This is a genomic window from Streptomyces sp. NPDC093221 (assembly GCF_044753885.1).
Lineage (GTDB): Bacteria > Actinomycetota > Actinomycetes > Streptomycetales > Streptomycetaceae > Actinacidiphila.
Map to the genome: position 1 here is coordinate 516,730 of NZ_JBIVOA010000003.1, position 449,504 is coordinate 966,233.

The 449,504-nt window shown below is 72.1% G+C and carries 398 protein-coding genes, 3 tRNA genes and 12 pseudogenes (2 of these 413 only partly in view); 166 read left to right on the top strand and 247 right to left on the bottom strand.

Annotated elements, in window-relative coordinates; translation table 11 throughout:
* The 4 genes from ACIQCJ_RS14030 to ACIQCJ_RS14045 all read left to right on the top strand — a co-directional run.
* Positions 1–3,162: the 3' portion of a S41 family peptidase gene (locus tag ACIQCJ_RS14030; RefSeq protein WP_401718981.1), read on the top strand. It extends 111 nt beyond the left edge of the window; the window shows 3,162 of its 3,273 coding nt (coding positions 112–3,273); its start codon lies beyond the left edge, outside the window; it ends in the stop codon at positions 3,160–3,162.
* Complete coding sequence (locus ACIQCJ_RS14035) at positions 3,159–3,956, top strand: 4'-phosphopantetheinyl transferase family protein (protein WP_402711491.1); 798 nt, start codon at positions 3,159–3,161, stop codon at positions 3,954–3,956. The genes ACIQCJ_RS14030 and ACIQCJ_RS14035 overlap by 4 nt, the downstream gene beginning before the upstream one ends.
* Positions 3,957–4,370: 414 nt before the next feature.
* On the top strand, positions 4,371–5,603 hold the full coding sequence (locus ACIQCJ_RS14040; RefSeq protein WP_402711492.1) for a cytochrome P450: 1,233 nt from the start codon (positions 4,371–4,373) through the stop codon (positions 5,601–5,603).
* A 32-nt stretch (positions 5,604–5,635) separates the two neighbouring features.
* Positions 5,636–5,833: a ferredoxin gene (locus ACIQCJ_RS14045; protein WP_188284234.1), complete on the top strand. Its 198-nt coding sequence runs from the start codon at positions 5,636–5,638 to the stop codon at positions 5,831–5,833.
* A 222-nt stretch (positions 5,834–6,055) separates the two neighbouring features.
* On the opposite strand, the gene ACIQCJ_RS14050 is transcribed toward ACIQCJ_RS14045, so the two are convergent.
* From ACIQCJ_RS14050 to ACIQCJ_RS14075, 6 genes are all read right to left on the bottom strand, one after another.
* Complete coding sequence (locus ACIQCJ_RS14050) at positions 6,056–6,508, bottom strand: MaoC family dehydratase (RefSeq protein ID WP_402711493.1); 453 nt, start codon at positions 6,506–6,508, stop codon at positions 6,056–6,058.
* Entirely contained in the window at positions 6,487–7,011 is a 525-nt protein-coding gene (locus tag ACIQCJ_RS14055) for a nuclear transport factor 2 family protein (protein WP_391046028.1), read from the bottom strand. Before ACIQCJ_RS14055 ends, ACIQCJ_RS14050 begins: the two co-directional genes overlap by 22 nt.
* A complete protein-coding gene (locus ACIQCJ_RS14060; protein ID WP_355342412.1) occupies positions 7,008–8,210 on the bottom strand; it encodes an ABC transporter substrate-binding protein in 1,203 nt (400 codons plus the stop codon). The genes ACIQCJ_RS14055 and ACIQCJ_RS14060 overlap by 4 nt, the downstream gene beginning before the upstream one ends.
* A 160-nt stretch (positions 8,211–8,370) precedes the next feature.
* Positions 8,371–8,850 (bottom strand): Zn-ribbon domain-containing OB-fold protein, encoded by a 480-nt coding sequence (locus ACIQCJ_RS14065; protein ID WP_355342415.1) that lies wholly within the window; start codon positions 8,848–8,850, stop codon positions 8,371–8,373.
* A complete protein-coding gene (locus ACIQCJ_RS14070; protein WP_401308602.1) occupies positions 8,847–10,016 on the bottom strand; it encodes an acetyl-CoA acetyltransferase in 1,170 nt (389 codons plus the stop codon). The genes ACIQCJ_RS14065 and ACIQCJ_RS14070 overlap by 4 nt, the downstream gene beginning before the upstream one ends.
* Before the next feature lie 3 nt (positions 10,017–10,019).
* Positions 10,020–11,654 carry a class I adenylate-forming enzyme family protein gene (locus ACIQCJ_RS14075; protein WP_402711494.1) on the bottom strand — a complete coding sequence of 545 codons (1,635 nt, stop codon included), beginning with the start codon at positions 11,652–11,654 and terminating at the stop codon, positions 10,020–10,022.
* Positions 11,655–11,883: 229 nt separating this feature from the next.
* On the opposite strand from ACIQCJ_RS14075, the gene ACIQCJ_RS14080 reads away from it, so the two are divergent.
* Positions 11,884–12,807, top strand: a complete 924-nt coding sequence (locus ACIQCJ_RS14080) for an SDR family NAD(P)-dependent oxidoreductase (RefSeq protein ID WP_402711495.1) — start codon at positions 11,884–11,886, stop codon at positions 12,805–12,807.
* 69 nt (positions 12,808–12,876) lie between these two features.
* Here ACIQCJ_RS14080 and ACIQCJ_RS14085 read toward each other — a convergent pair whose 3' ends face one another.
* From ACIQCJ_RS14085 to ACIQCJ_RS14115, 7 genes are all read right to left on the bottom strand, one after another.
* The gene (locus ACIQCJ_RS14085) at positions 12,877–14,298 is read right to left on the bottom strand and encodes a cytochrome P450 (RefSeq protein ID WP_402711496.1); all 1,422 of its coding nucleotides are present in this window, start codon (positions 14,296–14,298) and stop codon (positions 12,877–12,879) included.
* 29 nt (positions 14,299–14,327) lie between these two features.
* Entirely contained in the window at positions 14,328–14,678 is a 351-nt protein-coding gene (gene fdxA / locus ACIQCJ_RS14090) for a ferredoxin (RefSeq protein WP_355342430.1), read from the bottom strand.
* Positions 14,679–14,790: 112 nt separating this feature from the next.
* The gene (locus ACIQCJ_RS14095) at positions 14,791–16,146 is read right to left on the bottom strand and encodes an FAD-dependent oxidoreductase (RefSeq protein WP_402711497.1); all 1,356 of its coding nucleotides are present in this window, start codon (positions 16,144–16,146) and stop codon (positions 14,791–14,793) included.
* 84 nt (positions 16,147–16,230) lie between these two features.
* The gene (locus ACIQCJ_RS14100) at positions 16,231–17,112 is read right to left on the bottom strand and encodes a sugar phosphate isomerase/epimerase family protein (RefSeq protein ID WP_402711498.1); all 882 of its coding nucleotides are present in this window, start codon (positions 17,110–17,112) and stop codon (positions 16,231–16,233) included.
* The gene (locus tag ACIQCJ_RS14105; RefSeq protein ID WP_402711499.1) at positions 17,109–18,218 is read right to left on the bottom strand and encodes an NAD-dependent epimerase/dehydratase family protein; all 1,110 of its coding nucleotides are present in this window, start codon (positions 18,216–18,218) and stop codon (positions 17,109–17,111) included. Before ACIQCJ_RS14105 ends, ACIQCJ_RS14100 begins: the two co-directional genes overlap by 4 nt.
* 42 nt (positions 18,219–18,260) lie before the next feature.
* Positions 18,261–18,734, bottom strand: a complete 474-nt coding sequence (locus ACIQCJ_RS14110; RefSeq protein ID WP_402711500.1) for a nuclear transport factor 2 family protein — start codon at positions 18,732–18,734, stop codon at positions 18,261–18,263.
* A 4-nt stretch (positions 18,735–18,738) separates the two neighbouring features.
* On the bottom strand, positions 18,739–19,317 hold the full coding sequence (locus ACIQCJ_RS14115; protein WP_401308625.1) for a hypothetical protein: 579 nt from the start codon (positions 19,315–19,317) through the stop codon (positions 18,739–18,741).
* A gap of 257 nt (positions 19,318–19,574) precedes the next feature.
* On the opposite strand from ACIQCJ_RS14115, the gene ACIQCJ_RS14120 reads away from it, so the two are divergent.
* Entirely contained in the window at positions 19,575–20,057 is a 483-nt protein-coding gene (locus ACIQCJ_RS14120) for a MarR family transcriptional regulator (protein WP_355342447.1), read from the top strand.
* 47 nt (positions 20,058–20,104) lie between these two features.
* On the opposite strand, the gene ACIQCJ_RS14125 is transcribed toward ACIQCJ_RS14120, so the two are convergent.
* The 8 genes from ACIQCJ_RS14125 to ACIQCJ_RS14160 all read right to left on the bottom strand — a co-directional run bounded on the left by ACIQCJ_RS14125 (position 20,105) and on the right by ACIQCJ_RS14160 (position 29,814).
* Positions 20,105–20,965 (bottom strand): enoyl-CoA hydratase/isomerase family protein, encoded by an 861-nt coding sequence (locus tag ACIQCJ_RS14125; RefSeq protein WP_402711501.1) that lies wholly within the window; start codon positions 20,963–20,965, stop codon positions 20,105–20,107.
* On the bottom strand, positions 20,962–21,693 hold the full coding sequence (locus ACIQCJ_RS14130) for an enoyl-CoA hydratase-related protein (RefSeq protein WP_391163032.1): 732 nt from the start codon (positions 21,691–21,693) through the stop codon (positions 20,962–20,964). Before ACIQCJ_RS14130 ends, ACIQCJ_RS14125 begins: the two co-directional genes overlap by 4 nt.
* On the bottom strand, positions 21,690–22,595 hold the full coding sequence (locus ACIQCJ_RS14135) for an enoyl-CoA hydratase/isomerase family protein (RefSeq protein WP_402711502.1): 906 nt from the start codon (positions 22,593–22,595) through the stop codon (positions 21,690–21,692). The genes ACIQCJ_RS14130 and ACIQCJ_RS14135 overlap by 4 nt, the downstream gene beginning before the upstream one ends.
* Positions 22,592–23,956, bottom strand: a complete 1,365-nt coding sequence (locus ACIQCJ_RS14140; protein WP_402711503.1) for a CaiB/BaiF CoA transferase family protein — start codon at positions 23,954–23,956, stop codon at positions 22,592–22,594. The genes ACIQCJ_RS14135 and ACIQCJ_RS14140 overlap by 4 nt, the downstream gene beginning before the upstream one ends.
* On the bottom strand, positions 23,953–26,139 hold the full coding sequence (locus ACIQCJ_RS14145; protein WP_402711504.1) for an acetate--CoA ligase family protein: 2,187 nt from the start codon (positions 26,137–26,139) through the stop codon (positions 23,953–23,955). Before ACIQCJ_RS14145 ends, ACIQCJ_RS14140 begins: the two co-directional genes overlap by 4 nt.
* Positions 26,140–26,327: 188 nt before the next feature.
* Complete coding sequence (locus ACIQCJ_RS14150) at positions 26,328–27,050, bottom strand: ABC transporter ATP-binding protein (RefSeq protein ID WP_355342465.1); 723 nt, start codon at positions 27,048–27,050, stop codon at positions 26,328–26,330.
* Entirely contained in the window at positions 27,047–28,954 is a 1,908-nt protein-coding gene (locus tag ACIQCJ_RS14155; protein WP_402711505.1) for an ATP-binding cassette domain-containing protein, read from the bottom strand. The genes ACIQCJ_RS14150 and ACIQCJ_RS14155 overlap by 4 nt, the downstream gene beginning before the upstream one ends.
* Positions 28,951–29,814 carry a branched-chain amino acid ABC transporter permease gene (locus ACIQCJ_RS14160; protein ID WP_355342471.1) on the bottom strand — a complete coding sequence of 288 codons (864 nt, stop codon included), beginning with the start codon at positions 29,812–29,814 and terminating at the stop codon, positions 28,951–28,953. The genes ACIQCJ_RS14155 and ACIQCJ_RS14160 overlap by 4 nt, the downstream gene beginning before the upstream one ends.
* Positions 29,815–30,005: 191 nt before the next feature.
* On the opposite strand from ACIQCJ_RS14160, the gene ACIQCJ_RS14165 reads away from it, so the two are divergent.
* From ACIQCJ_RS14165 to ACIQCJ_RS14175, 3 genes are read left to right on the top strand one after another with little or no spacing between them, the layout of a single operon-like run.
* Positions 30,006–30,515, top strand: coding sequence for a VOC family protein (locus tag ACIQCJ_RS14165; protein ID WP_188284259.1), 510 nt, complete (start codon positions 30,006–30,008; stop codon positions 30,513–30,515).
* Positions 30,512–31,705 carry a CoA transferase gene (locus ACIQCJ_RS14170; protein ID WP_402711506.1) on the top strand — a complete coding sequence of 398 codons (1,194 nt, stop codon included), beginning with the start codon at positions 30,512–30,514 and terminating at the stop codon, positions 31,703–31,705. Before ACIQCJ_RS14165 ends, ACIQCJ_RS14170 begins: the two co-directional genes overlap by 4 nt.
* On the top strand, positions 31,702–32,490 hold the full coding sequence (locus tag ACIQCJ_RS14175; protein ID WP_402711507.1) for a hypothetical protein: 789 nt from the start codon (positions 31,702–31,704) through the stop codon (positions 32,488–32,490). The genes ACIQCJ_RS14170 and ACIQCJ_RS14175 overlap by 4 nt, the downstream gene beginning before the upstream one ends.
* Here the strand turns inward: ACIQCJ_RS14175 and ACIQCJ_RS14180 are convergent.
* The 10 genes from ACIQCJ_RS14180 to ACIQCJ_RS14225 form a co-directional block, all read right to left on the bottom strand.
* Complete coding sequence (locus ACIQCJ_RS14180) at positions 32,437–33,828, bottom strand: MFS transporter (RefSeq protein ID WP_401719030.1); 1,392 nt, start codon at positions 33,826–33,828, stop codon at positions 32,437–32,439. The two genes, ACIQCJ_RS14175 and ACIQCJ_RS14180, sit on opposite strands and share 54 nt — an antisense overlap.
* Positions 33,829–33,881: 53 nt before the next feature.
* Entirely contained in the window at positions 33,882–35,126 is a 1,245-nt protein-coding gene (locus ACIQCJ_RS14185) for a cytochrome P450 (RefSeq protein WP_401719033.1), read from the bottom strand.
* Positions 35,126–35,983 (bottom strand): SDR family NAD(P)-dependent oxidoreductase, encoded by an 858-nt coding sequence (locus ACIQCJ_RS14190; RefSeq protein WP_401856408.1) that lies wholly within the window; start codon positions 35,981–35,983, stop codon positions 35,126–35,128. The genes ACIQCJ_RS14185 and ACIQCJ_RS14190 overlap by 1 nt, the downstream gene beginning before the upstream one ends.
* Before the next feature lie 79 nt (positions 35,984–36,062).
* Entirely contained in the window at positions 36,063–37,334 is a 1,272-nt protein-coding gene (locus ACIQCJ_RS14195) for a cytochrome P450 (RefSeq protein WP_402711508.1), read from the bottom strand.
* A 104-nt stretch (positions 37,335–37,438) separates the two neighbouring features.
* Positions 37,439–38,431 carry a zinc-binding dehydrogenase gene (locus tag ACIQCJ_RS14200; protein WP_401308658.1) on the bottom strand — a complete coding sequence of 331 codons (993 nt, stop codon included), beginning with the start codon at positions 38,429–38,431 and terminating at the stop codon, positions 37,439–37,441.
* Between the two features lie 124 nt (positions 38,432–38,555).
* Positions 38,556–39,674 (bottom strand): acyl-CoA dehydrogenase family protein, encoded by a 1,119-nt coding sequence (locus tag ACIQCJ_RS14205; RefSeq protein ID WP_402711509.1) that lies wholly within the window; start codon positions 39,672–39,674, stop codon positions 38,556–38,558.
* Positions 39,675–39,677: 3 nt separating this feature from the next.
* Positions 39,678–40,829, bottom strand: coding sequence for an acyl-CoA dehydrogenase family protein (locus ACIQCJ_RS14210; RefSeq protein ID WP_355342498.1), 1,152 nt, complete (start codon positions 40,827–40,829; stop codon positions 39,678–39,680).
* A 131-nt stretch (positions 40,830–40,960) separates the two neighbouring features.
* Positions 40,961–42,322: a tetratricopeptide repeat protein gene (locus ACIQCJ_RS14215; protein WP_402711510.1), complete on the bottom strand. Its 1,362-nt coding sequence runs from the start codon at positions 42,320–42,322 to the stop codon at positions 40,961–40,963.
* Positions 42,319–43,086 carry a class F sortase gene (locus tag ACIQCJ_RS14220; RefSeq protein WP_402711511.1) on the bottom strand — a complete coding sequence of 256 codons (768 nt, stop codon included), beginning with the start codon at positions 43,084–43,086 and terminating at the stop codon, positions 42,319–42,321. The genes ACIQCJ_RS14215 and ACIQCJ_RS14220 overlap by 4 nt, the downstream gene beginning before the upstream one ends.
* Positions 43,083–44,804 carry a DUF4331 domain-containing protein gene (locus ACIQCJ_RS14225; protein WP_402711512.1) on the bottom strand — a complete coding sequence of 574 codons (1,722 nt, stop codon included), beginning with the start codon at positions 44,802–44,804 and terminating at the stop codon, positions 43,083–43,085. The genes ACIQCJ_RS14220 and ACIQCJ_RS14225 overlap by 4 nt, the downstream gene beginning before the upstream one ends.
* A gap of 641 nt (positions 44,805–45,445) precedes the next feature.
* On the opposite strand from ACIQCJ_RS14225, the gene ACIQCJ_RS14230 reads away from it, so the two are divergent.
* Together ACIQCJ_RS14230 and ACIQCJ_RS14235 are read left to right on the top strand one after the other, a co-directional pair.
* Positions 45,446–48,712: an FtsX-like permease family protein gene (locus ACIQCJ_RS14230; protein WP_402711513.1), complete on the top strand. Its 3,267-nt coding sequence runs from the start codon at positions 45,446–45,448 to the stop codon at positions 48,710–48,712.
* 209 nt (positions 48,713–48,921) lie between these two features.
* The gene (locus ACIQCJ_RS14235) at positions 48,922–51,756 is read left to right on the top strand and encodes a hypothetical protein (RefSeq protein WP_402711514.1); all 2,835 of its coding nucleotides are present in this window, start codon (positions 48,922–48,924) and stop codon (positions 51,754–51,756) included.
* A 38-nt stretch (positions 51,757–51,794) separates the two neighbouring features.
* Here ACIQCJ_RS14235 and ACIQCJ_RS14240 read toward each other — a convergent pair whose 3' ends face one another.
* The 17 genes from ACIQCJ_RS14240 to ACIQCJ_RS14320 all read right to left on the bottom strand — a co-directional run bounded on the left by ACIQCJ_RS14240 (position 51,795) and on the right by ACIQCJ_RS14320 (position 69,784).
* Positions 51,795–52,787 (bottom strand): ABC transporter ATP-binding protein, encoded by a 993-nt coding sequence (locus tag ACIQCJ_RS14240; protein WP_355342861.1) that lies wholly within the window; start codon positions 52,785–52,787, stop codon positions 51,795–51,797.
* Between the two features lie 231 nt (positions 52,788–53,018).
* Positions 53,019–53,873, bottom strand: a complete 855-nt coding sequence (locus ACIQCJ_RS14245) for an NAD-dependent epimerase/dehydratase family protein (protein WP_402711736.1) — start codon at positions 53,871–53,873, stop codon at positions 53,019–53,021.
* Positions 53,874–54,053: 180 nt separating this feature from the next.
* Positions 54,054–54,719 carry an N-acetylmannosamine-6-phosphate 2-epimerase gene (locus tag ACIQCJ_RS14250; protein ID WP_391046085.1) on the bottom strand — a complete coding sequence of 222 codons (666 nt, stop codon included), beginning with the start codon at positions 54,717–54,719 and terminating at the stop codon, positions 54,054–54,056.
* A complete protein-coding gene (gene nagA, locus ACIQCJ_RS14255; RefSeq protein ID WP_402711515.1) occupies positions 54,716–55,813 on the bottom strand; it encodes an N-acetylglucosamine-6-phosphate deacetylase in 1,098 nt (365 codons plus the stop codon). Before nagA ends, ACIQCJ_RS14250 begins: the two co-directional genes overlap by 4 nt.
* Positions 55,810–56,655: a GntR family transcriptional regulator gene (locus tag ACIQCJ_RS14260; RefSeq protein ID WP_355342525.1), complete on the bottom strand. Its 846-nt coding sequence runs from the start codon at positions 56,653–56,655 to the stop codon at positions 55,810–55,812. Before ACIQCJ_RS14260 ends, nagA begins: the two co-directional genes overlap by 4 nt.
* 106 nt (positions 56,656–56,761) lie before the next feature.
* Entirely contained in the window at positions 56,762–57,787 is a 1,026-nt protein-coding gene (locus ACIQCJ_RS14265; protein ID WP_355342528.1) for an SIS domain-containing protein, read from the bottom strand.
* Positions 57,784–59,025, bottom strand: coding sequence for a sugar ABC transporter permease (locus ACIQCJ_RS14270; RefSeq protein ID WP_391046090.1), 1,242 nt, complete (start codon positions 59,023–59,025; stop codon positions 57,784–57,786). Before ACIQCJ_RS14270 ends, ACIQCJ_RS14265 begins: the two co-directional genes overlap by 4 nt.
* Positions 59,022–59,846, bottom strand: a complete 825-nt coding sequence (locus ACIQCJ_RS14275) for an ATP-binding cassette domain-containing protein (RefSeq protein ID WP_188280229.1) — start codon at positions 59,844–59,846, stop codon at positions 59,022–59,024. The genes ACIQCJ_RS14270 and ACIQCJ_RS14275 overlap by 4 nt, the downstream gene beginning before the upstream one ends.
* On the bottom strand, positions 59,843–60,826 hold the full coding sequence (locus tag ACIQCJ_RS14280; RefSeq protein WP_391046092.1) for an ROK family protein: 984 nt from the start codon (positions 60,824–60,826) through the stop codon (positions 59,843–59,845). Before ACIQCJ_RS14280 ends, ACIQCJ_RS14275 begins: the two co-directional genes overlap by 4 nt.
* On the bottom strand, positions 60,823–61,896 hold the full coding sequence (locus ACIQCJ_RS14285; RefSeq protein ID WP_366823751.1) for a substrate-binding domain-containing protein: 1,074 nt from the start codon (positions 61,894–61,896) through the stop codon (positions 60,823–60,825). Before ACIQCJ_RS14285 ends, ACIQCJ_RS14280 begins: the two co-directional genes overlap by 4 nt.
* A 668-nt stretch (positions 61,897–62,564) precedes the next feature.
* Positions 62,565–63,424 (bottom strand): IS5 family transposase gene (locus tag ACIQCJ_RS14290; protein WP_402711737.1). Its coding sequence is split into 2 segments (ribosomal slippage): positions 62,565–63,067 and positions 63,067–63,424, totalling 861 coding nucleotides; the frame shifts between segments, so codons are not numbered across the junction.
* Between the two features lie 22 nt (positions 63,425–63,446).
* Positions 63,447–64,430 (bottom strand): PQQ-binding-like beta-propeller repeat protein, encoded by a 984-nt coding sequence (locus ACIQCJ_RS14295; RefSeq protein ID WP_402711516.1) that lies wholly within the window; start codon positions 64,428–64,430, stop codon positions 63,447–63,449.
* A 135-nt stretch (positions 64,431–64,565) separates the two neighbouring features.
* Positions 64,566–65,141 carry a hypothetical protein gene (locus tag ACIQCJ_RS14300; protein WP_402711517.1) on the bottom strand — a complete coding sequence of 192 codons (576 nt, stop codon included), beginning with the start codon at positions 65,139–65,141 and terminating at the stop codon, positions 64,566–64,568.
* 270 nt (positions 65,142–65,411) lie between these two features.
* Complete coding sequence (locus ACIQCJ_RS14305; RefSeq protein WP_402711518.1) at positions 65,412–66,431, bottom strand: aldo/keto reductase; 1,020 nt, start codon at positions 66,429–66,431, stop codon at positions 65,412–65,414.
* 130 nt (positions 66,432–66,561) lie between these two features.
* A complete protein-coding gene (locus ACIQCJ_RS14310) occupies positions 66,562–67,656 on the bottom strand; it encodes a CU044_5270 family protein (protein ID WP_402711519.1) in 1,095 nt (364 codons plus the stop codon).
* Entirely contained in the window at positions 67,653–68,306 is a 654-nt protein-coding gene (locus ACIQCJ_RS14315; RefSeq protein ID WP_355342550.1) for an RNA polymerase sigma factor, read from the bottom strand. Before ACIQCJ_RS14315 ends, ACIQCJ_RS14310 begins: the two co-directional genes overlap by 4 nt.
* A 326-nt stretch (positions 68,307–68,632) precedes the next feature.
* Positions 68,633–69,784, bottom strand: coding sequence for an FAD-dependent oxidoreductase (locus ACIQCJ_RS14320; RefSeq protein WP_402711520.1), 1,152 nt, complete (start codon positions 69,782–69,784; stop codon positions 68,633–68,635).
* Between the two features lie 141 nt (positions 69,785–69,925).
* Here ACIQCJ_RS14320 and ACIQCJ_RS14325 point away from each other — a divergent pair, with 141 nt between their 5' ends.
* Positions 69,926–70,567: a TetR/AcrR family transcriptional regulator gene (locus ACIQCJ_RS14325; RefSeq protein WP_402711521.1), complete on the top strand. Its 642-nt coding sequence runs from the start codon at positions 69,926–69,928 to the stop codon at positions 70,565–70,567.
* On the opposite strand, the gene ACIQCJ_RS14330 is transcribed toward ACIQCJ_RS14325, so the two are convergent.
* The 6 genes from ACIQCJ_RS14330 to ACIQCJ_RS14355 all read right to left on the bottom strand — a co-directional run bounded on the left by ACIQCJ_RS14330 (position 70,555) and on the right by ACIQCJ_RS14355 (position 75,539).
* Positions 70,555–70,908, bottom strand: coding sequence for a PRC-barrel domain-containing protein (locus ACIQCJ_RS14330; protein WP_355342557.1), 354 nt, complete (start codon positions 70,906–70,908; stop codon positions 70,555–70,557). The two genes, ACIQCJ_RS14325 and ACIQCJ_RS14330, sit on opposite strands and share 13 nt — an antisense overlap.
* A 199-nt stretch (positions 70,909–71,107) precedes the next feature.
* The gene (locus tag ACIQCJ_RS14335; protein ID WP_402711522.1) at positions 71,108–72,352 is read right to left on the bottom strand and encodes an NAD(P)/FAD-dependent oxidoreductase; all 1,245 of its coding nucleotides are present in this window, start codon (positions 72,350–72,352) and stop codon (positions 71,108–71,110) included.
* Between the two features lie 227 nt (positions 72,353–72,579).
* Positions 72,580–72,942: a hypothetical protein gene (locus tag ACIQCJ_RS14340; RefSeq protein WP_355342563.1), complete on the bottom strand. Its 363-nt coding sequence runs from the start codon at positions 72,940–72,942 to the stop codon at positions 72,580–72,582.
* A gap of 385 nt (positions 72,943–73,327) precedes the next feature.
* Positions 73,328–74,614 carry an ArsB/NhaD family transporter gene (locus ACIQCJ_RS14345; RefSeq protein ID WP_355342566.1) on the bottom strand — a complete coding sequence of 429 codons (1,287 nt, stop codon included), beginning with the start codon at positions 74,612–74,614 and terminating at the stop codon, positions 73,328–73,330.
* A gap of 148 nt (positions 74,615–74,762) precedes the next feature.
* Positions 74,763–75,221 carry a CBS domain-containing protein gene (locus ACIQCJ_RS14350; RefSeq protein ID WP_355342569.1) on the bottom strand — a complete coding sequence of 153 codons (459 nt, stop codon included), beginning with the start codon at positions 75,219–75,221 and terminating at the stop codon, positions 74,763–74,765.
* Positions 75,222–75,266: 45 nt separating this feature from the next.
* On the bottom strand, positions 75,267–75,539 hold the full coding sequence (locus tag ACIQCJ_RS14355) for a hypothetical protein (RefSeq protein ID WP_188280217.1): 273 nt from the start codon (positions 75,537–75,539) through the stop codon (positions 75,267–75,269).
* A gap of 320 nt (positions 75,540–75,859) precedes the next feature.
* Here ACIQCJ_RS14355 and ACIQCJ_RS14360 point away from each other — a divergent pair, with 320 nt between their 5' ends.
* The 6 genes from ACIQCJ_RS14360 to ACIQCJ_RS14385 all read left to right on the top strand — a co-directional run bounded on the left by ACIQCJ_RS14360 (position 75,860) and on the right by ACIQCJ_RS14385 (position 83,133).
* A complete protein-coding gene (locus ACIQCJ_RS14360) occupies positions 75,860–76,828 on the top strand; it encodes a histidine kinase (RefSeq protein WP_402711738.1) in 969 nt (322 codons plus the stop codon).
* A gap of 26 nt (positions 76,829–76,854) precedes the next feature.
* Positions 76,855–77,487 carry a response regulator transcription factor gene (locus ACIQCJ_RS14365; protein ID WP_188280250.1) on the top strand — a complete coding sequence of 211 codons (633 nt, stop codon included), beginning with the start codon at positions 76,855–76,857 and terminating at the stop codon, positions 77,485–77,487.
* Positions 77,488–77,619: 132 nt separating this feature from the next.
* Positions 77,620–78,141, top strand: a complete 522-nt coding sequence (locus ACIQCJ_RS14370; protein WP_391162999.1) for a hypothetical protein — start codon at positions 77,620–77,622, stop codon at positions 78,139–78,141.
* Positions 78,142–78,259: 118 nt separating this feature from the next.
* On the top strand, positions 78,260–78,622 hold the full coding sequence (locus ACIQCJ_RS14375; RefSeq protein WP_355342575.1) for a hypothetical protein: 363 nt from the start codon (positions 78,260–78,262) through the stop codon (positions 78,620–78,622).
* Between the two features lie 93 nt (positions 78,623–78,715).
* Complete coding sequence (locus ACIQCJ_RS14380) at positions 78,716–81,646, top strand: BTAD domain-containing putative transcriptional regulator (protein WP_402711523.1); 2,931 nt, start codon at positions 78,716–78,718, stop codon at positions 81,644–81,646.
* A gap of 221 nt (positions 81,647–81,867) precedes the next feature.
* Complete coding sequence (locus tag ACIQCJ_RS14385; RefSeq protein ID WP_402711524.1) at positions 81,868–83,133, top strand: chloride channel protein; 1,266 nt, start codon at positions 81,868–81,870, stop codon at positions 83,131–83,133.
* A 63-nt stretch (positions 83,134–83,196) separates the two neighbouring features.
* Here the strand turns inward: ACIQCJ_RS14385 and ACIQCJ_RS14390 are convergent, their stop codons facing one another.
* On the bottom strand, positions 83,197–83,511 hold the full coding sequence (locus tag ACIQCJ_RS14390; protein WP_401308727.1) for a hypothetical protein: 315 nt from the start codon (positions 83,509–83,511) through the stop codon (positions 83,197–83,199).
* Positions 83,512–83,761: 250 nt separating this feature from the next.
* Positions 83,762–84,421, bottom strand: coding sequence for a ScbR family autoregulator-binding transcription factor (locus tag ACIQCJ_RS14395; RefSeq protein ID WP_355342587.1), 660 nt, complete (start codon positions 84,419–84,421; stop codon positions 83,762–83,764).
* A 111-nt stretch (positions 84,422–84,532) separates the two neighbouring features.
* Here ACIQCJ_RS14395 and ACIQCJ_RS14400 point away from each other — a divergent pair, with 111 nt between their 5' ends.
* Positions 84,533–85,498 carry a ScbA/BarX family gamma-butyrolactone biosynthesis protein gene (locus ACIQCJ_RS14400; RefSeq protein WP_401719095.1) on the top strand — a complete coding sequence of 322 codons (966 nt, stop codon included), beginning with the start codon at positions 84,533–84,535 and terminating at the stop codon, positions 85,496–85,498.
* Positions 85,499–85,659: 161 nt separating this feature from the next.
* Entirely contained in the window at positions 85,660–86,352 is a 693-nt protein-coding gene (locus tag ACIQCJ_RS14405; RefSeq protein WP_355342593.1) for an HAD family phosphatase, read from the top strand.
* Between the two features lie 130 nt (positions 86,353–86,482).
* Here ACIQCJ_RS14405 and ACIQCJ_RS14410 read toward each other — a convergent pair whose 3' ends face one another.
* Both ACIQCJ_RS14410 and ACIQCJ_RS14415 read right to left on the bottom strand, forming a co-directional pair.
* Positions 86,483–87,229: a DAK2 domain-containing protein gene (locus ACIQCJ_RS14410; RefSeq protein ID WP_391162991.1), complete on the bottom strand. Its 747-nt coding sequence runs from the start codon at positions 87,227–87,229 to the stop codon at positions 86,483–86,485.
* Positions 87,230–87,264: 35 nt separating this feature from the next.
* Entirely contained in the window at positions 87,265–88,278 is a 1,014-nt protein-coding gene (locus ACIQCJ_RS14415) for a dihydroxyacetone kinase subunit DhaK (RefSeq protein ID WP_402711525.1), read from the bottom strand.
* Positions 88,279–88,995: 717 nt separating this feature from the next.
* On the opposite strand from ACIQCJ_RS14415, the gene ACIQCJ_RS14420 reads away from it, so the two are divergent.
* Both ACIQCJ_RS14420 and ACIQCJ_RS14425 read left to right on the top strand, forming a co-directional pair.
* Positions 88,996–89,328 carry a MerR family transcriptional regulator gene (locus ACIQCJ_RS14420; RefSeq protein WP_402711526.1) on the top strand — a complete coding sequence of 111 codons (333 nt, stop codon included), beginning with the start codon at positions 88,996–88,998 and terminating at the stop codon, positions 89,326–89,328.
* A 367-nt stretch (positions 89,329–89,695) separates the two neighbouring features.
* Entirely contained in the window at positions 89,696–90,940 is a 1,245-nt protein-coding gene (locus ACIQCJ_RS14425) for a SpoIIE family protein phosphatase (RefSeq protein ID WP_391046133.1), read from the top strand.
* Here the strand turns inward: ACIQCJ_RS14425 and ACIQCJ_RS14430 are convergent.
* Both ACIQCJ_RS14430 and ACIQCJ_RS14435 read right to left on the bottom strand, forming a co-directional pair.
* Positions 90,895–91,329, bottom strand: a complete 435-nt coding sequence (locus tag ACIQCJ_RS14430) for a DUF2267 domain-containing protein (protein ID WP_401308741.1) — start codon at positions 91,327–91,329, stop codon at positions 90,895–90,897. The two genes, ACIQCJ_RS14425 and ACIQCJ_RS14430, sit on opposite strands and share 46 nt — an antisense overlap.
* Before the next feature lie 151 nt (positions 91,330–91,480).
* Entirely contained in the window at positions 91,481–91,912 is a 432-nt protein-coding gene (locus ACIQCJ_RS14435; RefSeq protein ID WP_391162987.1) for an Hsp20 family protein, read from the bottom strand.
* 141 nt (positions 91,913–92,053) lie between these two features.
* On the opposite strand from ACIQCJ_RS14435, the gene ACIQCJ_RS14440 reads away from it, so the two are divergent.
* Entirely contained in the window at positions 92,054–92,728 is a 675-nt protein-coding gene (locus ACIQCJ_RS14440) for an HSP18 transcriptional regulator (protein ID WP_401719103.1), read from the top strand.
* Positions 92,729–93,099: 371 nt separating this feature from the next.
* Positions 93,100–94,722, top strand: coding sequence for a transaldolase (gene tal / locus ACIQCJ_RS14445; protein ID WP_402711527.1), 1,623 nt, complete (start codon positions 93,100–93,102; stop codon positions 94,720–94,722).
* 124 nt (positions 94,723–94,846) lie between these two features.
* Here tal and ACIQCJ_RS14450 read toward each other — a convergent pair whose 3' ends face one another.
* From ACIQCJ_RS14450 to ACIQCJ_RS14470, 5 genes are all read right to left on the bottom strand, one after another.
* Positions 94,847–95,125: a DUF6479 family protein gene (locus ACIQCJ_RS14450; RefSeq protein ID WP_355342620.1), complete on the bottom strand. Its 279-nt coding sequence runs from the start codon at positions 95,123–95,125 to the stop codon at positions 94,847–94,849.
* 44 nt (positions 95,126–95,169) lie between these two features.
* The gene (gene dps / locus ACIQCJ_RS14455) at positions 95,170–95,727 is read right to left on the bottom strand and encodes a DNA starvation/stationary phase protection protein Dps (RefSeq protein WP_355342623.1); all 558 of its coding nucleotides are present in this window, start codon (positions 95,725–95,727) and stop codon (positions 95,170–95,172) included.
* 127 nt (positions 95,728–95,854) lie between these two features.
* A complete protein-coding gene (locus ACIQCJ_RS14460; protein WP_355342626.1) occupies positions 95,855–96,421 on the bottom strand; it encodes a type 1 glutamine amidotransferase domain-containing protein in 567 nt (188 codons plus the stop codon).
* Positions 96,422–96,612: 191 nt separating this feature from the next.
* Entirely contained in the window at positions 96,613–97,263 is a 651-nt protein-coding gene (locus ACIQCJ_RS14465; protein WP_391162981.1) for a response regulator, read from the bottom strand.
* Positions 97,260–98,390, bottom strand: a complete 1,131-nt coding sequence (locus ACIQCJ_RS14470; protein WP_391046149.1) for a histidine kinase — start codon at positions 98,388–98,390, stop codon at positions 97,260–97,262. Before ACIQCJ_RS14470 ends, ACIQCJ_RS14465 begins: the two co-directional genes overlap by 4 nt.
* Before the next feature lie 131 nt (positions 98,391–98,521).
* On the opposite strand from ACIQCJ_RS14470, the gene ACIQCJ_RS14475 reads away from it, so the two are divergent.
* On the top strand, positions 98,522–99,262 hold the full coding sequence (locus tag ACIQCJ_RS14475; RefSeq protein WP_402711528.1) for a class I SAM-dependent methyltransferase: 741 nt from the start codon (positions 98,522–98,524) through the stop codon (positions 99,260–99,262).
* A 505-nt stretch (positions 99,263–99,767) separates the two neighbouring features.
* Complete coding sequence (locus ACIQCJ_RS14480; protein WP_402711529.1) at positions 99,768–100,847, top strand: glycoside hydrolase family 25 protein; 1,080 nt, start codon at positions 99,768–99,770, stop codon at positions 100,845–100,847.
* A gap of 194 nt (positions 100,848–101,041) precedes the next feature.
* Here ACIQCJ_RS14480 and ACIQCJ_RS14485 read toward each other — a convergent pair whose 3' ends face one another.
* The 5 genes from ACIQCJ_RS14485 to ACIQCJ_RS14505 all read right to left on the bottom strand — a co-directional run bounded on the left by ACIQCJ_RS14485 (position 101,042) and on the right by ACIQCJ_RS14505 (position 106,556).
* Positions 101,042–101,413 (bottom strand): hypothetical protein, encoded by a 372-nt coding sequence (locus ACIQCJ_RS14485; protein WP_402711530.1) that lies wholly within the window; start codon positions 101,411–101,413, stop codon positions 101,042–101,044.
* Between the two features lie 214 nt (positions 101,414–101,627).
* Positions 101,628–102,974 carry a dihydroorotase gene (locus tag ACIQCJ_RS14490; RefSeq protein ID WP_402711531.1) on the bottom strand — a complete coding sequence of 449 codons (1,347 nt, stop codon included), beginning with the start codon at positions 102,972–102,974 and terminating at the stop codon, positions 101,628–101,630.
* On the bottom strand, positions 102,971–104,266 hold the full coding sequence (locus tag ACIQCJ_RS14495; protein WP_402711532.1) for a Zn-dependent hydrolase: 1,296 nt from the start codon (positions 104,264–104,266) through the stop codon (positions 102,971–102,973). The genes ACIQCJ_RS14490 and ACIQCJ_RS14495 overlap by 4 nt, the downstream gene beginning before the upstream one ends.
* A complete protein-coding gene (locus ACIQCJ_RS14500) occupies positions 104,263–105,594 on the bottom strand; it encodes a hypothetical protein (protein ID WP_402711533.1) in 1,332 nt (443 codons plus the stop codon). The genes ACIQCJ_RS14495 and ACIQCJ_RS14500 overlap by 4 nt, the downstream gene beginning before the upstream one ends.
* Positions 105,591–106,556, bottom strand: coding sequence for an IclR family transcriptional regulator C-terminal domain-containing protein (locus ACIQCJ_RS14505; RefSeq protein ID WP_391162971.1), 966 nt, complete (start codon positions 106,554–106,556; stop codon positions 105,591–105,593). Before ACIQCJ_RS14505 ends, ACIQCJ_RS14500 begins: the two co-directional genes overlap by 4 nt.
* A 364-nt stretch (positions 106,557–106,920) precedes the next feature.
* Here ACIQCJ_RS14505 and ACIQCJ_RS14510 point away from each other — a divergent pair, with 364 nt between their 5' ends.
* From ACIQCJ_RS14510 to ACIQCJ_RS14545, 8 genes are read left to right on the top strand one after another with little or no spacing between them, the layout of a single operon-like run.
* Positions 106,921–108,018 (top strand): ABC transporter permease, encoded by a 1,098-nt coding sequence (locus ACIQCJ_RS14510; protein ID WP_355342656.1) that lies wholly within the window; start codon positions 106,921–106,923, stop codon positions 108,016–108,018.
* Entirely contained in the window at positions 108,015–108,950 is a 936-nt protein-coding gene (locus ACIQCJ_RS14515) for an ABC transporter permease subunit (protein WP_391162970.1), read from the top strand. Before ACIQCJ_RS14510 ends, ACIQCJ_RS14515 begins: the two co-directional genes overlap by 4 nt.
* Entirely contained in the window at positions 108,947–109,843 is an 897-nt protein-coding gene (locus ACIQCJ_RS14520) for an ABC transporter ATP-binding protein (RefSeq protein ID WP_402711534.1), read from the top strand. Before ACIQCJ_RS14515 ends, ACIQCJ_RS14520 begins: the two co-directional genes overlap by 4 nt.
* On the top strand, positions 109,840–111,012 hold the full coding sequence (locus ACIQCJ_RS14525) for an oligopeptide/dipeptide ABC transporter ATP-binding protein (protein ID WP_402711535.1): 1,173 nt from the start codon (positions 109,840–109,842) through the stop codon (positions 111,010–111,012). The genes ACIQCJ_RS14520 and ACIQCJ_RS14525 overlap by 4 nt, the downstream gene beginning before the upstream one ends.
* Positions 111,002–112,654, top strand: a complete 1,653-nt coding sequence (locus ACIQCJ_RS14530) for an ABC transporter substrate-binding protein (RefSeq protein ID WP_402711536.1) — start codon at positions 111,002–111,004, stop codon at positions 112,652–112,654. The genes ACIQCJ_RS14525 and ACIQCJ_RS14530 overlap by 11 nt, the downstream gene beginning before the upstream one ends.
* Positions 112,651–114,090 carry an amidase gene (locus ACIQCJ_RS14535; protein WP_402711537.1) on the top strand — a complete coding sequence of 480 codons (1,440 nt, stop codon included), beginning with the start codon at positions 112,651–112,653 and terminating at the stop codon, positions 114,088–114,090. The genes ACIQCJ_RS14530 and ACIQCJ_RS14535 overlap by 4 nt, the downstream gene beginning before the upstream one ends.
* A complete protein-coding gene (locus ACIQCJ_RS14540; protein ID WP_402711538.1) occupies positions 114,087–115,331 on the top strand; it encodes a ring-opening amidohydrolase in 1,245 nt (414 codons plus the stop codon). Before ACIQCJ_RS14535 ends, ACIQCJ_RS14540 begins: the two co-directional genes overlap by 4 nt.
* Entirely contained in the window at positions 115,328–116,392 is a 1,065-nt protein-coding gene (locus tag ACIQCJ_RS14545; protein WP_401308783.1) for a hypothetical protein, read from the top strand. The genes ACIQCJ_RS14540 and ACIQCJ_RS14545 overlap by 4 nt, the downstream gene beginning before the upstream one ends.
* A 254-nt stretch (positions 116,393–116,646) precedes the next feature.
* Here ACIQCJ_RS14545 and ACIQCJ_RS14550 read toward each other — a convergent pair whose 3' ends face one another.
* The 6 genes from ACIQCJ_RS14550 to ACIQCJ_RS14575 form a co-directional block, all read right to left on the bottom strand.
* Complete coding sequence (locus ACIQCJ_RS14550; protein WP_402711539.1) at positions 116,647–118,608, bottom strand: hypothetical protein; 1,962 nt, start codon at positions 118,606–118,608, stop codon at positions 116,647–116,649.
* A gap of 324 nt (positions 118,609–118,932) precedes the next feature.
* Positions 118,933–120,312, bottom strand: coding sequence for a SpoIIE family protein phosphatase (locus ACIQCJ_RS14555; protein ID WP_355342683.1), 1,380 nt, complete (start codon positions 120,310–120,312; stop codon positions 118,933–118,935).
* 8 nt (positions 120,313–120,320) lie between these two features.
* A complete protein-coding gene (locus tag ACIQCJ_RS14560) occupies positions 120,321–121,634 on the bottom strand; it encodes a SpoIIE family protein phosphatase (RefSeq protein ID WP_402711540.1) in 1,314 nt (437 codons plus the stop codon).
* A complete protein-coding gene (locus ACIQCJ_RS14565; RefSeq protein WP_355342689.1) occupies positions 121,631–122,044 on the bottom strand; it encodes an anti-sigma regulatory factor in 414 nt (137 codons plus the stop codon). The genes ACIQCJ_RS14560 and ACIQCJ_RS14565 overlap by 4 nt, the downstream gene beginning before the upstream one ends.
* Positions 122,041–122,445 carry an STAS domain-containing protein gene (locus ACIQCJ_RS14570; protein ID WP_355342692.1) on the bottom strand — a complete coding sequence of 135 codons (405 nt, stop codon included), beginning with the start codon at positions 122,443–122,445 and terminating at the stop codon, positions 122,041–122,043. The genes ACIQCJ_RS14565 and ACIQCJ_RS14570 overlap by 4 nt, the downstream gene beginning before the upstream one ends.
* Positions 122,442–123,296: an STAS domain-containing protein gene (locus tag ACIQCJ_RS14575; protein WP_355342695.1), complete on the bottom strand. Its 855-nt coding sequence runs from the start codon at positions 123,294–123,296 to the stop codon at positions 122,442–122,444. Before ACIQCJ_RS14575 ends, ACIQCJ_RS14570 begins: the two co-directional genes overlap by 4 nt.
* A gap of 256 nt (positions 123,297–123,552) precedes the next feature.
* On the opposite strand from ACIQCJ_RS14575, the gene ACIQCJ_RS14580 reads away from it, so the two are divergent.
* On the top strand, positions 123,553–123,819 hold the full coding sequence (locus ACIQCJ_RS14580; protein ID WP_402711541.1) for a hypothetical protein: 267 nt from the start codon (positions 123,553–123,555) through the stop codon (positions 123,817–123,819).
* 946 nt (positions 123,820–124,765) lie between these two features.
* The gene (locus ACIQCJ_RS14585) at positions 124,766–125,362 is read left to right on the top strand and encodes a hypothetical protein (protein ID WP_402711542.1); all 597 of its coding nucleotides are present in this window, start codon (positions 124,766–124,768) and stop codon (positions 125,360–125,362) included.
* Here ACIQCJ_RS14585 and ACIQCJ_RS14590 read toward each other — a convergent pair.
* A complete protein-coding gene (locus ACIQCJ_RS14590; RefSeq protein ID WP_402711739.1) occupies positions 125,343–125,720 on the bottom strand; it encodes a DUF6228 family protein in 378 nt (125 codons plus the stop codon). The two genes, ACIQCJ_RS14585 and ACIQCJ_RS14590, sit on opposite strands and share 20 nt — an antisense overlap.
* A 156-nt stretch (positions 125,721–125,876) precedes the next feature.
* On the opposite strand from ACIQCJ_RS14590, the gene ACIQCJ_RS14595 reads away from it, so the two are divergent.
* The 4 genes and pseudogenes from ACIQCJ_RS14595 to ACIQCJ_RS14610 all read left to right on the top strand — a co-directional run.
* Positions 125,877–126,236, top strand: coding sequence for a transposase (locus tag ACIQCJ_RS14595; RefSeq protein ID WP_402711543.1), 360 nt, complete (start codon positions 125,877–125,879; stop codon positions 126,234–126,236).
* The gene (locus ACIQCJ_RS14600; RefSeq protein ID WP_402711740.1) at positions 126,233–126,643 is read left to right on the top strand and encodes a transposase; all 411 of its coding nucleotides are present in this window, start codon (positions 126,233–126,235) and stop codon (positions 126,641–126,643) included. The genes ACIQCJ_RS14595 and ACIQCJ_RS14600 overlap by 4 nt, the downstream gene beginning before the upstream one ends.
* 891 nt (positions 126,644–127,534) lie before the next feature.
* Positions 127,535–128,254, top strand: coding sequence for a transposase family protein (locus tag ACIQCJ_RS14605; RefSeq protein WP_402711544.1), 720 nt, complete (start codon positions 127,535–127,537; stop codon positions 128,252–128,254).
* Positions 128,182–128,829: pseudogene (locus tag ACIQCJ_RS14610) on the top strand (transposase); the annotation flags it as partial. The gene ACIQCJ_RS14605 and the pseudogene ACIQCJ_RS14610, both read left to right, overlap by 73 nt.
* Positions 128,830–128,838: 9 nt before the next feature.
* On the opposite strand, the gene ACIQCJ_RS14615 reads toward ACIQCJ_RS14610, so the two are convergent.
* Positions 128,839–129,129 carry a hypothetical protein gene (locus ACIQCJ_RS14615; protein ID WP_402711545.1) on the bottom strand — a complete coding sequence of 97 codons (291 nt, stop codon included), beginning with the start codon at positions 129,127–129,129 and terminating at the stop codon, positions 128,839–128,841.
* Between the two features lie 1,053 nt (positions 129,130–130,182).
* Here ACIQCJ_RS14615 and ACIQCJ_RS14620 point away from each other — a divergent pair.
* Together ACIQCJ_RS14620 and ACIQCJ_RS14625 are read left to right on the top strand one after the other, a co-directional pair.
* Positions 130,183–130,578: pseudogene (locus tag ACIQCJ_RS14620) on the top strand (transposase family protein); the annotation flags it as partial.
* A 293-nt stretch (positions 130,579–130,871) separates the two neighbouring features.
* Positions 130,872–131,670: pseudogene (locus ACIQCJ_RS14625) on the top strand (IS5 family transposase).
* A gap of 5 nt (positions 131,671–131,675) precedes the next feature.
* Here the strand turns inward: ACIQCJ_RS14625 and ACIQCJ_RS14630 are convergent.
* Positions 131,676–131,909, bottom strand: coding sequence for a hypothetical protein (locus ACIQCJ_RS14630; protein ID WP_402711546.1), 234 nt, complete (start codon positions 131,907–131,909; stop codon positions 131,676–131,678).
* A 144-nt stretch (positions 131,910–132,053) separates the two neighbouring features.
* On the opposite strand from ACIQCJ_RS14630, the pseudogene ACIQCJ_RS14635 reads away from it, so the two are divergent.
* The 5 genes and pseudogenes from ACIQCJ_RS14635 to ACIQCJ_RS14655 form a co-directional block, all read left to right on the top strand.
* Positions 132,054–132,173, top strand: a pseudogene (locus ACIQCJ_RS14635) (transposase); the annotation flags it as partial.
* 200 nt (positions 132,174–132,373) lie between these two features.
* Entirely contained in the window at positions 132,374–132,688 is a 315-nt protein-coding gene (locus ACIQCJ_RS14640; protein ID WP_402711741.1) for a transposase, read from the top strand.
* A 34-nt stretch (positions 132,689–132,722) separates the two neighbouring features.
* Complete coding sequence (locus ACIQCJ_RS14645) at positions 132,723–133,229, top strand: hypothetical protein (protein ID WP_402711547.1); 507 nt, start codon at positions 132,723–132,725, stop codon at positions 133,227–133,229.
* A 1,000-nt stretch (positions 133,230–134,229) separates the two neighbouring features.
* Positions 134,230–134,754 (top strand): annotated as a pseudogene (locus ACIQCJ_RS14650) (transposase family protein); the annotation flags it as partial.
* Between the two features lie 153 nt (positions 134,755–134,907).
* The gene (locus tag ACIQCJ_RS14655) at positions 134,908–136,431 is read left to right on the top strand and encodes a gamma-glutamyltransferase (protein WP_402711548.1); all 1,524 of its coding nucleotides are present in this window, start codon (positions 134,908–134,910) and stop codon (positions 136,429–136,431) included.
* 76 nt (positions 136,432–136,507) lie between these two features.
* Here ACIQCJ_RS14655 and ACIQCJ_RS14660 read toward each other — a convergent pair whose 3' ends face one another.
* Positions 136,508–136,963, bottom strand: a complete 456-nt coding sequence (locus tag ACIQCJ_RS14660) for a hypothetical protein (protein ID WP_402711549.1) — start codon at positions 136,961–136,963, stop codon at positions 136,508–136,510.
* A 376-nt stretch (positions 136,964–137,339) separates the two neighbouring features.
* Here ACIQCJ_RS14660 and ACIQCJ_RS14665 point away from each other — a divergent pair, with 376 nt between their 5' ends.
* The gene (locus ACIQCJ_RS14665) at positions 137,340–137,615 is read left to right on the top strand and encodes a hypothetical protein (protein WP_402711550.1); all 276 of its coding nucleotides are present in this window, start codon (positions 137,340–137,342) and stop codon (positions 137,613–137,615) included.
* A 36-nt stretch (positions 137,616–137,651) separates the two neighbouring features.
* On the opposite strand, the gene ACIQCJ_RS14670 is transcribed toward ACIQCJ_RS14665, so the two are convergent.
* From ACIQCJ_RS14670 to ACIQCJ_RS14695, 6 genes are all read right to left on the bottom strand, one after another.
* The gene (locus ACIQCJ_RS14670) at positions 137,652–138,062 is read right to left on the bottom strand and encodes a hypothetical protein (protein ID WP_402711551.1); all 411 of its coding nucleotides are present in this window, start codon (positions 138,060–138,062) and stop codon (positions 137,652–137,654) included.
* Positions 138,063–138,192: 130 nt separating this feature from the next.
* Positions 138,193–138,654 (bottom strand): hypothetical protein, encoded by a 462-nt coding sequence (locus ACIQCJ_RS14675; RefSeq protein WP_402711552.1) that lies wholly within the window; start codon positions 138,652–138,654, stop codon positions 138,193–138,195.
* A complete protein-coding gene (locus tag ACIQCJ_RS14680; RefSeq protein WP_402711553.1) occupies positions 138,641–139,165 on the bottom strand; it encodes an integrase in 525 nt (174 codons plus the stop codon). The genes ACIQCJ_RS14675 and ACIQCJ_RS14680 overlap by 14 nt, the downstream gene beginning before the upstream one ends.
* Before the next feature lie 30 nt (positions 139,166–139,195).
* A complete protein-coding gene (locus ACIQCJ_RS14685; RefSeq protein ID WP_402711554.1) occupies positions 139,196–139,981 on the bottom strand; it encodes a tyrosine-type recombinase/integrase in 786 nt (261 codons plus the stop codon).
* Complete coding sequence (locus tag ACIQCJ_RS14690; RefSeq protein WP_402711555.1) at positions 139,974–142,304, bottom strand: site-specific integrase; 2,331 nt, start codon at positions 142,302–142,304, stop codon at positions 139,974–139,976. Before ACIQCJ_RS14690 ends, ACIQCJ_RS14685 begins: the two co-directional genes overlap by 8 nt.
* A 517-nt stretch (positions 142,305–142,821) precedes the next feature.
* The gene (locus ACIQCJ_RS14695; protein WP_402711556.1) at positions 142,822–143,667 is read right to left on the bottom strand and encodes a PIN domain-containing protein; all 846 of its coding nucleotides are present in this window, start codon (positions 143,665–143,667) and stop codon (positions 142,822–142,824) included.
* A gap of 383 nt (positions 143,668–144,050) precedes the next feature.
* Between ACIQCJ_RS14695 and ACIQCJ_RS14700 the strand changes: the two genes are divergently transcribed.
* Positions 144,051–144,776: a TIGR02391 family protein gene (locus ACIQCJ_RS14700; RefSeq protein ID WP_402711557.1), complete on the top strand. Its 726-nt coding sequence runs from the start codon at positions 144,051–144,053 to the stop codon at positions 144,774–144,776.
* A 53-nt stretch (positions 144,777–144,829) separates the two neighbouring features.
* Here the strand turns inward: ACIQCJ_RS14700 and ACIQCJ_RS14705 are convergent, their stop codons facing one another.
* On the bottom strand, positions 144,830–145,561 hold the full coding sequence (locus tag ACIQCJ_RS14705) for a transposase (protein ID WP_402711742.1): 732 nt from the start codon (positions 145,559–145,561) through the stop codon (positions 144,830–144,832).
* Positions 145,562–146,278: 717 nt separating this feature from the next.
* The gene (locus tag ACIQCJ_RS14710; RefSeq protein WP_402711558.1) at positions 146,279–147,052 is read right to left on the bottom strand and encodes a transposase; all 774 of its coding nucleotides are present in this window, start codon (positions 147,050–147,052) and stop codon (positions 146,279–146,281) included.
* Between the two features lie 193 nt (positions 147,053–147,245).
* Between ACIQCJ_RS14710 and ACIQCJ_RS14715 the strand changes: the two are divergent.
* Positions 147,246–148,343, top strand: a pseudogene (locus ACIQCJ_RS14715) (integrase core domain-containing protein).
* Positions 148,344–148,539: 196 nt separating this feature from the next.
* Here the strand turns inward: ACIQCJ_RS14715 and ACIQCJ_RS14720 are convergent.
* The 3 genes from ACIQCJ_RS14720 to ACIQCJ_RS14730 all read right to left on the bottom strand — a co-directional run bounded on the left by ACIQCJ_RS14720 (position 148,540) and on the right by ACIQCJ_RS14730 (position 151,038).
* Positions 148,540–148,986 carry a hypothetical protein gene (locus ACIQCJ_RS14720; RefSeq protein WP_402711559.1) on the bottom strand — a complete coding sequence of 149 codons (447 nt, stop codon included), beginning with the start codon at positions 148,984–148,986 and terminating at the stop codon, positions 148,540–148,542.
* Positions 148,987–149,114: 128 nt separating this feature from the next.
* Positions 149,115–149,522, bottom strand: coding sequence for a hypothetical protein (locus tag ACIQCJ_RS14725; RefSeq protein ID WP_402711560.1), 408 nt, complete (start codon positions 149,520–149,522; stop codon positions 149,115–149,117).
* 109 nt (positions 149,523–149,631) lie between these two features.
* Complete coding sequence (locus tag ACIQCJ_RS14730; RefSeq protein ID WP_402711561.1) at positions 149,632–151,038, bottom strand: RHS repeat-associated core domain-containing protein; 1,407 nt, start codon at positions 151,036–151,038, stop codon at positions 149,632–149,634.
* On the opposite strand from ACIQCJ_RS14730, the gene ACIQCJ_RS14735 reads away from it, so the two are divergent.
* From ACIQCJ_RS14735 to xerC, 4 genes are read left to right on the top strand one after another with little or no spacing between them, the layout of a single operon-like run.
* Complete coding sequence (locus tag ACIQCJ_RS14735) at positions 151,037–151,351, top strand: transposase (RefSeq protein WP_402711562.1); 315 nt, start codon at positions 151,037–151,039, stop codon at positions 151,349–151,351. The genes ACIQCJ_RS14730 and ACIQCJ_RS14735 overlap by 2 nt on opposite strands.
* Complete coding sequence (locus ACIQCJ_RS14740; RefSeq protein ID WP_402711758.1) at positions 151,348–152,097, top strand: hypothetical protein; 750 nt, start codon at positions 151,348–151,350, stop codon at positions 152,095–152,097. Before ACIQCJ_RS14735 ends, ACIQCJ_RS14740 begins: the two co-directional genes overlap by 4 nt.
* Complete coding sequence (locus tag ACIQCJ_RS14745) at positions 152,025–152,294, top strand: integrase core domain-containing protein (RefSeq protein WP_402711743.1); 270 nt, start codon at positions 152,025–152,027, stop codon at positions 152,292–152,294. The genes ACIQCJ_RS14740 and ACIQCJ_RS14745 overlap by 73 nt, the downstream gene beginning before the upstream one ends.
* Entirely contained in the window at positions 152,291–153,415 is a 1,125-nt protein-coding gene (xerC, locus tag ACIQCJ_RS14750; RefSeq protein ID WP_402711563.1) for a tyrosine recombinase XerC, read from the top strand. The genes ACIQCJ_RS14745 and xerC overlap by 4 nt, the downstream gene beginning before the upstream one ends.
* 115 nt (positions 153,416–153,530) lie before the next feature.
* Here the strand turns inward: xerC and ACIQCJ_RS14755 are convergent.
* A tRNA-Pro gene (locus ACIQCJ_RS14755) sits at positions 153,531–153,604 on the bottom strand.
* Between the two features lie 159 nt (positions 153,605–153,763).
* Between ACIQCJ_RS14755 and ACIQCJ_RS14760 the strand changes: the two genes are divergently transcribed.
* Positions 153,764–154,054: a YiaA/YiaB family inner membrane protein gene (locus ACIQCJ_RS14760; protein ID WP_188280171.1), complete on the top strand. Its 291-nt coding sequence runs from the start codon at positions 153,764–153,766 to the stop codon at positions 154,052–154,054.
* Positions 154,055–154,136: 82 nt separating this feature from the next.
* On the opposite strand, the gene soxR is transcribed toward ACIQCJ_RS14760, so the two are convergent.
* Complete coding sequence (gene soxR, locus ACIQCJ_RS14765) at positions 154,137–154,685, bottom strand: redox-sensitive transcriptional activator SoxR (protein WP_401311312.1); 549 nt, start codon at positions 154,683–154,685, stop codon at positions 154,137–154,139.
* A gap of 60 nt (positions 154,686–154,745) precedes the next feature.
* On the opposite strand from soxR, the gene ACIQCJ_RS14770 reads away from it, so the two are divergent.
* Positions 154,746–155,465 carry a transketolase gene (locus tag ACIQCJ_RS14770; RefSeq protein WP_391051498.1) on the top strand — a complete coding sequence of 240 codons (720 nt, stop codon included), beginning with the start codon at positions 154,746–154,748 and terminating at the stop codon, positions 155,463–155,465.
* A 167-nt stretch (positions 155,466–155,632) separates the two neighbouring features.
* Entirely contained in the window at positions 155,633–156,535 is a 903-nt protein-coding gene (locus ACIQCJ_RS14775; RefSeq protein WP_355342876.1) for a transketolase C-terminal domain-containing protein, read from the top strand.
* Positions 156,536–156,824: 289 nt separating this feature from the next.
* Here ACIQCJ_RS14775 and ACIQCJ_RS14780 read toward each other — a convergent pair whose 3' ends face one another.
* Positions 156,825–157,580: a hypothetical protein gene (locus ACIQCJ_RS14780; protein WP_401855848.1), complete on the bottom strand. Its 756-nt coding sequence runs from the start codon at positions 157,578–157,580 to the stop codon at positions 156,825–156,827.
* A gap of 357 nt (positions 157,581–157,937) precedes the next feature.
* Between ACIQCJ_RS14780 and ACIQCJ_RS14785 the strand changes: the two genes are divergently transcribed.
* Together ACIQCJ_RS14785 and ACIQCJ_RS14790 are read left to right on the top strand one after the other, a co-directional pair.
* A complete protein-coding gene (locus ACIQCJ_RS14785; protein WP_402711564.1) occupies positions 157,938–160,928 on the top strand; it encodes a glycoside hydrolase family 2 TIM barrel-domain containing protein in 2,991 nt (996 codons plus the stop codon).
* Positions 160,925–161,546, top strand: a pseudogene (locus ACIQCJ_RS14790) (GNAT family N-acetyltransferase). The gene ACIQCJ_RS14785 and the pseudogene ACIQCJ_RS14790 overlap by 4 nt, the downstream one beginning before the upstream one ends.
* Here ACIQCJ_RS14790 and ACIQCJ_RS14795 read toward each other — a convergent pair.
* From ACIQCJ_RS14795 to ACIQCJ_RS14810, 4 genes are all read right to left on the bottom strand, one after another.
* Positions 161,522–162,871 carry an MBL fold metallo-hydrolase gene (locus tag ACIQCJ_RS14795; RefSeq protein WP_402711565.1) on the bottom strand — a complete coding sequence of 450 codons (1,350 nt, stop codon included), beginning with the start codon at positions 162,869–162,871 and terminating at the stop codon, positions 161,522–161,524. The pseudogene ACIQCJ_RS14790 and the gene ACIQCJ_RS14795 overlap by 25 nt on opposite strands.
* A gap of 190 nt (positions 162,872–163,061) precedes the next feature.
* On the bottom strand, positions 163,062–164,033 hold the full coding sequence (locus ACIQCJ_RS14800) for a GNAT family N-acetyltransferase (RefSeq protein ID WP_402711566.1): 972 nt from the start codon (positions 164,031–164,033) through the stop codon (positions 163,062–163,064).
* Between the two features lie 67 nt (positions 164,034–164,100).
* Complete coding sequence (locus tag ACIQCJ_RS14805; protein ID WP_402711567.1) at positions 164,101–166,119, bottom strand: M3 family metallopeptidase; 2,019 nt, start codon at positions 166,117–166,119, stop codon at positions 164,101–164,103.
* Between the two features lie 188 nt (positions 166,120–166,307).
* On the bottom strand, positions 166,308–166,568 hold the full coding sequence (locus ACIQCJ_RS14810) for a DUF5302 domain-containing protein (RefSeq protein ID WP_355342836.1): 261 nt from the start codon (positions 166,566–166,568) through the stop codon (positions 166,308–166,310).
* Positions 166,569–166,670: 102 nt separating this feature from the next.
* On the opposite strand from ACIQCJ_RS14810, the gene ACIQCJ_RS14815 reads away from it, so the two are divergent.
* Complete coding sequence (locus ACIQCJ_RS14815; protein WP_402711568.1) at positions 166,671–167,705, top strand: saccharopine dehydrogenase family protein; 1,035 nt, start codon at positions 166,671–166,673, stop codon at positions 167,703–167,705.
* 58 nt (positions 167,706–167,763) lie between these two features.
* On the opposite strand, the gene ACIQCJ_RS14820 is transcribed toward ACIQCJ_RS14815, so the two are convergent.
* The 5 genes from ACIQCJ_RS14820 to ACIQCJ_RS14840 form a co-directional block, all read right to left on the bottom strand.
* Positions 167,764–167,961, bottom strand: coding sequence for a DUF6126 family protein (locus ACIQCJ_RS14820; protein WP_355342840.1), 198 nt, complete (start codon positions 167,959–167,961; stop codon positions 167,764–167,766).
* Positions 167,958–168,737 (bottom strand): helix-turn-helix domain-containing protein, encoded by a 780-nt coding sequence (locus tag ACIQCJ_RS14825; protein WP_402711569.1) that lies wholly within the window; start codon positions 168,735–168,737, stop codon positions 167,958–167,960. Before ACIQCJ_RS14825 ends, ACIQCJ_RS14820 begins: the two co-directional genes overlap by 4 nt.
* Positions 168,738–168,807: 70 nt before the next feature.
* Entirely contained in the window at positions 168,808–169,614 is an 807-nt protein-coding gene (locus ACIQCJ_RS14830) for an SAM-dependent methyltransferase (protein WP_391163745.1), read from the bottom strand.
* Positions 169,615–169,735: 121 nt separating this feature from the next.
* Complete coding sequence (locus ACIQCJ_RS14835; RefSeq protein ID WP_355342882.1) at positions 169,736–169,951, bottom strand: DUF397 domain-containing protein; 216 nt, start codon at positions 169,949–169,951, stop codon at positions 169,736–169,738.
* Positions 169,952–170,056: 105 nt separating this feature from the next.
* Positions 170,057–170,881, bottom strand: a complete 825-nt coding sequence (locus tag ACIQCJ_RS14840; RefSeq protein WP_355342885.1) for a helix-turn-helix transcriptional regulator — start codon at positions 170,879–170,881, stop codon at positions 170,057–170,059.
* Positions 170,882–171,059: 178 nt separating this feature from the next.
* On the opposite strand from ACIQCJ_RS14840, the gene ACIQCJ_RS14845 reads away from it, so the two are divergent.
* Positions 171,060–171,521 carry an ATP-binding protein gene (locus ACIQCJ_RS14845; protein ID WP_355342846.1) on the top strand — a complete coding sequence of 154 codons (462 nt, stop codon included), beginning with the start codon at positions 171,060–171,062 and terminating at the stop codon, positions 171,519–171,521.
* Here ACIQCJ_RS14845 and ACIQCJ_RS14850 read toward each other — a convergent pair whose 3' ends face one another.
* Positions 171,522–172,313: a GDSL-type esterase/lipase family protein gene (locus ACIQCJ_RS14850; RefSeq protein ID WP_391051426.1), complete on the bottom strand. Its 792-nt coding sequence runs from the start codon at positions 172,311–172,313 to the stop codon at positions 171,522–171,524.
* 214 nt (positions 172,314–172,527) lie between these two features.
* Between ACIQCJ_RS14850 and ACIQCJ_RS14855 the strand changes: the two genes are divergently transcribed.
* The gene (locus ACIQCJ_RS14855) at positions 172,528–173,385 is read left to right on the top strand and encodes a tyrosine-protein phosphatase (protein WP_391051424.1); all 858 of its coding nucleotides are present in this window, start codon (positions 172,528–172,530) and stop codon (positions 173,383–173,385) included.
* A 60-nt stretch (positions 173,386–173,445) separates the two neighbouring features.
* Here the strand turns inward: ACIQCJ_RS14855 and ACIQCJ_RS14860 are convergent, their stop codons facing one another.
* The 17 genes from ACIQCJ_RS14860 to ACIQCJ_RS14940 all read right to left on the bottom strand — a co-directional run bounded on the left by ACIQCJ_RS14860 (position 173,446) and on the right by ACIQCJ_RS14940 (position 193,851).
* Positions 173,446–174,900: an aspartate aminotransferase family protein gene (locus ACIQCJ_RS14860; protein ID WP_355342852.1), complete on the bottom strand. Its 1,455-nt coding sequence runs from the start codon at positions 174,898–174,900 to the stop codon at positions 173,446–173,448.
* On the bottom strand, positions 174,887–176,899 hold the full coding sequence (gene dxs / locus ACIQCJ_RS14865) for a 1-deoxy-D-xylulose-5-phosphate synthase (RefSeq protein ID WP_402711570.1): 2,013 nt from the start codon (positions 176,897–176,899) through the stop codon (positions 174,887–174,889). Before dxs ends, ACIQCJ_RS14860 begins: the two co-directional genes overlap by 14 nt.
* Positions 176,900–176,935: 36 nt before the next feature.
* Positions 176,936–178,129 (bottom strand): flavodoxin-dependent (E)-4-hydroxy-3-methylbut-2-enyl-diphosphate synthase, encoded by a 1,194-nt coding sequence (ispG, locus tag ACIQCJ_RS14870; protein WP_401311344.1) that lies wholly within the window; start codon positions 178,127–178,129, stop codon positions 176,936–176,938.
* A gap of 7 nt (positions 178,130–178,136) precedes the next feature.
* Positions 178,137–179,165, bottom strand: a complete 1,029-nt coding sequence (hpnH, locus tag ACIQCJ_RS14875; protein ID WP_355339472.1) for an adenosyl-hopene transferase HpnH — start codon at positions 179,163–179,165, stop codon at positions 178,137–178,139.
* Between the two features lie 5 nt (positions 179,166–179,170).
* The gene (locus ACIQCJ_RS14880; protein WP_355339469.1) at positions 179,171–179,773 is read right to left on the bottom strand and encodes a 1-hydroxy-2-methyl-2-butenyl 4-diphosphate reductase; all 603 of its coding nucleotides are present in this window, start codon (positions 179,771–179,773) and stop codon (positions 179,171–179,173) included.
* Positions 179,774–179,776: 3 nt separating this feature from the next.
* The gene (gene shc / locus ACIQCJ_RS14885; protein ID WP_391051416.1) at positions 179,777–181,804 is read right to left on the bottom strand and encodes a squalene--hopene cyclase; all 2,028 of its coding nucleotides are present in this window, start codon (positions 181,802–181,804) and stop codon (positions 179,777–179,779) included.
* 108 nt (positions 181,805–181,912) lie between these two features.
* Positions 181,913–182,983, bottom strand: coding sequence for a polyprenyl synthetase family protein (locus ACIQCJ_RS14890; RefSeq protein ID WP_188282688.1), 1,071 nt, complete (start codon positions 182,981–182,983; stop codon positions 181,913–181,915).
* The gene (gene hpnE / locus ACIQCJ_RS14895; RefSeq protein ID WP_391051414.1) at positions 182,980–184,392 is read right to left on the bottom strand and encodes a hydroxysqualene dehydroxylase HpnE; all 1,413 of its coding nucleotides are present in this window, start codon (positions 184,390–184,392) and stop codon (positions 182,980–182,982) included. Before hpnE ends, ACIQCJ_RS14890 begins: the two co-directional genes overlap by 4 nt.
* A 144-nt stretch (positions 184,393–184,536) precedes the next feature.
* Positions 184,537–185,481 (bottom strand): presqualene diphosphate synthase HpnD, encoded by a 945-nt coding sequence (hpnD, locus tag ACIQCJ_RS14900; protein WP_355339460.1) that lies wholly within the window; start codon positions 185,479–185,481, stop codon positions 184,537–184,539.
* Entirely contained in the window at positions 185,478–186,368 is an 891-nt protein-coding gene (gene hpnC / locus ACIQCJ_RS14905) for a squalene synthase HpnC (protein WP_355339457.1), read from the bottom strand. The genes hpnD and hpnC overlap by 4 nt, the downstream gene beginning before the upstream one ends.
* Before the next feature lie 306 nt (positions 186,369–186,674).
* Complete coding sequence (locus ACIQCJ_RS14910; RefSeq protein WP_355339454.1) at positions 186,675–187,484, bottom strand: ABC transporter ATP-binding protein; 810 nt, start codon at positions 187,482–187,484, stop codon at positions 186,675–186,677.
* Positions 187,471–188,400 carry an ABC transporter permease gene (locus tag ACIQCJ_RS14915; protein ID WP_355339451.1) on the bottom strand — a complete coding sequence of 310 codons (930 nt, stop codon included), beginning with the start codon at positions 188,398–188,400 and terminating at the stop codon, positions 187,471–187,473. The genes ACIQCJ_RS14910 and ACIQCJ_RS14915 overlap by 14 nt, the downstream gene beginning before the upstream one ends.
* Before the next feature lie 80 nt (positions 188,401–188,480).
* Entirely contained in the window at positions 188,481–189,326 is an 846-nt protein-coding gene (locus ACIQCJ_RS14920; RefSeq protein ID WP_355339541.1) for a glycosyltransferase, read from the bottom strand.
* A 44-nt stretch (positions 189,327–189,370) separates the two neighbouring features.
* Complete coding sequence (locus tag ACIQCJ_RS14925; protein WP_188282694.1) at positions 189,371–190,150, bottom strand: CDP-alcohol phosphatidyltransferase family protein; 780 nt, start codon at positions 190,148–190,150, stop codon at positions 189,371–189,373.
* On the bottom strand, positions 190,128–191,189 hold the full coding sequence (locus ACIQCJ_RS14930) for an iron-containing alcohol dehydrogenase family protein (RefSeq protein WP_355339448.1): 1,062 nt from the start codon (positions 191,187–191,189) through the stop codon (positions 190,128–190,130). The genes ACIQCJ_RS14925 and ACIQCJ_RS14930 overlap by 23 nt, the downstream gene beginning before the upstream one ends.
* Entirely contained in the window at positions 191,177–191,932 is a 756-nt protein-coding gene (locus ACIQCJ_RS14935; protein WP_355339445.1) for a phosphocholine cytidylyltransferase family protein, read from the bottom strand. The genes ACIQCJ_RS14930 and ACIQCJ_RS14935 overlap by 13 nt, the downstream gene beginning before the upstream one ends.
* Positions 191,929–193,851 (bottom strand): DUF5941 domain-containing protein, encoded by a 1,923-nt coding sequence (locus ACIQCJ_RS14940; protein ID WP_402711744.1) that lies wholly within the window; start codon positions 193,849–193,851, stop codon positions 191,929–191,931. The genes ACIQCJ_RS14935 and ACIQCJ_RS14940 overlap by 4 nt, the downstream gene beginning before the upstream one ends.
* A 369-nt stretch (positions 193,852–194,220) precedes the next feature.
* Here ACIQCJ_RS14940 and ACIQCJ_RS14945 point away from each other — a divergent pair, with 369 nt between their 5' ends.
* A complete protein-coding gene (locus ACIQCJ_RS14945) occupies positions 194,221–195,258 on the top strand; it encodes a cation diffusion facilitator family transporter (protein ID WP_402711571.1) in 1,038 nt (345 codons plus the stop codon).
* Positions 195,259–195,313: 55 nt separating this feature from the next.
* The gene (gene idi / locus ACIQCJ_RS14950) at positions 195,314–195,976 is read left to right on the top strand and encodes an isopentenyl-diphosphate Delta-isomerase (protein WP_355339441.1); all 663 of its coding nucleotides are present in this window, start codon (positions 195,314–195,316) and stop codon (positions 195,974–195,976) included.
* Between the two features lie 122 nt (positions 195,977–196,098).
* On the opposite strand, the gene ACIQCJ_RS14955 is transcribed toward idi, so the two are convergent.
* A complete protein-coding gene (locus tag ACIQCJ_RS14955; protein ID WP_355339439.1) occupies positions 196,099–196,569 on the bottom strand; it encodes an ATP-binding protein in 471 nt (156 codons plus the stop codon).
* A gap of 378 nt (positions 196,570–196,947) precedes the next feature.
* Here ACIQCJ_RS14955 and ACIQCJ_RS14960 point away from each other — a divergent pair, with 378 nt between their 5' ends.
* Together ACIQCJ_RS14960 and ACIQCJ_RS14965 are read left to right on the top strand one after the other, a co-directional pair.
* Positions 196,948–197,730 carry an enoyl-CoA hydratase/isomerase family protein gene (locus ACIQCJ_RS14960; protein ID WP_355339437.1) on the top strand — a complete coding sequence of 261 codons (783 nt, stop codon included), beginning with the start codon at positions 196,948–196,950 and terminating at the stop codon, positions 197,728–197,730.
* 38 nt (positions 197,731–197,768) lie between these two features.
* A complete protein-coding gene (locus tag ACIQCJ_RS14965; RefSeq protein ID WP_402711572.1) occupies positions 197,769–199,022 on the top strand; it encodes a winged helix DNA-binding domain-containing protein in 1,254 nt (417 codons plus the stop codon).
* Positions 199,023–199,215: 193 nt separating this feature from the next.
* Here ACIQCJ_RS14965 and ACIQCJ_RS14970 read toward each other — a convergent pair whose 3' ends face one another.
* Both ACIQCJ_RS14970 and ACIQCJ_RS14975 read right to left on the bottom strand, forming a co-directional pair.
* On the bottom strand, positions 199,216–200,106 hold the full coding sequence (locus tag ACIQCJ_RS14970) for a DMT family transporter (protein ID WP_402711573.1): 891 nt from the start codon (positions 200,104–200,106) through the stop codon (positions 199,216–199,218).
* A 227-nt stretch (positions 200,107–200,333) separates the two neighbouring features.
* Positions 200,334–201,149 (bottom strand): helix-turn-helix domain-containing protein, encoded by an 816-nt coding sequence (locus ACIQCJ_RS14975; protein ID WP_355339430.1) that lies wholly within the window; start codon positions 201,147–201,149, stop codon positions 200,334–200,336.
* 286 nt (positions 201,150–201,435) lie between these two features.
* Between ACIQCJ_RS14975 and ACIQCJ_RS14980 the strand changes: the two genes are divergently transcribed.
* Positions 201,436–203,559 (top strand): putative Ig domain-containing protein, encoded by a 2,124-nt coding sequence (locus ACIQCJ_RS14980; protein ID WP_402711574.1) that lies wholly within the window; start codon positions 201,436–201,438, stop codon positions 203,557–203,559.
* Between the two features lie 139 nt (positions 203,560–203,698).
* On the opposite strand, the gene ACIQCJ_RS14985 is transcribed toward ACIQCJ_RS14980, so the two are convergent.
* Positions 203,699–204,655, bottom strand: coding sequence for an NADP-dependent oxidoreductase (locus ACIQCJ_RS14985; protein ID WP_402711575.1), 957 nt, complete (start codon positions 204,653–204,655; stop codon positions 203,699–203,701).
* Between the two features lie 58 nt (positions 204,656–204,713).
* Here ACIQCJ_RS14985 and ACIQCJ_RS14990 point away from each other — a divergent pair, with 58 nt between their 5' ends.
* Positions 204,714–205,343, top strand: coding sequence for a TetR/AcrR family transcriptional regulator (locus ACIQCJ_RS14990; RefSeq protein WP_402711576.1), 630 nt, complete (start codon positions 204,714–204,716; stop codon positions 205,341–205,343).
* A 131-nt stretch (positions 205,344–205,474) separates the two neighbouring features.
* On the opposite strand, the gene ACIQCJ_RS14995 is transcribed toward ACIQCJ_RS14990, so the two are convergent.
* Together ACIQCJ_RS14995 and ACIQCJ_RS15000 are read right to left on the bottom strand one after the other, a co-directional pair.
* Positions 205,475–205,867 (bottom strand): hypothetical protein, encoded by a 393-nt coding sequence (locus tag ACIQCJ_RS14995; RefSeq protein WP_391051392.1) that lies wholly within the window; start codon positions 205,865–205,867, stop codon positions 205,475–205,477.
* Positions 205,868–206,025: 158 nt separating this feature from the next.
* Positions 206,026–207,666: an ATP-binding cassette domain-containing protein gene (locus tag ACIQCJ_RS15000; protein WP_391119355.1), complete on the bottom strand. Its 1,641-nt coding sequence runs from the start codon at positions 207,664–207,666 to the stop codon at positions 206,026–206,028.
* Positions 207,667–208,082: 416 nt separating this feature from the next.
* Here ACIQCJ_RS15000 and ACIQCJ_RS15005 point away from each other — a divergent pair, with 416 nt between their 5' ends.
* The 6 genes from ACIQCJ_RS15005 (at position 208,083) to ACIQCJ_RS15030 (ending at position 215,744) form a co-directional block, all read left to right on the top strand.
* On the top strand, positions 208,083–209,048 hold the full coding sequence (locus ACIQCJ_RS15005; protein WP_355339410.1) for an acyl-ACP desaturase: 966 nt from the start codon (positions 208,083–208,085) through the stop codon (positions 209,046–209,048).
* Positions 209,049–209,316: 268 nt separating this feature from the next.
* Complete coding sequence (locus tag ACIQCJ_RS15010) at positions 209,317–210,132, top strand: TIGR03084 family metal-binding protein (RefSeq protein ID WP_402711577.1); 816 nt, start codon at positions 209,317–209,319, stop codon at positions 210,130–210,132.
* Positions 210,129–211,718: a carboxyl transferase domain-containing protein gene (locus ACIQCJ_RS15015; protein ID WP_391163735.1), complete on the top strand. Its 1,590-nt coding sequence runs from the start codon at positions 210,129–210,131 to the stop codon at positions 211,716–211,718. The genes ACIQCJ_RS15010 and ACIQCJ_RS15015 overlap by 4 nt, the downstream gene beginning before the upstream one ends.
* A 101-nt stretch (positions 211,719–211,819) precedes the next feature.
* Positions 211,820–213,817 carry a biotin carboxylase N-terminal domain-containing protein gene (locus ACIQCJ_RS15020; protein WP_402711578.1) on the top strand — a complete coding sequence of 666 codons (1,998 nt, stop codon included), beginning with the start codon at positions 211,820–211,822 and terminating at the stop codon, positions 213,815–213,817.
* Positions 213,814–215,004, top strand: a complete 1,191-nt coding sequence (locus ACIQCJ_RS15025) for an acyl-CoA dehydrogenase family protein (RefSeq protein WP_355339398.1) — start codon at positions 213,814–213,816, stop codon at positions 215,002–215,004. Before ACIQCJ_RS15020 ends, ACIQCJ_RS15025 begins: the two co-directional genes overlap by 4 nt.
* 125 nt (positions 215,005–215,129) lie before the next feature.
* Positions 215,130–215,744: a TetR/AcrR family transcriptional regulator gene (locus tag ACIQCJ_RS15030; RefSeq protein WP_402711579.1), complete on the top strand. Its 615-nt coding sequence runs from the start codon at positions 215,130–215,132 to the stop codon at positions 215,742–215,744.
* Between the two features lie 42 nt (positions 215,745–215,786).
* Here ACIQCJ_RS15030 and ACIQCJ_RS15035 read toward each other — a convergent pair whose 3' ends face one another.
* Both ACIQCJ_RS15035 and ACIQCJ_RS15040 read right to left on the bottom strand, forming a co-directional pair.
* Positions 215,787–216,380 carry a DUF1349 domain-containing protein gene (locus tag ACIQCJ_RS15035; RefSeq protein WP_391051378.1) on the bottom strand — a complete coding sequence of 198 codons (594 nt, stop codon included), beginning with the start codon at positions 216,378–216,380 and terminating at the stop codon, positions 215,787–215,789.
* Positions 216,358–217,293 (bottom strand): GNAT family N-acetyltransferase, encoded by a 936-nt coding sequence (locus ACIQCJ_RS15040; protein ID WP_402711580.1) that lies wholly within the window; start codon positions 217,291–217,293, stop codon positions 216,358–216,360. The genes ACIQCJ_RS15035 and ACIQCJ_RS15040 overlap by 23 nt, the downstream gene beginning before the upstream one ends.
* Positions 217,294–217,409: 116 nt before the next feature.
* Here ACIQCJ_RS15040 and ACIQCJ_RS15045 point away from each other — a divergent pair, with 116 nt between their 5' ends.
* Positions 217,410–217,685, top strand: a complete 276-nt coding sequence (locus ACIQCJ_RS15045) for a DUF6343 family protein (protein WP_355339386.1) — start codon at positions 217,410–217,412, stop codon at positions 217,683–217,685.
* Positions 217,686–217,766: 81 nt separating this feature from the next.
* On the opposite strand, the gene ACIQCJ_RS15050 is transcribed toward ACIQCJ_RS15045, so the two are convergent.
* A tRNA-Met gene (locus tag ACIQCJ_RS15050) sits at positions 217,767–217,840 on the bottom strand.
* Positions 217,841–217,955: 115 nt separating this feature from the next.
* Here ACIQCJ_RS15050 and ACIQCJ_RS15055 point away from each other — a divergent pair.
* Positions 217,956–218,912, top strand: a complete 957-nt coding sequence (locus tag ACIQCJ_RS15055; RefSeq protein ID WP_355339383.1) for a pseudouridine-5'-phosphate glycosidase — start codon at positions 217,956–217,958, stop codon at positions 218,910–218,912.
* 155 nt (positions 218,913–219,067) lie between these two features.
* Positions 219,068–219,961 carry a carbohydrate kinase family protein gene (locus ACIQCJ_RS15060; RefSeq protein WP_402711581.1) on the top strand — a complete coding sequence of 298 codons (894 nt, stop codon included), beginning with the start codon at positions 219,068–219,070 and terminating at the stop codon, positions 219,959–219,961.
* A gap of 57 nt (positions 219,962–220,018) precedes the next feature.
* Here ACIQCJ_RS15060 and ACIQCJ_RS15065 read toward each other — a convergent pair whose 3' ends face one another.
* On the bottom strand, positions 220,019–220,810 hold the full coding sequence (locus ACIQCJ_RS15065) for an aminotransferase class IV (protein ID WP_402711582.1): 792 nt from the start codon (positions 220,808–220,810) through the stop codon (positions 220,019–220,021).
* A 43-nt stretch (positions 220,811–220,853) separates the two neighbouring features.
* Complete coding sequence (locus tag ACIQCJ_RS15070; protein ID WP_391051369.1) at positions 220,854–221,264, bottom strand: Rid family hydrolase; 411 nt, start codon at positions 221,262–221,264, stop codon at positions 220,854–220,856.
* 248 nt (positions 221,265–221,512) lie between these two features.
* Here ACIQCJ_RS15070 and ACIQCJ_RS15075 point away from each other — a divergent pair, with 248 nt between their 5' ends.
* The 3 genes and pseudogenes from ACIQCJ_RS15075 to ACIQCJ_RS15085 all read left to right on the top strand — a co-directional run.
* Complete coding sequence (locus ACIQCJ_RS15075) at positions 221,513–223,711, top strand: DEAD/DEAH box helicase (protein ID WP_402711583.1); 2,199 nt, start codon at positions 221,513–221,515, stop codon at positions 223,709–223,711.
* Between the two features lie 427 nt (positions 223,712–224,138).
* A pseudogene (locus ACIQCJ_RS15080) lies at positions 224,139–224,756 on the top strand (ATP-binding cassette domain-containing protein); the annotation flags it as partial.
* A gap of 405 nt (positions 224,757–225,161) precedes the next feature.
* Positions 225,162–225,621, top strand: a pseudogene (locus tag ACIQCJ_RS15085) (ATP-binding cassette domain-containing protein); the annotation flags it as partial.
* Between the two features lie 301 nt (positions 225,622–225,922).
* Here the strand turns inward: ACIQCJ_RS15085 and ACIQCJ_RS15090 are convergent.
* Positions 225,923–226,804, bottom strand: coding sequence for an SDR family oxidoreductase (locus ACIQCJ_RS15090; protein WP_402711584.1), 882 nt, complete (start codon positions 226,802–226,804; stop codon positions 225,923–225,925).
* An 86-nt stretch (positions 226,805–226,890) separates the two neighbouring features.
* On the opposite strand from ACIQCJ_RS15090, the gene ACIQCJ_RS15095 reads away from it, so the two are divergent.
* Positions 226,891–227,469, top strand: a complete 579-nt coding sequence (locus ACIQCJ_RS15095) for a TetR family transcriptional regulator (protein WP_391163728.1) — start codon at positions 226,891–226,893, stop codon at positions 227,467–227,469.
* A gap of 27 nt (positions 227,470–227,496) precedes the next feature.
* Here the strand turns inward: ACIQCJ_RS15095 and ACIQCJ_RS15100 are convergent, their stop codons facing one another.
* From ACIQCJ_RS15100 to ACIQCJ_RS15120, 5 genes are all read right to left on the bottom strand, one after another.
* The gene (locus ACIQCJ_RS15100) at positions 227,497–228,228 is read right to left on the bottom strand and encodes a DUF4232 domain-containing protein (protein ID WP_402711585.1); all 732 of its coding nucleotides are present in this window, start codon (positions 228,226–228,228) and stop codon (positions 227,497–227,499) included.
* 212 nt (positions 228,229–228,440) lie between these two features.
* A complete protein-coding gene (locus ACIQCJ_RS15105) occupies positions 228,441–229,454 on the bottom strand; it encodes a DUF5954 family protein (RefSeq protein WP_402711586.1) in 1,014 nt (337 codons plus the stop codon).
* 136 nt (positions 229,455–229,590) lie between these two features.
* Positions 229,591–229,675, bottom strand: a tRNA-Leu gene (locus ACIQCJ_RS15110).
* Between the two features lie 150 nt (positions 229,676–229,825).
* Entirely contained in the window at positions 229,826–230,491 is a 666-nt protein-coding gene (locus ACIQCJ_RS15115) for an NAD(P)H-binding protein (protein ID WP_355339358.1), read from the bottom strand.
* A 122-nt stretch (positions 230,492–230,613) separates the two neighbouring features.
* On the bottom strand, positions 230,614–230,967 hold the full coding sequence (locus ACIQCJ_RS15120) for a chorismate mutase (protein WP_391119403.1): 354 nt from the start codon (positions 230,965–230,967) through the stop codon (positions 230,614–230,616).
* Positions 230,968–231,044: 77 nt separating this feature from the next.
* Here ACIQCJ_RS15120 and fdhD point away from each other — a divergent pair, with 77 nt between their 5' ends.
* Positions 231,045–231,890 carry a formate dehydrogenase accessory sulfurtransferase FdhD gene (gene fdhD, locus ACIQCJ_RS15125; RefSeq protein ID WP_355339355.1) on the top strand — a complete coding sequence of 282 codons (846 nt, stop codon included), beginning with the start codon at positions 231,045–231,047 and terminating at the stop codon, positions 231,888–231,890.
* Between the two features lie 57 nt (positions 231,891–231,947).
* Here fdhD and ACIQCJ_RS15130 read toward each other — a convergent pair whose 3' ends face one another.
* Together ACIQCJ_RS15130 and ACIQCJ_RS15135 are read right to left on the bottom strand one after the other, a co-directional pair.
* A complete protein-coding gene (locus ACIQCJ_RS15130; protein WP_401719362.1) occupies positions 231,948–232,481 on the bottom strand; it encodes a DinB family protein in 534 nt (177 codons plus the stop codon).
* A complete protein-coding gene (locus ACIQCJ_RS15135) occupies positions 232,396–233,451 on the bottom strand; it encodes a bile acid:sodium symporter family protein (RefSeq protein ID WP_402711745.1) in 1,056 nt (351 codons plus the stop codon). Before ACIQCJ_RS15135 ends, ACIQCJ_RS15130 begins: the two co-directional genes overlap by 86 nt.
* Before the next feature lie 238 nt (positions 233,452–233,689).
* On the opposite strand from ACIQCJ_RS15135, the gene ACIQCJ_RS15140 reads away from it, so the two are divergent.
* Together ACIQCJ_RS15140 and ACIQCJ_RS15145 are read left to right on the top strand one after the other, a co-directional pair.
* Positions 233,690–234,559, top strand: coding sequence for a LysR substrate-binding domain-containing protein (locus ACIQCJ_RS15140; RefSeq protein ID WP_401719365.1), 870 nt, complete (start codon positions 233,690–233,692; stop codon positions 234,557–234,559).
* A gap of 255 nt (positions 234,560–234,814) precedes the next feature.
* Complete coding sequence (locus tag ACIQCJ_RS15145) at positions 234,815–236,641, top strand: AMP-dependent synthetase/ligase (protein ID WP_401311415.1); 1,827 nt, start codon at positions 234,815–234,817, stop codon at positions 236,639–236,641.
* Positions 236,642–236,696: 55 nt separating this feature from the next.
* Here the strand turns inward: ACIQCJ_RS15145 and ACIQCJ_RS15150 are convergent, their stop codons facing one another.
* Positions 236,697–237,422: an SLATT domain-containing protein gene (locus ACIQCJ_RS15150; RefSeq protein WP_355339343.1), complete on the bottom strand. Its 726-nt coding sequence runs from the start codon at positions 237,420–237,422 to the stop codon at positions 236,697–236,699.
* 464 nt (positions 237,423–237,886) lie between these two features.
* Here ACIQCJ_RS15150 and ACIQCJ_RS15155 point away from each other — a divergent pair, with 464 nt between their 5' ends.
* Positions 237,887–238,618: a class I SAM-dependent methyltransferase gene (locus ACIQCJ_RS15155; protein ID WP_401719374.1), complete on the top strand. Its 732-nt coding sequence runs from the start codon at positions 237,887–237,889 to the stop codon at positions 238,616–238,618.
* Between the two features lie 55 nt (positions 238,619–238,673).
* Here the strand turns inward: ACIQCJ_RS15155 and ACIQCJ_RS15160 are convergent, their stop codons facing one another.
* Entirely contained in the window at positions 238,674–239,396 is a 723-nt protein-coding gene (locus ACIQCJ_RS15160; protein WP_402711587.1) for a Clp protease N-terminal domain-containing protein, read from the bottom strand.
* A 98-nt stretch (positions 239,397–239,494) separates the two neighbouring features.
* Between ACIQCJ_RS15160 and ACIQCJ_RS15165 the strand changes: the two genes are divergently transcribed.
* On the top strand, positions 239,495–240,076 hold the full coding sequence (locus ACIQCJ_RS15165; RefSeq protein ID WP_391163718.1) for a TetR family transcriptional regulator: 582 nt from the start codon (positions 239,495–239,497) through the stop codon (positions 240,074–240,076).
* Between the two features lie 77 nt (positions 240,077–240,153).
* Positions 240,154–240,918, top strand: coding sequence for an SDR family oxidoreductase (locus tag ACIQCJ_RS15170; RefSeq protein WP_355339331.1), 765 nt, complete (start codon positions 240,154–240,156; stop codon positions 240,916–240,918).
* A 22-nt stretch (positions 240,919–240,940) separates the two neighbouring features.
* On the opposite strand, the gene ACIQCJ_RS15175 is transcribed toward ACIQCJ_RS15170, so the two are convergent.
* Positions 240,941–243,025, bottom strand: a complete 2,085-nt coding sequence (locus ACIQCJ_RS15175) for an alkaline phosphatase family protein (RefSeq protein WP_402711746.1) — start codon at positions 243,023–243,025, stop codon at positions 240,941–240,943.
* Positions 243,026–243,300: 275 nt separating this feature from the next.
* Here ACIQCJ_RS15175 and ACIQCJ_RS15180 point away from each other — a divergent pair, with 275 nt between their 5' ends.
* Positions 243,301–244,107 (top strand): MBL fold metallo-hydrolase, encoded by an 807-nt coding sequence (locus ACIQCJ_RS15180; RefSeq protein WP_402711588.1) that lies wholly within the window; start codon positions 243,301–243,303, stop codon positions 244,105–244,107.
* The gene (locus tag ACIQCJ_RS15185) at positions 244,104–244,730 is read left to right on the top strand and encodes a DedA family protein (RefSeq protein ID WP_402711589.1); all 627 of its coding nucleotides are present in this window, start codon (positions 244,104–244,106) and stop codon (positions 244,728–244,730) included. Before ACIQCJ_RS15180 ends, ACIQCJ_RS15185 begins: the two co-directional genes overlap by 4 nt.
* An 88-nt stretch (positions 244,731–244,818) precedes the next feature.
* Here the strand turns inward: ACIQCJ_RS15185 and ACIQCJ_RS15190 are convergent, their stop codons facing one another.
* From ACIQCJ_RS15190 to ACIQCJ_RS15200, 3 genes are all read right to left on the bottom strand, one after another.
* Positions 244,819–245,835: an MBL fold metallo-hydrolase gene (locus ACIQCJ_RS15190; protein WP_401311431.1), complete on the bottom strand. Its 1,017-nt coding sequence runs from the start codon at positions 245,833–245,835 to the stop codon at positions 244,819–244,821.
* Positions 245,836–246,080: 245 nt separating this feature from the next.
* Positions 246,081–247,376, bottom strand: a complete 1,296-nt coding sequence (locus tag ACIQCJ_RS15195; protein ID WP_402711590.1) for an aminotransferase class I/II-fold pyridoxal phosphate-dependent enzyme — start codon at positions 247,374–247,376, stop codon at positions 246,081–246,083.
* A gap of 163 nt (positions 247,377–247,539) precedes the next feature.
* A complete protein-coding gene (locus ACIQCJ_RS15200; RefSeq protein WP_391051485.1) occupies positions 247,540–248,166 on the bottom strand; it encodes an HAD-IA family hydrolase in 627 nt (208 codons plus the stop codon).
* A gap of 305 nt (positions 248,167–248,471) precedes the next feature.
* Here ACIQCJ_RS15200 and ACIQCJ_RS15205 point away from each other — a divergent pair, with 305 nt between their 5' ends.
* Positions 248,472–249,938 carry a phosphatase PAP2 family protein gene (locus ACIQCJ_RS15205; RefSeq protein WP_355339316.1) on the top strand — a complete coding sequence of 489 codons (1,467 nt, stop codon included), beginning with the start codon at positions 248,472–248,474 and terminating at the stop codon, positions 249,936–249,938.
* A 78-nt stretch (positions 249,939–250,016) separates the two neighbouring features.
* Here ACIQCJ_RS15205 and ACIQCJ_RS15210 read toward each other — a convergent pair whose 3' ends face one another.
* Positions 250,017–250,448 (bottom strand): SseB family protein, encoded by a 432-nt coding sequence (locus ACIQCJ_RS15210; protein ID WP_355339313.1) that lies wholly within the window; start codon positions 250,446–250,448, stop codon positions 250,017–250,019.
* 138 nt (positions 250,449–250,586) lie between these two features.
* Here ACIQCJ_RS15210 and ACIQCJ_RS15215 point away from each other — a divergent pair, with 138 nt between their 5' ends.
* Complete coding sequence (locus ACIQCJ_RS15215; protein WP_391051339.1) at positions 250,587–251,225, top strand: GNAT family N-acetyltransferase; 639 nt, start codon at positions 250,587–250,589, stop codon at positions 251,223–251,225.
* A 105-nt stretch (positions 251,226–251,330) separates the two neighbouring features.
* Here ACIQCJ_RS15215 and ACIQCJ_RS15220 read toward each other — a convergent pair whose 3' ends face one another.
* The gene (locus ACIQCJ_RS15220) at positions 251,331–252,401 is read right to left on the bottom strand and encodes an RNA ligase (ATP) (RefSeq protein WP_402711591.1); all 1,071 of its coding nucleotides are present in this window, start codon (positions 252,399–252,401) and stop codon (positions 251,331–251,333) included.
* Between the two features lie 147 nt (positions 252,402–252,548).
* On the opposite strand from ACIQCJ_RS15220, the gene ACIQCJ_RS15225 reads away from it, so the two are divergent.
* Positions 252,549–253,544, top strand: a complete 996-nt coding sequence (locus ACIQCJ_RS15225) for a ketopantoate reductase family protein (protein ID WP_402711592.1) — start codon at positions 252,549–252,551, stop codon at positions 253,542–253,544.
* 60 nt (positions 253,545–253,604) lie between these two features.
* On the opposite strand, the gene ACIQCJ_RS15230 is transcribed toward ACIQCJ_RS15225, so the two are convergent.
* Positions 253,605–255,668: a DUF5107 domain-containing protein gene (locus tag ACIQCJ_RS15230; RefSeq protein ID WP_402711593.1), complete on the bottom strand. Its 2,064-nt coding sequence runs from the start codon at positions 255,666–255,668 to the stop codon at positions 253,605–253,607.
* Between the two features lie 274 nt (positions 255,669–255,942).
* Here ACIQCJ_RS15230 and ACIQCJ_RS15235 point away from each other — a divergent pair, with 274 nt between their 5' ends.
* The 4 genes from ACIQCJ_RS15235 to ACIQCJ_RS15250 are packed head-to-tail and all read left to right on the top strand — an operon-like array spanning position 255,943 to position 259,052.
* The gene (locus ACIQCJ_RS15235; protein WP_391051331.1) at positions 255,943–256,743 is read left to right on the top strand and encodes a maleylpyruvate isomerase family mycothiol-dependent enzyme; all 801 of its coding nucleotides are present in this window, start codon (positions 255,943–255,945) and stop codon (positions 256,741–256,743) included.
* 33 nt (positions 256,744–256,776) lie between these two features.
* Positions 256,777–257,496, top strand: coding sequence for a hypothetical protein (locus ACIQCJ_RS15240; RefSeq protein ID WP_402711594.1), 720 nt, complete (start codon positions 256,777–256,779; stop codon positions 257,494–257,496).
* 9 nt (positions 257,497–257,505) lie between these two features.
* Entirely contained in the window at positions 257,506–257,931 is a 426-nt protein-coding gene (locus tag ACIQCJ_RS15245) for an ankyrin repeat domain-containing protein (RefSeq protein ID WP_355339292.1), read from the top strand.
* A complete protein-coding gene (locus ACIQCJ_RS15250) occupies positions 257,928–259,052 on the top strand; it encodes an aminoglycoside phosphotransferase (protein ID WP_402711595.1) in 1,125 nt (374 codons plus the stop codon). The genes ACIQCJ_RS15245 and ACIQCJ_RS15250 overlap by 4 nt, the downstream gene beginning before the upstream one ends.
* Before the next feature lie 73 nt (positions 259,053–259,125).
* Here the strand turns inward: ACIQCJ_RS15250 and alc are convergent, their stop codons facing one another.
* The 3 genes from alc to ACIQCJ_RS15265 all read right to left on the bottom strand — a co-directional run bounded on the left by alc (position 259,126) and on the right by ACIQCJ_RS15265 (position 262,506).
* Complete coding sequence (alc, locus tag ACIQCJ_RS15255) at positions 259,126–260,355, bottom strand: allantoicase (protein WP_402711596.1); 1,230 nt, start codon at positions 260,353–260,355, stop codon at positions 259,126–259,128.
* Positions 260,356–260,414: 59 nt separating this feature from the next.
* Positions 260,415–261,338: a LysR substrate-binding domain-containing protein gene (locus ACIQCJ_RS15260; protein ID WP_355339283.1), complete on the bottom strand. Its 924-nt coding sequence runs from the start codon at positions 261,336–261,338 to the stop codon at positions 260,415–260,417.
* Between the two features lie 121 nt (positions 261,339–261,459).
* The gene (locus ACIQCJ_RS15265) at positions 261,460–262,506 is read right to left on the bottom strand and encodes an AraC family transcriptional regulator (protein ID WP_401855950.1); all 1,047 of its coding nucleotides are present in this window, start codon (positions 262,504–262,506) and stop codon (positions 261,460–261,462) included.
* 384 nt (positions 262,507–262,890) lie between these two features.
* Between ACIQCJ_RS15265 and ACIQCJ_RS15270 the strand changes: the two genes are divergently transcribed.
* Positions 262,891–263,385 carry an anthrone oxygenase family protein gene (locus ACIQCJ_RS15270; RefSeq protein WP_391163703.1) on the top strand — a complete coding sequence of 165 codons (495 nt, stop codon included), beginning with the start codon at positions 262,891–262,893 and terminating at the stop codon, positions 263,383–263,385.
* A gap of 148 nt (positions 263,386–263,533) precedes the next feature.
* On the opposite strand, the pseudogene ACIQCJ_RS15275 reads toward ACIQCJ_RS15270, so the two are convergent.
* Positions 263,534–264,138: pseudogene (locus ACIQCJ_RS15275) on the bottom strand (ATP-binding protein).
* 92 nt (positions 264,139–264,230) lie between these two features.
* Positions 264,231–264,989, bottom strand: a complete 759-nt coding sequence (locus ACIQCJ_RS15280; protein WP_402711597.1) for a crotonase/enoyl-CoA hydratase family protein — start codon at positions 264,987–264,989, stop codon at positions 264,231–264,233.
* Between the two features lie 156 nt (positions 264,990–265,145).
* On the opposite strand from ACIQCJ_RS15280, the gene ACIQCJ_RS15285 reads away from it, so the two are divergent.
* Both ACIQCJ_RS15285 and ACIQCJ_RS15290 read left to right on the top strand, forming a co-directional pair.
* Complete coding sequence (locus ACIQCJ_RS15285; protein WP_402711598.1) at positions 265,146–265,613, top strand: hypothetical protein; 468 nt, start codon at positions 265,146–265,148, stop codon at positions 265,611–265,613.
* Positions 265,614–265,721: 108 nt separating this feature from the next.
* Positions 265,722–266,681: a hypothetical protein gene (locus ACIQCJ_RS15290; RefSeq protein ID WP_402711599.1), complete on the top strand. Its 960-nt coding sequence runs from the start codon at positions 265,722–265,724 to the stop codon at positions 266,679–266,681.
* A 47-nt stretch (positions 266,682–266,728) separates the two neighbouring features.
* Here ACIQCJ_RS15290 and ACIQCJ_RS15295 read toward each other — a convergent pair whose 3' ends face one another.
* Positions 266,729–267,364: a helix-turn-helix domain-containing protein gene (locus tag ACIQCJ_RS15295; RefSeq protein WP_401719427.1), complete on the bottom strand. Its 636-nt coding sequence runs from the start codon at positions 267,362–267,364 to the stop codon at positions 266,729–266,731.
* Between the two features lie 79 nt (positions 267,365–267,443).
* Here ACIQCJ_RS15295 and ACIQCJ_RS15300 point away from each other — a divergent pair, with 79 nt between their 5' ends.
* The 3 genes from ACIQCJ_RS15300 to ACIQCJ_RS15310 all read left to right on the top strand — a co-directional run bounded on the left by ACIQCJ_RS15300 (position 267,444) and on the right by ACIQCJ_RS15310 (position 269,744).
* Positions 267,444–268,157 (top strand): AzlC family ABC transporter permease, encoded by a 714-nt coding sequence (locus ACIQCJ_RS15300; protein WP_401855964.1) that lies wholly within the window; start codon positions 267,444–267,446, stop codon positions 268,155–268,157.
* A 15-nt stretch (positions 268,158–268,172) separates the two neighbouring features.
* Entirely contained in the window at positions 268,173–268,478 is a 306-nt protein-coding gene (locus ACIQCJ_RS15305) for an AzlD domain-containing protein (RefSeq protein ID WP_402711747.1), read from the top strand.
* 189 nt (positions 268,479–268,667) lie between these two features.
* The gene (locus ACIQCJ_RS15310; protein ID WP_402711600.1) at positions 268,668–269,744 is read left to right on the top strand and encodes a phosphatidylinositol-specific phospholipase C domain-containing protein; all 1,077 of its coding nucleotides are present in this window, start codon (positions 268,668–268,670) and stop codon (positions 269,742–269,744) included.
* Between the two features lie 109 nt (positions 269,745–269,853).
* Here ACIQCJ_RS15310 and ACIQCJ_RS15315 read toward each other — a convergent pair whose 3' ends face one another.
* The gene (locus ACIQCJ_RS15315; protein WP_402711601.1) at positions 269,854–270,852 is read right to left on the bottom strand and encodes an LLM class flavin-dependent oxidoreductase; all 999 of its coding nucleotides are present in this window, start codon (positions 270,850–270,852) and stop codon (positions 269,854–269,856) included.
* Positions 270,853–270,855: 3 nt separating this feature from the next.
* On the bottom strand, positions 270,856–271,245 hold the full coding sequence (locus tag ACIQCJ_RS15320; protein WP_355339250.1) for a nuclear transport factor 2 family protein: 390 nt from the start codon (positions 271,243–271,245) through the stop codon (positions 270,856–270,858).
* A gap of 284 nt (positions 271,246–271,529) precedes the next feature.
* On the opposite strand from ACIQCJ_RS15320, the gene ACIQCJ_RS15325 reads away from it, so the two are divergent.
* Positions 271,530–272,135 carry a DUF4291 domain-containing protein gene (locus tag ACIQCJ_RS15325; protein WP_402711602.1) on the top strand — a complete coding sequence of 202 codons (606 nt, stop codon included), beginning with the start codon at positions 271,530–271,532 and terminating at the stop codon, positions 272,133–272,135.
* A 171-nt stretch (positions 272,136–272,306) separates the two neighbouring features.
* Here the strand turns inward: ACIQCJ_RS15325 and ACIQCJ_RS15330 are convergent, their stop codons facing one another.
* The 10 genes from ACIQCJ_RS15330 to ACIQCJ_RS15375 all read right to left on the bottom strand — a co-directional run bounded on the left by ACIQCJ_RS15330 (position 272,307) and on the right by ACIQCJ_RS15375 (position 280,608).
* Positions 272,307–273,107, bottom strand: coding sequence for a L,D-transpeptidase family protein (locus tag ACIQCJ_RS15330; protein ID WP_402711603.1), 801 nt, complete (start codon positions 273,105–273,107; stop codon positions 272,307–272,309).
* A 216-nt stretch (positions 273,108–273,323) separates the two neighbouring features.
* The gene (locus tag ACIQCJ_RS15335) at positions 273,324–273,911 is read right to left on the bottom strand and encodes a TetR family transcriptional regulator (protein WP_391051300.1); all 588 of its coding nucleotides are present in this window, start codon (positions 273,909–273,911) and stop codon (positions 273,324–273,326) included.
* A 5-nt stretch (positions 273,912–273,916) separates the two neighbouring features.
* Positions 273,917–274,279 carry a DUF1304 domain-containing protein gene (locus ACIQCJ_RS15340; protein ID WP_355339239.1) on the bottom strand — a complete coding sequence of 121 codons (363 nt, stop codon included), beginning with the start codon at positions 274,277–274,279 and terminating at the stop codon, positions 273,917–273,919.
* 197 nt (positions 274,280–274,476) lie between these two features.
* Entirely contained in the window at positions 274,477–275,163 is a 687-nt protein-coding gene (locus tag ACIQCJ_RS15345) for an alpha/beta hydrolase (protein ID WP_355339237.1), read from the bottom strand.
* A gap of 314 nt (positions 275,164–275,477) precedes the next feature.
* Positions 275,478–276,512 (bottom strand): thaumatin family protein, encoded by a 1,035-nt coding sequence (locus tag ACIQCJ_RS15350; protein WP_402711604.1) that lies wholly within the window; start codon positions 276,510–276,512, stop codon positions 275,478–275,480.
* Between the two features lie 169 nt (positions 276,513–276,681).
* Positions 276,682–277,410 carry an SRPBCC domain-containing protein gene (locus ACIQCJ_RS15355; protein ID WP_402711605.1) on the bottom strand — a complete coding sequence of 243 codons (729 nt, stop codon included), beginning with the start codon at positions 277,408–277,410 and terminating at the stop codon, positions 276,682–276,684.
* 71 nt (positions 277,411–277,481) lie between these two features.
* Positions 277,482–278,027, bottom strand: a complete 546-nt coding sequence (locus tag ACIQCJ_RS15360) for a dihydrofolate reductase family protein (RefSeq protein WP_402711606.1) — start codon at positions 278,025–278,027, stop codon at positions 277,482–277,484.
* Entirely contained in the window at positions 278,024–278,701 is a 678-nt protein-coding gene (locus ACIQCJ_RS15365; protein WP_402711607.1) for an ArsR/SmtB family transcription factor, read from the bottom strand. Before ACIQCJ_RS15365 ends, ACIQCJ_RS15360 begins: the two co-directional genes overlap by 4 nt.
* 244 nt (positions 278,702–278,945) lie before the next feature.
* Positions 278,946–279,683 (bottom strand): Mut7-C RNAse domain-containing protein, encoded by a 738-nt coding sequence (locus ACIQCJ_RS15370; RefSeq protein ID WP_402711608.1) that lies wholly within the window; start codon positions 279,681–279,683, stop codon positions 278,946–278,948.
* A gap of 112 nt (positions 279,684–279,795) precedes the next feature.
* A complete protein-coding gene (locus ACIQCJ_RS15375; RefSeq protein WP_402711609.1) occupies positions 279,796–280,608 on the bottom strand; it encodes an exodeoxyribonuclease III in 813 nt (270 codons plus the stop codon).
* A gap of 89 nt (positions 280,609–280,697) precedes the next feature.
* Between ACIQCJ_RS15375 and ACIQCJ_RS15380 the strand changes: the two genes are divergently transcribed.
* On the top strand, positions 280,698–281,189 hold the full coding sequence (locus ACIQCJ_RS15380) for a GNAT family N-acetyltransferase (RefSeq protein WP_391119525.1): 492 nt from the start codon (positions 280,698–280,700) through the stop codon (positions 281,187–281,189).
* A gap of 130 nt (positions 281,190–281,319) precedes the next feature.
* Here ACIQCJ_RS15380 and ACIQCJ_RS15385 read toward each other — a convergent pair whose 3' ends face one another.
* Complete coding sequence (locus ACIQCJ_RS15385) at positions 281,320–281,577, bottom strand: lipopolysaccharide assembly protein LapA domain-containing protein (RefSeq protein WP_391049575.1); 258 nt, start codon at positions 281,575–281,577, stop codon at positions 281,320–281,322.
* Positions 281,578–281,645: 68 nt separating this feature from the next.
* Positions 281,646–282,587: a helix-turn-helix transcriptional regulator gene (locus tag ACIQCJ_RS15390; RefSeq protein ID WP_402711610.1), complete on the bottom strand. Its 942-nt coding sequence runs from the start codon at positions 282,585–282,587 to the stop codon at positions 281,646–281,648.
* A 385-nt stretch (positions 282,588–282,972) separates the two neighbouring features.
* Here ACIQCJ_RS15390 and ACIQCJ_RS15395 point away from each other — a divergent pair, with 385 nt between their 5' ends.
* Positions 282,973–284,376 carry an MFS transporter gene (locus tag ACIQCJ_RS15395; RefSeq protein ID WP_402711611.1) on the top strand — a complete coding sequence of 468 codons (1,404 nt, stop codon included), beginning with the start codon at positions 282,973–282,975 and terminating at the stop codon, positions 284,374–284,376.
* Between the two features lie 182 nt (positions 284,377–284,558).
* Entirely contained in the window at positions 284,559–285,134 is a 576-nt protein-coding gene (locus ACIQCJ_RS15400; protein WP_401311507.1) for a GNAT family N-acetyltransferase, read from the top strand.
* On the opposite strand, the gene ACIQCJ_RS15405 is transcribed toward ACIQCJ_RS15400, so the two are convergent.
* Both ACIQCJ_RS15405 and ACIQCJ_RS15410 read right to left on the bottom strand, forming a co-directional pair.
* Complete coding sequence (locus tag ACIQCJ_RS15405) at positions 285,103–286,353, bottom strand: M14 family zinc carboxypeptidase (protein ID WP_355339205.1); 1,251 nt, start codon at positions 286,351–286,353, stop codon at positions 285,103–285,105. The two genes, ACIQCJ_RS15400 and ACIQCJ_RS15405, sit on opposite strands and share 32 nt — an antisense overlap.
* 173 nt (positions 286,354–286,526) lie before the next feature.
* The gene (locus ACIQCJ_RS15410; RefSeq protein ID WP_402711612.1) at positions 286,527–288,014 is read right to left on the bottom strand and encodes a glycosyltransferase 87 family protein; all 1,488 of its coding nucleotides are present in this window, start codon (positions 288,012–288,014) and stop codon (positions 286,527–286,529) included.
* Positions 288,015–288,263: 249 nt separating this feature from the next.
* On the opposite strand from ACIQCJ_RS15410, the gene ACIQCJ_RS15415 reads away from it, so the two are divergent.
* From ACIQCJ_RS15415 to ACIQCJ_RS15425, 3 genes are all read left to right on the top strand, one after another.
* Complete coding sequence (locus tag ACIQCJ_RS15415; RefSeq protein ID WP_402711613.1) at positions 288,264–289,361, top strand: molybdopterin-dependent oxidoreductase; 1,098 nt, start codon at positions 288,264–288,266, stop codon at positions 289,359–289,361.
* Entirely contained in the window at positions 289,358–289,882 is a 525-nt protein-coding gene (locus ACIQCJ_RS15420) for a hypothetical protein (protein WP_402711614.1), read from the top strand. The genes ACIQCJ_RS15415 and ACIQCJ_RS15420 overlap by 4 nt, the downstream gene beginning before the upstream one ends.
* A gap of 66 nt (positions 289,883–289,948) precedes the next feature.
* Positions 289,949–290,302: a hypothetical protein gene (locus ACIQCJ_RS15425; protein WP_402711615.1), complete on the top strand. Its 354-nt coding sequence runs from the start codon at positions 289,949–289,951 to the stop codon at positions 290,300–290,302.
* Positions 290,303–290,434: 132 nt separating this feature from the next.
* Here ACIQCJ_RS15425 and ACIQCJ_RS15430 read toward each other — a convergent pair whose 3' ends face one another.
* The 3 genes from ACIQCJ_RS15430 to ACIQCJ_RS15440 are packed head-to-tail and all read right to left on the bottom strand — an operon-like array spanning position 290,435 to position 292,577.
* Positions 290,435–291,109 (bottom strand): methyltransferase, encoded by a 675-nt coding sequence (locus tag ACIQCJ_RS15430; protein WP_401855996.1) that lies wholly within the window; start codon positions 291,107–291,109, stop codon positions 290,435–290,437.
* Positions 291,106–291,804 (bottom strand): DUF2064 domain-containing protein, encoded by a 699-nt coding sequence (locus ACIQCJ_RS15435; RefSeq protein WP_402711616.1) that lies wholly within the window; start codon positions 291,802–291,804, stop codon positions 291,106–291,108. Before ACIQCJ_RS15435 ends, ACIQCJ_RS15430 begins: the two co-directional genes overlap by 4 nt.
* On the bottom strand, positions 291,801–292,577 hold the full coding sequence (locus ACIQCJ_RS15440) for a glycosyltransferase family 2 protein (protein ID WP_402711748.1): 777 nt from the start codon (positions 292,575–292,577) through the stop codon (positions 291,801–291,803). Before ACIQCJ_RS15440 ends, ACIQCJ_RS15435 begins: the two co-directional genes overlap by 4 nt.
* Before the next feature lie 286 nt (positions 292,578–292,863).
* On the opposite strand from ACIQCJ_RS15440, the gene ACIQCJ_RS15445 reads away from it, so the two are divergent.
* Both ACIQCJ_RS15445 and ACIQCJ_RS15450 read left to right on the top strand, forming a co-directional pair.
* Positions 292,864–293,676: a response regulator transcription factor gene (locus ACIQCJ_RS15445; RefSeq protein WP_402711617.1), complete on the top strand. Its 813-nt coding sequence runs from the start codon at positions 292,864–292,866 to the stop codon at positions 293,674–293,676.
* Positions 293,669–294,787, top strand: coding sequence for a sensor histidine kinase (locus tag ACIQCJ_RS15450; RefSeq protein ID WP_402711618.1), 1,119 nt, complete (start codon positions 293,669–293,671; stop codon positions 294,785–294,787). The genes ACIQCJ_RS15445 and ACIQCJ_RS15450 overlap by 8 nt, the downstream gene beginning before the upstream one ends.
* 134 nt (positions 294,788–294,921) lie before the next feature.
* On the opposite strand, the gene ACIQCJ_RS15455 is transcribed toward ACIQCJ_RS15450, so the two are convergent.
* From ACIQCJ_RS15455 to ACIQCJ_RS15485, 7 genes are all read right to left on the bottom strand, one after another.
* A complete protein-coding gene (locus ACIQCJ_RS15455; protein ID WP_402711619.1) occupies positions 294,922–295,980 on the bottom strand; it encodes an NAD-dependent epimerase/dehydratase family protein in 1,059 nt (352 codons plus the stop codon).
* 84 nt (positions 295,981–296,064) lie between these two features.
* The gene (locus ACIQCJ_RS15460; protein ID WP_355339518.1) at positions 296,065–296,988 is read right to left on the bottom strand and encodes an LD-carboxypeptidase; all 924 of its coding nucleotides are present in this window, start codon (positions 296,986–296,988) and stop codon (positions 296,065–296,067) included.
* Positions 296,989–297,107: 119 nt separating this feature from the next.
* Entirely contained in the window at positions 297,108–299,102 is a 1,995-nt protein-coding gene (locus ACIQCJ_RS15465; RefSeq protein WP_401856008.1) for an LpqB family beta-propeller domain-containing protein, read from the bottom strand.
* Positions 299,099–300,469 carry a M20/M25/M40 family metallo-hydrolase gene (locus ACIQCJ_RS15470; RefSeq protein WP_402711620.1) on the bottom strand — a complete coding sequence of 457 codons (1,371 nt, stop codon included), beginning with the start codon at positions 300,467–300,469 and terminating at the stop codon, positions 299,099–299,101. Before ACIQCJ_RS15470 ends, ACIQCJ_RS15465 begins: the two co-directional genes overlap by 4 nt.
* Positions 300,462–301,295 carry a M55 family metallopeptidase gene (locus tag ACIQCJ_RS15475; RefSeq protein WP_188281247.1) on the bottom strand — a complete coding sequence of 278 codons (834 nt, stop codon included), beginning with the start codon at positions 301,293–301,295 and terminating at the stop codon, positions 300,462–300,464. Before ACIQCJ_RS15475 ends, ACIQCJ_RS15470 begins: the two co-directional genes overlap by 8 nt.
* Positions 301,296–301,392: 97 nt before the next feature.
* Positions 301,393–302,115, bottom strand: coding sequence for a methyltransferase domain-containing protein (locus ACIQCJ_RS15480; protein ID WP_391163647.1), 723 nt, complete (start codon positions 302,113–302,115; stop codon positions 301,393–301,395).
* A gap of 225 nt (positions 302,116–302,340) precedes the next feature.
* Complete coding sequence (locus ACIQCJ_RS15485) at positions 302,341–304,854, bottom strand: SpoIIE family protein phosphatase (protein ID WP_402711621.1); 2,514 nt, start codon at positions 304,852–304,854, stop codon at positions 302,341–302,343.
* 282 nt (positions 304,855–305,136) lie between these two features.
* Here ACIQCJ_RS15485 and ACIQCJ_RS15490 point away from each other — a divergent pair, with 282 nt between their 5' ends.
* The gene (locus ACIQCJ_RS15490) at positions 305,137–306,843 is read left to right on the top strand and encodes an MFS transporter (RefSeq protein ID WP_355339162.1); all 1,707 of its coding nucleotides are present in this window, start codon (positions 305,137–305,139) and stop codon (positions 306,841–306,843) included.
* Between the two features lie 262 nt (positions 306,844–307,105).
* On the opposite strand, the gene ACIQCJ_RS15495 is transcribed toward ACIQCJ_RS15490, so the two are convergent.
* Together ACIQCJ_RS15495 and ACIQCJ_RS15500 are read right to left on the bottom strand one after the other, a co-directional pair.
* Entirely contained in the window at positions 307,106–309,595 is a 2,490-nt protein-coding gene (locus tag ACIQCJ_RS15495) for a DHA2 family efflux MFS transporter permease subunit (protein WP_391049549.1), read from the bottom strand.
* Positions 309,596–309,843: 248 nt separating this feature from the next.
* Positions 309,844–310,290 (bottom strand): SRPBCC family protein, encoded by a 447-nt coding sequence (locus ACIQCJ_RS15500; RefSeq protein WP_355339159.1) that lies wholly within the window; start codon positions 310,288–310,290, stop codon positions 309,844–309,846.
* A 144-nt stretch (positions 310,291–310,434) separates the two neighbouring features.
* Between ACIQCJ_RS15500 and ACIQCJ_RS15505 the strand changes: the two genes are divergently transcribed.
* Positions 310,435–311,502, top strand: coding sequence for an Rv2578c family radical SAM protein (locus tag ACIQCJ_RS15505; RefSeq protein WP_402711622.1), 1,068 nt, complete (start codon positions 310,435–310,437; stop codon positions 311,500–311,502).
* Between the two features lie 31 nt (positions 311,503–311,533).
* On the opposite strand, the gene ACIQCJ_RS15510 is transcribed toward ACIQCJ_RS15505, so the two are convergent.
* Positions 311,534–312,133, bottom strand: a complete 600-nt coding sequence (locus ACIQCJ_RS15510) for an adenylosuccinate lyase (RefSeq protein WP_402711749.1) — start codon at positions 312,131–312,133, stop codon at positions 311,534–311,536.
* Positions 312,134–312,560: 427 nt separating this feature from the next.
* Here ACIQCJ_RS15510 and ACIQCJ_RS15515 point away from each other — a divergent pair, with 427 nt between their 5' ends.
* From ACIQCJ_RS15515 to pssA, 8 genes are all read left to right on the top strand, one after another.
* Positions 312,561–314,399: a 3-hydroxyacyl-CoA dehydrogenase family protein gene (locus ACIQCJ_RS15515; RefSeq protein ID WP_402711623.1), complete on the top strand. Its 1,839-nt coding sequence runs from the start codon at positions 312,561–312,563 to the stop codon at positions 314,397–314,399.
* A 166-nt stretch (positions 314,400–314,565) separates the two neighbouring features.
* Positions 314,566–315,357: a TetR family transcriptional regulator gene (locus tag ACIQCJ_RS15520; protein WP_355339147.1), complete on the top strand. Its 792-nt coding sequence runs from the start codon at positions 314,566–314,568 to the stop codon at positions 315,355–315,357.
* Positions 315,358–315,758: 401 nt separating this feature from the next.
* The gene (ccrA, locus tag ACIQCJ_RS15525) at positions 315,759–317,135 is read left to right on the top strand and encodes a crotonyl-CoA carboxylase/reductase (protein WP_355339144.1); all 1,377 of its coding nucleotides are present in this window, start codon (positions 315,759–315,761) and stop codon (positions 317,133–317,135) included.
* On the top strand, positions 317,132–319,147 hold the full coding sequence (locus ACIQCJ_RS15530; RefSeq protein WP_355339141.1) for a protein meaA: 2,016 nt from the start codon (positions 317,132–317,134) through the stop codon (positions 319,145–319,147). Before ccrA ends, ACIQCJ_RS15530 begins: the two co-directional genes overlap by 4 nt.
* Before the next feature lies 1 nt (position 319,148).
* Complete coding sequence (locus tag ACIQCJ_RS15535) at positions 319,149–319,655, top strand: MaoC family dehydratase (protein WP_355339138.1); 507 nt, start codon at positions 319,149–319,151, stop codon at positions 319,653–319,655.
* Between the two features lie 3 nt (positions 319,656–319,658).
* Positions 319,659–320,870, top strand: a complete 1,212-nt coding sequence (locus tag ACIQCJ_RS15540; protein ID WP_402711624.1) for an acyl-CoA dehydrogenase family protein — start codon at positions 319,659–319,661, stop codon at positions 320,868–320,870.
* A gap of 193 nt (positions 320,871–321,063) precedes the next feature.
* A complete protein-coding gene (locus tag ACIQCJ_RS15545) occupies positions 321,064–321,720 on the top strand; it encodes a phosphatidylserine decarboxylase (RefSeq protein WP_355339132.1) in 657 nt (218 codons plus the stop codon).
* Entirely contained in the window at positions 321,707–322,591 is an 885-nt protein-coding gene (gene pssA / locus ACIQCJ_RS15550) for a CDP-diacylglycerol--serine O-phosphatidyltransferase (protein WP_391049537.1), read from the top strand. The genes ACIQCJ_RS15545 and pssA overlap by 14 nt, the downstream gene beginning before the upstream one ends.
* Positions 322,592–322,726: 135 nt before the next feature.
* On the opposite strand, the gene ACIQCJ_RS15555 is transcribed toward pssA, so the two are convergent.
* Positions 322,727–323,896 (bottom strand): glycerate kinase, encoded by a 1,170-nt coding sequence (locus ACIQCJ_RS15555; RefSeq protein ID WP_402711625.1) that lies wholly within the window; start codon positions 323,894–323,896, stop codon positions 322,727–322,729.
* Positions 323,897–324,029: 133 nt separating this feature from the next.
* On the opposite strand from ACIQCJ_RS15555, the gene ACIQCJ_RS15560 reads away from it, so the two are divergent.
* Both ACIQCJ_RS15560 and ACIQCJ_RS15565 read left to right on the top strand, forming a co-directional pair.
* Entirely contained in the window at positions 324,030–324,533 is a 504-nt protein-coding gene (locus tag ACIQCJ_RS15560; RefSeq protein ID WP_355339123.1) for an NUDIX hydrolase, read from the top strand.
* 173 nt (positions 324,534–324,706) lie between these two features.
* Positions 324,707–325,603: a TIGR02569 family protein gene (locus tag ACIQCJ_RS15565; RefSeq protein WP_402711626.1), complete on the top strand. Its 897-nt coding sequence runs from the start codon at positions 324,707–324,709 to the stop codon at positions 325,601–325,603.
* On the opposite strand, the gene ACIQCJ_RS15570 is transcribed toward ACIQCJ_RS15565, so the two are convergent.
* On the bottom strand, positions 325,576–326,043 hold the full coding sequence (locus tag ACIQCJ_RS15570) for an SCP2 sterol-binding domain-containing protein (RefSeq protein ID WP_355339117.1): 468 nt from the start codon (positions 326,041–326,043) through the stop codon (positions 325,576–325,578). The genes ACIQCJ_RS15565 and ACIQCJ_RS15570 overlap by 28 nt on opposite strands.
* 145 nt (positions 326,044–326,188) lie before the next feature.
* On the opposite strand from ACIQCJ_RS15570, the gene ACIQCJ_RS15575 reads away from it, so the two are divergent.
* Entirely contained in the window at positions 326,189–327,052 is an 864-nt protein-coding gene (locus ACIQCJ_RS15575; protein WP_402711627.1) for a nucleotidyltransferase domain-containing protein, read from the top strand.
* A 367-nt stretch (positions 327,053–327,419) separates the two neighbouring features.
* Here ACIQCJ_RS15575 and ACIQCJ_RS15580 read toward each other — a convergent pair whose 3' ends face one another.
* From ACIQCJ_RS15580 to ACIQCJ_RS15610, 7 genes are all read right to left on the bottom strand, one after another.
* Complete coding sequence (locus tag ACIQCJ_RS15580) at positions 327,420–328,835, bottom strand: FAD-dependent oxidoreductase (protein WP_391163766.1); 1,416 nt, start codon at positions 328,833–328,835, stop codon at positions 327,420–327,422.
* A gap of 11 nt (positions 328,836–328,846) precedes the next feature.
* A complete protein-coding gene (locus tag ACIQCJ_RS15585) occupies positions 328,847–329,725 on the bottom strand; it encodes an inositol monophosphatase family protein (protein WP_402711628.1) in 879 nt (292 codons plus the stop codon).
* A 141-nt stretch (positions 329,726–329,866) separates the two neighbouring features.
* Positions 329,867–330,880 carry a TIGR03842 family LLM class F420-dependent oxidoreductase gene (locus tag ACIQCJ_RS15590; protein WP_188281266.1) on the bottom strand — a complete coding sequence of 338 codons (1,014 nt, stop codon included), beginning with the start codon at positions 330,878–330,880 and terminating at the stop codon, positions 329,867–329,869.
* A gap of 28 nt (positions 330,881–330,908) precedes the next feature.
* Positions 330,909–332,315: a dihydropyrimidinase gene (gene hydA / locus ACIQCJ_RS15595; protein ID WP_355339110.1), complete on the bottom strand. Its 1,407-nt coding sequence runs from the start codon at positions 332,313–332,315 to the stop codon at positions 330,909–330,911.
* Positions 332,312–333,670 carry an aspartate aminotransferase family protein gene (locus ACIQCJ_RS15600; protein ID WP_355339107.1) on the bottom strand — a complete coding sequence of 453 codons (1,359 nt, stop codon included), beginning with the start codon at positions 333,668–333,670 and terminating at the stop codon, positions 332,312–332,314. Before ACIQCJ_RS15600 ends, hydA begins: the two co-directional genes overlap by 4 nt.
* A 3-nt stretch (positions 333,671–333,673) precedes the next feature.
* Entirely contained in the window at positions 333,674–334,516 is an 843-nt protein-coding gene (locus ACIQCJ_RS15605) for a nitrilase-related carbon-nitrogen hydrolase (RefSeq protein ID WP_355339104.1), read from the bottom strand.
* Between the two features lie 177 nt (positions 334,517–334,693).
* Entirely contained in the window at positions 334,694–336,220 is a 1,527-nt protein-coding gene (locus ACIQCJ_RS15610) for a hypothetical protein (RefSeq protein ID WP_402711629.1), read from the bottom strand.
* Positions 336,221–336,370: 150 nt separating this feature from the next.
* Between ACIQCJ_RS15610 and ACIQCJ_RS15615 the strand changes: the two genes are divergently transcribed.
* Both ACIQCJ_RS15615 and ACIQCJ_RS15620 read left to right on the top strand, forming a co-directional pair.
* Positions 336,371–336,808 carry a MarR family winged helix-turn-helix transcriptional regulator gene (locus tag ACIQCJ_RS15615; protein ID WP_402711630.1) on the top strand — a complete coding sequence of 146 codons (438 nt, stop codon included), beginning with the start codon at positions 336,371–336,373 and terminating at the stop codon, positions 336,806–336,808.
* A 68-nt stretch (positions 336,809–336,876) separates the two neighbouring features.
* Positions 336,877–337,443 (top strand): isochorismatase family protein, encoded by a 567-nt coding sequence (locus ACIQCJ_RS15620; RefSeq protein WP_402711631.1) that lies wholly within the window; start codon positions 336,877–336,879, stop codon positions 337,441–337,443.
* A 24-nt stretch (positions 337,444–337,467) separates the two neighbouring features.
* On the opposite strand, the gene ggt is transcribed toward ACIQCJ_RS15620, so the two are convergent.
* Positions 337,468–339,462 (bottom strand): gamma-glutamyltransferase, encoded by a 1,995-nt coding sequence (gene ggt / locus ACIQCJ_RS15625; protein WP_402711632.1) that lies wholly within the window; start codon positions 339,460–339,462, stop codon positions 337,468–337,470.
* Between the two features lie 109 nt (positions 339,463–339,571).
* Here ggt and ACIQCJ_RS15630 point away from each other — a divergent pair, with 109 nt between their 5' ends.
* Positions 339,572–340,348, top strand: a complete 777-nt coding sequence (locus ACIQCJ_RS15630) for a hypothetical protein (RefSeq protein WP_391049520.1) — start codon at positions 339,572–339,574, stop codon at positions 340,346–340,348.
* Here ACIQCJ_RS15630 and ACIQCJ_RS15635 read toward each other — a convergent pair.
* Genes ACIQCJ_RS15635 through ACIQCJ_RS15650 form a run of 4 tightly spaced genes read right to left on the bottom strand, consistent with a single transcriptional unit; the run spans position 340,317 to position 345,187 of the window.
* Positions 340,317–341,069, bottom strand: a complete 753-nt coding sequence (locus ACIQCJ_RS15635) for a ZIP family metal transporter (RefSeq protein WP_355339086.1) — start codon at positions 341,067–341,069, stop codon at positions 340,317–340,319. The two genes, ACIQCJ_RS15630 and ACIQCJ_RS15635, sit on opposite strands and share 32 nt — an antisense overlap.
* Positions 341,070–341,124: 55 nt before the next feature.
* The gene (locus tag ACIQCJ_RS15640; protein ID WP_402711633.1) at positions 341,125–342,120 is read right to left on the bottom strand and encodes an SGNH/GDSL hydrolase family protein; all 996 of its coding nucleotides are present in this window, start codon (positions 342,118–342,120) and stop codon (positions 341,125–341,127) included.
* A 20-nt stretch (positions 342,121–342,140) separates the two neighbouring features.
* Positions 342,141–343,316, bottom strand: a complete 1,176-nt coding sequence (locus ACIQCJ_RS15645; protein ID WP_402711634.1) for a cation diffusion facilitator family transporter — start codon at positions 343,314–343,316, stop codon at positions 342,141–342,143.
* The gene (locus ACIQCJ_RS15650; RefSeq protein ID WP_355339077.1) at positions 343,313–345,187 is read right to left on the bottom strand and encodes a transketolase; all 1,875 of its coding nucleotides are present in this window, start codon (positions 345,185–345,187) and stop codon (positions 343,313–343,315) included. Before ACIQCJ_RS15650 ends, ACIQCJ_RS15645 begins: the two co-directional genes overlap by 4 nt.
* 284 nt (positions 345,188–345,471) lie before the next feature.
* Between ACIQCJ_RS15650 and ACIQCJ_RS15655 the strand changes: the two genes are divergently transcribed.
* Positions 345,472–347,112 carry a CocE/NonD family hydrolase gene (locus ACIQCJ_RS15655; RefSeq protein ID WP_402711635.1) on the top strand — a complete coding sequence of 547 codons (1,641 nt, stop codon included), beginning with the start codon at positions 345,472–345,474 and terminating at the stop codon, positions 347,110–347,112.
* Positions 347,113–347,134: 22 nt separating this feature from the next.
* On the opposite strand, the gene ACIQCJ_RS15660 is transcribed toward ACIQCJ_RS15655, so the two are convergent.
* From ACIQCJ_RS15660 to ACIQCJ_RS15730, 15 genes are all read right to left on the bottom strand, one after another.
* Positions 347,135–347,977, bottom strand: coding sequence for an amino acid ABC transporter permease (locus ACIQCJ_RS15660; protein WP_401311582.1), 843 nt, complete (start codon positions 347,975–347,977; stop codon positions 347,135–347,137).
* Entirely contained in the window at positions 347,974–348,618 is a 645-nt protein-coding gene (locus tag ACIQCJ_RS15665; protein ID WP_391049513.1) for an ABC transporter permease subunit, read from the bottom strand. Before ACIQCJ_RS15665 ends, ACIQCJ_RS15660 begins: the two co-directional genes overlap by 4 nt.
* 16 nt (positions 348,619–348,634) lie before the next feature.
* On the bottom strand, positions 348,635–349,582 hold the full coding sequence (locus ACIQCJ_RS15670; protein WP_401311586.1) for a glutamate ABC transporter substrate-binding protein: 948 nt from the start codon (positions 349,580–349,582) through the stop codon (positions 348,635–348,637).
* 17 nt (positions 349,583–349,599) lie between these two features.
* Complete coding sequence (locus tag ACIQCJ_RS15675) at positions 349,600–350,343, bottom strand: amino acid ABC transporter ATP-binding protein (protein WP_188285421.1); 744 nt, start codon at positions 350,341–350,343, stop codon at positions 349,600–349,602.
* Between the two features lie 8 nt (positions 350,344–350,351).
* A complete protein-coding gene (locus ACIQCJ_RS15680; protein WP_188285422.1) occupies positions 350,352–350,603 on the bottom strand; it encodes a TfoX/Sxy family DNA transformation protein in 252 nt (83 codons plus the stop codon).
* Between the two features lie 175 nt (positions 350,604–350,778).
* A complete protein-coding gene (locus tag ACIQCJ_RS15685; protein ID WP_391049510.1) occupies positions 350,779–351,219 on the bottom strand; it encodes a DUF6278 family protein in 441 nt (146 codons plus the stop codon).
* 95 nt (positions 351,220–351,314) lie between these two features.
* Positions 351,315–352,094 carry an exodeoxyribonuclease III gene (locus tag ACIQCJ_RS15690; RefSeq protein ID WP_355339059.1) on the bottom strand — a complete coding sequence of 260 codons (780 nt, stop codon included), beginning with the start codon at positions 352,092–352,094 and terminating at the stop codon, positions 351,315–351,317.
* 49 nt (positions 352,095–352,143) lie between these two features.
* On the bottom strand, positions 352,144–352,776 hold the full coding sequence (locus ACIQCJ_RS15695) for an MBL fold metallo-hydrolase (protein ID WP_402711636.1): 633 nt from the start codon (positions 352,774–352,776) through the stop codon (positions 352,144–352,146).
* A gap of 152 nt (positions 352,777–352,928) precedes the next feature.
* Positions 352,929–354,200, bottom strand: coding sequence for an alpha/beta fold hydrolase (locus tag ACIQCJ_RS15700; RefSeq protein ID WP_402711637.1), 1,272 nt, complete (start codon positions 354,198–354,200; stop codon positions 352,929–352,931).
* Between the two features lie 121 nt (positions 354,201–354,321).
* The gene (locus ACIQCJ_RS15705; protein WP_355339051.1) at positions 354,322–354,957 is read right to left on the bottom strand and encodes a hypothetical protein; all 636 of its coding nucleotides are present in this window, start codon (positions 354,955–354,957) and stop codon (positions 354,322–354,324) included.
* Positions 354,954–356,093 carry an ROK family glucokinase gene (locus ACIQCJ_RS15710; protein ID WP_355339048.1) on the bottom strand — a complete coding sequence of 380 codons (1,140 nt, stop codon included), beginning with the start codon at positions 356,091–356,093 and terminating at the stop codon, positions 354,954–354,956. The genes ACIQCJ_RS15705 and ACIQCJ_RS15710 overlap by 4 nt, the downstream gene beginning before the upstream one ends.
* Positions 356,090–356,947 (bottom strand): ATP-binding cassette domain-containing protein, encoded by an 858-nt coding sequence (locus ACIQCJ_RS15715; RefSeq protein WP_391163625.1) that lies wholly within the window; start codon positions 356,945–356,947, stop codon positions 356,090–356,092. The genes ACIQCJ_RS15710 and ACIQCJ_RS15715 overlap by 4 nt, the downstream gene beginning before the upstream one ends.
* Positions 356,944–357,978, bottom strand: a complete 1,035-nt coding sequence (locus ACIQCJ_RS15720) for an ABC transporter permease (protein ID WP_402711750.1) — start codon at positions 357,976–357,978, stop codon at positions 356,944–356,946. Before ACIQCJ_RS15720 ends, ACIQCJ_RS15715 begins: the two co-directional genes overlap by 4 nt.
* A gap of 41 nt (positions 357,979–358,019) precedes the next feature.
* Positions 358,020–359,027, bottom strand: coding sequence for a sugar ABC transporter substrate-binding protein (locus ACIQCJ_RS15725; protein WP_401311800.1), 1,008 nt, complete (start codon positions 359,025–359,027; stop codon positions 358,020–358,022).
* 217 nt (positions 359,028–359,244) lie between these two features.
* Positions 359,245–360,078, bottom strand: a complete 834-nt coding sequence (locus tag ACIQCJ_RS15730; RefSeq protein ID WP_391049502.1) for a UTRA domain-containing protein — start codon at positions 360,076–360,078, stop codon at positions 359,245–359,247.
* 131 nt (positions 360,079–360,209) lie between these two features.
* On the opposite strand from ACIQCJ_RS15730, the gene ACIQCJ_RS15735 reads away from it, so the two are divergent.
* The 5 genes from ACIQCJ_RS15735 to iolD all read left to right on the top strand — a co-directional run bounded on the left by ACIQCJ_RS15735 (position 360,210) and on the right by iolD (position 366,275).
* Entirely contained in the window at positions 360,210–361,250 is a 1,041-nt protein-coding gene (locus ACIQCJ_RS15735) for a Gfo/Idh/MocA family oxidoreductase (RefSeq protein WP_355339043.1), read from the top strand.
* A 60-nt stretch (positions 361,251–361,310) separates the two neighbouring features.
* A complete protein-coding gene (locus ACIQCJ_RS15740) occupies positions 361,311–362,159 on the top strand; it encodes a TIM barrel protein (RefSeq protein WP_402711638.1) in 849 nt (282 codons plus the stop codon).
* 368 nt (positions 362,160–362,527) lie between these two features.
* The gene (gene iolC / locus ACIQCJ_RS15745; RefSeq protein ID WP_402711639.1) at positions 362,528–363,520 is read left to right on the top strand and encodes a 5-dehydro-2-deoxygluconokinase; all 993 of its coding nucleotides are present in this window, start codon (positions 362,528–362,530) and stop codon (positions 363,518–363,520) included.
* Positions 363,517–364,413 carry a 5-deoxy-glucuronate isomerase gene (gene iolB, locus ACIQCJ_RS15750; RefSeq protein WP_391163622.1) on the top strand — a complete coding sequence of 299 codons (897 nt, stop codon included), beginning with the start codon at positions 363,517–363,519 and terminating at the stop codon, positions 364,411–364,413. The genes iolC and iolB overlap by 4 nt, the downstream gene beginning before the upstream one ends.
* The gene (iolD, locus tag ACIQCJ_RS15755) at positions 364,410–366,275 is read left to right on the top strand and encodes a 3D-(3,5/4)-trihydroxycyclohexane-1,2-dione acylhydrolase (decyclizing) (RefSeq protein ID WP_402711640.1); all 1,866 of its coding nucleotides are present in this window, start codon (positions 364,410–364,412) and stop codon (positions 366,273–366,275) included. The genes iolB and iolD overlap by 4 nt, the downstream gene beginning before the upstream one ends.
* Here iolD and ACIQCJ_RS15760 read toward each other — a convergent pair.
* Entirely contained in the window at positions 366,272–367,405 is a 1,134-nt protein-coding gene (locus tag ACIQCJ_RS15760; RefSeq protein WP_391163620.1) for a Rieske 2Fe-2S domain-containing protein, read from the bottom strand. The two genes, iolD and ACIQCJ_RS15760, sit on opposite strands and share 4 nt — an antisense overlap.
* A gap of 188 nt (positions 367,406–367,593) precedes the next feature.
* Between ACIQCJ_RS15760 and ACIQCJ_RS15765 the strand changes: the two genes are divergently transcribed.
* The 4 genes from ACIQCJ_RS15765 to ACIQCJ_RS15780 all read left to right on the top strand — a co-directional run bounded on the left by ACIQCJ_RS15765 (position 367,594) and on the right by ACIQCJ_RS15780 (position 371,754).
* Positions 367,594–368,139, top strand: a complete 546-nt coding sequence (locus ACIQCJ_RS15765) for a CchlQ (protein WP_402711641.1) — start codon at positions 367,594–367,596, stop codon at positions 368,137–368,139.
* Positions 368,140–368,320: 181 nt separating this feature from the next.
* Positions 368,321–369,868, top strand: coding sequence for a lysyl oxidase family protein (locus ACIQCJ_RS15770; protein WP_402711642.1), 1,548 nt, complete (start codon positions 368,321–368,323; stop codon positions 369,866–369,868).
* A 120-nt stretch (positions 369,869–369,988) separates the two neighbouring features.
* Positions 369,989–370,888 (top strand): aminoglycoside phosphotransferase family protein, encoded by a 900-nt coding sequence (locus tag ACIQCJ_RS15775; RefSeq protein WP_402711643.1) that lies wholly within the window; start codon positions 369,989–369,991, stop codon positions 370,886–370,888.
* 47 nt (positions 370,889–370,935) lie between these two features.
* Entirely contained in the window at positions 370,936–371,754 is an 819-nt protein-coding gene (locus tag ACIQCJ_RS15780; RefSeq protein ID WP_402711644.1) for an arylamine N-acetyltransferase, read from the top strand.
* Here ACIQCJ_RS15780 and ACIQCJ_RS15785 read toward each other — a convergent pair.
* Entirely contained in the window at positions 371,726–372,076 is a 351-nt protein-coding gene (locus ACIQCJ_RS15785) for a hypothetical protein (RefSeq protein ID WP_402711645.1), read from the bottom strand. The two genes, ACIQCJ_RS15780 and ACIQCJ_RS15785, sit on opposite strands and share 29 nt — an antisense overlap.
* A 407-nt stretch (positions 372,077–372,483) precedes the next feature.
* Between ACIQCJ_RS15785 and ACIQCJ_RS15790 the strand changes: the two genes are divergently transcribed.
* The 3 genes from ACIQCJ_RS15790 to aroA all read left to right on the top strand — a co-directional run bounded on the left by ACIQCJ_RS15790 (position 372,484) and on the right by aroA (position 375,697).
* Positions 372,484–373,107: a bifunctional 4-hydroxy-2-oxoglutarate aldolase/2-dehydro-3-deoxy-phosphogluconate aldolase gene (locus ACIQCJ_RS15790; RefSeq protein WP_355339016.1), complete on the top strand. Its 624-nt coding sequence runs from the start codon at positions 372,484–372,486 to the stop codon at positions 373,105–373,107.
* A gap of 56 nt (positions 373,108–373,163) precedes the next feature.
* The gene (locus tag ACIQCJ_RS15795) at positions 373,164–374,363 is read left to right on the top strand and encodes a cytochrome P450 (protein ID WP_402711646.1); all 1,200 of its coding nucleotides are present in this window, start codon (positions 373,164–373,166) and stop codon (positions 374,361–374,363) included.
* A 98-nt stretch (positions 374,364–374,461) separates the two neighbouring features.
* On the top strand, positions 374,462–375,697 hold the full coding sequence (gene aroA, locus ACIQCJ_RS15800) for a 3-phosphoshikimate 1-carboxyvinyltransferase (protein WP_401719581.1): 1,236 nt from the start codon (positions 374,462–374,464) through the stop codon (positions 375,695–375,697).
* Positions 375,698–375,747: 50 nt separating this feature from the next.
* On the opposite strand, the gene ACIQCJ_RS15805 is transcribed toward aroA, so the two are convergent.
* Both ACIQCJ_RS15805 and ACIQCJ_RS15810 read right to left on the bottom strand, forming a co-directional pair.
* Entirely contained in the window at positions 375,748–376,572 is an 825-nt protein-coding gene (locus ACIQCJ_RS15805) for an AIM24 family protein (protein ID WP_391049479.1), read from the bottom strand.
* A 93-nt stretch (positions 376,573–376,665) separates the two neighbouring features.
* Positions 376,666–377,973: an ROK family transcriptional regulator gene (locus ACIQCJ_RS15810; RefSeq protein ID WP_355339004.1), complete on the bottom strand. Its 1,308-nt coding sequence runs from the start codon at positions 377,971–377,973 to the stop codon at positions 376,666–376,668.
* Between the two features lie 148 nt (positions 377,974–378,121).
* Here ACIQCJ_RS15810 and ACIQCJ_RS15815 point away from each other — a divergent pair, with 148 nt between their 5' ends.
* From ACIQCJ_RS15815 to ACIQCJ_RS15830, 4 genes are read left to right on the top strand one after another with little or no spacing between them, the layout of a single operon-like run.
* The gene (locus ACIQCJ_RS15815) at positions 378,122–379,462 is read left to right on the top strand and encodes an extracellular solute-binding protein (RefSeq protein WP_391163612.1); all 1,341 of its coding nucleotides are present in this window, start codon (positions 378,122–378,124) and stop codon (positions 379,460–379,462) included.
* A gap of 11 nt (positions 379,463–379,473) precedes the next feature.
* Positions 379,474–380,472, top strand: coding sequence for a sugar ABC transporter permease (locus ACIQCJ_RS15820; protein WP_355338998.1), 999 nt, complete (start codon positions 379,474–379,476; stop codon positions 380,470–380,472).
* Entirely contained in the window at positions 380,465–381,334 is an 870-nt protein-coding gene (locus ACIQCJ_RS15825; protein ID WP_355338995.1) for a carbohydrate ABC transporter permease, read from the top strand. The genes ACIQCJ_RS15820 and ACIQCJ_RS15825 overlap by 8 nt, the downstream gene beginning before the upstream one ends.
* Before the next feature lie 19 nt (positions 381,335–381,353).
* Positions 381,354–382,709 carry a GH1 family beta-glucosidase gene (locus ACIQCJ_RS15830; RefSeq protein WP_355338992.1) on the top strand — a complete coding sequence of 452 codons (1,356 nt, stop codon included), beginning with the start codon at positions 381,354–381,356 and terminating at the stop codon, positions 382,707–382,709.
* A 74-nt stretch (positions 382,710–382,783) separates the two neighbouring features.
* On the opposite strand, the gene allB is transcribed toward ACIQCJ_RS15830, so the two are convergent.
* Positions 382,784–384,145 (bottom strand): allantoinase AllB, encoded by a 1,362-nt coding sequence (gene allB, locus ACIQCJ_RS15835; RefSeq protein ID WP_402711647.1) that lies wholly within the window; start codon positions 384,143–384,145, stop codon positions 382,784–382,786.
* Positions 384,146–384,378: 233 nt separating this feature from the next.
* Between allB and ACIQCJ_RS15840 the strand changes: the two genes are divergently transcribed.
* Complete coding sequence (locus ACIQCJ_RS15840; protein WP_391049472.1) at positions 384,379–385,155, top strand: IclR family transcriptional regulator C-terminal domain-containing protein; 777 nt, start codon at positions 384,379–384,381, stop codon at positions 385,153–385,155.
* A 79-nt stretch (positions 385,156–385,234) separates the two neighbouring features.
* Here ACIQCJ_RS15840 and ACIQCJ_RS15845 read toward each other — a convergent pair whose 3' ends face one another.
* Entirely contained in the window at positions 385,235–385,552 is a 318-nt protein-coding gene (locus ACIQCJ_RS15845) for a DUF5955 family protein (protein WP_355338983.1), read from the bottom strand.
* Between the two features lie 72 nt (positions 385,553–385,624).
* Positions 385,625–387,343: a hypothetical protein gene (locus ACIQCJ_RS15850; RefSeq protein WP_402711648.1), complete on the bottom strand. Its 1,719-nt coding sequence runs from the start codon at positions 387,341–387,343 to the stop codon at positions 385,625–385,627.
* Between the two features lie 118 nt (positions 387,344–387,461).
* On the opposite strand from ACIQCJ_RS15850, the gene ACIQCJ_RS15855 reads away from it, so the two are divergent.
* From ACIQCJ_RS15855 to ACIQCJ_RS15865, 3 genes are all read left to right on the top strand, one after another.
* Positions 387,462–388,127 carry a nucleotidyltransferase family protein gene (locus ACIQCJ_RS15855; protein ID WP_355338977.1) on the top strand — a complete coding sequence of 222 codons (666 nt, stop codon included), beginning with the start codon at positions 387,462–387,464 and terminating at the stop codon, positions 388,125–388,127.
* Positions 388,128–388,256: 129 nt separating this feature from the next.
* Positions 388,257–389,876 carry a malate synthase A gene (gene aceB / locus ACIQCJ_RS15860; protein ID WP_355338974.1) on the top strand — a complete coding sequence of 540 codons (1,620 nt, stop codon included), beginning with the start codon at positions 388,257–388,259 and terminating at the stop codon, positions 389,874–389,876.
* 76 nt (positions 389,877–389,952) lie between these two features.
* Entirely contained in the window at positions 389,953–390,441 is a 489-nt protein-coding gene (locus ACIQCJ_RS15865) for a GNAT family N-acetyltransferase (RefSeq protein ID WP_401311650.1), read from the top strand.
* On the opposite strand, the gene ACIQCJ_RS15870 is transcribed toward ACIQCJ_RS15865, so the two are convergent.
* From ACIQCJ_RS15870 to ACIQCJ_RS15905, 8 genes and pseudogenes are all read right to left on the bottom strand, one after another.
* Positions 390,422–391,213: an SDR family oxidoreductase gene (locus tag ACIQCJ_RS15870; protein WP_402711751.1), complete on the bottom strand. Its 792-nt coding sequence runs from the start codon at positions 391,211–391,213 to the stop codon at positions 390,422–390,424. The genes ACIQCJ_RS15865 and ACIQCJ_RS15870 overlap by 20 nt on opposite strands.
* Positions 391,214–391,593: 380 nt before the next feature.
* Positions 391,594–392,964, bottom strand: a complete 1,371-nt coding sequence (locus tag ACIQCJ_RS15875; RefSeq protein WP_401719607.1) for an 8-oxoguanine deaminase — start codon at positions 392,962–392,964, stop codon at positions 391,594–391,596.
* A gap of 11 nt (positions 392,965–392,975) precedes the next feature.
* Positions 392,976–393,914 carry a factor-independent urate hydroxylase gene (gene pucL, locus ACIQCJ_RS15880; RefSeq protein ID WP_355338965.1) on the bottom strand — a complete coding sequence of 313 codons (939 nt, stop codon included), beginning with the start codon at positions 393,912–393,914 and terminating at the stop codon, positions 392,976–392,978.
* 5 nt (positions 393,915–393,919) lie between these two features.
* On the bottom strand, positions 393,920–394,297 hold the full coding sequence (gene uraH, locus ACIQCJ_RS15885; protein ID WP_402711649.1) for a hydroxyisourate hydrolase: 378 nt from the start codon (positions 394,295–394,297) through the stop codon (positions 393,920–393,922).
* A gap of 134 nt (positions 394,298–394,431) precedes the next feature.
* A pseudogene (uraD, locus tag ACIQCJ_RS15890) lies at positions 394,432–394,917 on the bottom strand (2-oxo-4-hydroxy-4-carboxy-5-ureidoimidazoline decarboxylase); the annotation flags it as partial.
* Between the two features lie 102 nt (positions 394,918–395,019).
* Positions 395,020–395,415, bottom strand: a complete 396-nt coding sequence (locus ACIQCJ_RS15895; protein ID WP_317452687.1) for a helix-turn-helix domain-containing protein — start codon at positions 395,413–395,415, stop codon at positions 395,020–395,022.
* The gene (locus tag ACIQCJ_RS15900; RefSeq protein WP_355338956.1) at positions 395,412–395,681 is read right to left on the bottom strand and encodes a hypothetical protein; all 270 of its coding nucleotides are present in this window, start codon (positions 395,679–395,681) and stop codon (positions 395,412–395,414) included. The genes ACIQCJ_RS15895 and ACIQCJ_RS15900 overlap by 4 nt, the downstream gene beginning before the upstream one ends.
* Positions 395,682–395,703: 22 nt before the next feature.
* Positions 395,704–397,092, bottom strand: a complete 1,389-nt coding sequence (locus ACIQCJ_RS15905) for an amidohydrolase (RefSeq protein WP_391049458.1) — start codon at positions 397,090–397,092, stop codon at positions 395,704–395,706.
* 215 nt (positions 397,093–397,307) lie between these two features.
* Between ACIQCJ_RS15905 and ACIQCJ_RS15910 the strand changes: the two genes are divergently transcribed.
* Positions 397,308–397,496 carry a thiazolylpeptide-type bacteriocin gene (locus ACIQCJ_RS15910; protein ID WP_093711265.1) on the top strand — a complete coding sequence of 63 codons (189 nt, stop codon included), beginning with the start codon at positions 397,308–397,310 and terminating at the stop codon, positions 397,494–397,496.
* 116 nt (positions 397,497–397,612) lie between these two features.
* Here the strand turns inward: ACIQCJ_RS15910 and ACIQCJ_RS15915 are convergent, their stop codons facing one another.
* The 9 genes and pseudogenes from ACIQCJ_RS15915 to ACIQCJ_RS15955 all read right to left on the bottom strand — a co-directional run bounded on the left by ACIQCJ_RS15915 (position 397,613) and on the right by ACIQCJ_RS15955 (position 414,517).
* Positions 397,613–399,727, bottom strand: coding sequence for a TOMM precursor leader peptide-binding protein (locus ACIQCJ_RS15915; protein WP_402711650.1), 2,115 nt, complete (start codon positions 399,725–399,727; stop codon positions 397,613–397,615).
* Positions 399,724–400,485 carry an ABC transporter permease gene (locus tag ACIQCJ_RS15920; RefSeq protein ID WP_188281751.1) on the bottom strand — a complete coding sequence of 254 codons (762 nt, stop codon included), beginning with the start codon at positions 400,483–400,485 and terminating at the stop codon, positions 399,724–399,726. The genes ACIQCJ_RS15915 and ACIQCJ_RS15920 overlap by 4 nt, the downstream gene beginning before the upstream one ends.
* Positions 400,486–400,640: 155 nt before the next feature.
* Positions 400,641–401,555 (bottom strand): annotated as a pseudogene (locus ACIQCJ_RS15925) (ABC transporter ATP-binding protein); the annotation flags it as partial.
* A gap of 1,556 nt (positions 401,556–403,111) precedes the next feature.
* A complete protein-coding gene (locus tag ACIQCJ_RS15930) occupies positions 403,112–404,281 on the bottom strand; it encodes a lantibiotic dehydratase C-terminal domain-containing protein (protein ID WP_402711651.1) in 1,170 nt (389 codons plus the stop codon).
* Positions 404,278–407,103, bottom strand: coding sequence for a lantibiotic dehydratase (locus ACIQCJ_RS15935; protein WP_402711652.1), 2,826 nt, complete (start codon positions 407,101–407,103; stop codon positions 404,278–404,280). Before ACIQCJ_RS15935 ends, ACIQCJ_RS15930 begins: the two co-directional genes overlap by 4 nt.
* Positions 407,104–407,276: 173 nt before the next feature.
* Entirely contained in the window at positions 407,277–408,872 is a 1,596-nt protein-coding gene (locus tag ACIQCJ_RS15940) for a nitroreductase family protein (protein ID WP_391163597.1), read from the bottom strand.
* A gap of 151 nt (positions 408,873–409,023) precedes the next feature.
* Positions 409,024–411,159, bottom strand: a complete 2,136-nt coding sequence (locus ACIQCJ_RS15945; protein ID WP_402711653.1) for a TOMM precursor leader peptide-binding protein — start codon at positions 411,157–411,159, stop codon at positions 409,024–409,026.
* A complete protein-coding gene (locus tag ACIQCJ_RS15950; RefSeq protein ID WP_402711654.1) occupies positions 411,156–413,465 on the bottom strand; it encodes a TOMM precursor leader peptide-binding protein in 2,310 nt (769 codons plus the stop codon). Before ACIQCJ_RS15950 ends, ACIQCJ_RS15945 begins: the two co-directional genes overlap by 4 nt.
* Before the next feature lie 5 nt (positions 413,466–413,470).
* A complete protein-coding gene (locus tag ACIQCJ_RS15955; RefSeq protein ID WP_391049444.1) occupies positions 413,471–414,517 on the bottom strand; it encodes a BTAD domain-containing putative transcriptional regulator in 1,047 nt (348 codons plus the stop codon).
* Between the two features lie 731 nt (positions 414,518–415,248).
* Between ACIQCJ_RS15955 and ACIQCJ_RS15960 the strand changes: the two genes are divergently transcribed.
* The 4 genes from ACIQCJ_RS15960 to gcl all read left to right on the top strand — a co-directional run bounded on the left by ACIQCJ_RS15960 (position 415,249) and on the right by gcl (position 420,090).
* Entirely contained in the window at positions 415,249–416,085 is an 837-nt protein-coding gene (locus tag ACIQCJ_RS15960) for a TIM barrel protein (RefSeq protein ID WP_402711655.1), read from the top strand.
* Positions 416,086–416,157: 72 nt separating this feature from the next.
* The gene (locus tag ACIQCJ_RS15965) at positions 416,158–417,057 is read left to right on the top strand and encodes a 2-hydroxy-3-oxopropionate reductase (RefSeq protein ID WP_402711656.1); all 900 of its coding nucleotides are present in this window, start codon (positions 416,158–416,160) and stop codon (positions 417,055–417,057) included.
* 246 nt (positions 417,058–417,303) lie between these two features.
* Positions 417,304–418,050, top strand: coding sequence for a hypothetical protein (locus ACIQCJ_RS15970; RefSeq protein WP_402711657.1), 747 nt, complete (start codon positions 417,304–417,306; stop codon positions 418,048–418,050).
* A 252-nt stretch (positions 418,051–418,302) separates the two neighbouring features.
* A complete protein-coding gene (gene gcl, locus ACIQCJ_RS15975) occupies positions 418,303–420,090 on the top strand; it encodes a glyoxylate carboligase (RefSeq protein ID WP_401311691.1) in 1,788 nt (595 codons plus the stop codon).
* 87 nt (positions 420,091–420,177) lie between these two features.
* On the opposite strand, the gene ACIQCJ_RS15980 is transcribed toward gcl, so the two are convergent.
* Positions 420,178–421,824 carry an AMP-binding protein gene (locus tag ACIQCJ_RS15980; protein WP_391163592.1) on the bottom strand — a complete coding sequence of 549 codons (1,647 nt, stop codon included), beginning with the start codon at positions 421,822–421,824 and terminating at the stop codon, positions 420,178–420,180.
* Positions 421,821–423,497: an AMP-binding protein gene (locus ACIQCJ_RS15985; protein WP_402711658.1), complete on the bottom strand. Its 1,677-nt coding sequence runs from the start codon at positions 423,495–423,497 to the stop codon at positions 421,821–421,823. The genes ACIQCJ_RS15980 and ACIQCJ_RS15985 overlap by 4 nt, the downstream gene beginning before the upstream one ends.
* Positions 423,498–423,707: 210 nt before the next feature.
* Between ACIQCJ_RS15985 and ACIQCJ_RS15990 the strand changes: the two genes are divergently transcribed.
* The 4 genes from ACIQCJ_RS15990 to ACIQCJ_RS16005 all read left to right on the top strand — a co-directional run bounded on the left by ACIQCJ_RS15990 (position 423,708) and on the right by ACIQCJ_RS16005 (position 428,687).
* The gene (locus ACIQCJ_RS15990) at positions 423,708–424,529 is read left to right on the top strand and encodes a LuxR C-terminal-related transcriptional regulator (RefSeq protein ID WP_402711752.1); all 822 of its coding nucleotides are present in this window, start codon (positions 423,708–423,710) and stop codon (positions 424,527–424,529) included.
* Positions 424,530–424,652: 123 nt separating this feature from the next.
* A complete protein-coding gene (locus tag ACIQCJ_RS15995) occupies positions 424,653–425,300 on the top strand; it encodes a LysE family transporter (protein WP_391049584.1) in 648 nt (215 codons plus the stop codon).
* A gap of 256 nt (positions 425,301–425,556) precedes the next feature.
* Entirely contained in the window at positions 425,557–427,095 is a 1,539-nt protein-coding gene (locus tag ACIQCJ_RS16000) for a DHA2 family efflux MFS transporter permease subunit (RefSeq protein ID WP_401719647.1), read from the top strand.
* Between the two features lie 350 nt (positions 427,096–427,445).
* Complete coding sequence (locus ACIQCJ_RS16005) at positions 427,446–428,687, top strand: MFS transporter (protein ID WP_402711659.1); 1,242 nt, start codon at positions 427,446–427,448, stop codon at positions 428,685–428,687.
* Positions 428,688–428,717: 30 nt separating this feature from the next.
* Here ACIQCJ_RS16005 and ACIQCJ_RS16010 read toward each other — a convergent pair whose 3' ends face one another.
* Positions 428,718–429,302 carry a putative glycolipid-binding domain-containing protein gene (locus tag ACIQCJ_RS16010; RefSeq protein WP_391049429.1) on the bottom strand — a complete coding sequence of 195 codons (585 nt, stop codon included), beginning with the start codon at positions 429,300–429,302 and terminating at the stop codon, positions 428,718–428,720.
* Positions 429,303–429,523: 221 nt separating this feature from the next.
* On the opposite strand from ACIQCJ_RS16010, the gene ACIQCJ_RS16015 reads away from it, so the two are divergent.
* Complete coding sequence (locus tag ACIQCJ_RS16015; RefSeq protein ID WP_402711660.1) at positions 429,524–430,030, top strand: SAV_915 family protein; 507 nt, start codon at positions 429,524–429,526, stop codon at positions 430,028–430,030.
* Between the two features lie 69 nt (positions 430,031–430,099).
* Here the strand turns inward: ACIQCJ_RS16015 and ACIQCJ_RS16020 are convergent, their stop codons facing one another.
* Positions 430,100–430,942, bottom strand: coding sequence for a GntR family transcriptional regulator (locus ACIQCJ_RS16020; RefSeq protein ID WP_355338901.1), 843 nt, complete (start codon positions 430,940–430,942; stop codon positions 430,100–430,102).
* 352 nt (positions 430,943–431,294) lie between these two features.
* Here ACIQCJ_RS16020 and ACIQCJ_RS16025 point away from each other — a divergent pair, with 352 nt between their 5' ends.
* From ACIQCJ_RS16025 to ACIQCJ_RS16050, 6 genes are all read left to right on the top strand, one after another.
* A complete protein-coding gene (locus ACIQCJ_RS16025; RefSeq protein ID WP_402711661.1) occupies positions 431,295–432,593 on the top strand; it encodes an extracellular solute-binding protein in 1,299 nt (432 codons plus the stop codon).
* Positions 432,594–432,671: 78 nt separating this feature from the next.
* Complete coding sequence (locus ACIQCJ_RS16030; RefSeq protein ID WP_391163586.1) at positions 432,672–433,643, top strand: ABC transporter permease subunit; 972 nt, start codon at positions 432,672–432,674, stop codon at positions 433,641–433,643.
* A gap of 188 nt (positions 433,644–433,831) precedes the next feature.
* On the top strand, positions 433,832–434,581 hold the full coding sequence (locus tag ACIQCJ_RS16035; protein WP_355339482.1) for a carbohydrate ABC transporter permease: 750 nt from the start codon (positions 433,832–433,834) through the stop codon (positions 434,579–434,581).
* A 139-nt stretch (positions 434,582–434,720) separates the two neighbouring features.
* Complete coding sequence (locus ACIQCJ_RS16040) at positions 434,721–436,307, top strand: beta-N-acetylhexosaminidase (protein ID WP_402711662.1); 1,587 nt, start codon at positions 434,721–434,723, stop codon at positions 436,305–436,307.
* 54 nt (positions 436,308–436,361) lie between these two features.
* Complete coding sequence (locus tag ACIQCJ_RS16045; RefSeq protein WP_355338895.1) at positions 436,362–437,786, top strand: cellulose binding domain-containing protein; 1,425 nt, start codon at positions 436,362–436,364, stop codon at positions 437,784–437,786.
* 195 nt (positions 437,787–437,981) lie between these two features.
* Complete coding sequence (locus tag ACIQCJ_RS16050) at positions 437,982–439,973, top strand: sigma-70 family RNA polymerase sigma factor (RefSeq protein ID WP_401719770.1); 1,992 nt, start codon at positions 437,982–437,984, stop codon at positions 439,971–439,973.
* Between the two features lie 20 nt (positions 439,974–439,993).
* Here the strand turns inward: ACIQCJ_RS16050 and ACIQCJ_RS16055 are convergent, their stop codons facing one another.
* Positions 439,994–441,109 carry a winged helix DNA-binding domain-containing protein gene (locus ACIQCJ_RS16055; RefSeq protein ID WP_402711663.1) on the bottom strand — a complete coding sequence of 372 codons (1,116 nt, stop codon included), beginning with the start codon at positions 441,107–441,109 and terminating at the stop codon, positions 439,994–439,996.
* Between the two features lie 185 nt (positions 441,110–441,294).
* Between ACIQCJ_RS16055 and ACIQCJ_RS16060 the strand changes: the two genes are divergently transcribed.
* Both ACIQCJ_RS16060 and ACIQCJ_RS16065 read left to right on the top strand, forming a co-directional pair.
* Positions 441,295–441,870: an RNA polymerase sigma factor gene (locus ACIQCJ_RS16060; protein WP_355338887.1), complete on the top strand. Its 576-nt coding sequence runs from the start codon at positions 441,295–441,297 to the stop codon at positions 441,868–441,870.
* Complete coding sequence (locus ACIQCJ_RS16065) at positions 441,867–442,934, top strand: CU044_5270 family protein (RefSeq protein ID WP_402711664.1); 1,068 nt, start codon at positions 441,867–441,869, stop codon at positions 442,932–442,934. Before ACIQCJ_RS16060 ends, ACIQCJ_RS16065 begins: the two co-directional genes overlap by 4 nt.
* Before the next feature lie 127 nt (positions 442,935–443,061).
* On the opposite strand, the gene ACIQCJ_RS16070 is transcribed toward ACIQCJ_RS16065, so the two are convergent.
* From ACIQCJ_RS16070 to ACIQCJ_RS16090, 5 genes are all read right to left on the bottom strand, one after another.
* On the bottom strand, positions 443,062–444,234 hold the full coding sequence (locus tag ACIQCJ_RS16070) for an XdhC family protein (protein ID WP_402711665.1): 1,173 nt from the start codon (positions 444,232–444,234) through the stop codon (positions 443,062–443,064).
* A gap of 43 nt (positions 444,235–444,277) precedes the next feature.
* A complete protein-coding gene (locus ACIQCJ_RS16075; RefSeq protein ID WP_402711666.1) occupies positions 444,278–445,744 on the bottom strand; it encodes an NCS2 family permease in 1,467 nt (488 codons plus the stop codon).
* A 136-nt stretch (positions 445,745–445,880) separates the two neighbouring features.
* Entirely contained in the window at positions 445,881–448,295 is a 2,415-nt protein-coding gene (locus ACIQCJ_RS16080; protein ID WP_402711667.1) for a xanthine dehydrogenase family protein molybdopterin-binding subunit, read from the bottom strand.
* Positions 448,296–448,297: 2 nt separating this feature from the next.
* Positions 448,298–448,774 (bottom strand): (2Fe-2S)-binding protein, encoded by a 477-nt coding sequence (locus ACIQCJ_RS16085; RefSeq protein ID WP_355338872.1) that lies wholly within the window; start codon positions 448,772–448,774, stop codon positions 448,298–448,300.
* On the bottom strand, positions 448,765–449,504 hold the 3' portion of the coding sequence (locus ACIQCJ_RS16090) for an FAD binding domain-containing protein (RefSeq protein ID WP_402711668.1). The gene runs 166 nt beyond the window's last position; the window shows 740 of its 906 coding nt (coding positions 167–906); the start codon falls outside the window, past its right edge; it ends in the stop codon at positions 448,765–448,767. The genes ACIQCJ_RS16085 and ACIQCJ_RS16090 overlap by 10 nt, the downstream gene beginning before the upstream one ends.

Sequence of the window (449,504 nt, forward strand, 5' to 3'; positions counted from 1 at the left end):
ACCGCGCGGCGGCTCACCGCGGGCACGACCGCGTGCGCGGGCCCCCGGCTCTCGCCCGACGGCCGCCAGGTCGCCTTCACCGGCTCCCCCGACGGCCTCACCGAGGTCTGCCTGACCTCGGTCTCCGGCGGTCCCGTCCGCCGGCTGACCCACCAGGCGGGCCGGTGCACGGTCACCGGCTGGCACCCGCTGACCGGCGAGATCCTGTACGCGAGCACCGCGGGCCAGCCCGAGGGCTTCGGCTTCCGGCTGTTCGCCGTGCACCCCGACGGCGGCCCGCCGCGGCTGGTCGAGGCGGGCCCCGCCGCGTCCGTATCGTACGGGCCCGGCGGCGGTTCGGTGATCGGCCGGAGCATCGCCGACCCGGCGCGCCGCAAGCGCTACCGCGGCGGCGCGGCCGGTGAACTCTGGGTGGACGACGACGGATCCGGCGCGTACCGGCGGCTCGCGCTGCCCGCGGGCAATCCGGCGGACCCCTGCTGGGTCGGCAACCGGATCTACTTCATCAGCGACCACGAGGGCACCGGCAACGTCTACTCCTGCCACTCCGACGGCACGGGTCTGACCCGGCACACCGACCACGACGAGTACTACGCGCGCGGTCTGTCCAGCGACGGCCGCCGGCTGGTCTACCACAGCGGCGCGGTCCTGCACGTGCTGGACCCGGCGCGCGGCGGCACCCGGCGGCTGCGGGTGGAGCTGGGCCCCTCGGGCGTCCAGCACCAGCGCCGTATCGTGTCGGCCACCGGTTTCCTGGACGGCGCGCGGATCGGCCCCGACGGGCAGACCCTCGCGGTCACCGCCCGCGGCAAGGCGTTCACGCTCGCGCCCTGGTCGGGTCCGGTACGGCGGCACGGGCGCCCGGACGGTGTCCGCTACCGGCTGCTGAACTGGCTCGCCGACGGCGAGCGGCTGGTCGCGGTCGCGGGCGACTCGGGGCCCGGTGAGCGGCTGGTGCTGCTGCCCGCGGAGGGCGGCGCGGAGCTGCTCGGCGTGCCGCTGGCCGACCTGGGCTATGTCACCGCGCTGGCCGCCTCGCCCGCCACCGGGCAGGTCGCCTTCGCCACCAACCGGCAGGAGCTGTGGAGCGTCGACACCGACCGGCCGAAGCTGGAGCCGCGGCTGCTCGACACCAGCGCCCATGAGCGGATCGAGGATCTGGCCTGGTCGCCCGACGGCCGCTGGCTCGCCTACACCTATCCGGACACGCCCAGGAGCACGGCCATCAAGGTCGCCGAGGTGGACACCGGACGCACCTCGCGGATCACCCGACCGGTGCTGCGGGACGCGCTGCCGTCCTTCGACCCGGCGGGCCGCTATCTGTACTTCGTCGGACAGCGCGACCTGACGCCCGAGCACGACCAGGTCCAGTTCGAGATCGGCTTCCCCTTCGGCGCCCGGCCGTACGCGGTGCCGCTGACCGCCGACCGGCAGCCGCCGTTCGCTCCGCCGCAGCAGTCGGCGGGCGGCGCGTACTCCCCCGACGGGTACGACGAGGGCGATCCGGAAGGGCCGGTCGCCATCGACTTCACCGGTATCGAACGGCGCCTGGTCCCGCTGCCGGTCCCCGAGGGCCGGTACGCGGCGGTGCTGGGTCTGCCCGACTGCGTGCTGCTGCTGTCGGTACCGCTCAGCGCGCCCGAGCCGGACGACCCGCAGCAGCAACAGGAGGGCAGCGTCACCCTGGTGGACCTGGCGACCGGCGACGTGACCGAGGACTATCTCGGGCCGGTCGACGAGATCAGCACCGACCGCACCGGCACGGCGCTGCTCTACCGGCACAACCACCGGCTGCGCGTGGTGCCCGCGGGCGCACCCAAGGAGGCCGTGGAGGACTTCGACTCGCCCATCGCCCCGCCGGGGCGGCCCACCGGCTGGGTCGACCTGGACCGGGTCAAGATCCCGTTCGTCCCTGCCGCGGAGTGGCGGCAGATGTTCCGGGAGGCGTGGCGGCTCCAGCGCGAGAGCTTCTGGAACGCCGACATGTCGGGGATCGACTGGGACGCGGTGCACCGGTGCTATCTGCCGCTGCTCGACCGGGTCGCGACCCGCGCCGAACTCTCGGACCTGGTCTGGGAGTTGCACGGCGAGCTGGCGACCTCGCACGCGTACGAGCGCGGCGGCGACTACGGCGCGCCGAGCGGTGAGGCGCAGGGTTTCCTCGGTGTGGACTGGGAGCCCGCGCCGCAGGCCGAGGGCCGGTGGCGGATCGCGCACGTGCTGCGCGGCGACCCGTGGAACCCCGACGCCACGTCGCCCTGCGACCGGCCGGGCGTCGACATCCGGCCGGGCGACGAGATCGCCGCGGTCGACGGGCACCTCGTGGGGCCGGGCGGCCCGGCGGAACTGCTCACCGGTCTCGCGGGCCGCGAGGTCGAACTGACCGTGCTGCGCGGCGGCGCCGTCCCGCGCCGGGTGGTGGTCCGCGCGGCCCGCAGCGAGGCGCGCGCCCGCTACCTGGACTGGGTGGCCCGCAACAGCGCGTACGTGGACACCGTCTCCGACGGCAGGCTCGCGTATCTGCACGTGCCGGACATGTTCAGGACCGGATACGCGGACTTCGTACGGCAGTTCCTCGGCGGTCTGGACCGGGAGGGGCTGGTGGTCGACGTGCGGTTCAACGGCGGCGGCCATGTCTCTCCGCTGCTCCTCGACCGGCTCGCGCGCAGCCGCACGGGTACCGAGCACGGCCGGTGGAGCGGCGCGGTGCCGTATCCGCTGGAGTCGCCGCGCGGTCCGATGGCGGCGCTGATCAACGAACAGACCGGCTCCGACGGCGAGATCTTCGGCCATATGTTCCGCGAGCGCGGCCTGGGCACGCTGGTGGGCACGCGGACGTGGGGCGGCACGATCGCCACCTGGCCGCGGCACGGGCTGGTCGACGGCACGGTGACCACCCAGCCCGAATTCTGCTACTACTTCCGCGGGGTCGGGGCGGGGCTGGAGAACCGCGGGGTCGAGCCGGACATCACGGTCGCCGTGGTCCCTGCGGGGCCGCAGCCCGGCCTGGACGCGCAGTTGGCGACGGCGGTGACGCATCTGCTGACGGTGCTGCCGGCACCGGCGTCGACGGACGGGTCCGGCATGGACCTCGCACCGGCCGACGCCGGGGCGGTCGACGCCGGGGCCGTCGGCGCCGCGACGGGACGGAGCGGCGGATGAGCCGGCCGGAGGTGGCGGGGCGGGCCGCGGCCGGACCGCTCGTCCCCACGCCTCTGGCGACGAGCCCCTTTGCGGCCGGGCCGGTCGCGGCCGGAGGGGCCCTCGCCCCGCCCGTCGCCGGGACCTGCGAGGTGTGGCTGGTGCCGGTGCGGCGGCGCGCGGCGTGGGCCGGTCTGCTCGGCGCCGAGGAGCGGGAGCGGTGGCAGGTGCTCGGTGGGGGCGCGGCGGCCGATACGCTGCTGACCTCGCGGGCGGCCCAACGGCTCGTCGTAGGACGCTACTTGGGCGTGCCACCGGCCGAGGTGGCCGTCGAGCGGGGTTGCGCACTGTGCGGCGCGCCCCGGCACGGCCGCCCCCGAGTGGCGGACGCCGCCTTCGACTTCTCCGTCTCGCACACCCGCGAGTGGCTGCTGATCGCGGTCGTCGGCAGCGGCCTGATCGGCGCGGATCTCGACCAACTCGACGCGAACCGTGACGCGGACGGCCTCGCGGCGCTCACCCTGACCCCCGCCGAGCGCGCCGCGTACGACCAACTCCCGCCCGGCGCGCGCCCGGAGGCGTTCCTCGACGCCTGGGTGCGCAAGGAGGCGGCGATGAAGCTGACCGGCCACGGCCTGTCGGCTCCTCCCGCGGCGATCGACGTCAGCACTGCGCTGGCCACGGCGCCGACCGTGCGGGACTGGCCCCGCGCCCCGCTCCACCTCACCCCCCTCGCGGCCCCGCCCGCCCATCGCGCGGCCCTGGCCACGACGGTTCTGGTGACCCACGTCCGGCGGCGCACGCTCCCGGAGTGACGGCGGCCACGCACGGCGCCTACGCCCGGCGCCTACGCACGGCGACCACGGACGGCAGCCACACCGAATGGCCGCACCCGACCGCGTACCGATGCGTTTCGGACGGCGCCGGGCGGCGGTCGGCGCGACGCGCGCGGGTGCGCGACGGCACGGCGCGGCGTCGCCGGTCGGGGCCGCGGCGCCGACCTCAAGCGGGCGCCCCGTTCGGGGCGTGACGTCCCGTCACCGAAGGCGTGACCACCGGGTCGCATCGGCGTGAAACGGCCCGAATCCGCCCTACCGGCGAGTGCGGAGAGCGAACTAGCCTCGACACCAAGTTAGTTGCCTACGGCACTTAGTGCTACAGGCACTGACCTCTGCTGCCTCTGGCACCGCTCTGGCACCTTCCGCACCGGCAAGACAGGAGTGTCCGTCATGGCCACCGCCGCGCACCCGCCCGTTGCCGTCACCGCCCCCGCCGCCCGAGGGACGTGCCCCTTCGCCCCACCGCCCGCGTATGAACAGGCCCGAGGCGAGGAGGGGTTGAGCCGCGTCCGGCTGTGGGACGGCACGTCGTGCTGGATGGTGACCCGGCACGGGGACATCCGCTCCGTCCTGCGGGACCGGAGCTTCAGCTCGGACGCGAGGCGGCCCGGCTTCCCGTTCCTCTCGGCGGGCCTGCGGACGCTCGCCACCGACCGGCCGACCTTCATCCGGATGGACGACCCGGACCACGCCCGGCTGCGCCGCATGCTCACCGCCGACTTCATGATCCGCAAGGTCGCCGAGATGCGACCGGCCGTACGCCAGGTCACCGACGACCTGCTGGACCGGATGGCCGCCCGCGCCGACCGCACCGCGGACCTGGTCGCCGACTTCGCGCTGCCGCTGCCCTCCATGGTCATCTGCCTGCTGCTGGGCGTCCCCTACGCCGACCACGCCTTCTTCCAGCAGTGCAGCAGCACGATGCTGCGCACCGACGCGCCGCCGCGGGAGGTCGCCGCGGCGCAGGACGAACTGGGCGCCTATCTCGCCGGGTTGGCGCGCGCCAAGCGGGCCGCGCCGGACGACAGCATCATCAGCCGCCTCGCCGAGCAGGACGTCCTGGACGACGACGAGATCGCGTCGATGGGCCGGCTGCTGCTGGTGGCCGGGCACGAGACCACCGCCAACATGACCTCCCTGTCGGTCCTCGCCCTGCTGCGCGAGCCCGCCCAGGCCGCGCGGCTGCACGAGGCGGCCCGGCTCGACGAGGACGGCGACGGCTCCGCCCTCGACACCGCCGTCGAGGAGCTGCTGCGCTACATGACGGTGGTCCACAACGGGATCGGCCGGGTCGCCGTCGAGGACGTGGAGGTCAGCGGCACGCGGATACGGGCGGGCGAGGGCGTCCTGTGCATGATCGGCGCCGCCAACCGGGACGAGGACGCCTTCCCCGAGGGCGGCCTGCTCGACCTCGGCCGCCCCGGCGCCCGCCGTCACCTGGCCTTCGGCTTCGGCGTCCACCAGTGCCTCGGCCAGCCGCTCGCCCGCCTCGAACTGCGCGTCGCGCTGCCCGCCGTACTCCAGAGGTTCCCCGGCCTGCGCCTGGCCGTCCCCTTCGAAGAGCTGCGCTTCCGCCACGAGATGGCCGTCTACGGGCTGCACGCGCTCCCGCTCGCCTGGTGACCCCCGCCGCTCCGCAACGAAAGGAACGCCTCATGCGTGTCCACGTCGACACCGACAAGTGCTGCGGCTCCGGCATGTGCGTCCTGACCGCGCCGGGCGTCTTCGACCAGCGCGACGAGGACGGCATCGTGCGGCTGCTGGCCGACGAGCCGCCCGAGGCGACGTGGGACGACGTCCGCGAGGCCGAAGTGGGCTGCCCGGCGCAGGCGATCGAGACGGTCGAGCCGTAGGCCGTAGCCGAAGCCGTACAGCCGTAGAGCCGTACAGCCGTAGAGCCGTACAGCCGTAGAGCCGCGGTGATCCGGGGGCGCTCCGCAGAGAGCGCCCCCGGATCACCGGCCGCCCGGCAGTTCCCGCCGCCGGTCGCAGAAGGGGCACAGCCGGTGCGGCGCGACGCGCAGGTCCATCGCGATGTCCTGTCCCGGTCCGCCGCGCCTCGTACGCTGCCCGGCTCAGGCGATGTAGCGGGCGAGTGAGGTGACGACCGCGGCCGGGCGCCGTGACCCTTCGATCTCGATGGTGCTCTCCAGCCTCACCTGGACGGCCGCGTCCAGGCGTGCGGCCTCCGCGAGCCGCGCCGTGGCGCGGATGCGGGAGCCTTCGAGCACGGGCGTGACGAACCGGACTCGGTCCAGGCCGTAGTTGACCGCGAAGGAGACGTTGTCGACGCGGTAGAGCCGGGTGGTGAGTTCGGCGAGCAGCGACAGGGTCAGGTAGCCGTGGGCGACCGTCCGCCCGAAGGGGCCGGAGGCCGCGCGGTCCGGGTCGACGTGGATCCACTGGTGGTCCCCGGTCACGTCGGCGAAGGCGTCGATGCGCTTCTGGTCGACCGCGATCCAGTCGCTGGCCCCCAGGTCCTCGCCTCCGGAGTCGGCCAGATCCGTCAGGCCGTCGAAGATCCGCACGTGCCTCGTCCCTTCTGGTTGTCGTCCCGGCCGCTCCCCCGGCGCCGGTGCCGGGAGTCGTCGCCGGGCTGCCGCCGCGTGATCGTCCGGGAGTCGAACCGCCACCGGCCGTCCACGCGGCGGAACCGGTCGGCGTAGGTGTTGCGGGTGACGAGCAGGGCCCGCTCACCGGGGAACCGCTGGGTGACCTCGATGCCGCAGGTCCCGTACGCCTCGTCCCGCGAACCGCCGGGTGCCAGGCTGATGTCGTGCACGCGGTGCCGGGTGTGCGTGGCGCCGTCGTAGGTGAGGACGTTCTCCCGCATCCAGTCCTCGACGTCGGCGCCGGGCATTCCCAGCCAGGTGCCGTCGCGGAAGAGGCGGGCGAAGCGCGCGAAGTCACCGGTGTCCACGCTGTCGCAGTACGCGGTGAGCAGGGCGGTGATCCGCCGGACGTCCTGGGCGTCGAGCGCCGGGCCCCGGGGTGTGGGGCCCGGCGCGTCGACCGGGTCGCGCCGGGTCACGAGGGCTGCTTCGCCAGTTCCTTGGGCTTGCCGCCGACGAACTGGAAGGCCACGAGCGACTTGCTGAATCCGTCGCGCCCGTCACCGAAGTTGATCAGCGAGCCGTCCTTGCCCGCGGCGCCCGCGAAGGGCGTGATCGCGTCGATCGCCTTGGCGAGCTTGTCCCCGTCGGTGTCGCCGTTGGTGGCGTCGAGCCCCTTCTTCAGGACGGTGAAGGCGTCCCAGGTGGCGCCCGCCTGCTCCGCCAGGCCCAGCGCGAGCGCGTCCGCGCTGCCGCCGTACTCGGTGGCGTACGCCTTGACGAAGTCCTGGTACTCCGGCTTGGACGGCTGCTGGTTGGCCAGCGTGTAGATCGCCGGGAGCTTGGTGTACGCGTCGCCGCCGATCTTCAGGGCGTCCGGCGCGATGAGCGAGCCGAAGCCGACGACGGGCACGTTGACCCCGGCCTCCGCCATCGTCTTGAGCATGAGTCCCGCGTCGGCCGCCGCGGAGCCGATGTGGACGACGGCGTCCGGGTGCTCGCCCTTCAGCTTGGTCACGGCCGAGGTCAGGTCGGTCGCGCCCAGCGTGTAGTGCACGGTGTCGCCCGGGTCCATGCCCGCCTGCTTCGCCTGGTCGACGATCGGCTTCCACAGCGTCGATCCGGTCGGGCCGTCGTCCGCGGTCACCACCGGGTGCTTGTAGCCGAGCGACTTGAGCAGGTCGATCATCTGGACCGGGTAGTCGCTCTGGTCGACGGTGGTGCGGAAGGTGTACTTCGCGCCGTCCATCAGGGCGGGTGAGATCGTCGAGGAGTTGATGAAGACGATCTTGCGCGGCTCGACGATCTTGCGGATCGCCAGTCCCTCGATGCTGGTGTAGCCGCCCATCATGACCCCGGCCTTGTCGACCGTGATGGCCCGCTGGGCGACCTTGGCCGACTCGTCGGCGGTGAGCTTGTCGTCGTAGACCTTGAGGGAGAGCTTCCGGCCGCCCGCGCCGCCGTCCGCGTTGATCGTCTTCACGGCCAGTTTGGCCGTGTTGACCATCTGCTCGGCCACTGCCGCGTTGCCGCTGGTGAGCGGGGCGGCGAAGCCGATGACCAGGGTCTTGCCGCCGCCACCGCCGGAGGTGCTGCCCCCGCCGTTGGAGCCGCAGGCGGCGAGCGACATCGTGGCGGCGAGCGCCAGGACGCCGACGCCGAAGAGGGATCTGTGCACAACAGGCTCCTTAACGAAGTGAAATGATGGATCGCCGGCGACGGCGCGTACGCGCGTCACGGGGAGGGTGGGCGGGCTCAGCCGCGAGCGGGCTCAGCCGGAGGTGCTCTCGGTAGGGTGCGGCCTCGGCCGGACCCGGCCTCGGTCGCGTGGCGCGGTCTCAGCCGGAGGTGGCCTCGGGCCGCCACTGGGGCAGGCCGATCCCGTCGGCGATCCGCAACTGATACGCCTGGACGCGCTGGCCGACGCGGACCTCGTCCACGGGGCAGTCGGTGATGTTCCCCATCATGCGCGGCCCCTCGTCGAGGTCGACCAGCGCGATCACGTACGGCGCGTCCTCGTCGAATCCGGGCATGCCCGCCTGCCGGACGACGGTGTAGGTGTAGACGGTGCCCCGCCCGCTCGCCGCCTCCCACTCGGGCGTCGCCGCACAGACGCGGCAGATCAGCCGCGGGTAGTGCTGCGTGGCGTGACAGGACGGGCAGCGCTGGATCAGCAGCGTGCCTTCCTGTGCGGCGCGGAAGTAGGTGGCGCTGACCGGGTCGAGTTCGGGGACCGGCTTCGCCCAGGTGTCGGCCACGTCGATGACGTCGAGGGTCCCCTGTGGGCCGCGGATGTTCTCGGTTGCCATCTGCCTCATCTGCCTTTCCCGAGGATGGTGACGCCGATCGTGGAGAACCAGCCGCCGGAGCCGGCCGCGAGCGCCACCTCGCAGTCCGGCACCTGCACCTCACCGGCCTGGCCGCGCAGTTGTCTGACCGCCTCGATCAGCAGGAAGATCCCGCGCAGTCCCGGATGGCAGGCGGACAGGCCGCCGCCGTCGGTGTTGACGGGCAGCTTCCCGCCGAGCCGGAGGTTGCCCTCCTCGGCGAAGGGGCCGCCCTCGCCCGGCTCGCAGAAGCCCAGGCTCTCCAGCAGCAGGATGACCGTGATGGTGAAGCTGTCGTAGAGCATGGCCATGTCCACGTCGGCCGGGGTCAGTCCGGCGCGCGCGAAGGCGTCGGGGCCGGAGCGGGCGCCCGCCGTGGTGGTCACGTCCGGCGCCTGCGAGATGTTCCAGTGGTTCTGGCGGGCGGCCGTGCCCAGGATCGAGACGTACGGCTGCCTGAGGTCGCGGGCGCGCTCCTCGGTGGTGACGATGACGGCGCCGCCGCCGTCGGTGATCGCGCAGCAGTCGAACAGGTGCAGCGGGTCGGCGATCATCCGGGAGCCGAGGACGTCGTCCACGGTCAGCGGCTTGCGGTATATGGCCTGCGGATTGTGGGCCGCGTGTTCGCGGACCGCGACGGCGACGCTGGCGAGCTGTTCCGGCGTGGTGCCGTACTCGTACATATGGCGCCGGGCGGCCATCGCGTACGCGGCGACCGTCGTCTTGCCGTACGGCTCCTCGTACGCCGCGCCGCCGACGGGCCTGCGGCCGTACGCCGTGCCGAGGCTCCGGCCCATCCGGGTCAGCAGGTCGCTGCCGTAGGTGAGGAGGATCGTGTCCGCCATGCCGGACCGGATCGCGGCCTCGGCGTGCTGGATCTGGAACTCGTAGGCCGATCCTCCGGTGTACGTGCCCTCGATCCACCGCGGGTCGAGGCCCAGGTACTCCGCGGTCTCGGGGAGGTCGACGCCGGGGACGCCGGGGATCCACGCCTCGGCGCAGCCGAAGCCGTCGATGTCGTCCTTGCGCAGGCCGGAGTCGGCCAGCGCGCGTTGCATCGCCTGGGCCTGGTGGCCGAGCGCGTCGAGATGGGGCGCCTTGGGACCGTCGGACAGTCCGACGGCGGCGATGACCGGGGTGCGGTCGGGGCGGGTCACGGCTCAACTCCTCCTGTTCGTCGTGGAGTTCGTGTGGCGCAGTTCGTGTTTCTGGATCTTGCCCGAGGCGGTTCTGGGCAGCTCGGGGAGCACCTGCCACGAGGTGGGGATCTTCTGCTTGGCGAGCTTGGCCCGGTCCAGGTACGCCGTCATCTCGGCGTCGCCCGGCCACTTCTGGCCCGAGGCCAGGGTGACGAAGGCGCCGACGACCTCGCCGAGCCGCGGGTCGGGCAGTCCGACCACGGCCGCCATGTCGACGGCCGGGTGCCGCTGGATGAGTTCCTCGATGTCGCGGGCGGAGAACTTCTCGCCCGCGCGGTTGATGATGTCCTTGGTACGGCCGGTGATGCGGACCAGACCGCGCGTGTCGACCCGGCCGAGGTCGCCGGTGTAGAACCAGCCCTCCTCGTCGAGCTGTTCGCGGGTGAGGGCCGGGTCGGTGTAGCCGATGAGGGCCTGCGGACCCCTGATCCGCAGTTCGCCCTCCGCGCCGGGCGGGAGCGGCCGGCGCTCGGCGTCGACGGCCTGGATCTCGCTGCCGGGGACGACGGCGCCGTCGTACTCGGCCCTGATGTCGAGCGGTTCGGTGGGGGCGACCCAGGAGACTCCCCCGCCGGTCTCCGTCATGCCGTAGCCGCGCAGCGCGGTGATCCCGACCTCGCCCGCCTCCCGGATCAGGTCGGGTACGGTCGCCGCGCCGCCGGACATGAACACCGAGATCGGGTGGCCGGCGCCGATGCCCTCGCGGTGGGCCGCGACCAGGTCGTGGAGGAACACCGAGGCTGCGGTGGTGAAGGTGCACCGTTCGCGTTCGATGATCCGGGCCGCCTCCGCGCCGTTCCAGACCGGCATCACGACGATCTTGGCGCCCATGGACGCGGGCCAGACGACCCCGGCGTTGAAACCGGCCAGGTGGGACAGGGGCGAGGCGCAGAAGAAGACGTCCTTGGCGCTCAGCGACATGGTGTGCCGGATGCTGCGCGCGTTGGACACGAATCCCTGGCCCGTCAGCTCGACGCCCTTGGGCGCGGAGGTCGTCCCCGAGGTGTAGAGCATCAGGCAGCACCGGTCGGGTTCGAGCGGGTCGGGGAGCGAGACGGCGGGCCGCCGGTCGTCCCGGCCGGGGAAGGCGCGCCAGCCGGGCCGCGGCTCCTCCAGGTCCACGCAGAAGCGGGCGACCGGTCCCCAGGTCGCGCCCTCCAGGATGCCGTCCAGCTCCTCGGCGGGGCGCCTGCCGCGGTTCTCCGCGATCGAGATCACCGCGCGCGGCTTGCAGTCGTTGACGATGTGCGCCATCTCGTGCTCGCGGTAGATCGGCACGACCGGGACGTTGACCGCGCCGATCCGGAAGGCGGCGACCTGGCCAAGCAGCGCCTCCGCCAGATTCGGCAGCTGGATCATGACGCGGTCGCCGCGTACGACTCCCGCCTCGACCAAGTGCGCGGCGAGCACATCGGCCCACGCGGCGAATTCGCCGTACGTCAGCCGAAGATCGCCGATCACCAGGAATTCGCGGTCCGGGGTGCGCTCGGCGACGTCGAACACCCACCATCCGAGGCGCTCGGAGGTCCAGTATCCGTGCTCGCGGTAGTACGCCTCGCGGTCGGTCCTCGTCGTCGGCGCGGGAGCAGCGGCCATGCTCTTTCCTCTCGTCGCGAACTGTGCGGACGGCGAAGCGGAGGCCGTTCACGGGAAGTGGTTAGCCATGTGTAACATCGTCTTAAACCGAGCGCAATGGATCGCGTCAATCTCTTTACCTGGCTAAGCAAATGTGTTTCAGTGCCTCCTGATCACGCTGTTCACGCTGATCACCCGGGGGCACATCTCGCGGACCGAGCCGCACGAGCACGGAGGAGAAGGGCGAGAAATGGACGAGCTGAAGGGGAAGGTCGCCGTCGTCACGGGGGCCGGCCAGGGCATCGGGCGCGCCGAGGCGCGGGCGCTCGCACGGGCGGGCGCGCATGTGGTGGTCAACGACGTGGGCCGTACACCGGAGGGCCGGCCGGCCGCCGACGAGGCCGTCGAGGAGATCAGCGCGGCCGGGGGCAGCGCCGAGGCCAACGGGGACGACATCTCCACCTGGGACGGCGCGGAGCGGCTGATCGCCCAGGCGGCCGGCGTCCGGGGAAAGCTCGACTTCCTCGTCTGCAACGCGGGCATCATCCGGGACCGCACCATCGTCAACATCTCCGAGGCCGAGTGGGACGCGGTGATGGCCGTCCACCTCAAGGGCCACGCCGGTCCCCTGCACTTCGCCGCCGCCCACTGGAAGGCGCTGCACCAGGCGTCCGGCGAGCCGGTCGACGCCGCCGTGGTGACCACGTCCTCGGAGGCCGGGCTCTACGGCAATTTCGGGCAGGTCAACTACTCGGCCGCCAAGGCGGGCATCGTCGCCCTCACCCAGGTCGCGGCGCGCGAGCTGGCACGCTACGGCGTACGCGCCAACTCCATCTGCCCGCGCGCCCGGACCGGCATGACCGAAGGCGTCGTCGAGGGCATGGCGCCCGCCGAGGGCGCGGCCGACGAGTGGGACCCCGAGAGCGTCGCCGCGCTCACGGCCTTCCTCGGCTGCGCGCACTCGCGGGGGATCACCGGCCAGGTCTTCGTCGTCCACGGCCCGACGGTGTCCCGCATGCGGGAGTGGACGCCCGCCGACGAGATCACCGGGAGCACGGCGCTGCGGCTGGACGACATCATCGCCCGGCGGGACCGTCTCGGCTCGGTCCGGGACACGACCGTCGTGGACTTCGCCGAGGCTTCCGCGCGATCGGGCCGCGTGGCCGCGATCTGACCGTACGTCAGCCGCGTACGACGGTGGCCGGGCCCTCGGGGCCCGGCCACCTTTTCGCTGTCCGCGTCGTCAGTCCTCCACGATGATCGCCGCCGCCGGACACCCGGCCGCCGCCGCGTCCGCCGCGGCGCGGTCGGCGGCGCCGATCCGCTCCCGCAGCACGGCCACGGCCCCGTCGTCGTCCAGGCCGAAGACCGAGGGCGCCACCAGGACGCAGTTCCCCGCGCCCACGCAGGCGTCCGCGTCCGCGCTGACGGTGGCGGTGGCGGTGGCGGTGGCAGTGGCCGGGGCGGCCTCTTCGGCCGGGGCCACCACGGCGTTGAGCGGGCTGAACGAGCGCGGCATGTAGCCGCGGTAGCGCGCCGGTTCCGCGTCGCGGTCCCAGCGCAGCGTCCCGTAGCGGTCGAGCAACTGCGAGATCACCTCGACCTCCTCGCCGCGCGAGAGGGCGGCGCCGACGCAGTAGCGCGGGCCGACGTTGAACGCGACATGCGTCTTGAGATTGCCGCGGTCCAGGTCGACGGTCTCGGGGTGGTGGAACTGCCGGGGGTCCCGGTTCGCGGCCCCGTTGACCGGGTGCACCCGGTCGCCCTTGGCGATCAGCCGTCCCGCCACCTCCACGTCACGGGTCGCCACGCGCACCCGGAACTGCACGGGCGCCAGGTAGCGCAGCACCTCCTCGCCGAAGGCCACGATCTGCCGCTCGTCCCCGCGGATGCGGTCCTGCAACTCGGGGTGGTTCAGCAGCGTGTGGATGGCGTTCTTCAGGAAGTGCGCGGTGGTGTCGGTACCGGCGAAGAACAGCACCCGCGCCTGCGCCAGGATCTCCTCCTCGCCCCACTGCTCCAGCACGCCCTGCCCCTGCTCCCACAGCACCGAGATCAGGTCGTCGCGCGGCTCGTCCCGGCGCGCCCTGATGACCGGGAGCAGCACCTCGTTGAGGGCGGAGGCCGCGGCGGCCGCCTCCGCGTACGCCTCCTCGTCCTCGCCGAAGGTCTCGGTCCAGCGGAACATCGTGGAGTTCCAGCGACGGCACTTGGCCATCAACTCCTCGTCGCGCCAGTCGAGTCCGAGCAGCGCGGCGATGACGTCGCTGGGCACCACCGAGGCGAACTCGGCGGCGAGGTCGACATGGGTGCGCCCCTCGATCGCGTCGAGCCGGGCGCTCACCAGCTCCGCGATGAAGGCGGTGCGGTACTTGCGGACCGTCGTCGGCGTGAAGTGCTGGAGGAGGAAGTTGTGGACGCGGTGGTGCTGCTCGCCCTGGAGGAGCAGCACTCCCTTGGGTCCCCCGTAGACGTCCGCCGCGCCCTTGAGTTCGAAGTACGGGTGGGCGAAGAGATCCTCGTTGAGCTGGATGTACCGGCACTCCTCGTAGCCGACGACGATCCAGGCGTTCATGCCCTCGTCCCAGTGGACGGGACCGCGGGCGAGTCGGTCGGCGAAGAAGGGATACGGGTCTTGGTCGCGTGCTTCCTTCAGGCTCTCCATGGCGGGTTGGGCCTCCGAGGTGGATGGGGTCAGGCGCCGCCCGACGACGCCGGGCGGTGGGACACCAGAGCGGTGTCGACACCGGTGGGTCCGAGGTCGGCCGAGCCGCCGGGGTGGCCCAGCGGCTCGTCGCGCCCCGGAAGGGGTTCGAGGAAGAAGCGGGCGTTGTCCTCCACGAAGTCGGCCTGGCCCTCGGGTACTTCGTCGCGGTACTTGATGGCCGTGACGGGACAGACCGGCTCGCAGGCACCGCAGTCCACGCACTCGTCGGGGTGGATGTACGCCTTGCGCGAGCCCTCGTAGATGCAGTCGACCGGGCAGACCTCGACGCAGCTCCGGTCGAGCACGTCGATGCAGGCGCCGTGGATGACGTAGGCCATGGGAATGCCGACTTCCTGGTTGAGAGGGACAGTGGTGAACGCCCGCCGGTTCGGGCGGTGATGAACGGCCTGCGGTGCGCCCGGGGTTCGGGCGGTCGTGGGCGCCCGCGCGTCAGGCCGCGCCCCGGTCCGGCCGGTCGGCGTCCGCCGCGGCGACGTGCCGCAGGGTCTCCCAGTCGGGGATCTTGGTACGCGCCCGGCCGAGGTTCCGGCCGCGGCTCTCCTCCTCCGCGTCGATCGACAGCCAGCCGTCGTACGTGACGGGCCTGACGCCGCGCTCGGCGAGCACCCGGTCGACCTCGTCGGGCCCGGCGCCGCGGGGCGGCCGGGCCGCCAGGTCCGCGACGAGACCGGCCACCGTGTCGGCGGCGCAGGCCCGGTTCGTGCCGACGACCCCGGACGGCCCGCGTTTGGCCCACCCGGCGACGTAGTGACCGTCGAGCGCCCGGCCGTCGGGGCCCAGCACCCGGCCGGCGTCGTGCGGGACGCGGCCCAGGTCCTCGTCGAACGGCAGGGCGCCGACCTGTGTGCTGTGGTAGCCGACCGACCGGACGACCATGCCGGCCGTGAGATCGGTGACCTCGCCGGTCGCCACGACCGCGCCGCCGGCCTCCCGCGTCCTTTCCAGGCGCACGGCGGTGACGGCGCCGCCCTCGCCCAACAGCTCCACGGGGCGGGACCAGAAGTGGAAGCGCAGGGTGCGCCGGACGGCGGGCACCTCACGGGAGGCGAGGTCGGCGAAGACCTTGAGGTTGGCCGCGGTCAGCGGGTCCTTCGACCCGGCGGGCAGCAGCCCGGCGTCCAACTCGGTCGCGACATCGTGGAGTTCGAGCAGTTCACGCAGTTCCTTCGCGGTGAACTTCGCGTGCTCCGGCCCGCGGCGGCAGACGAGGTGGACGTCGCGGACACGGCTGCGCGCGAGCCGGTCCAGGACGTGCGGCGGCATGTCGGTCCGCGCCAGGTCCGCCGCCGACTTCACCAGCAGGCGCGCCACGTCGAGCGCCACGTTGCCCGCGCCGACGACGGCCACCGACTCCGCCTCCAGCGGGAAGGACTCCCCCGCGCGGGCGTGGTCGGGATGGCCGCTGTACCAGGCGACGAAGTCGGTGGCCGAGCAGACCCCGGCCAGCTCCTCCCCCGGTACGGCGAGCCTGCGGCCGACGGAGGCGCCGGTCGCGAACACCACCGCGTCGTACAGCTCCGCGAGTTCCCGCGTCGTCACGTCGCGGCCGACGTGGACGTCACCGAGAAAGCGGACCCCGTCGCGTTCGAGCACCTTCCGCAGGGCGACCACGATGGACTTGATCCTCGGGTGGTCGGGCGCGACGCCGTACCGCACCAGGCCGTACGGCGTGGGCAGCCGGTCGTAGACGTCGACCGACACATCGAGCGCGCCGCGCACGAGAGCGTCGGTCGCGTAGACGCCCGCCGGTCCCGAACCGACGACGGCGACACGGTAAGGGTTCATCTGCTCCTCATCCCCACCATTGCTTAGCCATGTGTACTTAACCAGGCGAAGCAATACGTGTCAACGGTCACACCACGGGTCGTTTCAGAGGGTTCGCGGCACGGACGCGACGACCGCGCGCGTGGCGTCCGCCGCCCGCCGCGCCACCTCGGACGTCGGCCGCGACCGCAGCGCGTCGCAGTAGACCTCGACCGAGAACGGCGCCTCGACGCCCGGCCGGTCGAGGGCCGCCACGAACGCGCGCAGGTCGAAGTCGCCCTCGCCGGGCAGGACCCGGTGGTGGACGGCGTCCACCATGCGGTCGGGGTCGACCGGCGGCACCGGGCCGTCGTTGAACTGCACCATGAACACGCGCTCCGGCGGCGCCGTACGCAGCAGCCCCAGGTCCGGGTCACCGCGGAAGAAGTGCCAACTGTCCACGCACAGACCGCCGTTGCCACGGTCCGCCCCGGCCACGACGGCCAGCCCGGACGCCAGGTCGGGGATGCTGCTGTACGGCACGAATTCCAGCGCCACCCTCAGCCCGTGCGCCGCCGCCCGGTCGCACAACTCCCCGAAGGCGTCCACCACTTCAGGTCCGATCGGCCGGGCGTCGAAGGTGCCGACGGTCTGCGCGAAGGGCACCCCGAAGGTGTCGGCCAGGTGGAAGGCGGTCCTCTCCAGCTCCGGGTCGGCGTAGACCAGACCAGGACGGCCGGCGACGCCCGCCGGTCGGCCCGGCGCGCCGTGGAAGCCGAACAGCACCTCGACCTCGTTGATCCGCACGTCCCACTCGGCGAGCACCGCGGCGAGGTCGCGGTCCTTCCATCCCCGCGCGAGCAGGTCCCGGTAGTACGGGATCGCGAGCCCGATCCCCTCGTACCCGGCCCGGCGGGCCGCGGCGACGCGGTCGGGGAACGACGCGTCGCGCACGGTGCCCCAGGCCAGGACCAGCCGGGGCTCGCGCGCCGCGGGCGGCGCGTTCACCCGGCGGCTCCCGTCAGGTCGGGCAGCACGCGGCGCTCGACCAGCGTCCGCAGCGCGTCGCGGAAGGTCGCCTCGGTGTCGTGGACCCGGGTGTAGCCGGCCTGTTTCACCTTGACCGTGCTGACGAGCGCGGGCGGCGGCATCGTCGTCAGGCCGTATCCGAAGGTGTAGTCGGCGTACTGATGCGACCGGCCGAGGACGTCGAGCAGGGAGAGCGGGCGGAGCCCGTGCTTGGTCACGAGCTCCTGCCAGACCCCGGCCAGCCGGGGCAGCTCCTCGGTCAGACTCATCGGACGGGGCGGCGCGCACGGCACGCCCATCGCGTCGGCCAGGGACGGCCAGAGCTCCTGCCAGGAGAACACCTCGCCGTTCGTCAGGTTGAAGTGCTCGCCCCGAGCCGCGGGCGAGGTCGCCGCCCACACCAGGGCGCCCGCGACCAGCCGCGCGTCCACCACCTGGCGGACCGGGTGGACGGTGCCGCCGGGGAAGCCGAACGGGATGCCCGTCGCGGCACTGAGCGCGGCGAAGGCGCCGATCACCGGCGGTGTGCAGTAGGAGACGCCGTACGCCGGTCCCACGACCTGGACCGGCCGCAGAATGGTCCAGTCGAACGCGTGGCGGTCGGCCAGCTCCCTGAGCAGGTCCTCCTGGCGCCAGTAGAAGTTCTCGTGGTTGTCGCGCGGCGCCCGCTCCCGCGCCGGGACCGGGATCGGGTGCAGGTGGGCGCCGTACGCCTTCGTCCCCTGCATGACGGTGGCGTGCCGCAGCGCGCCCTCCTCGGCCAGCGGCCCGAGGACGTTGCCGAGCATCGCCTCGTTGGTCGCCATCTGCCGCGGGTCGGACCACCCGGCGACCAGGTCCGGTTTTTCGTACGCCGCCGCGTAGACCAGGTGGGTCGGCCGGGGTGCCAGCGCGGCGACGGCCTCGCGGGTCGCGGACCCGTCCGTGAGGTCCACCGGCACGTGCCGGCACCGTACGGATCCGTCCGCCTCGGGCGGGCGTCGTGAGAAGGCGACCACGTCCCACCCCTCGGCGGCGAAGGCGGTGATCGCCGCGGCCCCTATGAGCCCGCTGGCCCCGGCCACCAGCACTCGTCCAGCACTCATCTCGTCTCCTTGACGATGGGGCCCGTGTCGGCGGTCCTGCGGTCAGAAGGGCGGAAGCAGTTCGACGTCCTGCGGCGCGCTCACGAAGTAGCGCTCGACCAGGCGCCGGGCGAGCTTCCAGGCGCCCGCGCGGCGCTCGTAGACGTCGTGGTAGGTGCAGCTCACCCAACTGATCCTGCCGTCCGGGTGGACGCAGACGGCGATGGCGTCGCTGCGGCCGGTCGCGCGGTCGGGGGTCTCGAAGCGGGCCGTGTGGTTGGTGGTCCAGTGGTAGGTCTCCTTCCACACCTTCCCGATGACCTCCTGCGAGCGGCAGATCTCGTCCGTGCCGTGGAAGTCGCCGCGCCCGCCGGGGATCAGGTACTCGGCGTCGTCGTGCCAGATGCTCATGAAGCGGTCGATGTCGCGGCGGTCGGTGCCCTCGCAGTAGCCCGCGACGATGTCGGCGAACTCCGCCCGGCCCTCCAGCTCGTCGATCCGCTGCTCCAGCGACCGGCCCTCGGTGCGTGTCGTCATGTGCTCAGACCTCGGCCTTCGGCGCGGTGCGGAACTTGTCGGGGTAGTCGTCCGGCAGGTCCTCCTCGGCCAGCGGGACGATGTGGTGGTCCAGGACGTAGCGGTCCTCGCCCCTGGCCTTGTCGTTCTCGTCGAACTCCCAGAAGACGACGGTCCTGGCCGACAGCACGTAGAAGGGGCTCGCGGGCGAGGTGTCGTCCACGAAGCCCATCTTGCGGGCGACCGCGGCGGTCAGGATCTGCCGGAAGGTGCCCTCGGTGACGATGTCGTAGTCGCCGACCACCACACGGGTCTTCTTCGACTCGATGACGTACGAGCCGTTGTTCACCATCTCGGTGTAGTTGGCTCGAACCTGCTCGATGCCCTTCGGGCCGGTGTCCCCCTTGACGTTCCCCAGGACGCCGTACTCGTGGTACTGCGGGTCGTCCGAGAGCGTCGGCAGGACCATGTCGAGGTCGGCCAGCACCTCGCCCTTCGAGTGGTGGACAACCGTCTCGAGATGCTTGAGCTGCAGAGGTGTTTTGGCCTTGTGCATGTGCGCCTCGAAGCTGGTGTACGTCAGCTCCGGCCTGAAGTCCTTCATTTTCCCTCCTCAGGGATACGGGATCTCCGTGTGACGGTCGCCACAATTTATCTAACCATGTAAACTAATGGCTGAATCCGACACCCGCAAGGGTGTTCGGCGAATCAGCGCAGATGTACGCAAACCCCCGATGAAACGGGGTTTCTGGACATGGCCCTGACAGATCTACGGCGTGGGCACGTGGCGTCGGGAAGCCCGCCGGGCGCATACTTAGCAGCGCGAAGTTGATGAGGCGAACGCCCAGATTCGGGGTAAGGATGACCACGACCACTAACGGCTCTGTCGACCGCGTCAAGCACGAGCACGCCATCCGGCGCGAGGATCTGACGCGCCTGCGGATGACGCTCGGTCGCCTCGGACGGGTATTGCGGCAGCAGAATGACGACGGTCTGAGCTATGCCCTCATTTCGCTGCTCTTCAACATCGGCCGCAACCAGCCCGTCTCCGCGGGCGAGCTGGCGGCGTCGGAAAGGGTCTCCCCGCCGTCGGTGACCAGGTCGCTCAACCGCCTCATCGAACTCGGCTACGTCTCCCGTACCGCCGACCCCGCCGACCGCAGGGCGGCGCTGATCGAGCTGACGCCCAGCGGCGCCGACGAGCGGGAGCAGGTGCTCAAGAGCCGCGAGGTCTGGCTGGAGGAGCACCTGGGACGGCTGGACGACACGGAGCTGGAGAGCCTGCTCACCGCGCTGCCCGCCCTGGAGCGGCTCTGCGACCCCGAGCTGCCGCGCCGCCCCTGACGTCCCCCGGCCCGCGGCGGCCGGCGGGCACCGGCCGTAGGCGGCGGTCAGCGGATCTCGACCTCCTCGCGTGAGCGCGCCAGGGCCGCCTCGGCGCCCTCGCGACGCACCTCCCGCAGGAAGTTGAACTCGCCCGGCTGGAAGTGGATGTTGCTCAGCGAGGCGCCGACGACGGTGGTCGCGGCGAACGAGAGCCCGACGCCCAGCTTCTCCAGCGAGGCGAAGACGGCGTACTTCTCGGTGACGATGCCGTCCCGCATGATCGACGCGCACATGGCGGCGAGTTCGGCCGCCCCCCGTGGCGCGTCCTCGGCGACGCGGTCGACCAGACCGTAGTCGAGCGCGGTCCGCGCCGACCAGGCCACGTTGCAGTACATCAACTCCTTGGCCCGCTTGAGGCCGACCGTCGCGAACAGCAGCGACATGTCGCCGTCCACCCCGACGTTGTGCCACCGGGGGGAACCGAAGGTCGCGTCCTCGCCCGCGACCACCAGGTCCGCGCAGAGCGCCAGGTAGAGGCCGGTGTCCCAGCAGCGGCCACGCGCCTCGACGACCGTCACCTTCCGGCAGCGCAGCAGCCGGCTGTACAGGCCCGTACTCCCCCACCACGCCTCGTCCAGCGCGATCAGCCGCGCCCGCTGGCTCGGGTGCTTGCGCACCGATCCGCCGGGCGCCTCCACGTACTGGTCCCAGGCGTCGGCCGGGTCCCAGCCCGCGCACAGGTCGTCGCCCTCGCCGCGGATCAGGACGGCCTTCACGTCGTCGTCCCGGTCGACGTCCGCGAGGTGGGCCGCGAACTGCTCGGCCATGGCGCGGGTCATGAGGTTGCCCGTCGCGGGACGCCGTACGGTGACGGTCGCGATGTGGTTCTCGTGGTCCTTGCCCAGTTCGACCCGGCCCTCGCTCATGCGCTCTCCTCCGTGAGACCGGACCCGACCGCCGCGCGGTGGATCGCGTAGTGGTCGGCCAGGTCGAACTCCCGGCCCACGCCGTGCGCGTCGTAGACGGCCTGCTGGAGCATCTTCGACATCGTCATGCCGTCCAGCGGCATGCCGATGACGGCGGCGGTCATCGACACGACCTCCGCGCGGAGCCGGCCGTCCGGGACGACCCGGTTGACCAGCCCGATCCGCCCGGCGGTGGCCGCGTCGTGGACGGTCCCCCTGAGCAGCCACGACTTGGCGCGGTTGAGCCGGACCGTCAGCGCGGCCAGGACGAAATTCGCCTCGGGCACGTCGAGGAAGGGCGAGCCGAACACGGCGTCCTCGCTCGCGACGGCCAGGTCGGTACAGAGCAGGAGCGCGGTGCCCGCCCCGTGGCACGCCCCGCGCACCTCGGCGATCACGACCTTCTTCGCGAAGCAGGTCGCCTGGTAGACCGCGGTCGACGCGGCGAAGGCGCGGTGCCAGGTGGTCGGCGCCTCGGCCGCGGACGGGAATCCGGTGGCCGCCTCCGGCGCGAAGTCGGGCCCCGTGGTGCGCAGCACGATCGCCTTGACGTGGTCGTCGTCCGACGCCTCGACGACGGCCGCGGCCAACTCGGCGGCGAAGGCGGGGTCATGGGCCGTCAGCGGGGCGAAGCTCTCCACCTCGATGTACGCGCGGCCGTCGGCCACGCGGAGGTCGACGGCGCTCATCCCTTCACCCCCAGGCGGGGGTCGGCCGCGCCTTTGCGTTTCTTGTCGGCGTCGAGCGCGCCGCCGACGCCGACGTCCCTCGCGGTCTTCCAGAAGTCCATCTCGTCCGGGCCCGATTGGAGGAAGTGCGAGACCAACAGCCCCGTGATCGAGGGGACGCTGGTGTCCATCACGCCCTCGGCGGCGCGCAGCCGCGACTTCAGGTACAGCAGGTGGCCGGGGGGCCGGGCGGCGAGGTCGGCCGCGATCGTCCGTGTGGCCGCGGCGAGTTCGGCGGCCGGGGTGACGGTGTCGACGAGGCCGAGGTGGTGCGCCTCGGTCCCGCTCATCGGCATCGCGGTGAAGCCGGTGCGGCGGGCGGCCTTCATGCCCAGGATGCGGTTGATGTGCACGCTGGCGACCGCGCCCGCCGGGCCCAGGAAGCGCGCTTCGAGCGCGCCGATCCTGCTGTCCTCGGCGGCCGTCACCACGTCGGCCTTGCACGCGATCATGAAGTAGGCCGCCGCGGCGCAGTAGCCGTGCAGTTGGGCGACGGTGACCTTCGGCGAGCGGGAGATCGCCTGGCTGAAGCCCAGTCGGCCCCACGCCATGTCCGCGCCGTACCGGTAGCCGACCGTCAGGGTGCGGCGCCGCTCGTGCGGGCGCTTCTGGCCCCACTGCTCGTTGATCTCGTTGCCGCTGCAGAACGACTTCCCGTTGCCCCGGATCACGATGACCCGCACCGTCGGGTCGTCCCCGGCAAGCGCCATCAGCTCGATGATTCGGTCGCGCATGGGCACGCTCATGGCGTTGTGCTTCTCCGGCCGGTTCAGCGTCAGATACGCGATGCCGGACGCCGGGTCGGCCTCGTACAGCACCTGTCGCGCCGCGGCGGCGATGCTCTCCGGGGTTCCGTACTTCACGCCTTGCCCACCTCTTCCGTTGCTCGGGGTGATTCCGACGGTGCGTGCGCGGGCCGCGCCTGCTCGACCACGCCGTCCGCGACGAGCGCGTCGATACGGTCCTGCGGGACGCCGAGGCGCGCGAGCACGTCGCGGGTGTCGGCGCCCAGCTCCGGTGTCCAGTCGCCGACCCGCGCGGGGGTGGCGCTGAGCAGGAACGGGCTGCCCACGGTGCGGACGGTCCCCCAGGTCGCGTCCGGCTGCTCGACGACGAAGCCGTTCGCGAGGACGTCGGGGTCGCGGGCGGCCTCGACGAAGGTGTTGACGGGAGCCACGGGTACGCCGTTGTCCCGCATCCGCTCGACCCAGGTGTCCCGGTCGGCGGTCAGGAAGATCTCCTCCAGGACCGGCTCCAGGACGTCGCGGTGCCGCTCGCGGATCCTGCTCTTCTCGAACCGCGGATCGTCGCGCAGGTCGGGCCGGCCAAGGGCCGCGGTCAGCCCGTGCCACACCTTCTGGTCGGTGGCGCCGATGACGATCCAGCGGTCGTCCCCGCAGCGGAACGCGCCCGAGGTCGACGTCACACGGCCCTGGGTGCGCTTCACCTCGTCGCCGTGCAGCGCGATGGTGACCTCGGCGGTGTGCATGGCCAGGCAGGAGCCGACGAGCGAGCCGTCCACGCGCTGGCCCCGCCCGGTGCGCTCCTTGGCCAGGAGCGCGGTCAGGATGCCCATCGCGAGGAAGACGGCGCCGGCCGAGTCGGCCATCCCGCGGCTGGCGAGCCGGGGCGCCCCGTCCGGGGTGCGGACGAAGTCCGAGAGGCCGGAGACGGCCTGCGCGACCATGTCGAACATCGGCTCCTTGGCGCGCGGGCCCAGGGGGCCGTAGCCGGACGCGGCGGCGTAGACGATGCCCGGATTCTCCTGGCGCAGGGTGTCGTAGCCCAGGCCCAGCTTCTCCATGACGCCGAGCCGGAAGTTCTCCACGACGACGTCGCACTCGCGGGCGAGGGCCTTGACGATGTCGCGGCCCTCGGGAGTGGTGATGTCGACGGCGATCGACTTCTTGCCGCGGTTGAGGCCGGTGAAGAACCCGGCGTATCCGTCCGGGGCCTGGCGCAGCCGCCGGTCCCACTCGCCGCCCGGCCGCTCCACCTTGACGACCTCCGCGCCGAGGTCGGCGAGGATGCGGGTCGCGTAGGGGCCCTGGAGGAAGCGGGTGAGGTCGAGGACCTTGATCCCGTCGAGCGCTCCGGCGAGGAATTCGGGCGCGCCGGGCGCGGGCCGGGGCGCGGTGTCCGTGGTGACCACAGGCGCGGTCGTACGCTCGACGCCGGTTCCGTCCACAGGCGCGGTCGCGCGCTCGATGTCGGGCGCGGTCATGCGTCCTCCCCCACCGTGGCCGTGACGAGTACGTCGAGCGCTTCGACCCGACTGCCGTTGACGCGCAGGGGGTTGACCTCCAGGGTGTCCAGGCTGGGTCCGACCGACAGGGCGGCCCGGCTGATCGCCACGATCGCCTCGCTCAGCGCGTCGAGGTCGGCGGCCGTGCTGCCGCGTGCGCCGCGCAGCAGGGCGGCGCCCTTCAACTCCCCCAGCATCCGGCGCACTTCGCGGGCGTCGACGGGCAGCACCCGCAGGCTGGTGTCCTTCATGACCTCCACCCAGATGCCGCCGAGGCCCACCGCGAGCACCGGCCCGAAGGTCGAGTCGACCGTGACGCCGACGAGGAGTTCCTGTCCCGGCTCCCGCATCGGCGAGACGAGCACACCGCGCAGGTCGGCGCCGGGGACGTTCCGCGCCACCGTCGCCGTGATCGAGTCGTACGCCGTCGCCGCGGCCCCGGCGCCCTCGACGCCGAGGACGACTCCGCCGACGTCGGACTTGTGCGCGACGGCCCGCGAGCAGATCTTCATCGCCACCGGGCCGCCGGCCTTGGCCGCCGCGCCCGCCGCCTCGGCCGCGGAGTGGACGAGCACGGCCGGGACGATCGGCACACCGGCCGCCTCCAGCAGGGCCCGCCCCTCGTCCTCCGCCCAGGTGCCGGCCGTCGGCCCGTCGCCGACCGCGGCGGGCGGCACTTCCCCGGTCCCGCTCGCCGTCACCCGAAGCGCGTCGCGCTGCTCGACCCACCGGGCCACATGCCCGAGGGAGGTGATCGCGAGGTCGACGCCGGGCAGCAGGAACAGCTTGTTCTCGGAGAGCAGCGACAGGGCGTACGGCGAGATGTCCAGGCAGGTGTTGGACGAGAGGAAGACCGGTATGGGCGAGGCGGCCACGATCTCGCCGATGATCTTCATCCGGCTCTCGATGAACGTCGGGTCCTCGGGGCGCTCGTCCGGCAGCGGCGTCATCATCGAGAACATGAAGTCGATCCCGGAGTCCTCGACCGCGATCTCCATGAGGTCGTCCTCGGCCTTCGTCGGCCGGGGTCTGGCGCGGGCGTGGCCGAAGCCGGTGGTGTCGAGGGGGTTGAGGATCGAGGCGAACTCCGGCAGGTGCGCGGCCAGTTTGGCGCCGGTGTCCTCCTGCCAGCCGGGCAGGGCCAGGCCGTTGACCGAGGCGAGGTCGGCGATGATGTTGCAGCCGCCGCCGGACGAGGTCACGACGCCCATGCGGCGGCCGTCCGGGAGCCGCGGGCTGTAGCCGAACACCCCGGCGGTCGCGACCAGTTCCTCGACGCTCTCGACGCGGACCATGCCCGCCTGCCGGAACGCCGCGTCCACGACGGCGTCGTCGGTGGCCATGGCGCCGGTGTGCGCCATGGCGGAGCGCATGCCCTCCTCGCTCCGCCCGGCCTTGTAGACCACGATCGGCTTGCCCGCCCGCAGCGCCTTCGTGCCGAGTTCGAAGAGCCGGTCCGGCTCGCGCACGGTCTCCAGGAACAGGGCGATGGCGCGGGTGCTCTCGTCCTCGATCAGGTAGTCGAGGACGTCCAGGCTGGTCAGTACGGCCGAGTTGCCCACCGACGCCCACAGCGTGGAGCCCACGCCGTGCGCCTGGGCGAACTGATACGTCGCCCGCGCCATCGAACCGCTCTCGAAGACGGCGCCGACCGGACCGGCCACGGGGGCGGACTCGGTGGCGACGGCCCAGGGCACCACCCCGTCCACCGCGTTGATGAATCCGATGGTGTTCGGGCCCATGAGCGTCAGGTCGAGATCGACCGCGCTCCGCGCCAGCCGCCGCTGCCGGTCGCGTCCGTCGGCTCCGGACTCCCCGTATCCGGAGGCGAGGATGACCGCGTTCTTGATACCCGCCGCGGCGGCGTCCTCGAGGATGGCGTCGACCCGGCTCGGGCCGACCATGATGTAGGCCATGTCGACGGGCTTTTCGAGGTCCCGCAGCGTCGGGACGGTCGGTTTGCCGAACACCTCGTCGTACTTGGGGTGGACGAAGCGCACATCCCGCACCCCGCCGCCGAGTTCGAGGGCGTTGAGGAGATTGCGCGCCCAGCTGGAGCTCGGCGATGCTCCCACGACCGCGATACTGCGGGCGCCGAAGAAGCGGCGCAGCCTGTCCGGCTCGACGATCGAGCGTCGTGCCGCGTAGTCAACGGTGAGCATGGGGCGTAACTCCTCGGGAGTCGGGCGATGGAGATCGGACCGTGGGATTCGGGCGGGGATTCGGGCGGGGAAGCCCGGGCGAAGGGACGTCGCGCGAAGGACGTGGGCGAAGGACGTGGGGCGATTTATTTAGCCACGTAAAGTATCGCCCATGGCCCTGCGGCCGGACACCTGGGCGACCCGGCCGCTCAGCCGAAGTAGGCGGCGTTGAGCTCGGCTCCCTGGAGGGAGGACGGCGTGCCGGTGGCGGCGATCCGGCCGTCGCGCAGGACGATCAGCCGTTCGCTGGCCCTGGCCAGGCGGTCGCTGTTCTGCTCGACGACCAGCATCGAGATGCCCTCGGCCTGGAGGGCCCGCAGGGACGCGTAGATCTTCTCGATCACGACCGGGGCGAGCCCCAGCGACGGCTCGTCCAGGAGCAGCAGTCTGGGCCGCTGGATGACGGCGCGGGCCAGGGAGAGCATCTGCTGCTCCCCGCCCGAGAGCAGGCCCGCGAGCTGCGTGCGGCGCTCCGCCAGGATCGGGAACAACTCGTAGACCAGGGCCTGCTTCTCGGCGATCGCGCGCCGCACGGCGCGCCTGCTCAGCCGCATCGCGGAGATCTGCAGATTCTCCTCGACCGTGAGCGGGCGCAGGACGCGGTGCCCCTCCGGCACGATCACGATCCCCTTGCGGACGCTGGCGGCCGTCGAGAATCCGTTCATCCGCTCGCCCTGGAAGGAGACCTCCCCCGACCGGGGCTTGAGGCCGCCGCTGAGGGCGCGCATCAGGGTCGTCTTGCCCGCGCCGTTCATCCCGACCAGGCCGAGCAGTTCGCCCTCGGCGAGGGTGAAGGAGACGTCGTGGAGTACGGGTTGGTGGTCGCCGTAGCCGGCCGTCAGGCCGGTGACGTCGAGAAGCGGCGTGCTCATCCGGGAACCCCCAGGTAGGCGGAGATGACCTCTTGCTGTGCGAAGACCTCGTCGGGCGGGCCCTCCGCGATGACCTGGCCGTGGTCCAGGACGTAGACGCGGTCGCAGGCGCTGGTGATCAGCGGAAGATTGTGGTCGACCAGGACCACCCCGAGGTCGCGGGCGCCGAGCGCGCGGACGGTCGCGGCGATCTCCTGGCGTTCGAACTCGGTGAGTCCCGCGCCGGGTTCGTCCAGCAGCAGGAACGCCGGGTCGAGCATCAGATTGCGGGCGATCTCGACCAGGCGGAGCACGCCGTACGGCTGGTCCGCGGCCAGGCTCCTGGCGCGGTCGGCGAGGGCGAGGTCGGTGAGCAGGGTCATCGCCCGGTCGCGTCCGGCCAGCGCCTGCTTGCGGGCGGCCGGGCTCAGCAGCGACTGGCGGAGCCAGCCGACCTTGCCGATGCCGTCCCCGGCGAGCATGACGTTCTCCAGCAGGGTCAGTTCGGGGATGACCTTCGGGCTCTGGAACGTCCGGCCGATGCCCGCCCGTACGAGGTTCTGCGCGGGCGTGCCGAGGATCTCGTCGTCGCCGAGGCGCACGGAGCCGGTCGCCCGGACGTCCCCGGTGATCGCGTTCAGGAGCGTGGTCTTGCCCGCGCCGTTGGGGCCGATGAGTCCGATGACCTCACCGGTCGCGAAGGAGAGCGAGACATCGTTGACCGCGGTGTTGCCGCCGAAGGCGACCGACACTCCGCGCACCTCGACCCGTGCGTCCCGGTGCACGGCCCTGACCGAGTCCGCCAGGCGGTGGGTCACCTGGGTCACCGTCTCGGCGACGGCGAGGCCCGGTTCCCGCGGCTCCAACTCGCCGGTGGGCTCTGCCGCTTCGTCCGGCCGTCGGCGCCTGATCAGCCACTTCACGAGGTTGTCCAGGCCGCCCGCGATGCCGCCGCGGGTGAGCACGACGAGCACCAGGATGCCCACGCCGTAGACCAGGTCCTGGGCCTGGCTGGTGGCCAGCGACAGCTCGTCCATCACCAGGATGGCGACGACGCCGAACACCGGGCCGAGGAAGTAGCCGCTTCCGCCGAGGATCGCGGCGAGCAGCAGCGCGACCAGGCGGGTGAAGCTGAAGGTCTCCAGGTCGATCACGAGCTGGAAGTGGGCGAAGAGCACCCCGGCGAGTCCGGCGAGGCCGCCGGAGATCGCGAAGGCGACCAGCCGCGTCGAGTCGGGCGAGACCCCCACCGAGGCGAGGACGCGCGGCCCCTCGCGCAGCGCGGTCAGTTTGCGCCGCATCGCCGACAGGTGGATGCGCAGGACGAGTTCGTACGTGAGCCACGCGAAGAAAGCGGCGAGCCAGTAGTACGAGAGATAGCCGCTGATGAGCTGGTGGCCGAAGAACGTGGGCAGCGGAATCGAGTAGATGCCGATCGTGCCGCCGCTGAACTCGTGCCAGTTCACCATGACTTCGGCGAGCGCGAGCGCGAAGGCGAGCGTCTGGATGGCGAGGAACAGCTCGTTGAGCCCTCGGGTGGGAACCGCCACGAGAACGGAGAGCACGGTGGTGACCGCGACGGAGATCAGCAGCGCGGGCCAGAACGGCATTCCGAACCGGACTTCGAGATAGACGCTGGTGAAGGCCCCGACGCCGTAGGTGATGACGACCGAGAGATTGAAGATGCCCGCGTAGCCGTAGACGATGTTGAAGGCCGTCGTGAGGATGTACGCGATGACTCCGGCGGACGCCAGGTGGACGTAGTAGTCGTTGCCGCTGGCGACGAGTCCGACGATCACCAGGACCAGTGGGCCCGCGACGTGTTTGGCCCAGACCGAGGTCAGTGCCCTGCGTATTCCTTCGGGTTTCTTCGGGGCGCCGCTCACCTCGCGCGGTGCGGCCTTGTCCAGTCCGATGGTGCTCATACGCGCTCAGCCGTTCCGCGGAAGGTGAACAGCCCTGTCGGCCGCACGAGCAGCACCAGGGACAGGATCACGAAGAGTGAGGTCAGGTGGTAACTGGCGGCGATGTGCTGGTCGGTGAAGGTCATCACGAAACCGGCCACGACGGCGCCGCCCACCGCGCCGAAGAGACTTCCGAGGCCGCCGATGACGGCGCCGACCAGGCTCAGGACGAGGAGGGTGGGCGCGACGTCGACCGAGACGCTGCCGAGCGAGGCCTGGAAGATGCCGCCGATGACCAGGCAGGCGCCCGAGACCACCCAGGCGAGCAGTTCGAACCGCATCGTGCGGACGCCGTAGACCTGCGCCAGTTCGTGGTCGAAGGAGACGGCGGACAGGTGGTGCCCGATGAGCGTCCGGTCGAACAGGAACCACATCACGAGCAGCAGGAGGAGCGACAGGCCGATGACCAGCAGCCGTTGCTTGGAGGTCTCGTAACTGCCGATCGAGACCGAGCCGTGGATCCAGGGCTGCACGATCGAGGGCTCGCCGCCGAACCACGTGCGGGTCAGGAAGTTGAGCAGGAGTCCGAAGCCGAGGGTGGCGAGGGTCAGGCCGATCACCGGCACCTTCTTGCGCTGCGCGGGCACGATCGCGATCGCGTAGCAGGCGGCGCCCAGGACACCGCCGACCACGATCGTCAGGACGACGCCGAGACCGCTGTTGCCGGCCCCCCAGGAGGCGCACGCGGCACCGGCGAAGACGCAGAAGTTCCCGGCGCCGAAGTTGACGACTCCGCTCACACGGAACACCAGACTCACCGCCAGGACCAGCGGAATCAGCACCGCCGCCTGCGAGAGGCCGGTCACGACCAGCGAGATCATTGCGCACTCCCTTGTGCCCAGGAACGGTCCGCACCAGAATCTTTCACATGGCTAACTGCTATGAGACTGAGGTCGCGGATCATCCCTGTCAAGGGGTCGTCGGAAACCTTCCGCGTCGGCTCGCACCGACACTGCCGGATTTACTTAGCATGATGTAACGTTCGTCGCCCGACCACAGAGAGGGGCCCTTCATGAGCACCGAGCCGCTGCTCCGGCTGTACCACACCGGCATGATCGTGGACAGCCTCGACAAGGCGATGGCGGCCATGGGCGACGCCCTGCGCCTGGACTGGGCACCGCCGCTGACCTCGACCGTTCCGCTGGAGTGCCCCGACGGCGTCGTCGGGCGCGAGGTCCGCTTCACCTACTCGCTCCAGGGCCCGCACTTCATCGAGCTGCTGGAGCAGATCGACCCGGCGCCGTACCTCAACGTGACGGGCGGGCGCAGGGTCCACCACCTCGGCTACTACACCGACGACCTGCGCGCCGCGGCGGCGGCGCTGGAGGCCAGGGGATACCGGCGCGAGCTGAACGGCGTCGCCGAGGACGGCGGCATCGGCCGCGCCACCTTCCACTACAACCCCGAATCCCCCGGCATGTGGATCGAGTTGGTCTCGCACGAGGTGGCCGAGCAGATCGACGGCTGGATCGCCGAGGCCGCCGCCGCCAAGAACATCCCGTACGTCTCCCCGTTCGCATGAGCGGGCCGCTGACCGGACTCCACGTCCTCGACCTGTCGACGTACGTCGCGGGCCCCTCCGCGACGATGACGCTCGCCCAACTCGGCGCGGACGTCGTACGGGTGGACCCCGTCGGCGGCGCCACGGACACCCGGCGGCTGCCGCGCGGCGCGGACGGCACCAGCCTGTACTGGGCAGGGCTCAACAAGGGCAAGCGCTCGGTCGAGGTCGATCTGCGGTCGGAGTCCGGGCGCGACGTGGTGCGCGAACTGCTGGCCGCACCGGGCGGCGGCCACGGCCTGCTGGTCACCAACGCGGTCGGCCAGTCGTGGCTGGACTACCAGGAACTGCGCCGCGTCAGGCCCGATGTCATCGTCGCCCACATCGGCGGGCGCGGCGACGGACGTCCGGCGGTCGACTACACGATCAACTCCGAGGTGGGCCTGCCCTGGCTCACCGGACCCGTGGACTCCTCGCTCCCGGTCAACCACGTCCTGCCCGCCTGGGACCTGCTCACCGGTCTGCACGTGGCGCTGGCCCTGCTCGCGGCGCACACCGAACGCGCCGCCACCGGCCGCGGCCGGCTCGTCGAGGTCAACCTCGCGGACGTCGCCGCCGCGACCATGGCCCACCTCGGCTTCGTCGCCGACGCGGTGGTGAACGGCGCGGGACGGCTGCGCGACGGCAACTACCTCTACGGCAGCTACGGTTGCGACTTCGCGACCGGCGACGGCCGCCGGGTGATGGTCGTCGCCCTGACCGCCAGGCACTGGGACAAGCTCGTCGGACTGACCGGCACACGTACCGTCCTCGACAGCCTTCAGCGCACGCTCGGCGTGGACTTCGGCGACGAGGCGGCACGGTACGAGCACCGGGACCTGATCTCGGCGATCCTCGCGCCGTGGTTCTCCGCGCACACCCACACCGAGGCCGTCGCCGCGCTCGACGCCGGGCACGTCCTGTGGGGCGACTACCGGACCGTCGGCGAATTCGTCCGCGATCCGCTCGTGACCGCCAACGACCTGTTCCACCAGGTGGATCAGCCAGGCGTCGGCGTGTTCCCCGTACCGGGTCCGGTCACGCGGTCGGCCGGATGGGGGCAGGACACGCCCGCCCCCGCGCCCCGGCGCGGCGCCGACAACGACGCGGTCCTGCGCGAGTGGTCGCGGGCGCCCGCCGAAGAGCCGCGGGCCGAAAGCCGCCCGATATGAGCACCGACCGGCTCTTCCTCACCTTCACGCACCTCAACGACGCCACCCGGCACGCCGAGTACAACGCGTGGCACCAGCTCGACCACCTGCCGGAGAACGCGCTGCTCCCCGGCGTCGCCTGGGGGGACCGCTGGGTCCGCACCCCGCGGTGCGCGGCGGCCGGCCATGTCGGCGACGACGCCTACGCACCCGTCCAGTACGCCGTCGCCTACGGGTTCCGTGCCCCGCTGGAGTCCGCGCTGCGGGAGTGGACCGACCTCAACCAGCGCGCGCTGTGGTGGGGCCGCCGCCCCGAACTGCCCTGGACCGAACGACGCCCGGTCGGCTTCTTCCACCCGGTCAAGGAGTACGCGGCCCCGCGCGTCCTCGTCGCGGCGGCGGCGCTCCCGCACCGCCCGCACCGGGGCGTCCACCTCACGCTGTCCAGGACGGCCGCTCCCGCCGAGCTCGCGGGCGCGGCCCGTTTCGCCGCGCTGGACCGGGAGTTGATTCCGGCGGTGCTCGCGGTGCCCGGTGTCGCGGGCGCGGCGACGTACCGGTTCGCCGAGGGCGCGGGCGGGTTCGGGTCACCGGCCGGGAGCGCCGACGACGGTCTGACGGTGCGCGTGCTGTACCTCGACGGCGACGTCCTGGAGACAAGCGCCCGCGTCGAGGACGCGCGGCCCGACTGGATCGGGCGGGACAGCGCGCCCGGCGACGCGGAGCACGTCCTGCTGAGCACGCCGATGCTGTCAATCCGCCCGTGGGAGTGGGACTGGTTCGACGGCGGCCGGCCGCGGCTCTGACCGGCGCGCGCGGCGGCTCGGCACACAGCAGCTGACCACGACCGAGGCCGCGCAGGTGGCGGCGCAGGCGAGCGCGGCCCAGGTCAGCCCGGTCGTCGTCGCCTCCCCCGCCGGTCCGTGGGCCGCGCCGATCAGCGCCGCGGTGACCGCGCTGCCCACCGCGCCGCCGACCGCCCGCAGCAGGATGTTGACGCTGGTGGCGCTGCCGGTCTCGCCCGGTTCGACCGAGTCGACGATGAGGCCGGGCAGCGTGCCGAAGGTCGCCCCCGCTCCCCAGGACGTCAGGACGACCGCCGCCACCAGCAGCGCCAGGTGCCCGTCGACCTCGATCAGCATCAGCGGCCCGAGCGCGCCGACGACGCCTCCCGACGCCAGCGCGACCCGTCGGCCCCTGGCCCGCGCCAGCGCCGTCGCGGTGCGGCTGCTCAGGTAGTTGCACAGCGCGATGGGGACCATCACCACACCGATCGCGCTGAGGCTGAGCCCCACGCCGTACCGCGTGTCGCGGGAGGCGAGACCGATGCGGGTGATGAGGACGGGCGTGTTGTACAGGCTCACGCCCATCAGCAGGCCGGTGAGGTGCGCGGCGAGGACGTCGCGCCGGGCGAAGAGCCGCAGTTGCACCAAGGGGTGGGGGGCGCGCAGTTCGAGCCGGATCCACCACAGCGACAGGCAGAGGGCCGCTGCGCCGAGGACGAGCACCCCGGCGCTCGACCAGCCCCAGGAGTTGCCCTGGCTGACGGCCAGCAGCGCGCACGCCGTGGCGGCGATCAGGACCACCGCGCCCGGCACGTCCAGCGGCGCGTCGCGGCCCACCGGCACCGTTCGCGGCAGACCGGCGGCCACCGCGAGCGTGACGAGCAGCGCGAGCACCGTGGCGCCGCCGTACGCCGCCCGCAGGCCGAAGTGGTCGGCCACGAACGTCGTGAGCGGGTAGGCCGCCCCGGCGCCGAGCGCCGTGGTGATCGACAGCAGCGCGACCAGGCGGGCCGTCGCGGGACCGGAGTACAGGTCGCGGGCGCACGCGATGGTCATCGCCACCAGCGCCACCGCGATGCCCTGGAGCGCGCGTCCCGCCAGGAAGACCCCGAAGTGGGTCCCGGCGGCGGAGACCGCGCATCCGAGGGTGACCAGCGCGCACACCACGACCATCGCGGGTCTTCGCCGCCGTCCGTCGGCGAGCCGGCCGAGCAGCGGGGTCAGGGTGGCGCCGACGAGCAGGGTGATCGTGTACGACCACTGGGACGCCTCGGTGCCGACGCCGAAGGTCTGCTGGACCCGCGGCACGAGCGGGGCGCCGAGGGTGACGACCGCCGCCGAGACCAGGGCGGCGGACACCAGCAGTGCCGACAGGGCACGCCCGCTCGCCCCCGGCCCCGGCGGCCGGTCGTTCAGAGGGTCACCGTCAGCCTGTCCACCGACCGCATCTTCAGGCCCGACCACGCGGGCTCGAACCCGTCGGCCAGGCGCATGCCGGGGAACCGGTCGAGCAGGACGTTCGAGGCCATCTCCAGCTCGGACTTGGCGAGCATCGCGCCGAGGCAGAAGTGCCGCCCCGAGCCGAAGGCGAAGGTGTCACCGGCCGCGGTGAACGTCTTGGCGTGGTCGAGGTCGGGCCGGTGGAAGTCGAAGGTGTCCGGGTCGGAGAACCGGTCCTCGTCGCGGTTGGCCGAGGCCATGAGGAGCATCACCAGGGTGCCCGCGGGCAGCAGGGTGCCCTTGACCTCGACGTCCTGGGTGACCTTGCGGCCGTTCATCTGGGACGGCGGGCTGATCCGCAGGGTCTCGCTGATCGCGGGGATGACCTGCGAGCGGTCGTCCCGTACCTCCTCGAACAGCGTCCGCTCGCGCAGCAGATAGGCGAACATACTGGCCAGCGCCTTGCCGGTGGTCTCGGACCCGGCGTTGAGCAACTGCGTGACGTGGGTGAGGATTTCGAGGTCGTCCAGGCGCTCGCCGTCGATCTCGGCGGTGATCAGCCCGGAGATGAGGTCCTCGCCGAGGTGCGAGCGGCGGTCCTCGATCACGGGGGCGAGGTACTCCCAGAGTTCCTTGGTGGCCCGGCGGCCGAGTTCGTCGATCTCCGGGTCGCGGGCGAGGTTGCCGAGGAAGGCCACGTGCCTGCTGTACCAGTCGAAGAACCGGTCGTAGTCGCTGTGCGGCAGCCCGAGCATGTCGGTGATCACGTAGACCGGCAGGTAGTAGCCGAAGTCGGCCAGCAGGTCGACGGTGTCGCCCGGCCGGAAGCCGCGGGTGAGGTGCGCGGACGCCGACGCGACGGAGCGGTCCAGGATCGTCGCGACATTGCGCGCGATGACCGGCGCCCACTTCTCCAGGCCCTTGCCGCGGAAGTACGGGGTGACCAGGGCCTTCTTGCGGCTGTGTTCGGCGCCGTCCATCTGGAGCATCGAGCGGCCGAAGACGGGCTGGAGGCTGACCTCGTAGTTCTGGGTGGAGAACAGCGGGTTGCGGTAGGCGGCTCCGACGTCGGCGTGCTTGCTGATCAGGTAGCCGCGGTAGCCGTCGTCCCAGTGCACGGGGGCCTCGGCCCGCAGCCGCCGGTAGAAGGCGTCGGGGTCGGCCGCGACCTCGGAGGAGAGGAATCCGGGCAGCGTCCCAGCGGTGGTGTCGGTCATCACGACGTCGCCTCCTGCGCGATCTCGTCGAGTCGGTATCCGGGTGTGCCCCCCGTGAGCGGCATGACGGTCAGCGACAGGCCGCCGTCGACGGGCAGGTCCACGCCGGTGACATGCCCGGCGCGCGGACCCGCGAGGTAGAGCACGGCGTCGGCGATGTCCTCGGCGCGCGCGATCTTCCGCATGGGGGAGACCGCTTCGCGGTAGCGCCTGTTCGCCGCCGCGGCCGTGTCCTCCGCGTCGCCGAACGATTTACGGGTCAGGCCGGTGTCCGTCGGGCCGGGCGAGACGCAGTTGGCCCGGATTCCGTACCGGCCCCATTCCACCGCCATCTGCTGGACCATCATCTTCAGCGCCGCCTTGCTCGCGCTGTACATGCCGAGCGGCGGTGTCGGATGCGTCGCGGAGATCGACGCGGTGGCGACGATCGCACCGCGCGACTCGCGGAGCGCCGGGAAGGCCGCCCGTGCCAGCAGGAAGGTCGCGCGGGTGTTGACGTCGAACGTGCGCTGGAAGGTCTCCAGGCTGAGGTCTTCGAGCGGGTCGGCCGAGCTGATCCCGGCGTTGCTCACGAGGGCGTCGAGGCCGCCGAAGGCGGAGACGGCCTCTTCCACCGCCTTGCCGACCGCCGCCGGGTCGCTCAGGTCGACGGCCAGCGGCAGGCATTCGGCGCCGGTCCCCCGGAGTTCGGCGGCGACCGCCTCGATGGCCCCGGCGTCGCGGTCGAGCAGCGCGAGCCGCGCCTGCCCGGCTCCTTCGCTCCCGGCCGCGCGCGCGGCCAGGGTCGCCACCGCACGTCCGATCCCACTGCCCGCGCCCGTGATGAGGTAGCGCACCGGAACCTCCCGATCATTCATTTAGCGATGTGAAATAACACGATAGGAGTGCTGCCCGCCACCGTCAAGGCACGGGATCGGCCGCCGTCACGGCATCCGATCAGCCCAGCAGTCGGACCGGCATGGCCAGTGGCGTACGCAGTGAACGGCCGCCCCAGCGCAGATCGGCCTCGACCGGCCGCGCGCCGGGGAACCTGCGCGCGATCGTGCCGAACAGCGCCGTCGCCTCCATCCGCGCCAGACCGGCCCCCAGGCAGAAGTGCGGCCCGAGGCCGAGCGAGACGTGCGCGCGGCTGTCGGAGCGGGCGATGTCCAGCTCGTCCGGCCGCGCGAAGACCGCGGGGTCCCGGTTGGCCGCGGCGAGCACGCCGATGACGGTGTCGCCCGCCTCGACCGCGACGCCGTCGACCTCCCGCCCCTCCTTCGCGACGTACGGCAGGAAGTGCGCGGGCGTGACGAAGCGCAGCAGCTCCTCCACCGCCGCCGGGACCCGCTCGGGCTCCGCGACGAGCAGGTCCCACTGGTCCCGATGGCGCAGCAGTTCGAGCAGCCCGATGGCCAGCAGATTGCTGGTCGTCTCGTGCCCCGCGAAGATCATCAGCGCCATCATGGCCATCGCCTCCTCGTGGGAGACCACGCCGCTGTCCTCCGATTCCAGCAGCGCGGCCACGAGGCCGGTCTCGGAGCCGCTCGCCCGCTGGCGCGCCACGAGCACGTCGATGTACGTCATCAGGTGCCGGTACGCCTCGTCGGCCTCGACCGCCGCCCTCTCGGAGTCGGCGTTGAACTTGTTCTCGGCGATCTTCTGGGCCCACGAGTGGACCATGTCGAGGTCGTCGATCGGGATGCCCAGGAGGTCGCCGAGCACCTGCAGGGGAAGGGAGTACGCGAACTTCTTGAAGTCGGCCTCGCCGCCGCCCGCCGCCAGCGCGGTCAGATTGCGGTCCACCCGTTCGCTGACCTTGTCCTGCATCTCACGGGCCAGATTGCGCGCCGAGAACGGCGGCTGGACCGCCCGCCGCACCCGCGGGTGGTCCGGCGGGTCCATCCGCACCAACTGGTGGAACTCCTGGTCGAGGACCCGGCCGAAGGCGGCGCTGCCGTGCGGGCTGAACTCCCGCTTGGCGCGCTCGTAGCGCGCGGAGGTCTTCGTGCCCTGACGGCTGTAGAGGATGTTGTTGTCCCCGAGCAGTTGGTGCACGTGCTCGTGCCGGCTCAGGATCACCACGTCGCCCTGCTTCCAGACGGGGATCTCCTCGCGCAGCCGGTTCCAGGTGGGGTACGGGTCCGCGAGCCTGTCGCCGTCCCCGGCCAGCAGGGCGAGTACGTCGTCCCGCAGGGCGTCCGCGCCCGCGCCCGTACCGCTGCTCATGCCCGTACCTCCGCTCGTTCCCGCACCGCTGCTTGATCCCGCACCGTCACTGACTCCCGCACCGCCGCGTGATCCCGCACCGTCACTGACTCCCGCACCGTCGCTCACTCCCGCACCGCTACGACGAGCTTGCCGACGACGCGGCCGGTGAGCAGGTCGGCGAAGGCCGGGCCCGCGGCGGCCAGGCCGGGCGCCAGGTGGATCTCCTGGTCGAGGGCGCCCGAGGCGATCATGTCCGCGAGGGCCCGGCGCGCGTCGGCGTTCTCCGCGGCGAAGTCGGCCGCGCGGAAACCCTGGACGGTCAGCGAACGGGTCACCAGCCGGAACCAGTTGTCCAGCGGCAGCGGCGGGACCACCGCCTCGCCGATGCCGGACATCTGCCCGCACAGGGCGACGCGGCCGAGCGGTCCCAGCCGCTCGACCAGCCGCGCGGACGTCTCGCCCCACACGTTGTCGAAGACCGCGTGCAGCCCTTCGGGCGCCCAGCGGTCGACCTCGGCGGTCCAGTCCGGAGCCCGGTGGTCGACGGCGGTGATGCCGAGCCGCTTGAGGCCGTGCGCCTTGTCGGGGCCGCCCACGACGCCGAGGACGTCGGCGCCGCTCGCGGCGATGAGCTGCGCGGCGACCTGGCCCACTCCCCCGAAGGCGCCGGTCACGACGATCTTCTCGCCGCGACGCGGGCGGAGCACCCGCCGTACCCCGAAGTAGGCGGTCAGACCGGTCAGTCCGAGCAGACCGACCGCGTGGTGGAGGGCCACACCCTCCGGGGCGTCGTACCGCTCGGCGCTCGCGGCCGGGACGCGGACCGCGGTGGCCCAGGCGCCCGGCGCGGTCACCGTGTCCCCGACCTCGAACGCGTCGCTCCGGGACTCCACGACGGTGCCGACGACTCCGGCGGGCGGGACGAAACCGGCGCCCTCCGACCGGAGCCGGATCCGCTGCGAGGGATCGAGGGAGGCGTACCGGACCTCGACGAGGATCTCGCCGTCGACCGCCGGGGGCAGTTCCCGTTCGGCCACCTCGAACGAACCGGCGGTGAGGGGTTCCGCGCCGTCGTGGGTGAGCCGGGCTTCGTGTGTGGTGACCGACCCTGCCATGGGGGCCCCTTTCGGATTGCGCAATAAATTAGCATGGTTAATGGATTGTCGACAGAATCCACCGGCTCATCGGACGACTCGTCCGCCGGCTCGTTCGTCAGCTCCTGCGGCGGCCGGGCGCCGGCTATTGCAGTGGGTTCACGGCCCAGTGGTCGCCGACCGCCGCCGCCAGGCGGGAGAGGTGGTGGCGCCGGTCGCCCAGCAGGTGCTCGATGGTGGTGAGCCGCATCGCGTAGTGCCCGACCTGGTACTCCATCGTCATGCCGATCCCGCCGTGCAACTGGATCGCCTCCTGGCCGATGTGCCGCCCGGACTCGGCGGCCCGGAGTTTGGCGCGCGACGCCGCCTCGATGCCTTCGGCCGCGCCGCTCTCCGCCTGACCGCCCTCCCGCTCCCTCTCGTCGCTTTCCGCGAGCACCATCGACGCCCAGAGCACCGTGCTGCGCGCGAGTTCGAGCGAGACGTACATGTCGGAGGCGCGGAAGGTGAGGTTCTGGAAGGCGCTCAGCGGTTTCCCGAACTGGCGGCGGTCGCGCAGGTAGTCGCGGGTGATCTCCAGCGCGCGCTCCATGGCGCCGAGCGCCTCGTGGGCGTACGCCACCTGCGCGCGGGCCCGGGCGTACGCGATCACGCCGGTCGCGTCGGCGGCCGGATCGCCCAGCGGCTCGGCGGCGGTCGCGTCGAAGGTCACCCGGGCGGCGCGTCCCCCGTCGTACGTACCGAACGGGGTCCGCTCGCCCCCGGCCGTCGTGAAGAGCGCCGGTGTTCCGCCGACGTCGGCGACCACCACGAGCAGGTCGGCACGGGCTCCGTTGAGTACGGGCGAGGCGCCGCCGTCCAGCACCCAGCGCTCGCCGTCGCGCCGGGCCGTGACGCCGGGACCGCCGACGTACGCCGGAAGGAGGGTGCCGTCCGCGATGCCGGACACGTCGCCGCCCGCCCGCGCGAGGAGGCCGCCGCACAGGACGACGGCCTCGACGAAGGGCTCGGGGGCCAGTACGCGCCCGATCTCCTCGGCCACCACGCCGACTTCGACCGGGCCCGCGCCCATGCCGCCGGCCTCTTCCGCGAACGGCAGTCCGAGGACGCCCATCGCGGCCAGCCGGGACCACATGGTCTCGTCGTATCCCGGCTCCTCGGCCGTGGCGTCACGGCGGCCCTGGACCGTGGCGTAGGCCGTGCCCAACAGACCGCGTACGGCGTCCCGCAGGGCGCGCTGCTCGTCGGTGCGGTCGAAGTCCATGTCTCACAGCCCCAGGATCGTGCCGGCGATGATCTGTCGTTGCACCTCGTTGGAGCCGCCGTAGATGCTCGCGGCCCGCAGGTGGAGATAGGCCGCGGCGGCCGGGCGGGTCCACGGTGGCGCGCCCGCGGCCGGGTCGCCGGAGAGCCCCTGCTCGCCCGCGAGGCCGAGGACGAGTTCGGTGACGGCCTGCTGGAGTTCGGATCCGGCGAGCTTGAGGACGGACGAGGCGGGCTGCGCCTTGCCGTCCGCCGAGTCGGCGGCGACCCGGATCGAGGTCAGTTCGACCGCCAGCAGGTCGTTCTCCAGCCGCGCGAAGTCCGCCGCGAGCAGCGGATCCTCGCGCAGCCGGTCCCCGGCCCATGTCTTGGCCTGCGCCAGCAGCCACTTGGTCCCGCCCACGCCCGCGATCCCCACCCGCTCGTTGCCGAGGAGGAATTTGGCGTAGTCCCACCCGTGGTTCTCCTGGCCGACGAGGTTGTCGACGGGGACGCGCACGTCCTCGAAGAAGACCTCGTTGACCAGGCTCCCGCCGTCGATGAGCTGGATCGGCCGGACGGTGACGCCCGGCGAGGCCATGTCGATCAGGAGGAAGGAGATGCCGGCCTGCTTGCGCGGGGCGTCCGGATCGGTGCGCACCAGCGTGAAGATCCAGTCGCCGTACTGGGCGTAGGAGGTCCAGGTCTTCTGGCCGTTGACGACATAGTGCGCGCCGTCGCGTACGGCCGAGGTGCGCAGAGCGGCCAGGTCGGAACCGGCGTCGGGCTCGGAGAAGCCCTGCGACCACCAGATGTCGACGTTCCGGGTGGCCGGCAGGAAGCGCTCCTTGAGCTCCCGCGAGCCGAACGCGGCGATGACCGGGCCGACCATCGAGGCGTTGAAGGTGACCGGCGGCGGAACGCAGGCCGCCTGCATCTCCTCGTGCCAGATGTGCCGTCGCAGCGGCGTCCAGTCCCTCCCGCCCCACTCGACCGGCCAGTTGGGCACCGCGATCCCGGCCGCGTCGAGCGTCCGCATCGACTCGACCATCTGCTCCTTGGTCAACTCCTCGCGCGCCGCCACCGTCTCCCGAATGTGCCCCGGCACCCGCGTGGTGAAGAACCGCCGCAACCCGTCACGGAAGGCCGCGTCCTCGGGCGACAACCTCAGCTTCATACGGCTCCTCGAGGAATCACTTAACATCCCTAAGTAATATCCTCACCGTGGCACGCCACCCGAACCCCCGTCAAGAAGCGCGAACGCCCCGGTGCCCGGCCCAGCCGCCGAGGACCGGGACTCCGCGACGGTCAGGTGCGCCGGGACGGGCCGGTCAGGGCGGTCAGGGCCGCGCGGGCCTTGGGGGCGGCCAGGGGGCTGAAGTGGGGGTTGACGGACAGGGCTGTCGCGAGGTCGGTGCGGGCCGCCGCCGTGTCGCCGAGGGACCGTTCGATCATGCCGCGGTGGTAGCGGAACAGGGCGTTGCGGGTCCCTTGGGCGAGCGCCAGGTCGCTCTCGGCGAGGGCTTCGCGGTCGCGGCCGTTGGCGTGCAGGACCCAGGCCAGGGCGTCGTGGGTGTCCATGAAGGGGCGGGACTCGATGCCCCGGCGGGCGATGGCGAGGGCCTGCGCGGCGTCGCCGTGGTCGGCCTCGAAGAGGGCCGCGTCGGAGTCGAGGGCGACGCCGTTGGCGGTGAAGAGCTTCTGCTCGGCGCGGAAGAGCTGGTACTGCTCGTCGGCCTGCGCGGTGCGGCCGAGGGACTGGTACAGCTCGCCGAGCTGGAGCACGTACTCGGGCTGCGGGACCCGCTGGACGGCCCGGTTGAGGTCGGCGAGGGCGGCGTCGGTCCTGCCGAGCGCGGCCTCGGCCCTGGCCTTGGCCTGGAACAGCGAGGTGTACGTCGGCGCGACGCGCAGACCGGCGGCGGCCTCGGTCAGCTCGGTGGCCGGATCGCCGTTGTTGAAGGCGAGTTCGCCGAGGTAGTAGTGGGCGAACGCCTGGTCGGCCGGGCCCGCGGAGTCCTGGAGGGCGCGGCGCATGTCGGTTCTGGCCGTGTCGATGTCGCCGCGCAGTTCGGCGACGTACGACGCGCGCGCCAGCGAGGGCGCGCCGGGCCTGAGGTCGACCATGCGCTGTACGGCGTCGGCGGCCTCGTCGTAACGGCCGAGCTGGGTGAGGGCGTCGGCCAGGGTGCCGTACAGGGACGAGTTGTACGGGTTGACGGCCACCGCCTTGCGCGACCAGGTGAGCGCCTGGCGGAAATCGTGCCGCCCGGCTTCCAGGGCGGCCATGCCGCCCATCGCGGTGAAGTTGTCCGTGGCGTCCACCGACAGCGAGCGCTTCAGGACGGCTTCCGCCTTGGGGTAGTACGTCGGGTCGGCGGTGTTCTTGGCCTGCTGGACGTAGTCGAGGCCGAGGGTGCCGAGCGCGACGGCGTCGCGCGGGCTCTGCCGCAGGTGGGCCTGGATGCCGTTGATGTCCTGGGCGAGCGGGTCCGCGCCGGCCGCCGGGGCCCCGGCTTCGCCCGTGGGACCCGCGGCGCGGTCGGCGCCCGTCACCGGCCAGGGGGCGAGGCCGAGGCCGCCGGCGAGGAAGAGGCCCACGCCGAGGACGGTGGTGACGGCGGCGGACAGCAGATGACGCCGGGGGCTCCGGCGGACGGACGTAGTCAATTCCCGCTCCGTTGGGGGGTCGTGGGGGTGGCGTGGGGGGACGGGCGCGGCGGCTTCGGGTCGGCGGGCGTGGCGTAGACGACGACGTTGTCGAGATAGCCGCCGCCCTCGGGTCCCGCGTACGCGCCGCCGCAGGTGATCAGCCGCAGCGTGGGCGGACCGGCGGTCGCGTAGACCTGGTCGTCGGGGAACGCGTCCTTCTCGTACTGCCGCAGCGCCCGCACGGTGAAGTCCAGGTGGCTGTGGTCGGCGCGGTCGACGGTGATCCGGTCGCCGGGGCGCAGCGTGGACAGTCCGTAGAAGGCGGCCGGGCCGGTGAGGGAGTCGACGTGGCCGACGACGATGGCGGCGCCCGGGTCGCCGGGGCGCGGGCCGTCGCTCCACCAGCCGACCTGGCCGGGGTCCTCGGGCACGCCGAGGTGGCCGTCCTGCTGGACCTGGAGGCCGATCAGGGGGTGGTCGAGGCCGATGCCGGGGATACGGATCCGGACCGGCCGTGCGGCGGGCGCCGCGGGGGCGACGGGGGCGGCGTGGCCCCCGGCGGTCGCGGGGACCGGCAGCGTGCCGACGTCGACCTGCGTGGTCTTCGGCGGCCGGGCGGTGAGCAGCGCGCAGCCGCCGGCCGTCATCATGCCCAGACCGGCGAGGACGCCCAGCGCGGTGATCAGGCGCCAGGGCCGGGCGGGGCGGAATCTGAGGGCGCGCCGCAGCCGCCCGGCCTCCGGTGCGGAGGCCGGGCGGCCCGAGGTGGCGGGGGCGGTCACACCCGGTCGGCGCGCCTGCGGCGCAGCGCCAGGAGTCCGGCGGTGGCCAGCAGGGCGCCGCCGCCCAGGGCCGTCACCGAAACGGCGGGGAAGCCGCCGTGGAACGCGGTGCCGCCGAAGCCGGCGCCCACGCCGCCGTCGGGGTGCAGCGAGTCGGCCTGGTTGACCGCGGCGGTGTTGGGCAGCGCCACGTACGGGAAGGTCGAACCGGGCTGGCGGTAGGGGGTGTCGACGGCGTCGCCCGCGGCCAGCGCGGGCACGATCTTTCCGGTCTCCGCCGCGCCTTCCAGCGCCTGGAGCTCGATGTCGACGACGTCGTCGTTGAGCCGCCGGCCGTTGGGGAAGCCGGCCAGGTCCTGGCCGAGGACGCCGAGCCGGTTGGGGTTGGCGGAGGGCGCGACGGCCATGTTCAGCCGCAGTTCCTCGGACGGTGTGAACTTCGCCTTGTCCACGTCGGCGTTGAGCAACTGCGAGTTGAGGTCGGCCTGGACCGGTCCGCACGCCTTGCAGATTCCGGACAGGAAGATCTCGGCGAGGTCCTTGCGCGGGGTGGCGGGCGCCGGGACGCCGTAGATGCTCTGGATGAGCTTGGGCACGATCGGGTCCAGGACCTTGTCGACGACCGGCTGCACGGTGTGGTCCTGGTCCGGGTTGAGGGTGTTGAAGGCGTCCTTGTACTTCAGCGGGACGACGACCTCGTTGACCAGCGGGTTGCCGAGGCGCGAGACCTGGTGCCAGCCCGACTCGGCGCCCTTGTCGGGCATCGGCGGGCCGCCCTTGCCCTCGTCCTGCGAGTCCCCGGCGCCCGCGGTTTCCCCGGCTCCCCCGGCACCCTCCGCGCCGTGGGACGCCATGCCCTCGTCGCCCTTGCCGGACGGCGCGGCGACCGCCGCGCCCTGCCGGTCGGTGGTGGACCAGACGCCGATGACGGGGTTGCGGGTGGCGTCCCCCTTCAGTGCCAGCGCGGACTTGGGCACCTGGAGGGCGATGGTGTTGACGTTGTAACCGGCGAGCGTGTTGTGGCCGGTCTCCTTGAGGTTGCCGCCGTAGAGCAGGTCGAAGACCCGCAGGTCGAGGAAGAACGGGTCGGACGCCTGCCCGGCGTAGGTCTGGCCGCCGTCGGGGAGGGCGACGGTGGCCTCCTTGCGCAGTGAGGCGTAGTCCGGCATCGACGCCTTGCCGACGTTGGAGGGGGCCGCGGGCGCGTCCTTGAGGAGCGTCTTGGTGTCGCCCTCCGCGTCGGTCACCGTCAGCGTGTACGTCTGACGGAAGTTCAAGGTGGTGTCGTCCAGCGACTTCACGACCCCGGTGTTGTACAGGAACTGGTTGGCTTCGTCCCGGTAGTGGTCGGTGAAGGACCAGGTGTACGTGGTGTCGGCCTTGCCGTCGCCGTCCGCGTCGATCTTGATGTTGTAGTGGGCGTCGTTGGCGAACGGGTAGAAGTTCGGGCCGCCGTTGGGCTCCTCGAACGGGATCCAGTTCGCCACCAGGGTCACGGTGTCGGGGTTGTCCGGGCTGGTGAAGGCGTAGACGTCGGTGTTGTCCGCCTTGGGGTCCCCGGCGATCAGCGGCGCCTCGCGGTGGCTGGAGGCGGAGCTGACACCGGGCGTCAGACCGGTCAGGACGACGGAGGACACCAGGGCCAGCAGGCCGGCGGTGGCGAGTGAGCGTTCGGCGGCGCGGGCCGCCGTGCGGCGGGGCGGGTGGGAAGACTGCATGGACCATCCGTTTCCAGGCGGGGCCGCCGCCCCCCGGCTGGGGGCGGGACGGCGCAGAGCGGGGACGGCTCAGCCCTGAACGGAACCTCGATGACCGCGCCGTACGGTGACGGCGACGGCACCGAGCAAGTCCGATATGAGGCTTAAGCTACGCATAAAGCACCATGCGCCGAGGGGGCCTGCAACGCGCCAGGTCCGAAATGCGGCAGAAGGGTTCTCGCTGTGGGCCACCACGGTCAACAAACCTGGATCCGCCGGTACTCGGGCCAGGGGCGGCGGTGGTGACGGGGCGACAGCGGGCTCAGGAGCCGGGGCTGCCTCCCTCCGCGCCCGGCCCTGTGCGCCACCCCGGTGGCAGCGGTGAGCCGCCCGAGTGAGTACGCGCCCGTGACAGGTGCGGGGTCGGCCCATCGGGTACGCGCGCGGCCCCGCCCGCGCCGCCGGGACCGGGATTCGGCCTCCCCACAGGCCCGCGCCGGGCCTCTGCTTGCCCCGTTGGGGGATGCCCTGGTAGGACTGTGACGCGCCGTCACCGTCACATGTTCGATAACGCGGGGGTTCATGTGGTCGCCACGGCCTTCACGTCGTCGCCGCGACGACGCCCGGGAGTCCCGGGACCGGCCCGACGGCGGCTCCCCACAGTGGTACGGCAGGCCACGCAGCACGGGCTGGTGCTGGCCGCCGTCGCCGTGACCGTCCTGCTGTGCGCGACGGCGCTCGCCGCACTGGCGACGCTGGCCGGGAGTTCGGTACAGGCGGGCGCCGTACGGCGGTTGGCCGCCGACCTCGACGCGCAGGTGACCGTCAACGCGCCCTTCCGCGCCGGAGGCATGGCCGTCGCCGACCGGGATGTACGGGCCGCCGCCGACCGGACGTTCGCCGGGGTGCCGCAGCACACCTATGTGGGGCTGCTGGGTTCTTCACCGGTCTCGGTGACGGGGATCGACGGGGTCACGGGCCCGCCGCGCGGCCCCGGGGGAACCGGATTGCACCCGGTCGCCGTCCAGGACGCGGGCAGATTCGGGCAGTTGGTCGCCGGACGGTGGCCGGCCGGCACAGCGGACGCGACGGCGAGCGCCTTCACCTCGCTGCCCGACGTACCGATCGCCGCCGGGTCCACCGCCCCGGTCGACGCGGCGCTGCCGGACGCGCTGGCCAGGCGGCTGGGAGTGACCGCCGGTTCCCGCCTCCAGGTGCGCGACGGCTTCAGGCACTCCATGACGCTGCGGATCACCGGCGTCTTCCGGCCGACCGGCCCCGTCGGATTCTGGCCCGCGATGGCCGGCGACGTGACGGCGGACGAGACCGCCAGCCAGGACCTGCTCGTGGTCTCGCCGTCGGCTCTCAACGGAAGCGTCGTCCTGAACAGCCATCTGACGGCCCACTGGAGTATGCAGCCGGACTTCGCCCGGATCGACGCCGACAGCCTCCCCGGACTGCACGACCGGATGCGCGCCTTCTCCGGCAGCGCGAGCCGCGTGTCGGTGTTCGGCGGACGGCAGCCCGCTCTGGACGACCTGACGGTGGCCTCGGGGCTGCCGGGCGCGATCGACGGCCTGGCGGTGCCGATGGTGGCGGCCCGGTCCTCGCTGTACCTGCCGAGCGTGCTGCTGGCGGTCCTCGCCCTGGCCACCCTGGTACTGGCCGCCCGCCAGCTCACCGAGCACCGGCGCGACGAACTGGCACTCCAGCAGGCCAGGGGCGCGGGCACCCCGCGACTGCTGCGCGCGGCGGCGGCCGAGTGGGCGGTCACCGGCGTTCCGGCCGCGGCCGTCGCGCCGTTTCTGGCCGGGCTGCTGCGCCCGGGCAGCCGGGGAACCGCCGCGTGGGCGGCGGTGGGCCTGACCCTGCTGGTGCACGCGGCGGCGGTGCTGCTGCCCGTCCTGCGCTCGACGCGGTCCCGGCCGGCCCGCGGTGTACGCGCCGCCGCCCAGCGGCTGGGCGCCGACCTGGCGCTGCTGGCCGTCGCGGCCCTGGGCTATCTGGAGCTACGGCGGCACCATTCGCTGATCGCCGACGTCGGCACGGGCGGCGCGGGCGCGGACCCGGTGCTGGTCCTGGTGCCCGCCCTGGTGGCCGGGGCCGCCGCCCTCCTGCTGCTGCGCCTGCTGCCGCTGACCTCCCTGCTCCTGGACGCGTTCGGCCGTCGCAGCCGGGGCCTGGCCCTCGCGCTGGCGGGCTGGCAGTTGAGCCGCCGGGCCGCGCGCAACGCGGGACCGGTCGTCCTGATGTGCCTGGCCGTGTCCGTGAGCGCCTTCGCGACCACCGCGCTGGCCTGCCTGGGCGGACTGGCGTCCGAGCAGGCCGCGTTCACCGTCGGCGCGGACGTACGCGTCCAGCCGTCGGCGGACGGCGGCTACCCCTCGTCCGTACTGGGCGCCGCCTATCGCGCGCTGCCCGCGGTGACCGCCGTGACCCCGGTGACGCAGTCGACGGTGAACCTGCCGGGCGACGCCACCGAGGGCCTGGTCGGCACGGTCGGCGGGCCCGCTCCCCCCACCCCGTCACCGGTCGTCTTCGGGGTGCCGCTCCCCGGCCGTCCGACCGCGCTGCTGCTGGACGAGCGGCTGCGCAGCGACGGCAGCCGCGCGGCGCCGAATCTGGAGTTGACCGTGCAGGACGCGTCCGGCCTCGTCAGTACGCTGGCGACCCGCCTGCCCGCCGCCGACGGCGCCCGGCACACCGTCGTGGTCCCCCTCGACGTGGCGCTGAGCGACGGCCACCCGCGGGCGTATCCGCTGACGGTGACCGCCGTGAACGTCCTGCCGCAGCCGAACGCGCGGCCCGCGCGGCTCGACCTGGAGCTGATCCGGGTCGGCGCGCGGGACAGCGCGGACACGTGGGTCACCGGCCTTCCCGGCGGCCAGGTCTGGGCCGACGGTACGACCCACGCCTCCGACGCCACCGCCGGGGCCTGCGAAGGCAAACCGGCGGGCGACTACAGTCCGGGCACTCCCGGGGTGTGCGCGATCGCCCCCGGCCGCTCCGAGGTGCTCAGGACCACCGTCAGCACCGGCGTCAGGGCCTCGACCGCGACCGGAGACGCCTTCGGCGGCCTGGCCGACAGCGACTACGAGACCCGGCCCGGCAGCCAGGTGCGCCTCGTGGCGGGCCCGGCCGGCCGTCCTGCGCCGCTCCCGGTACGCGCCGACGCCGCGGCCCTGCGCGACACGCGCCTGAGCGTGGGCAGCACCACCACACTGGATCTGGGCGGCGGCCGGATCACCGCGACGATCGTGGGCCTGGTCGACTCGCTGCCGGGACTGGGCCGCGGGCAGGGGCATCTGATCGCCGATCAGCGCCAGCTCGCCGCCGCGATGACCGTGGCCGGAGTCGACCAGGAAGATCCCGCGTTCTGGTGGATCAGCAGCACCGACAGCGCGCGTACGGCCGCTGCCGCCGAGGCGCGGGCCGCGCTGGGCCGGGTCACGACAGCGGAACGGACCGCGGCGGCGCTGCGCGACGACCCGTTCCGCGCCGGGCTGCGCCGGGTGCTCGAACTCGTCCGCTACCTGGCCCCCGCTTTCGCGGTCATCGCCTTCACCGTGCACGCGGTGGTCTCCACCCGGCAGCGCCGCAAGGAATTCGCGCTGCTGCGGGCGATCGGCGTCCGGTCCACGGGCCTGTACGCGCTGTTGGGCGCCGAGCAGCTGAGTCTGGCGCTGTTCGCGGTGGTGCCGGGCGCGCTGATGGGCATGGCCCTGGCCTCGGCGGTGCTGCCGCTGGTCACCGTGGACGACAGCGGCCACGCCCCGTATCCCCCGCTGCCGAACGTCACTCCGTGGGGCACCGTGACGCTGACGGCGGTGGCGACCGCCGTGGCCATCAGCGCGATCGTGCTGGCGCTCGCCCGGCTGCTGGCCCGGGTGGACCTCGTACGCGTGCTGCGAGCGGGTGAGGACCGATGAGCCGGACCGGACGCGACCGCGCGGGGCGGCGGACACCAGCCGAGGGAACGGGCGCGGGGGACAACGGACTTGGGGCAACGGACGGGGCGGCGCCGAGACCCGAGCGAACGGGCATGACCGGAAAGGGACTTGGGCCAACGGGTACGACAGAGACGGGATCGGCGGGAGCGGACACGGCGGTGAGGCGGCCGGGCGGTACGGGCGCCTCGGTGACACTGCGCCTGATACGCCAGGAGACCCGCGGCGACCTCCCGCTGCTGGTCTGCCTGACGGTCATGGTGATCGTGGTGACGGCGTTGTGCGCCTGGGCCCCGGCCGTCGTGGGCCGCCAGGAGGACCGGGCGCTGCGGCAGCGCGTCGCGGCGGCGCAGGCCGAGGCGCCGCTGATCAGCGTCAGCGCCACTCCGGAGGTCTTCGACACCGACCCGCCCGCGGTGGACATGGCCACCCTGCTGGGCGCGGGAAGCACCTTCACCGAGCAGCTCAGCGGCACCGGCGCGCGCCGCCTGACCTCCGTCGGCGGCGGTTACGACTACAACCCGGCGTCCCTGGTCGCACCGCCGCCTCCCGGCCCCGCGAACACCGCCACCAAGCTGGCCCTCAGCTACCTGCCGTCCGCGCGGGCCCATCTGCGCTACGTCAGTGGCCGCGCCCCGGCCGACCGCACACCGCTGGGCACCGCGCCCCAGATCGGGTTGTCGCAGGCCACGGCGCGGGCCCTGGGCGTCACGACCGGGAGCCGACTGACGCTGGAATTCGCCAGGACGCCCGCGGTGGGGAACGCGCCGCCCCAGGTCGACCTGCTGGTCAGCGGGGTCTACCGCACCACGGCCGCGGCCGACGGCTTCTGGGCCGGGCGGGCGTCGTTGGACCAGCCGACGCGCTACCCGGCGGAGCGCTCCGCCGGCACGGTGCTCGCCGTCAGCGGCCTCGTCGGCCTCGACGCCGCCGACCTGCTCGCAGGGGCCGGGGTCGTCGGGCCCCGGGTGACCTGGCAGTTGCGGGCCGACCTGTCGGGAGCGGCGCTCGACCAGGCCCGCGCGCTGGCCGGGCCGCTGTCCCACTACGGCGCGGACCTGAGTGCCGCCCTGTGCCAGGGAACCGACTGGATCTCCGGCGACATCAGCTGCCACGTACGCGGTCAGGCCACCGGGTCCCTGCTGGTGACCGACTTCCTGACGCCGCTGCTCGCCGAGTTCACCGCTCAGGACCATCAGGCCAGGGCGCTGGCGATGTACGCCGTCGACGCGCTGGCCGCGGTCGCGCTGGCCACCGTGGCCGTCGCCGTACGGCTGTTGCTGCGCCGACGGCGGGCGCACCTGCGGTTGCAGCGCGCGCGGGGCGCGTCCACCGCGCGGCTGGTGCTGCTGCGCTGCGCCGTGGCCTGGCCGGTGGTGCTGATCGGCGCTGCGCTCGGCTGGGCGGCCGGTCGGGCCCTGGCTCCCGGCGGCACGTCCGGATCGCCGCAGCCGGTGCCCGCCGCGCTCGCCGCCGCGGTCGTGATGGTGACGGTGCCGCTGATGACGTGGCTCGCGGTCCGCGAGCCGCGCAGGCCCGGCCGACCGCGGCGCTCGCGCCGCCGCGCTGTCACCGGCCGCCGCGTGGTCCTGGAGCTGACGGTGCTGCTCGCGACGGCGGCGGGCGTGGCCGCGCTGCGTTCGCAGGGGCCCGACGGGATTCTGGGCGCGGTGCCGGTGCTGGTGGCGCTGGCCGTCGTGCTGCTCCTGCTGCGGATCTCCCCGCTCGCGCTGCGCGTGGTGCTGCGGCGGACCCGGCGCGCCCGGGGAGCGGTGGGCTTCATCGGGGCGGCACGGGCCGCCCACGACGCCCCGGCGACCGGGCTGGCGCTGTTCGTCCTGGTCCTGACCTTGGGGACGGCCGTGTTCGGCGGACTCGTACAGCGCACGATCGGCGACGGCCTGGCCGCGGGCGCGGACTGGACCACCGGCGCGGACGCGAGCGCGATCGTGGCCGGGACCGCGAACGGGGCCACGACCGGGACCGCCGCGCCGGGGACCGGCGCAGGCAAGGGCATACGGACCGTCGTCCAGCATCTGCACACCCTCGACCTGGTGGGACAGGTCGACGGCGCGCTGATCACGCAGGTCGCCGTGATCACCGTGGACCCCCGGCAACTGGCCGCCGTCGCACCGAAGTCGCCGCTGGCCACCGCCCTGCTGTCCGGGCTGGCCACCCCGGCGGGAACCCGGATCGACGCGCGCGTCCCGCTGCCGTCCTTCCTCTCGCCCGACCTGCGGGCGCGCGAGCGCACCGGTGGCTTCACCTCCAGCGTCTCGATCCTCGGGCGGCGCCCGGTGGACCTGGTTCTCACGCCGGTCGGCACCCTCACCGGCGCGGACCTGCACGACCCTCTCCTCGGGCCGGTCACGGCGCGGATTCCCGCCGGGACGCCGCTGCTGATCACCACGGCGGGCGCCGAGCACCTGATGCCCGAGCAGTCCTCGGGGAGCACCGTCATGCTGCTCAAGGGCGGCGCTCCCGGCGGGACCGCCCCCGCCACGCCCGCCGCGCTGCGGTCGGCGGCGGCCCAGACGCTCGGGCCGCTGGCCCGGATCCGCGTCCGCTCCGAAACGCTGAGCGCCCTGCGCGCGGACGGGCTGACGCGGGGACTCGACACGGCCTACGCCGTCACGTCGATCCTGGCCGCGCTGGCCGGCCTGCTCACGCTCGCCCTGGAACTGACCCTCACCGCGCACGAGCGCGGTCGCACCGCCTCGTTCCTGCGCACGCTCGGGCTCGGCGGCAAGGAGGCCGGGGCGCTGCACTTCCTGCAACTGCTGCCGCTGGCGGTCGCCTCCGCGGTGGGCGGCACGCTGCTCGGGCTGCTCGAACCGCGGCTCATGGCACCGGCGTTGGACCTGCGGCAGTTCACCGGCGGCCCGGCCCAACCGGCCCTGCGCACCGACTACTCGCTGACGCTCGCCCTCGTCGTCGCCGTGACCGCGCTGATCCTGGTCGCCGCCGCGGCCGAGACCGTCCTCGCGCGTCGGCGGCGGCTGGGGGCCGTGCTGCGGCTCACGTGAACGGCCGCGGCTCAGGGTGCGGCCGTCGAGCGCAGGGCTTACGGGGCGCTCTCGGTGGACTCCGTGTCGCCCTCCGTGTCTCCTGCGCCCGCGGCGCTCTCCGCCGCGGACTTCGCCCGCCGCGCGGCCTCGTCCGGCCATACGCCGATGTGGTCGGTCTCCAGGGCCAGCCGCACCCGTTTGCGCATGTGCAGGCGCTCGGTGAACTGGCCGGGCAGTTGCAGCCGCCCGCTGGCGTCCAGTACCGCGAACTCCTCGGCGGTGAGCACCTCGACGCCGTCCTCGCCGGTGGTGACCCGGCGCAGCACCTCGGTCGAGGTGCGGCCGTTGCGGATCCGCACCGTGCGCTGGACCTGCTCGGACACCAGGGCGTCGTGGGTCACCACGATCACGGTGACGCCCAGGTCCTCGTTGGCCCGGCGCAGCGCCGCGAACACCTCGTCGCTGGTGGCGGTGTCGAGTTCGCCGGTGGGTTCGTCGGCGAACAGCACCTGCGGCTCGTTGGCGTTGGCCACGGCGATTGCGACCCGCTGCTGCTCGCCGCCGGAGAGCGTGTCGGGCGTACGGTCCCGGCAGTGTCCGACGGACAGCAGGTCGAGCAATTCCTCGGCCCGCGCCCGGCGTTGGGAGCGTTTGATCCCGGTGTACGTCATCGGAAGCATCACGTTCTCGGCCGCCGAGAGGTAGGGCAGCAGATTGCGCGAGGTCTGCTGCCAGACGAAGCCCACGGTGCCCCGCCGGTAGGTGAGCCGCTCGCGGCGCTTCATCGTCAGCAGGTCGTGTCCGGCGACCGTGGCGGCGCCCGCGGTGGGCACGTCCTGGCCGGAGAGTATGCCCAGCAGGGTGGATTTCCCGGAGCCGGACGCCCCGACCACCGCGATCATCTCGCCCTGGGCCACGGCGAGATCGAGGCCCTGGAGCGCCTGCACCTCGACGCCCTCGGTCTGGTAGATCCGCACCAGGTTCTCGCAGACGACCAGCCCCTCCTCCCGCCGTGGCGCCGCGACGGCCCGCCGCCGCAGCTCGTCCAAGTCCGTTGCCCCGGTGGGCTGTTGGTGAACTGCCACGCGGTCCCCCGATAAGGTGAAGTCTGCGAATCCCACTGTCGGACAGCCGCCAGGGTAATGCGCGAACCCGCCCGGGAGCCGCCATCCGCAGGACCGGACCTCGATCAGGGCTCAGCGTCGCCGAGGTCGTCGCGTCCGCTTCGGCCCGCGTCACATCCGCCACGATCCGCATGCCGTCGATCGGACAGCGTGCCGTCAGACCGCGCGGGCGTCCCGCAAGAGTTCCCGGACTCCGCGAACAGGGCGGTAGCCGAAGGCGTTCGTTGCCGCGGTGGAGTCGTACACGCGGTCCAGACGATCCGGCACCGGCCACCCCCGGTCGCGGAACGCCTCGACCACGTCAGGAGCCCGACCGGCGAGGACCGCGCCCGCGTCGCGGTGGAGAGCGACGCAGTCCTCACGCTGGAACACGTGCGGGCCGGAGACATTGAACGTGCCGGTCACCTCAGGGCGCGTCACGGCCAGGACCCCCGCCGCCGCCGCGACGTCGGCGACGTCGACCGCCCGGTGGAGCAGATGGCGCGCGAGTACGGGCAGCGGCTCCGGAAAGCACCGCGCGATGCGCAGCGTGACCGCGGAGACGCCGCAGGCGGCGACCAGCCGTTCCGCGGCCAGTTTGGTCTCGTCGTAGATGTCCCGGGGAAGCGGCGTGAGGTGCTCGTCCACCCAGACGGCGCGGTCGGCGGGCACCAGGGCGTGGCCGTAGACGCTGGTACTGCTGATGTAGAGAACGCGCCGGACACCGAGGCGCGCGGCGTCGTCGAGGAGTTCCGCGGTCATGCCGACGTTCACGGCGCGGAACTCCTCATCGGCCACGCGCCCGACGTGCGGGGCGTGCAGCGCGGCGGCGTGGACCAGGACGTCGGCCGACCGCAGCGCCGCCCGCCGCTCGCGCGGGTCCCGCAGGTCGGCGACGACGCTCGTCCAGCGGCCGGCCACTCTGTCCACGCCGCGGACCTCCCGGCCCGCCGCGTCGAAGGCCGCGGCCAGGGCCGATCCGACCCGGCCCGAGCTTCCCGTGACGACAACCGCCCCGCCAGGGTCCCGCATCCTCCGCTCGGCGCTCACACCCCGATTCTGCCAGCCCCGCGCGGAATCGGTCCGAAGCACCCTACCCGCCGTGCGATGCCCCGCCCGCCTCGACGGGAGACGCCGTCACCCGGCGGCAACGGGGCTGGTCGGCTTGGGCGTTCGGACCGCGAAGGCGAGGAGCGTGGGGCCGGACGGGCCCTAGGCCACGCCCGCGAAGCGGGCGGTCAGCCAGACGGGGTCGACGATGGCCGAGCCGACCACGACGGCGTGCGCGCCCGCGGCCAGGGCCGCGCGTACGTCGTCCGGCGTGGAGTAGCCGCGCTCGGCGACGACCGGCACCCCGGCGCCTGCGACGAGGGTGGCCACAAGTCCCAGGTCGGGCAGGGGCCCGGAGTTCGCCTTGGCGGGGTAGCCCATCGTGGACGAACTGACGATCGCGGCGCCCGCCTCCACGGCGGTGCGTGCGTCGTCGATCCCCGGCACGCCCGCCTTGACCGGCTTGCCCAGCGCGACGAAGGACGCGACGAGTTCGGCCAGGTCCTGGCCGTCGTGTCGGCGCGCCGCCGCGTCCGCTTCCAGTTCCACGACATCGGCCCCGGCGTCCACCAGGGCGGCGGCGTGGTCGAGCGTCGGCGTGATGCGGACGACCCCGCCGTGCGAGCCGTCGATGCTCACGGCGAGCACGGGGAAGCCGGGGAGCGCGCGCTTCACCGCGCGTACGGCGTCCGGGCCGTCCATTTTCACGGCGACGGCGCCACCGGCCTGAGCGGCGGCGGCGAGCCGGACGACATCGTCGATGTTCTGCCAGGGCGACTGGGGCGACGGGGTGAGCGAGACGATCAGGCCGCGAGGAAGGATGTTCACGCCGCGAACTCCTCTCCGGCGACCAGGACGCGCTCGACGGCGACGTCCTCGTCGGTGACGATCAGGTCGGCCGGGCCGCCGAGGGTGAGTTCCCCCGCGCCGGTGAGCCCGTAGAAGCGGGCGGGCGCGCGGCTGGCCAGGTTCACCGCCCGGTCGACCGGCCAGTCGTGCTCGACCAGCTTGCGTACCTGCTGGAGCAGCGTCACCGTACTGCCGGCGAGGGTGCCGTCGGGCAGGCGCGGCACCCCGTCGGTGACCTCGACGGTGAAACCGCCCACGGTGAAGACACCGTCACCGGCCCCCGCGGGCGACGCGGCGTCGGTGACGAGCATGATGCGGTGCTCGGCGGCCTTGAGCGCGAACAGTGAGGTCTCCCGCGCCAGATGGATGTCGTCGGCGATGAGCTGGATGGCGACCTCCTCCCGGTTGAGCGTGGCGCCCGCGATGCCGGGCGCGCGGTGGCTGAACGCGATCATCCCGTTGAACAGGTGCGTGACCGCGCGGGCTCCCGCGTCGAAACCGGCGTACGCGGTCGCCGCGTCGGCGCCCGAGTGCCCGGCCTGCACGATGACCCCCTGGCCCGCGGCCCAGGCGATCAGCTCCGGCGCGCCCGGCAGTTCGGGGGCGACGGTGATCGTACGCAACGGCCCGGCGTCGAGGAAGCGTCGCACGATGCCGATGTCGGGGTCGCGGAGGTACTCGGGCCGGTGCACGCCCCGGTGGTGCGGCGACAGGAACGGGCCCTCGGCGTGCACGCCGACGACCTTCGCGCCGGGAGGCGAGGACGCCTGGAGCTTGTCCAGCACACCGAGCTGCCGGACCACGTTCTCCTCGGAGTCGGTGATGACGGTGGGCTGTACGTGGAAGACGCCGTCGCGGGTGAGGGCGGCGAGCGCCCGCTCGAACTCCTCGGCCGTGGCCGCGTTGAAGTCGACCCCGCCGTAACCGTTGACCTGGAGGTCGACCAGGCCGGGCAGGACGTACCCCGTGCCGGTCGAGGGCAGGCCGGTGCGTACCAGCCGTCCGCCGTCGACCTCGACGTCGCCCTTCACCCAGGCGCCGGCGACGACGGCGCCGCGTGCGGAAATTCTCATGGATACAACCTCGCTATATGGGGGGCTGGGCCGCGGCCGGTCGGCTCTGCGGCGGATTGATGGCGGTGCGCGCGGCCGGCCTGGCCCTGGAGGGCGGCGCGGAAGCGATAACGGTCACCGCGGTAGACGCTGCGGCACCACTGCACGACCCGGCGGTTCTCGTCGAACGTGGTCTGGACGATCCCCAGGACGGGGTCGCCCGGAGCAAGGCCGAGGTTCTCGGCGATGTCGGCGGTGGCCCCGCGCGCCTCGATGACGCAGTCGGCTCTGACCGCGTGCAGGCCGTACTCGTCGGAGAGCGTGGAGTACAGGGAAGCGGTGGTGAAATCGTGGTCGCCGAGGCCCGGCGCCAACTGCTCAGGGATGAGCGAGAAGTCGATCAGGGTCGGGATGCCGTCGAGATACCGCAGCCGGACCAGGTCGACGATGGGTGCGCCCGGGGCGACACCCAGCAGGTCCGCCTCGTCGAGCGAGCTGGCGCGGGTCAGGCACTTCAGCACTTTCGAGCTGGAGGTCAGGCCGTTCGCCTCCGCGAGGTCGGAGAAGCTCACCAGCCCGGTGGCGCCCTCCTCGATCGACTCCGCCTCGTCCTGGTCCGCGGGCCGGGCCGGGGCCGGCGCGGGCGTCTGCCCGCGCACCCACCGGGCGCCCATGACGACGGTGACCAGGCCGGCCGCCTCCAGATCCTTCAGTGCCTGACGGACGGTGACCCGGCTGACGTCGAACTGCTCAGCGAGAACCCGCTCGGAAGGCAGTCTCGAACCGGGCTCGATCACACCCGATTCGATGCGTTCCCTGAGGTGCTGCGCCACCTTGCGGTGCAGTGCTGGCGAAGTAGACATGACCCCGATTGTGTCTCGTGGAGTTGGTGGGAATGAACGTAATCAGCAGCCCGTGTCGCACGGTGCGAGGGCGGCCGTACCGCCCTCGTACGGCCGCCCGGCCGGGCTATTCGCCGTCGTCGAGTTTGGTTCCGGTGTCGAGGAAGAGGAACTCGTCCGGATCGATCCCCCGCGCCCGCGCCGAGCGCAGCGCCACCTGTTGCAGCAGCGCCGCCACGAACACCGGTATCTCCAGGGGGTTGTGCGCCTCGACCGGCACGACCAGGGTCCGCTCGCCGTGGACGACGGGAGCGCCCGTCCGCAGTTCGACGATCTGACGGCCGAGCGAGCCGAGGGCGCGCAGGATCTGCCCGTCGTCGGGACCGTCGAGAACGATGTGCAGCGTCGAGGGGTGGGTGGACTCCATCAGCCCGTGCAGGTACTGCCGCGTCTCGAACGACGCCGCGGGGACCCGCGTCACCTCGCGCAGCAGCAGCGCGCCGCTCTCGGCGACCCCGTACTGGTCCGCGGGCGCCACCAGGTCGATGATCGACGCGGCCGACAGCCGGTCCGCGATCTCCTCGGCCTGCGCGGAGGTCGCGTCGAGGAACCCGGCGAGCCGCTCCCCCAGGCTGAGCCACGTCGGCGACGGTTCGCCGTCGGTCCAGGTCTCGGCGAGCATGGAGACGGCCATCGCCGAGGCGGTGAACCCGATCGTCGAGGCGAGGCTGTCGGGCAGGTCGCCGAGGGTCAGCACCGAGTCGGCGGCGGCCGCCATCGGCGAGTCGGTGACGTTGACGACCGCGAGCTTGCGGCCGGTGGCCGCGCGCATCACGTCGACCGTCTCGCGGCTGCGGCCCGACTGGGACAGCGCGACGAGCGTGGTGGTCTCGTCGAACGGCCCCGCCTGCGCCGCGTTGAGCCGGACGCTGGGGATGCCGCGCGCCGACAGGTGGGCGACCGGTGCGGCGAGCGCCGCGAGGCTCGCGCCGATGCCGATGAACGTGGCCTGGTCGGGGCGGCCGACCGCACCCGCCGCGGCGAGCGCCCGCTCGCGCAGCACCGGTGCGACCTCGGTGAGCCGGCTGGTCTGGCTCAGCACGCCCTCGTCGAAGGGGATGAACCCCTGGCGCAGAAACGCGTTGACACTCATCGGCCGCTGGCCGCCCTTCCTCGTCGTGCCAGGGAATCGATCACCACGGCGGCCACGAGTACGGCGCCGGTGATCACGTACTTGACGGCGGAGGTCTGGTTCAGCAGATCCATGCCGTTGGACACCGCTCCGATGACGAGCATGCCGAGCAGTGCGGAGTACGCGGTGCCGCGTCCGCCGAACAGGCTGGTGCCGCCGATGACCGCGGCGGCGATCGCGTTGAGCAGGATGTCGCTGCCGCCGCTGGCCTGGTTGACCGCGAACAGGCGGGAGGCCGCGAGCACACCGCCGAAGGCGGCGAGCGACGAGGCGATCGTGAAGGCGATGACCTTGACGGTGCCGACCTGGATGCCCGCCCGGCGGGCCGCCTCGGCGTTGCCGCCGACGGCGAACAGCTTGCGGCCGAAGGTCGTGCCGCGCAGCAGCAGGTCGACCAGGACCACGAGTCCGACGAAGATGATCAGCGACAGGGGTATGCCGTGCCACCGCGCGAAGACGGTCGTCGCCGCGACGATCAGGACCGTGATCACTCCGGCGCGCACCAGGCCCCCGGTGAGCGGCCGTACGGTCAGGCCGCGTTCGCGTCGCCGTCTGGCGGTGAGGACCGTCCCGCCGAAGGCCGCGCCCGCGTAGACAGCGGCGATCACGTATCCGATCCACGCGGGGAGCGTGGTGTTGGCGAGCGAGGCGATGGTGCCGTCGTAGGGGATGTTGATCGTGCCCTGGTTGCCCAGGACGAGGAGTTGGCCGCCCTGCCAGGCGAGCAGGCCGCCCAGGGTCAGCACGAACGACGGAACGCCGAGCTTGGTGAAGATGAAGCCGTGGAACAGGCCGATCGCGGCGCCGAACACGACGGCCAGGACGATCGCGAGGACCGGCGGCCAGCCCTGGTTGATGCTCAGCACCACCATGGAGGCGGAGGTGATCCCGCTCACCGATCCGGCGGACAGGTCGATCTCGCCGATGATCAGGACGAACACGATGCCGAGCGCGATGACGCCGGTCGAGGCGATCTGCAGGCTCAGGTTGGAGAGGTTCTGCGGCGAGAGGAACCGCTGGTTGGCGATCTGGAAGACCAGCGAGATGACGACGAGGCCGAGGATGACGGGCAGCGCCCCGAAGTCGCCGGTACGCAGGCGCTGGACGCGCTCGCGCACCCAGTTCTCCTGCGCCGGCGGTCCTGGCGGCAGCACGCTCTGCCCGGCGGGGGCGGTTGCGGTGTTGGTGGTCACGGTCATCCTTCCTGAGCCCGGTCGCGGCGCAGCGTCCGGCGCTTTTGGGCACTGCTGTCGGCGACGCCGGTGATGGCGGCGACGACCTGTTCTTCTGTGGTCCCCTCGACGGGGAACTCGGTGACGCTGCGCCCGAGCCGCAGGCAGACGATGCGGTCCGCCACGTCGAAGACGTCGGCCAGGTTGTGGCTCACCATGAGGACGGCGTGCCCTTCGCTCCGCAGCCGCTCGATGAGTTCGAGCACTTCGGCGGTCTGCTCGACGCCGAGCGCCGCGGTGGGCTCGTCCAGGATGACCAGCCGCGGATCGCCGAGCAGGGACCGCGCGATGGCCACCGACTGGCGCTGCCCGCCGGAGAGCGAGGAGACGGGCGCGCGCAGGTCCTTGATCTTGACCGAGAGCCGCTTGAGCAGCCCGACGGCGACCTCTTCCATGTCGAGCGCGCTCAGGAAGCCGCCGTGGTGCTTCTCGCGGCCGAGGAAGAGGTTGGCGACGATGTCGAGGTTGTCGCACAGCGCGAGGTCCTGGTACACCGTCGCGATGCCGAGGCGGGTGGAGTCCGTGGGCTTGCGCGGGGAGACCGGCTCGCCGTTCACCGCCATGGTGCCGCCGTCGCGGGGGTGCGTACCGGCGATCGTCTTGATCAGGGTGGACTTGCCCGCGCCGTTGTCGCCGACGAGCGCGACGACCTCTCCCGCGGCGACGGTCATGCTGACGTCGCTGAGCGCCTGAACGGCGCCGAAGCTCTTGCTGATGTGTTCGAGTTCCAGCACGGGCGGCGGGCGTTCTCCCGCCCGGTCGGCCGCCCTGTCAACGGTCGTTGTCATCGGCGGTCTCCTTTCATGCCGAGTCGGTCCGCCGCGGTGGCGACCGCGATCGGTTGGGCGAGGTGCCACGCGCCGGCGCCGACGAGACCGGCGTCGTCGCCGCACACGGCGGCGCGTACGTCGACGTCCCAGGAGACGTGCGAGCGCGCGGTGTCGCTGATGCGGCGGTCGAGCTCGTCGAGGAGCTGCGCGCCGGCCGCGCGGGCGAGGCCGCCGCCGACGACCAGTACGTCGGGTGAGACGACGTGGCACAGGAGGATCGCGGCGGCGGCCGCCGCGTCGGCGATGTCGGTGAGGGCGGCGGCGGCCAGGGCGCGGGGGTGGGGCGCGGTCGGTACGGGGTCGGCGCCGGGGGCGCCGTCGCTTGAGGCGAGGTCGGTCAGGGCGCGGTAGTCGACGTCCCTGCCCAGTTCACGCCCGGCCTCGCGTACGCGCTGTCCCGAGCCGAGGTCCTCGATCATGGGGCGCCCGGCGCCGAGCAGGTGCAGGAATCCGATCTGGAACCCCGACACGCGTCCGGACAGCACGCGGCCGTCGCTCACCACCGCCGCGCCGATCCCCGTCGAGAGGGTCAGATAGGCCGTTGTCCCCGCGGTGGACCCGGCGCCGAAGTACGCCTCGCCGATCGCGGCCAACTCGGCGTCACCGGCCAGCTCGACGGCGAGTCCGGTGGCCTCGGAGAGGTACGCGGCCGACAGGCGGCCGAGGTCGGTGGACGGCAGATTGCGCGCCACGTGCAGACGGCCCTCGACGTGGTCCACCCGTCCCGGCAGTCCGACGACCGCCGAGACGGCGTCCGTACCGGCCGCGATCCGCGTCATGAGATCGGCGACCTGCTCGTGCGCCGCGTCGTGCCGGACGGGCTCCTTGAGCCTGGCGGTCACGGTTCCGCCGCGGTCGACGAGCGCCGCGCGGGCGGTGGTGCCGCCCAGGTCGACTGCGACGACCTGGGCGGCATCGCCGGTGGAGAAGGAGGTCACTTGATGAGTCCCGCCTCGACGCACGCCTTCTTGTAGTTGGCCGTGCAGATCTGATCGACGGTCAGATAGCCGCTGTCGAGCAGGATTTCCTTCATGTTCTCCATCGTCACGGCGATGGATTCGAGCAGGTAGGCGGGCACCTTGCCCGCGCCGTCGTCGATGGTGCCGTTGAGCAGTTCGCCGGAGGGCTTCTGCCCGGTGGCGAGGGCGGCGGCGGCCTTGGCGCCGATCCGCGCCTCGGTCTCGACCGGCAGGTACGTGCTCTCGTACAGGTCGCCCGCGACCATGTTCTGGATGGCGTCGAGCTGCGTGTCGAGGCCCGTGACGGGCGGCATCGGCTTGATGCCCGCGCTCTTCAGCGCGGCGACGACACCGGTGGCCATGCCGTCGTTGCCCGCGTAGACACCGGCGATCTTGGACGCGCCGAGCTTGGTGATGGCCTGCTGCATCTGGTTCTGCGCGTTGGCCGCCGACCAGCCCTTGGTGTCGTACTCGGCGGCGACGGTGAAGCCGGACTTGTCGATGACGCTGTGCGCGCCGTCCTTCTCCGGCTTGGCGCCCGAGTCGACGGGGTCGCCGTTCATCATGACGACGTTGCCGGAGGTCTTGCCGTCCTTCTTCAGCTTGTCGAGCAGTGACTGCATGCCGACGGCGCCCTGCTGGACGTTGTCGAACTTCACCCCGTAGTCCACGGCCGCGTTGTAGATGACGCGGTCGTAGCTCATGACCTTCGCGCCCTGCCTGCGGGCGCTGGCGACCACGGCCCCGGCGGCCTTGGAGTCGACGGGGTCGATCACCAGCACGCTGGCCCCTTCGGTCAGCGCGGACTCGGCCTGGCTGAGCTGCTTGCTCGCGTCCCCGGCCGCGTTGTAGTAGCGGAGCTGACACTTGGGGCAGCTCTCCGCGAGCTGCTTCTCGAAGGTCGGCTTGTCCCGCGCCTCGTACCGGGCGGTCGCGTTCTCCGGGAGCAGCAGCGCCACGATCGGCTTGTCCTTGGCCTTGCCGCCGCCGGAGCCGCCGGTCGAGCCGGAGGTCGCGTCGGATGTGTCCGACGAGCACGAGGCCAGCATGAGGGCTCCAACTACAGCCACCCCCGCAACGGCCATGCGTCGGCGGTGTGAATGAGAAGTAACGTTCATGAGAGTTTCGTCCACCTCTGAGCCATGTGTAGCGGGGTGAGTTGCCTCAAGCTAGATCTGGTATCAACCAGTGGTCAACCCTCTGGTATTACAGCTCGATAACCTAAGCAAACCACTGGTATTACCCCGAGGTGACCAGCAAATTTCCCTCTGCCCCACCCGCACAGCCCGCGCCGCCGCCCCCGTCGACCCCAACTCCCCCGCGATTCCCCCCGACCCCCGCCCTCCCTCTGGTACGAACCACCGGTCGTATGCAATCCCACCCCGGCGCACCGACCCCCTCCGAACAGAAAGCCCCCGCAGACACGAAGAGGCCGGCCCGGACGCGCCTCACCGGAGGCAAGCGAACTGGACGGCCTGTGGAACCTTGGGGACGCACGTGGGCCCAGCGGACGACAGCGCACGGGCGGCGGCGTGGACGAGGACCCGCAAGATGCCCGGCGAGCGGACGCGCGACCGGATCGGCGCAGCCTCCTCGGCTCACCTCAGGTGGGCGAAGATCCATTCCCGGGCGGCTCCAAGACCAGCACCGACCCATGGCGGTTCCGCCGACTTCGGCGGCCCGCCCGCAGTGGCCGAGCTAGGGCGTTTCGTTTGGATCATCGGGCGGACCAGATGAAGATGCCGGCGAGGTGGAGTCCGGCGAGGTAGATGGTCGCGGTCTTGTCGTATCTCGTGGCGAGGCCGCGCCACTGCTTCAAGCGGTTGATGCACCGCTCGACGGTGTTGCGCTGCTTGTAGGCGTCACGGTCGAAGCCCGGCGGTCTGCCGCCGCGGCTGCCCCGGCGGAGTCGGTGGCCGCGCTGGTCGGCCGGGACGGGGATGACTGCCCGGATGCCCCGTCTGCGGAGGTGGTCGCGGATGGCGCGGGAGGAGTACGCCTTGTCGGCCAGGACCACATCGGGTCGGGTGCGGGGCCGCCCGCGCGGGCGGGGGACGCGCAGGCGGGCCATGACGTCGGGGAAGGCGGGTGCGTCACCGGCTTGCCCGGCGGTCAGCACGAAGGCCATCGGCCTGCAGCGGTCGTCGGACGCCAGGTGGATCTTCGTGGTCAGTCCTCCGCGGGATCGGCCGATGGCATGGTCGTGCGGCTCGCCGGCCGGGACCCCTTTTTACGGGCCCCGGCCGCGTGCTGATGCGCGCGCACGATCGTGGAGTCCACCGAGACGGCCCAGGTCAGGTCCTCATCCGCGTCGGCCCGGGCCATCAGCGCGGTGAAGACCCGCTCCCAGGTGCCGTCCACCGCCCACATCCGCAGCCGGTTGTACACCCCGCGCCAGTTGCCGTACTTATCCGGCAGATGGACCCACTGAGACCCCGTCTGAAACTTGAAGGCGATCGCATCGATCACCTCACGGTGATCCCGCCACCGCCCACCCCGCCGAGGCGTCCGGTCCGGCAACAACGGCTCGATCCGCGCCCACTGCGCGTCGCTTAACGGCACACCCGGACCAACGATCAGATGATCCGAACGAAACGGCCTAGCCGGAAGGGTGAGTCAATCGGCTCACCGTTGCATAGTCGTCGGATGCGTGAACCGTAGCCAACAGGATAGCGCCGTCAGAACACTCGAGAACCGCTGGGTTGTTACCCGGGATCGGCGCATAGGCAGCTTCCCCCGTGAAGGCATCGAGAATGTGTACAGGGCCCGCACCGGAAGACACGAACAGAAGCGCGGACTCATTCAAACAGCCCGCGGCGATGGCACCGACGTCCGATCCCATCGACAAAGGAGGACCCAGCGGCTCACCAGTCACCCCGTTATACCGAGACAAGTTTCCATTCATGTCGAGTGACGCCAGGACAGCCCGGCCGTCGGGATGCGTCAGCGCAGTCATCCTCATGTTGTATTCGCCAAAACCATGAATATGTGATCCGAATGGCTCGCCGGTCGAGGCGACCCACCGATACACAACTCCAGCCTCGTCCTCCGCCGCGATGAGGACCGTGCCGTCCTTGAGCGACAGTGACGTGATGGTCTTCAGCGGATAATCCGGCCCCGTCAGTTGAGGGCTCAACGCTTCGCCGGTAGTCGCGTCCCAATAGTGGATGAACGGCTCACACTGCGCGGCAACAGCGATGAACGCTCGCCCACCGGGCAGCGGCCCACTGGTGACGTCCCAAGCGGTGTCATCAAACTCAGCCATCGCGCCAACGGGCACGGGCCTGCCACTTGCAGCATCAACCCGCACCACCCCGATATCCGTGGCCACCGCGACGACGGCATCACCATTCGTCGGGGCGGCCACCGCAAGCGTCGATATCAGATCCTCGCCCGCAAACCTCCAGAGCATTTCACCGGTGCGAGGGTCCCAACGCCAACAATCGTAGCCGGTACCGTTTGAGAGCAATATGGGTGTATCACTCTCACCTTGAGCCAAAACCGGCACGACGCCGTCCGGAGCTTCTTCCGCAAACACTGTTTCCAGGACCACATCTAGCAATTCGAGCACAACGCTTCCCAATCTCCGCATTACGCGGCGCCGACACATCTCCAGAGCTCCGACGAGCGGAGGCCGCATCCCAGAATTCCCCACCCGACCCCTGACGGATCGACGCACCTCGTTGAAGGCGACTATGCGCGACGGAGAGTGTCACCGTCAGCCGGGAGCCATGGTGGCGGGAGGGGGCGGCGGAGGGATGAGTCGGGCTTCGGCTCGGTCGAGGCGTCTGGTTGTGCGGCTGTGGGCGGCCCGGGCGGCGGCGAGGAGGACGCCGATCGTCAGGCAGAAGACACCGAAGCCGGTGGTACCCACGATCAGGAAGATGGCGCCGAGGACGAGATAGAACCCGGCGAGCCAGGGCAGCCACCGAAGGCCGCTGCGCGCCGCCTTGCGTTGGCGTCGCAGAAGGACGGTCATGGCGTGCCGTACGGCCGGGTCCGCGGGAACGCGTCCCTTGCGCAGGCGGCGGGCGACCACCGGGATCTGCCGGGGCCGGATTCCGGCCTCCTCGGCGAGGTGTCGCCGGAAGGTCCGTTGCCGCCACAAGCCCGCCGTGGCGGCGCCCAAGCCGCCCGCGAAACCGCCGAAGTTGAAGCCCAGCCAGAACCACAGCGCGGCGTACATCACCGCGAGGAAGGCCACTGCCGTCCCGACACGCACCCACAGGCGGTCGTACCAACGGCGTTCACCGTCCCAGTCCACATCCCCGTCCTGGCGGTACTCGCTGCTCATCCGCGCCCCCAACTGCCGTCGCCACAAGGACAGTCGTCTACCCCCGAGGATCGCGCGAACGCGTCGTCACGATGTCAAGCCCGGTGCCGGTGCGGCCCCGTCCGAAAGATCGTGGCCCGTACAGGTCACTGCCCGTACGGACCCCATCCCGGTGTGCCGCTGGGCCCCCGGGGTCATCGGTCGTCCCTGGAGGAAACAGCCCCAAGCTGGTCCCCGCGCACCTGGAGGGGACCGAGCCCGTCGTCGGGGGCAACTCGTCCTGGGGCGGCGTCAGCGGGGGCGGCGGCGGGTGTGCTTGTCGCCGAGGGTGGAGGGCAGGAAGAGGATGTCCTTCTGGTTGAGGTTGACCCCCGGCGGGACGATCTCGTCGATGCGGTCCAGTACGTCGTCGCTGAGTGCGACATCGGCGCCGGCCAGAAGATCGGTGAGCTGCGCGGGGGTGCGCGGACCGAGCAGGACCGAGGTGACCGCCGGGTGGGTCAGCACGAACGCGGTGGCCAGATGGGCGAGTTTCAGCCCCGCTTCGGCGGCCAGTTCGGTGAGCTCTCCGACGGCCTTCGCCTTGGCCCGGTTCCCCGGTTCCGCCTGGTCGAACAGGGGCGTGGCGGCTCCCGCGTTGCGGTGACCGGCGGTGGGATCGGCGCGGCCGGAGAGCCAGCCGGATCCGAGCGGGCCGAAGGTGAGGACGCCCATGCCGTATCGCTGGGCGGCCGGCAGCGTGGTGGCCTCGACGCCGCGCAGCAGGACGTTGTACGGCGGCTGCTCGGACCGGAAGCGGTGGTGGTGGCCGCGCTCGGCGGCCCACTGCGCCTCGACCGTCTGCTCCGGGTGGAACAGCGACGAGCCGATCGCCCGTACTTTCCCGGCCCGGATCAGGTCCGAGAGCGCGGAAAGCGTCTCGTCGAGGTCCGTGAACGGATCCCAGCGGTGCATCTGGTAGAGGTCGATGCGGTCGGTGCCGAGACGGCGCAGGCTCCCCTCCACCGCCTGGGTGATCCACCTGCGCGATCCGCCCCGCCGGTTGTCGTCCGATCCGATCGGCAGCCCGAATTTGGTGGCGAGGACGACCTCGTCGCGCCGCCCCTTCAGCGCCTTGCCGACGATCTCCTCGCTCTCACCCGCGGAATAGACGTCCGCGGTGTCGATGAAGTTGATGCCTGCGTCCAGCGCGGTGTGGATCATCGCCACGGACTCGCCGTGGTCGGTGTTGCCCATCACGCCGAGCATCATCGTCCCGAGGGCGAATTCGCTCACCGACATACCCGTACCGCCGAGGACTCTGCGTTTCATGGTGCGCTCTCCACTGTCGTGCCGGTCTCATCCGGCAATACGTCCGGCATTTCGTCCGGCAATACGTCCAGCACTTCGTACGGCGACTCGTCCGGCCACCGTCCGGCTGCGGCGGCCGGCCCGCCCGTCGTCAGCCCTCGACGCTCGCGGGGACCTCACCAGGGCGGTCGACCACGCCGCGCCGCATGACGGCATTCACGCCGTACAACGTCTCGACGGCGGTGCCGTCGCCCTGGTGACCGATCATGTAGGACCGCGAGCCCAGATACGTGAGCGTGGCCTTGTCGAAGATCCACGTGTCGCGGGTGGCGGCTCCGGGGTCGTGGCGAGTGATGCCGAAGCCGTGCCGGCCCGCCGCGTCGACGGCGTCGGGCACCACGCGGACGCCGGGGATCTTCTCCACGACCTGGTACAGCGCGGACGCGGTGGCCGGGGGCATGATCGCCGTGCTCAGCATCCCGCCGATGTTCGAGAAGACGGTCTCGTCCAGCGAGGAGGTGCCCCACGGCTCGGTCTCGGCGTAGAGCAGCGCGCGCAGCGCCTCGGGGTCCGTGGGCAGCGTGGCCAGCCACTTGTAGGTGGGGTGGTCAAGTCCCGCGTACACGGGCGAGGTGGCCACCATGGGCCCCAGCCCCGGCATCACCGCGTCCTTCCCCGATTCACGGATCCAGCCCTCCTCCGTCATGGGGCCGGGGCGCTGGACGGTCCAGTACTCCTGCTTGTGCAGCGCGCCGAGCCGGACCTGGCCGCCGAACGCGCCCTTGTTCCCCCGGGTCAGCGTCTCGACATACACGAGCTGGTCGTCCTTCACCGGCGTCACGTTGCCCGTCATGGCGACGGCGGCGATGCGGCTGAGCGTGGCGGACGCGCTGTTGTAGTGCGCCGGAGGGGCCGCGGGGAAGTGCCCAGGGGCGTGTCCGCCGCCGGACGCGGTGACGACGAGCACGGCGGTCAGTGCGGCCGCCACGGGAAGCACCATCATCGGACGCGGTTGCCGGCGGCGGCGCTGTGGGGCCGCCGCCGTCGCCACCATCGGCGCCATCATCGGCGTCGTCGTCGTCGCCGTCGTACGGGTCCCGCGGGCGAGGTCCTGGTCGATCCGCCGCATCAGAACGTCCTTGAGGTGCCGATGGCGGCTCGGCGAAAGGTGGTCCCAGGCGGCCGAGGCGGCCAGCAGTTCTTCCGCCTCGGCCGGGACGGTGGCGGGCGCGTTGTCAGCCTTCATCGGGTTTCCTCCTGCAAGAAGAGCGCCGCGAACACGGCCTCGCCGTCTTTCTCTCCGGGAACGCGGTCCGGTTCCCCCGCCGTGTCGCGTGCCGGTACGGCGCTCAGCTCGGCCAGTCGCTTGCGGGCGCGCGAGAGCCGCGAGCGCACGGTGCCGACCGGGATGCCCAGTGCCTCGGCGGCTTGCCGGTAGTCCAGCCCGGCCGCCACGCACAGGGCGATCACCTCCCTGTCCTGGCGGCGCAGTCGGCGCAGCGTCTCGTGGACGGCGGCCAGCCGTCGCGCGTCGTCGATCCGGCCGATCGCCTCCTCCGCGAAGTCCTCGACCGCGCGGGGCTCCGGGCTGCGCGCGAGGAAGGCGAGCCTGCGCCACCGTCCGCGGTTGGCGTTGTGCGCCTTGTGCGTGGCGATGCCCAGGAGCCATGGCGTGAGGGACCCGCCCTCCGGCTCCACGGTCTCCCGCCCGCGCCAGGCGGCCAGGAAGGTCTCGGACATCACGTCCTCGGCCTCCGGCCAACTCCCGGTCAGCCGCAGCGCATGGTTGTAGACCGCCCGCGCGCTCTGTTCGTACAGCTCGGCGAACGCGGAACGGTCTCCGGCACGGATCCGCCCACGCAACGGCTCCGCTGGTTCTGTTTGCGTCACACTCATTACTCTCCGCAGCACCGGCCGAGTTCCTGTGTCCGCCGTCACAGCCGCCCGCCCGCCCGCTTCCCGCGCCCGAGAGTAACGGTGCGTCCGGTTTGCACAAAGGGCTGACGGTGCGCTCCGTTATCTGGTGAAGTACGGGTCTGCCGGGCCCGCAAGGGGGGTGCCCGGCCTCGTTCTCCACGTCTGCTCCTACGACAACGCCCGCGTCGCCTTCACGACCTGCTGACCGGGGCCCGCGGCGCTCCGTCCCGCCACCGACGGAGCGCCGGGGCTCGTATGACGGAATCCGCCCTCGCGGCTCAGGGCCGAGAGAGGTCTCTGCGGGATCAGGGCCTTGCGGGGGCGTCGGCGAAGTCGGGGAGGTCGGGGGTGAGGAGGTCCGCGACGGCGCCGTCGAGGAGTTCGGCGGTCTCGGTGGAGCGAGGGAGCATGGTGCTCTCGTAGGCGCGGACGGCGTCGGCGACGGTGGCCTCGGTGGCCAGGGCGACGGCGAGTTCACCGGCGTCGAGCATGGCGAGGTTGACGCCGACGCCCAGCGGGGGCATGAGGTGGGCGGCGTCGCCCAGGAGTGTCACGGTGGGGTGCGGCTCCCAGGTGTGCGGGACCGGCAGGGCGAAGATCGGCCGCTGGACGTAGGGGCCGTCGTTGTCGGTGATGAGCCGGCGCATGGGCGCCGACCAGTGGGCGAACCGCTCCTGGAGCAGGGCGCGGACGGCGTCGGTGTCGTCGGCGGCCAGGCCGCCGCGGCTGATCCAGTCGGCCGGGACCTGCTGGACGATGTAGACGCGGATGTGGTCGCCGCCGTTGCGCTGGGCCACCAGCGCGCGTTCGCCGTCGCCCGCGTGGGCCATGCCCTGGCCGACCAGTTCGGCGATCTCGGGGTGGCTGTTGTCGACGTCGTCGAACCAGGCCTCCAGGAAGCTCACCCCCGTGTACGCGGGGACGGCGGCCGAGACAGCCGGGCGTACGCGTGACGAGGCGCCGTCGGCGCCGATGACCAGGTCGGTCTCCACGGTGGTGCCGTCGGTGAAGCGCAGCAGCCGCGGTCCCTCGGCGGGACCGCCGACGGACTCAAGTCCCTTTCCCCAGAGGATCGTTCCCGGTTCGACCGACCGCAGGAGCAGGTCGCGCAGCACCCCGCGGTCGATCTCCGGCTTGAACAGCTCGTCGGCTTCCGGGACGTGCCGGACGGTGATCGTGCCGTCCGGGTCAAGCAGCCGCATCTCCTGGCCCTCGGGCCGGGACAGCGCGAAGAACTCCTCCAGCAGACCGGCCTCGCGCAGGGCGATCTGGCCGTTGTCGGCGTGCAGGTCCAGGGAGCCGCCCTGGTCGCGGACGTCGGGACCGGCCTCGCGGTCGTAGACGGTGACCGCGAGGCCGCGCCGCTGGAGGATGCGGGCGCAGGTCAGGCCGCCGGGTCCCGCGCCGATGACGCTGATCCTGGCCTGGGCCGGTGCTACGGGGTTCGTGGGGTTCATGGGTGGTTCCTCTCGCCGACGCCGGACGGCCGCGGCCCGATGCCGCAGGCATGTCCGGCGCCGTCACATTATTCGAACGCCTCCAAACATACAACGACTCCAATAATGGTGCGATGACAACTTTCGGGATACGGTCGGCGCATGGACGACACCATCGGCCGGGCCGCCCCCACCGGAAGGCGCGAACGCAAGAAGGCCGCCACCCGGCAGGCGATCGCCGACGCCGCGCTGCGGCTGTTCCTGGAGCGCGGATACGACCAGGTGAGCGTCCGCGAGATCGCCGAGTCCGCCGATGTGTCGGTGTCGACGGTGTTCAACTACTTCCCCGGCGGCAAGGAGGCCCTGGTCTTCGACGAGGACGCCGGGAACGAGGCCCGCCTGGTCGCCGCGGTGACCGACCGCCCCGCGGACCGGACGATCCCCGAGGCCCTGCGCGCGCACTTCACGGGCTTCGCCACCTCGCCCCACACGCGTGACCCGCGCTTCGCCGACCTCCAGGAGCTCGTCCGGCAGACCCCGGCCCTGCGCGAGTACGCGCGCGCGATGACCCTGCGCCACGAGAACGCCCTGGCCGTCGCCCTCGCCGAGCAGACCGGCCGCCCCCACGACGACCTGCTCTGCGCCGCCTACGCCCGCTTCACCCTGGAAACCCTCGCCTTCGCCGGTTCCCGTCCCGATCCCGTCGCCGCGATCGACCAGGCGATGCTCCTGCTCGACCGGGGATGGACGGCCGCGGTCGCCCCGCCCGGCCCCGCCGCCCCGACGGCGGGTCAGATGTTGTAGTGGTTCTCGTAGTACCGAGCCACCAGCTCGCGGTAGTGGGTATCACCGGTGTGCTCGTCCACGACGAACTCCGGGGAGCTCTTGATCTGGTCCTTCGTGAGATCGACGAAGATCTTCTGGTCCGCCGTGTCGATCGACCGTACGGTGCCCGCGGGGAGCAGTACGTGCTTGCCGAAGATCCACACACCGGTATCGACGACCAGATACGCCGAGTCGAAGTCGTCGGAGTGCTTGTCGACCTTGCCGATGTGACCGTCCGTCGCCTCGACCTGGTAACCGATCAGGTCGGTCCCCGCCGTATGGCCGGTGGTGTGCTGATAGCCCCAGATGTTGTCCCTCATGTCGCGGCTCCTCCATCGGAAACGTCGCGCCCCGAGTGACGAGAATGCCGTCGCGGCATCTGCTCGCCGGTGACGCGTACTCAGACGGTCGCGTGCCCGCCCGCCCCGCGCCCACACCTCAGGCCCCGACTCGCCCGCCCGAACGACCTCAACGCCCGAACGACCTCAGAGATCGAACGGCCTCACCTATCGAACGGTCTCAGCGATCGGCGAGCAGCTCGCGAGCCGCGCGGGCGCCGGAGGCCATCGCCCCCTGGACCGAGCCGGTGGCCCGGTGATCGCCGCAGACGTAGCGGCCGGGCGAGACCCGCGTGGTACGGCTGAGCGGCCACGGCGGCGGCATGGCGGGCAGCGCTTCGGCGACGCGGTAGGCGGCCACCGGCTCCCACGTCGTGGTGTCGGCCTCGTAGAGCTCGGCCAGTACCCGGCGCACCTCCGCCTCGGCGCCCTCGGTCTCGTCGACTCCGAGCACGGAGGTGGAGACCAGGGCCCGGCCGGGCGGCGCGTAGGTGGGACTGACCTCGCTGAGCACGACGGTGTTGAGCACGCGCCGTGCGGTGTCCACGATGAGCGTCGGTTCGGCGCGCGGTCGTTCAGGAGCCGCGTGGTAGTACGTGGTGACCGATCGCGTCGCCGGTACGCGCAGGCCGGGTACGAGTGAGGCCGCGGCGGCCGGGCCGGCGGCGACGACCACCGCGGGCGCGGCCAGTTCGTCACCGCGGGCCGTCAGCACCCCGTCGTCGGTGAGCCGTTCCACGGGGACGTCGAAGGTGACGGTGCCGTCCGGCAGCGTGGCCGCCATCAGCTCGGGCACCGCGGCGACTCCCCGAGCGGGCAGGCACAGCGTGCCGCGCAGCATGGAGCGCCACACCAGATGGAAGAACCGGCTGGAGGTCTCCAGCTCGTCCTCCAGGAAGACTCCCGACAGGAACGGGCGGAACAGGGTTTCGACCAGTTCGTCGCCGATGCCCGCCTGCGCGAGCGCGGTGCGGGTCGTGCGGTCCGTCTGGCGTTTGAGGACGCGGGGCGGTGCCAGCAGGTCGCGGCCGCTCATCATGGCGAGTCCGGCGAGATCACGCAGCGTGGCCAACCGCCCGGGCCGCAGGTCGGCCGCCATCCGCGGGTGACGCGTCGGGTCGCCCAGGCGGAGCTTCCCCTGAGGGGTGTGCACCAGAAGGCCCGGCGTGAACGGCCGCAGACGCAGCTCGCTCAGCCGCAGGCGACGGCGCAACTGCGGGTAGGAGGTGTTGACCACCTGGAAGCCGCGGTCGAAGCGGAACCCGTCGCGTACGTCGGTACGCATCCTGCCGCCCGCCGCGTCCGACGCTTCCAGCACTCGCACGCGCAGCCCCGCGGCCACCAGGTCCTGCGCGCAGGCCAGCCCCGCCACACCCGCGCCGACGACCACCACGTCGACGGCGCCTTCACTCGCTCCGCGTGTCATTCGAGCCTCCCGCCCCGCGACGGGCAACGCGGATTCGGCGACGCGCTGCCTCTTCCTGCGGATCATGGCAGGCCGTCGGCGGCCCCGCACGTCTGCCACGGCCTGTGAGCCCATGGGATCACCGGCTCCGCGCGGGCGCCCGCCGGTGGACGGGTCCTGCCACCGCCGTGACAGGACCCGTCTTCACCGTCGGCCGGAGGGGGAGGCGGCGGACGGGTGCGCGGTGGTCAGCCGCAGGGAAGCGCCCCCGGGGTCAGGGTCACCTGGTGGCTGAGGTCACCGTCGAAGCGGAAGGTGTTCACGGCGGTGCCCTGGCAGGTGTAGCGGACGATGCCGACGCCGTACGCCACCGCGGTGATCGTGCCCGTACTGCTGACCTTCTCGATCACGGCGTAGGCGGGCTGGCTGACGCCGTTGCAGACCTTGCTGTTGTAGATCGAGAGCTGGCCGTAGATGAAGTCGAAGTCGGTGTAGTACTGGCAGCCGCTGGGCCAGTCCGTGGTGCTCGCGGACGCGGTGGCGGCGCCCGGTACCAGCAGGGCGGCCAGGGCCGCGGTACACGCGGCGGCGGTCAGACGGAGCTTTCTCACAGGTCGTTGTCCCTTCGGTGGGCGGGGGGAGCGGAACGAGCCGGAAGCAGCATCCGTGGGACGGGGCGGGGTCACCGCGCGCCACCGATCGTAGGTTCGGCGACACAGTCGCGCAATAAGCCGGGCAAGTGAAAGAAATTTCCGTAACTCAGCCTGAAAAGAAGTGAGTTCAGTGATGCGTCAGGGGCGTCGGAGGATGGCGGGAGGGGCTGCCGGGGACACCGGGGCGCGAGACGCCGGGGCGAGGTGAGACCGCGGTCGGTCGGCCGCGCGGCAGCGCGCCGACCGGGCAGGACGGGATGTCCTGCCCGGTCGGCGGGCTCGCTCGGAGGGAATGCGGCCTGCTCGGAGAAGCTTCGGCCCGCTCGGAGAAGCCTCGGCCCGCTCAGAGGAAGTAGCGGAGCCAGATGTAGAGCCAGGCGATCACGCAGCTCATGGTCGTCACGATGATGCCGTAACGGGTGAACTGCCAGAACGAGATGCGGTGGCCGCTGCGGGCGGCGATGCCGATCGCCACCACGTTGGCGCTGGCCGCCACCGCCGTGCCGTTGCCGCCGAAGTCCGCGCCGAGGGCGAAGGCCCACCAGATCGCCTGACCGGTGCGCTCGTCGGGCGCCTCGGCCACCAGCCCTTCGACCACCGGGGCCATGGAGGCGACGTACGGGATGTTGTCGAAGAAGGCCCCCAGGATCGCCGAACCGAACAGCAGGGCGGTCGCGGCGCCGAAGAAGTTGCCGTCCACCTGGCCGACCACCCAATCGCCGAACGTGCTGATCACCCCGGTGTGCCCCAGACCGGCGACCATCACGAACAGGCCCATGAAGAAGACCAGGGTGGGCCACTCGACCTCGTTGAGCACCTCGGTGACGTCCATCCGGGAGACCAGCAGCATCAGCCCGGCGCCGACCAGCGCCACCACCGAAGGGTCGAGGTGCAGTACGGAGTGCAGCGAGAAGGCGACCACCACCAGCGCGAGTACGGCCAGGCAGCGCACCAGCAGCCGTACGTCCGTGATCGCCCGCCGCTCCTGCAACGCCAGGACCGCGTTGACGTGCTCCGGGTTGTACCGGAACGACTTGCGGAACAGCACCCGGGTGAAGAGCACGAAGACCGCGAAGATCACGACGACGATCGGGGCCATGTGCACCAGGAAGTCCGTGAAGGTCAGCCCGGCGCGGCTGCCGATGATGATGTTCGGCGGATCGCCGATCAGGGTCGCGGCGCCGCCGATGTTGGAGGCCAGGATCTCCGCGATCAGGTACGGCTGCGCGGGAATGTGCAGCCGGTTGCAGACCACCACGGTCACCGGGGCGACCAGCATGATCGTGGTGACGTTGTCCAGGAACGGCGACGCGACAGCGGTGATCAGCATCAGCATGACCATCAGCCGGTACGGCCGGCCGCCCGACCGCTTCGCGGACCAGATGGCGAGGTAGTCGAAGAGGCCGGTCTGCTTCAGCACCCCGACGATGATCATCATCCCGAGCAGCAGGAGGATGACCTCCCAGTCGACCCCGGCGTGCTGGGAGAACCACACCTCGGCTCCGGGCGCGAGGCCGAACACCAGCATCACGGCGGCCGCGACCAGTACGACTTTGACCTTGTCGACCTTCTCGGTGGCGATGAAGAAGAACGCCACCGAGAAGATGGCCAGCGCGACGACGGCGCTCACCGGTCACCCCCCGACCGGCTCGCGCCGCCGCACGACGGGATCAGCCGTCCCGGCGCCATGAGACGTCCAGCCGGACTCAGCCGTCCCGGCGGGAGCAGACGTCCGGGCGTGATCAGCCGTCCGGGCGTAATCAGACTTCCGGGCGCGATCAGACGTCCGGGTGGGCCACCGCGAATTCGGCGATCACCCGCTCCAGCGTGATCGCCCCGACCAGCACACCGGCGTGGTCGACCACCGCCACCAGCGGGCTGCGCTGCCCGGCCATCAGGGCGGCCACTTCCAGCAGCGTCCCGTCCAGGCCGACCGTGACCACCCGGGCCAGCCCCTGGTGCAGGCAGTCGCCCACGGTCAGGTCGCCGAGTTCGTCCCAGTAGTGATCCGCGTGCGCCTCGTCGATGGCCCGGGCCAACGCCCGGTCCGCCCGGTAGCTGTCGGGCACCGCCATCCGCAGCACCTGCGTGCCCGGCAGCACCGTACGCGGTCGGCCCCGGTCGTCCACCACGATCATGCCGGGCAACCGGCGTAGCGCCATCAACCGGACCGCGTGGGCCACGGAGTCCCGAACGGTCACCGTCGGTACGGTCACGGCGATCTGCTGTGCCTGCATTCCACCAACTCCCCTGGCCTGGACCAACCTTCGGATACGTCCTGATCACGCGAACCCGCCCTGGAGCTCGGCGAGCCGGCGTTCCAGGCTCGCCAGCCGGTCGGCGACCGAGACGCTGTGCAGCACCTCGGCGACCTGGTCGGCCTCGTCGAGGTCCAGTTCGATCTGGTTGACCGGTACGTCCGGATCGCCCGCGCCGTAACAGAGCAGCGATCGGCGTCCGGACTGATGCACAAGTACGCCGAAGCGCTGCCCTTCACGGGTCGAGAAGTGGTTGACGACGCCGACGCCGAAAACACTGGTGCGGGTGATCTCCACTGAGGGCTCCTTCGGGTCATTCGAGCAAGGGAGGCTGGTCCCCCTCTACGTTTCGGGAATTCGGCCGACCCGGCCATGGGGTCCGACACCCATCTCTGCCCGCGCGGAACATGCAGGTGAAAGGGGTTGTGGATGGGTGAGCGACCCGATGGACAAACGGGCCGCTCCCGAGCGAGGCTGGCACGGTGACCAATTCCGCTGACCGGGCAGCCATCCCCGAGCCCGGCCGCCGAGAGGAGCCCGGGCACCGAGAAGAAGCCGACCGCCGAGGCAAGGACGGGCGCCGGGACGAGCCCGGCCGCAGGGCACCTGCCCAGGCGTTGTTCCGCCGCCTGGTCGTGCTGAACGGCCTGGTCTTCACGATCGGTACGCTCGTGCTCGCGCTCTCACCGGCCACCGTCTCCTCACGGGTACGGCTGGCCGAGATCCCGGTGCTGATCGTCGGACTGGCGCTCATCCTGACGGTGAACGCCCTGCTGTTGCGGGCCAGCCTGGCCCCGCTCGAAGCGCTGACCGCGCTGATGCGCCGGGTGGACCTGCTGCGCGGCGGGGACCGACTGGCGGACTCCGGCAACGGTGACCTGGCGGACCTGATCGCGACCTTCAACGCGATGCTGGACCGGCTGGGGGCCGAACGCAGCGCCAGCAGCGCCGACGCGCTCGCCGCCCAGGAGGCGGAGCGGCAGCGGATCGCGCGGGAACTGCACGACGAGATCGGGCAGAGTCTCACGGTGGTCTTGCTCGGCCTCAAGCGGGCCGTGGACCGGGCCCCGGACGACCTGCGCGACGACCTGCACGCCGTGCAGGAGACGGTGCGGTCCAGCCTCGACGAGGTGGGACGGGTGGCCCGCAGGCTCCGCCCGGACGTGCTGGAGGATCTCGGGCTGCTCAGCGCGATGAACGCGCTGGCGACGGAGTTCTCGCAGATCAGCGGGGTGCCGGTGGTGCGGCGGGCGAAGCCGGACCTGCCCGCGCTGAGCACGGAGAAGGAACTGGTGATCTACCGGATCGCCCAGGAGAGCCTGACCAACGTGGCCCGGCACGCCCGGGCCGGCCGGGTCGAGCTGTCGCTGCGGCCCGAGGCGGACACGGTCGTGCTGCGGGTCGCCGACGACGGCCTCGGCGAGGTGAGCCGGGAAGGTGCCGGCATCCGGGGAATGCGGGAACGGGCGCTGCTGATCGACGCGCGGCTGTCCATCACCGCCGTGCCCGGCACCGGCACCGAGGTCCGGCTGACCGTTCCCGCCGACGGCCCGATTCCGTCGGCGGCGGAGAGGAAGCGGGGGTAAGCGTGTCCACGACCAAGACCCGGATCATGCTGGCGGACGACCACGCACTGGTCCGGCGGGGCCTGCGACTGATTCTCGACGCCGAGCCCGACATGACGGTGGTCGCCGAGGCCGCCGACGGGGCGGAAGCGGTGGAGATGATCCGCGGGTCCGAGATCGACCTGGCGATTCTGGACATCGCGATGCCGCGGATGACCGGCCTGCAAGCGGCCCGTGAGATCTCCCGGCGAGCCCCCGGCGTACGCATCCTGATGCTCTCGATGCACGACAACGAGCAGTACTTCTTCGAGGCGCTCCGGGCCGGCGCGTCCGGATACGTGCTCAAGTCGGTCGCCGACCGGGACCTGCTGGAGGCGGTCAGGTCGGCGATGCGCGGCGAGCCGTTCCTCTATCCCGGCGCGATCACCGCGCTGATCCGGGACTACCTGCATCGGGCCAGGCAGGGCGAGAAGCTGCCGGAGAGCATCCTCACGCCGCGGGAGGAGGAGGTCACCAAGCTGATCGCCGAGGGGAATTCGGCGAAGGAGATCGCCGAGACGCTGGTGATCAGCGTGAAGACCGTCGACCGGCACCGGGCGAACATCCTCCAGAAGCTCGGCATGCGCGACCGGATCGACCTCACCCGGTACGCGATCCGGGCCGGCCTCGTCGAACCCTGAGGCCCGGGGCCGCGGCTGGGTCCGGCACCGGCCAGGGGTCCGACACCGGGCAGGGGTCCGGCGCCGGCCAGGGGTCCGGCACCGGGTCCGGGTCCGGCGCGCCGCACGCGGCGACATCAGCGGCGCTTCCCGATGGCCACCACGGGATCCGCCGACGCCGCGCCCGCCTGGTCGTGGCAGACCGGCCACATCTACCGGCTCGAATCGTTGTCGCCGGACGCGGGCAACACCTGCATGCAGGACTCCCGCGAGTTGACCACCTATCACGGGCATCCGGTCGACTGGGTCCGCAACGCTCCGTGCGATCTCTACGACACGTCGTACCGGTGGCAGGTCGTCATCAACGCCAACGGCTGGGCGAACCTCGAGAACGTGGGCAGCGGCAACTGCCTCGACTACTCCCAGGAATACGGATTGCGCGGTTTCCCCTGCTACAACACCAGCTACACCGGGGGATGGCAGGAGTGGCGGCTCGTCACCCGCCAGGCTCACGGCATCACCCAGGTCGTGCTCCAGAACGGGCGGTACCAGGAAGACCACGCCAACATGTGCGCCGATCTCTCCCTCCAGTACGGCCTGCGCGGCTATCCGTGCAATGGAACGTCCCAGGACTCGGGATACCAGGCGTGGCTCGTCTTCGACGTGGCCACCTGAGTCCCCCTGTCGACGAAAGCCCACCGTCGAAGGAAGTCCCCTGTCCAAGGTCGTCGTCCGTCTGTTGACGGACACCGTCCGTACCATCAGTACCTTTTCCCACGAAACGGGGTAACAGATGAGAAAGCCGCTCTCCGGCCGCCGCCTCGCCGCCGCCGCGCTGTCCGCGGTCGCTCTCGCGGGCTGTGGTCTGGCGATGGCGCCTGCCGCCTCCGCCGCCACGGCCCCTGCCGGCGCGCCCGCGGCGCAGGTGAAGCCCGACGCCAACCCGAACTCCTGCATCAGCACGCTCACGCAGTGGGGTTACGCGGCCACGACGACGCGGATCATCATCTGCAACACGACCGCTGTCGCCGCCTTCGTCAACGCGGAGAACGCCTTTGTCGCCTGTGTGCCCGCATTGGCCGCCACGATAAAGGACGTCAATGACAGGAACTATGACGTTCTGACGTCCGCGTGCTTCCTCGCGGCGTATGGCTGAACCTGCACCCCTGCGGGCCACGGGGCGGCGCTAAGATCGGTTCTGATGCCGGGTCAGACGGGGGTCCGGCACTGATTGTGGAGTGCCGGGGGCATGAGATTCGGCGTGCTGGGGCCGTTGCACGCCCAGGTCGCGGGGTGCGAAGTCCGACTCGACGGAGCGCGGCAGGCGAAGATGCTTGCCGCGCTTCTGGTCGGCGCGAACAACCTCGTCACCATGGAACAGCTCGTTGCCGTGATGTGGGACGGGAAGGTCCCCGCCACCGCGGTCCGCCAGGTCCAGGACGCCATGTCCGGGCTGCGCCGCAACCTCGCCGCGTGCGGGGCGTCGCGTTCCCTGATCAGCACCCGGCGCGGCGGCTACCAGATCCACCTGGAACGGGAGCAGTTGGACCTGCTGGAATTCGACCACCAGCGGCAGCTCGCCGAGCGGCACACCTCACCGTTGGAGACCGCCGTCGCGCTGCGGCGCGCGCTGGCCTGCTGGCGCGGTGACGCCCTGGTCGGCATGGCGAGCCGGGTCCTGGAGCTGGACGCGGCACGGCTGAACGAGAAGCGCGCGGCCACGCACAAGCTCTGCCTGAGCATCGAGGTCGGCCTGGGGCGCCATCGTGAGGTCATCGAGGAACTGACCGCCCTGCTAGGGGTGTTCCCCTTCGACGAGCAGGTCGCCGAGCACTTGATGGTCGCCCTGTACCGGTGCAGGCGGCAGGGCGAGGCGTTACAGGTGTACGAGCGGCTGCGCCGGACGCTCGCGGACGAACTCGGCGTCGATCCCACCCCGCCGCTCCAAGCCCTGCACCAGCGCATTCTGGCCGCCGATCCGTCCCTGGCGGCACCCGCCCCGGCGAGCGGCCCCGCGACCACCGGACCGGACGGCCCCGGCGCCGCCGCCGAACCGGCCATGGCGCTGCCGGTACGCCAACTGCCCCTCGGGGTGCACGACTTCGTGGGCCGAGCCGACGCGCTGGCGCAGGTCGCACGGCAGTTGGACGTGTCGGCGCCCGACCGGGCCCCGGTGGCCGTCGTCGTGGGCGGTCCCGGTGTCGGCAAATCCTCCCTGGTGACGCACGCCGCGCGGCTGGCCAGCGCCTCCTTTCCCGACGGCCAGCTCTACCTCGACCTCGCCGGAACGTCGGACGCGCCACGGGACCCGGCGCTGATGCTGGCCGAGGCACTGCGGGCCTTCGGGGTGGGCGGCAGCGCGATCCCGAACGGCCTGCCCGAACGGGCCGCGCTCTACCGGTCGTTACTGGCGGACCGCCGGATGCTGGTGGTACTGGACGACGCCGGTCACGCCAGTCAGGTGCTGCCCCTGCTGCCGGGCGCCGACGGCTGCGCGGTGCTCATCACCAGTCGCATGCTGCTGACGCAGCTTCCCGGCGCCCGGCACATCGACCTGGACGTGCTGAGCCTGGCGGAGGCGCGGGAGTTGTTCACCGGCATCGTCGGGCGGCGGCGGGTCGAGCGGGAACCGGCGGAGGCCGACGCGATCCTCGCCTGCTGCGACAACCTGCCGCTGGCGATCCGGATCGCCGGCGCCAAGCTCACCGGCCGCCCGGCCTGGTCGCTGCGGGTGCTGCGGGAACGGATCGAGGACGAGTCCCGCCGACTGGCCGAGCTGAGGATCGGGGATCTCAGCGTGCGAGCCAACGTCGAACTGAGCGTGCGGCTGCTCCCGCCCGACGCGGTACGCGCGCTGAGCCTGCTGGGGCTGCTCGGCGCGTCCACCCTGCCCGGCTGGGTGGTCGGCCCGCTGCTGGACCGCCGCGACGCCGACGACGTGCTGGACACCCTCGTCGACGCCAGCCTGGTCCGTCTCACCGCCACCGACGCCATCGGCCAGCCGCGCTACCGGCTCCACGACCTGATCAGGACCTGTGCCGTGGAGCTCGCCGCACAGCTGCCGGAGGCGGACAGGCGGGACGCGATGGTCCGCGTACTGGCCACCTGGCTCGATCTGGCCGGGCGCGCCACCGATCGACTGCCCGCAGGGCTGCTGGTCGCCGAACCCGGTTCCGCGCCGCGCCGTTCGCTGCCGGACGCGGTCGTGGACCGGCTGATGGCCGACCCGGTCGCCTGGTTCGACGCCGAACGCGACACCCTGCTCGGCGCGGTGCGACTGGCCGTGGACTGGGGACTGGACGAATTGGCCTGGGAGTTGGCGGCAGGTCCCGCGACCTACTACGACCACCGGTGCCTGTACCAGGACTGGGAGCACGGGCACCTGCTCGCGTGGGGAGCGGCCGAGGCCGCGGGCAATACGCGCGGCGCGTCGGTGCTGCTGCGCGGCCTTGGCCAACTGAACATCTACCGCGACGAGTTCGACGAGGCGACCCGCGCCCTGGAGTCCTCCGCCGCCCTGTGCCAGAACGGCGAGGACAAGCGCGGCCAGGCGTTGGCGATGGCCATGCTGAGCACGATCAGCCGGGTGCAGGGCCGTTACGACGAAGCCGCCGCCCGTATCGAGCGGGCCCTGTCCATCGCGGTCGGTGAGGGCGACCGCCACCTCGAAGCCCAACTGTCCTGTTCGATGGGCGTGATGCGGCTCATGCAGGACGAACTCGACGAGGCGGAGTCCTGGTTCGGCGAGGCGTTGCGCCAGGCCAGGGCGCTCGACGACGGGCATCGGGTGGCGGTCGTGCTGCGGCGGTTCAGCCGGCTGCACGACCGGCGCGGCGATCCGGACGAGGCGCTGCGCTGCCTGGGGCAGGCGCTGGCCGCCTTCGAGGAACTGGCCGACGAGCGGTGCGCCGCGTACACACTGCTGGAAGTCGGCCGCGTGCACGCCGGCCGGCACGACCGGGACCGGGCAGGCCCGGCGCTGGAACGCGCGGCCGGAATCTTCCAACGACACGGCGACCGCCACGACGAAGCCGCGTGCTGGCAACTGCTCGGCGACCTGGACGCCGCCGCCGGAGCCCACGACCTGGCACACCGCCACCACGAACGCGCACTGCGGCTGTGGCAGACCATCGGTGACGCGCACCGGACGAAGGCCCCGGCGCCCCCGTCATCACCATGACGACGCCGCGCGGTCCGTCCGTACCGCCACCCAGGGGAATTCCAGGTCACGGGGCGTGGGCCACCGGGGGCGGCGGGGTCGGGGTGGGTAGTCTCGCGCTGCCCCGGGTGCAGTTCCGCCTGCGCGCCGACCGATGGAGATGACCTATCGCCGAGTCGAAGGCCGCCACCGCGGGGGCCTCCCCCGGAACCCAGCCGCCCGAGGCCGAGCGGCTGCGGACGATGTTGCGCGACCCCGCCTACCGGCGAGCGCTGCTCTTCTGCGCCCTGATCGGCATTCCGGTGTCCGCGCTGGCCTTCTGGTTCCTCGCGGCGCTGCACGAGTTGGAGCAGTTGGTCTGGACGGACTGGCCCAAGGATCTGGGGTGGCCGCACGCACCCTGGTGGTGGCCCTTTCCGGCGTTCGCGCTGGCGGGACTGGTCGTCCCGCTGGTGGCGGGCCGGTTGCCCGGCCGCGGCGGACACGTACCGGCGGCCGGGTTGCACTCAGGTGGGCCAACGAGGGCAGCGATTCCCGGTGTGATCATCGCGGCGCTGTTCAGCCTGCCGCTGGGCGCGGTGCTGGGACCCGAGGCCCCGCTGATCGCGCTCGGCGGTGGGCTGGCCCTGGTCTTCCGTGACCTGGCGCGCGCGCCGGCCTCACCGCAGAGCACCGCCCTGCTCGGTGCCGCCGGTTCCGCGGCGGCGATCTCCGCGATCTTCGGCAACCCGCTGGTGGCGGGCATCTTGCTGATGGAGGTGGCGGGCGTGGGCGGGCCGCAGCTCTTCGCCGTGATGCTGCCGGCCCTGCTGGCCAGCGGCATCGGATCGGTGATCTTCAGCGGGTTCGGCCAGTGGACCGGCTTCAAGACCGGGAGCCTGGCGGTCGGTCTGCCCGCCCCTCCCGTGCTGGACACCGGTGACGTCGTCTGGTCGCTGCTGATGGGGCTGGTCATCGGAGCGGCCGTCCACGTACTCGTGGTGGGCGGACGGTACGTGGCGGTCTTCGTGTCCGGCCGACTGCTGCCGCACACGACGCTCTGCGCGCTGGCGGCCGGCGGGTGCGTCGCGCTCTTCGCGGTCAGCACCGGCCGCTCGCCGGCCGAGGCGGCGCTGTCGGGTCAGGCGACGCTGTCGCAGTTGGCCAAGGACCCGCATGCCTGGTCGGTGGGGGCGCTGGTGGCGGTGCTCGTCTTCAAGGGGGCCGCCTACGTCCTGTGCCTGGGGAGCCTGCGCGGCGGCCCGGTCTTCCCGGCCCTTTTCCTGGGCGGAGCCGCGGGCGCGCTGCTCGCCCCGCTGCCGGGGCTCGGCCTGGTACCCGCGATGGCGGCCGGGATGGCGGCGGCGGCCACATCGGCGCTGCGGCTGCCGGTCAGCAGCGTCGTACTGGTCGCGATCATGCTCGGCCACTCCGGCTCCGTGCCGGTCATCGTCCTCGCCTCCGTGATCTCCTTCATGGCCGCCGAACTGCTGCCACAGGGGCCCGTTCTTTCCGGACGACCCGCGTGACCCCGGCGCCGGTCCTGCTTCCCCTCCGGCTCCTGCTCCTGCTCCCCCGGCCCCGGCCCCGGCTCAGCGGACGCGGTGGTCAGGACGCCGCACAGGGGTCCGGTCGGGGACGGGGAATTCGTCTCCGGCGAGCACGAGCGTGCAGGTCGGAGGCTGGGATCGGTGGTGCGGTCGCCCCTCCACGCGGACGGCGAAGGGCCGGGGCGGGTCCTCCGGAAGTTCCCCGGAGAGCGTGAGCCGGTCGGCGTTTCCGTCCTCCCGGTGGCCCACCTCCCGCCCGTCGACGAGGAGTTCGACCTCTCGGTGGTGTCCGCCGCTGACGTCCACGCTGATCGAGTGTCCGGCGTGTTCGATGTGGAAGTGATGGAGCTGGTTCATAGCGGCCTCGTTCAGGCGCTGGAAAGTGATCGGGGGGGGTGAGACGCCCGATCCGTCGGCGGACCTCTTCGCCCGCGGGTCGCGCTCGGCGGCGAGAGCGCCTTTCCATCAGATCACGGTCGGGACGTCGCCGCGCGGCGGCCCGTGGCCAACGGACGCATCACCGCACGCGCGGACCCGGCCCCGCGTGACGCGGGACCGTGCGGAGAACCATGGCCCTGCTCAGCGGAATCCGCCGGCTCCACCGCCGCTACGCGGGCGAGGCGACCCGCTCCCCCACCGGCTCGGCCTTCCCGTTCCTGACTCGCCCCAGCAGCCCCGCCGCCTCCGGCACCCGCTGGAGCGCCCCCAGCAGCAGCACCCACAGGTCGTGCAGCCGCTCCTCGATCTGGTCGCGGCCGTCCAGCGCGTCGGAGACGGTGTGGAGGCCGAAGAAGGCGTAGACGACACCGGGGGCCGCGACCGCCGGGGCGACACCGTCGGCCAGTTCCCCACGGCGGCCGGCCTCCTCCAGCAACGCGGTCACCGTCTCGATCCAGGGACTGAACGGGGTCGGCAGCCTCGCGTCGATCGCCTTGCGCTCCATCCACAGCCGGGACCCGGCGCGCACGACGACATCGTCGCGGAAGGCGCGCGCCACGGTGAAGCTGAGCGCGACGAGTTTCTCCAGCGCGGGCGCGTCGGCCGTCCGGGCGCGGTCGACCAGTTCCGGCCAGGTCGCGAAGTGCGCCTCGACGACGGCCAGCGCGAGTTTCTCCTTGTTGGCGAAATGAAAGTAGATCGCTCCGCTGGTGCGGCCGGACAGCGCGCTGATGTCGCTGATACTCGTCCCCGCATAACCACGTTCGTCGAACAGACGCGCCGCGGCCTCCAGCAGAAACCGCCGTGTCGTCTCCGCCCGCTCCTGCACGTTCACTCCGCCTGCCGCGCCGTCACCAACAGCAGGCAATCTACTACCTCCGCGTAACATCCACGAAGCAATGCGCGTGCAAATCCCCAGGGCGTGAGTTCTCCTTATGGTATGAATTCTCCGACAGGGGTCGGCGGTCGTGCCCGTCCGCTGACCTGGTCCCGGACGGTCCCCCGCGAGACAGTGCACCGCGCGTCCGTCGCCGAGGTTCTCCTGACCGACGTACGGCCGACGGCGGACGACGCGTTCGAGGCCGCCGCCGCCTGGCCCCGATCGCATACGACCTTCCCCCTCGACGGGACCGACCGGCACAGCCCGCTGGTCCTGGTGGAGACCCTGCGGCAACTCGGCATCTACATACCCCTGCGCTGGTACGGGGTCCCGCCCACCAGCCACCTGCTCATCACCGACCTGTCGTTCGACCTGCGGCCCGGACGCGCGCCGCGGGCGGGCCACGGCTGCACCGAGGTGACGTGCCGGATCGCGGTCGGCGGGCGCCGCCAGGGGGCGGACGGCGTCACCACCGGCCTGCGGCTCGACGTCACCTACCTCGCCGACGGCCGGGCGTTCGCGCAGGCCAACGGGGGTGCCCGTTTCCTGAGCGCTCACGGATACGCGGCGCTGCGCGCCGAACGCCTCACGGCGCGCCAGCCGACGCCGACGGCCGACGGGCGCCCCGCGCCCGCCGCGCTGGCCGTCGCCCACCTCAGAGATGTGCTGATCACCCACCGCGGCGGCACGGTCGAGATCGACCCGGCCGACCCCTGCCACCCGTTCTTCTTCGACCACCCGACCGACCACGTCCCCGGCATGGTGCTCCTGGAGGCGGCGCGGCAGGCAGCCGCCGAGGTCAGCGGCGGCGTACTACTCCATCCGACGTGCGGCCGCCTGGTGGCGGCGCGGTTCGCCGAGTTCACGCCGCGGGCCAGCGTGGAGTGCGTCCCGCACCACCGGACCTGCGTCTTCCGCATCCACAACGGCGCCGAGCGCGCCGCTTTCGGCGTACTCGGATACGGCGACTCGGGTGATTACGCAGAGGACTCACTTGACTACGTTGGGTTGACGTCCATAACGTAACGATCGATATGTTCTTGGCGGTCTCCCAGACGGCCCTTTTACGGGGCCGCGTCCGCCGAGGGCCCGCGCCCGTCTGCTTTCACCGGTATGCCGACCCCGCCGCGAGGAATGCGACGTCGCATCGCCGGCACATTCAGGCATTCCTGAAAAGGAAATCCCCGATGAACTCTCATCCCATTCTTTCGTGGACACCCGCGGCCATCGTCTTCGACTGCGACGGCACACTCATGGACACCGAACGCCATTGGCAGCAGGCCCGCGAACTGGCCATGAACGATGTCGGGGTCGCCCCGGCCGAGGGCTTCGCCGAACGGGCGAAGGGCCTGCACTTCACCGAGTGCGGTCAGCTCATGGCCGACGAAGCAGGCCGCCCCGAGCTCGGCGTCCAGCTCACCTCCGGCCTGCTGCACCACTTCCGCGCGCTGGTGGCCCGCGAACCGCAGACCATGCGCGGCGCGCGGGAGCTGGTGGAGACGGCCGCCAAGTTCGCCCCGCTCGCGGTCGCCAGCAACTGCCCCCTGGACGTCGTGGAGACCTGCCTCGACCACGCCGGACTCCGGGACCACTTCGACCACATCGTGGTCGCCGACGAGGACAACCGGCCCAAGCCCCACCCGGACGTCTACCTGACCGCGGCCCGGCTCTGCGGCGCCGCGCCGGGCGACACACTGGCGGTCGAGGACTCCGCCTGCGGGGTGGAGGCGGCCGTACGCGGCGGCCTGCGCGTCGTCGGCGTCGGCCCCTGGCCGGGCGAGGACATCGCGGCGCGGGTCGACCTGTGGGTCGCGACGCTCGACGAGCCGGGCATCTTCGAGTGGGCGACGCGCCGGATGGCCCAGCGGCTGCCGGTCTGATCCGACCCGCCGCGGACCGGCGGGTCTCCCGCCCCGTGTCCTCCGGACGGACCGGCCCACTCCCCCGCTGCCCCGTCCGCCCGCGGGTCACCCGCCGGGTCCGCCGGTCGTCCGTCAGCCGCGTGGCCGGTCAGGCACTCTGTTCCTCCGGTACGTCCCCCGCCGCCGCGAGCAGCGGGCCCAGCCGGGAGACGGTTCCGCTCGCGGAGGAGAACAGCAGCGCGATCCCCACCGCGCCCGGATCCGGGACGCCGGCCGCCCGGTCGCCGAGGTAGCTCGCACGGCCGCGCCTGGCCGTCAGCCGGGCGGTGTTGCCGACGCCTTCCCACGCGGCCCGCGCCGCGTGGGCCACGGCCGTGGCCGGGTCGGTCCCCGGCGGCTGCGCCGTCAGCGCGTCGGAGGCCGGGGCGAGCGCGTCGACCAGGGTCTTGTCGCCAACGGTCGCCTCTCCGACCCGCTGAATGGCCGCGAGGCCGTTGCCGACTCCGGCGGCCAGCGCTCCGGCGTCGGGTCCCCCCTCGCTCACCGCGAGCGCCGCCGCCATCTCATGGAACAGCAGGCCGAACAGGGGGCCGCTGGTGCCGCCGACCTCATCGAGGAAAGCGGCCGCGGCGGCGTCCAGCGGGCCGGCGCAGCTCGCCTCGGGGGGCCTGACCCGCTCCGGTGCGCCGTTCGAGGCGGCCTTCCACGCCTCCGGGCCGATCGGGTCGTCGAGACGTCGCAGCGTCGCCCGGAGGCCCGCGACGAGGTTCGCGCCGAAGTCACCGTCGCCGACCTGCTGGTCCAGTGCGGTCAGTTCGGGCTCGGTGGCCTCCGCGGAGGCGGCGAACCGGCGTATCCAGGCATCGGTGAACGCGGTGCGGGACGGTGCGGCCATGACTGCCTCCGGGGAACTCGTGAGTCGCGGGGTTCCTATACGACCGGTGCGGTCGCGGGCCAGGCGGGGGTGTGGGCGGGCGCGTCGTAGTAGGCGAGGGTGTCCGCGTCGGCCACCAGCAACGTCAGCGAGAAGCCGCGCATGTCCAGGGCCGTGACGAAGTCGCCGACCAGGGTGCGCTCGACGGCCGCGCCGCGCCCGTCGAGCACCTTGGTGACCTCGTGCAGGACGGCGTACAGCTCCATCCTGGTGATGCCGCCGAGGCCGTTGACCAGCACGATCACCGACGTGCCGGAGACCAGGCCCAGGGGGTCGGCCAGCGTGCCGACCATGTCCGCGGCCAGGTCGCGCAACGGGCGTTCGCGCAGCGTGCGACGGGCCCGTTCACCATGGATGCCGACGCCGTACTCGAGACCGCCGGCCGGCAGGTCGAAGGCGGGCAGGCCGGTGGCGGGAGCGGTGTGGGCGGCGGAGGCCACGGCCATGCTGCGGCAGCGGCCCACCACGTCCACGCCCAGGGCGGCCAGGTCCTTCAGGCCCATCCCGGTGTCCGCCGCCGCGCCGAGGATCTTCTCGACCAGCACCGTCGCACCGGTTCCCCGGCGGCCGTTCACGACCTCCGCGGAGTCCGAGGCGGCGTCGTCGTCGATCAGGACCCGCGCGCAGTCGACGCCCTCGCGAGCGAGCCGTTCGGCGGCGATACCGAAGTTGATCTTGTCGCCGGTGTAGTTCTTCACCAGGTGCAGCACACCGTTCTCCCGCGCCACGGCGAGCGAGGCGGCGAAGATCTGGCGGTTGTGCGGCGAGGCGAAGACGCGGCCGGGACAGGCGGCGTCCAGCATGCCCGCGCCCACATAGCCGATGTGCAGCGGTTCGTGCCCCGAGCCGCCACCGGACACCAGGCCCACGCGCCGCGTGGGCGACGGGGTCAGCGCCCGTACGAAGCCGTTCGCCTCGTCCCAGGCGACGCTGTCGGCGTGCGCCCGTTCGAAACCGGCCAGGGAGTCCACGACGAGGTCGTCGATCTCGTTCGCGAAGTAAAGGCCCATGGTGCACCAGACCTTTCCGGAGAACGCGGTCGGTCTCCTGCGTAATCATGCTGTTCGGTATCACCCGAAACGGCAACTTTCCGCCCACGTACGAGTGGCTGTTCCAGAAGTACCGGACGTACGAGCGGGCGGTCGGGTATAAGGCGTGCCGCGTGGCCGCCGGAGGTTATCTCCCTCTCGGGACACGCAGAATCTATGTCGGCCGGAGTAGACATTCGGCGGTGACGTGGTTATGGTTTCTCTCGTAGCCGAGATCAGCAAGGCCCGGCAGACACGAACTGCCGGGCAGCAGTACGCGAAGTGCAGGACGCAGGACGGTGCGGTGGTGGAGTTCCAGAGCCGGGGTTGTTGCCAGACGGGCGATGGGACTGACCGCCGGACCGGGTGGCCCGAGGTGATCAGGGGCCGCCATGAGCAGTACCGCAGTGCCAAGAGATGATTCAGAGAGTTGATCCCGAGGGAAGAACGGAGGAGCCGAGCGCCATCAGGATCGCCCGGGCGGATTTTCGGGCCCGGGTACCGCAGGACATCGGTAGTGAGGTGGTCTCCGGTCAAGCAACCGCGATCCCCGCATCAGCCGCCAACCCCCTCCCGGTGGCGATGCGGACACAGAGAGCCGGCGCAGTACGTAAGCCGGTAGATGGTGTAGCAGTTCCTTCGGGGCCTTGGTGCCGTTCGGCACCAAGGCCCCTCAAGCGCGTTCCACAGAGAGGCGAGATGACAGCAGACGACTCGTTCGGCCGACTCGACGACGACGACTACCCCGCGTACACCATGGGCCGAGCAGCCGAGATACTCGGTACCACCCAAGGCTTCCTCCGCGCGATCGGCGAAGCCCGCCTGATCACCCCGCTGCGTTCCGCGGGCGGACACCGCCGCTACTCCCGCTACCAACTGCGCATCGCCGCGCGCGCCCGCGAGCTCGTCGACCAGGGCACCCCTATCGAGGCAGCGTGCCGCATCGTCATCCTCGAGGACCAGCTCGCGGAGGCCCAGCGCATCAACGAGGAGCTGAGTTCCTCCAAGCCCCGCGACCGGGCCACCGGCTGAACGACTGCCGACCTCAGCGATTCCCTACCTGAACGACTCGCTCCCAGGACGACTCCGACGTGCCATCGCCCGGCATTCCGCGTGCTCCCAGCGGAGGCCCGAGCCGTGTCCTCGCCGCTCCCGGCGAGAGCCGCTTGTTGGGAACGGGCCTGGGTGGGAGGGTTGTGGGGACCGTCGTCCCGGCCGCCACGGAGTGGCCGGGTGGAGTGGTCGCGCTGGTGTCGTTCCCTCGGGCGTGTGCCCTGTGGTCCCCGGTGGCATGTGCTGGTCGATGTGCGCGACCTCGTGGTCCCGCGCTGTGAGGGGATTGAGTCATGGCGGAAGAGACTGATGCCGGCAGGGTGCGTTCCGGTCCGAAGCGGTGGGCATGACCGCGCACGGTCTGGCGCGGGCACTGGCCGGGTTGCTGGAGGCCAGCCATACGGCGCCGTTCGAGCGGTTGCCGCGCCTGCTGGACACCGCGGCCAAGCAGGCCGGCGCGGGCGGGGCCCGGCTCTTCGTGGCGGATCTCCAGGAGGAGGTACTGCGCGAGGTGACCGGGACCGGCCTGAACGCCGGCGAAGGCGGCGAGGAGCACCGGATCGAGGGCACCTTGCCCGGTCGCGCCTACCAGATCACACAGGTCACCGCCCCGGCGTCCGGCGGGGCGTGCTGGATGCCGGTGCGGGACGGCACGGAACGTCTGGGCGTCCTGCACGTCGAGCCCGGCCCCGACGACACGGGCACGCCCGACGGTGAGGTGGCGCTGGCGCTGGCGTCGATGGCCGGACTGCTGCTGGTCTCCAAGCGGGCCAACAGCGACTCCCACGCCCGGCTGACCCGCACCCGGCCGATGGGCGTGCCCGCCGAACTCCAATGGGCGCTGATGCCGCCACGGACCTTCTCCGACCAGCGGGCCACGGTCAGCGCCTTCATGGAACCGGCCTACGAGGTGGCCGGGGACGCCTTCGAGTACGCGCTGGCGGACGACATCCTGCACCTGGCGATCTTCGACGCCATGGGGCACGACACCTCCGCCGGACTGACCGCCGCTCTGGCGATGTCCACCTGCCGCAGCCACCGCCGCGCCGGCGCCACCATTCCCGACGCCAGCAGGGCCATCGAAGACACTCTGGTCGGGCAGTTCGGACACACCCGGTACGCCACCGGCGTCCTCGCGGACCTGGAACTGGACACCGGCAAGTTCAGCTGGGTCAACCGGGGCCACCTGCTGCCGGTACTGATCCGCGGGGGCCGGTGGTCCAGCACCCTGTACTGCCCTCCGGCCGGGCCGATGGGCAGCGGATTCAACCTGCCGGTCGAGCAGCGCACCGAGCAGTTGGAGCCCGGAGACCGGCTGCTGCTGTTCACCGACGGCATCACCGAGGCCCGCGACAGCGACGGCCGGGAATTCGGTGTGGAGCGTTTCACCGACTTCATCACCCGCCACCACGCGGACAACCTTCCCGTCGACGAGACGCTGCGCCGCCTGATGCGCACCGTCATGGAGTACCACCACGGACGCCTCGAGGACGACGCCACCGTCCTGTTCTGCGAATGGCACGGCCCGGACGGCGCGACGGGGGGTCAGGCGGCTCGGGCGAGTTCGGCGCGGCCGAACAGCAGGGCGTAGCCGGCGGGGAGTTCGTTGATGGTGCGGGTGAGCAGGTCGCCGGGCAGGAGGGCGGCGACGGTGCTCAGGACGGCGCCGGTGTCCCAGCGGGCGACGGCGGGGGTGACGCCGGTGCGGGCCGCGATGTCCTGGACGAAGCTCCAGCCGGTGCGGGGCTGCGCGGTGGGCGCCTGGGCGGTGAGGACGTCAGCGGCCTGACGGGGCAGATGGGCGGCGAGTGCGGTGCGCGGGTCGTCGCCGAGCTGGCTTCCCAGGGCCGCGAGCACGGCGTGGACGGCCTGCTCGGCGCGTTCGCGGGTGGGGTAGGCGCCGTCGTAACGGACGGTTTCCAGCATCTGGTCGTAGGTGAGCGCCGACGCGGTCCGGCGCTGTTCGGACTGGGCGGGCATGGCTGCGGCGGTGGCCTTCCGTTTCGGGCGGCGGCCGGGCCCGGTGAGCGGGGCCGGCCGCCGGGTGGGGTGGAGGAGATGTCGGTCGGCGGCGAAGGAGGGTGCCGACGGGTTCGCGTCCTTCGCCGCGCGGTACCGCGGGCGGCGGGGGTCAGCCGACGATCTGCCGGCGGTTGTCGCCCGCGCCGACGGAGATCTTGCGGGGCTTGGCCCGCTCGGCGATCGGGATGCGCAGCGTCAGCACCCCGGCCTCGTAGTCGGCCTGGATCTGCTCGGTGTCCAGGGAGTCGGCCAGCACGATCTGGCGGGAGAAGACCCCCAGCGGCCGCTCGGACAGATCCATCTGCACGCCCTCGTCGTGCGGGGCGGGCCTGCGCTCGGCCTTCACCGTCAGCATGTTGCGCTCGACGTCGATGTCGATCGCGTCCGGCGAGACCCCGGGGATGTCGAAGGACACCACGTACTGCTCGCCGTCGCGGTAGGCGTCCATCGGCATCGCGGCGGGCCTCGACCAGGTGCCGGGGCGCAGGAGCTGCTCGGTGAGTCGGTCCAGTTCACGGAAAGGGTCGGTACGCATCAGCATCGCGGAACACCTCCAGGAAGTCGGGCGCTTGGCGCCGGTGTCGTTCACCTGCCCTCTGTTGTAGCATGTCATCCATCCGATGACAAACATTGATGTCACCCTGAGGGTGACACCCCTGGGTGACAGCCCGGAGGAGGCGCCATGACAGCCGACCAGCCCGCCCCGACACCGTCGCCACCGCCCGCCGCGGCCACCTTCCCCGCCGCCGCGGCGGCACTGGAAACCATCGACGCGGCCGTCCGCGACGCCCGCGGCCCGGCACCCGACCAGCCGTCGGCCCCTGCGGCCGACCCCCGGCACGTACTCGCCTCGCTCCTGCTCCTGCGCGAGATCCGCGAACAACTCGCCGGCTGGGAAACCGGCCTGATCGAGACCGCGCGGGCGGCCGGTGCCAGCTGGGCCGACCTCGCCGCGCCCCTCGGCGTCTCCAGCCGCCAGGCCGCCGAGCGCCGCTACCTGCGCCTGCGCCCCGGCCCGGCCGGCTCCACCGGCGAGGAAAGGGTCAACGCCACCCGCAACCGCCGCGCCGCCGACAGAACCGTCGACGCCTGGGCCCGCACCAACGCCGCCGACCTGCGCAGACTCGCCGGCCAGATCACCCAGCTCACCGACCTGCCGACCGCCGCCGACACCGCCCTCGGCCACCTCGACACCGCCCTGGCCGCCGACGACGCCGCCGCGCTCATCACCCCGCTCACCGCCACTCACGCCCACCTCCAAGCGGGCCACCCCGACCTCGCCGACCGCGTCCACACCGTCACCGAACACACCCATCAGCTCCGCAACGCCCCGGGGCGACCGCCGCACACCCCGTAGTCACACCTCCGGCCAGGTGGTCTCGCCCGCCGCGTTCCGGCCCGGCCGGCCGCCGGACGTGCTCCGACCGGGCAGCGCGCCGACCCGGCGGCGTTCGAGGTTTTGAATCCGCTGGCTGGGCAGCCGCATAACGGGGGCCGGTCTCTTCTGAGGTGCCCAGTCATGCCGTAGGCCGAGGAATCCGTCGGGCTCCAGCCGGCCGTTCCCCGGCACGGCACGCGCTGATCCGCTGGGCGCTCCGTACGCCCGGCGCACGGCGCTCTGCCTGCCCCTCGTACATGTACGAACCCCGCGTCCCCGGGCGTCGGGCCGGTACGCGCACCGCGTACACCGCGCGTCGTTCGGCGCAGCGCCCCTATGGAGGTCCCGCAATGTCTGTTCCCGTCGCATCCGATCCGCTCGCCGAACTCTCCGCGGCCGGAGTCTCGGTCTGGCTGGACGACCTGTCCCGCGAGCTGCTCGCCGGTGGTGAGCTGAAGCGGCTGATCGCGGACCGGCACGTGGTGGGGGTCACGACGAACCCCACGATCTTCGCCTCCGCGCTGTCCAAGGGGGACCGCTACAGCGAGCAACTGCGGCGCCTGGGCGCCGAGGGCGCGAGCGTGGACGAGGCCGTCTTCGCCCTGACCACCGATGACGTCCGTACCGGCTGCGACCTCTTCGCCCCGGTGCACGAGCGCACCGGTGGTACCGACGGGCGGGTCTCGATCGAGGTGGACCCCCGGCTGGCGCGGGACACCGACGCCACGATCGAGCAGGCACGCAAGCTGTGGGAGGCCGTGGACCGGCCGAATCTCCTGGTGAAGATCCCGGCCACCCGCGAGGGCCTCGCCGCGATCACCGCCGCCGTCGCCCGGGGCATCAGCGTCAACGTCACGCTGATCTTCTCCCTCGACCGCTACCGCGCGGTGATGGACGCCTACCAGAGCGGCCTCGAACAGGCCCGCGAGGCGGGTCTCGATCTGGCGGCCATCGACTCGGTCGCCTCGTTCTTCGTCTCGCGCGTGGACACCGAGGTGGACGCCCGGCTCGACGCGCTCGGCACTCCCGAGGCCCGCGACCTCAGGGGCGCCGCCGCCGTCGCCAACGCCCGGCTGGCGTACCGGGCCTACGAGGAGATGACCGCCGCGCCGCGCTGGCAGGCGCTCGCCGCCGCCGGAGCCCGCCCGCAGCGCCCCCTGTGGGCGTCCACCGGGGTCAAGAACCCGGACTACCCCGACACGATGTACGTCGGCGAACTCGTCATCGCGGGCACCGTCAACACCATGCCCGGCACGACCCTTGAAGCGTTCGCCGACCACGGCACCCTTCCGGCCCACCCGCCGACCGGCGAGGAGTACACCGCGGCGACCGCCCACTTCGAGGCGCTGGCGCGGATCGGCGTCGACTTCGCGGATGTCACCGACACCCTGGAGCGCGAAGGGCTGACCAAGTTCGAGGACAGCTGGACCGAACTGGGCGCCTCCGTGGACAACGAGATGCGCGGCGCCAGCGCCGCCGCCGCGTCCGCCTCCGGCGGAGCCGGTCTGCTGGCGATCTATCTCAACGACCACCTGTCCGGCGCGACCGGCGGACTGGAGCTCTTCCGCCGGGCGGCGCAGACCCAGAAGGACCGCGACGGCGGCCCGGAACTGGCGGAGCTGGCCCGCCAGATCGAACAGGACCGTGACTCGCTGATCCAGATCATGACCGATCTGGACGTGTCCCCCGACCGCTCGAAGGTCGCCATCGGATGGGTGGCGGAGAAGGTCGGCCGCCTCAAGCCCAACGGACACCTCTTCACGCGATCCCCGCTCAGCGACCTGCTGGAGCTGGAATCCATGTGCCTGGGTGTTGCGGGCAAGGCGGCCTGCTGGCGCACCCTGCGCACTCTGGCCGAGACCGAGACCCGGCTGTACCCCGAGCACCTGGACACCTTGCTGGAGCGCGCCGAGCACCAGAGCGCCGTACTCGAGGAGTTGCGTCTGGCCGCGGCCGCCCGCGCCCTCCCGTAGCCCCCAGCCGTCATCGCCGAGAACGCCGAACCCCGCACCTGCCGTGAGGCGGATGCGGGGTTCGGCGTTCTACGTCCCGACGTCCGCGACGGCGGGCGCGGGTACGAGCCGGGAAGGCCGCTCGTCACCGCGTCTGACGGTGAGGGGCGCCTTGCTCGGGGTCGTCATCGATGGTCTGCCACGTCCGGCCGCGCTGGGCGTCGGCCGAGGCGGCGGGATCCGGCTGCCCGTTCGGCGCGGCGGGATCGGGACGTACGGCCGGGGCGGCGGTCCGGCGGGAGCGCATACGGCGGCTGCCGTACCAGAAGCCGCCCAGGAGGACCGCGGCCACCACGATCGCGGCCAGGAGGATGAGCAGGCTGCCGGAAACCCCGGAGCTTGCCAGGTAGTGGGTGGATGTCATGAGGGTTGTCTCCTGCTCTGGGGCTGTCCGGCGGTGACGAGCGGTCAGCCCTTGGCCTTGCCGGCCGCGCCCTTCTCGGTGGCGGCGCCGTCGGTGACGAGGGTGCCGCCGGTGGTCTCCAGGTGCGCCCGGACGAACCACTGGAACTGCTCCAGGTCGCGGAGCTGTCCGATCAGCAGGTCCTCGGTGGCCGGGTCGATCTCGCCGGCCACCTCGATCGCCTTGCGGACGTCCTCGACGACACCGTTGTAGACCAGGTTGAGGGCGCCGAGGTGGGCGATGGCGTCCTGGCGGCCGATGCTGTAGTCGTTCCAGGTCCGCTCACTGACCAGGGCGCCCGGGGTGCCCAGGGCGACACCACCGAGCGCGGCGATGCGCTCGGCGACGTCATCGGCCATCGCGCGGACCTGCTCCACCTGCGGGTCGAGCATCTCGTGGACGGCGATGAAGTGCGGCCCGACGACGTTCCAGTGCACGTGCTTCAGCGTCAGATGGAGGTCGTTGAGGGCGTGCAGCCGCATCTGGAGAATCCCGATGAGCTCGCCGCCCTGCTTGGTGGTCAGGCCGGGGACGGTGTACTTCGGAAGCTTGCGCGTGGGCATGGCTGTCTCGCTTTCGTCGGTGGAGAAGGTCGTGAATTTCGGCTCGGGCACGTGTCAGGCACGAGCCGGGCATGGTGAGCGCTCCCCGCGCGGTCGGCGGGGCGGGTCGCGCCAGGGCTTGACGGGCTCAGGGCGCCGGGACGAGGGCGGCCTCGACCTCGCGGAGGAAGTCGTCCAAGTCGTCGGGCGTGCGTGAGGTGATCAGCGTCCAGCCGTCGGCGGTGTCGCTCACCACGGGCTTGTCCACCCACGCGCCGCCGGCGTTGCGGATGTCGGTGCGCAGGGACGCGTAGGAGGTGAGCGTCTTTCCGCGGACGAGATCGGCCTCGACCGCGAGCCACGGGCCGTGGCAGATCGCCGCGACGGGGCGCTTGGCCGACGCGAAGGCCCGTACGGCCCGCACGGCCGTTTCGTCCTGCCGGAGGCTGTCGGCGTTCAGCGTGCCGCCGGGTACGAGCAGCAGGTCGTACGCCGTGACGTCCGCCTTTTCCAGGGTCAGCGTCGGCTGCACGGTTTTGCCGGGGTCCTTGTCGCCGACGAGCGTCCGGATCGGCTCGTCGGACACGGCCGCGACGTCGACTCTTGCGCCCGCCGCCCGCAGGTGTTCCACGGGGACGACGAGTTCGTCCTGCTCGACGCCGTAGTTCGTCACGATCGCCAGAACGCTCCGGTCCTTCAGATTGCTGACCGCCATGGCGGTTCCTTCCTTACGCGCTTCTTGTGCTGGTGGCCCCCCGGGCTCGATGTGCGGCTACCCCTTCACCAGCTTTAATGCCTCGAAATGCTCACCGATTTGCCCGAATGGCGCGATATTGCGGCGATCCGGGTGGTCGGACGTCGTCCGGGACTCCCCTCGCGGGCACGCGGCCGAGGGCCGAGGGAGGCTCACGGCGCGAGGCCGGCGTCGCGGGCCAGGAGTGCGGCCTGCACCCGGTTGGTCACGCGCAAGGTGGTCAGGATGCGGCTGACGTGGGACTTGACGGTGCTCTCCCGCATGCCGAGCGCGTTCGCGATGTCGGCGTTGGTGTCCCCCTCGGCGAGCAGGGCCAGCACGTCCTTCTCCCGCGGGGTCAGAGGGTCGATCCGCGTCCGGGCCTGGGCGGCCCGAGGGCGGTTGGTGCGGTGGTAGCAGTCGATGAGACGGCGAGCGGCGGCGGGATGGAGCAAGGCGGAGCCGGCGGCGACGAGGTGGACGGCGCGCAGGATCTCGGCGGGGTCGGTGTCCTTGAGCAGGAAGCCGTCGGCGCCCGCGGCCAGCGCGTTGTAGACGTACTCGTCGAGGTCGAAGGTGGTCAGCGAGATGACCTTGGGCGGGTGGGGCAAGGCGCGCAACCGCTTGGTGGCGATGATGCCGTCCATGCGGGGCATCCGGATGTCGACCAGGGCGATGTCGATGCGGTGGGCGGTGGCCTGCTCGATGGCGTGGAGCCCGTCAGCGGCCTGGGCGACGACCTCGATGGCCTCGTCGCCGTCGAGGAGGTCGGTCAGTCCGAGGCGGACGAGTGCGTCGTCGTCGACGACCATGACGCGGATCATGCGCGGGGACCGTTCGGCGCGGCGGCGCGGTGCGGTATCCGGGCGGCCAGCCGCCAGGACCCGCTGCCGCCGGGCCCGGCATTCAGGTGTCCGCCGAGTGCTTCGACCCTCTCGCGCAGCCCGACAAGGCCGAACCCCGAGGGCGCCGTCGCCTCGCCGCGCCCGCCAGGAGTGTTGGTGACCTCGACGACGGTGGCGGGCGGCCCGTAGTCGATACGGACGCGGACGGGGGCGTCGGCAGCGTGTTTGCGGGCGTTGGTCAGGGCTTCCTGGACCAGGCGGAAGACCGCCAGCCTGTGGGCCGACGGGGCCTGTTCCGGCCTGCCCTCGATGACGGTGTCGATGTGCTGCCCGGCCGTCCGCGCCTGCCCGATCATCTCCTCGACGTCACGCAGGACCGGCGCCGGCCGTTCGGCACCGTGGGGGACGTCGGTGGTGCGCAAGGCGCCCAGCACGTCACGCAGGTCGGTCAGGGCATGGGTGGAGGCGGTGCGCAACAGGGTGAGGCGGTGGACGAGTGCGGCGGGCAGGACGTCCTTCCTGGCAGCGAGCACGCCGGTGTGCAGGGCGATCAGGCTGAGCTGGTGGGCGAGTACGTCGTGCATCTCGGCGGCGATGGCGGACCGCTCGGCCATGCGTACGGCCTGCTCGCGCAGTTCCCGCTCGGTCCGCAGATGCTCCACCTGCGTGTTCAGCGCCTTCACCAGGCGTCGCCGACTGCCCATCCACAGCCCTCCCACCACCGCCAGCACCGTGGAGCCGTACTGCTGCGGGCGCCACAGGGAGACCGCCGGGTGGAGCACGGCGCTCACCGAGAGCGCCACAGCCGAACAGGTCACAGCCGCCACGACGTGCCGGTGCGCGGCGAGGTCGAACAGGGCGAGCAGGAGCAGCGGCAGCAGCGGCCATCCCCATACCCCCGCCGCCGCTGTGGTCACCACCGGAGCGAGCCACCAGGGCGCCCGGCGCAGCAGCGCCAGCCCGCACACCACGGCCGCCGCACCGCCGGCAGGCGCGTACCGGCCTTCAGCGCTCAACGCCTCGTTCCGGAAAGCCGCCAGAGCCAGCAACGCCACCAAGCCGTAGCGGCCGTAGACCGCCCATCCCTGCCCCTGTTCCCCGTTCACCCGCAGAGCGTGGCACGCGCCCGGATGCCTGTCGTCCGACGTTCGGCTACGCCGACCTCCACCTTTGGTAGGGGAGGACGGCCGCACAAGGGAGGATATGCGCGGCTGAAGGCGTCTCTAGCGTCTCGGACATGGACGACTGGACCACCTCACACCACCGTGCCCCCGCGCGGCGCAAAGCGGAGAGCTGGATGTTCCTGCTCGAAGCGGCCCGCGATCTGCGCACCACCGGCGCCATCGCTCCCAGCAGCAAGGCTCTGGCCCGTCTGCTCACTGATCCCGCGGGCGAATACGGAGCGCGGCCCCTGAACGTCCTGGAGGCGGGCGCGGGCACCGGCTCCGTCACCCGCACGCTCCTCCCCCGCCTCTCCCCGGGCAGCAGCCTGGACATCGTCGAGGCCAACTCCCGCTTCGCCTCCCAACTGCGACGCCTCGTCAGCTCCCATCCGCTTCCGGCGGACGGGAGCGAACGGATTCGCGTCCATCACGCCTTCGTCGAACAGCTCGACACCGACCGGCGCTACGACGTGATCGTCTCAGGGCTGCCGTTCACCAACTTCACCCCGGCGCACGTCACGACGATCATGGACCGGTACATCGAACTGCTCCGGCCCGGCGGCACGCTCACGTACTTCGCCTACCGCGGCACCCGCTACGCCCGCGCCCTGACCGCCACCCGCCGCGAAGCCCGCCGCCACCGTGCCGTCGAAGAGGTCCTCGCGGGATACCAGGACCAGTACGCCACCGGCTGCCGGACCGTGTGGGGCAACCTGCCCCCGGCGAGGGTCTGGCGGCTGCGCCGACCGGCCGACGTGTCCGCCCCGGCGGCGGCATCGCCCGTCGCCGCCGTGACGGCTCGGCCAACTCCCTGACCGGAGAGCCCAGTTGGCGCGTCGCCGGACCGTCGCGTCATATCCCGCGACCGCCAACGCCCGTTCCGCCCGCGGAAGCGACCGGAGCCGGCCCCGCAAGGGGCCCTCGAACACACAGGGGTCTCCCGCCGGTTGATCGAGGCGCCCGAGGGTGAGTGCGAGGCCCGCCTCGAACGCCTCCTCGTGAGTGACGACGGGGACAACGTCCGGCGCCCCCGCGTCCGCCTGCTCCTCCAGCACGACCTGCCGACCGCGCTGGCGAACTACGACCGCGCCCTGCGGCCCTTCGTGGACTCGAGGGCTCCACGGCCCGCTCCGCCCGCGCCCCCGCCCTCCACCGTGACCGTAGGAATCGCCAACTCGCCCCGCTCCCGCGCTAGTTCGGAAATCCAGAACTCTGCCCGAGCCCCGTCTTCGCAGGGGCGCGAGGAACTGCGCGGACCCAATCGTGGGTAGGGAACGAAAGTTCGACAGCCCCTCTCGTCCCCACCGTCACGGAGGAAACATGCGCAGGAGAACGCTGATACGCGCCCTCGCCGTAGGCACGCTCGCCCCGGCAGGTCTGGGTCTGGGCGCACGAAGCGCGTCCGCCGCGGCCGATTCGTACGGAATCGACGTCGCGACCACCCAAGGCGGCATCGACCTCGCGCTCGCCCGCAACCAGGGCCAACAGTTCGCCATCGCCAAGACCGGCGGCAGCCAGCTCAGCGAGGGACCGTACGTCAGCCCGTACTACACGGCCCAAGTGGACAGCGCGCGAGCGGCCGGACTTCGGGTCGGCCATTACTGGCTGTCCGGCGACTTCCAGGCGCCGACGGACGCGGCGAACTACTTCGTCGACCACCTGCACGACTACGGGCAGGGCGACGTACTGGCCCTGGACGACGAAGTGCTGGACGACTCCACCGGGTTGTGGAACGACGGCCAGGTCGCCGCCTGGTTCCGGCAGGTACAGGCCAGGGTCGGTACGTGCGTGCCCTGGTTCTACATCGGCGCCGCGAATCTGCGCGGCGGCAGTTGGGGCCAGACGATCGCCACCGGGGCCAAGCTGTGGGTGGCCGCGTACGGCTCCAACAACGGTACGCGGCAAGGCGAACCGGAGCTGGGCGGCGCGTACCCGGACTGGGCGGTCCACCAGTACACCTCCGTGGGCTCCATCGGCGGCATCCGGAACGTGGACCACAATCTCGCTCGCGGCTCGGCGTTCGATCTGGTCGCTCCGGGCAGCGGGGGCGGAGGAGGGGGCGGCGGAGGCGGAGGTCTGCCGAAGACCACGACGGAGCAGGACGGCATCCCGGGACCGGTGTTCTGGAGCCGCGCGCAGAAGTGGCTGTCCCTCACCTCGGGTTACACCGGCCCGGTCGACGGCGTGCCCGGCGTCAACACCTACGCGGCCCTCCAGCGGTACCTGAAGGCGCACTTCGGCTACGCCGGTCCCGTCGACGGCGTGCCCGGCGTCAACACGTACGCCGCCTGGCAGCGGCTCGCCGCGCAGTGGGGCTACACCGGCCCGATCGACGGCGTGATGGGCCCCAACTCCTGGCGCGGCGTCGCCCGTTTCCTCAACCAGAACGCCTGGGACTGACCCCTCGCGCGGGGGGCTCCCCCGGACCCCTCAAGACCCGACGTACCGGCCAGCGGCACCAAGGCGGCCGGTATGTCGGGCGGGGAACGGTGATCTCCGACCACGCGTCAGCGAAGAACGCCAGAGCCGGTCGCGGAACCCGCCCTCCGAGTCCCGCCCGTGCCGGTCTGCGCATGACCCGGATCGGTGACGCATCAGGCGGGGACGAAGAGAGCCTCGTGGGCCCCGTCGAGGATGAACCCGTTGTCGAAGCGGACCCGCACACTCACGAGAGGCGGCTGTTCCTGGAAGGCGGTCCACGCGGGTTCCAGAGAGCCGACCTTCTCTTCGAGCTGCCTCCTGCTCTCCGTCGGCATCTCGTCTCCGAAGGCGTCGAGCAGCGACTTGAGCCGCTCGTACTCGCGCACCTCGTCGCTCTCGTCCCGGTGGGCGACCACCCGCTCGACGGCCCCGCCTGTGCCCGCGGCCAAAGACAGGAACCCGATCACGACCCCCGACACCTCCGCCGAATCGGTCAGTCTGGTGTCCGCTGCCAGCACCACCCGCTGGCCCGCCTTCAGAGTCATCCGCTCCCCATCTCCGCTACGCCTGCTACGTCGCTTCCATCCGCCCGCCGCAAGAACGTCTCACCGCGGCGGTCGCTCACGACACGGGCCCCTTCGTGGAACCTACGGGCACCGTAATACGGCATCCGCACAACGCCGTCCCCGGCGAGGCAACGCCGCTGCCAGTGGGCCGAGTCCTCCAGGCGCTGATGTCGCGGGAGTGGCCGGATCCGGGTCACCGCGGAGACGATGGAGGCTCCGCGAGCGGGCTGCTGCGTCGCGGCGGGCTCATGGGCGTGGGGGGGTCGGGGGTGAGGCTGCCGTGGGTGGGGCGGCCTTCCAGGACGGTCAGGGTGACTCTGTGTGCGAAGTCCCGACCGTGGAAAGGGGAGTTGGCCGACCGGCTCAGCCAGGTGGCGGGCTCGGCCCGCCATGCCTGCGGCCGGACGACACAGAAGGTCGCCGGTTCGCCGACCGCGACCGGGCGGCCTGCGAGGTGGGCGATCCGGCCGATCGCGGCCGGGGCCGTGGACATCACACGCGCCACCGCGGTCCAGTCCACCGCCCCGGTGGCCGGGTCCGCGAACACCTCGGCCACCACCGGCAGCGCCGTCTCCAACGAGGTCAGGCCGAAGGCGGCGCTCAGCCAGGAACAGGTCTTCGTTCGAGCCGGGTGCGGAGCGTGGTCGGTGGCGACGACGTCGATCGTGCCGTCGCGCAGCGCCGCGCGCACCGCGGCCACGTCGGTGGCCGACCGCAGCGGCGGGTTGACCTTCAACGCCGGTCCCCGCTCGGCGGCTTGGGTGTCGGTGAGCATCAGGTGATGGGGCGTCACCTCGGCGGTCACGGACAGGCCCTCGCGTTTGGCGGCCCGTACCAGCGCGACGGAACCCGCCGTGGAAACATGACAGATGTGCAGCCGTCCACCGGTGGCGGCGGCGAGCGCCAGGTCCCGGCCGATCACCGCCTCCTCCCCCGCGCCCGGCCAGCCGGGCACGCCGAGACCGGCGGCGACCGGCGCGTTGACGACTCCGTCGCGGACGATGGCGGCGCTCTGCGCGTGCTGGGCGAACGCGGTGCCGTACCGGGCCATCGCCGTCAGCAGTTCCAGGACCAGATTGTCGTCGTTCACGCACTTGCCGTCGTCGGAGAAGACCGTCACCCCGGCCGCCGCCAACGCCGCCACGTCCACGATCGCCTCTCCGGCCAGACCGGCCGTCGCCGCCGCCACCGGGTGGACGCGTACGCCGAGCCCCCGGGCCCGCCGCCGTACCTCCCGTACCCGCGCGACGGTGTCCGTGACCGGTGAGGTGTTCGCCATCGCGAAGACGTCGGTGAACCCTCCGGCCGCCGCCGCGACGGCCCCGGACGCCAGCGTCTCCGCCTCCTCTCCGCCCGGCTCCCGCAGATGCGTGTGCAGATCGACCAGCCCGGGCAGCACCGTCCCGCCTGTCGGCTCCCCGGCCACCGCGTCCACGGCCCGGATCACCCCGTCCTCGACAGTGAGGTCGAAGACCCCCGTCCGCCCGGCGACGCCGACCCGCTCCACCCGCCATGTCCCGTGCCCCGGCGTCGTGTTCACGAGGCGCCGTCGAGCCGGTGGAGGGCGGCGAGGAGGGTACGGACGCCCGAGGCGATCTGGGACGTAGGGGTGAACTCGGCGGGGACGTGGCTGAGTCCGTCGTCGCTGGGGACGAAGAGCAAGCCGGTCGGGATGACATGGGCGATCTGTTGCGCGTCGTGGCTGGCGCCGCTGGGCAGCACGCGGTACGGAAGGCCCAGGGAGGCGCAGGCATGGCGGATGTGGTCGGCGACCCAGCCCGGCAGGATGACCGGTGAGGTATCGGCGATGACCTCCGTGGTGAGCGCGACCCCGTGGTCTCGGGCCAGCGCGGCGAACTCGGCGGCCAGGGTACGGGCGGTGTCGCGCTGGCGGACGGAGTCCACGTCGCGTACGTCGACGAAGAACTCGACCGACCCCGGGACCGTGGTGATCGAGCCGGGCTCGACGCGGAGCCGGCCGACGGTGACCCGTACGCCGTGGTGCCGGGGGTCGCGGGCGAGCCGGTCGCCCAGCACCACGCACTCGGCGGCGGCCACCAGGGCGTCGCGCCGCAGGTGCATGGGGGTGCCGCCGGAGTGGGTGGCGCGTCCCTCGGCCCGCACCCGCAGCCGGGTGCTGCCGGAGATCACGTCGACCACGCCGAGGTCGACCCCCTGCGACCGCAGCACCTCGCCCTGCTCGATGTGGAGTTCGACGAAGGCGAACCACTCCTCGGGCCGCCAGCGCGACGCGTCCACCAGGTCCGGCCGCAGCCCGGCGGCGGCCATCGCGTCGGCCATCGTCACGCCGTCGCGGTCGGTGAGCCCCGCGAGATCCGCCGCGCCGGTCAGCCCGGCCGCCATCCGGCTGCCGTTGCACGCCTGCCCGAACCGCGCGCCCTCCTCGGCCGCGAACGCCACGAACCGCCACGGTCGACGGTGCGCGGCCTCCTGCCGGACCACGATCTCGGCGACCTCCATGGCCGCGACGACGCCCACGATGCCGTCGAAGCCGCCGCCCTGCGGCACGGTGTCCAGATGCGAGCCGGTGCCCAGCGCGCGTGCGTCGCCGGAGCCCGTGTTCGGCCCGGCGGGCGGCAGTTCCGCCACGGTGTTGCCCGCGTGGTCGGTGGTGACCGTCAGCCCGAGGGCCGTCATGTGGGCGGCGAACACCGCGTGCGCCTGGCGTTCCAGCGGGCTGTACGCCAGGCGCGTGCAGCCGGGCCCCGGTTCGGTGAGCGCGGCGAAGCCCGCCAGATGAGCGTCGATCCGCCCGAGGTCGACCCCGTCGAGCAGGTCGGCGGTCGCCGGCTGGGCCGTCCCGGTGCTCACGCTTCGTCCCTGTCGTGGCCGGTGCGGCCGTTGTCACGGTCGGCTCCGCCGTTCCCGGGGCTGACCACGTCCACGCCGTCGGGGGCCGCCCCGAGGAGCGGGGCGAGCGAGCAGACGGCGACGACCCGGCCGCCGTGACCGGTCACCGCCCTTACCAGCGGCGCGAGTTCGGCTCCGGGGCCGCCGCTGTCGACGCCGCCCCGGGCGACCACGACCGTGCGTTCGCCGGGCAGCACGTCCTCCACGATCAGCCGTCCGAGGTCCTCGACCACGACCCGGCGCGGCAGCCCGAGAGTGTGGGCGACCACATGGGCGAGCAGTACGTCGGCGGTCGCGTTCCAGCTCACGACGGCCTCGGGGCGGTAGCGGGCGGCCAGTTCCGCCAGCGCCGCGCCCGCCCGTTCCACGGTGGCGGGGTCGTCGGCGAGCAGAGCGGCACCGGCGCCCGTCGTCGAATCCGCGGGCTCCGCGGGGGACTTGGCGGCCGGGGCCGGCGGGGCGGGGGGATGCGGAAGGGGGCTGGTGGGCATGGCGCTCTCCTGTCGGGTCGTACGGTTCTCCTGCCGGGCGGTGGGTTTCGGTGCGGGGCCGGCGGGTCCGGCGGGTCCGGCGAGGGCTGCGGGGCCTGCGGGGTCCGCGGGGGTGACCCCTTCGAGCGGGCCGAGAGGCCCGACGGGTGCGTAACCGGTCGCCGTCCGCCGTACGAGGGCGGTGTGGAGGCCGAGGCCGGCGGGCGGTTCCCCGGACGGCGCGACCACCACGGCCGCGCTGTGCGGCAGGGCTCCGGCCTCGCGCAGAAGCGGCAGCGCTCCGGCGGCCGAGGCGGCGTCGACGGCGATCACGACGACCGTCTCGCCCGGGTGGATCACGCCGAACGGCGGGGCGCCCGCGACGAGGGCCGCGAACGGCAGTCCCGTCTCCAGCGACACTGCCGCGCCCAGAGCCTGGGCGCCGGGCCCCGTCGCCACCAACCGGTCGGCGGTGGCGGGGACTTCGGCGGCCAGGGCGGCGGCGAGCCGGCGCAGCAGCGCGGGCCGGTCCAGCCAGCCCGAGCCACTCCCCCGGTCGCCGACAGCGTCACCTGCGGCGTACCCGGCCGCGGCCAGGTCCCCGGCCAGCTCCTCCGCCAGCACTCCCGGCGCCCGGTCGAGACCGGGAAGCACCCGGGCGCCGACCCGCGACCGGCTTTCCGCCACGCCGCGCGATGCGACCGCCTCCGCCCCGGCCGCCGCGACCGCCGTGGCCGTGGAGACCGCCCCGGCCGCCGCGACCACCGGCGCCGTGGAGACCGCCCCGACCCCCGCCCCGGCTCCCGCTTCCGCCGTCATGGCCGGTCCCCTCCCGCGAAGGAGGGCCGCGGGACGAAGACGTCCGGCGACGTGCTGTCGGCCTGCATCAGTGCGACGAGCTGCTCCTGGGTCGGGTCCGGCGCGAAGGGCCGCTCGTACCCCTGCTCGCGCGACAGCGCCTGCGCCGCGTCCAGCACGATCCGTGCCTTGACCGCACGGTCGGCCGGATCGGCGACCCGCGACCAGGCCGCGCAGACGGTGACGGCCGAGCTGACCCGTCCGGACGGACCGCTGCGGACCGGCGCGGAGACCGCCCAGACGCCCTCGTCGAGTTCGTTGTCGCACACGTCGAAGCCCCGCTGGCGGACCACGGCGAGGTGGTCGATGAGCCGGTTGATCTCCCGGACGGTGCCGGAGGTGAAGGACGCGCGGGGGTAGGACGACAGCAGCGTCTCGACGAAGGCCGGGTCCTGGTAGGCGAGGATCGCGCGGGCCGAGGCGGCGGCGTGCAGCGGCACCTCCTGGCCGAGCCTGACGAACAGCCGCAGCGGGCGCTTGGTGCCCGCGATGGACACCGCGACCACCCGGCCGTCGATCAACTGGGTGAGCACCACGCTCTCCCCGCACCGCCGTTCGGCCTCCACCAGCGCAGAGGGCGGCTGGATCACGAACGGCTCGTAGTCCTCGACATGGCCGAGTTCGAGCGCGTTGGGGCCGAGCACGTACCGCTTGGTGGTGGGCGACCGGCTGACGAAGCCGGTGTGCTCCAGGGTGCTCATCACCCGGTGCATGCTGCCGACGGGGATCTCCAGTTGCTGGTGGAGCTGCTGGAGGGTGAGGCCCTGGCGGTACGCGGACAGGTGGGTGAGCACCGACAGGGCCCGCACCACCACGTGCATCGGCTTGTCTGCGCCCGACCGCTCCGGACCCGGCTTGTCCGAACCCGCCGTCTCCGCACCGGACTTGTCAGACCGTGGTCGCTGGGCGCCGGTCTTCTTCATGAGGTGTCCCCATCCCGTTGATCCCGTTGATCCCGCAGATCGCCTGGATCGCATCGTCGCGCAGGTCGCGTCCGTCCCGCTGGTCGCCGCTGGATCCCTTGGATTTCCCCGCCGTTACCGCTGAGGTGTCGGCGAGAGTCATTCCGTAACACGGAATCAACATATCGGCTCCGCACCACTGGAGTATCGGAGCCTCACCGGCCCCCTGTCAATGACACTTCCTCAGACTGCGCAGCGGGAATGCCGATTCGCAAGGTCATCGGGCACGAAACCCTTGACAGCCGGACCGGGGCCTTCCAATACTGTCGAATCCGCAGTGCGGAATATTCGTTTCCGTCTCACGGAAATAAGGGAAGGGGGGTTGATGACCGTCTCCGACATCGAGGTGGCCGTACCTCCGGCCGCCGCCAGGCCGCCGAACCGGTCCCCGTCCCGTGGCCTGCTGCCACGAGGCGCCCTGCTGCTGGTCGCCCGCAAACTGGGCGGCGCGGTGCTGGTCGTCTGGGGCGTGGTCACCTTCACGTTCGTCGTGGCCCGCGTCGTGGCGCCGGACCCGACGGGCCTGCTGGTACCGCCCGGGGCGAGCGAGGAGGTCCGGGCCCAGGTGCGGTCCTCCCTCGGCCTGGACCACAGCATCCCTCGCCAGTACCTCATCTACCTGCGCGATCTGCTGCACGGCGACCTCGGTACGTCCTTCGGCACCGGCCGCGCCGTCAGCGCCGACCTGACCAGCAGGCTCCCCGCCACGCTGGAGTTGGCCGTACCCGCCCTGATCATCGGCGTCCTGCTCGGCACCGCGCTCGGCGTGATCAGCGCGGTCCGCCGGGGCAAGGCCGCCGACCACGCGATCCGGGTGGTCACCGTGGCGGCGCTCGCGATGCCGCAGTTCTGGCTCGGCCTGGTGCTGTTGTCGCTGTTCTTCGTCCGGTTCGGCATCCTGCCGGGCCCCATCGGCCGACTGCCCGCGGGCCTGGCACCGCCGCCCGGCGTCACCGGCAGCTACGTCATCGACGGGCTGCTGGCCGGGCAGTGGGACACCGTCCGGCAGGCCCTGCTCCAACTGGTGCTGCCCTGCGTCGTCCTGGTCTGCGGCATCTTCGCCCCCATCACCAGGGTGGCCAGGTCCGGCATGGTCGAGGCGCTGCGCAGCGAGTACGTCAGGACCGCGCACGCCTACGGTTTCAGCCGGTCCCGTATCTACCGCAGCTACGCGCTCCGCAACGCGCTGCTCCCGGTGATCACCATGATCGCCGGCGGCGTCGCCTTCGCCTTCACCGGCGCGGTGCTGGTCGAGGGGGTCTTCGGCTGGCCGGGCATCGGCCAGTACGCGCTGACCGCCGTCCAGCAGTCCGACTTCCCCGCGCTCCAGGGCTTCGTGCTCTACGCGGCCGTCGTATACGTCGCCCTGTACGCACTGGTCGATCTCGCCTACTCGCTGGCCGACCCGAGGATCCGCTCATGACCGCCCCGGCCCCCGTGCCCTCCGCCGACCTGACCGCCGCCCCCTCAGCGGGCCCGCCCGCGGGGCCCGGCGGCCCGGTCCAGGACCGGCGCCCGTCCGGCCGTCGGCTGACCCGCCTGCTGCCCGGCGCCGGCGGCGCCGACTCGCTGACCGTACGCCTGGGCCTCGGCCTGATGGCCGTGCTGCTGGTGGCCGCCGCGGTCGGCAGGATCTGGACGCCGTACGACCCCGAGCAGCCCGGCGTGGGGCTGCCGTACCAGTCCCCGGGCGGGAAGCACTGGTTCGGCACCGACCAGGCGGGTTCCGATGTCTTCTCCAAGACGCTCGCCGCCACCTGGACCGACCTGTGGCTGACCCTGGTGGCGGTCGCCATCGCCTTCGTGATCGGCAGCCTGCTCGGCGCGGTCGCCGGGTACTGGGGCGGCTGGGCGGACGCGGTGATCATGCGGGTCACCGAGATCCTCCAGTCCTTCCCCGCGCTGCTGCTGGCGTTGCTGCTGGTCACCACGCTCGGCTCGGGCCTGGCCAATGTGATCGTCGTGGTCGCCTTCGTCGGACTGCCCGGCTATCTGCGGCTGCTGCGCGCGGAGGTCAAGGGCCGCAAGTCGTGGGAGTTCGCCGAGGCCGCCGTGCTGGCGGGCAACAGCGGACGGCGTGTCCTGGCCCGGCACCTGGTGCCCAACGGCCTGACCCCGCTGGTGTCCTACGCGGCGGTCAACGCCGCCTGGGTGGCGATCGTGGTCTCCAGTCTCGGCTTCGTCGGCGTCGGGATCGAACCCGGCAGCCCGGAGTGGGGCTCGATGATCGCGGGCGGCAAGGACTCCCCGGACGCGTACTGGATCTCGCTGTTCCCCGGCGTCTGCATTCTGCTGCTCGCCGCCGCCTTCTACCTGCTCGGCGACGGCCTGCTGGAACGGGAGGACGACCGATGAGCGCCACCTCCGGCGCGGCCGTACAGCCGTCCGCGCCCCTGGCCGACGGAGCCGGGAACGCGTCCGGCGCCGAACCCGGCGTCCCGCTGCTCACGGTGGCCGGCCTGTCCGGCGCCTTCCGCTCCGGGCACGGCGACCGGGCGCGCGCCGTCCAGGTGCTGCGCGATGTGAGCTTCGAGCTGCCGCGCGGGCAGATCACCGCGATCGTCGGCGAGACCGGCAGCGGGAAGTCGCTGACCGCGCTCACCGTGATGGGACTGTGCCCGCCCCGGCTGGCCGTCGAGGGCTCCATCCGCTTCGACGGGAAGGAACTGCTGGGCCTGGACGAGGCCGGTTACCGCGAACTGCGCGGCGGCCAGATCGCGATGGTCTTCCAGGACGCCCGCTCCTCGCTCAACCCGGTGCTCACCGTCGGCCGCCAGCTCACCGACGTGGCCCGGCTCCACCACGGCCTCGGCAAACGCGCGGGCCGCGCACTGGTGGCCGAGACGCTGGCACGCGTCCGGATCCCCGACCCCGTGCGGCGGATGGCGCAGTACCCGCACCAGTTCTCCGGTGGCATGGCGCAGCGGGCGATGATCGCGATGGCACTGCTGTGCCGCCCCCGGATGATGCTGCTGGACGAGCCGACCACCGGGCTGGACGTCACCACCCAGGCCGACGTGATGGAACTTGTCGTGGAGCTGGCCCGGCAGGACGGGCTCACCGTGTGCCTGGTCACCCACGACCTGGGCGTCGTCGGCGAGACCTGCGACCGGGTGGTGGTGATGCGGGGCGGCACGGTGATCGAACAGGCCGCGGCCGAGGACTTCTTCCGGGCTCCGCAGGCCGACTACTCCCAACTCCTGCTGGCCGCCAACCGCGTTGACGACGACTCCGGGAGGCCGTCATGACCGCGTCCGCCGTACCCGCTTCTTCCGCCTCCGGCAATGCCGCCGCCAATGCCTCGGGCAGCGCCTCGGGCAATGACACCGCCAGCGCCTCAGCCACCGCCTCAGTCAAAGCCTCCGCCGCCCACTCGGCCGCCGTCGGCGCGTCCGCCCCGGCCGGGTCCGAACCGGTCCTCCAAGTGGACGGCCTCCGGACGGAGTTCACCGTCCGCAGCCGGGGCCTGCGGCACACCCTGCGCGCCGTGGACGGCGTGGACCTGGTGCTGCGGCCGGGCGAGACACTGGCCGTCGTCGGGGAGAGCGGCTCGGGCAAGTCCACGCTGGCCCGGTCGATCCTGCGGTTGGTCGAACCGGCCGCGGGCCGGGTGACCGTCGCCGGGCGCCCGCTGTCGTCCTTCCGCGACCGGCGCGAGGTGTACCGGGACGTGCAGATGGTCTTCCAGGACCCCCGCTCCTCCCTCGACCCCCGGCAGAAGATCCGCTCGATCCTGGACGAGCCGCTGCGGCTGCACCTGCGGATGCCCGCGCCGCGGCGCGAGGCCCGAATCCGTGAGCTGCTGGCCTCAGTTGAGCTGTCCGAGGACCTCCTGGACCGGCGGCCGGCCGCGCTCTCCGGCGGCCAGCGGCAGCGGATCGGCATCGCCCGCGCGCTGGCCGTCCAGCCCAGGGCCGTCATCCTCGACGAGCCCACCGCCTCGCTCGACGCCTCCACCCGGGGCGTCGTGCTGGACCTGCTGGCCCGCCTCCAGCGCGAGACCGGCATCGCCTACCTGCTGATCTCGCACGACCTCCAGGCCGTACGCCGGATCGCGCACCGCGTGCAGGTGATGTACGTGGGCCGGGTCGTGGAGTCCGGCACCACCGAGGAGGTGCTGCGCCGTCCCGCTCACCCCTACACCCGCGCGCTGCTGGACGCCGCCCCGGTCGCCGCGTACGGCGGCCACACCCGCGCCATCCGGCTCAGCGGCGAGAACCCCGGCCCCTTCGACCTGTCCGCCGGCTGCGCGCTGGCCCCCCGCTGCCCGTTGGCGGAGGAGTCCTGCACGGCCGGTAGGCCCCCGCAACTGTCCTTCGGCGGCACGCACGACGCCGCCTGCCCCATCACCCACCGACAGGTCAGCGCCGACCTCTCGGCCGCGCGAAGAGAGAGGCAAGACTCAGATGACCAGTAGATCTCCGCGGCGCGCCCGGCTGTTGGCCGGTACGGCCGCGGTCGCGGTCGCCGCCGTCCTGACGGCCTGTTCGTCCTCGGCAGGCACCACCGGACAGAGCGCCGCCAAACCGCCCGCGGCGCTGGTCGCCGCCTGGCCGAGCGACATCTCCACCATGGACCCGGGCAACGTCAACACCGACCAGGACAAAGAGCTGGCGATGAACGTCTACCAGAACCTGGTGGGCTACAAGACCACGGCCCAGGGCGGCCACTCCGCCTCCAGCGGCCTCGCCGCCGCACCCGCCCTCGCCTCCTCCTGGACCATCGCCGGGGACACCGTCACCTTCACCCTCCGCGACGGCCTGAAGTTCTACCCCAGCGGCAACCCGGTCACCGCCAAGGACGCCGTCTGGTCGCTCCAGCGGGCGCTGAAGCTCAACGGCGCCGTCGAGCTGAACAACAGCGGTGTCTTCGACGCCGCGCAGATCACCGCCCCCGACGCCACCCACGTCGCCATTCGCTACCAGGACAGCGCGGGCAAACCGATCAAGGCCAGCGAGGTCAACATCGCCACGCTGCGCACCTGTTGGTACGGCGTCATCGACTCCGCCGCCGCCCTCAAGAACGCCGGCCCGTCCGACCCGATCGCCGCCGAGTGGCTGAAGAGCCACGTGGCGGGCAGCGGCCCGTACTACGTCAAGAGCCGGCAGACCGGCCAGTCGCTGAACCTCGCGGCGGTGCCCGGCGCGGCCCTGAACGCGCCGAAGTTCTCCGCCGTGACACTGCGCGTCGTCAACGACGGCAATGTGGCGGGCCTGTTGCGCGGCGGCAGCGTCAACATCGCCCAGTACGGCCTGAGCCCCCGGGACGCGACCTCGCTGAAGTCGGCCGGCTTCAACGTCCAGCACGCCAACACCTCCAGCTACCTCTACCTCCAACTCGCCTCCGACGCGGGCCCGTTCAAGGACCCGCTGGTGCGGCGCGCCGTCGCCGAGGCACTCCCGTACGACGCGCTGGTGAAGAACGTCTACTACGGCCAGGCCGAGCGTGCCGACTCCTACGTCTCCGCCGGCGCCCCCGGCTACAGCGCCGCGTGGAAGGACTACGGCGACGCCGCGAAGGCCAAGAGCCTGATGGCGCAGGCCGGGAATCCGTCGGTCTCCACCAAGCTCCGCTACCCCAGCGAGAACACCGACTTCGCGACCGCCGCCCAGCTCATCAAGAGCGCGCTCAAGCCGATCGGCGTCGACGTCACCCTGCAACCGCAGACCTCGGCCGCGCTGATCACCTCGATCATCGGCCGCGCCACCGCCAAGACCGGCGGCAGCGCCGACGACGGCATGGTGCTCACCACGCTGTCGACGTACGTGGAGGACGCCAAGACCCCGGTGAAGCTGTGGACCGTGACCGGCGGGGTCGTGAACTTCTCCCGCACCAGCATCCCGGAGATCGACCGGCTCCAGGGCGAGTTCGCCATGGCGGCGCCGAGCCCGGCGCGTGACCAGGCGTACGAGAAGATCCAGCAACTCGCCGCGCAGGACGCCGCGTTCCTGCCGCTGGTGGTCACCGGCCGCACCCTGGTCAGCGCCTCAGGGGTCGCCGGCCTGACCTTCACCCCGGAGCCCGTCACCCTCTACTGGACGCTGGAGCCCAAGAAGTGACGGCCGGGCAGGCCGGGCCGTCGACCGGGGAGTCCGGCTCCGAGCCGTTGTGGCGCCGCTCGGCGCGGCAACTCGCCGCCTCCTACGCCGAAGGCTCGGCCACGCCCGCCGAAGTGCTGGAAGCGGTGGTCGAGCACGCCGAGCAGGTCGACCGGCGTCTGAACGTCTTCGCCCATCGCGCCTTCGACGCCGCCCGGCGGTCCGCCGCCGCCAGCGGTGAACGGTGGCGCGCGGGAACCCCGTTGAGCGCGTACGACGGCGTGCCGCTCACGGTCAAGGACAACATCCCGGTGGCCGCGATGCCCTGCGCCTGGGGCAGCCGGCTCTACGCCGACCGCACCCCGGAGCGCGACGAACTGTGCGTCGGACGGCTGCGGGCCGGCGGCTGGGTGATCCTCGGCAAGAGCAATGTCTCGGAGTTCACCCTCGGTCTCGGCAATGTCAGCACCCTGCTGCACGGCACCACCCGCAACCCGTGGAATCCCGCGCTCACCACCGGCGCGTCCACCGGCGGCGGCGCGGCGGCGGTGGCCGCGGGCGTCGGGCCGGTGGCGCTGGGCACCGACGGCGGCGGCTCGATCCGCTGGCCGGCCGGTTACTGCGGGCTGGTCGCGCTCAAGCCGACGCTGGGCCGGGTCGCCCGGCTCGACGGCCTGCCGACCGTGCTGCACGACCTGGAGGTGATCGCACCAGCCGCCCGTACGGTGGCGGACCTGTCCGCGCTGCTCGGGGCGGTGGCCGGGCCCGACGCGCGGGACCGCCGTTCGCTCGGTGTGCCGGACGGCCCCGCCTTCCGCGGCCGGTCGCTGCGGATCAGGATGGTGGGGCGGTTCGGCGACTATCCGGTCGAACCGGAGATCACCGCGTCGCTGACGGCCGCGGCCGACCGGCTCAGCGCGCTCGGCCACCGGGTGGAGACCGGCGAAGTGCCCTTCGACTTCGGCCGGTTCGACACCCACTGGCGGACCATCGGCACCACCGGCCTGGCCTGGCTGATGCGCCGTCACCCGGACTGGCGCGCGGCGGTCGGCGACATCTACCCGCCGATGGTCGAGCACGGCCGCTCGTTGAGCGCCGCGGACTACGTGGACGCGCTCGACGCCTTCCGTGACCTGTTCGCGCAGCTCGCCGACTTCTTCACCGGCACCGACCTGCTGCTCACCCCGGTCGCCGGGGCGATGCCCTGGGCCGCCGACCAGCTCGCCCCGCCCTACCAGCGGGTGTTCACCGGCATCGCCAACGCCACCGGTGTGCCCGCTCTCAGCCTGCCGGGACCGCCGTCCCCGGCCGGCCTGCCGATCGGTTTCCAGCTCGTCGGCCCGTACGGCGCGGACCGGGCGCTGCTGGACCTCGCATCCGACTACGAGGCCGCGTACGGCTGGGCCGACCGCTGGCCGGCTGTCGCCGCCCCCCTTCCGAAAGGCGCCCGAGCATGACAGTCAGGATCGACTCCTTCGACACCGCGGGGCCCGGTGACACCGACGGGCTGGTGGCTGTGCTCAGCGCCCACGACCCGGCACGGATACGGCGGCTCGCCCTGCTGGTGAAGACCGAGGGCAGCGCCGAGACCAACGACTTCTCACGCGAACTCGCGTCCTGGCGGGCCCGGGAGGCCGTGCTCGCGCACGGCGGCGGGGACCTGCTGGAACGCTCGGTGTTCCTGCACTCCACGGGCTCCGAGGGGGCGATGACGCCGTTCGGCTATCTCGTCGTCGAGCTGGACGACGCGGACGGCGCGGACGGCTCGGGTGCCGCAGAGGCCGTTCCCGTGACGGACGGCGCGGGTGCCGCTGCCGTGACGGATGACGCGGAGTCCACCGGCGGGGAGGCGGCCCCGGCTCCTCGCGGGGCGCCCGGCCCAGCGGGCACGCTCTGCGTGGGCATAGGGCGCAGCCGCCGGATCCGCGGTTCCGAGATCGGCTCGGCCGAACACGTCGCGCTGGCCGAGCAGGCCGTCGCGGAGGCCGTCGCGGACGCGGGTCTCGACCCCGCCGACGTCGCACTGGCCGTCGTCAAGACGCCGCTGACCGCACACGACGAGCCCATGCGGGTCACCTCCGCCGAGGCCAAGGCGGTCGGCGCCCTCGGCGCGGCGCTCGCGCTCGGCGAGGTGGAGCGGGCCGACGTCGTCCCGGCCGCCTTCGGCCGTGACCTGACCCTGCACTCGCGCCGCACCATGGTCTTCTCCAGTTCGGAGGCCGCGTGTGTCGAGGTCCTGGTGTTCGGCAACCGCCCCGGCGCGGGCGGCGACCTCCGGATCGTCTCCGGACTGCTCGCCGACGTCCTGGACGCGCCCGGCATCCGCCGCGTCCTGGCCGCGGCGGGCACGGAGTTGACCGCCGACGGGACGGTACGGGAGCCGGGACAGGTCGCGGCTCTGCTGATCAAGGCGGGCAACCGGCGGGACGGCACTCTGCGTGGCGCCCGGACCACCGTGCTGACCAGCCAGTTGGACCCGGACAAGCACGTCCGGGCGATCATGAGCGGGGTGGCGGGAGCGGTGCTCGGCACCGGGCGGATGTTCATCTCCGCCAACTCCGTCCACCAGGCACCGGACGGGGGCGGCCTGTGCGTCGCGATCGTCGGGCCGCCCGTCTCCGGCGCGCCGGCCACCGACGTGCCGCCGCGCGGCGTACCGGCTTCCGTCGCGGCCTCCCCGGCGGGTGGCGCCGTATGAGCCTGCCGACCCTGCCCATGGTCGGTGACGCCGACGTACGGTCGGTGATCACCGTCGCCGACGCGCTGGAGGTGGTCGAGGCCACCTACGCCGACTTCGGCGCCGACCGGCTCTCCCTGTCCGCCCCCACCATCACCCGGCTCGGCGTGAGCGGCGGCACGCGGGGCTTCGGCCTCAAGGGCGCGCTGCTCGACCGGTACGGGGTCGCCGGGGTGCGGGTCACCCCGACCCACACCGGCGGGCGCAACAGTTGGTGCCTGGTGCTGGAGACCGAGTCCGGCCGCCCGTTGGTCGCCGTCGAGGAGACCTGGCTGCACCGGCTGCGGACGGCGGCCTCCGCCGCCGTCGCGGCGCGGCTGCTGGCCCGGCCCGACAGCAAGGTGCTGACGCTGGTCGGCGCCGGACAGATCGCCGCCTTCGTCCCGGCCGCGTTCGCCGAGGCGTTCGCGCTGGAGGAGATCCGGGTGGTGGCGCGCACGGCCGGCTCCGCCGCCGACTTCGTCGCCCGGCAGCCCGTCGCACCGGGCGCCACCCTCACCCCGTACGACGGCCTGGACGCCGCCGCACCGGGCTCGGACATCGTCGTCGCCCTCACCTCGGCCCGCCAACCCGTCGTCCACCCGCGGCACTTCGGGCCCGGCGTCACGCTGCTCGGCCTCGGCGGCGGCGCGGAGATCGCGGCCGAGATCGTGACAGGGCCGACGCCGTACGGCACCCGGACCCCCGCCCCCGATGCCGCCGAGGCAGCCGGGTGCGGAGGCGTCGCGGGAGCCGTGCTCGCACCGGAGGCCACCGGGCACGGGACCGGGACGGCCGACCGCTTCTTCGTCGACGATCTCGGCTACGCCCGGGAGATCGGCTCGATCGCCTCCTGGCTCGCGGCGGGCCTGCCCCCGCGGACCCTTGACGCCCGGCTCACCGGCTCCCTCCCCGCCGTCGCCGCCGGCTCCCTCCCCGGCCGCACGCACCCCGACGAGCGGGTCCTCGGCATCGTCCAGGGCGTCGCCGCCTGCGACGTGGCCCTGGCCTGCCTGACAATGCGCCGCCTCGGCATCGGCTGAACCGCCCCCGCTGATCCCGTCAGCGGGCGGCGCACCTCACGGAACACCGTCCCCGCGGGTCAGCGAGGCAGGCGACCGGGCACGGAGGCCGACCCTTCGGCCCCGGTCGCCGCCGTGGCGTCGCCCGGCCTCCGGCGCTGACGCGCGCGGCGTTCGCCCACCTGGACATGCCGACTCGGGGCTGGCCCACCACCTCTGAGTCGACCGGGCTCCGGACCGGCGGACGCGGGCCGGTGGTACCGGCCCGCGTCGGGTCAGCGCACGGTGACGGGCTTTGTGGTGGCCGCGCCGTTGGTCCAGCCGTTGCGGTGGGCCGTGATCGTGACCGTGATCTTCTGGCCGCGGTCGGCCTTCACCAGGGCGTAGGCGGACTTGGTCGCACCCTTGATGGTCTTGCCGTTGCGCTTCCACTGGTACGTGTAGGAAGTGGCGGACGGCGACCAGGTGCCGCGGGCAGCGGGCAGCTTGTGACCGACCTTGACGGAGCCGGAGATCGACGGCGCGGTGGTGGTCTTCAGCGCGGGGCCGACCTCGATCTTCCGCGCGGGCGAGGTGGAAGCGACGGAGCCCGCGCCGTTGCTGACCGTGACCCGGCAGGACACCTTGTGGGCGTAGTCGGCAGAGGTGAGGACGCGGGTCTTGGCGGTGGCACCGGAGATGACCGCGCCGTCGCGCAGCCAGGCCAAGGCGGCCTTGGCGTTGGTGCCGTTCCAGGCGGCGGAGCAGGTGAGGGTGGAGCCGGTTCGGGCCGTTCCGCTCACCGCGGCGTTGGTGGTGATCTGTGGCTTGACCATCAACAGGGTCTGCGCCTCGGACCACACCTGGGAGGTGTAGCCGCCGCTGCCGACGTACTCGGCCTTGCGCCACAGCACCGTGGCCCGGCCGTCCGGTCCGGCAGCCACCTCGCCTGCGAGGGCGTCGGTGTTGGGGACGTCGACGACAGGTGTGCTGTTCAAAGCGGTGGCCTGGCTCCAGGTGCCGTCGGCGCGCACCGCCCACTCGAGGTAGTGGTCGTTGCCGTTGTCGATGCTCGGCACCTGCGGCCACACGACCTGCACGGTTCCGTCAGCGCCGATGGAGGCGTCCACCCGCCAGTTCACGTAGCCGGTGGACAGCGTCTTCGGCGCCGACCAGGTCCCGGTGCTCGCGGTACGGGTCACGGTCTGCACAATGGGGACACCGGCGGTGGGGCTCCAGCCCGTCCACACGTAGGTGACGTCACCGTTGGGCGCGGCCAACGGTTCGCTTCCGTCGCTGTAGTTGATGGCGGAAACGGCGGTCTGAGCTGCGCTCCAACTACCCGAAGGAGCGGTGCGGGTGGCGGATTTGAGGTCGTTGGCGCCGTTGCGCCACAGCACGGTGGAGGCGTTCTTGGCGTCCATCGCCACCTGTACGTCGCTTGACGTGGCGTCGGTGCCGGGCAGCACGGAGGCACCGCTCCAACTGGACCGGGCCGAGGTGCGGGTGGCGGTGGAGACCGTGTGCTCGCCGGTGAAACGGTTGAGTTCATCCCAGACCGCGGTGGCGGCGCCGCCGGGGGCCACCGCGAGGTCGATGCTCCAGAGGGATCCGGTCGTGGTGGAAGCCAGCGTCCGGGGTGCGGACCACGCCTGGTCGCCGGGGGCGAGGGCGGCGGTTCTCACATCGTAGTTACGGTACCCGTCGCCCTGGTCCCATACGGCGGTGAAGGTGCCGTCGGCCGCCGCGGCCAGGCGGGGCGTGGACATGTCCAGGCCGTCCCAGGCTGCGAGGGTGGCCGGGCCGGACCAGGCCGCCGTGGCCGGGTTCCAGCCCGCGGCCAGGGCGACCAGCGAACCGTCCGCGCCACTGCCGTCCAGCCAGGACACCACGGCCCGTCCGTCGGCGCTCACGGCAAGGACGGCCGCGGAATTCTCGGCACGCCCGGTCGCCAGGGTGTGCGGCGCACTCCATGTCGTGGTTCCGGCAGGCCGTACGGCGGTCCGGAAGTCCCAACCGGTGGCCCCGGCGGCCTTGTCCCGCCACAGCGCGAACGCGGCGCCGTCACCGGCCACCTGGACATCGATGAGAGACTGCTGGCCGTCCGCTCCGGTCAGGGCGACGGCCGCGCTCCACGGTCCCGCCGACGCGGTGTACCCGGCGGCGGCCGAGGGAAGGGCGGTGCCCAACGAGACCGCGGCCACGGTGACGGCGAGCGCCACGGCGGCAGTCTTCGGTGTGCGTATCTTCAGTGCCATTACGGCTCCTGTCTCAGGCGAGCGCTCTTGCGCCCGGCATGCTCGCGCACATCGGAGCGAGGCGGCACAGCACCGGTGGAAGGCACATGGCGCGGATGCCCTCATGCGGACCACGACGCCGCCGCTCCCGCGCCGTGGTCATGATGACAGGACGGAGCAACGGACCACGATGCCGGGTGCTGGCAACCCTGTACGGCCCCCCACGTCATCGCCGAAGTCGGCGGCAGGGGCCGTCGACACCGTCGATCGCCGGAGGTTCGGCGGGTCTCACCCGGCGGCACGGCCCGGCCCGGCCCCGGGCAGGACCACGGCCGACGGCGACACTCACCCCTCCGCTGGGGGCGGGGTGAGGCGGGTGGTGAAGACGATGATGTCGTCGTCGGGCTCGGCGCCGAAGGTGTCGAGCAATTCTGAGCACAGGGCGTCGGGTTCTTGGGGGCCGGCCGCGGCGGTGGCGGCGAGGAGTTCGAGGCGTTTGTCCAGGATGCTGTCGCGGGTCTCGATGAGCCCGTCGGTGATCATGAGGAGTCGGCTGCCGGGTTCGACGGGGTGCGCGGTGGCGGGGGGATGGGGCAGGCCCAGGCCCAGCAGCGGGCCGTGTTCGGTCAGGTAGCGATAGGTGCCGTCGGGGTGGAGGAGCAGCGGCGGGAGATGGCCCGCGTTGGCGATACGCAGGCAGGCGTTGCCGGGCTCGACCAGCGCGATGCAGACGGTGGCGGTCCATCCGGGCCGATGAAGACCCAGGAGGCGGTCGAGCTGCTCCAGCAGTACGTGCGGGGGGTGGTCCTGGGCGGCGTAGGCGCGTAGAGCGTGGCGGAGTTCGCCCATGACCATGGCGGCTTGCAGGGAATGGCCGACCACGTCACCGACTGCCAGGAGGAGCCCTCGGGAGGTGTCGACGGCTTCGTAGAAGTCACCGCCGATCTCGGCCGTGGTGGCGGAGGGCAGGTAGCGCACGGCGAGTTCGGCGCCGGGGACCTGTGGGAGGGTGGCGGGCAGGAACGTACTCTGCAGAGCCAGGGCGAGCTCGTGTTCCTGGCTGTAGCGCTCGACGACGTCTTTGTGCTCGACGGAGAGTTCCGCGTACATGGCCATGACGCCGGCGTTGGTCTCGGTCAGTTCGTCGTTGAGCCGTTCGAGTTCGTCGCGCTGGGCGTGCGCTTCCTGGAGTGAGGCGATCAGGTCGCGGGTCTGGGCCTGGAGGTCGTCGATCGCGCTGGCCGGGCTCGCGGACGCGAGGAGCGAGCGGACCTGCTCAATCCGCAGGTCGCGGGCGGCGAGTTCGGGGATCGGGCAGGCGATCTCGACGCGGCCGGGGCCCGACGGGGGCCGCGCGGGAGCGGCGGGGGCGGTCTCGTAACGCGTCTGGGGCAGCAGCCGGGTGACGGCCGTCAGCGACTCGCGGCTGGGGGCGCGGTCGTCGCCCCACTGCAACACGGTGAGGAGAACGGGCGGTTCCTGCCGCATGCTGAAGACCGCGGTCATCGGCGCCGGGCGGAGCAGGTCCCGGCCCGGTTCGCTCACCGCGGGGCGGAGCAGGTCCCGGCCCAGTTCGCTCACCGCGGTGGCCAGACGTACCTGGTCGCGGCTGTCCAGGCCGACCGCCTCGGTGATGGTCTTGGCGTGGCGGCGCAGCGCGAACACGTCCCGCTCGGTCCTGATGGGGGTGACCAGCAGCGGGGTCGGGCTGAGGCGGTCGGACACGGGCGGGCTCACTGGGCCGCTTTGGCGATCACTGCGCTGGCGTCGTCACGGCGGGTCGCGGCCAGGCGCAGCAGCCCCGTGGCGATCACCGCGGGCGGATGGTGCAGCATCCCGGCCAGATCGGCGCCTTTCCAGCGTTCGCTGAGCCCGTCGGAGTGCATCACCAGCGCCCCCTGTGCGGGCATGCGGTATTCATGGGTGCGCAGTTGGTGCGTCTGGTGGCCGACGATGCCGGGGTGGGACAGCAACGTGGTGCGGGTGGTCCGGGTGAGCAGGACCGCGGTGATGTTTCCGACGCCGCAGAACAGCACCCGCCCGTCGGGCTCGAGACGGGCGACGGCCACGGCGGCGCCGCGGGTGCCGCGTAGCGCGCGGTGCACTTCTTCCATCACCTGCTCGGGCGTATGACCGGATCCGGTGCGGAACGCCTGGACGGCCGCCTGTGCGGCCAGCGCGGCCAGCGGGCCGTGGCCCAGTCCGTCGCAGGACATGACGAGCAGGCCCTCGCCGGGCCCTGGCACGGCGCCCCGCACGGGCGCGGGACGTCCGCCTCCGCGCACCGACGCGGGACGGCCGCCCCCGTGCACGGGCGCAGGACGGCCGCCCCCGTGTGCCGACGCCGGACGGTCGCCCGAACCCGGCCACGGACCGGCCCGGAGGCCGGCGTCCGCGGCGCTGACCGCGGTGGGACGGGGGCTGGTCAGGTCCGACCAACTGGGCGGTGCGCCGGCGGCCTGGTCAGGGGCTGTCGGCGCTTGGCCGCGCGGCGCCGCTGTCCGCGCGTCCATACGCGCGGCCCACGCGTCGCCGCAGGACTGTTCGCCGCTGATCGGGCGGGTGATGCCTCCGACGGCGGGTTCCCCGGCCGTGGCGGGCGCCGCGGAGCGCGGCCAGAAGCGGGCCAACTGGACGGTGCCGACGCCCGGTTGGGAGTGGATGTCGAAGGTGTCGGCGAGACGCTGTACGGCGCCCAGGCCGATGCCCAGCGTGCCCGCGGTCGACATCCCGTCCCGCAGGGCGGCGGAGACGTCGGCCATGCCGGGACCGCTGTCGACAGCGATCACCTCCACACCTGCCACCACGTTCCCCGCGGACTCGGCGTGGCTGCGCAGCACCCGCAGCAGCAGGGAGCCGTCGACGGCGTGCTTGGTGATGTTGGCCGCCAGTTCCGAGACGGCCAGGACCAACTCGGCGGTGCGCTGATCGCCCAGGCCGATCCGGCGGCCGAGCGCGGCCGCCGCGCCACGGGCGGCGTCGAGCCGGTCGCGGAACCAGGCCACGTCCTCGCAGTCGGCCAGCCCGGGGGAACCGGGGGTCGTCATCGGACCCACTTGGTGATGGTGACGGTGGTGCCTTCGCCGGGCGTCGTCTCCAGTACGAAGTCGTCGACCAGCCGCTTGGAACCGGGCAGTCCCAGGCCCATTCCGCTGTCCGAGGTCCAGCCGTCGGTCATCGCCAGGTCGATGTCCGCGATGCCCGGTCCGTCGTCGGTGAAGACGAGCCGCACGCCGCGCCGTCCGTGCTGCTCCACCAGCAGTGCGGTCATGGTGCCCCCGCCGCCGTGGATGAGGGTGTTGCGGGCCAGTTCACTGGCCGCGGTGATCAGCTTGGTCTGCTCCACCAGGGAGAACCGGCATTCCTGTGCCAGCGCGCGCACCAACTGGCGGGCCTGTACGACCTGGGTGGTGGCGGTGATCTCCAGTACCTCCGGGGTACGGGAGGCGCCGTTCATGCGTCAGCCGCTGCGTCCGGCACGGTGCTTTCGAAGCCGTGCCCGACGCGGTCGTGTTCGAGCATGCGCAGGCCCTTGTCCAAGGTGAGCGCGGTCCGTACGTTGCCGAGCGAGAGGCCGAGTTCGACCAGGGTGATCGCGACGGCGGGGCGCATGCCCACCACGACGGTCTGGGCGTCCAGCAGCCGGGCGAGGTTGGCGATGGTGGCCAGCATGCGGCCGACGAACGAGTCGACGATCTCCACGGCGGTGATGTCGATGATCGCCCCGTGCGCGCCGGTGTCCACCACCGCGGCGGCGAGGTCGTCCTGGAGTCGCATCACGGCCTGGTCGTCGAGGTCGGTCTGGATCGAGACCAGAAGTACCTGCCCGATCCGCAGGACGGGTACCTGCTCGCTCATCGGCCACCGGCCTGCGGCGCCGTACGGGAGACCGTGACTCCGGAACGGCGCAGCGCGTGCCGCAGGGCGTCCGCCAGCGTGGCCTTGGTGACGATGTCACCGAAGTCGATGCCCAGCGCCACGATGGTCTGGGCGATCTGCGGGCGGATGCCGGAGATCGTGCACTCGGCGCCCATGAGCCGGGCCGCCACGACGGTCTTCAGCAGATGCTGGGCGACCTCGGTGTCCACGGCGGGCACACCGGTGATGTCGATGATCGCCTGCTCCGACCCGGTGTCGATCAGTGCCTGGAGCATCTTCTCCATGACCACCATGGTGCGCGCCGAGTCCAAGGTTCCGACCAGGGGGACGCCGACCACGCCGTCCCACAGCTTCACGACCGGGGTGGACAGCTCCAGCAACTGCTCCGCCTGCGCCGCGATCAGCCCTTCGCGGGTACGGGTGTAGACCTCGATGGTGAACAGCCCGAGCGTGTCCAGCAGCGCGGCGAACTGGAGGTACGCCTGCGGGTCGCTGTCCTCGCCCTCCAGCGCCGGCGCCAGGACCTCCCTGAGCGCGAACACGCTCACGGCGGTCTCGGTGGGAGCGAAGCCCTGCATGGCCCGGTTCCGCGACAGTTCGGTCAGCAGCGCACGTACCTCGCCGAACGCCTCGTCGTGCCCGTCCACGCTCCCGCTGCCGAGCGCGGCCAGCAGCGCGGCGTAGATCTCCCGGAGCTCCCGCTCGACCTCGGAACGGCTCACTCGTCCGCCGAGCGAACCGGTCACCTTGTCGGCCCACTCGGCGGCCAGATCCTCACCCCGGACGGACAGCAGACCGATCAAGCGCTTAGCGATGTCTTTGCCAGCCACAGGGAATCCTCTCTCAACGGGATCAAGCGATCCTCGCGGAACTCTAAGCCATACGGGTGAGAGACAGCCGGGTGATCCCCCGAGGCGCAGCCGCTCCGCTCCCCCACGAAGCGACGCCCCTTCCGCCCCCCGTACCACCGACGATCACGAGAGACGCCAAGCCCACCAACCGGGTCAAACCCTTCTGGTCGACGGCGCCGAAGCCAAAACGCCCCGCCCCCCGAGCACGAGGCGGCGTCGCCGACTCCCCTCGCTGATGAAGACGACCTCGCCGACCGGCGCCTCGCAGTCTGCGCTCTACGGCAACACCGCCTCCGCCAGCAAGTACCTGCCGTCCTCCTCGACCGACTCCCGGTCCAACGCCAGCACCTATCACTACACCGGCACCGGCGGGCGCGACGAGAACACCGCCGCCAATGCCAAGGACACTTACAACACCGACGGCACCGTCGCCACCTCCACCGACCCGGGCAACAGCACCAGCGCCACCCCCGACGACCCGCAGCCTGCTCCAGTGGTCTAAGGGACAACCTCTCGGGGAAAGCGACGACCTACGCATACGACCCGGGCAACCGGCTGACGTCAGTGGCGACTTCGGGGGGGGTGGGACCACGTACGGCTACGGCATACGCGGCACCCGCACCACCGCCACCGGGACAACGGCCGCCCCAACGGCAACGGCCAGCCCGTCATCGAACAGGTCAACTCCACGCCTGCACCGCCTACATCGACCACGACCCCACCACCGTCCTGGCCGGTTCGGTCACTGCTGGCCCGTGGACAGGAGCTGTAGTGGCGGAACAGCCGCTTCCCTCGGACTCAATCCCGAGGGCTACCTGGAGGCCAGCGCCGCCGGGGCCTACTCGCTCCGTTCTTGCCCGCTTTCTAAGGCATCACCTGCTCGGTGCTTCCTACCGGCAGGAAACACCGAGCAGCACGGAGAGGAGAGTTCCGATCAGCAGAAACCGTGTCGTCGGATTCGCTATCTGGTTTGTGCTTGCGCTAGTGATCACCATGTCCATGATTCTCGTTTGGACGACGCCCTGGGCGCGTTGGGAGCAGCTCCTTTGCACGCTCGGTGTCATGATCGTGGTCATCGGAATGTCTTCGGCGACCTCTGCCAGGAAACGTGAACACTAGCGCGCTCCGTGCTCGTACGCGGCCGCCCCCCGTCCTGAAGTCGGCGCCGGAATCGGGAATGCGACCGCTACGACCACAACTACCAGATGGGCCGCCGCCCAGAACCCCCTATCGTTTCATCGGCGGTAACTGCGCCCTTCGAACTAACCGCGTCTTTGTGGCCGATGAAAAAGCGACGTTCAAGGGCCCCGGGACTTCGAAGGGAGGTCATCTGACCCTGGTACGTCCTTGCTCCGAGGCGGGTATCATCCGGGCCCGGAGCGGGCGGCCGCGACAACCTAGACTGATCGGCGCCATCGTCCGGAAATATTCTCTTTACAGGAGATTTCATGACACTGCGAGAAGACGTACTGGCGAGCTTTCCGGTGTACGACTGCGCTAGCTCACTCGTTCCCGTCACCTCCCCTATGACCCTCTGCTCGGGCAGCGACAGCGAGGTCACAGTAATCGGGCTCACGCGAGGAATTCGCGCCCGGACCGATCCCTGGATCTCCGTTTTCTCGTTCTCTCCACAATTCGAGCGGGGAGTCGAGTTCGCCGACTTCGCAAACTGGGCATTGCTGCATCTCGCAGAAGATCTCTCGACTGACCTGCCCGAAGGGCCGGTTCGCAAGTGGGTCATCCGCGACGTCTCCTACCTCACATCCATCGACCCTGACGGTCAGCCCCATTCCGTCGCCATCGACGGGACCGCAACTCCCGCACGGCGCTGGAACGTCCCGGGAGAGGGTTGGGTGGTGACAGCTCCCCACCGGGGCGGAGGAGTAGCTGTCAGCGCGCACTGCATCGACGAAGTCCCCCATCTGACCCGCGCCGAGGAATCCGTGTGGCAGTCAGCCATTCAAGCTGAAGTGCGGAGATTCAAGAACGGCACGATCCAAGAGGCTGTCTCACGTGGTGGTGCAGCTACTCGACCATGTTCGTGAAAAACGCGTGTATCTCGGCGGCGAGGTTTCGCATCTCCTCGCCAGCTGCGTGCACGGTGGTGGTCTCAAAGTGCCACTCCTCGGACGGGGGCCGGTCGTGGATGCCCCACGTCAGGTGGACGTAGCCGCCCGGGCGGTGTTCCGCGGAGATTGTCAGGTCGTGCTCCAGAGAGCGCCAGACGCGTGCTCCTTCCCAGCCCCGGAAGTCCTCGGCCAGCGAGGAGAGGATGGTGTCGAGGCCGTCGCCGTCCCATGTCCGCACCAGGGTTTCGACGCTCACCCATTGCCCGCGAGCTTGCAGGAGGAAGTCGAGTGCGGGGTCGTCCCCGAACGGTCTGATCGGCTCGGAGAAGAGCAGGTGGACCGGGTCTCGGTCCGGGGTCGCACGCGTACCGCGGGGCTATCTTCGATCATCCAAGCAGGTTAGAAGTCGTGGGAGTCGATGACCAACCGCAATTCCCTGCGCTGCCCCAGATACGGGCCACAGCCGCCACTGGGTGCATGACCGTCCGCTATGGCTGTGGATCTTGCGCGGGAACTTGTCCCGGACGGACTGTGGAAGATAGCTGGGCCGCTCATACCACCGTTCCGGCCCAGACGGCAGGGCGGCGGGACGGTGCCGGTGGCAGACCGGAACGTGTTCACAGCGGTGGTGTACGTCCTGACCAGCGGTTGCGCCTGGCGTCACCTGCCGCCGACGTTCGGTACCTCGCCTGCCACCGCGCATCGCTGGTTCACAGCGTGGACCAAGGCCAGCCTGTGGCGTCGACTGCACCAGGCCATCCTGGACGAACCCGTTACCAGGGGCGAGCCGGACTGGACCTCCGCGATCATCAACGCAGCGTCCGTCCGCGCTAAAAGGGGGGCTCGCTGACGGGACCGAACCCGGTCGATCACGGCAAGAAGGGCAGCAAGCTGCATGTGCTGTCCGAAGCCCAGGTCATCCCGCTGGCCGTCGCGGTCTCCGGCGCGAACGTGCACGACAGCCAGGCGCTCGAGCCGCTGCTCCATCGCATCCCCTCCCTACGCTCCCGACGCGGGCCACGACGACGGCGGCCGGCCAAGGTCCGCGCCGACAAGGCGTACTTCTCTGCCGAACACCTCGCCTGCCTCCCCTCACGAGGACTCATTCCGATCGCGCGCCCGGGCATCGAGTCCGGGAAGCGGCTCGGCCAGTACCGCTGGAAGATCGAGAGATCGATCGCCTGGCTGTTCGGCTACCGCCGTCTCACCGTCCGCTATGAACGCAAGGGCGACTACTTCCTCCCCCTCCAGCAATGAGGTATCCGGCAACCACTCCACTACGGACCCCCGCAGCGGCGGCGATTCAGACTCCTCCACCGATCAGCGCTTCCGCCGATATTCCTAAATGCGTTATAATATGCGAGCGGTCGCTCACTTCTGAGGCAGCTTTGCTGCCGGTGCGATAGGGCACCTGCGGCGTCCCGCCTTAGAAGCGCTTCCCAATATCTTTGAGCATTCGAAAAATTTTGGCCCTCCAGGAAGCTGCAGCCAGCCATTGCTGGTCCCTGACGATACTTGAGCGGGTAATTCCTGCCCGGCCGGCGCTGTTGTGAGCCGGGGTCAAGTGATCGCTCATAATGCGCCAGACTACCCGCGCCATTGAAATCCCTAGGATTTTTGCTGCATCCGGCTGCGACACCCATTCCTCGTCCGGCGTAGCTACAGGAGGGTTCCCCCAGAATTTCATGACCTTGGGGTAGGAACGTTCCTTTACGACTAGAGCGCTCGCTTTCTATCAGAGTGGTGACTCCGTCGGCCGCTCTTGAAGGCGGCCGACGGAGCCGTTGTCAGTGCAGCAGGAAGTCTTTCACGGTTCGGCCGACGTGCATTATAGCCGCACGCGGTATGTTGGATCCGGCCCCCCTTCAAGAGGAAGTTCGGTTTGGCCCCGAGAGCGAAACATCCACCGGCACCCCGGCCGCACAGGGAGCCCCAAAGGATACCCATGCCTTCGCTCTTTGCCGTGCTTCCCAGATATTGAGCGTTTTCAGGGTGGCCACCGATGGGGTGACGACGGCGAGGGCGCAACGCACGAGGCACCCGTGCCGTTGAGGGAGGTGTTCGACGTCTCAACTCATCGGCGCAGGTGCCTCGTTGGTTCCCTGTCCTGCCGCACTCGATCTGCCTCATGCGCTCGAATGGGTCGCCATGCTCATCGTCACCCGGGAGGGTGACCGCCGCTGCAAGCTCCCGCCGCACCAACGCGCGCTCGTCGGACTGGTGTACCTGCGCACGCACGACACCCTGGCCCACATGGCCGTCGGCTTCGGTATATCGGTCGGCACCGCCCACGCCTGTACCACCGCGGTGATCGACCTCCTGGCCGACCGGGCACCCGGCCTGCTCAAGGTCCTGCGCGAACACGAACCGCAGTTTGTACTGCTCGACGGGACGCTCGCCGAGTGTGACCATGTGGGTGACGGCTGGGCCGACTACTCGCACAAGCACGGTCGCCACGGCGTGAACGTGCAGGTCGTGACCGACCCGGCTGGGCGGGTGCTATGGATCTCGCCGGCCTTGCCGGGCCGGTGCCACGACCTGACCGCGGCTCGCGCCCACCGGATCATCCGGATCTGCGAACGACAGGGCGTCCCCATCCTGGCCGACCGCGCCTACCAGGGCGCCCCCCCCCCGGTCACGACCGGGCGCAGACGGCCGCTCGGCGGGCAGTTGCCCCCGACACACCAGAAGATCAACCGTGCACTGGCCGCATCCACGGCACCCGTCGAACGGGGCATGGCACGGCTGAAGTCCTGGCGGATCGTCCGCAGATCCAGGATCAGCCCGAACCGCATGACGTCAATCGCCAAGGCCGTCCCTCACCCTGGAGAGGCAACGCTGAAAATGCTCACTGGCGCACGAACTTGACGATGCGCCAGCTTGCCCCGTTGTTCGGGATCTCGAAGTCGGCCGCGGACCGGATCATCGACCACATCGGGCCGCTGCTGGCGCTCCGGCAGCGAAGGCAATTCCGCAAGGACACCGTGCCTCATCGTCGACGGGACCCTGGTGCCCACCCGCGATCACTCGGTGGCCGAGCAGCCGAAGAACTACCGCCACTCTACTGCCCACCAGGTCGTCATCGACGCGGACACCAGACTGGTCGTTATGGTCGGTCGCCCCTTGCCCGGCGACCGGCACGACTCCCGTGGCTGGGCGGAGTCCGGGACCAAGGCTGCCGTCGGCACCGCCATGACTATCGCCGACGGCGGCTACCAGGGCACCGGTCTGGTCATCCCGCACCGCCGCCGTAAGAGCGAAGAACTTCGCCCCGGAAGGAGAAGCACAACCGCTCCCACAAACAGGTCCGCGCCCGCGTTGAGCACACCTTCGCCCGGATGAAGAGCTGGAAGATCCTCCGCGACTGCCGCTTCAAAGGCGATGGCGTGAACCACGCTGTGCTCGGCGTCGCCCGGCTTCACAATCTTGCTCCGACCCGGTGACTGAGGGGGTCAATCCAGTGCAGGCATGTCAGAACCTGTCGGCCTCGGCGGCCTTTGATGACCGCACTCCAGCCGAGTCCCGTTGGCGTCAGTCACTCTGTACTCAAGAACAATCCTGGTCGGATCGCCGTTCTCGTAGGGCCACACGGTGATGCCTCCCTCCCAGACAAGGGTGGAGAACCAGACATCGAGCCCTTCGGCTTCCGGCGCGACCGTGAAGATCTCCCCAGGCTTGAGGTAGAAGTCCTCGCCGTACGGCTCGATGAACAGACAGAGATCCCTTTCGCCAGCGTTCTCCACAGGAAGCTCACTGCGCCCCACTGTTCCCCCCAGTCCCTACCGATGAACCGCTCCACCGTATCCGCCACACCGGCATCCCCGTCACCCAAGCCCTACAAACTCTCTGCGGGACAGTCCTAAACCCGGCGTCAACTGCCCTGCCCCAAGACACCGGAGACCACGTCCACTGAACCCTGAACACGGCATCGACCGAGAGCCGGATGATGCTCCACCCCGCGCCGCTGACCATCGCCGGGGCTGTCCGCATCTGCCCAGTATGCGGGGTCGACTGCGACTGACTGGTTCTGGGTGTCGGCTCCGAAATCTGGCTACGCAGTGGACTTATTCAGGAGGCGTTCACATTCAAAGACGAAGGAGTCGGCAACACAGTCTTTGACGGAACGTTCTCCGGAATCACATTTCCGGCATGATCAGACAGGCGAACTGAATGCAGGCCGACTGCGCGGAGAACTGCCGCGAGTGATAGCGTTGAGCGGCTCATGGTGATCTTTTTTCAGCCCGAGGCTGATCCACGGCGCCGCGCTCCGGGCCGATCACCAGCGCGTCAATACCGAAAATAAAGACACGAGCTGCATGAAATCCTTGAGCTGAAGATGCGAACTACTTTCGACGCCGAACGATGGCGTAGTACCCGACGACGATTATCAACGAGGCGAGAAACACTACGGCACCTGCCTGACCTGTACCGCTGGCTGGTATTGAAACGAGACTGAGCTGACCGTACGGCCGTATGGAGAAGAAAAGGCCGTGGCTCATTTTGTTCCACCGACGGAGGTCCGGTGACTGATCCACGCTATGGCTGCGATCATCCCAGTACCGAAGACGAGAGGCACAATGACCAATGCTCCGTTCCCCTTTGCCGCGGCGCTGACACCTAAGACAATAAGAATGACCGCTGCGAAAACCGCGACCATCAGAAGCAGTTTGACTACAAAGATCTCCCCACGAGGGTGAGCGCCGCACGGCAACCAGCCTTTGTAATAGTATGTGATCGGCTGGCTTCTGTCCCAGCGGTAGTCGCCGCGCCTAAAGGGTGTCACAGAAGGTTTTTTTCTGGGTATTTATCCTGTATGGGTGGAGACGTTCACCAGTTTGCGGGTCGAGCAGTTCGGCCGGCTCTTGCGGGTGGTGCGGTGCGGGAGCGGTGCGGCGACGGGCCGCGACTGGGCCGGCTGTGGTGTCTGCCACTGTCTGAGCGAGTTCTGCTGGTAGAGGTGTACTACCGCATGAACCTGACGATGCGGCAGTTGCCGCCGCTGTTCGGCGTCTCGACGGCGACGGGGTGCCGAGTAGAAGCCGGGACCGCTGCTCGTGCTCAAGCCGGTCACGCGCGAGCAAGAGGGTGGCGAGCGGTCGTGGATCGTGGAAGGCACGCTCATCCCGGTCCGCGACCGGAGTACCGTGGCCTCGTCGAAGAACTACCGGTTTTCGGCGAACGTGCAGCAGGTGCGCAGCCCCGCCCTCACCGCATGATCCACGCAGACCCCCTACCCGCCAAAGCACGACCACCCACAGCGTTCCGCAACATCCTTTAAGCGGATGACCAACCGACAACGCGAATTGGTGCCCGTCTTGTACTGCAAGCTGAATCGTTCAGGACGCATCATTGATGAGCCCGGAGCCCTCCGGGAACTCTTCCAGAAACGTGCGGCGACCTTAGAGCTCGTAACACGATCTTGTTGAAGCGCCCTGGTCGGGCGTGACCGGTAGGGCGATTCGACCGTTCGTGGGGTGTGAGAACTCTGCCGTGGATCGTGGACGACGACTTGTGGGCTCTGATCGAGCCGCTGCTGCCGCCCTGGCCCGAGCGGTCGCCGGGCCCGCAGCCGGTGGACGACCGGCTGTGTCTGCAGGGCATCCTGTTCGTGCTCCACAACGACATAGCCTGGCAACTGCTGCCGCCGGAGTTGGGATTCGGCTCAGGACAGACCTGCTGGCGGCGCCTGGACCGCTGGCAGCAGGCCGGAGCCTTCGACCAGCTGCACCGCATCCTTCTCGCCGAACTCAACGCGGCCGGCGAACTCGACTGGTCCGGGCCTGCGTGGACGGCTCCCACATCCGCGCGAAAAAGGGGGAGCCGACACCGGTCCGTCGCCGGTCGACCGGCGCAAGACGGGCAGCAAACACCACCTGATCTGCGACGGCCGCGGCACCCCGCTCAAAGTCATCACCACCGCGGCCAACGTCAACGACGTCACCCAGATCCTCGCCCTGGTCGACGGCATCCCACCTGTCGCCGGCCGTCTCGGACGTCCACGCCGACGTCCCGACTCGCTGCTCGGCGACAAAGGCTACGACTCCAATCCCAACCGTCGAGAGCTACGCAACCGCCGGATCCTGCCCGTCATCTCCCGCAAAGGCGCCCCGAACATCCACGGCCTGGGCAAACTCCGCTACGTCGTCGAGCAGACCTTCGCGCTCCTCCACCAGTTCAAGCGCCTCGCCGTCCGCTGGGAACGCCGCACCGAACTCCACGACGCCTTCGTCTCATTGGCCTGCAGCCTCATCTGCTGGAGGCGGCGCAAGAAACACCGACCATGATCGTGTTACGAGCTCTGAGTTGGAGTTTCGGCGGCTGCCATCTCCCCGAGCAGGGCGATCAACTCATGTCGCTGATCATTCGGCGCCGTGCTGACCATGTGAGCGACGCCCTCCAGGACCTTGACCGTACCGTCCGGATCCATCTGCTCGTCTTCGCCGCCGTCGATGAACCACAGGACATCAACCAAAGCCTCGGCCATAGCGGGGAATAGAACCGCCGAAAATTCGTGGTACTTCACATCTCAGACCGTGTTTGAGATCTCGCGTGCCCCTGTTCGGGCGCGGTCGTTGAGCCCTTCGTGAGTGGTTCTCGGGGTGGGTATCCGTCCGATCTGACGGACGAACAGTGGGCTCTGGTGGAGCCGTTGCTCACGACGGCTCGGGTGGGTCCGAAAGGTGGACGGCGGGAGAAGCACCCACGTCGGCGGATCGTGGATGCGATCTTCTGCGTCGTACGGACTGGTTGCGCCCGGCGGCAGTTCTCAAAGGACTTCGCGCCTTGGCCCACCGTGTATTGGTACTTCACCTGGTGGCACGACGACGGCTCGGTCGAGCGTATCCACGACGTTCTTCGAAGCCGGGTCCGCGAGGCCGACGGTCGTAACACCGAGCCAAGCGCGGGGCTGGTCGACTCGCAGCCCGTCCGCACCGCCGATACCGTCCCCGCCGTGAGTAGAGCCTCGACCACCGGAGTGTCAAGAAGATCTGGGCCGACCAGGGCTTCGCCGGCCGCCTTGTCGACTGGACCGCCACGATCCTCGGCCGCGAACTGGAGATCGTGCGCAAGGCCCCCGACCAGCGGGGCTTCCAGGTCCAGCCGAAACGATGGGCGGTTGAGCGCACATTCTCGTGGATGAACGCTCACCGTCGCCTTGCTCGGGACTATGAGACCAGCCCGGCCAGGTCGGAAACCATGATCCGTTGGGCGATGATCGGCATCATGGTCCGCCGCCTCACCCGAGGCCGACCGGCGACACGACAAGGGCCTCAGCCCCTCTCCTGCATCCTCGACCCATGACGGGGACCGGCAGGGGGTCTGCTTGGATACGAACATGGACAACGGCGGTCACCAGGGATCAGGTCTCGCCAAGAGCGCCTGGAGCGACGCCGACTTCGACGAGATGGGCTGGCACGACGCCAACATCCATGGCCTGTCAGTGCAGGCAACCGACGATATTCTGCCGCGGCTTCTCCTGGACCTCGACTACATTGTCCGCTGGGTCCGCCCGGTCCCGCCGGCGACGCATTTCTCCTTCTGGGTGTCCCCAGCAACGCTCGTCTTTGCAGATGTCTGGGACCTTGAGGGGGACCTTGAGGGGGACCTTGACTTCAAGGGCACGATCCCGGACCTGGAGATCGACGGCTTGCACCGTCTGGTGCTCGACGACGGCCGACAAGACCTGCCGCTCTGGCACATCGAGGGTCATGCATTCGAGCTGAAGTTCCGCGCGTCCGGATACTGCCAGTACTTCCGGCAGGCTCCGACGCTGATCTCTCGACGAGCACTGCCATTCACAGAGCGTGGGGGTTGCGCCTTCACCGAGGTCGGCTTCAACTGACCGGTGACGCCACGGACTCTCCACCATCGGGGAGCAACAGCAGCCTCCCAACACGGCGCTGGCCAGATCTCAAACGCGGTCTGAGACGGCGGGTATATCACTATCGGCATCACTAGAGTGCTACGCGGCGGCAGGCGCCGCCAGCTATTCCGCAGGCAACGCCGTGTCGTGACAGATCCTTTATTGCGTCACAAAGAAATAAAGGCAGGCGGCGTGGAGATGGCTATCTCCGCGCCGCCCCCAGTCATAGGAGTTAAAAATACCAGAAGTCGGGTGGACGGCAGAACAGCGCGCGGGAATCAAAAGCTACCTTCGCTTTGCTGGTATCGCCGCATTCTTCGGTGTCATCCTGTCGGTAGTACTGATCTGCATGGGCAACTCGGGCGGATGGATTTTGCTTGCATTTCTTCTATGTCTTGCACTTGTTGCGATTCCGTTTTTTCGGAAAAAATTCAAGGAACAGCCTCGGTGACCATTGCATCCGTTAAGAATCGGGCTGTGAGAGGCGGTACTCACCGGGCACACGGCCTCGGTGATCGTAAACCTGTCACCGGTCACGTTCTGGGCCCGGCGGTGCTGAACGCGCTGTTGGGCGGGCACCGGCGGCTCGCGATCTGACAGCGTCACCTGCTGGTGGCCGGGCCGCTGCACTCACAGGTGCGGCGGCTGTTCAAGATGTCGAGGACGTTCGAGCATCGGGACCTCACCTGCGGCCTGGACGAGGCATGTGCCGGGGACCCCGCGGGTTATCGGCAGGCGACGACCAAGCCCGCGCCGACCTTGAAAATCCTGGCTGCCTTACCCTGACCCGATTTATCGTGGAAGCTGCGGCCGGTGAGCATGTTGCGTTCCAGAGGGCCGGACACTACGGCAGGCTCACCACACAACATCGGCAGCAATACCTCCAGACGAACGGACCTGTCCCGTATGGCAGGAAGCACCTACCATCCCTGCAACAGAGAGACCGGCTCGACAGATGCACCGAGGAACGTGCTGATTCAGATCCACCGTTGCCCGGGCGATCGGGGAGACGCGCACGCTCCTGACGGAGCGGGGTGCGCAGTTCCCGACCGCCCCGGTCTGCGGCTTCGGACGCTGACGGATGTGTTTGCCTACGCCCGGGCCGAAGGCGTCGAGCTGCGTTTGGACGCCACCGAGGTTCAGGTCCGCCGGCCACCGGCCGGCCGCGGCGGACGGCGCGCGTTCGTCTCGGGCAAGAAGAAGCAGAACACGATGAAGGCCTCCGCAATCGCCGACCGGCGGGGCCGCACGTTATGGACCAATGCCCTGCGACCTGGCCGTATGCACGACGTCACGGCGCCCCGCAACGAGGGTATCGCTGTCTGCTTCCGGCACTTCCCCGACGTCGAGGTCCTCCTGGACGACGGTTACCTGGGCCTGAGCCGCGACCACCCTGGGCAAGCGATCACACCTCCTCCAGCGCTGGACCCATCGCCGTGACCGCCTCCCCGACACCTACCGAGCCACCGCAGGCCTCGTCTCCGACCGCAACATCACTGCCTGAAATCGGGTCATGAACAGGCCAAACACGCCTCACCCGCTATCACGCACCAACTCGTCAGGCGTCCAGCACCCCACCTGTGTCCGACTGCGCATCGGGTTGACACGTATCGACTCAATGGGAAGCAGCGGCGCCGGGTCCTGGGACAGTGGCGGCGTGATCCCTGCTGATGTGAACGATGCCCCGCCCATGGTCTACACCGACAGCATCGACGTACCGGTGCTCTTGCGTGACGGGCCGGACAGCCGTCCCTTCAAGCAGTGGCGTACCGCCGCAGCCCGCCCGTGGCCGTCGAACGCCGCGTTCCCGGAGAACGACGGCTGGTACCTGCCCACCACCACGTGGCGCGAGATCCTCAAGGCCGCGACCGAGGTCGGCCGGGACGTCACACCGAATCTGCTGCAGGTCCCGCAGTTGGCGCACAGCGAACTCGTCGCCCGCGTCGCGCCGCTCTACGCGTACATCGGCATCCACCACTTCGTCCCCAGGAAGCCGAAGAAGCCGCTTCCGGGCAGCACGGGGCGGCGGCTGACGGTCAACGCGGTCTACGAGTACGCCACCGAGCAGTCCGCACGCCACGCACTCGGCTACCGGCTGGGCATGACCATGGCCGAATGGGCGTGCCGCTCGTTGATGGGCCTGGGCCAGACCAGGCACATCGAGGACGGCGGGCCCGATCCCACTCTGGAGGCTCTCTTCCAGAATCCTTCGCTGAAACTGCCGGACCTGTGGGGCCGGCACGACGCGGAAAACGCGTACTGGCTCATCGAGGCCAAGGGCGGCAACGTACGCGTCGGCAGGCTCCGGGACGGCTGGAAGCAGCTCGAAGGCGGCAGCACGATCCTGGGCGCTTACGATCACCGACGCGTCCTGGTCGGTGCCTCAGTGCAGCCCGGCGGTGATCTGTTCCTGACCGTCGACCACGACCACCATCCGGGACTGCCGCCCCTGCACCACACCGGCGGAAACCCCGGTGCTCCCAGCACACCCGAGGACCACCTCGGCGAGGACGACGACGCCCTCATGGGCGCCGCCCGCGCCCAGATGCTCACCTTCCTCGCCCTGCGCTCCGCCCCCGCGTCACGCCTGCGGACCGTCGCGCTGTCCAGCGACCGCACCACCCGCCGGCGCCGACGCGACGGGCTGACCACCCCCCTGGAGGACGACGAGGCAACTCTCGCCGCGCGCGCCGTCGCCCGCGTGGCGGGCATCCACGCCGATGATCCAAGCCGCCGCGCCTGGGCCCGCGCCATCGGCCTGGACGACTTCCTCACCTGCCGTATCCCCGGCACCGAGCTGCAACTGGGCATGTCGAGCCGTCTGTTCGCCGCCTGCGCCCAGCTCCATCGTGAAGACCAGGCCATCGCGGCACGCACACCGGGCATGCGGGCCGAGGACCGCATCCTCATCGAGGAGGATGCTGATGAAGACGCCGAACTGGAACGCCGCCGGGTCCAGGGGCGGATCTTCCGCGAACAGCAGTGGGATGCGCGGACCCGCATCGCACCTGTTGTCCGGGCCGCCTACGACCGGGGCGACACCGAACCCTGGAACCTGCTCCTGCCGAGCGGCCAGGAACCGCCGCTCGACCTCACCGAACACCCTGGCCTCCTCGAAGCAGCGACCCCCGAGACCTACCTCGCGCTGCGCCGGGAAGACCTTCCGCAGGTCGGCCGGTGACCCCCACCTCCGCGTCCCGAAGCCGTGCTGGACCGCCCACGGGGGAAGCCAGGACTGGACTGATGGTGCCTGGCCATCACGGGGAAATGCGTTCCGCGACCAGCGCGGCCTTCCGCAGACCCGCGAGCGCCAGGCCGATCCGGTCGACTGCGGTGGCATGCCCGCTGCGCTCCCGGACCTCCCACTGGCTGCGCCCCGCCCCGCCGGGCGTCATGAGGAGAAGCAGAGCACGCAGTCCCACGGCATCGGCGGTGACCTGGAGCACGCCGGAGCGACCACGGCGAAGCCACCGAACGGCTTCGAGCGCGTCACCGAAACCCGAGCCCAAAGACGCTTCCAGAATGCGCCCGTGCGCAACCGTCGCCACCTCGGTGCCGGGCCGGTCCGCAGGAACGCGCGGCACGTCGGAGTACCAGATCGGGGTGCGGGCCGGGGCCCAGCGAACACATTCCGGACGGTAGGGCTGACCGACCAGCCGGACACCCACAGCCACCCGAATCCGGTCGAGAACCTCGAAGCGTTCCCTGGACACGCTCAACAGAAGAGAATCCTCTGCCGGTTCACGGTCGCATTCCACTCCGGCGCGCAGGTGTCCTGCAGAAAGGCTACGTAGCCGGCCCTCCCACCTATTGCGGCTCGAACCATAGGCCCACCGCCCCGAGCACCCCCAACCCGTGGTGTGGAAGTGGTCGAGGAGCAACCCCAGAATGGGGGCGATCCGCGCTACCCGATTGGACATGGGCGGGTACCCTCTCTCCCGGCATCCCGGGCAGGCCATCAGATGGCCCCCCGCTCAGCATGCGGCCACAAGAACTCACTGCCGTTGCACGAACGACACAACGGCCCTTCTCTGAACTTGCCGGTTGAGACCCTTCGACTGACTCCAGGACCTCGATAGAGTGGGGGCGATGACGGGTAACCGAGGTCGCTGGCCAAAGATCGATGAGGATCGCGGCGTCGAGGACGTGTCGCTCCTGATCCTGGAGTGGCTCGGCGAGCAGGGTGTGAACGCCATGATCAGGATGGACGCCGAGAGGCTGGCTGACAACGCGCCGGCGTGGACGTTCGCCGCCAGCGGCGGCCCGTTGGAGCATGGCATGCGAGCTGACGGGAGGACTGTCCAGCAGTGCATGGCCGCCGCCCTGGCCCAGCTGCGCGACGCTGGGCTGTCGGTTCCGTTTTGAGCAGTGGTGCCAGGTCAGGAAACGGCTTGACGACCGTCAGCACATCTTCCCGATCTTCATGGCTCGTGCTCGCTCTCCTGTGTTCTCTGGGCGGATTCGCTCGGCCAGACAGCTCCTGTGGGAGATGACGGTGTGGCTTCCTGGGCCGTCGTTGCTGCGGGAGTCCAGGATTAGGGCGTCTCCCCCTGGGCTCAGCGTGATCTGTTCACCGCAGAAGTCGCAGTGCCAGGTCATCGCCTCCAGGTCGGCGGGTCGGATGCTGAGCCGAACTGATACCGGCGGATGCCAGCGGTGGATCTGCTCAATCACTGCATCGATCTGTGAACCGACAGGTGGAAAGAGGGCAAGTAGTTCGTCATGGCTGCTCGTGGTCCGGGAGAACTGTTGGATCATGTCGATCGAGGCCGACAGGCCGGCGTGCTTGTGACCGATGATCTCGACGATCACACCCCATGGGTAATGGCTGAGGACCCTTGCCTGAACTCTCTGGCCAGGCAGCAGCGCCAGACTCTCTGTCTCGAACCTCTCCACGAACCGCTTCTCCATCCGTTGGCCAGCAGGTCGGCCCCGGTAGCGCTCATGTCCGCGGCTCGTCGACGCCGGAGCCGGTCACCGCCCTCAGGGCCCGCAAGTCGTCATCGTATTGGTGACGGTCGAACTGGAACGGTCCGAATCCCGTGTAGTCCCGTGTCTTGCGGTGGGGCTGCTCGAAGGAGTCCCAGGTCACGAGCTCCGGGGTTGAGGTGATGCGGGCCATGAGCGGCCAACATCCCCACTCGCCGCATCCGCACCCGAGCAACGGCGTCTTCGGCCCCATCGCGTTGGTGGACCGGCCGTGGAAGTGGTCCTCCAACGGGCCGAACCGGAAGAACTCTGGGATGAGACCACCGTAGGCGTCGCCAGCGGGCTGCATCTCGGCATTCAGTTCGAACCTGTCGATCAGCTCGGTGAGCGGTGTTCCGTCGATGCGCAGGATGATCTCGAGCACACTACGATCTTCGCGCTGCTGCCTGACGAACCGGATCTCATTGCTGGCCATCCCTTGATTCTCCCAGCTCGCTGCTTCTCGTTGGCAGTCTGGCTTCGGTGGTGACGTGACGTCCCGCGACGTCGAGGAAGGCCGGCATGCCGAGATGGATGGCGGCGGCCCGGTGGGTGATGAGGTTATCGAGCTGGGCGAGCTTCTCCTCGGCGCCCGCGAGGCTGATCTCCATGCCTTCCATTTCGCCGAGCCAGCCCACTTGTTGGGCCTCCGCGATCCGCTCGATCAGGTTGTCGCGGATCTCGACGAGCCGGTCCCGCTGCGAGGGCTCGAGGCGAAGGAGCGAGTAACGGACGCACGCGTGCTCGTGGATGCAGGACGTGCCGAAGGACCGAGCGCAGGTGCCCAGGGAGACCTTGCGCTTCTCGAAGTGCTCGAGGAAGGCGTCCCACTCCTCCGTGGTCGGCGTCCGGTATTCCTCGCTCGGGCGGACTGCTCGTCGGCGTGCGATGAACGCCCGGTGGGCTTCGATGGCGTCCCTCGGGTAGATCGCGTTGTGGCCCATCATGGTGTCGATGTCCCAGTGACCTGCGAGGACCTATGCGATGTGAGGCGGCAGGCCGCTCCGGATCGCGTCGGTGATGAAGATCCTCCGGAAGTCGTGCGGAGAGAAGTCGAGGGGTTGTCCAGCGGAGTCGGTCAGCCCTGTCCGCGCCATGACCTCGTTGATGGCTGTGTAGATCGTCTGGCGTGACACGGGGGTGTCCTGACCGCCGAAGACCCACTGGAACAGGAGGGGCATCGGTGGGTTCCATACCTTCTCGGCGACGTCGTAGTTCGGCAGCCTGGGGATGGCGCCGGTCCGGGGATCGCGAACTCTGGCGATGATCGTGCTGAGGACGTCAGACAGCTCCGGGCTGACGAGGAGAAGCCGTTCTTCGTCCGTCTTCGAGGGGGCGATCTGCAGCAGCGAGACGATCTCGCCGGTGGTGGGGAGCTTGTATTGGATCAGGCTGTGGTGGCTCACCTCCAGCATCTCTTCGATCCGGACGCCGGTGTGCTGGAGGAACTCGATCGCGGCCCAGGCCCAGAAGGCTCGTTCCTCGACCAGACCGAGGTGGACGCGTCGACCGGTCTCGACGTAGGCCCGGAACGGCGTGGATGAGTCCTTGCGCTGGCGCGTGTAGGTCTTGCCCATGAACACGAACCGCCCTCCGAGTGGGGCGGCCCGCAAGGCACCCATCCCCTGACGGGCCTCCGCCAGACGCATGCGCGCGACTTTGACCACGGTGGACAGCGCGGGAAGCCGTTCGCGGGTGCGCTGACCCATCGTGGCCTTCCGGCGCTTCTCGTGTTTGGAGGTGTTGGCATCGGCCTCACTCACCGGACAGGGGGCGACCCAGGGCCCCACCGTCCGGGCTCCTCGACGGCCCAGTAGGGTCGAGGTAGAAGGCCCGGACCGCCAGCATGAGGTTGCCGCAGTTCGCCCGGTCGGTGACCGTCTCCTGGATCGAGCCGTCCGGCAGTCGACGGCGGACGACTCTGGTGCCACTGGCCTGCTTCCAAGCCGTGACCACATCGGGCGGTAGCCGGAGCGTGTCGATGCCGGGTCGGATGTGCTCGATCTGGGTCCAGAAGTTCCTCACGAGCGACCTCGACGCGTCCGCAGGCAGATGGCCCAGCTGCTTGAGCCAGGAGTAGAACAGGCTCTGGCCATAGGACGTTGTCCGGATCCCGCGCGAGGCATCTAAAAACTCCAGGGCGTCCCCGACGGTGATGTCGGCCAGTCCGCCGCCTTTGGCGATGACCAGTTTGACCAGCACGTTCTTCGCGAGAATGCCCAAATGGGAGGCCCATGGCTCCGGGCCGACGAGCTCTTGGAGCCTGACGAAGCCCTCCGGATCCCGGTGCTTGGTGATGATCGCGCGGAGGTTGGTGGACGTCCGGGTGAGCTGCCAGCGCAGGGAGGGGCGAATCACGTCGACGCAGACGAGCGCGAACAGGCCCGAGTTCAAGATCTGGCCGGCGTTGACCGCCTGGTAGCCGGTCCATCCCGCAGAGAGCTCGTTCCACTGTGCGCGGGTGGAGCTCGCGGCGGGACTCGCGTCCCAGCGCTGCTGCCAGGTCTCGCCCAGCTGGTCCTGCAGCCAGTTGAGGATATATCTCGCCCCGCGTTGCCGGTAGTCGTGGGTGGACGCGCTGGCGGCCCGAAGCGGGGGGCCGTTCAGCCGGGCCATGACCTCGTCGAAGGATTGGTTCGTGGCAGGCCAGGCGTCTTCGTATGGTCTGGGCGGGAAACGCTCTTTGGCGGACCGAAATGCCTCTCCTGCGAGCGTCTGGGCGGGCCGGATGGCGGCCTGGCTGCCCAGGGTCTGTGTGGTGGTCACCACGAGTTCCCGAAAAGGGCCTTCAACGAGTCGGGGTTGTGGCCGGGAGCCGGCGGCGCCGGCGGCCTCTCGCGCTGCTGTGTCTGGCGGGCATGGTGAGCGCGGACACGCTCGATGGCCGCGTCCTGGCTGGCGGGCAGGTAGAGCTGAGTCGTGGTCAGGAGAGCGTGGCCCAAGACCCACTGGACGTCCCTCAAGGGCATGTTGGGATCGCGCGCGAGTCGGTAGGACGCCGTGTGCCGGAGCGACCAGTTCGAGCCGAGCAGGTCGTTGGCCCGGTTGAACATCGCCCGGGACCGCGTCGTAGTTCAGCGGCCGCCAGGGCCGGCGCAGTGTCCACCAGAGCGGCAGGTTTCTGCCGGCCGGGACGCCGTCGCGGCGCATCTCCTCCTGGTAGAGACGCAGCCAGACTAAGGCGTCGGTTGAGCACGGAAGCTGCTGGTAGGCGCGGGTTCCCTTTCTGATCACGCCGAGCAACTGCTGGCCGGGCAAGGCGTCGCGGTGCCGACTGGTCAAGAGCTCCTCGGCGCGGGCCCCCATGGAGACCCAGAAGGCCAACAGTGCCCTGTCTCGGTTGTGCTTCAGGACGGCGAACAGCGCGTTGAACAGCTCGTCGGGAATGCGTCGCGGAGCCCGATGCGGGATGGTCGGACGGTAACGACCAGCCCGCTCCCGCTGGAAGGGCCTGCCAGGGGTGTGGTGGGCGTTCGCGCGGTTTCCGCGGCGGGAGCGATCGAGCGGGAAAGGGTTGATGATCGGGTCGGCGCCCTCGTTCAGGTGGAAGTCGTAGAACGTGCGGAGCACCGTCTCGCAGTGCGCGCGGGTCGTGGCGGAGAACTTCGGCCCCGGCAATACCTTGCCAGTGATGGCGTTCGGGACCCCGGGGATCCGCTTGCGGGACGCCTTCGGCTCGGGGGCGCTGTCCGCGGTGTATCCCGCCTTGCGATGCCGCCAGTGCAGTCGCTGCGGCTTGTCCGCGAGCTTCATCCGGCGGGTGAAGTCGCGTGCGTCCGAGCGCGTGGCGTGGTTCCACTCAATGCCCCAGGCCCGGAGGAACCGCCACCAGCGCAGCAGGTCCATGCCGTAGGAGCGGATCGTTGCGGCCGCCTTGTCTCCTGCTTGGAGCTCTGCGAAGAAGGCCTGGACCGGCTCGACGACGGCGCCGCCGTGGTCCAGTAGCCGGTAGGGAACCGAGGGTCCCCTGTCGCCTGCATCACCCCTGACTCGGGCAGCACAAACTTGGTTAAGTCTCTCTCGGGAGGTCGTCTTGAGGCACCTTGCGAAGCTAGCAGGGCATGCCTCTGACCTGCTAAAACTCACGATCTCGTTCGGTTAACGGGCCCCGAAGGGAACCGCGATCGTGACAGTGATCCCAAAACTCCGCCGGGTCCGGACACAGATCGCAGCCGAACTCCGGGCCAGGGGACGGAAGCGGGTCTTGTAGACGGCCCCCGCGAACGCACGCTCGTGGGATCTCAGCACGCACGCGCCGTCGAGGGAAGACGTCATCGGCGCATTCTCGCCGCAGGCACTGACAATTGCTGTGACCCGCGAATCGAAAGGCTAACGCCAAGGTCACTCAGTTCCACGCCAAACTTGAACTTATCGGGCAGCCCCTCTCCCGGTACTGCCCGCCGCAGGCGCTCCCGCGGCGTGGTGAGGGAGATGCGTCGCGTCGGTCCATCCGTCTCACCGCGCGGGGCGCGACGGCTGCGCACACGTATTCAGCGCCCCGGAGACGCTACGCAGGAGGTCAGCCGTCAAGCCGCTGAAGTGTGGTGATGCGGTGCGGCGACTTGCGGAGTACGAATGCGCATGCGATCTCGCTTGCGGACGATCAGGGTTGTTGCGCCTCGTCCTTGCCGCAAGCGTCAGCCTCGGCGAGTTCTGCCTCGCGGCGGTTCTTGCGCTGGGCCCGGATACCGGTGCCGCGCGGCTGGCCACCGCCGCGAGTGTCGCGCTCTGGCTCGTCTCCGGCACCTGCGGGGTGCGGAAGCTTCTTCACCGTCAGGCCAGCGAAACGGCCGCGGGTGGCCTGGCCGGTGTCGTAGGTGAGGAGGGTGACGCCCCGCCAGCCCGCGAGGCTGTTGGCACCGAGGGCGCGCAGAACAATATCGTCGTCGGCGATGGGCAGGCGTACGTGGCCGGGCGGGTCGAAGAGGACTTCCACCGAAGTCTCGGCGCGGAAGGCGATGTCGGTGCCGTTCTGCCGGGTCTCGGGCCCGTGCAGGATCCCACGTCCCTGGTTGCTGATGATGCGGTCGAGCACGGCGAGCGTGTAGCCGGCCCGCCAGCGCACGTGGGTGTCCTTGGTCTCCTTGAGTCGGTCAAGTTCGTCGATAACGGCCATGGGGAACAGCACGATGACTGGGCGGCTCTCAGATGCACTGAGCAGGTCGTGGAAGTCGATGGCATCCACCCTGTCGGGGTGTTCGAGGTAGAAGCTGGAGTCGGGCAGAACATAGGTGATGTCGTCGCGCCAGCGGCTGAGGCGCTCTTCGAGGTCGCGGACGGCTTTGTTCAGGGCGTCGATGCGATCGGCTACCTCCAGGTCGACGAGCTTGTTCCCGATCCGCTCGGCTTGCCCGGGGGAGGCGACGCCGGTCAAGAGTGTGGCGTAGGCCGGGGTGAGGATGAGGGAGTCGATGTCGCGCGGGCTGATCTGGCCTCGAAGCAGCCGCACTGAGGACGCAGCCCAGTCAAGCGGTCGAGGCGGCCACGCCTTGGAGGTTGACAGCTTCGGTAGCGACGTTGCGGAGGACGTTGATGCGGTTGGCGCCGGGCTGCGGGGTGATGAGCATGGCTTGATCGTGCCAGGGCGCAGCACGGGACACTGAGGGCATAGCGAAGAAGGAACTGGGCTGAGGCCGCTCCGATCAGAGACCGGGCGGTTTCGGCGGCAGAGGAGACAGCCACCGGTAAAGGTTCAGTGGCGCCGGACATCTTCACCTGACCACTTCCCGGATCGAGCTTCCACGCCAGTCGAACGCAAATCAAACGTCCCAGCGGATGGCCCTTCTCGCTGAAGCCGGGGCGGGCGGGCGAGTGGCCGCGTAGCGTGCGTTCATGTTCACGTACGAGCCGCCGGTCCCGGCGGATCAGCTCCGGCAATCACCCGCCCGTGACGTCGCGCTCCTCCTCCTGCGCAACCTTGCTCGCGGCGGGCTCCTGCAGTACGGGGGAACGATGGGAAGCGCCCGCCAGACGTACCAGGAAGAGCCGGACACCGACGCTCTCGTGAATCGGCTCTCCGATGCCTGGACCTGGCCGGAGGCCGACGCGCTGCTTTCCCGTGTCCCCGGCCAGTCGGAGAACTTCCGGCAACTCTCCCGCGATGGGCGGGATCTGGCCGCGGACCCGCAGGGGAAGGCGAGGTTCGAGGCCCGCACACGGCTCGCCGGTCCGCTCCATCCGGACCTGGAGAAAACGGTGCGCACCAACTTTGACCTCGCGGACTATGAGACCGCGTGCTTCGCTGCAATGAAGGCGGTCGAGGTCGCCGTCCGCGACGCCTCCGGACTCGATGACTCTCTCGTCGGTGTTCCGCTGATGCGTAAGGCGTTCCAGCCGCACCAGAACGGCAAGCCCGGCGGGCCGCTGGCCGACGCCGGCGCCGAGGGCGGCGAGCAGGAGGCCGAGTCCGCACTGTTCGCCGGGGCCATGGGCCGCTACAAGGACCCCTCCAGCCACCGCACCGTCGACTTCGACGACCCGATCGAGGCAGCCCAGATCATCCAGTTCGCCGACCTGCTGCTGCGCCAGGTCGACCGTGCCAGGGCCAGGAACGGCTAAGGGCTGTCCCGCAATTGATCTTGTGCGCTCCTGGTTGCCGGTCGGCCGTCCGATCAGCGGGCCTGACGAAGATTGTGTAGGTGGGCGATACCCAAGATCGTGTAGTGGACACCGTCACCCTTGAGTCGGCAGTCGCGAAGGATCTTCCAGGTCTTCATGCGCGCGAAGACGTGCTCTACACGAGCCCTGACCTGTTTGTGGGAGCGGTTGTGCTCATGCTTCCATCCGCACAGTTCGCCGCCCGCGGGCCGACGATGCGGGACCACCAGGCCAGTGCCCTGGTAGCCAGCGTCGGCGATGGTCGTGGTCCTGCCGACGGCTGCCTTCGCACCCGATTCTGCCCATGCCTTGCAGTCGTTGCGGTTGCCCGGCATTGGTCGTCCGACCGCAACGACCAGCCGTGTGTCAGGGTCGACGACCACTTGGTGATTGGTCGAGTACCTGTAGTTCTTGGACTGCTCGGCGATGCTGTGATCGCGGGTAGGCACCAGTGTGCCGTCCACGATGAGCACGGTGCCGGCGTGGAACCGCTGCCGCTGCTTGAGTGCCAGCAGCGGCCCGATGTGGCCGATTATCCGGTCGGCGGATGACTTGGAGATACCGAACAGTGGGGCGAGCTGCCGCAACGTCAGGTTGGTCCGCCAGTACGCGGTGACCAGGAGTACCCGCTCTTCCAGCGGCAGTGACCAGGGACGCCCGCGGCGAGTTCGATCGGCGCCTTCTCGGCGCAACAGCGTGACCAGCTTTCGAAAGTCGCGCGAGCGCAGCCCGGTGAACGAGGGTATTCAGGGCGGCTCCGCTGCCGTGATCATTCCAGCCACAGCGGGATCTTCTCAAGGCGAACCACGCCCTGACCGCTCACATGGCCAGCGCGGCTTGCCGCGTCGCCGCGGCGCTCAGGTCGTATCGCGCTTCGCGGCCGACGGGGAGGGCGGTTGCTCGTCGCGGCTCTCCGAGGTGAAGGCGTCGTGTCGAGCGAGAGTCACCGACAGAGGCAGGCCCAGCCGCTCGGCTGCGCGGCGCCGGACACGCACCTGAGCTCGGGTCCGGGGTCGGAGAGAGGGGAGCCGTGAGCAGCCGCAGCCGGGGCGGTGATCGTAGGTCAGCCCCTCCGCGAGCACAGTCGCAACAACTGACCATGCCTTCGTGTCGCGTCGCCGGGGCGCAGCAAAGTCGTAGCCAGCGAAGACGAGCTGTTCACGACAGCCGGGACAGATGCGCTTCCGGATCGGCCATGTGCTGCCTTTGAAGGAGAGCCGGCACGCGATGCATACGTAGTGCCGGAAGGCGCCGTTGAACGCGTGGTAGCACATGGTCTGAGAGGATACGCATCGTCCGCGGGCGGGCCCAACCGGATTCCTAGAGCCCGATCTCGCCAGTCGGCCGCCCGGTCAGTGTCCGCGCCACCACACGATGGGCCGGACGCACAAATAGCGGGACAACCCTTAGAGGATGTCCCGTAAATGATCTGAGGCATGCAGGCTGAACTGCTCGTTTGCCTGTTATCCGGTGAGGGTGAGGTTGTGAAGGCGGGCGATGCCGAGCATGGCGTGGTGGACGCTGTCGCCTTTGAGGCGGCAGTCGCGGAGGATCTTCCAGCTCTTCATGTGGGCGAAGGTGTGCTCGACGCGGGCTCGGACCTTGCGGCGGGAGGCGTTGTGCTCGTCCTTCCAGGGTGGCAGTTCCTCGTTCTTGTGGCGGCGGTAGTGCGGGATGGTGAGGCCGGTGCCGCGGTAGCCGCCGTCGGCGATCACCGTGGGGGTGGTGCCGACGGCGGCCTTCGCTCCGGAGTCCTGCCAGGCCAGGCAGTCGTTGCGGTTGCCGGGCAGCGGTCGGCCGACGGCGACCACGAGGCGGGTGTCGGCGTCGATGACGACCTGGTGGTTGGTGGAGTAGCGGTAGTTCTTGCTGGAGGCGGCCACGGTCCGGTCACGGGTGGGGACCAGGGTGCCGTCCACGATGAGCACGGCCTCCTTACGGTACCGCCGCCGGGGCTGGAGGGCGAGAGCCGGCCCAAGGTGGGCGACGATCCGGTCGGCCGCCGACTTCGAGACGCCGAACAACGGGCCGAGTTGACGCAGGGTGAGGTTGGTGCGCCAGTACGCGGCCACCAGCAGCACCCGGTCCTCCAGCGGCAGCGACCACGGCCGGCCCTTGCGGACCGGATCGGCTCCCTCACGCCGCAACGCAGTGATCAACTTACTGAACTGCCGGGGGCTCAGCCCGGTGAACGGGCCTATGCAGGAGGGCTCCGACGCCGTGATCACACCAGCCACGACAAGATCATCTCACCCCTGACCAGCAGTTACGGGACATCCTCTAGTCCCAGGATTTTAGCAGGCCTGCCCTTGCCGATAACCTCATCCACCCTGGTCAGAATGGGTGTGCCGGGACCTTCGCGTTACCGGATACGGACGCTGACGTGGCGCTCTGGCGGGGATGACGATCGCCTCGGCATGATGATCGGTCGTGCTGTTGAAACTCGTCTACCTGAGCGTGCCGAGCGTGTTCGCGATGCTGCGCCTGCTGCCGATGAGCGACCGGGACAAGGACATCGAGATCCTGGCGCTACACCATCAGATCGCCGTGCTGGAACGGCAACTGAGCGGGCAGCGAATCCAGTTCGATCCGGGGGACCGAGTTTTCCCTGGCGGCGTTGCTGCACCACCTCCCGAAGGAGGCGCTGCGCCGCATGCGGTTGCTGGTGCGGCCGGACACGGTCCTGCGCTGGCACCGGGATCTGGTGGCCCGCCGGCACGCCGCGCGATCCCGGCACCACCGCGGAGGTCGGCCGCGCACTGTCCGCTCCATCCGGGCCCTCGTACTGCGCCTGGCCCGAGAGAACCCCAACTGGGGGTACCGGCGCGTGCACGGCGAACTGCTCGTTCTCGGAGTGAAAGTAGCCGCCTCCACCGTCTGGGAAATCCTGAGGACGCCGGCATCCCACCGGCGCCCAAACGGGCATCGAGCACCTGGGCGGACTTCCTGCACTCCCAGGCCGACGCTCTGCTGGCAGGTGACTTCTTCGAGACCACCACCCTGTCCGGAGCCCGGCTGTACGTGTTCGCGGTGATCGAGCACGCCAGCCGGCGCATCCGGGTCCTGGGCGCGACCGCGCACCCCACCGCGCCCTGGATGACCCAGGCGGCGAAGAACCTGGTCATGGACCTCGAAGACGCGGGCTGCCGGGCGAAGTTCCTGATCCGCGATCGCGACGGGAAGTTCCCTGCCCTCTTCGACACCATCCTCACCGACGCCAGCATCGAGGTCGTCCTCAGCGGCGTGCGGATGCCACGGATGAACTCGATCATGGAGCGATGGGTGCAGACGTGCCGCCACGAGCTACTGGACCGCACCCTCATTTGGAACTACCGCCACCTGCTCCATGCCCTACGGGAGTTCGAACAGTTCTACAACGAGCACCGCCCGCACCAGGGCATCGCCAACGCCCGCCCCCTGCACCCGTTGCCGCCGCCGATCACCGACCCGGAGCAGATCGCGCGCCTCGACATACGAAAAAGCGACCGACTCGGCGGCATCCTCCACGCGTACCAACATGCCGCGTGACCTGCGCAGATGAGGTTTTCGGCAGAGGCACCGTCGGGCGGTGTGACGCGGATGGTGTCCTGTAGTTGCGGCGTTGATCTGCAGGCAGGGTATACGTGGCGCTGTCTGACGGTCCCGTGCTATCCGAACACTATCCAAGTCGGCGTACAAAACGGAGAGTCCGAAGCGGAGATCACAGCCCGCATCCACGCGGCTATCAGCGCAGAGGCTCACCTGAGCCTTCGGCGAGTGCGTTACCGTTCATGGAATCCGACCACTTATCTTCATTGAAGAAAACCACGACATAATCCGGTCTGAATTTTCCCCGAACGGCGATTCTGATAGCCCAATCGCCTGCCCTCGGCAGAGTAAGAACTGCCTTCTGGGCCATAGCCGGGGCACACACGCTCGCCCTGCCTGACGCGCAAACGAAATTCCCATTATGAATTTCACGCACATCATGTACGTCGATGACTCCCACACGGAAATCCACCAGGACGTTCGATTCCATGTCGTCGACAGTTTCGATTAGGTAGCAGCCAGGAGTCCAGACGAGCGGCTCCTCACCAGTATCCCATTCTGGGGTTTCTGAATTCCCGAAGTTCTCGACTACTATTTGGCTCCAGGCCGGGGAGACGGTCGTCGCGGCGATCAGGGTGCTCATGCCCATCGCCTCTTCTTTTCGCCTCCGCCTAACTTCCATGTGGCAGAGAAACGTCTGGGTCGGACGACGTGAAGATTCGTCAAAGGCTGGCACCAGGAGCGCGAAAGCGCAGTGACAATTTGCCAGCGTCATGTCAATGCAGTCGACCATTCCTTATCATCAAAGATGATCGCTACATAGTCAGGCCGCTCGGCTCCCTTGACGGCGATACGCATCTTCCAGTCACCAGCCCTGGGCAGCCGCAGGGTTTCGTTGTCATACTCCGTTGGGGTCATAATACTCACGATTCCAGAAGTGCACGAGAAAATTCCGTCGAAAATTGTTCTCGCACCTGGCGTATCGGCAGCACCGAGTCTGACTTCAACGGTCACATCCCCATCCGTATCGTCGACTGTGCCAATCATGAAACTCCCGGGAAACCACGCCAACGGCTCATCACCCGTCTCCCATTCGGGCGCATCCGAAGTGCCGAAATCGCGGACCATGATCTGCCTGCACTCTGGCGTCATCGTGATTCTTTTGAGGACTCTGCTCACATCTAATCTCCATAATCAGTGAAGCCCGTGCGGCAACTTCACATTGATGACTTTTACGAGATAGCGTTGACCGTGCCGAACTGGAGTGTTCTGGTAGAAGGTGCTGATTTTACCTCCTTGGATGCTGTTCTCCATGAACTCCCATGATCTGGGACCCAGAGCCGCCTTCCAGGCTTGAAGCGAACGGGTATTCATCGCAGGTCCCGGGCCCCTTCCAGTGCGTAGTGTTGCAGCCTGCGGCTCTGCGCTTCATGGACCGAATCTTTCGATCACGATTCGCGTGCAAGATGAATGGGTAGCCGCGGAGTATGGCAGTCTGGTCATTAACTGCGATATTCGGCATCAGGGTGCCGTCGACGACCATGACGGGAAGTTCGCGGCAGTCGAACTCCGTCATGTTGAATCGAGAATCTGCGACGCAATCGTCGACCACTTCATCCCGTTGCGGTTTTGTCAAATCCTTCGGCTTGGGCAGAATCCAAAGGTATTTGTCTCCCCTAATCGTGTGGGTCGTGAATCCGAGGGGGTCGAGAGCCCATGTAACGCCACTGATTGCAGTACGGACGGTCTGTCCGAGGCCGAGGCGCAGTGCCTCTCGTTCTGCCAGCTTTCCAATGATGCTACCGGGGCTTACGGCCCATTGGCCTGTCGGGTCTGTCTTTGAGGTTGGTGAGTTGTCGGCGTACGAGTAGGCGGAGTTGTACGGCGTGTCAACGCGGAGTTTGATGGGGTCGGTGGTGGTGAAGCGGCCGAGGGTGGGGTCGTAGTTGCGGGCGCGGAGGTTGAGTCCGGCTGCGTTGGTGGTGCGTTCACGGTATTGGCCGGTGAAGACGAAGGGATTGGCGGGCGGGCTGGTAGCGGTGTTGGTCTGGGTGTATTCGCCGTAGGCGGTGTAGGTGTAGCTGGTTTGAAGGACTCCGGTTGCGTCGGTGAGGTCGGTGACGGAGCCGAGCTGGTCGTGGTGGTAATAGAACGCGGCGTCGTCGCTATTGGTCTGCGCGTGGATCTGTTCCAGCGGGTTGTACTGGTAGTACGCGATGAGGTAGCCGGTGGCGTTGTAGTCCGACGATGCCTGGGGCAGGGCGTAGTTGGTGTCCCAAACGGTGGTGCGGGAGGTGGCGCCGTTGGTCTTGGCGGTGGTGCGGTTGCCGTCGGCGTCGTAGCCGTAGGTGTAGGTGGAGCCGCCGGTGGTCAGGCCGGTGAGGTGGTTGGTGGCGTCGTAGGTGTAGGTGTTAGCGCCTGCACCGGTCTGGTTGCCGTCGTTGTCGTAGGTGAAGGCGCGGGTGGTGGTGCCGGTCAGGGTGCTGGTGAGCTGGTCGGCGTCGTTATAGGCGTAGGTGGTGAGTGCGCCGTTGGTGGTGGCGGTGGTGCGGTTGCCGACGCCGTCGTAGGTGTAGGTGGTGCCCGCGGCGGTGTTGGGGCAGGCCGTGGCCTGGGTGGCGGTGTCGCGCGTCAGACTTTGTGGCAGAGCCTGTTTCTTGCGGGCTCTGTCGTGTGAAGGAGTCTGATCGATCATGGTGAGACCGCCGGCGCTTCCGCCGGAGGAGAAGGTCCGGATCGTGCTGTCGATCCTGGCCGGTGAGATGACCGTTGCCGAGGCTGCGCGGCGGGTAAAGGTGTCCGAGCAGTCGATCGGGACCTGGAAGCGCCAGTTCCTGGAGTCCGGCCGCGCTGGACTGGCCGGTAAGTCCGGTCCCAGTACGCGGGAACAGCAGCTCGAAGCGCAGGTCGCGGATCTGACCCAGGCGTTGGGTGAAGCAGCGGTCGAGCTGCGGGTGTGGAAGAAGTCCGCGGAGGGCCGGCTGGGCCCTTCGAGGACCTCGAGGTGATCCGCGTCGAGGCGGGCATGCCGACCGCGAGGTTCTGCCGGCTGATCGGCGTGCCCGAGCGGACCTGGCGCCGCCACCAGGCCAGGGCCCGTCAGGGCGTCCAGGCTCGCGGGCCGTGGCCGCGTCCGGCGCGCGAGGGCGTGCGGGAGACAGCTCGCCGGCACGCGCTCGCGCATCCGGCCTGGGGCCATCGCAAGGTCTGGGCGATGTGCCGTCACGACGGCCACCGCGTCTCGCAGGCCACCGTGTTGCGGCTGCTGCGCGACGAGAGCTTGCTGCTGGAGGCCAATTACCAGCGCGAACGCCGGCAGCTCGCCGCCCGCCGCAAAGCCGCCTTCGCGACGGAGCCCACCGGCCCGAACCAGGTCTGGCAGCTGGATTTCTCCGAGTTCGAGACCGCCTCGGGCGGGACCTGGCGGCTCGCCGGCTGCCGGGACTACTGGTCGAAGTACGAGCTGGGCTGGCACGTCTCGCCCACCGCGAACCAGCACGACGCGATAGCGGCGATCGAACTCGCCATCCGCGAAGCCGAGGTGCTCGCAGGCAGAGCACTGCTGGACCTCGCTCCGCGCGACGCGGACGGGACCGTGCAGCCGCTGGTCACCATCGTCACCGACAACGGCGGCCCGTTCCGCGCGTTCCGGTTCGAGGCCTTATCACCACCCACCCAGAACTGCGGCACGTCCGCACCCGGGTCCGCACCCCGGGCCAGAACGGCTCACGCGAGCGCGGCTTCGGCTCCATGAAGTACGAGAAGCTCTTCCTCGAGGAGATCACCGACGCCCTCGACCTCATCCGTCACGCCGAGGACTACCGGCACGATTACAACACCGTCCGCCCCCACGAAGCCCTCGCCTGGAACCGTCCCCACGACGTCCACACCGGCGCCGCCAACCCCCTCATCCCCAACTTTCCAGAACCCGAAAACCTGCCAACTATTTGACGCGGGACAAGCGCAAGCAGCTCACCCGCACCCTCAAGACCAAGAAGGAGGCGCTCGCCGAACTCTCCCGCATCCGGAACGAACTCAGCACCGGCAGCTTCGTCGCCCCCAGCAAGCTGACGCTGAACGACCTGCTGGACATATGGCTCAAGAGCGCGACACGCGATGTCGAGGAGGGAACCGCTTCCAACTACGAAAGCGCCATGGTCCCGGTTCGCACCCACAGCGGCGACAAGGACCTCCAGAGCCTGACCGAGGAGGACATCGAGTCCCTCGTCGACTGGATGCTCACCAGCGGGCGACGCCGAGGCGGCCAGCCCGGAACCGGGCTCGGCATCAGGTCCGTACAGCTCTCCCTGGGCCGACTGCGCGCAGCGATGAACCTCGCAGTCCGCCGCGGACTCATGGTCCGCAACGTCGCCCAGCACGTGACCATCTCCCGCGACGCCAAGAAGAAGGCAGAAGCCAACAAGAAGGCCAACAGGCCGTGGGACGAAAGCGAGGTGAGGACCTTCCTGGAGGCGATCACGGAACACCGCCTCCACGCAGCCATGATGCTGGCGCTCATCGCCGAGCGCCCCGCCGAGGTCTGCGGCGCGCGCTGGGATGAGGACGTCGATCTCGACGGAGCCGGCACGATCGCGGTACAGAACACCCGCACCATCGTCTACGACCGCCGGCAGGAGAAAGGATCCCGCAACAAGATCGTCGAAAAAGACACCAAAACCGAGGCCGGAAAGCGCATCCTGCCCCTGCCGGCTCCCGCCCACAAGGCACTCAAGAGCTTCCGAGCGATCCAGGCGAGGGAGAAACTCGGCGCCGGAGAGGCGTACACCGACAGCGGATACGTTCTCGTGGACGAGCTGGGAAACCCTTTCAAGACGGACAAGCTCCGCCGCGAGGCGTACAAACTCATGAAGGCCGCAGGAGTCCGGAAGGTCCGCCTCTACGACGCCCGCCACGCCACGCTCTCCTGGATGGCCAACAACGGTGTCCCCGACACCGTTGTATCCGCATGGGCCGGCCACTCCGACCTCAGCTTCACCAAGCGGGTCTACGTCCACCCCGACCCGCAAAGCCTCAAGGCGGGTTCGGACAAACTCGGCGACCTGCTCGGCTGACCATGATCATTACCGATGTGAGAAGTTGTGAGAGGCGGCCCCGGAAAACGATCAAGGGCCCCGTTTCACTGTCGTGAAACAAGGCCCTGACCTGCGACTTGGAGCTAACTCCCAGTCGGGACGACAGGATTTGAACCTGCGACCCCTTGACCCCCAGTCAAGTGCGCTACCAAGCTGCGCCACGTCCCGGTGCTTGGTCGGTCGGGGTGGTGGCCCCGGGTGACCGTGCACGAGAACGATACCGCACCTCGGGGGGTGTTTGTGCGCAGAGGGGGTGGGGGCCGGGGCGGGGGGAGTTGAGTAGGGGTACTCATGTGGGGTGGGGCGGGGCGGGGGGAAGGTCGGGGCATGACGAAACCGATTCAGCAGGAGACGACGGCGGCGTATGCGGCGCAGGCGGCGATCTCGTTCGCGGTGGCGCTGGGGGCCATGGTGGTCGGGGTGGCGTATCTGCCGGTGGGGGGATGGGAGCGGGCGTTTCTGGGGCTGGGACTGCTGTATGTGGTGACGGCGGCGTTCACGCTGGCGAAGGTGGTGCGCGACCGGCAGGAGGTCGGGCAGGTCGTGAGCCGGGTGGACCAGGCGCGGCTCGACAAGCTGCTCGCGGAGCACGACCCCTTCAAGATGGAGGGCATCTAGTCGGCGGCCCGCGCGCGACGCGTGCGGGTGCGGGACTTCCGACGGTCGGGGGCCTCCACGGGGATCGCCCCGGCGGGGGCCCTCAGGGCGTAACGGGGGCGTCGGACGCGTCGCACCGGGAGGGCGCGGAAGACGGAGAGGACGCGGCAGAAGGAGGGGGCGGGGAAGCCGTTTCGGGAGGCGTGTCGCCCAGCAGATAGCGGGCTCCGGGGCCCGCCGCCCCCGCCGCGTCGTCGACGTTGTAGAGACCGCAGCGCGTCAGGGAGAGGCAGCCGCACCCGACGCAGCTGGTCAGCTTGGCCTTGAGGCGTCGCAGCTCGGCGATCTGGTCGTCGATGCGCTGCTCCCAGGACCGGGCCACGCCGTTCCATTCGGCGGTGGTGGGGACGTGGTCGACGGGGAGCCGGGCGAGGGACGCGCCGACCTCGTCGAGCGAGAGCCCGATGCGCTGGGCGGCGCGGATGAAGGCGAGCCGGCGCAGCGTGGAGCGGCGGTAGCGGCGCTGGCCGCCCGAGGTGCGCTCGGAGTGGATCAGCCCGAGGTCCTCGTAATAGCGCAGCGCGGAGGCGGCGATGCCGCTGCGGGCCGAAAGCTCGCCGATGGGCAGCAGGTCACGGGTGGAGAGGGTCACATCGGCCCAGCATACGCTTGACTTCAAGTCGGCTTGAAGTTGCAAGGTCGTCCCATGACGATGACGCACCGCACCGGGCCGTCCGGCCACTCAGAACAGCCCGAGCGCTACGGCTACGACGACCTGCGCCACCTGATGTCACGGATGACCGGCGACGAGAAGCACGACACCGCCGCCACGTCCACCCTCGACGTCCTGTGGGTGCTGTACGACCGGGTACTGCGGGTCGGGCCGGAGAGCGCCGACGCCCCGGACCGGGATCGCTTCCTGCTGTCGAAGGGCCACGGCCCGATGGCGTACTACGCCGTTCTCGCCGCCAAGGGCTTCATCCCGTACGAGTGGCTGGCCGGTTTCGGGACGTACGACTCCCCGCTCGGCCACCACCCGGACCGCACGCTCGTACCGGGCGTCGAGATCGGTTCCGGGTCGCTCGGGCACGGGCTCGGTCTGGGCGTCGGCAGCGCGCTGGGGCTGCGGGCCCAGGGGCTGGACGAACCGGCGGTATGGGTGCTCGTGGGCGACGCCGAGATGGACGAGGGCAGCAATCACGAGGCCGTGCAGTACGCGGGGGCGGTCGGCCTCGACCGGCTCCACGTCGTCGCGGTCGACAACGCCTCGGCCACGTACGGCTGGCCGGGCGGGCTGGCCTCGCGGTTCGCCGCTGAGGGCTGGTCCGCGGTGACCGTGGACGGCCGGGACCACGCCGCGCTGTACGAGGCGTTCACCGCGCCGCATCCGGGACGGCCGCACGCCGTGGTCGCCCGCGTCGAGCCGAAGTGACCGCCGGGTCCACGGGTGACGGCAAGCGACGTCACCCGAACGTCGACACCCGAGCGACAGCATCCGAGACCGCGACCGACGCCAAGCCCGCGACCGACGCCGAGGCCGAGACCGCGACCGAGACCGCGGCTGAGGGCAGGCGAAGAAACGACATGACTGGGGATTCCATGGACACCATGCGGGAGCGGTTCGCCGCCGTCACCACCGAACTGCTCGACTCCGATCCGCGGCTGGCCGTCGTCCTCGCCGTGATCTCTTCGGACCGCTTCAGTGACGCCGCCCGCGCCCACCCCGACCGGGTGATCGACGTCGGGATCAGGGAGCAGTTGCTGGTCGGCGCGACGGGCGGACTGGCGCTCGCCGGGCTGCGGCCGATCGCGCACACCTTCGCGAGCTTCCTGACCGAGCGGGCCTTCGAGCAGGTCAAGCTCGACATCGGGCACCAGGGCGTGGGCGCGGTCCTGGTCAGCGCGGGGGCCTCGTACGACGTCGCCGCGGGCGGGCGTACGCATCAGGCGCCGGGCGACGTCGCGCTGCTCGACACGCTCGACGGCTGGACCGTCCATGTGCCGGGGCACCCCGACGAGGCCGACGCGCTGCTGCGGCACGCGGCGGCGGACGGCGACAGCCGCGTCTACGTACGGCTCAGCGATCACTCGAACGTGGCGCCGCGACCCGTCTCGCCCGGCCGCTTCCAGGTGCTGCGCGAAGGGCGCGCCGGGGTCGTCCTGGCCGTCGGGCCCATGCTGGACGCCGTCCTCGACGCGACGGCCGGGCGCGATGTGACGGTGCTGTACGCCTCGACGGTACGGCCGTTCGACGCGGCGACCGTACGGGAGGCGACCGCTCGGACCGATGCGGCCGACCTCGTCGTCGTGGAGCCCTACCTCACCGGTACGTCCTCGGCGCACGCCGCCGAGGCGCTGGCCGACGTCCCGCACCGCGTGCTCGCGCTCGGCACCCGCCGCGCCGAACTGCGCCATTACGGCACCTGGCAGGAGCACGTGGCCGGGCACGGCCTGGACGCGCGGTCGCTACGGGCCCGGATCGACGCGTTCCTGCGGGTCTGACCCGCGAGGGGACGTGGCGGAGGGCGGCACCGCCCGCCCGCGGACCGAGGCCGGAACCGTACGACCGGGGCGCGGGCGGCAAGGCCGGGGGCGCGGTCCGAATGCATGGAACTGAGGGCCGTTGACCCCGGCCGCGGTCGGAAGGCTCGGGGCCCCGTACCGCCCCGGCCGGGGTCGGGAAAGCCTCGGTGCCCGTACGCGCCCGGCCTCGGTCCCGGGCCAGGCTCCGGTCCCGGCTCTGGCTCCCGGCTCCCGACTCCCGACCTGGAGTCGACTCGGCGAGAACCCCTCAGGCCCCGTGCCCGCCCTCCGGCGCCGGTACGGCCCCCTGCCGCGGTACGCCCGCCGAGTGCGTCGGCTGCGCGGCGGCGGGCCCGCCCTCGAAAGCGCCAGCACCCGCCGGAGCAGCCGGACCGCCAGGAGCCCCGACAGCGCCCGGACCACCAGGCGCGCCCGGCCCCGGCGCGGGCGGCACCGCCCCCTTGCCGCTCCCCCCGGCGGCACCCCCGCCGGAGGCGCCCGGCTTCGGCGGGGCCGCCGAAGACCGCCCCACCTGCCGCCGCGCGTCCTCCGCGCTGTTCTGCGCGCCGAGCGAGCCGAAGTAGAAGCCGGAGACGGTGGCGAGGACGGTCATCAGCGAGGTGACGATGGTCTTGCGGAGGTCGCCGGAGTCGGCGCCCGACGACAGCATCGCGACGGCCAGCGCGAAGGCGACGAGCGCGAGGATGAGGACGGCGATGACGCTGCGGGTCAGACCGCGGACGCCGCGCGGCTCGCGGAGGTCGCGCAGCAGGTCGCGTACCTCGTGGTCGCGGGCCGCGTCCTCGAGCAGCCGGTCGGTGATCTGCTGGCGCCAGGCCGTGGCCCGCCGCACATCCATGATCAGCGGTATCACCGCGACCGCTGCGACGGCCACGACCACCACCGAGATGAGGACGAGCGCGGAGCCGCCGTTGAGCCCGCTGATCGGCTCGGCCGCCGCGGCCGGCCCCCGGCCGGTCCCGGCATTCGCCGCCGCGACGTGAACGGTCGTGAAGTCCGTCATGGTGAAGCGCCCCCCCTCGTCCGCACCACGGGTCCGCCCCCCGCGCCCCGGGCGGGCATGCTCCCAGCGCCGCCGTACGCCGGTCAAATCGGCAGGTACCGCCAACTCCCTTACGGCGGAGGGCAGTACGTCACCGCCGCGCCCGGCGCGGAGCCGACCCGCTCCCCCGGACAGGCCCTAGCCACGCGGGCCCTCATCTCAGGAGAATCATCCGTGACCGACCAGGCCACCGGCATGTCCCAACGCCGTTGGGGGCCGCGGAGCCTGGCGGCCGTACAGCCCGATACCGCCCCATACCCGTACAGCCGCATGCGATACAGCGGGCACACCACCAGCATCCTCATGAGGAGCAGCACGATGCGCGACGCGTCACAGTCCGGGGTAGTTCCGTACTACGAGGATGTGTCGCCCGGCACCGGCGCGCTCGCGCCGCGCGCGTGGTGGGCGGTGTCGGACGCGCGGCGGGTGAATCTCGGCGGCGCCTGGCGCTTCCGGCTGTCGGCGACGGCGGACGCGGAGGACGACTCCTTCGCCCAGCCGGGGTTCGACGCGACGCGCTGGGGCGCGGTGACGGTGCCGTCGCACTGGCCGCTCCAGGGGCACACCCATGAGCACGAGTACGGGCGGCCCGCGTACACCGACGTCCGTTTCCCGTTCCCGGTCGACCCGCCGCACGTGCCGACGGAGAATCCGACCGGTGACCATCTGCGCGCCTTCGACCTGCCGGACGACTGGCCGGGCGGCGCGGCGGTGGTGCGTTTCGACGGCGTCGACTCGTGCGCGCGGGTGTGGCTGAACGGGCAGGAGCTGGGGACCTTCAAGGGCAGCAGGCTGCCGGTGGAGTTCGAGGTCGGCGAACTGCTGCGCCCGCGCGGCAATGTGCTGGCGGTCCGGGTCCACCAGTGGTCGTCCGGCAGCTACTTGGAGGACCAGGACCAGTGGTGGCTGCCCGGCATCTTCCGCGATGTGACGCTGATCGAGCGGCCCGAGGGCGCGGTGACCGACTTCTTCGTGCACTGCGGCTACGACCACGCGAGCGGCACGGGCACGCTGCGGGTGGACTGCGAGCCGGGCGGGACGGTGACCGTACCGGAGTTGGGGCTCGACCTGGCGACCGGTGAGGAGGTGACGGTGCCGGTGGAGCCGTGGTCGGCGGAGGTACCGCGGCTGTACGACGCGGAGTTGGCGACCGAGGGCGAGCGGATACCGCTGCGGATCGGCTTCAGGACCGTCGCGGTGGAGGGCGGTGTGCTGAAGGTCAACGGCCGCCGGATTCTGCTGCGCGGGGTGAACCGGCACGAGTTCGACCCCGACCACGGCCGGGTGGTGGACGGCGAGACGATGCGCCGCGACCTGCTGCTGATGAAGCGTCACAACATCAACGCGGTCCGCACCAGCCACTATCCGCCGCATCCGGCCTTCCTCGATCTGTGCGACGAGCTGGGCATGTGGGTGATGGACGAGTGCGATCTGGAGACGCACGGTTTCGAGGTGGTCGGCTGGCGCGGCAACCCGGTCGCCGACGAGCGGTGGACGCCCGCGCTGCTGGACCGGGCCGCGCGGATGGTGGAGCGGGACAAGAACCATCCGTCGGTGGTGATGTGGTCGCTGGGCAACGAGTGCGGCACGGGCGCCGGGCTCTCCGCGATGGCGGACTGGATCAGGCGCCGTGACCCGGCCCGGCCGATCCACTACGAGGGCGACCTCACCTGCGCCGACACCGACGTCTACTCCCGGATGTACGCCAACCACGCCGAGACCGAGCTGATCGGCCGCCGCGAGGAACCGCCGCTGGCGGACGCGGAGTTGGACAAGCACCGGCGCGAACTGCCTCTCATTCTCTGCGAGTACGCGCACGCGATGGGCAACGGGCCCGGCGGACTCAGCGAGTACCAGCGGCTGTTCGAGGCGTACGAGCGCTGCCAGGGCGGCTTCGTCTGGGAGTGGATCGACCACGGGCTGCGGCAGCGCACCGCGGACGGGACGTCGTACTTCGCCTACGGGGGCGACTTCGGCGAGGAGATGCACGACGGGAATTTCGTCTGCGACGGGCTGGTCTTCCCCGACCGCACGCCGTCACCGGGGCTGACCGAGTACAAGAAGGTCGTCGAGCCGGTGAGGATCGAGGGCGACGCGGAGCGCGGCACGGTCACGGTGACCAATCTGCACGACTTCACCGACCTGTCGTATCTGGCGTTCCGCTGGTCGTACGAGGTGGCGGGCGCGCGGAGCGACGCGGGCCGGTTCGAGGTGCCGTCGCTCGGCCCCGGGCAGAGCGCGGTGCTCGAACTGCCGCGGGCGGCGCGGACGGTGGGCCGCGGCGAGGGGTGGTGGACGGTGCGGGCGGTGCTCGCCGAGGACACCGCGTGGGCGCCGTCGGGTCACGAGGTGGCGTGGACGCAGTTCGCGGCCCCCGCGCCGGCGGACGCGGCCACCGCGCGCGTCGGCGATCCGCACTCCCCGCGGCTCGCGGAGGGCGGTCTGATCGTGCTGGGCCCCGGCGTCTTCGACGCGGCGGACGGCACGCTGCGCTATCTGGAGGGCGCGGCGGTCACCGGACCCGTGCTGGACGTGTGGCGTGCCCCGACCGACAACGACCGCGGCGCGGACTGGAATCCCGAGGGGCAACTGGACCGGCTGTGGCGGGAGTTGGGTCTCGACCGGATGCGGCACCGGATCGTCTCCGTGGCCGTCGGCGGTGACGCGCTCACCGTCACCACCCGGGTCGCCCCGGCCTCCTCCGATCTGGCGCTGCGTACCGTCTACACCTGGACGGCCACCGGGGACCGGCTGCGCCTGGGCGTCGAGGTCACGCCCGAGGGCGACTGGACGCTGCCGCTCCCCCGGCTCGGGGTACGGCTCGGGCTGTGCCAGACCCTGGACCGCGTCGAGTGGTACGGCGGCGGCCCCGGCGAAGCGTACCCCGACACGCGCGCCGCGTCCCGGATCGGCCGGTACACCGGCACCGTGGACGGGCTCCAGACGCCGTACGTACGCCCCCAGGAGAACGGCGCACGCGCGGACGTGCGGTGGGCGCGGCTGCGCCGCGCGGACGGCACCGGGCTGCACGTGGAGGGCGAGCCGCCGTTCTGGTTCACCGCCCGTCCGTGGAGCACCGGGGAACTCGACCGGGCCACGCACACCCACGAGTTGACGCGTTCCGAGGTGCTGTGGGTGCACCTCGACCACGCGCTGCACGGCATGGGCAGCGCGGCCTGCGGCCCCGACGTACTCCCCCGGCACCAACTGCGCGCGGCTCCTGCCGCCTTCGCGTTCACCTTCATGAGCCTGCCCGCCGCCGCTGACCCCGAGGAGCCCGCGGACCTCCCGCTTCTGGAGACCGAGTGACCACCGCGATACGCCCGTTCAGGCCGGAGGACCTGCCCGCGCTGTACGACATCTGCCTGCGCACGGCTGACGCGGGCGGGGACGCGAGCGCGCGGTATCCGGAGCGGGACCACGAGCTGCTGGGGGCGATCTTCGCGGCGCCGTACGCCGTGCTGGAGCCGGAGGCGGCCTTCGTGCTGGACGACGGGCACGGCCGGGCGGTCGGTTACGTGCTGGGCACCGGTGACACGGCGGCCTTCGTCGAGTGCTTCCGCGACGAGTGGCTGCCGACGGTCGCGGACCGCTTCCCCGAGCCGGCCGGGGAGCCGGGGACGCCGAGCGAGGCGATGGCCGTGCTGCTGCACCACCCGGAACGGATGGCGCGGCAGCCGGAGTTGGCCGCGTATCCGGCGCATCTGCACATCGATGTGCTGCCGGACTTCCAACGCGGCGGCCACGGGCGGGCGTTGATGGAGGCGTTCCTCGGCGCCCTGGCCGCCAAGGGGCGTACCGGCGGTGCATCTGGGGATGCTCACCGCCAATGCTCCCGCGCGGGCCTTCTACGACCGGCTCGGCTTCCACGAGATCGCGGTGCCGGACGCCGGGGAGCTGACCTACTTGGGCCGCGCCACCTCGTAGTCGCCGCTGTCCGTACGACCGGCGTCCTCGGAATCGGAGCCAGAGCCGGGCCCGGCCTCGGAGCCGGAAGCGGACTCGGACCCGGAGCCGGACCCGGCCGCCGCGTCCCCGTCCACGCTTCCGGCGGCCTCGGGAGCCTCGGCGGTCTCCGGCCCGTCCGGTGCGTTGATCCGCTCGGTCCCCTCCGCGTGCTCCGGCCGCGCGGGCCAGCCGCCCGCGGGCGGCATGGCCACGGCCCGCCACCACCAGTCCTCGGGCTGTTCGTCGGCGGGCTCGAAGGGAGCGCCGGGCCTCGGGGTGGCGATCTTCGCCCCGGTCTCGCGCGCGGCGGCGACGCTGCCCTCGGCGGGCACCGCCCACGAGTGCATGGCCAGGTTGAAGGTGGCCCAGTGGATCGGCAGCATCGTGCCCGCGGGCGTGCCGCCCGACAGGTCGCTGTGCGCCAGCAGCCCCTCGGCCGGGGTCATGTGGATGTCGGGCCAGTACTCGCTGTAGGCGCCGATCTGGATCATCGTGGCGTCGAACGGGCCGTGCTGCGCGCCGATGTCCGCGAAGCCGGGGAAGTAGCCGGTGTCGCCGCTGTGGTAGATGCGGTGGGTGCCGTCGGTGACGGCCCAGGACGCCCAGAGGGTCTGCTGGCGACCGCGCAGGCCGCGTCCGCAGAAGTGCCGGGCCGGGGTGGCGGTCAGGGTGAGCCCCGCGATCTCCGTGGACTCGTTCCAGTCCAGCTCGCGCAGCCGCTCGGGCGGTACGCCCCAGTGCTCCAGGTGCGCGCCGACGCCCAGCGGCACCGCGAAGACGGCGTCGCTGCGGACCAGCGCGACGATGGAGGGCATGTCCAGGTGGTCGTAGTGGTCGTGCGAGATGACGACCGCGTCCAGGCCGGTCAGCGACTCCAGCGGGACCGGCGCGGGGTGCACGCGCTTGGGGCCCGCGAAGGCGAAGGGCGAACAGCGCTCGCCCCACACCGGGTCGAACAGCACGCGCCTGCCGCCGATCTCGGCGAGCACCGTGGAGTGGCCCATCCAGGTCAGCCGCAGCCCGGAGGCGGGCGGGCGCGCGATGTCGGCGAGCGTGGTGGGGTGCAGGGGCACCGGCCCCGCGGGCTTGCGCGGCTGCCTGGCCTCCTTGCGGAAACTGGCCGGAAGCGCCTTGAACATGCTGCCGCTGGGGACGCTGCGGGCGCCGACGGGGTTGACGAAGGCGCCGTCCGCGTAATTCGGTGAGGAAAGGATGCGTTCCAGCCGGGCGCCCGTGGGGTCCGCGCCGAACGACGGGGGGCGCATCTTCACGAGGCGGGACGGCTGTCGGCCGGCGCCGGTCACGGGTCCTCCAGAGCAGATGACGACGAGCGGCGGGGTCCCGCCACCACCCATTATGCGGCGGTCCGCCGCGCCCGCCGGGGCGCCGAGGCCCCGGGCCGGGCCGCCTTCACCGGTTCTCCCCCGTCCCCGGTGTCACATCTGCCGTCATATCCGCTTACGGCGGCCCGGCCGCCGCGACGGCCGTTTCGCGTCACTCCCCCGGTTCGCCGCTCCCGCCGCCGGCCAAGGCCCCGCCGCCCGACACGTCCCCGCCGCTCTCCACGCCCCCGCCGCCCGGCACGTCCCCGTCCCCGTCCCCGTCCCGATCCCCGTCACCGAAGGCCAGCGACACGTGGTCGCGGACCGGCCGGAACCCCAGATGCCGGTACAGCGCGTTGCTGACCGGATTGGCGAGGTCGGCGAAGAGCACGACATCGCGGGCGCCCGCGTCGAGCGCGGCGCGCGAGACGGCCGCGGTGGCGCCGCCCGCGTACCCGTGGCCCCGGTGCGCGGGCGGGGTGTAGACGGCGACCACCCGGACGGTGCCCGACGGGTCCGCCGCGTCGGCGGCCCTCCCGGCCATCGCGACGGGCTCGCCGTCCCGCTCCCACACGGTGCGTCCGCCGAGCGCGATGGCGTCGTCCACGGCCCGCTCGTCGTCCACGGGCGGCTCGCCGATGTCGACGGTGAAGGCGCGGTGCCAGCGCAGCAGCAGTTCGCGGTCGGCGGGGCCCGCGACCCTGGCGCGGCCGGGCGGCGCGGGCCTGCGCGGGGTGAGGTCCCCGAGCCGGTAGAGCCGCGTGGCGCGCTCGACCGTGACCTCGGCGCCGGTCCTCGCGGCCCAGGCCGCGCCGAACGCCTCGGCGCTCTCGCGCTCGCCGCGCACCCCGCCAGGGGCCTCGCCGGACCAGACCTCGGCCAGCTCACCGGCCGCGGACGGCGGGCCGCCGGTCAGCAGCGGCGGCTGCGGCGGCGTACGGAGGAAGGCCGCGGCGACCGCGGCGCCGGGTTCGGGGCGCCACCAGCCGAACAGCGGCGGCTGCCCGCCGTACGCGTCGAGCCCGCGGCGGCGCAGCGCGGCGGTGACGGTGACCGGCACCGAATTCTCCACCGGGCGCTCCCGCAGGAACGGTCCCGCCTCGGTCTCGAACGCGGTCAGGTCCGCGGTGATCGTCCAGCTCATCGGCCCATGGTGGCCCCGCGCCCGGACCGCGCGCACGCCGTTTTCCGGCGTCGGCCGCGCGGGGCGGTCACGGCGTCAGCAGCCCCCGGCGCTCCAGCAGCGGCTCGGTGCGCGGCGGCCGGCCGCGGAAGGCGGCGAAGGCCGCCATCGGGTCGACGCTGCCGCCCCTGGAGAGCAGCGCGCGGCGGAAGGTGTCGCCGTTGGCGCGGCGCAGGCCGCCGTTGTCCTCGAACCAGGTGACGGTGTCGGCGTCCAGGACCTCGCTCCAGATGTAGGAGTAGTAGCCCGCGCTGTACTGGCTGGCGAAGATGTGCTGGAAGTACGTGGTCCGGTAGCGCGGCGGGATCGCGGGGTGGGCCAGTCCCGCCTTCTTGAGCGCCGCCGCCTCGAACGCCAGCGCGTCGCCGGGGTCGGTGCCCGCGGGCAGGGTGTGCCAGGCCCAGTCGAGCAGGGCGGCGGCGAGGTATTCGACGGTGGTGAAGCCCTGTCCGAACCGGGCGGCGTCCCGCATGCGTTGGACGACGTCGGCGGGCATCGGCTCGCCCGTCTCGTGGTGGACGGCGTAGCGCTCCAGGACCGAGGGCCACAGCGACCACATCTCGTTGACCTGGGAGGGGTATTCGACGAAGTCGCTCGGCACGCTGGTGCCGGAGAAGTACGGGTAGCGGACGGCGGAGAACAGGCCGTGCAGCGCGTGCCCGAACTCGTGGAAGAGCGTGTCGACCTGACTGAACGTCAGCAGCGCGGGCTCGCCCGCCGCGGGCTTGGCGATGTTGTGGTTGTTGACCACCACCGGTCGCTTGCCCAGCAGTTCCGACTGGCTGACCAGGGAATTCATCCAGGCCCCGCCGCGCTTGGACGCGCGGGCGAAGAAGTCGCCGAGGAAGAGGCCGAGGGGGCTGCCGTCGGCGTCGAAGACCTCGAAGACCCGGACGTCGGGGTGGTAGCCGACCAGGTCGGGGCGTTCGGTGACGGTGATGCCGTAGACCTCGTGGGCGGCGTGGAAGACCCCGTCGTGCAGCACCTTGTCGAGCGCGAAGTACGGGCGCAGCGCGGCCTCGTCGATGTTGTGGCGCTCCTTGCGGACCTTCTCCGCGTAGTACGACCAGTCCCACGCCTCGACGGGTCCGCCCGCCAGTTCCGCGAGGGCGTCCGCCTCACGCTCGGCGTTGGCCAGAGCGGGCGGCACCAGGCGGTCGAGCAGGTCGGTGACGGCCTGCGGGGTGCCCGCGGTGCGGTCGGCGACGACGTACGCGGCGTGGCTGGGGTAGCCGAGCAGCGCGGCGCGTTCGGCCCGCAGGGTGGCGATGGTGACGGCGAGCGGGCCGTTGGTGTCCTGGGCGCGGTTCAGGGACGCGGTGAGCAGGCGGCGGCGCACGTCGCGGTCGTCCAGCGAGCCGAGTTCGAGCTGGTTCGAGAAGTTGCGCAGGCTCAGTACGTAGGAGCCGTCGTGGCCGAGCGCGGTGCCGTTCTCGGCCGCGGCGGCGATCGCGTCCGCGGACAGGCCGGAGAGCTGGGCGGGGTCGTCGAGGACGAGGGCGGCGGCCTTGCTGGCGGCGACGATGTTCTGGCCGAAGGCGGTGGAGGCGGCGGCGATCTCGGCGTTCAGCTCGCGCAGCCGTCGCTGGCCGTCCGCGTCCAGCTCCGCGCCTGAGCGCTGGAAGGCGGTGCGGTAGCGCTCCAGCAGGCGCAGCGACTCGGCGTCGAGGCCGAGGGAGTCGCGGGTGTCGTACAGCGACGTGATCCGGGCGTAGAGGCCGGGGTTGAGGCGGACGGCGTCGCTGTGCGCGGCGAGCAGCGGGCTGATCCGCGACTCGGTCTCCTGCACGGCGGGGGTGATGTGCGCGGACGCCTGGTTGAAGAAGGCGGCGCTCACCCGGGCGAGCAGCGCGCCCGAACGCTCCAGCGCGACGAGGGTGTTCTCGAAGGTCGCGGGCTCCGGGTCGGCCGCGATGGCCTCGACCTCCGCGAGGTGCTCCGCCAGGCCCTGCTCGAAGGCGGGCAGGTAGTGCTCGTCCCTGATGTCGGCGAACGGCGGCAGCTCGTACGGCAGCGGACTCGGGCTGAGGAACGGATTCGTCGTCACCCCGTCGACCCTACGCGGCGCCCTGCCCGCCGTCAGGCCGTGACGAGCGCTCGCGCGGATCGTGAAAAGCGCCCGCACAGGTCACTGACCTGTGCGGGCGCCGATGTGATGCCGGTACGACGGTGGGACGGTGATGTGCTGCCGGTACGGCGGTGGGACTGCGGTGCCGTGCGGCTACGGTCCCGGTGTCAGCCGCCACTCTTGCGACGGAATTCCCGCTGTCCTCCGGCCTTGCCGTGCGCGCCATGGATCTTGGACTGGTTGTTGCCGCCCGAGGCGGATCCCTTGCGCGCGCTCTGCTTGCGCTCCAGTGCCTCGCGGAACTTCCGCTTCACCTCGTCCTCGTCCGGCGCCTGCGCCTCGGCGTCCGAATCGGTCTCCGGTTCCGCCGCGGCGTCCTGCGGTGCTGCTTCAGCGGCCACGGTGGCCTCCTGCTCTTGGTCGGTCATGCCACCAGAGTCGCATGCCGGACGGCGTCGGCCCACCCGATATCGCCGGGGCACACGGCGCGTGTACGGTTCCGTTCACCACTTCCGGGGAGGATCAGACTGATGACCTGGCTGTTGTACGGCGCCACCGGCTACACCGGCCGCTTGATCGCCCGCCGCGCCGCAGCACTGGGACAGCGCCCTGTGCTGGCCGGTCGCAACGCCGCGAAACTGGTGCCGCTGGCCGCCGAACTGGGCCTGGAACACCGGGTGTTCGGTCTCGGTGACCCGGCCGCGATACGCCATGGACTGGACGGCGTGGAGACGGTGGCGCACTGCGCGGGCCCGTTCGCGCGCACCGCGCTGCCGATGGCGACGGCCTGTCTCGACTCCGGTACCCACTATGTGGACATCACCGGTGAGATCGATGTCTTCGAGTCGCTGCACGCGCTCGACGCGCGCGCGGAGAAGGCCGGGATCACCCTGCTGCCCGGCGCGGGCTTCGACGTGGTGCCGACCGACTGCGTCGCCGCGCTGCTCGCCGCCCGGCTGCCGGACGCGACCCAGCTCGACCTCGCCTTCCTGATCGGCGGCGGGGCGAGTCCCGGTACCGCGCGGACCGCGCTCGAAGGCATGGGCGTGGGCGGCAGGATCCGTACCGGCGGCGAGATCCGTACGGTGCCGGTCGGCTCCCGACAGGTGCAGGCCGCCTTCCCTTCCGGCACCCGCAAGGTCGTGTCGATCCCGTGGGGCGATGTCAGCACCGCCTACTACTCGACGGGCATTCCCGACGTGACCACGTACACCTATGTGCCCGTGCCGACGCCCGCGCTCGCCGCGAGCAGGCTGCTGCGGGTCGGGCCGCTGCGCGGGGCGCTGGCGGGCGTGGTCGGCAAGCTGGTGCGCGGTCCCGGCGAGCGCGCCCTGAGCGGGAGCCGCAGCGAGGTGTGGGGCCGTGCCCGCGACGCGGCGGGCAACACGGTGACCGCGACCCTCACCGGCCCCGGCCCGTACGGTATGACGGCCGATTCCGTGCTGCGGATCGTCGGGCGGCTGCCGGGGCTGCCGACCGGCTTTCAGACGCCGTCGCTGGCGCTGGGCGCGGACTACGCGGGCACGCTGGACGGGGTGACGGTCACGGTGGAGGCGCTGGGCTGAGCGCGCCGCCGGGCGCGGTGTCCTGACGCGGCGGGCGGTCCCACCCCGCAGGGGCCGCTCAGCCGCGGTTGCCGACCAGGAACAGCAGCCAGATGAAGAAGGCCAGCGCGTGGGCGACCACGACGTAGACCAGGACGCGCAGGACGACGCCGCGTTCCTTGCGCTTCTCGCTGCCGTTGGTGGTGCCGACCACGAGCGAGCGGGGCGGGGGCACCTGCTCGGGGGTAGGGGCGGGTGCCGGGTTCTGGCCGCTCATCGCCGGGCTCCTCTGGTCTCGTCGCCCCGGGCGCGTGCGCGGGGCTGATCCGTACGGTCCTGGTGGGCGCCGCGCGTGGGGTCGGCGCGGCCGGTACCGGTGCGCGGGGCGTCGGCGGGCGCGGGGCCCGCGGCGGCGTCCTGCGGGCTGACGCACAGGGCGGAGGTCTCGCTCTGCATGAGGGTGTGGACGAACAGCAGGTCCACTCCCCCGGCGTCCGCCGCCTCCAGCCGGTGCGGCACCAGCGAGTCGAAGTGCGCGGAGTCCCCCGCGCCCAGGGTGTGGCCGCGGTCGCCGAGGCTGAGCAGCAGCGTGCCCCCGGTCACGTACAGCCACTCCTCGCCGGGGTGGACGCGGACGAGCGCGCGCTGGGCGCCCGAGGGTATGTGCACGCGCAGCGCCTGCATCGCGCGGCCGGTGCCGCCCGCCCGCCAGTACGTCCAGCCGCCCGCGGGCACGGCCGTCATACGGTCGCCGCGTACGATGGGATCCGGCTCGGCCTCCGTCTCGCCCAGCAGGTCGGAGACGGTGGTGCCGTAGAGCCGGGCCAGGCCGAGCAGGACCGGCAGCGAGGGCTGGCGCAGGCCGGACTCCAGCCGGGACAGATGGGCCGCGGACAGCTCAAGCCGTCGGGCGGCGGTCTCCAGGGTGAGGCCGCTGGCGCGTCGCCGGTCCCGCAGGCGGGGCGCGAGGACGAGATGGTCCGTGGACAGCGCACCCGGGGGTGGCGCACTGTCCACGGAGTCGAGGATGTCCGTGCCGTGGGTGGCGTCCATGTCTTCCATGGAACAGCACGGCTTGCCTCTCAGGCAAACGAGTTACCTCAGAGGCAAAAAACCGCGGTGATCAGCGCTTGCGGCCGATGCCCCCGTAGACCCCGATCTTGCGCAGCTCGGCGGGCTTGAGCTCCGGGCCCTCCGGGTGCCAGAGCGGGACCTGGACCAGACCGGGCTCGATCAGGTCGTACCCGTCGAAGAAGGCGAGCACGTCGGCGTGGCTGCGGGCGGTCAGCGAGGCGGTGGCCTTCTTGTAGACCTCCATCACCTCGGGCGCCACGTCGGTGTGGAAGTCCGCGGTGGCGTGCGAGAGCACCAGGTAGCTGCCGGCCGGCAGCGCCTCGCGCAGCGTGCCGAGCATGCCCGCCGGGTCCTCGGCGTCGGTGACGAAGTGCAGCACCGACACCAGCAGCAGCGCGACCGGCTCGTCGAAGTCGATCAGTTCGCTGATGGTGGGGTGCTCCAGGATCGTGCGCGGATCGCGCATGTCCCCGAGGAAGAAGCCGGTGTTGCCGGTGCCGATCAGCCGCGCCCCGGCGTGGGTGGCCACGATCGGGTCGTTGTCGATGTAGGCGATCCGGACGTCGGGCGAGACCGAGTGCGCGACCTCGTGGGTGTTCGGCGAGGTGGGTATGCCGGTGCCGATGTCGATGATCTGCCGGATTCCGCCCTCCACCAGGTGGCGGACGGCTCTGCTCAGGAACGCGCGGTTGGCGCGGGCGCCCAGGACCACGTCCGGGGCGACGTCGAGGACACGCTGAGCGGCTTCCCGGTCCACCTCGTAGTTGTCCCAACCACCGAGGAAGTAGTCGTACATACGGGCCGGATGCGGTTTGCTGGTGTCTATCTCGTCGACGGGGAATCCCTGGTCGGTCACGCCGTCCTCCGCTTCCTTCGCTTCTGCTGTGCCGCTGTGCTCTGTGCGTCATACGTGGTGCGTCCCGCGTCGGACGCGGCGCTTCGCGCGTCGGTGACACGCGGTCCTTCGTGCGTGGTGCTCATCCGAGGAGGAAATCCGCTTCGCCGGCCTTGGCGCCCTGGATGAAGGTGGTGATCTCGTGATTGGTGTAGATCAGCGCCGGACCGTCGGGGTCGGTCGACTGGCGCAGCGCCACCCGTCCGTCGTTCAGCCGTTTCGCTTCCACGCAGGAGCCGCCGTTGCCGCCGCTCCAGGGTTTGCGCCACCCGTCGGGACCGAGTTCGGTGGCGGGCATTCCGTTGTAGATTCCGTCGTGATGTCTGCCGTGGGCGGCGTCGTGCACGGTGTCGTAGATGTCGCCGTACCCGTACACGCCGTCGTTGCTGACGCGATCCATGGTTCAGATCTCCTTGCGCATGCCATCGAGGATGGCCTTGGTGCTCTGTGCCGGCGCGGCCTGCGCGCACATCCGGTCGAGTGCCTCCAGGAAGGTGGACACGTCGTCCCGCTCGTCGAAGTAGACGCCGCCCACCAGGCTCTCCGCGTAGGCGATGTCCGGGATCTCCTGGAGCTGGAACCGGAAGATGTGGAAGGGCCCGTACATGGCGGGGTGCGGGCCGGAGGCGAACGGGATGACCTGGAGGCGTACGTTCGGCAGCTCGGTCGCCTCGGCGAGGGCGTCGATCTGCTCGCGCATCACCCGCCGGCCGCCGATGGGGCGGCGCAGCACGGTCTCGTCCATGACGACCCACAGCAGCGGGGCCTCGTGCTTGCGGACCAGCGTCTGGCGCTCGACGCGCAGTTCGACCAGGCGGTCTATCTCCTCGGCCGCCGCGTGCGGCATCCCCGCGCGCAGTACGGCGCGCGCGTACGCGGGGGTCTGGAGGAGGCCGGGCACGTAGTGCGGCTCGTAGGCGCGGATGACGGTGGCCTCGCCCTCCAGGCTGACGAAGGCGCTGAACCAGTCCGGCAGGACGTCGCGGAAGCTGTGCCACCAGCCGGGCCGGTTGGCCTCGCGGGCCAGGGCCAGGAAGCCGCCGATCTCCTCGGGAGTGGTGATTCCGTAGGTGATCAGGAGTTTTTCGACATAGGGGATCTTCAGCCCGACTTCGGCCTTTTCCATCCGCCGGATCGTGGCGTGGGTGACATCGAGGGCCTGTCCGGCCTGTTCGAAGCTGAGCCCGGCCCGCTCGCGGAGGTCCTGGAGTCGCTTGCCGAGCACCATGCGCAGGACGGTCGGAGCGCCGCCCGGCCGCGGGTCCATCACGTGGCTCAACCCCCAACTCCCTTGACTGATAAGCAGTGTGGCATGTCGTCAGCGTCAGCGACAGCGTGTTCTGTTGAATTTGCAAATTACAGAACGGACCTTGCCATGTGTCCGGCACGAGCCCCATAGTTACGGAGTGGTTCCTTCACCCAACGCTCTCCGACGCGAGCGCCATGACACCGGTGGCGGCTGTGGCCGCCACGACGTCTTTCGGCTGCCCGCGCAGAGCGCTTCGGTGGCCGACGCCCGGGGCCGGATACGCGACCGGCTGAGCGAGTGGAACGTGTGCCCCGAACTGGTGGACGACGCGAGCCTGGTGGTGACCGAACTGTTCACCAACGCGGTGCGGCACACCGACAGCGAGAAGATCACCTGCGTCGTGCACCAGCGCGGCGCGGTGATACGGCTGGAAGTGACCGACCAGGGCCGGGGCTCCAGCAGGCCCGAACCGTGCGACGCGGGCGCGGACGAGGAGGGCGGTCGCGGACTGCTCCTGGTGAGCGTGCTGGCGACGGCCTGGGGATCGGAACCCGCGGAAGACGGGACAGGGCGCGTGGTGTGGGCCGAACTGGCCGTACACCCCGCGCCCTCGTGTTAGCTACAGCGGCAGCAGATCGGGCCGCTTCGGCTCGACGTCGTCGCCGGAGGACTCCCCGCGCAGCCGCCGTCCGATCCACGGCACCAGATACTCCCTGGCCCACTGGATGTTGTCCTTGCGCACCGCGGAGGCCGGCCGCTGGGACAGCGGCGGCCACGCCTGGTCGGGGTCGGCGGGCACGTCGAGGCCGAGCACCTGCGCGGCGCGCAGCGCGACCCTGGTGTGCCCCTCGGGCGACAGGTGGAGCCGGTCGTCGCTCCAGGCCCTGCGGTCCTGCACCGAACGCAGCGACCACAGGTCGAGCACCGGACAGTCGTAGCGGTCGGCGATGGACCTGACATGCGCGGTGTACGTGGCGATCTTGCCGCGCAGGTGCCGCAGCACGGGTACGTCGCGGGTGTCGAAGCCCGTACAGACCAGCACCGTGCCGACGGCGCCGCTGAGATCGGCGACGGCGGCCTCGAAGCGCTCGGCGATGGCGTCGGGGTCACCGCCGGGGCGCAGGATGTCGTTGCCCCCGGCGCAGAAGGTCACCAGGTCGGGAGCGAGTTCCTTGGCGCGCGGCACCTGCGCGGCCACGATCTGGTCGAGCAGCCGGCCGCGGACCGCGAGATTGGCGTAGCGGAAGGTGTGTTCCTCGCGCCGGTCGGCGAGGAGTACGGCCAGGCGGTCCGCCCAGCCCACGTACATACCGTCAGGACCGGGGTCGCCGACGCCTTCGGTGAAGCTGTCCCCCACCGCGGTGTACGACCCGATCGCACCGTTGTCGTCTGTTTGCGAATCGTCAGCCACGTCGGACCATCTTTCTCCTCCGGGTGTGACTTACGCGACCGTAAGGAGGGGTTGACGCGACGTGATTCATCCCACCAGGTCAAAGCCGCCAGGAAGGAATAGGCCGCCGGATGACGGCGCACCGGACACATACCGTTCGGTACGTGGTGTTCCGCGCTGCCGTATCGTCGGCAGTGCCCCAGGTCGCGACGTATGAGAGGTAGGAGGATCACCGGTGACGCAGGAATTGCCGCGGACCGACCCGACCGGATCCGAGCCGATAGCCGAGGCGCTGTCAGAGCCCGAACTGACCGGTGTGCGGAATTTCCGGGACGTCGGGGGTCTGCCCACGACGGACGGGCGCCGGGTACGGCCGGGCGTGCTGTTCCGCAGCGGCCACCTCGCGCACGCCGACGCCGACGCCATCGCGTTCCTCACCGGGCTCGGCCTGCACACGATCTTCGACTTCCGCAACCGGGACGACATCCGCGTCGAGGGCCCGGACGTCGATCTGCCGGGCACCGTCAATGTGAACCTCCCGCTCAGCGACCCGGCGAACAACAACAACGCCGGTTTCTGGCACACCGTCCGCAACGGCGACCTGGCCGCGCTGGAGGAGGTGCTGGGCGAGGGCCGCGCCGCGGAGCGGATGGCGCAGTCCTACCGCACGCTGATCCGCGAGCGCACCGCGGAGCACGCCCGGATGCTCGAACTGCTCACCGAGCCCGCCGACCCGGCCGTCCCCGCGCTGCTGCACTGCGCCGCGGGCAAGGACCGCGCGGGTACGTCGATCGCGATCATCCTGCTGGCGCTGGGCGTCGAGCGCGCCGCCATCGAGGCGGACTACCTGGAGAGCAACGCGCCGCACCGCCGCTACCGGGTGCGACGCGGCGACGGCAGCACCGGCTCCGAGATCGACCCGGCGGTGATGGCGCTGCTCGACCCGCTCTTCGAGGCGCGGGCGGAGTACCTGCGGGCCGCCTTCGAGACCATCGACGAGGAGTGGGGCTCGGTCGACCGCTACCTGGAGGAGGGCCTGGGCCTGACGAAGGAGCGGCGCGAGCGGCTGCGGGACGTGCTGCTGACGGACTGAGACCCCCGGGGGCCCGTACGCGCGGCGTACGGGCCCCCGTCCGTGTCCCGGCGGTGCGCCTCAGCGGTTGGCGACCGCCTGCTTGACCAGCGTGCGGCCGAAGTCCCACATCAGGCCGCCCCCGCCGTGCGCGTCGTCCATGACGGCGGTGAAGGCCGTCACGAAGCGGTCGACGTCCGCCTCATTCACGACCAGCGGCGGGATCAGCTTGATGACCTCGACGTGGTCGCCGGAGACCTGGGTGAGGATGTGGTGCCGCTGGAGCAGCGGCACCACGACCATCTGCGCGAAGAGCCCCTTGCGGGCGGCCTGGAGCATCGTCCAACGGCTGCGCAGGCCGAGCGACTTGGGGCGGCCGAATTCGATGCCGACCATCAGGCCGCGACCGCGGACGTCCTTCAGGAACTCGTACTGGTCGGTGAGCGCGGCCAGCCGGGTGCGCAGCAGGTCGCCCATCAGCCGGGAGTTCTCGACCAGCCGCTCGTCCTCCACCACCGACAGCGTGGCCAGTCCCGCCGCCATCGCCTGGGCGTTGGACCCGAAGCTGGCGGAGTGCACCAGCACCCGGTCCATGGAGGAGTAGACCTTCTTGAAGATCCAGTCCTTGCCGAGCGTGGCGCCGACCGGCACGTATCCGCCGGAGAGCGTCTTGGCGACGGTCAGCAGGTCGGGCTCGACGCCCTCCTCCTGCTGGTAGGCGTAGAAGGTGCCGGTGCGGCCGATGCCGGTCTGCACCTCGTCGCAGATGAGCAGCGCCTTGTGCTTGTGCAGCAACTCCTGGGCGGCGCGCAGGTATCCGGGCGGCGGGATGTAGACGCCGTGGCCCTGGATCGGCTCGATGATCATCGCGGCCACGTCGCCGCGCTTCAACTCCCGTGCGAGCGCTTCGAGATCGCCCACCTCGATCGGGGTGTCGGGCAGCAGCGGTGCGAAGCCGTCCTGGAATCCGGCCTCGCCGTTGACGGACAGCGACCCGGTGGTCAGCCCGTGGAAGGAGTGCTTGCAGTACAGGACGCGCGTCTTGCCGGTGGCGTACCGGGCGAATTTCAGCGCGGTCTCGACGGCCTCGGTGCCGCTGTTGCCGAAGAACACCCGGTCCAGGTGCGGCGAGTGGGCGAGCAGCTTCTCGGCGAGCAGGCCGGGCAGCGGCTGGCAGTCGAAGCGGGTCAGGTCCGCGAGCCCCGCGTCGAGCACGTCGTGCAGCGCCTTGCGGACCACCGGGTGGTGGCGTCCGACGCCCATCACGCCGAATCCGGCGAGCATGTCCAGGTAGTCGTTGCCGTCGGCGTCCCAGAAATGCGCGCCCTCGGCCCGCTCGTAGACCTTGTCGAAGCCGATGGTGTGCAGCATCCGCGGAAGCTGGTGGTTCAGGTGCTTGGCGTGCAGGTCGTAGCGCTCGCCGCCGCGCTCGGCGAGCAGCGTCGCCAGGTCGAACCCCTTGGCCGGGCCGGGCACTTCGCCGCCGCCGGCCTGCGGGGCGGGCCCTTCGCCCACGCTGCTCTCAGACGATGTCATCGCTCACCTGCTCCTTGCGTACATGAATGGGTACGGCCTCCCGCGCGGTGTCGTCCGCGGCCCCGGCCGGTTCCCCGACCGTCACCGTACGCGCGCCGCCGTTCCGGGTGTCGGTACGGGTGTCGATACGGGTCAGGGCCGCGCCGATCCGGCCCGCGATCTCGGCGGGGGTCAGTCCGATGTCGGCCAGCACCTCGGCGCGCTTGGCGTGCGCGAGGAACTGCTGCGGGATGCCGAAGTCGCGCAGCGGCACGTCCACGCCCGCGTCGCGCAGCGCCTGCGCGACGGCCGAACCGACGCCGCCCGCGCGGCCGTTGTCCTCCACGACGGCCACCATGCGGTGGCGCGCGGCCAGTTCGGGCAGCGCCGGGTCGACCGGCTTGACCCAGCGCGGGTCGACGACGGTGACGCCGATACCGCGGCCGGCCAGCAGTTCCGCGACCGACAGGCAGGTGGCGCCGAGCGCGCCGACCGAGACCAGCAGCACGTCGGACGTCTCGCCCTCGGACGGCCGGTGCAGCACGTCCATGCCGCCGACCCGGTCGACGGCGGGCAGCGGCTCGCCGACGGTCTCCTTCGGGAAGCGGATCACGGTGGGCGCGTCGTCCACGTCGAGGGCTTCGCGCAGTTGGGCCCGCAGTTGGTCGGCGTCGCGCGGCGCGGCGATCCGCAGCCCCGGCACGACCTGGAGGATCGACATGTCCCACATGCCGTTGTGCGAGGCGCCGTCGACCCCGGTCACCCCGGCCCGGTCCAGGACGAAGGTGACACCGCACTTGTGCAGGGCCACGTCCATCAGGACCTGGTCGAAGGCGCGGTTGAGGAAGGTCGCGTAGACCGCGACCACCGGGTGCAGTCCGCCGGTGGCCAGGCCCGCGGCCGAGGTCGCGGCGTGCTGTTCGGCGATGCCGACGTCGTAGACCCGGTGCGGATACGCCTTCGCGAAGGCTTCGAGTCCGACCGGTTGCAGCATGGCCGCGGTGATCGCCACGACGTCGGGCCGCTCGGCGCCGACCCGGACCATCTCCTCGCCGAAGACGGAGGTCCACGACGGGCCGCCGACCGGGGCGAGCGGGCGGCCGGTGAGCGGGTTGATCGCGCCGACGGTGTGGAAGCGGTCCGCCTCGTCCTGCTCGGCGGCCGGGTAGCCGCGGCCCTTCTCGGTGAGGCAGTGCACCAGCACCGGGCCGCTGAACCGCTTGGCGCGGCGCAGCGCGGTCTCGACGGCGGCGATGTCGTGGCCGTCGATCGGGCCGACGTACTTCAGGCCCAGGTCCTCGAACATGCCCTGCGGGGCGAAGGAGTCCTTGAAGCCCTTCTTCGCGCCGTGCAGCGACTCGTAGAGCGGCTGCCCGATGACCGGGGTCTGCTGGAGGACGCTCTTGCCCCAGGACAGGAAGCGTTCGTAGCCGTCGGTGGTGCGCAGCGTGGTGAGGTGGTTGGCCAGACCGCCGATGGTCGGGGCGTACGACCGCTCGTTGTCGTTGACGACGATGATCAGCGGGCGGTCCCGGCCCGCGGCGATGTTGTTCAGCGCCTCCCAGGCCATGCCGCCGGTGAGCGCGCCGTCGCCGATGACGGCGACCACATGGTCGTCGCCGCCCTTGACCTGGTTGGCCTTGGCGAGGCCGTCGGCCCAGCCGAGGACGGTGGAGGCGTGGCTGTTCTCGATCACGTCGTGCTCGGACTCGGCGCGACAGGGGTAGCCGGACAGGCCGCCCTTGCTGCGCAGTTTGGAGAAGTCCTGGCGGCCGGTGAGCAGTTTGTGGACGTAGGACTGGTGGCCGGTGTCCCACAGGATCCGGTCGGCGGGCGAGTCGAAGACGCGGTGGAGCGCGATCGTCAGCTCCACCACCCCCAGATTCGGTCCCAGGTGGCCGCCGGTCCTGGCCACGGCCTGGACCAGGAACTGCCGGATGTCGGCGGCCAGTTCGTCGAGCCGGCCTTCGGGCAGTGCCTTCAGGTCGCGCGGGCTTCGGATGTTCTCCAGCATCGACATAAGTGGACCTCGTTCCCCCTGCCGGGATTGCTATGTTCAGCCGACCGTTCCCGCGACGGCTTGGCCGCCGACGGTCACGGAGGGTTCACCCGACGTGGTGCCGTCGGCCTCCATCTGCTCGGCGAGTTTCATCGCCTCTTCGATCAGCGTCTCGACGATCTTCGACTCCGGCACGGTCTTGATGACCTCACCCTTGACGAAGATCTGACCCTTGCCATTGCCCGACGCCACACCCAGATCGGCCTCACGGGCCTCACCCGGACCGTTGACGACACAGCCCATCACCGCGACCCGCAGCGGGACCTCCATACCGTCAAGACCCGCCGACACCTGATCCGCCAGCTTGTACACATCCACCTGCGCACGCCCGCACGACGGACACGACACGATCTCCAGCCGCCGCTGCCGCAGATTCAACGACTCCAGAATCTGGATACCGACCTTGACCTCCTCCGCCGGAGGAGCCGACAACGACACCCGGATCGTGTCCCCGATACCCTCCGACAGCAGAGCGCCGAACGCCACAGCGGACTTGATCGTCCCCTGGAACGCCGGACCCGCCTCCGTCACACCCAGATGCAGCGGATAGTCCGACTGCGCGGCCAGCAGCCGGTACGCGTTGACCATCACCACCGGGTCGTTGTGCTTCACCGAGATCTTGATGTCCCGGAAACCGTGCTCCTCGAACAGCGACGCCTCCCACAGCGCGGACTCCACCAGCGCCTCAGGCGTCGCCTTCCCGTACTTCTTCAGCAGCCGCGCGTCCAGCGACCCCGCGTTCACACCGATCCGGATCGGCGTCCCCGCGTCCGAAGCCGCCCGCGCGATCTCCTTGACCTTGTCGTCGAACTGCTTGATGTTCCCCGGATTCACCCGAACCGCCGCACACCCGGCATCGATCGCCGCGAACACGTACTTCGGCTGAAAATGAATGTCCGCGATCACCGGAATCTGCGACTTCTTCGCGATCGTCGCCAACGCGTCGGCGTCATCCTGCGTCGGACACGCCACCCGCACGATCTGACAGCCCGAAGCCGTCAGCTCAGCGATCTGCTGAAGAGTGGCACCGATGTCAGAAGTACGGGTCGTCGTCATCGACTGGACGGAAACAGGCGCGTCCCCGCCCACCGGGACCGACCCGACCTGGATACGACGCGAAACACGACGCGTCGCCAGAGGCCGGGCCGGCAGGGAGGGCAGGCCGAGCGCGACCGGCTCGACTGCTGTCATCGTCAGGTCACTTCGCCCTGTTGGAGGCGACCGTCTCACGGGCGGCGCGGATGGACTCCTTCAGGGAGCCCATGGTGGCCATGACGGCCGTGGGCTCGTAACCGCAGTGCGCCATGCAGTTGTCGCACCGGTCGTCCTTGCCCCGGCCGTACTTGTCCCAGTCCGTCTCGTCCAGGAGCTTCTGGTACGTGGCCACGTACCCGTCGGCCATCAGGTAGCAGGGGCGCTGCCAGCCGAAGAGCGAGTAGTTGGGGATCGCCCACGCGGTGCAGGGGAAGTCCGCCTTGCCCTCCAGGAAGTCCAGGAAGAGCGGGCTGTGGTTGAGCCGCCACTTGCGCCGGTTGCCGTCGTCGAACGCCTTCTTGAACAGCTCACGGGTCTGCGTCACGCCCAGGAAGTGGTCCTGGTCGGGCGCCTTCTCGTAGGCGTACGCCGGAGACAGCATCATCTCCTCGACCTTCAGATCGTCATTGAGGTAGTTCATCACCTCGATGATCGTCTGCGGCGTGTCGGTGTTGAAGAAAGTCGAGTTCGTGGTGACCCGGAAACCGCGGCGCTGGGCTTCCTTGATCGCGGCCACGGCCTCGTCGAAGGTGCCTTCCTTGGCCACGGACTCGTCGTGCCGCTCGCGCATACCGTCAATGTGAACGGTAAAGGCAAAGTAAGGAGAAGGTGTGAACTTCTCGATTTTCTTGCGCAGCAGAAGGGCATTGGTGCAGAGGAAGACGTACTTCTTCTTCGCGACGAGTTGCCGGACGATCTCGTCGATCTGGGGGTGCATCAGCGGCTCACCACCCGCGATGGACACCATCGGCGCGCCCGACTCCAGCACCGCGCCGACGGCCTGGGCCACCGGCATGCGCTGCTTCAGCACGTTGGCGGGGTGCTGGATCTTGCCGCAGCCCTCACATTTGAGGTTGCAGGCGAAGAGCGGTTCGAGCTCGACGATGAGCGGGAACTTTTCGCGGCGCCTGACCATTTTCTGTTCGAAGAGGTACGACGCGACACGGATGGTCTGACGGAGCGGCATAGCCATCTAGCTCACCTCCAGGGGAGCACGGTAGTGCGGTGCCAATCAAGAAAGGCAGGAACAAGATCTCTGAGCACCCGGAATGCGATGATCCCGGTGCGAAGCGTTCCGACACGTACGAGTTCGAACTCGGGCGTGTCGACGACGACTCGGGCCGCCGCGATGTGGCGCGCGCCTTCGGCGAGCGCGGCGCGTCGCATCGCGGCCGATTCCATGTCCACGGCGATGGCACCGGTCGCCGCCAGTGCGGTGCGCTCGGCGCCCCGCACGACATGGTCGGATTCTGCGAGGGGGCCGGTGTGCACGGTGTGACCGGCCGCCTTGAGCGCGGCGGCGAGCGCCTCGCTCTCGTGGCCGTCCTCGGCGACCACGACGTCGCCGGGGCGCATGCCGGGCGCGAGCCCGGCACAGAAGCCCGTGGTGAGGACGGCCGAGCCGCGCAGCTCCGGTTGGTGCAGGGCCTCACGGACCACCCGGTCGGCGGCCGTGGGTCCCATGCCGGTCCTGAGCACGGTGACCCTTTCGGCGGCGTTCCGGGCCGCTCCCCTGCGCAGCGCGACCTTCTCGATGCGCAGGGCGCACACCACCAGCAGCGGCGGTCCTGTATGGCCCACGAACTAGGCCCCCTTTCCAGCGGCGGTTCCGGCGGTGACGGCCGGGGCACCCGCGGTACCGAACGGCTCGTCGCGTACGTATCGCCCGAGGGCGGTCAGCGGGAAGACCATGCGGTAGAGGTGGTAGTTGATCGAGAAGTCGCGGGGGAAGCCCGTACCGGTGAAGTACGGCTCGTCCCACGATCCGTCGGGGAGCTGGGTGTCGGTCAGCCAGCGCACCCCGCGCGCGACCGCGTCACCGTCCCGTTCGCCCGCCGCCAGCAGCGCCATCAGGGCCCACGCGGTCTGCGAGGCGGTGGAGGCACCGCGGCCCACCCATTCCCGGTCGGAGTAGGAGCGCAGGTCCTCGCCCCAGCCACCGTCGTTGTTCTGCACCGATTCCAGCCAGCTCACCGCCTTGCGGATCGCCGGGTGGCTCGACGGCAGACCGGCCGAGGCCAGCGCGGGGACGGCGGACCCCGTGCCGTAGATGTAATTGACCCCCCAACGGCCGAACCAGGCGCCGTTGTCCTCCTGTTCCGCCAGCAGCCACTCGATGCCGCGGCGGGCGTGCTCGTCGTGCTCGAGACCGAGCGCGGCGAGCATCTCCACCACGTGCGCCGTGACGTCGGCCGACGGCGGGTCGATGACCTCGCCGAAGTCGCAGAAGGGCAGCCGGTTCGGGAACCGGCTGGTGTTGTCGGCGTCGAAGGCGCCCCATGCGCCGTTCCGCGACTGCATCCCGACGTTCCAGCGCACGGCCTTCTCCACCGCGGAGTCGACGCGCGCCCGGTCCGGGTGGTCGATCCTGCGCAGGGCGAGGACGACCTCGGCGGTGTCGTCGATGTCGGGGTAGATGTCGTTGTGGAATTCGAACGCCCAGCCGCCCGGGGCGAGCTGGGGCCGCTGCACGGACCAGTCACCCGGCCGGGTGATCTGCTCGCCGAGCATCCATTCGGCCGACTTGACCAGCGCCGGATCGTCCGCGGGGACGCCCGCGTCGGCGAGCGCGATGGCGGCGAGGCAGGTGTCCCAGACCGGGGACTGGCACGCCTCGATCATCCGGACGCCCTCTTCCGGCCATACGGCGAAACGATCCAGCGAGTCGAGACCGGCCTTGACCACCGGGTGGTCGAGCTCGTAGCCCAGCAGGTGCAGGGCGATCACGGAGTAGACGGCGGGTGGCTGGATTCCTCCCCAGCAGCCGTCGGCCTCCTGACGCTCGATGATCCAGCGGGCACAGGCGTGCATGGCGCTGCGCCGCACCATGCGCGGGCTGAAGCGGCGGTAGACGTGCAGCACCTGGTCGAGCCGCTCGAAGACACCGTCCCAGGTCCTGATGGAGGCTCTGCGCCGCTTGGGGTTGGGCTGTTTGGGGTTGATGTGCAGCTCGTCGATGCCGAACGGCGCCGGGCGGACCGGGCGGTGGGCTCCGACGACGGTGAGCGGCACGATGGTCTGCCGCGCCCAGCAGCCGAACGAGTAGATGTTCAGCGGCATCCACTTGGGCAGGTAGATGATCTCGGGCGGCAGTTCCGGGAGGTCGTCCCAGCTCCACCAGCCGAACAGGGCCAGCCAGATACGGGTGAAGACCCGGCTGGCCGCCACTCCCCCTTCGCCGCGCGACCATTTGGCGGCGAGTGCCATGTGCGCCTCGTCCGGGGAGTCCCCGGCGAGTCGCAGCGCGACGTACGCCTCGATGGTGGCCGACACGTCGCCCGGCCCGCCGTGAAAGGTGGGCCAGGCGCCGTCCTCACGCTGCTGCGAGCGGATCCACCGGGCGGAGGCCGCGGTGGTCTGCTCGTCCTGGATACCCAGGAACTGTCGGAGCAACAGATCCTCGGCGTCCATCGTCACGTTCGTTTCGAGGTCGCCCTTCCACCATCCGTCGGGGTGCTGCCGTGCCAGAAGGTGGTCTGCGGCGCGCTGCACGGCACGCTGCGCCGCCGCCTCGGTGCCGTCGGCTGGAACAGGGTCCGGCTCCGAGGTGCTGCTGGCCGAAGGTGTCCGGTGGGTTGGCGTCCCTGGACTGCCATCGGTCGTCGCTGTCATGGCTTCCCCTTTGCAGTTGAGACTATCTGCGGTGTTGGGGCGGCCGTCGGCCGTCACATAAGAGGGACCGGCGACGTTAGCGCTCCACGTTTCGTTCTGTCGTTCTCTTTATTTCTCGCGGACCACCACAAAATCCGCGAGACCAACGAGCTTACGTTGAATTTGTTCCGGCATGTCCATTTTGTCCAGCGCGGCGATGGCGGTCGCGTACTGCCTCCTGGCCTCCTGGGAGGTCCACTCACGTCCACCGGCCTCTTCGATCAACGCCGCGCGCATAGCGAACTCTTCCTCGCTGAAGGCACCGGTTTCAGGATTCTTCGCGTCCGCCGCGAGCAGTTCACCCAGGCGCTCCGACGCGGACCCTCCCGCGGCGAGCGCGGCGACCACGGGAAGCGACTTCTTGCGCTGCCGCAGGTCGCTCCAGGTCTGCTTGCCGGTGGCCGCGGGGTCGCCCCAGATGCCCAGCAGGTCGTCCACCGCCTGGAAGGCGAGCCCCAGGTGGTAGCCGTACTCCTCCAGCGCGTCGGCGTCGGACTCCGAGGCCCCGCCGAGCACCGCGCCGATGGAGGACGCGCAGGCCAGCAGCGCGCCGGTCTTGTTGCCCTCCATCTCCAGGCACTCCTGGACGGTGACCCGCTCGCGGTGCTCGAAGGAGATGTCCTGCGCCTGACCGTCGATCAGTTTGCGGGTGGCGGTGGTCAGCCGGCGGGTGGCCCGGCCGGCGTCGACCGTGCCCTGTTCCAGCAGCAGCTCGTTGGCGAGCGCGAAGAGCGCGTCGCCGACCAGGATCGCCTGGGCGGGACCGTGCACCTTCCACACCGTGTCGCGGTGCCGCCGCTGCTCGTCGCCGTCCATCAGGTCGTCGTGCAGCAGCGAGAAGTTGTGCACCAGCTCCACGGCGACGGCGCCGGGTACGCCCGTCTCGGCCGAGGCGCCCGCGGCCTCCGCGGACAGCAGGGCCAGCGCCGGGCGTACGGCCTTGCCGCCGTCGCCGTCCGCGGGGCGGCCCGCCTCGTCGATCCAGCCGAAGTGGTAGGCGGCGACGGTGTCCATCGGGGGTGCGAGGCGGGCCACGGCCGCGCGCAGTACGGGTGTGGTCAGGATGCGGCCGTTTTCCAGCAGTTCGATGACGCCGGTGGCGGTCACGTTCTCTCCTCTGGTTGCACCAATAGCACTCATGCCGCCTCCAGGACGCCGTTGTCGAATGGCATCCCGAGCGCGGACAACGCTTCTCGGGAGGCGTGCAGGCCGCTGCGCACCGCGCTCTCCATGGTCGCGGGCCAGCCGGTGGCGGTCCACGACCCGGCCAGGTAGAGGCCGGGGGCGCGGGTCACCGGACCGGGCCGCAAGCTCCCGACACCCGGAGTGGGCGCGAAGGTCGCGGTGCGTTCCCGGGTGACGAAGAAGTCGCGGACGCCCGCGCCGCGGGCCGCGGGCAGCAGCCGTTCCAGCTCGGGCAGGTAGCGGGCGCGCAACTCGGCCACGGGGAGGTCGATCTCGTCCTCCACCGCCGACTGTGACACGGCCACGTACTGACCGCCGCCGGTGAGCCCGGAACTGACGGTGCGGTCGAAGACCCACTGGACGGGGCTGCCGAGTGCCGCGAAGAACGGCTGTCGGAGCACCTGTCTGTTGTAGATCACATGCATATTGAGGATCGGAGCGGTACCGATGCGCAAGAGCTTTTCCGGATCTTCGAGCGATCCGGCGGGCAGCAGGCCGTGCGCCTCGCGCTGCGGGACCGCCAACACCACGATGTCCGCGTCGAGTTGCTCGCCGCGTCCCGGTCCGGTCTCGATCGAGACGTGCCAGCCGCCGTCCGCCGCCTCTTTGATGCCGGTGGTACGGGAGCGCAGCATGGTGCGTACGCCCGCGGTGTCCAGCGCGGCGCGGGCCCGGCCGTCGTGCAGGTCGCCCAGCGGCGCCGAGGCCCAGCCGATGTCGGCGGCCCCCGGGTCGGAGAGCAGTCCGGTCTTGAAGACCTTCGCGGCCAGGCCCAACGAGGCGTCGGCCGACCGCGCGTTGAGCGTGGCCACACCGACCAGGTCCCACAGCGCCTCGATGGTGCGCGCCGACTGCCCGCGCGCACTGAGCCAGCTCGCGAAGTCCGTACGGTCCAGGGCCGGGTCGTCCAGGTCGAGGCGGCCCAGCGCGAGCGCGGCGCGGCCCACCGAGGCCCGCTCACGCGGACTCAGATGCGGGTAGCGGAGCAGGCTCGCGGCCAGGTGCAGGGGCACCGGCAGCGCGGTCCTGGACAGCCGCCCCAGCCGGAGCGTGTCGGCCTCCAGCACCGGTACGTCCAGCCGGTCCTGAAGGGTCACCAGGTCGCGGGCCGCGATCCGGTCGATGAACCACTGGTAGGCGTCGCAGCAGCGCAGAAAGACGTGCTGGCCGTTGTCGACGGTCAACTCGCCGCGCTTGAAGGAGAAGGCGAGGCCGCCGAGTCGGGGTCTGGCCTCGGCGAGGGTGACGCGCACCCCGGCGTCGGCCAGCGCGAGCGCGGCCGTCGTACCGGCGAGTCCGCCGCCGACCACGACGGCGGTGCGCATGCCGCCGCCGTCGGTGGTGATCCGCTCATGCGCGGTCATGCGTCCTCCCCCCTTCGGCCCCGCCGTGTCCAGCACGGCGAACCGTTGCTGGCAGTGACGCCGTACGTGTCCCGGTGGTTGCCTCGTCGTGCGCGTACCGTGCCCCGTGCCGTGCGCGCGGACCCGCGCCGTCGCGGGACGGTCTCACGCGTCACCTCGTGGGGAGCGGGCGGTACGGCGGGCGTCGAGCCCCGCGAGGCCGCGGACGGCGACGTACGCCTTCTGCCGTCCGGGCAGTGACACCCGGCCGCGCAGGACGGCCTCGGGGTCGGCGGCGATCCGGTCGAGCAGCCTGCGGTAGATCCCGGCCATGGCCGAGACGCAGGCGCCGCTGCGCCGGTCGAGCATCGGGAGCAGCCGGTATCCGGTGGCGAACAGGGCGCGGGCGCGCCGTACTTCGAATTCCACCAGGCCGGGGAAGTCGGAGCCGGGCGGCGCGGTATCGCTGTGGAAACCGGCCGCGCAGCCGAACTTGGCGAGATCCTCGGCGGGCAGGTACGTCCGTCCGTTCGCGGCGTCCTCGCGGACGTCCCGGAGGATGTTGGTGAGTTGTAGGGCGAGGCCGAGCGTGTCGGCATATTCTGCGGCACGCGCATGATCGTGCCCATTCGCGGTGCCGAACACGCCAAGCGAGAGCCGTCCGATCGCGCCGGCCACGCAACGGCAGTACACGGCGAGGTCGTCCCAGGTCTCGTACGTCTCGCCGCGGACGTCCATCAGGACGCCGTCGATGAGTTCGTCGAGCCCTTCGAGCGGCAGCGGGAAGCGGCGCGCGGAGTCGGCGAGCGCGACCGCGACCGGGTCGGTGTCGTCCTCCGCGACCTCTCCCGCGCGGACGCGGGTGAGCAGCGCGCGGGTGCCGTCGAGCCGCTCGGCCTTCTCCCGCGGCGGCAGTTCACCGTCGCCGATGTCGTCGACCCGGCGGGAGAACGCGTACAGCGCGGACATCGCCTGCCGTTTGGGGGCGGGCAGCAGGCGGATGCCGTACGCGAAGTTGCGGGCCTCGTGGCCGGTCACAGCCTCGCAGTAGCGGTAGGCCGCGAGCACGGGACCGGACGTGTGGGCGGAACCGTTCACGGTCCGGCTCACCCCTCTCTTCGCAATGTCGACCCCACCTCGCGCAGCAGGCTGGGCTTGGTGGCTTTCGGCGATACCGCCAGTACGTCGTACCCCGCCGCTTCGACCGCCTTCAGCGCGGCACGGCCGCCGCCGACGAATCCGGCGAGCAGCAGCCTGAGCCTGCCACGGACGCTGCCCACCAGGGGGGTACCTTCATCCAACAAGTATCCGGCGCGTTCCGCCTCGTGCGCGACCAGGGCGCGCACCTGTGCGCCGGCCGTCGCGGCGGCGAGATCGGCCTCCTCGACCGAGAAACGCTTCATGTCCTCGGCGGGCAGATAGATCCGGTCGCGGCCGAGGTCCTCGGCCACGTCCTGGAGATGCTCCACGATCTGGAGCGCGGTGCAGACCGCGTCCGAGCGCCGGACGCGCTCGGGCGTCGAGGTGCCGGTGATGGACAGCACCAGCCGGCCGACCGGATTGGCGGACAATTCGCAGTACGCCAGCAGGTCGTCGTAGGTCGCGTACCGCCGCACCTGCTGGTCCTGCCGGTTGGCGGCGATCAGACCGAGGAAGGGCTCGGGGCTGAGGTGGTGGCGGCGGACGGTGGGCTGGAGCGCGAGCAGCAGCGGGTGCCGGGGAGTGCCGTCGAACACGCGGTTGAGGTCGGCCTCGAAGGCGTCCAGCATCGCGAGCCGGTCGTCGGCGGAGTCGGCGGACAGTCCGAGTCGCAGCGCGTCCTCCCGGCCGCCCCCCGCCAGGTCGCCGTCGCCGATGTCGTCCACCAGCCGGGCGAATCCGTACACCGCCATCAGGTCCCGGCGCCAGGCACGCGGCAGGAACACCGGTGCCACGGGGAAGTTCTCGCGCGCGGCCTTGTCCAGGACGGCCCGGGACTCGGCGTCCCCGGTCACCATGCTCTTCCCGGCACACAGGCGGCGAGCGTGCCCCGGAGCAGGATGGTCCCGATCATCATGGCCGCCACACCCCCCGTTCTACACCGCCCAGCAGATACTTCCCATTTCGGACACGCCGCACCGGGTGTCGCACCCGGGTGTCGGTCAGCGGTTTCGATCATCTCCAGGCTCCCAGCACCGGTACAGCTTACGACCGGTGATGCTGCGGCGTACGCCGGGGGCGTGACACGTGGTGGGATTGACATACAAGGTCCCCGCCGGATCGTCCGACGGGGACCTTGTACGCCTGCGAGCAGGCACGGAACGCTACTTGCCGGTGTGCTCCTCGTACGCCTTGAGCACATCGTCGGTCAGACCGTCCATCAACAGCTCGCCCTTCTCCAGCCACACCACGCGGTCGCACGTGTCGCGGATGGAGTTGTTGTTGTGGCTGACGAGGAAGACCGTGCCCGCTTCCTTGCGCAGTTCCCTGATCCGGGCCTCGGACCGGCGCTGGAACGCGCGGTCGCCGGTGGCCAGCGCCTCGTCGATCATCAGCACGTCGTGGTTCTTGGCCGCCGCGATCGAGAACCGCAGGCGCGCCGCCATGCCGGAGGAGTACGTCCGCATCGGCAGCGAGATGAAGTCGCCCTTCTCGTTGATGCCCGAGAAGTCGACGATCCCCTGGTAGCGGCGGCGCACCTCGTCCTGCGTCATGCCCATGGCCAGACCGCCCAGGATGACGTTGCGCTCACCCGTGAGGTCGTTCATCAGCGCCGCGTTGACGCCCAGCAGCGACGGCTGGCCGTCGGTGTAGATCTTCCCGCGCTCCGGCGGCAGCAGACCCGCGATGGCGCGCAGGATCGTCGACTTGCCGGAGCCGTTGGAACCGATGATGCCGATCGCCTCACCGCGGTACGAGGTGAAGCTGACGCCCTTGACCGCGTGCACCCGGCGGACGTTCGGCGAGCCCTTACGGGAGATCAGCCGGCCCAGGGCGGCGGTCGCGCTGCCCTTGCCGGTGCCCGCGCCGTGCACCGTGTAGACGATGTGCACGTCGTCCACTATCACGGTGGGAACGCGGCTGTCGGAGGGCTGCTGTGCCCTCTCGACGCTCTGCTGCTCAGCCACGGCCATATTGCTCCTCCGCCTTCCAGAAGTAGACGTAGCCGCCGACGCCCACCAGCACGGCCCAGCCGACCGCGGACGCCCACACGTGCGGCGGCAACTGGGAGGAGGTCACGCTGTCGATGAGCGCGAAGCGCATCAGATCGATGTAGACCGCGGCCGGGTTGATGTCGAGCAGGATGCGTACGAAGTGCGGCGCGTCGCTGGTCAGCTTCTCGATGCTGTACATGACGCCGGACATGTACATCCAGGTGCGCAGGATGAACGGCATGAGCTGCGCCAGGTCCGTCATCTTGCTGCCCAGCCGCGCCACGATCAGCGCCAGGCCGGTGTTGAAGACCCACTGCGTGATCAGCGCGGGGAACATCAGCAGCCAGGAGGCGTTCGGCACCTCACCGGTCATCAGCACGATCGCCAGCAGGACGAACATCGACATGATGAGCTGCTGGAGCTGCATCAGCGTGAAGGCGATCGGCATCGAGGCGCGCGGGAAGTGCAGCGCCCTGATCAGACCGAGGTTGCCGGACACCGCGCGCACGCCGCTGAGTACCGAGGACTGCGTGAAGGTGAAGATGAAGATGCCGGTGACCAGGAAGGCGATGAAGTTGTCGATGCCTTTGCTGGTGCCGATCAGCAGACCGAAGATCAGGTAGTACACCGCCGCGTTGAGCAGGGGCGTCATCACCTGCCAGAGCTGGCCGAGGCGGGCCTGGGTGTACTGCGCCTGGGTGCGCGCCTTGGCGAACTCGTTGATGAAATGTCGACGGCCCCAGAGCTGCCGCGTGTACTCCACCAGGCCAGGCCGGGCGCCACTGACGGACAAGCCGTACTTGGCCGCTACCTGGGCGGGGCTGAGGCCGTCATCGGCCGTGGGTGCCGGGGGGACACCGACGGCGACCGCACCATTGTGCGTTGTCTCGCTCACAGTTGACACTTTCGTCCTCAAGGTGCGCGCCGGGGCAGGGGAATCCCGGGCTGCGCCTGATGCTCTCAGGTCCGAGCTTGTCAGATGATCGGGGGTCGGCCTAGCCGGGTCAACCTCCAGACGGTCCGCCAGCGCATCGGCCGCCGTTGACCGCAGGGGGTTGTCCATCCCTCACGGAATCCGCCGAGCCACGCTCGCAGCGCCGGCCCGGACGGCCGGCGCACCAGCGTCAGCGCGAACCAGACGCCGAGGTACGCCGGGACCAGCGGCCAGGGCAGATTGCGCCGGGCCAGCCACACCCGGTTACGGGCCACCAACCGGTGGTACACCGCGTGCCGGGCGGGTGAGGTCGCCGGGTGGAACAGCACCATGTCATGCCGATAGTCGATCAGCCAACCCGCGTCAAGAGCGCGCCAGGCCAGATCTGTCTCCTCGTGCGCGTAGAAGAATTCGGCGGGCAGCGGACCGACCTGCTGGATGACGCGGCTGCGCACGGCGCACGCGCCGCCCAGGAAGGTGGTGACCCGCGAGTCCCGCATCGGGTCGGCGGCGCGCAGCCGGGGGACGTGCCTGCGCTGCGTCTGCCCGGTCTCGGGGTCGGCGATCCGGAAGCTGATGATGCCCAGCTCGGGGTCGGCCTCGAAGGCCCGCCTGACCAGCTCCGCGGTGTCGTCGCCCGGCAGCAGCCCGTCGTCGTCCAGGAAGAGGACGACGTCCACTTCCTCGGCGCCGGGGCCGAACATCTCGATGCCGACGTTGCGCCCGCCGGGGATGCCCAGGTTCTCGGGCAGCTCCGCGGTGCGCACCTCGGCGGGCAGCGGCGGCAGCGGTGACCCGTTCCCGACCACGGCGACCGTCACCGGCGGGCCCTGCTGCTTGGCGACCGAGTCCAGCAGGTCGTTCAGCTCCGCGGGGCGGTTGCCCATGGTGATGATGACCGCGCCGACGCGCAGCGGCGTCCCCTGCGTGCTCACTTCAGCCTGCTGGAGGCGAGGACGGAGACCAGGTGCAGCAGGGTCTGGAGCAGCGCGATGCCGGCCAGCACGGCGACGCCGAGCCGGGTGAAGAACAGGTCGCCGCGCGCCTGGTCCACGATCGCGAGCAGCAGGATGAGCAGGGACGCCTCGACGCCCAGCACGAGGCGGTGCCACTTCAGCGCGGCGGCGGCCTTGCGGGCCAGCGCCACTCCGGAGGAGCGCGGCTCGGACGCCGCTTCCTTGACCGGCGGGAGCCCGCCCTGGTGCCGGGCGACGCCGACGAGGTCGGTCTCGGCCTTGATCAGCACCGCGCCGAGCGCGGCGAGGGTGCCGAGGAACGCCCACAGCCAGTCGATCCGGCCGCTGCCCCACAGGTCGGCGGCGCGCAGCCCGAAGCCGACCAGGACGGCGGCGTCGCACAGGTAGGCGCCGACGCGGTCGAGGTAGACGCCGGACAGCGAGAACTGCTGCTTCCAGCGGGCGATCTCCCCGTCCACGCAGTCCAGCAGCAGGTAGAGCTGCACCATCAGCACGCCGAGGACGGCGCCCGCGATCCCGGGCACCAGCAGCGCCGGGGCGGCGAGGACGCCGAAGACGGTCATGAGGTACGTCAACTGGTTGGGCGTGACGCGGGTGGGCGCGAGGTGCCGGTCTATGCGCAGCGACAGCTCACGCATGTAGAGCCGGCCGGCCCAGTGTTCGCCGCTGCGGCGGTCCTTGACCCCCGGGGGGTGAACGACCGGGCGCAGTTCAGCTACTGATGGCTTTGACATAGTCGGCGTATGCGTCCCTGATCTCGGTGGCGGAGAGGTCCAGGTGTTCCAGGATCGTGAAGCGGCCGGGGCGGGTCTGCGGCGCGTAGCGCACCGCTTCGACGAACTCCGGTTCCGTGAAGCCGATCTCCTCGGGGAGAACGGGCAGTCCGTGGCGGCGCAGGGTCTCGGCGATGAGGCCCGACTCCTCGCGCGCGCCGCGCAGATGCATCGCGAAGGCGGCGCCGATGCCGACCTGCTCGCCGTGGGCGGCGGCCCGCTGCGGGTGGAGCAGGTCGAAGGCGTGGCTGATCTCGTGGCACGCACCGGACGACGGGCGGGTGTCACCGCTGATCGACATGGCGATGCCGGTCAGCACCAGGCCCTCGGAGAGCGTGACCAGGAAGTCGTCGTCGCCGATGCCGCCGGGGTGCCGCAGCACGGACTCGCCGGCGCTCCTGGCCATCGCCGCGGCCAGGCCGTCGATCGGCTCGCTGTTCTCGCGGTGGGACAGCTCCCAGTCCGCGAGCGCGGAGAGGTTGGAGATCGCGTCGCCGATGCCGGCCCTGACGTAGCGGGCGGGCGCCTCGCGGATCACGTCGAGGTCGATGACCAGCGCGATCGGCGTCGGGACACCGTAGGAGCCGCGCCCGTTGTCGTTGTCCAGGGTGGCGACCGGTGAGCACAGGCCGTCGTGCGAGAGGTTGGTGGCGACCGCGACCATGGGAAGGCCCACCCGCGCGGCGGCGTATTTGGTGACGTCGATGATCTTGCCGCCGCCGAGGCCGATGACCGCGTCGTAGCGCTTGCCGCGCATGGAGTCGGCGAGCTTCACGGCCGCGTCGATGGTGCCGCCGTGCACCGGGTACCAGTCCGCGCCGGGCAGCTCGGGGGCCAGCCGGTCGCGCAGCTTGAGCCCGGAGCCCTCGCTGACGGCGAAGGCGAGCTTGCCGGAGGTGGAGATCCGCTGATCGGCCAGGAGTACGGCCAGGTCGGCGATCGCGCCGCCCCTGATGTCGACGACGACCGGGGAGGGGATGAGCCTGGTCAGTACTGGCACGCAATCACCCGCCCCTTGGCGAGGTCGTCGTTGTTGTCGATCTCGACCCAGGCGACGTCACCGATCGGGGCGACGTCGATGGTGAAGCCGCGGTTGACCAGCTCCTGGTAGCCGTCCTCGTAGTACAGGTCGGGGTCGCGCTCGAAGGTGGTCTTCAGCGCGTCGGCCAGCTCGGCCGCCGCCTCGCCCTCGATGAGGGTGACGCCGATGTACTCACCGGTGGCCTCGGCCGGGTCCATCAGCTTGGTGATCCGCCGCACTCCCCTGCCGGGCTCCGCGACGACCTTCATCTCCTCGTCGGCGAGGTGCTTGACGGTGTCCAGGGCCAGCACGATCCGCTTGCCGCCGCCGCGCGCGGCCAGCAGGGTCTTCTCCACCGACACCGGGTGCACGGTGTCGCCGTTGGCCAGAATCACCCCGTGCCTGAGGACGTCGCGCGCGCACCACAGGGAGTAGGCGTTGTTCCACTCCTCGGCCTTGTCGTTGTCGATCAGGGTGAGGGTGAGGCCGTACTTCTCCTCCAGCGCCGTTTTGCGCGCGTAGACCGCTTCCTTGCGGTAGCCGACGACGACGGCGACCTCGGTCAGGCCGATCTCCGCGAAGTTGGACAGGGTGAGGTCCAGGACGGTCAGGCTGTCCGCAGCCCCTTCGGGACCGACGACCGGCACCAGTGCCTTGGGCAGGGTGTCGGTGTGGGGGCGCAGGCGTCTTCCGGCGCCGGCCGCCAGCACGAGGCCGATCATGCGGGTTCTCCTGTTTCGTCGTGTACAGCGGGAGCCCCTGCGGACACCCAGAAGCGGACGCTCTCGGTGAGGACCAGCAGCGCGAGCGCCGCGGCGAGCACCGTCAGCGCGACCGTGAAGCCTGTGTGGTGTGCGACGGCGGCCAGGAGGGCGACCACCAGGGTGCGGCCCTCGTGTCCGCCGGCCGCCCGTACCAGGGCCCGCGGCGGCGCCCCGGTGCCGCCGCGGATGCGGTACACCGTGTCGTAGTGATGGTAGGCGACCGCGGCCACCAGACCGAAAGCAGCGGGCAACGCCCCGTTTACCCCGGAGACGGCCGCGAGGGCCAGCACCGTGCCGTACTCACCGGCCCTGAAGATCGGCGGGACCAGCCAGTCCAGGGCTCCCTTGAGCGGCCGGGAGACGGCGAAGGACGAGGTCAGGACGTAGACCACGGCCACCAGCGGCGGCCACCAGCTGCCCCGGGAGGAGAGCGCGGCGGTGGCGGTGACCGCGGCGGCGCCGAGCAGGGCGACCGCGGGCGCCGCGAAGGACGGCATACGACCGGCGAGCGGGCGCAGGATCCGGGCCCCGGCCTCGGCGAGCGGCCCGCTGTCGGCGAGGTCGGCGAGCGCCTGGGCGGCCCGGTCGGTGCGCTGGGCCTTGCGGGTGAGTGAGCGCAGGACGCGGCCCGCGGTGGTGTAGCAGGCGGCGAGGCCGCAGCCGACCAGCAGGACGACGAAGGTGACGCGCGGGGTGGTGACCGCGGTGAGCACGGCTATCAGCGCCCAGCGCTCGCCGATCGGCAGCACGATCATCCGCCGTACCCACACCGTCCAGCCGACGCTGTCGAGCCTGCCGGACAGCGCGGCGGTGGGGCTGGTGTTGGCGGTGGCGTCGTGGTTGGCCTCGTTGAAGGCGAAGTCGACGACATGGCGGCAGGTCTGGAGGACCATCGCGCCGAGCGCGAGCGCCCATACGTCGTGGCCGCCGCGGGCGGCGCCGAGCGCGAGGCCCGCGTAGTAGGCGTACTCCTTGGCCCGGTCGAAGGTGGCGTCGAGCCAGGCGCCGAGCGTGGAGTACTGGAGCGAGTAGCGGGCGAGCTGGCCGTCGGTGCAGTCCAGGACGAACGAGGCGAGCAGCAGGACGCCCGCCGCGACGTATCCGGTCCGGGTGCCGGTGGCCGCGCAGCCCGCGGCGATCAGCGCGACCAGCAGCGACGCGGTGGTGACCTGGTTCGGGGTGAGGCCGCGGCGGGCGCACCAGCGGGCCAGGTAGCGCGAGTACGGGCTGATGCAGTGGGTGGTGAAGAAGCCGTCGCGGGACTTCACCGCGCTGCGCAGCCGTACCGCCTCCTCGTCCACGGCGGCGACGGCCTCGGCCGTCGCGGTGCGCTCGGCGGCGTCGGCGGGGACGGCCGCGACGAGGACGCCCAGCTCGGGGCGGTGCGGGGCGGTGCCCTGCGCGTCGAGGGCGGCGGCCAGCGCGTCGGGGACGACGGCGGCCGAGGTGGCCGCGCGGGCGGCGGGGGCGGTGTCGCCGTCGGCGGCGGTCAGCAGGGTGCCGCCGGGGGCCGATACGGACGAGGCCGGTACGGAGGGAGCGGTCTGCGACGGGACGGTGGGGCCGCCCTGCGCGGTCAGCCCGGTGACGGCGGCGGTGAGCGCCTGGCGGCCTGCGGCCTTCGCGGACACGGCGCCCGCAATCGCGGCGGTGTCGAAGCGCGGGTCGGTCAGGGCCAGGCGCAGCGCGTGCCGGTGGCCGACGAAGCGGCGGTCGACGACGGCGACCCGGTCGGCGGCGGGCACCTGGGCGAGCCGCGCGGCGACGGCGACGGGCGTGTCCGCCTCGACCACCTGGAATCCCAGCGCCCGCAGGTCGTCCGCGAGCGGCGACGCTGATCCCGCGGCGGGCGGGCCGGTGAGAATGGCGGTCGACAGAGGAACTCACTCCCTGGATGCGTGCGAAGGGCTTGCCTGTACGGGCCGCGGTCGGCAAGTCCGGGCCAGGCACGACGGCAGAGGCTATCGGATCCACGTCCGCCACCGTTCACCGCCCGTTCGCCTGAACTTGGCGTGCCCGGCGTGATCATCATCGTTGATCACGGGCGCCCGGACAAACGACGGACGCGCTCACCCGTACGAGTGAGGTGGGCGGTGTTCCCCGCGCCCCTTCTGCGCGCCTCATCACCGCAGGTCACCGCACATGACAACGGTCTCCAGTACCGGCTTGCCCACGGTGGGTAACCGGTGTTGACTGACCGCCGCACACCGGATGGCACGGCGGTCCGACGAGAGGGGGACGCGGCCATGGGGTCAGGCCACGCGCACGGCCACGGCGAAGGTCGCACGCGCAGCGGCGGCCAGGAGCGCGGCGGCGAGCGGGAGGACGGCGACGGCGGCCGGAAGAAGGGCCACGGTCACGACCACAGCCACGGTCTGCGGCCGGGCGCCGACGGCACGGCCGGTTCCGCGTACCGCGGCCGGCTGCGGATCGCGCTCGGCATCACGCTCTTCGTGCTCGCGGTCGAGGTGGTCGGCAGCGCGGTCACCGACTCCCTCGCGCTGCTCGCCGACGCCGGTCACATGGCGACCGACGCGGCCGGTATCGCGATGGCGCTGCTCGCCATCCACATCGCCAACCGCCCCGCCAGCGAGCGCCGCACCTTCGGCTTCGCGCGCGCCGAGATCCTGGCGGCGGTCCTCAACGCGGTGCTGCTCTTCGGCGTCGGCGCGTTCATCTTCTACGAGGGCGTACGGCGGCTGATCAGCCCGCAGCACATCGACGCCGGCGGCACCGTCGTCTTCGGCGCGATCGGTCTGGTCGCGAACTCCGTGTCACTCGTTGTGCTGATGCGCGGGCAGCGCGAGAGCCTCAATGTGCGGGGCGCTTTCCTCGAGGTGATGGCGGACGCGCTGGGGTCGCTCGCGGTGATCGTGGCGGCCGTGGTGTTCATGACCACCGGCTGGCGGCAGGCCGACCCGGTGGCGTCGCTGCTGATCGGTCTGATGATCGTGCCGCGCACGTGGAAGCTGCTGCGCGAGGCCGTCGACGTCCTGCTGGAGGCCGCGCCCAAGGGCGTTGACATGGGCGATGTCCGCAGCCACATCGAGGGGCTGCCCGGCGTGGAGGGCCTGCACGATCTGCATGTGTGGACGATCACCTCGGGGATGCCGGTGCTGTCGGCGCACGTGGTGGTCAGCCAGGAGGTCCTGGAGGCGGTCGGCTACGAGAAGATGCTGCACGACCTTCAGGGCTGCCTCGGCACGCATTTCGATGTGGAGCACTGCACCTTCCAGTTGGAGCCGGTCGGGCACGCGGAGCACGAGGCGCGGCTCTGCCACTGAGCGGCACGCGAAGTGAGGCAGACTGAGGGCCTGTCGTCGAAAGCGAAGGATGGACATGCCCACCAGTCCTGCCACCGGCCGACCCGGCTCCCCCACCGCCGTACCGTCGCCCAATGGTGTTGCCGCGCAGACCCTGGCAGATGCCGAGCAGACCCCGGCGGGTCAAGCCGTGGCGGAACCGATCCTGCTCGAACTCGTCGACGAGGACGGCCGGACCATCGGCACCGCGGAGAAGCTGTCCGCGCACCAGGCGCCCGGACGCCTGCACCGCGCCTTCTCGGTGTTCCTCTTCGACGGCGAGGGCCGGCTGCTGTTGCAGCGCCGCGCGCTGGGCAAGTACCACTCCCCCGGTGTCTGGTCCAACACCTGTTGCGGGCACCCGTACCCCGGTGAGCAGCCGTTCGTGGCCGCGGCCCGGCGCACCGCCGAGGAGCTGGGCGCGGCGCCGGTGCTGATGCGCGAGGCGGGCACGGTCCGCTACAACCACCCGGACCCGGCCTCCGGTCTGGTGGAGCAGGAGTACAACCACCTGTTCGTCGGGCTGATCGGCGACGCGCTGCGGCCGGACCCCGAGGAGATCGACGACACGGCGTTCGTGGGCCCGCAGGAGCTGGCGCGGCTGCGCGCGGACGGACCCTTCTCGGCGTGGTTCCAGACGGTGCTCGACGCGGCGCTGCCGACCGTGCGCGAGGTCACCGGCGGTACGGCGGGCTGGTAGCCCCCGTCCGGCGGGCCCCGTCCGGCACCGGGCAGGACGGGCAGGGCAGCACGGGACGGGCACGCTGGTCAGGACGGGCAGGCAGGACGGGCAGGCAGGTCAGCGCAGGACGGGCCGCGGTTTCAGAGGGCGGTGGTCCGCAGCGGGAGCGCCGCCCAGATCACCTTGCCGCCGGTCTCGGTCTGCGCGATGTCGCACTGGCCGCCCGCCTCCGCGGTGATCGTCTTCACCAGCAGCAGCCCGCGGCCGCCGGTCTGCCCGTGGTCGGCCTCCAGCGCCCTGGGGCGGTACGGGTGGTTGTCCTCGACGGCGATCCTGATCCAGTCGGCGCCGACCGCGACCTCGACGGTGATCTCGGGCGACAGCACGGCCGCGTGCTTCACCGCGTTGGTGACCAGCTCCGAGACGATGACCAGCAGTCCGTACAGCAGGTCCTCGTCGATCGGCACCCCCTGGTCGGCGACGAGGGCGCGCACCCCGCGCCGCACCTGGGGCACGGACGAGTCGAGAGCCGGGGCGGTGAACCGCCACACCCCCTCGTACGGTCTCGGAGCCGGAGCCTGATCGGGCGGGACGCTCCCGCGCACCTCCATGACCGCACCCACCGTCGCTTTCGCGTGACGTGTCCCCGCGGCCCCTGCCGACAACCCCGGCAGCTTCCGCCTCACAGGTCGAGTGTCCGTAACGGCGGGAGCCGAACAGGCAGGAAACCGTAAGTCCGCACCTTTCTGTAATTTTTGACCGGAAACGATCGCCGACTTCGTTTTTTCGATCGATTCGCGGCAGTCTTCGGACGCTTCCCGAACTCTTCGACCGAGATCATCTGCACGTGCACCGGCGTGCCGGTGCGTCCTGGCACGGCGTACCGGTGCCTCCCGGCGCGGGCGCCGTGCGCCCCCGGCCGGCCGCGCGCCGGTCGATAGGATCTGTCGGCACCGGCCAGCGCATGTCGCCCCCGTGAAGGAGCACGCATGTCCACCTCCGGCCCTGGGCTGCTCGTCAGCGCCGCGGACGGCACCGCGACCGTGACGATCAGCAATCCGGCCCGGCGCAACGCGATGACGACGGCCATGTGGCAGTCGCTGCCGGGGCTCCTCCACGACCTCGCGGTCGATCCCGCCGTCCGCGTGCTGGTCCTCACCGGCGCGGGCGACACGTTCTGCGCGGGCGCCGACATCACCGACCTCGCCGACCCCGTCTCGTCGAGCGGCGCGCAGTCCGCCGCCATGGCCGCGGAGGAGGCGCTGGCCGCCTTCCCCAAGCCGACGATCGCGGCCGTACGCGGCTACTGCGTGGGCGGCGGCTGCCAGCTCGCCGTCGCCTGCGACCTGCGCTTCGCCGCGCGGGGCGCCCGCTTCGGGATCACGCCCGCGCGCCTGGGCATCGTCTACGGCGCCGCCTCCACCCGGCGCCTGGTGCGGCTCGCGGGGCCCGGTACCGCCAAACACCTGCTGTTCTCGGCCGAGTTGATCGACGACGAGCGGGCGCTGCGCACCGGCCTGGTGGACGAGGTGCTGCCGGAGGACGAGCTGGACAAGCGGGTCACGGAGTTCGCCGGGGTGCTGCGGTCGCGCTCGCAGCTCACCCAGGCCGCCGCGAAGGAGTTCACCGCGACGGCGGACGCGTCGGACGACGCGGCCCGCGCCGCCCACTGGGCCCGGCAGGCCGCCCTCAGCGGCGACACCGCCGAGGGCGTCGCCGCCTTCCTCGAACGCCGCGAGCCGCGCTTCACCTGGACCCCGGCAGCGGACTGAAGCAATTGCGCGGCCGACCGAGCGGAGGAACGAAGTCGATGGCACGGCTCACGACGGCCGAGGTCCGCCGCTGGCGCGCCCGCTCCCAGGGCCTGACCGAGGACGGAAGCGACGCAGCGGGCGACGCCGCGGGCGGCAGCGCGGGCGAAAGCGATGGCAGCGGCAGCGGCAGCGGCAGCGGCAGCGGCAGCGGCAGCGGCAGCGGCAGCGGCAGCGATCGTACGGTGGCGGACGCCGTCCGGCTCTCGGCCGGTCTCCAGGCGCAGGACGCGAAGGCGTGCCGCCTCCAGATCAGGGCGCGGACCGGCGGCACGGACGGAGCGCCGACCGCGGCCGACGTGGACAGGGCGTGCGGCGCGGACCGCCGCGCCGTCGTCCGCACCTGGCTCATGCGCGGCACCCTGCACGCTGTGGCGGCCGAGGACGTGCGCTGGCTGACCGCGCTGCTCGGCCCGCGCGCGGCCGACGCGTACCGCGGGCGCCGGGCCCGGCTCGGCCTCGACGAGGAGCTGTGCGAGCGGGCGCTGCCCGCCCTGGAGCGGGTGCTGGCCGACCGGCCGCCCGTACCGCGCGCCGAACTGGTCGACCTGCTCGCGGCGGAGGGGGTGGCCGTGGACCCGGGCGGCCAGGCCCCGGCGCACCTCGTACTCTTCGCGGCGGCCAGGGGCGTGCTGTGCCGCGGCCCCGAGGCGGCGGGCGACGTGTCCACGTATGTCCTGCGTGAGCGGTGGCTGAAAGACGTCCCCGACGACGGCCCGACCGGCGACGACGCGCTGGCCGAACTGGCCGTCCGGCACGCCACCGCCTACGGCCCCGCGTCGGTCGCCGACTTCGCGCGCTGGTCCGGGCTGCCCCTGGGCCAGGCCAGGCGCGGCCACCGCGCCGCGGAGGACCGGCTCGCGCAGGTCGTGGGCCCGGACGGCGAGCCGTTGTGGGCGGCGGCCGGCACGGCGCCGCCTCCGGCGCGGCCCGCAGACCGGCCACGGGTACGGCTGACCGGGCACTTCGACCCGTACCTGCTCGGCTACCAGGACCGCGACGCCCTGCTCGACCCGGCCTTCGCGACCCGTATCGCCACGGGCGGCGGCATGCTCATGCCCTGCGTGCTGCGCGACGGCGCGGTGGTCGCCACCTGGCGCCACACCTGGCAGGGCCGCCGTCTCACGCTCCGCGTCGAGCCGCTGACCGGCCCCCTCCCCGCCCCGGTCGCCGCCGGCATCACGGCCGAGGTCGCCGACATCGGCCGCTTCCTGGGCACGGAGGCCGCGTGGGAGTGGGCGCGGGGACTGTAGGCGTCCCCATGACCGGCCCGGCTGAACGCCCAGCCCATACGGGTCGCACCGGCACGCGGTCCGCGCCGGAGTGGGCGCAGGGGTCGCGGGCGTCCCCCTCAGGGCTCAGCGCGTACGGGTCACCGGCACGCGGTCCGCGGCGGAGTGGACGCGGGAGGTTGCAGGCGTCCCCCTCACGGCCCGGCTGAAGGCTTCAGCGCATGCGGGTCGCGCCCACCGGCACGCGGTCGGCGGCGCCCGGCGGCATGGCCGGGTGGCGGCCGAGGAGGATCACGCCGATGGTGATGGCGGCGAGACCGGCGGCCTCCCAGGCGAGGGCGCCGGGGGTGACGCGCAGGCGGTCGCCGAGGAAACCTATGCCGCAGGCGATTCCGGCCAGCGGCTGGGCGGCGGTCAGCGCGGGCAGCGACATCCGCAGCGAGGCGGTCTCGAAGGCGCTCTGGACGAGCAGCATGCCGGTGAGGCCGATGACGGCGATGGCGTACGGCTGCCAGTGCACGGCGAGAGCGGCCACACCCTCGTCACCGGCCAGTTGGCTACAGATCCGGGTGAGGGCGTCCTGGAGTCCGTAGAGCAGGCCCGCGGCCAGCGCGAGGAGCGTGGCCTCGGACGGCGGCGGCAGCCGCTTGGCCGCGCCGGTGAGCAGCAGCGCGAGCCCGGCGACGATGCCGAAGACCAGCCAGTGCCGCAGCGCCCCCGCCTCGGCCGCGCTGCCCTCCGGCTGGCCCGCGACGATGAAGGCGGTCACGCCGAGGGCGAGCAGGACGACGCCGCCCCACCCGCTGAGGCCGAGGGACTGGCGCGGGGTGAGCCAGCGGGCGAGCGCCATGGCGAAGAGCAGATTGGTGGCGGTGAGCGGTTCGACCAGGGAGACCTCGCCGTAGACGAGGGCGACGGCTCCGAGCACCTGGCCGCAGACCATGAGGCCGACACCGAGCAGCCAGTCCGGCATCCGCACCAGGTGCAGCAGCAGCCGGAAGGACAGGAAGTCCGCGAGCGAGGCACGCGCGGCCGCACGCTGCTGCAACACGAAACCAAGGCCGAGGCAGCACGCGGCACTGACTCCCAGCAGGAACACGGCCACGCGGTCACTGTATAGGCACTGACCGCGGGATCGAGGGGTTCCGTGGGCTTCGCCACAGGTCCGCGTCGCCTTCAGGACAGCGACGCGGACAGCTCACCCACAGCTCACCGACAGCTCAAGAACAGCTCGCGGACAGCGGTCCCACGGGAGCCGGCCGGCCCGGCGGACAGCCGAGCGCCGGCCGGCCGACAGCCGGGCGACAGGGCGCCCCGCAGCCGCCGTACGGGTCACGGCCGCGCGTTCGGAACCGTTTCCGCGCTCTCCCACACGGTGAGGAACGCCAGCCGCAGGCACGCGGCGAGCGCCGGGTGCTCGATGTAGAGCGCGGTCGTCGCGCCGGTCCCGGCCACCGGGTCCGGCATGTCGCAGAGCACCAGCGACGCGTCGGCGACCACCAGCTTCAGCGGCAGCGCGGAGGTGAAACGGTGCTCCTCGCCCGCCGCGCCGAAGCGCCGTACGTTCTCCAGCACCTCCGTGTCGTCGAGCGAGTCGTGGGTGTAGATCGCCCGCACCGAGCCGCCCGAGCGGCGCAGCCGACGTACCACCTTGATGCCGGGGGTGTTCGCGGCCGGGGCGACGAAGGGCGGTTTGCAGAAGCTCAGCAGTTCGGTCTTGGCCTGGCCCTGGATGTCGGTGAACGCCTCGGCTATCGACTTGGGGTCGCGCAGGATCTCGACGTAGTCGATCGGCACGGTCTGCGTGCGGCCGTCGGCCCAGACCGGGACGAGGGCGGCGGTCAGCGCGGAGGAGACGCGGTCGAGGCGTTCGAGAGTCTCACGCTGGAGGGCCATGAGGCGGGCGACGGCCAGTTCCGGCGCGACGGCCGAGAAGGTGGCGACCCGGCCGGGGTGCGCGGTCGCCAGCCGCCGCCGTACCAGCGTGTCGAGCACGTCGTACACCCGCTGCCGGGGTACGTCCGCCGCCCGCGCGACCTCCGCCGCCGTGTACGACTCACGTCGCACGAGGGCGAGATAGACCCGCGCCTCGTACCGCGCGAGACCCAGCGCGACAAGGTCGTTGACCGGTTCTTCCTCCGTCTCCATGGCGCCACAAGGTATACGGCGGAGATCGACTTGCGGAAGCGAGCCGGGGTCGGATCCAGGCCGATCCGAGGGCAACTCTTTGCCATAGGCCGGTAGTTACTTGGGCCCTCGGTCACTACGTTCAGCATCGGTCACCACTCACGGTGGTGGCAGTCGGCAGTAGATGACATCCGGATCACCAGTGAACGTGCGCCACACGAAGTCCCAGGCGTCGCCGTCGCATGATCGGTTGTCATGACCTTGACATGAAGGTCAGCGGCGGACGCCCTCGGGAGCCGATCCCCCCATGGAGGGCAGTTCATTGAAGTCGTCACACCCCGGCCGGGCCAGACGGGCCGTCCGCCGCACGGCGGTCGCCGTACTGTCGGCGGCGGCTCTCGTCACCGGCGGTCTGCTGGCCACCGCGGCGCCGTCCGTCGCCAGCACCCCGGCGTCGGGCGCGGCAGCCACCTCCGCGTCGTCGAGCACGGCCGCGTCGTCGCACACCTCCGCGTCGTCGAGCACGGCCGCGAGCACGTCGTCCGGCGCGTCCGCGTCCGCGTCGTCGGCCGCTCCCACCCAGCGCCTGTGCGCCGTTCCCGCCAAGAAGGGCCAGATGGCCTGCATGGCGCTGACCCGTACCGACGTCGTCCACCACCTCGGCATCACCCCGAACGCCACCCCCTCCGGCTACGGCCCCACCGACCTCCAGAGCGCGTACGCGCTGCCGTCGTCCGCGGGCGCCGGAGCCACCGTCGCGATCGTGGACGCGCAGGACGACCCCAACGCCGCGGCCGACCTGAGCACGTACCGCGCGCAGTACGGGCTGCCGGCCTGCACCACGGCCAACGGCTGCTTCAAGAAGATCAACCAGAACGGCTCGACCACGTCGCTGCCGAGCGCCGACTCCGGCTGGGCCGGTGAGATCTCACTCGACCTGGACATGGTCAGCGCGGTCTGCCCCCAGTGCCACATCCTGCTGGTCGAGGCCACCTCGGCGAGCATGGACGACCTGGGCACCGCGGTGAACCAGGCGGTCACGCAGGGCGCGAAGTACGTCTCCAACAGCTACGGCGGCAGCGAGGACTCCTCCGACACCACCGCCGACTCGCAGTACTTCAACCACCCGGGCGTCGCCATCACCGTCAGCTCAGGCGACGAGGGCTACGGCGCGGAGTACCCGGCCGCGTCCAAGTACGTCACCGCCGTCGGCGGCACCGCGCTCAGCCGGGCCAGCGGCACCACCCGCGGCTGGACCGAGTCCGTCTGGAACACCTCGAGCACCGAGGGCACCGGCTCCGGCTGCTCGGCCTACGACGCCAAGCCCACCTGGCAGACCGACACCGGCTGCGCCAAGCGCACCATCGCCGACGTCTCCGCCGTCGCCGACCCGGCCACCGGCCTGGCCGTCTACGACAGCTACCAGGCATCCGGCTGGCAGGTCTACGGCGGCACCAGCGCCTCGTCGCCGATCATCGCCTCCGTCTACGCCCTGGCCGGCACCCCCGCGGCCGGGACCACCCCCGCCTCCTACCCGTACTCGCACACCGGCTCGCTGAACGACGTCACCAGCGGCTCCAACGGCTCGTGCGGCGGCTCCTACCTGTGCACCGCGAAGGCCGGATACGACGGGCCGACCGGGCTGGGCACGCCGAACGGCACGGCCGCCTTCACCAACGGCGGTTCGACCGGCGGCAACACGGTGACGGTCACCAACCCGGGCGCCAAGTCCACCGCGGTCAACACCGCGGCCTCGCTCCAGATCAGCGCCAGCGACTCGGCCTCGGGCCAGACCCTCACCTACAGCGCCTCCGGCCTGCCGACCGGTCTGTCGATCAACTCCTCCACCGGTCTGATCAGCGGCACCCCGACGGCGGCGGGCACGTACAACGTCACCGTCACCGCCACGGACACCACCAGCGCCTCCGGCAGCGCGTCCTTCACCTGGACGGTCACCGGGTCGGGCGGCGGCGGCTGCACCAGCGCGCAGCTCCTGACCAACCCCGGCTTCGAGAGCGGCAACACCGGCTGGACGACGTCCTCCGGCGTCATCGACAACAGCACCGGCGCCCCCGCCCACAGCGGCTCGTACAAGGCGTGGCTGAACGGCTACGGGACCACCCACACCGACACGCTCTCCCAGTCGGTCACGATCCCCGCCTCCTGCACCAGCGCCACCTTCACCTTCTACCTCTACGTCAGCAGCCAGGAGACCAGCACCACCACGGCGTACGACAAGCTCACCGTCGCCGCGGGCAGCACCACGCTGGCCTCGTACTCCAACCTCAACAAGGGCACCGGCTACGTCCAGCGCTCGGTCAACCTGTCCTCCTACAAGGGCCAGACGGTCACCCTGAAGTTCACCGGCACCGAGGACTCCAGCCTCGCGACGTCGTTCCTGATCGACGACGCGGCGGTCAACGTCGGCTAGCCCGTCGTCCACCGGGGTCCTCCGGATCGGCGACACCCGGCGACGAGAGGGCTTCCCGCCCCGGCCCCACAGGGGCGGGAAGCCCTCCCCGCCGCATCGGTGAAGGCGGCACCACGTTCGCCGTCGCCACGGCCAGGCCCTAGAGGTCGATGACGACCTTGCCCCGCACGTGCCTGCCGGCCTGGAGCTCGGCAGCCCGGCGGATCCGCTCGACCGGGAAGGTCTCCGCGATCGGCACCCGGAGCCGGCCCGCGGCGACCAGGCGGGCGATCTCCTCCAGAGCGCCGGGAGCCGCGTTCGCGCCGTTGGCCGCGGGCACCCCGTCGACCTGCGCGGCGATGGCGCAGATGCGACCGTCCGGGACGCCGAGTTCCCTGGCGGCGTGCACGGTCTCCACGCCGTGCAGGTCGACGGCGGCCGTGACGCCGCCGGGAGCGAGCGATCGGACCCGGTCGGCCAGGCCGTCGCCGTAGACGACCGGCTCCGCCCCGAGCTCGCGCAGATAGTCGGCCGACGCCGCCGATCCCGTCCCGATCACGCGCGCTCCCGCGATCCGGGCCAGTTGGACGGCGAAGACCCCGACCCCGCCCGCCGCGCCGCCGATCAGCACGGTGTCGCCCGGGCCCGGATCGATGACGGCGAGGGCGGCGGATGCCGTACGGCCGGCGATCGTGAGGGTGGCGGCGGTACGGTCGTCGACGCCGTCGGGCGTGTGGTGGGCCTCGTTCGCCGCCGTCCCCCCGGCCGGGTCGATCACCACGAAGTCGGCGACCGCGCGGGACAGGGCGCCCCCGAACACCCGGTCGCCGGGGGCGAACCCGCTCACCTCGGCACCGGCCTGGTCGACCACTCCCGCGTAGTCGGTTCCGAACCCGGCCGGCGGGCTCAGGCCGAACCGGGCGGCGGTGTCCGCGTCGGCGGTCATGATCCAGTCCATCGGATTCAGACCCGCCGCGGTGACCCGTACGCGGATCTGTCCCGGCCCGGCCTGCGGGGCGGGAACCTCGCGAACCTCCAGGACCTCGGGGCCGCCGAACGACTCGAGCCGGACCGCCCTGCTCCCGCCCGTGGGAGGCTGATCGCTCTGTGCCTTCATGTGCGCCTGTCTCCTTGGGACCGAGGGAACACACCGAAACGGACTATGCTCCGTTTACATGAACGACCGTAACATAAACGGAGCGCGATCCGTTTCGGCGGACGCGGAGCCCCGCGCGCCACGGGCGGACGCGGCCCGCAACCGCGACCAGCTGCTCACGGTGGCGACCCGCGTGTTCATGTCGGCCGACGCCGAGCCGTCGATGCGGGCGATCGCCCGCGAGGCCGGGGTCGGGATCGCCACGCTCTACCGGCACTTCCCGACCCGCGAGTCGCTGGTCGACGCGGTCTACCAGGATCAGGTCGTACGACTGACGACCGGTGCCCGCGAGCTGCTCGGTCAGCTGCCCCCGGCCGCGGCGATGCGGCGCTGGACGGACCTGTTCGGCGACTGGATCGCGACCAAGAACGGCATGCTCGACACGCTCCTCGCGATGATCGAGTCGGGCGAGATCACCCATGCGCGGACCCGGACCGAGCTGCTGACGGCCATCACGACGATGCTCGACGCGGGTAGTGCGGCGGGCGACCTCCGCTCCGACGTCACCGCCGAGGACATCGCCGCCGCCCTCATCGGCATCTTCACCGTGGCCCCCCGGCCCGGGCGCGCGGCCAAGGCCGGCCGCCTGCTGGACCTGCTGATGGACGGCCTGTCGCCCGCCGCCCGGCCGGGCCGCGCCGAAGACTGAGTCGGCGTCAGCCGTGTCGGCGTGCCGCGCCGAAGGCTGACCGGGTCAACCGTGTCGGCGTGCCGTGCCGAAGGGATCGCGGGACCCGGGCCGGCCCCCACTGCCGACCCGGGGTCCCGCGATGGTGCCGATCACCGTACGTCGACGGTGATCTTCCACCCCGCGATGGCATGGCAGGACATGACACCGGGGGTGGCGCCGGGGCAGGCGCGCCGGAACCCGCTCAGTTCGGCGGTGCCCACCCGCGCGCCTCGGTAGACGCCGGGAGAGATCTCGGAGAGAGCGGCGCCCCGCTCGCCGGGCGGCCGGTCGCCGGGGGCGGTGGCGACCCGCAGGGTGCTGCCGACACTCAGGCAGACCTCGCGGCCTTCGGCCCCGCCGCCGGGCGTGACCGTGACGTCACCGCAGACCGGCCGGGTGCTGCTGTCGCTCGGATCGGGCGACCCGACACGTACGCCGCTCGCGCTTCCGCAACCGGCCACCAGCAGTACGGCGGCGGCAGCGGCGAATGTCCGAGCGCGCATCGTGTCCTCCTCCGGCGGCCGGTTCGGGGTCCGGTCATGGATGGGACGCAGCCGGACGCCACCGGGTTCCCTCCCGCCCGGAGGGTCCGGGGGCGCCGTCGGGAACGCGGCGCGGGCCGCCTCGGGAAATCGGGGCCTAGGCGCGCTCGAAGGTTCGCTCAGCGCTCGGTGATGCGGCCGTCGGCGACCTCGACGCGGCGGGTCGTGTGCACGGCGTCCAGCATCCGCCGGTCGTGGGTGACCAGCAGCAGCGTGCCCTCGTACGCGGCCAGCGCCGCTTCGAGCTGTTCGATCGCGGGCAGGTCGAGATGGTTGGTCGGCTCGTCGAGGACCAGGAGATTGACGCCGCGGGCCTGGAGCAGCGCCAGCGCGGCGCGGGTGCGCTCGCCGGGCGAGAGGGTCGCGGCGGGGCGCAGCACATGGGCGGCCTTGAGGCCGAATTTGGCGAGAAGCGTACGGATCTCGGCCGGATCCATGTCGGGCGCCGGGGCGCGGAAGGCGTCGAGGAGCGGTTCCTGCCCGCGGAAGAGGCCGCGGGCCTGGTCGACCTCGCCGACCAGGACGCCGGGGCCGAGCGCGCTGTGGCCCTCGTCCAGCGGGAGGCGGCCGAGCAGCGCGGCGAGCAGGGTGGACTTGCCCGAGCCGTTGGCGCCGGTGATGGCCACCCGGTCGGCCCAGTCGATCTGGAGGTCGACCGGCCCGAAGGCGAAGTCGCCGCGGCGCACGCGGGCGCCGCGCAGGGTGGCCACCACGGCGCCCGAGCGGGGCGCGGCGGCGATCTCCATCCGCAGTTCCCACTCCTTGCGCGGCTCCTCGACCACGTCCAGGCGCTCGATCATCCGGTCGGTCTGCCGGGCCTTGGCGGCCTGCTTCTCGCTGCCCTCGGCGCGCGCCTTGCGGGCGATCTTGTCGTGGTCGGGCGCCTTGCGCATGGCGTTCCTGACGCCCTTGTCCATCCAGCCGCGCTGCATCCGCGCCCGCGCTTCGAGTCCGGCCTTGGTGTCGGCGTACTCGTCGTACTCCTCGCGGGCGTGCCGCCGGGCCGTCTCGCGTTCCTCCAGATAGGCGGTGTAGCCGCCGCCGAAGGTGCTGACCTGCTGCTGGGCGAGGTCCAGCTCCACCACGCGGGTGACGGTGCGGGTGAGGAATTCGCGGTCGTGGCTGACCAGGACCGTACCGGCGCGCAGGCCGCCGACGAATTTCTCCAGCCGTTCCAGGCCGTCGAGGTCGAGGTCGTTGGTGGGCTCGTCCAGCAGGAAGACGTCGTAGCGGCTGAGCAGCAGCGAGGCGAGTCCCGCGCGGGCGGCCTGGCCGCCGGAGAGCGAGAACATCGGCTGGTCCAGGTCGACGCCGAGGCCGAGCGAGGCGGCGGCCTCCTCGGCGCGTTCGTCCAGGTCGGCGCCGCCGAGCGCCAGCCAGCGGTCGAGTCCGGTCGCGTACGCGTCGTCGGCGCCCGGGGCCTCGTCCACCAGCGCCTGGGTGGCGGCGTCCAGGGCCGCCTGGGCGGCGGTGACCCCGGTGCGGCGGCTCAGGAACTCCCGCACGCTCTCCCCGCCCGGCAGCCGCTCGGGCTCCTGCGGCAGATGCCCGACGGTGGCGGTGGCCGGGCTGAGCCGCAGCGTCCCGTCCTCGGGCGTGTCGAGCCCGGCGAGCAGCCGCAGCAGCGTGGACTTGCCCGCGCCGTTGGCGCCGACCAGACCGATGACGTCGCCGGGGGCGACGACCAGGTCCAGGCCGGAGAACAGGACACGGTCGCCGTGTCCGGCGGCGAGATTCTTGGCGACGAGAGTGGCACTCATAAGAGGGCGGAGTTTATCGGGTGCGACGGGAGGCGGGCGAAGGGCTTTCACGGCGGGCGGCGGAGGCTTGCCCTCCGGTCGGCGGAGGGCGTGCCTCCGGTCGGGCCAAGGGCTGTCGCCGGGTCTCGCCGTGCCGCCGGGTCCGGCTCGACGCGAGGTGGGTGGCCGGTGCAGCCATATTGGCTGGTTGCCTTCTTACGCCGCCTTAACCTACGGTTGCGTAACTTACGTAGGCGTAGGTGCGAATCTCCGCTGCACCCGCAGGCCGTGCGTAGGTGCCCGTGGATCCGTCCGCGGCGCCGTACGACCGACCGATCGCATGTCGCGTACGTACGTCCGTACGATCCGTACAGCCCGTGCGGGTCCCGTACACCCCCGTCCCATGTCCGTCCCCTCTCCCGTCCCCAGGAGCCCCCGTGACCTTGACCTCGCCCGACCGTGCCCAACCCGACGTCTGGAGCGACGCGACGCTGCTCTACGCGCTGGAGGAGGTCGTCGAGCGGGAGCTCAACCGGCACCTCGGCGTGGCCAAGGAGTGGATGCCCCACGAGTACGTGCCGTGGAGCGACGGCCGCAACTTCGACGGAATAATGGGGGGCGAAGCCTGGGCCCCCGAGCAGTCCAAGGTCACGGACGTCGGCCGGATCTCCCTCGTGGTCAATCTGCTCACCGAGGACAATCTTCCCAGCTACCACCACGAGATCGCGACACTCTTCGGCCGTGACGGCGCCTGGGGCACCTGGGTGCACCGCTGGACCGCCGAGGAGGGCCGGCACGCGATCGTCATGCGCGACTACCTGCTGACCAGCCGCGCCGTCGACCCGGTCGAGCTGGAACGGTTCCGCATGCAGCACATGTCGGAGGGCTTCGAGCACGACCACCGGCACAGCATGGTCCACTCCGTGGCGTACGTCGCCTTCCAGGAGCTGGCCACCCGCGTCTCGCACCGCAACACCGGACACCAGTCGGGTGACCCCGTGTGCGACCGGATGCTCGCCAGGATCGCCACCGACGAGAACCTGCACATGGTCTTCTACCGGAATCTCCTGGCCGCCGCCCTCGAACTCGCCCCCGACCTCGCCATGCGGGCCATCCGTGACGTCGTCGTCGAATTCCGCATGCCGGGACACGGCATGCCCGGCTTCGAGCGGGCCGCCGCCCGCATGGCCATCGGCGGCATCTACAACCTCCGCATCCACCACGACGACGTCCTCCAGCCCGTCCTGCGCCACCTCAAGGTCCTCGAGATCTCCGGTCTCGGCCCCGAGGGCCTCCAGGCCCAGCAGGAGCTCGGCCTCTTCATGGGCGGCCTCAACGAACAGGCCACCCGCTTCGACGAGCGCCGCGAAGCCCTTCTCGCCCGCCGCGCCGCCCGCGCCTAATCCCCTTCGGGCCGCGCCCCTAAGACGTCCACCTCCCGAAGGTGGGCGCTCTGGGGGCGCGGCCCCACGCGGTTGTCTCACCGAGGTCGGCACGCCCGGTCTTTTCAGGGGCGCGGGGAACGGCGCGACCAGCCACGACGGCGGCGCGGCCTGAAAACCGGCCCCAGCGGGGCACCGGCTGTCGCAGGGACACCGACCTGGTGGGGGCGGGAAACAATCATGCACGCATGCTTGATTGTTGCGGGCCCCGCCTGCCACCCTCGTGGCCATGGCCGATCCGCAGTCCGTCCGTACCGTCCTGGCCGATCTGAGAGCGGAGAGCGACGCGCTCGACGACGTGGTGGCCGGGCTCGAGCCCGAGCAGTGGGCGAGGCCGACACCGGCCGAAGGCTGGACCGTTGCGCATCAGATCGCGCATCTGGCCTGGACGGACGCCCAGGCGCTGCTGGCGGTCAAGGACGCGGAGGCGTTCGCCCGCGAGGTCGGCGACGCGGCGGCGCGGCTGGACGCGTACGTGGAGGACGGCGCCCGGGAGGGCGCGATGCTGCCGCCGCCGGAGCTGCTGGAGAGGTGGCGGTCGGGCAGAGCCCGGCTCTGGGCGACCCTGACCGGCGAACCGCCGGGCAGCCGCTTCCCCTGGTACGGGCCGCCGATGAGCACGGCGTCGATGGCGACGGGCCGCCTGATGGAGACATGGGCCCACGGCGAGGACATCGCCGACGCGCTCGGCGTCGAACGCCCACCGACCCACCGCCTGTGGCACGTCGCCCGAATCGCCTTCAGGGCACGGGACTTCGCCTTCGCGGTGCACGGCCGCACCCCGCCCGGCACGGAATTCCGCCTCGAACTGACGGCGCCCGACGGCACCTTGTGGACCTTCGGCCCGGACGAGGCCGAGCAGCGCGTGACCGGCACCGCACTGGACTTCTGCCTGCTGGCGGTGCGGCGCAGGCACCGCGACGACGTGGCGGTACGGGCCCAAGGCCCGGACGCGGACGCGTGGTTGTCGATCGTGCAGGCATTCGCGGGCCCGCCAGGCAAGGGACGGCCGCCGCGCGGCGGCGCGGAGGGGAGCACGTCATGACGCAGGTCGACATACGCGGAGCGGACTTCGCCGAGCGGCGGGCCGCGATGCTGGAACGGCTGGCCGAGGTCGAGGCGGGGCACGCCGCCGCGCTGGCCGGTGGCGGCGAGAAGTACCAGGAGCGGCACCGGAATCGCGGCAAGCTGCTGGCACGGGAGCGGATCGAACTGCTGCTCGACCCGGACACACCGTTCCTCGAACTGTCCCCGCTGGCCGGCTGGGGCAGCGACTTCGCGGTGGGCGCCTCCCTCGTGACCGGCATCGGCGTGGTCGAGGGCGTGGAGTGCCTGATCACGGCCAACGACCCGACGGTGCGCGGCGGCGCCAGCAACCCGTGGACGCTGAAGAAGGCGCTCCGGGCGAACGAGATCGCCTTCGCCAACCGCCTGCCGGTGATCAGCCTGGTGGAGTCGGGCGGCGCGGACCTGCCCAGCCAGAAGGAGATCTTCATTCCCGGCGGCGCCCTCTTCCGCGACCTGACGCGGCTGTCGGCGGCCGGAATCCCCACGGTGGCCGTGGTGTTCGGCAATTCGACGGCGGGCGGCGCGTACATCCCCGGCATGTCCGACCACGTCATCATGGTCAAGGAGCGGTCCAAGGTCTTCCTCGGCGGGCCGCCCCTGGTGAAGATGGCGACCGGCGAGGAGAGCGACGACGAATCGCTCGGCGGCGCCGACATGCACGCCCGGCGCTCCGGCCTGGCCGACTACTTCGCACTGGACGAGCCGGACGCGCTGCGTACCGCCCGGCGCGTCGTCGCCCGCCTCAACTGGCGTAAATCCGGGCCCGATCCGCGTCCCGACCCGCTGCCCCCCGCGTACGACGAGGAGGAGCTGCTGGGCATCGTGCCCGGCGATCTGCGCACCCCCTTCGACCCCCGCGAGGTCATCGCGCGGATCACGGACGCCTCGGCCTTCGACGAGTTCAAGCCGCTCTACGGGCCGAGCCTGGCCACCGGCTGGGCGGAGGTGCACGGCTATCCGGTCGGAATCCTCGCCAACGCGCGGGGCGTGCTGTTCAGCGAGGAGTCGCAGAAGGCGGCGCAGTTCATCCAACTCGCCAACCAGCGCGACATTCCGCTGCTCTTCCTGCACAACACCACCGGCTACATGGTGGGCCGCGAGTACGAGCAGGGCGGCATCATCAAGCACGGCGCGATGATGATCAACGCGGTCGCCAACTCGCGCGTCCCGCACATCTCGGTGCTGATCGGGGCGAGTTACGGCGCCGGGCACTACGGCATGTGCGGCCGGGCCTTCGATCCGCGGTTCCTCTTCGCGTGGCCGAGCGCCAAGTCCGCGGTGATGGGTCCTGCGCAGCTCGCCGGGGTGCTGTCCATCGTGGCCCGGCAGTCGGCGGCGGCGAAGGGCCGTCCCTACGACGAGGAGGGCGACGCCGCGCTGCGGGCGATGGTGGAGCAGCAGATCGAGGCCGAGTCGCTGCCGATGTTCCTGTCGGGACGGCTCTACGACGACGGCGTGATCGACCCGCGCGACACCCGTACGGTGCTCGGCCTGTGCCTTTCCGCCGTCCATGGCGCGCCGATCGAGGGCGCCAGGGGCGGCTTCGGCGTCTTCCGGATGTGAGGGGTCCCTTTCCGATGACCGATTCGAGCAGCGCTTCGCCGAGCGGAGACTTTACCCCTGACGGGCAGTCACCTTCGGCGCGCCACAAGGACATCGACTCCGTGCTGGTGGCCAACCGGGGCGAGATCGCGCGCCGTGTCTTCCGTACCTGCCGCACGCTCGGCATCGCCACGGTGGCGGTGTACGCGGACGCCGACGCGGACGCGGCACACGTCGCGGAGGCCGACGCGGCGGTACGGCTGCCGGGGAACGCGCCCGCCGACACGTATCTGCGGGCCGATCTGCTGATCGCGGCGGCGCTCGCGGCGGGCGCGGACGCCGTGCATCCGGGCTATGGATTCCTGTCGGAGAACGCGGAGTTCGCCCGTGCGGTGGAGGCGGCGGGGCTGGTGTGGATCGGTCCGCCGCCGGACGCGGTCGAGGCGATGGGGTCCAAGACGCGGGCCAAGGAGTTGATGGCCGCGGCGGGCGTACCGCTGTTCTCCGCGCTCGATCCGGCGCGGGTCACGGCCGCGGACCTGCCGCTGCTGGTGAAGGCGTCCGCGGGCGGCGGCGGTCGCGGCATGCGGGTCGTACGCGAACTGGACGCGCTGGAGAGCGAGTTGGCCGCCGCGAGGTCGGAGGCCGCAGCCGCCTTCGGTGACGGCGAGGTGTTCGTCGAGCCGTATGCGGAGGGCGCCAGGCACGTCGAGGTGCAGGTGCTGGCCGACGCGCACGGCACGGTGTGGGTGCTGGGCGAGCGCGACTGTTCGCTCCAGCGGCGGCACCAGAAGGTGATCGAGGAGACCCCGGCTCCGGGTCTGGGCGACGAGGTGCGCCGTACGCTGCACGAGTCCGCCGCCCGCGCGGCGCGCTCGATCGGCTACACGGGCGCGGGCACCGTGGAGTTCCTGGTCGCGCGGGACGGGCGTCCGTACTTCCTGGAGATGAACACCCGTCTCCAGGTGGAGCATCCGGTCACCGAGTGCGTCACCGGGCTCGACCTCGTGGCGCTCCAGATCCGTGTCGCCGAGGGGGCCGCGCTGCCGCCCTCGCCCCCGCGGCCGCACGGCCACGCGGTGGAGGCCAGGCTCTACGCGGAGGACCCGGCCCGCGGCTGGCAGCCGCAGCCGGGCGCGCTGCATCTGCTCGAACTGCCGGGCGTGGACGCCGAATTCACCGTGACGCCGGGGCTCGACGCGGGGTTGCGGCTGGACGCGGGGGTGAGCGGCGGCGAGACGATCGGCGTCCACTACGACCCGATGCTCGCCAAGGTGATCGCCTGGGCGCCGACCCGCGCCGAGGCCGTACGCCGTCTCGCGTACGCGCTGGAGCGGGCCCGGCTGCACGGCCCCGTCACCAACCGCGACCTGCTCGTACGGGTGCTGCGGCACCCGGACTTCGCCGCCGCGCGGCTGGACACCGGCTTCCTGGAGCGCCGCCTGGACGCGCTCATCGGGGCGTCGGGGGCGACCACGGACGCGCCGGGGCCGGTCGACGGGGACGGCGGTCCCGTGCGGTTCGCGGCGCTGGCCGCCGCGCTCGCCGACGCGGCCGGGCGTACGTCGGCGCGCGGGCCGGTGCCGGTCCGGCTCGGCGGGTGGCGGAACGTTCCGTCGCAGCCGCAGGTGAAACGCTTCCGCAGCGAGCCAGACGGCCGGGAGTACGAGGTCGGTTACCGGCTCGGCCGCGCCGGCCTGGAGGCGACCGGTGCCGACGGTGTCCGGCTGGTGTCGGCGTCGGCCCGGCGTGTCGTCCTCGACATCGACGGTGTGCGGCGGGTGTTCGACGTCGCCGCCTACGCCGAACGGGTGTTCGTCGATTCCTCGTTCGTGTCATGCGCTTTGACCGCTCTGCCCCGCTTCACCGCCCCGGAGGATCTGACGCCGCAGGGCTCGCTGCTTGCGCCGATGCCCGGCACGGTCATCCGGATAGGTGAATTCTCACCGGGCGACCGGGTCGAAAAAGGCCGCCCGCTGCTCTGGCTCGAAGCGATGAAGATGGAACACGTGATCGCCGCTCCCGCCACCGGGACACTCACGGAGCTCACCGCCGAGGTCGGCCGACAGGTCGACGTCGGCGCCGTACTCGCCGTCGTCAAGGAGGAAACCACGCCATGAGCACCGTTCAGGGAACCTTCGACAGCGCCTTGCTGGAAAGCGACGAGCGGCGCGCCCTGCGCAAGGCCGTCGGGGACCTCGCCCGCCGCTACGGTCGTGAATATTTCTCGGCCACCGTACGTGCGGGCAAGCACACCGACGAGTTGTGGCAGGAGGCGGGCGGCCTCGGATACCTCGGGGTCAACCTGCCTGAGGAGTACGGCGGCGGGGGCGGCGGTCTGGCGGAACTGTCCATCGTGCTGGAGGAGTTGGGGGCGGCTGGCTGCCCGCTGCTGCTGCTCGTCGTCTCCCCCGCGATCTGCGGCACGGTCATCGCCCGCTTCGGCACCGACGAGCAGAAGCGGCGCTGGCTGCCGGGGATCGCCGACGGCTCGCTGCGGATGGCCTTCGGCATCACCGAACCGGACGCCGGGTCCAACTCGCACCGCATCACCACCACCGCGCGGCGCGACCCCGACACCGGCGGGTGGCGGCTGACCGGCCGGAAGGTCTTCATATCCGGTGTCGACATCGCCGACGCCACACTGATCGTCGGCCGCACCGAGGACGCCCGCACCGGCAAGCTCAAGCCCTGCCTGTTCATCGTGGACCGGGAGACACCGGGCTTCGAATTCCGGCAGATCGAGATGGAGTTGGCCGCACCCGAGAAGCAGTTCCAGCTCTTCCTCGACGATGTCGCGCTACCTGCGGAAGCGCTCGTCGGCGACGAGGACGCCGGCCTGCTCCAGCTCTTCGCGGGGCTCAACCCGGAGCGGATCATGACCGCCGCCTTCTCCATCGGGATGGGCCGCTACGCCCTGGACAAGGCGGTCGAGTACGCCAAGTCCCGGCAGGTGTGGCAGGCTCCCATCGGCTCCCACCAGGCGATAGCGCACCCGCTCGCCCAGGCCCACATCGAGCTGGAACTGGCCCGGTTGATGATGCAGAAGGCCGCCTACCTCTACGACGCGGGCGACGACATGGGCGCGGGCGAGGCCGCGAACATGGCGAAGTACGCGGCGGCCGAGGCCGGCGCCAAGGCCGTCGACCAGGCCGTGCACACCCTCGGCGGCAACGGCCTCACCGCCGAGTACGGTCTCGCCTCGCTGCTGACCGCGTCCCGTGTCGGCCGGATAGCCCCGGTCAGCCGGGAGATGATCCTCAACTTCGTCTCGCACCACACACTGGGACTGCCGAAGTCCTACTGACGACACACCGCCGAGGAGGCGCCCGTGACCACCGCACCACTACGCACCCGCGCCGCAGCGCCCTTCCGCGCGGTCGCGCGGACCACGGAGGGCGCCGCCGCCCGCACCGAACGGCCGGACCCGTCATGGACCTGGTGACCGACCGCTCCCCCAAACAGGACCGCAGCCGCGCCACCCGTCGGCGGATACTGGAGGCCGCCGTCTCGTGCCTCGCCGAGCACGGCTGGTCGGGCAGCACCGTCGCCGTGGTGTGCGCCCGCGCCGGTGTCTCCAGAGGGGCGGCCCAGCACCACTTCCGCACCCGCGAGGAGCTGTTCACCGCGGCCATCGCGCACATGGCCGAGGAGTGGGTCGCCGCCGTCAGAGAGCGCGCCCTGGCCCTCCCCCGCGCGGGCCACGACCGCACCTACGCCGTCGTCGACATGCTCGTCGCGGTCCACACCGGCCCGCTGTTCCGGGCCGCTCTGCACCTGTGGGTGGCCGCCTCCGACGAGGAACAGCTCCGCCCCGGCGTCGCCGCGCTGGAGTCCCGGATCGGCCGCGAGGCCCACCGCCTGGCGGTCGAATTCCTCGGCGCCGACGAATCCCTGCCCGGCGTCAGGGAGACCGTCCAGGCCACCCTCGACATGGCCCGCGGCCTCGGCCTCGCCAACCTCCTCAGCGACGACTCCGCCCGCCGCGCGGGAATCGTCCGCCAGTGGTCCCGCGTCCTCGACACGGTCCTGCGCGAACAGCCCTAGCGGCGGCCGGAGTCGGCGCTCGGCCTGCGGGTGAGGGCGGGATCAGTGCAGGGAGGCGTCGGCGGGTCCGGAGGAGAGGCGGGTGAAGTGGACGCGCAGGCCGGGGCGTTGGGGTGCGCAGCAGAACAGGCCCGCGCGGGCGTCGGCGGCGGGGTCGAGCCAGGCCAGGCGGATGGTGCGCCAGGGGTCGTCGGCGCGGCGGGCGCGGACGGTCACGGCGTCGCCCGAGCGGCTGACCCGGACGGTCACCTCCTGGCCCGCCCAGTCCGGGACCGGGGCGAGGGACCAGTCGGAGGTGCCGTGGGTGACGACGGCGCCGACCTGGGGCGAACCGTCGGAGATCTCGACGCCCGCCTTGATCCAGGACTCGGCGTCGACGCGCACCAGGACACCGGCCTGGTCGTACAGCTCGGTGAAGTCGGCGACGAAGGTGACCTCGATGGCGGTGCCGGACGGGAAGGGGGTGAGCAGCGCATGGCCGTCGTCGCGGACGAAGCCGTAGCTGGTGGTGCGCCAGAAGTCGCTGCCCTCGTTGGCGGTGACGTGCAGACCGGTGCTGTCGGCGACGGCCTCGGCGGGCGGGTTGAGCCAGGTCGCGTCGGACCAGGGGATGTCATGGTCGATCGGAGAGGTCACGGAAGTACCGCCATTCGTTGCCACAGGGTCGATAGCCGAGCCACCGGTTGACGGCCAGCATCGCGGCGTTGCCGTCGTCGTTGCTGGTGAACGCCTCGGTGTAGCCCGCGGCGCGGGCTCGGTGCAGGGAGTGGGCCTTGGCGGCCTTGGCCAGTCCGCGGCCCCGGAAGGCCCGGCGGGTGCCGGTGCCCCCCGACCAGTAGCGGTCGTGGCCGTCGGTCTGGACGTTGACGACCGCGGCGACCACACCGTCCACGACGGCGACCGTCGTCAGGTCATGGTCGTAGTCGGACCGGTCCCAGGAGGTGGCGCGCCAGTCCGCGTAGCCGGGGACGCCGGTGGCGACATCGCCCGGCTCGTCCTCGATGGTCTCGGCGTCGGCCTCGTACACCGGGCGCGGGTCGGCGGCGTAGTCCGACGCGGGGCGCAGCAGCACGCCGGGCGGCAGCGGGGGCACGCCGGGCAGCGGGGCGCCGGGGGTGAGGTCGAGGCGGAGGAAGCTCGCGGACCGGCCGCGCCGGTAGCCGTGCCGGGCGGCGAAGGCGTGCGCCGAGGGCTCGTCGATCGCCCACGCGTAGACGGTGCTCGCCCCGAGGCCGGCGACATGGGACTCGGCGGCGGCCAGCAGGGCGCTGCCGATGCCCCGGCCGCGCTCCCCCGCGCGCACGTTCAGATTGACGAAGGCCGTTCCGGGGGTGTCGTTGTCCGCGAAGAGCCCGGCTCTCGCACTGCCGACGATCCGGCCGTCGCCGGTCTCCGCGACGAGCAGCAGGAAGCGTGTTTTCTCGGGTGCGTCGGTGACCTGCGCGTGCACGGTCCGCGCGGTCGTCACCATGTACGGGACGGTCTCGCGGCCCACGGCGGCGACGGCTTCGGCGTCCGCCGGGCCGTACTGTCTGATGATCACCTTCACGGCCCGCACCCTACGCGGCGCCGCCGCGTACCGCCCCCGAATTTCCGGCCCACCTGGGCAGAGGCTCCCGCCGGGCCCGTCCGAGGTGGATGCTGGAGGTGAGGGAGATGGCACGGATGCGCAGAAGCGGATACGAACCCGTCCAGGCGCGCAGCCCGCTGCGGCTGCGGCTAGGGCTCGCGCTGTGCGGTGTGGTCTGGGGCACCGCGGCGGCCGTGGGCTTCGCGCTCGCCGGTCTGCCGGTCTGGGCCGCGGTACTGGCCGCCGTCGCGCTGCTGGCCGCGATCGACGCCGTCCTGGTCGTCCGCCGCATGCGGCAGGGCTCGCGCTACCAGCCGAGCCGCACGACCCCGCCGTACCGCCCGGCGGCGCCGCACGCGGGAAAGCACTGAGGACCGGTCCGGCGACCGCGGGTGCGCGCCCGGGACAAGCGAAAGGGCCCGGCACCTGAGTGCCGGACCCTTCCTCTTCAGTAGCGGGGACAGGATTTGAACCTGCGACCTCTGGGTTATGAGCCCAGCGAGCTACCGAGCTGCTCCACCCCGCGTCGATGAACACCACCCTACGGGGTGCCGGCGCTCACACCAAATCGATGCGATGGCCGCCGCGCGCACAGGGCGCCGGGAGGTTTGGCGGGGGCGCCGCCGCGCCAGGTAGGGATCATGAGCACATCTGGATCAGGACCGAACACGGCAGCGAACGCAATCCCGGCCGTCACCCTCTCCGACGAGGTGCGGGACGCCGTCGCGAGCGGCGCGCCCGTGGTGGCGCTGGAGTCGACGATCATCGCGCACGGCCTGCCACGGCCGCGCAATTTGCGGGTGGCACGCGAGCTGGAGGAGATCGTCCGGGAGCAGGGCGCGGTGCCCGCGACCGTGGCGGTACTCGACGGGGTGCCACGGGTGGGGCTCACCAAGGAGCAGGTGGAGCGGGTCGCCGAGGACGCGTCGCTGCGCAAGCTGGGGTTCCGGGACCTGGCGCCCGCGCTGGCGGCGGGTGCGAGCGGGGCGACGACCGTGTCGGGGACGGCGTTCCTGGCCGCGCGGGCCGGAATCCGGGTGTTCGGTACGGGCGGCCTCGGCGGGGTGCACCGCGACTGGGTGACCGTGCAGGACGAGTCGGCCGACCTGGGGCTGCTGGCCAGGACGCGGATCACGGTGGTGTGCGCGGGCGTGAAGTCGATCCTGGACGTGCCCGCCACGCTCCAGCGGCTGGAGACCCTGGGCATCGGCGTACTCGGCTTCGGCACCGACCGCTTCCCCGGTTTCTACCTCAGCGACTCCGGTGAGCCCGTGGACTGGACGGTCGAGTCCGCGCGGCAGGTCGCGGACGTGATGGCCGCGCAGGACGCGCTGGGCGGGCACGACTCGGCGCTGATCGTCGCCAATCCGGTGCCGCGGGAGCTTCAGCTCGACCCGGAGCTGCACGACCGGGTGCTGGCGGACGCGCTCGCCGCCGCCGAGGCCGGGGGTGTCACGGGACAGGCGATCACGCCGTTCCTGCTGGGCTACCTCACCGAGCACACCGGCGGCGCGTCCCTGGAGTCCAACCTCGCGGCCGTACGCGGCAATGTCCGGCTCGCGGCCGGGATCGCGGTGCGCTGGTCGCAGCGCGCATGACCGACGACAGCGCCGGACCGGGCGACGGGACGGGCGACGGCACGGGACCGGCGGACGACACGAGACGGTCGGACGGCACGGGACGGTCAGATGGCGCGAGACGGTCAGATGGCGCGAGGCCGTCCGACAGCGCCGGACCCGCCGCCGTGGAGCCGGTGCCTCCCGGACTCCTCGTCGTCGGCGACGTCGTCACCGACGTGGTGGCGCGGCACGCGCGGCCCCTCGCCGCCGACACCGACACCGCCGCCCGGATCGCGGTGCGGCCGGGCGGCGCGGGGGCCAACGTGGCCTGCTGGGCGGCCGGTCGGGGCGCGCGGGTGCGGCTGCTGGCCCGCGCGGGCGCCGACTCCGCCGACTGGCACCGCGCCGCGCTGGAGGCCGCGGGCGTGGAGCCGGTACTGCGGGTCGACGACGAGGCGCCGACGGCCGTGGTGATCGCCCTGGTCGACGCGGCGGCCGAACGGACCCTGGTCACCGACAGCGGCGCCGCCTTCCGGCTCGGCCCCGCCGACTGGGACGACGCGCTGCTGGACGGCATGGGGCACGTCCACCTCTCCGGCTATCTCTACTTCTCCGAGTGGGGACGCGAGTTGGCGGCCGTGGTCACCGAGGCGGCGCGCGCCCGGTCGCTGCCGGTGAGCGTCGATCCGGCCTCCGCCGGTTTCCTGCGCGAGGCGGGCGTGGCCCGTTTCCTGGCCGACGTGGCAGGTACGGATCTGCTGCTGCCCAACGACGCGGAGGCGGCGCTGCTGTCCGGTGTGCCCGAACCGGCCCGCGCGGCGGCCGAGTTGAGCGCGGCGCGCGGCGGCGGCACGGTCGTGGTCACCCTCGGCGCGGGCGGCGCGCTGGCCGCCGTGGACGGCGAGGTGACGGTACGGGTGCCCTGCGTCCCGGCCGTCGCGGTGGACACCACGGGCGCCGGAGACGCCTTCACCGGCGGCCTGTTGGCCGCCCGTCTCGCGGGCGCGGACCTCGCCGCGTCGCTCGCGGCGGGCTGCCGCACCGGAGCGGAGGCGGTGACCGTGGTCGGCGGGCGGCCGGAGACGTAATGGCGGCCGTCGGACCGCGCCCCCGCCGTCACGTCGCGGACCGCCCGACCGGCGCCGTCAGATGGCGTCCCACGGCGCGGACTCGTACAACTCCCCCACCCGCGCCAGGAGTTCGGACCGCGTGGGCAGCGGAACGCCGTCGATCTCCGAAATGACCGCCGTGCCGCGCGAGTTGGCCAGGAATGCGCCGTCGTACGACCCCACGTCGGTGAGCCGCAGCGGGCGGCGGTCCTGCGGGATACCGGCCCGTACGAGTTCACGCTCCAGGATCTGGAGGGTGATGCCGCGCAGATGCGGGGCGGCGTCCGGCCAGACGACGGTGTCGCCGTCGATGAAGCCGACGTTGGTGATGGCGCCCTCGGCGATCTCGCCGCCGGGACCGGCCAACAGCGCCTCGTCGTACCCCTCGGCGGCCACCTGGCGGCCGAAGTACGCCTGCCCGAAGCCGCCGACGTGCTTGAGGTGGGCGGCCGGGCGCTGGTAGGGCACCGACTTGAGGCGCTTGAGGCCGGGTTCGACACCGGCGGGCGGGCGGACGGCGACCATGACGGCGACCGGCTCGTCGGCGCCCTCCACCGGCTGGAAGACGTTGACCCGCACGGAGGCGTCCGCGCGCCCCGACCCGGCCAGCGCGTGCCGTACGTGCGCCCGAACGCGCTCGCCGTCCAGGCCCGCGCCGAACAGCTCCCGCGTGGCGGCGTCGAGGCGTTCGACGTGGAACGCCAGGCCGCGCACCTTTCCGCCGCGTACCTGCATCGCCGTGAAGTGGCCGTAGCCGCCGAGCGCGGGCGCGATGGCCTCCACCGTCGCGGCCCGGCCGTCGATCTCGATGAACGGTGATTGCGTCATGACCTCACCCTAGGCACGCCCGCCCTTCCGGCACACAGGCCCGTCAGCCGGCCAGCGCGGCCGTCAGGTCCAGCTCGACCAACTGCGCGGTGAAGCCGAGCTGTGCCACCCCGAGCAGGGTGCTCGCGGTGTCGAAGGCGCCGCCCAGCGGCGAGGCGTTCAGCGCGTCCCACACCGTGGACAGCGTCTCGCGGTCGTCGCTCACCACGTAGATGACCGAGCGCACGACGTCGCCCGGCCCGGCGCCGACGGCTTCGAGCGCCGTCAGGGCGTTGGCGGCCACCTGGCGGGCCTGGGCGGCGTAGTCGCCGCGGCCGACGATCCGGCCCTCGGCGTCGAGCGGGCACTGACCGGCGAGGTAGGCGGTCCGCCCGGCCTCGACGACGGTGATGTGGTGGTAGCCGGGGGTCTGGTGGAGGGCGGGAGGATTGACGCGGGTGATGTGGGCGCTCATGGGTGGTGAGTCTGCCGGGGCGCGAGGGCCTGGGCCCACTCGTTTTCGGCTCCCGGACCGCGCGGGCGGCTCGGGCGGTCCGGGAGTCCGGGCAGCCCGGCCACCGGAGATTTGGCCGGGGGCCGTCGCGGTGTCGGTGGGGGGTGGAATCATGTGCCGCAGCGGACGGGCCCGGCATCCGTGGTGACACGCGCATCGGCCGCATCGGGATCGGCATCGGAATCGGAATCGGCGGGAGACGGGGAGCCATGGACGCGGACGGGGGTGTCGGACAGGAAGAGGCGGGTGCGCGGCAGGCGCCGGTCGGCAAGCAGGCGCGGAAGGTGTCCGGCCAGGCCGCAAAGCTCGTCGCCTCGGCTCGTACGGTCACCGCGGACCACACACGGGTGCGCGCGGACGTGCAGGCCGCGCTGGTCCCGCTGCGGGAGGTACGGGTCCGCCGCGAGCTGGACGGCATCCCGGTCGCCCGGCTCAAGGACGTCACCGAGGGCAGGCTGCGCCTCGGCGCCATGGAACAGGCCGGGTACGACACGGTCGGCAAGGTCTACGGCGCCCGGTCGTACGAGCTGCGGCTGGTCCCCGGCGTGGGCGCGCAGAGCGCCGACCAGGCCATAGCGGCGGCGCGCCAGATCGCGTCGGCGGCCGAGGAGCACGTGGCCGTCCGTATCGATCCGGCCGACCGGGACGACCCGGACACCACCGCCCTGGTGATGGCGCTCAACCGGCTGGTCAACGCGGGTCCCGAGATTCCGCGGGCCGTGGAGACCGCCGCGCGCGTGGACGCCGAGCTGACACCGCTGCTGGCCGCCGCCCGCCCGGCGGGCGCCCGGCTGCGGATGCTGCTGGCGGGCAGGCTCGGGCGGCTGCGCGCGCAGGACGCCGTGCGGCGGATCGAGGAGCTGCTGGCGGAGCACACCGCCGACGGCACCGGGCTGCTGCTGACCCAGGCGAGCACCGACCTGCTGCGCCCGGCGGCGCCCGCCGCCGAGGCGTGGCTGGACTTCGAGGTCAGGCCGTCGGAGTACACCGTCCTGCTCGCGGAGATCGCCGAACTCGCCCCGGACATCGACGCGGCGGAAGGCTTCCTGCCGTCGTCGGTCTCCGAGCGGGTGCGCGGACAGCGTCTTGACGACACGCACCGCCGGGTGTCGCTGCGCGGCTACCAGGCGTTCGGCGCGCGCTTCGCGCTGGCCCAGCGGCGGGTGATCATCGGCGACGAGATGGGCCTGGGCAAGACCATCCAGGCCATCGCGGCCCTGGCCCACCTGCGGGCGGAGGGCCGTACGCACTTCCTCGTCGTCTGCCCGGCGAGCGTGCTGGTCAACTGGTCGCGGGAGATCGAGTCGCGCAGCGCCCTGGACGCGTACCGGCTGCACGGCCCGTACCGGAAAGCGGCGCTGGCGGACTGGGTGCGGGACGGCGGCGTGGCCGTCACCACGTACGACGCGCTGAGTTCGCTGGACGTGCCCGAGGGGGTGCCGCTGGGGATGCTCGTCGTGGACGAGGCGCACTACGTGAAGAACCCGGACACGCGCAGGTCGCGGACCGTCGCGCTGTGGACGGCCAGGACCGACCGCGTGCTGTTCCTGACCGGCACCCCGATGGAGAACCGCGTCGAGGAATTCCGCAGTCTGGTGCACCACCTCCAGCCCGATCTGCTCCCCCACATCCGGCACAGCGACGCGGTCGCGGGCTCGCAGGCGTTCCGCAGGGCCGTCGCCCCGGCCTATCTGCGCCGCAATCAGCAGGACGTGCTCACCGAACTGCCGGAGCTGGCGCAGTCCGACGAGTGGGAGGAGTTCAGCCGTACGGATCTGGCCGCCTACCGGACGGCGGTCGCGGAGGGGAACTTCATGGCGATGCGGCGCGCCGCCTACGCGGCGCCCCATCGTTCGGCGAAGCTCCAGCGGCTGCGCGAACTGGTGAAGGAGGCCGAGGAGAACGAGCTGAAGGTCGTCGTCTTCTCCTTCTTCCGCGACGTGCTGACCACCGTGCACGACGCGCTCGGCCCGGCCGCCTTCGGCCCGCTGACCGGCGCGGTCGCCGCCACCGAGCGCCAGGAGATGGTCGACGCCTTCGCGGCGGTGCCCGGCCACGCGGTGCTGCTCAGCCAGATCCAGGCGGGCGGCACCGGGCTGAACATGCAGGCCGCATCGGTGGTGATCCTCTGCGAGCCGCAGGTCAAGCCGACCCTGGAGGCCCAGGCCATCGGGCGCGCCCACCGCATGGGCCAGATCCGCCACGTGCGCGTGCACCGGCTGCTGATCGCCGACAGCGTCGACCAGCGCATGCTCGACATCCTCGGCACCAAGCAGGTGCTCTTCGACGCCTACGCGCGCCGCAGCGACCTCGCGGAGTCGACTCCCGACGCGGTCGACATCTCGGAGCAGTCGCTCGCGCGGCGGATCGTGGAGGAGGAGCAGATGAGGCTGTCCCTCACCAAGTGACGGGGGCGCGCGGCGTGGCGCCGTAGAGGGCGCCCGAGGAAGCCGGGGGCCGAGGGGGGCGAGCGTCGCCGGGAGGCCGAGCCCGCCGGGGGCCGGGAGGCGCGGGGGGCCGGGGGCCGTAAATCGGGTTCGTCGTGCCGGACCTCTGCGGTACCGTGATCAGGTCCTGTTGTCTCCGATAGAGGTGGACGTTGCGCATCTGAGGTCCGCGATCATCGCGCGGTACGGCCTTCGCTTCGCCGTATACGCGTCACGTGGCAGTCGGCGTTCCCGCCGCGCCGTGACGTCCGCGCAGATGCGACCTCGGTGCCCCGGGCCGTCCGTCACCTCACGGAGGCCCGCACCCTCCCGCTGTCCGGCCAGGTCGCCGCGTGGTGCTCGCATACGAAGCCCCCCGTCCACCGCGCTTTCGACTGCGAGACCCACCATGGCCCATCCCACCGCCACCCCGCCCGGCGCGTCCCTGACCTGCTCGGGGCTGTCCTTCCAGTGGCCGGACGGCACGCCCGTGTTCGACGGCCTGTCCCTGACCATCGGCCGCGGCCGGACCGGGCTCGTCGGCGCCAACGGCACCGGCAAGTCCACGCTGCTGCGGCTGCTCTCCGGCGAACTGCGCCCCGCGCGGGGCTCGGTGAGCGTCGGCGGCACCCTCACCTGCCTGCCGCAGAACATCACACTCGACACCGGCCTCCGCGTCGACCAGGCGCTCGGCATCGCCGAGCGGCGGGCCGCCCTGCGCGCGATCGAGGCCGGTGACGTGGACGAGGAGCACTTCGAGACGGTCGGCGACGACTGGGACGTCGAGGAGCGGGCGCTGGCGACGCTCGGCACGCTCGGTCTCGGCGGCATCGGCCTCGACCGGGCCGTCGGCGAGATGTCCGGCGGCGAGACCGTACTGCTGCGGCTGGCCGCGCTCCTGCTGGAGCGCCCCGATGTGCTGCTGCTCGACGAGCCCACCAACAATCTGGACCTGGTGGCCAGGCGGCGGCTCTACGAGGCCGTCGACTCCTGGCGCTCCGGCGTGCTGGTCGTGGTCAGCCACGACCGTGAACTGCTGGAGCGCGTGGACCGGATCGCCGAACTGCGGACGGGTTCCGTGAACTGGTACGGCGGCGGCTGGTCGGCGTACCAGGAGGCACTGGCCGCGCAACAGGAGGCAGCCGGACGGACGTTGCGGGCCGCGGAGGCCGATGTGCGGCGGCAGAAGCGGGAGTTGGAGGAGGCGCAGATCAAGGTGGCCAGGCGCCAGAAGCAGGACAAGAAGCTGGACGCGCAGCGGCGGGCGCCGCGGATCGTCGCGGGCGAGAAGAAGCGGTCGGCGCAGGAGTCGGCGGGCAGGCTCCGCGGCGTGCACGAGGACCGGCTCGACGAGGCGCGCGAGCGGCGCGAGGAGGCCGCGGACGCGGTCCGTGACGACGCCGAGATCCGGGTCGACCTCCCCCACACCGCCGTGCCCGCCGGCCGTACGGTCCTGAGCCTGCGCGCACTGCGCCCCCGGTACGGCCGGCTGCTCGACGGCACCTTCGAGCTACGCGGCCCCGAGCGCGTCGCGCTGGTCGGACGCAACGGGGCGGGGAAGACCACGCTGCTGCGCACCCTCGCCGGTGAGCTGGCGCCGCTGTCCGGCGAGGCGGTCGGACACGTACCGCTGCGGTTCCTGCCGCAGCGACTCGACGTGCTGGACGAGGAGTTGAGCGTCGCGGCGAATGTGGCCCGGCGGGCGCCCGGCGTCACCGACAACCACATCCGTTCCCAGCTCGCGCGGTTCCTCTTCAAGGGCGCGCGGGCCGAGCAGCGCGCGGGCACCCTCTCCGGCGGCGAACGCTTCCGCGCCGCGCTCGCCGCGACGATGCTCGCCGCTCCCGCGCCCCAACTCCTCATGCTGGACGAGCCCACCAACAACCTCGACCTGGCCAGCCTGCGTCAACTCACCGGCGCCCTGGACTCCTTCGAGGGCGCCCTGCTCGTCGCCAGCCACGATCTGCCGTTCCTGGAGTCGATCGGCGTGACGCGCTGGCTCCTCGTCACGGACGAGCTCCAGGAGACCACCGCGGAGGAGGTCCGGGGACTGCTCGGAGCGGCCGAGGCGTAGGGACGGGCACCAACCGGGACGAGACCCGCAAACCCCGAGCCCGGAAACCCTGAGGCTGCCGAGGTCGCTGACAGCCTTGACGTACCTCGGACCGGGAAGCCGACCGGGGCGCCGCCCGCTCAGGGCTGGATGTTCTCCAGGTCCTCCAGGAGACCGGGGTGCTTCGGCTCCCAGCCGAGCACCTTGCGGGTGTGGGCGCTGGACGAGGGCTGGTCGGCCGCGAAGATCGGGCCGAGAGTGCCGTACGTCTGGGCGGGCACGGACTCGACCGGCAGGTTCAGCCGGCGGCCGATGACCGCGGCGATGTCCCGGACCTGATCGCCCTCGTCGGCCACGGCGTGCCAGGCGGTCCCGGCCTCCGCACCTTCCAGCGCGAGCCGGAAGAGCACCGCCGCGTCGAGCGCGTGCACGGCGGGCCAGCGCTGGGTGCCGTCGCCCGGGTAGCCGGAGACGCCGCTCTGGCGCGCGATGTGGGTCAGCAGACCGGCGAAGCCGCCCGCGCCCTCGTTGTGGACCGTACGCGGCAGGCGCACGGCCGAACTCCTGACCCCGCGCGAGGCCAGGTCCAGGACCGCCGTGACCGCCCGACCGCGACCGCCGACGGGTCCCTCGGTCGGGACCGGGTCGCTCTCGACGGAGGCGCGGCCCGGCACGTAGGGCGTGCCGGAGGCGGTGACGAAGGGGCGGTCGCTGCCGACCAGCGCCTCGCCGAGGGCCGCGAGGGCGGCGGTCTCCTCGGCGACCGCGTTCGCGACCGCTTCGGCGCTGCTGAAGTCGTTGGCGAACGCCAGGTGGACCACCCCGTCGGCGCGCCCGGCGCCGGTACGCAGGGCGTCCAGGTCGGCGAGATCTCCCCTGATCGCCTCGGCCCCGGCCGCCTCCGCGGCTCGCACGGACGCGTCGGAACGGGTGAGTGCGAGGACGGTGTGGCCGTTGCCGAGCAGTTCGGCGACGACGGCGGAGCCGATCAGACCGGTGCCGCCGGTGACGAAGACGCGCATGGAAACACTCCCACAAGTGACGGGACTCTTGTCCCATCACCGTAACAGACTGATGGGACAAGAGTCCCGTCAGATAGGATGACCTCATGAGCCGGTGGGAACCAGGGGCGCGCGAACGCCTCGTCGTGGCCGCCGTCGACCTGTTCACCGAGCAGGGGTACGACGCCACGACCGTCACGCAGATCGCCGAGCGTGCCGGGGTCACCAAGAGCACCTTCTTCCGGCACTTCCCCGACAAGCGCGAGCTGCTGGTCGCGGGGCAGGAGACGCTGAGCCGGCTGCTGGCCGAGGGAATCGCCGAGGCGCCCGCGGACGCCAGCCCGCTGGAGGCGGTCGCCGCCGGTCTCGCGCGCGCCTCGACCGCGATGGGCCCCATGAACCGCGACTTCGCCCCCCGCCTCAAGGCGGCCGTCGCCGCCAGCGCCGAGCTCCAGGAACGTGACGCGCTCAAGAGCGTCAGCCTCGCCAACGCGATGACCAGCGCCCTGGCGGCGCGCGGGATTCCCGGTCCGACCGCCGCTCTCGCGGGCGAACTCGGCCTCCTCGCCTTCAAGCGGGGTTACGCGGTCTGGTCCGAGGGCGACCGCGACGCCGGGGACGACCTGGGCGGGCACCTCGTCACGGCCCTCGATGAGCTGCGCGCGGCGAGCGCGTCGCTGGGCTGAACCGGAGACAGAATAGACAGCATGCGGTCACTTGCCCGCGCCGACCGCGTTCATGTGGATCTGAGCGGTCTGGACGTTCTCGTCGGGGTTGTCGAGCGGGATGTTGATGGTCGCGCCGACGCTCGTGGAGTGGGTCTCGTTGGGCGGCGTGACGGTCATCGTGGTGAAGGTGTAGCCGCTGCCGCCGCTGTTGTTGAACGGGTAGTACAGGACGGCTTCGGTGCGCTCGCCGGGAGCCAGCGTGACGGTGGGCACCTCGCTGCCGGGGCGGCGGGCGACGTTCACGGTGTCCGTGCCGCTCTTCAGGTCGATGCCCGCGAAGCCGTGCATCGTGCAGGAGCCGGAGCCGGTGTTCTTGAAGTGGATCAGCTCCATGCCCTCGCCCGAGATGCCGTGCTCGGCCGAGATGGCCAGGTTCGAGGTCTTGCACATGGCGCCGGCCGCCGACCCGCCGTTCGAGGAGCCGCCGTTCGAGGAGCCGCTGTTCGAGGAGCCGCCGTTCGACGACCCGGAGCCTCCGGTCGTACCGCCGGAACCGCCGCTCGAGCCGCTGTCGGAACCGCTGCTGGAGCCGTTACCGGAACCACCGGAGGAGCTGTCCTGGCCGGGCGCGGCACTGGGCGACGACGTGGCGCCGGGGGCACTGGGCGACGCCGTCGTACCGGAGGCGCTGGAGTCGTCGGGGCCACAGGCCGTGAGCGACATTCCGGCGGCCACGACGACGAGGGCGAGAACCGAGAGCCTCTTGCTGCTGCGCATTGCTACTCCGTAAGTCGGGTGCCGGCCCGCCCGTCGCGGACCTTCTGCGCTGATGGAGGCACCCGGCAGGGGCGGCGGTTGCGCGGGGAATCCCACCGGGACGCCCCCGTGACACGCGAGAAGCATGATCAAGACAGACGGAATGCGGTCGTCGCATCCGTCACACGAATCCCCGGCGGCCCGGTGGGCACGTCGCCGCACCGGGCCGGTGGTCACTCGTCGTAGGTGATGTTCCCGTGCTCGTCCATCGTGGGGTGGATCTTCGACGGGCCGTACGGGTCGACGTCGGAGGGGCGGGGCGGCTCGGGGCCGTCGGCGCCGACCCGGATCAGCCGCGCGACGCGGGCCACGGAGAAATGCCGGCCGCCGACCTCGAGTTCGTTCGCCCGGCCGGCGGCGCGGAACTCCTCGGCGGCGCGGGCGTAGTCGGCTTCCTCGTCCGCGTCCAGCTCGTACATCCGGGGCCACATGGTGGTCAGCGCGTCGGCCAGGGCCCGGCGGGCGGCGTGCGGGGTGGCCAGGATGTTGATGGCCGGTTCCCAGCCGACGTCCGTCCGCTCGACCACCCGGAACGCCGCCGGGAGCAGGACGACTCCCGGATGCGTCCGCAGCGCGGAGCGCGAGTCGGCCCGTACGTCGGCGGGGTAGCGGAGGCTGCGGTAGTGCAGGTCGCGCAGCGCGAGGCGTTCGGCGCTCGCCATCACCCCGGTCGCGGCGGCGTGGTCGATGACGACGTCGCCGTCCAGCTCGGGGTCCGCGGCGCGGTCGTCCCAGTCCAGGACCGCGGGATCGGGGTCGGTGGGGCGCGGCGGCTCGACCTTGCCGTCGTGGGTGTAGAAGAACTCGTCGCCGCGGACGACCCGGTAGCGGGTCCCGGCCACGGTCAGCTCGTCGAGGGGTTCCGACTCCAGGCGGTCGACCGCCGACAGCAGCTCCCGGCGCAGCGCCGGGTCGTCGGTGTCCTCCTTGGCCCGGAACCAGAGGCGGGAGTTGAGGGCGTCGCGCGACGCCTGGGGGAAGCCGTCCGTCATGGGGGTCAGCAACCGCCATCCGACGTCGCCCGGTGCGCACGCCGCCAGGGCGAAGAGCGGGCCGCGGACGATGTAGTGCCCGTACCGCTGCGCGGCGTCTCTGCGGTCTGCCTCGGCGGCCAATTCGACGGGGTGGCCGCCTAGTTGGACGTTCATGATCAGGTTCTCTGACGCTGTGGGTTCGTCCCCGCTCATGGAGCCATTGTCCCCACACCCGAGCGGCGGCTGTCAGCGAATTGCCTGATACCGCACACCACACGTACGCGACATCGTTGTCAGCAGGGGGCTGAAAAAGGCCGCCCGAAGGCGGCCTTGTCAGGAAAACCATGGGTGTCCGAGGGGGGACTTGAACCCCCACGCCCGATAAAGGGCACTAGCACCTCAAGCTAGCGCGTCTGCCATTCCGCCACCCGGACGGGGTGTGGCACCGCGACCCGCCGGGTCGTGGTGACGGGGTCAACGATACCAAGGATTCGGAGTGCTTCTCACCTGGGATTGCGGCGGGCGGTCCGGCCGGGTGCGGGGCCCGGACGGACGCTGCGGAGCAGGTGGGGGCGGGTGGGGGCTCAGGTGGCGATGCCGATGGCCTGCTTGACGGTGGCGGGGTCGGAGAGGGCGTGGAGCATGAAGTGGGCGACGTCGGCGCGGGAGGCGAGGGCGCCGCCCCGGAGGTTCTGGTCGACGGCGGTGCGGTAGGTGGTGGAGAGCGGCTTGTCGGTGAGGCGGGGCGGACGGACGGAGGTCCAGTCGAGGCCGCTGTCGCGGAGGATGTCCTCCATGAGGGCGAGGTCGGCGAAGTGCTTGCCCAGGAAGAGCTTGCCCATGGGGGCGCCGACATAGCGCATGAGGGGGCCCTCGCCCGGGTCGTGCTTGGGCGGGTTCGGACGGCCGGGCGACGGGGTGGTGGAGACCGGCGCGGCGCTGACGACGACGATCCGGCGGGCGCCGGTGGCCTGCATGGCCTCGACGATGGCGCGGGTGCCGACCGAGGTGATGCCGGTCTGGGCCCGTGAGCTGGGGCCGAACGCGGACAGGACGCCGTCGGCGCCCTCGACCGCGCCGCGCAGCGCGTCGGCGTCGGGGTGGGTGAGGTCGGCGGTGACGGAGTGGACGTCCCTGGTGAGTCGCGCCGGATTGCGGACGACGGCCGTCACGTCGTGTCCCGCGTCGACCGCCTGATCGACCAGGAGCCGGCCGATCCCCCCGGTCGCCGCGAAGATCGTGAGCTTCATGTGGTGGCTCCCTGTGTGTGCGTGTGCTGTGCCAGGTTCAACGCGGCGCCCCACCACCGGGTTTCGGGGTGCGGGCGCCGGGCACTTGACGCACGGTCAGGAGCGGCCGTTCACGGGGCCGGTCAGGAACCGTTGTTCGGGGCCTGCTTCGGACGGGCGGCGATGGCACGGTGGTGCCGTACGACCTCGTCGATGATGAAGTTGAGGAACTTCTCGGCGAAGGCGGGATCGAGCTTGGCGTCCTCCGCGAGGCGGCGCAGCCGGGCGATCTGGTCGGCCTCGCGGGCCGGGTCGGCGGCCGGGAGGTGGTGTGCGGCCTTCAGCTCACCGACCTGCTGGGTGCACTTGAAGCGCTCGGCGAGCAGGTGCACCAGCGCCGCGTCCAGGTTGTCGATGCTGCCGCGCAGGGCGCGGAGTCTTTCCAACGCCTCCTCGTCGCTCACCAGTGAGTGCTCGGCGGTCGGCTGGTCGCTCATCTCGGTCTGCCATCCTGGTCGGTCCGTGGTGCTCGGCGGCGAGTTCCCGATCACCCTACCTATGTCACTCTTGAGGCATGGGACGGGTCACCGAGCGGCGCCGCGTACTGCGGATCAGGGACGGCGTGGCGGGGCACCGCGCGGACACGCTGGTGGCCGAGGAGCCGCTGGAGATCCGGCTGAACGGCAAGCCGCTCGCCATCACGATGCGCACACCCGGCGACGACTTCGCGCTGGCCACCGGCTTCCTGGTCAGCGAGGGCGTGCTCGCCGCGGCCGACGACGTCAGGTCGGTGGTGTACTGCGCGGGCGCCACCGCGGACGGCGTGAACACGTACAACGTCGTGGACGTCCAGCTCGCGCCCGGTGTCCCGCTTCCGGACATCTCGCTGGAGCGGAACGTTTATACGACGTCGTCGTGCGGGCTGTGCGGCAAGGCCAGCCTGGACGCGGTGCGTACGGCGACGCGGCTGCCGATCACCGATCCGGACTCCCCCAGGCTCACCCCGGCGCTGCTGTCCTCGCTGCCCGACCGGCTGCGCGCCGCGCAGGCCGTCTTCGACCGCACCGGTGGGCTGCACGCCGCCGCCCTCTTCGACGAGCACGGCGAGCTGCTGGACGCGCGGGAGGACGTGGGGCGGCACAATGCGGTGGACAAGCTGGTCGGCCGGGCGCTGCGCGAGGGCCGGCTGCCGCTGGCGGGACACATCCTCATGGTCTCGGGCCGCGCCTCGTTCGAACTGGCGCAGAAGGCCGTGATGGCGGGCATCCCCGTACTGGCCGCCGTCTCCGCCCCCTCCTCGCTCGCCGTCGATCTGGCCGCGGAGTCCGGTCTCACCCTCGTCGGCTTCCTGCGCGGCAACTCCATGAACGTGTACGCGGGCGAGTCCCGTATCGCGCTCGCGGCGGAGCACACCGGGTGACCGAGTAATCGGGTCATCGGGTCACCGGCTCATCGGGTGATCCGCTGAACAGGGCCGTCAGCGGCCGACGTCCCCGTCGTACCGCTCGCGGATGATGTCGGCATGGCCCGCGTGCCGCGCCGTCTCCTCGATCATGTGGACCAGCACCCAGCGCAGGGACGGCGGCGGGGTCTCGCGCAGGGAGCGGGCGCCGGGGCGTTCGAGGTCGGCGCAGGCGGCGACGGTCTCGTTGCTGCGCAGGGCGGCGGCGCGGTAGGCGGCGATCAGTTCGGCGCCGCTCTCGTCGTCGGACGGCGGGATCTCGTCGTCCCGCAGCGGGAGGTCGGCGCCCTCGTAGGCCCAGACGAACCAGTTGAACTCGACGGCCGTGAGGTGCTTGACCAGGCCGAGGAGGCTGGTGCCCGAGGTGACGCCCGGCGCCTTCGCGACCTCGTCCGGCACGCCTTCCGCCTTGGCGACGACGGCCTCCCGCAGATAGTCGAGGAAGCTCAGCAGCGTCGTCGGCTCATCCGCGTTCAGCCCCGGCGGGCGCAGGTCGCCGCGGAGCGGCGGCGGGTCCGGCTGGTCGCGTGGCGTCGTCGTCCTGGTCATCGCGCCACGCTACCTCCGGGTCGGGCCGGCGTGCCCAGCGTTTCGCGATCACCGCGCAGACCATGAGCTGCATCTGGTGGAAGAGCATCAGCGGCAGTACGGCGAGCCCGGCGCCGGACCCGAACAGCACGGTGGCCATGGGCAGTCCGGACGCCAGGCTCTTCTTGGACCCGGCGAAGACGATGGTGATCCGGTCGGCCCGGTCGAAGCCGAGGCGGCGCGCGCCGAAGGAGGTGAGACCGAGCATCAGGGCGAGCAGCACCGCCTCCAGGACGAGCAGTTCCGCCAGCCGCGGCACCGGGACCTTGTGCCAGATGCCCTCGGCCATGCCCGCGCTGAAGGCGGTGTAGACGACCAGCAGGATCGACCCGCGGTCGACGTAGCCGAGCACCTTGCGGTGCCGGATGAGGAAGCCGTTGATCCAGCGGCGCAGCACCTGCCCGGCGACGAAGGGCGCGAGCAGTTGGAGGGAGATGTCGAGCAGCGCGTGCGCGTCGACGCCGGAGTCGCCGCCGATGAGGGCCGCGGCCAGCAGCGGGGTGAGGACGATCCCGGCGAGGCTGGAGAAGGACCCGGCGCAGATGGCGGCGGCGACGTTGCCGCGGGCGATCGAGGTGAACGCGATCGAGGACTGGATGGTGGACGGCAGCAGGCACAGGAAGAGGAAGCCGGGGTAGAGCTGCGGCGCCAGGACGTACGGGACCAGGCCGCGGGCGGCCAGGCCCAGCAGCGGGAAGGCGACGAAGGTGGCGGCGAGCACGGTGAGGTGCAGCCGCCAGTGGCGCAGCCCGGTCAGCGCCTCGCCGGTGGACAGCCGGGCGCCGTAGAGGAAGAAGAGCAGCGCGACCGCGCCGTTGCTGGCGTGGTTCGCGGTGTGCGCGGCGGTCCCGGTCGCGGGCAGCAGCGCGGCGAAGGCGACGGTGGCGAGCAGGGCCGCGATGTACGGGTCGACGGGCAGCCGCCTGAGCAGCCCCGACCGCTTCGGGGCCCGCGGCGCGGTGTCCGTCGCGGCGGGCCGCGGCGCGGTATCTGTCACGGCCTGCGGCGCGGAGTCCGTCACGGCGGCCTGCGGCGCGGTGTCTGGCGGGTCCTGCGGCGCGGTATCTGATGGCACCGCTCCAGCATCGTCGGGGCGTCGGCGATCGGGAAGCCCGGTTGCCGTACTCACTGTCATCACGGAACGCGATAGCCGGACTAGACTGGCGGGCATGTTCGATCCCGTGCAGCTGCGGACCTTCCTCGCCGTGGCGCAGACGCTGAGCTTCACGCAGGCCGCGCAGCGGCTGGGGCTGCGGCAGTCCACGGTGAGCCAGCATGTGCGTCGCCTGGAGGAGGCGGCGGGCTGCCGGCTCTTCGCCCGCGACACCCACGGCGTGGAGCTGACCGAGGACGGCGAGGCGATGCTCGGCTTCGCCCGGACGATCCTGGAGGCGAACGAGCGCGCGGCCGGTTTCTTCACCGGCACCCGGCTGCGCGGACGGCTGCGCTTCGGCGTCTCGGAGGACTTCGTGCTGACCCGGCTGCCGGAGATCCTGGAGGGATTCAGGCGCGAGCACCCCGAGGTCGACCTGGAGCTGACCGTCGAACTGTCCGGCACCCTCCACCAGTGGCTCGACGCGGGACGGCTCGACCTGTGCCTGGCCAAGCGGCAGGGGCCGAACGGCCCCGGACGGCTCGTGTGGCGCGACAAGCTGGTGTGGATCGGCGGCGAGCGGCTGCGCCTGGACCCGGACCGTCCGGTGCCGCTGATCGCCTTCCCTCCGCCCGGCATCACCCGCGCCCGCGCGCTGGAGGTACTGGAGCGCGACGGGCGGCCCTGGCGGGTGGCGTGCACCAGCGCCTCGCTCAGCGGTCTGGTCGCGGCGGCCCGCGCGGGCCTCGGCGTGATGGCGCACGCGCAGGGCCTGGTGCCCGCCGGGCTGGTACGGCTGCCCGCCCGGTCCGGGCTGCCGGAACTGGGCGCGGTGGACTTCGTCCTGCTGCACGGGCGGCGGCAGGCCCGCGCCCAGGACGCGGCCGACGCGCTGGCCGCGGCGATCCTCGCGGGCGGCGACCGGCTGCACAAGCCGCTGTCCTGACCAGGCGCGGGGCGCACGGGGCCCCTGGGACAGTGGAGCGCCAGTGACCGGTCGGCGCAGATTTGGTGGAGATAAAAGTACGGCGGCGGAAGCATCGGAAACGGCCGCGTGGGCACGACTCCCTTGTGAGACGCGGTCATACGCCCGCCACCAGCACAGATGTCCGATAACACGGGTCTGCCACGGCCCTCCCGCCCGTGCGGCGGATCGGATAGCTTACGGGCCCCGCACTGTGCGGTATGAGGAGAGCACCCGTTGCGCGAGTTCACCGTCCCCCCCATGGCCACGACGCCACAGGCCGGAGGTTTGGCGGATGCCGTGTTCGGCAACGCACGGCAGGCCCCCGACAAGGTGGTGTTCGGCCGCGCGGACGAGGACGGCGTCTGGCAGGACGTGACGACGAGCGAATTCCGCGACCAGGTGCTCGCGGTGGCCAAGGGGCTGCTGGCCGAGGGCGTACGGTTCGGCGACCGGGTCGCGATCATGTCCCGTACCCGGTACGAGTGGACGCTGTTCGACTTCGCGCTGTGGGCGATCGGCGCCCAGTCCGTACCGGTCTATCCGACCTCCTCCTCCGAGCAGGTGCGGTGGATGCTGCACGACTCGGGCGCGGTGGCGGCGGTCGTGGAGCACGAGGACCACGCCATGACGATCGGCGCGGCCGTGGACGAACTGCCCGCGCTGACCCGGCTGTGGCAGCTCGACTCCGACTGCGTGACCGAACTGTCCGAGGCCGGGCGGCAGATCGGCGACGACGTCGTGGAGCGGCACCGCCTCGCCGTCACACCCGACGCCGTCGCCACCGTCATCTACACCTCGGGCACCACCGGGCGTCCCAAGGGCTGTGTCCTCACGCACGCCAACTTCATGGCGGAGACCGAGAACGTGGTGGCCCGCTGGGAGCCGGTCTTCCGGAGCAAGCCGGGCGAGGAGCCGTCCACACTGCTCTTCCTGCCGCTGGCGCACGTCTTCGGCCGCATGGTGGAGGTCGCCGCGGTACGGCACCGGATCCGCCTCGGCCACCAGCCGAGCATGACGGCCGCCGAACTCATCCCGAGCCTCGCCGCCTTCCGGCCGACGTTCGTCCTGGCCGTGCCGTACGTCTTCGAGAAGGTCTACCAGGGCGCGCGCCGCAAGGCGGAGGCGGGCGGCAGGCTCGGGCCGTTCGAGAAGGCGGTCGATGTCGCGGTGCGGTACGCGGAGGCGGTGGAGGCGCGGGCCTTCGGCACCGGGCCAGGTCCGAGTACGGGTCTGCGGATGCAGCACCAGCTCTACGAGAAGCTGGTCTACAGCAAGGTCCGCGACGCGCTCGGCGGCCGGGTGCGGCACGGTATCTCGGGCGGCTCGGCGATGGACCGGCGGCTCGGCCTGTTCTTCTCCGGCGCGGGCGTCACGATCTACGAGGGCTACGGCCTGACCGAGACGACGGCCGCCGCGACCGCGAACCCGCCGGAGCAGACGCGTTTCGGCACCGTCGGCCAGCCGGTGCCCGGCACCACCGTGGCCATCGCCGACGACGGCGAGATCTGGCTGAGCGGCGGCCAGGTCTTCCACGGCTACCTCAACAACGCCAAGGCCACCGAGGAAGTGCTGCGGGACGGCTGGCTCGCCACCGGGGACCTGGGCGCGCTCGACGAGGACGGTTATCTGACGATCACCGGCCGCAAGAAGGAGATCCTGGTGACCAGCGGCGGCAAGAGCGTGTCGCCGGTCGCGCTGGAGGAGCGGGTGCGGGCGCACCCGCTGGTCGCGCAGTGCGTGGCCGTGGGCAACAACCGGCCCTTCGTCGCCGCGCTGATCACCTACGACCGGGAGGCCGTCGAGCACTGGCTGCGGATGCGCGGCAAGCCGAATCTGCCCGCCACCGAGCTGGTGCACGACCCGGACCTGGAGGCGGAGATCCGGCGGGCCGTGGTCGCCGCGAACACCCTTGTCTCGCAGTCCGAGTCGATCCGCACCTTCCGCATCCTGGCGGCGCCGTTCTCGGAGGAGCGCGGCACCTTGACGCCGTCGCTGAAGCTGAAGCGGCGGGCGATAGAGAACGCGTACGCGCGGGAGATCGAGGCGCTCTACCGGGGCTGAGGCGGGAGCCCGGCCCGCCGGGCCTGCGTCAGGGAGCCCACGTCAGGGGCTGGCCCTACGCCAGGGGCTGCCGGTCGCCGGATGCGGCCGGGCCGCCTGGTGCGGCCGGTACCGCAGCGCCTGACAGGCCGCCGTCCGCCTCGTTGAGCTGCCGGATGCGCGCGCTCAGGTCCGTACGCCAGTCGACGGTCTCGGACTCGACGTGGCCGCGCACCGTCGTGACGAGCCGGGCGATGAGGGCCAACTGGCGCTCGACCTCGGCCGGTTCGAGCGGTCCCGAGGTACGGGCGGCGGCTCCTCCCGGCCCGGCCCGCAGCACGTCGGCGGCCCATTCGAGGCGTACGGCGTTCAGCTCGCCGCGCAGCGCGTGGGCGACGGTGATGTCCCGCATCCAGCCCGCCGACAGCCCGAAGAAGTGGTCGAATCCCTTGCAGCCCGCGGCGAGGGCGAGCAGGACGTATCCCCAGCCCTGCCCGGAGCCGCCGCTCGCCGCGGTGGCCAGCGGCACGGCCGTACCGGCCACCGCGAGGGCGATGGCCAGCGCCTGGAGCGTGCGGGAGGCGGTGCGCTTGCGCCGCTTGTCGCGCTGGTACCAGTCGATGGCGTCCTGCGCCTCCTGCTCGGCCCAGGCGCGCAGCCGCGCCAGCGCCTCGCGCTGCCCGTCCGGTCCGTCGACCGCGATGTCCGGGAAGGGCCTGCCGCCCAGATCGCGGGCCTGCCGTTGCCGCCGCCCGGTCCCGGACGCGCCCGTCGGCGTACCGCCGCCGTCCAGCTCAGTCATCCGGCGAGGTTATCGGCTGCCGCGCCGCCGTCACGTCCGGTCGCGGTAACGCGCCGTTTCTCAGGGCGGGTTCACCGCCGAGCCGTGGGATTCCGCACCCACAAGCCCCGCAGGGCCCCCACCGAGCCCGAGGGGCGCCGTGTGACGCGTATACGGAAACGTGCGGCGCGCTGACGGGACGTGGGGCCGAAGGGCGTGCGCGAGCCATCGCGGTGTCCGGTTCCCGCCTCGCCCGTCCGCGCCGTGCGGGGGACGGGCGGTCGGCGGCACCTGCGGTGCGCTGGAGCGCGCCGCGCTCGGGCCGGTCGGGCCCGGCCGCGCGGAACCGGTGAATCCGGACAACGGCACCCGCCTCGGGCCGGATCCGGACCCTTCGGCCAGACGTAACACTGGCCTCACCACGTAACCGGCGCGCAAGGTCCCGGGTGAACCCCTGTTCACCTGGGGCCTCTAGCATTTCGCACATGCTGGACTACGACGTGGAGGCGGCGCGTTACGACGCCACGCGCGGGGGTGTGCCGCGGGCCCGGTCAGCGGCCCGCGCGATCCTCGCCCTGGTGCCCGAACGCGCGGGCACACTGCTGGACATCGGCTGCGGTACGGGTCTGGTCACCGGGCTGCTCGACCGGCCGGGACTGCGGGTGTTCGGCGTCGACTCCTCCGAGGGCATGGCCCAGGTGGCCGCCGAGCGCCTCGGCGCCTCGGTGGTGCTGGGCAACTGCCATCGGCTGCCCTTCTCCGACGCGTCCTTGGACGCGGTGAGCGCGGTGTGGCTGCTGCACCTGCTGCCGGACGCGCCCGCGGTGGTCGCCGAGTGCGCCCGCGTACTGCGGCCCGGCGGGGTGTTCGTGACGACGGTCGACAAGGACTCGGGCCACGACATGAACAGCGACGTGGACGAACTGCTGGCGCCGTACCGGGTGCGGAAGGCGTACGACGCGGCCCCGCGGATCCTGGCCGTCGCCTCGGAGCACGGGCTGCGCAGGGCGGGCGAGGCGCGCTTCACCGGCCACGGGCAGGGCCGCTCCCCCGAGCGGACCGCCGGGGATCTGGAGCGCGGCTACTACGCGTCGGCGCTGGCGCTGGACGACGAGCAGGCCGGCGCGCTGGTGCGGCGGCTGGCGCTGCTTCCCGGCCAGCAGGTGCCGCGCCCCGACCCGGTGTACCGGCTGCTGGCGCTGCGCAAGGAGAGCTGAGGGGCGACGCCGGACCGGCCTGGGAGGGCCGGCCGGCGCCGGGCGGCCGTGCCGGTCACTCCTTGGCGAGGTCGGCCAGGCTCGCGAGGGTCCACGCCTCCGCCGCCTCGTGCGTGACGCCGAGGCCGGCGAGCGCTCTGGCGGCGGGTTCCTGGTCGTCGCTGAGGACGCCGAGCAGGATGTGTTCGGTGCCGATGTAGTTGTGGCCGAGCCGCAGGGCCTCGCGCAGCGCCAGGTGGAGGGTCTTCTTGGCGGCGGGGCTGACCGGGAGGTTGCCCTTGAGGGGCTCTTCCTCGGTGCCGGGGGTGGAAACGGCGGCGCGGACGGCTTCCGCGTTGACGCCGAGGGCGCCGAAGCACAGGGCGGCGAGGCCGTGGGGCTCGTCCAGCAGGCCGAGGACCAGGTGCTCGGGTGCCACGGCGCCGTGCCTGGCGCCGCGGGCCTCCTCCTGTCCGGCGGCGACGGTCTTGCGGGCGCGCGCGGTGAAGCGGTTGAAGCCCGCCTCCACGCTCAGATACTCCAGGTCCTCGGGGACCTTGGGCACGAACCGCTTCTGCGCGGCCTGCTTGCTCACCCCCATGTGCTGGCCGATGTCGGTCCAGGAGGCGCCCGCCCTGCGGGCCTGGTCCACGAAGTGGCCGATGAGGTGGTCGGCGATCTCGCCGACGTGGGTGGCGACGGCCACCGCGTGCTGGAGGTCTTCGAGCGGTTCGCTGCCGGGGTGCTGTTCCTTGACGTAGTCGATGAGGTCGTCGAGTCGTACCGGGTGTTGGGTCATGCGTCAACGTTAGGTTGACGATTCCTCGGTCGTCAACCTTTAGTTGACGATTGGCTCTTTCTTGACCGATCGTTCTCAATGACCCTAGGGTCATCGGCATGGCGAGGAGCAAGGAATTCGACCCGGACACGGCGCTCCAGGCGGCACTTGAGCTGTTCTGGCGGCGCGGTTACGAGGCCACGTCGATGGCCGACCTCGTCGAGGCGCTGGGCATCGCGCGGGCGAGCGTCTACGCCACCTTCGGCAGCAAGCACGAGCTGTATCTGCTGGCGCTGCGCCGCTACGGCGAGCTGTGCGACCCGCGGCTGCTGGAGGAGTTGTCACAGCCGGGGCCCGCGCTGCCGGGGGTACGGGCGGTGGTGACCCGCTTCGCCGAGGAGTCCGCGCGCGACGAACTGCGGCGCGGCTGCTTCATGACCAACACCGCGGTGGAACTGGCCCCGCACGACCGGGCCGCGGCCCGCCGCGTGGAGGCGAGCTGGGACCTGCTGGAGGCCGGGCTGACCTCGGCGCTGCTGCGGGCCCGCGCCCAGGGCGAGCTGCCCGCCGGGCGGGACCCGCGGGCGCTGGCCCGCATGCTCCTGGTGCTGCTCCAGGGGATCCGCGTGGTCGGCAAGGCCGGCGGCGACCCGGAACGCCCGCGCGACGCCGCGGCGCAGGCGCTGGCCCTGCTCGACTGACCGGACGGGTCCGAGCCCCCTTTTCGCGACCGATCGTTCTCATTCCCGTAGGCACCCAAGGCATCTGGAGAGCCGTCATGTCCGACACCTTCACCGGCAGGGCCGTCCTCGTCACCGGCGGCGGCAGCGGTATCGGGCGGGCCGTCGCGCTCGCGTTCGCCCGTGCGGGCGCCCGCGTCGCCGTCGCCGGGCGGAGTGAGCGGACCCTCGAGGAGACGGTCGCCCTCATCGCGGCCGAGGGTGTCGGCGAGGCCGCCGCCGTACCCGCCGACATCACCGTCGCGCCGGACGTCGAGCGCCTGGTCGACGCCGTGACGGCCCGCTTCGGCGGCCTCGACGTGGCCGTGAACAACGTCGGCGTCATCACCCCTCCCGCCCCGGTCGCCGACATATCCGAGGCCGACTGGCGGCACAGCCTCGACACCAACCTGACCGGGCTGTGGCTCTCCATGAAGTACGAGATCGGCTACATGCGGGCGCACGGCGGCGGCGCCGTCGTCAACGTCGCCTCCAACATCGGCGCCCATCGCCGCGTTCCCGGCCTCGGCGCGTACACCGCGGCCAAGGCCGCCGTCAGCGCCCTCACCCGCGCCGCCGCCCTCGACCACATCGGCGACGGCGTCCGGATCAACGCCGTGAGCCCCGGCGCCGTCGACACCCCCATGTCCTCGCGCCCCGGCGAGACCCCCGCCGCCAAGGCCGCCCGCCTGCGCGCCCAGATCCCCCTCGGCCGCGCGTCCAGCGTCGCCGAGATCGCCGCCGCCGTCCTCCACCTCGCCTCCCCCGCGGCCACCTCCACCGTGGGCACCGACCTGGTCATCGACGGCGGCGCCACGGCCTGACCGGCGGCGGCGTCAGGTCGGTTCACGCCGTCGTCGCGCGGGTCGGTTCCTCGCGAACCGGTTCCTGGTGGGTGGGTTCCTGGTGGATGGGCTCCTCGCGGGATCGCTCCTCGCCGGGCCGCTTCTCCTGGGATGAGGCGGGGCGCGGCGGGGTGAGCCATGTGCGCAGCAGGGAGTGCAGGGCCTCGGCTCCAACGAGGGGGGCGGGCGGCACGGGGAGTTCGACGGGGGTCAGGAGGAAGGGGTGGCTCTGCGGGCCGCCCAGGCCCCCGTGGGAACCGGCCTGTTCCTCGAAGGCGTGCACGGCTCCGGAGCGCGGATCGCAGGCGGAGTTGACCATGAGGTCGGCGATGTGGGGGAAGCCGTCCGCCCGCAGCACGGCGTCCGCGGCGCCCTCGCCGAAGGGCGCGAGCGGGTCGTCGCCCTTGATCCGCCCGGTGGCCAGCTCGCGCTGCGAGCCGTCGGGGCCCAGCACGAGCGGGCCGCGCTCGGCGCTGTGCACGAGCACGAAGCCGATACCGGGGTGCCCGGTGAGCGCGTCGAGGAGCGCGGGCGAGCGGCGGTCGATCTCCTCCAGCGTGGCCCGCCCCTCGATCTCGGGGAAGGCGACGAGCCCGAGGTTGCCCGAGGCCAGCACGACCGGCTGCGACGCGGGCCCCGCGCATTCGGCCTCCTCCTGCGCCCGCCGCTCCTGCTCGGGGCGGCGCAGCGCGGTGCGGGCCGCCGCCCGTGCCTCGGCGCCGCGCGCCGCTCGCCGCCTGGCCTGCCGTTCGGTCCCGGCCAGCCCGCAACCGGCCCGCACCAGTTCGCGGAAGGTCACCCCGTACGCGCTCTCGAAGGTCTCGCCCTCGCTCTGCCCGTGGTCGGACAGCAGGACGATGCGGTACGGCCGGGGCGCGTACCGCGAGGCGTCGGCGATCAGCGCCACCGAGCGGTCGAGCCGGCCCAGCACCTTGCGCGCGTCCTTGCTGCGCGGGCCCGAGTGGTGGGCGACCTCGTCGTACGCCACGAGGTCCGCGTAGACGGCGGTCCTTCCGGCCAGCATGTCGCCGATGACGGCGGCCACGGCCACGTCCCGTTCCACGACGGTGGCGAAGGCGCGCAGCAGCGGGTAGAGGCCGCCGCGCTTGATCCGGGGCCGGTCCCTGCGCAGCCGCGAAGTCGTCGACTCCCCGATCTCGCGGCACACCTCGGCGCTGAACGACCAGGCGGTGCGCACCGCGTTCGCCGGGTCGGAGAAGTAGGCGAAGTAGCCGGATCTGGAGCGGCTGAACTTGTCGCGGCGGGCCGCCACCGACATCACCAGCGCGGACTGTTCCGCGCCGCCGGTGAACAGATTGCCGCGGCTGGCGCCGTCCTCGGCGAGCAGTCCGCGAAAGCCGGTACGGGCCACCGCGCGGCGCTCCAGTTCCGCGGCGCTGGAGGGCCGGTTGCAGACCATCAGCTGGCCGGTCTCCTTCTCGAACCAGCGGAAGGCGGGCACGTCGTGGTTCGTGCCGTGCAGGATGGCGAGCTGGCTCGCGCCGGTCTGGCTGCTCCAGTCGGTGCGCCACGGGGTGAGCCGGTGGGTGGTGCCGAGCCAGCCGGCCAGGGTCGGCATCGCGGGCGGCGCGGAGGTGAGGGCGTCGCGCAGCACGTCGTGGCCCACGCCGTCGAGTTGCAGGAAGACCGTGCCGGGCGTGGTCGGCAGCGGCGGGTCGCTCGCGCGGGTTCTGCGGCCCGCGAGCCGGGCGAGCCTGCGGCCGTACGCGGCGTCGTCCCGTACCGCGAGGGCGGTGCTGGTGGCGGAGGACGTCGCGGACATCACAGCGGCGATCACCACGGCGGTGGCCGGGGCGACCTGGCCGCGGCCGTCGGGGGTGAAGCGCAGGGCGACGAGCAGCAGCGAGCCGTTGAGGAAGAAGACCAGGGCGCCGAGCACGAGGGCGGGCACGAGCAGCAGGGCGCGGACCAGCAGCGGCCACACGAGAGCGCTCAGTACGCCGAAGGCGCCCGCGCCGATCGCCGAGGTCACCGCGATCTGGGTGGGGCTGTCGCCGTTGGGAGCCTCGAGGCGGAAGTCGGGGAGCACCCAGGCGAGTACGGCCAGGGTCGCGCTGGAGACCATCCACACAGCGAGCACCCGGCCGACGGCCCTCACCACGCTCCGACCGACGGCCCGTTCCCGTCTCTTGGCAGGCTGCGGCACACCTCCACAGTGCCATACCGCCCGCCGCGTCCCGGCGCCCCGTCGGGCCGCGCGCCGGGCCCGGCCCTCGGCAGGGCATACGCTCGGGCCTGCGAGGGTGTGCGCGGGCACGGTACGAGTCCCCTGACCGGGGAGGTGCGACGCGTGTGTGCGATACGGGCGCCCTGGACGGATGCCGGGAAAGGACGGGCGCGGTGGCGGTGGAGATCACGTGGTGGGGCCATGCCACGGTGACCGTGCGGGACTCCGGGGTACGGGTGCTCACCGACCCGCTGTTCACCCGGCGGCTCGCCCATCTGCGCAGGCGGCGCGGCGCCGTACCGCCCGCGTCGGCGACCGCGGCCGACGCCGTACTCATCTCTCATCTGCACGCCGACCACCTGCACCTGGACTCGGTGCGGCGGCTGGCGACGGGCACCACCGTGGTCCTGCCGCGCGGCGCGGTCGCCGCGGTGCCGGGGCTGCGGCGGCTGCGTGACCGGCTGCGGCTGGTGGAGGTCGGCGCGGGCGACTCGCTCCTGGTACGCGGCGCGGACGGCGGGGAGCTGACGGTCAGGGCGGTGCCCGCCGCGCACGACGGACGGCGGCTGCCGTACGGGCCTGAGCGCTCCCCCGCGCTCGGCTATGTGATGGAGGGGGCCGCGCGCACGTACTTCGCCGGGGACACCGGGCTGTTCGACGGGCTGGCCGACGCGGTCGGCCCCTGCGATGTGGCGCTGCTGCCGGTCGGCGGCTGGGGCCCCTTCCTCGGGCACGGGCATCTGGACGCGGCGCGGGCCGCGCGGGTGCTGGCCGATCTGGCGCCCCGAGCCGCGGTGCCGGTGCACTACGGCACATTCTGGCCGATCGGCATGGACGCGGTACGGCCGCACGAATTCCACACGCCCGGCGAGGAGTTCGTGCGGATCGCCGCCCGGCTGGCCCCGCGGGTGTCGGTGCACCGGCTCGACCACGGGCAGTCGGTGCTGGTCGAGGACGCCGGGCGGGAGAGCCACGGGTGATCGGGTTCCTGGCGTCGGCCGCCGCCAATTCCCCCGCGTCCGAGACCACGCAGCAGGCCATAGGTTATCCGTCGCTGTTTTTGCTGGTGTCGCTCGGCTCGCTGGTGCCGGTGGTGCCGACCGGCGCGGTGGTCTCCAGCGCGGCCGTCGTCGCCTTCCACCAGTCGGAACCCCCGCTCGCGCTGCTCGGGGTGTTCCTCCTGTCGTCCTTCGCCGCCTTCCTCGGGGACGTGGCGCTGTACTGGCTCGGCCTGCGCGGGGTGCGGTCCCGCAACGGCTCGCGCTGGCTGCACCGGCTCCAGGACCGGGTGGACAACACGACGCTGGAGAAGGCGCAGAACCGGCTGGACGCGCACGGCGCGGCCGTCCTGGTGCTGTCCCGGCTGATCCCGGCGGGCCGTATCCCGGTGATGGTGGCGTGCCTGCTGGGCGAGATGTCGCTGCGGCGGTTCGTCCGCGGCGACATCCCGGCCTGTCTGGTGTGGGCGGCGGCGTATCAACTGGTCGGCATCCTGGGCGGGTCGCTGTTCCCCGAGCCGTGGCAGGGGGTGGCGCTCGCGGTGGGGCTGACGTTCGCCTTCGCGGCGGGGCCCATGATCGTGCGGCGGCTGCGCCGCAAGTAGGCCGCGCGCCGCAAGCGGGGGCGGCCGTCCCGCGATCAGGCCGCCGGGCTTGCCCTCACGGCGTGCCGTGCCTCGGCGTGCCGTGCCCTCACGGCGTGCCGGACAGCACCCGTGAGCCGCCGATCGGCAGGTCCCACAGGTCGTCGCGGGGGCGGCCGGTCGCGGCCCACGCGGCGTGCAGCCGGGTGAGCGGTTCCAGCGGCGGCTCCGCGGAGAGCAGGAACGTCGCCCAGTGCATGGGCGCCATCGCGGTCGCGCCCACGTCGAGGCAGGCGCGTACGGCCTCTTCCGGGTCGGTGTGCACGGTGCTGAGCATCCAGCGCGGCGAGTAGGCGCCGATCGGCAGCAGCGCGAGGTCGATGCCGGGGTGGGCGCGGCCGATCTCGCGGAACCAGTGGCCGTAGCCGGTGTCCCCGGCGAAGTAGACGCGCCGCCCCGAGCCGTCGGTCAGCACCCAGCCGCCCCACAGCGAGCGGCAGGTGTCGGTGAGCGTGCGCTTGCTCCAGTGGTGCGCGGGGACGAAGTCGAAGCGGACACCGCCCAGTTCCGCCGCCTCCCACCAGTCGAGTTCGGTGACCCGCGTGAAGCCTCGGCGGCGGCACCAGGCGGCCAGGCCCGCGGGCACGAACAGCGCGGTGTCGCGCGGCAGCCGCTTCAGCGTCGGCGCGTCGAGGTGGTCGTAGTGGTTGTGGCTGATGACGACGGCGTCCACGGGGGGCAGCGTCTCCCAGGGCACGCCCACCGGGGTGACCCTGGCCGGGGTGCCGGGGATCCGGCGGGACCACACGGGGTCGGTGAGCACGGTCAGCCCGCCGATGCCGATCACCCAGCTCGCGTGTCCCACCCAGGTGAGGCTGACCGTGCCCGCCGTCGTCGCGGGCAGCGGTCCCTGCTCGACCGGCAGCGACGGCACCTGCGCGAGCGCGGCGGCCGGCGGGCGCATGCTGCGTTCCCGTACCGAGCGCAGGACGTCGCGCAGCCCCGGCAGCGGGTCCGTCAGCCGGTCGGCGAACGACGTGGGCCAGGTCCTCAACTCGCCCAGCGGACGCGGACCGGCGAGGGTGTTCTCGCTCTCGGCGAGAGTGCGCTCGCTCTGATCGGTCATCGGGACTCCCATCCGTCACGGTCTCGGCGCCGTCGGCGACACTCGCCGGGCAACAGCGGGCCGGGGCGGCGGCCCCGGCGGTTCCGGCCGGGCCGGGAAGCCCGACGGGACCGGCAGGACCCGTGGCCGCGGCACAGGGTGTGGGGAGGGTGGGCGAGGCGCGTGTGGCCCGCCCGGCCGTCCCGAACACCGCTCGCACCCACCGGATCCCCGATCATCGTTCATCGACCTACCCAAAAAATAGGTCAGGTCCCACGCCCCCGCGATCCGGTGTCCGCCGATTCGCCGATGTCGGCGGATTCACCGATGCCCGCGGATTCACCGATGCGCGCGGATTCGCCGACCGCCCCGCCCGCGGGGCCCGACCCGCCCTCCGGGTACCCGGTGGCGTGGCCGCTGACGGCGACGGCCAACGCGGCCAGCGCGGCGACGACATGCGGGACGGCGAGCGGGTCGGGCGCGGCCAGCGCGACACGGCGCTCGTCCTCGGTGGCGCCGTGCAGGTGACCCGTGCTGATCCGCACGCGCGGCTCGTCCGGGTCGTCGCCGAAGCGGTGGCCGCCGAGTACGGGGTAGCCGAGGGCCGCGGTCAGCCGCTCCTCCAGCGCGGCGGCGTCCAGGCCGGGCGCGGGCAGCGTCGGATAGAGCTGGAAACCGGCGCGCGGCGGACGGCAGGTCGCCCCCGCGCCGGTGATCGCGCGGAAGGCGGCAGCGGCGGTACGCGCGTGCAGCCGGTTGGCCGCGGCGGTGCGGTCGGTGACCTCCGCGGGCTCGGTGAGGACGTATCCGGTGGCGGCGGCGACCGGCGCGGGCAGCACGGCGCGCAGCGCGGCGAGTACGTCGAGGGCCCGCTCCCGCCAGGCCGCGCCGTGGGCGGTGGCGGGGAAGCGGGCGAGCGCGGCGGGCACCGCGGCCGGGACCAGCGTGGCGCCCAGGTCGGCCAGGACGACGGTGTGGTCGGGCAGCATCTCGGCCGGGCTGAGCAGCACCGTGTCGCGGTGGTGGAGCGTGTCGGAGTACGTCTCGTCGGAGACGATCAGCAGCCCCGCCTCCGCCGCCGCCTCGCACGTCTCGTGCAGCAGCTCGGGCGCGGTGACGGTGCCGGTCGGGTCGTCGGCGGCGGACAGCACCAGCAGCCGCGGGTCGGCGCCCGCGGCGCGCGCCCGCCGTACGGTCTCCAGCAGCGCGAAGGGGTCGGGCACGCCGCCCTCGGGCGGGGTGGGCGCGGTGTGCACCCCGCGGCCGAGCAGCCGGGCCACCGGGGCCTGCCACGCGGGGGCGGGGCGGGCCAGCACCGGGTCGCCGTCGACGGCGGCGAGCAGCGCGAACAGCAGCGGCTCCGCGCCGGGCGCGGCGAGCACGTGGCCCGCGCGGCAGGGCAGGCCGCGCCGGGCCCAGTAGCCGCAGGCGGCGTCGAGCAGCCGCGGGCCGCCGCCCGGGACCTCGGCGCCGGGCCGGGCGTCGGCCGTCCGTTCCCGCCAGTACGCGGGCAGCGGCAGTCCCGAGTCGGGTCGCAGGTCGTACCGCGGGCCGAGCCGCATCCGGTTACCTCCGCTGCGTAGGTGGGCACCTCTGGGGCCCACTTTCTCCCGCGGCGGCGCGGTCCGCATCCGACGCAACGGCGCGGTCCGCATCCGACGGAACGGCCGGTGGGGCGGCCGACGGCCGAGCGCGCGGGTGAGGAGGCGGCGGCGCGCCCCGCGTTCAGCGCAGCAGCAGTGCGGGCAGGTCGCGCATGTCGTCGAAGACCGTCGTGCCGGGTCCTTCGAGCCAGCCCGCGGGGGTGAGTCCGCCGCAGTAGCCGTACGCGCGCATGCCCGCCGCGCGGGCGGCGGCCACCCCGTACCGGCTGTCCTCGACGACCACGCAGCGCGCGGGCTCGACGCCGAGGCTGCGGGCCGCGTGCAGGAAGAGGTCGGGGGCGGGCTTGCCGTGCTCGACCTCGCTCGCGCTGAAGATCCGGCCCTCGAAACGCTCGTAGAGCCCGGTGAGGCCAAGCGTGTGGCGCAGCCCCTCGTGGCTGGTGCTCGACGCGACGCAGCTCGGCAGGGTGAGCGCGTCCAGGGCCTGCGTGATGCCGTCGACCTCGGTCAGGTCGGCGTCGAACGCCTCCTGGTAGAGGTGCCGGTAGGGGGCGTCCCAGTCCTCGGGCAGGGAGCGGCCCAGGTGTTTCTCGATGGCGGTGGTCATGTCGCGGTAGGAGCGGCCCACGAAGCGTTCCACGATCTCGGCCTCGCTCAGCGGCCAGCCGACCGCGGCGAGCACGAACGCGTCCACCTTCACCGCGATCTTCTCGCTGTCGACCAGCACACCGTCGCAGTCGAAGATCACGAGTTCCGGCTCTGGCCAAGGGGTGTGCGGGTGAGCTTCGTTCACCCGGTGAGACTACAGCGGCGGCGCCGGTGGACGGCGGACACGGGGGCGGCGGCGCGGGTGCGGTACCGGTGGGTCCGTGGGCGGGTACGCGAGTGCGGTACCGGCGGATACGCGGGCGGGTACCCGAGTACGGTCCCGGCGGATACGCGGTCGGGTACCCGGGTGCGGTACCGGCGGATACGCGGGCGGCCGTCCGTGACGGAACGGCAACGGCGTTGATCAGGCGGTGTGCCGCGGCCGGGCGTGGGTAACCGGCCCGCATGACGTATCCCTGGAAGAACTGGGACAAGGCGCTGTTCGCCGAGGTGGCGGAGCGCCACTGGCCGGGCGCGGAGCCGGTGCTGCCCCGGCTGAGCAGTGCCGCGAACCACGGCCGGCTGTGGTTCGCCGTCGCCGCGGGCGTCGCGGCCACCGGCGGCAGGACCGGACGCCGGGCGGCGGCGCGCGGACTGGGCTCGCTGGCGCTGGCGTCGCTGACGGTCAACACCGCGGGCAAGGGCGCGGTACGGCGGTCTCGGCCGATACTCGACACCGTCCCGGTCATACGGCGGCTGCACCGCCAGCCGATCACCTCGTCGTTCCCCTCGGGCCACGCGGCCTCGGCCGCCGCCTTCGCCGCGGGCATGGCGATCGAGTCGCCGCGCTGGGGCCTGGTGATCGCGCCGCTCGCCGCGAGCGTGGCCTTCTCACGGATCTACACCGGAGTGCACTATCCGAGTGACGTGGTGGCGGGCGCGGCCCTGGGCCTTGGCGCCGCCGCCGTCGTACGCGCCTTGGTGCCGCCCGCTCCGGGAAAGCCGGAGCCGGGCGCCGACGCGCAGGTGCCGTCGCTGCCCGAGGGCCGCGGGCTGCACGTGGTGGTGAACTCCGCGTCGGGGCCGCCGCCGCTGCTGTCGGCGCCCGTAGACCGGATCGCCGCCGCGCTGCCCGAGGCGTCGGTCGGTGAGTGCACCGAGGACGACGACCTGCTGGAGATGCTGGAGAAGGCGGCGCGCACGGCCGTGGAGCAGGGCGGCGCGCTCGGGGTGTGCGGCGGTGACGGCACGGTGTGCCTGGCCACGGCCGTCGCCCTGCGCCACCGGCTGCCGCTGGCGGTCTTCCCCGGCGGCACCCGTAACCACTTCGCGCTCGACCTCGGCCTGGAGACCGTCGAGGACACCGCGAAGGCGGTCGCGGCGGGCCGGGCGGCCAATGTGGACGTGGCCCGGCACACCAGCCTGGACTCGCCGTACAGCGAGTCGGCGCCCTTCCTCAACACCTTCAGCATCGGGTCGTACCCGGAGCTGGTACGGGTACGGGAGCGCTGGTCGCGGCGGGTAGGGAGCTGGCCCGCCAGTGTGCTGGCCGCCGTGCACGTCCTGCGGACCTGCGAGCCGGTGGACATCGAGGTGAACGGACGGCCGCGCTCGGTGTGGCTGATCTTCGCGGGGAACTGCCGCTACTCCAGCGTCGGGCTCGCCCCCGTGCGCCGCCGCGACCTCAACGACGGCGTGCTGGACGTGCGCATCGTGGACGGCGGGCCCTTCGCCCGTACCCGGCTGCTGGGCGCGGCCCTCACCGGGGTGCTGACCCGGTCGCCGGTGTACACGTCGGCGACCGTACGGCGGCTGCGGCTGCGGCTGCCCGGCGAGGGCGTCCACCTCGCCTACGACGGTGAGGTGGCACCCGCGCCCGGTGAGCTGCTGCTCGACAAGGTGCCCGGCGGGCTGGTGGTGTACCGGGGCTGACCGGGTCCGGGGGGCATGCCGGGGCCTGCTCGGAGCCGCCTCAGGCGGCTCGGGCGGGGTTGACGACGCGGGCGGCGGTCAGTTCTGGCCGCCGACCAGCCCGGCCAGGGCGCGGACGCCTTCGCCCGAGATGCTCAGCGAGTCGGGGCTGCCGGTGTCGATGGACAGGATCAGTTCGTCGGAGGGCCAGGCGCCGCTGAGCACGGCGAGCTGGACCAGCCGGTAGCGACTGGTCGTCGGCAGAGCTTCGGCCATCCGGGTCTCGGAGGTGAAGACGGGCACGAGCTGGCGGCCGTCCTCCTGTTCGTACACCGGGAGCTGGATCTGCCGGGGAGGCTCGCCGCCGTTGGGGTCCTCGTCCACGCCCGGCACCGGCAGCAGGACTTCGCTGACCGCGAGCGTGCTGAGGGCGACGACGTTCTCGCTGCCGTGGGCGATCTCGCGCAGCGCGCGCTGCGCCGGGGGCAGGCCGCTGTCCGGGTCGAGGCCGTCGGGGGTGATGTCGGTCATCGCTTCTGGTTCCTCTCGCCGCTTCTGGCGTCAACGGTGCTCGGATCCCCCGCACGTACCCGGCTGAGCCGAGAGCATGCGGTCCACGAGGTGAAATCGCGTTGCCAGGACCCGCTGGCTGCTGGTTACGGTGCGTCCATGGTTGCCAGAACCCCCGCTCACACGGTGCTCGAAGGCCGTTTCGTCCGCCTCGAACCGCTCGCTCCCGGCCATGTGCCCGATCTGTTCGCCGCGGGCGGCGGTGACGAGGAGGTGTGGCGCTGGCTGCCGGTGGAGCCGCCGCGCACCGAGGACGAGCTGCGCGATCTCGCGGTACGGGTCGCCGCCGACGCGGAGGCCGCGGGCGGTCTCGCCTTCGCCGTCGTGGAGCGGGCGGGCGGCCGGGCCGTCGGCTGGACGACGTACCACGACGTGAGCGCCAGGGACGAGCGGCTGGAGATCGGCTGGACCTGGTACGGCCGCGCCCATTGGCGGACCCCGGTCAACACCGAGGCCAAGCTGCTGCTGATGGGCCATGCCTTCGAGGAGCTGGGCATGGGGCGGATCTGCTGGAAGACGGATCATCTCAACATCAGGTCGCAGCGGGCCATCGCGCGGCTCGGCGCGGTCCGCGAGGGGGTCTGGCGCCGCCACCGGCTGCGCTCGGACGGTGTGACGTGGCGCGACAGCGTCTTCTTCTCGATGCTGGCCGAGGAGTGGCCGGAGGCGAAGCGGCGGTTGCGGGCGCGGCTGGAGGGCGGCGCGGAGGCGGGGGCCGGACGGGTCGGGGCGGGCTGACGGTCCGGGGTGGGCCGACCGTGGGCCGACGCTGTTCGGGGAAGGGCGTCGGCCCACGGTCGGCGGCTGGCGGTCACGCGGTCGGCGGTCGCGCGGGGGCCGGTCTCACTCGTACTCCGTGCCGCCTTTGCGGGTCAGGTAGGCGTCGCTGACGACCTTGGCGATGGCCCGGCCGCCGAGCACGTCGCTGTAGCGGTCGTCGGCCGTGCGCACCACGACGCCCTCGCGCAGGTGCAGGCCGCGGCCGGAGACCGTCTCCGTGCCCTGGGCCAGCGCCAGCACCGCCTCCTGGTCGAAGGGGCCCTCGAACAGCCTGGGCACCAGCGGCACTTCGCCCGCCAGCAGCGCGAAGGCGTCCAGCCAGCGCACCCGCCCGCCGATGTCCGCGCACACGTCGAACGCCGCGTAACCGGGCGCGCCCTGCGCGCGGGCGTCGGCGCCGTAGCCGAGATCCTGCACGCCGCTGCCGTACACCTCGCCGTAGACGCCGATCCGGTCGGCGCCCAGCCGCTCGGCGAGCCGGGCCGCGACGGCGGGAAGGCCGTGGCCGAGGACGGCGCGCCAGTAGAGATTGCGGTCGGTCTCGGTGAGGGCGAGGCGCTGTCCGCCGAGGCCCTTGGACGTGACGTGCACGGCGCCGCTGTCCGCGTAGTAGGTGAGGCAGCAGGCCGTGCCGTGCAGCTTCTCGGTGACGGTGACCGGGTCGCCCGGCGCGAAGATGTCCGGATAGCGCTTGAGGTTCTCGATGTCGATCCAGGGCAGCAGGTCGGGCGCCGACTCCACGTCGCCGCTCATCGACACCGGCACCGGAGGCACCCATTTGACGATGCCGAGCCGTTCGGCGAAGTCCGCTCCCCCGGCGGCGGCCCGCTCCAGATCCGTACCGTCGAGCGCGGCCGGGCGGCAGACGATGCCCTGCGACAGCTCGCCGCGCAGCCGGACCGCCCTGACGCGGTTCGCGGCGCTTCCGGCCAGCCTGCCGGTCAGGCCCAGCTCCGTGATCAACGGCTCGGGCAGCACGGCCTGTTCGGGGATGTAGACGGCGAAGTCGCCGCTGCGGTAGGCGCCTTTGGCGACCACGGCGCGGTAGAGGCCGACCTGCGCCAGTTCGAGCGCGTCGGCGTTGGGGTGGTCGAGGATGGTGAGCCGCTCCGCGGTCACGCGCAAGGTGGACATGACGGTCCCCCCGTATGTGGTGGTCGGATGGTGGTGGTCGGGTGTTCTCCCCGACGATCACTGTGGCGGGGGGCGCGGGCGCCCGGCCACCGGTTTTCGGCGCGGTGCGGTGGGGGGACCGGGGCGGGCGTGTGCGAGTCTCTCGGTGTGCGATACATCATCATCGGAGCGGGAGCGGTCGGCGGCACGATCGGCGGGCGGCTGTTCGACGGCGGTCACGAGGTCGTCCTGGTGGCGCGCGGCGGCCATCTCGACGCGCTGCGCGAGCGGGGGCTGCGGCTCGAACTGCCGCACCGCACGCTGACGTTGCCCGTGCCCGTCGCGGACGGGCCGGAGGCGCTGCGGGCGCGGCCCGACGACGTGCTGGTGCTGGGCGTCAAGACGCAGGACACGGCGTCGGTGCTGACGCGGTGGGACGGGTACGGGGTCGGGTCGGACGGTGCCGGTCCCGCCGTGGTGTGCGCGCAGAACGGGGTCGAGAACGAGCGGCTGGCGCTGCGCCGCTTCCCGAACGTGCACGGGATGTGCGTCTGGCTGCCGGCCTCCCACCTGGAGCCGGGTGTCGTGCAGGCGCCGGGTGCGCCGCTGTCCGGGATTCTGACCTTGGGCCGCTATCCGTCGGGCGCGGACGACACGACGCGGCGGATCGCCGCCGACCTTGAGGGCTCGGGCTTCGCGGCGCCGGTCTCGCAGGACGTGATGGCGTGGAAGTACGGCAAATTGCTCTCGAATCTGGGCAACTCCCTGGAGGCGGTGTCCGGTCCGATCGGTGAGGGGCCGCTGTTCGAGGTGTATCAGCGGGCCCGCGCGGAAGGAGTCGCGGTGCTGGACGCGGCCGGTGTCGCGCACGTCAGCCAGGAGGAGCAGGCCCGCGTGCGCGGCGACCGGGTGGAGCTGCTGCCCGTCAACGGCGGTGAGCGCGGCGGCGGTTCGTCCTGGCAGAGCCTCACCCGGGGCACCGGCTCCATCGAGGCCGACTACCTCAACGGCGAGATCGTGCTGCTGGGCCGCCGCTTCGGCGTGCCGACGCCCGTCAACGAGGCGCTGCGCCGTACCGCCAACTCCTTCGCCCGCGACGGCCGCCGCCCCGGTGACCTGACGGCGGACGAGACGGCGGCACTGGTCGCCGCGAGCCGGGCGTAGGCGGCGCGGCGGCCAACGGACGTCGGCCGCAGTGGCTGTGCGGCCGGGACCGCCCGCTCCCTACGGCACCGTCTCCGGCCGCATCCGGAAGTCGTACGCGGCGGGCAGCGGGTGTTCCGCCCGCGCGCGGGTCCTGATGTCGTCGGTGACGGGGCCGTCGCCCGCGACAAGGCGCTCGGCTATGGCGTACCAGGTGTCGGTCAGCGCCTCGGCGCCCTCGTACAGGTCCTCCACGACGAAGCCCTCGTCGAACACCGCGCGGGCCTCGGCGACTTGGCCGCGGGCGAGCGCGGTCTGCGCGCGCAGCAGCCGAAGCCGCCCGCAGTCCGGGCCGTGCCGGTCGCCCTCCGGAGCCTGGTCCGGATCGGCGAGGACGCGTTCGGCGTCGGCGGCGCGGCCCGCGGCGAGCAGGACGGGCACGGCCTCGACGATCAGGGCGCGCCGGACGTCCGGGCGGTCCGGGAGCGCGGTGAACGTCTCGCGCAGGCTGTCGTACGCGGCCAGGTAGCGGTCGGCGGCGCGGTCGGTCTGGCCCGCGTCGGCCTCGGCGACGGCCAGGGCGCGCAGGCCCCACGGCGAGGGGTGGGCGGCGACCGACCGTTCCCAACTGCGCACGGCCTGCGCGCGGTCGCCCGCGGCCCACTGGGCGATGCCGAGGTAGTAGTCGCGGAACCACTCGTTGCCGGGATAGGTGTCGGCGGACTCCAGCAGTTCGCGCCACTCCGGGGAGACGAGCGCGGGTCCCGGCGGCGCGTCGGCGGCGGGTCTCGGGAAGATCCCGGCGAGCAGCAGTTCCAGCCAGGGCTTCTGCGGGTCGCCGAGCGTGGTGGCGGGGAACGGGGTGCCGGGCAGGTGGAAGCGGCCGCGCTCGCTTTCGAGGGCGCCCCAGCCGGAGCCGGTGGCGAGCAGGTCCTTGGGGTCGCTGTCGGCGTGCGCCAGCCACGCGGTGTAGGCGGCGTCGACGGTGGCGCGCGGGAGTGCGGCCTCGAGTCGTCCCCCGGCCTCGGCGCGCGCGGCGGACCAGTCGTCGCCGTGCACGAGCGCGGGGTCGGCGGCGAGCGGTCCGTACGCCTCCAGCCAGGAGAATTCCGAATCCGCGGCCATGGGGATGTGTTCGAGCTGTGTCCTGGCGAGACCTGCCTGGATCTCCAGGTAGCCGCCGGTGCCGGGCTCGGTCAGCCACTCCTGCCAGCGCCGCCCGCCGCGGCCGTGGCCCCACAGGAAGAGCTTGCGTCCGCGCAGCAGGTCGGTGGAGGTCTGGACGAGGCCGTGTCCTTCGCCGTCCAGGGCGGTGATCCAGCGGCGGTCGGTGTCGGCCACGTCGAAGAAGTAGTCGGCGGCGTGCTCGGAGCGGGTGGTGTACGTGATGTCGGTGGCGCCGTCGGGCGCGGGGACCGGCACATGGCTGAGGGTGCGGCTGTAGCCGAAGTGCCAGGCGGCGTCGGCGGGGGCGAGCACCCGGGTGCGGTCGGTCTCGGGAACGGCGATGTTGGACCACCAGTAGGCGGGCACGGTGCGCTCGTGCGGATTGCGGACCCGGATGCCGACGTAGAGGAAGTCGGAGTCGGCGGGCAGCCACATGTCGATCTGGAAGGGCAGGTCGCGCAGCCGCTCCCACTCCCACAGGCGCAGCATCTCGCCGCCGTCCGGGGCGGGGACGCGGGCGGCGTGCAGCGGGGCGCAGGTGTGGGCGGCGTGGCCGGTGGCGCCGAGATTCCACTCCACTCCGCCGGAGAACCAGGCACCGGCCAGCGCGAACGCGGCGGGCTGGAACACCGGGTTGCGGTAGAGCAGTTCACGTCCGGTCGCCTTGTGGACCAGCGAGTACAGCCTGCCGCCGAGGCCGGGCAGCACGGTGGCGCGGATGCGGTCGTTCTCGATGACGAGTGCGTCGAGGGCGGCCGGGGCGCGGTCCCGGCCGTAGCCGTCGAGGACGCGAACCGGCAGCACCGAGCGCAGCGGCGCGTAGCCGAGCTGCCTGGCCATGTCGGCGGGCAGTCCCTCGCGGTCCTTGAGGTCCAGCCGGTGCAGCTCGTCGAGCGGGCGCAATGCGGGCAGCGGGTTCTCCGGGCCGAGGGCCGCGGCCGGAATGCTCACAGCGGTACGCCGCACGGTCGTAGGCAAGGCCACCTCTTCTGGCACACGTGGCCGCCTTCGGTCGCGGCGGCCGTCTGATGACCATGGAACAGGTTTCCCGTCGCGGTGAACAGAGCCCGCCGTGGTCAGGGTTGGGCAAAACCTGTGGAATCGGTCAGAAATCCGGCCATAAATTCGGCCGCGGGACCGGCCGGGCGCGGCCTTCTCGATCTTCCGCGCACCGCACCGGACAGGGAGCCCGCGGGCTGTCCCGGCCGCCGGACCGGGGGCATTGTCGGTGGTCGCTGCTACAACGGTGGCCATGACGACTTCGCGCTCCTCGCAGACGCCGGCCTCGCCCGAACTCCGGTTCACCGACTGGCTCGAACTCATCGAGGAGCGGTCCGCGGTCCTGCGCGAGGCCGCGCGGGCCGCACCCGTCGAGGCCCGGATTCCGGGCTGCCCCGACTGGACCGTCCGGGATCTGCTGACGCATGTCGGCCAGGTGCAGCGCTTCTGGGCTGCGACGGTCGCCGCGGGCCCCGCCGTCCGGCCGCCGTCGGACGGGGTGCTCGGCGACCGCATGCCGGGTGACGACCTGCCGTCCTGGTCGGCGGCCTCGACGGTGCTGCTGCTCGACGCCCTGCGGGCGGCCGGTCCCGACACCGGCTGTTGGACCTGGTGGGCGGAGTCGGGCAACGCGGCGACCTCGGGCTCCGTCGCCCGCCACCAGGTCCAGGAGGCGGCCGTCCACGCCCGCGACGCGCAGGAGGCCGCGGGGGTCACCGAACCGCTGCCGCCCGCCCTCGCCGCCGACGCCCTGGATGAATTCCTGCACGTCGGCTTCGGCTCGATGGACGGCTGGCCGCACGCACCGGCCCGTGTCGCGCTGGTCGCCGACGAGGGCCCGGCCTGGACCCTGATCCTCGACACCACCGGTGCCTCGGCGGTCCGCGGCGGCCCCGGCGACGGCCCGGAGCCCGGTGCCACCCTCTCCGGCCCCGCCAGCGATCTGCTGCTGGCGCTGTACCGCAGGGCCCCCTGGGACGGGGCCGACGCGCTGCGGCTGACCGGAGACCCCGCGCTGGTACGGCAGTTGGTGGTCTGGCCGCCGCTCGGCTGACCACGTACCGTCCTGCGTGAGGGAGTGATGCGCATGTCTGGTCGCGGGATACGAGCGTCCGGTGTGGCGCTAGGGGTGATCGCCCTGCTGTCCGCCTGCTCCTCGGGCGGTTCCACGCACCGCCCCGTCGCCACCGACTCCGCCCGCGTCACCATCGAGGCACCGCCCCCGGTCGGCAGCATCGAGCACCCCCGCCCGGTGGCGTGCGTCGAAGCCATGCGCTCGCCCGGCGGCTCCGCCACCGAGGTGACCACGGGCAACAGCCCCGCGAAATCCACTGGTTCGACCACCATCGCACCCACCACCCCTTCCTCTACTTCCTCTTCTTCCGATGCTTCCGCTTCGTCTTCCGCCGCACCGGCCACCGCGAAGAACGATGTGACGGTGGGTCCCCTCACCTGGACCGGTCTGCGCGCCCTGGCGGACGGCGACCAGACCGGCCACGGCTACCACAACTCCGACGGCTGGCATTACAAGGTCGCCGCCTCCATACGGACCGGGTCGACGGTCACCTTGACCATCGGCGCCGAGCAGCGGGCCAAGGCCGGACTGGAGTACGGCCGTGCCTTCGGGTCCACCCCGGCGCCCGCGATCACCTTCGACGCCTGCCCGGCCCAGCCCGTCGTCTTCATCGGCGGCTTCTTCGTCGCCGGTGACGGCCACGCCTGCGTCCCGGTGGACGTCCAGGTCGGCCAGGGCGCGCCGCAACGCGTGGTGATCTCCTTCTTCAACGGACAGTGCCCCGCTGCGTAGGCTGGGATCATGACCGAGCCGACGCCCGATCCCGCCGCCGAGAGCGAGCCCGCTCACGACCCCGAGCTGCTTCAGCTCGCCGCCCAGGTCTTCGACCTCGCCCGGCAGGGCGACACCGACAAACTGGCCGCCTACATCGACGCGGGAGTCCCCGCGAATCTCACCAACGACCGCGGTGACACCCTGCTGATGCTCGCCGCCTACCACGGTCACGGGCAGACCGTGCGGGCGCTGCTGGCCCGCGGCGCGGAGCCGGACCGTGCCAACGACCGGGGCCAGACCCCGTTGGCCGGCGCCGTCTTCAAGGGCGAGCAGGACGTCATCACCGCCCTGGTCGACGGCGGCGCCGACCCGGCCGCGGGCGTGCCGTCCGCGGTCGACACGGCCCGGATGTTCGGCAAGGACGAGTTGCTGAAGCTCTTCGGCGCCCAGTGACCCCCGCGACGCTCGTCCCCTCCTGCGTGGCCTCGGCCCTCGGCGGTGCGGCACCCACCTGGTCCTACACCGAACTCACCCACAATCAGGACAACCAGGCCACCGACGGCATCTGGCGGGTGACCGGCCCCGACGGCAGCGCGGTTCTCAAGGTGTGCGTCCCCAAGGGCTCGGGCAGTTGGCAGACCAGCCCCGAGCCGCGGCACTGGAACCACTGGCGCCGTGAGCCGCTCGCCTACCGCGACGGCCTGACCGCGACCGTCTTCGCCGACGCCGGGATCGACGGCCCCCGCCTGCTCGCCGCGGACGAGCGGGCGGACGGCTCCTTCGCCCTGTGGCTGGAGGACGTCACCGGGGTGCCCGGCTCACAGTGGCCGGTGGAGCGCCTGGCCGCCTTCGCCCATGGTCTCGGCTTCGCGCAGGCCCGCTGGACCGGGCGGCTCCCTGCGGAGCCCTGGCTCTCCCGGGGCTGGCTCCGCCAGTACGTGGAGAGCAAGTCCCTGCCCGCTGAACTCCCCTGGGACCTGCCCGACGCCGCCGCCGTCTGGCCCGCCGCCCTGCGCACCGGACTGCACCGTATGTGGGAGCGGCGCGACACCCTGCTCGCCGCCGCCGAGTCCGGCCCCCGCACCCTGTGCCACCTCGATGTCTGGCCGCTCAACCTGATCGCCCAGGACGACTCCCCCGCGCACTCCCCCGGCGCCCCGGCCGCCCGACCGGCCGGCGGCCGTACCGTCCTGCTCGACTGGGCCTTCGTCGGGGAGGGCGCCGTGGGCGAGGACATCGCCAACCTCATCCCGGACTGCGTCGCCGACGGCCTGATACCAGGGGAGTTGCTGCCGGAGATCTCCGCCGCCGTCATCGAGGGCTATCTGGCCGGTGCCCGCGATGCCGGGGCCGCCCTGGGCGAGGACGAGCTGCGCCGCTCGGTGGCCGCCGCGGGCGCCGCCAAATACTGCTGGCTCGCCCCTTTGATGCTCACCCGCCTCGCCGTCGGCGGCCGGGTCGGCTCCGCCGCCTACGACGTGGACCACGACCCCCTGGCCGTACTCCGCCGCAGGACCGACCTCTTCGAGCACCTGGTCTCCTGGTCGGAACAGATCCTCAGCCCCGCCCGCTGAGGACCCTCCCGCAGAAGACCCTGACGAACGGGGCCCCCTCCCCCACGGGGGCCTGCCCGATGTCGGCCTCGCGCTAGCTGATGGTTTCCGTCCGCTCGGCCAGGCTGGTCGCGCCGCGCTCGGTCAGCGAGCCGTGCAGCCGCAGCCGGGATATGCCGCCGTCGGGGAAGATCTCGATCCGGACGTGGGTGGCCGGTATCGGGTTGACCAGGAAGCGGTGCACACTGTCCGGCTGGAGCTTGACCCGCGGCAGCAGCGGGATCCACTCGCCGTCCTCCCCGTCGCGGACCGACAGCGTCGCCCAGCCCGCCGCGTTGCCCTTGAGATAGGCCGTGTCGATCTCGATGGCGCGGATCACGCCCTGGTCCACGAGCCGGTACTGGATCCAGTCGTTCCCGGTGTCACGGCGGCGGCGGGTCTCCCAGCCGTCGTCCATCTTCCGGGAGCGGCCGGGCAGGATGGTGTGCTCGGGCGGGGAGTAGAAGCGGTCGGAGGCGTCCTCCACTGTGCCGCCGTTCTCCAGCGCCACCAGGTCGAAGGTGCCCAGCTCGGCCAGCCACCCCGGGTCGGGCGCCACCTCGCCGTAGACCCGCAGCCGGGCGATCCCCCCGTCGGGGTGCTGCCGCAGGCGCAGGTGGGTGAAGCGCCGCTCCACATGCACCGCGAACGCGTTCTCCGCGTGCCCGCCGACCGCCGTGCGCGGGACCAGCTCGGTCCACTCCACCGCCGGGTCGAGCAGATCCTCGGGCGCCGCCGACATCGAGTGCGCGGTGGCCTCCACCGACACCGCCTGCGGGTAATTGCCCCGGAAGTGCGCGGTGTCGATCACCAGGCCGCGGATCACGCCCGGCGCCCCCAGCCGTATCAGCGCCCAGTCGTGGTCGGCCGGATCGGGGTGCGGGACCTGCGCGGACGCCCCCCGCCTGCGCCGCGTCTCCCAGCCGTCCATGATCTTGCCCTTGTGCCCGAAGCGCTCGGGGTCGAAGACCGCGGGCCCGGCCACCAGCAGATTCTCCCGCTCGGCGAAGAACTCGTCATTGGCGGCGACCACCCCCGCGCCCAGCCTGCGGTCGGCCAGGTCCGCGAGTCCCGCGAACGGAAGCTCCACGCGGCGGTAGTCCGCGAAGGGGTTGCCGCCGCCGTAAGGAAGCGCGTCACCCGTGAAGGAGGTCAGGTCCGTGAAAGTGCCGGCCCCGGTCCCGGCCGCCGCGCCTGCCGCCGCTCCCCCAGCCGTTCCCCCAGCCGGTGCCGTCCCCGGCACCGATCCCGCTGCCGTCGTCTCATGCGTCTCTGTCGTCGTCATGTCTCTACTCTCGGCCGACCCGACCCTTCACGTCCATCGAAACTTACTGAAGCCATTGTTCAGTCCAACTGCATGGTCGGGTCCAGCTCCGCGGCCCGCCGCAGCGCCCCCAGCGTCCGCCGCAGCAGCGGGGCGTCCTGCGAGCCGCCGCGCACCGCGCCCACGATCCGGCGCCGCGGCCGGTCCACGTCCAGCGGGCGTACCGCCAAGTCCTGGGTCAGGGCGCCGGACGCGGACATCCGCGGCACCAGCGCGATCCCCATTCCGGCCGCGACCAGGGCGAAGATCGCGGGCCAGTCGGCGGCGGCGTGCGCCTGCTCCGGCACGAATCCGGCCTCGGCGCAGGCCGCCAGGGTGATCTCGCGCCACGGTCCGCGACTGCCGAAGATCCACGGGTCCTCGGCGAGCTGGGCCAGTCGCAGCCCCGGCGCGGCGGCCAGCGGATGCGTCGCGGGCAGCGCGATGTCCAGCGGGTCGGTGAGCAGCGGGGCGATCACGAAGCGCGTGTCGCGGGCCGTCGGCGCGTCCACGGCCAGCGACAACGCGAGATCCACGTCTCCGGCGGCCAGCTCCTCGTACACCTCGGCGGCCTCCGCCTCGCGCACCGACAAGGTGATGCCGGGCGCGTCGCGGCGCAGCAGCCGGGCGGCGGGCACCACCAGGCGCGTGATGGACGTGGCGATGGCGCCGACCTTCACGACGCCGACCTCGCCCTGTGCGTACCCGTCGAGTTCGGCGCCCGCGCGTTCGAGCTGCGCGAAGACGACCTCGGCGTGTCTGAGCAGGACGTGTGCGGCGCCGGTCAGCCGTACGCCGCGACCGCGCGCCTCCAACACCGGCGTGCCGATCTGCTTGGAGAGCGCGGCCAGTTGCTGCGAGACGGCCGACGGGGTCATCCGCAGCGCGCCCGCGGCGGCCGTGACCGTACCGGTGTCGCGCAGCGCGCGGAGGATTTGCAGCTTGCGGAGATCCCAGTCCTTCATGCAGCCAGCCTAAACAATTCCGGCCCGATACCCCGACTCAAACCGAACGGTGCATGGGACGCAGGATTCGTACGAGGCGCCCGTACGCCCCCCGAAGGCCCCCTTGAGTCCGCCGGACGGATCAGGACGCCGCGCTCCCCTCCGCCACCACACCCTCGCGGTGCTGCTGCGGGCTGATGCCGCGGACGCGCTTGAAGGCGGCGCTGAGCGCGAAGGGGCTGCCGTATCCCACCTTGCGGGCCACGGCGCCAATGGTGGCGTCCGGCTCGCGCAGCAGGTCGGCGGCGAGGGAGAGCCGCCAGTTGGTCAAATACGACATGGGCGGTTCGCCGACGAGATCGGTGAAGCGGCGGCCGAGGGCGGCGCGGGAGACGCCGGTCCTGGCGGCCAGCGCCGCGACCGTCCACGGGTGCGCGGGGTCGTCGTGCAGCAGGCGCAGCGCGGGGCCGACGACCGGGTCGCTCTGGGCGACGTACCAGGCGGGCGCGCCGGCCTCCGGGCGGGAGAACCAGGCGCGCAGCACCGCGATCAGCAGCAGGTCGAGGAGCCGGTCGAGGACGACCTCCTGCCCCGGCTCGTCCCTGACGATCTCCTCGCAGAGCAGTGCGGGCAGCGGGCTGGCCCAGGCGTCGCCCGGCATGACCAGGACGTGCGGCAGGGCGGAGAGCAGCCGCTGGCTGATCTCGCCGCGCATCTGATACGTCCCGGTGATCATCACGACGGAGTCCTCGGCGGTCCCGGCACCCCTCTGACCTGCGCCGACGGCTCCCGACACGGACCGCACCGGTCCCGGCGCGCCGACCGTACCCACCGCCTCGGGCGGCACGTCACCCCACGTCCGGACCCCCAGGTCCATCTCCTCGCACAGCTCGACGCCCTGCGGCGTCGCGGAGACCTGTCCTGGATGGATGACGATCTGCGGCTCGGTGGCCGGCGCGTCCGCGACCGTGTACGGCTCCGGGCCCCGGATCACCGCGATGTCACCGGGGCACAGCCGTACGGGGTCGCCCTTGTCCGGCACCACCCAGCCGTCGCCGCGCACCATCAGGGCCAGCGTCAGCGGCGCCCGGTCCTCGATCCGCAGCGACCAGGGCGGGGTGAGGATCGACCGCAGCAGGAAGGCGCCTCGGGCCCGCGGCCCGTCCAGCAGATTCGCCAGTGCGTCCATGCGCCCAGCCTAGGACTGGACGCCCGCGCATGGGGGTGAGCTTTTCGACGATGGTCCCGCCGCCGTCGCCGCCGTTTCACTGAGGCCATGACACCGAACGCGCATACCGCGCCCCGCGACCGGACACCTCAGCGGGCACCTCGACAGCCACCTCAGCAGCCACCTCAACAGGCTCCGCACCAGCAGGATTACGCGGCGTGGCCGTACGGTACGCCGCCGCCTCAGCCGATGTCCGGCGGCGGCGCGGCGGACCCGGAGCGGCAGCCGCGCCGGGAGCGGCCGCTCCCGCAGGACCGCTCCGGTCGGGACCGCCAACCCGCCTACCAGCGGCCCGAGTCGGGCCGGAATCCGACCGCTCGTCCCCGAGGACCCAGAGGAGTTGCCATGTCCGGCGACATCCGCAGTCTCGTGCTGCTCGCCGCCACGCTCGCCACCGGCCTGATGGCGGGCCTGTACTTCGCCTTCTCCGTCGCCGTCATGCCGGGCCTCGCCGCCTCCGACGACCGGACGTTCGTGGAGGCCATGCAACGCGTCAACGTGGCCATACTCAACGGCTGGTTCAGCCTCGCCTTCGGCGGCGCCCTGGTCCTGGGCGGGATCGCGGCGGCGCTGCACTGGCGCGGCGACGGACGGCCCGCGCTGCCGTGGATCATCGCCGGGGTGGCCCTCTACGCCGCCTCGCTCGTCGTCACCATGGGCTTCAACGTCCCGCTCAACGACAAGCTCGCCGCCGCGGGCGACCCGTCGAAGATCCGCGATCTCGCCGCCGTCCGGGAGCAGTTCGAGTCCGCCTGGCTGCGCTGGAACGTCGCCCGCGTCCTGACCACGACCGCCGCGCTCGGCTGCCTCGCCTGGGCCCTGCGGCTGGGCCGGGGATGACCCCCGCCGGGCCGACGGGCGAACGGCGCGCGGCTTCGCGGCCGTTACGGCCTAAGGCGTGTCCGGCGGATCATGGGCGGTCCAGGCGGCGTCTGGTGTTCCCCCGGCCTCCGTCCGGGGGCCTTGAGCGCAAGGCGCCGGGGTGGCCTCAAAGCGGAGCTATTCGGGTGTTCCGGCGACGCGGCGGGCGTGCGTGCCAGGCGCTGCCAGCCAGAGGCGGCTTTACGGACACGCCCTGGGCGGTCACCGCGGCCGCGATCCGCCGCGCCACCTCGTGGGGGGCGACGTCCGCCGTCTCGACGATCTCGGCCTCCTCGCGCAGCCAGGGGAGGGCGTCGGCGTACGGGGCGACGTGGTCGTGCCGCCAGCGTCGGATGCCGGTGCCCTCGGGGTCGTTGTCGATCCGCGCGGCGAGCGTCAACGGGTCGGCGTGCAGCACGAAATGCCGCAGCGGAATGCCGGACTTCGCGAGCCCGTCGCGCAGTTCGGTCCAGTACGCCCGCACCAGCACCGACTGCGGTACGACCAGCGTCCCGCCGACGTAACCGAGATCTGCGCGGCCGTCTCGACCACGAGGGCGCGCCACGGCGGATGGTCCTGGAAGTCGGCGACGGGGACCGAGGCGAGGACGGGGCGCAGCATGGAGCCGACCGTCTCGGAGTCGAAGATCCGCGCGTCGGGGAGGAGTTCGGTGAGCAGCCGGGACGTCGTGGTCTTGCCGACGCCGAAGGTGCCGTTGAGCCAGACGATCATGCCCGCGAGCACAACGGGCACGTGGGCGGCCGTCCGGGGACCCCGACAGGACTACGGGGCCGGCGCGTACGGCCGACGGCGGGCGTTCGGCGTCAGGTGAACGATCCGTGGCGGCCCTCGCCGGAGGCGAAGCGGGAGGCGCCCGCCGCCGCCTCGGTCAGGGAGATCCGGCCGTGCGCCAACTCCACGGCCAGGGCGGCCTCTTCGGGCAGACCTTCCTGCTCCAGCAGGGAGAGCCGGTCCTCGCGCAGGCAGGTCTGGGGGAAGGCGGCGATCTCGGCCGCGAGTCGCTCGGCGGCGGCGCGGGCGGTGCCGGTCGGGACGACGCGGTTGACGAGGCCGATGGCGAGGGCTTCCGCCGCGTCGACCGGACGGCCGGTGAGGACGAGGTCCATCGCCCGGCCCGCGCCGATCAGCCGGGGCAGCCGTACGGTGCCGCCGTCGATCAGCGGCACGCCCCAGCGGCGGCAGAAGACACCGAACACGGCGTCCTCCTCGGCGACGCGGAGGTCGCACCAGAGCGCGAGTTCGAGGCCGCCCGCGACGGCGTGCCCGGAGACGGCGGCGATCACCGGTTTCCCGAGCCGCATACGGGTCGGCCCCATCGGGCCGTCGCCGTCGTCGGCGACGGTGTTGCCGCGTGCGGTGCCGATCGCCTTGAGGTCGGCGCCCGCGCAGAAGGTGCCGCCCTCGCCCCAGAGGACGGCGACGGCCACCTCCTCGTCCGCGTCGAAGGCGCGGAAGGCGTCCGCGAGCGCGGCGGCCGTGGGCCCGTCCACCGCGTTGCGCGCCTCCGGCCTGGACAGCACCACGGTGGTGACGGCGCCTTCGCGCTCGCTGCGTACGGACATCTCTCGCGCCTTCCGGTCGGCCGTCTGCATGTCTACGTGTTTACGTGTCCATGTGTCCATGTGTCGCGGGCATCGCACATGGACCGTGTACCCGCAGCGTTAACACGCGGCCACCCGCCTGAGCAAGACACCCCCTGGGGGTATATTGTCAACCGGGTGACAGCGGACGGCGACGGTACGGCACACGCGCACCGGCCGCGTACGCCCCGGCTGTTGGCGGTGTGCGCGGTCCTGCTCGGGCTGTTTTTCATGCACGGCGCACCGGCTTCCGCGAGCGAGGGCTGCCACGGCGTGCCCATGGCCATGAACATGGGCACGGACATGGGTATCGCGCGGATGTCCACTACCGCGCCCGTCGCCGCCACCACCCACTCGACTCCGCACGTACGGCCGCAGGCCCCCGCCCCCCACGTCGCCAAGACCGGCTCCGGCGGTACGTGTTGGGCCACGCCCGTACGCGCGCGGGCACCGCTCACCGGCTGGGCGCAGGTCGCCTTCGCCGTACCGCCCTTGCTGGGGGCGGGGTTGGCCGCCTCCGGCACCGCCCCGTCTCGGGACCGGCGGCGCGCTCCGCCGCCGGGCGGGCGGGCGATATTGCTGCGGGTGTGCGTCGCGCGGACGTGAAGGGGCCCGCCGCGCCGGGGAGTTCCCGGTGCGGCGTCGCGCCCTCACATCCGTCCGCATCGCATCCACACGCGCGCCGTTTTCCGCGCGCTCACCCGAAAGAGCATCATGCGAACACTCCGGCCCGCTCTCCTCGCGGCCACCGCCGCGACCTGCGCTCTGCTGCTCGGCCTGACCGCCTGCGGCGGCGGCTCCTCCGCGACCACCGGCCAGGCGCACGGCCACGCCCCGGCGTCGTCACCCGAGCCGCGCACGTCGCCCACCGCGTCCATGCCCTCGAAACCCTCCATGCCGTCCACTCCCTCCATGAACGGCATGGACGGCATGGACGGCATGGACGCCCCAGCCTCCGCCAACGGCCTGTCCGCCGACCGCGACGGCTACCGCCTCGTCTCCCCCGACGCGCGGCTGCCTTCCGGTGCGCCCGCCACGTACCGCTTCTCCGTCACCGCGCCCGACGGCAGGCCGTTGACCGCCTTCGCGCTCGACCAGACGCAGCGGATGCACTTCTACGCCGTCCGGTCCGATCTCACCGGCTTCCAGCACGTGCATCCGGGGATGGCGAAGGACGGCACCTGGACGGCGCGGCTGGCGGCGCTCGCACCCGGCGCGTGGCGGTTCTTCGCGTCCTTCACGCCGGACGCGGGCCCCGGCAAGGGGACGGACGTCGTCCTGAGCCGTACGGTCACGGTCCCCGGCGCCGCCTCGTCGCCCGTGCCGCTGCCCGCGCCCAAGACCAGCGCCACGGTGGACGGTTACACGGTGACGGTGAAGGGCGACATCATGGCGGGCATGGCGCATCCGCTGGCCGTGACCGTGACCAGGAACGGCCCCCCGGTGACCGATCTCCAGCCGTACCTGGGGACGTACGCGCACCTGACGGCGTTCCACGCCGGTGATCTGGCGTTCGCGCACCTGCATCCGACGACGGCCGTGAACGGCGATCACGGCGGCCCCGAACTGGCCTTCCACGCCGAGCTTCCGACGGCGGGCGACTGGCGGCTGTTCCTCCAGTTCCGCACGCAGAACACCCTGCACACGGCCGCGTTGACGCTCCGCGCGGGCTGACGCACCGCCACCACGGGCACTGCACGCGGAGTTGACTCAGCGCGGCGTCAGTGGTGTTCCTGGACGAGCACCGCGAGGGTGTCCGGCTCCAACGCGCGGAAGATGTGCGGCTCGTCGCCCGGATAGGCGATGTAGTCGCCGGGGTGGAGTTCGACGGGATCGTCCGTGAGGCCGACCAGCGCGCGGCCGGTACTGAGCACCACGTGCTCGATCATGCCGGGCGCGTGCGGGTCGGACTCACGGGCGGTGCCGGGCTGTACGGACACCAGGTAGATGTCACGGCGCGCGTGCGGCGGGCAGGAGGCGAGGAGTGTGGCCACGTAATCCGCGCGCTCGGCGGCGAAGGCGACGCCCTCGCCCGCGCGGACGACGCGGACGCGGGGGCGGGGCGGGTCGACGAGCTGGGCGAAGGCCACGTTCAGGGTGACGCTCAGCGCCCACAGGGTCTCGACGCTGGGGTTGCCGGTGCCCGATTCGAGCTGGGAGAGCGTGGATTTCGCGATGCCCGCGCGGCGGGCGACCTCGGCGAGGGACAGGCCCGCGCGGCGGCGCTCGCGCTGGAGGGATTCCGCGATGGCCGCCAGCGGTGCCCGCCCGCTCTGCCGCTCCCGTCCGTTCTCGTCCGCGCCGCGTCCCGGCTCCCCCGACTCTCCTGACGCGTGCGCCCCCTTGTCCGCCGCCATCGCCGCACCCTTCGTTCGCCAAACTAGTCCACTCGTTCGCCTTGACGAACGATCCTCGCTCCGTTCATTATAGGCGGCGATGCGTTCGATATGGCGAACTCCGGAGAAGGACCTGGTGCGGGACATCGCCCTGGTCTGCGTCGCCGATGCCGTCGTCGGGGTGTCGTTCGGCGCCATCGCCGTGGGGCTCGGCCTGCCGGTGTGGCTGCCGATGCTCCTGTCGGTGGTGGTCTTCGCGGGCGCGTCGCAGTTCATGTTCATCGGCATCGTGGCGGCGGGCGGCAATCCGGTGGCGGCGGTCGTCGCGGGCCTGCTCGTGAACGCGCGGCACGTACCGTTCGGCTTCGCGGTCGGCGACGTCTTCGGCACCGGGCCGCTCCGCCGCATCGCGGGCAGCCATCTGATGGCGGACGAGACCGTGGCCTTCACCCTCGCCCAGCGCGAACCGGAACGGCGGCGGGCGGCGTACTGGGCGTGCGGCATCGGCCTGTTCGTCTGCTGGAACGCCGGTGTCGTCCTGGGCGCTCTGGGCGGCGGCGCGGTCGGCGACACCGACGCCTTCGGGCTGGACGCGGCCTTCCCCGCCGTGCTGCTGGCCCTGGTACTGCCGTCCCTCGGCGACTCCGCGACGCGCGGGGCAGCGCTGGCCGGAGTGGTGCTCGCGCTCGTCGCGACGCCGTATCTGCCCGCCGGACTGCCGGTGTTGCTCGCCTTGGCCGGGGTCGGAGCGGCGCGGGCGGGCGGTCGTCGCGAGGAGCCGGACCCCGCCGCGCGGACCGGAGCGGGACGATGAGTACGGGGGACGAGCCTGCTGCTCGCCACCGTCGCCCTGGGCGCGGGCACCTTCGCCTTCCGTTTCGCCGGGCCCGTGCTGCGCGCCCGCGTCACCCTCTCGCCGCGCCTGGAACGGCTGATGGCGCTCTGCGTCGTCGCGCTGCTCGCCGCCCTGGTCGCCACCTCCACCCTCACCGAGGGCCACGGCTTCGCCGGAGCCGCCCGCCCGGCCGGGGTCGCCGTCGGCGGTCTGTGCGCGTGGCGCCGGGCACCCTTCCTCGTGGTGGTGCTCGCCGCCGCGGCCACCACGGCGGCGCTGCGGCTGCTGGGCGCGAGCTGAAAGCGGTACGGACGTGACGCGGGCCCCACAACCCACCGAAGCGCCCCTGACGTGGCGTCAATTCCGTTGAAGATCGGCTCGATTCGTAGCTGACAGCCGGATTCCAGATCGTGTTACGTGACATGTCTCCGTCGATTCACGCTCGGCAGTCACCGTCCGGACGGAGAGACACCCCCCACTGGAGGACACGTGACCGGTCCGCTGTCCCGACGAGTTTCCCTACGACTGCGCACGGCGCTGCTCGGCGTGCTCACCACATGCCTGGCGTTCACCGTCGCCGGAGCCGGAGGCGGCGCATCCGCGTCCGCCGCTGACACCGGCTCCCTGCCGTTCTCGGGCGCCACGACGTCCGGCCTGCACAACACCTACGACCCCGCCGCCTTCCCGTACCTCGCCCAGGCGTTGGACACGGGCACGTCGCTGATCGAACTGGACGTGTGGGACGACTTCTTCACCCAGGAGTGGAAGGTCAGCCACTCCAGCCCGACCAGCAACGGCAACAACTGCGTGGACGCGTCCTCGCCGTCGCAGCTCTACACGGGCGGCGCGAACAAGGACCTGGAGAGCTGCCTGGACGACGTACGCGTCTGGCTCGGCGCGCACCCCGGCCACGCGCCGCTGATGATCAAGCTGGAGATGAAGGCGGGCTTCCAGGCCAACCTCGGCATGAGCCCTGCCAAGTTGGACCAGTCGATCAGCGCGCACCTCGGCAGCCTGGTGTTCAAGCCGTCCGACCTGCTGGCCAAGCCCGGCGGCGGCAGCTACGGCACGCTCGACGAGGCCGCCCAGGCGGGCAACTGGCCGACGCGGCAGCAACTCGCGGGCAAGGTGATCCTGGAGATCATCCCCGGCACCGTCGAGGAGAACAACCCGACCGACACGCTGTGGACGGACGTCGAGTACGCGAGCTACCTCAAGGGGCACGTCTCGACCGCCCAGGTCTTCCCGACCGTGCACAACGTCCAGTCGGGCGACCCGCGTTCGCGCTACTCCGACGCCTCGCTGCGCCCGTGGTTCGTGATCTTCGACGGTGACGCCTCGGCGTTCCTCAACGTCGACACGAACTGGTACGACGCGCGTCATTACCTGCTCGTGATGACCGACTCGCAGAATGTCGCGCCCGCCCTGGACGACGCGAATCCGTCCCCGGCCGACGCGCAGGCGCGGATCGCCCAACTCGCCGCGGCTCACGCGACGATCGCCTCGAACGACTGGAAGGGGCTTCCCCAGATCCAGTCGCTCGTCCTGCCGCGCGGCAACGGCTGACGGTCCTGGATCCAGGGTCGGCCGCGGCCTCGGCCGCGCAGCACGGCACCCCACGGCGACCGCCGGCCGTGGGGTGCCGTTCCTTCTCCGCCTGCCTTTCCCGTCCCGCTCAGACGGGGACGGCGCCGCCGAACGCGGGCGCCCGGTAGGTGTCGAGGCGGCCGGCCTTCGGCCCGGCCGCCTCCTCCCGGTGCAGGCCGCGGACCGCGGGCAGCGCCGCCGCCAGCGTCCGCGTCGACGCCTCCGTCCACGGGCCGCCCGGCACCAGCACCACGTGCCCGATGCCCAGACCGGCGAAGTGGCGGCAGTGCGCGACGAGTTCGTCCGCCGACTCCTGCGGCCGCAGCCTGACGCTGACGGACGTGTCGATGTCGCCGAGCGGGCGGCCGATCTTGCGGCAGTGCACGGCGAGGATGTCGAGCTTGCGGCGGATGGTGGCGCCGCCGTTGGGCACGTCGAGCAGATTGCAGGCGTCGGCGTACCGCGCGACCAGCGGCAGCATCCGTGCCTCGCCGTTTCCGCCGATCAGCACCGGCGGGTGCGGGCCGCTGAGCGGCAGCGGACTGGGGTACGGCCTGGCCAGGTCGCAGTGCGCGCCGCGGAAGGGGCTGTCGTCGCCCGACCACATCCGGTGCGCGAGCCGCAGCACGTCCTCCATCCGCTCGAAGCGTTCGGGGGCGCCGGGCGCGGGCGGGCCCAGCGCGGCGGCCTGGTGGTCGGCGTATCCGGCGCCGATGCCGAGCCAGGCCCGGCCGCCGGACAGGACGTCGAGCGTCGTGACCGCCGTGATCAGCGGGCCGGCCGCGCCGTTGCCGACCGGGCTCGCCATGGCGCCGAGCCGCACCCGTTCACTGCGCGACGCGAGGAGTCCCAGCGTCGTGTACGCCTCCAGGACCGCCTCGTCCGGTGAGCGCGTCGGGTCGGTCCGCGTCGGGTCGGTCCGCGTCAGGTCGGTCCGCGTCGGGTCCGTCCGCGTCAGATGGTCCGTGACCCACACCGTGTCGAGCCCGATCTCGTCGGCGGTGGCGACGACCCGCTCCAACTGCCGTGCGGAGCCGCGCGGTCCCTCGGGCCAGGCGTCGTGGGCGACACTGATACTGATCCGCATCGTCTACGCCTCCGGTCCCGGACGGTCGCCGGTCGGACTGAGGTGGAGCGCGGCCAACCGCCATACGCCGTCGGTCTCGACGATCGTCTGCGTCACCCGGAAGTACCCGTCCGCGTCCCGCCCGTCGAAGATGCTCTGCTGGCCCTGCACTCCGGTGGCGACGGCCGCCCGCCCGTACTGACGGATCGTCACCTCGGCCCAGGTGAAGGCGTCGTGGACGAGCGCGCCGGAGGCGTAGCGGTCGAGCCACTGCTTCTTGTCGAGGACGAAGCCGCGCGGTCCCACCGCGCTGAAGTCGTCGGTCAGCAGCGCGTCCAGCGCGGTCACGTCGCCGCGCCGTTCCGCCTCGGTCCATCGGCGCGCGAAGTCCGTCAGCTCCTGCTCGTCTTCCATGGCCGTGCCTCCTCGCGAGCGGGTGCGAAAGCCCCGGTGGAGGCCGGACTCCCGGCCACCCGTGTGCCGGTCCGGGGTGCCTCACCAGACTCCCGCGTACGCCGCCGCGCCGCATCGCCCGGCGGTATGCCTCTGCCGTACTCCCCCGGTCAACCCGCCCCGCCCCCACCCGTACTCCCCGGGGAGTAACGCCTCGCCCACGCCCTCCCCTCACCCCCTTCGCCGGGCGTTCCCGCCCCGCAATTCGCTGGCCACCCCCACCGCCGCGACGGCACTGTGTCCCCATGCGAGAACCCGCCCGGCGCGTCCGCGCCCTCCACACCCCCACCACGATCACCGTCTACCAGGCCTACGCCCCCGCGATCGGCCTCCCCACCGCCCGCGACGGCCGCTTCCCCGCCGCCTGGAGCCGGGACCGCATGACGTGGATCAAGCCGTCGTTCCTGTGGATGATGTACCGCTGCGGTTGGGGCGCCAAGGCGGGGCAGGAGACGGTGCTCGCGGTGGAGATCACCCGTGACGGATTCGAGTGGGCGCTTCGGCACGCGTGTCTGTCCCACTACTCCCCCGACGTGCACGCCGACCGGGACGCGTGGCGTCGGCAGCTCAAGCGCGCTCCCGCGCGGGTGCAGTGGGACCCCGAACGGGACGTGCGGCTGCGGCCGTTGCCGTACCGGTCGCTGCAACTCGGGCTGTCGGGCGAGGCGGTGCGGGAGTACGCGGACACGTGGATCGTGGGGATCAGGGATGTGACGCCGCTGGCGCGCGAGGTGCACCGCTTGGTCGGGGCCGGGGACGTCGAGGGGGCGGAGCGGCTGGTGCCGGAGGAGCGGGCGTATGACGTCGTGGGCGGGCTGCCGGAGCGGGTGGGCGGGAGTTCGGGTGTCTGACCCGTGGGCGGCGGTGGGCGGGGCCAGGGGCGAGGGTGCCGCCCTGTGGGTCTTCTCGGTCGTGTTCGGGCGGGTCACCGTCGGCATGGTGGCGCAATTCGCGGTGCGCTGGCGGGCGTGCGGATGCGCGGCCTCGGCGATCCGTCAGCGGGCGCGGAGACCGGGAGAGGACTACGCCGACAGCGAGGCGTGGTCGCCCATCACGATCACCGGGTGGTCGGCCGGGACGAGCGTGTGCAGGAGGTCGACCATGTGCGCCGCGGAGACGCTGACGCAGCCGTGCGTCGGGCCGCCGTGGTCGACGTGGACCCAGATGCCGCCGCCGCGGTTGGCACCGAGCGGCTGGGTGCCGTCGAGCGGGGACGTACCGGGCACGCGGTTGTAGTCGATGGCGATGACGTAGTCGAAGGCGGCGTCCAGCGGCTCGCCGTCGAAGCCGACGCCGCCCGCGCGGAAGGCGGACGAGTGGTGGTAGGGCAGCTTGGCGCCCGGATCGGCGTCGAAGCCGCCCGCGTCGCTGAGGGTGAACACGCCGATGGGGCTGTGCAGATCGCCCGAGTGGTGCTTGTCGGTCCAGCCGCGCAGGGCGTTGTGCGCGGGCCAGGCCGCGCCCGCTCTCCAGTGGCCGTCGGCGGTACGGGACCACAGGGTGACGGTGGAGTCGGCGGAGTTCTTGGCCTTGCCCGAGGCCACCAGCACCTGCCGGGAGGCGGCGGGGATCGCGGAGCGGGTCTTGGGGCCGAGGCCCGGGATCACGGTGGGCGCCTCGTCCTTGACGCTCAGGGTGCCGGGGCCCGCGGCCTTGGCGGACGCGCCGGGCACCGCGGCCTGACCGTGCCCGGAGCCGCCGTTCCTGCCGCTGTCCGCGGCGGCGGAACCCGCGCCGTGCCGGTCCATCACCACATATCCGGCGCCGACGACCGCCAGCACGACGAACGCGGCGGCGCCGATCCCGGCCCTCCGTCGCAGCACATGTTTCCGACGCCGGTGGCGGTTTCGGCCACGGCCTTCTGTGGAGCGGCTCTCAGCGAAGGAGCCCGCGGGAGCGGAAGTCATCCCGGCGATCCTCGCAAACTCAGACCCATATGCACCACCCAGGGTGACCTCTCGCCCGATTTGCCCCGCATATCCCCCACCGTCCGCACCCGCCGCGCACACCGTACGCCCTGACCGGGCGTCAGCGAAGGATCAGCGGACGGCGCGGTGGATCGCGACCAGCAGCCGCCACACGTGAGCAGCGAAGGCGTCCGGCGAAAGGTCCAGACGGCCGTGCAGCCAGTCGGCGAGCAGGCCGGTGAACACGGCCGCGGTGGCGGAAGCGGCGAGCGCGGGCGACGGGGCGCCCGCGCGGGTGCGGTCGGCGAACGAACGAGCGCGGAGTTCGTCGTGGAGGAGCGCGCCGAGCGGGCCGCCGCCGCCTTCCGCGATCAGACCGCGGTAGAGGTCGGCCCGCCCGGCCACGACGGCGAGGAATTCGGCCAGCGGCGCGGGCGGCGCGTCGGGCCCCGGCGGCGCGGTCCAGGCGTGCAGCGCGTCGACCGCTTCCCGTACGACGTCGGCGCAGGCGTCGACCGCGAGCGCCTGGAGACCGTCGTAGTGCAGATACAGGGTCGCCCGGCCGACCCCCGCGCGGCGCGCCACCGCCGACAGGCTGATCTGGTCCAGCGGGCGCTGCGCGCACTCGTCGAGCAGCGCGGCCCGCAGCCGGGCGCGGGTCCTGAGCGTACGGGGATCGGACGTCGCGCGCCCCCCGCTCACCTCACCCGTAGCGATCACACCCCTCATCCAGCCACAAGCACCGCCGCCAGCGCCACGACCGCGGGCGCGAACTGCACAAAGAGAATCTTGCGGGACGCGGTCGCCGCGCCGTACGCACCCGCCAGGATCACACAGCACAGGAAGAACACCCGCGCCTGGAAGCCCACCGGGTCGGAGGCGATCAGGCCCCAGACGAGTCCGGCGGCCAGGAAGCCGTTGTAGAGGCCCTGGTTGGCGGCGAGCGGCGCGGTGATCCTGGCGCCCTCGTCGTCGAGCCCGTGCAGCGCCCGGCCGCGCGGACCGCGCCACAGGAACATCTCCAGCACGAGCGCGTACACATGGAAGGCGGCGACCGCGCCGACCAGGATTCCCGCGACGACCTTCACGACCGTGCACCACGCCTTCCGTTGACCGGACTTCCCGCTCTCCGACTTCCTGGACAACTGTACAGGAAGTCGGAAAGCCCTCTCCCTGCCGGGAAGCCCGCCGGGCAGTCGCGTCTGCGCCAGGAAGTCCCTCCAGGCCGGGGGAAGTCGCCTCTGCGCCGGGCAGTCGCCGTTTTACGCGGCCGACCGCACGCGGCTCACACGTCCCGCACTAGCGCCTGCGCCAGCTCGCGCGGTCGGCTCAGCGCGAGCAGATGCCCGCCGGGCAGTTCCTCGACGTCCACGCCGATCCGCTCCTTGCCCAGCCGCCGCTGGAATTCCAGCGGGAAGAAGCGGTCCTGCGCGCCCTGGAGGAAGCGGGTCGGCACATCGGGCCACGCCGTCAGCGGCCACGGCTGCGTGAAGACCCGTTCCGGCGCGCCGCCCGACGGGGCGGAGTTCATGGCCTCCTCGGTGATCTCCCGCGGCACGTCGTGGAAGAAGTCGACGCGCACGTCGAACGCGGTGTCGCGTCCCTCCTCCCGCGCGTACGCCTCGCGCGCGGCCTGCTGGCCGGTGTGGTCCCACCACTCCCCCGCCGTCTCGCCGGGCAGCGGCACCATCGCGTTGAGGAGTACGAGCCGGTCGGCGCGCAGCCGCTCGCAGGCCAGCGGCGCGGAGAATCCGGCGAGCGACAGCGCCACGAGGACCAGCGGCCGGGCCAGCCGGTCGACGTCGCCGCACGCCGCCACGATCGCGTCCGCGTAGGCGTCGAGGTCGGCGGCGCTGTCCTCGGGCAGGTCGAGCGTCACCGCCTCGTGCCCGCGGGCGCGCAGTTCCGGTACGAGCCGGTGCCAGCCCCAGGCGCGGCCGTCCGCGCCGGGGACGAGTACGAAGGTCGCCATCGTTCACGCCTGCTTTCGTCGGGGCGCGCCCGGGACACGGGCCCGCTGCTCCCCATAGGACCGCGGGCGCGGCCGAAACTCATCGCGGATCGGCGGCGGCCGTCCCCGGTCGGCCGGGCCGACGACGGCGGTTTCCGCGCCGCCCGCGTCGTCGTCCCGGCGCCGGTCACGGCCGCCGCCCTTCCCGCCCCCGACTCCGCCCTGACATACGGCGTCGGTACGTCCTCCCCGCCCGGCCGGTCGGGCCCTTCGAGTGCCTCACGGGCTCACCGGCTCACCGCATCAGCGCATCAGCGCATCACCGCCTCAGCGACTCAGCGGCTCAGCCCGAAAGTGATCCGGTACCCGGCCTCGCCCCGACTGGTGAAGGTGCTGGTCGCGTCGTCGTCCACGTACGAGTACGCGAACGGCTCGGCCCTCTTGAACACGTCCGCGTACCTCACCGGCCACTGGTCGGGCAGGCACATCGAGCGCGGCGCCCACGTGCCGCGGCAGCAGTACTGGTCGGTGTCGAAGACCCCGCAGGGCGACTCGCAACCGACCACCCGGCCACCGGACGTCACCTGGAGGGCGGCCGGACAGTCCACGGCGTGGGTGCAGCCCGCGGCCGAGCAGCCGTTCGCCGAGATCGGGTCCTTCGTCGTACCGCCGACGAGGTTGATGTACATCGGGAGGTTGGAGCCGTCGACGAGGCTGACGTCGTAGAAGTCCATCCCGTCCCACGAGTTGAGGTTGAACTCCGCCAGCGTCGCCGGGATCACCCCGTAACCGGGGCACTGGAAGCGGCCGTCGCAGTCGCCGGTCTCGCAGTGGCCGCGGCCCGAGGCGTCGAAGGAGCAGCCGGTACGGCCCCAGAAGCGGCCGTTCCAGTGGTCGGGCACGCGGACGCCGAGGGTCTGCCCAGGGCGCAGGACCCAGCCGGTGGTGGTGAGGGCGGGCCGGGCGGTCTGCTCGCCCGAGGCGAGCCAGATCGTCTGGTCCACGTCGTTGACGAAGGTGAACACCCGGGTGCCGGAACGCGGTGGGAGCTTCGTACCGGCGGGCGACGCGGCGCTGCGCGACGCGGTCGGCCGCGGGAGCTGCCGGGAAGCGGTCGGCTTCGGCTTCTTGGCGGCGGTCGTCGCGGAGGCGGTGACGGTCGGTGTCACGGACGGCGCGGCCGTGGTCGTGACCTGCCCCGCCGATACGGGCGCGGCGCCCGCCGTGGCCGGGGTGTCGGCCGAACCGCCGCCAGGCCGTTGGCCGGAGACCGCCCAGACCGCCACGCACAGGGCCGCGACGGCCAGCGCCACCGCCGCCGACACGGCACCGCGCCGTGATCGTCCGCCGTGCCGAGCTCTGCGTCCCATCGCTTCCTCCGCGCCGTGGCCGCCGTCAATACCGTTGATGCCTGTGGCCAGCGCATCCCGTACGTCCCGCACATGCCGACTCACCGGCGATCAGGAGACGGCCGGTGAGCGGCGGGGATAACGGATTTCCGGTACGGCGAAGGCTTGACTCCGGCCGCGGGAGGGGGCGTTACGCGTAGACCCCGGCGAGCCAGCGTGTCCAGTCCGCGCCGATCCGCTCGGCGCCGGCGCCCGGCGCGAAGTCGTGCACGCTCACGCCGACCGTCGCGCCGAAGTGGTTGCGGCCGAAGAAGCGGTACATCGCCTGGTCGGTGCGGAGCCCGATGAAGTACGGGTTGCGGAAGTCGAGCACGGCCTCCACCCGCCCCGCGCCCGGCAGTTCGACCTGTACGGTCGTGCCCTCGGCCGCATCGTCCGCCAGCCCGAGCGCGCGGGCCGCCGTCTCGAAGGCGTCGGGCGCGCCGGACGCCTTCGGGCCTTCCGCGCCGCCGAAGACGGCGATGCGGCCGGTGAAGTACCGCAGGTACTCCCGCAGGGTGTGCATGTAGAAGTCGGTGTGCTTGTTCGCGCCGTCGTACTGGTTGTCCCAGTCCTCGACGAGGATGCCGCTGTGCACGTACCGCACCCATGAACCGCCGCCCTCGCGGGGCTCGATGAGGTGGTCGACCTGGTTGAAGGTCTGCACCGAGATGCCCTCGGCGTCCTCGGTGCGCCCGGTCAGCCGGTGCGGCGGGTCCCACGCGACCACGGTCCCGCCGAACGGCGCCGCGCCGCCCTCCTTGGGCTCGTACTCCATGGGCCACAACCAGCCCCCGGTACCGGTGGTGATGGCGTCCCAGACCTGCGACGGGCTGGCGTCGACCTCGAATTCACGGACGATCTCGAAGCGCTTGGACATGGTTGTTCAGAGCTCCTTGCTCCAGGGATACGCGGATGGGGGCCGTGCGGGTGCGGGAGGGCGGACCGGCCCTACGCCTTCCGCGGCGCGTAGACGACGTGGTGGACGCCGGACGCGAACATCTCGGAGGAGACGACGGTGAACGGGGTCTGCGGCAGGCCGTCCTGGAACAGCCGCTTGCCGCGGCCGACCACGATCGGGTGCACCAGCAGGTCGAACTCGTCCACCAGGCCCTGCCCGAGCAGCAACTGCACGAGCGTCGCGCTGCCCATCACGGTGATGTTCGCGCCGTCCCGCTGCTTCAGCTCGCGGACGGCGGCGGCCGGATCTCCGCTGAGGACGGTGGAGTTGTTCCATTCGGCCTTCTCCAGCGTGCTGGAGACGACGAATTTGGCGATGCCGTTCATGTGGTCGCCGCCGGCCTGGCCGGCCATCGCGGGCCACGCGGCGGCGAAGCCGTCGTAGGTGGTGCGGCCGAGCAACAGGGCGTCGGACGCGTCCATTTGGGCGGACACGGCACCGGCCATGTCGTCGTCGAAGTACGGCCCGTGCCACTCGTGGGGCGCCTCCATGACTCCGTCGGCGGACAGGAACTCACTGACGACAAGCTTCCTCATGACGCTTCCTCAGGGGGTGTGGTGGGCCGGCCGACGGCCGGTTCGACAGCGGCGGTATCGGTGCCACCGCTCGTGACGGCGGGGGCGTCGGGGGTCTTCACCGTGGGGTGCAGGGCGACGACGATCCGGTGCGGACGCCCGCCCTCGGCCTCCTCGTCGTGGTACTTGGCGACCAGCGCGGCGATGCCGCGGGTCAGTTCGTCCACGAACGCGGCGCGGTCCGCCGCCGAGCCGAAGCGGACCTCGCCGTCGAGCGCGAAGGTCGCGATCCGCTGCCGCGCCCGGTCCGCGCCCGTGATCAGCGTGCCGACGTCCCGCACCAGCCGGGCGGCGACAGCCAGCAGCCAGCGCGCCGAGAGCTGGTCGCGGAAGCGGGCCGGATCGGGCTGCACGGCGGCCAGCGCCATCGGCGAGATCACGTACGAGGCCGCGGTCGCCCGCATCAGCCGCTCGGTGACATTGCCCTTCTTGCGCTCGCCCGACAGCTCGACCAGGCCGTGCTTCTCCAACGCCTTGAGGTGGTAGTTCACCTTCTGCCGCGGCAGCCCCACCCTCGCCGCGAGCATCGTCGCCGATGCCGGGCCCGCCGCCAGCTCGGCCAGCAGCCGGGACCGTATCGGGTCCAGCGACGTCGCCGCCGCTTCGGGGTTCTCGATCACGCTCACGTCCAACATGGCTTCAGCGTCTCACCGAAAACTTTTTTTGTCCAGACGCATTCTCTTGTCGGTGGGCGAGCGGCCTTCGGCGCGGGTAGCGGTCAGGCTGATGCAGGCACTGGCCGGTCCCATGGGGGCAGGGCACTGCCCGGTCCCATGGGGGCACCGGGCGGTCCCACCAGCGGCTTCGGCGCGCGGTGAAGGTCCGCGCGGTGCCGGTCCGCGCGGGGTCAGTGCCGGGTGGGGTCAGTGCCGCGCGGGATCAGTGCCGGGTGGGGGCGGCGTCCCGGAGTGCTTCGGCGACGACGGCTTCGAGGCGGGTGTGGTGGGCGCCGCGCCAGTAGACGCGGCCGCAGGAGGCGCACGCGGCGAAGACGTCGTAGGAGCGTTCGGTGCCGCCCTCCAGGCGGTCGCGGACGGACTCCTTGTCGGCGGGGGTCAGCAGGCCGTTGCAGGCGACGCAGCGGGTCCAGGGCGCGAGGTCGGGCGCGAACCGCTGGAGGATGTCGCGCAGTTGGTCGGCCGGGCGGTCGCTGTAGACGTACGCGCCCGCCCACAGTTCGCGGCGGCGCAGCAAGCCCCGGTCGCGCGTGAGCATGACCCTGCGGTCGCTCGCCGAGAGCGCGGCGAGCGCCGGGTCGCCGATGTCCTCGTTCTCGTACGCCGCGTCGACCCCGAGCAGCCGCAACCGCCGCGCCAGCGTGCCGAGATGGACGTCGAGCAGAAAGCGCAGCGGCGCGCCCGGCACCTCCTGCGGCCGTACGACCGCGTGGACCCGTACCGCCTCGCCCGGCGCCGGGACGTGCGCGTTCGGGACCGCGCGGCCGTCGACGGACAGCCCGCCGACCTCGGTGAGCGGCACGCCCAGCGACTCCACGACGTGCCCGAGCGACGACGTGCCGTCGGTGACCACGGTGCCGGGTTCCTCGCGGCGCCGGTCGGCGGCCACGAAGAGGTGCAGCTCAGCCGGGATACTGACGGTGATGTGCGGTCCGTTCACGGACTCAGCATGCCATCGCCCACCGGGCCCGGCCACGGAGTTCCGCACCGCTCGTCAGTGCCTTGGAGACGGTGGAGCCGGGGGTGTGACGCCCGCGCCGCGCCGCCGTGGCCTAGATGTCGTAGGTCACCGTCACCGGGGCGTGGTCGCTCCAGCGCTGGTCGTAGCTCGCGGCGCGCTCGACGACGGCGGTGGTGGCCGCGGCGGCGAGGGCTTCGGTGGCGACCTGGAGGTCGATGCGCCAGCCGGTGTTGTTGTCGAACGCCTGGCCGCGCATGGACCACCAGGAGTAGGGGCCCTCGACATCGGGGTGGAGGCGGCGGACGACGTCGGTCCAGCCCGCGGGGCCGAAGAGTTCGGTGAGCCAGGCGCGTTCCTCGGGGAGGAAGCCGGCGGATTTGCGGTTGCCGCGCCAGTTCTTCAGATCCGCTTCCTGGTGCGCGATGTTCCAGTCGCCGCAGACCAGGGCATGGGTGCCGGTTTCGGCGGCGTGGTCGCGGAGCGCGCCGAGGTGGACGGCGAAGTCCTTCATGAAGCGCTCCTTCTCCGTCTGGCGCTCGGTGCCGACCTCGCCGGAGGGGAGGTAGAGGCTGCCGACGGTCAGACCGGGTCCGGTGCCGGGCAGGTCGACCTCCAGGTAGCGCCCGGCGGCGGCGAATTCGGTGGCGCCGAAGCCGACGCGGACGGCGCTGGGCTCCTCGCGGGTGTACAGCGAGACACCGGCCCGGCCCTTGGCGGAGGAGGGCGCGTGGAAGGCGTGCCAGCCCGCCGGGTCGCGCAGCTCGACGGTGAGCTGGTCGGGCTCCGCGCGGACCTCCTGGAGGCAGACCACGTCGGCTTCGGTCTCCTCCAGCCAGGTCAGGAAGCCTTTCTTGGCGGCGGCGCGGAGTCCGTTGACGTTCACGGTGGTGACGGTGGTCGACATGCGCTGGACGATACCGGGGCCGGTCGGCTGGACCGCTTCGGTATCCCCCGTCCGCACGTGCGTACGACCGCGCACGTACGATATCGGGCGTGGAGATCAGAACGACGCGTTACGACCACCCCGACGCGGTGAAGCTCAACGACCTGGTGCAGCAGGAGTACGTGGAGCGGTACGGCGACGGGGACTCGACCTTCATGGACGCGGCCCATTTCGACCCGCCGCGCGGGCTGTACCTGCTGGCCTACGACGAGGACGGGCACGCCGTGGCCAGTGGCGGCTGGCGCGCCCAGGACGACTCGCCCGACGGGCACGCGGACGGCGACGCGGAGATCAAGCGGATGTTCGTGGTGGCGCGGGCGCGCGGGCGCGGTCTCGCCCGCGCGATCCTGGCCGAGCTGGAGCGGACGGCCGCGGCGGCGGGCAGGACCCGGATGGTGCTGGAGACCGGTCAGCGGCAGCCGGAGGCCATCGCGCTGTACCGCTCGTGCGGCTACCTGCCGGTGCCGAAATTCGGCTACTACCGGCACGACGAGCTGAGCGTGTGCCTCGGCAAGCCGCTGGTCGCGCCGCCGGGCCCGTAAGCCGCTGATCCAAACCGCCGGTCCAAGCCGCCGGTCCAAGCCGCTGATCCAAACCGCCGGTCCAAGCCGCTGATCGCACCGCACCCGCGCGTACCCCACGGATCGCGGCGCCCCGCACGAGGTCCCGGCGTCAGCGCCCGCCCCTGTTGCGGCCGCCGCGCCGCAGGTACATCCCGGCCAGCGCGCCGACGATGAAGCAGCCGAGCAGCGCCATCCACAGCGGCATCGTGACCTCGGGGATCAGCAGCCGGATCTTGACGTCGCGGGTGTTCTCGAAGATGAAGATCAGGGCGAGGACCGCGAGCACGGCCACGGTCACCCGGCCCGGGGTCACCAGCGAACCGAACCTGCTGTCGCTCGGCGGCTTCTCGGTGCTCACCACGCTCACCTGCTCCCGGTTCGGCGCTGTCCCCTTGCGTTCATGATCGGTGCGGGGGCGCCGGGGCGGGCTGCGGACTACTCCGAACGGGTGAGCGCGTCCGCTGTGCGCGCCTGTGCGCTCACCTGCGTGCTCGCGTACGGGCTCCCTTGTGTACTCGCCTGGGCGCTCGCCGCCAGCAGGCGCAGCGCCGCCTCGTCCGGGGTGCCGGGCGCCGCGCTGAACAGCAGCAGCCGGTGGCCCGAGCCGTCGCCGGTCCGCAGCATCTCGAAGGCGAGGTCGAAGCGGCCCACCACGGGGTGGTGGAAGGTCTTGGTGCCGGTGGTGCAGTTGCTGACCGGGTGGCGGGACCACAGGGCGGCGAATTCCGGACTCTTCATGGACAGCTCGCCGACGAGTTCGGCGAATCCGCGGTCGTCGGCCGCCTCGCCCGCCGCCAGCCGCAGGGAGGCGACGGCGCGCCGGGCCTCCTCGTCCCAGTGCGGGTGCAGTTCCCTGGTGTGCGGGTCGAGGAAGAGCATCCGCTGGGCGTTGGGGCGGTCGGCCGGGCGGTCGGGCGCGTCGGGGTCGAGGTGGCCCGCGGTGAGGGCGTGGCCGAGCGCGTTCCAGGCCAGGACGTCGTAGCGGCGGCCCATCACGACGGCGGGCACCGCCTCCATGGCGGCGATGAGCTGCCGCGTGGCGGGCCGTACGGTCTCGGCCCGCTGCGGGGCGCGGCGTCCCGCGCGGCCGGGGCGCGCGAGGTGGCGCAGGTGGGCGCGCTCGTCGTCGGTGAGCCGCAGCGCGGTGGCGAGCGCGTCGAGCACGGCCTGCGAGGCGTTGGCGCTCTGGCCCTGTTCGAGCCGTGTGTAGTACGCGACGCTGACGCCCGCGAGCTGGGCCAGTTCCTCGCGGCGCAGGCCCGGTACGCGACGCCGGGCACCGTACGGGACGACGCCGACGTCCTCGGGGCGCAGCCGCGCCCGCCGGGTGCGGAGGAATTCGCCCAGTGCGGAGGGGGTGCGCGCGGTGCCGTCCATACGTCCAGTCTGCCCCGGCGCCCGGCGCGGAGCCTGACCCTGCCGGTGGTAGGCACCCCCGACGTACGTACGGCCCGCGTAGGCACCGCCCGCGTACGAAGAACGGGGGTCTGGGTACGGGCCGCGCCGCCGACGAGCCTTCCGTGGTGACCGCACCACCGCTATGGAGGGCCGCAGGATGACGCCACCGACACCGACACCAGCACCCACACCTACACCCGCGCCCACGCCGACATCCACACCGGCACCCACACCCACGCCGACATCCACACCGGCACCCGCACCCGCACCGACGACGGGTGCGGGCCGCGCGGCCGGGACGGGGAGCGCGCGGACGGACGGGGCCGGGGCACCGGACACCGCCCCGAGGTCCGGCCCGCCGCCGATGAGCGCGCGGCAGCGCTGGACGCTGATGCTGCTGCTGGGCGCGCAGTTCATGATCGCGGTGGACTTCTCGATCCTGAACGTGGCGCTGCCGGTGGTCGGCCGCGGTCTCGGCTTCTCGCTGGCGAATCTCCAGTGGATCGCGACGGCGTTCGCGCTGGCCGCCGCCGGATTCACGCTGCTGTTCGGCCGGGTCGCGGACCTGTTCGGGCGACGCCGGGTGTTCCTGGCCGGGATGGCGGTGCTCGGGGTGTCGTCGCTGGCGGGCGGGCTGGCGACGGATCCGGCGATGCTGCTGGCGGCGCGGGTCGCCCAGGGGCTCGCGACGGCGGCCGTGACCCCGGCCGGGATGGCGCTGCTGACCACGTCGTTCCCGCAGGGGCCGCTGCGCGACCGGGCGCTCGGTCTGAACGGGGCGCTGATGTCGGCCGGTTTCACGGCGGGCGCGGTGCTCGGCGGGGTGCTGACCGACCTGCTGAGCTGGCGCTGGGCGTTCTTCGTCAATGTGCCGGTGGCCGCCGTGGTGCTGCTCGCCGCGCCCGCGCTGATCGCCGAGAGCCGCCCCGCCGCACGGCCCCGGCTCGACGTGCCCGGCGCGGTGACCGTCACCGGCGGGCTGCTCGCGGTCGTCTACGGCTTCACGTCGGCGGGCGAGCGCGGCTGGCTCTCCCCGGTGACGCTGACCGCCCTGCCGGTGGGCGCGGCGCTGCTGGCCGCCTTCGTCGCGGTGGAGCGGCGGGCACCGGCGCCGCTGGTGCCGGTACGGTTCCTGCGCCGCCGGTCGGTGGTGTGGGGGAACGCGGCCGGGCTGATCGCCTTCGTGACGGAGACGTCGCTGGTCTTCCTGATGACGCTCTACCTCCAGAAGGTGCTGGGGTTCTCGGCGCTCGCGACCGGTCTCGCCTTCGGTGTGCTGGGGGCGGGCACCGTCGTGGGCGGGGTGCTGGGGGCGCGGGTGATCGGCCGGATCGGCACGCGGGCGACGCTGATCGTCGGCGGCGGGGTCCAGGCGGTCGCCACCGCGTCGCTGGTGCCGCTCGGGGAGGGCCGCGGATGGCTGGGGCTTCTGCTGGCGGCGACCTTCGTCGGCGGTGTCGGCAACATGCTGGCGATCGTCGGCTTCATGGTCACCGCGACGTCCGGGCTGCCGGACGAGGAGCAGGGTCTGGCCACCGGCCTCGCCACGATGACGCAGCAGGTCGGCATCACGCTGGGCATCCCGGTGATGAGCGCGGTCGTCACCGCCCGCGCGGGCGCGGCCTCGTCGGCGGCGCCGCACGTACTCCTCGGCGGGATCTCGCTCGCCGTACTGGTCAACGCGGCCCTGGTGGCGGCGGGGGCGGTGGCCTCCGCGCTGTTCCTGCGGTCGCCGAAGGGGCGTGAACCCGTCCGCGCGCGGGGGTGACGGGAGGGCGGGGCGCGGGGGCGCGCGGGGACAGGGACGGGTGGCGGGGCACGGGGGCACGGGCAGGGACGGGTGGCGGGGCACGGGGGCGGCGACGGGTGACCAGGGTCGGCCGCGCGCCCGTGCCCCGTACGTCCGTCATGGACTCGCCCGCCGCGCCCCCTGCTGGCAGCATCGGACGCATGGACCACAGGCACCGCTCGGACCGCAGGGACGTCCTCACCGACCTCAGGGAACCGCCGGTGCTCGGGGCGGGCGACTACACGTTGCGCCCGTGGTCGATGGCCGACCTGCACGCGGTGCGCGAGGCGTCGACGGACCCGCTGATTCCGCTGATCACGACCGTGCCGCCGGTCTACAGCGACGCCGAGGGGATCGCCTTCGTCGAGCGGCAGTGGGGACGGCCGGCGGCGGGCCGCTACCCGATGGTGATCGCGCGGGCGTCCGACGGGTGCGCGGTCGGCAACGTGGGGCTCGACATCATCAGCGCGGACCGCGCCACGGTCGGCTACTGGGTGCTCGCCTCGGCGCGCCGCGCGGGCGCCGCAGGTTCGGCGCTGAAGGCGATCACCGAGTGGGGCCTGCACGAACTGGGCATCGCCCGGCTCGACTTGTACGCCGAGCCGTGGAACACCGGTTCGCTGCGCACCGCGGAGAGCGCCGGTTACCAGCGCGAGGGGCTGCTGCGCGACTGGGCGCGCGTCGGCGGGGAGTTGAAGGACGTGGTCATGTACGCAGCTCTTCGTACACCGCGATGACGCTGCGCGCCTGCTGCTCGACCTGGTCGGCGATCGGCACCCAGCGCGGACGGTAGGCGCTCTCGTACGCCGCGCACCACTCGTCCACCAGGCGCGTGACGCGGGGGACGTCGGCGACGCGGCGGAGCATCGCGGCGGCGCGCAGCGGGACGCGCTGCGCGTAGACCTCGATGCTGGTGACGCGCGCGGTGGTCATCGGCGGCAGCGGGAGCGCGCCGGGCGGGCGTACGGCGGGGTCCCAGTCGGCGGACAGCCGGGGGCCGATGCCGACGAGTTCCTTGACGGTGCGCAGCATCGGGGAGTCCGCGCCGACCAGGCGCGGGTCGAGGTTGTCCAGGACCCGGGCGACGCGGGGCAGGTCGCGGCGGAGCGCCGCGCCCGCGACGCGCAGCGCGTGGTCGGGCGCGGGGTGCGGGGAGATGTCGGCGGTGCGGTCGCAGGCCCACATGGGCACTTCGACGACGGCGGTGACACCGTCGTAGCGGCGGGCGTGCGCCCAGGTGGAGTTGGCGCCGTCCCCGACGGTCGCGGGGTCGCCGTCCGGCGGCATCACGTAGACGCCGGGTCCCGGGCTCGGCCACTGGAAGGCGTCGGAGGACCCGCTCTCCAGCGGGATGTCCAGCTCGGCGGCCGACTTGCCGATCCGCGCGGGCACGCCGGGGATGTCGCTGGTGAGCTGCACGAAGCTGCCGCCCACGTCGATGCCGTGCAGCGAGCACTGCAACACCGGTCGCAGCGCGTCCAGTACGCCGAGCAGCGCGCGGGTCTCGGGGAGCGACGCGTCGGGGGCTCCCGGCGGCGGCAGCCATTCGGGCTGTTCCGCCGCGCACGGCCGGAAGAAGTGCTCGTAGTGGCCGCGCAGGGTGTAAGGCCCGCACAGCCAGGGCTCGTTGAGCACCGCGCCGTCCGGGTCGATGCAGAGCAGGAAGTGCCAGGCGGTGCCGTCGCCGTGGCCGCCCTCGCGCTCGGCGGCGAGCTGGTACGCGAGCCGGAGCACCGTGGCACCGCCGACCGCCGCCTCGTTGGCGTGCGGTCCCGCCACCACGAGCGCGTTCCGCTCGCTCCCGCCCTCCGCCTGATCCACCGTCAGCATGAGCAGGGGCCGCCCGGCCCGCGACCGGCCGACAGCCCGCAGTCGGCACAGTCTCGGATATCGCAACGTCAACAGCCGTGCGCCCTGGATGACTTCGGCCGTCGTCGGATAGTGCTCTCTCGCCACCGCATTCCCCCAGAAGCCGAAGCGCGTACTGGCTGCGACTGCGTGACGACGTCGGGTACAGCCCCCACATGACCCCGTCCACCACGGCCGTCGGGCGGCTTCGGTGACGGCGGCACAGAGCGTGCGCGTATCGCGGGTGCCGAAGGGGCCACTGCTGAACGGCCGGGCAAGCACTAAGTACGACACGGCGGCGGCAGGGTGTCAACGGTGCTACCGCAGGTGTTCCGGCGCACAACGGCGCCCGCGACGACGATCAGTGCGGCGGCTCCGTACGCGGTTGCCTGGAGCACGTTTCCATGGGCACCGGCGCCCATCGCGTTCCCGGTGTAGAGGGCGAGTCCGGCCAGCGGTACGGCCAGCCACTCCCAGCGGCCGTCGAGCGCGACGAGGGCGACGACCGACAGCGCGTACCAGTAGTAGGAGGGTGAGGTCAGCAGCAGCGCGGTGCCGGTCACGAGCAGGGCCCCGCTCCACGGCCGGTTCCGGTCCCCACGCCGCAGTACGTACACCACCACCGCGAGGACGGCCGCGATCGCGGCCGGGCCCGCCGCACCGTCCGGCAGCACCAGCCGCAGCAGGGCGAAGCGCCGTACGCTGCCCGGCTCGTATCCCTCCTCCTGGAGGTACCCGGGCAGGTAGCCGAGCACCCCGCCGCCGGACGCGACGACGTACGGCAGATAGGCGAGAACGATTACGGCGACGGCGGGGAGCAGGACGCGGAGCGCCTCGCGCGGGGTGCGGCGGGCGAGCGCGCCGGGCACGGCGAGGGCGGGCAGCAGCTTCACCGCGACGGCGGCGCCCAGCAGCGCGCCGCGGCGCACGGGCCGCGCGGTCGCGCCGAGCGCGAGGACGGTCAGGAGCACGCCGAGGGTGTCGATGTGCGCGTCGTTGACAGCCGCCACGGGCACGATCGGGCACCACGCCCACAGGGCGGCGCGGCGGGGGTCGGCGCCGCGCCGCCGCAGCGCCAGGAGCAGCGCGCCCGTGGTCGCCGCGGCCAGCAGCGCGCCGCCGGCCTGCATCGGCTTGTACCGGGTGCCCGGCGGCGACAGCGCGTGCACGGCGAGGAACCAGCCCTCGGCGACGGGCGGGTAAATGGTGTGCACGGAGGGCCGGTTGATCCGCGTGCAGTCACCGGCGGTGGTAGGAATCTGCGTCCAGTCCGCGCAGTGGGCGTCCGCCTGGCGGGGGAAGAGCCATGGCTCCCGCAGCCGTTCGAGCTCCGGCGCGTTCGGCGGGTACGCGTACGGCGAGACACCCGACGCCTGCACCGCGCCGTCCCACGCGTAGCGGTACATGTCGTTGCTGGTGCGGGGGGCCGTGGCCAGGCCGGTCAGGGCGAGAGCGACGCCTCCGGCGGCGACGAGGACGGTCGCGGCGCGGCGCGGCACCTTGCGGAGCGCGAGGAGGGCCGCCGCGAACAGGGCCCACGCGGCGGCGTACCAGTACGGCAGGCGGTCCGGACGGCCTTCGGTGCCGCCCACGGCGAGGGTCGCCGCGACGACGGCGACGAGGGCGGTAAGGAGCAAGGCGACGAGAGCGGTCGCCGGTCGGCCGCGGCGCGGGGGCGCGGTGCCTGCGCCGCTTGGGCGGGTGGTGCCGGGGGTGGTGCCGGCGGCGGCCCTGCGGGGGGCGGCGAGGAGCGAGGTACGGATTCCCACAGGTCACACGCTCGCATCCGGTCGTGGCGAGCGGGAGCCGAACCGCTGCGACGTACGCGTTCCGTAAGGAGTCGCGCGCTCCTGCGGGGGCCTCGGCGGGGGTGAGATGGCCTCATGACCGATACACCTCCTCCACCTCCCGAACGGCCCGCCCCGCGGGCCCCGAAGCCTCACGCTCGGCCCGCGGGGGTGCTGTTTCCGGCGTGGGCGCGGGTGGGGCCGCTGCGGGAGGGCGCGTTCAGAGGGCGCTTGCACGACGCGCGGACGGCGGTGTCGCTGGGGCGGGTGCTGGGGGCGGCGCTGGTCGTCTGCTTCGTGACCGGGCTGGTCAGCCACTACTTGCAGCAGCCGCCGAGCTGGGCGGTGAACCACCTTCCCAGCCGCCCGAGTTGGGGCTACCGGCTGACCCAGGGCACGCATGTGGCGACCGGCATCGCCGCGATCCCGCTGGTGCTGGCGAAGCTGTGGACGGTCTATCCGCGGCTGTTCGCCTGGCCGCCGCTGCGATCCGTACCGCACGGCCTCGAGCGGCTGTCGATCCTGGTCCTGGTCGCGGCGACGCTGCTGCAACTGGTCACCGGCCTGCTCAACACCGTGCAGTGGTACCCCTGGCCGTGGAATTTCCGTCCGGCCCACTGGGCGCTGGCGTGGGTCGTAGTGGGCGCGCTGGCGCTGCACATCGCGGTGAAGGCGCCGGAGATCGCGGCGCACTGGTGGCGCCGCTCACCGGGCATGCTGCGGCTGCCCGCCGCCGACGGCCGGGACCGGCGGGCCTTCCTGGCCAAGGTGGGCGCGGCGGTCGGCGCCGTGACGGTGACGACCGTCGGGCAGAGCCTCACCCCGCTCAAGGACCTCGACCTGCTGGCCCCGCGCCACCCCGACCACGGCCCGCAGCACCTGCCGGTGAACCGTACGGCCGCCGCCGCGGGCATCACGGCGGCGCGCCTGGCCGACTGGCGTCTGACCGTACGCGGCCCGCGCCCGTACGAACTGACGCTGCCCCAACTCCGCGCGCTGCCACAGCGTTCCGTGGTGCTGCCGATCGCCTGCGTCGAGGGCTGGAGCAAGAACGCGCACTGGTCGGGCATCCGGATCCGCGACCTCCTCGACCGCGCGGGCGCCCCGGACCACGCGCGGGTCCGCGTCGTCTCGCTCCAACAGCACGGCGCCTACGCCGTGATGGAGATGGGCGACCTCTACGCCCGGGACCCGCTGACCCTGCTGGCGCTGTCCCTGAACGGCGACGTCCTCTCCCCCGACCACGGCTTCCCGGCCCGGATCATCGCCCCCAACCGGCCGGGCGTCCTCCAGACCAAATGGGTCACCCGTCTCGAGGTGCTGACATGAGACGCCCCACCGCCGTACGCCCGGCGACCCTCCTGCGGTACGGCGTCGGCACTGTCGGCCTCGCCGGTATGGCCTTCGGCGCGAAACTGCTCCTGACGGACCCTCACATCTCGGACTGGCCCGCGGTGGTGGAGTGGCTCGTGGGCGCCGTCGTGCTCCACGACGGTGTCCTGGTCCCCGCCGTCCTCGCTCTCGGCGCCCTGGCCGCGACCCGCCCCGGCCTCCGTCCGCGGTGGCCCTTCGTCGTCGCGGGCAGCCTCGTCCTGATCGCCCTGCCCGTGCTCCTGCGCCCGCGCCCGACCGCCAACCCGTCCGTCCTCCCCCTGGACTATCCGCGCGGCCTCGCGATCGCGGTGGGTACGGTCCTGGCCCTCGCCCTGTGCTGGGCGGTCGGCCGCCGGGGGTGGGCGCGGCGGCGCGAACTGGGGCGGAGGGTACGCGGTGCGGGTCCACGGCTGAGAGCGGCCGGGAGGGCGGGGGTGGCCGCGGTGGGACGCACGGCGCGCGGGCTCCGCCGCTGACCTCGTGTTCCGGCACCGGGACCGCGCCTTCGAGCGGCCCGGCGCCGGGGAGTCCAGGATGGGGGCATGACGGTATTCCCCGATGTCCCCGGCGTCTGGCACGGACGGTCCGGTTTCCGGCTCATGCCCACCGACCCCTTCCACGAGGCCCCCGCCGGCGCCCGGGTCGTCCTCGGCGCCTCCGGTCACCTGGCCTGCGTCACCTACACCTGGCAGCACCCGGACGACGGACCGCAGGACGGCATGCTCACCGTCGGCGCGACCGACGAGAACACCCGGCTCACCGCGCTGTGGGCGGACTCCTGGCACCAGCAGCCTGCCCCGCTGCTGATGCACGGCACGCCCGGACCGCACGGCATCGACGTCGAGGGCGAGTACGCCGAGGGCGTGGATCTGGCGCATCGCGGTCGACGCGGGTGAGCCCGGCACGCTGCGGATTCGTATGGACAACGACATCCCGTCCGGCCGCTACCGGGTCATGGAGGCCACGCTGACGCCGAGTTGACGTACCGGGCTCCGTGCCGGGACGCCGCTGCGCGAGCCGTCACGCGCCTACCGCACGCTGACCAGGGCGGCGAAGCGGCGGCCCGACGTCGACCACTCCTCCGCCACCGACCAGCCGGTGGCGCGCGCGGCGGCGCGCAGCGCGAGGGGGCCGAGGCGGGCCCACGGGAAGTCGCGGCCCTGCCGTCCGTGGGCGTCCTCGACGCGTACGGTCACCCGCTCGTCCACCTCGTGCGGCGCGGCCTCGGCGAGCAACCGGCCCCCGGGGGCGAGGAGTTCGCGGACGCGCGCGAGGAGGGTGTGCGGGTCGCCGCCGATGCCGATGTTGCCGTCGGCGAGCAGCGCGGTGCCCCAACGGCCCTCCGCGGGAAGGCGGTCGAAGACCGAGCGGCACAGGACCGCGCCGCCCGCGCCCTTGGTGCGGGCCACGGCGGCGGGGCTCACGTCGAGCCCGAGGACCGGCACCCCGTACCCGGCGACGGCGGCCACCAGCCGCCCGGGACCGCAGCCGATGTCCAGCACCGGTCCACGGCAACGGCGCAGCATCGTACGGTCGGCGGCGTCCGGCGCTGCGCACCAGCGCTCGACCTCGAGCGGCAGCAGCCAGCCGTCCTCCCGCCGCAGGAACAGCGGCCCGCGCCCGCTGACCAGGGCGCGCGCGTACGGATCGCCGCCCCAGGTGGTCGCGGTGGCAGACCGCGCGACGGGTACGGAGGTGGTCACCGGGCGGCACCTGCGGGGGCTGGAGCGGCGGGCGCGGCGGCGGTGGCGGCGGCGGGACGGCTCATGGGGGCGAGGCGGCGCCAGGCCGCGGCGAAGTGCGTGGCCGGTGCCAGGGCGGCGACGTCGGCGGCGTCGGACGGGGTGTCGACGTCCCGCAGCAAGGGGAGGTCGTGGACGCGGAGCCCGGCGGAGGTGAGGCGGGCACGCTGGACGGCGCCCGTGTGCGGGGTGGACATGGGGACGCCGAGGAGGAGGTCGGGGCGGGCGGGTTCGGCGAGGCCGAGCGCCCAGAAGCCGCCGTCGGCGGCGGGTCCGAAGACGGCGTCGCGGGTGTCCCACGCGTCCGGCCGCAGCGCCGACTCCAGCAGGGCGGCGGTGAGTTGGGGGGTATCCATGCCGACCAGCAGCGCGGGTCCCGTGCACAGGGCGAAGGCCCCGGCCAGTCGTTCGTCCAGGCCGCCGCCGGTCTGCGGTGCGACCTCGTAGCCGTCCGGCAGCCACGGTCCCGGAGCGCCGTCCAGGACCAACACCCGTCGGCTCACGGGGAGTTCGAGGCCCAAGGCCAGCGTGTCCCGGAGCGCCGCCTCGGCAAGGACGGCGGCCTCGGCGGCCGTGCAGTACGGCGTCAGACGGGTCTTGACGCGCCCGGCCACCGGAGCCTTGGCGATCACCAGCAGCGTCGTCGCGGCCTTCATCGGGCACCCGCCGTAACCGTCGAGTCGTCACCTGCGGTGGCGTGACCGGCCGACTCGCTGCCGACCGTCGCGTTCCCGGCCATCTCGGTACCGGCTCTCCCGTCACCGGCCTTCTCGGTACCGGCTCTCCCGTCACCGGCTCTTTCGTTCAGCACCGCCGTCATGTCGCGGACCGCGTGCCAGGTGCCGCGCCAGGTGCCGGTGACCTTGGAGCGGCCGGTGCGCGGCGCGTACGGGACGGGGGTCTCGCGAATCCGCCAGTCCGCGTCGGCGGCGCGGACCACCATCTGGAGCGGGTAGCCGGAGCGGCGGTCGGTGAGGGCGAGCGCGAGCAGGTCCTCGCGGCGGACGGCCCGCATCGGGCCGAGGTCGTGCAGGCGCAGACCGGTGCGGCGGCGCAGCAGCCGGGCGAGCTGGAGGTTGGCCAGCCGGGCGTGCGGCGGCCAGGCGCGGAAGGTGGTGGGGCGGCGGCGGCCGAGCACCAGGTCGGCGGCGCCGTCCAGCACCGGCCCCGCCACGGTCGGCAGCAGCCCCGGGTCGAGGGAGCCGTCGCAGTCGCAGAAGCAGACGACGTCGGCGGTCGCGGCGAGCAGTCCGGCGTGGCAGGCGGCGCCGAAGCCGCGTACGGGCGCGTGCACGACGTACGCGCCGTGTTCCGCGGCGATCCGGGCGGAGCCGTCCGTGGAGCCGTTGTCCACGACGATCGCGCGCCAGCCGGGCGGGACGCGGTCCAGCACCCAGGGCAGGGCGGCGGCCTCGTCGAGGCACGGCAGGACGACGTCCGCGACGGCGGGGGGACGGGGGCCGGGGCGGGAGCCGGCACGGACATCGGGGCGGGCGTCCGGGCGGAGGTCGGCCGGGACGGCGGACCGGACGTCACCGGGGACGCCGGGGACGCCGGGGACGCCGGCCACGGTGGGCGATGGCTTGGTCACACGGATCACCCTACGGAGACGCAAGGGACATAACGGACCCGCGATCCTTACGAAACACGGACGGCACCGCTCCCCGGCCTCCGGCCCGGCGTCACTGTCCGTGGCGGGTGTCAGACTCGACAGCATGACCAGCCCCACCGTGCCCGCCGCCCCGGCCCCGCGCCGCCGGGTCCTCGTCGTGGACGACGACCCGACCGTCGCCGAGGTCGTCGCGGGCTACCTCGACCGGGCGGGCTTCGCCGTCGAGCGCGTCGCCGACGGCCCCTCCGCCGTCGCCCGCGCCGCCGCCCTCCGGCCCGATCTGGTCGTCCTCGACCTCATGCTGCCCGGCATGGACGGCCTCGAGGTCTGCCGCCGTATCCGCGAGAACAGACCCGTGCCGGTCGTCATGCTCACCGCCCGTGGCGACGAGGACGACCGCATCCTCGGGCTCGAAGTCGGCGCGGACGACTACGTGACCAAGCCGTTCAGCCCTCGCGAGCTGGTGCTCCGCGTCGAGTCCGTCCTGCGCCGCGCGGGCAGCCCGCCCGACCCCGCCTCCGCCCCCGGCGCGTGGCTGCGCTCCGGCTCCCTCGCCCTCGACCCGGCCGCCCGCCGCGCCACCCGCCACGGCGCCGAACTCCCCCTCACCATCCGCGAATTCGACCTCCTCGCCTTCTTCCTCCACCACCCGGGCCGCGTCCTCGGCCGCGAGGAACTCATGCGCCGCGTCTGGGGCTGGGAATTCGGCGACCTCTCCACCGTGACCGTCCACGTCCGCCGCCTCCGCGAGAAGATCGAGGCCGACCCCGCCCGGCCCCGCCTGATCACCACCGTCTGGGGCGTCGGCTACCGCTTCGACCCGTCCGACGGCCCCACGGACGACCCCGCGGACGACCCGGTGGGCGACCGGGACATGGGCGCGGCCCCGGCTTCGGGCGGGGGACGCGATGCGTGACGTGGTGCTCATCGCCGCCTACGCGGCGGCCGGGGCGGGGGCGGCCGGGGTCCTCGGAGCGGTCGCGCTGCGGCTGCTGCGGCACCGGTCGGTGGCGTTGTCGCTCGCCGTGGTCGCCGTCGTGACGGTGGCGGCGATGCTCGCGGGGACGCTGTCGGTGGCGTGGGCGATGTTCCTGTCGCAGCACGACCTGGGTGTGGTCACGACGGTGTGCGGGATGGCGGCCGTGGTGTCGCTGGGCGTCACGCTGCTGTTGGGGCGGCGGGTCGTGGCGGGCAGCCGCGCGCTGGCCGCCGCCACGCGGGCCTTCGGCGACGGCGACGCCTTTGCCGCTCCCGCGCACGCGCCCACGGCCGAACTCGCCGAACTCGGCCGTGAGTTGGCCGTCACCAGCGCCAAGCTGGCCGACTCGCGCCAGCGCGAGCGCGCCCTTGAGGCGTCGCGCCGCGAGCTGGTCGCGTGGATCTCGCACGACCTGCGGACGCCGCTCGCCGGGCTGCGGGCGATGACCGAGGCGCTGGAGGACGGCATAGCGGAGGACCCGGCCCGCTACCACAAGCAGATACGGGCCGAGGTCGACCGGCTCAGCGGCATGGTCGGCGACCTCTTCGAACTCTCCCGCATCCAGGCGGGCGTTCTCGCCCTCTCCCCCACCCGCATGTCGATGTACGACCTCGTCGGCGACGCCATAGCGGGTGCCAATCCGCTGGCGCGCGAGCACGGTGTACGGCTGGTCGGCGACGGGGTCGAGCCGGTGCCGGTGGAGGTCGACGGCCGTGAGATGACGCGGGTCCTGGCCAACCTCCTGGCCAACGCCATCCACCGCACCCCCGCGGACGGCACTGTCGCCGTTTCCGCTCGGCGCGACGACGCTTCCGGCTCCGTCGTGCTCTCCGTCACCGACGGCTGCGGCGGCATCCCCGCCGACGACCTTCCCCGCGTCTTCGACACCGGGTGGCGCGGGACCGGGGCGCGGACGCCTCCGGCGGGGGCGGGGCTCGGGCTCGCCATCGTCCGTGGCATCGTCGAGGCCCATCATGGGCGTGCCGCCGTGCACAACGTCCCCGGCGGCTGCCGCTTCGACGTCGTCCTCCCCGCCGCCCCCCTCTAACGGGCGGCACCCCGTGCCTTCAGGGGCAGGGGGCAAGTCGGTCGCTCCCCGGACCACCGGCCGGTGGTGGGTTGCTCGCGCAGTTCCCGCGCGCTCGGGGGTGCAGCCGCCTGCGGGATGGGGGGCCTGGCCGGCTAGGCCGACGGGCGTTGGGGGGCGTGGGCGAAATCGGTGACGCCCTGGGTGAAGGGGACGCGGGGGGACCAGGCGAGTTCGTGGTGGGCGCGGGCCGCGGAGGCCGTGACGTGGCGGACGTCGCCGAGCCGGTACGCCCCGGTGACGCGGGGCGCGGGCCCCCCGGTGACGGCGGACAGGACGGTGGCCATCTCGCCGACGGTCCGCGGCGTGCCGGTGGCGATGTTGTAGGGGCGCAGGCCGCCGGGCGGCCGGTCGCCGAGCCGGGCGAGGGCGGCGACATTGGCGGCGGCCACATCGGCGACGTGGATGAAGTCCCGGCGTTGGCGGCCGTCTTCGAAGACGGCGGGGGCCTCGCCGCGGGCGAGGGCGGAGCGGAAGAGGGCGGCGACACCGGCGTAGGGGGTGTCACGGGGCATGCCGGGCCCGTAGACGTTGTGGTAGCGCAGGGAGACGGCCCGGCCGTCGGCGGCGCGGGCCCAGGCGGCGGCGAGGTGTTCCTGGGCGAGCTTGGTGGCGGCGTAGACGTTGCGGGGGTCGGCGGGCGCGTCCTCGTCGACGAGGCCGGGCGCGAGCGGTTCGCCGCAGCGGGGGCACGGCGGTTCGAAGCGGCCCGCGTCGAGGTCGGCGACCTGTCGCGGCCCCGGCCGTACGACGCCGTGCCGCGCGCATTCGTAACGTCCTTCGCCGTAGACGACCATCGACCCGGCGAGGACGAGCGACCGTACGCCCGCGTCGGCCATGGCGGCGAGCAGCACGGCGGTGCCGAGGTCGTTGCAGCTCACGTAGTCGGGGGCGTCGGCGAAGTCCTTGCCGAGGCCGACCATGGCGGCCTGGTGGCAGACCGCGTCGGCGCCGCGCAGGGCCTCCTCGACGGCGGCCCGGTCGCGGACGTCGCCGTGCCGCCATTCGACGCCGTCGGGCACGGGCGGCGGCGGGGCCCGGTGGGCGGCGGGCAGCAGCGCGTCGAGGACCCGTACCCGGTGTCCGGCGGTGCGCAGCGCGGTGACGATGTGCGAGCCGATGAAGCCCGCGCCTCCCGTGACAAGTACCAGCATGGGCCCGACCGTACGGTCCCGGCCGGGCCGATGGACCGGGCCCGGCCGGGGCGTCAGCGCTCCGTAAGAACTCCCCGCGCCGCCTCACACCAGCGCGGGCACCTCGTACGTGAGCGTCGCCGCGTCCGCGTCCAGCACCGCGGGCACCCCGAGCGGCACGGTCAGCGTGGACTCGCAGTGGCCGAAGCCGAATTCCTCGACGATCGGTACGCCGAGGCCGCCGAGGAGGTCGGTCATCAGGGACCGGACGGCGGGGTACGGGCCGCAGTCCTGCCAGGAGCCGAGGACGATTCCGGCGACGCCGTCGAGCCAGCCGGAGCGCAGGAGTTGGGTGAGGATGCGGTCGAGTCGGTACGGCTCCTCGCCGATGTCCTCCAGGACGAGGATGCCGCCCGCGGCGGACGGGCGGGAGTACGGGGTGCCGAGGTCGGAGGCGAGCAGGCTGACGCAGCCGCCGAGGGTGACCCCGGCCGCGCGGCCCGGTACGAGGGTGCGGGCGGTCGGGGAGGTGGGCGTCAGGGTCTCGTCGGGCGTGAAGAGGGTGCGCCGCAGGTGGTCCTGGGTGGGGCCGTCCTTGAGGAAGGTCTCGGTCGCCGCCATCGGGCCGTGCAGCGTGGCCAGGCCGAGCCGGGTCGCGAACGCCTCGTGGAGCGCGGTGATGTCGCTGTAGCCGATGAACGCCTTGGGCGTGGCCGCGCCCATGGCGTCCCAGTCGAGCAGGTCGACCATGCGCTGCGCGCCGTAGCCGCCGCGGGCGCACAGCACGGCAGCCAACGACGGGTCGCACCACGCCTGTTGGAGGTCGTCGGCGCGGGCCCGGTCGGTGCCCGCGAGGTAGCCGGAGGGGTGGTCGTCCAGGACGTGCGGTGCCACGACGGGGTCGAGGTCCCAGCTCCGCAGGATGTCGAGGCCCGCGTCGAGGCGTTCGCGCGGTACGGGACCGCTGGGCGCCACGACGCCGATCCGGTCGCCGGGCGCCAGCCGCCGGGGGCGGATCAGTGCGGGCACCGGCCCGCCGACCGGGCCGGCCGCCTGCCGCGGTCCGCCCCCGGAGCCCCGTCCGGCAGAGGCGTCGGCGGCGGAAGCGGAGGAGGCGGCAGCGGCAGCGGCAGCCGTAGAACTCTCCGTCATGTGTGCAGCTCCAGCGGCGCGACGCCCTCCGGTGTGAAGCCGAAGACCTGCCCGTAGAGGGCGAGTTCGGCCTCCAGGCAGGTGACCATGGTGTCCAGGCGGCGGAAGCCGTGGCTCTCGCCCTCGAAGGTCAGATACGCGTGCGGGATGCCGCGTCCGGCGACGGCCTCCAGGAACCGCTCGCACTGCACGGGCGGGCAGATCACGTCGTCCAGGCCCTGGAGCAGCAGGAACGGCACGTCTATCCGGTCGCCGTGGTGCACGGGCGAGCGGTCGCGGTAGCGCTCGGGCACCTCGTCGAGCGGCCCGATCAGCGACTCCAGGTACTCCGACTCGAAGTCGTGCGTCTCCCCGCCCTCCCGCGACCAGCCGCGCAGGTCGAGGATCGGGTAGATGACGGTGCCGCAGGCGTAGGTGTCGGTGGTGGTCAGGGCCGCGGCGCTGGTCCAGCCGCCGGCGCTGCCGCCGCGGATGGCCAGCCGCGCGGGGTCGGCGACGCCTTCGGCGACCAGCCCCTCGGCGACGGCGGCGCAGTCCTCGACGTCCACCACGCCCCACTGTTCGCGCAGCCGGTTGCGGTAGGCGCGGCCGTAACCGGTGGAGCCGCCGTAGTTGACCTCGGCGACGCCGATGCCGCGGGAGGTGAAGTAGGCGATCTCCAGGTCGAGGACCATCGCGGCGCGGCTGGTGGGTCCGCCGTGCACCCAGATGACGTAGGGCGCGGGTCCCTCGGCGGTGACCAGCGGATTGCGCGGCGGGTAGACCTGCGCGTGCACCTCGCGCCCGCCGGGGCCGGTGAACGTCCTGGCCAGGGCGTCGGGCACGTAGGCGGGGTCGACCGTGTCGTGGTGCGCGCTGCCGATGACGCGGGTGCGGCCGGTCTTGACGTCCAGCTCGACCAGTTCGTACGAGGTACGGGCGCTGCCCGCGACGCCGATGACGCGGCTGCCGGACGCGGCGAGGGTCGCATTCCACTCGGTCCAGTGCCCGGGGGCGTCGGTGACCTCGCCGGTGGCGGGGTCGAGCAGGCCGAGCCGCAGGGCGCCGACGCCGTGCAGGACGGCGATCAGGCCGTCGTCGAGCGGGGCGAACCAGTGGTGGCCGAGTTTCCACAGCGCGTTGCCGAATTCCTCCTGGCGTGCGCAGAGGTTGACGGCTTCGCCGGTGGCCGGGTCGACGCGGTGCAGATTCCACCAGCCGGTGCGGTCGGTGGCGGCGAGCAGGGTGCCGTCGGCCGCCCAGCCGACCTGGGTGACGGATTCCTCGGGGCCGCCGATCAGGGTGCGGGCGGCGGTGAAGGTGCCGTCGGCGGTGACGTCGGCGATCCGCAGTTCGGTGCCGTCCCAGGGCATCAGCGGGTGGTCCCAGGCGGTCCAGGCGGCCCGCGTGCCGTCGGGCGACAGGCGGGGTCCCGTGACGAACCGGTGGGTGGCGGCGGCCAGTTCGCGTACGGCCGCGCGGTCGTCGGCGGCGGAGCCGTCGAGCGGTACGGCGGCGGGCACGCGGCGTACGTCGGTGGGCTTGTCGCCGGTGAACTCCTCCAGGACTCCCCAGACCTCACCGCGCTCGCGGTGCAGTGTCAGGTCGGCCCAGCGCAGTCCGCCGCCGACGGCGCCGACCGGGGTCAGCGGGCGCGGCGGGGTCTGCGGCTCGTCGGGGCGGAAGGCGTAGAGCCGCTGGTCGGCGAAGTTGGCGAAGACCACCAGCGGGGCGCCGTCCACGACGGCGCCCGCCCAGGGGGTGCCGCCGTATTCGATGACGCGGCTGCGGACGTTCCACGGCGCGGGCAGCGGGCACTCCTCGGTGCCGTCGGGCCTGCGGCGGATCAGCGCGCGGCGGCCCCCTTCGGCGGGGCGGGGCGCGGTCCACCAGACGTCGTCGCCGACGATGCCGACGAATTCGGGGCTGCCGTCGTGTGCGGCGGCCGTGGTGGCGTCGACGGGCGAGGGCCAGGCGCCGTGCGGGGTGGTGCTCCCGGTGGTCGTGGTCACGCTCCGGCCTCCGTTCCCGTGGCGCGCAGGAAGCGGTCGAGGACGTGGACGCCGAAGTGCAGCGCGTCGACGGGCACCCGCTCGTCCACGCCGTGGAAGAGCGCCTGGTAGTCGAAGCCGGGGGGCAGCCGCAGCGGTGAGAAGCCGTAGCCGGTGATGCCGAGCCGGGAGAACTGCTTGGCGTCGGTGCCGCCGGACATGCAGTAGGGCACGACGTGCGCCTGCGGGTCGAAGTGTTCCAGCGACTCGCGCATCGCGGCGTAGGTCGGGGAGTCGACCGGGGCCTGGAGCGGGATCTCGCGGTGGTGGAACTCCCAGTCGACGTCGGGTCCTGTGAGCCGGTCCATGGTGGCGGCGAACTCGTCCTCGGCGCCGGGCAGCATGCGTCCGTCGACGTAGGCGGTGGCGGAGCCGGGGATCACGTTGACCTTGTAACCGGCTTGCAGCATCGTCGGGTTGGCGCTGTTGCGGACGGTGGGCCTGACCAGGTCGGCCGCCGCGCCGAGCCGTTCGAGGAGGGTGTCGACGTCGTCCAGGGCGGCCTGGTCGGCGGGGACGCCGTAGAGCGCGGCCAGTTCGGTGAGCGCGGCGGTGACGGTGGCGGTGAGGCGGACGGGCCAGTCGTACTCGCCGATCCGGGCGATGGCGCCAGCCAGTCGGCTGACCGCGTTGTCCCGGTTGACCTTGGAGCCGTGGCCCGCCTTGCCGTGTGCGGTGAGCTTGAGCCAGGCGGTGCCGCGCTCGCCCGCGGCGACGGGATAGATCCGCAGGTCGTCGTTGGCGTGGAAGGTGAAGGCGCCGGATTCGCTGATGCCTTCGGTGCAGCCCTCGAAGAAGTCGGCGTGCTTCTCGGTGAGGAAGCCGGAGCCGTAGGAGGCGCTGTCCTCCTCGTCGGCGGTGAAGGCGAGCACGATGTCGCGGGTGGGGCGGTGTCCGGTACGGGCCCAGGCGCGGACGGTGGCGAGCACCATCGCGTCCATGTTCTTCATGTCGATGGCGCCGCGGCCCCAGACGACGCCGTCCCTGATCTCGCCGGAGAAGGGGTGCACGGTCCAGTCGGCGGCCTCGGCGGGCACGACGTCCAGGTGGCCGTGGACGAGCAGCGCGTCGGCGGCCGGGTCGCTGCCCGCGATCCGGGCGAGCACGTTGGCGCGGCCGGGCGCGGATTCCACGATCTGCGCTTCGATCCCGGCGTCGGAGAGCTGCTGGGCGACGTATTCGGCGGCGGGCCGTTCGTTGCCGTCGCCGCCGCCGCGGTTGGTGGTGTCGATCCTGATGAGGTCGGACGTGAAGGTCACGACCTCGTCGAGTGCCCGCGCGTCCACGGCGTCGTGCCGGACGTCTCGCTCGGCGGTCCGCTCAGCCATACTGCTCCTCCACCGCTTGCGACACGAGTGTGGTGACCGCCTTGAAGGCCCTGATGCCCTCGTACATCGTGGGCAGCGTGTAGGCGACACGCCGCTCCCCCGTCCGCTCCACGCCGGGCACCACGGTGGCGGCCCCGGCCAGGTGGACGGCGTCGAATTCCAGCTCGACGGTGAAGGGCCCGGCCTGCGCGGGCTCGTGGCGCACGGCCAGCGCCGCGGCGTCCTTGGCGGCGGCCCTGATGTCGGCGGCGGTGCGCGCGGGCGGGCGGCAGACGGCCGCGTAACGCGACACGTAGTCCTTCACCGCGACGGTACGGGCCTGCGGCGCGTACCCCTCGGCGTCGATCCCGGTCCTGTCGTCGCCGGTCACCAGCACCACGGGGACGCCGTACTCGGCGACGACCAGCGCGTTGAGCCTGCCCTCGCTGGCAGCGACGCCGTTGACCCACACGCCGGTGATGGAGTTGGCGAGGTAGGTGTGGGCGAGGACGCCCTCGGTCCCGGCGCCGGTGTGGTAGCCGACGAAGGCGATGCCGTCCACGTCTCCGTGCTGGACGCCCTCGACCATGGACAGGTCCTTGTGGCGGCCGGTGAGCATCTGGGCGCGCTCGTCCAGCTTCTCCAGCAGGAGATTGCGCATGGTCCAGTGCGCCTCGTTGACCAGCACCTCGTCCGCGCCGCCGTCGTAGAAGCCCGCGACGGCGGCGTTGACGTCGGAGGTGAACATATGGCGGCAGCGCTGCCACTGCTCGCTGCCGGGCAGCACGTCGGCGGGCCAGGTGACACCCGTCGCGCCTTCCATGTCCGCCGAGATCAGGATCTTCATGTTGCGTCACGTTACGCGGCGGCCGGAGGGCGCACCAGGGCCGGGCCCGGCCTGTGGATAACTTCAGTGGTCCAGACCAGTGAAGCGGGTGGGGGAATCAGCCGGTACGGCCCGCCACCAGCCATTTCGACGGTATCTCTATGCGAGTCCCGTCCACCCTGAACTCCGTTGTCACCAGGGGCTGTTCACCGTCGGCCAGCACTTCGAGCCCGGCGGCCCGGAAGAATCCGGGCAGCGCCGCGTCCGACACCTCGCCGGGCGCGATGCCGTGCGCGAAGATCGCCCCGAGCTTCTGCGGCGGTCCGGCGGGCCCCTGCGCGAGCCCCATCAGCACCGGCTTGGCCGCCTCCGCCAGCTCCAGCGCGAAGGCCCGGCCGCGGTGCCCGGTGAGCACCGCTATGCCGTCCGCCAGCCGCCCGCGGTCCTCCGGCTCGCACTGGTGCAGCACCCCGCGCATGTAGACGTTGGCGTCGCCGATCTCCTCGTGCAGCCGCTCCACCGCGTCGGTGTCCACCGCGTCCAGCCGCTGGTACTCCGCCGCCCCGTGCGGATCGTCGCGCCTGGCCCGGTCGATCGCCTCCCGCGAGAGGTCCACGCCGACCACCCGGTCGTACCGCTCGGCCAGGAAGCGGGTCTGCGTCCCGTTCCCGCAGCCGAGGTCCACCACCGGAAGGCCGGGGTCGAAGTACGCCCGGAAGTGCGGGTAGTGCTGTTCCGCCGCGAGCTCGGGGTCGCAGTCCCAGAAGACTCCGCCGGGCTCGTGGGGCGCGTCCTGCCAGAAACTCTCCCACGCCTGCTCATACCCGCTGGACACGTTCACGCGTACTCACCACTCCCCAGGACCGCGATCGTAGAAAAAGGCACAGGCGCGGCCGCCGACCGTGCCCGCATCAGGAGCTACCGGACCGTCACTTCGGAGTCAACGGCCCGGGCGGAATCGACGGCGCCGACGTCATCGACGCCACGGACGGAACCGACGCCACGGACGGAACCGACGACAGCGGCGTATTGAACGCCTCGGACGGAACCGACCGCGCCGGCGGGATCAGCGGCTCCGGCCTGGCAGCGGCTGCTCGAACCAGACGGACTTGCCCTGCGCGAAGCGGCTGGTGCCCCACTCGCGGGCGAGCCTGCTGACGATCCGCATGCCGCGCCCGCCCTCGTCGTCGGGCCCGGCGCTCAGCAGGACGGGGACGGCGTGGTCGTCGTCGGTCACCTCGCACAGCAGCGCGCCCGCGCGGACGAGCCGCAGCCCGATCCGCCGGGTGTGCGCGTGCCGCACCGCGTTGGTGACCACCTCGCCGACCAGCAGCTCCGCCGTCTCCGACATCTCCACCAGGTCCCAGCCGAGCAGCGTCTCGCGGACCAGGCGGCGGGCCCGCGCCACCTCGCGCGGGTCCGGCTCCAGCTCCCAGGTCATCACGTCGTGCCGCGGGATGCCGTTGAGCCGGGCCATCAGCAGCGCCACGTCGTCCTTGCGACCGCCGCGCGGGTTGAGCGCGCGGATGATCGTGTCGCAGGCGTCGTCCATCGACGCGGCCGGGTGCGCGGCGCTCTCGCACAGCGCGGCCAGACCGGTGCCGATGTCCTGGCCGCGCACCTCCACCAGGCCGTCGGTGCACAGGATGAGCCGGTCGCCGGGCGCGACCGGCACCCGTACCGTCTCGAACGGCACCCCGCCGACGCCCAGCGGCGCGCCCGTGGGCACGTCGAGCAGCTCGCTGCGGCCGTCGACGGCGCGGACCAGCACCGGCGGGATGTGTCCCGCGTTGGCGATCAGCAGATCGGACTCGACCGGGTCGTAGACCGCGTAGAGGCAGGTCGCCAGATACTGCTCGCCGAGCCGCTGCGCCAGGTCGTCCAGATTGCGCAGCAGTTGGGCCGGTGGCATGTCGAGCCCGGCCATGGTCTGCACGGCGGTACGGAACTGGCCCATCATCGCGGCCGAGTTCAGCCCGTGGCCCATCACGTCGCCGACCACCAGCGCCAGCCGCGAGCCGGGCAGCTTGATGCTGTCGAACCAGTCGCCGCCGACCCGGCCCAGCCGCTCGCCCGGCAGGTAGCGGGTCGCCACGTCACACCCCGGCATCCGCGGCGCGATGTGCGGCAGCATGCTGTCCTGGAGGGTGTCGGCGACATTCTCCTGATACGTGTACATGCGCGCGTTGTCGAGGACGAGCCCGGCACGGGCGGCCAGTTCCGCGCCCGTCACGCGGTCCATGTCGTTGAACACCGCCCGCTCGCGGTGGCGCAGCAGGATCATGAAGCCCAGCACCACATCGCGCGCCTTCAGCGGGACGACGAGCATCGAGCGGTTGTTGATCAGCGGGCTGATGTCGCGCTTGGGGAACTGCGCGGCGATCGCGTTGCCCATCGGCTCGCTGATCCGCGGCACGAGCACCGGGTCGCCGGTGGTCATGCACTGGAAGAACGGCGTCTGCGCGGGGAAGGGCATGGACTCGCCGACCGGCACCACGTCGTCCCAGCGGCCCGGTTCGTCGGTGTGCTCGACCGCCACGCGGTACCACATGGTGGTGACATCGGGCGGCCCGTCGGGGAAGCCCTCACCCGCCAGCACCTGCTCGCGCAGATATGTGCCCGCAACATCAGTGAAGCGCGGCACGACGGCCGCGCTGACTTCCTGAATGGTCCTGGCCAGATCCAGCGAGGTGCCGATCCGGCCGCTCACCTCGTTGAGGAATTCGAGGTGTTCGCGGACCGCCGCGTATTCGAGGTCGGGCGCCAACTCGTCGGCCGGGACGGCCCGCGGGTCGGCCGCCGCGGCGGCCTCGGCGGCGCGCCGTCTGGCCTGCCGCTCGGCCCGGCGCGGCACGCCCCAGTCCGGGGTGACCGGCACCCGGTCGTGCTGGCTTATCTCCAGCACCGGATAGCCCAGTTCCAGCACCTGCGCCACGATCCGCCCGCTCTCCAGCGGATTCATGCTCGGCAGGATCTCGGGCAGTTGCCTGGCGAGCTGGTCGGAGCCGGGGAATTCGGTGTGCAGCGCGAAGCCGGGCGCTATCCGCTCCGAGCAGTCCGCCGCCCCCGACCTGTCGGTCGCCGCCGCGTCGGGGTCGGCCATCGCGGAGGGCGTCCCGGCAGCGGCGGAGGAACCGGCCGCGGAAGAGGCGTCGGTGGCCAGCACGAGCAGCCGCTCGGGGCCCGGACCGACCAGCGGGTAGGCCCACCACAGCACGTCCAGGGGGATACGCCCGTCGCCGTCGGCGTCCGTGCGCCGCACGCAGTCGTACAACCGGGCGCGACCCGCCGTCGGGTAGGAGCTGGCACCGGCCAGCGAGGACTCCAGGTCGGGCCCGGTGACGTCGTACGGGTACGCGGTGCCCGCCGTGCCCCCGCCCGGGGCGGCGTCCGGGGGCACGTCGAGTGCGCCGCCCACCGGTAAGAGGTCGAGCGCGTTCCGCCCGACGGCCTCTTCCCGTGTCCAGCCGAACAGCCGGCGCGCACCCGTACTCCAGTGCGACACCAGCCCGGCGGCGTCCACGACGATCACCGCGAGCGGGATACGTCCGGACGGCTCCGGCGGTTGACGGCGGTCCATGGTTCGTCGGGCTCCTTCCCTCGGCCCCGCGGTCCGGGGCCGGAGTGCGGTGGGAACCGCCCCGGCACAAGATCTACGATGCCGTTAACCACGGTACGACCGGTCCGGGTGCCAGGGGAGGGAAAGTACGAATCCGGGCGCACGCCCGCGCGCGAGCAACCAAACTGCCCGTGCTAGCGTCCAAACCCTCTGTTCGAACTCTCTCACGTCGGTGGAGTTCGACCCCCTCGCCGGAAGGGATGCCGGCCGGGGCGCACCGCATCCGCGACTGGAAGAGGCCACGTGACCACCTGGCAGCCTGCGCGCTGGACCGCCATGAGGGGACCGGGGGCCCTTTTCCGGCGGGTCGACCTGCGCAATCCTGTCGTGGCCGCCACGGTGCTCGCCGCGGTCCTGCATGTGATCTGGGCCTATTTCCTGGCCAAGGACTCCGGCGACATGGCCGCGCAGTACGCCTGGACGGACTTCATAAGGGCCCACCCCTCCGCCTCGTACAACCTGTCCTGGTACGGCGGCATGCACCCCGCGTCGTACAGCATTCTGTCGCCGTACATCATGGCCGGGCTCGGGGTGCGGACCACCGCCGTGATCGCGGGCACCTTGTCCACGACGGCGGCGACGCTACTGCTGATCCGGGCCCGGATCAAGCGCCCGATGCTGCCCGCGCTGTGGACGGCGTTCGCTCTTTGGGGTGACGTGCTCTCCGGACGGGTCACCTTCGCGCTGGGCGTCCTCTTCGGTCTGATCGCCACGCTGCTGCTGTTCCCCACCGACCCGCCGGTAGGCGCGCGCCGCACCCCGCGGGTGCTGACCGCCACGCTGATGGGCGCGCTGGCCACCATGTGCAGCCCGGTCGCGGGTCTCTTCATCCTGGTGGTCGCGGCGGCGCTGTTCCTCACCGGGCGCCGCAAGGACGCGTATGTGATGGCGGTCTGCCCGCCCCTGGTGGTCGGCGCGACCTCGCTGCTCTTCCCCTTCTACGGGGTGCAGCCCTTCAAGTGGTTCTTCGCCATCATCCCCTTCGCCACGGCCGTGGCGATCGCCCTGGTGGTGCCGCGCGAATGGCGCGTCGTACGCGTCGGCAGCTGGATCTACGCGGCCGGTGTCGCGCTGACGTACGTCATCCCGTCGCCGATCGGCAGCAACGTGGAGCGGCTGGCCCTGCTGTTCGGCGGCACCGTGCTGCTGATCGTGGCCATGGCGTGGACCAGGGGCGGCCGGATGGCGCTGATGCTCTACCTGGCCTTCCTGGGCGTCGCGGGCTGGCAGATCTCCAAGCCCGTGGTGGACCTGGTGAACACCTCGGCGCCCTCGTCCACGGTCGAGCACGCGGCGCCGCTGATCGCGCAGCTCACCAAGGTGCGCGCGGACAAGGGCCGGGTCGAGGTCGTACCGCTGCGCTCGCACTGGGAGGCGTCGGGCCTGGCCCCGCACGTCAACCTGGCGCGCGGCTGGAACCGGCAGGCGGACGTCGAGCGCAATCCGCTCTTCTACGACGGCACGCTGACCGCGGAGACCTACCGGCAGTGGCTCCAGCGCTGGAGCGTCGGATACGTGGTGCTGCCGTCGGACACCCCGGACGGCGCGGCGGTGGCCGAGGCGAAGATCGTGGCGGCGGGCCAGAGCTGGCTGACGCCGGTCTGGCACGACGACTACTGGAAGCTCTACAGGGTCGCGAACGCCGATCCGCTGGCCGATCCGCCCGCGATCGTGGACGAGGCGAGTCCGGCCGAGCTGACCGTGACGATGCCGACCAGCGGCTCGGTGATCCTGCGCATCCCGTGGTCCCCGGTGCTGGGCATCGAGGGCGCCAACGACAACAAGCACGGCTGTCTCATCCAGGACGGCGACTGGACGCGGCTGTACGCGCCCTCGCCCGGCACGTACCGGATCGGCGGCACGTACGCGCTGATCCGCGGCACGCAGTGCAACAAGAACGACGTGGACGGCAGCGGCAGGCCGGACGGCGCGGCACCGGCCGGGCGCTGACCGGCAGGCTGTCCGACCTGCACGGCCTGCTGCCTGACCTGAACGGCCTGCTGTCCGACCGGCCGACCGGCGCCCGAGGGCCGCGGTGACCGGGAACGCCAACGGGCAGTGACCCTCACTCTTGTGGAGTAAGGGTCACTGCCCGTTCCGTACGACGGTGGATACGCCCGCGCGTCCACGGCGGGTACGGCGGCGGCACGGTCCTCGTCGGCGTGACCGACGTATCCGGCGTGACCGACGTATCCGGCGGGTCCGGTGCGGCCTAGTCGGCGTGTCCGAGCTGGAGGTCCCGCTCGGTCCTGCCGCCGCCCGCGACCTGGAGGACGGTGGCGACCGGCGGGTAACCGGCGGCGATCACCGTGTACTCACCGGCGGCGAGGTCCACGAAGCGGAAGTGCCCGTCGGGGCCGGTGGTGACCGAGTCCACGACATTGCCCGCCGCGTCCAGCAGCGTGACCCGCGCGTCCTCGACCAGCCGCCCGCCGGGGGCGCGTACGGTCCCGCGCAGCACCGCGCCGCCCGCCAGCTCCACGTCCTGCCGGGTCTCCCGCGACGCCTGCACCGACACCGGCAGCGCGGCGGGCCTGAAGGCGGGCGCGCTGGCCGCCAGCGTGTACTCGCCCGCCACCAACTCGCTCAGGACGTAGGCGCCTTCGCGTCCGCTGCGGGAGGTCGCCACGACGTCGCCGCGGATGTCGGTCAGGGTCACGATGGCGTCCCTGACCGGGGTGCCGTCCGCGGTGCGCACGGCGCCCGCCAGGCGTCCGGCGCCGCCGAGCACCACGTCGAGTTCGACCGGGCGGTCGGCGACGGTGATGCTGACGGCCTGCGGCTGGTGGCCGCCCGCGGCGGCGATCAGCACATAGCTGCCGCTGCCCGGGGTGCTCAGCGCGTACCGGCCGTCCTCGGTGGTCGCGCCGCGGCCGATCTGCCGTCCCGTGACGTCGATCAGGGTGAGCGCGGCGCGGCCGACGGAACTGCCGTCGGAGTGCTGGACGGTGCCGCACACGGGCACACCGCCCGCGTAGCTCTTGCGGGCGCCCGGCACGGCCGAGTCGGTCACGGTGAAGCCGGGCGCGCCGTCGGCGCCGGTGAGGGTGTCGGTGGCGGTGTCGCCGTCGTACGTGGTCGTCGGGGAAGCGGGGCCGTGCTGGGTCACCAGGGGTTTCTCCTTGAGGAGGAAGGCGAAGAGGAAGCCGAGCGCGAGCACCGGCACCAGGTAGAGGAAGATCCGCGGCATGGCCTCGGCGTACGCGTTGACGTACCCGTCGCGCACAGCCGCGGGGAGTGTGCGGACCAGTTGGGGGGTGACCGACTGGGCGTCGGGCAGGTGGGCGCCCTTGGGGAGTTCGACCGCGAGGCGCTTGGCGAGGCGGTCGGCGAAGAGCGTGCCGAAGACGGCCGCGCCGACCGAACCGCCGATCTGCCGGAAGTAGTTGTTGGCGCTGGTGGCCGCGCCGATGTCGGTGGGGCGCACCGAATTCTGCACGGCGAGCACCAGCACGGGCAGCATCAGGCCGATGCCGAGGCCGAGTACGGCCATGTAGACGCTGTACTCGGCCTGCGGGGTGTCGGCGTCCATCAGCGACAGCAGATACATGCCGGCCGTCGACAGGGCGCCGCCGATGATCGGGAAGATCTTGTAGCGCCCTGTCCTGCTGATCAACTGCCCGCCGACGATGGAGGCGAGGACGACGCCCATCATCATCGGCAGCATGAGGAGCCCTGATCCGGTGGCGCTCGCGCCGTCGACCATCTGGAGGAAGGTCGGCAGATAGCTGGCCGCGCCGAACAGGGCGACGCCGACGATCCCGCCGATCAGGGCGGTGGTGTTGAAGACCCCGTCGCGGAACAGCCGCAAGGGGATGACCGGTTCCGCGGCGAACCGCTCGACGAGCACGAAGAGCAGCGCGCTGACCACGGCCCCCGCGCCGAGGCCGAGGATCTCCCGGGACTGCCAGCCGTACTTGGAGCCGCCCCAGGTGGTGACGAGCACCAGGCAGGTGGAGCCGACGGCCAGCAGCAGGGCGCCGAGCACGTCGAGGCGGGGCCGGACGGCGGGCTTGGGGAGTTTCAGCACGAGGCTGATCACGACGAGGGTGACCAGGCCGAAGGGCACGTTGATGGAGAAGCACCAGCGCCAGGAGGCGTGGTCGGTGAAGAAGCCGCCGAGCAGCGGTCCCGCGACCGACGCGAGACCGAAGGCGGCGCCGATCAGGCCCATGTAGCGCCCGCGTTCCCGCGGCGGCACGATGTCGGCCATGATCGCCTGCACGCCGATCATCAGTCCGCCGCCGCCGATGCCCTGGATGGCGCGGAAGGCGATGAGTTCGTCCATGGTGCGCGACCACGCGGCCAGCGCGGAGCCGATGACGAAGGTCATGATCGCGAACTGGAAGACGATCTTGCGGCCGAAGAGGTCGCCGAGCTTGCCGTAGATCGGCAGTCCGATGGTGGACGCCAGCAGATAGGCGGTGACGACCCAGGACATCTTGTCGAGGCCGTGCAGCTCGCCGACGATCTTCGGCAGGGCGGTGGCCACGATCATCTGGTCGAGCGCGGCCAGCAGCAGCGCCAGCATCAGGCCGACGAAGACCAGCCGGACCCGGCGCGGTGTGAGGTCGACCGCGGCGCCGTTGCCGCCGGGCGGTCCCGAGGCGCCGCCCGCCTCCTCGGCCGCGCCCCCGGTCCCCTCCCCCGGCCGTTCGTCGTCCACGGCCGCCGGACGCTCGATCAGCGTGCTGCCACCCACTGCCACTCCCCTCGTCGCGCCTGCCTGGCCACCGTTTCCCGCATTAAGCGACAACGACGAGCAAGCGCGACGATTCTCAGGAAGTACGCGAAACCACCCGTATCAGTGAACGATCACGAAACCAGCGGCACCGTAAGGGACTTCACTCCCCCGCGGCGCACTCCCCTCACTTCACTCCGCTCGGCCCCATTCCGCTCGGCCCCATCCCGCTCGGCGCCATTCCGCTCGGCCCCATCCCGCTCGGCGCCTCACTTCTTCTCGACGTCGGCGGCCAGCGAGGCGAGCAGCGCGTCGTAGATACGGCCGAGGCCCTTGGGCGCGAAGGTGCGCTCGAAGAAGCCGCCGACGCCGCTCGCGCCCTGCCAGGTGGTGACGACGACGACCTTGCTGCGGCCCTCGCCCGACGGGGTGACCGTCCAGGTGTTCACGAGCGTCGAATTGCGGTCGGTCTCGACCAGCGTGTCCGCGGCGGGCGCGGAGACGTCGAAGAGGCAGTCGCGGATCCGCTTGCTGGTGGCCTGGAGCTTCCAGTGGACGACGGTGCCCGCGCCGTGGCCGCCCTCCCGGACCTCGTACTCGCTGAACTGCTCAGGGAGCACCCGGCCGCGGGTGCCCGCGTAGTCGGCGACGGCGGCGTACACCCGCTCCGGCTCCGCGTCGACGATCCGCTCCGTGGTGGCCTCGACCAGCGCCATGACTTCTCCTCAGGTCCGTGCCAGGTCGCGCGCCTTCCCGGCGCGCCGCACAAGCCAACCACACGCGCTTATCGAATCTGTGTTCTATTGTGGAGGGACGGGCGACCGGAGACGGCCGGCCGGAGACAACCGGAGGAGGGCGCGATGCGCTGGGACCATCTGAGCGGTGACGACGCGGCGGCCGGTGGCGCGCCCGCGCTGTTCGGCGCCGACGCGGTCACCCGGACCTTCGACACGCCGGGCTTCCGCGGCATCACCTTCCACGAGATACGGGCGAAGTCGATCATCAGCCGGGTGCCGGGGGCGTCCCGCATGCCCTTCGAGTGGACGGTCAATCCGTACCGCGGGTGCAGCCACGCCTGCGTGTACTGCTTCGCGCGCAAGACGCACAGCTATCTCGATCTCGACACCGGGATCGACTTCGACTCGCAGATCGTGGTGAAGACCAACGCGCCGGAGCTGCTGCGCCGGGAGCTGGCGTCGGCGCGCTGGCAGGGCCAGCACATCGCGATGGGCACGAACGTGGACTGCTACCAGCGCGCGGAGGGCCGGTATCAGTTGATGCCCGGCATCATCGCCGCGCTGCGCGACCGCGCCAACCCCTTCTCGATCCTCACCAAGGGCTCGCTGATCCTCCGCGACCTGGAACTGCTGCGGCAGGCCGCCGGCGTCACCGATGTGTCCATCGCGCTGTCGGTCGGCTTCACCGACGGCGAGCTGTGGCGCAGCGTGGAACCGGGTACGCCTTCCCCCGAGACCCGGCTGGCGGTCTGCCGCACCCTGCGGGCGAACGGGCTGCCGCCCACCGTGCTGATGGCGCCCGTCCTGCCCTTCCTCAGCGACTCCCCCGAGCAGTTGCGGGCCACCGTCCGCGCCATCGCCTCGGCGGGCGCCGCCTCGATCACGCCCCTGGTCCTCCATCTGCGGCCGGGCGCCCGCGAGTGGTACATGGCGTGGCTCGGCCGGCACCACCCGCATCTCGTACGGCGCTACGAGACGATGTACGCGGGCGGCGCGTACGCCCCGACGTGGTACCAGCGCCGGGTCACCCGCCAAGTCCACGAATTCGCCACGGAGTTCGGCTGCGGGCCCGCGCATCGCGAGGGCACGCGGCGCTTCCGGAAGCCGGGCGAGCCGGAGGCGGGTCTGTCCGGCGACCAGGTGCCGGCGGCGCGGCCCGCCGCGGAGAACACCCAGCTCACGCTGCTATGACCTCGCGCGGGTTCCGGACAGGCGTCAGGCCCTAGGCGTCGGCCAGCGCCGCGCGGGCGGCCGGGGCCAGTGGCGGGTGGGCGGTCGCGGCGCGCAGGGCGTGCCGGGCGGCGGGGGGCGCCTGCCGCGGGCACAGTGCGCCCAGGCCCTCCACGCAGGCCAGCGCGATGCGTTCGTGGGGCGCGGGGGTCGGCCGGGCGAGCAGCCGCTCCAGGGTGGTGGTGAGGGCCGGTACGGCCTCGGGCGCCCGCATCCGGACCAGGAGGCGGATGGCGGGCAGCGCGTACGCGACCCGCAGTTCGTTGGTGGCCAGCGCGGCGGCGGCCCGCCCGGTCCGCGGGTCCGCCAGCCGCGCCAGCGCCTCGGCGGCGCGGCTCGCCCGCGACTCGTCCCGGTAGTTCAGCAACAACGCCAGCGTCTCGAACGCCCGCCGGTCTCCCGCCTCCGCCAACTCCACGGCGGCCGCCTCCCTCACCTCCAACGGTTCGCCCACGGCGGTGAGCTTGCGAGCGAGGCGTTCACGGGTCTCGACGTCCATCTCCCCACTGTAGGAGCCGAGTTGCCCGTTACCGCCCCGACGGGGCAGATCGGTCGTTCCCGGACCACCGGCCGGTGGGGGTGGGCCGCGCAGTTCCCCGCGCCCCTGACGGGGCACACCCACTGCGTTCGGACGGCGAGCCGATCTTTTCAGGGGCGCGAGGCTGTGTCTGATCTGCGGCTGCCCCGCCCCGGCGGGGCGGATCGGTCGTTCCCGGACCACCGGCCGGTGGGGGTGGGGCGCTCAGATGGGGGCGGCGCAGATCACATGGGCACAGGACTGGCGGGGAAGTTACTCGCCGGTTACGCTCGGGGGACGTGCACGGTGGTCGGTGACGCAGCCGCCGTGGACGGGAACATTCGTCGGTTCGGCATCATCGCGGCGCGGCCCCGGGACAGGGCTCGCCTATCTCTTCGCGCGGGCACGCACCCCTGCACTTCCGGCCCGCGACTCCACCTCACTCCTTCAGCCGTGTGCGCGCGTGGCGCGCTCCGGTCTCCCCAGCGTCTGGAGTCACGCGATGGACCGTCCGTCCACACCCTCATCGTCAGCGACCGCATCCTCACCCCCCGCCGCGAGCGCGGCGCCCCTGGCGACCGTCGCCGTCGTGGGCCTGGGCACCATGGGCACCGGCATCGCCGAGGTCATGGCCCGCGCCGGTCACGAGGTGATCGGCATCGACATCGACCAGAGCGCGGCGCGCCGCGCGGTCACGGCGCTGGAGCGTTCCACGGCGCGCGCCGTGGAGCGCGGCCGGAGCACCGAGGCGGAGCGCGGCGACGCGCTGGCCCGCTTCCGTACGTTCCCCGATCTGCGGGCCGCCGCCGAGGCGGATCTGGTGATCGAGGTGGTCGACGAGCGCTACGACATCAAGCGCGAGGTCTTCACCGAGCTTGACCGGCTGGCCAAGCCGGACGCGATCCTGGCGACCGGCACGAACGCCCTGTCGGTGACCCGGCTGGCGGCCGAGACCTCCCGCCCCGACCGGGTGCTGGGGCTGCACTTCTTCGCGCCCGCGCCCGCCATGAAGCTGGTCGAGGTCGTGTCGACGGTCCTGACGTCGCCGGAGACCACGGCGGCCGTCACCGCCCTCGTGCGGAGCCTCGGCAAGGAGCCGGTGCCGGTCGGCGACCGGCCGGGCTTCATCGCCGACGGCCTGCTGTTCGGCTATCTCAACCAGGCGGCGGCGATGTACGAGGCGCGGTACGCCACCCGCGAGGACATCGACGCGGCCATGCGGCTGGGCTGCGGGCTGCCGATGGGCCCGCTGGCGCTGCTCGACCTGATCGGCGTCGACACCGCCACGACCGTCCTCGAGGCGATGTACGAGGCGTCCCACGACCGGCTGCACGCCCCCGCGCCGGTGCTCAAGCAGCTCACGGCGGCCGGGCTGCGGGGCCGTAAGTCGGGCCGGGGTTTCTACAGCTACCAGGCGCCGGGCAGCGCGGTCGTGGTGCCGGACGCGGAGACTCCGGGCACCGGGGACACCCGGCCGGCCGGGCGGCCGGTGCGCGCGGTGGGCGTCGCGGGTTCCGGCACGATGGCGACCGGTATCGCCGAGGTCTTCGCGAAGGCGGGCTTCGACGTCGTGGTGGCCGCCCGTACCCAGGAGAAGGCGGAATCGGCGGTGGCGCGGCTGGCGAAGTCGCTGGACCGCTCGGTCACCAAGGGCTGGCTGACCCAGGAGCAGCGGGACGCGGCGGTGGCGCGGGTGTCGCCGTCCGGTTCGTACGACTCCTTCGCCGACGCCGACCTGGTGGTGGAGGCGGTGGCGGAGGATCTGGCGGTCAAGCAGCAGCTCTTCCAGACGCTCGACAAGGTCTGCAAGCCGGGCGCGGTGCTGGCCACCACCACCTCGTCGCTGCCGGTGGTCGCGGTCGCGCGGGCCACCGGACGCCCGCAGGACGTCGTCGGAATGCACTTCTTCAACCCGGCGCCCGCGATGAAGCTGGTCGAGGTCGTGCACACGGTGCTGACCGCGGACGACGTGCGGGCGACGGTGCACCAGGTGTGCGGCGCGGTCCGCAAGCACGCGGTGGACTGCGGCGACCGGGCCGGTTTCATCGTGAACGCGCTGCTGTTCCCGTACCTCAACAACGCGGTGAAGATGGTCCAGGACCACTACGCGAGCGTGGACGACATCGACGCGGCGATGAAGCTCGGCGGCGGCTATCCAATGGGCCCGTTCGAGCTGCTCGACGTGGTGGGCCTGGATGTGTCGCTGGCGATCGAGCAGGTGCTGCACGAGGAGTTCCGCGATCCGGGCCTGGCGCCCGCGCCGCTGCTGGAACACCTGGTGTCCGCGGGCTGCCTGGGCCGTAAGACCGGCCGCGGCTTCCGCGAGTATGCCCGGCGCTGAGGCGCGCCCCGGCAGCGGAACAGGGCACGGCACCGAGCGCCGCGCCGACACCGGCGGCGCGCCGTCCGGCGGGCGTGAGCGCAGGTCGGACCGCGGTCGTCCGGCGGACTGGGGACGTTTCCCCCCGGCCGCCGGACGGGGGGCCGCGCCGTGTTACGTTCCCCACATGTCCCAGCCCGCGAAGTCCGACCCACCTGAGACCGCGAACGGCCGCCGCGCCGCGGCCCAGCGCCACCGGGTGCGCCAGGACCTCGCGTCGGCGGCCATGCACCTGTTCGCCGAGCGGGGTTACGAGGCCACGACGGTCGACGACATCGCGGCGACGGCCGGGGTGGCGCGCCGTACGTTCTTCCGGCACTTCCGCTCCAAGGAAGAGGCGATCTTCCCGGACCACGACGACACGCTGGTACGGGTGCAGGCGGTGCTGGACTCCGCGGAGCCGTACGAGCACCCGCTGGACACGGTGTGCCGGGGCATCACCGAGGTGCTGCGGATGTACGCGTACATGCCGGAGGTGTCGGTCGAGCGGTACCGGCTGACCCGCGAGGTGCCGACGCTGCGGGAGCGCGAGATCGCCTCGGTGGCCCGGTACGAGCGGCTGTTCACCCGCTATCTGCTGGGCCACTTCGACGAGGGCGCGCACCGGGACGGCGACGACGACCCGCTGCTGGCCGAGGTGGCCGCCTCCGCGGTGGTCGCGGCGCACAATCACGTCCTGCGGCGCTGGCTGCGCAATGACGGCAAGGGCGATGTGGAGGCGCAGCTCAACCACGCCTTCGACGTCATCAAGGCCACCTTCGGCAGCGGCATCGGCGCGGGCCGGATACCGTCGCGGGTCGCGGTGGAGCCTGCGGCGACCGTGTCGCGGCAGGGTGAGGTGGTGGTCGCGGTCGCCCGCACCGACGCCTCCCCGGCCGAGATCCTGCGGACGATAGAGCAGGCCCTGCGCCGCGCCTGAGCGCCCCGGGTGCCGTCGGCGCCCGCCCGGCGCCCGAGCGCCCGCCCCACCGCACCCGCAACCACGGCAGCGGCCGACCGGAACCCCGGTCGGCCGCTGCCGCTCGTTTGTGGCGTCCCGGTGACACGTGAGACAAATTTTTGGCACGCAGTGTCTTTACGACTGGCACTGCGTGCCATACCGTGACGGTAGTCCGGGCGGCCGGCGTACGGATATCCCGCGTACGCCGACTGTCCCCAAGGCCCGGACCCGCCTGCGTCACAGGTATCCCCGCGCCACCGCGCACATGGTCAGTTCCACCGCCGTACCCGCCGGACCGACGACGGCACCCCCAGCCATCCGCCCCTGCGTTCCCCCAGCGTCAACGCAGCAGCAGCACGCTTCGCCGGAGGTCAGACACCATGAAGGAAATCCTGGACGCGATCCTCGCGCCTGACAGTTCGGCCGCCGACTTCGCGGCCCTCCCGCTGCCGGAGTCCTACCGCGCCGTCACCGTCCGCAAGGACGAGGCCGAGATGTTCGCCGGACTCACCACCCGCGAGAAGGACCCCCGCACCTCGCTCCACCTCGACCAGGTCCCGCTGCCCGAACTCGGGCCCGGCGAGGCCCTGGTGGCGGTGATGGCCAGCTCGGTCAACTACAACTCGGTCTGGACCTCGATCTTCGAGCCGGTCTCGACCTTCTCCTTCCTCGAGCGCTACGGCAGGATGTCGCCGCTCGCCAAGCGGCACGACCTGCCGTACCACGTCATCGGCTCCGACCTGGCGGGCGTCGTGCTGCGCACCGGCGCCGGGGTCAACGCCTGGAAGCCCGGCGACCGGGTCGTCGCGCACTGCCTGAGCGTGGAGCTGGAGTCCGCCGACGGGCACAACGACACGATGCTCGACCCCGAGCAGCGGATCTGGGGCTTCGAGACCAACTTCGGCGGCCTCGCCGAGATCGCGCTGGTCAAGTCCAACCAGCTCATGCCCAAGCCGGAGCACCTCACGTGGGAGGAGGCCGCGGCGCCCGGACTGGTCAACTCCACGGCCTACCGCCAGCTCGTCTCGCGCAACGGCGCGGGCATGAAGCAGGGCGACAACGTGCTGATCTGGGGCGCGAGCGGCGGACTCGGCTCGTACGCCACGCAGTTCGCGCTGGCGGGCGGCGCCACCCCGATCTGTGTCGTCTCCAGCCCGCAGAAGGCGGACATCTGCCGGGCGATGGGCGCGGAGGCGATCATCGACCGCAGCGCCGAGGGCTACCGGTTCTGGAAGGACGAGCACCACCAGGACCCGCGCGAGTGGAAGCGGTTCGGCGCCCGGATCCGCGAACTGACCGGCGGCGAGGACGTCGACATCGTCTTCGAGCACCCCGGCCGCGAGACCTTCGGCGCCTCGGTCTACGTCACCCGCAAGGGCGGCACGATCGTCACCTGCGCGTCCACCAGCGGCTACACCCACGAGTACGACAACCGCTACCTGTGGATGAGCCTGAAGCGGATCGTCGGCTCGCACTTCGCCAACTACCGCGAGGCGTGGGAGGCCAACCGGCTGATCGCCAAGGGGAAGATCCACCCGACGCTGTCGCGGACGTACACGCTGGCCGAGACCGGGCAGGCGGCGTACGACGTGCACCGCAATCTCCACCAGGGCAAGGTCGGCGTCCTCGCGCTGGCCCCCGAGGAGGGTATGGGCGTCACCGACCCGGAGCTGCGCGCGAAGCACCTGCCCTCGATCAACCTGTTCCGCGACGCGACGTCCGGTGTCCCCGACTCCCCTGCCGGGGACGCCCGATGACAGGGCGTCAGAAGGACCGGCCCTGGCTGATGCGGACCTACGCGGGGCACTCGACCGCGGAGGCGTCCAACGAGCTGTACCGGCGCAATCTGGAGAAGGGCCAGACGGGCCTGTCCGTCGCCTTCGACCTGCCGACCCAGACCGGCTACGACGCGGACCACGTGCTGGCCCGCGGCGAGGTCGGCCGGGTCGGCGTGCCGATCGCCCATCTCGGCGACATGCGGCGGCTGTTCCAGGACATCCCGCTGGAGCGGATGAACACCTCGATGACCATCAACGCCACCGCCATGTGGCTGCTGGCGCTCTACCAGGTGGTCGCCGAGGAGCAAGGACTCGGCGAGGAGGGCCTCACCGCGCTCCAGGGCACGACGCAGAACGACATCGTCAAGGAGTACCTGTCACGGGGGACGCATGTCTTCCCGCCGGTCCCGTCGCTGCGGCTGACCACCGACATGATCACGTACACGGTCAACCACCTCCCCAAGTGGAACCCGATCAACATCTGCAGCTACCACCTCCAGGAGGCCGGGGCCACGCCGGTCCAGGAGATCGCCTACGCGATGTCCACGGCGATCGCCGTCCTGGACGCGGTCTTCGCCTCGGGGCAGGTCCCGGAGGAGCGCAGGGGCGATGTCGTCGCGCGGATCTCCTTCTTCGTGAACGCGGGCGTGCGCTTCGTCGAGGAGATGTGCAAGATGCGCGCCTTCGGCCGGATCTGGGACACCGTCACCCGCGAGCGGTACGGCATCGAGAACGCCAAGCAGCGCCGCTTCCGCTACGGCGTGCAGGTCAACTCGCTCGGCCTGACCGAGGCGCAGCCGGAGAACAACGTCCAGCGGATCGTGCTGGAGATGCTGGCCGTCACGCTGTCCAAGGACGCCCGCGCCCGCGCGGTGCAACTCCCGGCGTGGAACGAGGCGTTGGGGCTGCCCCGGCCCTGGGACCAGCAGTGGAGCCTGCGCATCCAGCAGGTGCTGGCGCACGAGAGCGACCTGCTGGAGTACGAGGACATCTTCGACGGCAGCCATGTGATCGAGGCGAAGGTCGAGGAGCTGGTGGCGCTCGCCACCGCCGAGATCGAGCACATCCAGGAGCTGGGCGGCGCCATGGCGGCGGTCGAATCGGGCTATCTGAAGTCGGAGTTGGTGTCCTCGCACGCCGAGCGCCGGGCCCGGATCGAGTCCGGCGAGGAGAAGATCGTCGGCGTCAACGTCTACGAGTCCACCGAGACCAGTCCGCTGACCGCCGACCTCGGCACGGCCATCATGACCGTCGACCCGGCCAACGAGGCGCGGGTGGTGGCCGCGCTGCACGACTGGCGGGTGGCGCGTGACGAGGCGCGCGCGCAGGAGGCGCTGACCGCGCTGCGCTCGGCCGCGGCGGGCACCGACAATCTGATGCCCGCGACGCTGGACTGCGCGCGGGCGGGGGTGACGACCGGCGAGTGGTCGTGGGCGCTGCGCGATGTGTTCGGTGAGTTCCGGGCGCCGACCGGGGTCAGCGGCGCGCCGGTCGCGGTGGCCGCCGAGGAGGGCAGTCCGATGGCCGAGGTACGGCGCAAAGTCGCCGAGACGGCCAAGGAGTTGGGCGGCGGACGGCTGCGGCTGCTGGTCGGCAAGCCGGGGCTCGACGGGCACTCCAACGGCGCCGAGCAGATCGCCGTACGCGCCCGCGACGCCGGTTTCGAGGTGGTCTACCAGGGGATCAGGCTGACACCCGAGCAGATCGTGTCGGCGGCGGTGGCCGAGGACGTGCACTGCGTGGGTCTGTCGATCCTGTCCGGTTCGCACGCCGCCCTGGTGCCGGACGTGCTGGAGCGGCTGCGCGGGGCCGGGGTGGACGACATCCCGGTGGTCGTCGGCGGGATCATCCCCTCGGCGGACGCCAAGGCGCTGATCGAGGCCGGAGTGGCGGCCGTCTTCACCCCGAAGGACTTCGGAATCACCGGGATCATCGGCCGGATCGTGGACGAGATCCGGCTCGCGAACAAGCTGGAAAAGCTGGAGGTATGACGTGCAGTTCGGCCGCACTTACGAGGAGTTCGAGGTCGGTGCGATCTACAAGCACTGGCCGGGAAAGACCGTCACCGAGTACGACGACCACCTCTTCTGCCTCCTCACGATGAATCACCATCCGCTGCACATGGACGCCAACTACGCGGAGAAGACAACCGACTTCGGCCGCAATGTCGTCGTCGGCAACTACATCTACTCGCTCCTGCTCGGGATGTCGGTGCCCGATGTCTCGGGCAAGGCCATCGCCAATCTGGAGATCGAGTCGCTGAAGCACGTGGCGCCGACCTTCCACGGCGACACGGTCTACGGCGAGACGACGGTGCTCGACAAGCGCCCGTCGAAGTCGAAGAACGACCGCGGCATCGTCGAGGTGGAGACCCGGGGCTACAAGCAGGACGGCACCCTGGTCTGCGTCTTCCGCCGCAAGGTGCTGGTGCCGACCGCCACGTACATCAAGGAGCGCGGCGGGGAACAGCCCGGCCGTCCCGAGCTGGGAGAGAGCTGAGTCATGAGCCGCCTCGCGCAGACCGACGGGCTGACCGACGTCCAGAAGGAGATCCTCTCCACCGTCCGCTCCTTCGTGGACAAGGAGATCCTGCCGGTCGCCACGGAGTTGGAGCACCGCGACGAATATCCGACGGACATCGTCGAAGGGCTCAAGGAACTGGGCATCTTCGGCCTGATGATTCCCGAGGAGTACGGCGGCCTCGGCGAGTCGCTGCTGACGTACGCGCTGACGGTCGAGGAGATCGCGCGCGGCTGGATGAGCGTGTCCGGCATCATCAACACCCATTTCATCGTCGCCTACATGATCAAGCAGCACGGCACACAGGAGCAGAAGGACCATTTCCTGCCGCGTATGGCGGCGGGCGACGTGCGCGGCGCGTTCTCCATGTCGGAGCCGGAACTGGGCTCCGACGTGTCGGCGATCCGCACCAAGGGCGTACGCGACGGGGACGTGTACGTCGTCAACGGCCAGAAGATGTGGCTGACCAACGGCGGTTCTTCCCATCTGGTCGCGGTGCTGTGCAGGACCGACGAGGGGCAGGCGGAGGACGCGCCGCCGCACAAGTCGATGACGACCTTCCTGATCGAGAAGGAGCCCGGCTTCGGCGCCAACGCCTCGGTCCCCGGCCTCACCGTGCCAGGGAAGATCGACAAGATGGGCTACAAGGGCGTCGACACCACGGAACTGATCCTCCAGGACGTGAGGGTTCCGGCCGACCGGGTGCTCGGCGGACAGAGCGGCCGGGGTTTTTACCAGATGATGGACGGCGTCGAGGTCGGCCGGGTCAATGTGGCCGCGCGCGGCTGCGGTGTGGCACAGCGGGCGTTCGAACTGGGCATCGCCTACGCACAGCAACGGCACACGTTCGGCAAACCCATCGCACAGCACCAGGCGATCCAGTTCAAGCTCGCCGAGATGGCCACCAAGGTGGAGGCCGCGCACCGGATGATGGTCAACGCCGCACGTAAGAAGGATTCGGGCGAGCGCAACGACCTGGAGGCCGGGATGGCGAAGTACCTGGCCGCGGAGTTCTGCAAGGAAGTGGTGGAGGACGCGTTCCGCATCCACGGCGGCTACGGCTTCTCCAAGGAGTACGAGATCGAGCGGCTGTACCGGGAGGCGCCGATGCTGCTGATCGGCGAGGGGACCGCCGAGATCCAGAAAATGATCATCGGGCGGCGACTGCTGGAGGAGTATCGTCTCCAGGGATAACCGAAGGAAGAATGTCCGTATTTATTGACATTTACCCGAGGGGAAGGTCACACTGCGTGAGCCGTCGCGGCACGGGAACCAGCCATCGACTCGCCCTTGAGCTTGCCGAGTTGCCCGTGTCAACCGATACCATCGGGTTAAAGCCGCCGTCCCCAGAAGTAATTCGCGGCACCCTCCGCTACGAAGGTCTTCCATGCCCCACAGCCATTCCTCTGCACCACGCGACGGCCTTGTCGGCGTACGACTCGCGCGCGGAGCGTCGCCGTGGCTCCTCCCGACCGTCGCCACCGCGGCGGTAAGCCTTGTCCGCGCGCGCCGCTCAGGCCGCTGGGCGACGGTGGCCGTCCCCGCCACCGCGCTCGCCGCGGGCATGCTGTGGTTCTTCCGCGACCCCGAGCGCGAGATCGCCGAGGGCCGTGTGATCTGTCCCGCGGACGGTGTGGTGCAGAGCATCATGCCGTGGAAGGACGGGCGCACCCGCGTCGCGATCTTCATGAGCCCGCTGAACGTCCACGTGAACCGCGCGCCCCTCGCGGGCACGGTCACCTCCGTCGAGCACATCCCCGGCGGATACGTACCGGCGTTCAACAAGGAGAGCGAGAACAACGAGCGGGTGGTCTGGCACTTCGACACCGAGATCGGCGATGTCGAGATGGTGCAGATCGCCGGCGCGGTGGCGCGCAGGATCGTTCCGTACGTGCCGCGCGGCTGCAAGGTGGAACAGGGCGAGCGGATCGGCCTGATCCGGTTCGGCTCGCGGGTCGACGTGTACCTGCCGGAGGGCATCGAGCCCGACGTCGAGGTCGGGCAGACCACCACGGCTGGGGTGACTCGCCTTGACCGTGGTTGAACCCGACACGCAGGCAAAGGCCCACACTCACACTCCGGTGCAGGCGCAGTCGCACTGGGTCACCGAGCTGGAGGACGAGGTAGCCGACCTTCCGCTGTCCACCCGGCTGTCCATCGCCGACGCGCTCACTCTCGGTAATGCGATCTGTGGCTTCATGGCCGTGTACTTCACGACCACCGGAGTCCTGGTCCCGCACCTGATGGGCACCACCGTCGGCGGCATGTCCAAGCACAGCGCCGCCACCGCGGTGACGCTCATGCTGCTCGCGTCCGTCTTCGACCTCTTCGACGGGCTGGTCGCGCGCAAGCTGCGCAGCTCCGCGATGGGCGCCGAGCTGGACAATCTGTCCGACCTGATCAGCTTCGGCCTCGCGCCGGCCTACTTCGTCGTCGTCTGGGGTCTGGTCGCCGACGACGCCCACGGCAAGGTGTCGGCCGCCGCCGCGGTGATGGTCGTCCTGGCCGTGGTGCTGCGGCTCGCCCGCTTCTCCTGCACCACGATCAGGGACGGTGTCTTCCAGGGCATGCCCAGCCCCTTCGGGGCGATGACGGTCGTCTCCGTCGTCCTGCTGGAGCTGCCCTTCATCCCCACCGTCGTCGCCATCGTCGGCGTCGCCTGGCTCATGGTGAGCCGCGTGGAGTACCCCAAGCCGCGCGGACGCCTCGCCGTCATCACCCTCGGCTGGATCCTCATCAGCATGGGCTGCCTGACCGCCTGGACCCTCGACGTCCCCGGCGGCCACCTGCTCCTCCAGACGGGCGCCGCCCTCCAGTGCGTGGCCGCGGCGGTCATCCCCTGCTTCGCGACCACGCGCCGCGTCAATACGATGCGGGCCAATCGCCGTGAGGCCAGGGCGGACGCTCTGCGCTGACATGTCTCCGGGGTGAGCCCCGGTGCGCCGCTACGGCCCGCGGCCCCTCCGCTCTCGGCGGAGGGGCCGCAGTCGTTTCCGCGCGCCTGCGCCTGGCGCTGGGGCTGGGGGGGCTGGCGCTGGCGCTGGGGCTTGCTAGGTCAGGAAGTCGCGGGCCAGCTCGGCGGAGAGCTGTTCCAGGAGCGGGCCTGCGTTGGGGATGGAGACGGCCGGGTCCGGTTCCAGGGACGAGAGCGGGTAGGCGCGGCGGATCCCGGCGGAGCCGAGGGCGCTGGGGCTGAGCGCGAGACGGCCGCAGACGGCGACGACGTCGATGTCACGGGCGCGGGCGGCCTGGGCGACGCCGACCGGCGCCTTGCCGTGCAGGGTCTGCTCGTCGAGGGAGCCCTCGCCGGTGATGACGAGGTCGACGCCGTCGAGGGCGGCCGCGAAGCCGAGGACGTCGAGCATGACGTCGATACCGGCCCGGAAGGTGGCGCCGAGGCCGACGAGGGCCCCGTAGCCGATGCCGCCCGCGGCGCCCGCGCCGGGGGCGTCGGCCGCCGCGGCGGCGGTCGGACCCTCGGCGAGGGCGAGGACGTCGACGTAGTGCCCGAGGGCGGCGTCGAGCGTGGCGACGTCGGCCTCGGAGGCGCCCTTCTGCGGCCCGTAGACCGCGGCGGCGCCCTTGGGCCCGAACAGCGGGTTGTCGACGTCGCTGGCGAGGACGATCTCGGTGTCGACCAGCCGCGGGTCGAGCCCGGACAGGTCGGCGGTGGCGAGCGCGCCCAGCGGGCCGCCGCCGGGCGCGACGGGCGCGCCGTCGCGGTCCAGCAGTCGAGCGCCGAGCGCGCTGAGCATGCCCGCGCCGCCGTCGTTGGTGGCGCTGCCGCCGACGCCGAGCACGATGGTGCGGGCGCCCGCGTCGAGCGCGGCCTTCAGCAGCTCGCCGGTGCCGTACGTGGTCGCCGTGAGCGGCGCGAAGACGCCGGACGGCAGGTGCTGGAGGCCGGACGCCTCGGCCATCTCGACCACGGCGGTACGGTCACGCAGCGCGTACGAGGCGTCGACCGGCTCGCCCAGCGGTCCGGTGACGCGTACCGTGCGCCGCTCGAAACCGCCGGTGACGGCGGCCTCGACGGTGCCGTCACCGCCGTCGGCGACCGGTACGGAGGTGACGGTCACACCAGGCGCGCCCTTGCGCAGCCCCGCCTCGACATGCGCGGCCACCTGCACCGCGGTCAGCGAGCCCTTGAACTTGTCCGCGGCGATCAGCACACGTCCCGTGGATCTTGTTGCAGCGTCGGACACTGTCGTACTCCCCATCCGAAAACGGAACATCGCGCCGGTGGGACCCTATCCCGGCCGGGCCCGCCTGCCCATGGGCACCGCGCTGTGTCACCGCGCGATCACCGGTTCGCGAGTCCGCCGCGCGGCCCGTGGTCGTAGGTTTGGCGGCATGACGACGACCGACTTCGCCACGTACATCGCAGGGCTGCCGAAGATCATTTCGGGAGCGAACACCCTCTTCAGGTCCGCCGACGGCCGGATCCTCATCGTCGAGCCGAACTACCGCGACGACGGGACCTGGACGCTGCCGGGCGGCACCATCGAGTCCGATCTGAACGAGACGCCGCGGCAGGCCGCCCGCCGGGAGAGCGCGGAGGAGATCGGTCTGGACATCGAGCCGGGCCCGCTGCTCGCCGTCGACTGGGTGACGGGGCCCGGCAGGCCGCCGCTGGCCAGCTACCTCTACGACGGCGGCGTGCTGGACGAGACGCGGCTGGCGGCGGTACGGCTCCAGGAGGAGGAACTGGACTCCTGGAAACTGGTCCCGGCCGACGAGATCGACTCCTACTTCTCGCCGGGCGCCGCCCGCCGTGTCCACGCGGCCCTGGCCGCCCTCGCCGCGGGCGCCGGTCCTGTGGAGCTGGAGAACGGCCGCCGCGCGGGCGTCAACTGACGTCACGTCAACCGGCTGGGCGGCGGGGCCTGTCGGGGAGGTGTCCGAGGTCGGGGGCCGGGTCGGCGAGGCGAGTTCGCCTGCGGCGCATGTGCCGTCGAACCGTCCGGCTCGTGCCGCCGCGCGGTATATCCGTCGCCGGGTCCGCGACCCCGGACATAGGATCCTGCCTCATGATCGAATCCACCCAGCCATCCGAATCGGCCCCGCCGTCTGCCGCCGTGCTCGCGGCCTTCGGCGCGCCGGGGCGGCCGGTGCCGCTGCCGGGCGGGCAGGGGCAGACCTGGCGGGACGGCGAGGTGGTGCTCAAGCCGACCGGGCTCGCGGCCGAGACCGCGTGGCGGGCCGAGGTGCTGAGCGCGCTGCCCGCGTCCCCGCACTTCCGGGTCGCGCGGCCGGTCCGGGCGGCGAACGGCGGCTGGACGGCGGAGGGTTGGGAGGCGTGGCAGTACGTGGCCGGCCGGTCCGACCCGGGGCGGCCCGCCGATGTGCTGCGGACGGCCGCCGCCTTCCACGCGGCGCTCGCGGACGTACCGCGCCCCGGCTTCCTCGACACGCGCGAGGGCCCGTGGTCGTACGCGGCCCGGGTCGCCTGGGAGGAGTCGCCGCTGGACGACGGGGGCGGCGGTGACGCCGAGGTGGCCGCGCTCATCGCCCAACTGGCCGCAGAACGCCGCCCGTTCGGGCCGTCCGGCGCACCGGCGCCGCAGGTCGTGCACGGCGACCTGCTGGGCAATGTGCTCTTCGCGGACGGCCTGCCGCCCGCGGTCATCGACTGGCCGCCGTACTGGTACCCCGTCGACTGGGCGGCGGCCGTCGTGGTGGTCGACGCGCTGCTCTGGTACGGGGCGGGGCCCGCGGTCCTCGCGCTCGGCCCCGCCGGGGACGGCCAGGTCCCCGACCCCGACGCGTGGGCCCAACTCCTCGTCCGCGCCCTGCTGTTCCGGCTGGTCACCGGCGCCGTGCTCGGCCCGGACGCGCAGCCGCGACCGTACGAGCGGGCGGCGGTCGCGGCCGTACGGGCGTACGCGGCCGCGGGCGGTCAGGGCTTGGGGATGTCGAAGAAGTAGGTCAGGCCGCCGGCCAGCCGGATGTCCCCCTGCACCTTCAGCTTCCGGGTGAAGAACAGCGCCGGGCCCGAGGCGTTGCCCGAGACCAGCTTGAGGAATTCCGGTGCGGCCATCGTGAGGGTGAGTTGCGGTGTACGTCCGGTGTCCTCGGCCGTGACGGCGCAGGCGCCGTTCGCGATGTGCGTCTCGTAGACGTCCGGTGCCTCGTCCCCCGCCGTGATCCGCCAGCGGATCAGGGCGTCGCGGCGGCCCGCCGACTCCGGCTTGAAGAGGGTGCCCATCCGGTGGAAGACCTCGTCCAGGACCCGTCGGCGCTGCGCTCCGTTCATGAACTCCGCGATCCGGCGGGCCGGAAGATCCCGTACGATCCGCGCGAATTCCTTCGGCTCGACCGTGCCGAAGTCGAGGAGTTCGAGGTCGATGTCGTCGAGCGCCGCCATGTCGGGCCTTCCTGACTCCAGAGTAAGTTTACTGGTGAGTAAGGATAGGTAAGGCGCGGCACCGTGGCAAGGCGTCGCCTCGGGCACCGCACGGGCAGCGGAAATAGGCGCGCGGGGCCGCCCCGCCCTCCCGTACCGTCACGGCATGCATGCTGATCAGCCGCCGTTGCCCGAAGTCCTCGCCGCCGCGCCGGACGTTCCCGTGGTCGCCATGGCCCAAGCCCTTCGGGAGGTGCCCGGGGTGGTCGGGGTGCTGCTCGGGGGCAGCCGTGCGCGCGGGACGCACCGGGCGGACTCGGACTGGGACCTCGGGGTGTACTACCGGGGCGAGCCGGATGTGGCCGCGTTGGCCGCGCTCGCGCGGGAGTTCACCGGGGAACCGGTGGAGGTGGCCGCGCCGGGCGGGTGGGGGCCGTGGGTCAACGCCGGGGCGTGGCTGCGCGTGGACGGGGTCGCCGTCGACTGGATCCTGCGGGACGTCGACCGCGTCCGGCGGGTGTGGCAGGACTGCCGCGAGGGCCGCTACGAGGTCGGTATCCAGCCGGGGCACCCGCTCGGTTTCTGGTCGCCCTGCTATCCGGGCGAGGTCGCCCTCGGGCACGTACTCGCCGACACCGACGGGGAGTTGTCGGCGCTCCGGGCCGAGACGCGGGTGTATCCCGAGGCGTTGCGGCGGGCTCTGGTCGAGGCCGCGTGGGAGGCGGAGTTCACGGTGGCCGCTGCCGCGAAGTCGGCCGTCAAGGGGGATCACGTGCACGTGTCCCTCTGCCTGTCGCGGGCCTTCGGTGTCCTCGCGCAGGCGTTGCACGCCTGGAACCGGGTGTGGTGCCTGAATGAGAAGGGGGCCTTTCCCGCGGCCGCGGTGCTTTCCGGGGCTCCCGCGGGGTTCGCCGACGAGGTCGGCGTTCTTCTCGGTCGCAGTGGGCTCTCGGCCGAGGAGCTTTCCGCCACCGTGGCCTCGGCGGCCCGCCTGGTCCGCGAGGCCCGCCGCGGCCTCCCCCTCCCCTGACCCGGATTGCGCGCCGAGCCGGCGCAGGGCCTGCTTTGAGCAGCGCGGGAATGCGCGCCGGGCTGGCGCAGGGCCTGTTCTTAGGGGCGCGGGGAACTGCGCGCCCAGCCACCAACGGTGGCGAGCTGTAAATACCGGCCCCAGCGGGGCAGTTGCTGTGTGTTTTCGGGCTGAAAGCCCGGCGGTGGCTGGGCGCGCAGTTCCCCGCGCCCCTCAAAAGATCGGGGTGCCGCCCACAGCAGAGAAACCGCCCCGGCGCCGCGCCCCTCAAAAGATCGGGGTGCCGCCCACAGCAGAGTGACCGCCCGGGCGCCGCGCCCAAAAAAAGATCGGGGTGCCGCCCTCGGGATAGGCGCCGCGCGGCGGGTTAGCGGCGGGCGGCGCGGCGGAGGTGGTGGAGGACGGCGCGGGCGGCGTGGTGGCCGGGCATGCCGTGGACGCCGGGGCCGGGCGGGGTGGCGGAGGAGCAGAGGAAGAGGTTGGGGCGGATGGTGGTGTAGGGATTGGCGGCGAGGCGGGGCCGGATGACGGACTGGAGTCCGGAGTAGGCGCCGCAGGCGATGTCACCGCCGACATAGTTGGCGTTGCGGGCGGCGAGACCGGCGGGCCCGGTGACGGCGCGGGCGAGGACGAGGTCACGGAAGCCCGGCGCGAAACGCTCGATCTGGCGCTCGACGGCATCGGTGGCGTCCCCGTGCCAGTTGTGGGGGACGTGCCCGTAGGCCCAGAAGACGTGCTTGCCCTCGGGGGCGCGGGAGGGGTCGATCACGGACGGCTGGGCGGTGATGAGGAAGGGCGTCTGCGGCGGGCGCCCGGTCACCGCCCGGTTGAGGGCGTCGCCGATCTCGGTGTAGCTGGGCCCGATGTGCACGGTGCCCGCGCGCCGCGCGTCGGGGGACGTCCACGGCACCGGGCCGTCCAGCGCGTAGTCGATCTTGAAGACGGAGGCGCCGTAGCGGTAGCCGCGGTACGCGTCGCCGAGTCCGGCGATCCGGGCGAGCGCGGTCGGCGAGGTGTCGAAGACATAGGCGCGGGCGGGCGGCAGCTCGTCGAGCTTGCGGACGGTGACGCCGGTGCGGATGACGCCGCCCAGTTCGGTGAGGTGCCCGGCCAGCGCGTCGGAGATGGCCTGGGAGCCGCCGCGGGCGACCGGCCAGCCGTTCTCGTGCGCGGCGAGCGCGAACATCATCGCCATCGCCCCGGTGAACGGCTGGGTGAGCCGGGTGATCGCGTGCCCGGCGAGCCCGGCGATCAGCGCCCGCGCCTTGGGGTCGCGGAAGCGCTGGGCGAGGACGGCGGCGGGCGGCGTGCCGGTCAGGCCGAACCGGAGGAAGCGGTACGGGTCACGCGGTATCCCGGCCCACTGCGGCCGGAAGAAGTCCGCGGCGAGGGTGTCCCAGTGACCGGTGTACGGCGCGAGCAGCCGCCGGTAGGTGCCCGCGTCGCGCGCGCCGAGCGAGGCCGCGGTCTCGCCGACCGTGCGGGCGAGAACGGCGGCGGTGCCGTCGGGGAACGGGTGCGCCATCGGGACTTCCGGCTGGAGCCACTCCAGGCCGTGCTCGGCGAGCGGCAGCGCGCCGAAGGCGGGCGAGCCGATGCCGAAGGGGTGCACGGCGGAGCAGGGGTCGTGCCGGAAGCCCGGCAGCGTCAGCTCCTCGGTGCGGGCGCCGCCGCCCACGGTGTCGGCGGCCTCGTAGATCTGCACGGAGAGCCCGGCGCGGGCCAACTCCACCGCCGCCGTCAGCCCGTTGGGACCCGCGCCGACGACGACGGCGTCGGCCACGACCGCGCGGCTCACCTTCCGGCCGCCATCAGCTCGGTGACCTGCCGTGCGGTGGCCTCGTCGCGGGCGAGGGTGAAGGGCAGTTCGTTGCCGCCGGGGATCGAGAAGGGCGCGCCGGACGCCGTACGGCTGACGCCGCCCGCCTCGGTGGCGAGCAGCAGTCCCGCCGCGTGGTCCCAGGGCGCTTCCCAGAAGAAGGCGACAGCGTCGATCGCGCCGCGGGCCACGTCCAGGTAGGCCAGGCCCGCGCAGGTGCAGGGGGTGCAGACCGCGCCCGAGGCGTCCAGCCGGGTCAGGGCGTCGCGCTCGTAGCCGGTGCGGTAGACCGGGTTGGAGGTGGACAGCCGCAGCGGCTCGCCCGCCTCGGGGGTGCGGGTGTGCAGCCGCTCGCCGCCCAGATGCGCGCCCCGGCCGCGCCGCGCGGTGGCGAACAGGCCGCGCTGCGGGGCGTACGTCCAGGAGGCGAGCGGTACGCCGTCGTGCACGAGGGCGACCAGGGTGGCGAAGCCGTCCTCGCCGCGGACGAAGGCGGAGGTGCCGTCGACCGGGTCGACCACCCACACCGGGTCGTCGCCGCCCAGCCGTTCCAGTACGCCGCTGTCGGCGCTCACCGCCTCCTCGCCGACCACGACGGAGCCGGGCAGCAGCGCGGTCAGCTCTTCGGTGAGCCGTTCCTCGGCGCGCCGGTCGGCGGTGGTGACCAGGTCGTACGGGCCGCTCTTGCGCGAGATGTCGTCGTCGCCGAGCCGCCGCCAGCGCGGCACCACCTCGGCGGCGACCACCGCTCTGATCACGTCTTCGACGGCGGCGAGCAGTGCGTCGTCCACGCCGTCGCCGACGCCGTCCGCGCCCGCCGCGTCACCCGATACCGCACCGACCTCATTGCCCATGCCGCCATCCAATCAGACCCGGGCGCCGCGCGGTTCCCGCCCTGCGGACAACGGCCGTCCCACGGGTGCGGGCAGCCGCGGCGACGCCGCCGCGGGCCCGCTCCCCCAGGTCAGCCACGCGCCGGGACCCGGCCGCGCGCTTCAGCCCAGCACCGGGATGATGTGTTCGCCGTACGCGTCGATCGTCGCCTCCTTCGCGTCGTGCATGTCGTAGACCGCGAACTGGTCGACGCCCAGGTCCCGCAGGGCCCGCAGCTTGTCCAGGTGCCGGTCGACCGGGCCGATCAGGCAGAAGCGGTCCACGATCTCGTCGGGCACGAAGGCGGTGTCGGGGTTGCCCGAGCGGCCGTGGTGCGCGTAGTCGTAGCCGTGCCGCTGGGCGATGTACTCGGTCAGTTCCTCCGGCACCAGGTCGGAGTGTTCGCCGTAACGGCTGACGAGGTCGGCGACGTGGTTGCCGACCATGCCGCCGAACCAGCGGCACTGTTCGCGGGCGTGCGCGAGGGCTTCGGGCGAGTCGTCGGCCGTGACGTAGGCGGGCGCGGCGACGCAGACGGTGACCGAGGCCGGGTCGCGGCCCGCCTTCTCGGCCGCGTCCCGTACCGCCTTCACCATCCACTCGGTGAGGTAGACGTCGGCGAGTTGCAGGATGAAGCCGTCGGCCTTCTCGCCGGTCAGCGCCAGCGCCTTCGGGCCGTACGCCGCCATCCAGACCGGCAGTTCGCCGTTCTCGACCCACGGCAGCCGCAGCGGTGTGCCGTCGACCACGGCCTCGCGGCCCTCGGCGAGGTCGCGGATGACGGTCATCGCCTCGCCGACCCGCGCGAGGGTGTTGGGCTTGCGCCCGGCGACCCGCATCGCCGAGTCGCCGCGGCCGATGCCGCAGACCGTGCGGTTGCCGTACATCGAGTTGAGGGTGGCGAAGGTGGAGGCGGTCACCTCCCAGGTGCGGGTGCCGGGGTTGGTGACCATCGTGCCGACCTTGAGCCGGTCGGTGTGGTCGAGGATGCGGCTGTGGATGACGAACGGCTCCTGCCACAGCACGGCGGAGTCGAAGGTCCAGCCGTACGTGAAGCCGTTGCGCTCGGCGCGGCGCATCAGGCCGACGACGTTCGAGGCGGGTGGATCGGTCTGCAGCACGAGGCCGAAGTCCATGGCGCCGCTCCTTCTGTGAGGCTGAGGGCTAGATCAGGTACTGACAGATGCCGCGCGGCGTGTACTGGCCGTGACCGGCCCGGCCCACGTACGACCGGTCCTCGATCACGGGCACCCCGCGGGACAGCACGGTCTCGACCCGGCCGGTCGTCCGCTTGCCCTCGTAGGCGGAGTAGTCGACGTTCATGTGGTGGGTCTCGGCGGACATGACCTGCTCGGCGTGCGGGTCGTAGATCACCACGTCGGCGTCGGCGCCCGGCGCGATGGTGCCCTTGCGCGGGTAGAGGCCGAACATCCGGGCCGGGGTGGCGCAGGCGATCTCGATCCAGCGGCGGCGGCTGATGTGCCCGTCCACGACGCCTTGGTGGAGGAGGTCCATGCGGTTCTCCACGCCGGGCATGCCGTTGGGGATCTTGGAGAAGTCGCCGACGCCCATGTCCTTCTGCCCGGTGAAGCAGAACGGGCAGTGGTCGGTGGAGACCACCTGGAGGTCGTTGGTGCGCAGGCCCTGCCAGAGCGCGGCCTGGTGCTCGCGGGGGCGCAGCGGCGTACTGCACACGTACTTGGCGCCCTCGAAGCCGGGTTCGGCGAGGTTGTCGGTGGACAGGAACAGGTACTGCGGACAGGTCTCGCCGAAGACGTTGAGGCCCAGGTCGCGGGCGGCGGTGAGTTCGGCGACGGCCTGCTGCGCGGAGACGTGCACGATGTAGAGCGGGGCGCCGGCGACGCGGGCGAGCTGGATGGCGCGGTGGGTGGCCTCGGCCTCCAGCAGGGCGTGCCTGACCTCGCCGTGGTAGCGCGGGTCGGTCTTCCCCGCTTCGAGGGCCTGCTGGACGAGGACGTCGATCGCGATGCCGTTCTCGGCGTGCATCATCGTCAGGCCGCCGTTGCCCGCGGCGCGCTGCATGGCGCGCAGGATCTGCCCGTCGTCGCTGTAGAAGACGCCGGGGTAGGCCATGAACATCTTGAAGCTGGTCACGCCCTCCTCGACCAGGATGTCCATCTCCTTGAGCGAGTGCTCGTTCACGTCGGAGACGATCATGTGGAAGGCGTAGTCGATCGCGCACTGCGCGTCGGCCTTGGCGTGCCAGGCGTCGAGCCCGGAGCGGAGCGACGCGCCGACGCCCTGGATGGCGAAGTCGACGATGGTGGTGGTGCCGCCCCAGGCTGCGGCGCGGGTGCCGGTCTCGAAGGTGTCGGAGGCGGTGGTGCCGCCGAACGGCATCTCCATGTGGGTGTGCCCGTCGACGCCGCCGGGGATGACGTATTTCCCGGTGGCGTCGATGACGGTGTCGGCGGTCCAGCCCGCCGCGGTGTCGCTGTCGTGGGCGGCGAGGGCGGCGATCCTGCCGCCCTCGATCAGGACGTCGGCGTGCATCTCGTCGGCGGCGGTGATGACGAGGCCGCCGCGGATCACGGTACGGGTCGCGGTCACTGCGCGGTCCCTCCTTCGGATTCGCCCGGTGCCTGGTCCGCGAGTTCGCTCTGCGCCTGTTTCAGGGCCGCCTCCAGCAGGTCGGCGCCCTCCTCGGCCTCGGCGACGGTGAGCGAGAGCGGCGGGGCGATCCGCAGGACGTTCCCCGCGAGGCCGCCCTTGCCGATCAGCAGTCCGTGCGCGCGGGCCGCTTCGAGGACGGCGGAGGCCGCCGCGGGGGACGGGGTGTCGGTGCCCGGCTCGACCAGTTCGACGCCGAGCATCAGGCCGCGTCCGCGCACCTCGCGGACGATGCCCAGGCCCGCGGAGACGGCGGTGAGGCGGGCCTTGAGCAGGCCGCCGACCCGGCGGGCGTTGCCCTGGAGGTCGTGGTCGAGGAGGTAGGTGAGATTCGCCAGCGCTCCCGCGGTGGTGATCGGGCTGCCGCCGAAGGTGGAGATGGAGTTGGCGTTCAGGCAGTTCATCACGTCGGCGCGGGCCACCACGCCGCCCATGGACATGCCGTTGCCGATGCCCTTGGCGAAGGTGAGGATGTCGGGCGCGCCGGAGCCGCTGTGCGCCTGCCAGCCCCAGAAGTTGTCGCCGGTACGGCCCCAGCCGGTCTGCACCTCGTCGGTGATCCACAGGATGCCGTGCCGGTCCAGGACCCGCTTGAAGGCGGCGAGCAGCCCGTCGGGGCCCGAGGTGAAGCCGCCGACGCCCTGGACGGGTTCGGCGATGAGCGCGGCGACCGTGCCGTTCGCCTGGCCGAGGATGTCCTCCAGGTCCGCGACGCACGCGGCGGTGAACTCGGCGTCCGTCAGATGCGCGTACGGCCCGCGGCTGCGCACCCCGCCGTGCACGTACAGCGTCTGGAGCGGGGACAGGCTGGTCGGCGACCAGGCGCTGTTGCCGGTGATGCCGATCGAGGTGAAGGAGCGGCCGTGGTAGCTGTTGCGCAGCGCCAGCACCTGGTTGGAGCGGCGGTAGGCGGTGGCCAGCAGCAGGGCCGTGTCGTTGGCCTCGGTGCCGGAGGTGGTGAAGAAGACCCGGGCGTCGGGGATGCCGGACAGCCGGGCGATCCGCTCGGCCAGCTCCACGGCCTGGCGGCTGAGGTAGAGCGTCGAGGAGTGCAGGATCTTCCCGGCCTGCTCGGCGACGGCGGCGGTGACCTCGGGCAGCGCGTGCGCGGTCATCGTGGTGAGGATGCCGCCGAAGAAGTCCAGGTAGCGGTTGCCCTCGGCGTCCCAGACGTGGCGGCCCTCACCGTGCGTCAGCTCGATCGGCCGGGCGTAGTACGTGGCCAGCCAGTCGGGCAGGACGGCGCGGTGGCGGGCGTGCAGCGCGGCGTGCGCGCTCTCGGTCGCGGTGGCCATCGCTCAGCCCTCCGTCAGGTCGCCGTAGGCGTCGGGCCTGCGGTCGCGGTAGAAGGCCCAGGTCTGCCGGACCTCGTCGATCAGGTCCAGGTCCAGGTCGCGGACCAGCAGTTCCTCCTTGGTGTCGGAGGCGGTGCCCTCCACGAACTGGCCGCGCGGGTCGACGAAGTAGCTGGTGCCGTAGAAGTCGTTGTCGCCGTACTCCTCGCGGCCGACCCGGTTGATCGCGGCGATGAAGTACTCGTTGGCGACGGCCGCCGCGGGCTGCTCCAGCTTCCACAGGTACGCTGACAGGCCGCGGCTGGTGGCCGACGGGTTGTAGACGATCTGGGCGCCCGCGAGGCCCAGGGCGCGCCAGCCCTCGGGGAAGTGGCGGTCGTAGCAGATGTAGACGCCGATCCGGCCGACGGCGGTCTCGAAGACCGGCCAGCCGAGGTTGCCCGGCTTGAAGTAGTACTTCTCCCAGAAGCCGTTGACCTGCGGGATGTGGTGCTTGCGGTACTTGCCGAGGACGGTGCCGTCCGCGTCGATCACGGCCGCGGTGTTGTAGTAGACGCCGGGCTGCTCGATCTCGAAGACCGGCACGACGATGACCATGCCGGTCTCGCGGGCCAGCGCCCGCATCCGCTGGACGGTCGGCCCGTCGGGGACGGGCTCCGCCCACCGGTAGTGCTCGGCCTCCTGGACCTGGCAGAAGTAGGGGGCGTTGAACACCTCCTGGAAGCCGATCACCTTCGCGCCCTGCGCGGCGGCGGCCCGGGCGTGTTCCTCGTGCTTCGCGATCATCGACTCCGTATCGCCGGTCCAGGTGGCCTGGACGAGCGCGGCACGCACGACATTGCTCATGAGCAGCTCCTCAGACGTGGCAGCTTCACGCCGGTAGTCCCGTTCTACGCCCGTAGATCCCAGCCGTGGGGAAGAACGTAGAAGCGCCCTACCCACTGTGGCAAGACCGCTACCGTTACCGGGCGAAGACGATCACGTTTCCCCCTCGGGGAACCCGTTCGGCGGCGCGCGCCCGCGTCACCCGCCCGGCAGGCCCGCCCGGCGCAGGGCGGCCACGATGTCGCGGCGGCGGGACTTGGAGACGGCTTCCGCGGCGTCCAGGACGGGAACGGCCAGGCCGGGGCGGGCTCTGACCACGGCGGCGGCGTCCTCGGGCGGACGCGCCCGGGCGAGCGTCCGCAGGAGTTCGCCCGCCTCCTCGTGGCGCCCCGCGTCGGCCAGGTCGCCCGCGATCGTGGCCAGGTCGGCGGGCGGGCGCGACGCGGCCTGGTGCAGAAGCGTGCGGCAGTCGCCGGTACGGCCCGCGGCGGCCAGTTCAGAGGCGGCGGCGGCCAGCGGGGCGCCGGGCAGCGCGGCGACCTCCCAGAGCAGGGTGGCCACGTCGGCGGCCAGTTCGGTGCGCTCCAACTCCCTGAGCAGGTAGGGCAGTCGGGGCGCCGGGCCTTCCGCCGCCTCGCAGATGACGACGTAGGCGGCGCCGCTCTGGCCGGTACGGCGCAGTTCGCCGAGGCGCGCGGCCTCCTGCCGCGCCTCGGCCAGCCAGCGCGGGTCGAGGGTGGGCCGCGCCTGGCGCGGTTCCGCGCTCTCCGGGGCGCCGGCGAAGCGCGCGCCGCGCGGGGTGGCGCGTACGGGTCCCTGGGCAGTCGCCTGCGGGGCCGGGGCGGCGGGGGCGCCCGCGAAACGCGCGCCGCGCGGCACCGACCGCTCCAGGGGCGTTTCCTCGGCGCCCGCCGCCTCCTCGAAGGCCCCGGCGAAGCGTGCGCCGCGCGGGCGGGAGGCGCCCTTGGTGCGCGCGCCGGTCGCCTTGGCGGGCCGCGGTCGCGCGGCTTCCTCGGGGCGGGGGTCGCGGGCCCAGGAGGCGGTACGGGCGGCGGGCGCGGCAGGGTCGCGCTCAGGGGGCGAGGAGGGCTGGGCGGCGGGGTCGCGCTCGGCGGGCGGGGAGGGCTGGGCGGCGGGATGCCGCTCGGCGGGCGGGGAGGGCTGGGCGGCGGGATGCCGCTCGGGCGTCTGGCGGAACCAGTCGGCGGCCGGGGGCGCGGCGAAGGCGGCCAGCCGGGCGCGGAGTTCGTCGCAGCGGGCGGCGGCCCGCTCACGGTCGTCGCGGGCCCAGGCGAGGATGTTGGCGAGCCGGGCGGTGGCGGCTCCCGCCGGGTCGGCGGGGGCCTGGTCGAGGGCGCGGGCCGCCTCGCGCTCGCGCAGCAGCGCCATGTCACGGGCCCGCGAGGTCACTTCGAGCCGGAGGCGGAGCGCGCTCTCCGCGCCGGGCGCGGCGTCCCACTCCGCGACGGCGGCGCGGTGCAGGACCCGGGCACGGGACACCTCCGCCTCGTCGAGCGGCGCCCGCACGGCGGCGGCCAGATCGTGCAGGACGGCCCCGACGACGTCCCAGGGCGGTATGTCCGCGCCGCCCTCGTAGGCGTGCGCGGCCTCCGGCTCACGCCCCGCGAACACCCCGTACCAGCCGGGACGGTCCCCGAGCGCCGCCACCATCGACCGGAAGTAGAACGTGAACTCCGTTGCCGCACCGGCCAGTTCCGTTGTCATCACACCCTCGCATCCGCCGCCCCCGCTCCCCGCGCCCGGTGGGCATTCGACACCCACAGTGTTACGGCGCTGCTACGGGGAGTTTTCAACGGCGGACGATTTCGACAGTCAAACTTGCAAGTTTTCCTGTCGAGGTCGTACGGTGCAACCATGCCCACTCAGGACCAGGCGCGGGTCGCCGACGAGCTGACCACGGTGATCGCGCAGCTCCAGCGCCGGTTGCGCACCGCGTCGGCCTCGGCGCAGGGCGCGCTCACGCCCTCGCAGGTCTCGGTGCTGGGGCGGATCGGCAGCGAGGGTCCGGCGACCACCGCCGCCCTGGCCCGCGCCGAGATCGTCCGGCCGCAGTCCATGCGGATGACGCTCGCGGCCCTGGAGGAACGCGGCCTCGTCGCCCGCTCGCCGCACCCCACCGACGGCCGTCAGGTCGTCTTCTCCCTCACCGAGGCAGGGGTCCGGCTGCGCGGCACCGGCCGCCGGGCCCGGCGCGGCTGGCTCGCCGAGGCGATCGGCACCCAGTTGTCCACCGAGGACCAGCGGCGGCTGACCGAGGCGCTCGGCATCCTCCAGCGCCTGGTCAAGGCGTGACCGCACAGCCACGACCCCGCGACCCGAACAGCACGGCAACACCGTTCACCGCACAGGGAGTTACCCGCATGACCGCCACGACGATCGACCCCCGCACCGCCCTTGTCGTCATCGACCTCCAGCGCGGCATCGTCGCGCTGCCCACCGCGCACCCGGCCCGCGAGGTCGTCGCGCGCGCCGCGAAGCTGGCCGCCGCCTTCCGCGAGCGCGGGCTGCCGGTCGTGCTGGTGAACGTGGCCGGGGGCCCGCCAGGACGCAACGAGGGCCCGGCCATGAGCGGTTCGCTGCCCGCCGACTGGACGGAGCTGGTGGACGAACTGGATGTCCAGGACGGCGACATCAGGATCACCAAGCTCCAGTGGGGCGCCTTCCACGGCACCGCGCTCGACCTGGAGCTGCGCCGCCGCGGGGTCACGCAGATCGTACTGGCCGGCATATCGACCAGCATCGGCGTCGAGTCCACCGCCCGCGCGGCCCACGAACACGGCTACCACGTGACGGTCGCCGCCGACGCGGTGACCGACACCGACGCCGAGTCGCACGCGCACGCGTTCGCCAAGATCTTCCCGCGGCTGGCCGAGACGGCGGGCACGGACGAGATCATCGCCCTGCTGCCCGCCGCCCCGGCCGCCTGAGCGGAGTAGCCGCGTCGAGGCAGGTCAGCGCGTGGGAACCACCACCAGCGCCGAGCCGCCGCCGCGCCGTACCGGCTCCGCCGCGGCCAACCACCGGCCGTCGGGGAGCCGTTGCACACCGGTGGCGGCGCCGATCTCCGGATTCTGCGTGAAGTGCTGCCCGAGGGCTTCGAGTTGGGCCTTGAGCGGGCTGTTCCACAGGGCCGGTTCGAGTTCGGTCGCCGCCGCGTTGCGCTGGCTGGCTCGCGGCGCGGCGATGGCGTCCACCAACGGCAGGCCCCGGTCGACGTGTTCGGTGAGCACCTGGAGCACGGTGGTGATGATGGTCGCGCCGCCGGGCGAGCCGACCGCGAAGTCCACCCGGCCGTTCTTCAGCACGATCGTCGGCGAGATCGACGAGCGGGGCCGCTTTCCGGGCCCCGGCAGGTTCGGGTCGTGCACGGCCGGGCTTGCGGGCACGAAGGAGAAGTCCGTCAGCTCGTTGTTGAGCAGGAAGCCGCGGCCGGGGACCGTGATCGCGCTGCCGCCGGTCTGCTCGATGGTGAGGGTGTAGGCGACGACGTTGCCCCACTTGTCGGCCACCGTCAGGTGCGTGGTGTTCTCGCCCTCGTAGGTGGTCGGCGCGGCCTTGCCGGTGGCGGCGCACGGGGTGGGGTGCGCCGGGTCGCCGGGCGGGAGCGGGCTGGTGAGCGCCGCGTCGTCCTTGATCAGGCAGGCCCGCGAGGCGGCGAAGCCCTTGGAGAGCAGCCCCGCGGTCGGCACCTGCTCGAACGCCGGGTCGCCGACCCAGCGGCCCCGGTCGGCGAAGGCGATCCGGCTGGCCTCGATGTAGTGGTGCAGATACTGCGCCTGGCCGGCGTGCGCCAGGTCGGTGTGCTCCAGGATGTTCAGCGCCTCGGCCACCGTGGTCCCGCCGGACGACGAGGGCGCGGGCCCGTACACGTCGAGGCCGCGGTAGGTCGTGTGCGTCGGCGCCTGGGTCTTGGCGTGGTAGGCGGCAAGATCCGCGGCGGTCAGGTCACCGGTGCGCACCACGCGGGTGGACGCCGGGTCGACCGGGGGTTTGCGTACGGTCCTGACGATGTCCGCGCCAATGTCGCCGCGGTAGATCGCGTTGATCCCCTTGCGGCCCAACTCCTTGTACGTGGCCGCCAGTTGGGGGTTGCGCAGGGTGGAGCCGACCGCCGGGGGCTGTCCGCCGGGCAGGAAGAGCGCGGCGGTGGCGGGGAAGTCCTTGAAGCGGTCCTGGTTCGCCGCGGTCTGGGAGTTGAAGGTCGCGTCCACGGTGAAGCCGTCGCGGGCGATCCGCTCCGCGGGCTTGAGGACGTCGCCGAGCGAGCGGCTGCCCCAGGAGTCCAGGGCGGTCTGCCAGGTGGCGGCGGTGCCGGGCACGCCGACACTGCGCCCGCTGGTGACCGCGTCGGCGAAGGCGAGCGGCTGGCCGTTCTCGACGAAGAGCTGGTCGGTGGCGCTGCGCGGGGCGGTCTCGCGGCCGTCGATGGTGGAGACCTTGTGCTGCCGCGCGTCGTAGTAGACGAAGTAGCCGCCTCCGCCGATGCCCGAGGAGTACGGCTCGGTCACGCCGAGGGCGGCGGCGGTGGCGACGGCCGCGTCCACGGCGTTGCCGCCGCGCCGCAGCACCTCGATGCCGGCGGCCGACGCGTCGGCGTCCACGCTGGCGACCGCTCCCCCGTAGCCGACGGCCAGCGGGGTCTTGGCGGTGGAGCCGGGCGGATGCGCGGGGCCGCCGTGCCGGGCGGGCGCCGCGGCGGTGACCGCCGCCACGGCCGCGGTGACGGCGAGCGCGGCGACCGCGCGGACGGCGGTCCTGCGGACGCGGGACCCGCGGACGGCCGTACGGGACGCGCCCGGACCGCCTTCTGGACCGCCTCCCGGACCGCCGTCCGGTCCGCTGTCAGAACGCGTGCCCGCGGCCCTGCCCCGGGCGCCGCCGGGGCTGCCGCCCGGGCCGCTACGGAGACCGGTGTCGCCACCACTGCTGTCACTTGTGCGTCGCATTGCGGAGTCCTCCACTCAACGGGCGTCCCGGAAGCGTAACTTCACCTCTCCTGTCCCGTCAGGACCGCGTATCCCCGCGGTGGGTCGAACACCGCTACGATGCCGCGCCATGAGCGACGACCTCCGCAATCTCGTCCTGGGCCTGGTGGCCCTCGCCATCGGCGCCGCCCTGGGCTGGTTCGCGCGCACCTACTTGCTCAGCCGCAGGCTCCAGCGCAAGCAGCGCTTCTTCGGCCTGCCGAAGGACTCCGAGTGCCTGCTGGTGGTGCCGCGCGACCCCGGCTCGCGGGGCTGGAGCCTGGCCAGGCACGACGCCTTCGCGCTGCTGGAGCTGGCCGCGGTGATCAAGGAGTGCGGGGCGCACGCCGAGGTGCTGGCGCACGACACGGCCTGGCAGGGCTTCGGCGCGCGCACCGAATTCTGCATAGGCGGCCCGGCCGCCAACCTCCGGCTGGCCGCGCATCTGCGCTCGATGCTGCCGGGCGTCGAGATCGACACCGACCCGGCGCCGGGGCCCGAGCAGGGCGCGATCAGCGTCGGCGGCGAGACGTACCTGATGGAGAAGGGCGCCGTCGAGTACGTGCTGCTGGCCCGGCTGGCCGCAGCCCGCGACTCGGGCAACGACCGCCCGGTCTTCCTCTCCTCCGGCCAGCGCGGCATCGCCAACCAGGCCGCCGTCCGCTATCTGGCCAGGCACCAGGTGCGGCTGGCCCGCAAGCACGGCGCCGACGCGACCTTCTGCCTGCTGCTGAAGGTGGTCAATTCGCAGGCGTACGGCTCCGACGTGGTGGAGCTGGTCGCGGACGTCACCAAGGCCGCGACGACGGCGCCGAAGGCGCCCAAGGGCGGCAAGGTCATCCCGCCAGACCGATCACCAGCCACATGAGGGACGCTCCGCCGACCGTGCACAGCAGCGTCGAGGTCGACGGGTGCGGGCTGTGCGCCTCGGGGAGGATGTCCGAGGTCGCCAGGTAGAGCAGGAAACCGGCGAAGAAGCCGAGGTAGAGGCCGAGGACACCGGCCGGGATGGTGAAGGCGAGAGTGACCGCGGCGCCCGCCACCGGCGCCAGCGCGTCGGCGCCGAGCAGCAGCCGCGCCCTGCTGTGGTCGTTCCCGTACATCCGGGTGATCGTGTACGTGTTGAAGCCGTCCGCGAAGTCGTGCGAGACGACCGCGATGGCCACCACGATGCCGACGGTGCTGCCCGCCTGGAAGGCCGCGCCGATCGCGAAGCCGTCCATGACGCTGTGCCCGACGAGCGCGGCGCCCGCGGTGAGGCCGATGCCCTTGACCGGGGCGTGGGCGTGCCCGTGGCCGTGCGCGTGCGGCGCGTACTCGCCCTCGTGCGCCCGGTGGATCGCCACCGAGCGCTCGACGATGTGCAGGGCCAGGAAGCCGGCGACGAACATCAGCAGCGCGGCGGGGACGCCGAAGACGTCCCGCGGCTGCATGTCCAGCGCCTCGGGCAGCAGGTCGAAGCCGACGACGCCCAGCATCAGACCGGCCGCGAGGCCGAGGACGAGGTGCCTGCGGTCGCCGATGCGCTGGGCGACGAACCCGCCCACCAAGGTCATCGCGAACGCGCACGCGGCTATCAGGACCGGCATGAGGTCATGATCCATGACGCCCGGCGCGCCCGCGACTCAGGGGTACCCCTGAGCCTTACCGACCGTGACCGACGCGGTGTCCCGTCCCGACCGTCCTCAGCACCGCCCGGGCCATCGACTGCTCGCCCTTGGCGTTCGGGTGCGCGGGCGCGGCGGGTGACGCCGGGGCCAGCGGCTCGATCCAGCGGTCGGCGGGCGCCTTGCACATGTCGTGCCCGACGGTCGGCTTGTACGTGTCGACGTAGCGCGCCCCGCCGAGCAGCGCCTCGACCCGCAGCATCGCGTTGAGCTTCTTCTCCACGTCCCTCAGATACGGGAAGTCCCCGGCCGCGAAGGGCACGGACGGGAAGCAGCCCACGCCGTCGTCGGGCAGCAGGTCGGGGTAGCCGACCAGGACGACCTCCGCGTGCGGCGCCCTGCTGTGGACCGCGCGCAGCACCTGGGCGATCTTGGGGGCCGTCTTGAGGATGGTCACGGTGAGCTGGTCGACGCCCGTGGCCCGGTAGTGGTCCTTGCACGGGCTGCCCGTGACGTCGGTGACGCTCAGCCCCGCGCAGGTGGCGATGATCGGGCCGAAGCCGACGTCGTTGCCGCCGATCTGCACGGTGACCAGCGTCGTGTCCCGGTGGACGGCGTCGAGCTGCGGGCCGTTGGTGCCCTGCGGCTTCCACATCTCGGCGGTGGTGGCGCCGCCGCAACTCACGTCGGTGAACGACGCGAAGGCGTTCGCGTCGTTCACCAGCGACGGGTAATTGCGGTCGGAGCGCGCGCAGTTGGCGTCGACCTGGGTGGGGATGGCCGGGCCTGAGGTGTACGAGTCCCCGAGCGCGACGTAGTGGACGGCCGGTGCCGGGTGCCCGTGCCAGGGCGGGCGGCCTCCTGAGTGGGCCGCCGCGGGCGAGACGGTGGCGGCGGTGAGCGCGAGCGCCCCGCCGAGGGCCGCGGCCACGGTGACGGCGGTGCGCCTGCCGGACGTCCTGCCCCGTACGCTCCCGGTTTCGGTGTCCTTGTCGCCCGCGGTGCCGTTTCCGCTGCCCAGACCTGCGGCCATCGAGCCCTCCCCTGGTGTCGTCATTGACGATGCTCAGGCTCGGGTGTGCTCGCATCGCTGTCAATGGCCCGTCGCTCCCGCGTCGTTCGGGCTTCACGCTCCGTTCCGGCGTCGGTGATGTCGAGGAACACCCGGTCGGCGGTGGGCCACTTGGCGTGGATGTCGCGCCGGATGCGCAGGCTGACCTCCTCGACCCGCTCGCTGTCCAGGCCGCCCACCAGGTCGATCCTGGCGGCCACCAGCGTGGAGTCCAAGCCGAGCCGCATGGTGAGCAGTTCCTCGACGGTGTCGATCTCCCCCTGCCCCAGGAGCAGTTCGCGGATGCCGTCGCGCAGTTCGGCGTCGACCGAGACGCCGATGAGCTGGTGGTGGGCGGTGCGGCCGAGGGTGAACGCGACGACCATCAGCAGGGCGCCGATCGCCATCGAGGCGATGGCCTCGCCCAGCGCGTTGCCGGTCGTCATGTGGATGACCATGCCGGCGGCGGCGAACAGCACACCGATCACGGCGGTGCCGTCCTCGGCGAGGACCGTCCGCAGCGCCGGGTCGTCGGCGCCCTCGTCGGACCGGCGCGCCTGGACCACCGCCTTGAGCAGCGAAGCGCCCTCGGCGAGCAGCGCGATCAGCAGGACGGCCAGACCCGCCACGTATCCGCTGCGGGACTCGTCCTCCGTGCCGCCGAGCGCGTGAATGCCCTGGTAGAAGGAGAAGCAGCCGCCGAGCACGAAGATGCCGACGGCGGCGAGCAGCGACCAGAAGTAGCGCTCCTTGCCGTAGCCGAAGGGGTGGTCGCTGTCGGGCGCGCGGCGGCTGCGGCGCAGCGACAGCAGCAGGAACACCTCGTTGAGGCTGTCCGCCACCGAGTGCGCGGCCTCCGAGAGCAGCGCGGGCGATCCGGAGAAGAGGCCTGCGGCGGTCTTCGCGGCGGCGATCACCAGGTTGGCGCCGAGCGCGACGAGCACCGCTCCCTTGGTGCCCTCGTCGCGCTCGCCGCCGGTGTCGTCCGCGCCGGGTTTCGGCGGTCCGGACGCCGCACGGCCGGTGTCCGTGTCACCGGTGCCCGTACCGCTCGCCTCCGTGCCGCCTGCCGCCGTGTCGCCGGTTTCCGTCTCGCCCGTTCCGGTGTGCCCGGAGGGCTCCGGGGCGTCGCCGGTCAGGTCCTGGTCGGTGCTGGTCAGGGTGTGCTCTCCACTCATTCGTGTGTGTGCCCGATCAGCGTCCGGGCCGCGGCGGCGATGGCGTCGGCGTCGATGCCCGCCGCGTGGAGCTGTTCCTCGGGGGTGGCGGAGCCGGGCATGGTGTGGACGGCCAGGCGGGTGAGCAGCGGCATCGGGTGACCGTTGCCGAAGGACTCCAGGACCGCGTCGGCCAGGCCGCCCTCGGGGTGGTGGTCCTCGACGGTGACGAAGCGGCCGGTGGCCCGCGCGGCGGCGCGCAGCGCCTGGGTGTCGACGGGCTTGACCGAGTAGAGGTCGAGCACACGGGCGCGGATGCCGTCGGCGACGAGCCGGTCGGCGGCGGCCAGCGCCTGGTGCAGGGTGACGCCCGCGCCGATGAGGGTGACCTGGTCCTCGGGGTGCTCGCGCAGCAGCTTGCTGCCGCCGATCGGGAAGTCCTCCTCGGGCCCGTAGATCACCGGGGTGGCCCCGCGGGTGGCCCGCAGATAGCCGACGCCGGTGCGGTCGGCCAGCGCGGCGACGAGCTTGGCCGTCTGATTGGCGTCGCACGGATACAGCACGGTGCTGCCGTGCACCGCGCGCATCATCGCCAGGTCCTCCAGCGCCATCTGCGACGGGCCGTCCTCGCCGATCGCGACGCCCGCGTGCGTGCCGACGACGTTGAGGTCGGAGCGGCTGACCGCGGCCATCCGCAGGAAGTCGTGCGCGCGGGTCAGGAACGCGGCGAAAGTGGCCGCGTACGGTGTCCAGCCGCGTACGCCGAAGCCGACCGCGGCGCCGATGAGCTGCTGCTCGGCGATGTAGCACTCCACGTACCGCTCGGGGTGCTCCTTGGAGAACAGCTCGGCCTTGGTGGAGTCGCCGACCTCGCCGTCCAGGACCACGACGTCCTCGCGCCGGGTGCCGAGCGCGGCCAGCGCCTCGCCGAAGGCGGTACGGGTGGCCACGTCCTCGCCGATCCGGTACTCCGGCAGCGCCGCGGACGGGTTCCCGCCGCGCTCGCGCCGCTCGGCGTCCGGCGGACGGCGTACGTGGACCCGCAGGTCGCGTACGCCGCCGAGCTCGCGGATCGCGGCCTCGGCGTCCGGCAGCGGCTTGCCGTGCATGCCCTCGCGGTCCTCGACGGCCGCGACGCCGCGGCCCTTGCGGGTCCTGGCGATGATCGCGGTGGGCGCGCCGCGGTTGGTGCGCGCGGTGGTCATCGCCTCGTCCACGGCGGCGATGTCGTGGCCGTCGATCTCGACGGTGTTCCAGCCGAAGGCGCGGATACGGCGGGTGTAGGCGCCCAGGTCCCAGCCGTGCCGGGTGGGGCCGCGCTGGCCGAGCCGGTTGACGTCGAGGATCGCGGTGAGATTGTCGAGCCCTTCCATGCCGGCGTGCTCGAACGCCTCCCACACCGAGCCCTCGGCCAGCTCGCTGTCCCCGCACAGCACCCAGGTGCGGTACGGCAGGTGCTCCAGGCGCTTGGCGGACATCGCGACGCCGACGCCGATCGGCAGCCCCTGGCCGAGCGATCCGGTGGCGACGTCGACCCAGGGCAGCCGGGGCGTGGGGTGGCCCTCCATGCGGCTGCCGAGCTTCCTGAAGGTCAGCAGTTCCTCGTCGGTGATCGCGCCCGCGGCCTTGTAGGCGGCGTAGAGCAGCGGTGAGGCGTGGCCCTTGGACAGGATCAGGTGGTCGTTGCCGGGGTGGTCGGGGCGGTCGAAGTCGTAGCGCAGATGGCGGGCGAAGAGGACGGCGGCCAGATCGGCCGCGGACATCGACGACGTGGGGTGGCCGGACCCGGCGGCGTCGGCGGCGCGTACCGCGTCCACCCGCAACTGCTGGGCGAGTTCGGTGAGCTCGGCCGTGTCGACCGGTTCGGTGTCGTGCGTGGTGACGTCGTTCATGGCGGCGTCTCTCCCTTCGTGGCGTGGTGGCCGCCTCGTGCCGCCACCCGCTCCCGTGCGTGCCGCTCTTCCTGCTTTCCCCCGCGTTCGGCCGCTGTCCCCCCGCGGTGCGGCTGCCCGGCCCGGGGCCGGACAAACGGGGCGGCGGCGCGGTCTGTCGCGCCCCTGGTGTCGCACCTTCCCCATCAATCGTTACCCGTGCGTAACATGCACGCGAGTTACCTTCGGTAAGTCCGCGTGGTTACTCTCCAGTCACTTCGCATCCGGCGTGTCAGGAGCAGTCCATGAGAGCAACCACAGCGGGTGTCGTCGGCGCGGCGCTGCTCGCCTCCACGGCCCTCGGCCTCGCCCCCGCCGCGACCGCGGCCCCCGCCCCCGTACCGAAGGTGTCCGCCGCCGCGGCCCCGGCCGCCGCGTCGGCCCTGCGCTTCGTCGACATCCCCGGCTCCGGCGGCATCACCCTCAAGGCGAACGTCTACACCCCCGGCGGCTACGACGGCTCGCAGCGCTACCCCGTCGTCGTCCTGCCCAGCAGTTGGGCGATCAACGACCTGGAGTACCTCGCCCAGGAGAAACTGCTCGCCGACTCCGGCTATGTCGTGGTCAGTTACACCAGCCGCGGCTTCTGGCTCTCCGGTGGCGAGATCGAGACCGCGGGCCCGCCGGACGTCGCCGACGTCTCGAAGGTCATCGACTGGACCCTCGCCAACACCCCGGCGGACCCGGCGCGGATCGGCATGGCCGGTGTCTCGTACGGCGCCGGGATCGGGCTGCTGGGGGCCGCGCACGACCCGCGGATCAAGGCGGTGGCCGCGCTCAGCGGCTGGGCCGACCTCGTCGAGTCGATCTACCAGGGCCGCACCCCGCACCTCCAGGCGGCGGCCCTGCTCGGCGGCTCCGCTTATCTGACCGGCCGCCCCAGCGCCGAACTCCAGTCGATCCTCGCCAATTTCCTCAGCGCGAACCTGGCGTCGGAGGACACCATGATCGCCTGGGCGAAGCTCCGCTCCCCGCTGACCTACGTGGACCGGCTCAACGCCAACCACACCGCCGTCATGCTCGCCAACGCCTGGGGCGACAGCCTCTTCCCGCCCAACCAGTACGCGGACTTCTACGAGAGGCTGACCGGCCCCAAGCGGCTGGAGTTCCGGCCCGGCGACCACGCCACCGCGGAGGCGACCGGACTGCTCGGGCTGCCCAACGACACCTGGACCGACGCGCGCGCCTGGCTCGACCACTATCTGAAGGGCACCGACAACGGGATCGACCGCCAGCCGCCGGTCCAGCTCACCTCCCGCTCCACCGGGGCCTACGAGGGGTACGCCGACTGGTCCTCGGTGCCGTCGCGGACCGAGAAGCTGGCGCTGGGCGCCAAGGGCGCGCGCACCGGGGCGCTCGGCGGCGACGCGGGCACCGGCTGGCACACCACGATCGGCACCGGCGTGGACTCCGGCGCCGACGGCGGTGTCATCTTCCTGTCCAGCCTGCTCGACCAGTTCGCCAAGGCCCCGCCCACCGCGTCGATCCCGCTGCTGCCGCGCGCCTTCGCCGGGGTGTGGCAGTCGCAGCCGTACGCCACCGCCCAGCACGTGCGCGGCACGAGCGTGCTGCACACCACGCTCACCCCGTCCGCGGCCAACGGCACGGTGATCGCGTACCTCTACGACGTGGACGCGCTCGGCACCGGCAAGCTCGTCGCGCACGCGCCGTACACCTGGATCGGGAAGACGCCGGGGAAGGCGTTCGGCACCGACATCGCGCTCCAGGCGACGGCGTACGACATACCGGCCGGGCACCGGCTCGCGCTGGTCGTCGACACCGTCGACCCGCTCTACATCGGGGAGAATCCGGCGTTCGCGACGGTGGGCTTCTCCTCCCCGGCCGGCGACCCCTCGACGCTGTCGGTCCCGTTCGACGACAGGTGAACCGCTGAGCGGGACGTCGGGCTCAGATCTCCGGCGGTGTGGCGACCGTGACCGGCACGTCCTTGACCTTGGGGCTGTGCCGTTCACGGCGCGCCAGCCAGTTGGCGAACCACGACAGCAGCATGCACATGCCGATGTAGATCGGCGCGATCACCATCACGACCGGGATGAAGGGCAGGTCGTAGTCGAGGTTGGTGGCGATCAGCTTGCCCGCGTACAGGAACTCCTCGTAGGTGATGAGGTAGCCGAGCGAGGTGTCCTTGAGGGCCACCACGAGCTGGCTGACGATCGCGGGCAGCATCGCGCGGGCCGCCTGCGGCACCAGCACCTGCGCCATCACCTGCGTCTTGCGCATGCCGAGCGCGAAGGCGGCCTCGCCCTGGCCGCGCGGCACCGAGTTGACACCGGCCCTGAACACCTCGGCGAGCACCGAGCCGTTGTACAGCGTCAGGCCGATGACCAGGGCCGTCATCGGCTCCAGCTTGAGGGCGATGAAGATGAAGAAGATCATCACCAGCAGCGGCATCGCGCGGAAGAACTCCACCACCAGCGTGCTGAACCAGCGCACCGGCCGGTGGTCCGAGAGCCGTCCGGCGGCGAAGACCGCGCCGAAGACCAGCGAGAGGACCGCCGCCCAGGCGAACGCCTTCAGCGTGTTGGCCAGGCCCTTGAGCAACAGCCGCTGGATGCCCGCGTATGCGAAGGGCCGCCACTTCACGGCGGAGAACTGCCCGGTGTCCACCAGCTTGTAGACGACGAAGCCGACCAGCGCGGCGAGCACCGCCGTGGTGAGCCACGCGTACAGCCGGTGCCTGGCCAGCGCCTTGGGCCCCGGAATGTCGTACAGCGCGCTGCTTCCGCTCATCGCGCGACCCCCAGCTTCCGCTCCAGCACGGTGAAGACCGCGCTGATGGTCAACGTGACGATCAGATAGCCGACGGCGATCCAGACGAAGGTCCACACGATGCTGTAGCCCAGTTCGTTGAGCGGCTTGTACGTGCCGAGCAGTTCGGTGACCGAGAAGGACCCGGCGATGGCGGAGTTCTTGGCCAGAGCGATCAGCGTGGAGCCGATCGGCGAGATCACCGCGCGGGCGGCCTGCGGCAGCACCACCAGGCTCAGCGTCTGCGTGAAGGTCATGCCCAGGCTGCGGGCCGCCTCGCCCTGGCCGAGCGGCACGGTGTTGATCCCGGCCCTGACCGCCTCGCAGATGAACGCCGAGGTGTACGCGCCCAGCGCCAGGATCGCGAACACCCGGAAGGGCAGCACGAGTCCGAAGCGCGGCAGGCCGAGCAGCACCGCGAAGAACAGCAGCGTCAGCGGAGTGTTGCGCAGCACCGTCACCCAGGCGGTGCCGAACGCCCGGAGCGCTTTGACGGGCGACACCCGGAATCCGGCGACGATCACCCCGACGACCAGCGAGAGCGCCCCGGCCAGCAGGGTGAGCTGGACGGTGCCCCACAGGCCCTTGCCGAAGAGCGAGTAGTTGTCGGTCAGGACGTTCACGCGGTGTGTCTCCCCCTCAGTACCGGTCGACCGGCGGCGGTACGGGCGCCGGGACCCCGGACAGACCCAGCGTCGCCGCGTACGCCTTCTTCCAGTCGCCGTCGCGCTCGTGCGCCACGATCGCGTCGTCCAGCGCGCCCCGCAGCGCCGTGTCGCCCTTGGCCAGTCCGATGCCGTACGGCTCCTTCGAGAACGGCTTGCCGACCAGCTTCATCTCGTTCGGCGCCTTGGCCGCGTAGCCCAGCAGGATCGAGTCGTCGGTGGTGACCGCGTCGACCTGGTAGGTCAGCAGATTGTCCACGCACACCGAGTACGTGTCGTACGTGACCGGCGTGGCGTCCGGGTAGTCGCGCTCGATCCGCTGGATCGGGGTGGAACCGGCCGCCGAGCAGACCTTCTTGCCCTTCAGGTCCTGCGGCCCGTTGATGTCCTTCTCGTCCTTGCGCACCAGCAGGCCCTGCCCGGCCATGTAGTACGGGCCCGCGAAGCCGACCTGCTTCTTGCGCAGCGCGTTGATGGTGTACGTGCCCACGTAGTAGTCGATCTGGCCGTTGCTCAGGGCGGTCTCCCGGTTGGCGGAGGCGATCGGCTTGTACTGCACGCGGTCGGCCGCGAAACCGAGCGAGGCGGCCATCATCTTGGCGATCTCGATGTCGAAACCGGAGTACGTGCCGGTGGCCGGGTCGCGCTCGCCGAGATACGGCTGGTCGTCCTTGACGCCGACCACGAGCCTGCCGCGCCGGTGGGCGGCCGACCAGGTGGCGGAGGCGGGCAGCGAGAAGGCGCGGTTGACCCGGTAGGCGGGCAGGGCGTCGGCGCGGGGGCCCTTGGCGGGCGGGCTGCCCTGCTTGCCGCAGCCGGTCACAGCGGTCAGCGCGGCCAGCCCGGTCACCGCGGCCAGCGCCGCGAGACGGGCCACGGCCGCCGGGCGCGCCGGGCGGGCGGGCCGGTGAGTGCGTCGCATGGCGGTCCAGGTGCTGATCAGTGGTGCAGGATCTTGGAGAGGAAGTCCTTGGCGCGCTCGCTGCGCGGCGCGGTGAAGAACTCCTCCGGCACCCGGTCCTCGACGATCCGGCCGTCCGCCATGAAGACCACCCGGTGCGCGGCGGACCGGGCGAAGCCCATCTCGTGGGTGACCACGACCATGGTCATGCCCTCCTCGGCGAGCTGCCGCATCACTTCCAGCACCTCGTTGATCATCTCGGGGTCGAGGGCCGAGGTGGGCTCGTCGAAGAGCATCGCCTTGGGGTTCATGGCCAGTGCGCGGGCGATGGCCACCCGCTGCTGCTGGCCGCCGGACATCTGCGCGGGGAACTTGTCCTCGTGCCCCACCAGGCCCACCCGGTCCAGCAGTTCGCGGGCCTGCCGCTCCGACTCGGCCTTGCCCCGGCCGCGCACCTTGACCGGCGCGAGCATCACGTTCTGCAGGACGGTCTTGTGCGCGAAGAGGTTGAAGGACTGGAAGACCATGCCGACATCGGCGCGGAGCCGGGCCAGCTCGCGGCCCTCGGCGGGCAGCGGCACGCCGTCGATGGTGATCGTGCCCGACTCCACGGGTTCGAGGCGGTTGATGGCCCGGCACAGCGTGGACTTTCCGGAACCCGAGGGACCGATGATCACGACGACCTCGCCGCGGCCGATGGTCAGATCGATGTCCTTGAGCACGTGCAGCGGGCCGAAGTGCTTGTTGACTCCGCGCAGGACGATCAGGGGTTCCCGGGTCATCCGCGCGCTCAGCCCAGCACGCGATGGACGAGGGTGTCGCGTTCGGTCTGCGGGATCGCGGTCCAGCGCATGCCGCGCAGCGCGCCCTCCAGCGCGAGCAGCGTGTGCGTGCAGGCGTCTTCCGGCAGTTCGGGCCGGATCTTCTCGAAGGCGCGGCCGGAGCCCAGCCGTCGCAGTTCGCCCGCGTCGTCGACGCCCGCGCGGCGCAGGCGGTCGGCCAGGACCGACCCGATGTTCGGGAGCTGCTGAAGGGAGTCCACGTCGTGCCTCCGGTACCGAGCTGGTGGGGACTGGTGCGAAAAGGGGGACCTTCGGCGCCATCATGCACGTCCTCTAGTGCCCTGCGCGGCCATCGCGTGGTGACACGCCCTGGACCGCACCCCACTGTGTGGTGATGACCACTGGATCGGGTGACAGCCGCACCGCCGTACGGGCTCAGTCTTCCGACGACTCCGCGAGCACCTGGGACAGTTCGGGGCTGCCGCTCTCGGCCCAGGCGTGGCCGATCGCCACGGTGTCGATCTCGCGGCCGGACGCGAGCCGCACCACGGGACGGCCGTTGGGCAGGATCTCCCACGCCGCGTCGGGGACCGTGAGCACCATGACGGTGCCGAGGTAGAGACCCGCGTCGTTGCCGAGGTCCGACAGCACCTCTTCGTCGTCGCGCCAGCTCGGCGCCAACTGGTCGAGGGCGGCGAGCGATTCGGGGGTGTCGTCCAGGTCCACCCCGTCGTCGGCGGCGCGGGCGCGCAGCAGTTCGCACTCGCCGAGCAGTTCCGCGACGCCGGTCGCGTCGGGGGCGCCGTCGGTGTACACGGCGAAACCGCGGGCGACGCCGTGTCTTCTGCGCCACTTGCCGATCAGGGGGATGTCCATGCGGTCAGCGTCGCACCTGCCGTGCCGCCGCGACCACAGGCGCGCGTGCCGGGACCGGCCGCCGGAGCGCCCCCGCGCGCCGCGGCGGCCCCCGGTCAGACCTCCAGGTCCACCACGACCGGCGCGTGGTCGGAGGCGCCCTTGCCCTTGCGCTCCTCGCGGTCCACGTACGCGTCGCCGACGGCCTTGGCGAACGGCTCGTTCCCGTACACCAGGTCGATCCGCATCCCGCGGTTCTTGGGGAAGGCGAGCTGCCGGTAGTCCCAGTACGTGTACGGGCGGTCGTACTTCAGCGGGCGCGGCATCACATCGGTGAGGCCGGTCTCGCGCAGGGCGGCCAGCGCGGCGCGCTCGGGGGCGGTGACATGCGTCTGGCCCTCGAAGACCGACAGGTCCCACACGTCCTCGTCCACCGGCGCGACATTGAAGTCGCCGAGCACCGCGAAGGGCCGCGGACCGGCCGCGTCCTGCGCGACGGCGGCGCGCAGCGCCTCGAACCACTGGAGCTTGTACGCGTAGTGCGGGTGGTCGACCTCACGGCCGTTGGGCACGTAGACCGACCAGAGACGGACCGCGCCGCAGGTCGCGGAGACCGAACGCGGCTCGTGCACGCCCTCCCAGTCGGGTCCGCCGGGCAGTCCCTCGACGACGTCCTCCAGGCCCACGCGGGAGACCAGCGCCACCCCGTTCCACCTGCCGGTGGCGTGCACCGCCGACTCGTACCCCAGCTCGCGCAGCTCGTCGCGCGGGAACTGCTCGGCGGTGCACTTGGTCTCCTGGAGGCACAGGACGTCGGTGCCGCTGCTCTCCAGCCAGGCGAGCAGCCGCGGAAGGCGGGCGGTGATCGAGTTGATGTTCCAGGTCGCGATGCGCATGCTCCCCAACCTAACCGGTGGGTCCGACAGTGACCCGGTGGCGGCGCTGCTACGCCTGCGTGCTGTCGCCGGGCGCCAGCCGTACGTGGTCGGCGCCGCCGAGGCCGCCGATCTGCGTGTCGTAGATCGGCCGGGCCAGGTCGGTCAGCAGCGCGTCGTGCACGTCGATGGCGCGGCGCGGCTTGACCTCGCGGACGTAGTCGATGACCTCGGAGATCTTGCTCCAGGGGGCCTGCACGGGCAGCAGCAGGGTGTCCACGGCGGCGCCCGGCAGGGTCAGCGCGTCACCGGGGTGGAAGAGCGAACCGTCGATCAGGTAGCCGACGTTGGTGATCCGCGGGATGTCCGGGTGGATCACGGCGTGCAGCTCGCCGTGCACCTGGACGTCGAAGCCCGCGGCGGTGAAGGTGTCGCCGTCGCCGACGGTGTGCACGCGGCCGGGGAAGGCCGCGGAGACCTCGTCGGCCACCACGCGCAGGGTCCACAGCTCCGCGCCCGGATTGGCTTCGAGCCCGGCGCGCAGCCGGTCGGCGTTGAAGTGGTCCAGGTGCTCGTGCGTGACCAGGATGACGTCGGCGCCGACCGCCGCGTCCTCCTCGCTGAAGGTGCCCGGATCGATGACGAGCGTGCGCCCGTCCTTCTCCAGCCGGATGCAGGCGTGGCGCTTCTTCGTGAGCTTCACAGGGTCCGTCCTCGGCAGCGCGTTCTGGCTTCTCTGGTACTCGGGTGCTGGGGTTCTCGGATGCTGGGTTCTCGGATGCTGGGCGTTTCGGATGCTGGATCTTCGGATGCTGGGTCTTCGTGCTGGGCGTTTTCCGGTACGCCTCCATCTTGCTACGGGTGCGCCCCGGTCTCCTGCCGGATCACCGTACGCGCGGTGTCCACCGCGGCCCTGGCGGCGGGCAGGCCGCAGTAGAGCGCGGTGTGCAGCAGGACCTCCTCGATCTCCGCCGGGGTCAGGCCGTTGCGCAGCGCCGCCCTGGTGTGGTCGGCCAGCTCCTCCAGCCTGCCGGTGGCGGTCAGCGCGGTCAGCGTCACGCAGCTCCTGGTGCGCCGGTCGAGGCCGGGCCGCGACCAGACCTCGCCCCAGGCGTAGCGGGTCAGGAAGCTGTCGAAGTCGGCGCCGAAGCCCTCGGCGCGGGCCAGCGCCTGGTCGACCTCCGCGTCACCGATCACCTCGCGCCGTATCCGCAGCCCTTCCTCGTACGTGTCGGGCGCCACCGCGGCGGGCGGCGCGGCGACGGCCTGCGGCGGTACGACGGGGGCCGGGGGTACGGCGACGGAGCCGGTCGACACGGACACCGGCTCGGTCCACACGCTGCCGAAGTGCGTCGCCAGCAGGTCGCCGACGGCCACGGGCTCCTCGACGGGCGCCAGGTGGCCGGTGGCCGGGACGACCGCGAGCCGGGCGTCCGGTATTCCGGCGACCAGCAGCCGGGCGTCGGCGGGCGGGGTCTCGGTGTCGTCGGCGCCCGCCACCACCAGCGTCGGCACCTTGATGCTGCCGAGCGCGTCCCGGATGTCGAAGGCGGCCAGCGCCTCGCACCCGGCGATGTAGCAGTCCGCGTCGGTGGTCCTGACCATCTGCACGGCCCAGTCGGTGATCGCGGGCTGGGTGGCGAGGAAGGGGCCGGTGAACCAGCGCTCGGGGCTGGCCAGCGCCGTGCGGTCCAGGCCGTTGGCGCGGACCACGACGCCGCGCTGCCGCCACACGTCGGCGGTGGCGTACCGCGCGGCGGCCGAGACCAGGGCGAGCGCGGCGACCCGGTCGGGGCGCAGCAGCGCGAGCCGGGCGCCGATGGCGGCGCCGAGCGAGCAGCCCGCGTAGCCGAAGGTGTCGACGCCCTCGTCGTCCAGGACGGCGAGCAGCCGGGCGGCCAGGTCGTCGACCGAGGCCGCGGGGTGCGCGGGCGCGCCGCCGTGGCCCGGCAGCTCGTAGCGCAGCACCCGCCACTGCTCGGTGAGCGTCGGGAGCTGCCGGTCCCACATGTGCCAGGTGGCGCCGAGGGCCGGGCCCAGGATCAGGACGGGGGCGTCGGCCGGGCCGTCGAAGCGGTGCTGAAGGGGGGGCCGCGGGTCCAGATCGCCGTCGGTCGAGTCGCTCATCGCCTCACGCTACCGAGTGGAGTGTGTGCTTCCGAAATCCGAGTGGCCCGCTTCCGCGGGCCCGCGAGGACTGTCATGGGCCATCGTTGTCATCGCCCCTGACATCGGCGCCCCGCCGCCGTCATCCCTTGAAGCCGTGCCGGAAGTTGACGGTGGAGACCGCGTACACCGTGGGGACGTCCGGGTCGGTGAGGTCCACCACGATGTTGCGGTCCGGCTTGTCGCCGGCCTGGTGCATGCTGATGCCCACATACGTGCGGCCGGTGAGGAAGTCCCAGCCCGCCGTCCTGGCCTGCGCGGCGGTGATCGCGTCCTTGCCCCCGCGCAGCACGTTCCGGGCGCTGCCGACCTGCGCGAGGAAGGTGTCCAGGCCGCCGGAGGTGGTGGTGAACTGGACGTACAGCGCGCTGGTGTCCCAGGAGTTGGTCTCCAGGTAGCCGGGGCCCGTGGTGCCGTCGGGGAAGGGCAGTTGGTATATCTGCCGCTGGAGGATGGTCGGAACGGCCAGCTCCAGATGGCTGAGGGCCGCCTCCTTCTGCTTGGTGACCCCGCTGTCCCGGCTCTGCTCGGCGGAGATCAGCACGTACCCGATCGGTACGAGGACGAGCAGCGGGACGACGGTCCAGCGGACCCAGCGCGGCGGGTTCCGCGGCGGCGGTGCGAGCCGCGCCCGGCCCGCGTCGCCGTCCGCGGGCGGTCCCCCGTCGGACTCGGGGCCCGGCTCCAGGGTGTCCTGGTCGAAGGGTGTGGTGGTCACGACTGGGCTCCCTGCCGTCCGTAGACGCGGCCGTAGCGTTCGTACCGCTCGACGCGGCGGCGGGTGGCGCGGCGGAACCGGCGGGCGACCAGCCGGGCCAGGTCGGCGGCGCCGACCATACCGGCCTCGGGGCCCAGCTCGGCCTTGGCGATCCGCGCCTCCGGCCGGTAGCCGCGGCCGGTGAGATTGCGCCGGAAGGCGTCCCTGGCCGGGTTGATCAGCAGGTCGTCGGCGGCGCTGACGCCGCCGCCGATGACGAAGCAGGACGGGTCGAGGGCGGCGGCGAGGTTGGCGATGCCGATGCCCAGCCACTGGCCGATGTCCTGGAACAGCTCGACGCACATCGCGTCGCCCTCGCGGGCCAGCTCGGTGATCAGCGGTCCGGTGATCTCGCTGATGCTGCCGCCGACCCGGTCGATGATCCCGTAGGCGACCGGGGAATCCGCGGCGGCCATCTCGCGGGCCTCCCTGACCAGCGCGTTCCCCGAGCTGTACTGCTCCCAGCAGCCGCGGTTGCCGCAGGCGCAGCGGTGGCCGCCCTGCACCACCTGCATATGGCCGAACTCGCCCGCGACGCCGTAGCGGCCCCTCTTGACCTGGCCGTCCTCCAGGATCGCGCCGCCGATGCCGGTGCCGAGGGTGATCATCACCAGGTCGGCCTCGCCGCGCCCGGCGCCGAAGCGCCACTCGGCCCAGGCCGCGGTGTTCGCGTCGTTGTCGACCATGACGGGGACCAGCAGGCGCTCGGCGAGCCGGTCGCGCAACGGCTCGTCGCGCCAGGACAGGTGCGGGGCGAAGAGCACCCGCGAGCGGTCGGCGTCGACCCAGCCCGCCGCCCCGATGCCGACCGCGTGCACGTCGTGCCGCTCCGACAGGTCCAGGACCAGCTCGACGATGGTGTCCTCGACGACCTTGGGGCTCTTGGACTTGTCGGGCGTCTCGGTGCGGATCTTCTCCAGGATCACCCCGTCCGCGTCGACCACCCCGGCCATCACCTTGGTGCCGCCGATGTCGATACCGACGGTGGGGACGCGGGGCGCGGTCAGATGCGAGCGCCTCTCGCGGCGGCCGACGGTCTGGAGCACCGTCGCCCTGGCGGCGCCGCCGCGGTACACACGTTCACGATTGGCACTCAAGCGGAGGTCTCCGGGTCGGTCGCCGGTGGTGTGGTGGTCGTCCGGCGCATCAGTTCGTGGGTCAGCTCGTCCAGCTCGCTGCCCCCGGCCATCTCTCGGGTCAGCTCGTCCAGCGTAATGTCCTTCTTCAGGTGGCTGCCCGACATCGCGCCTCGCTTGAGCAGAATGAACCGGTCACCGACCAGATACGCGTGGTGCGGATTGTGCGTGATGAGTACCACACCGAGCCCCGCGTCGCGCGCGGCGGCCACGTATTTCAGCACCACACCCGACTGCTTGACGCCGAGGGCGGCCGTCGGCTCGTCCAGGACCAGCACCTTCGCGCCGAAGTGCACGGCGCGGGCGATGGCCACGCACTGGCGCTCGCCGCCGGACAGGGTGCCGATCGGCTGGTCGACGTCGCGCAGGTCGATGCCCATCCGCAGCAGCGCCTGGTGGGTGGTGGCGCGCATGGCGGCCACGTCGAGCCTGCGCAGCGGGCCGCGGCCGAGGGTGGGCTCGGAGCCGAGGAAGAAATTCCGCCAGACCGGCATCAGGGGGACCACCGCCAGGTCCTGGTAGACGGTGGCGATGCCGCGGTCGAGCGCCTCGCGCGGCGAGCTGTGCCGTACGTCCTCGCCCTCGATGGCGTAGCGGCCCGTGTCGTGCTGGTGCAGCCCGGCGATGATCTTGATGAGGGTGGACTTGCCCGCGCCGTTGTCGCCGAGGACGCAGGTGATCTCGCCCGCGCGCACTTCGAGGGAGACGTCCCGCAGCGCGCGGACGTTCCCGTACGACTTGGAGACGTCGGTCAGCTCGACCAGCGGGGCGCCGGCGGGCGCGGGGACCTTGTCGAGGACGGGTTCTGCGCTCATGCCGCGGCCTCCGCCCGCTTGCGGACCCAGGCGTTCAGCAGCGTCGCGAGCAGCAGCATCGCGCCGAGGAAGAACTTGAACCAGTCCGGATTCCACTGGGCGTACACGATGCCCTTGTTGGTCATGCCGAAGATGAACGCGCCGACCGCCGAGCCGATGGCGCTGCCGTATCCGCCGGTCATCAGGCAGCCGCCGATGACGGCCGCGATGATGTACAGGAATTCGTTGCCGACGCCCTCGCCCGACTGCACCACGTCGAACGAGAACAGCAGGTGCTGTCCCGAGATCCAGGCGCAGAAGGCGACCGCCATGTACAGGCCGATCTTGGTACGGGCGACGGGGACGCCGACCGCGCGGGCCGCGTCCGCGTTGCCGCCCGCGGCGAAGATCCAGTTCCCCGCGCGGGTGCGCAGCAGCACCCAGGTGGCCACGGCGACCAGGCCGAGCCACCACAAGATGGTGACCTGGAGGTCGACGGAGCCGATCGTCCAGTGCGAGGCGAACAGGTCGCGGGCGGTCGGGAAGCCCTCCATGTCGGCGATCGTCTTGGTGGAGACGGTGCCGCTGATGAGCTTGGTGAAGCCCAGATTGAGGCCGGTGAGCATCAGGAAGGTGCCCAGCGTGATGATGAAGCTGGGCAGTTTGGTGCGCACGAGCAGGATGCCGTTGAAGAGGCCGATGGCGAGGGTGACCAGCAGCGACACCCCGACGCCGACCCAGACGTTCGCGGTCATCTGGTAGCTGAACATCGAGGAGACCAGCGCGGAGCTGGTCACCAGGACACCGGCCGACAGGTCGAACTCGCCGCCGATCATCAGCAGCGCCACGGGGACGGCCATGATGCCGATCGTGGAGGACGCGTACAGCACCGTGCCGAGGCTGGACGCCCGCAGGAAGGCGTCGGCGACGACGGAGAAGAAGACGAAGACGGCGACCGCGCCGACGACGGAGCCCAGCTCGGGCCTGGCCAGCAGGGCGCGCACGACGGATCTCGGCGCCAGCCGCTCGTCGTCCACCGGGCTCACCAGCAGGTCGGGGGCGCCGCCGTCCGGGGTGCGCGTGCTCTGCCCGCTCAACGGGTGCCCCGCTTGGTGTACGACAGCAGGGCTTCCGCGTCGTCCTTGGTGACGATCTGCGGCCCGGTCAGGACGGGCTGGCCGCCGCCGAGGGTGTCGCCGTTGTAGCGGTACAGCCACAGCAGGTCGATCGCCTCGTAACCCTGGAGGTACGGCTGCTGGTCGACCGCGAAGCCGATGGTGCCCGCCTTGAGGGAGGCGGCGACCTGCGCGTTCAGGTCGAAGGTGTCGACCTCGGCGGAGGAGCCCGCCTGGTCCTTGGCCTTGACCGCGGTGGCCGCGAAGGGCGCGCCGAGGGTGACGACGGAGTCGATGCTCTTGTCGGCCTGGAGCTTGGCCTGGACGGCGGACTGCACGTCGGGCATGTTCGTGCCGTCGACGTAGAGGTTGTCCATCGTCCCGGAGAAGGTGGCCTTGGCGCCCGCGCAGCGCTGCTCGTGGCCGACGTTGCCCTGCTCGTGGAGCACGCACAGGGCGTGCTTCCTGCCGCGCTTGTTCAGCTCGTCGCCGACCGCGCGGCCCGCGATGGTCTCGTCCTGGCCGATGTGGCCGAGCGTGCCGAATTCCTTGGACTCCTGCGAGCCGGAGTTGATCGTGATGACCGGGATACCGGCCTTCTCCGCCTTGAGCACGACGGCCTTCATCGCGTCGGGCTTGGCGAGCGTGACGATCAGCCCGTCCACGTGCTGGTCGATGGCGGCCTGGACGAGCTGCGACTGCTCGTTGGCCTGGTCGCTGTTGGAGTAGAGGAACTTGATGTTGTCCTTGTCGGCGGCCTGCTTGGCGCCGCTCTGGACGATGTCCCAGAAGGTGTCGCCCGCGCCGGAGTGGGTGACCATCGCGAAGGTCCAGTGCGGGGTGTTGACGGCGGAGCCGTTGGCCGCGGCCTGCTTGGCCCGGTCCTCCGCGCGCTTGCCGCCGGTGCTGCTGCACCCGGCCAGGCAGACCGCGCCGAGCACCGCCGCCGTCAGCGCGCCCACCACCCGTGTTCCCGCCCTTGCCATCGCCACGAGGCCCTGCCTTTCCCTGCGGTTCCTGTTACTGCCGGGATGAGAGTGTTGCGAGCGACCATCCCGGCGGCCCAAGTATCCGTCAAGGGGTACGGCGCGATGCCCGGCGGGCCGGTGCGGCGGGTTGGCGGGGGTGCGGTAGAGGGCGCCTTCCCGGGGTCGGCGAGGGGGTCCGTACGCGGTCGGCGGGCGTCTTCGCACCGGTCCTGCCTCAGGCTCTGACCAGCAGCCGGAACTCGAAGGTGTAGCGCGAGGCCCGGTACAGATGGGAGCCGAACTCGATCGCGCGGCCCCGGTCGTCGTACGTGGTGCGCTGCATCGTCAGCAGCGCCGCGCCCGGCGGCTCGGCCAGCAGCCGGCTCTCCTCGGCCGTGGCCGCGCGGGCCCCCACGGTCTGCTCCGCGCTGTGCAGGGTGATGCCGTGGTGCCGCATCAGCGCGTACAGACCGTTGGTCTCCAGCTCGCCGGTGGCCGGTTCCAGCAGGTCGCAGGGGAGGTAGTTGCACAGGTACGCCATCGGCTCGCCGTGGGTGAGGCGCAGCCGGTGCACGACGGCTACCTGGCAGGACTCCGGCAGGCCCAGGGCGGCGGCGACCGCGGCGGGCGCGGGCCCGCGGGCGTTCGCGAGCACCCGGGTGCTGGGGTGCCGGCCCGCGGCGAGCAGGTCGTCGTACAGGCTGCTCAGTTCCAGCGGGCGGGCGACATGGCTGTGCACCACCTGGGTGCCGACGCCCCGGCGGCGCACCAACAGGCCCTTGTCGACCAGCGACTGGATGGCCTGCCGGACGGTCGGCCGGGACAGGCCGAGCCGCGCGGCCAGCTCTATCTCGTTGCCGAGCAGGCTGCCGGGGGCGAGCGCGCCCTCTTCTATGGCGGCTTCGAGCTGCCGGGCGAGCTGGAAGTACAGCGGTACGGGGCTGGCGCGGTCGACGGCCAGCCGCAGATCGCGGTGGACGGGCCGGGCCTGCGGGCGCCCACGGCCGGGCGGCACGGCTTCGCGGCCTGGTTCGTGCGGGGGTGCGTGCGTGGGCTCCTGCTTGGGCACGGAGGGAGCGTATCGGCCACCCATGATCACCGGAAGTCCTTATGTCCGGACAAAGCGTTGACAGGGGGCGGGCGGCGCGGGAGGTTGGGACAGCGCGCACGTCTCCCGCGGTGAAGGGGCAAGTAGCAGCTATGCGGATCGGACTCATCGGCGCCGGGCGGATCGGCTCCTTCCACGCCGCCACGCTGGCCGCCCACGAGGACGTCGACGAGGTGACGGTCGCCGACACCGAGGCGGTACGCGCCCGGCAGGTCGCCGCGTCGGTCGGCGGGCGCGCGGCCCTTTCGGTGGACGCGCTCTTCGACAGCGCGCCGGACGCCGTCGTCATCGCCTCCGCCACCGCGTCGCACGCCGCGCTGATCACCCGCGCCGCCCGCGCCGGTGTCCCCGCCTTCTGCGAGAAGCCGGTGGCGCTCGACCTCGCCGGTACGGTGGCGGCGCTCGACGCCGTCGAGGCCGCGGGCGCCGTGCTCCAGATCGGCTTCCAGCGGCGCTTCGACGCCGGGTACCGCGCGGCGCGCGAGGCCGTACGGGCGGGCAGGGTGGGCCGGCTGCACACCGTGCGCACCGTCACCTCGGACCCGGCGCCGCCGCCGGCCGCGTACGTCCCGCTCTCCGGCGGCCTCTACCGCGACTGCCTCATCCACGACTTCGACGTGCTGCGCTGGGTCACCGGCCGGGAGATCACCGAGGTGTACGCGGCGGGCGCCAACGGCGGCGACGACTTCTTCCGCGCGGCGGGCGACGCCGACACCGCGGCGGCGCTGCTCACCCTGGAGGGCGGTGTCCTCGCGACGGCGACGGCGACCCGCTACCACGGCGCGGGGTACGACGTCCGGATGGAGCTGGCCGGGACCGACGACCAGATCGCGGTGGGCGTCGGCCCGCGGACGCCCTTGCGCTCGATGGAGCCGGTCGCGGTCGCGGCCCTGCCCACGGCGCCCTGGCCCGGCTTCCTCGACCGTTTCGCCGCCGCCTACCGGGCCGAACTGGCCGCCTTCCTGCGCGTCGTACGCGGCCTGGAGCCGAATCCCTGCGAGGGTCGGGAGGCGTTGCGCGCGCTGCTCGTCGCCGAGGCGTGCGAGGTCTCGCGCCGCGAGAGACGTCCGGTGACGGTCGCCGACGTGGGCATGCGCGTACGTGAGGGCGACGTGAGCGGAGTGGTGGCATGAGCCGGGCAGGACGGCGGCGCCCGCGGGGCGGGTCCACGGGACACCGGAGGTGGTGACGGCATGAAGCGGGAGCGGATCGCGGGGGCGCCGATTTCCTGGGGTGTGTGCGAAGTGCCCGGCTGGGGGCACCAGTTGACGCCCGAGCGGGTGCTGGCGGAGATGACGGAGCTGGGCATCACCGCCAGTGAGTTCGGTCCCGACGGCTTTCTGCCGGGGCCGCTGCTGGCCGCCCGCGGCGTCACCGCGGTCGGCGGCTTCGTGCCCGCCGTACTGCACGATCCCGGCCACGATCCGCTGCCGGACATCCGGGCCGACCTCGACCGTTTCACCGCCGCGGGCGCCCGCACGCTCGTCCTGGCCGCGGCCACCGGGCTCGACGGCTACGACGAACGTCCCGCCGTGTCGGCCGACGGCTGGCGCACCCTGCTGGACCGGCTCGACGCCGTCACCGACCTCGCCGCCTCGCTCGGCGTCACCGCCGCCCTCCACCCCCATGTCGGCACCGTCGTCGAAGGGCCCGCCGAGGTCGACCGCGTCCTCGACGGCAGCCGGATCGGGCTCTGCCTCGACACCGGGCACCTCCTCATCGGCGGCACCGACCCGGTGGCCCTGGCGCGCCGGGCCGCCTCCCGCGTCACGCACGTCCACCTCAAGGACGTCGACCCCGCCGCCGCCGACGCCGTCCGGGACGGCCGCACCACCTACACCTCCGCCGTCCAGCGGGGCCTCTACCGCCCCCTCGGCCAGGGCGGCCTCGACCTCAGCGCCCTCATCACCCACCTCGAATCCGCCGGCTACCCCGGCTGGTACGTCATGGAGCAGGACACCGTCCTCACCGCCCCCCCACCCCCCGGTCAAGGCCCCCTCCCCGCCATCCGCGCCTCCCTCCACTGGCTCACCCACCAATGACACCCCCCACCGACAAGAGCCAGCCCCTTGCGAACAACGCGCGCGCAAGCGGGCGCGCGACCCAGGCCGACGTGACCCGCCCCCACCGGCCGCCCGCCGCCGGCAACGCCCCACCCCACCCCGCTCAGTCGCGCCCCGCCGCATCCCGATCCCAGCCCCCGCAGCCGAGCCACACCCCGCCTCCCCCCGACCCCCCTCAGTCGCGTCCCGCTCCCCCTCCCTCCCAACCCCCGCAGCCAGACCCGGCGCCCTCTACGCCCCAGCTCTCGGAGCCCGTCCGGCGATTGAGGACACAGGGGCGGGCGGGCGGGGGAGAGAACCCTCCTGAGGGCGGGGCGTATGACGTGGTGACGTTGGGGCGGGTGGGGGTGGACCTCTATCCCGAGCAGAGCGGGGTGGGGCTCGCGGAGGTGCGGACGTTCGCGAAGTCGCTCGGCGGGACGGCCGGAAACGTGGCGGTGGCAGCGGCCCGCCTCGGGCTGCGAACGGCCGTGCTGACGGGCGTGGGTGACGACCCGTTCGGCACGTACGTCCGCACGGCGCTCAAAGGCTTCGGCGTGGACGACAAGCTGGTCACGACCGTGCCCGGGGTGCAAACCCCCGTCGTGTTCTGCGAGTTGTTCCCGCCCGACGACTTCCCGATCTACTTCTACCGGCGCCCGGTCGCGCCCGACCAGTGCCTCGAACCGGACACGCTGGACCGCGCGGCGGTCAGGACGGCGCGGGCCCTGTGGATCACCGGCTCGGCCCTCGCGGTGGAACCGACGCGCTCGACCGTCTTCGCGGCGCTGGACGCCCGCGAGGGCGGCGAGGTGTGGTTCGACCTGGACTGGCGCCCCGGCTTCTGGGAGGACCCGGCGCAGGCCCCCGCGCTGTACGCCCGCGCGCTGGCGTACGCGACGGTGGCCGTCGGCAATCTGGACGAGACGGAGATCGCGGTCGGCAGCCGCGACCCGGAGACGGCGGCCGGGCTGCTGCTGCGGCGCGGCGTGCGGACGGCGGTCGTCAAGCAGGGCCCGGCCGGAGTGCTGGGCAGAACCGCCCGCGAGCAGCACTCGGTGCCGCCGGTCCCGGTGAAGGCCGTCAACGGCCTCGGGGCCGGTGACGCCTTCGGTGGAGCCCTGTGCGCGGGCCTGCTGTCCGGGGAGCCGCTGCCCGACGTGCTTCGGGCGGCCAACGCGGCCGGTGCCCTGGTCGCCTCCCGCCTGGCGTGCGCCGACGCGATGCCGACCCGCCGGGAGATCGACGAGCTGCTGCGCGAGCCCGCGCCACCCACCGTGCTCGCGCCACCCACCGCGCCCGCCACACCCGGCACGCCCACCGCGCCCGCCGCGCCCGCCGAAGGAGTTGAGCCCCGGTGACCCATCTGGCCGCGGGCACCGCGGAAAAGGACGGCTTCGACCTGTGGGTGGATCCGGCCGTCGCGGGCTGGTCGTACTCGTCCCTGCGGACCCTGACCCTGGCGCCGGGCGCCCTGCGCCGCTTCGCGGCCGGGGACAGCGAGTGGATCGTGCTGCCGCTGGCGGGCGGCTGCGCGGTGACGGTGACGCAGGCCGACGGCACCGAGGCCGCCTTCGAACTGCGCGGCCGCGTCAGCGTGTTCAGCGGCGTCAGCGACTTCGCGTATGTTCCGCGGGACGCGGAGGTCACCGTCGTCAGCCCCGGCGGCAGCCGCCTGGCGCTGGCGGGGGCGCGCTGCGAGCGGCGGCTGCCCGCGCGGTACGGCCCGGCCTCCGCGGTGCCGGTGGAGCTGCGCGGGGCGGGCGGCGCGAGCCGCCAGGTCAACAACTTCGCGGCGGCGGGCGTCTTCGCCTGCGACCGGCTGATCGCGGTGGAGGTGCTGACACCGGGCGGCAACTGGTCGTCGTTCCCGCCGCACAAGCACGACGAGGCGGGCCCGCACGAGTCGGTCCTCGAAGAGATCTACTACTACGAGTTCGGCGGCGGCCCGGCCGCGCTGGGCTACCAGCGCGTCTACCCCTCCCCCGCAGGTGCCACCGACGTCCTCGCCGAAGTCCGCACCGGCGACGCGGTGTTGATCCCCGACGGCTGGCACGGCCCGAGCATGGCGGTCCCCGGCTACGACATGTACTACCTGAACGTGATGGCGGGCCCCGGCGCCGAACGGGCCTGGCTGATCAGCGACGACCCGGCACACGCGTGGGTCCGCGCGTCATGGGCGGACCAACTCCCCGACCCCCGGCTGCCGTTGTACGCGCCGCCGGTCACGAAGCAGGAGGGCGGCACCGTATGAGCGTCAGACTCACCGTCGCACAGGCCCTCGTCCGGTTCCTGTCCGTCCAGTTCACCGAGCGGGACGGCGTGCGCCACCGGTCGGTGGCCGGGATGTGGGGCATCTTCGGGCACGGCAATGTCGCGGGCGTCGGCCAGGCGCTGCTGGCGGCCGGGCCCGAGGCGATGCCGTACCACCAGGGGCGCAACGAGCAGGCGATGGTGCACGCGGCCGTCGGCTACGCCCGGACCCGGCACGGGCTCTCGGCGATGGCGTGCACGACGTCGATCGGTCCCGGCGCGACCAATCTCGTCACGGGCGCGGCGCTCGCGACGATCAACCGGGTGCCGGTGCTGCTGCTCCCCGGTGACGTCTTCGCGACCCGCCCCGCCGACCCGGTGCTCCAGCAGCTCGAAGTGCCCTGGGCGTACGACATCACCGTCAATGACGCGCTGCGGCCGGTGTCGCGCTGGTTCGACCGGATCTGGCGGCCCGAGATGCTGCCCGCCTCGCTGCTCCAGGCGATGCGGGTGCTGACCGACCCCGTCGACACGGGCGCGGTGACGCTGGCGCTGCCGCAGGACGTGCAGGCGGAGGCGTACGACTGGCCGGACGAGCTGTTCCGCGAGCGGGTCTGGCAGGTGCGGCGGCCCGTGCCGGACGCGGACGCGGTGGCGGAGGCCGCCGCCCTGCTGCGCGGCGCGCGTCGGCCGCTGATCGTCGCGGGCGGCGGGGTGCGGATCTCCGAAGCGGCGTCCGCGCTGGCCGAGTTGGCGGCGGCGACCGGCATTCCGGTGGCCGAGACGCAAGGAGGCAAGGGCGCGCTGCGGTGGGACCATCCGCAGGCGCTCGGCGGCATCGGGCACACCGGTACGGCGCCCGCCGACGCGGCGGCGCGGGAGGCCGACGTGGTGCTCGGCGTCGGCACCCGGTGGACGGACTTCACCACGGCGTCCGGTGCGCTCTTCGCGCCCGACGCGCGCTTCGTCAGTCTCAACATCGCCTCTTTCGACGGCCACAAGATGGCCGGACTGGCGCTCGTCGGCGACGCTCGGGCCGGAATCGCCGCCCTGGCCGCCGAGTTGACGGGCCATCAGGCACCGGGGCGGACCCCCGACGCGCGCCGGGCGCTGGCCGACTGGCGGGCCCGTACGGACGCTGCCTTCGGTGACGGCGGCGGCGAGGGACCGCCGTCGCAGAGCGAGGTCGTCGGGGCACTGGACGCGGTGCTGCACGACCGGGACGTGGTGGTCAACGCGGCCGGTTCCCTCCCGGGTGACCTGCACAAACTGTGGCGGGCGCGGGACGTGGGGCAGTATCACGTCGAGTACGGCTTCTCCTGCATGGGGTACGAGATCCCGGCCGCGATCGGCGTGAAGCTGGCGGCGCCCGACCGCGAGGTGTTCGCGCTCGTGGGCGACGGCACGTACTTGATGCTGCCGACGGAGGTCGTGACCGCCGTCCAGGAGGGCGTTCCGATCAATGTGGTGATCGTCCAGAACCACGGATACGCCTCCATCGGGGGCCTGTCCGAGCAGGTCGGCGCCGAACGCTTCGGCACCGCCTACCGGTTCCGCGCCCCTGACGGGTCCTTCGCGGGCGAGCCGCTGCCGGTGGACCTCGCGGCCAACGCCGCCAGCCTCGGCCTCGAGGTCTTCACCGCCCGTACGGCCAAGGAGTTGCGCGCCGCGCTGGCCGCCGCCCGCGAGTCGCCCCGGGCGACGGCCGTGTACGTCGAGACCGACCCCGCGCGGCCCGGACCCGGCGCCGAGGCGTGGTGGGACGTCCCGGTCGCCGAGGTGTCGGACCGTCCGGCCACGCGGGCCGCCCGCGAGGCGTACGACCGGGCGCGCCCGGCACCCGGGACCCGGCCCCGTCTTTAGGGCCTGTCCGCGGGGCCCTGGGCCGGGCCGCCGCATGCGGCGGGCGGGATCGGCACGCCCTTGCGGGCGAGGAGCGACTTGAGGGACTGGATGATCGGGAAGACCTCGTTGTTGAGGTCGGCGCCCTGGCTCTCGTAGGCGCGCTGCTCCGCCTCGACGATGACGCGGTCCTGGCCGAAGATGCCCTCGGTGAAGAGCGTGATGACCGGCCACAGCAGGTGGATCACGCCGGGGACCGGAGGCTTTTGGATCATGATCAGGCCGTAGGTGTGATTGTGGTGCTGGGCCTGGTCGGTGGGCATGTAGGCGTTCCACAGGTCGAGGGCCGGGGGCTCCTCGCGCTTGCCGTCGGTCCAGTACCGCAGCGTCTGGTACGGGTAGCCGGTGCGGATCGTCATCAGGTCCGCGTACTTGTCGTCGTTGCCGCTGCCGATGATCAGGCGCTCGCCGAGGGACTGCTTGCCCTCGGTGCGCGAGAAGGAGTAGTCGGCCTCCAGCCAGTCCTCGCCCTCGCGGACGTCCAGCAGCTTGGCCCGGATCCGGCCCATCAGACTGCGGTGCAGGAACTGGTGGTTCATGTCCATCAGGTTCTCGTGCATGAACGAGTAGTGGCAGGCGATGTCCCGGTCGAGCACGCGCGTCTTGTACCGGCGGTCGGCGTACGAGGGCAGTTCCGGCATCGGCGTGACCTCGGCCAGTTCCTGATCGCCGGGGAAGACGAAGACGAATCCGTACGCCTCGCGGCACGCGTAACTGCGCACGCCGTTGGGCAGTTTCCGCTTCCGGTCCAGATAGGGGATGTTCACGCACGCGCCCGTGCGGTCGTACGTCCAGCAGTGGTAGCCGCAGAGCAGCCGCTCGTCCTTCACCACGCCCATGCTCAGCGGGACCTGGCGGTGGGCGCAGCGGTCCTCCAGGGCGTACGGCGCGCCCTTCTCCGGCCGGACCAGGACGATCTCCGTCCCGGCGTACTTCACGGCCAGCGTCTTGCCGCTCTTGAGGTCGCGGGACCGGGCGAGCGGATACCAGAAGTCCGGGTCGAGTCCGGTCGTGCGGGTGGTGGGGACGTCCTCCTCCGGTGCCACGTCGCGGTATTTGCGCAATGGGGGCTTCGTCTGCGGGAGCGTCATACCAGAAATACGAACGTACCGGTCAGTACGTTCGCGTGGCGGCCTCACCAAATCGTCATGACTTGGTCAAGTCCGCGTCCACGCGTAGATTTCCGGTGCCGATGTCGTGATCATCTCCGGGACCGGCGGCGGAATTCCGCCGGGCCCGGCACGGGGACCGGCGGCGCGGAACATCACTGGGGGCAGATGTGGACTGGGGAACGCTCGTCGCGACGCTCAGCGGCGGTGGCATCGCCATTTCCGGCACCGTGCTCGCCGACCATTTGCGCCGCCGCCACGAGGACGGCCGGGGCACCGACGCGCGGCGCCGGGCGGTCTACATCGACTTCATCAGCGCCACCGGGGTCTGCCACGCGGGCCTGCGCCGGATCGCCCAGAATCCGGGCGCGGAGCCGGACGTGGACGCCGCGTCGCGCGCCGCGCTCGACGACGCCGGGATCTACGAGGCGCGCGAGCGGCTCTTCATCGACGCCTCCACCGCCGTCGCGGGCGCGGGCCAGGCGATGTTCGAGCACCTGCGCGCCGTTCAGCGGGCGGTCGCGGCGGGGGCCGCTTCGACGTCCGTCGCCTTCCACGACGTCTATCACCCCTATCTCGGCGCGGTGTGGACCTACCGGGTGGCCGTGCGCAGGGAGTTGGAAGGTCTCTCCCTTTCACCGGAGGCTTTCGGCTGGTCCGAGTGGGACGGCAAGGACCGGTGCCCGATCTGCCGGGCCGCGCTCGACGCGAGCTGATGACCGCGCTCGGCGCGAGCTGATTCCGGAACGGGCACACGGCGCGGGCCGCGTACACCCGACATGCCGTGAAGGCATTATCAGGACAGAAATTGGCGTTCTTTCGCCCGCGCGGCAACCTGTGCGCGCTCGCGTCCCTGTTCGCAGGTAGACCCAACCGCACCTGGACGCGAGGAATTCGATGACGCATACCCAAGGCAGCCGACGTCTCAGGCGCTCGGCTCTCGTGGCCGCGGCGGCTTTCGCCGTGGTCGCGGGCGGCGTCGGCGCCGCACCCGGCGCCGGAGCGGCGACGCCCGTGACCCCCAAGCTGAAGCTGGTGGCCGCCTCCACCTCGGTCACCGCTGACCGCTACGACGGCGACACCGGCGTCTACCTGGACCTCGGCGCGTACCTCACCGCCGACAAGGCGCCGTTCGAACTCCGCGTGACCCGTAAGTCGTACAAGGACCCGGTGGTCGTCGCGCAGGTGACGCGCGGCGGCTCGAAGACGGTCACGAAGACGCTGCCCGCCGGGCTGGTCAAGGACTTCGCCGGGCTGCCGGGCTTCCTCCAGGTGACCATCACCGACAGCAAGGGCGTGAAGGTCGCGAGCACCAGCGACACCTTCTGCCCGAACTCCGCGTCGGGCCGCATCCGTCCGGACGCCCCGGCCACCTCGCCGTACCCGGACGGCTGCTCCGACAACCCGTTCACGCTCGGCTCGGTGTGGGGCGTCCAGAAGGGCTGGGCCGCGGCGGCCTCGCAGGGCATCGGCCCGGACGGCGGGGTCGACCTGAAGGCCGGCACGTACACCGCGAAGATCTCCGTGGCGAAGAAGTACCGGGACGTGTTCGGGATTCCGAACGACCAGCCGACGGTGAAGGTGACCGTGCGGACCGTGCAGGACGGGTCGGGCGCGGCGCGGTCGCGGATGTCGGCCGCGCTGCCGGGCGGACAGCCGCGCGCGGGCTCCGCGCCGGGCACGCTCAGGGCCGCCGCGCACCGGCCGACGGGCGCCGCGGGCGTGCCGTCCAACGTGCCGAAGCCGGACCTGCGGGCGCTGCCCGCGTACGGCATCGCGATCACCGACGGCAGCGACGGCGGTGAGGGCGACACCCCGGCCACCGGCACCGACTACCTGGCCTTCAGCGCCACCGTGTGGGACGCGGGCCCGGCGCCGCTGGTCGTGGACGGCTTCCGCACTCCCGGCAAGGAGAAGATGGACGCCTACCAGTACTTCTACGACGCCAAGGGCAAGCAGGTCGGCTACACGCCCACCGGCACCATGGAGTGGGACCCGCGCGTCGGCCACCAGCACTGGCACTTCTCGGACTTCGCCAGCTACCGGCTGCTGAGCTCCGACAAGAAGCTGATCGTCCGCAGCGGCAAGGAAGCCTTCTGCCTGGCCAACACCGACGCCATCGACTACACGGTGAAGAACGCCAACTGGCACCCGAACAACACCGATCTGGCGACCGCCTGCGGTGAGCACAGCGCGCTGTCGGTGCGCGAGGTGCTGGACGTCGGCAACGGCGACACGTACTCGCAGTACCGCCCGGGCCAGTCCTTCGACATCAGCAAGCTGGCGAACGGCACGTACTACATCCAGGTGATCGCCAACCCCGACCACCGGCTCAAGGAGAGCAGTTACGGCAACAACGTGGCGCTGCGCAAGGTGATCCTGGGCGGCACGCCGGGCCACCGCACGGTCAAGGTGCCCGCGTACGAGCTGGTCAACGCGCCCTGATCCAGGGCGCGTTGACCGTCCGGGGTCCGGCCGCCTCCCCTCCTCGCGGCCGGGCCCCTCTTCCGCGTCCTTCGCGCTCTTCGCGTCCTTCGCGCGCGGGCCGCGGGCTAGGGTGACGTGATGGTCGAGATTCCCGAGGACTTCGCGCGCGGCACGGTGGCGCGGGAGGCGGGCCGGGGCCGCGAGTGGATCGCCGGGCTGCCGACGCTCGTCGACGAACTGCTCCAGCGCTGGGACTGCGTACCGGAGGCGGCCGTCGTCCACGGGCAGGTCGGCGTGGTGCTGCCCGTACGCGACGGCGAGGGCCGGTCCGCCGTCCTCAAGGTCTCCTTCCCCCACCCCGGGAACGTCCACGAGCCGGACGCCTTCGCCGTGTGGCGCGGGCGCGGCGCCGTCCGGCTGTACGCGCGCGACGACGCGCGGTTCGCGATGCTGCTGGAGCGGGCCGAGCCGCGCTCGCTCGCCGAAGTCCCCGACGTGGACGAGGCGGTGGCCCTCGCGGGCGCCCTGGCGCGGCGGCTGGCCGTGCCCGCGCCCGCCGAACTGCCCAGGCTGCGCGACCAGGCGGAGCCCTGGGCGACCGAACTGCGCGCGGACCTCGCCGAGTTGGCGCAGCCGCTGCCCGCCCGTACCGTCGACGCCGCGCTCGCCACCCTCGCGGAGCTGGGCCCCGACCAGCCGGACACCCTCGTCCACGGCGACCTGCACTTCACCAATGTGCTGGCCTCCGCACGCGAGCCGTGGCTGGCCATCGACCCCAAGGGGTACGTCGGCGACCCGGCGTACGACACGGCCACGCTGCTGCGCGACCGCTACGAGGACCTGCTGGCCGCGCCCGACCTCAAGGCGGCCCTGCTGCGCCGCGTCGCGGTCTTCGCCGACGCGGCCGGGATCGACCGCGAACGGGCCCGCCGCTGGGCGCAGTACCGCGCGGTGACGGCCGCCGTGTGGGGGCGGCGGCACAGTGATCCGGACTGGGTGGTGCGGGCCACGGATGTCCTGGCGGACCTGCTCGTCTGAGGGCCGGGATCACCGATGCCGGGGCGGGCGGACGTATAAAGGAGCGCATGGACTCCTCGCAGGCCGACGCCTACCTCCAGCGCATCGGGGCCGAACGGCCCGCCGTCCCCGACGCGGCGGGGCTGCGCGAACTGCACCTGCGGCACCAGCTCGCCGTCCCCTTCGAGAACCTGTCGATCCACCTCGGCCAGGACATCGTGCTCACCGAGCCCGCGCTCTTCGAGAAGGTCGTCACGGACCGACGGGGCGGATTCTGCTACGAGTTGAACGGCGCCTTCGGCGCGCTGCTGCGCTCGCTCGGCTACGGGGTGGAGCTGCTGGCCGCGCGGGTGTACGGGAAGGACGGCCGCGTCGGGCCGCCGTACGACCATCTCGCGCTGCGGGTACGGACGGCGGACGGCGAGACGTGGCTGGCCGATGTCGGCTTCGGCCGCCACAGTCACTTTCCGCTGCGCTACGCCGAGCGGGGTGAACAGGGCGATCCGGGAGGGGTGTTCCGGATCGCGGACGCCGATGCCGACGCCGACGCCCACTCGGACGCGGGGGATCTTGTCGTCGTGCGCGACGGTGAGCCGCAGTATCTGCTGGAGCGGCGGCCCCGGCTGCTGGCGGACTTCGAGGCCACCTGCTGGTGGCAGCGCACCTCGCCCGTCTCGCACTTCCGCACGTCCCTCATCTGCTCCCGCCTCACCCCCGAGGGGCGCGCCACGCTCAGCGGGCGCACCCTCGTCCTCACCGCCTCCGGCACGCGCGAGGAGCGCGAACTCCCCGACGCCGAGGCCGTGCTCGCCGCCTACCGCACCCACTTCTCGCTCGACCTCCCCCGCGAGCCCGCCGTCACCCCACCCACACCGCCCGCAGCGTGACCTGCTCCGGGGCGCGCCGGCTGTGCGGGCCCAGCGTCGCGTACCCGCCGGTGCAGTCCGCCCCCGTATAGACCCGCACCGTCTCCCCCGTCTCGTTCCACGGCGCGTACGCCGCTCCGTACGCCCTCGGCCCGATCACCTCCGGCAGCACGAGGCACTGCCCGCTCGGCGGGTCGGTCAGCACACTGGTCATCGGCCCCTGCCGCGTCATGAACGTGTACGAGAATCTGCCGGTCGCGGCTGCGGCGCTTCCGTCCGGCAGACACGTCGCTGCCGCGAGCAGGCCCGTCGTCACGGCGACGGCGGCGGTACGCGTGCGCATGCGGCCCCTCCCAAGGTCGGCTTCTCCGCCCCCGAAGCTACGGCTGACGCCGTCCTCTCCCCGCAAAACCGTTCCCCCCGGCGAGCCGCCGCCATCTGGGACACAGGAAGGTGCGTTCCCCGCGCCCCTGAAAAGATCAGCTCACCGCCCACGGCAACGAACCCGCCAGCGCCCCGCCCTGAAGGATGGGTGCGGGGCGGAACAGGGGGCAGGCTTACCGCAGGTCTCATGCTCCTCTCATGTCACGTTGCGGTGACAGCTGCCCCCACCCCCGGCGAAAGGCGAGGCGGCTGCCGGTACCGTGCTGATCGCGTGCACCGCCCCACCGGCGCACGGTCCGTTCGCGCCCGCGCGCTTCGGTGCGCCCGCGCAGCAGCCCGCAGCCTCAGGAAGGACGGCGATACGCCGTGTACCGCTGGGAAACCACGCGAGCCGCACTGGCGCAGCGGGTGTTCGCCACGATCCGTAGCGAGAGTTACGACCAGGCGGCGGCAACGGCGGACACGCTGCTGTCCGCGGGGCTGACGACGCTGGAGATCTCGCTGACGACGCCCTTCGCGCTGGAGGCGGTGACGACGCTGGTGCGCGAGGTCGGGGACGACGCGGTGATCGGCGCGGGGACCGTACTGGACGCGGTGTCGGCGCGGATGGCGATCGACGCGGGCGCACGGTTCCTGCTGTCGCCGAGCCTGGACGAGGACGTGCTGAAGACCGGCCACCGGTACGGCGTACCGGTGTTCCCCGGGGTCGCCACGCCCGGCGAGGTGGTGCGGGCGATGGAACTGGGCGCGGACGCGCTGACGCTCTATCCGGCCACCTCGTTCACCCCCGCGTGGGTCACCGACGTGCTGGCGATCATGCCGCAGGCGGCCCTGCTGCCCTGCGGCGGCATCACCGTGGCCGACGCGCCCTCGTGGGTCGCGTCGGGCGCCGTCGCGGTCGGCATGGGCTCGGCGCTGACGTCGGGCGACCGCGAGACCGTGACGAAACGGCTGACCGAGCTCCTGGAACGGCTGGCGGACACCGTCTGAACGCCGTGCCTCCTGGTTAGGCTGGTCCGTGGGGGACGCGGACCCGAGGGGGAGCTGTGAGCACACCGGAGACGGTGGATCTGCATGTCTACGCCCGCGCGTACGGCGAGGACTTCACCGCCGACCCGTACCCCGTCTACGCGCGGCTGCGCGAGCGCGGTCCCGTCCACCACGTCCGGACGGCGGACACCGGCGCGATGTGGCTGGTCGTCGGGCACGACGAGGCGCGCGCCGCGCTCGCCGACAGCCGGTTGAGCAAGAACTGGCAGTCGCTGCTGCCCGACGGCGACGTCTCGGGCGGCTTCGCCAGCCACATGCTGGACGCCGACCCGCCCCGGCACACCCGGCTGCGCAAGCTGGTGTCACGGGAGTTCACCCCGCGCCGCGTCGAGGCGCTGCGCCCGCGCGTCCAGGCGATCACCGACGACCTCGTCGAGGCGATGCTGCCCGGCGGGAGCGCCGACCTCGTCGACGCCCTCGCCTTCCCGCTGCCGATGACCGTCATCTGTGAACTGCTCGGCGTGCCCGACCTGGACCGCGAGGCGTTCCGCGGCTGGTCCAACGAGATCGTCGGCCCCACCGGCCCCGAGGCCGAGGCCGACGCGGTCCAGGCCATGTCGGAGTACCTGGTCAAGCTGATCGAGGACAAGCGGTGCACCGCGCCGCGCGACGACCTGCTGAGCGCGCTGATCCGTACGCGGTACGAGGACGGCGACCGGCTCTCGTCCGACGAACTGGTGGGCATGGCCTTCCTGCTGCTGGTCGCCGGGCACGAGACGACCGTCAACCTCATCGCCAACGGCGTCCTCGCCCTGCTCCGGCACCCCGACCAGCTCGCCGCCCTGCTCGCCGACCCCGGACTGCTCGACGGCGCCGTCGAGGAGATGCTGCGCTACGACGGTCCGGTGGAGACCACGACATGGCGGTTCGCCCGCGAGACCCTGGAGATCGGCGGCGTACGCGTCCCCTCGGGCGACTCCGTCCTGATCGCCCTCGCGTCCGCCGACCGCGACCCCGGCCGCTATCCGGCGCCCGACACGTTCGACATCCGCCGCTCCCCGCAGGGGCACCTCGCCTTCGGCCACGGCATCCACTACTGCCTCGGCGCGCCGCTGGCCCGGCTCGAAGGCCGGATCGCCGTCAGGACCCTGCTCGACCGCTGCCCCGGCCTGGAGCTCGCCGCCGACCCGGCCGCCCTGACCTGGCGCCCCGGCCTCCTCATCCGCGGTGTGCACCGCCTCCCGGTGACCTTCTGACCGCTCTCCCCGGCCAGGGCCCGTGCGGGGGCAGGCTCTAGAATCACGGCGGCGGCCGAGCCGTACGCGCGCGCCCCTTACCTGCCAGGAGGCACCCCGTGTCAGTCGTCGCCGTCCCCGGTTCCAAGTCGGTGACCGCCCGGGCGCTCTTTCTCGCCGCCGCCGCCGAGGGCACCACTGTGCTGCGCCGGCCGCTGCTGTCGGACGACACCGACGGGTTCGCGGAGGGCCTGACCCGGCTCGGGTACCGCGTCGAGCGCGATCCGCAGGCGTGGCGGATCACCGGCCGCCCGTCGGGGCCCGCCGTGCCGGAGGCCGACGTGTACTGCCGTGACGCCGCCACCGCCGCCCGCTTCCTGCCCGCGCTGGCCGCCGCGGGCCACGGCACGTACCGCTTCGACGCGTCCGCGCAGATGCGCCGCCGCCCGGTCGCGCCGCTCACGACGGCGCTGCGCTCGCTGGGCGTGGACCTGACGCACGAGGAGGCCGAGGGGCATCTGCCGCTGACGGTGGTCGCCGACGGTCTCAAGGGCGGGGCGATCGACCTGGACGCGGGGCTGTCGTCGCAGTTCCTGACGGCGCTGCTGCTCGCGGGGCCGCTGATGGCCGAGGGGCTGCGGATCCACGTCACGGACCTGGTCTCCGCGCCCTATGTGGAGATCACGCTGGCGATGATGCGGCGCTTCGGCGTCGAGGTGGCGCGCGAGGGCGCGACCTTCGTGGTGCCGCCGGGCGGCTACCGCGCCGTCGACTACCCGATCGAGCCCGACGCCTCCACGGCCAGCTACTTCTTCGCCGCCGCCGCGCTGTCCGGCCGCACCGCGACCGTGCCGGGGCTCGGCGCGGACGCCCTCCAGGGCGACCTGCGCTTCGTGGACGTCCTGCGGTCGATGGGCGCCGACGTCGAGATCGGCCCGGACGCCACCACCGTCACCGGCACGGGCCGCCTGAGCGGTCTCACCGTCAACATGCGGGACATCTCGGACACGATGCCGACGCTCGCGGCCATCGCGCCCTTCGCCGACGGGCCGGTCCGTATCGAGGACGTCTACAACACCCGCGTCAAGGAGTGCGACCGGCTGGAGGCGTGCGCGGAGAATCTGCGGCGCCAGGGCATCACGGTCACCACGGGACGCGACTGGATCGAGATCGCGCCGGGGACCCCCGCGCCGGTCGAGATCGCCTGCCACGGGGACCACCGCATCGCGATGAGCTTCGCGGTCGCCGGGCTGCGCACGCCGGGCACCACCTTCGACGAGCCGGGCTGCGTCAAGAAGACCTTCCCCGACTTCCACTCCTTCTTCGCCTCGGTGCGCGCCGACTGGGGCGTGTGACCGACACTGCGTGCCGGACCCCGCCCCGGCCGGAACGGCGGCGGCCGGGGTCAGCCCGCGTGCGTGGAGAACAGACCTCCGGTGGGCCCCTGCTTGTCGCCGCCCTGGGACTTCTTGAGGGCGTTGGCGAGTCCTTCGATCGTCATGGACTGGAGGATGACCCGGCCGTTGCCTTCGAGGGTGGCCAGGGACAGGCCCTCGCCGCCGAAGACGGCGTTCATGACGCCCTGGCGGTTGAGGCCGCCGATGCGCTGGACGCCGTACTGGATGCCCTCCTCGAAGGCGACGATGCAGCCGGTGTCGACCTCGATCCGGCCGCCGAACTCGGCGGGGTTGAGGTCGATGAAGTTGCCCGCGCCCGCGATGATCACGGTGCCGGTGCCGGTGAACTTCTCCAGGACGAAGCCCTCGCCGCCGCTCATGCCCTGGCGCCCGCCCGCGAAGGCGATGCCGAACTGGACGGTGGACTCGGCGGCGACGAAGGCGTCCTTCTCGGCGAACCAGGCGCGTGAGCCGGTCAGTTCGAGGGCGCGCATCTCGCCGGGGAGCACACCGGCGAAGCCGACGGTGCCCTCGCCGCCCGAGGCGGTGAAGTACTGGAAGGCCAGCGACTCCCCGGCCAGGGCGCGCTGGCCGACCTGCATGGCGGTGCCCATGGCCTGCCGGAGCATGCCGCCCACACCGGAGCCGCCGGAGCCGGACCCGGAACCTGCGCCTGAACCGCCCGAGCCGGGGCCGCCCAGCCGCGTCTCCATCGAGACGTTGGCCGTCTTGAACAGGAACTTCCCCGCCTCGCAGTACACCGTCTGGCCCGGGCTGAGGGTGCAGACGGCCATCTGCATGGCGTTGCCGACGATCTGCTGCTGGAGGGTCACAGCGGTACTCCTAGGACGACGGGCCAAGGTGCGGCGGGCGGGTGGCCGCCGGGCCGAGCGTAGCCCCGGCGCGGCACACCACCAGCCTCACCGTCAACGTATCGCCCGCGCGATCCGGTTCCGCGCCGGACCCGGACCGCCGTGTGCCGGGCCGCCGCCGTCGGGCCCTGCGGGCTGCGCGGGCAGCCGTACGGTCCGCTCGCCGCCCGCGTCGAGGAAACGGGCCAGCGGCAGTGTCGCGGCGCCCACGGTGACCGCGTCGGCGCCGAGCCTGCCCAGTTCGATGGAGGTCTGCGCGCAGGGGTGGTGCAGGGAGTACGCGGCGGCGACCTCGCGGACGGTGGGCAGCAGCCGGGGGCCGAGCAGCAGTCCCGCCCAGCCGCCGATGACGATGCGCTGCGGGTTGAAGAGGTTGATCAGGTCGGCGATCCCGGCGCCGAGGTATTCGGCGGCCTCGGCGAGCAGTCCCCCGGCCTCGGGGTCGTGGTCGGCGGCGGCGATGAGAGCGGCCAGGCCGGTCTCCTCGCTGACCCCCGTGGGCGCCGACGGCCAGCGGCCGAGCAGTGCCTCGGCGCCGACGTACGCCTCCAGGCAGCCGCGTGAGCCGCAGCGGCAGGTGCGCCCGCCGACCCGCAGCGTGGTGTGGCCCCACTCCCCCGCGCTGCTGCTCGCGCCGCGGTACGGGGTGCCGTCGGCGACCACGGCCGCGCCGACGCCGGAGCCGATGAGGGCGATGACGACGTTGCCGGAGCCGCGTCCGCCGCCGAACCACATCTCGGCCTGGCCGAGGGTCTTGGCACCGTTGTCGATGTAGAGCGGAAGGGCGGTCCCGGCGCGCAGCAGGCGGCCGAAGGGGACGGCTTCCCAGCCGATGGTCTGGCCGTGCACGACGACGCCGTCGCCCTCGCCGGGCGCGTTGTCGCCCTGCTCGACGATGCCGGGGACGCCGATGCCGACGCCGAGCACCTCGCTGTCGTCGATCCCGGCCTCGCGGACCACGGACTCGATGCCTTCGAGCGCGAGCCGTACGACGTGGTCGACGTCGTGGCCGCTGTCGGACAACGGCAGGTCGGCCGCGGCCCGTTCGGTCAGCGCGAGGTCGAACAGCTCGACCCTGACGCGGGTCTCGCCGACGTCCACGCCGACCACGTATCCGTATCCGGCGGAGACCTGGAGCAGGATGCGCGGCCGGCCGCCGTCGGACTCGACGGCACCCGCCTCCTCGACCATGCCGTCGGCGATCAGCTCGCCGACGACGTTGCTGATCGACCCGGCGCTGAGGCCGGTGTCCCGGCCCAACTCCTGGCGGCTGAGGGGTCCCTCGAAATACAAATGACGCAGAAGCGATGCACGGTTGCCCCGCCGCAGGTCACGCACTGTTCGCTTGCCGCGTTCAGCCACTTTGTCGCCCTCCCGTCTCGTCCGGCGTGAATCTATCGCTGCACAGGGTCTTGACGCCACCTTTTCTCACAAGTTAAATCACGGCCTGAATTAAGGCACAGGCGCTGTTCACTTCCTGAAGCGAACCCACCTCTGAGAGGGACCCGTTATGCGCACCTCCAGCACCTCCAGCAGACTCCTCGCGGCCACTGCCCTCGTGGCCGCGCTCGGTCTCACCGTCTCCGCCTGTGGCGGCTCGGACGACAGCAGCAGCGGCGGCAAGAGCACCAGTGGCGGCGGCGGCAAGACGCTGACGTACTGGGCCAGCAACCAGGGCACCAGCCTGGACAACGACAAGCAGGTGCTCACCCCCGAACTCGCCAAGTTCACCCAGCAGACCGGCATCAAGGTCAAGCTGGAGGTCATCCCGTGGTCCGACCTGCTCAACCGGATCCTCGCGGCGGCCACTTCCGGCCAGGGTCCCGACGTGCTGAACATCGGCAACACCTGGTCCGCCTCCCTCCAGGCCACCGGCGCCCTGCTGCCCTTCGACGACGCGACCTTCGCGAAGATCGGCGGCAAGGACAAGTTCGCGCCCGCGTCGATCGCCGCCGCCGGCGCGGCCGGCAAGGACCCGGCCGCGGTGCCGCTGTACTCGATGGCGTACGGCCTGTACTACAACAAGAAGATGTTCGCCGACGCCGGCATAGCCAACCCGCCCAAGACCTGGGACGAGCTGGTCGCCGACGGCAAGAAGCTCACCAAGGACGGCCACTACGGCCTCGCGGTCGAGGGCGGCAACGGTTCCGAGAACATCCACCACGCCTTCGTGCTGGCCAAGCAGCGGGGCTCCGACTGGTTCGACGCGTCCGGCAAGGCGACCTTCGACACCCCGAACAACGTCGCCGCGGTGAAGCAGTACGTCGACTTCATCGCCAAGGACAAGATCGCCGCGAAGGGCAACGCGGAGTACGCGCAGAACCAGACCATCACCGACTTCGCCACCGGCAAGGCCGCGATGATGATGTGGCAGTCCGCCGCCACCTCGATCAAGTCGCACGGCATGAACCCCGACCAGTACGGCGTGGTTCCCGTCCCGACCCTCCAGGCGGGCGCGACCGGCGACGCCGGTGTGACCTCGATGGTCGCCGGTATCAACATGGCGGTCTTCAAGAACTCCAAGAACATCGACGGCGCCCTGAAGTTCGTCAACTTCATGACCAGCGACGCCGAGCAGAAGACCCTCAACTCGACGTACGGTTCGCTGCCGCCGGTCAAGGCCGCGCAGAGCGACCCCGCCTTCCAGACCCCGGACCTGAAGACCCTCGCGAGCGTGCTGGGCAGCTCCGCCGCCCCGCTGCCGCAGGTCGCCAACGAGGCCCAGTTCGAGACCCTGGTCGGTACCGCGGTCAAGGACCTGTTCGCGGACGCCGCGGCCGGCAAGGACGTCTCGACCGACTCCGTCAAGGCCGCGCTGACCAAGGCGCAGCAGCAGATGCCCGCTTCCTAAGGATCGGCTCCATGACTGCCACTGCCCCTCCTCGGAGCGCTCCCGAGGCCGGCCCCTCCGACGGCAAGCCCGTCGGAAGGGGCCGGCTCCGGCCGCGTATTCCCGCTCGGCTGCGCCGCGTCGGCGTGCCGTACCTCATGCTCTTCCCCGCACTGATCCTGGAACTGCTGATCCACCTGGTGCCGATGGTCGTCGGCATCGTGATCAGCTTCAAAGGGCTCACGCAGTTCTTCATCCGCGACTGGGGCAGCGCGCCCTGGACCGGTCTCGACAACTACCGCGTGGCGGTCAAGTTCGACCAGCCCGTCGGCGAGGCGCTGCTGCACTCGTTCTGGGTGACCGTCATGTTCACCGTCCTGTCGGTCGGCCTGTCCTGGCTGATCGGCACCGCGGCGGCGATCCTCATGCAGGACGCCTTCCGCGGCCGGGCGATCATGCGCGCGATCTTCCTGGTGCCGTACGCGCTGCCGGTCTACGCGGCCGTCATCACCTGGGCGTTCATGTTCCAGCAGGACACCGGCCTGGTGAACCACGTACTGCACGACCAGTTGCACCTCACCTCCAACAAGCCGTTCTGGCTGATCGGTGACAACAGCTTCTGGGCGCTGGTCATCGTGTCGGTGTGGAAGTCCTGGCCGTTCGCGTTCCTGTGCCTGATGGCCGGTCTCCAGAACATCCCGCGCGAGCTGTACGAGGCCGCGGCGATGGACGGCGCGGGCATCTGGCAGCAGATCCGCAAGATCACCCTGCCGTCGCTGCGGCCGGTGAACCAGGTACTGGTCCTGGTGCTCTTCCTGTGGACGTTCAACGACTTCAACACGCCGTTCGTGCTCTTCGGCAACTCCGCACCGCACGCGGCCGACCTGATCTCCATCCACATCTACCAGTCGTCGTTCATCACCTGGAACTTCGGCTCGGGCTCGGCGATGTCCGTGCTCCTGCTGCTCTTCCTGCTCGTGGTGACCGCGTTCTACCTGCTGTTCACACGGAAGCGGGAAGTCGATGCCTAGGATCCCCGTGCAGCCGTCGCCGATGGCCTCCCCGAAGTCCTTCCTGTGGACCCGCCGGGTCGTTCTGACCCTGCTGCTGCTCTTCGTGCTCACTCCCGTGTACGTGATGCTCAGTTCGTCGCTGAAGCGGTTGCAGGACGTGCAGGGCACGTTCCACTGGATACCGAACGGCCTCACCCTGCGGCCGTACGTCGACATCTGGAAGACCGTGCCGCTCGGGCACTACTTCATGAACTCGCTGATCGTGTCGGTGAGCGCCACCCTCTTCTCGGTGGTCATCGCGATCTTCGCGGCGTACGGCGTGAGCCGCTACCGCTTCCCCGGCCGCCAGTTCTTCACCGTCACGGTGCTGTCGACGCAGATGTTCCCCGGCATCCTGTTCCTGCTGCCGCTGTTCCTGATCTTCGTCAACATCGGGAACAGCACGGGCATCCAGCTCTACGGCAGCAGGCTCGGCCTGATCATCACGTATCTGACCTTCTCCCTCCCCTTCTCCATCTGGATGCTGGTCGGGTACTTCGACTCCATCCCGCGCGACCTCGACGAGGCCGCGAAGGTGGACGGCTGCGGCCCGCTCGGCGCGCTGTTCCGGGTCGTCGTGCCGGCCGCCATCCCCGGCATCGTCGCCGTGTGCGTCTACGCGTTCATGACGGCGTGGGGCGAAGTGCTCTTCGCGTCCGTCATGACCAATGACTCGACCAGGACACTCGCCGTGGGTCTGCGCGGATACGCCAGCCAGAACGACGTGTACTGGAACCAGGTCATGGCCGCGTCGCTCGTGGTGAGTGTGCCGGTGGTCGCCGGATTCCTCCTCCTCCAGCGTTACCTCGTCGCCGGGCTCACCGCCGGCGCCGTCAAGTGACCCCACCGAAAGGCTGCTTGTGAACGACCTCAGCTCTCTTCCCGCCGATTTCGTCTGGGGCGCGGCCACCGCCGCCTACCAGATCGAGGGCGGGGTGGACGAGGACGGCCGGGCCCCGTCCATCTGGGACACCTTCTCCCGAACCCCCGGCAAGGTCGCGGGCGGCGACACCGGCGACGTCGCCTGTGACCACTACCACCGCTGGCCCGAGGACCTGGAGCTGATGCGCGCCCTGGACCTCGACTCCTACCGCTTCTCGATCGCGTGGCCGCGGGTGATCCCGCAGGGTTCCGGCGCCGTCAACGCCGCCGGACTCGCCTTCTACGACCGGCTGGTCGACGCCCTGCTCGAAGCGGGCATCACGCCCAACGCCACGCTCTACCACTGGGACCTGCCGCAGGCGCAGCAGGACAGGGGCGGCTGGCCCGAGCGGGAGACCGCCGAGCGGTACGGCGAGTACGCGGCCGTCGTCGGGCAGGCGCTCGGCGACCGTGTCAAGGACTGGGCGACGCTCAACGAGCCGCTGTGCTCGGCGTGGATCGGCCACCTGGAGGGCACCATGGCCCCCGGCTGGACGGACCTGACGGCGGCGGTCCGCGCCTCGTACCACCTGCACGTCGGCCACGGCCTGGCCGTGCAGGCGCTGCGCGCGGCCCACTCCGATCTGCGGATCGGCATCGTGAACAACCTCAGCCCGTGCGAGCCCGCCACCGACCGCGACGCCGACGTGGCCGCCGCCCGGCGCGCGGACGGACACACCAACCGCTGGTGGCTGGACCCGATCCACGGCCGCGGCTACCCGCAGGACATGGTGGAGCTGTACGGCGTGGACCTGCCGATCAAGGACGGCGACCTGGAGTCGATCGCCGCTCCGCTGGACTGGCTGGGTCTGAACTACTACTTCCGCAATGTCATCACGGACGACCCGACGGGCCCCGCGCCGTACGCCAAGTCGGTGTACCTGCCGGGCGTCCGGCGGACCGCGATGGACTGGGAGGTCAACGCCGACGGCCTGGAGCAGCTTCTGGTCCGGCTCTCCGAGGAGTACGGCGCGAGCCGGATCTTCGTGACGGAGAACGGTTCCGCCTACCACGACACCGTCGGTCCCGACGGACAGGTCGACGACCCGGAGCGGGCCACCTACCTGGAGGAGCACCTGGCCGCCTGCGCCAGGGCGGTCCGCCGCGGGGTGCCGCTGGCCGGTTACTACGCCTGGTCGCTGCTGGACAACTTCGAGTGGGCGTACGGCTACGACAAGCGCTTCGGTCTGGTGCACGTCGACTACCCGACGCAGAAGCGCACGATCAAGGGCAGCGGTCGCCGCTACGCGGACATCATCGCCGCCCATCGGCGCCGGGTGCGGCGCGCGGCCTGAGATCGCGGTCGCGGATGAGGGGTGCCGTCCCGGGGATGCGGCACCCCTTCCGCGCGCCCGCCCCTGACGGGGTCTCAACTCCCGTCGGCCGGCCGTTCGATGAGCCGGCCGACGGGCTCGCCGGTCACCGCGCCGTGGTCGGCGATCCGCTCGCCGCGCAGCCAGGTGCCGCGTACGACACCGTGCAGGGTCCTGCCCGCGTAGGCGGTGATCGGGTTGCGGTGGTGCAGACGGGCCGGGTCGACGGTGAAGGTCTCCTCGGGGGCGAGGACCGCGAAGTCGGCGTCGTAGCCCGCGGCGATGGCGCCCTTGGCGGTGAGTCCGGCGAGCCGGGCGGGTCCCGCGGACATCCAGCGGGCGACGTCGGCGACGGTGTGGCCGCGGCGCCGGGCCTCGGTCCAGACCGCGGGCAGGCCGAGTTGCAGCGAGGAGATGCCGCCCCAGGCGGCGGCGAAGTCGCCGGTGTCCTTGCGCTTGAGGTCGACGGTGGACGGCGAGTGGTCGGAGACCACGCAGTCGATGGTGCCGTCGGCCAGCGCCCGCCAGAGCGCGTCCTGGTTGGCGGCCTCGCGGATCGGCGGGCAGCACTTGAACTCCGTTGCCCCGTCCGGGACTTCCTCCGCGGTCAGGGTGAGGAAGTGCGGGCAGGTCTCCACCGTGACGCGGACGCCCTCGCGCTTGGCCGCGGCGATCAGCGGCAGCGCCCCGGAGGAGGACAGGTGCAGCACATGGACGCGGGCGCCGAGCCGCTCGGCCAGCGCGATCAGACCGGCGACGGCGGTGTCCTCCGCGGCGCGCGGCCGGGAGGCGAGGAAGTCGGCGTAGTGCGGGCCGCCGCGCCGCGGGGCGCCGTCGATCAGCCCCGGGTCCTCGGCGTGCACGATGAGCAGGGCGTCGAACCGGGTCAGCTCGGTGAGGGCTTCCTCCAGTTCGGCCGGGTCGAGCTGCGGGAACTCGTCGACGCCGGAGTGCAGCAGGAAGCACTTGAAGCCGAAGACGCCCGCTTCGTGCAGGGGTTGGAGGTCCTTGACGTTGCCGGGGACGGCGCCGCCCCAGAAGCCGACGTCGGTGTGCACCCGGCCGCGCGCGGTCTCCCGCTTGACCGTCAGATGCGCGGTGGTGGTGGTCGGCGGGACGCTGTTGAGCGGCATGTCGACGAGCGTCGTGATGCCGCCCGCCGCAGCCGCCGCGGTGGCCGTCGCGAAGCCTTCCCACTCCGTGCGGCCGGGGTCGTTGATGTGCACGTGGGTGTCGACCAGGCCGGGCAGCAGGACGTCGTCGCCGAGGTCGACCACGCGCGCACCGGCCGGGTCGGGGGCCTCGTAGGGCCGCACCGCGCTGATCACTCCGCCGCTGACGGCGACCGCCGCGGGCCGTTCGCCCTCCGGCGTCACGACGCGCCGCGAGCGCAGGATCAGTTCCTCCGCGTCCTTCACGTACCCTCCCACCACACCTTCAACAATTCGTTGAAACGCAATGTGCAGGAAGATCCCGCACACCGTCAAGGGCGTGTAAGCTTCCGCAGAGCGGAAACCGCATTTCGCAACACCGTCGGCACGGCTGGTGACCTGGCCGCCGACGCCTTCGCGCACTGCCGTACCGCCGCACCGCCGTACCACCGCACCGCCATGATTGCCGACGAACGCCGACCTTGCCGAGGGGATCGCACGTGTCTGCTGACCGCGCCGGGGGCGTCCAGTCCCTCGAACGGGCCTTTGACCTGCTGGAGCGCATGGCGGACGCGGGCGGCGAGGTGGGGCTCAGCGAGCTGTCCTCCAGCAGCGGGCTCCCGCTGCCGACCATCCACCGCCTGATGCGCACCCTCGTGAGCTGCGGATACGTCCGCCAGCAGCCGAACCGCCGCTACGCGCTCGGCCCCCGCCTGATCCGCCTCGGCGAGACCGCCTCCCGCCTGCTCGGCACCTGGGCCCGCCCCTACCTCGCCGAACTGGTCGAGGCCACCGGCGAGACCGCCAACATGGCGCTGCTCGACGGCGACGAGGTCGTCTACGTGGCCCAGGTCCCCTCCCGCCACTCCATGCGGATGTTCACCGAGGTCGGCCGCCGCGTCCTCCCCCACTCCACCGGCGTCGGCAAGGCCCTGCTCGCCGACGTTCCCCCGGAGGAGGTACGCGCCCTGCTCGCCCGTACCGGCATGCCCGCCGCCACCGACCGCACCATCACCGACCCGGACGACTTCCTCACCGAACTCGGCCGCATCCGCGCGATGGGCTACGCCGTGGACGACAACGAACAAGAGGTCGGCGTCCGCTGCCTCGCCGTCACCGTCCCCGACTCCCCCACCGCCGCCGCCATCTCCATCTCCGGCCCGGCCGGCCGGGTCACGGAATCCGCCACCGACAAGATCATCCCCGTCCTCCACGAGGTGGCCCAGGCCCTGTCGCTCGCCCTGGCCACCACGACGGCGCCGTCGCCGTCCTCCTGAGGCGCACGGCCTCCGCCCGTCCATGGACCGGGACCGGCCCACGCACGGGCGGCGCCCGTAAAGAACGGCACCCGCACGGTCAGCACGTCGGCGTCGCGCGCTCCACCGTTTCGTGCAGCTCCGCGAGCGGTTCGGTCAGGGCGCTGACCGAACCGAGAGCGGCGGCGACGAGTAAAAGAGAGTGCCGAACGGCCTCGGCGTCGCGTATCGCGGCCGGCGCCGGCTGCGCGGCGAGCCTGGCCAGGACGGCCAGCTCGTCCTCCGCGACGGCGCGGTCCGGCAACGCCGGGCGATACGCCGCGAGTTCCCGTTGAACGCGAGCCACCGCCGCCCGTAATTCCGCCGCCCCCGGCGCACTGACCACCTGTGTCTCCCCCAGCGCGTACTTCTGCCTCACACCCACTCCGCCCCCGGTTCTCCGACGTGGCCTCCGGGGCCGATCAGTTAACGCGAAGCGAAGCCGGTCGCGCTATACGGTCTTCGAAAAATGCGCCAAATTCACGGTGCCGAGCGCTTGTGGGTTTGGAATGCCGTCCTGGTTGGCCTCGGCGCTGCGCCCCTCGGTCCGCCACACGGTGACGTCCAGACTGGCACTGGGTGCCGGAGCGCCCTTCGGTGTCAGCGCGCGGAAGACGACCAGCGCGACCGTGCCGTCGGCGGACTGTACGCAGACGCGCGAGCCCGCGCTCACCGAGTCCCGCGGGATGGAAGGGCTTGCGGCGGCGGCGCCGCGGCAGCCCGCGAGGGTGTCGGGCGCGGCCGGGTCCAGCAGGGCGACGGTGCCGTGGGCGGGGTCGGTGCCGAACGCCTCGGGCTCCGGGGTGAAGCCGATGTCCCCGGTGAAGGGGCCGGGGAGCACCACGGGCGGGTCCTGGGTCAGCGACAGGCCCGAGCCCGCCGGGAGCCGTATGCCCGCGTAACGGATGCCGCTCGGCTGCTCGGGTGCGCCGGTCGCGTCCCCGCCTCCTGCGCCGGAGTCCGGCGGCGAGGTGGTGGGCGCCGCGGCGGGCGCGGTGGAGGCGGTGGACGCGCCGCTCGCGCGGTGGTCGTCGTCGGAGCGGTCGAGGAGGACGGCCCCGACGGCGGCCACGACCGCCAGGGCGGCGACCGCCGCCAGGACGGTGCCGCCCCGGCGCCGGGCGGGCGGGCGCGGGAGGTGCGGCAAGTGCGGCAGGTGGGGGCGGTACGGTACGTGCCCGGCGCTCGGCCGCGCCCACCCGTAGTGCAGCGATCCCGGATGCCCGGTCGGCGGCGCCACCGGTATCGGCGGCGCGGGCGGCGGCATCGCCGGAACGATCGCCGCCAGCAGCGCGGGCGGCAGCCACCGGTCCGCCCGCCGCCGCGACGCGTCGGGCGCCGCCTGCGCGCACATCGCGATGATCTGCGCGGGCGACGGCCGCAGCGCGGGGTCCTTGATCAGGCACCGCGTCACGATCTCCCGCAGCTCCCCCGGCAGCTCGTTGAGATCCGCCTCCCCGCCCCCGACGGCCGCCCCTCCGACGGCCGCGTACGCGGCGATCAGCCCCAGTGAGAACACATCGGCCGCGGGCCCCCCGGCCTTCCCCGCCACCTGCTCGGGCGCCAGGAACGCCGCCGCGGCGGGCGGCTCGTCGGCGACGGGTTCCCCCATGAGCGAGACGGGGGCCGGTCCCTGGGCGGGCGAGCCCTCCGCGGCGCCCGCGGGCGCCGTCCGGCTCGCCGACGACGCGGCGGCTGACGTATCGGATGCGGCCACGCCCGTCAGGGCGAAGTCCTTGACGCGGGGGCCGTCGGCGGCGAGGAGGACGTGGGCGGGGGTGAGGGCGGCATGGGTGAGGCCGCGGTGGTGGATGGTGCGCAGCGCTTCGGCGATTCCGGCGACGAGCCGCAGGACGCTGGGGACGGGGAGCGGCCCTGTGGTGGTGACGGCGGTGCGCAGCGAGAGGCCGGGGACGTACGCGGTGGCGAGCCAGGGGCCCGCGCCGGAGTCGTCGGTGCCGCCGTCGACGAAGGGGACGACGTAGGGCCCGTGCACCTGCCGCAGGGCGTGGACGTCGGGCGGAAGCCGGTCGATCAGGCGGAGCGCGACCGGTATGCCGCCCGGCGCGTGCGCGAGGTAGACGCGCCCGCCGAGCCGCGCGCTGATCCGGTAGCCCGGGACGCCGGTCGGATCCTCGGCCGTCAGCGGCTGGAAGTGCTGAGCGCCCATCAGTCCCCGTTCCCTCGGCCGGTCACCGCCCCTTCCGGCCCTCACGCCGACGATACCGGAACACGCCACGCCGACCGCGGCCTGTTCGGCCATGGTCCCGTCACGGTATGCAGGAGTTATGCACACAAAGGGCGAGGTAGCCGGACTGCTGCTGGCGGCCGGTGGCGGGCGGCGGCTGGGCGGGCGGCCGAAGGCGCTGCTGCCGTACGAGGGGCGGCCGTTGGTGGAGCACGCGGTACGGGTGCTGCGCGCGGGCGGCTGCGGCCCGGTGCACGTGGTGCTGGGCGCGGCGGCCGACGAGGTGGTGGAGCGCGCCGACCTCTCCGGCTGCGTGGTGGTGCGCAATCCGCGCTGGGAGGAGGGCATGGGCTCCTCGCTGCGGGCCGGGCTCGCCTCGCTCGCGGCGTCGGCCGACGCCCCGGCCGCGGCGCTGATCGGCCTGGTGGACCAGCCCGGCGTGGGCGCGGCTGCCGTCGCCCGCGTGCTGGCGGCGGCCGGTGGAGGCGAGGCCCTGGTGTCGGCCCTGGCCTGCGCGGTGTACGACGGCAGGCGCGGCCACCCGGTGCTGATCGGGGGCGCCCGCTGGGCCGGGGTCGCGGGCAGCGCCACCGGGGACCGCGGGGCGCGTACGTATCTGCGCGAGCACGCCGACCACACCGTGCTCGTGGAGTGCGGTGACATCGGCGACCCGGCCGATATCGACACCCCCGCCGACCTGGGGCTTCTCCGGCCCGCCCCGGACCCGGCGGAGCCTGCGGCTGCACCCCGTGCCACAAAGCGTTGAACTTCCGCACTGTGAAATCTATACTCCACCTTGCAGAACCGCCCGTACCTCGGACCGGCCCTGGCACCCGGTGCCAGTCCCGCACCCCGGCGGGCGCCAGACACACTCGCACTCTGGAGCAGTGACAGCATGTCCGCATCAGCGCCGTCTCCGGCCGTCGTCTCCGAGGCCGCCGGGCCCGTCCCCCGCGCGGAGGAGGTGCTGACCCCCGAGGCGCTGGTGTTCCTCGCCGAGCTGCACCGCCGTTTCGCGCCCCGCCGCGCCGAGTTGCTGGCCCGCCGCCAGGAGCGGCGCGCCGGGATCGCCCGCACCGGCACCCTCGACTTCCTCCCGGAGACCGCGCACATCCGGGACGGCGACTGGCGGGTCGCCCCCGCGCCCGCCGCGCTCGACGACCGCCGGGTGGAGATCACCGGCCCCACCGACCGCAAGATGACCATCAACGCGCTGAACTCCGGCGCGCGGATCTGGCTCGCCGACTTCGAGGACGCCTCCGCCCCCACCTGGGAGAACGTCATCGGCGGCCAGGTCAACATGATCGACGCCTACGAGCGCAGGATCGACTTCACCTCCCCCGAGGGCAAGTCGTACGCGCTCGGCGACCCGGCGGACCTGGCCACCGTCGTGATGCGCCCGCGCGGCTGGCACCTGCCGGAACGCCACCTCACCGTGGACGGCGAGCAGATCCCCGGCGGCCTGGTCGACTTCGGCCTGTACTTCTTCCACAACGCCCAGCGGCTGATCGACCTCGGCAAGGGCCCGTACTTCTACCTGCCCAAGACCGAGTCGCACCTCGAAGCCCGGCTGTGGAACGACGTGTTCGTCTTCGCGCAGGACTACGTGGGCGTCCCGCAGGGCACCGTGCGCGCGACCGTGCTGATCGAGACGATCACCGCCGCGTACGAGATGGACGAGATCCTGTACGAACTGCGCGACCACGCTTCGGGGTTGAACGCGGGCCGCTGGGACTACCTCTTCTCCATCGTCAAGAACTTCCGTGACGGCGGCGCCCGTTTCGTGCTCCCGGACCGCAACGCGGTGACGATGACGGCCCCGTTCATGCGTGCGTACACCGAACTGCTGGTGCGCACCTGCCACAAGCGCGGCGCGCACGCGATCGGCGGGATGGCCGCCTTCATCCCGTCCCGGCGCGACGCGGAGGTCAACAAGGTCGCGTTCGAGAAGGTCAGGGCGGACAAGGACCGTGAGGCCGGGGACGGTTTCGACGGCTCGTGGGTCGCGCACCCCGACCTGGTGCCGATCGCCCGCGCCTCCTTCGACGCGGTCCTCGGCGACCGGCCGAACCAGAAGGACCGGCTGCGCGAGGACGTGCACGTCACCGCGGCCGAGCTGATCGACATCGCCTCGCTGGACGCGAAGCCGACCTTCGACGGGCTGCGCAACGCGGTGCAGGTCGGCACCCGTTACATCGAGGCGTGGCTGCGCGGCCTCGGCGCGGTGGCGATCTTCAACCTGATGGAGGACGCCGCCACCGCCGAGATCTCCCGCTCGCAGATCTGGCAGTGGATCAACGCGGGGGTCGTCTTCGAGAACGGCGAGAAAGCGACCCACGACCTCGTGCTGCGGGTGGCCGCCGACGAACTCGCCGCGATCCGCGAGGAGATCGGCGAGGAGGCGTTCGCGGCGGGCAAGTGGACCGAGGCCCATGAGCTGCTGCTGCGCACGGCGCTCGACGCGGAGTACGTCGACTTCCTGACGCTGCCCGCCTACGAGTTGCTGGCGGACTGAGCCCCGGCGCCCGGGAACGGCCGCCGCGCCGAAACGCGCTTGCACCCGGCGCCGGCGGCCGTTCATGCTGCTCCGCATGCTCATCCGTGATGTGACCGAGGCCGACTGGCCGCGGATCTGGCCGTTCCTGCGGCGGATCTGCGCGGACGGCGAGACCTTCAGCTATCCGACGGACATCCCGGAGGCGACGGCCAGGGACTACTGGCTGCTCGCGCCGCCCGCGCGGACGGTCGTGGCCGTCGGCGACGACGGCACGGTGCTCGGCACCGCCAAGATGAACGCCAACCAGGGCGGCAACGCCGCCCATGTCTCCAGCGCCAGCTTCATGGTCGACCCCGCGCACCGCGGCCGCGGTGCGGGCCGCGCGCTGTGCGAGGAGGCGCTGCGCTGGGCGGAGCGCGAGGGCTTCCGCGCCATGCAGTTCAACGCCGTGGTGGAGTCCAACACGTACGCGGTGAAGCTGTACGAGTCACTGGGCTTCCGGGTGATCGGTACGGTCCCCGAGGGGTTCCGGCATCCGCGTCTGGGCTACGTCGGCCTGCACATCATGCACCGGGCGCTGTGAGCCCCGGCTTCCTCGGCGGGGTGCGGGCGGCGAGCCAGGAGTCGTAGGTGATCCGGCCGTCGGCGTGATCGGGGGTCAGATTGCCGCCCGCGCGCAGCGCGCCCGCCAGGGCGCCGGGCAGCCGCAGCGGTACGACGAGCCTGCGGCGGCCCGCCGCGCGCAGGGTCGCGCGGGTCAGATCGGCGGCGCTGCGGATCTGCGGACCGCCCAAGTCCGGTGCGTGGCCCACGGGTTCGCCTCCGGCCAGCTCCACGAGCCGGTCTGCGACCTCGGTGACGTCGACCGGCTGGAAGCTCACTCCGGACAGCGTCAGGATCGCGGGCAGCCGCCGCTGCGCGACGGTGAGCCGGGCCACCAGGTCGTGGAACTGCGTGGTGCGCAGCACCGTCCACGGCAGCCCGCACTGCTCCACGACGGTCTCCGCGGCGAGTTTGGCGCGGTAGTAGCCGAGCGGGACGCGGTCGACGCCGACGATCGAGATGTACACCAGGTGCGGGTCGCCGCCCGCGCGCACCGCCGCTCCGGTCAGCCGCTCGGTGGCCTCGACGTCGCCGCGGCCGTTGGTGGTCGCGCAGTGCGCGATCGTGCCGACGCCGTCGAAGAGCGCGCCGTCGATGCCGACGCCGGTCCGCAGGTCGCCGACCGCCCACTCGTACGGCCGCGCGTCGTCGGCCCCGCGCGGGCCGCGGCTGAGCACGCGTACCGGGCGGCCGGCGGCGAGCAGCCGGTCGACCAGCGCGCGGCCGAGGGTGCCGGTGCCGCCGGTGACCAGGGTGACGGCCCCCGTGGCGGGCTCGGCGGCGGAGCCTTCGGCGGATACGGGCTCGGTCGGGCTCACGGGCGCTCACCTCTGGCTGTGGCGGGATCCTGCCTGCCGCGCCCCGCACCCGGCGGGGTGCGGACGTCCGGCTGAACGCATAGTAAACGGCGCGGAGCGGGAGGTCGTCGCGTACCCGCCGTGGCGCCCGGCCCGGTGCGCGCGCCGGAGTGCGGGCCGTGGTTTCGGGGAGACGCCGCCCCCGGAGCCGCGGGGCCGACCGTGGTCCCACGGTCCGGGGGCGGTGTCGCCGGACCCGTGTCAGGACAGGGTCCGGCTACCGGTCGGGGGCCGTCCCTCCCCGACCGGTCGCTTTCACGGCGGTGCCTACGGTGTTACGCCAGGCCCGCGATCCGCGCGAGGCGCTGCGCCTCGGTCCTGGTCAGCCGCGCGATGGCGTCCTCGTCGGCGCGGGTGAGCCGGTTGTTCTCGACCACCGGCACGCCGTTGACCAGCGACAGGGTGACCGGCGCCGCCGCGCCGAAGACCAGCGCGGCGACGGGGTCGGCGATCGAGGCGTGCGCGATGCCGTCGAGCTTCCACAGCACGAGGTCGGCGAGCTTCCCGGCTTCCAGGGAGCCGATCTCGGCGGTACGGCCGAGCACGCGCGCGCCGCCGTACGTGCCCAGGCGCAGGGCCTGACGGGCGTTCAGCGCCTTCTCGCCGCCGCCGAGGCGGTTGATGAGCAGGGCGTTGCGCAGTTCGGTGTGGAGTTCACCGGACTCGTTGGACGCGGTGCCGTCCACGCCGAGGCCGACCGGGACCCCGGCGGCGAGCATGTCGGGCACCCGCGCGATGCCCGCGGCGAGCCGGGCGTTGGACGACGGGCAGTGCGCGACGCCGGTCCCGGTCCGGGCGAAGGCGGCGATGTCGGAGTCGTTCATGTGGACGCAGTGCGCCATCCACACGTCGTCGCCGAGCCAGCCGGTGGACTCGAAGTAGTCCGTCGGGCCCATGCCGAACAGCTCGTGGCAGAACTTCTCCTCCTCCACCGTCTCGCTGCCGTGCGTGTGCAGCCGGACGCCCTTGCGGCGGGCCAGCACCGCGGCCTCGCGCAGCAGTTCGGTGGAGACCGAGAAGGGCGAGCAGGGCGCGGCGGCGATGTGCAGCATCGAGCCGAAGGAGGCGTCGTGGTGGGTGTCGATGGCCTCCTCGGTCGCGAGCAGCGCGCCCTCGGTGGTCTCCACGGCGAAGTCCGGCGGCAGTCCGCCGTCGCTCTTGCCGCGGTCCATCGAGCCGCGGGCGGCGGTGAAGCGCACGCCCAGTTCGGCGGCGGCGCGGATCTCGGCGCCGAGCAGGTCGCCCGCGCCGCGCGGGAAGACGTAGTGGTGGTCCATCGCGGTGGTGACGCCGCCGCGGGCCATCACGCCGAGCGAGCCGGAGGCCGCCGCGTAGACCATCCGCTCGTCGATCCGCGCCCAGGTCGGGTACAGCTCGACCAGCCAGTTGAAGAGGTTGCTGTTCTGGGCGAGGCCGCGGGTGATCCACTGGTAGAAGTGGTGGTGGGTGTTGACCAGGCCGGGGGTGACGAGGTGTCCGGTGCCGTCGATCCGGCGGGTGACGTTCTCCAGACCGGCCGGTGCGGGGCCCGCTCCGACGGACTCGATCAGATTGTCCGCGACGACGACGTGCCCGGTGGCGTACTCGGTGTCGTCGGCGTCGACGGTCGCGACGCCGCAGTTCTCGATGACGATGCGGTTGCTCATGGTGGTGCCTCTCAGTCCGTCACCGGGATGCGGGGCTCGGCGCCGTCACGCAGCACGGTGCCCTCGATGAGGCCGTACGGACGGTCGGCCGCGAGATAGACCTCGTTGTCGTTCTTGAGGCCGAACGGCTCCAGGTCGACCAGGAAGTGGTGCTTGTTGGGCAGCGAGAGCCGGACCTCGTCCACGTAGGAGCGGCTGGTGATGACCCGCGAGCCCATCGCGTAGAGGGTCTGCTGGAGCGAGAGCGAGTACGTCTCGGCGAACGCCTCCAGGAGGTCCGTGCGGACCTGCCCGTACGCCTTCTCCCACTGCGGGGCGCGCCGCTCGTCGCTGGTCCAGTTGAACCGCCAGCGGGCGGTGACCTCGGTGGCGAGGATGCGGTCGTACGCCTCTTTGAGGGTCGTGTACTCGTCCTTGACGAAGCCCCAGAACTCGGAGTTGGTGGAGTTCATGACCACCAGGTCCTTCAGGCCGGAGACGACCTGCCAGTTCTCGCCGTCGTAGCCGACCTCGGTGGTGCGGGTCTCCTGGCCCTTGCGGACGAAGGAGTGCTGGATCTCGTCGGCGCCGATGAAGCGGGAGCCCGCCTCGGAGGCGGCGATCCGCTCCCAGGAGTACTCCTCTATCCGTATCCGCGCCCGCTTGATCGGCTCCTGGCTGGTGACGAAGTGCCGGGCGAGGTGGATGCCGAACTGCTCGGCGGATTCGATGCCGTGTTCCTTGGCGAAGGCGAACACCGTGTTCTTGGTGGTGTCGGTCGGCAGCACGTTGGCGTTGGAGCCGGACAGGTGCACGTCGTCCATGTCGCCGGAGAGCGCGACGGAGACGTTCAGGTCCTTGATGTGGTGCGTGCCGCCCTCGCGGGTGATCCTGACGACGCGGTTCTCTGCCTTGCCGTACTGGTTCTGGCCGAGAAAAACCGGGTGGGACGGGCGGGAAGTGGCGGTCATCGGTGCTAGCTCCCTCGGTATACGGAGTAGCCGAACGGATTGAGCAGCAGCGGTACGTGATAGTGCTCGCCCGGCCTGACGGCGAAGACGATCGCCACCTCCGGGAAGAAAGCTCCGCTGTCCCTTGCGCGGGGGGCGTCCTGCTGTGCGTTGGCTTGGCGGGTGAGGTACGGCTCCACGTCGAAGTGCAGCCGTACGTGGGTGGTGCCTTCCGGCAGGGCCGGGAGATCCTTGCAGCGGCCGTCGCCGTCGGTCTTCGACGACCCGTGCGGCGACCAGATCCCGCCGGACGAGGCGCGCACCGACAGATGGACGGGCACGCCTTCCGCCGGGCGGCCGACGCTCGTGTCCAGGATGTGCGTGGACACCGACGTGTCGGTCATGAGGGATCTCCTTCGGACGCGGCCTCGCGTGCGGCTCCGGCTCCGGCGGTGGCACTGGTGCCGGTCCCGGTATCGGCTCCGGCTCCGGCTCCGGCTCCGGCTCCGGCTCCGGCTCCGGCTCCGGCTCCGGCTCCGGCGAGGCGGGTGAGCCGGATGCGGTTGATCTTTCCCAGTTCGGCGCGGACGATCTCGCGTTCGGTGTCCGTGTCGTTGCCGATCCGCTCCTTGAGGGCGGCCAGCATCTGCTCACCGGTCCTGCCGGTGGCGCAGATCAGGAAGACATGGCCGTGCGCGTCCTGGTAGGCCAGGTTGAGCGCGAGCAGTTCCTCGCGCTCGGCCGCGCCGACCCCGCTCTGCTCCCGCGCCGACGTGGCGTCGCCCGGGGTCGGGCGGCCGATCGGCGGGTGTCCGGCCATCGCCTGCGCGAGGTCGTCCGCGGTGAGCGCCGCCATGGCGGTGTCGCTCGCCGCGAGCAGGTCGTCGAGGCGGTCGTACGGCCGTCCGGCGACCAGCGCGGCGTCCCACGCCGTACTGGCGCACACCTCGTGGAGCAGCGCGGACGCCGCTGACGAGGTGGCCTCATTGAGCCGGGAAAGACCCGGCGATGCGCTGGAAGTCACAGTCGCAAGCTAAGAGCCGCCGCCGTACGACGTCAACAGTTTGTTGAAAACTTCCGGTAACAAAGCCGTCCGGGAGCGGACGGAAGAGGAAACAACGGCCGGTCACTCGCTCTCGCGGGCACTCTTCTCGCTGTTCAGGGCGTTCTCCCTGTTCAGGTAGTTGTAGACGGTGAAGCGGCTGACGCCGAGCGCGGACGCGACGGTCTCCACGCCGTGCCGCACGGAGAAGGCGCCGCGCTCCTCCAGGATGCGGACGACGGTCTGCTTGTCCTTGCGGCCCAGGGCGGGCAGCGAGCCGTGCCGGCGTTCGAGGTCGGCGAGCAGGTGGTCGAGGGAGTCGGCCAGATGGGGCAGCCGGACGGCCACCACCTCCTCGCCCTCCCAGCTCAGCACCACGTCGTCGCCGCGCGCCTCGTCCGGCGCGACCATCTCCGCGCCCATCGCGTCCACCAGCGGCTTCACCGCCGCGGCGAAGGGGTGCCCCCCGGTGCCCGTCACTTGCCGTCCTCCTGCGCCCGCCCGGCCGCCGCGACCACGTTGACCTGGAGCGACACCCGGGTGGCGCCCGCCGCCAGCGTGCGCCGCAGCAGCTCCGCGACGGACGCGACGACCGCGTCGGCCTCGCCCTCGGCGGTGTTGCCGAACGGGCCGACGTCCACCGCGTCGAGCGACGCGCCCTCGACCACCTCACGGGCCACCACCGCGTGCTCGGGCGGCTCGTCCAGATCGAACGGCTCGGTCGTGAATTCCAGCCTCAGTCTCACCAGGGCCCCTCGGGTGGCTGCGCTACGTGCCCGCCGTCCCCCGCCCTGCCGGACGGTCCTGCCGGGACGGCGTCGTCGATACGCTCGACGCGGTCGATGCGACCTTAACCGACGGCATACGGGCCTGTACCGCCACAGTCATCGCCGCGATACCCGCTTCGAGGGTGAGGCGGGGGTGCGGGGCGAACCGCGAGGAGTGGTTCGGCGGCAGTGCCGCCAGCCGCCCGGCCGTGTCCGTGTCGCCGCGGCCCGCCTCGACCCACTGCCGGGGGCCGACCGCGCCGAGCATCCAGTAGCCGGTCCGTATCCCCGGCACGCCGTGCAGCGCGCGGCCCGCGTCGCCGTACAGCGCGAAGTCCTCCGTGGCCGTCGACGGCTGCCAGCGGGTGACGCGCTGCGGACCGAAGGCGGCCTCGTGCGCGCGGCGCACGGCGGTGGTCAGCTCGGCGTCGGGCACGGTGGGGCAGGAACGGGACAGGACGCGCAGGTCGGGAGCGGGCGGCTGCGGGTCGGGCGAGGCGGCGGACTCGGCGCGCGCGATCCGGTGGACGGCGGCCACGGCCCGGTCGAGCGCGGCGTCGGAGAAGGCCCGCACGGTCACCTGGAGGGTCGCGGAGTCCGCGATGACGTTCCCCGCGCCGGGCGTACCCGCCCGTACCGAGCCGACCGTGAGCACCAGCGGCTCGCCGGGACCCGTCTCGCGCGACACGACGGTCTGGAGGCGCAGGACGACCGCCGCCGCCGTGATCACCGGGTCGGCGGCGAACTGCGGTGTGGAGGCGTGGCCGCCGCGGCCGTACAGCACGATCTCCAGGGTGACGCTGCCCGCGAGCAGCGGGCCCTGCGCGTGCGCGACCATGCCCGCGGGCAGCGGCACCACATGCTGCGCGAGCACGTCGTCGGGCACGGGGAAGCGCCGGTAGAGGCCGTCGGCGAGCATGGCGGCGGCGCCGCTGAGCGTCTCCTCGGCCGGCTGGCCGACGACGACGAGCGTGCCCTGCCACCGGTCGGCGGCCCCCGCGAGCGACGCCGCCGCGCCCGCCGCGCACGCCAGGTGCATGTCGTGGCCGCAGGCGTGCATGACGGGGACGGGGGCGCCGTCGGGCCCCGCGGCGGTGGCGGAACTGGCGTACGCCAGGCCGGTGTTCTCGCGTACGGGGAGGGCGTCCAGCTCCGCGCGGAGCATGACGACGGGGCCGGGGCCGTTGGCCAGCACCCCGACCACGCCGTGGCCGCCGACGCCGCGTTCGACGCGCAGTCCCGCGGCCCTGAGCGCGGCGGCGAAGCGGGCGGCGGTGCGCTCCTCGGCCCCGGACAGCTCGGGGTGCCGGTGCAGGTCCAGATACAGCTCGGCGGCGCGGGTCAGGACGGCGTCGGAGACGGTTCCTGAGACGGGCGGGGGCCCGGACATGGGTCCGGATACGGGTGTGGGTCCGGTCGGCGGGTTCATCGGGCGCTCCGGGCGGGGGTCGGGGGCGGGGGTGCCGGAATGCGGGTCACGTGACAGGGGCGGCGGGCGGTGCAAGCGGGATGACAGCGGGCGGCAGGGTGATTCGCCAGTGGACGCGCGTAGAAAGATGGGGCCGGCCCGTCGCGGGCCGCGCTCCCTGCTGAGAAGGAGTCATCATGGCTGACATCTCCAAGCTGGACACGCCGCTCGCCTCTCTGGCCCAGGAGATCCTGGAGCTCGAGTCGGAGACCTTCGAGATCACCGACTACTCGGACGCCAGCGAGGTCATGCTCGGCTCGTCGACGAGCTGCTCCAGCACCAGCACCTGCTCCAGCACCACCAGCACCACGAGCTGCACCGCCTGACGAGCCACCACCCGCTTCACGCTCCGCGGACCGGCCTCCCCGGTCCGCGGAGTAGTCATGTCGCGGCGTCGTCATCGTCGGTTTCCTCGGAGATTCCTCAGGGTTCCTGCGGGTTCCTACGGGAACGGGTGCGGCACGCGGCGCACCTCGTCGTCGCGCAGGTCGTCGGGGCGCAGGCCGCCGCGGCGCTGTGCGGTACGCAGCCGGGGCATGGTCAGCGCGCGCTGCCGCGGCCAGCCGAAGTCGATCGGCAGCAGACCTGGCGCGAGCGTGCAGACCGTCCGCAGGCCCATCCGCCGCTGCTCCGGGGTGGTCTGGTCGACCACGACGACATCGCATCCGGCGCGCGCCAGTTCGTCCCGGCACCACAGGACGTCGTCGCGCAGGTCGAGCCCGCGCGGCCGGTCCCGCTCCCACCGCGCGTAGACCTCGTCCAACGGCCTTACGGCGGGCGGCTCCAGGTAGCTGCCGACGTGCTCCCTCATCCGCGGCAGGCCGAACAGGGCCGCGTGGTCGGGGAGTCGGCGGACGAGGTCGAAGTCCTCGGCCATCGCCTCCAGTTCGGCCGGACGCTCCGTCACCTGCCGTGGCAGGTGCGGGAGATACGTCAGGATCTCGGAGACCGCCGACTCCACCGCGGTCTCCGGGTCGAAGGCGGCGCCCGCGGCGAAGGCGAGCGTGCCGGGGCCTCCGTCGCGGCGGACGGCGAGGCCGGTGACGACCGGCACGGCGAGGTCGATGCGGTTGTCGAAGGCGTGCACGTCGTAGCCGCACAGCGCCGCCCGGTCGGTCATGGCGCGCACCACCGGGCTGCGGCAGGAGCCGAGGTCGATCTCGGTGAGCCGGGCGTTGCCGTACCAGCCGAGCAGGAACGCGTCGCGTTCGATGAGTTCGAGCAGGCCGAACAGCACGGCCTCCTCCAGGCAACTGCCGATCGCGCAGCCGTTGGAGCACTCGAAGACGAAGTGGTCGGCGGCGGTGCCCGCGCTGTAGTAGACCAGCCGGGCCGGCACCAGCACCTCCCTCTCGTCGCGCAGCGACCAGCCGCGCACCCACGGGATCGGCCGCGCGGGGTCGAAGGGCGCGATCATCGGGTCGGCGGCGTAGGTCTCCGGCGTGTAGAGCCCGCAGTCGCGCGGGTCGAGGGCCGCGTCGCCGAGGTTGTCGTACGAGTCGGTGACGATGCCGCCGGTCTCCCTGCGGTGCGTGCCCGCGTACCGCTCCAGCCCTTCGAGGAACGCCAAGTCCCTGCTGTGCGCGAAGGAGTTGGCCTGGCCGCTCCACGTGACGTCGGTCAGGCCCGCGTAACCGCGCATGAAGACGCTGCCCGCGACGGGCGCGGTGGTCGGCGAGGTGACATCGCTCCAGGTGCCCGCGCCGAGCACCCCGCACACGGGGTTGGCGAGCGCGGCGGTCGGCAGGGCGTACGCGCCGGGTGACCGCAGCCGGTAGCTGTCGGGGGTGGGCTTGGGCCGCGAGACGGGAAAGGGCTCGGCCTCCGGCCCGGTGGCGAGGAAGTGCCCGGGCCCGGACGAGTGGGGCCCGGACGGGCCGGTACCGGATACGTCGGCGGCGGGTACGTCGAGGCCCGCCGCGTCGGGTGCTGGCAGGTCGGGGCCGGTCGGTGCGGTCGTCGCGGGCGGGGCGCCGTGCGGGTGCGGGCACAGCGGGTCGGCGAGCAGCGGCACGGTCTGGACGAGGCCGGTCTCCAGGTCGTACCGGGTGACCCGGGGCAGGTCGTGCCCGCCGGTCCCGGCCCCCGTCTCCGAACCAGTCTCCGAGCCGGCCCCCGCCTTCCGCCCGAGGGTCAGTTCGTAAAGGGCCCAGACCGCGTCGACCGTGAAGTCGGGCAGCACGGGCCAGCGCCCGGCGGCGGTACGGGCGAGGCCCGTCTCCAGCGCTTCGCGTTCGGTACGGGTGCGCAGCCGCTGCCAGCGGATGGCCAGGCAGGTGCCGCAGGCGGCCTCGGCGGGCGAGCCGCCCCAGGGGCCGAGGAGCACGGCGTCGGCGGTCAGGTGCACGGTGGCGCGGGCGCGCCGCCCCGCGGTCTCGGCCGGTTCCGGGCGCAGCACATCGGTGCCGCCGACGACGGCGGTCCCGGGCGCGGGCGCGGCGGCGCGGGCGGCTCGCGCGGCCAGTCGCCGTTCCAGGTCGCGGCCCGCGGACTCCAGCGGCGTCTGCCCGGGGATCTCGGGCACGTGAGCGGGCCGTACCGCGGTGTCGAGGCTCATGTCCGGTTGCTCCAGCGGAAGGTGCGGGCGGCGATCAGCCCGAAGACGACGGTGAAGGCGGCCAGGCCGCCGCAGTCGACGGCGAGCGAGGCGAAGTCGGCGCGCCCCGCCAGCACATCGGTGAGGCCGTGGTCGAGGTAACGCAGCGGCAGCACCCACGACATGGTCTGGATCCAGCCGGGCAGCAGGTCCGCCGGGTAGAAGGAGCCGGACAGGAACGCCATCGGGACCATCACGCAGTTGGCGATGGCGGCGACCGCCTCCGGGGTGTCGGCGAGGCTGCCGACGACCAGGCCCATCGCCAGGAAGGCGGCGACGCCGAAGACCAGCAGCGGCAGCGCGAGCGGCCAACTCCCGTCCAGGTGGAGGCCGAAGAAGGGCAGCAGCGCGACCGCCGTGAACAGCACCGCCTGCGACAGACCGACCACGACGGCGACCACGAAGCGCGAGGCGAGGACGGTGGGCAGCGGCGTGGGCGTACGCCAGATCAGCCGCAGGATGTCGTCGCGCCGCCAGTGCATCAGCGCGAAGGCCGGGCCGAACAGCGCCGCGTTGCCGACGCCCCACGAGAGCACGCCGGGTGCCACGTAGTTGATGTACGCCAGGCCCCCGTCGACCGACTGGCCGCGGAAGAGCAGACCGAAGACGACCAGGAAGACCAGCGGGAAGGCGAAGGTGAAGAAGACGGTGGTGCGGTCGCGTATCGACGCCAGGTATGTGGCCCTGGTCAGCGCGGAGTAGGCGGTGGTGGTGGTCATGGACGGTGCTCCGTTCCGACGGCGGCCGTCGTGGTGGCGGTCCCGGTGTCGAGGTCGGGACCGGTGTCGGGACCGGGACCGGTGTCGGGATCGGGGCCGGTGTCGGGGCCGGTCCCGGTGTCGGGGCCCGAGGCTTCCGCCTTTCCGGCTCCCCCGGCGCCCGGTCCCGTCAGCCGCAGATACGCGTCCTCCAGGGTCGCGGTCCTGGTCTGGATCGCGTCCATGTCGACGAACTCGCCGAGCGCGACCAGCACCCGGTTGGCGTGCCGGGTCTCGACGACGACCTCGGCGCCTTCCAGGAACGCCCGGTCGACGCCCTCGACGGCGCGCGCCTGGTCGAGCGTGATCCGGCCGGCGGGGATCAGCAGCCGCGCGGGCGCGGCCATCGACCTGATCAGCGAGCCGGGGCTGTCGAGCGCCACGACGCGGCCGTCGGCGATGATCGCCACCCGGTCGCACAGCGCCTCCGCCTCGTCCAGGTAGTGCGTGGTGTAGACGATGGTGCGGCCCTCGCCGCGCAGGTCCCGCAGCACCGACCACAGGGCGCGGCGCGCCTCGGGGTCGAGCGCGGCGGTCGGCTCGTCGAGGAAGATCAGGTCGGGCTCGTGGACCAGCGCGGTGGCCAGCGCCAGGCGCTGCCGCTGGCCGCCCGACAGGTCGTCGACCCGGCTGCGCTCCTTGTCCCGCAGCCCGACCAGGTCCATCGCGTGCCGCGCGGCGGCGCGGTCCACGCCCTGGAGCGCGGCGACCGTCTCCAGGTGCTCCCACGCGGTCAGCCGTGTGAAGAAGGCCGACGCCTGGGTCTGCACCCCGATCCGCCGCAGCAGCGCGATGTTCCGCGGCCACGGGCTCTGGCCGAACACGGCGACCTTGCCCGCGTCCGCCTTCCGCATCCCCTCCACGATCTCCACGAGCGTGGTCTTTCCGGCCCCGTTGGGCCCGAGAACGCCGAAGAACTCGCCCTGCTCGACCGTCAGCGACACCCCGTCGAGCGCGTGCACCTCGCCGTACCGCTTGCTGACCCCGACCAGTTCGATCGCCGGCCCCGTCGGACGTGCGGTTCGTTTCATGTCGCCTTTCTCCCGCTCCTGAGGTGTCCCCGCTGACGCGGGCCGTTCAGAGTCCTTCGCGCCCTCCGCGGCGCCCGTAGCGGTCGTCGCGGACGACGGCAGGGCGTGCGCCACGCCGGACGGCCGCGCCCCGTCGGCCGCGGACGCCCGCCGCGCGGCCGGGGAGCCGGTGGGCTCGGCTCCCGCGCCGACGGCGCCCGTAGCGGAGCCGCTTCCCGGCCGGAGGTCAGCCGTCTCCCCCGGCGTCCGGCGCGCGAGCGCCGCCTCGCGCATGGCCGCGGCGCGCAGGCCGAGCAGGCGCAGGAGGAGGGCCGCGGCGACCAGGGCCACCGGGAGGTACGGGGTCCAGGTGCGCCAGTCGTCCGGCAGCGCCGCGCGGCACAGCAGCCCGGCCACGGCGAGCGCCGCCAGGGCCAGCACCGCGCAACAGGCGGCGTATCCGCCGTAGATGACGCGCAACCGCGTGGGATAGGCGGCGAGCCGCGCGCGGGCGTTCCGGCCGGAGCCGGGCACTCGGCCAGTCGTCGCGGCGGCGGCAGCCGCGCCGTCCCGGCCGGAGTCGGCCCTCCGCCCGAGCGGGGCACGCGCGGCCACGCCAAGGAACTGGCGGCTCTCGGTGGCCAGTTGGAGCGTGCCCAGGGTGTAACCGAGGGCTTTGTAGCCGTCGAGCGGCGGGAGCGGCAGGAGATTGAGCAGGGCCATGGCGGTGCCGAGGAGGATGAGGCCGCCGAAGAAGGGGAGGGCCTGGGCGTGTTCCGGCAGGAGGGCCCAGACGAGCCAGAACGGCGCGAGGAAGAGGAGGTTCATGACGGCGCCCGCCGCCGCGACGGCGACCTGACGGCCGCGCCGGTCGAGGAACTGGACGTCGTGCACCTCGCAGTAGAGGTACGTCATGAAGCCCCAGACCCGGCGGAGCCCGATCTCCCCGACCCGCAGCCCGTACGCCCGCGCGACCAGCCCGTGGGCCAGTTCGTGCAGGCCGAGGCTGACCCACAGCACGCAGCCGACGGCGGCGAGCGCGACCGGCTGGTCGTACAGGCGCCCGGTCTGGTCGGCCAGTTGGCCGAAGCGGAGGCCGACGAGGGCGAGGACGGCGACGGCCAGCGCGAGCAGCGGGAACAGGACGGCGCGCCTGCGGGCGAAGGCGGTGGCGCCGTGCAGGGTGTCCATGAGCGCGGGGGCGTCCGCGACCATGCGCGTCTTCCCGCTCAACAGCGTTGATTTGAAGGCCGGTTCGGCACTGGCGGCGGGCACGACGACCGGCCGGCCGCCGCCGTCGAGGAGCTGACGGGTCGACAGCAGCCGCAGCATCTGCTGCCACTGCGCGTCGCCGAGCCGCGCGCCGAACCGGTCCGCGTACTCCGCGCCGATCTCGGCGAGCGACCGGCTGCCGTCGAGCCGGGCGATGATGAAGTGCTCTTTGGCGCCGACTTCGAGCCGTACCCCGGTGACCGGGTCCTTGAGCAGATGGACGAGGGCGGGGCCGCGCATCAGGGCGGGGCCGACCAGGATGCCGGGGCGCAGCGCGGGCCGCAGTTCGAGCAGGCCGCCGGTGGTCATGGCGCCGCCGAGGGCTGCGGCTCGGACCGGCCGTCGGAGTCGGCGCCGGGCGGCGTCCGGGGCTCGCGCAGCGCGCGGGCCAGGACGTACGACAAGAACGCCTCGTCGCGGACGGTGACCGACAGCCGGTTGTTGGTCATGTGCATGTACGGCGACAGCAGCATCGGCAGCGCCTGGCCGGGGTCGGTGACCGGCAGGTCGCGGGTGCCGTCCCAGGAGCGGAAGACCAGGTCGCCGCCGTCCGCCAGGGCCACGACGCGTTCGCGCAGCTCCAGGCAGTGCTCGGCCCACCCGGCGAGGAATGTCGGCAGCCGCTCGGGCGCGGGTTCCGCGACCGCCGCGCGGATCTCCTGGAAGCGCTGGGGCAGGGCCTCCATCGTGCCGTAGGCGCGGTCGTAGCCGTCCTGGGCGGTGTAGTTGGTGCCGGAGAACGCGGAGTTCCAGAACTCGTGGTAGCGGTCGAGGAATTCCAGCAGCGCGGTGTCGTCGCGCAGCAGGCACCCGGACATGGTCATCATCAACTGGGCCGATACGCCCAGCAGTACGGTCCGCAGGTGCAGGTTCCTGGTGGCGAGCGCGTCGATGACCAGGTCGCTGGAGCGCTGGAAGTGCCACTCGGCCAGTTCGACCCCGGCCGGGCCGCCGTACTTCCCGTACTCGGGCTCGTAGGGCTCGGGGCTGAAGGAGTTGTTGGGCCGCAGGCGCATGCGGCCCTCCTCGTCGACCAGGCCGTTGCGCTCGCCGCCGGGGAACTCCAGCTCGAAGAGGGTGTTGTACAGGTCGGCGAGGAAGCCGCCCTTGACCTCGTAGAGCGCGGGGCGCTTGCGCAGGAAGGCGTCGACGGCGGCGGTGGCGCGCGCGGTGACCACGGGTGCGGCCTGCGGTGACGAGGGGCGCAGCCGCACCCTGATGTGCGGGCCCTCCAGCCAGTAGTTGATGAAGAAGTAGCCGCTCAACAGGCCGTCGCGGGTGAGCCCTTCGACCAGCGGGCGCACGCACTGGAGCAGGAAGGGGCGGGGGCTGGCGGCGTAGAAGACGTGGAACGCCTGCCAGTCGCCGCGCCCCGCAGCGCCTGCCGGTGCGGGCACGGCCGCGGATTCGGGCGCGGACCGCGGTGTCGGGCGCGGGGCGGTGACGGGGGCGGATCGCGCCCCGGAGGTGGTCATACGGAGCTGTCCTGCCTTCCGTGGTGGCCCGCCGCGGCCGGTTCCGCCGCGCGGGGGACGATTTCGACGGCCAGTTCCGCCACGTGGTGGCCGCGCGGGGAGCGGACGTGCAACTCCTGCTCGCCCGGCAGCATTTCCTCGAAGACGGTCCTGGTACGGCCGCCGCCGGTCAGCCCGTCGAGCGCGATCAGTGACAACGGGCTGTCGAAGTCGACGAATTGCGGCTTGGAGCCGCCGAAGACCGCGCCGAAGCCGCTCGCGTCGTCGGCCTTCTCCTCGTGGACGGTGGCGAACACCCGGTCGGGCAGACCGTGGTCGCGCCGCCAGCGCTGCCAGCGCAGATAGAACCCGGCCTCGTCCAGGCCCGGTTCGCGGGCGGGCAGCGCGCCGGGCGCCGCCGTCCACGACCTGCGGTGCAGCACCAGGCTCCGGAAGCGGACCCGGGGCCGCGCGGTGACGCCGTCGCGCTCGGGGCCCGCGGGTACGCCGCGCCACACGTCGACCGCCGCGCGGGAGGTCGGCGAGAAGAGCAGCAGCGTGCGCGGCACCTCGGGCAGCACCATCGGGACGAGGTAGCCGAGGTAGAGCGGGACGACCTCGCGGCCGAGCCGCCGGGACCGCAGCACCAGCCGGTCGTCCACCGGGTCGTGTTCCGCGTACAGGTCGTCCAGGTCGATCCGGCCGGCGGCGGGCACAGTGCTGCTCTCGCCGGGGCAGACGATCTCGTGGTCGGTGAGCCGTCCGTGCAGGTTGAGATTGGTGGTGGCGGACCCGGCGGTGATCTCGGCGAACACCGCGCCGGGCGGCTGCCATTCGCGCAGGGTCTCGCGTAGCCGGTCGGTGAGGCCGCCGGGTGCGGGGTCGCCGCCGTCCGCCGCCGCGCCGCCGGGTGCCGCCGCGCCGCCGTTCTCAGGTGCCGCGTCGAAGCAGTGCGTGAAGCGGGTGAAGGGGAAGGACAGGCCGCCGTAGGAGTTGTTGAGCACCACCAGCGGGTCCTCGGCGCGGCGGGCGAGTTGCAGGAAGTGGCTGTGCGGGGCGAAGGACGTGCCCAGCGGGGCGAGTTCGGCGGTGACGGCGGCCACCGTGTCCTCGTCCAGGCGCAGTTCGCCGCCGGGCGCCGCCGCGTACGCGGCCCAGGCGTCGCGCATCCGGCGGGTGAACTCGGCGCGGGCCCGGTCCACCGCGGTGACCTCGGGCATGCCGAGCCAGTTCTCCTCCGGCGCGTGGCCGCCGTCGGCCGCCCAGGGCGACTTCATCGAGGTGAACTGGAGGTACTGCGTGAAGATGTCCTCGTGGAAGTCGTGGACGAGCCGCAGCAGGTCGTCGCACCGGCCGCCGCGGCCGTAGCGGGCCAGGAAGAACCCCTTGAGGACCAGGCGCTGCGGGAGGGCCACGTCGAAGGCGGGCAGCATGCCGGTCAGGGCGTGCAGCGGCGCGGCGGCCAGTTCCGTCCACTGCGTGACGTCGGCCTCGACCGCGTCCTCGCGGACGTCCTCGTAGAGCAGGGTCTGCGGCAACGACGGCGCGGCGGCGCCCAGTTCGGTCTGGAGCGCGGTCAGGTCGCGGCGCAGCCCGGCGAGCAGCGCGCGCCGGGCGGGTACGTCGGCGGTGGCCCAGGCGTCGACGCGGGCGGCCGGGGCGTCGAGCCGGTCGGCGACGGCGTCGGCCCAGTCGCGGCCGAGGCCGCGCAGCGCGCTCTGGAATGACCGCAGCGGGTCGGGGGCGTGCACATCGGTGGCGAGGCCGGTCATCTGGAGGATGCCGAGGTCGAGCAGGGTCGCGGCGTAGTGCGCCGCCTCGTCCCGGCTCGCTCCGGTCTCCGCCGCCAGCCAGGCCGTCAACTCGGCGTATCTGACGGGCTTTTCGCCGTGGAAGAGGGCGATCATCCGCTCCAGGATGTCGCTGTGGCGCAGGAAGAAGAGCCGGTCGTGGGCCGCGTCGAAGCTGACGGCGGCGCTGTCGTCGCCCGCGGTGACCGAGCGGCGTACGTAGCGGATCCGGTTCTCGTCCAGTTCCCAGCCCGCCGACAGGGCGACGGGAAGGTCGCCGCGCCGCGTGCCGTCGGCGCCGATCAGCTCGGCGAGCCTGGCGAGCACCACGACGTTCAGCCGGGGGTGGCTGGTCCAGTCGCCGCCGGTCCGCACCTCGGACCCGACCTCGCGGAACCGGCCCTCGGCAACGGCGGTGAAGGTGCTGAACGGGCTGGTCTTGCAGGCGGTCCTGTAGAGGTACGCCAGCAGCGAGCGCTCCTTCTTCCTGGTCCGCTTGTCCGGTACGGCGGCGCGGTCGGCGATGAACGCGTCGAGCTGGCCGTCCAGCGTCGGCGAGGCCAGGGCGAGGGCGAGCCGCAGCCGCTCCTCGCCCGCGAGGCCGCGCAGCTCCGCGCGGCTCGCGGCCAGGTCCCGGTCGAGCAACGGGCCACCATCGCCGCGCAGTTGCTCAAGCCCGAGCCGGGACTCCAGCCAGTCGGTGAGGAGTTCGCCGGTCGGGCCGCCGAGCGCGGCGGCGAGGTCCCGTACGGCGTCCGGGTCGCGCGGCAGCCGGTCGTTGAAGACCTGGCGGCGCAGCGCGAGCACGGCGCGCCGCTCGGTGTCGTCCTCGGTGGCCTTGACCAGGACGGTCAGCGGGTCGCTCAACTCGGCCGCGAGCGCGGCCAGTCGCTCCTCGGCGGCGAGCACGCGGTCGGCCCAGCGCCGGGTGTCGGGGCAGCGCAGCCGGTGGACGGCCTCGACCGGCAGTCCCGCCACCCGCAGCATGAAGCGGCGGTGCAGCAGCCAGCTCCGTGGCGCCTCGGTGTCCTGCGCGTCGGCGATGACGCTCATGCCGCTCCTTTCCGTCCTGCGGTCGTAAGGCCCCTGCGGTCCTCGGGCTCTGCGGTCCTCGGGCTCTGCGGTCGTAAGGCCCTGCGGTCCCTCGGGCCCTGGGGCCGTGTGAGGTCGTGCGAGGTCGTGCGGGGTTCTGGACTCGGCCGCCGTCAGCGGCCGTTGCCGCCCGGTCAGGCGATCTCGTAGCGGAAGTCGGCCGGGCGGGGCCGTTCGTGGCCGATCATCATGATCAGCAGCGGCACTTCGCCGGTCCGGTCGAGCGCCAGCTCCTCGGTGAAGGAGATCGCGTCGAAGCCGAGCGCGACGCCGCAGGAGAGCCCGGCCGCGGCGGACGCGGTGTAGACGGCCTGCGAGACGGCGCCGATCACGGCGTTGACCAGCCGGTAGCCGCGGTCGCCGACCGCGTCGAGCACGGCGGTGGTGCGGGCGACGGGCACGATCACCGCCCCCGCCTGCTCCAGGTTGTAGTTGGCGAGGAAGTAGTTGCGCTGGAGGAATTCGCCCGGCGCCCCGGCCTTGACCAGCCGCAGCGAACGGTCCTCCCGGTCGTAGAGGTAACTGCCCTGCGCGATGCCCGCCACGTGGTTGACGAAGACGTAGGCGCGGCTGAGGGGTGGTGCGCCGGGGGTCTCGGTGTCGGTGTCGAGGCTGCTCGCCGCGTCGACCGCGGCCAGTACGGTCGACAGCGCGTCGGCGGGCAGCGGGCGGACGGCCTGGAAGCGGCCGAAGCTGCTGCGCCGGGCCCGCAGCGCCTGCCCGACGGGGGTGTCCAGGGGCCGGGGGGCGGGCAGCGCGGTCCGCTCGCCGCCCTCGGGCACGGGCAGCGCGAGCGCGGTGTCCAGCGTTCCGGGGGCCGGTCGGTCCGCGGCGCCGTCGAGGGTCGCCGCGTGCATCCGGCGTACGGTCTCGAACGTCATGGTGGTGCGGGAGCGCTCCTGGTCGGCGTGGCGGACCCGTGGCGCGGTCGGCGGGTCGCCGGCCGGCAGCGCCGGGGCCGCCGACGGGGCGCCGTCCCAGGTCAGCGGTACGACGGCGAAGACGCCCTCCTCGTCCTGGCCGAGGCCGAGCAGCCGTCCGAGCCGGGCCTCGTCGAACCACAGCGCGGCGCCGATGTGCAGTCCGCGGGCCCGTGCCCAGATCCGCCAGGTCTGGAGCAGAGCGCCGATGTCCATCGTGACGACGTGGTAGCTGAAGCTGTTGTACTTGAAGGCGTTCTGCCAGAAGCGCACGCCGAGGACGAGGAACTGGTCGCAGTCCGCCCCGAGTCGGCCGCCGAGCGCGGCCCGGACCTCCCCCGTGGCGTCCCCGGCGAGCAGCCGCCGCATGTGGTGGTGGGGCGTGGAGTAGTAGTACACGCCGGGTGTGAGCGGGCCGGAGGGGCCGCTGACCCAGTGCACGCCGATCGGGTAGAGGCCGCCGCCCGAGGCGGTGCCGCGCGACCAGTTGGCCTGGGTGTACATCGGCAGGGTGCCGAGGTCGGAGTTGGCCTGTACGGCAAGACGCCTGCCGACCAGGCCGTAGGACTCCTGGAGCATCCCCGCGAGCAGCGGCAGGGTGAAGGCGCCGGTGCCGCGCGGGCCGAACAGGCCCTGCTGGACGGTGGCTTCGGCCGGTGCCTCGTCGCGTGGGAGCGGAAAGGTCTCCGCGCCGGGGAAGTGCTTGCCCTTCCTCGGCCGGTCCGCCCAGTCGGGCACGAAGTCGGCGGGTTCCATGGGATACCGGCCCCGCCGGACGATGGCGGTCGCGTACTCATGGGCGAATCCCACGGGCGTTCCTCTCTCGGTCGACGGTCGGGGCTCAGGTCTCAGGGCTCGGGGCTCGGGGCTCAGGTCTCGGGGCTCGGTCGGGGTGTCGGGTCGGGGCTCGGTGCTCTGTTTCGGTCTCGGTCTCGGTGAGGCTGCGGGGACGGCGGGCGGCTCAAGGGAACGGATGCGGGGCCTGGTTGAGTTCGTCGGCCGTCAAGTCCCGCTCGCGCAGGCCCGCTTCCCGCAGCGCGGTCCGCGTCCTGCTCATATGGCGTGCGCGCTGGCGGCGCCAGCCGAAGTCGATGGGCAGCAGACCCGGCACGATGACTCCGGCCGTGTGGAAGCCGAGGGCGCGCTGTTCCGGCATGGTCTGGTCGACGGCGATGACGTCGAACCCGGCCTTGGCGACCGCCTCGACGCAAGCGGTGACGTCGTCGGCGAGGTCGTCGGCGGGCGGTATGGCGCCGACCCCGGTCGTGGTGAGGTCGCCCAGCGCCACGCGCGGCCGGTCGTCGCCGCGCAGCAGGAAGTCGGCGTGGACGGCCATCTCGGGCAGCCCGTAGAGCAGCGGGTGGTCGTGCAGCACCTGGACGCGGCCGAAGTCGGCGGCCAGGGCGCGCAGTCGCGGTTCGTCGCGGGCGGTCCTGCGGCGCAGGTTGACCGCGTCGGTGGCGATCTCGCACAGTCCGGCCGCGAGCGCCGCCTCCGGGTCGAGGCCCGCGCCCGCGCCGAAGCAGAGCCGGCCGAGGCCGCCGTCGATCCGTTCCGCGACGGCCGTGACGACCGGGATCGGGAAGGTGACGCGGGTGTCGAAGAACCGGGCCCGGTAGCCGTACATCGCGAGCCGGTCGATCATCGCGCGGGTCTCGGGGCTGCCGCTGCCGCTCGCGTCGATCTCGGGCAGCGGCGCCTTCGCGTACCAGCCGAGCAGGAACGCGTCGCGCTCGACGACCTCCATCAGCCCGAAGTACACGGCCTCGGCCAGACTCCCGCCGGACGCGCAGCCGTTGGAGCTCTCCTGCACGAAGCGGTTCTCCAGGCCGCCGGGCGCGTGGTAGTACGCCAGGATCTCCGGTACGAGCACCGGCCGTTGGTCGCGCAGCGACCAGCCCCACACCCACGGGATCGGCCGCTCGGGGTCGAAGGGGCGTACGCCGGGCTCGGCGCGGTGGAAGTCGTCGGTGTACAGGCCGCAGGTGCGCGGGTCCAACACGGCTTCGTCGCTGGCGAGTTCGCTGTACGCGGCGGTGACGTCCGTCCGTTTGCCGCGCGGGCGCATCCCGGCGAAGCGCTCAAGTCCTTCGAGCAGGCCGACGCGTTCGCTGGAGCGGTAGCGCGGGGTGTGGCCGCCCCAGAAGCACTCGCGCAGATAGTCGCCGGACCGCAGGAGGAAGGAGCCGACCGTCGAGGACGTGGACGCCGAGATCAGATCGGGCACGACCGAGGGGCCGAGCATGCCCGCCGCCGGGTTCACGAACGCCTCGAACGGCACGTCGTAGTCGTCCGCGGGCCGCGCCCTGAACACGTCCGGCGCGGGCTTCGGCGACGGCGCGAAGCCGATCCGCGCGCCCTCGGCCGTATCGGCGGCGCGCTCCCCGCACTGCGGGCACTCGGCGTCCGGCACGAAGGCGAAGCGGGTGACGCGCAGGGTCTCCATGTCGACCAGGAACGCGTACGGCAGACGGCTGTCGCCGCCGGTCTTCCCGCCTCCTGCCCCGGCCCGCTGGTGGTGGGCCGCGATGAGCGCGGCGAGGCCGTCGACCCCGAAGGCCGTGGCCCGCGGCGGCCGTCCCGCGGCGCGCGTGCCCGTACCCGTCTCCAGCGCCTCCCGCAGCGCCCGCGCCCGCACGCTCTGCCACCGCCGCGCCAGACACCGCCCGCACCCGGCCCGGCCGCCGGGCGCGAAGGGACCGACGACGGTGTGGTGCCCGTAGACGCGTACGCCGACGGTCTCGGTCGACGGACCGTCGAAGTCGCTCGCGGGCAGCGTCAGTTCGTCACGGACACCGAGCGCGCTGACCACCACGGCCGGTACGGCCCGCGCCGGGGCCGGACCGGCGACTCCACCGGCCTGACCGCGCGCACCGGGCGCGCCGATGTCCACGGCCGCTCCGGCCCGCGCCGGGGCACGGTCTTCCGCGACGCCGACGCCGACGCCAACCGCCTGGCCGCGAGCACCGACCGCCACCGGCGTACCGGTCCCGGCGGGCCCGGCGGCTGGGTCGGCGACAGGCGCGTGGGCCGCCAGGCCGGCGGTGAGGCGATCGGCCAGGGCCGTGCACGCGTCCGCGAGGAGATCCGCGGTCATGGCCGGCCCGGGGCGGTGGTGAGCAGGACGCGGGTGGTGTGGACGCGGCCCGCGGCCAGGTCGGGGGCGTGGGTGGGGGCGGTCAGCAGGTCGCGGCCGGTGGCGCGGAGGCGGTCGGCGACCGTGGGCCAGTCGGTGGCGGCGGCCAGGTCGGCGCGGGTCTCGGCGGTCACCGCGACGGCGCCGGGGGCGAGGTCGGCCAGCAGCGGGTCGCCCGCGTCGGGCGCGCCGCCGACCTGCACGGCGCCGAGCAGGTCGCGTACGGCGTCGAGCGCCGCGTCGCGCCAGCGCACTCCCGCCGCCACCGCCCAACGGGCCTGTCCGGTCGCCGGATCGGCGGCGCGGGCCAGCACGACCGGCAGGACGCGCTCCTCATGGGCGCCGAGGTCGAGGATCTCCAGGTCGACGCCGAGCCCGGCGGCCGAGCGGGCGAGGAAGGTGAGTTCGGCGTCCGCGCCCTCCAACTCGGCGGTGGGGACGTGCTGTACGGCGAGCGATCCGCCGACGGCGCGGCGCAGCGCGTCGTGGGCGAGCGCGGTGAGCACACCTCGGGTGGCGGCCTCGGCCGCGGTGCCGCCCGCGCCGGTGCCCGCGGAGGTGGCCTCCACGATCCGCTCGCGGTTGTCCGGGCCGAACGGCCGCAGCGCCGCCGCGGGCACCAGCAGCGTCTCGCCGCTGAGCAGCGAGGTGGCCGCGCACCAGCGCGGGACCAGCCCGGCCGCGGTGCCGAGTCCGCTGGTGATGCTCAGCGCGGCCGGGTCGACGGACCGCCACTTGCCGCGCGCCGCCTCCAACTCCGCTCCGGACAGGGCTTGTTGGACGGGCACGACGTGCTCCGCGTAGACCTCGGCCGCCCGGTACAGCGCCCGCAGCCGGGCGCCCGCGACATGGTGGACGTCGAAGGCGGTGATCTCCCGCCGGGCCCGGTGTCCGGTGCCGAGTACGACGGTGCTGACCTTCAGCGGTGTCTGCGCCCACTCCTCGTCGGCGTACGCCTGGAAGACGCCGGTCCTGCGCTGGACGAGGACGGACCGGCCGGTGATCTCGGCGAGGGCGGCCTGCGCGGCGTCCTCCTCGCCCGCGCCGTCCGAGACGGGTCCGCCAAGCGGCGACGCGGCGGCCCCGACCTCGGCCGCCGACTCGCTGTCCAGGGCGGCCAGTTCGAGCGGGGCGTCCGCGGAGGCCGCGTCCGAGGCCGTGGCGGACTCCGAGGCCGCCGCCGTACCGCAGTGCGGGCAGCGCGGGTGCGGGAGCAGCGGTTCGGCGACGGTGTCGAGCGAGTCGATGTCCTGGACGAGGAGTTGGTTCTCCGTCTCGGCCGGGAGGACGCCGGTGGTGCGGCGGAAGACCTCGTACGCCAGGAGGTTGCCGATCATCGCGGCGAGCGGTCCGCCGACGACGGGGGCGGCGCTGTCGCGGGGCCCCGCGGGGGCGACCGCGCTCCACAGGTCGGCCGCGGCGCCCGCCTCGCCGTTGGCGCCGAGCCGCAGCGCGGCGCAGGTCCAGCAGCCGGCGGTGTCGGTCGCCATGAGCGGGCCGATGACGACGGACTCGCCGAACGTCCAGGCGGGGAGCAGCAGGCGGCCGGCGGGCAGGCCCGCGTCGAGGAGCCGGGCGATCTGCCGGGGGCCGCGTTCGCCGGTGACCAGGACCGTGTCGTAGCCGTCGAGGTGTTCCCAGCCGTATGTGCCGGGCGCGCCCTCCGCGTCGGCCGGGTCGTCCAGCCAGTCCAGCTCGACCGGGCAGTTCTCGGCGCGCAACGCCCGTGCCTCGTCGAGGACTTCGGCGAAGCGGTTGCCGGGGTTGTCAACGGCGCGCGGCACGGCGACGGCGGCGCAGCCGTTGCGGACGAGGCCGAGGACGGCCCAGCGGGCGAGGGCGTCGTCGCCGAGTACGGCCACGCGGGCCTGCCGGAAGCGCCGGAAGCGGTCGGCGGCGCCGTCGGTGTAGTGGTCGACGTAGTCGATCTGCGCGGCGAAGCGCTCGGTGACGGCGGGGTCGAGCGGTTCGGTGTCGCTCCGCGCGGGGACGGCGTCGCGGGCGAAACCACGCGCGTAGAGCGTGCCTACCAGCCGTACCACCATCTCGCGCTGCTTGTCGCCGAGGCCCTGGCAGAGCGCGGCCACGGTGTGGTCGCCGGTCAGGTGCGGGACGATCAGCGTCGCGAAGCGGTAGGCGGAGGGCATGACGACGCTGAAGCCGCCGCGCGCGTTGTGGAAGTGCACGCCGGTCGGGGTCTGCGTGTAGAGCACGTCCCGGCGGATCCGCGGCCGGGTGTCGGCGATCTCGTCATACGGTGACACCATGTCAGTCACGCCTCCGTAGGATGCAGTTCCACGGCGCTCGGCCGCTGCGATGGGGTGGGGGTGTGCCCGGTGCGTCCGGGGGGCGCGGCGCCGCCGACCCCGTCGGCCGCCGCTGCGCGGGTGAACACCCGCAGGAGTTCGTGCATCCGGTAGAGACCGCGCGGACCCTCTTCGAGCAGTCCCGCGCCGACCAGGCTGTCCAGGACGCGACCGCCCTCGACGGGTTCGCCCGCGACCGGGTCGGCGCCCGCGTCACGGACCGCCGCCGGGCCTCCGGATGCCGCCGGGCGCGGGTCGCCGCGGGTCACCGGCCGGCCCTGCGGCGGCGGGCTCTGCTCGGATTCACCGCGCAGGATGGCCAGTTCGAGGCGTTGCAGCGCGGGTCCGGGGTCCACGCCGAGGGCCTGGGCGAGGTGGTTCTTGACCCGCCGGTACTCGGCGAGCGCTTCGGCGCGGCGGCCGACGCGGTACAGCGCTTCCATCAACTGCTCGGTGAACCGCTCGTGCAGCGGGTGGGCGCGGGCCGTCGGCCAGATCTCGGCCACCGCCTCCCGGTGCCGCCCGCATGCCAGTTCGAGGTCGAAGACGCGCTCGATCGCGCGCAGCCATTCCTCGTGCAGCCGGGGCAGTTCGTCGCGGTGCAGCAGGTCGGAGGGGACGTTGGCCAGCAGCGGCGGCTGCCACAGGGCGAGCGCGGAGCGCAGCAGACGCAATTCGGCGTCGGGCTCCTCGGTGGCGTACGCCTGGTCGAGGAGTTCGCGGAACTGCACCAGGTCGAGGGTCGCGGCGTCCGCCGTGAGCCGGTATCCGCCGGGTACGGCTTCGATGGTGTTGCCCGCGATCCCGTATTTGCCGAACAGCCGGCGCAATCGCAGGACGCAACTGTGCAGGGCGGACTTGGCCTGGGCAGGAGTCTCCTCGCCCCAGATGACGCGTTGCAGGAAGTCGGCGGAGACGACGGAATTGGCATTCAGCAGCAATGCGGCCAGGAGTGCGGCGGGCCGCGACGGCTGAAGCACCGCGGATTCGCTGCCGTCGGTGACGGCCAGCATTCCCAGTACCGTGAATCGCGTCTGCGGGACTACCTGCGGCGGCGTATCGCCTTTTGCCGTTGGTAATCCAGCACTATTTTCGAGCGCGTTGGACCAGACCACCAATCCACCATCCCCGTTGCCCCGTTACGACCGCTGTCACACCCGGCGGGAGTGGGCCGGAGTGAGGCAGAATCCCCTGAGGGTCATACCTATTGGCGGTCACCGAGGACAGTACGGCAGCACTCTTTGCCTTGTCCAGGGAAAAATCACGTGACACCGGGTTACCGGTCTGTTAGATGGGGTCGGTGTACCCAAAATGTGAACTCGCTCCCGGAATCGGGACACACCGGACCGTATCCCTCCGGTACGGATGCGAGTAATCGGACATACTTCGCAGTATTGCGGGAGCGTAAAGCGGCATTCCCCTTACCCCTCACCGGGCGGCTTTATGCCCGTCACCCCGAGGTCGACTTTGATTTACGTGTCAAGTTTCTGTCGGATTTTGACCGGGCGTGCTCGCCAGAGGAATAGACCAGCGCCATTCCGTGACACCTGCGCCCGGCCTGAGCTGCGCAGGGTCGCCGCCGACCGGATCGCGCGCGGACGCGCGCACGGGAGAAGGCTCGGACGGGCGGCCGGGCGCGGACCGCGGCGGACGGGGCCGCGGAGACTTGACAGCCGCCGAAGGGCTGATTCAATGTTCCACAAGACAGAAAACAACTTCCGCAATACGGAAGGGGCGCACACTAGTGAGCTTCACCGACGCGCGCTTCGATGTGAACCTCTCGATCCTGTTCACCGAACTCCCGCTGCTGGAGCGGCCCGCGGCCGCCGCCGCGGCGGGCTTCGACGCGGTCGAGCTGTGGTGGCCGTGGACCGACGACCCCACGCCGGACCAGGCCCGGCTCGACGGGCTGCGGTCCGCGCTCGAAGCGGCCGGGACCCGGCTCGTGGGCCTGAACTTCTACGCGGGCGAGCTGCCGGGGCCCGACCGCGGCGCGCTGTCGGTGCCCGGCGCCGAGTCGGACCGCTTCCGCGCCAACATCGACGTCGCCGCGGACTTCGCCGCGTCCGTCGGCTGCACCGCGCTGAACGCGCTGTACGGCAACCGGGTCGACGGCGTCGACCCGGCGGTCCAGGACGAGCTGGCGCTGGAGAACCTGGTGCTGGCCGCGCGCGCCGCCCACCGGGTCGGCGCCACCTTGCTCATCGAGGCGCTGAACGCACCCGAGTCACCGCGCTGTCCGCTGGTCAGCGCCCCGGCCGCGGTCGCGGTCGTCGACCGGGTCAACGCCGCCACCGGCCTGGACAACACGCGCTTCCTGCTGGACCTGTACCACCTGTCGATGAACGGCGAGGACCTGCCCGAGGTCATCGACCGCTACGCCGACAGGACCGGGCACGTCCAGATCGCCGACAATCCGGGCCGCGGCGCCCCCGGCACCGGCACCCTCCCGCTGGAGGAGCTGCTCGGCCGCTTGCGGAAGGCGGGCTACACCGGCTGGACCGGTCTGGAGTACAAGCCGGGCGCCGACGGCTCGGGCAACGCCTTCGGCTGGATTCCCGGCAGGCGGCCGCGCCCGTAGACGCGCGAGGAGCGGCGCGCCCCCGACACGCGGACCGCGCTCCCGTACCCCACCATCCCCTGAGAGGACCCCATGAGCACCCACCTTCCCAAGGTCGCCTGGATCGGACTCGGCATCATGGGCTCCCCCATGGCCGAGAATCTGATCAAGGCCGGATACGACGTCACCGGTTACACGCTGGAGGCGGCGAAGCTGGAGCGGCTGGCGGCCAACGGCGGCACGGCCGCCGGGTCGATCGCCGAGGCCGTACGGGACGCCGATGTGATCGTCACGATGGTCCCGGCGTCGCCGCAGGTCGAGGCCATCGCGTACGGCGAGGACGGCATCCTGGCGCACGCGCGGTCGGGGGCGCTGCTCATCGACACCTCCTCCATCACCCCGCAGACCTCGGTGGACCTGGCGAAGGCCGCCGCGGACAAGGGCATCCGCGTGCTGGACGCGCCGGTGTCCGGCGGCGAGGCGGGCGCGGTCGAGGCCGTACTGTCGATCATGGTCGGCGGTGAGCGGGCCGACTTCGACGAGGCCAAGCCGCTGCTGGACGCGCTCGGCAAGACGGTGATCCTGTGCGGCCCGCACGGCGCGGGGCAGACGGTGAAGGCCGCCAACCAGTTGATCGTCGCGGTCAACATCCAGGTGTGCGCCGAGGCCGTGGTCTTCCTGGAGAAGTCCGGCGTCGACCTGAACGCCGCCCTTGAGGTGCTCAACGGCGGTCTGGCCGGCTCCACCGTGCTGACCCGTAAGAAGGACAACTTCCTCGCGCGCGAATTCGCGCCCGGCTTCCGGATCGACCTGCACCACAAGGACATGGGCATCGTCACCGACGCCGCCCGTACCGTCGGCGCCGCGCTCCCGGTCGGCTCCGTGGTGGCCAACCTCGTGGCCTCGCTGCGCGCCCAGGGCGACGGCGGCCTCGACCACTCCGCGCTGCTGCGCGGTGTGGAGCGGCTGTCCGGCCTCCCGGTCGAGGACTGACACACCCGATGTCCTGACCCCATGAACTCCGCCCGGTGGTGCGTGACTTGTCCTGTCGCGCCCAAACGCACCACCGGGCGGTACCACCCTCGTTCTCTCTTCGGGCCCGCTCGTCACGGAAGGCCGTCATGCCCTGGCGTACGGGGAGTGCTCCCGGCCGTGGTCCTGGTGCGGCAAACTCCTGCACTATGGGATGTGCACGTTGTCATAGGCACATTCCGCCGCCGCAGACCGGGAGTTGTCCACATGGCAGAGAGGGTGCTCGTGCGCTGTCCGGCCTGCGACCGTGAGCACACGTACACCGCGCCCACCTTCCCGTGCGCGTGCGGTGCGCCGCTCGCGCTCCCGGTGCTGTCCGGGGGCGCGCCCGAGCAGATCGGGCACAAGACATGGGACGACTCGTGGGTACGGCTGCGGTGTCCCGACTGCGGCCGGGCCGACGAGTGGCCGAAGCCGGAGTTCGACTGTGCCTGCGGCGCCCTGATCCGGCTGCCGTTGGCGGGCGAGGCCGCGCAGGAGGCCGGGGCCGTGCCCGCGGGGGCGCATCAGGCGGATTCGCCGCCCGAGCCCACCGGGCAGGTTCCGCCGCCGCCGACGGACCGGCCGCCGTTCAGGCCGGTCACGATCAGGACCGGCAGGGACGCGCTGACCGCCGCCGCGCAGTTCCTGAAGTGGCTGGGCTTCGGCGGGATACGGCTGGCCGGGGACCGTACGGCCAACGGCATCGACCTGCGCGGGGACGGACTGGTCGCCCAGGTCGACCCGACCACGCAGCCCACCGCGGCCCGTGACGTGGAGTGCCTCTGGCTGAACTGCGCCAACGAGGACGCGGTCGGGGCCTTCTTCTCGCTGGCCGGTTACGCCCACGACGCGCGGCTGCGCGCCGACCAGCTCGACGTACCGCTGTTCGTGATGGATCTGACCGGCACCCCGCAGCCGGTGAACGACGCGGCGGACGAGTTGATCAGGACGGGCCCCGGCACCCCCGGCTGACCCGCCCCCCTTTTCCGGCACCTCCGGCTGATCCCCCCTTTCCGGCCCCCGGCTGGCCCGCCCCCCTTCACGGCGCCCCGAGGCGCCCGGCAGCGCGAATTCCCGCGCGCCGGGCGCCTTTTCGCTGCCCGGGACGCCTCTTGACGCGCGCACCGGCACGGCTTACGTTAATTCCATATCGCAGAACTACTTTTCCACATTGCGGAAAGCGTGGAGGGAAGTAGTCGCCGACAGAAGCAGGAGAGGGACCTCATGCCTCGTATGACCGCCGCCCGCGCGGCCGTGGAGATCCTCAAGCTGGAGGGCGTCGACGTCGCCTTCGGTGTGCCCGGGGCCGCGATCAACCCCTTCTACGCGGCGCTCAAGGCGTCCGGCGGCATCCGCCACACGCTGGCCAGGCACGTCGAGGGCGCCTCGCACATGGCCGAGGGCTACACCCGCACCAGCCCCGGCAACATCGGGGTGTGCGTCGGCACCTCGGGCCCCGCGGGCACCGACATGATCACCGGCCTGTACTCGGCGACCGGCGACTCCGTCCCGATCCTGTGCATCACCGGCCAGGCCCCGACCTCCGTGATCCACAAGGAGGACTTCCAGGCGGTCGACATCGCCTCGATCGCCGCGCCGGTCACCAAGGCGGCGACCACCGTGCTGGAGGCCGCGCAGGTCCCCGGCGTCTTCCAGCAGGCGTTCCACCTGATGCGCTCGGGCCGTCCGGGACCCGTGCTGATCGACCTGCCGATCGACGTCCAGCTCACCGAGATCGAGTTCGACCCGGAGACGTACCAGCCGCTGCCGGTCTACAAGCCCGCCGCGTCCCGCGCCCAGATCGACAAGGCGCTCGCGATGCTGCTGGCCTCGCGGCGCCCGCTGATCGTCGCGGGCGGCGGCATCCTCAACGCCGACGCCAGCGACCTGCTGGTCGAATTCGCCGAGCTGACCGGCACCCCGGTCATCCCGACCCTGATGGGCTGGGGCGCCATCCCCGACGACCACGAGCTGAACGCGGGCATGGTCGGCCTCCAGACCTCGCACCGGTACGGCAACGCCACGTTCCTGGAGTCGGACTTCGTCCTCGGCATCGGCAACCGCTGGGCCAACCGCCACACCGGCTACAAGCTCGACGTCTACACCGCGGGCCGCACCTTCGTGCACGTCGACATCGAGCCCACCCAGATCGGCAAGATCTTCGCCCCCGACTACGGCATCGCCTCGGACGCCAAGGCCGCGCTCGCGCTCTTCGTCGAGGCCGCCCGCGAGCTGAAGGCCGAGGGCAGACTGCCCGACCGCCGCGCCTGGATCGACTCCACGCTGGAGCGCAAGGCGACCTTGCAGCGGCGTACGCACTTCGACGACATCCCGATCAAGCCGCAGCGCGTCTACGAGGAGATGAACCGGGCCTTCGGCCCCGAGACGCGGTACGTCACCACCATCGGCCTCTCGCAGATCGCGGGCGCGCAGATGCTGCACGTCTACCGCCCCCGGCACTGGATCAACTGCGGCCAGGCGGGCCCGCTGGGCTGGACCATCCCGGCCGCCCTCGGTGTCGCCACCGCGGACCCGGACGCGCAGGTCGTCGCCCTGTCAGGCGACTACGACTTCCAGTTCATGCTGGAGGAGCTGGCGGTCGGCGCGCAGCACCGGATCCCGTATGTGCACGTGCTGGTGAACAACTCGTACCTGGGGCTGATCCGGCAGGCGCAGATCGGTCTCGACATCGATTTCCAGGTCAATCTGGAGTTCGAGAACGTCAACTCGCCCGAGCTGGGCGTCTACGGCGTCGACCACGTCAAAGTGGTCGAGGGCCTGGGCTGCAAGGCGATCCGGGTCACCGACCCGGCCGAGCTGGGCGCGGCCTTCGAGCAGGCCAAGAAGCTGGCGGCCGAGTACCGGGTGCCGGTGGTGGTCGAGGCGATCCTGGAGCGGATCACCAACATCTCGATGAGCACGACGGCCGACATCAGCAACGTCGTGGAATTCGAGGAGCTGGCCACCGAGCCGGGCCACGCGCCCACGGCGGTCGTGCCGCTGCGGGTCTGAGTTCCACGGGCCCGGCGGGTCTGAGGTCCACGGGCCGGCGGGCCCAGCAGTCACGGCCCGGTCGTCACGCGGCTTCGGGCCCGCCGGTCACGCTCCTTCGGGCTTGAAGTCCTCCCGCAGCTCCACCTTGCGGATCTTGCCGCTGACCGTCATCGGGAACGCGTCCATGATCCGCAGGTGGCGCGGCACCTTGAAGTGCGCGAGCCGGTCGGCGCAGAAGTCCTTGATCTCGGCGAGGGTCGGCGGGTCGGCCGGGTCGCGCGGGATCACACAGGCCAGGATCTCCTCGCCGTACCGCTCGTCGGGCACTCCGACCACCTGCACGTCGGAGATCTTCGGGTGGGTGTAGAGGAACTCCTCGATCTCCCGCGGGTACACGTTCTCCCCGCCGCGGATGATCATGTCCTTGATCCGGCCGACGATGGCGAGATAGCCGTCGTCCCGCATCGTCGCGAGGTCGCCGGTGTGCATCCAGCGCCCGGCGTCCACCGCCTCGGCCGTGCGCTCCGGCTCCTCCCAGTAGCCGAGCATCACCGAGTAGCCGCGGGTGCACAGTTCGCCGGGCTCGCCGCGCGGCACGGTGACGCCGCTGACCGGGTCGACGACCTTGACCTCCAGGTGCGGCAGGACCCGGCCGACGGTGGCGGTGCGGTGTTCGAGGGCGTCGTCCATCCGGGTCTGGGTGGAGACCGGCGAGGTCTCGGTCATCCCGTAGCAGATGGACACCTCGGCCATGTGCATCTCGGCCATCACCCGCTTCATCACCTCGACCGGGCACGGCGATCCGGCCATGATGCCGGTCCGCAGCGACGACAGGTCGTAGTCGGCGAAGTCGGGCAGTCCCAGCTCGGCTATGAACATCGTGGGGACGCCGTAGAGCGAGGTGCAGCGCTCCTCCTGGACGGCGCGCAGGGTCGCGGCCGGGTCGAAGGAGGGGGCCGGGATGACGATGCACGCGCTGTGCGTGGTGATGCCGAGGTTGCCCATCACCATGCCGAAGCAGTGGTAGAAGGGCACCGGCAGACAGACCCGGTCCTCCTGCGTGTAGCCGACCGTCTCGCCCACGAAATAGCCGTTGTTGAGGATGTTGTGGTGCGAGAGCGTGGCGCCCTTGGGGAAGCCCGTGGTGCCCGAGGTGTACTGGATGTTGATCGGGTCGTCGCAGCTCAACGTCGCCTCGACGGCGGCGACTTGATCCTCGGACACACCGTCGGCGGCGGCCAGCAGGGCGTCCCAGGTCGGGTCGCCGATGAAGACGACCTCGCGCAGCAGCGGACAGTTGCCGCGCACCTCGCCGACCATCCCGCGGTAGTCGCTGGTCTTGTGGCCGGTGGAGGCGATCAGCACCTCGATGCCGGACTGCCGCAGGACGTAGTCGAGTTCGTGCACGCGGTAGGCCGGGTTGATGTTGACCATGACCGCGCCGATCCGCGCGGTGGCGTACTGCACCAGCACCCACTCGGGGCAGTTGACCGCCCAGATACCGACGCGGTCGCCCTTGATCACCCCGCGGCCGAGCAGTCCGCGCGCCAACCGGTCGACGTCCGCGCCGAATTGGGCGTAGGTCCAGCGTCGCCCGCTCGCCACGTCCACCAGGGCCTCGCGTGCGGGGTGCGCGGCGATCGCCCTGTCGAGATTGCGCCCGATGGTGTCCCCGAGCAACGGCGTCTCCCCTGTCCCGTGCGCGTAGGAGGGCTCGGCGCTCCGGGCCGCCGGGCCGCCCGCCGCGCTCACTTGTAGTCCTCCTCGTGGAATTCGCCGCTCCCGTCGTGCATCGTGCGTTCGCGCAGCTCGATGCGGCGGATCTTGCCGGAGACGGTCTTGGGGAGGTCGGCGAACTCCAGCCGCCTGATGCGCTTGTACGGGGCGAGGACGGCCCGCGAGTGCGCGAAGATCGCCTTGGCGGTCTCGCCGTCCGGGGCCCAGCCCTCGGCGAGGACGACGTACGCCTTCGGTACGGCCAGCCGCAGTTCGTCGGGCGCGGGCACGACCGCCGCCTCGGCCACCGCCTCGTGTTCGAGCAGCGCGCTCTCCAGCTCGAAGGGCGAGATCTTGTAGTCGGACGCCTTGAAGACGTCGTCGGCGCGGCCGATGTACGTGATGTAGCCGTCGGCGTCGCGCGAGCCGATGTCGCCGGTGCGGTAGAAGCCGCCGCCCATCGCCTCGGCGGTCAGCTCGGGCTCGCCCGCGTACCCGGTCATCAGGCCGACCGGCCGGCCCCGGCGCAGGTCGAGGCAGATCTCGCCCTCGTCGCCGGTCTCGCCGGTCACCGGGTCGACGAGCGCGACCGTGTAGCCGGGCGTCGGCCGTCCCATGGAGCCGGCCTTGACCAGTTGGCCCGGGCTGTTGGCGACCTGCACGGCGGTCTCGGTCTGCCCGAAGCCGTCCCTGATCAGCACGCCCCACACTCGCCGTACGTGCTCGATGACCTCGGGGTTCAGCGGTTCACCGGCCGCGACCGCCTCGCGCGGCGGGGTGCCCAGCGCGCTGAGGTCGGCCTGGATCAGCATCCGCCAGACCGTGGGCGGGGCGCAGAAACTGGTCACCCGGGCGCGTGCCATCTCGGCCATCAGCCGGGCGGCGTCGAAGCGCGTGTAGTTGTGCACGAAGACGGTCGCCTCGGCGTTCCACGGCGCGAACAGACTCGACCAGGCGTGCTTGGCCCATCCGGGTGACGAGATGTTGAGGTGGACGTCACCGGGCCGCAGCCCGATCCAGTACATCGTGGCGAGGTGGCCGACCGGGTACGAGAGGTGGCTGTGCTCGACCAGCTTGGGCTTGGCGGTGGTGCCCGAGGTGAAGTAGAGCATCAGCGGGTCGCCCGAGGGGGTCGGCCCTTCGGGTACGAAGCCGGGGTCCGCCGCGTACGCGTCCTCGTAGGGGAGCCAGCCGTCGGGGGCGCCGCCGACCGCGATCCGCGTGTAGTCCCCGGGGACTTCGGCGAATTTCCCGGTGTCCGCGGCGCGTACGACGACGTGCCGGGCGGCGCCGCGGTCGATACGGTCGCGCAGGTCGGCGGGGCCGAGCAGCGGGGTGGCGGGGATGACGACGGCCCGCAGCTTCATGGCGGCGAGCGCGGTCTCCCACTGCTCCGCCTGGTTGCCGAGCATCACCAGGACCCGGTCGCCCGCGCGGACGCCGCGCGCCCGCAGCCAGTTGGCCACCTTCGCGGACCGCTCGGCCATCTCCGCGAAGGAGATCCTGACCTCGGTGCCGTCCTCCTCGACGATCCACAGCGCGGTGCGGTCGTTGTCCTTCGCGATGGCGTCGAACCAGTCCAGCGCCCAGTTGAATTCCTCGGGCTCCGGCCACCGGAAGCCCTCGCGGGCCGCCTGGTAGTCCTCACGGTGCCGCAGCAGGAAGTCACGGGCGGCCCGGAAAGCACCGGTCGCGTCCGTTGCCGCCATCTGTCCTCCTCATCGATGGACCCCTCGGTAGCATCGTGCGGTAGTGACCTGGGTCTCACTACCCCCGGACGGGGGTGAGAGCCGGTGTCCGATTCCGTCCGGCCGGGAGTCACGGGCTCCTGGCCGGGGTGGACGGTCGGGGGCGAGGAGGTGGATCGGGTGGACGGTCAGCGGGGCGAGGCGGTCGAGGTACGGGCCGCGTTGCTGCGAATGCGCAGGTCGGGGCTGTTGCCGGTGGCCTTCGGCGGGCTGGTGACCGGCACCGCGGGCCAGGCGGGCGGCTACGGCGCCCGGCAGTTCCGTATCTCCGAGATGTCCGGTACCGACACCGAGTCGCTGCGGGGCCTCGCCATCACCACCGGCAACGGTCTGGGCGGCAAGACCCTCGCCACGGTCCGGCCCTGCTCGGTCACCGACTACGGCTCGTCCCGCGTGATCAGCCACGAGTACGACCCGCCCGTCGCCGCCGAGGGGCTGCGCTCGGTGCTCGCGGTGCCCGTCGTCGTCCGCCGCCGGGTGCGCGGGGTGCTGTACGGCGCGCTGCGGCAGCCGTACGCCCTGGGCGACCGTCCGCTGTCCGTCGCCCTCGACGCGGTCCGCGAACTGGAGCAGGCGCTGGCCGTACGGGACGAGGCCCAGCGGCTGCTCTCCTTCTGCCAGCAGCCGCTGACCGCCGACCCCCGGGCCTGGGAGCAGGTGCGCGAGGCGCATCTCGAACTGCGCGCGCTGGCCACCCGCATCCCCGATGTGCGGCTGCGGCAGGAACTGCTGTCCGCCTGCGCCCGGTTGGCCTCGGCCGCGGTCCCCTCCGGCGCGGCGTCGCGGGTCCCGCGCCCGGCGCCGCTGACCCCGCGCGAGCTGGACGTGCTGGCCTCGGTGGCGTCGGGCGCCACCAACGCGGCGGCTGCCGCGCGGCTTCGGCTGCGGCCCGAGACGGTGAAGAGCTATCTGCGGTCCGCGATGCGGAAGCTGGGTGCCCACACGCGCCTCGAGGCCGTGGTCGCGGCGCGCCGCGAGGGCCTGCTGCCCTGACCTCGGGCGGATGAACGGCGGCGTTATTGGGGGGCCTCGGCCGGGGGCCCGCCGTTACGCTCGTCGGACCTGCGGCGCGCCGACGGCGCGGACGGCGGGAGTCGAGGCGTGGAGGGGGACGGGATGTCGGTCGACCGGTTGGCCGGGTTCGCGGCGATGTCGTTGGTGCTGGTGCTGATTCCGGGTCCGAGCGTGCTGTTCGTGCTCGGCCGGGCGCTGGCCCACGGGCGGCGGACCGCGCTGGGCAGTGTGCTGGGGAACGCCACGGGCGCGTATGTGCTGGTGACGGCGGTGTCGGTGGGGCTCGGGGAGATCGTCGCGCGGTCGGTGACGGTGTTCGTGGCGCTGAAGCTGGCGGGCGCCGCGTATCTGGTCTATCTGGGGGTGAAGGCGTTCCGGCAGCGGGGCGCGCTGTCGGCGGCGATGAGCGCGGACGAACCGGCCGGGGCCGCCCGGGGGGATCTCCGTACGCTCTGGGAGGGGTTCGTGGTCGGCGTGACGAATCCGAAGACGATGGTGTTCTTCGCGGCCGTGCTGCCGCAGTTCGTCGACCGGGGCGCGGGGCACGTACACGAGCAAATGCTGCTGCTCGGGCTGGTGTTCACGGTGATCGCGCTGATCTGCGACAGCGTCTGGGCGCTGACCGCGTCGGCGGCCCGTACCTGGTTCGCCCGCTCGCCGCGGCGGCTGGCGGCCGTCGGCGGCACCGGGGGTCTGGCGATGATCGGCCTGGGTGTGACGGTCGCGGTCACGGGGCGCGCCGACCAGTAGGCCGGACCCCGCGGCGCGCCGGATGTGACATGTACGCGCGCGGTGGACCACCGCCCTCACCCCTCCCGCCCGGCCGTCGTGCCTGGTGGGACGGGTGGATCGGGTGATGTGATCAGAGGCACAGGGCACGCGGCAACGAAACGTTTGCGTTTCGATAGGTCGGGTCGTACCGTCGTTGGAGTACGAAACCGTTTCGTTCATGCAGCGGTTCCGGTCGGTTCCTGCCCGTCCCGTTCCTCCTCAGGAGTCCCGCCTCATGTCATCCCAGTCCACCGCCGACGCGCACGTCGGCGACTCCGCCGCGGCCTCAGGGCCCCTCGGCGCGGGCCCCACGGGCCCGGTGCAGAAGACCGAGAAGGCGAACCACCGCTGGTGGGTGCTGAGCGTCATCGCGCTCGCCCAGCTCATGGTCGTCCTCGACGCCACCATCGTGAACATCGCCCTGCCGTCCGCCCAGAACGCCCTCGGCTTCAGCGACGGAAACCGGCAGTGGATCGTCACCGCGTACTCCCTCGCCTTCGGCTCCCTGCTGCTGCTCGGCGGACGCCTGGCCGACCTCATCGGCCGCAAGATCGTCTTCCTGATCGGCGTCGTCGGCTTCGCGGGCGCCTCCGCCCTCGCCGGCGCCGCGCAGAACTTCGAGGTGCTGGTCACCGGCCGCGCCCTCCAGGGCCTGTTCGGCGCCCTGCTCGCGCCGGCCGCGCTGTCGCTGCTCAACACGACCTTCACCGACGCCAAGGAACGCGCCAAGGCGTTCGGCATCTACGGCGCCATCGCGGGCGCGGGCGGCGGTGTGGGCCTGCTGCTCGGCGGTGTGCTCACCGAGCACCTGAGCTGGCGCTGGACGCTGTACGTGAACCTGATCTTCGCCGTCCTCGCCTTCGTCGGCGGTATGGCCTTCCTGCGCAAGGGCGCTCCCGCCGACCGCCCCAAGCTCGACGTCCCCGGCACGGTCATGGTCGTCGCGGGTCTGTTCGGCCTGGTCTACGGCTTCTCGAACGCCGAGACCCACCACTGGGGCTCCCCGATGACCTGGGGCTTCCTGGTCGCGGGCGGCGTGCTGGTCGGCGCCTTCGCCTGGTGGCAGACCAGGGCCGCGCACCCGCTGCTGCCGCTGCGCGTCCTGCTCGACCGTGACCGCGGCGCGTCCTTCATCATGCTGGCGATCTCCGGCGCCGGGATGTTCGGCGTCTTCCTCTTCCTGACCTACTTCCTCCAGGCGTCGCTGCACTACACGCCGGTCAAGACCGGTCTGGCGTTCCTGCCGATGATCGGCGCGCTGATGGTCTCCGCGCAGATCGCCACCAACAACCTGATGCCGCGGTTCGGGCCCCGCCCGATCGTCCCGCTCGGCATGGCGATGGCCGGTGCCGGTATGGCCTGGCTGACCGTCCTCGACCTCAACAGCACCTACGCGGCGCACGTCCTGCCGCAGTTGCTCGTCATCGGCTTCGGTATCGGCCTGGCCCTGCCGCCCGCCATGAGCGTGGCCACCGCGGGGATCGCCGCCGACGACGCCGGTGTGGCCTCCGCGGCCGTCAACACCATGCAGCAGGTGGGCGGTTCCATCGGTACGGCGTTGCTGAACACGCTGGCCGCCAGCGCCGCGACGAGCTACCTGTCCAGCCACAAGCCGTCCCCGGCCGTGGCCGCGCAGGCCCAGCTCCACAGCTACTCCACCGCCTACTGGTGGTCGGCGGCCCTCTTCGCCGTCGGCTTCGTCCTCGCCGCCCTCATGTACCGCAGCGGCCGTCCCAGCCAGGGCGACACCACCGTCCAGGCCGTCCACATGTAAGCAAGCCTCCGGGCTCCCCAAGCCCCCCGGCCCCGCAGTGAGCGGTAGTGGGCCGGGGTCAAGGGGACCGGGCCGCCGGGTCATCGTGGGGACGGGACACCCGGCACCCCCGGCCCCCCGACCGGCCGACCGGCCAGTGCGCCGCCCCCGTGCGCACAGGCCGGGCGGCCGGTCTCTCTTTTCCCGCACCCTGTCCGACGGGTAGGGTGCGGCGCATGATCCTCCCCCACCGTGTCTAGGCAGCGGTAAGCGCCCACAGACGACCGGCCCCGCCCTGACGGCGGGTTGACGGCGCTGCGCGGCATACGCGAAACCGCCCGCCTTCCCCCGGAAACCCGAGGATCACTCCCATGTCCGCGCCTGCCCAGGCTGCGTCCTACGCTGCCGTCTTCCGCCTTCCCCATGCCCGCCGCACCTTCGGTGCGGCCCTTTTCGGACGCCTCGGCTACGGCGTCGTCTCGCTCTCCCTCGTCCTGTCCCTGACCTCCGCCACCGGGTCGCTGTCGCGCGGCGGGCTGCTGGCCACGCTCTTCGCGACCGTGTCCGTCCTGCTCGGCCCCGCGCGGGCCGCGCTCGTGGACCGCTGGGGCGCCAGGCGCGGCCTGACCACGCTGGCGCTGCCGTTCGCCACGACCCTGTTCGTCCTGGCCGCGGCCGTACGGGAGCCCGGCACGCCGCTGTGGGCGTTCGCCGGGCTCAGCGGCGCGGCGGGGGCGCTGTGTCCGCCGCTCGGGCCGACGATGCGCGCGCTGTGGGACGCACTGACGCCCGACGAGGCGCTGCTGCAAAGGGCGTTCAGCGTCGACACGGTCGCGGAGGAGCTGATCTTCCTCAGCGGGCCGCTGCTCGTGGTGGCCGTGCACCCGGTGAACGGCCTGGTGCTCTCCGGCGCCCTGATCGGCTGCGGCACGCTCGCGATGGTCACCTCCCCCGCCGCCCGGCTGCTGCCGCCGCGCCACACGTCGACCGCTTCGGCGACCGAGCGGCTGCGGCTGTTCGGCGAGAAGGGCGGCGGCGTCCGCAGGGCCGCGTACGCCGCCGCCGGGATCGGCTGCTGCCTCGGCTGCGTGGAGCTGTTCGTGATCGCCTTCGCCGACCGGCACCACCACCCCTCGGCGGTCGGCTGGATCCTCGCCGCGCAGTCGGCGGGCAGCGCGCTCGGCGGTCTGCTGTACGGCCGGATCTCCTGGCGGCTGCCCGCCGCCGCCCGGCTCCCCGGCCTGCTCCTCGTCCTGGCCGCGCTCGTCTCGGTCACGGCCGCCGCCCCCGTACTCACGGTGTTCGGCCTGTGCGTCGCCGCCGCGGGCACCTTGACCGCGCCGATCCTCTCGACCGCCTATCTCGCGGCGGCGGGCGCGGCGCCCGACGGCGCCACCACCCGCGCCACGACCTGGGTCAACTCGGCCGTCAACGCCGGGGCTTCGGCCGGTGGCGCCGTGGCCGCGCTGCTGGTCGCCGGCGTGCCGCTGGCGCTCTGCTTCCTCCTGGCGGCGGTCCCGCCGCTGCTGGCCGCCGTCGCGATCGGCCGGGCGCGGCGGACGAGGGGCGGGGCCGAGGGTCCGGTGCTCGCGGAGGAGGGCGGAGGCGTCTGAGCACCCGGCCGCGGGGCGGTGGGCGGGCCCTCAGAGCTTGGGGGCCGCCCGGTTGAGGCGCGTGGCCAGGCCCTCGTAGTGCACGACCAGACCGTCGGCGTCCACGTCGATCTCGCTGCGGTACGTGCCGGAGGCGTAGCCGAGCCGGGCCCCTGACATCAGCGGGGTCAGGTGGGTGTAGCCCTGGATGGAGGGGCGGACGGCGAGGGTCGGGACGGGGACGAAGGCCATCAGGAAGTCCTGATGGCCTTCGTTGCGGTGGAGTTGGTGCCGCAGCACCGGCATCGTGTTGGTGAGCGGTGACATGCCGAGGTCGCAGTCGAGCGCGCCGTCGAGCGCGAGGACGACCTGCCCGTTGGCCGTCCAGCGGCTGCGCTCGTCCCGGCGCAGTTCGAGGTCGTAGGTGCCGTCGACGGTGTGCGAGGTGACGTGCAGCCGCCGGGTCACGTACCCGGCGTCGGTGTCCAACTCATAGCTCAGCCAGTACGGTTCGGGCTTCAGTCCGACCGCGCGGCCGTGCGCGCGCAGCCGTCCGGCGGCCAGTTCGACCCACGCGGTCTCGTATCCGCCGGTCTCCTCGACCTGCCAGGTGAGTACGGTGTTCGGCGCTGTCATGGCGCAAACGTAACGTTCGCCCCGGATCGGACGCCATAAGCGTGGCGAGGACACATGGACGACGGCGGTCCGCGGCCGTGACCGGCGGACGCGTCACTCGATCGGCGGGTGCCGGGCGCGGGGCGGGCGGGCGGCGGAAGCGGCGCGCGGGCCCGGTCGGCGCGGTGTCCACGCCTCGACCTCGCCGAATGCGCGTCCGGCGGCCGGGTTACGGTGGCTGCATGCACGTGAGCCAGCACGACGGACCCGGTGACCGGACTCCCGAAGGACAGCCCCACGAGCAGACGGCCCCCGCGACGGCCCGCGAGACGCCCCCCGGGCCGGTCTCGCCGACCGCGGAATCCGTGCCCGTACCGGAAGGGCCGCTGTATGTGCCGGTGCGACAGGGGCCCGCGGGCTATGTCGTACGGCTGTGGCGTACGCCCGTCGGCAGCAGGACGGCGGTCGCCTTCACCAGTGACCAGCGGCTGCGCTCGGTGCTGGGGCCGACCCAGCCGTGGATCAAGCTCTCGGAGAGCGCGCTGCGTGCGATGGCCGAGCCGCTGGGCGCCCGGCATGTGACCGTCGACCCGCTGCTGACCGCCCGGCCCCCGGCTTCCTGGACCGATCCGGCGGCGGGCCGCCCCTGCCCGCGGCGCGGCACCGACGGCGCCGCGGCGGCGGGCGCCGCTGAAGGGGACGAGGGCGGCGACGGCATACGCCAGCAACCGGCGGGCCTGGCACCGTAGTTCGCCGTTCGAGACCCCGGCACGTCAGGGTGCGCCGCGGCGCACCCTCAGCACGTACGCCCCCCGGCCTCAGCCCGCGGGCTGCACCTCCCCCACCATCTGCGCCGTCACGTCCCCGCGCCCCGCGAGGTCGCCCGGCGGGATGCCCGGGTGGTGCCGGTCGGCGGACTGCGCGGTCGCGGGCGCGGCGTCGCCGAGGGCCAGCCGGGAGACGATCCGGTAGCGGTCGCCGCGGTAGACGGAGTGGACGTACTCCACCGGGCGGCCGGTGGCGTCCTTGGTGAGCCGTTCGAAGAGCAGCGCCGGTGACAGGACGGGCACGCCGATCAGCCGGGCCTCCTCGTCGTTGGTCACGGTGGGCTCGATGGACTGGACGGCCTCGTGGACGTGGACGCCGTGCCGGGCGCGCAGGAAGTCGTAGAAGTCGCCGGACTCCATGTCCGCCGCGTGCAGGCCGGGCACGAGGTCGGCCGGGACGTGCAGGTATTCGATGGCCATCGGCTCGTCGTCGACCAGCCGGAGCCGGGCGATGTAGGTGATCTCGGCGGCCGGGGAGATGTGCAGCTTGCGGCCGACGCGGGCGCCCGCCTGCACGGTGGTGAACTCCAGGACGCGGCTGGCCCAGGTGCCGGACGCCTGCGGGAGGCGGTGCGCCTGGCCGTCGAGCGCCAGTTCCTGGGTGATCTTGGCGCGGGCGACGAACATGCCGCGGCCGTGTTCGCGGACCAGCAGTCCCGTGGTGACCAGTTCGTCCACGGCGGAGCGGAGCGTGGGGCGGGAGACGCCGAGCTGCTCGCACAGGGTGCGCTCCGACGGGATGGGGTCGCCGGGCGCGCGCGACTCGACCAGTTCCATCAGGTAGTCGCGGACCCGTTCGCGTTTCAGCGCCGAGCGCGGCGGCTCGCTGGCCATGGGGGGCACCTTCCTGCCGCCGACGGGTCACCGGTGTGCCGCCGTCGTGCGGGTGAGTTCGTATGACGTGCTGCTGAGTTCGGGGGCGTGCCGGTGGGTTCATGTGACGTGCTGGTGAGCTGAGGTTATCCAGATGCTGACCAGTATGCCAGCGCTCCTTGCCACCTGGCTTTCGGGGGCCTCATTCGTATACGGCCTGCGTGTGGCGGGTGCGCGGCGGACGGCGGGTCGGCGGGCGACGGGTGCGCGAACTCTTGACGTACTCAGTGGTCTATGCCATTTTCACTGACCAGCACTAGACCAGTTGGCAAGTGGTAAGTCCTGTTCGCTCCCTGCCCGAGGTGACATCCCCGTGAGATCCAGACTCGTTCCCGGCGCCGCGGCGCTCGTCCTCGCCGTCGCCGCGCTCTCCGCGTGCGGCTCCTCCTCCGGATCCGGCGGTTCCGGTGACTCCGGCGACACCGGCGGTTCCGCCAAGACGCCGGCCCCCGCCAAGCTCACCGTGTGGATCATGCGCGGCAGCATGTCCGACGGTTTCCTCAGCCGCTTCAGGTCCGACTTCGAGGCCGGGCACAAGGGCACCACCCTGGACATCCAGATCCAGGAGTGGGACGGCATAGGCCAGAAGATCACCAGCGCGCTGGCCAGCAACGACGCACCCGACGTGATGGAGGTCGGCAACACGCAGGTCGCGCAGTACGCGGCGAGCGGCGGCGTCAAGGACCTCACCGACAAGGTGACCGACCTCCAGGGCGCCGACTGGATTCCCGGCCTCGCCGACCCCGGCAAGATCGACGGCAAGCAGTTCGGCATCCCCTGGTACGCGGCCAACCGCGTCGTGATCTACAACAAGGACCTCTTCTCGAAGGCGGGCATCGCCGCGCCGCCCAAGACCCGCGACGAGTGGATCCAGGACACCACCAAGCTCAACACCGGGGGCAACGACGGCATTTACCTGCCGGGCCAGACCTGGTACGCGCTGGCCGGATTCATCTGGGACGAGGGCGGCGACCTGGCGGTCCAGGACGGCGACAACTGGAAGGGCGCGCTGGACACCCCGCAGGCCAAGGCGGGCATGGAGTTCTACAAGCGGCTCCAGGCACTCGGCAAGGGCCCGAAGGACTCCGACGAGGCCAAGCCGCTCCAGGCCGACGTCTTCGCCAAGGGCAAGAGCGCGCAGATCATCTCGGTGCCCGGCGGCGCCGACGCCATCGTCAAGGCCAATCCCGCGATGAAGGACAAGATCGGCTTCTTCCCGATCCCCGGCAAGACCGCCGACAAGCCGGGCGCGGTCTTCACCGGCGGCTCCGACCTGGTGATCCCCGAGGCGTCCCGGCACCAGGCGCTCGCCTACGAGGTGGTCAAGGCGCTCGCGGGCACCAAGTGGCAGACGGACATGGCCAAGGAGATGAGCTACGTGCCCAACCGCACTTCGCTCGCGGGGGTGTTGGCGGGCAACGAGGGCGCCTCGGTGATGGCGGTCGGCGCGGCCAACGGCCATGCCACGCCCAACTCGCCCAACTGGGCGGCGGTCGAGGCCAACAACCCGATCAAGCAGTACATGACGCAGGTGCTGACCGGCAGCGACCCGGACGCGGCGGGCAAGACGGCCTCGACGGCCGTCACCAAGGCCCTCAACACCGCCTCCTGACCGGCCACGCCCCGCCCGCTCCCTATCTGATCCGCGTCCGCCCGACAGCGTCCGATCAGCGCCCCGAGGAGAACCGCCGTGCTCACCGCTCCCAACGCCGCCTCACGGCCGGCCGTCGCGGAACCGCCACCGCCGCCCCGCGAACGTCGGCGCCGCCGCCGCCCGCTCGCCGCGGTCTGGCCGTATCTGCTGGTCGCCCCCACCGTGGTGGGCACGGCCTTCCTGCTGGTCTACCCGCTGGTCAGAAACACCGTCATGTCGTTCCAGCACTTCGGCCTCGGCGAGCTGATCCGCGGCGGCGCCACCTGGGTCGGCTTCGCCAACTACCGTACGGTGCTGGACGATCCGGAGTTCTGGACGGTGGTCCGCCGCACCCTGTGGTGGACCGGGCTGAACGTCGTGCTGATCATGGTGCTCGGCACGCTGGTCTCGCTGATGCTCGTCAAGCTCGGCAAGCGGATGCGGCTCGCGGTGATGAGCGGTCTGGTCCTGGCCTGGGCCACTCCGGTGATCGCGGCCACCACGATCTTCCAGTGGCTGTTCCAGTCCCGTTTCGGAGTGGTCAACTGGCTACTGGTAAAGCTGGGCTTCGAGTCGTACCGCGACTACACCTGGTTCGCACACGGCGGCTCGACCTTCGCGATCCTGGTGACGCTGGTGGTCTGGCAGTCCGTGCCGTTCGCCGCGCTGACCCTCTACGGCGGCCTGACCACGATCCCGGCGGAGCTGTACGAGTCGGCCAGGATCGACGGCGCGGGCGCCTGGCAGACCTTCCGGCTGGTCACCTTCCCCATGCTGCGCCCGCTGTTCGCGCTGATCACCTCCCTTGAGGTGATCTGGTGCTTCAAGTGCTTCGCCCAGATCTGGGTGATCAGCGAGGGCGGTCCCAACGGGGCGACCACCACGCTGCCGGTCTACGCCTTCCAGATCGCGCAGTCCCTGCACAAGTACGACCTCGGGTCCGCGGTCTCCACGCTGACCGTCCTGATCCTGCTCGGCGTGCTGGTCTTCAACCTGCGCCGGATGTTCCGTGAGGAGGGCGCGCAGTGAGCACGTTCACCGCAACTGGTAAGGCCCCGCGCGCGGGCGGACCGGGCGGACCGGGCGGACCGGGCGGACCGGGCGGACCGGGCGGCGCGGGCCGTCGGAAGCGGCCGGGCCGCGGGTCCCTGCGGCGGCTGCCGCTCAATCTGGCCGCGCTGTTCACGCTGGCGGTCGCCGCCTTCCCCGTGTACTGGATGGTGATCACGGCCTTCAAGCCGACCACCGCCATCCAGGCCGACACCCCGTCCTTCCTGCCGCTGCACCCCACCTTCGCGCACTTCCGCACGGCCATGCACGCCGACGGCTTCGGCACCTTCTGGCGCAACAGCCTGACCGTGACGCTCGGCGCGGTACTGATGTCGCTGGTGGTGGCGCTGCTGGCGGCCTTCGCGGTCGGCCGGATGCGCTGGCGCGGCCGACGGGCCTTCATCCTGCTGGTCTTCACCGCGCAGATGGCGCCGTGGGAGGCGCTGCTGATCCCGATGTACGTGATCGCGCGGGACACCGACATGCTCGACAAGCTGTCGATGCTGACGCTGGTCTACTTCATGACGACGCTGCCGTTCACGATCGTGACGCTGCGCGGCTTCCTCGCGGCGATCCCGGTGGAACTGGAGGAGGCCGCCCAAGTGGACGGCTGCACAAGGCCGCAGGCGTTCCGCCGGGTCACCTTCCCGCTGCTCGCGCCCGGCCTGCTGTCCACGTCGCTGTTCGGCTTCATCACGGCGTGGAACGAGTTCGCCTTCGCCAACACGCTGATCATCAAGAACCAGGACGCCCGCACGCTGCCGGTCTGGCTCTCCTCGTTCAGCAATGTCTTCGGTACCGACTGGGGCGCCACGATGGCCGCCTCCTCGCTGTTCATGCTGCCCGTGCTGCTGGTCTTCCTCGTCCTCCAGAACCGGGTCACCACCGGAATGACCGCCGGCGCCGTGAAGGGCTGACCCCGCGACCGCTCCCCGCGCCCCCTGCCCGCGACCGCTGTCCGCGCTCCCTCCCCACGCCCGCTCCCCACGCCCGCTCCCAGGTCACCTCGCTCGACGCCGTCGACCGCCGACCCCCGCCGCCCCCACTGGAGCCGCTGTGATCATTCCGCACCCCTCCCATCTCGCCCGTATCCCCGGCCACTTCACCTTCGACGCGACCACGTGCGTCCGGGCGAGCGACGGCGCCCAGGGCGCGGCGGACCTGCTGCGTACGCTGCTCGCGCCCGCCACCGGGCTGCCGCTGCGGCCCTCGCCCACCGGCCGGGTGGTGCTCGCGCTCGACCCCGAACTCGGCGGTCTCGGCGCGGAGGGCTACGGCCTGACCGTCGGGCCCGACGCGGTGCTGCTGCGGGCGGCCAGGCCGGCGGGGCTGCTGCACGGTGTGCAGACGATCCGTCAACTGCTGCCCGCACAGGCCCTGTCGGAGCGCCCGGAGAGCGGGGTGGCCTGGCGCATGCCGTGCGTGCAGGTCACCGACGTGCCGAGGTTCGGCTGGCGCGGCATGATGCTGGACGTCGCCCGGCACTTCCAGCCGGTGTCGTTCCTGCGGCGCTTCGTGGACCTGCTGGCGTTCCACAAGCTGAACGTGCTGCATCTGCACCTGACCGACGACCAGGGCTGGCGGATGCCGGTCGCCGCCTACCCCCGGCTCACCGAGGTCGGCGGGGCCAGGTCCCGCTCGATGATCGGGCGTTCGGGCAGCGGCCGGTTCGACGACCTGCCGCACGCGGGGGCGTACACCGCCGCAGAGCTGCGGTCGCTGGTCGCCTACGCGGCCGAGCGCGGCGTCACGGTGGTGCCGGAGATCGAGATGCCGGGGCACACCCGCGCGGCGCTGGCGGCCTATCCGCACCTGGGGAACGTGCCGGGGCGCGAGCTGGACGTGTGGACCGAGTGGGGTGTGTGCCGCAACATCCTCGGCGTCCACGACGAGGTGCTGGACTTCTGCCGCACCGTGCTCGGCGAGGTGCTCGACGTGTTCCCCTCCTCGTACGTGCACATCGGCGGCGACGAGTGCCCGGTCACCGAGTGGGAGGAGAGCCCGGCGGCGCGGCGGCGCGCGGCGGAGCTGGGCCTGGCCGCGCCCAAGGACCTGCGCGGCTGGTTCCTCGGGCGGATCGGCGACTTCCTGATCGAGGCGGGGCGGCGCCCGCTGTGCTGGGCGGAGGACTCGGGCACGCTGCCGCCGGAGTTCACCGTGATGCCGTGGCGGGACACCGACCACGGGCTGGCCGCCGCCCGGCGCGGCCACGACGTGATCATGGCGCCGCACCGCTCGACGTATCTGGACTACCCGCAGACCGAACAGCCCGGTGAACCGCTCGGCCAGGCGGGCGGAATCGTCGACCTGCGGGCCGTGCACGGCGGCGAGACCGTACCCGCCGACTGGGAACCGGCCGCGGCGGCACGTGTGTTGGGCACGCAGGCGCAGCTCTGGAGCGAATTCGTGCCGACCGCCGAACACGCCGAGTACCTGGTCTTCCCCCGGCTGTGCGCGCTGGCCGACCGGGCCTGGAATCCGGCGGGCGACTGGTCGACGGACTTCCTGCCCGCCCTGCTCCGGCACGAGGACCGGCTGGCGGCGCTGGGTATCGCCCACCGGACGATCCCGCACCCCGCGGTCCCGCCGCACACCCCCCGAGCCACCTCCCGCACCACCTCTCCCCGGACCATCTCCCAGTAGTCCCGCACCATCACCCCCCTCTGGAAAGGGATCACCGTGTCAGGAAAGTTCCGCATGTCGACCCGCGTCCGTACGGCGATGGCCGTCTGTACGGCGGCCGGTCTCGCCTGCGCCGCGCTCACCGCGATGCCCGCCTCGGCGGCGCAGGACTCGCTGAGCGCGCAGTACCGCACCAGCGCCTCCGGCGCCACCGCCGACCAGTCGGAGCCGTGGCTGGAGGTCACCAACACCGGCAGCACCACGGTGCCGTTGAACACCGTCACCGTGCGGTACTACTTCAAGTCCGACGGCCCGAACGTCAGTTACCGCTTCGCGTGCTCGTGGGCGGTCAAGGGCTGCGGCAACATCACCGGCACCTTCGGGACGCTGGCCAATCCGACGGCCACCGCGGACCGTTACCTGGAGATCGGCTTCACCTCGGGCGCGGGTTCGCTGACGCCGGGGCAGAACACCGGTGACATGCAACTGCGGTTCTACCGCGCCGACTGGCAGACCCTCACGCAGTCCGACGACTACTCCTTCAACGGCTCGCAGACGGCGTACGCGAACTGGAACAAGGTCACGGTGCAGAAGAGCGGCGCCGTGGTCTGGGGCACCGCGCCCGCGGGCAACGACCCGACCAACCCGCCCACCACTCCCCCGACCACCCCGCCGACCGGCAACCCGACCGGTCCCGCGATGTTCGACGACTTCACCTACACCTCCAGCTCCGACCCGGCCGTGCAGCAGCACGGCTGGACGGTCAAGTCCGGTCAGGGCGGCCCCGGTGTGGCCGGGGCCACCTGGTCGCCGCAGGACGTGACCTTCGTCGCCGACGGCGCGAGCAACAAGGTGATGAATCTGCGGCTCACCACCGACGGCACGGCGGCGGGCACCAAGGAGACCGAACTCCAGACCACCGCAAGGAAGTTCAAGAACGGCACCTACGCGGCCCGGGTCAAGTTCAACGACACACCGACCGGCGGCCCCGACGGCGACCACGTCAACCAGACCTTCTTCACCTTCACGCCGCTCAACGCGCCGATGGACCCGAACTACAGCGAGCAGGACTTCGAGTACCTGCCCAACGGCGGCTGGGGCGAGACCCAGAACATCATGTACGAGACGTCCTGGGAGACCTACAACCCGGACCCGTGGAACGCGGTCAACACCCACGGCCAGCAGTACGGCAGCCTCGACGGCTGGCACAACCTCCAGATCACCATCGACAACACGAACATCACCTACTACATCGACGGCAACCAGGTCGCGCAGCACGGCGAGCCGTACCTGCCCGAGACGCCGCAGTGGATCGACTTCAACCACTGGCTGATCGACCTCGCGGGCCAGACGAGCAACACCCCGCGCTCGTACAACCAGCAGGTCGACTACGTGTACTTCCTCAAGGACCAGGTGCTGACGCCCGCCCAGGTGCAGACCCAGGTCGCGGCCTACCGCACGGCGGGCACCACCTTCACGGACACCGTGCCGTCCTCCTGATCCGGTGGCGCGGCCGGGCCCCCGGACCGGGGGCCCGGCCCGCCGTCCGGTCGCCGGCCCCCTGGACCTCCCCGCGCGGGAAGTCCGGGGGGCCGGCGGGTTTCTGTTATCCCCCTGGTCGTGGCAGCGTCTCCTGTCCGAGGGCAGATACGTGTCACCCGGCCGGAGTCCGGGCCAGGACGGAGTGTGAGCAGCATGCGCGCAGGCGACCGGGTCGGTCCCGACCCCGCGTTGGTGAGTGCCGCGCGGGCGGGCGACCAGGCGGCACTCGACCGGCTGGTCGCGGAGTGCCTGCCGCTGGTCTACAACATCGTCGGGCGCGCCCTGGACGGGCACGACGACGTGGACGACGTGGTGCAGGAGACGCTGCTGCGGGTGGTCCGCGGCCTGTCCGACCTGCGCGACCCGGCGGCGTTCCGCTCCTGGCTGGTGGCCATCGCGGTCCGCCAGGTGCGCGACCGCGAGCAGGCGCGCAAGGCGGCGTGGCACCAGCAGACCGCCCTGGACGCGGCGGAGCTGATACCGGACCCGGCCTCGGACTTCGCCGCCGTGACGATCCTGCGGCTCGGGCTGACCGACCAGCGCCGGGAGATCGCGGAGGCCACCCGCTGGCTGGACCGCGACGACCGTACGCTGCTCGCGCTGTGGTGGCTGGAGGAGACCGGCGACCTCGGCCGCTCGGAGCTGGCCGACGCCCTCGGCCTGACCCGGCAGCACGCCGCGGTGAAGGTCCAGCGGATGAAGGAACAGCTCGAAACCTCGCGCACGGTGGTGCGGGCGCTCGGCGACGCGGGCGGCTGCGCGGGTCTCACGCATGTGACCGGCGGCTGGGACGGTGTGCCGAGCCCGCTGTGGCGCAAGCGCTTCGCGCGGCACATCCGCGGCTGCCCGGACTGCGGGCAGCGCGGCCGGACGCTGCTGCCGATGGACCGGCTGCTCAGCGGGCTGCCGCTGCTGCCGGTGCCGCTCGGGATGCCGTTCAGCGCGCCCTTCGGCGGGCACGCCCCGGCGGCGCCCCCGCACACCGGTCCCGCGGGCCCGCCGCCCGCGCACTCCCCGATACCCCCCTCCCAGGCCGCTCCCCAAGCGGCGGCCCCGCGCACCGCTCCGCGACACCGCCCCCCACGGCGGAGCGGTGCGCCCCGGGGAATCCGCGGCAGGCTGCTGCACGGTCCGCTGAGCGTCCCGGCCGCCGCGATGGGCGCGGTCGCGGCGGTGGCGGCCGGAGCGCTGCTGGCCGTGCACCTGTCGGCCGACCGGTCCCCCGGCACCCCGGCCGCCGACAGCACGCCGATCCGTCCTTCGGTGACGATCTCGGCGCCCGCCACGACCGCCTCCCCCTCCCCCACGCCGTCCGCGACGAGGACCGGCGCCAAGCCGACGACGAAGCCGCCGCGCAAGCCCACGCCGACGACCCACGCGCCGCCGCCCGCGGCGCCGCCGCCGGTCGCGCCGGTCTCCTCGGTCCGCAAGGGCGTCGGGGTGTGGTCCTTCCCCGGTGTGAACACCGCGCTCGACCGGTCGGGCGCGGGCTGGTACTACACGTGGTCCACGACGCACGGCGGCATCAGCGGACCCGGCTTCGTACCGATGATCTGGGGCGGTGACAGCGCGAGTCCGACGGCACTGGCGCAGGCGAAGGCGGCGGGTCCGTACCTGCTGGGCTTCAACGAGCCGGACATGGGCGGCCAGGCGAACATGACGGTCGATCAGGCGCTGTCGCTGTGGCCGAAGTTGATGGCGAACGGCAAGGTGCTCGGCAGTCCCGCGGTCGCCTACGGCGGCGACACGGCCGGCGGCTGGCTCGACCGGTTCATGTCGGGGGCTCAACAGCGCGGCTACCGCGTCGACTTCATCGCCCTGCACTGGTACGGCGGGGACTTCACGACGCCGAACGCGGTCTCCCAGCTCAAGTCGTATCTGACGGCGGTCCACAACCGGTACAACAAGCCGATCTGGCTCACCGAATTCGCGCTGATCGACTTCGCCAACGGCGTCCGCTTCCCGACCGACAGCCAGCAGGCCGCCTTCGTGACGGCCGCGACGAAGATGCTCGACGGGCTGCCGTGGCTCCAGCGGTACGCCTGGTTCGGGCTGCCCGCCGACGACAACAAGCCGAGCAGCGGGCTGTTCCACAGCGGTCCGGTGGAGACGGCGGCGGGGCGGGCGTTCGAGGCGGCGCGCTGAGCGGTCGTCAGCGCGCCGCCTCACCCGGCGGGTCGCTCGAACCGCACCTCGGGCGTCCGCGCCCGCGGGTCGGAGGCGGCCAGCAGCCGCAGACCCTCCGCGTCGAGCGCGTCCCGGTCGGCCGGGCGCAGCGGCGCGAAGGGCGCGACGACGACGGCCGCGGTGTCCTTGGCACGCTCGAACCGCCAGGTGCCGCCGACGAATCCGTCGACCAGGACCGTGCCGCGGATGATGCCGTTGACGGTCATCACCCGCGGCCGGTGCTCGTCGGCGAGGACGCGGGTGCGGTCGGCGTGCGAGAGCAGCAGATTGTCGAAGTCGGCGACGAAGCGCGCGGAGACCTCGGTGGCGGGGTCGGTGAGTTCCGCGTCCGGCAGGTCGTACAGCTCCCTGCCGTCCTCGGCGGTGTAGGTCCGGCAGTCCAGCGCGGTGAAGACCTTCTTGAGGCCGGTGAGTCCGCACCACTTCTGCATGTCGGCGGGGGTGGCGGGGCCGTACGCGGCCAGGTAGCGGCGGACCAGCGCGGCCGGTTCCGCGGCGGCCGCGGCGGGGTCGGCCATCGGCTGTCCCAGCCAGTCGTCCAGCAGGGCATAGGCGGGCTGGGCGCTCGCGCCCCACAGCCCGCGCGGCGGCACCTGTGCCAGCGGCGCCCACACCCGTAGCGCGTTGACCAGCGAGGCGGGGTCCGCGTCGGGCCAGCGGGCGCTCAGCGCGGTACGCAACTCGGCGGGTCCCAGCGGCCGTTCGGCCAGCGCCTCGCGGCCGTGCGCGACCAGTTCCGCGCGGTCGACGCCCGCGGCCCCCGCCGCCCACTGCGAGCCGCGAAATCCCCGGTCCAGCATCGGCTGGATCCACGGCCGCAGCCGCAGCGCGTCCGCCGCCGTCACCAGATGCACGGTGCCGCGCATCAAGACGACGCGCACCACCGCGCGTTCGGTGAGCAGCGTGCCCAACTCGTCGAAGCGGAAGCCGTTCAGCCGGGTCCACAGGCCCGGATAGGGCGAGGTGGGGTGCTGCGACTGGAGTCCGAGCAGATGGGCGACGGCGTCCTCGGCGGCCGAACGCCGCCGGTCCAGCAGCAGCTGGCGCGCGAGCAGGGTCCGGTTGAGAGTGCGGCGGTCGAGCGGCGTGAGCATGGCTCCTACGCTAGGGCCCGTCGCGGACAGTTACTGTCCGCGACGGCGGGCGGGCGGTGCGGGCGGGGCGGGCGGTGCGCGCGACGGCCGAGCCACTGGCCACCCTGACCTGCGGGAAGAAACGGTTTTCGGTCCCCGAACCAAGTGATGGGTGACAGGTGGCAGACAGCACAGGAGGTCCCCGCGTGCAGATACCCACGCACGAGCCCGGACGGAACCGAACCCCGTTCGGCGAGGTGTACGAGGCGCACTTCGACGCCGTTCTCGGCTTCATTACCCGGAGAACCACCGACCGGCACTTGGCCGCCGACCTGACCGCCGACGTCTTCGTGGCCGCGCTGGAGGCATTCGAGGGTTACGACCCCAGGCGCGGCACGCACCTCATGTGGCTCTACGGGATCGCCCGCAACACCACGGCCGCGCATGCCCGCCGCGCGGTACGTGAGCGGGACGCGGTGGCCGCGGTCAGCGGTCGGCGGCTGCTGGACGAGCAGGACATGCAGCGCTTCGAGGAGCGCATCGACGCCGAATGGGCGGCCAGGGAGTTGCTCGCCCGGCACGCCGGGCTCTCCGAGCCGCTGCGCGCGGTGATCGACCTCGTCGCTGTCGACGGTCTCACGACCAAGGAGGCCGCGAAGGTGCTCCGGATCTCCCAGGCGACCGCCCGGGTCCGCCTGCACCGCGCCCGCGCCGCCCTGCGTGCCGAATCCACCACCCCGTCCGCCGCATTCGATTCCCCCCTCACGGAGGTCACCCGATGAACACCCCGGTCGGATTCAAGCAACGCCTCGGTGCCGAGCTGGCCCTACTGGAACAGGTACGAGCCGAACAGCGGGAAACAGAGCGGGCACCCCGACCAAAGCCGCCGGTGGCCGCCCGCGGAATCCTCGCACGTCCCGCCGTACGTCGGACCGCGTTCGCGGGCCTGGCCGCGGGCGTGGCGGCCACCACGATCGTCGCGACCTCCTCCGTCCGGGGAGCGCAGCCCCAGCCGGTACACGCCATGACGGTCGCCCAGGTGCTGGACGCCGCCGCGGACAACGCCGCGAAGGGTCCGGGCAAGGAGCCGGGTCTCCACCAGTGGTTGTACACGGACGATGTTGTCTGCGTGACGACGTGCGGGCACGAGCGGTCCTGGTACCGGTACGACGGTCTCAAGAGCGCGTCGGTCGGCAAGTCATTGGCGTCAGGAAACCGCACTGCCGTCCAGGTGCGCGATGTCTTCACCCCCTTCCGCTCGGGGAAGGTCGGGGACCATCCGCGGGAGACCCGCGAGGTTCTGTCCCGACTGCCCACCGACCCCCACGAGCTCCTCAAGCGGGTGAGTACTGACCCCTTCTTCAACAGTTCAGGAGAAGAGCCGGGCGCGGCCCCCACCAACGGAATATTCCACAGCCTGGGTGAACGGCCCCCGGCCGTCACACCCGCAGCGCAGTTCACCAGGATCCTCCACATTCTGCGGACCGCATCGACCGTCCCGCCCCGGATCAACGCCGCGCTTTACCACGCGCTGGCGCTGATCCCCGGAACCACGCTGGTCAGCACGCCGATGCGAGACGCGGCCGGTCGGCCGGGACTCGCCATCGCCTTCGATTTCCACGATCGGCAACGAACGCACGAGTACCTCATCCTGGACCCGAGCACGTACACCTACCGCGGCGACCGCGTCGACTGGCACGGAGAGAGCGACTTCTCCGATTCCTTCGCCCGCGTGACGACCGGCGTCGTCGACCATCCCGGCCAGATGCCCGGCGGCCCCGCCCCGGACCCCTCGGACATCGTGGAACTGCCCCCGGTCGTCCAGGCGCCGCTCAAAGCACGCTGACCGACACCGCCAACAGGAGTTCGGGTCGCCCTGGACCCGGGCCCCGCAACGGGGGTGCGGCGAGGTCCGGGTCCGGCTCCCCATCGGGGACCCGGACCCGCACCCGGTCTCGGCGGGCCGGTGGCCGCTACGCCGCCGGGGAGCCCAGGCGGCGGGACGGGGTCTTGGGCTCGTGGTGGATCGGGGTGCGGGCGCCGGTGAGGGGGGCGCCGGAGCCGCCGCGCGAGTGGGCGACGATCTCGGCGGCGATCGACAGGGCGGTCTCCTCGGGCGTGCGGGCGCCGAGGTCGAGGCCGATCGGCGAGTGGAGCCTGGCCAGGTCGAGTTCGGTCACCCCGGTGTCGCGCAGCCGGTCCAGGCGCGCGAGATGGGTGCGGCGCGAGCCCATCGCGCCGATGTAGGCCAGCGGCAGCCGCAGCGCCCGCTCCAGCAGGGGGATGTCGAACTTGGCGTCGTGGGTGAGGACGCAGACCGCCGTACGGCCGTCCAGCCGCCGCTGCCGCGCCTCTGCCTCCAGGTAGCGGTGCGGCCAGTCGACGACCACCTCGTCGGCCTCGGGGAAGCGGCGGGCGGTGGCGAAGACCGGCCGCGCGTCGCAGATCGTCACGTGGTAGCCGAGGAACTTGCCCGCCCGTACCAGCGCCGCCGCGAAGTCGATCGCCCCGAAGACCAGCATCCGCGGCGGCGGCACGCTGGCCTCGACCAGCAGGGTGAGCGGCGCGCCGCAGCGGCTGCCGTCCGCGCCGATCACGACGGTCCCGGTGCGCCCGGCGGCCAGCAGCGCGCGGGTCTCGGCCGCCGCCGTACGGTCCCGCTCGTCGTCACCGAGCGAGCCCGCGTACGCACCGGCGCCCTCGGCCTCGGACACCAGCAGCGCCCGGCCCAGCAGCTCCGCCGGGCCCTCGACCACGCGGGCCACCGCCGCCGCCTCGCCGGAGACGGCCGCGGCCAGCGCCGCGACGACCTCGGGCCGTACCGCGGGGTCGATCCGCTGCACGAAGATGTCGATCGCGCCGCCGCAGGTCAGGCCGACGGCGAAGGCGTCCTCGTCGGAGTAGCCGAAGTGCTGGAGGACCGCGGCCGCGTCGGGGCCCGCGGCCAGCACCTCCCGGCACAGCTCGTAGACCGCGCCTTCCACGCACCCGCCGGACACGCTGCCGATGGCGTCGCCGCCGCCGTCGACGGCGAGCGCCGCACCGGGCTGGCGCGGGGCGCTGCCGCCGGTCGCGACGACCGTCGCGACGGCGAACGGACGCCCGAGACCGCACCAGCGGTACAACTCGTCAGCGATGTCCAGCATGGCGTTCCAGCTCCTTCTTCCTACAACTCGCTCTGCCCGGCGGTCACTTGACGCCGAGCCAGCCCTCGATCGGGGGCAGGGCGAAATAGACGACGAAGACGGCCGTGAGAATCCACATGAACAGCCCCGGGTCGCGCCACTTGCCCTGCGCGGCCTTGATGGCGGTGTACGAGACGACCCCGGCGCCGACTCCCGCGGTGATGGAGTAGGTGAACGGCATGAGGGCGACGGTCATGAAGACCGGTACGGCCACGGCGCGGTCGGACCAGTCGACGTGCCGTGCGTTGCTCATCATCATCGCGCCGATCACGACGAGCGCGGCGGCGGCGACCTGGCCGGGGACGATCTGGGCCAGTGGAGTGAAGAACAGGCCGAGCGCGAAGAGGACGCCGGTGACGACCGAGGACAGGCCGGTGCGGGCGCCCTCGCCGACGCCGGTCGCGGACTCGATGAAGACGGTCTGCCCCGACGCTCCCGCGACGCCGCCGATCGCGCCGCCCGCGCCGTCGACGAACAGCGCCTTCGACAGGCCCGGCATCCGGCCCTTGTCGTCGGCGAGCCCGGCCTCGGTGCCGACGCCGATGATGGTGGCCATCGCGTCGAAGAACCCGGCGAGCACCAGAGTGAAAACGATGACGCCGACGGTCATACCGCCGATCGAGCCCCAGCCGCCGAACTCGACATGGCCGAAGAGCCCGAAGTCCGGCATCGAGACCGCGCTGCCCTCCAGCTTGGGCGCGCTGCCTCCCCAGTCGGCCGCCGTGAGGTCGCCCGCCGCGTTGACGATCACGGACAGGACGGTGCCGGCCACGATGCCGATCAGGATCGCGCCCGGCAGATTCCTGGCCTGGAGCATGAAGATCAGCAGCAGGGTCACGCAGAAGAGCAGCACGGGCCAGCCGCGCAGCTGGCCGCCGGCGCCGAGGGCGACCGGGGCCGTGCCGTGCGGGTCGCCCTTGCCGACGAAACCGGCGTTGACCAGGCCGATCATCGCGATGAACATGCCGATGCCGATGGTGATGCCGTGCTTGAGCGCCAGCGGTATCGCGTTCATGACGATCTCGCGCAGCCCGGTGACCACCAGCAGCACGATGACGCCGCCGTAGATCACGCACATACCCATAGCCTGCGGCCAGGTCATGTTCGGAGCCACTTGGGTGGAGATCACCCCGGCCACGCTCAGCCCCGCCGCGAGCGCGAGCGGCACCTTGCCGACGAAGCCCATCAGCAGGGTGGAGACGGCGGCGGCCAGCGCCGTCGCGGTGATCAGCGCGGCGTGGCTGAGTTTGTGCCCCGCGACGTCGGGTCCCGACAGCAGCAGCGGGTTGAGGAGCAGGATGTAGCACATCGCCATGAAGGTCGTGATGCCGCCGCGGACCTCGCGGGGGATCGACGAGCCTCGGGCCGAGATGTGGAAGTACTGGTCGAGCCAGGATCTCCCGGCGGGCTGTCGCGAGCCTTCGCCCTCGTCCTCCGCCGCCGTCCGCGGCTCTACTGGCGTCTGGGTCATGGTGCCAACTCCCAAGGTTCACAGGGGCACTCGTACGCGGTGTACGGGATTTGGGATCTGCGTGGCCTGCACGACCCGGGGGACGGCCCGAGACGAACAAGAAAGGGGGACCGGGGGGCGGGAGCCCCCCGGCCGCCTAGGTTCCGGTCAGGTGCTCCGGCCGGATCGGGGTCCGGTTCAACTCCAGCCCCGTCGCGTTCCTGATCGCCGCGAGGACCGCGGGAGTGGACGACAACGTGGGCGCCTCGCCGACGCCGCGCAGGCCGTAGGGCGCGTGCTCGTCGGCGAGTTCGAGCACGTCGACCGGGATGGTCGGCGTGTCGAGGATCGTGGGGATCAGGTAGTCCGTGAAGGACGGGTTGCGGACCTTGGCGGTCCTGGGGTCGACGATGATCTCCTCCATCACCGCCACGCCCAGGCCCTGCGTGGTGCCGCCCTGGATCTGGCCGACGACCGACAGCGGGTTGAGCGCCCTGCCGACGTCCTGGGCGCAGGCGAGTTCGACCACCTTGACCAGGCCCAGTTCGGTGTCGACCTCGACCACCGCGCGGTGCGCGGCGAAGCTGTACTGGACGTGTCCGTTGCCCTGTCCGGTGCGCAGGTCGAACGCGACGGTCGGGCGGTGCCTGAACTCCAGTTCCAGGTCGACGGCTTCGTCCTCCAGGACGTCCGCGATGTCGGCCAGCGCCTCGCCGCCGTCGGTGACGACCTTGCCGCCCTCCAGCAGGAGTTCGGCGGTGGCCCACGCCGGGTGGTAGGTGCCGAATTTGCGGCGGCCGGTCTCCAGCACCTTCTCGCGTACGGCTTCGCAGGTGTTCTTCACCGCGCCGCCGGTCATGTACGTCTGCCGGGAGGCGGAGGTGGAACCGGCCGAGCCGACCCGGGTGTCGGCGGGCTGGATGGTGACCTGGGTGACGCCGAGTTCGGTGCGGGCGATCTGGGCGTGCACGGTGACGCCGCCCTGGCCGACCTCGGCCATCGCGGTGTGCACGGTCGCGACCGGCTCGCCGTTGATGACCTCCATCCGCACCCGGGCGGTGGAGTAGTCGTCGAAGCCCTCGGAGAATCCGACGTTCTTGATGCCGACCGCGTAGCCGACACCGCGTACGACGCCTTCGCCGTGCGTGGTGTTGGACAGGCCGCCGGGCAGCGCGCGTACGTCGGCGGCTCCCCCGGCCACCTCCCACTGGCGCTCGGGCGGCAGCGGGCGGGCCTTGACCCGGCGCAGCAGTTCGGCGACCGGCGCGGGCGAGTCGACGGGCTGGCCCGTCGGCATGAGCGTGCCCTGCTCCATGGCGTTGAGCTGACGGAACTCGACCGGGTCCAGGCCGAGTTCGGCCGCGACCTTGTCCATCTGCGCCTCGTAGGCGAAGCACGCCTGGACCGCGCCGAAGCCGCGCATCGCGCCGCAGGGCGGGTTGTTGGTGTAGAGGGCCAGCGCCTCGATGTCGACGTCCTCGACGACGTACGGGCCGACCGACAGGGAGGCGGCGTTGCCGACGACGGCCGGGGAGGCGGAGGCGTAGGCGCCGCCGTCCAGCACGATCCGGCACTTGATGTGGGTGAGCTTGCCGTCGCGGGTCGCGCCGTGCTCGTACCAGAGCTTGGCGGGGTGGCGGTGGACGTGGCCGAAGAAGGACTCGAAGCGGTTGTAGACGATCTTGACGGGCTTGCCGGTGCGCAGCGCCAGCAGGCAGGCGTGGATCTGCATCGACAGGTCCTCACGGCCGCCGAAGGCGCCGCCGACGCCGGAGAGCGTCATCCGGACCTTCTTCTCCGGCAGCCCGAGGACCGGCGCGATCTGCCGCAGGTCGGAGTGGAGCCACTGGGTGGCCACGTAGAGGTCGACGCCGCCGTCCTCGCCGGGCACGGCCAGGCCGGACTCGGGGCCGAGGAACGCCTGGTCCTGCATGCCGAAGACGTACTCGCCGCTGACGACCACGTCGGCGCGGGCCGCCGCCGCGTCCGCGTCGCCGCGCACGATGGGCTGGCGGTGGACGATGTTGGGGTGCGGGACATGGCCGATGTGGTGGTCCTCGCGGCCCTCGTGGACCAGGACGGCACCCGGCGCGGTGGCGGACGCCTCGTCGGTGATCACCGGCAGGTCGACGTACTCCACGCGGATCTTCGCGGCGGCGCGGCGCGCGGTCTCCGGGTGGTCGGCGGCGACCAGCGCCACCGGCTCGCCGTGGTGGCGGACCTTGCCGTGGGCGAGGACCGGGGTGTCCTGGATCTCCAGGCCGTAGTTCTTCACCTCGGTGGGCAGGTCGTCGTAGGTGAGCACCGCGTAGACACCCGAGGTGGCCAGCGCCTGCGAGGTGTCGATGGAGCGGATCTCGGCGTGCGCGACGGTGCTGCGCAGCGTGTAGCCCCACAGCATGTCCTCGTGCCACAGGTCCGAGGAGTACGCGAATTCGCCGGTGACCTTCAGGATGCCGTCGGGGCGCAGCGTGGACTCGCCGATGCCGCCCTTGGAGGCGGCGCCCTGAGTGAGGCTGGTGGGTGTCCGGGTGACGGACGAACCGGCGCCGGGCGGGGGTGTGTTGGGCATGCTCACACCGCTCCTTCGGTACGGGCGGCGGCCAGCCGTACGGCGTCGAGGATCTTCTCGTAGCCGGTGCAGCGGCACAGGTTGCCGGACAGCGCCTCGCGGATGTCGCCGTCGGACGGCTCGGGGACGCGTTCGAGCAACTCGTCGGCGGCGACCAGCAGTCCGGGGGTGCAGAAGCCGCACTGGACGGCGCCCGCGTCCACGAACGCCTGCTGGACGGTGGAGAGTTCACCGCCCTCACCGGCCAGGCCCTCGACGGTGACGACCTCGCGGTCCTGCGCCTGGCCCGCGGCGACCAGACACGAACACACCGGCACGCCGTCCAGGCGGACCGTGCAGGAGCCGCATTCGCCCTGCTCGCAGGCGTTCTTGGAACCGGGCAGGCCCATCCGCTCGCGCAGCACGTACAGCAGGCTCTCGCCCTCCCATACGTCGTCGGCTTCCTGCGGACTGCCGTTGACGGTGAAGGTCACGCGCATGGCTTGCTCCTGTCGTCCAGCTCGTGGGGCTCGTTGCCGCGGTACTGCTCCCAGGACCAGCCGAGCGTGCGGCGGGCCATGACGGCCAGCGCGTGCCGCCGGTAGGACGCGGTGCCGCGGACGTCGTCGATCGGGTTGGCGGCCCCGGAGACCAGCTCCGCGAACTGCCGGGCGACGGGGGGCGGGATCACCCCGCGGCTCTCCCACAGCCCGGCCTCGTCCAGCGCGGCGGCCAGGAACTCCTCGGCCGTCCGCGCCCGGATCGGGGTGGGCGCGGCCGAGCCGATGCCGGTGCGGACCTCGCGGATCTCGGGGTGCAGGGCCAGGCCGAAGGCGCAGACCGCGATGACCATCGCGTTGCGGGTGCCGACCTTGGAGAACTGCTGCGGCCCGGTCGCCTTCTTCAGCCGCACGGCGCGGATCAGCTCGTCGGGCTCCAGCGCGTTGCGCTTCACCCCCCGGTAGAAGTCGTCGATGGGGATCAGCCGGGTGCCGCGTACGGACTGCGCCTCGACCTCGCCGCCGCCCGCGAGCAGCGCCGGGTGGGCGTCACCCGCAGGGGAGGCGGTGCCGAGGTTGCCGCCGACACCGCCGCGGTTGCGGATCTGCGGGGAGGCGACGGTGTGGCTGGCCAGCGCGAGGCCGGGCAGCTCGGCTCTGAGGTTCTCCATGATCCGGGTGTACGGGACGGAGGCGCCGAGCCGGACGGTGTCCTCGGCCGCCTCCCACT

What these genes read in the sequence shown, in the direction of transcription:
- ACIQCJ_RS14155 (WP_402711505.1), bottom strand. Translation starts at nt 28,954, where the DNA reads ATGAGCACCATCGGACTGGACAAGGCCGCACCGCGCGAGGTGAGCGGC.
- iolD (WP_402711640.1), top strand. Translation starts at nt 364,410, where the DNA reads ATGAGCGTCAGACTCACCGTCGCACAGGCCCTCGTCCGGTTCCTGTCC.
- ACIQCJ_RS15770 (WP_402711642.1), top strand. Translation starts at nt 368,321, where the DNA reads ATGACGCATACCCAAGGCAGCCGACGTCTCAGGCGCTCGGCTCTCGTG.
- ACIQCJ_RS16085 (WP_355338872.1), bottom strand. Translation starts at nt 448,774, where the DNA reads ATGCGCGTGACCTTCACCGTCAACGGCAGTCCGCAGGAAGCCGACGAC.
- ACIQCJ_RS14920 (WP_355339541.1), bottom strand. Translation starts at nt 189,326, where the DNA reads ATGGGCAACCGCCCCGCGGAGCTGAACGACCTGCTGGACTCGGTCGCC.
- ACIQCJ_RS15435 (WP_402711616.1), bottom strand. Translation starts at nt 291,804, where the DNA reads ATGAAGGCCGCGACGACGCTGCTGGTGATCGCCAAGGCTCCGGTGGCC.
- ACIQCJ_RS16015 (WP_402711660.1), top strand. Translation starts at nt 429,524, where the DNA reads ATGCACGTGAGCCAGCACGACGGACCCGGTGACCGGACTCCCGAAGGA.
- ACIQCJ_RS14305 (WP_402711518.1), bottom strand. Translation starts at nt 66,431, where the DNA reads ATGAAACGCAGAGTCCTCGGCGGTACGGGTATGTCGGTGAGCGAATTC.
- ACIQCJ_RS15650 (WP_355339077.1), bottom strand. Translation starts at nt 345,187, where the DNA reads ATGAACGACGTCACCACGCACGACACCGAACCGGTCGACACGGCCGAG.
- ACIQCJ_RS14380 (WP_402711523.1), top strand. Translation starts at nt 78,716, where the DNA reads ATGAGATTCGGCGTGCTGGGGCCGTTGCACGCCCAGGTCGCGGGGTGC.
- ACIQCJ_RS15540 (WP_402711624.1), top strand. Translation starts at nt 319,659, where the DNA reads ATGAGCCGCCTCGCGCAGACCGACGGGCTGACCGACGTCCAGAAGGAG.
- ACIQCJ_RS15235 (WP_391051331.1), top strand. Translation starts at nt 255,943, where the DNA reads ATGACGACTTCGCGCTCCTCGCAGACGCCGGCCTCGCCCGAACTCCGG.
- ACIQCJ_RS14085 (WP_402711496.1), bottom strand. Translation starts at nt 14,298, where the DNA reads ATGGAGAGCCTGAAGGAAGCACGCGACCAAGACCCGTATCCCTTCTTC.
- ACIQCJ_RS15315 (WP_402711601.1), bottom strand. Translation starts at nt 270,852, where the DNA reads ATGCGGATCAGTATCAGTGTCGCCCACGACGCCTGGCCCGAGGGACCG.
- ACIQCJ_RS14585 (WP_402711542.1), top strand. Translation starts at nt 124,766, where the DNA reads ATGACACTGCGAGAAGACGTACTGGCGAGCTTTCCGGTGTACGACTGC.
- ACIQCJ_RS15700 (WP_402711637.1), bottom strand. Translation starts at nt 354,200, where the DNA reads ATGAGCGACTCGACCGACGGCGATCTGGACCCGCGGCCCCCCCTTCAG.
- ACIQCJ_RS14645 (WP_402711547.1), top strand. Translation starts at nt 132,723, where the DNA reads ATGGACAACGGCGGTCACCAGGGATCAGGTCTCGCCAAGAGCGCCTGG.
- ACIQCJ_RS14430 (WP_401308741.1), bottom strand. Translation starts at nt 91,329, where the DNA reads ATGCCCGCCCAGTCCGAACAGCGCCGGACCGCGTCGGCGCTCACCTAC.
- ACIQCJ_RS15645 (WP_402711634.1), bottom strand. Translation starts at nt 343,316, where the DNA reads ATGAGTGGAGAGCACACCCTGACCAGCACCGACCAGGACCTGACCGGC.
- ACIQCJ_RS15780 (WP_402711644.1), top strand. Translation starts at nt 370,936, where the DNA reads ATGGACTCCTCGCAGGCCGACGCCTACCTCCAGCGCATCGGGGCCGAA.
- ACIQCJ_RS14390 (WP_401308727.1), bottom strand. Translation starts at nt 83,511, where the DNA reads ATGAACCAGCTCCATCACTTCCACATCGAACACGCCGGACACTCGATC.
- ACIQCJ_RS15195 (WP_402711590.1), bottom strand. Translation starts at nt 247,376, where the DNA reads ATGCGGCTCGGCCCGCGGTACGACCTGCGACCCGACTCGGGACTGCCG.
- ACIQCJ_RS15610 (WP_402711629.1), bottom strand. Translation starts at nt 336,220, where the DNA reads ATGACAACGGAACTGGCCGGTGCGGCAACGGAGTTCACGTTCTACTTC.
- ACIQCJ_RS14530 (WP_402711536.1), top strand. Translation starts at nt 111,002, where the DNA reads ATGACCAGTAGATCTCCGCGGCGCGCCCGGCTGTTGGCCGGTACGGCC.
- ACIQCJ_RS15390 (WP_402711610.1), bottom strand. Translation starts at nt 282,587, where the DNA reads ATGGACGGCACCGCGCGCACCCCCTCCGCACTGGGCGAATTCCTCCGC.
- ACIQCJ_RS14955 (WP_355339439.1), bottom strand. Translation starts at nt 196,569, where the DNA reads ATGGAGGTGCGCGGGAGCGTCCCGCCCGATCAGGCTCCGGCTCCGAGA.
- ACIQCJ_RS15760 (WP_391163620.1), bottom strand. Translation starts at nt 367,405, where the DNA reads ATGACGCTCCCGCAGACGAAGCCCCCATTGCGCAAATACCGCGACGTG.
- ACIQCJ_RS15400 (WP_401311507.1), top strand. Translation starts at nt 284,559, where the DNA reads ATGGACCACAGGCACCGCTCGGACCGCAGGGACGTCCTCACCGACCTC.
- ACIQCJ_RS15985 (WP_402711658.1), bottom strand. Translation starts at nt 423,497, where the DNA reads ATGGCGGCAACGGACGCGACCGGTGCTTTCCGGGCCGCCCGTGACTTC.
- ACIQCJ_RS14720 (WP_402711559.1), bottom strand. Translation starts at nt 148,986, where the DNA reads ATGAGCACCCTGATCGCCGCGACGACCGTCTCCCCGGCCTGGAGCCAA.
- ACIQCJ_RS14485 (WP_402711530.1), bottom strand. Translation starts at nt 101,413, where the DNA reads ATGACTCTGAAGGCGGGCCAGCGGGTGGTGCTGGCAGCGGACACCAGA.
- ACIQCJ_RS15270 (WP_391163703.1), top strand. Translation starts at nt 262,891, where the DNA reads ATGTCCGGCGACATCCGCAGTCTCGTGCTGCTCGCCGCCACGCTCGCC.
- ACIQCJ_RS15445 (WP_402711617.1), top strand. Translation starts at nt 292,864, where the DNA reads ATGACCAGCCCCACCGTGCCCGCCGCCCCGGCCCCGCGCCGCCGGGTC.
- ACIQCJ_RS16065 (WP_402711664.1), top strand. Translation starts at nt 441,867, where the DNA reads ATGAACACCCCGGTCGGATTCAAGCAACGCCTCGGTGCCGAGCTGGCC.
- ACIQCJ_RS14595 (WP_402711543.1), top strand. Translation starts at nt 125,877, where the DNA reads ATGGCTGTGGATCTTGCGCGGGAACTTGTCCCGGACGGACTGTGGAAG.
- fdxA (WP_355342430.1), bottom strand. Translation starts at nt 14,678, where the DNA reads ATGGCCTACGTCATCCACGGCGCCTGCATCGACGTGCTCGACCGGAGC.
- ACIQCJ_RS15635 (WP_355339086.1), bottom strand. Translation starts at nt 341,069, where the DNA reads ATGCCGGTCCTGATAGCCGCGTGCGCGTTCGCGATGACCTTGGTGGGC.
- ACIQCJ_RS14040 (WP_402711492.1), top strand. Translation starts at nt 4,371, where the DNA reads ATGGCCACCGCCGCGCACCCGCCCGTTGCCGTCACCGCCCCCGCCGCC.
- ACIQCJ_RS16010 (WP_391049429.1), bottom strand. Translation starts at nt 429,302, where the DNA reads ATGACAGCGCCGAACACCGTACTCACCTGGCAGGTCGAGGAGACCGGC.
- ACIQCJ_RS15565 (WP_402711626.1), top strand. Translation starts at nt 324,707, where the DNA reads ATGATCGAATCCACCCAGCCATCCGAATCGGCCCCGCCGTCTGCCGCC.
- shc (WP_391051416.1), bottom strand. Translation starts at nt 181,804, where the DNA reads ATGACAGCGACGACCGATGGCAGTCCAGGGACGCCAACCCACCGGACA.
- ACIQCJ_RS14045 (WP_188284234.1), top strand. Translation starts at nt 5,636, where the DNA reads ATGCGTGTCCACGTCGACACCGACAAGTGCTGCGGCTCCGGCATGTGC.
- ACIQCJ_RS14825 (WP_402711569.1), bottom strand. Translation starts at nt 168,737, where the DNA reads ATGGACGCCACCCACGGCACGGACATCCTCGACTCCGTGGACAGTGCG.
- ACIQCJ_RS16005 (WP_402711659.1), top strand. Translation starts at nt 427,446, where the DNA reads ATGTCCGCGCCTGCCCAGGCTGCGTCCTACGCTGCCGTCTTCCGCCTT.
- ACIQCJ_RS14275 (WP_188280229.1), bottom strand. Translation starts at nt 59,846, where the DNA reads ATGACAACGACCGTTGACAGGGCGGCCGACCGGGCGGGAGAACGCCCG.
- ACIQCJ_RS15515 (WP_402711623.1), top strand. Translation starts at nt 312,561, where the DNA reads ATGGACCGTCCGTCCACACCCTCATCGTCAGCGACCGCATCCTCACCC.
- ACIQCJ_RS14990 (WP_402711576.1), top strand. Translation starts at nt 204,714, where the DNA reads ATGAACGACCGTAACATAAACGGAGCGCGATCCGTTTCGGCGGACGCG.
- ACIQCJ_RS15100 (WP_402711585.1), bottom strand. Translation starts at nt 228,228, where the DNA reads ATGCGCAGCAGCAAGAGGCTCTCGGTTCTCGCCCTCGTCGTCGTGGCC.
- ACIQCJ_RS14075 (WP_402711494.1), bottom strand. Translation starts at nt 11,654, where the DNA reads ATGGCCGCTGCTCCCGCGCCGACGACGAGGACCGACCGCGAGGCGTAC.
- ACIQCJ_RS15045 (WP_355339386.1), top strand. Translation starts at nt 217,410, where the DNA reads ATGCGCAGAAGCGGATACGAACCCGTCCAGGCGCGCAGCCCGCTGCGG.
- ispG (WP_401311344.1), bottom strand. Translation starts at nt 178,129, where the DNA reads ATGACAGCAGTCGAGCCGGTCGCGCTCGGCCTGCCCTCCCTGCCGGCC.
- ACIQCJ_RS14770 (WP_391051498.1), top strand. Translation starts at nt 154,746, where the DNA reads ATGACGCACCGCACCGGGCCGTCCGGCCACTCAGAACAGCCCGAGCGC.
- ACIQCJ_RS15990 (WP_402711752.1), top strand. Translation starts at nt 423,708, where the DNA reads ATGCGCAGGTCGGGGCTGTTGCCGGTGGCCTTCGGCGGGCTGGTGACC.
- ACIQCJ_RS15715 (WP_391163625.1), bottom strand. Translation starts at nt 356,947, where the DNA reads ATGAGCGCAGAACCCGTCCTCGACAAGGTCCCCGCGCCCGCCGGCGCC.
- ACIQCJ_RS15205 (WP_355339316.1), top strand. Translation starts at nt 248,472, where the DNA reads ATGACGTATCCCTGGAAGAACTGGGACAAGGCGCTGTTCGCCGAGGTG.
- ACIQCJ_RS15075 (WP_402711583.1), top strand. Translation starts at nt 221,513, where the DNA reads ATGGACGCGGACGGGGGTGTCGGACAGGAAGAGGCGGGTGCGCGGCAG.
- ACIQCJ_RS14500 (WP_402711533.1), bottom strand. Translation starts at nt 105,594, where the DNA reads ATGACGGCGGAAGCGGGAGCCGGGGCGGGGGTCGGGGCGGTCTCCACG.
- ACIQCJ_RS15775 (WP_402711643.1), top strand. Translation starts at nt 369,989, where the DNA reads ATGGTCGAGATTCCCGAGGACTTCGCGCGCGGCACGGTGGCGCGGGAG.
- ACIQCJ_RS15395 (WP_402711611.1), top strand. Translation starts at nt 282,973, where the DNA reads ATGAGCGCGCGGCAGCGCTGGACGCTGATGCTGCTGCTGGGCGCGCAG.
- ACIQCJ_RS15850 (WP_402711648.1), bottom strand. Translation starts at nt 387,343, where the DNA reads ATGGGCGCTCAGCACTTCCAGCCGCTGACGGCCGAGGATCCGACCGGC.
- ACIQCJ_RS14465 (WP_391162981.1), bottom strand. Translation starts at nt 97,263, where the DNA reads ATGATCCGCGTCATGGTCGTCGACGACGACGCACTCGTCCGCCTCGGA.
- ACIQCJ_RS15930 (WP_402711651.1), bottom strand. Translation starts at nt 404,281, where the DNA reads ATGACCACCTCCGGGGCGCGATCCGCCCCCGTCACCGCCCCGCGCCCG.
- ACIQCJ_RS14115 (WP_401308625.1), bottom strand. Translation starts at nt 19,317, where the DNA reads ATGAAGGACTTCAGGCCGGAGCTGACGTACACCAGCTTCGAGGCGCAC.
- ACIQCJ_RS14520 (WP_402711534.1), top strand. Translation starts at nt 108,947, where the DNA reads ATGAGCGCCACCTCCGGCGCGGCCGTACAGCCGTCCGCGCCCCTGGCC.
- ACIQCJ_RS14095 (WP_402711497.1), bottom strand. Translation starts at nt 16,146, where the DNA reads ATGAACCCTTACCGTGTCGCCGTCGTCGGTTCGGGACCGGCGGGCGTC.
- ACIQCJ_RS14700 (WP_402711557.1), top strand. Translation starts at nt 144,051, where the DNA reads ATGTTCACGTACGAGCCGCCGGTCCCGGCGGATCAGCTCCGGCAATCA.
- ACIQCJ_RS14065 (WP_355342415.1), bottom strand. Translation starts at nt 8,850, where the DNA reads ATGAGGCAGATGGCAACCGAGAACATCCGCGGCCCACAGGGGACCCTC.
- ACIQCJ_RS14545 (WP_401308783.1), top strand. Translation starts at nt 115,328, where the DNA reads ATGAGCCTGCCGACCCTGCCCATGGTCGGTGACGCCGACGTACGGTCG.
- ACIQCJ_RS15030 (WP_402711579.1), top strand. Translation starts at nt 215,130, where the DNA reads ATGGACCTGGTGACCGACCGCTCCCCCAAACAGGACCGCAGCCGCGCC.
- uraH (WP_402711649.1), bottom strand. Translation starts at nt 394,297, where the DNA reads ATGACCGACACGTCGGTGTCCACGCACATCCTGGACACGAGCGTCGGC.
- ACIQCJ_RS14505 (WP_391162971.1), bottom strand. Translation starts at nt 106,556, where the DNA reads ATGAAGAAGACCGGCGCCCAGCGACCACGGTCTGACAAGTCCGGTGCG.
- ACIQCJ_RS14925 (WP_188282694.1), bottom strand. Translation starts at nt 190,150, where the DNA reads ATGTCAAAGCCATCAGTAGCTGAACTGCGCCCGGTCGTTCACCCCCCG.
- ccrA (WP_355339144.1), top strand. Translation starts at nt 315,759, where the DNA reads ATGAAGGAAATCCTGGACGCGATCCTCGCGCCTGACAGTTCGGCCGCC.
- ACIQCJ_RS15295 (WP_401719427.1), bottom strand. Translation starts at nt 267,364, where the DNA reads ATGGCGGCGGACAAGGGGGCGCACGCGTCAGGAGAGTCGGGGGAGCCG.
- pucL (WP_355338965.1), bottom strand. Translation starts at nt 393,914, where the DNA reads ATGACCGCCACTTCCCGCCCGTCCCACCCGGTTTTTCTCGGCCAGAAC.
- dps (WP_355342623.1), bottom strand. Translation starts at nt 95,727, where the DNA reads ATGCCCACGCGCAAGCTTCCGAAGTACACCGTCCCCGGCCTGACCACC.
- ACIQCJ_RS14810 (WP_355342836.1), bottom strand. Translation starts at nt 166,568, where the DNA reads ATGACCGACCAAGAGCAGGAGGCCACCGTGGCCGCTGAAGCAGCACCG.
- ACIQCJ_RS15955 (WP_391049444.1), bottom strand. Translation starts at nt 414,517, where the DNA reads ATGCTGGCCGTCACCGACGGCAGCGAATCCGCGGTGCTTCAGCCGTCG.
- ACIQCJ_RS14820 (WP_355342840.1), bottom strand. Translation starts at nt 167,961, where the DNA reads ATGAGCGGCCAGAACCCGGCACCCGCCCCTACCCCCGAGCAGGTGCCC.
- nagA (WP_402711515.1), bottom strand. Translation starts at nt 55,813, where the DNA reads ATGAGAATTTCCGCACGCGGCGCCGTCGTCGCCGGCGCCTGGGTGAAG.
- ACIQCJ_RS15070 (WP_391051369.1), bottom strand. Translation starts at nt 221,264, where the DNA reads ATGAGCGCCCACATCACCCGCGTCAATCCTCCCGCCCTCCACCAGACC.
- ACIQCJ_RS14405 (WP_355342593.1), top strand. Translation starts at nt 85,660, where the DNA reads ATGAACTCTCATCCCATTCTTTCGTGGACACCCGCGGCCATCGTCTTC.
- ACIQCJ_RS14775 (WP_355342876.1), top strand. Translation starts at nt 155,633, where the DNA reads ATGGACACCATGCGGGAGCGGTTCGCCGCCGTCACCACCGAACTGCTC.
- ACIQCJ_RS15545 (WP_355339132.1), top strand. Translation starts at nt 321,064, where the DNA reads ATGCCCCACAGCCATTCCTCTGCACCACGCGACGGCCTTGTCGGCGTA.
- ACIQCJ_RS14415 (WP_402711525.1), bottom strand. Translation starts at nt 88,278, where the DNA reads ATGGGCCTTTACTTCGCGAACGAGATCGACGACCTCGTCGTGGACTCC.
- hpnE (WP_391051414.1), bottom strand. Translation starts at nt 184,392, where the DNA reads ATGACCGCGCATGAGCGGATCACCACCGACGGCGGCGGCATGCGCACC.
- ACIQCJ_RS14730 (WP_402711561.1), bottom strand. Translation starts at nt 151,038, where the DNA reads ATGATCGATCAGACTCCTTCACACGACAGAGCCCGCAAGAAACAGGCT.
- ACIQCJ_RS14860 (WP_355342852.1), bottom strand. Translation starts at nt 174,900, where the DNA reads ATGACATCGTCTGAGAGCAGCGTGGGCGAAGGGCCCGCCCCGCAGGCC.
- hpnH (WP_355339472.1), bottom strand. Translation starts at nt 179,165, where the DNA reads ATGGCTATGCCGCTCCGTCAGACCATCCGTGTCGCGTCGTACCTCTTC.
- ACIQCJ_RS14780 (WP_401855848.1), bottom strand. Translation starts at nt 157,580, where the DNA reads ATGACGGACTTCACGACCGTTCACGTCGCGGCGGCGAATGCCGGGACC.
- ACIQCJ_RS14475 (WP_402711528.1), top strand. Translation starts at nt 98,522, where the DNA reads ATGGACGACTGGACCACCTCACACCACCGTGCCCCCGCGCGGCGCAAA.
- ACIQCJ_RS15640 (WP_402711633.1), bottom strand. Translation starts at nt 342,120, where the DNA reads ATGGCCGCAGGTCTGGGCAGCGGAAACGGCACCGCGGGCGACAAGGAC.
- ACIQCJ_RS15945 (WP_402711653.1), bottom strand. Translation starts at nt 411,159, where the DNA reads ATGACCGCGGATCTCCTCGCGGACGCGTGCACGGCCCTGGCCGATCGC.
- ACIQCJ_RS15240 (WP_402711594.1), top strand. Translation starts at nt 256,777, where the DNA reads ATGTCTGGTCGCGGGATACGAGCGTCCGGTGTGGCGCTAGGGGTGATC.
- dxs (WP_402711570.1), bottom strand. Translation starts at nt 176,899, where the DNA reads ATGTCGATGCTGGAGAACATCCGAAGCCCGCGCGACCTGAAGGCACTG.
- ACIQCJ_RS14375 (WP_355342575.1), top strand. Translation starts at nt 78,260, where the DNA reads ATGAGAAAGCCGCTCTCCGGCCGCCGCCTCGCCGCCGCCGCGCTGTCC.
- ACIQCJ_RS14145 (WP_402711504.1), bottom strand. Translation starts at nt 26,139, where the DNA reads ATGCTCACCGTTGACTACGCGGCACGACGCTCGATCGTCGAGCCGGAC.
- ACIQCJ_RS14335 (WP_402711522.1), bottom strand. Translation starts at nt 72,352, where the DNA reads ATGACACGCGGAGCGAGTGAAGGCGCCGTCGACGTGGTGGTCGTCGGC.
- ACIQCJ_RS15150 (WP_355339343.1), bottom strand. Translation starts at nt 237,422, where the DNA reads ATGACTGAGCTGGACGGCGGCGGTACGCCGACGGGCGCGTCCGGGACC.
- ACIQCJ_RS14185 (WP_401719033.1), bottom strand. Translation starts at nt 35,126, where the DNA reads ATGACCGACACCACCGCTGGGACGCTGCCCGGATTCCTCTCCTCCGAG.
- ACIQCJ_RS14980 (WP_402711574.1), top strand. Translation starts at nt 201,436, where the DNA reads ATGGAGGGCAGTTCATTGAAGTCGTCACACCCCGGCCGGGCCAGACGG.
- ACIQCJ_RS15065 (WP_402711582.1), bottom strand. Translation starts at nt 220,810, where the DNA reads ATGACGCAATCACCGTTCATCGAGATCGACGGCCGGGCCGCGACGGTG.
- ACIQCJ_RS15505 (WP_402711622.1), top strand. Translation starts at nt 310,435, where the DNA reads ATGCGCTGGGACCATCTGAGCGGTGACGACGCGGCGGCCGGTGGCGCG.
- ACIQCJ_RS15260 (WP_355339283.1), bottom strand. Translation starts at nt 261,338, where the DNA reads ATGAAGGACTGGGATCTCCGCAAGCTGCAAATCCTCCGCGCGCTGCGC.
- ACIQCJ_RS15055 (WP_355339383.1), top strand. Translation starts at nt 217,956, where the DNA reads ATGAGCACATCTGGATCAGGACCGAACACGGCAGCGAACGCAATCCCG.
- ACIQCJ_RS15690 (WP_355339059.1), bottom strand. Translation starts at nt 352,094, where the DNA reads ATGCGCATCGCGACCTGGAACATCAACTCGATCACCGCCCGCCTTCCG.
- ACIQCJ_RS14680 (WP_402711553.1), bottom strand. Translation starts at nt 139,165, where the DNA reads ATGATGGGCCACAACGCGATCTACCCGAGGGACGCCATCGAAGCCCAC.
- ACIQCJ_RS15855 (WP_355338977.1), top strand. Translation starts at nt 387,462, where the DNA reads ATGCACACAAAGGGCGAGGTAGCCGGACTGCTGCTGGCGGCCGGTGGC.
- hpnC (WP_355339457.1), bottom strand. Translation starts at nt 186,368, where the DNA reads ATGGTGACCGGGGACGCCGAGTCCCGGGCCGTCCTGGACAAGGCCGCG.
- ACIQCJ_RS15355 (WP_402711605.1), bottom strand. Translation starts at nt 277,410, where the DNA reads ATGTCCAAGCGCTTCGAGATCGTCCGTGAATTCGAGGTCGACGCCAGC.
- ACIQCJ_RS15995 (WP_391049584.1), top strand. Translation starts at nt 424,653, where the DNA reads ATGTCGGTCGACCGGTTGGCCGGGTTCGCGGCGATGTCGTTGGTGCTG.
- ACIQCJ_RS15245 (WP_355339292.1), top strand. Translation starts at nt 257,506, where the DNA reads ATGACCGAGCCGACGCCCGATCCCGCCGCCGAGAGCGAGCCCGCTCAC.
- ACIQCJ_RS15475 (WP_188281247.1), bottom strand. Translation starts at nt 301,295, where the DNA reads ATGAAGATCCTGATCTCGGCGGACATGGAAGGCGCGACGGGTGTCACC.
- ACIQCJ_RS15360 (WP_402711606.1), bottom strand. Translation starts at nt 278,027, where the DNA reads ATGAGGAAGCTTGTCGTCAGTGAGTTCCTGTCCGCCGACGGAGTCATG.
- ACIQCJ_RS16080 (WP_402711667.1), bottom strand. Translation starts at nt 448,295, where the DNA reads ATGCCCAACACACCCCCGCCCGGCGCCGGTTCGTCCGTCACCCGGACA.
- ACIQCJ_RS14315 (WP_355342550.1), bottom strand. Translation starts at nt 68,306, where the DNA reads ATGAGTGTGACGCAAACAGAACCAGCGGAGCCGTTGCGTGGGCGGATC.
- ACIQCJ_RS15725 (WP_401311800.1), bottom strand. Translation starts at nt 359,027, where the DNA reads ATGGCAAGGGCGGGAACACGGGTGGTGGGCGCGCTGACGGCGGCGGTG.
- ACIQCJ_RS14330 (WP_355342557.1), bottom strand. Translation starts at nt 70,908, where the DNA reads ATGAGGGACAACATCTGGGGCTATCAGCACACCACCGGCCATACGGCG.
- alc (WP_402711596.1), bottom strand. Translation starts at nt 260,355, where the DNA reads ATGACGACGACAGAGACGCATGAGACGACGGCAGCGGGATCGGTGCCG.
- ACIQCJ_RS14190 (WP_401856408.1), bottom strand. Translation starts at nt 35,983, where the DNA reads ATGAATGATCGGGAGGTTCCGGTGCGCTACCTCATCACGGGCGCGGGC.
- ACIQCJ_RS15485 (WP_402711621.1), bottom strand. Translation starts at nt 304,854, where the DNA reads ATGGACCGCCGTCAACCGCCGGAGCCGTCCGGACGTATCCCGCTCGCG.
- ACIQCJ_RS16035 (WP_355339482.1), top strand. Translation starts at nt 433,832, where the DNA reads ATGGTGATCACGGCCTTCAAGCCGACCACCGCCATCCAGGCCGACACC.
- ACIQCJ_RS16075 (WP_402711666.1), bottom strand. Translation starts at nt 445,744, where the DNA reads ATGACCCAGACGCCAGTAGAGCCGCGGACGGCGGCGGAGGACGAGGGC.
- ACIQCJ_RS14665 (WP_402711550.1), top strand. Translation starts at nt 137,340, where the DNA reads ATGACGGGTAACCGAGGTCGCTGGCCAAAGATCGATGAGGATCGCGGC.
- ACIQCJ_RS15300 (WP_401855964.1), top strand. Translation starts at nt 267,444, where the DNA reads ATGCGTTCGATATGGCGAACTCCGGAGAAGGACCTGGTGCGGGACATC.
- gcl (WP_401311691.1), top strand. Translation starts at nt 418,303, where the DNA reads ATGCCTCGTATGACCGCCGCCCGCGCGGCCGTGGAGATCCTCAAGCTG.
- ACIQCJ_RS15215 (WP_391051339.1), top strand. Translation starts at nt 250,587, where the DNA reads ATGGTTGCCAGAACCCCCGCTCACACGGTGCTCGAAGGCCGTTTCGTC.
- ACIQCJ_RS14200 (WP_401308658.1), bottom strand. Translation starts at nt 38,431, where the DNA reads ATGGCAGGGTCGGTCACCACACACGAAGCCCGGCTCACCCACGACGGC.
- idi (WP_355339441.1), top strand. Translation starts at nt 195,314, where the DNA reads ATGCCCACCAGTCCTGCCACCGGCCGACCCGGCTCCCCCACCGCCGTA.
- ACIQCJ_RS14935 (WP_355339445.1), bottom strand. Translation starts at nt 191,932, where the DNA reads ATGATCGGCCTCGTGCTGGCGGCCGGCGCCGGAAGACGCCTGCGCCCC.
- ACIQCJ_RS14890 (WP_188282688.1), bottom strand. Translation starts at nt 182,983, where the DNA reads ATGAGTGCTATTGGTGCAACCAGAGGAGAGAACGTGACCGCCACCGGC.
- ACIQCJ_RS14410 (WP_391162991.1), bottom strand. Translation starts at nt 87,229, where the DNA reads ATGGCCGCACCGTCCCGCACCGCGTTCACCGATGCCTGGATACGCCGG.
- ACIQCJ_RS14785 (WP_402711564.1), top strand. Translation starts at nt 157,938, where the DNA reads ATGCGCGACGCGTCACAGTCCGGGGTAGTTCCGTACTACGAGGATGTG.
- ACIQCJ_RS14460 (WP_355342626.1), bottom strand. Translation starts at nt 96,421, where the DNA reads ATGGCGGTCAGCAATCTGAAGGACCGGAGCGTTCTGGCGATCGTGACG.
- ACIQCJ_RS15155 (WP_401719374.1), top strand. Translation starts at nt 237,887, where the DNA reads ATGCTGGACTACGACGTGGAGGCGGCGCGTTACGACGCCACGCGCGGG.
- ACIQCJ_RS14550 (WP_402711539.1), bottom strand. Translation starts at nt 118,608, where the DNA reads ATGGCACTGAAGATACGCACACCGAAGACTGCCGCCGTGGCGCTCGCC.
- ACIQCJ_RS14570 (WP_355342692.1), bottom strand. Translation starts at nt 122,445, where the DNA reads ATGAGCGAGCAGGTACCCGTCCTGCGGATCGGGCAGGTACTTCTGGTC.
- ACIQCJ_RS16050 (WP_401719770.1), top strand. Translation starts at nt 437,982, where the DNA reads ATGCGCGCAGGCGACCGGGTCGGTCCCGACCCCGCGTTGGTGAGTGCC.
- ACIQCJ_RS14975 (WP_355339430.1), bottom strand. Translation starts at nt 201,149, where the DNA reads ATGGAGACGGAGGAAGAACCGGTCAACGACCTTGTCGCGCTGGGTCTC.
- ACIQCJ_RS15965 (WP_402711656.1), top strand. Translation starts at nt 416,158, where the DNA reads ATGAGCACCCACCTTCCCAAGGTCGCCTGGATCGGACTCGGCATCATG.
- ACIQCJ_RS15520 (WP_355339147.1), top strand. Translation starts at nt 314,566, where the DNA reads ATGTCCCAGCCCGCGAAGTCCGACCCACCTGAGACCGCGAACGGCCGC.
- ACIQCJ_RS15280 (WP_402711597.1), bottom strand. Translation starts at nt 264,989, where the DNA reads ATGTCCGTACGCAGCGAGCGCGAAGGCGCCGTCACCACCGTGGTGCTG.
- ACIQCJ_RS15265 (WP_401855950.1), bottom strand. Translation starts at nt 262,506, where the DNA reads ATGGACGCACTGGCGAATCTGCTGGACGGGCCGCGGGCCCGAGGCGCC.
- ACIQCJ_RS15090 (WP_402711584.1), bottom strand. Translation starts at nt 226,804, where the DNA reads ATGCGCGTCTTCGTCACCGGCGGCACCGGTCTGATCGGCTCCGCCGTC.
- ACIQCJ_RS14960 (WP_355339437.1), top strand. Translation starts at nt 196,948, where the DNA reads ATGTCCACCTCCGGCCCTGGGCTGCTCGTCAGCGCCGCGGACGGCACC.
- ACIQCJ_RS15190 (WP_401311431.1), bottom strand. Translation starts at nt 245,835, where the DNA reads ATGACCGATCAGAGCGAGCGCACTCTCGCCGAGAGCGAGAACACCCTC.
- ACIQCJ_RS15600 (WP_355339107.1), bottom strand. Translation starts at nt 333,670, where the DNA reads ATGGCCACCGCGACCGAGAGCGCGCACGCCGCGCTGCACGCCCGCCAC.
- ACIQCJ_RS15130 (WP_401719362.1), bottom strand. Translation starts at nt 232,481, where the DNA reads ATGACCAGGACGACGACGCCACGCGACCAGCCGGACCCGCCGCCGCTC.
- ACIQCJ_RS14800 (WP_402711566.1), bottom strand. Translation starts at nt 164,033, where the DNA reads ATGAGCTGGACGATCACCGCGGACCTGACCGCGTTCGAGACCGAGGCG.
- ACIQCJ_RS15605 (WP_355339104.1), bottom strand. Translation starts at nt 334,516, where the DNA reads ATGAGCAATGTCGTGCGTGCCGCGCTCGTCCAGGCCACCTGGACCGGC.
- ACIQCJ_RS14300 (WP_402711517.1), bottom strand. Translation starts at nt 65,141, where the DNA reads ATGAGCAGCGAGTACCGCCAGGACGGGGATGTGGACTGGGACGGTGAA.
- ACIQCJ_RS15345 (WP_355339237.1), bottom strand. Translation starts at nt 275,163, where the DNA reads ATGGCGACCTTCGTACTCGTCCCCGGCGCGGACGGCCGCGCCTGGGGC.
- ACIQCJ_RS15825 (WP_355338995.1), top strand. Translation starts at nt 380,465, where the DNA reads ATGCCTAGGATCCCCGTGCAGCCGTCGCCGATGGCCTCCCCGAAGTCC.
- ACIQCJ_RS14150 (WP_355342465.1), bottom strand. Translation starts at nt 27,050, where the DNA reads ATGAGCACGCCGCTTCTCGACGTCACCGGCCTGACGGCCGGCTACGGC.
- ACIQCJ_RS15115 (WP_355339358.1), bottom strand. Translation starts at nt 230,491, where the DNA reads ATGAAGCTCACGATCTTCGCGGCGACCGGGGGGATCGGCCGGCTCCTG.
- ACIQCJ_RS14170 (WP_402711506.1), top strand. Translation starts at nt 30,512, where the DNA reads ATGAGCGGGCCGCTGACCGGACTCCACGTCCTCGACCTGTCGACGTAC.
- ACIQCJ_RS15095 (WP_391163728.1), top strand. Translation starts at nt 226,891, where the DNA reads ATGAGCCGGTGGGAACCAGGGGCGCGCGAACGCCTCGTCGTGGCCGCC.
- ACIQCJ_RS14965 (WP_402711572.1), top strand. Translation starts at nt 197,769, where the DNA reads ATGGCACGGCTCACGACGGCCGAGGTCCGCCGCTGGCGCGCCCGCTCC.
- ACIQCJ_RS14985 (WP_402711575.1), bottom strand. Translation starts at nt 204,655, where the DNA reads ATGAAGGCACAGAGCGATCAGCCTCCCACGGGCGGGAGCAGGGCGGTC.
- ACIQCJ_RS15905 (WP_391049458.1), bottom strand. Translation starts at nt 397,092, where the DNA reads ATGTCCGGGCCCCCGCCCGTCTCAGGAACCGTCTCCGACGCCGTCCTG.
- ACIQCJ_RS14450 (WP_355342620.1), bottom strand. Translation starts at nt 95,125, where the DNA reads ATGACATCCACCCACTACCTGGCAAGCTCCGGGGTTTCCGGCAGCCTG.
- ACIQCJ_RS15575 (WP_402711627.1), top strand. Translation starts at nt 326,189, where the DNA reads ATGCATGCTGATCAGCCGCCGTTGCCCGAAGTCCTCGCCGCCGCGCCG.
- ACIQCJ_RS15160 (WP_402711587.1), bottom strand. Translation starts at nt 239,396, where the DNA reads ATGACCCAACACCCGGTACGACTCGACGACCTCATCGACTACGTCAAG.
- ACIQCJ_RS14080 (WP_402711495.1), top strand. Translation starts at nt 11,884, where the DNA reads ATGGACGAGCTGAAGGGGAAGGTCGCCGTCGTCACGGGGGCCGGCCAG.
- ACIQCJ_RS15675 (WP_188285421.1), bottom strand. Translation starts at nt 350,343, where the DNA reads ATGACCCGGGAACCCCTGATCGTCCTGCGCGGAGTCAACAAGCACTTC.
- ACIQCJ_RS15950 (WP_402711654.1), bottom strand. Translation starts at nt 413,465, where the DNA reads ATGGTGTCACCGTATGACGAGATCGCCGACACCCGGCCGCGGATCCGC.
- ACIQCJ_RS15140 (WP_401719365.1), top strand. Translation starts at nt 233,690, where the DNA reads ATGTTCGATCCCGTGCAGCTGCGGACCTTCCTCGCCGTGGCGCAGACG.
- ACIQCJ_RS15920 (WP_188281751.1), bottom strand. Translation starts at nt 400,485, where the DNA reads ATGACCACCACCACCGCCTACTCCGCGCTGACCAGGGCCACATACCTG.
- ACIQCJ_RS15685 (WP_391049510.1), bottom strand. Translation starts at nt 351,219, where the DNA reads ATGGACATCCCCCTGATCGGCAAGTGGCGCAGAAGACACGGCGTCGCC.
- ACIQCJ_RS14245 (WP_402711736.1), bottom strand. Translation starts at nt 53,873, where the DNA reads ATGCGGGACCCTGGCGGGGCGGTTGTCGTCACGGGAAGCTCGGGCCGG.
- ACIQCJ_RS14440 (WP_401719103.1), top strand. Translation starts at nt 92,054, where the DNA reads ATGACAGCCGACCAGCCCGCCCCGACACCGTCGCCACCGCCCGCCGCG.
- ACIQCJ_RS16020 (WP_355338901.1), bottom strand. Translation starts at nt 430,942, where the DNA reads ATGGCCAGCGAGCCGCCGCGCTCGGCGCTGAAACGCGAACGGGTCCGC.
- ACIQCJ_RS15615 (WP_402711630.1), top strand. Translation starts at nt 336,371, where the DNA reads ATGCCCACTCAGGACCAGGCGCGGGTCGCCGACGAGCTGACCACGGTG.
- ACIQCJ_RS14105 (WP_402711499.1), bottom strand. Translation starts at nt 18,218, where the DNA reads ATGAGTGCTGGACGAGTGCTGGTGGCCGGGGCCAGCGGGCTCATAGGG.
- ACIQCJ_RS14125 (WP_402711501.1), bottom strand. Translation starts at nt 20,965, where the DNA reads ATGAGCGAGGGCCGGGTCGAACTGGGCAAGGACCACGAGAACCACATC.
- ACIQCJ_RS16070 (WP_402711665.1), bottom strand. Translation starts at nt 444,234, where the DNA reads ATGCTGGACATCGCTGACGAGTTGTACCGCTGGTGCGGTCTCGGGCGT.
- ACIQCJ_RS14140 (WP_402711503.1), bottom strand. Translation starts at nt 23,956, where the DNA reads ATGACCGCGCCCGACATCGAGCGCGCGACCGCGCCTGTGGACGGAACC.
- fdhD (WP_355339355.1), top strand. Translation starts at nt 231,045, where the DNA reads ATGGGACGGGTCACCGAGCGGCGCCGCGTACTGCGGATCAGGGACGGC.
- ACIQCJ_RS15970 (WP_402711657.1), top strand. Translation starts at nt 417,304, where the DNA reads ATGGCAGAGAGGGTGCTCGTGCGCTGTCCGGCCTGCGACCGTGAGCAC.
- ACIQCJ_RS15105 (WP_402711586.1), bottom strand. Translation starts at nt 229,454, where the DNA reads ATGAGCGGGGACGAACCCACAGCGTCAGAGAACCTGATCATGAACGTC.
- ACIQCJ_RS15220 (WP_402711591.1), bottom strand. Translation starts at nt 252,401, where the DNA reads ATGTCCACCTTGCGCGTGACCGCGGAGCGGCTCACCATCCTCGACCAC.
- ACIQCJ_RS14995 (WP_391051392.1), bottom strand. Translation starts at nt 205,867, where the DNA reads ATGCGCGCTCGGACATTCGCCGCTGCCGCCGCCGTACTGCTGGTGGCC.
- ACIQCJ_RS15560 (WP_355339123.1), top strand. Translation starts at nt 324,030, where the DNA reads ATGACGACGACCGACTTCGCCACGTACATCGCAGGGCTGCCGAAGATC.
- ACIQCJ_RS14565 (WP_355342689.1), bottom strand. Translation starts at nt 122,044, where the DNA reads ATGAACGGCGCCTCCCGTACCCCGGAGGTACTGGAGATCACCGCCACC.
- ACIQCJ_RS14675 (WP_402711552.1), bottom strand. Translation starts at nt 138,654, where the DNA reads ATGGCCAGCAATGAGATCCGGTTCGTCAGGCAGCAGCGCGAAGATCGT.
- ACIQCJ_RS15450 (WP_402711618.1), top strand. Translation starts at nt 293,669, where the DNA reads ATGCGTGACGTGGTGCTCATCGCCGCCTACGCGGCGGCCGGGGCGGGG.
- ACIQCJ_RS14350 (WP_355342569.1), bottom strand. Translation starts at nt 75,221, where the DNA reads ATGCAGGCACAGCAGATCGCCGTGACCGTACCGACGGTGACCGTTCGG.
- ACIQCJ_RS15210 (WP_355339313.1), bottom strand. Translation starts at nt 250,448, where the DNA reads ATGACCGACATCACCCCCGACGGCCTCGACCCGGACAGCGGCCTGCCC.
- ACIQCJ_RS15910 (WP_093711265.1), top strand. Translation starts at nt 397,308, where the DNA reads ATGGCTGACATCTCCAAGCTGGACACGCCGCTCGCCTCTCTGGCCCAG.
- ACIQCJ_RS15025 (WP_355339398.1), top strand. Translation starts at nt 213,814, where the DNA reads ATGAGCACCGTTCAGGGAACCTTCGACAGCGCCTTGCTGGAAAGCGAC.
- ACIQCJ_RS14840 (WP_355342885.1), bottom strand. Translation starts at nt 170,881, where the DNA reads ATGGTGCTCGGCAAGCGACTCCAGGACCTCCGCGAGCGGGCCGGGCTC.
- ggt (WP_402711632.1), bottom strand. Translation starts at nt 339,462, where the DNA reads ATGCGACGCACAAGTGACAGCAGTGGTGGCGACACCGGTCTCCGTAGC.
- ACIQCJ_RS14120 (WP_355342447.1), top strand. Translation starts at nt 19,575, where the DNA reads ATGACCACGACCACTAACGGCTCTGTCGACCGCGTCAAGCACGAGCAC.
- ACIQCJ_RS15670 (WP_401311586.1), bottom strand. Translation starts at nt 349,582, where the DNA reads ATGCGACGCACTCACCGGCCCGCCCGCCCGGCGCGCCCGGCGGCCGTG.
- ACIQCJ_RS15815 (WP_391163612.1), top strand. Translation starts at nt 378,122, where the DNA reads ATGCGCACCTCCAGCACCTCCAGCAGACTCCTCGCGGCCACTGCCCTC.
- ACIQCJ_RS15555 (WP_402711625.1), bottom strand. Translation starts at nt 323,896, where the DNA reads ATGGGGAGTACGACAGTGTCCGACGCTGCAACAAGATCCACGGGACGT.
- ACIQCJ_RS14175 (WP_402711507.1), top strand. Translation starts at nt 31,702, where the DNA reads ATGAGCACCGACCGGCTCTTCCTCACCTTCACGCACCTCAACGACGCC.
- ACIQCJ_RS14165 (WP_188284259.1), top strand. Translation starts at nt 30,006, where the DNA reads ATGAGCACCGAGCCGCTGCTCCGGCTGTACCACACCGGCATGATCGTG.
- ACIQCJ_RS14130 (WP_391163032.1), bottom strand. Translation starts at nt 21,693, where the DNA reads ATGAGCGCCGTCGACCTCCGCGTGGCCGACGGCCGCGCGTACATCGAG.
- ACIQCJ_RS15820 (WP_355338998.1), top strand. Translation starts at nt 379,474, where the DNA reads ATGACTGCCACTGCCCCTCCTCGGAGCGCTCCCGAGGCCGGCCCCTCC.
- ACIQCJ_RS15290 (WP_402711599.1), top strand. Translation starts at nt 265,722, where the DNA reads ATGCGAACACTCCGGCCCGCTCTCCTCGCGGCCACCGCCGCGACCTGC.
- ACIQCJ_RS14205 (WP_402711509.1), bottom strand. Translation starts at nt 39,674, where the DNA reads ATGGACTTCGACCGCACCGACGAGCAGCGCGCCCTGCGGGACGCCGTA.
- ACIQCJ_RS15000 (WP_391119355.1), bottom strand. Translation starts at nt 207,666, where the DNA reads ATGAGTGCCACTCTCGTCGCCAAGAATCTCGCCGCCGGACACGGCGAC.
- ACIQCJ_RS14510 (WP_355342656.1), top strand. Translation starts at nt 106,921, where the DNA reads ATGACCGTCTCCGACATCGAGGTGGCCGTACCTCCGGCCGCCGCCAGG.
- ACIQCJ_RS14945 (WP_402711571.1), top strand. Translation starts at nt 194,221, where the DNA reads ATGGGGTCAGGCCACGCGCACGGCCACGGCGAAGGTCGCACGCGCAGC.
- ACIQCJ_RS15170 (WP_355339331.1), top strand. Translation starts at nt 240,154, where the DNA reads ATGTCCGACACCTTCACCGGCAGGGCCGTCCTCGTCACCGGCGGCGGC.
- ACIQCJ_RS14385 (WP_402711524.1), top strand. Translation starts at nt 81,868, where the DNA reads ATGTTGCGCGACCCCGCCTACCGGCGAGCGCTGCTCTTCTGCGCCCTG.
- ACIQCJ_RS14425 (WP_391046133.1), top strand. Translation starts at nt 89,696, where the DNA reads ATGACCGCGCACGGTCTGGCGCGGGCACTGGCCGGGTTGCTGGAGGCC.
- ACIQCJ_RS15010 (WP_402711577.1), top strand. Translation starts at nt 209,317, where the DNA reads ATGGCCGATCCGCAGTCCGTCCGTACCGTCCTGGCCGATCTGAGAGCG.
- ACIQCJ_RS14540 (WP_402711538.1), top strand. Translation starts at nt 114,087, where the DNA reads ATGACAGTCAGGATCGACTCCTTCGACACCGCGGGGCCCGGTGACACC.
- ACIQCJ_RS14285 (WP_366823751.1), bottom strand. Translation starts at nt 61,896, where the DNA reads ATGCTGGCCTCGTGCTCGTCGGACACATCCGACGCGACCTCCGGCTCG.
- ACIQCJ_RS15500 (WP_355339159.1), bottom strand. Translation starts at nt 310,290, where the DNA reads ATGGCGCTGGTCGAGGCCACCACGGAGCGGATCGTCGACGCGGAGCCG.
- ACIQCJ_RS14580 (WP_402711541.1), top strand. Translation starts at nt 123,553, where the DNA reads ATGAAGACGACCTCGCCGACCGGCGCCTCGCAGTCTGCGCTCTACGGC.
- ACIQCJ_RS15530 (WP_355339141.1), top strand. Translation starts at nt 317,132, where the DNA reads ATGACAGGGCGTCAGAAGGACCGGCCCTGGCTGATGCGGACCTACGCG.
- ACIQCJ_RS14160 (WP_355342471.1), bottom strand. Translation starts at nt 29,814, where the DNA reads ATGATCTCGCTGGTCGTGACCGGCCTCTCGCAGGCGGCGGTGCTGATT.
- ACIQCJ_RS14735 (WP_402711562.1), top strand. Translation starts at nt 151,037, where the DNA reads ATGGTGAGACCGCCGGCGCTTCCGCCGGAGGAGAAGGTCCGGATCGTG.
- ACIQCJ_RS14110 (WP_402711500.1), bottom strand. Translation starts at nt 18,734, where the DNA reads ATGACGACACGCACCGAGGGCCGGTCGCTGGAGCAGCGGATCGACGAG.
- ACIQCJ_RS15375 (WP_402711609.1), bottom strand. Translation starts at nt 280,608, where the DNA reads ATGTCGACCACCGTCACCACCGTGAACGTCAACGGACTCCGCGCCGCC.
- ACIQCJ_RS15655 (WP_402711635.1), top strand. Translation starts at nt 345,472, where the DNA reads ATGAGAGCAACCACAGCGGGTGTCGTCGGCGCGGCGCTGCTCGCCTCC.
- ACIQCJ_RS14835 (WP_355342882.1), bottom strand. Translation starts at nt 169,951, where the DNA reads ATGCCCGCCACCGAACTCGGTCCCGACGGGTGGCGCAAACCCTGGAGC.
- ACIQCJ_RS14225 (WP_402711512.1), bottom strand. Translation starts at nt 44,804, where the DNA reads ATGCAGTCTTCCCACCCGCCCCGCCGCACGGCGGCCCGCGCCGCCGAA.
- ACIQCJ_RS14760 (WP_188280171.1), top strand. Translation starts at nt 153,764, where the DNA reads ATGACGAAACCGATTCAGCAGGAGACGACGGCGGCGTATGCGGCGCAG.
- ACIQCJ_RS15165 (WP_391163718.1), top strand. Translation starts at nt 239,495, where the DNA reads ATGGCGAGGAGCAAGGAATTCGACCCGGACACGGCGCTCCAGGCGGCA.
- ACIQCJ_RS14270 (WP_391046090.1), bottom strand. Translation starts at nt 59,025, where the DNA reads ATGACCGTGACCACCAACACCGCAACCGCCCCCGCCGGGCAGAGCGTG.
- ACIQCJ_RS15590 (WP_188281266.1), bottom strand. Translation starts at nt 330,880, where the DNA reads ATGGACTTCGGCCTCGTGCTGCAGACCGATCCACCCGCCTCGAACGTC.
- ACIQCJ_RS15320 (WP_355339250.1), bottom strand. Translation starts at nt 271,245, where the DNA reads ATGGAAGACGAGCAGGAGCTGACGGACTTCGCGCGCCGATGGACCGAG.
- ACIQCJ_RS14420 (WP_402711526.1), top strand. Translation starts at nt 88,996, where the DNA reads ATGACAGCAGACGACTCGTTCGGCCGACTCGACGACGACGACTACCCC.
- ACIQCJ_RS15865 (WP_401311650.1), top strand. Translation starts at nt 389,953, where the DNA reads ATGCTCATCCGTGATGTGACCGAGGCCGACTGGCCGCGGATCTGGCCG.
- ACIQCJ_RS16000 (WP_401719647.1), top strand. Translation starts at nt 425,557, where the DNA reads ATGTCATCCCAGTCCACCGCCGACGCGCACGTCGGCGACTCCGCCGCG.
- ACIQCJ_RS14480 (WP_402711529.1), top strand. Translation starts at nt 99,768, where the DNA reads ATGCGCAGGAGAACGCTGATACGCGCCCTCGCCGTAGGCACGCTCGCC.
- ACIQCJ_RS15785 (WP_402711645.1), bottom strand. Translation starts at nt 372,076, where the DNA reads ATGCGCACGCGTACCGCCGCCGTCGCCGTGACGACGGGCCTGCTCGCG.
- tal (WP_402711527.1), top strand. Translation starts at nt 93,100, where the DNA reads ATGTCTGTTCCCGTCGCATCCGATCCGCTCGCCGAACTCTCCGCGGCC.
- ACIQCJ_RS15015 (WP_391163735.1), top strand. Translation starts at nt 210,129, where the DNA reads ATGACGCAGGTCGACATACGCGGAGCGGACTTCGCCGAGCGGCGGGCC.
- ACIQCJ_RS14815 (WP_402711568.1), top strand. Translation starts at nt 166,671, where the DNA reads ATGACCTGGCTGTTGTACGGCGCCACCGGCTACACCGGCCGCTTGATC.
- ACIQCJ_RS14035 (WP_402711491.1), top strand. Translation starts at nt 3,159, where the DNA reads ATGAGCCGGCCGGAGGTGGCGGGGCGGGCCGCGGCCGGACCGCTCGTC.
- ACIQCJ_RS15570 (WP_355339117.1), bottom strand. Translation starts at nt 326,043, where the DNA reads ATGGCGGCGCTCGACGACATCGACCTCGAACTCCTCGACTTCGGCACG.
- ACIQCJ_RS14400 (WP_401719095.1), top strand. Translation starts at nt 84,533, where the DNA reads ATGAATTCTCCGACAGGGGTCGGCGGTCGTGCCCGTCCGCTGACCTGG.
- ACIQCJ_RS14310 (WP_402711519.1), bottom strand. Translation starts at nt 67,656, where the DNA reads ATGAAGGCTGACAACGCGCCCGCCACCGTCCCGGCCGAGGCGGAAGAA.
- ACIQCJ_RS16045 (WP_355338895.1), top strand. Translation starts at nt 436,362, where the DNA reads ATGTCGACCCGCGTCCGTACGGCGATGGCCGTCTGTACGGCGGCCGGT.
- ACIQCJ_RS15935 (WP_402711652.1), bottom strand. Translation starts at nt 407,103, where the DNA reads ATGAGCGTCATCGCCGACGCGCAGGACACCGAGGCGCCACGGAGCTGG.
- aceB (WP_355338974.1), top strand. Translation starts at nt 388,257, where the DNA reads ATGTCCGCATCAGCGCCGTCTCCGGCCGTCGTCTCCGAGGCCGCCGGG.
- ACIQCJ_RS14325 (WP_402711521.1), top strand. Translation starts at nt 69,926, where the DNA reads ATGGACGACACCATCGGCCGGGCCGCCCCCACCGGAAGGCGCGAACGC.
- ACIQCJ_RS15470 (WP_402711620.1), bottom strand. Translation starts at nt 300,469, where the DNA reads ATGGCTGAGCGGACCGCCGAGCGAGACGTCCGGCACGACGCCGTGGAC.
- ACIQCJ_RS15735 (WP_355339043.1), top strand. Translation starts at nt 360,210, where the DNA reads ATGCGGATCGGACTCATCGGCGCCGGGCGGATCGGCTCCTTCCACGCC.
- ACIQCJ_RS15620 (WP_402711631.1), top strand. Translation starts at nt 336,877, where the DNA reads ATGACCGCCACGACGATCGACCCCCGCACCGCCCTTGTCGTCATCGAC.
- ACIQCJ_RS15740 (WP_402711638.1), top strand. Translation starts at nt 361,311, where the DNA reads ATGAAGCGGGAGCGGATCGCGGGGGCGCCGATTTCCTGGGGTGTGTGC.
- ACIQCJ_RS14265 (WP_355342528.1), bottom strand. Translation starts at nt 57,787, where the DNA reads ATGAGTGTCAACGCGTTTCTGCGCCAGGGGTTCATCCCCTTCGACGAG.
- ACIQCJ_RS15630 (WP_391049520.1), top strand. Translation starts at nt 339,572, where the DNA reads ATGAGCGACGACCTCCGCAATCTCGTCCTGGGCCTGGTGGCCCTCGCC.
- ACIQCJ_RS15325 (WP_402711602.1), top strand. Translation starts at nt 271,530, where the DNA reads ATGCGAGAACCCGCCCGGCGCGTCCGCGCCCTCCACACCCCCACCACG.
- ACIQCJ_RS14195 (WP_402711508.1), bottom strand. Translation starts at nt 37,334, where the DNA reads ATGAGCAGCGGTACGGGCGCGGGCGCGGACGCCCTGCGGGACGACGTA.
- ACIQCJ_RS14370 (WP_391162999.1), top strand. Translation starts at nt 77,620, where the DNA reads ATGGCCACCACGGGATCCGCCGACGCCGCGCCCGCCTGGTCGTGGCAG.
- ACIQCJ_RS15875 (WP_401719607.1), bottom strand. Translation starts at nt 392,964, where the DNA reads ATGAGCAACCGCATCGTCATCGAGAACTGCGGCGTCGCGACCGTCGAC.
- ACIQCJ_RS14260 (WP_355342525.1), bottom strand. Translation starts at nt 56,655, where the DNA reads ATGTCTACTTCGCCAGCACTGCACCGCAAGGTGGCGCAGCACCTCAGG.
- ACIQCJ_RS14560 (WP_402711540.1), bottom strand. Translation starts at nt 121,634, where the DNA reads ATGACGACCCCCGGTTCCCCCGGGCTGGCCGACTGCGAGGACGTGGCC.
- ACIQCJ_RS15425 (WP_402711615.1), top strand. Translation starts at nt 289,949, where the DNA reads ATGACGGTATTCCCCGATGTCCCCGGCGTCTGGCACGGACGGTCCGGT.
- ACIQCJ_RS15915 (WP_402711650.1), bottom strand. Translation starts at nt 399,727, where the DNA reads ATGAGCCTCGACACCGCGGTACGGCCCGCTCACGTGCCCGAGATCCCC.
- ACIQCJ_RS14210 (WP_355342498.1), bottom strand. Translation starts at nt 40,829, where the DNA reads ATGAAGCTGAGGTTGTCGCCCGAGGACGCGGCCTTCCGTGACGGGTTG.
- ACIQCJ_RS15455 (WP_402711619.1), bottom strand. Translation starts at nt 295,980, where the DNA reads ATGCTGGTACTTGTCACGGGAGGCGCGGGCTTCATCGGCTCGCACATC.
- ACIQCJ_RS15120 (WP_391119403.1), bottom strand. Translation starts at nt 230,967, where the DNA reads ATGAGCGACCAGCCGACCGCCGAGCACTCACTGGTGAGCGACGAGGAG.
- ACIQCJ_RS15420 (WP_402711614.1), top strand. Translation starts at nt 289,358, where the DNA reads ATGAGACGCCCCACCGCCGTACGCCCGGCGACCCTCCTGCGGTACGGC.
- ACIQCJ_RS14605 (WP_402711544.1), top strand. Translation starts at nt 127,535, where the DNA reads ATGCTCATCGTCACCCGGGAGGGTGACCGCCGCTGCAAGCTCCCGCCG.
- ACIQCJ_RS15660 (WP_401311582.1), bottom strand. Translation starts at nt 347,977, where the DNA reads ATGAGCGGAAGCAGCGCGCTGTACGACATTCCGGGGCCCAAGGCGCTG.
- ACIQCJ_RS15365 (WP_402711607.1), bottom strand. Translation starts at nt 278,701, where the DNA reads ATGTTGGACGTGAGCGTGATCGAGAACCCCGAAGCGGCGGCGACGTCG.
- ACIQCJ_RS15175 (WP_402711746.1), bottom strand. Translation starts at nt 243,025, where the DNA reads ATGGTCTCCAGCGCGACCCTGGCCGTACTCGCCTGGGTGCTCCCCGAC.
- ACIQCJ_RS15350 (WP_402711604.1), bottom strand. Translation starts at nt 276,512, where the DNA reads ATGGGACGCAGAGCTCGGCACGGCGGACGATCACGGCGCGGTGCCGTG.
- ACIQCJ_RS14365 (WP_188280250.1), top strand. Translation starts at nt 76,855, where the DNA reads ATGCTGGCGGACGACCACGCACTGGTCCGGCGGGGCCTGCGACTGATT.
- ACIQCJ_RS14525 (WP_402711535.1), top strand. Translation starts at nt 109,840, where the DNA reads ATGACCGCGTCCGCCGTACCCGCTTCTTCCGCCTCCGGCAATGCCGCC.
- ACIQCJ_RS15585 (WP_402711628.1), bottom strand. Translation starts at nt 329,725, where the DNA reads ATGGGCAATGAGGTCGGTGCGGTATCGGGTGACGCGGCGGGCGCGGAC.
- ACIQCJ_RS16055 (WP_402711663.1), bottom strand. Translation starts at nt 441,109, where the DNA reads ATGCTCACGCCGCTCGACCGCCGCACTCTCAACCGGACCCTGCTCGCG.
- ACIQCJ_RS14515 (WP_391162970.1), top strand. Translation starts at nt 108,015, where the DNA reads ATGACCGCCCCGGCCCCCGTGCCCTCCGCCGACCTGACCGCCGCCCCC.
- ACIQCJ_RS14435 (WP_391162987.1), bottom strand. Translation starts at nt 91,912, where the DNA reads ATGCTGATGCGTACCGACCCTTTCCGTGAACTGGACCGACTCACCGAG.
- ACIQCJ_RS14320 (WP_402711520.1), bottom strand. Translation starts at nt 69,784, where the DNA reads ATGAACCCCACGAACCCCGTAGCACCGGCCCAGGCCAGGATCAGCGTC.
- ACIQCJ_RS14910 (WP_355339454.1), bottom strand. Translation starts at nt 187,484, where the DNA reads ATGGCCGTGGCTGAGCAGCAGAGCGTCGAGAGGGCACAGCAGCCCTCC.